Here is a 454,781-nt window from a genome sequence, read left to right on the forward strand (position 1 = left end):
TTGATCTTCGTCAACGAGCACTACGACTACACGCTCGCCCTCCTGCTGATGCCGAAGGCCGAGCTGCGCTGGCAGGGTGAAGAGGACGAGGACGACGATCCGGCCGAGCGGATGGATTCGGCCATCCGCCAGGGACGATTCAGGCGATAGCAGGTTCTTTATCACAGCAAGTTCTGGTGTCGAAACCTGGGCTGCCAGGTCGTCGAAAGCACCCTCCAAAGCGGTTTCCGAGCGGAAACATTCGCCCCGTTTTTGCAATGGCCTGCAACGACCCGTAGACCTTCGAAATCTCGGGATGGTGCGGCGATCGGGTTGTGACGGAGACTGGTAGGCATCCCTTTCGTGCCAAACGATTGTTGAGTTGCCTATGACGATGCCATCCCTCACACCGCCCGAACGTCTCTCCTCCGCTCAACGCGTCCACGAGATCACCACGATCCTGGCCGCCGCGATCCTTCGTACCTACCTGATCGAACCCGAGAAAAAGACCGGGTTGGACCTTGGCTTACTGGCCGGGAAGCGCGTCCATACCACTCCCTCTCAACCGGAGCGTGTGTGATGAACGACCTCAAACTCTCGGTGGCGGCCCAAGTAGCCTCGCTCCCGACCTTGCCGATCAAAGACCTCTGGACGTTGTGGGATCAATATTTCCCGCGCCGTCCGACCCATCCCAATCGGAACTACCTGGAATCCCGCATCGCCTACAAGATTCAGGAAGCCGCCTACGGCGGCCTCGCGCCCGAGACCCGTCGACGCCTGGAGCAGGTCGGCCAGCGCCACTCGAAGATCAAGTCCCGGCGGGTGTCGCCGGCGATTCACCTCCCGCCCGGCACCGTGCTGGTGCGGGAATGGGGCGAGCAGGACCACAAGGTCACCGTCACCGCCGAAGGGCGGTTCGACTATGCCGGCCAGAGCTTCAAGAGCCTGACCGCGGTAGCCCGTCACATCACCGGCACCGCCTGGTCCGGCCCGCTCTTCTTCGGCCTGCGCCAAGCCGGGGAGGGGACATGAGGGCATCGAACCGTATGGAAGTGCAAACCGGCGCCCCGTCCAAGCCCCGCCAACGCTGTGCCGTCTACTGCCGGGTGTCCTCCGATGAACGGTTGGACCAGGAGTTCAACTCCATCGACGCCCAGAAAGAGGCCGGCCACGCCTACATCGCCAGCCAGCGGATCGAAGGCTGGATCCCGGTCGCTGACGACTACGACGACCCCGGCTACTCCGGCGGCAACACCGAGCGGCCGGCTTTGCGGCGCTTGCTGGCCGACATTGAGGCCGGCCGGATCGACATCGTGGTGGTGTACAAGATCGACCGGCTGACCCGGAGCTTGGCGGATTTCTCACGCATGGTCGAAGTGTTCGAGCGCCAGGGCGTGTCCTTCGTCTCGGTGACACAACAGTTCAACACTACCACCTCGATGGGACGGCTGATGCTGAACGTGTTGTTGTCCTTCGCCCAGTTCGAACGCGAAGTCACCGGCGAGCGCATCCGCGACAAGATCGCCGCGGCCAAGCGCAAGGGGTTATGGATGGGCGGGGTGCCGCCCTTGGGCTACGACGTCGCCAACCGGCAGTTGGTCGTCAACGACAGGGAAGCGGCCCTCGTCAAACGGATTTTCCAGGACATGCTCAGCGTCGGCTCCACCACCCGGATCGCCGCGGCGCTGAATGCCGAAGGCATCACCACCAAGGCCTGGATCACCCAGGACGGCAGACATCGCCCCGGCGCCCGGATCGACAAGAAACACCTGCACCACCTGCTGCGCAACCGGATCTATCTCGGCGAAATCTCCCACAAGGGCAGTTGGCATAGCGGCGCCCACCCGGCGATCATCGAAGCCACTTTGTGGGACGCTGTCCACGCCGTCCTGGCCCGGGATGCCCGCAGCCGCGCCACCGAAACCCGGCAACGGGAACGGACCGACGCGCTCCTGCGCGGTCTGCTCTACGACGCCGAGGGCGAAAAGATGTACCCGACCTACGTGCGGAAAAACGGCCGCCAATACCGCTATTACTTCTCCAAGGCCGAAGCGCGTTTCGGCGCCGGACACAAGACCAGCGTTCGGCTGCCGGCCGAAGAAATCGAAGCGGCCACCCTCGCCCAGATCCGGACCGTCCTGGCCAGTCCCGAAGCCATTGCGGCCATATGGCAGGCGGTGCAGGCGCAAACGGCCGACCTCGACGAAGCCCAGGTCGTGGTTGCCCTGGGACAGCTCGGTGCTGTCTGGGAGCAACTGTTCCCGGCCGAGCGGCACCGCATCGTTCAGCTCATGATCGAGCGGGTCGAACTCGCCGACGGCGGTCTCAGGATCCGATGGCGGGCTTTGGGTTGGAAAGAACTGCTCAGCGAATTCGCGCCCAGGACGATAGGGGCCGAGTTGGTAGAGATGGAGACGGCAGCATGAAAACCGACGCCTGGGAATCCTTCGTGCCGCTGACCTTCCGACGACGTGGAGTGCAACGGCTGGTAGCGACGGCCGCCCCGGCGCATGATCTCCCGTTCCTGGTCGGCCTGGGCCGGGCGTTGTACTGGCAGCATCTCCTCGACACCGGTGTCGTCCACAGCGGGTCCGACATCGCCCGCCAGGAAGACTTGCACCCCTCCACGGTGAACGAACTGCTGCGCCTCACCCTGTTGGCGCCCGACCTCATCGAACGGCTGATGGCCGGACGACAACCCCGGCCCCTGACCTTGATGTGGTTCCAGCGGCATCCACTGCCGGTCGATTGGGCAGAGCAGCGGGATCTCATGGTGAGTTTCGAGTAGAGGCGACGATGGCGAAGAAAGACCGCGGGATCATCATTGGCAAACCCCGCACCGTATCCCTTCCCCAGCCGGCAGGCGGGGTTCAGTTGGAAACCTTTCTGCCCTGGACGCTGGTGAAGCGAGGGCTGAAACGGGAGATCCTGACGCCCTTGGGAACTCCGGCGGCGTTTCAGGAAGAAGCCAAGCGGGAAGTGGAAAAGCGTAGAGGCGAGCAGGACACGCCGCTCATCCGAGCACTCGGCCTCGCGCATTACTGGCAGCGGTTATTGGATGAGGGGAAGTTCGAATCGTTGTCAGAACTCGCGGCGGCGGAGGGCATCGATATAGCGCAGGTCAGCCGGATTGCGCGGCTGGTGCGCTTGGCGCCGGGAATCGTGGAGGCTTGCGTAGCCGAGATGGCTCCGGTTCTGACGCTGGAAGACTTGAATCGGCGGGCGAAATCTGTCCACTGGGATGTGCGGCAGCGTGTTTAGATGGCTTGACAAGGAGCGACAGTTACGGCGGCGAGCGGGTTGTCCTGGCTGATGTAGTCGATGATGTCGGCGCGGTCTTGCTCTGCAGCAGCGGCCCAGAAGACCCTCATTCGCCAGCACGCCCTGCCTTGGCCAGCAACTGCGCACGTCGTGCAGCGAACCGGGCCTCCACATCGTCAGCGCTGGCGCACTCTCCTGCACGGATCTGTTCCCGAGCATCGGCAACCTTACCGCGCAGAAACTCGTCGTACTCCCGCGCCTCGCGCTGGCGTTGCACGAACTCGCGCATCAATTCACGTAGGATCTGTGAGGCGGGTCGATGGCTGGCCTTTGCCTCGGCCATGAACTCGGCACGTAGCTCTGGCTCCAGCTTCATGGTGAAAATAGCTTCTTTGGACATAGCGGAACCTCCGGCACTTGACGTAGTAATGAAGAATATACGTTGTAAGTATGTCTGTTTGTCTCGGAAGTGACCCATCACCACACATCACTCCCTGCCGATGGATTATTTCGCCCGCCACTTGGCTAACAGCCGGGCCTGCAGCGCTTTGCATTCCGGCTTCAATGGGCTACGGCGGGTGGCGATGCGTTCCGCCATCTCACGTTGGCGGCGCGGATCGAACCAGTGTTTTCCATCCTTGGCCATATCCCAAGTGCTCGACACGGCTTGGCGATGCACCGGCAACGGATCGCCGTCTGGACCGAGGGATGCCAGTTGATCGCGTTCGCGCGAGCGCCAGCGCTTGTGCCACAGGCGTTTGTCATCGGCTTCCGAGCGGGCGGTGGTGTGGCCGAAAATCGGTGTCTTGCGGCGGCTGCGACTCATGGCGCATCGTCCCAGCCGTACCAGCCATCCATGAAATCACCGGCTTCTGCGCCGGCCACACGGGGGTGGCGCCGCAGCCAATCGAGCACGGCCTGCCGGTCCTCTTCGGTGGGCGAACCACGTCCCCACGCGGACACGATGCCATCTGTTTCCATCAAGGGAAGTTGGCCGCCCAGCCCACCAACGGCGAGGTGGCGCGACTCGATCAGCGCGATGAACCCATCCAGAAAATCATCGTGGGCGGCATCATCCATGGGGTTGTGGAATCGCATTCGGACCTCAAACACCCGTTCCTGGAACTCGCCCACGCGCAGCTTTTTGCGTTGCCGGCGATTCATGCGCAGAAGTTTTCCGGCAGAAGGCAAGCGGTTCAACATTCGGGTGTCCTCCGGGCTTCCGGCTGCAGTACGGTGTCCAGCAGCAACCGGTCCAAAATCGAAAAGTCAGTGTCGCGCGGCAAGGGTGGCAACACCGATTCGAGCCGGGTCAGTTCGTCATCGATGAAAGCATTGATGATCGGCAGTGGCTGGCCGTATTCCGACTCCAGCGCCGCGCGCTTGATGGCCAGCAACTGGGCGATGGCCTCGCGCAAGGCTGGATCGGTCACGATGGCATCGACCAGATCCTGAAACCGCATCGGCGCCGCACCGCGTCCTTGCTCGATCCACAGCGTGGCCAGCAGTGGGCGCAGCACGTACAGATATTTCTTCAGGCGCACAGTGTCGCCGCGCAGGTACTCGCGGTAGTTCTTACGCGCCATGTGCACGTAATGGTGGAAAGAGCGTTCGGCCTGATGGGTCTGGCGGGCCGCCTCCCGCATCGCGTGCAGAAAGTCCGTTTCAGCCCGGTACACCACCGGCGAGTCCAGCCACTCGATCAGCGTGGCGTTCCCCTTTTTCAACAGGCCCAACGCCTTGCGCAGTTCCCAGCCGTTGATGTCCAGCTCGTCAGAAATCGGCACCCCGATCACATCGCGCTGCGCACTGACCTGCAAGTACCAGGGCAGTGAATGAACGTAGATGAAGCGGACATCGTAATCGCTGTCGGGCGAGGCAAAACCCCATCCCCGGCTGCCGGACTCGCAGGCATAGAGTACGCGCACGCCGTGTTCGGTTTCGATGGCCGATAGACGGGCCTGGATGTCGGCACGGAGGGCTGGGGCTATGGGATGCGAATCGACCATATCTATTAATCCGGCCCGAATTGAGCGTACAAGCCAACGCACGCCGGCTGCGGCTTACGGTAGGTTCGGCGTACAAATAAACGGGGCCGGAGTAATAGCAGCGCGATCAGGCGAGCGTTTTCGGCCTGAAGGGCCGCAACGGAAAACGTGTCAGTCATTGACACTGTACTCGGCCAGTTACTCACTTCCCCACTCAGAATACAAAAGTCGCTCCAGCTCAAGCATCGTTACGGGGAACTGCGTTAGTAGTTCCCCCAACCTGTTCTGATCAACTAACATTACACCGTTCAGCTCAGCTTGTTCGAGCGCTTGGGCACTGAAGAATTGATTTGTCATTCCAACTTTCTTGAATTGTACGTTGGGGTGCTTGCGCTGGTAAAAAGCTTCGCCGCCAACAAGATCCTTGATGGCCTCCCAGCCGAATTTTGCCCCCTCATTGCTTGAAGTCTTGGTTTGAATCAGCACGCCATGACCATCTGAGATGGCCACGACATCTACACCCTGGTCATTCGTACCAGGAGTGCAATAGCAAACGTCGAAGCCCTGCTTGCTCCAGAGTGCAGCCGCCAATCCTTCGAAGTGACGCCACTCCATTCGCAGGACAAGGTCCAGATCGATACGCTCCTGAAGCTCAGCAGCGTCACCGCCAGGAACTACGTCGACAATGTCGAAATCACCGGGAGCAAGGTCGCCGGAGCCGTTGAGCATGTCGCTCGCCAACCTCCGCTTCTTGGTCAGCAACTGGTCGAGTTTGACGTCGAAAGTGGAGAAGTCGTCGGCGGTCACGACTGGGTAGTAGACGAAGACGTCCTTCTCCTGCCCGATGCGATACGCACGGTCCGTCGCCTGGTCCTCTTTGGCAGGATTCCAGGTCCGTGTGTAGTGGATGACGTGGTTGGCAGCCTGAATGTTCACGCCGAAGCCGACAGCCACCGGTGAGAGGATGATGACCCCGAAACCAGGCTTCTCCTGGAAAGCCTTGATACGCTTCTGACGGCTCGCGGCGTGGCTTGTTGCAGCGCTGGTTTCGCCGTTGATGATGTCCGCGCGTACCTTGAAGGTCTGCTCAATGTAGTGCTGCAGCAGCCGCTGGATGTTTCGGAATTCGCAGAAGATGATGGCCTTCTCATCCTTGGTTCGAATGCGTTCGAGCTGACCAAGCAGCCAGTCCAACTTCGGCGCCTTGGCTCGGTAGTCCGACAGTGGCTCGGGCTTGGACGCCGCTAACCCATGTCGCCGAGGGTCTGTGCATACGAGCCTGAGGTACTGCAGCAGCCCCAGATGGTTCTTGAAGGGAACTGAGGCAGACGGGTCGTTGCGCTTCTTGAAGTCCTCAATCGCCTTGGCGTACAGGTTGCGTTGTGTCGTCGACAAACGAAGTCGGCGGCAGTCGTCGACGATGACCTTCTGCGGCAAGTCTTTGGCGACCTCGGCCTTCGTGCGCCGCAGAATCTGAGGGGAGATGCGGGTGCGAAGTTCCTCGACCCGAGCGCGTTCTTCATCGTCCCGCGCCTCAATCGGCTTTCGATACCGTTGGCCGAAGTCGTTGAGGGCACCCAGCAGACCTGGCTGGACGAAGTCGAACAGACACCAAAGGTCAGCGAGAGTGTTCTCGACCGGCGTTCCTGTGCACGCCACCTTGAAGCCGACGTTCTGCTTTTTCGCAGCCCGGGTAACCATCGCTGCTGGGTTCTTGATGCGCTGGGCCTCGTCGCAAACCATCACAGACCAGCGCTCAGCAGCAAAGGAGAACTCGAGGTCGCGCAACGTCTCGTAGGTGGTCAAAACTACCTTTGCCCCACCGACCCAGCCAGGCTTCAGGAAGCGCACCAAGCCATCCTCAGTGCGCAGGCGCTCATCAATGGCTTCTCGCGGCACCCGCAGTGGCGCGAGGGACTCGCCGTAGGCCGTGAGGATGGGCAACGTACCCGGCCGTATGAACTTGCCTGCTTCGTCCTTCCAGTTCTCCAGCAGGGATACAGGGGCGACCACTAGCATCGGCGCGACGCCGCGGTCGTTCTCGGCAAGCCAGCCCATGAACGTGAGCAGCTGGTAAGTCTTGCCAAGGCCCATGTCGTCGGCAAGCACTGCGCCGCGTACATGGTACTCCGCCCGGGAGCGGTGCAAATGCTGCAGCCACGCCAAGCCCTGCTGCTGATGAGGCAGTAGGTTGAAGTTCGGGTTCAAGCAGCGAGGAAGGTCTGGCTCGGCGGGAAGCGCCAGCAGCGCTTCTCGCCGCTGTTCTTCATAGTCGACCGCCTGGATGTTAGCTCGAAGGATGAGCGTCTTTCTTGCGCCGAGCTTCTCCTTGCGCTCGACAACCTTCCGTTCCGGGTCGAAATTCTTACGCTTAACCTCGTCCAGAACCTCATCGAAGATTCCAGCGATGTCTTTTGCGTCCTCAATGGGCATCGGCTTGGGCAGCCAAGGAACCTCGACGGCGTCCTTTCCGGCTGCCTCTGCCTTGCCCACCGCTTCCCGTAGCTTGTCCAATGCGTCCTTCGTTGCAGGGACAGCCACGAGCTCGGTGTCGCCCTCGGGTGTATACGCAATCAGAGGTAAGACGTTCTCCGGGAACCAGCCTTCATCATCCTTTTTCTTGGTGATGTACGGCGAGTAGTACGGTTTCTCGACGTCGATACCCTCGATACGGGTGGAGTACGCGCTGAGGTCATGTACTTGGGCGTAGGAGACCATCGCGGCGGGCTTGCGCCGCTGCTCCAAGACCCCTCGCAGTTCAGCCAGGTGCGCCGGTGTCTCGCCTTGCAGCTCCAGGTCGTAGCCGTTCCAGCCCAGCAGTTGGAAGCCCTTGGCGAGAGAGCCTTCCAACCGTGTGACGAACTTCCCAAGGTCCTCGTCCGTCAGCCACTCGGTTTCGGACGTTGCCGGGCCTGTCGCGCTCGCCGACTCAATTAGGAGGCCAACGCGCAACGGGTAGCCAGTGCCGTCGCGCTCTATCATCGGAGCGAAGCGCTCGTACTGCAGGCCAGCGCTTTCGCGGGCAGACTCAAACTGTCCTTCGTCGATGACTTCCTGGGCGTCCGGGCCCAGGGCTGCGTACGGGTTCAGGATGAAGGCTTGAGCCCGCGAGCCTGCAACCCGGCGCAGGGGAAGTCGCTTCACCTCCTGGAGGACAGTCTTGACCTGCGGCGTGATGAGGACTTGGACGATGCCCTCGGGCGTGACGATGTCGTATCTGTCCAGGACTTCCCGAGATCTGTCGAAGCGCTCCAGCCAATCTGGAGGTGCACCGGCGAACGTCGGCTCAATCTCAATGACGTTATCGTCGGCTATCTGCGCAGACTTGCGCAGCGCGATGTCGAGCCGCTCCGGGGTGAGCACCACCGAGCGATGAAGGAAGTCGTCGAGTCGTGCGCCAGCCTTCAGTGCCAGAGTCCGGATTCGACCCCAGGCCTGGCGATGCAGCCGCTCATCGCGTTGCTCTTGTCTGCGCCGTGCGAAGTCGCGGACCTCGGAGAAGAGCTCCCATTGCTCCGGGCGCATGAGCTCCATCCGCTCATCGCGAAGCAACATCGCTCCGATGACATCTGGCTGGTTTCTGAACTTGTCAGAGCGCCAAGCGGCCACGGCGATGGAAAAGTCATGGTCAATCAGGGAGTTTCGGCTTTGTAGTGTAACTTCACTGTCTGTGAACGGTGGCAATTCCAATACTGCGGGTAGCTCATCGTATCCAGGGCTGCGCATTGCCTCGTAGACTGCGGGCCAAGGGATCAGCACCTCGTCTTCTGCCAATTGGTCTGCCAGTCCATCATCGACGAGCTGAGCAAGGTAGCCAGAAAGAAGTTCGCTGTGCAGATGGGCCCCGCTGCCCGTTCGACCGACGTGAACGCCTTGATCCGAGAGTCGGCGGTGCCAGGAGATGTCGGCGGTCGCCTGCGCTTTCTTGAAAAGTCTGAACACCATTCGAGTCGTCCTATCGCCCTGTCGAGTTACCGCCACCAGCCCTTACCAGCCTTGTATCGGAACCCCCAGCCCAGCAATGCCTTGTTCACTTGAAGGTCGGAGTCATCCGTCCTCACCCATAGATTGCCATTCAGCTTTCTGAGGTCTTCGACCTTCAGGCCATGCTCCCTCGCGTAGACATCAAGTTCGACCTGACTGAAATTTTCTTGGGGCCTCGCACGTCGATCGCTATTTCCAACGCCCAGTTCGTGACCTACATGGCGCGGGGGTGACACGGCAGCTGGCTGGGCAGGGATAGAAGCGGGCGTGGCAACACGTTGCGCAACGTTTTTGCGAATCGTGTTCGGGTGAATGTCAAAGTGCTTCTTCAACGTGCCTTCGAACATATCCTCCCAGCGGTTCCAGCCGTGAATTCCGTCCTGGTGCTTCATCCAAAGAATTCTGTTGCTGTGCTTCAACGAGTTCGGAGCATCCACGGCCGTTCCCACTGGATGGGTTGCATTAAACGGGAGCTTCTGGCGCACGTCGTAGCCGTAGAAAGCACCTCCGTCGCCGAACTCTACGGCGACCAAGTCGCCGAGGGTCATGATGAACGCGTTGTTCGCGCTGCCCGATGCCTTGAGCTCGGTGTACAGGCCCTTCATCTTTTCGCGCAGCGCTTCGAAGTCCCTGTCCCGCGAATATAGGGCCCTGGCACCCAGAGCAAACTGAATGTTGTCCATCGACTTCACGTAGCGCAGCCAGAAGTTGGCCCGTCTGCGGTCGCCGACACCGTCCTCCGCGAGCTTGGTGAAGAACGCTTCGATGAATTCGCGCTTGAGCCACTCCGACACCATTTCACGCGCGGCTGGTACAACCCCGCCCCAGCGCATTTCGTTCGAAGGCAGCCATGGGTTACCCCACCATTCGACCGACGCGTTGCGAAGCGGCTCATTGATGCCTGGCTGGCTCGCCGACGCGTACTTGTCGAGCATCAGGATGAGACCCCGGTCGCGGAGGACATGGTTGCTTGCCAGGATTTCAAGCAGTCGCGGGATGAGGTCTTTGAAGCGCTCCTGGCTGAGTGTGGTGGCTTGGCGGATTTGGGCGAGTACGAGCTCGCGCAAGAACCAGGATGACTTGACCACGCCGAGTTGTTCGCACAGGAGGTCAATCTTGATCGTGTCTCCTGAGAGCATGTCCGCTGCGTATGGCGCGCACGGGTCATCGCCGAATAATTGGCGATTGCCCACGGCCGTGTTGACCCAATCAGGGTTTAGCTTCTCATCAACGATATTGCGCGTGCGCTCATTGAGGTAGTCCCTCAGGTCGCCCCAATTTTTCTTCGCAACAGTTGGAGCCTGGTCAATCTTGGCGTCGTACGTGAAGTAGCTTCGGACTAGGCCCTGATAGCACCGCCTGTACCAGCGTGGCTCCCCCAACCACTGGTCCACGCCAGCTTTGGCGTCCAAGACCGCCATGAACCGTTGTCGGTCTTCCATGATGCAGGGGCCAGAAGGGCTGCTTGGTACACACATGCCGAACGAGACCAACCTGGCATCCTTGAGTGTCTCGAGCCGTTGCGTCTCCCAGAATGTCCGGACCGCGGCCTGCTGCAGATCCTGAGGCACGGTGTTCCCTGTGCCAGCCTTGTTGTGGCGCTGGAGGGAAGCGATGACCGGATCGAGGCCATCATCGGTCACCTTGAACGATCGCTCGGTCAGGCTGCCCCGTAGGAGTCCAGAGAGGCGGTCAAGCGCTGTCATCGCAGCGCACAGTCGCCAAAGTTGCCCGCAACGGCCGGCGGAGTAGCGCGTGTTTCATCGACACCAAGGAATTCCAATCGCATCTCAACGCGGCGGCTCTCCTCGGCCGTATCCTTTGAATCATTGAATGAGTAACCGCCTACGAAGAACAGTCCACGAACTTGTTCTTTCTGGTCGTCATTGAGCAAGCTTGGGCCGCTGGTAGCGAACATTGCGCAAAGCACCTTCTGGCTGCGAAGGAGGCTCAGATTCAGGTTGGCGAGATAGGTTCCCGTCTTGTCGGTGTAGCCCTCGACGACGATGCGCTTGAGGACGCTTTTGCCTAGGTCGTCATTGGCAAGGTTTAGGATTTCCGGGACGAACTTTCGCAGGACCTCTTCCTGCTGGCTATTCAGGCGCCAGTCTCCGAAAGCGAATTGCGCGCGCTGGCCGAAATCGATAACCTGGCGAAGCTTGTCGACCTTGATGTCCTCATGACGCCTCGCTGCCTCTTCGAAACGCTTCAAGATTTCTTCAATGTTCTTGCGATGTTGCTCTTGCTTGCGCTCATGTTCAGTCACGTTCTTGGTGACCGCCAGCAGCGCAACGCCCATGACGACAAGGAACAGCACCATCAGAGCCGTCATAAGGTCGGCGAATGAAATCCAGAAGGGCTTCTCCGCCTCGTCGCGGTTTCCCCTTCGCCGAATAGCATGAATGCCGAGCATCACTTAGCGCCTCGGGGCAAGGCTGCCGAGCGAGACCTCAAGCTCTTGGACAGCAGTAGAAAGGAGGCCGACGGCACTGCTCAGCTTGGAATGGAAATCATAGTTAACCTTTGCCAAGGTCGAGACCACAGACTCGCGGAATGCTTCGCTGGAATCAGCCAGAACCTGACTTACGCCGTCCAAGTACTCGTCAGCGGTCTTCTGCGCTTGGCTTAACTTATTCGTCGATGCCTCGATTCGCTGCAGCACGTCGCCGGTGAGGCTGGCTTCTTTCCTCGCCAATTCGACAGTCGAACGTACCTCTGCGAGCAGCGCACTAACCGAGTCCCGCTGTGCCTTGTAGTCTCGAAGGGCGTCCTGCAACGCGCCAGAGCTTGTCGTGAGTGAGCCAGACAATTCGGCCAGTTTGCCGCTGACCGTCGCTGTTTGCCCCATGACTGCCGCGACCCGGTCGCCGGCTGCGGCAAAATTCGTCGCTGCCGTATCCAGGCGGCTCGCACCCGCACTCATCTTGTCCACGGTCGAGGATGTGGCAGTCGTGAGCGTGGAGATGCTTTGTGCCATCGTTTGCGAGGCGGTAGAAATCTCCTTGACTGCGGCTTCGACGCTGCCGGTCATCGTAGAAACGACTGTGGAAGCCCGTTCGGTCATCGACTGTTCGCGTGTCCGGTTTTCTTCAAAAACCTTGGCCTGCGACTCGCTGAGCTTGCCCAGAATGGCCGTCATTTGCTGACCGATAGAATCTAGCGTGGCCTGGAGTTTCTGTTGCGTCTCGGCTTGGGAGGACTGAACCAACTGTCGAATCTGGTCAACGAACTCCTGCGTCTGGGTGTTTATACTGGTTTGACGTTCCTCCATCGCCTTGATGGAAACTGCCATCTGAGCGGCCATATCGTCAGTTGTCCTGCGCCCGCTCTCTTCGAGCTTGTCAACCAGGGCGTTGAGCGAGGCGACAGCGTCCTGCATCCCTTGGGCGGTCCGCTGATTCAGCTCGTTGATACCGTGGATTTGCCCGCCAAACAGATCGTTCAGGCGCTGGCTGAAACTGACCATAACGTCGTTGAGCATATTGACGGCGGTAGCGCTCTGCTCGCCGGACGCAGTTTCAACGGAATTGGCAATCTTGTCCAAGGGGGCTTTGAGGCTGCGCTCGATGCTGCCAGCGATGACGTCGCCCAGAAGCTGGTTGTTTTCGCGGGTTGACGCTAGCTGTGCGTCCGTGAGCTCTCTCAAGATGTCGCTCAGTTCCTTGACCAGTGCATCCTTGAGAATCTTGGTTTGACTGGCGGATGCTTCTGACGCGTTAACCAAACGGAACAGGTATTCCTCGCCGGCACCAGACTCGAAGCGTGCGTCGATGCCATGAGCGATGGCTTCCGTCTTCCGGTAAAGCGCGGCCAAGAGCAATTTTTCGACGAAGGTAACCAGCATAGCGGCTGTAATTGCAGCAGCCGAAATGAGGAACGCCTCGCCGACCGTGTGCATCAGGGATTCGAGACTGGCACGAACTGTTGCCGCGTTTTCGCTCACCTGAAAGCGACGCAACCCTTCAATCAGTCCGGTGAAGGTTCCGATGATGCCCAAGCCGGTAAAAATGCCAGGCAAATGCTTGAAAAATTCGGTGCGCAGACGGCTGTCGACAACAAACTGTTCATTGAAAAACGTTTCGGCAGCGACTGTGGAACGAACTGCGACAACCTGCATTTGACCGTCTCGCTCCTCCCTCTGCTCATGTAGCGTGTCCTGAAATTCGGCCCAGAGATGGGCAAGTTGCCCGTCGCCAGCAAAGAGTTTCTTGAAATCACTGGGATTCGTCTTGGCCTCGAACGACTCGATCTCAAGAAGGATCTTCCGCAGCCTGAACCAGTGAATCGCGGCAGGCAGGAAGAAAAAAATACAAAACGCTACAACCAATAAACCGAGAAACCCGCCAGTCACCAAGAGGTGGGCGGCAATTCCGGAAAGCTCAAGCATGTCTTTGTCACTCCCTGTTCTTGTGAATGCGCTCTCTCCGGCTCATCTTCGGCGCCACCCGCGCGCAGTTATCGACCTCGGACACCTGGAATTTCCACAATCGCCCGACGCGACGTGCAGCCAGACCCTTGCAGGCAATCCAGCGGTAGATCGAGTCGCGTGTGACACCTAAATGTTCGGCAACCTAGTCCACAGACACCCACAGTTCAGCGGTCATGGCGGTGCTCCTGCGGCAGAGTTTCGGGGCGCAGAAAGTCAGTTTCAATCGCAATCGCAAAGGACGTAATGTATCAACTTGGCGGGTGGTGGGCGAACGTTCGACGCATGGACCGCTATCCAAGCCAAGCTGACTCGATGGCAGCATCTGGCTGACGACCACTTCGGTCGCGATCCACTAGCCTTTCAGTGAGGCAAGGTTGGTGACCTCGCACGGGTAGGCCCAGACCATTTGGACTGTTGATTCATCCCGCACATTTTCATGCCAGTACCCATTTTCAATGCCCACCACCGACCAATTTACTGTTGCAACCCGACTGGCTGGAACCCCTAATTTTCCTGGGGACGGCCTCTTGAGCAGTCAAGAGCTCGGCAGAGAACAGAGAGAGAAAATCAGCCAATTTGGGCCGAAAATCGACTTTTTCGGGGATGGCTGGTCAAGAGGCCAAACGCGAACTCCGCGCCAGCCGTGGCCTGTAGAGCGGGCACAAAAAAGCCAGAGAATATTCTCTGGCTTGGTGTCTGGTGGAGGCGGCGGGAATTGAACCCGCGTCCGCAAATCCTCTGCCATCGGCTCTACATGCGTATCCTCTCTATTGATTTAACCGGACGCTACCCGAGAGGCAGGGAAGACGGACGGCGATTCCGTTAGGTTTTAGCGCTTCGGCTCCGGACAGGCTTCAGCGCGAGCTTACAATTGGGTTACCCCCAACCAGCCGCTTGTAAGCGAGCTGCTGATCAGAGGCCGGCCGGCTTAAGCGGCCAGTGCGTAAACGTCGTCGTTGGCGTTTATTTGGTTTGCAGATTGATTTACGAGGTTATCTGCACCTCGGCATGCACCTCAGGTTTCGCGATCCACGTCGAAGCCATGTCGCCCCCGAGTTGTATGATCAGACCGCGTGTTTCAGAGAAAGTTTCCCTGACGGCCGACCGAACGGGAATCATACCAGAAATGCCGGCAGCCTTGGGAGGGCGCTGCGGCGCCCTCCACTCGCGGCTTCAGATTTCGTGAAGCATCTGCTGCGTGTCGCGGACGATGCGCTGCTTTTCCTTTTCGCTCGCCTCGGCCAAGTTGTTGAAGACGTTCCTGGCCTTGGGATCGTCCATTTCGGCGGCGGCCTCCTTGTATAAGGTCACGAGCGCGTCGTCGAAAGCACAGGCGATCTGCACCACTTCGTCGACACTCATGCCAGGGCGGGTCGCCGCGCTTGCGAGTAGCCCTTCTACGCGGTCGCTGGGGGCGAACTGCAGCCAGGTATTGAGGATCGCGCTACGAGCATTTTCCTCGAATCGCTCCAGCATTTCCTTCTGTTCGTCTTCGTGCCGGCTCAGGTAGTCGAGTGCCATTTTCAGGCGGATTTCTGTGTGATCCGCCTGTTTTTTCAGGGTTTCGTAATAGTCCCGTATCTGATCGTGGAGTGCCTTGCCATGATCCAGAACATCCCTGACCTGTTCGAAATTTCTCATGATGCCGTCCTCCGTGCTGTAGGTTGCCTTAAGCTTTTCTGCTTTGGTCTAACCCATATCGGGGTGAGTGCCGCGGGGCCGTAGCGATGAAATCCGGCTCCTTAAGCGGCCATATAGCGCTTCGGCGGTGGGGAGTCAATGGTCTGGCTCGGGTGGAAGCGCGATCGGTGAGCAGGATGTAGCGTTATGGTATTCTCTGCAAGTTTTACCGAGATCTTTTTGTCCGTTGCACCGCATGAACGCTCATAAACTGACCCACCTGAAGCACCTGGAATCCGAGAGCATCCACATACTGCGCGAAGTGGTGAGCGAATTCGAGCGGCCGGTGATGCTGTATTCGATTGGGAAGGACTCGGCGGTGATGCTGCATTTGGCGATGAAGGCGTTCCATCCGGGCAAGCCGCCGTTTCCCCTGATGCACGTGGACACCACCTGGAAGTTCCGCGACATGATCGCCTTCCGCGACCGGCGGGCGCAGGAACTGGGGCTGGACCTCATCATCCACGTCAACGAAGACGGGGTGCGCCAGGGCATCAATCCCTTCGTCCACGGCAGCAAGAAGCACACCGACATCATGAAGACCGAAGGGCTCAAGCAGGCCCTGGACAAGTACCGCTTCGACGCCGCCTTCGGCGGGGCCCGCCGGGACGAGGAGAAATCCCGCGCCAAGGAACGGGTGTACTCGTTCCGCGACAAGCACCACCGCTGGGACCCCAAGAACCAGCGTCCCGAACTGTGGAATTTGTACAACGGCAAGATCAACAAGGGCGAGAGCATCCGCGTGTTCCCCCTGTCCAACTGGACCGAGCTCGACGTCTGGCAGTACATCTATCTCGAGAATATCCCCATCGTCCCGCTCTACTACGCCGCCGAGCGGCCGGTGGTCGAAAGGGACGGCATGCTCATCATGGTCGACGACGAGCGCATGCCGCTCGAGCCGGGCGAGGTGCCGATGCTGAAGAAGGTGCGGTTCCGCACCCTGGGCTGCTATCCCCTCACCGGCGCCGTCGAATCCGACGCCGCCACCCTGCCCGAGATCATCCAGGAAATGCTGCTGACCAAGACCTCCGAACGCCAGGGCCGGCTCATCGACCACGACCAGGCCGGCTCCATGGAAGAAAAGAAGAAGGAAGGGTATTTCTAAGCCATGTCACACCAATCCGACCTCATCGGCACCGACATCCACGCCTACCTGGCCCAGCACGAGAAGAAGGAACTGCTGCGGCTGCTGACCTGCGGCAGCGTCGACGACGGCAAGAGCACCCTGATCGGGCGGCTGCTGCATGACTCCAAGATGATCTACGAGGACCAGCTCAGCGCGGTCCGGCGCGACAGCCTCAAATCCGGCACCACCGGCGGCGAGCTGGATCTCGCCCTGCTGGTCGACGGCCTCCAGGCCGAGCGCGAGCAGGGCATCACCATCGACGTCGCCTACCGCTACTTCTCCACGGCCCAGCGCAAGTTCATCATCGCCGACACCCCCGGCCACGAGCAGTACACCCGCAACATGGCCACCGGCGCCTCCACCTGCGACTTGGCCATCATCCTGATCGACGCCCGCCACGGGGTGCAGGTGCAGACCCGGCGCCACAGCTACATCGTCTCGCTCCTGGGGATCAAGCACGTCCTGGTCGCCATCAACAAGATGGACCTGATGGACCACAGCGAAGCCGTATTCGACCGCATCCGCGCCGACTATCTCGCCTTCGCCGACAAGCTCGAGCTGCACGACGTGCGCTTCATCCCGATCTCCGCCTTGAACGGCGACAACGTGGTGCACAAGAGCGCGGCCATGCCCTGGTACGGCGGGCCGTCCCTGATCGCGCTGCTCAACACCCTCGAGATCGCCCAGGACCGGAACTTCGACGACCCGCGATTCCCGGTGCAGTACGTCAACCGGCCTCACCTCGACTTCCGCGGCTACAGCGGCACCGTCGCCGCCGGGGTGTTCAAACCGGGCGACCCGGTCCTGGTGCTGCCGGCCAGGACGACCAGCCGGATCCAGTCCATCGTCACCTACGACGGCGAACTGGAGGCAGCCTTCCCGCCCCAGGCCGTCACCCTCACCCTGGAGGACGAGATCGACGTCAGCCGCGGCGACCTCCTGGTGCACCCCGACCGCCTGCCGCACCTCGACAGCCGCTTCGAGGCGCATCTGGTGTGGATGACCGAAGCCCCGCTGATTCCGGGGAAGCAATACCTCCTCAAGCACGCCACCCGGACCCTCACCGGCTCGGTGGCCGCCATCCGCCACCGGATCGACGTCAACACCTTGGAACAGCACCCGGCCGGCCAGCTCAATCTCAACGAGATCGGTTTGTGCGAGCTGGCATTGAGCGCTCCGCTGGCATTTGACGCCTATGCCCGCTGCAAGGATACCGGCGCCTTCATCGTCATCGACCGCCTGACCAACGTCACCGTCGGCGCCGGCATGATTTCAGGTCCGGTCCAGGGCGAAACCGGCTTCCGCAAGGTCACCGCCGAGGAGCGCGCCGCCCGCTTCGGCCAGAAGGCCCTCACCGTCTGGCTCACCGGACCCCAGCGTCATGAGATGGCTTATCGGCTCGAGCGGGCGCTGTTCGATATCGGCCATCCGGCGACGGTGCTCGAGGATGAGGCCTTCGGTGCCGAGCTGATCCGGGCGGCGCAACTCGTCAACCACGCAGGGCTGATCTGTTTGTGCCCACTGGCGCATGGCGAGCTCGGTTCGGGCGAGGGGCGGGTGGTGCTGTCCGTGGACGGACGGGACGTGGCCGAGCTCATCGAGGCGCTGCGCCAGCAGGGGATTCTGTCCTAGGCGCGGTATCGTGCCAGTAGCGGCGATGGCTCAGGCGATAGGGAATGAGTTCGGGTCCCGTACCATCGGCACCGGGCGGGACGGTCAATGCGCCGCCGCTGGCGGTGTCGAATACCCGGATGCCGAGGCGCCGGTAGCGTTCCATCACCTGAGGACTCGGAAATCCCCAGCGGTTGCGATAGCCGGCCGAAACCAGAACGGTGGACGGCCGCACTTCGCTCAAGAATTCCGGGGTGGACGAGGTCTTGCTGCCGTGATGCGGCGCGACCAGTACCGTGCTGGCCAGTGCCGCGGCATAGCGCGTTACCAGGCCGGACTCGGCGCCGCGTTCGATGTCGCCGGTCAGCAGGGCGCCGCCCTGAGTGGCGCTGATCTTCAGCACGCAGGACGTGTCGTTGTCATCGTCGGCCGTGCCTTCCCCCTCGGCTCCCTCCGGGGTGGGCGGCCACAGCATCTCGAACCGCGCTCCGTCCCATTCCCAGCTTTGCCCGGCCCGGCAGCTTTTCGCGGCGGGATGTGAAAGTTTGTCCGGCACGCTGCTCAGTGCCGCGGCGACCGGGAAGCGCTGCAGCAGGGTGGCGGCTCCTCCGATGTGGTCGTTGTCGCCATGACTGACCACGAGGGTATCGATGGCCGAGATGCCGCGGCTGCGAAGATAAGGCTCCAGCACCGCCGTGCCCATGTCGAAGCTGTCGCTCAGGCGTGCGCCGGTGTCGAACACCAGCGTATGGGCATGGGTTTCCACTACGCTGGCCAGCGCCTGGCCGACGTCCAGCACGGTGAGCCGGTAGCTGCCTTCGGGCGGCGGGCCGGGGGCATAGGTCGCAGCCGGCAGCAGCAGGAACAGGCCCAGCCAGCGTCCCGGAATGCCGCGCGGAATCATCAGCACCGCTGCGCCAAAGGCCGCGAGCAGCGCCATCGGTAACGGTGGGGCGGCATGCTGCCATTGTGCCCAGGGGAGGGCGGAGAGCCATTCGAGCGCTTTCCAGGTCCAGGCGACAAGCGTTTCCGTGAATCCCATCAAGACGATCCCTGCCGCGGGCCAGACCAAGAGCACCAGGGCGCCGAACAGCGCCAGAGGCGTGATCGCCAAGCCCAGCACCGGGACGGCGAACAGATTCGCCAGGGGCGATATCAGTGAGATCTGGCCGAAGAAGAACAGCAGCACCGGCGCGAGGCCGAGGCTGGTGGCCCAGTTGGTCCAGGCCAGCCCCCGCACGAATCCGGCGCGATGCAGCCGGCCGGTCAGCAGATAGAGAATGAACCCGACCGCCAGGAAGGACAGCCAGAATCCCGGCGAGGTCACGGCGAGCGGATCGAGCAGGACGACGGCTGCGAGCGCCCATGTCAGCGTATGGACCGGGCGGAGATGGCGCTGGGCGATGATGCCGCCCATGGCGATCGCGATCATGATCAGCGCCCTCTGCGTAGGTATGGCGAAGCCGGTGAGAGCGGAATAGCCGCTTGCCGCGGCGACCGCTGCCACGGCGGCCACGGCCGGAGGCGGCCAGTGCATCACTTGCAGCAGGGAGGCGGCCCCTGCAGCGATGCCGTAGGCGAGGAGGGCGATGAGGCTGATGTGGGAGCCGGAAATGGCGATCAGATGGGCGGTGCCGGTGCGCCGCAGCACCTCCCACTGGGCAGGGGTGATCGCGTCCTCGGCGCCCATGACCAGCGCCCGGATCACGCCGTCGAACGGGCTGTCGGCCAGGGCCGCGTGGATGCGATCCGACAGCTGCTGGCGCCAGGCGCCGGGCAGCCAGGGGTTCGCCGGCTTCAGCAGCACGTTGCCGGTGGATTCGCGCACGTAGCCGAGGGCGCGGATGTTCCGGGAGAACAGCCAGAGTTCGTAGTCCATCCCTCCGGGGTTGAGCATGCCGTGCGGGCGTTTGAGCCGGACGGTGAGGCGCCAGCGCTCGCCGGCGCGTACGGTCCGGCCGGTGTCGTACCAATTCAGGCGGAGATGTCCGGGGACGCGGGCACCGTCCGGGCTGACGCTCCGGCCGACGTCGAATTCGAAGCGCACGCCCCGTTCATGCGGCTCCGGCAGGCTGGCGATGGCGCCTTCGATGATGATGTCCTGGCCTTCGAGAGCGTGGGGCAGGGCGTCGTGCAGGCGGACGAGGGCGAAGGCCGCGGCCCAGGCAAAGCCCAGTAGCAGCGCACAGGCGAGAAACCGGTGGAAGAAGTACAGGATCAGTGCGGCGACGGTGAGGCCGGCAAGCAGCATTGGCGACGGAAGTTCCGGTAGCGCCTGCACCGCGATACCGCCGCACACGAATGCCAGCAGCGCCGGGATGCCGTTGCGACCCTCCTTGGCGCTCGCTTTCATCTTTGCAAACGGAGCACGTACAATAGCCGCCCCGGCCGACAACCTCATCGCCAAACGCACCATGCCCAAGAAGATTCTCAAGCGTTACATGCCGGACCGGCAACGGATCAGGGAAATCAAGAGCCTCGAGTTCCTGGGGGAAAAACTGCACGCCCCGAATCTTTGGCATCTGAACCGGCGGTCGGTGTCGCGGGCGTTTGCGGTTGGGCTGTGGGCGATGTATACGCCGCCGCTGCCCTGGCAGATGGTCATCGCCGCCATCCTTTCGATCTATTTCGATGCCAACGTACCCCTGGCGGTGGCGCTGGTATGGATCACCAACCCTCTGACCTGGGTGCCGATGTACTATTTCGCCTATCTGGTCGGAACCTGGGTGCTGGGCCTGGATTCGTTCACTTTTACCGAATTTTCCTCATTCTTCAGCATCGAAACGGCCTGGAGCCTGGGAGCGCCACTCCTGGTCGGCTGCTTCACCCTGATGAACCTGGGGGCGGTGCTGGGCTATTTCTCCATCCGCTGGCTATGGCGGCGCTCGGTACGGCAGCACTGGGAATTCCGCAAGCTGCGGTCCAAGCCGCTGAACAGCCATTATCTGGTGAATCTGAGCTATCGGGCGTATCGGAAGCTGTTGCACCTGCATCACGCCGACAAGCTGTAAGTCTCTTTCAGGGCTGGACCAGCCGCCCGTCCTCCATGTGGAGGACCTCATCCATTTTGTGTGCCAGCACCGCATCGTGGGTCACGATCAGGAAACTGACCCCGAATTCCTGGTTGAGTTCGAGCATGAGCTGATAGACCTGCTCCGCGGTCTTGCTGTCCAGGTTGCCGGTGGGCTCGTCCGCCAGCACGCACTTCGGGCGCGTCACCAGCGCCCGGGCGATCGCCGCCCGCTGCCGCTCGCCGCCGGACAACTCACCCGGCTTGTGCTCGAGGCGCTTCCCCAGCCCTACTCGCTGCAATAGCGCCGCGGCGCTTTCCCTCGCTTCGGAGACGGACGTCCCGCCGATCAGGAGCGGCATGGCGACGTTCTCCAGCACCGTGAATTCGCCGAGCAGGTGATGGAACTGGTAGACGAAGCCTAAGGTCTTGTTGCGCAGGCCCGCCAGCCGGCGCTCGTTAAGGGAGGCCAGATCGACGCCGTCCATCAGGACTGTCCCGCTGCTGGGGTTGTCCAGTCCGCCCAGGAGATGCAGCAGGGTACTCTTGCCGGACCCGGAGGCGCCCATGATGGCTATACGCTGCCCTTGCCGGACGCTCAGATCCACCCCGTGCAGAACCTCGACGTCGAGGATGCCCTGGACGAATCGCTTGTGCAGCGCGCGGCATTCAAGGACCGGCTTATTCATAGCGCAGTTCCTCCGCCGGACGCACCCGCGAGGCCTGCCAGGCCGGATAGAGGGTCGCCAGCAGGGACAGCAGGAAGGCCATGCTGGTGATCTGGAAGACATCCGTCCAGTTCAGCTTGGACGGCAGCTCGCTGATGTAATACACGTCGGCGGACAGGAATTTCATGCTGAGCTGGCTCTCGATCCAGTTCACGATCTCGGACACGTTCAAGGCCAGGACCACGCCGCCGATGCCGCCGATCAGGGTGCCTACCGCGCCGATCACGGTGCCGAGCACCATGAAGATGCCCATCACACTGGCCGGTGTCATGCCCTGGGTGCGGAGGATGGCGATGTCGGCCCGCTTGTCCGTCACCACCATGACCAGGGTCGAAACGATGTTGAACGCGGCCACGGCGACGATCAGCAGGAGGATCATGAACATCACCCGCTTCTCGGTCTTGATGGCGCGGAAGAAGTTGGTGTGGGCCTGGGTCCAGTCGGTGACGTAGTAGTCACCGGGCAGCTTCGGCCCGAGGTCGCGGGCGATGCGGTGGGCGTTGAACAAGTCGTCGAGCTTGAGCCGCAGTCCGCTGATCCCGCCCTCCATGTGCAGCAGGCGGGCCGCGTCGTCGAGGTGGATCAGGGCGAGGTTCCGGTCGTATTCGAACATGCCGACCTGGAACGTACCGATCACGGTGAAGCGCTTGAGCCTGGGGAGGATGCCCGCTGGCGTCGAGGTGACCTGGGGCGTGATGACCGTGACCTTGTCGCCAGTGGATACGCCGAGATAAGCCGCCAGCTCGGCGCCCAAGATGATGCCGAACTGGCCGGGCGCCAAGTCGGCGAGCTTGCCGAGCTGCATGTGGTTCGCCACGTCCGAGACCCGCGGCTCGTAGTCCGGCAGGATGCCCCGCAGCATCGCGCCGCTGGCACGCCGGTCGGAGCTCAGCATCGCCTGGCCTTCGATGTACGGCGCCCAGCCCAGGATGCGGGGGTCTTCGCGCAGCGCCGGCTCCAGCACGGGCCAATCGCTCAGGGTGCCGCCGGGGCCGGAAATCGAGGCGTGCGAGGTCATGCCCAGAATGCGTTCACGCAACTCCGCTTCGAAGCCGTTCATCACCGAAAGCACGGTGATCAACGCCGTGACGCCCAGCGCGATGCCCAGCACCGAAGTCAGCGTGATGAAGGAAATGAAGCGGGTACGGCGTTTGGCGCGCGTATAGCGCAGGCCGATGAACAGGACGAGCGGCTTGAACATGGAAGGATTGGAAAGAACCTTGAGAAAGGTTAGGGAGCGGTGTCCGTCCGGCAGTGCGCGCAGACGCCGTAGAGGCAGAGCGAGTGGTCGGTCAGGGCGAATTTGAGGTTTTTCGCAATCTCCTTTTGCCGGAGTTCGATCATCTCGTCGCTGAATTCCTCGACTCTTCCGCACTTGATGCAGACGATATGGTCGTGGTGTTCGCCGCGGTTGAATTCGAAGATCGAATTGCCGCCTTCGAAATGGTGACGCTTGACGAGACCGGCCGCCTCGAACTGGGTCAGCACCCGGTACACTGTCGCCAGGCCGATCTCCTCGCCCTGCTGGATCAGCCGCTTGTACACATCTTCCGCAGTCAGATGCCGCTCCTGGTCGGACTGCTCCTCGAGCATTTCCAGTATCTTGATCCTGGGCAGTGTGACCTTGAGGCCGGCATTGCGAATGTCTTGCGTTTCCATGGGGCTCGAGCGCGCTATGTCTTCAAAATCCTCGATCGGGTATCATGCGGCATGGTGCCGCTAAAAACCGGCTGCGATTTCTTCCCGTCATGCAACCACATCGTACCATAATCTCCCTGATCGCCGTTCTTCCGCTGGCCGCGTGCACCTACGTTGACCGAATCCCCTTTCTTTATCACCTGGACATTCATCAGGGGAATATCGTCTCCCAGGAAATGGTGGACCAGCTCAAACCCGGTATGAACAAGCGTCAGGTGACGTTCATCATGGGGACGCCGCTCACGGTGAGCCCATTCCATGACAACCGCTGGGACTACCTTTATTCCAACCAGCCGGGCGGCGAAGATCGCCTGCAGCGTCGGATATCGCTCATGTTCGACCAGGACGAACTGGTCGGCCTCCAGGGCGACTTCAAGCCGGGCGAACTGCCCTCCCTGGACGCCAGCAAGGATGTGAACCTCGACATCCCCAAGATCGAGCGGGACCAGAGTCTGTGGGGACACATCAAGAGCTGGTTCGGCAACGGCTAGGCTTTCTCTTCGCCCTTCTTGGCCGCCCGCTGGCGGCGCGATTCCTTCGGGTCGGCGATCAGTGGCCGGTAGATCTCCACCCGGTCGCCCTGCTTCAAGGGTTGATCTGCACCGCAAGCCTTGCCGAAGATGCCGATCTTGTTCGCCGCAAGGTCGATTTCCGGGAATTTATCCAGCAATCCCGAGGCCTCGATGGCCGCCGCTGCGGAGCTTCCCTCTGCGACGCGGACCGGCACAATGACCTGGACGTCGGGCCGGGCGTAAGCGACTTCGACGCGGATGCCTTCGGCTGGGCCCGTCATCAGACCAGGTCCATCGCTTTCAGGAATATGATGCCCATGCCAGCGGGGGCGACGTAGCGCACCAGGAACCGCCAGGCTTCGTAGCCGCGCGGGTCGGCCATTTCCAGTTCCTCTTCGGTGTCCTTGCGGCTCAGGACCCAGCCGGCGAATACCGCCACCAAGAGGCCACCCGCGGGAAGCATGATGTCGGCGGTGAGGAAATCGAGCAGTTCGAACAGGTTCCGGTCGAAGAATCGGACGTCCGACCAGGAACTGAAAGACAGCAGGGTGCCCAGCCCCAGTCCCCAGCAGGCCAGGCCGCTCCAGGCACTGGCGGCTTCCCGGCTTAGCCGTCGGTTTTCGGTCAGCCAGGCGACCGCGGGTTCGATCATGGCGATCGAGGAAGTCAGAGCGGCGAAAAAAACCAGAACGAAGAACAGGGCGCCGAAAAACGATCCGCCCGGCATGGCACCGAAAGCGATCGGCAACGTCTGGAAAATCAGGCCAGGTCCCATGCCGGGTTCCAGGTGGTTGCTGAACACGATGGGGAAAATCGCCAGACCCGCAAACAATGCGACCGTGGTATCGGCAGCCGCAATGAATATCGTAGATCGGGCGATGGACACATGGCCGGGCAGGTAGGAACCGTAGACCATGATCGAGCCCATCCCCAGCCCCAGTGAGAAGAAAGCCTGGCCCATGGCGGTCAGCACGCTTTCCCCGCTCAGCCTGGAAAAGTCGGGCAGGAACAGGAAAGCGACGGCCCGGCCGAAGCCTTCGGTGCCCACGGCATAGAGGACCAGGACGACCAGCATGACCAGCAGTGCCGGCATCAGGTAGCGCGTGCCTTTCTCCAGTCCGCCACTCACGCCGCGGCTCACGATGGCCACGGTAGCCGCCATGAACAGAGTGTGCCAAATGACCTGGATTTGGGGATCGGTGCGGAATTCGTCGAAGCGGCGCGCTGCAGTTTCGGGGGTGACGTGGGTGAACAGTGCACTGTTCATCTTGAAAACATACGCCATGGCCCAGCCGGCGATGACGCTGTAGTAGGACAGAATCAGGAAACCCGAAACCATGCCCAGCCAGCCCGCATACTGCCAAGCCGGGCTGGCCTTGGCTGCCTCGGCAAGACTCAGCATGGCGTTGATCGGGCTTTGCCTCCCGCGCCGCCCGAGCAGGGTTTCGGCGATCATGATCGGGATGCCGATGGCCGCGACACAGAGCAGGTACACCAGTACGAATGCGCCGCCGCCATTTTCACCGGTGAGATAGGGAAATTTCCAGATATTGCCCAGGCCGATGGCCGAGCCGCTCGCGGCCAGAATGAAGGCCAGTCGAGACGACCATTGCACGTGGACGAATCGTTGATCGGTCATGGGTATCCTCGTGGGTATGGCATCCGTGTTGTCGAAACACGCTCGTTCAAGTTCGGAGCATGGCCGCCAGTGGGGTAAAATCGCCACAGGATAACAAACCGAACCGAACCGAAGAAATCCCGCCGTCATGAGCAGCAAGAAAAGCACCGCAGGAAGCGCCAACATCGCCCAGAACCGCCAGGCGACCCATGAATATTTCATCGAGGAACGCTTCGAAGCGGGCCTGGTGCTGGAAGGCTGGGAGGTCAAGAGCCTGCGGGCGGGCAAGGCGCAGCTCAAGGAGAGTTATGTCGTGCTCAGGAACGGTGAGGCTTGGCTGTTCGGCGCGCATTTCTCGCCCCTCCCTTCGGCCTCGACCCATGTGCAGCCTGATCCCACTCGTACCCGCAAGCTCCTTCTGCACGCGGAGGAGTTGAGCCGACTGATCGGACAAGTGGAGCGAAAAGGATACACTCTGGTGCCCTTGTCGTTGTATTGGAAACAGGGCCGGGCCAAGCTGGAAGTCGGCCTGGCGCGGGGTAAGCAGCAGCACGACAAGCGCGCAACCGAGAAGGCGCGCGACTGGCAGCGGGAGAAGCAGCGAGTCATGCGGCGGGGTTGACCGGTCGTTTTGCCTCTTGCCCTTTTCGTGGCGGGGGCGACAATGAAAATAAAAGGGATTGTTTCGTCAGTTCATCGGAATCTTGAGTGATGTCGCGCCGTCTTTTTCGTGTTGTCTGGGTTATTTGTGCCGCTGCAATGGGTTGGGTTGCCGAAGGAGCCTTGGCTGGGCCTTATTCGGCGCTGGTCATGGAAATCGAGTCGGATCGGGTGCTGTACGAGCAGAATGCCGACGAGATCAGGCACCCCGCCTCCCTGACCAAGATGATGACTCTCTATCTGGTGTTCGAGGCGCTCGAGCAGGGCAGGGCTTCGTTGCATGACACCTTGTACGCTTCCAGCTATTCGGCTTCCCGGTCCCCGTCCCGCATCGGTCTCAGGCCGGGCGATCCGCTGACCGTGGAAGAGGGAATCCTGGCCCTGGTCACTTGCTCCGCCAACGACGCCGCGGCGACGCTGGGCGAAGGCTTGGCCGGCTCGGAGCCGGCGTTCGCCGCGATGATGACGCGAAAAGCGCGCGAGCTGGGCATGAGCCAGACCGTCTTCCGCAATGCCTCCGGGCTGCCGGATCCGGAGCAGGTCACGACGGCGCGCGACATGTACCGGCTCGGCAAGGCGCTGTTGAAGCATTTTCCCCAGTACTATCCGTATTTCTCCACGTCTCGCTTCCAGTACCGGGGGCGGAGCTTCCACAACCACAATCATCTGCTCGAGAACTACTACGGCGCGGACGGAATCAAGACCGGCTTCGTCAACGCTTCGGGCTTCAACCTGGTGGCGTCGGCCCGCCGCAATGGCGTCCGCCTGGTCGGCGTGGTGTTCGGCGGCAATTCGTCATTCCGCCGGGATGCCCACATGCGCGACATTCTCGATGACGGATTCGCTCAGATCGAAGGCCGCGAGCCCAGCGTGCAGTTCGCCGGCTTCGACCGGGGCTGGTCGCCACGGCTTCTGGCGCGTCCGGGGGAACGCTATTCCCCGGCCAGAGGCGCGAAGAAAAAACGGGTTGCGGCCAAACTCGCGGGGACTCGATGGGTTACCCATCGGATTCTCAGCCACCGACCTCGCCACGCGACGAAGGCGTCTGCTGCGAAAAGTAAACCGGCCAAGGCGAAGTCTTCACCCGTGCGCGTCAAGTCTTCGAAGACTTCGGCCACGGCGAAGCGTTGAGGCGGACGACGACCGAGGAATTGGAAACGGCCTGAACGAGCTGCGCCCCGACGTGCGGGGCGCAGCTCGGTGGAGCGGGTAACCGGGGAAGCGAGCTTAGGGCGCTTTCTCGAGTTCGCCTGCCGGCACAGTGCCGTCGGAACGGCCCTTGATGTAGGTATAGAGGTCGTCGATGCCTTCTGCCACTTTCTTGTTGGCTTCGAACGGAGGCATGGCGTTGCGGCCTTTCAGAACCACGGTTTTGAAATCGTCCTTGCCCAGGTTCTTGAGGCTGTTCAGCAGGTTGGGGAATGCCGCGCTGCCTTCGCCGGTGGCGCCGTGGCAGGTCTCGCAACGCTGCTGCTTGTAGATCTTGAAGCCATTGTAGGTGGCCTGGTCGACGGGAGCCGAGAAGGCGGGGGCGGCCACGGCGCCGAGCACCAGGGTGGCCAGAGCGGTTGTCCGGATAGACGTCTTCTTGTGATCCATTGCGTTTCTCTGTTATCTGTTTTCGGGTATTGACCGGGAGCTTTTCATCGTCTGCCTTGGCGGGTACGGCGGCGGATAGGATGACAGTCCGCCGGCAAGCCTGCCAAGGGAAAAATATCCCGGATGTTTGCTGCCAAAGAGCGCGCGTCAGAATACCCAAGACCTACATCTCTTGTAAATACAGGCGCTAACGTCTGGACGCGGTTTCGTCCCCCTGGCAGAAGGGGCGTGGCGACCGTAAACTAGCCCGGCATCGTGCACCACATCATGGAGCTGGAGACGGAAATGAGCGAGAAAGACCTCTTGGAAACCTTGGAACAGCTGCGGGCGCAGGTTGCGGCGCTGGAGGCGGATAATGCTTCCAAGGCGCGTCTGGAGTCTTTGATCGGAACGCTGGAGCAGCGGCTGCAAGGCGCAGGCAGCGAAGAGCACCATGTGCATCTGGTGGCGGAGCTCAAGGAGGCGATCTCGCATTTCGAAGTCGAGCATCCCCGCCTGACCGGCATACTCAACGATCTCATGGTGACGCTGAGTAACATGGGCATCTGAGGACGCACCGGCCCGGCTGGTCGCGTCGCGGGCCTGCACGGCTCTTTCGTCCCGAAAATTTCAGACCGGTCCGGAATCGAAAAACCTGCGTTCCACCAACCGCGCACGCTGGGCGAGGTAATCCGGCCGGTGCATGGGGCCGACCAGGAGGAGGCCGGCGAGGAAACCGCCGACATGTGCCCAGAACGCCACTCCGCCGCTGGCGCCGCCCAGGGCCGGCAGGCCGCTGATGAGCTGGATGAAAAACCAGTAGCCGAGCATGGCGAATGCCGGGACGGCGACTGTGGTCCAGTAGAAGCCAAGGAATATCAGCGTAATGACCTGGGTGCGCGGGAAAAGGCGGGCATAGGCGCCCATGACGCCGCCGATGGCGCCGGAGGCGCCGACCATCGGCACGGCGGCGGCCGGGTCCGAGGCGATCTGCACCGCCGCCGCTGCCAGGCCGCACAGCACATAGAACGCGACGAAGCGCACCGGCCCCATCGCGTCTTCCACATTGTCGCCGAACACCCACAGGAACCACATGTTGCCGATGATGTGGAACCAGCCGCCGTGCAGGAACATGTGGGTCACGAGGGTCCAAACCGAGGCGTCGCCGTCGAGCTGGCAACCGAAATTCTGGCTGACCGGGATAATGGTGCCGACCGGCGCCAGCTTGAGCAGTTCGCCGGGTATGAGCGCATACTCACAAAGTGATCGCGCCAGCGGCTGGTCCTGTCCGAGGCCTTGCACGACTGCCCACGCGCCGACGTTGAACAGCAAAATCAGCATGACGGCGATGGGGCGGCGCAGGGCCGGGTTGATGTCGCGCAGCGGAAACATGACGGTCCCCTGGGTCGGTTGGAGTGATGGTCGGTGCCCGGTCGTGGGCTTTTCTCCGCAGGTTACACGGGGAAAGGTGCCAAGTGAGTGTGCAGGGCCGTCCACGGATTGCGTCGCCCCGACTTCGTCCCCCGCGGGGCTCGGCGGTATCGCCGAGAGGGGTGTCAGTGCCCGAGGTCGGAAAACGGTACATCGAGGATGGCATATTCCTGCCATAAGGCATAGTCGTAATGCCACCATTCACGGGGATGAACGCTGAAGCCTTCGGCTTCCATCGCGGCCCGCAGCCGGTCGCGATGTTCGCGTGCCGCCGCCGTGCCGCCGTCATAGGTGGGGTAGGCGCGCTCGGTCATCTCGTCGTAATCGGACGGCATAGCCACCGCCTGGCCAGTCTTCAGATCGTAGAGGCTCAAGTCGACGGCGCAGCCGCGATTGTGGCGGGAGCCCTCGCGGGGGTCGGCCACGAACATCCGCTGGGTGCCGCTGGTCGACTCCCAGAACAGACGCGTCACGGACCAGGGGCGATAGCCGTCGAACAGGATCAGGCCGTAGCCCTGCGGTTTCAGCCGGGCGTTGACTCTGACGACGGCTTCGGCCGCCGGCCGCTGCAGGAACACCCGCGGTTCGGCGTAAACGGCCTTGTGGACGAAGTTGTTGGGCGTGGCATAGCGCACGTCCAGCTTGATCGAGGGGTCCAACTGCGCGATTTCGACCAGTTCCGGCGTCCGGAACGGGCCGGTTTCCATGGGTGGCCGCAGCGGGGCCGCGGTGGCTTCCGCGCTCATCAACATCACGGTGGTCATGAATCCGATTCCGAACTTAAACATAGAGGGCGTTGGAAAGCTGGCCACGGTAACGGCGGGTGAGTTCATGGCCGTCGCCCAGCAGCCGGAAGATCGCCACGCAGGCTTTGCGGGCACCGCCGTCGTCATAGCTGCGGGCTTTCCGCACCAGCTCGATCAACTGGTCCAGTGCCGGTTCGTAGTCTTCTTCCCGGACTTTCCGGATGGCGTCGAGATAGGCGGATTTGGCTGGCGCCTCCTCCAGCCGTTCCGGATGATCCAGCAGCCCGAACAGCCGCGCCAGCGTGCGCAAACCTTCGGCGGCATCGCTTTGATCGGAATCCGGACCGATGGGCCTGATGGCGGCGAGCGCCTCGTCGGGGGCGGCCTTCAGCAGTAGATAGGCCAGCAGCACGGCGGCGCGGTCGTTGCCCGGCTCAGCGGCAAGGATCTGTCGCAGCACCGGCTCCGCTTCGCCCGCCCGCCCGGCCCCCATCAGGCCTTCGGCCAGCTTCAACCGTCCCCGGTGCGGGCTGGGCAGCGCGCGTTGCAGCCAGTCTTCCACGGCCGACTCGGGCAAGGCGCCGGTGAATTCGTCGGCGACGGCGCCGTCGACGAAAAGCTTGACGTTGGGAATTCCGCGCACGCCGTACTGCTGGGCGACTGCCGGGTACTCCTCGGTGTTCACCTTGACCAGTTCGAAGCGGCCGGCCAAGCGCGCGGCGACGGCTTCCAGTGCGGGCGTGAGGGCGCGGCAGGGCGCGCACCAAGGTGCCCAGAAATCCACCAGCACGGGGATGGTAAAGCTGGCATCGATGACGGCACGGTCGAAATCAAATGGGGAATCGGACATGGAAAGAGTTCGGGCAAGGCAATATGACAGGGGAATGACCGAGATTTTCGCAAATTGCCGGAGGGGTTGAACAGCCCGCGTTGCAGCCGGTCTCCGACAAACTGCGCACAAAGTTATCCACAGATTCTGTGGATATCGCAGGCTGTATCAGCATCGGCTTTTTTTCTCGTCAAGACCTTGATTTCTTGGCCCTGTGCGGGTAGACAACTATGGAAGGTGGGATGAAAGCGCTTGCAAAACAGAGTCATGTGTTCTATCGGCTCCCATGGGAGGCGATCGCCGCCATTGTTTCCTCTCACTCCGAAGGTGGGTTCCCAGTCGGGCCATTCGCCGATTTCAGCCCGCAAAAATGCATTTTGTCCACAGCTTGGAAAAATCAGAAATTCGTGATTCACTTCGGTCAAACCGACCCGGCCAGGGTGCCCGGAATCTACGAGGCGAACATGAACAGATGGCTGCAAGCCCTCACGCTGGCGATATCGTTACCGAGTGCGCCGACTCTCGGCGGTGAGCTCCTTGGCATCACTCCCGACGAACTGGAAACGCTGAAAGCTCAGGGCGTACCAGTGGTGGACGTCCGGACACCCGAGGAGTGGCACAAGACCGGCGTCATCGAGGGAAGCAAGCCGCTGACTTTCTTCGATTCCAAGGGTGCTTACGACGCCGCCGCGTGGATGCGGCAGCTCAAGACGGTCGTTCCCGATGCCGCCCGGCCGGTGGTGCTGGTCTGCCGTTCAGGTAACCGCACAGCCGTGGTCGGAAAGATGCTCGCCCAGGAGCCGGGCTACGAGCGCGTCTACCATCTGGAGAAGGGGTTGCAGGTCTGGAGCGCGGAGGGGCACAAGCTCACCCCCTGCGGGAGCTGCTAACGCGGTTCGCCGGGGTCGAGCTGGCAGTCGTCCAATTCGGGCAGGGGACCTTCCGCCAGGTCGATGCCGCGTTCCCGCAATGCCTGCTTGAGGCTCGCGAGTTGCTGATCCAACGCCTGGATGTGGTCGAGCATGTGGTTAACGGCGTGGGCGACCGGGTCCGGCATGTCCGGCGTCATGCCATAGGCATCGAAGCCGAGCTTGCTGGCGATTGCCAGGCGCTGCGCTTCCTGGGCCTTCCGGTCCGGGTTGATGATGTGGCCGGGAATGCCGACCACCGTGGCGCCGGCGGGTACGGCGCGCAGCACGACCGAATTGGAGCCGATGCGCGCGCCGTCGCCCACGCTGATGGGGCCGAGCACCTTGGCGCCCGCGCCGATCACTACCCCGTTGCCCAGAGTGGGGTGGCGTTTGCCTTTCTGCCAGCTGGTGCCGCCCAGGGTCACGCCGTGGTAGAGCGTGCAATCGTCCCCGATCACCGCGGTTTCTCCGATGACAACGCCCATACCGTGGTCGATGAACAGCCGGCGGCCCAGCGTCGCGCCGGGATGGATCTCGATGCCGGTCGCCCAGCGCCCGAGATAGGACAGGACCCGCGCGGGCCAGCGCAAGCCGTGGTTCCAGAGCCAGTGGCTGAAGCGGTGGATCAGCACCGCGTGGACGCCTGGGTAGACCGTCAGTATCTCGAAAAACGACTGGGCCGCGGGGTCCCGGGCGAAGATGCAGCTGAACTCTTCTCTAATTTTCTTCAGCATTGCGGATTCCGGCGGCGCTGTGCTGGGCCGCGGTCAGGATGCCCCGCAGCAGGTGGATTTCCTGGGCTTCGATCTGCGCGCTGTTGAAGATACGGCGCAGCCTGCGCATGATCGAGGGCGAGGACCTGCGCTCGTGCAGGAACCCGACATCGTACAGCGTCCGCTCCAGATGATCGAAGAACGAGGCCATCTGTTCGCCGTCCGCCAACGCGGCCCCGGAACGGCTGGCTCCGTTCTGCCCGGCCGCAAGGTAGAGCTCGTAGGCGACGACCTGGACCGCGCAGGCGAGGTTGAGTGAACTGAATTCCGGGTTGGAGGCGATGTGCAGCAGGTAGTGGCAGCGCTCCAGCTCCTCGTTGGTGAGCCCCGAATGCTCGCGCCCGAACACGACGGCGGCGCGGGTGCCCTCCGGCAGGCTGGCGATCTTCGCCGCGGCGGTTCTGGGGTCGAGTTCCGGCCAGGCGATGGTTCGAAGGCGGGCACTGGCGCCGATGACGACCTGGCAGTCCGCGATGGCTTCCTCCAGCGAGCCGACCAAGCGGGCCGCGGCGAGCAGATCGTCGGCACCGGAGGCGCGGGCGGTGGCCTGTTCGCTGGGGAAGATTTTCGGCGAGACCAGGGCCAGGTCGCTCAGGCCCATGTTCTTCATGGCACGCGCGACGCCGCCGATGTTGCCGGGATGGGTGGTTTCGACCAGTACGATGCGTATATCGGGGAGCACGGTCGAGTTTTTGCGCTCGGGATTTTTTGGGAACGGAAAATGGTATCAGAATTTTGGTAGGCTATCCGGCTTTTCGACAGAACTAGGGCAGGTCGCTATGGATCCCATGCTGAACATCGCCATTCGCGCGGCACGCGCCGCCGGCGATTTGATCGTCCGCTACGTCGACCGGATCGATACGCTCAAGATCGCTCCCAAGGGCCGTAACGATTTCGTCAGCGAAGTGGATCGCCAGGCCGAGCAGGAAATCATACAGATTCTGCGCAAGGCCTATCCCGGCCACGTCTTCCTCGGCGAGGAGAGCGGGCGGCAGGGCGCCGCGGGCGACGAATACGTCTGGATCGTCGACCCGCTGGACGGCACCACCAATTTCTTGCACGGCTTCCCTCAGTTCGCCGTTTCCATTGCCTTGATGCATCGCGGCGTTCCCGAAGCCGGGGTGATCTACGATCCCATGCGGCAGGACCTGTTTACCGCCAAGCGCGGTGGCGGCGCCACCCTGAACAACCGGCGCATCCGGGTGACCAAGTTGACCAGTCTGACCGGCGCCTTGCTCGGCACCGGCATCCCTTTCAAGGATCAGACTCACCTCGATGCCTATCTGGGCATGCTGAAGGCGCTGATCCGGGACACCGCCGGCATCCGCCGGGCCGGGTCGGCGGCGCTCGATCTCGCCTATGTGGCGGCCGGCCGTCTCGACGGCTTCTGGGAGCTGGGGCTGCAGAAATGGGACATTGCGGCGGGCGTTCTGCTGATCAAGGAAGCCGGCGGGATCGTGACCGACCTTGACGGTGGCGAGGGCTACATGGACAGCGGCAATGTGCTGACTGCCAGCCCGCGCCTGCATCAGTGCATGCTGGAAGCCATCAGGCCCCATCTGACGGAAGCGCTCCGGGCGCAACCGGGCTGAGCTGCGGTGCACCCAGCCTCGCCAGCAGCCGGGCCAACTGCTCCTGGTCGAAGTCCAGGTGCACGTCACGCTGCGGGTAGGGCATCGACAACCCGTCGCGGCGGCAGGCCGCGTCGATCTCGATGCAGAGTTCGCTGGTCACCGACTTCATGGTGTCGACGTCGGCGACGAAGGCGATGACTTCGAAGTTCATCGAACTGGGGCCGAACTCCTTGAAGAACACGAAGGGACCGGGCTGACGCAGCACTCTGGGGTGGGCCGCGGCCACCTGCATCAAGGTTTCGCAGGCCTTCCGCGCGTCGGTGCCGTAGGTGAAGCTCACCGGGATCACGATTCGCCCCACCTTGTCGGCGTAGGTCCGGTTCGTCACCGGGTGGGCGATGAGTTCGGAGTTGGGGATGAATACCGAAGCGCTGTCGAAGGTGAGCACTTCGGTGGCGCGCACGCTGATCTTCTTTACATAGCCCTGGGTCTCGCCCACCACGATCCAGTCGCCCACCTTGATCGGCCGCTCGGCCAGCAGGATCAGTCCGGACACGAAGTTGTTGACCACGTTCTGGAGTCCCAGGCCGATGCCGACCGACAGCGCGCCGGCGATGATGGCGAGCTGCGACAGATCGAAGCCGGCTGCCGAGATCAGCGTGAGCAGCGCCAGGGTGAATCCCAGGTAGCCGACGGCGGTGCGGATGCTGTGCTGCAGGCCCGGATCGATGCGGGTGCGAGGCAGGATGCGGTGTTCCAGCGTCCGCTGGACGAAGCGGGTCAGAACCAGCATCCCGCCGAACAACAGCAGCCCGAATGCCAGATCGGCCAGGGACACGGTGATGTTTCCGATCTTGAATCCGAACACCGCTTCGTACAGCCAGGCGTTGAGGTCGCTGCCGCCTGCGCCCCACAAGACCAGCAGCGCCAGTATGCCGGCCAGGCCGACGCTCAGCCGGACCAGCCCGGTGAGCCAGAAATTCAGGGTGTCGATGCCGTCGGACGAGATTTCCAGGTTGCTGCGCAGATGTCTGCCGACGATGGCATTTTCGCTCAGCGTATGGTTGACGAACTCGTCGCCGATCTTGGCCAATACGGTGACCAGTACGTAGAGGCCGATCGACAGCACGAGCTGGATGGCGAGAAGCCGCGACAGCACCACGTAGCCCGGCAAGGCGGCGATCGGAATGGCGTAGACGAGCAGGGTCAGCGCGTAGCGCAGTCCCGGCCACCGTGCGGCGCCCGCCTCGGATTCCCAAATCCGCCGCCGCAGGATCACCAGCAGCAGCAGCGCGATCGACAGGCCTGTCACGAAGTTGTGTAAGGCCATGAGTTCCACGGACCACTCGAACCGCTCGCCCCAGACGTTGACGACGGCGTCGATGGCGAATACCGCCGTCATGGCCGTAACGATGCGGGCGATGACCTTGGCGCTGTGGTCGCCGAGTGCGACCAGCCGCCACAGCGGTTCCCCGGGCGCCAGTGCCGCCCGGCAGAAAGCCACGACGAAGAAGAACATCGCCAGCATGGCCGCCAACGGTTCCGCGATGGCCTGAATGCGGTCCGAAACCAGATTGCCGGCGGTGAATCCCAGATAGAGCGCCAGGACGGCCGCCGACGGGATCAGGGTGCGGATGACGCCGGTGACCAAGGCGGTCCGGAGCCGCTGGCCATAGCTCGGTTCAGCGGTAAGCTCGACGTAACCGAAGCGCCGGACGAACCACAGCCGCAGTGGCCAGGCGATGAGCACGGCCGTCAGCACGGCGAGAGGCAATTGCCAGCGCATCTGGCGGAGATTGGCGGCGGTGCCGTCACCGGCCAGCCAGGCCGCGAAATCCTGGCGCAGGGCTGTGGCTGCTTCCGCCATTTCCTGAACCCCTTTGCGCCACACGGACGGGGAGAGCGGCGAGGGGCCGCGGGTCAGCACCCGCTCGGTAAAGCGCGAGCGGCGCAAGGCCTGAAGTCTTTCGGTCAGGCCATCGGCGCGGGTGATGACGAGATCGGCCTCCTTCAAGCTGCCTTCCATGTTGGCCAGACGTTCGCTGATCGCCTTGCGCTTGGCGGCGATGCCCGCCGCCTCCGGCGGCTCCACCTCGCCCGGAGGCGGCCCGAGTGCCGCCAGTTCGTCCCGCGTGGCTTGCACCAGCGGCTGGGCCAGATCGGCGGCCGAACGGGCTTCGAGGCGCAGTGAGGCCAACTCGGTACGGATTTCGACCAGCCGGTCGTCATCAAGATCGCCTTTGGCGAGGGTTTTCTCGTAACGGTCGAGCAACGCCTGCCAATCCTTGACCTGGGCGGCCAGCGGTTTCTCCCCTGGCGGTTCCTGGGCGTGGACGCAAATGGGCGCCAAAATCGAGGCCAGCGCCAAAAACAGCGAGAGGACGAGCCGGAATTTATTCAAGCATGTATGGATCATCGTTACCGTGAACTTGCAGGGATTTCCCCGGGAAACTTAGCAAGTGCCGCGCCCGATCAGTCCCTGACCCAGTTTTCGGCCAGCCGGCTCGGAATGTGGGGCGACTCGCTGCTGGGCGGATGCGGGCGCCCGGCGAACACGCAGTAGCAGACCCTCAGCGTGTCCGCGACCAGGACCCAGCTCAGCCCCAGGAAGGCCGCTGTCAGCGCGGCATCGAGATAATCGTTGAAAATCAACTGCGGCGCCTTGGCGGCCTGGTCCGCCGAAAGCAGGCCGGCCGCCAGCTTATCGCTCAGGTCGCGGGCATGCGCCAGGAAGCCCACACGCAGTTCGGGGCTGAACAGTTTTTCCCAGGCCGCGCTGCTGGTGACCACGATCAGCCAGGACAGCGGCAGGGCAGTGATCCAGGCGTGGGAAGCCTTGCCGGTCTTGACCAGAATGGTGGTGGCGACGCACAGGGCGATGGCGGCCAGCATCTGGTTGGCGATGCCGAACAGCGGCCACAGGCTGTTGATGCCGCCCAGCGGGTCGATGGTGCCCATGTACAGGAAATAGCCCCAGCCGGCGACGACCAGCGCCGAGGTGAACAATACGCCGGGATACCAGCCGGTCCGTCCCAGCGCCGGATGCCAGTTGCCCAGCAGATCCTGCAGCATGAAGCGGGCGACGCGGGTGCCGGCGTCCAGCGTGGTCAGGATGAACAAGGCCTCGAACATGATGGCGAAGTGGTACCACAGCGACAGCAGGCCGTCGCCGAAAGCGCTGGCAAACAGGCTGGCCATTCCCACGGCCAGCGAGGGGGCGCCGCCGGTGCGGGCGAACAGGCTCGCCTCTCCCATCTCCCGTGCCAAGGCTGCCATTTGCTCTACATCGACTGGGAAGCCCCAGGACGAGATCGTCGCCACTGCGTCGGCAGCTTCCTTGCCGACCACGCCCGCCGGGCTGTTGATGGCGAAATAGACGCCGGGATCGAGCACGGTCGCCGCGATCATGGCCATGATGGCCACGAAGGATTCCATTGCCATCGCGCCGTAGCCGATGAAGCGGGCGTCGGCCTCGTTGGCCAGCAGCTTGGGCGTGGTGCCGGAGGAGATCAGTGCGTGGAAGCCGGACACCGCGCCGCAGGCGATGGTGATGAACACGAACGGAAACAGCTTGCCGCCGAAGATCGGGCCGGTGCCATCGATGAAGGCGGTGAGCGCCGGCATCTTGATGTCGGGATGCAGGATCAGGATGGCGACGGCGAGGGCGGCGATGGTACCCAGTTTCATGAAGGTGGACAGGTAGTCGCGCGGCGCCAGCAGCAGCCACACCGGCAGGACCGCGGCGGCGAAGCCGTAGGCGATGATCATCAGTGCCAGGGTGGGGGCGTCGTAGTCGAACCAGGTCCGGATCGCCGGATGGTGGTCGATCCAGCCGCCGCCGGCAACCGAGAGGATCAGCAGAGTGACGCCGATCAGCGTCGCCTCGATCACCCGGCCGGGGCGGATCTCGCGCATGTACAGGCCGATCAGCACCGCGATGGGAATCGTCGCCGCCACCGTCGAAGTCGCCCAGGGGCTGTGCTTCATGGCGTTGACCACGACCAGGCCGAGCACCGCGATCAGGATGATCATGATCGCCATCACACCGACGAGCGCCGCCGAGCCGCCGATGGGGCCCAACTCATCGCGGGCCATCTGGCCGAGCGAACGGCCGTCGCGGCGGACCGAGCACACCAGCACCACGAAGTCCTGCACGCAGCCGCCGAACACAGCGCCGATCAATATCCACAGCGTGCCGGGCAGGTAACCGAACTGTGCCGCCAGGGTCGGGCCGATCAGTGGGCCGGGGCCGGCGATCGCGGCGAAATGGTGGCCGAACACGACCCACCGGTTGGTGGGTACGAAGTCGCGGCCGTCGTTGAAGCGTTCCGCGGGCGTGGCGCGGCCGGCGTCCAGCAGCAGCACGCGGCTTGCAACAAATGCGCTGTAGAATCTATAACCCAGGGCATAGACGCAGACCGCCGCGGTGACGAACCAGAGGCTGTTGACCGATTCGCCGCGGTTGAGCGCGATTCCTCCCAGCGCGGATGCGCCGAGCAGCGCGACGGCGCACCAGGTCAGGATGGCTGTGGGATTGCGAGGGGGCATGGCGTGTTTCCTTGTTGATTGTCCATTCGCCCGGATTCTCCAGGAATCCGGTGAAGGTTCGGCGGGGTAGCAGCGTATTATGCACAGTCGACGAGCGGTCGAGGTAGGCGCTAGCGGCATTTGAGCGTACGCCTGCCCGAATGAATTCGAGAGAGGCCATCCGGAGGACACACATGGCTCGAAAACCCAAAGCGCCAACGGCCCCAGCATCGGGGTCGACGAAAGCATCCGCCAAAGGAGACAAGCCGGTTCAGGCTCCGCCGCCGGTACCGGAGAAGCCGGCCAAGCCGAAGCCGCGCGCCGCCGCCACTGCGAATGTCGCCGCGGGAGGCAAGGCAGAGGCCAGCGTCGAGAGCGCTTCGCCCGAACGCAGCGCCGCAGCCATTCCGTCACCCCCGCCGGCAGCAGCCGGTACACCGGCTCCCGCGACCGCCGGCCATTCGGGCCGCGCGGTGTCCGAAACGCCGGTGGCCGCGGTCGACACGGCGCGTGCAGCGGTTCCGGCGCCGGTGGTCGAGCCGGAATCTGCCGAAGCGTCTGGCACAGCCGTGGGCGCACGGGTCGAAACCGACACCGGTGCTACCGGACCCGAAATTGCGCTCCCCCCGAAGGGCGTGGATACGGCCGAGGAGGCCCTGCCCGAATCTCCCCACGCCCCCGAATGGTCGCCTCCGGTCGCTGCAGAGATGCCGGAAATCCAGCCCGAGGCTTCGCCGGAGCCGTCGCCCCAGCCGCACATCCAGCACCGGCCCTCGCTGTTCGTGGTCCACATTACGCCCGAACTGGCGCCGGTGGCGAAGGTTGGCGGCTTGGCGGACGTGGTGTTCGGGCTCGGGCGGGAACTGGAGATCCGTGGCAACCACGTCGAGATCATCCTGCCCAAGTACGACTGCATGCGCTACGACCAAATCTGGGGTCTGCAGCGCACCTTCGACGACCTTTGGGTGCCGTGGTACGGCGGGGCCATCCACTGCTCCGTCTATTTCGGCTTCGTCCACGGGCGCAAGTGCTTCTTCATCGAACCGCACTCCCAGGACAATTTCTTCAACCGCGGCGCGGTGTACGGCTTCCACGACGACATTCTCCGTTTCGCCTTCTTTTCGCGGGCGGCGATGGAGTTCCTGTGGAAGTCCGGCAAGCGTCCCGACATCATCCACTGCCACGACTGGCAGACGGCGCTGGTGCCGGTCTATCTATACGAGATCTACCAGCCGATGGGAATGGGCCGTCCTCGGGTCTGCTTCACCATCCACAACTTCAAGCACCAGGGCGTCACCGGGGCTCAGGTGCTGCACGCCTCCGGACTCAACCGCCCGGAATACTATTTCCACTACGACCGTCTCCGCGACAACCACAATCCGCACGCCATCAACCTGATGAAGGGCGGCATCGTCTACGCCAATTTCGTGACCACGGTGTCGCCGCGCTATGCGATGGAAGCCAAGGATCAGGGCCAGGGCTTCGGACTGGAGCCGACCCTGCACATCCACCACATGAAATACGGCGGGGTGGTGAACGGAATCGACTACGACGTCTGGAATCCGGAGATCGACCCGCACATCCCCGTGCATTTCGGCGTGGCGACGATCGAAGGCAAATATGCCGACAAGAAGGCGCTGCGCGACCGGCTGCTGCTTGCCGACAACGAGAAGCCCGTCGTGTCCTTCGTCGGCCGGCTCGATCCGCAGAAGGGCATCGAGCTGATCCGCCATGCATTGTTCTACACGCTGGGCCAGGGCGGCCAGTTCGTCCTGCTCGGCTCCAGCCCGGACGGGGCGATCAACGGCTATTTCTGGGGTCTCAAGCGGCAGTTCAACGACAATCCGGACTGCCATCTGGAGATCGGCTACAACGAGGAGCTGGCGCATCTGGTTTACGCCGGCTCTGACATCATGGTGGTGCCCAGCCGCTTTGAGCCCTGCGGACTGACTCAGCTCATTGCCATGCGCTACGGCACCATTCCGGTGGTGCGCGAAATCGGCGGCTTGGCCGACACCGTGATCGACAAAGACTTCTCGCACCGTGCGTTGCACGAACGCAACGGCTACGTTTTCCGCGACTACGACGAGCGCGGGCTGGAGTCGGCGCTGGGACGGGCGATCGCCTGTTACTACCAGTACCCGGACCATTTCCGCGAACTGATGAAAAATGCGATGCGCTACGACTATTCCTGGAACCACCCGGGGCAGGACTACCTCAACATTTACGACCATATCCGGGACAAGTAGCCGGCCATGAGGATCTACAATCTGTTTCCCCTGCTGGCGGGCCGCTTCTCGCAATGGACGCCCCATCTCGAACGGGCCGCGGCGATGGGTTTCGACTGGATATTCGTCAATCCGATTCAGCAGACCGGCCGTTCGGGCAGCTTGTATTCGATCAAGGACTATTTCGGCATCAATCCGGCTTTTCTCGAGGCTCAACCCTCGGCGGAAGAGCAGGTGAAAGCGATGGTCCGGGCCGCGAACGGACTCGGCATGAAGGTGATGGTGGATTTGGTCATCAATCACTGCGCCTACGACTCGCCCTTGCCCGGCGCCCACCCGGAGTGGTTCGTCAGGGAAAACGGACAAATCGTCCATCCCTCCTGCGACCAGGACGGCCGGCGGGTGGTGTGGGAGGATCTCGTCCAGTTCGATTTCGGTCGGGGAGCGGAGCGCGAGGCATTGGTGCGGTACTGCCTCGAAGTCGTCCGCTTCCTGTGCCGGCTGGGTTTCAGCGGGTTCCGCTGCGACGCGGCTTACCAGTTGCCGCCGGAAGTCTGGGAGCGCCTGATCCGGGAGATCAAGCGGGAATGGCCGGAAACGGTGTTCGTCGCCGAGACCCTGGGGTGTTCCCCCGACCAGACCCGGCGGACCGCCCAGGCCGGTTTCGATGCCATCTTCAACAGCTCCAAGTGGTGGGATTTTTCCAGTCCCTGGCTGCTGGAGCAGTACCAGCTTACCCGCGAGGCCGCTCCCTCGATCGGCTTTCCCGAGAGCCACGATACGCCGAGGCTCATGGAGGAGGCGCACGGCAACGTGGACGCCTTGAAGCAGCGCTACCTGTTCGCCGCGCTGTTCTCAGGCGGGGTGATGATGCCGGTCGGCTACGAATTCGGATTCCGGCGGCCGCTGCATGTGGTCGAAACCCGGCCTGAGGACTGGGAGCCTCCGGCCTGCGATCTCACCGGCTTCATCCGGGTGGTCAACGAGGTCAAGGCCCGCTGCCCGGTGTTCCAGGAAGACAGTATCACTCAACTCCTGCCGCACCCGAATCCGGCGATCCTGCTGATGTGGAAGGCCGGGCGCAGACAGGGGGAGGAAGCATTGCTGGTATTCAACAAGGATCCCTGGAACCGCCAGTATTTCCGGGCCGACGATATTTACCAGTACGTTCAGGGAAGGACGCCCCTGCGGGACCTGTCGCCGGAATGGCGGCTCGATTATGTTCCGGCGCCATTCGAGTTCGAACTCGGGCCGGGCATGGGGCGGGTCATGGTGACCGAAATGGGGAATTGAACTTTTTCTCGGCGCGATAATCCATACCAACAAGTCGTCTGGATTCGACGCGCAATCTACTCATCGTCTCCCTTGTGAGTAGCCTATGCAACCCCGGCTCCCCCTAGCCGGGCAATCACGCCCTCCGGAGCGTCCCCCCTCTAGGCTCCGGAGGCTTTTTCTTTGTCCTCCGGGGGCAGGGCAAGCCATTTGCCCAATACTTCCCAGGCTTCCTCGGTGCCGGTTTTCTTGAGAGAGGAAAAAAGCTGAACGCTGAAATCCGGTGCACCGTAGCTCGCAAGCCGGGTTTTCGCCAGGAGCCAAGTGTTCCTCGCCGCTCCCCGGCTCAGCTTGTCGCTCTTCGTCAGCGCCACATGCAGGGCGATGCTCCGGTGGGCGCACCATTCGATCATGATTTCGTCCATCTCGGTGAACGGGTGGCGGATGTCCATCAGCAGGAACACGCCGCGCAGCGATTCCCGGTAGCGGAGATACCGCTCCAGCGCCGCTTCCCAGCGCCGGTGAATTTCGCCGGGCACCTTGGCGTAGCCGTAGCCGGGCAGATCGACCAGCCGCCGCTCGTCGTCGATGGTGAAGAAGTTGATCATCTGGGTTCGGCCCGGCGTCTTGCTGACCCGAGCCAGCCGGCCGATGTTGGCGAGAGTGTTGATCGCACTGGATTTGCCGGCATTCGAGCGTCCGGCGAACGCGACTTCGTAGCCCTGGTCGGGCGGGGCGTCCTTCAGTTCCAGGATGCTGCGCAGATAGCGTATGGATACGGGGGGAATTTTCACGAGGGGTGGGAGGATCGTTGCAATGCAATGACGACATTCTACACTGCGGTCCCCGTCCGGGATGCTCGGTGTTGACTTTTCAGGGCGATCCCTATTTGATTCGCGTGTTTTGTCATGAGTACGGTCGGCCGACCATGGCCCGCTATTTTTTGAGATAATTCGCTGATGAAAACAATGACGATCAAGGCGCTGGCGTTCAGTTTCGGCCTGGTGACGCTGGGGGCGGGGCCCTGGGCGCACGCGGAGGGAAATCCCACTGCGGGCAAGAAGAAGGCCGAGACCTGCTCGGGCTGCCACGGCGAGGACGGCAACAGCAATGCGCCGATTTTTCCCAAACTCGCCGGCCAGCATGCCGCCTATCTGACCAAGCAGTTGCAGGAGTTCAGATCCCAGAGCCGGGGCGAATCCACCATGGCGGCCATTGCCGAGCCGCTGAGCGACGAGGACATCGCCGACCTCAGCGCTTGGTTCGCCAAGGGCTCCGTGCACATCGAAGAGGAAGAGGGCGACTATTCCGCCGGCGAGCGCCTTTACCGCGGCGGGGACTTGGCGAAGGGCATTCCCGCTTGTTCGGCTTGCCATGGTCCGCATGGCGAGGGTAATGGGGAAGCCGGTTTCCCGGCAGTGCGGGGCCAGTATTCGGCCTATGCTGCCAAGGCCTTGCGCGAGTTCAAGGCCGGCGAACGGCGCAACGACCGCAACCAGATGATGCGCGACATCGCGGCGAAACTGAGCGAAGAGGACATCGGCGCGGTTTCGGATTTCGTTTCGGTTCTGAAATGATCCGCGGGCCCGGCGGTGCCGGGCCTTTTCAAGACTTATCGATCGTATGAGCTTCGGGCCGCGGCGCGGACCGATTCGGAGGAGAATTCGTGAATACAGGCATCCACATGTTACGCACCGGTTTGGGACTGGCGTTTCTGGCTCTGTTTTCCTCATTGCTGTCTGCGGCCCCCGCGGAAACCAAGGAATACGCCGCGGGCAAGGACTACGAGGTGATCAATCCTCCCCAGCCGACCTCGGACCCGTCCAAGGTGGAAGTCCTCGAATTCTTCTGGTACGGCTGCCCCCATTGCTTCCACTTCGAGCCGGACTTGAACGCCTGGCTGAAGACCAAGCCGGACAACGTGGCTTTCGTCCGCCAGCCGGCGGTTTTCAACGAGCGCTGGGCGGCGCACGCCAAGATGTTCTACACGGCGGAAGCATTGGGTGTCCTGGACAAGCTGCATCCGCAGTTCTACGAGGCCATCCAGGTCAAGAAGCTGGCGCTGGCCAGCGAAGAGGAACAGGCCAAATTCTTCGCCGACAATGGTGTTGCCAAGGATGCCTTCCAGAAGGCCTACAAGTCGTTCGCGGTGGATGCCAAGATGCGCCAGGCCGAGGGCATGGGAGCGCGCTACGGCATCAGCGGCACGCCGACGCTGGTGGTGAACGGCAAGTACCGCGTGTCCGGTTCGCTCGCCAAGTCCTACCCCAATATGATCGCCATCACCAACTACCTGATCGCCAAAGAAAGCGGCAAGCCGGCGAAATAAGGGAGATGTCCATGGGGGGGGCTCTGGCAGTCCGGGAACGCGTCGGGGATGCGCTTCCCGAACCGGCGAACGCGGATACGGCGCCGGTCGTGCTCCGTCTGGCCAGCTTCAATATCCAGACCGGAATTTCCACTTCCAGCTACCGCGATTACATCACGGGAGGCTGGCGGCACGTGTGGCCATCGACCAAGCGCCTGCCGAACCTGAACCGCATCGCCCAGCTCCTCAAGCCGTTCGACATCGCCGGTCTGCAGGAGGTGGACGGGGGCGGAATGCGCAGCCACAACATCGTCCAGACCCAGTACCTGGCCGAGCATGCGGGTTTCGCCTACTGGCACAACCAGGTCAACCGCCGGATCGGCAATCTGGCGCTGCACAGCAACGGCCTGCTCAGCCGGATCCGTCCCGACTTCGTTCATGACTATCCGCTTCCGGGTATGCCGGGGCGCGGCGCTCTGCTGGCCCGTTTCGGCCGTGATCCCCGCAATGCGCTGTACGTCTGCGTGGCGCATCTGGCCTTGAGCCGCCGGGCGCGCCTCAAGCAGCTGCGCTTCATCAGCGATCTCATCGGCCATCTGCCTTACGTGGTGATGATGGGAGACCTCAACTGCGAGCCGAATACCCCGGAACTCGACCTGCTGCTGGAGGCGACCCATCTGAACGACCCGGTCTGCCGCCTGAAGACCTTTCCGAGCTGGCGGCCGCACAAGATGCTCGATCACATCCTGGTCACACCTTCGTTGAGCGTCAACCGGCTGGAAGTGATCGATTTCGCCTGCTCCGACCATCTGCCGGTGTCGATGGAAGTGGTGCTGCCGGACGCACTGGCGCATATCCGCGAGGCGAGGCAGGCAGCCTGAGGCTGCGCTCAGGCCTTCTTTTCCGAATAGTCGGCAAAGGCTTTGAGGCGGGAAACGGCCAGCCGGTTCACCGTGCGCGCCGCCTTTCCGGTCATCAGCTCGAGGGCTTCGTCCGCGGTATGAACCGCGTAAACCGCGAATTTTCCCTCGCTCACAGCTTCGGCCACCTCGGTCTTCAGCATCAGATTACGGATGTTCCCGGCCGGGATGATGACCCCCTGTCCTGCGGCGAAGCCGCGCGCCCGGCATAGCCGGAAAAAGCCCTCGATCTTCTCGTTGACGCCGCCCACGGCCTGCACATCGCCGTGCTGGTTCATCGAGCCGGTGACCGCCAGACTCTGCCGGATCGGGATGCCCGTCAGGGCCGACACCAGGGCGCAGAACTCCCCGAGCGATGCGCTGTCTCCGTCGATGTAACCGTAGGACTGTTCGATGGCGAGGTGAGCCGAGAGCGCAAGCGGGAAGTCGCGGGCATAGCGGAAGGCCAGATAGCCGGAGAGGATCAGGACGCCCTTGGAATGGATGGCCTGGCCCAGTTCGGCCTCGCGTTCGATGTCCACCACGCCGCGCTCGCCGGGCGAGACCGTGGCGGTGATGCGGGCCGGTGTGGCGAAGCAGGTTTCGCCCGCTTCCAGCACGGTGAGGCCGTTGACGCAACCGGCCTTCTCCCCCTCCGTGGCGATGAGCAGGACGCCTTCCATCACGTCATCCAGCAGTTCCTGGTTCAGCCGGTCCAGGCGCCGTTCGCGCGCAGCCAGCGCCCGGCAGACATGGTCGGCCCGGGTCGTCTCGGCGCCGTCCCGAAGCCGTTCCAGGTCGGCTTCGGCGAGAACTTCGCAGATATCGCCGATGCGCGCCGACACCCGGCTCTGGTGTTCGGCCAGACGGGCGCCGTATTCCAGCAGCGCGGCGATGCCGCAGGCGGAAACGTCGCCGTGCCCGGCCTGCGCCGCTTGGCTCTTGATCAGACGGGCGAAGTCCAGCATCGACTCCGGCGTGAGGGGGAAGTGATCGTCGAAGTCTACGGGGAGCCGGAACAGCTCCTTGAAATCGGGGTCGGCCGCTTCCAGCAGGTAATACAGATCCCTCGACCCTACCAGCACCAGCTTGACCGAGAGCGGAATGGGCGCGGGCAGCAGCGTCTGTGTCCTGGCACCGCCGACCGCATCGGCCGGGAGCGGCTCGATGCAGAGCTGGCCGGTCTTGAGCGCCCGCTTGAGCGCTGGCCAAGCCTCGGCATCGCCGACCAGTTGTTCGGCTTCCACGATCAGGCAACCGCCGTTGGCCTGATGCAGGAGGCCGGGAAAGATCAGCCGCGCATGGGCGCGTGAGGCTTCCTGTTCGCCGGGCGGTTCGATCCGGCCGAACAGGTTGGGATAGCTCGGGTTGGGGGCGAACAGCACCGGCGCTCCGCCTTGGCGGTCGTGGCTGACCAGGAGGCAGGGGGCATAGCGGTCCAGCAACTGATTGCGGCGGTTCGCCTCCTCGCGTGCGTCCTGGCTGCGGTCGTCGAGCAGGTATTCCGCCACGGTGCGGTCCAGATGCTCGCCCAGGACGGCGATATGAGCGGTCAGGGCCGCGCAGCCGGTATAGGGCGCGCTCAGGCGCGCCAGCAAAGGCGCCGCCGCCTGTTCGATCGTCTCCCGGTTCAGCGCCCGCAGCGATTCGGTGGCCTCCCGCTTCCACTGGGGGAGTTCCAGCAGGGCCTCGTGCAGGTCGTCCTCGAGTTCCCGAACCTGACCGTGGAACTCCGCTTTCTTTGCCTCCGGGAGGGCGGCGAAAGCCGCTTCGTCGAGCGGTGCGTCGTCCCCCCTCGGCGTGAAGGAGATGTCGTCGCCGTCGCGGAACAGCAGAATGCCCCGCTGCTCCGCCTTCCTCCCCACCGCCTCCACGGCGGCGTCGAAGCGCCGGGAAAATTCCCGGTCGATCGCCGTCCGGCGTCGCTGGTAGGCCGGGTTGTCGAATGCCGCCGGAAAGGTTGCCAGCAAGCTGTCGACGAAGGTTTCGACGTCGGCGGCGAAGCGGCGACCCGTGCCGGCGGGAAGGGAAATGGCGATCGGTTCGCGCGGATTGTCGAACCGGTTGAGGTACAGCCAGTCACTGGGGGCGGGCTGTCCGGCAGCCCGGCGTTCGAGCAGCCGTTTCACCAGCGACAGGCGGCCGGTGCCTGGATCGCCCATGACATAGAGATTGTAGCCGGGGCGGCGCATGGCCAGGCCGACGTCGATGGCTTCCTGCGCCCGCTGCTGGCCCAGGATGTGGTCGAGCGGCTCCAGTTCGGCGGTTGAAGCGAAGGGCAGGTCGGCCGGCGAAATGACGGTTTTCAGGGCAGCGGCGGGTAATGAGGTCGGCGGTCTGGACATGGATGTCGGCTGGGGGCGCGGTCGGCTGAATCAGCGGTGCGTGGCTATGGCCACGACTTCCGCGTCTCCGAGCCCTTTGTCGTCCCGGCTTTTCAGGTGGGCCAGCGCGCGCTGGAATTCACTCTGCAGGCGCGGGAGGACTTGGAGCGACTCGGCCGTGTAGTACACCACCTCGAAGGGCACCGGAGCGTCCAGGCTGCTCCGACGGCCGGGACGGAACGCTTGCCAGGCCATCTGGATGTGGCGGGGGCCGGCGCCGTCGACGAACACGATCTCGAGGTCGTCGGCCACGGCCAAATAAAGCATGCTTCGGATAGGGACGAACAGCGGATCGGGGCGGCGGCGTCCGAGCAGAACCCGGCTGAGGTTGTACGTCGCTCCGCCGAGCAGGCGCGCCTCGCGTCTGAGTTCGCGCGAACGATAGAAGGTTTCCTGCATCTGGACCGGCGCCGCTTGCTTGTTCTTGGATTAAGCTATCAGCCTTGGCGCGCGGAGGGCAAGAACTGGACGCTCGGCCCGGCGCTTTGCTATATTGGCCGCGCTTTGTTTTGGCAGATTCCCCGGAGAATGCTCGATTCTCCCTCGCTGAGGCCCACAGCTGTCAGGCCGGGACGGCCTCGAACGCTCTCCCCACTCCACTCCGCCGGCCGCCAAGGGTTCGAGGGCTCTCGCGCATAACGACAATTCCTCATTTTTTCAGCAAATTCTGGAGCAGGGCAATGACGATTAAGATTGCAATCAATGGATATGGGCGTATCGGCCGCAACATCCTGCGGGCGATTTACGAAGCCGGGCGCAAGGATGTTGAGATCGTCGCCATCAACGACCTGGGCGATGCCCAGATCAACGCCCACCTCACCCGCCACGACACCGTGCACGGCCCGTTCCGGGGAACCGTGGAGGTCGGCGAGGGCGAAATCGTAGTCAACGGCGACCGCATCAAGGTTTTCTCCGAGAAGGATCCTTCCAAGCTGCCCTGGGGCGCACTGGGTGTGGACGTCGTGCATGAATGCACCGGGGTGTTCCGCACCAAGGCCAAATGCCAGCCGCATCTCGATGCCGGCGCCAAGAAGGTGATCATTTCGGCTCCGGCCGACAAGAACGAGTGCGACGCGACCATCGTTTACGGAGTCAATGATCACACGCTGAAGGCCGTCCATACCGTCATTTCCAATGCTTCCTGCACCACCAACTGCCTGGCTCCGCTGGTCAAGCCGCTGATGGAAAAGATCGGTATCGTGTCCGGCCTGATGACCACCGTGCATTCCTACACCAACGATCAGGTGCTCACCGACGTCTATCACAAGGATCTGTACCGGGCGCGGGCGGCGGCCCTGAACATGATCCCGACCAAGACCGGCGCGGCGCAGGCCGTGGGTCTGGTCCTGCCGGAGCTGGACGGCAAGCTGTCCGGTTTTGCCATCCGTGTGCCGACTGCCAACGTATCGGTTGTGGACTTGACCTTCATAGCGGCCCGGGAGACCGGCAAGGACGAAATCAACGCCGTCCTCAAGGCCGCGTCGGAAAACGAGCTGAAGGGGATCCTCGCCTACAACGACCAGCCGCTGGTCTCCAGCGATTTCAACCATACGACGACATCGTCCAATTTCGATTCCACCCAGACCAAGGTGGTCGGCAATCTGGTGAAAGTGCTGAGCTGGTACGACAATGAGTGGGGTTTCAGCAACCGCATGCTGGATACCACGGTCGCCCTGATGAATGCCAGCTAGCGCCCGATGAAAACCAACATTCGCCGCACCAAGATCATCGCTACGCTGGGGCCGGCTTCCGAGTCCCCGGAGATGCTCGAGAAGATACTGAAGGCCGGCGCCGACGTGGTCCGGCTGAATTTCTCCCATGGCACGGCGGAGGAGCACCGCGCCCGCGCCGAGCGGGTGCGGGAAATCAGCCGGCGCATGCAGCGCTATGTCGCCATCCTGGCCGACCTGCAGGGCCCCAAGATCCGCATCGCCCGCTTCAAGGACGATCGCAAGATCGTGCTGGAGGAGGGCCGGCCTTTTGATCTGGACACCGCGTTTCCACCGGATCAGGGCGATGAAACTCAGGTCGGCTGCGCTTACGAGGCCTTGCCGGCGGATGTCGAGGCCGGCGACACGCTGCTGCTCAATGACGGCCTGATCGAGCTGAAGGTCAAGGCGGTCGAAGGGACCCGGGTCAAATGCGTCGTCAGCGTGGGCGGCGTGTTGTCCAACCACAAAGGCATCAACAAGCTGGGCGGCGGGTTGTCGGCCCCTGCCCTGACCGAGAAGGACAAGGCGGACCTGATCACCGCCGTGAGCATCGGTGCCGATTATCTGGCGATCTCCTTTCCGCGCTCGAAGGAGGACATGCTGGAAGCCCGCGAGCTGTTGCACCGGGCCGGCGGCAACATGGGGCTGGTGGCCAAGATCGAGCGCGCGGAGGCGATCAGGGACGGGGTGATCGAAGGCATCATTGACGCCTCCGATGCCATTATGGTGGCGCGCGGGGATCTGGGCGTGGAAATCGGCGATGCCCGCCTGCCGCATGAACAGAAGAAACTGATCAGCTTGGCGCGCACCCGCAACAAAGTCGTCATCACCGCCACCCAGATGATGGAGTCGATGATCGAGAACCCCCAGCCGACCCGGGCAGAAGTGTCCGATGTCGCCAATGCGGTGATCGATGGCACCGATGCCGTCATGCTGTCCGCCGAAACCGCGGCGGGCAAATTTCCGGACCGCACCGTGGCGGCCATGGTGCGGGTTTGCAAGGAAGCGGAAAAATATCCGCGGACGCGCCAATCGAGCCACCGGATGGACGAGAAATTCCACCGCATCGACGAAGCCATCGCGATGTCGGCGATGTACATCGCCAATCATCTGCCGGTCAGGGCCATCGGCGCGCTGACGGAATCGGGGTCGACGCCCTTGTGGATGTCGCGCATCAGTTCCGGCATCCCCATCTTCGCCCTGACGCCGCACGAGAGTGTGTGCCGGCGCGTGACGCTGTTCCGGGGGGTTTATCCGATCTTTTTCGACGAGAAGGATATTTCGGATCACCATGTACTCAACCGGGCGATCGCCGAAGAGTTTCTCAAGCGCAACCTGGTGAAGATGGACGATCTGGTGATTCTGACCAAGGGCGATCTGACCGGCCGCACCGGCGGCACCAACGCCCTGAAGATATCGCGGATCAGCGACGTGATCGCCGCCGCGCCTTAGACGGGAGTTTTTTCAGCTCGCCCGTTCGTGCAACGGGCTCTTGCGGGGGAAGTGAGCCTTGAGAAATTCCATCTGGTCGGCGAGTACGCGGCGGCCCTGCAGATAGATGTATTCGGCGTGAGTCGGCATGAAGGGGATGGCGAGCAGCTGCATCTTCGCCTCCTCCGGCGTCCTGCCCGCCTTGTGGTTGTTGCAGCGCTTGCAGGCGGTTACGACGTTGTTCCAGGTGTCCGAGCCGCCGCGGCTGGTGGGCTGGATATGGTCTCGCGACAATTCGCTGTGGCGGAAGTTGTTGCCGCAATAGAGGCAGATGTGGCCATCGCGGCGGAACAGGGCGGCGTTATTGAGCGGCGGCACATAGCTCAGATCGATCTTGTAGCCGCTGTTGGCATGGCCGAAGGTGGCTACGATCGAATTCACCTCGATCCGGCTGCGTTGCCCCGTCCTGGCGTTGACGCCTCCCCGTAGCCGGAACAGAATGCTACCGCAACCGTAGGCGACCTGTTCCAGATAATAGAGCTTGGCGGCTTCCTGATAGCCTATCCATTCGAGCGGCATTCCCGAGGCATCCGTGCGCAATACCTGAAGGTGGCGATGATGCATGGTTTCTCCTGCGGCTGAGGTATTTTCAAAAATTGTTCATGAATCTTGACAAATCGGGTCCAAAACGGGGTCTTTCTGCAATGACTTATGCACAGTGTACAGAAATGCCCGGCGAAGTTGAAACTGCCCTGCCAAACGATTCGGCCAGTTCGCGGGCGATTGGTCTAACTTATTGTTTTTACGCCGGCTATGTCTGGCTGGTCAAGACCTCGACAGTTTGACCGTAGCCCAGAAAAAATGCGGGCTCGCGGACTTATCCTGGCGTCGATGCACAGACTTTTCCACAGGATTTGTGGATAAGTTCGTTTCGTCGCCGAACTACGCGTGGGTTCAAGCGTAACGGCGGATTATGACGATCAGCCGCACGGAAAAAGTTGTCAGGGTTGCCGTTCCCATTCCGGCGTACCGATGTTTCGACTACCTTCCTCCATCGGGTGTCGGCCTCTCGGAATTGCTCCCCGGTATCCGCCTGCGCGTCCCTTTCGGTAACCGGACCCGCGTGGGCTATCTCATAGCCGTCGCGGAAACTCCCGACTGCGACGTCGAGCGGCTGCGCGCGGCCGAGGCGGTTCTGGACGACAAGCCGCTGCTGTCCGAGACCGATGTGAAGCTGTTGCAATGGGCGGCGCGCTATTACCACCATCCGCTGGGGGAGGTTTTTCAGCTCGCGTTCCCCGTGCATCTGCGGGAAGGGCGTTCGGCGGAAGTCGCCCGCCCTCGGGGATTAGCCCTCACGCCGGCCGGCGCCGCCCTCGATTCGCCGGCGTTGAAGCGCGCTCCCTCTCAGCGGCGGCTGCTCGAAACCTTGCGCGGCGCGGAGAATCCATTACCGGCATCCCGATTGGCGGAGACAGGGAGCTCGGCCCGCGCGGCCCAGGATGCCGCCCGGCGTCTGGTCGAGCGCGGTTGGGCCGAATGGGTGGATTTGCGGGACGGAAGGATTCCCGCCGCCGTTCGGCCGCCGTTGCCGCTCAATGTGGCCCAGCTCGCGGCAGTCGACGCGGTTTCGGCACACCTGGGCCGTTACGGCGCCTTCCTGCTCGAAGGGGTGACCGGCAGCGGCAAGACCGAGGTCTATCTCGAAGTGATCCGGCGGGTCATCGGTCGCGGCGAGCAGGCGCTGATCCTGGTGCCCGAGATCAGCCTCACCCCGCAACTCGAGCAGAGGCTGCGCGAGCGGATCGAGGCGCCGCTGGCCGTGTTCCATTCCGGGTTGAACGAGACGGAGCGCACCGCCGCCTGGCTGGGTTTTCAGCAGGGCGACCTCCGGGTGCTGCTCGGCACCCGTTCCGCCGTGTTCGTGCCTATGCGCAGGCCGGGAGTCATCATCCTGGACGAGGAGCACGACCGCTCTTTCAAGCAGCAGGAAGGATTCCGCTTTTCGGCGCGGGATGTAGCGGTGATGCGTGCACGCATGGCGGATATCCCCTTGGTCGCGGGATCGGCTACGCCTTCGCTGGAGTCGATCCGCAATGTCCAGCGCGGGCGCTATGCCCGCTTGAGCCTGCCGGCGCGGGCCGGCGTTGCCGTGGAGCCGCGCTACCGTTTGCTCGACATCCGCTCGCGCCGCTTGCAAGAAGGACTGTCCGAAGCCTTGATCGCGGCGATCCGTGAAACCCTGGCCGAGGGCGGGCAGGTGCTACTGTTCCTCAACCGCCGGGGGTTCGCGCCGGCGCTGATCTGTCACGGCTGCGGATGGGTCGCGCAATGCCGGCGCTGCGATGCCAACCTGGTGCTGCATGCCCGCGAGGCCCGGCTGCGCTGCCATCACTGCGCCGCCGAGCATGGCCTGCCGGCGGGCTGTCCGGCCTGCGGACAGGAAGACTTGCGTCCGTTGGGAATCGGTACCGAAAGGGTCGACCAGGCTTTGCAGCGACTGTTCCCGGAGGTCGGCGTGGCGCGGATCGACCGCGACAGCACCCGAGGGCGCCACAGTCTGGCGCGGATACTCGACCGGGTGCACCGAGGCGAAGTGCGGATACTGCTGGGGACCCAGATGCTGGCCAAGGGACATCATTTCCCCGGCGTGACTCTGGTCGGAATCCTCGATGTGGACGCGGGCTTTTACAGCACCGATTTCCGCGCCGCCGAGCATACCGCCCAGCTGATCGTGCAGGTGGCCGGACGTGCCGGTCGGGGCGAAAAGCCCGGCACGGTGCTGCTCCAGACCCGGCATCCGGATCATCCATTGCTTCAGCGGCTGCTGCGCGAAGGTTATCCCGGCTTCGCCGCCGCGGAGCTCGCCGAGCGCGAGTCGGCCTGCCTGCCGCCCTTCGGATATCAGGCTCTGTGGCGGGCGGAGTCTAAAGAGCTCGCGCTGTCGATGGACTTCCTCGCGCGCCTGCGCGAAGAGGCCGATGGAACGAATGGCGCGGTGCATTGGCTCGGGCCGGCGCCCGCGCCGATGCCGAAGCAGGCCGGGCGCTACCGGGCTCAGCTTTGGCTCAAGAGCGCCCGGCGCGAGGTTCTGCACGCCAGCTTGACCGATGCCCTGGCCCGGCTGCAGGAAACGCCGGAGCGGCGCGTGCGCTGGTCGCTGGACGTCGACCCGGTGGACTTTTACTGAGCGGCAGGCTCCCCCGCCCATTGCCTCCGGAAGTCTTCGTAGCCATAGCTTTGTTCGAGGTGCAATGCTTCCCCGTCCCAGCGGTAGATCGAAGGCAGGTTGTGGCCGTTGAAGCGGTTGGCCTTGATCAGGGTGTAGGCTCCGACATCCTCGAAGACCAGACGGTCGCCCACCCGGGGGGGCGACGGGAGGGCGTACTCGCCGAACAGGTCTCCCGCCAGGCAGGTGCCGCCGGCCAGGATCGCGTTTTCTCCCCCTTCCTCGCAGGTCTCGGCCAAGCGGGGGCTGCGCTGGTATTCGAAGACCTCCGGATGGTGGTTGATACTGGTGTCCAGGACGGCCACCGTCTTTCCCGCGCTGTCGAACACGTCGAGGACGCTGGTGACCAGATAGCCGGCAGGCCCTGTCACCGCTTTGCCCGGCTCGAAATAGACCTCCAAGCCGTAATTGCGATGCAGCCGGGCGGAAAGGCCGGCCAGGCGTTCCCGGTCCGTGCGCCGGTCCAACCGGTAGCCGCCGCCGAAATTGATCCATTGCAGCCGCCCCAGATGATCGCCCAACTGCGCTTCCAGCTCGGCCAAGGTTTCGGCTAACGGTTCGAAACTGGGCGTGTCGAAGACCGTATGGAAATGCAGGCCTCGCAGCCTCTTGCCGAGTCCGGCCAGGGCGGGTTTGAGCCGGTCGAGCGGAACCCCGAGTTTCGAGTGGGGGCGGCAGGGGTCGTAACGGGGGTCGGGGGCGAAGGACCGCTGCGGATTCACCCGCAGTCCCACGCTGGCCGTGCCTTCCGTTCGGGCCGACCAGCGGTCGAACTGTTCCAGCGAGTTGAAGCTCACGAAATCGCAGAGCCTGCCGATTTCATCGATCTCGCCGGGCCTGAATCCCGGCGTCGTGATGTGCAGGCTGCCCGGCCCTGCCAGCGCCTCGGCGCAGAGCCTCGCCTCGAACAGCGAGCTGGCCGAAAAGCCGTCGACGCGTGGCGCGATCCGCCGCAACAGAGGCAGGAATGGAAACGATTTGACCGAATAAAGCAGCTTGGGGCCGGCCTCTCCGGTCGCTTCTTTGAAGCGCGAAAGGGTTCGGTCGATGGCGGTCTGGTCGTAGACGAAAGCCGGGGTGTCCGGCAAGAGGCGCTTCAGGGTTCCGGTCAACATGGCAAATCCACTTGGGGCGCGCAAGGATAAAGAATCCGCGGAGTCCTGGCCAGACGAGCCGATGCCTGTGCGGAACGAAGACGCAAACCCGGCTTGACGAGCAATGCAGCCTGGAGCCTGCGTCGAATCCCCTGGCATCTGTGTGAATTCACGCGATCCGCGGGCCACTGGGTTCAGTACGAGGGCTGTAAGCGCCTGATTCCGGTTCTTGGCATCGACGTTGCTGGGCTGGCTCTACGGAATCCTCCGAACGATAACCCTATGAACGCAATCCGCTGCTATGCCGTCCTGGCCGTCGGGCTCGCCGCCGCGCTGCCGCCAAGCGCCTTCGCCGCCCGACTGAGCTATTCGGAAGCCTATGTCGAAAAGCTCAAAGGCGGCGAGAAGACCGGTACTGAACTGCTGGTCTTGAAAGGTCATGTCGAATTCGGCGATCGGACAAGTCCTGCCGACCTGTCCGCCGAGACGGTCTGGTCCGTCGCTCTGCAAGGAAATCTCCTGGTCTCGGGTGCCCTGGGCGACGGTGCCAAGCGGAGCTTCGGGGCCAAGGGCGGCAAGTCCGTAATCCTCCTGTCCGGCGGCGGTACCCTGAAGTTTGCCTGGAACGCGGAGGGGATCGATTTCATCCTGAAATGGAAAGGCGGGCCGGGCCTGGCCGCGCGGTACAGGGGAGAAACCACCGGTATTTCGGCCTCGGGGTATCCGGTGGACATTGCCATCGGCCGCCTGAAAGGCTATTTCGACGTGTCGGCGACGGGGCAGGCGAAAACCAGGACGAAGAAGGGGGTGGCGCTGTCCAGCATTGCCCTGAAGGGGGCGGCGACTTCGGCGGGGCTGGAGGCTCCGGACAGGGATGGCGACGGCTATGCCGCCGACGTGGATTGCGGCGATTTCGAGGCCGCCATCAACCCGGGTGCGGCGGAAGCCATGCTGGACGGGCTCGACTCCAACTGCGACGGCCGCGATTCCGGGGTGCCGGAAGTGATCGATACGTTTAGCGTGGGCGGCAACTTCACCAGTCCGGCCGTCAGTTTCGCCAGGCCGGATGCTCCCGGTTCAGCGCGCGATTTTTCCGGTTGGGACAAGACCTTTGTTTTTCCCTCCGTCGGCAAACGTTCGTTCTACGATCCGAGCGTCGGCAACTATTACAACGACGATACGATGACGCCGGTGACGGACGGCCAGATCATCTGGCGCGGATGGCCCCATACCGGCAAATGGGGATTTTTCTACGGTTCCGCCGGCAACCGGATCACCTTGACCCTGGAGCCCGATGCCTCGGTCGAAGCACTGGGGACCCACCCGGCCTTCATACTGTTCTGGCGGCCGGAAGGCGGGCCTCTGACCTGGGAGGGTACGCAGGACATCGATGCCGGCCAGACGGTTCCGGAAAACTCCGACATCATCCCTGCCCACAACATGCCGCAGCGGGCCGATTGGACTATCCGGGGCCTGCCGGCGAAAACCGATCACACCGCGCCGTCAGGGGTGGACACCGTGCTGTATCCCATGGGTGCCGCCAGCTACACGCTATACCATGTCGATGCCGGTTACGACGCCGACAAATACGTGGCGGGCAACGTGCTCCTCATGCATTCCACCGCTTTGAATTCGATCGCAGTGAGCGACGGCGCCGCCGGCAAGCTCAGCAAGACCCTCGTTCTGCCCAAGGACGGTTACTACCTGCTTTATGTCGGCAATGTGCTGGAATTGGCCGGCTGGAGCCTGAGCGACAGCGGCAAGCTCCAGACCGTCGATGAAATTGCGCCGCCGGCTATTCACATCGACGTCACGATTTCAAAGCCTTAAGCCCTGTCTACCCGGAGCGGAGCCTTGCGGGCGGCGGGAGCGCCGGCAGATTTCCCCGCGCTTTCTCCTGCCGTCTCGTGGGAAGAACCGTCCGCGTGAAACCACGCAGTCGCCGTGAGTTTTCGCGCGGAACCCGTGTTATTTGTAAGCAACTTATTGATACTAATGGCTATTGATATTGGTATCCTTTTTGCAGCAAGGGGCGCTGGATCAATCGATGATTTGCTTGACGAGTAGAACGGTATGAAACATCCAATCGGATACATCTTCGCGCTGGGCCTTGTCGTGGCGCAGCTGTCGGCAGCCGCTTCGGCGGGGGTTTCCTACAACCTGAACAATTACGACGGCACGGGCGATTCGGGGGGCGACGGGAATCTTCCCGCCATCTGGACCAACCCGGTGGCTACCGACACGTATGCGGGCACGTTGAATGCCATGTGGATTGCCGATTTCTCGACAAGCCCGGAGACGCTCGTATTGTCCACCGCGGATGCGCTTACCCGAACCTTTACGTCCAAGGGGGCGACGGCGAACACGCCCGCCGATTATTGGCTGGCGGTCGGGGCCAAGTCGTGGTTCGACGAATCTGCCGGGAACGGATGGGGGCATGCGCTGGACTTCGGCCTGGTGAACCTGCCTGAAGACGGCAATCTGACCATCACCGTGGAGGCCGACGGTTCGGAGCTGGTTCCGGCCCTGAGCGTCTACAAGGGCTGGGACACCAGCAAATCCTCATCCCGCCATGCCGAATTCAAGGACAAGGAGGACAACCCGCTGTCGGGCACCTCGGGTCTCGTCTATCTCAACAGCAAAGCCGCTTCCGCCGCCGGAAAAGCCGTGACCCTGACCCTCACCGGGCTCAAGGCGGGCCAATACGAGGTGTTCGTGGGCGGCAACAACGGCACGGCGGGAGGCAGGTACAAAGTGACGCTCGCGACCTCGCCGGCGCGCTACCGCATCACCGACCTTGGCACCTTGGGCACGGGCGTCAACAGCGTTGCCAATGGCGTCAACAATCGTGGCGAAGTCGTGGGCTACTCGCGTTACAACGCGAACTTCAACGCGACCCACGCTTTCAAGTACGGCAACGGCGCCATGACCGATCTGGGCACGCTGATACCCGGCGGAGAGGTACAGGGCGGCACCTACTCCAGGGGGTACGGCATCAATGATGCCGGTGTCGCGGTCGGCTACAGTTATCTCGATACCGGCGGGTTGAAGCTTTCCTACCCCGCGGTCCGCTACAACGCCGACGGTACCATTACCCAACTCGGGACTTTCCGCACCGACGCCAGCGGGGGCGGCACGGCCCATGACATCAACGCCGCCGGCGTCATCGTCGGTTATGCCTCGTCCGGCGACAGCAGCTCCAACCACTACGATCCGTTCATCTGGAAAGACGGCGTCCTGACTTCGTTGGGTTCGCTCGGCGGAACCCGCGGCAAGGCTTTGGCCGTGAACGACTCCAACGAGGCGGTCGGGTGGTCTTTCACCGCGGGCGACGCCGCCACGCACGCCTTCCTCCATACGGGCGGCGCCATGCACGATCTGCACGACACGTTCGCCTCTTCCGTGGAGGGCGCGACAGGCTCGGCGGCGAGCGACATCAACGCGGAAGGGACGGTCGTCGGATCGGTCAACACTTCCAACGGCAGTCACGCGGTGCTCTACCGCCAGGGCATCGTCACCGATCTGGGTTGGCTGCCGGGAGGCAGCAGCGGCAGCGCCGCCGGAATAAACAACGAATCCCGGATCGTGGGCTCCGCGTCGGTTTCGGGCGTTGACGGCGCAACCCATGCCTTCCTGTACGAGGACGGCAAAATCTACGACCTGAACAATCTGCTGGAGATCAACCCCGGCTGGGAATTGACCGACGCGTCCGCGATCAGCAATACGGGCTACGTCGTGGGCACCGGCGACATCAATGGCACGTATCACGCCTTCCTGCTGTCGCCCATACCGAACCAGATGAAACTGGATCTGGCTATCGCCGGTTCCGGCAAGGTGCAAAGCGATCCGGCGGGTTTGGATTGCGCCCTGACCTGCGCCGGCAGTTTCGATGAAGGCGCGCAGGTCAGCTTGTCGGCGGCGCCCGCGGCCGGGTTCGCGTTTTCCGGCTGGGCCGGCGCCTGCTCGGGCAACGGTACCTGCACAGTCACGATGGATGGCCACAAGTCTGTGACCGCTACGTTCGCCGCCGTTCAGAAATCGCTGGCCGTGGCGATCGCCGGGGCCGGGTCGGTCAAAAGCAGTCCGGCGGGTTTGAATTGCGTGGGAGGGAGCTGTGAAAGCGGCTTCGACCAGAACGCGCAGGTCACCTTGTCCGCGGTCCCTGAGCCGGGGTACGTGTTCCTGGGATGGTCCGGCGGCTGCACCGGCACCGGCGCTTGTATCTTGACGATGGACGGCGACAAATCCGTGTCGGCGAAGTTCATTTCTTCTTCGACCCCGCAATACAAGCTTCGCGTCAGCAAGCCCCAAAAAGGCACGGTGACCAGCAGTCCGGACGGAATCCACTGCGGCGGCTCGGGCAAGTCGTGCAAGGCCTCGTTTTATCAAGGTACGGAAGTGACGCTGATCGCCATGCCGAAAGACGGTCAATACCTGAAGCGTTGGGTGGGCTGCACTTCCTCCGAAGGAGCGGTGTGCCGGGTGGCGGTTAGCGGGAAGAGCCGTCTGGTCACGGCCAAGTTTGCCAAGCTGCCGAAGTAAAGCAGGCCAAGGCACCGTTCTGGTCCCGCCACGGCCTCTCAGGCGACAGGTGCGTGGCGGCTTCCGCATCACGCCCTGTCGGCCCGGTATCGCCCGTCACCCCGGATGCCAGCGGCCGGCATGGCAAATCGTTCTGGTGCGCGCAAGAATAAGGCTTCCTCCAAGCCGCGGCCAAACGAGCCAGCACCCTCATGGAACGAAGACCCGAGCCTGAACTGATGGACGACGAAGCACAGGCATTGGCCTATGCGCAAGCGGATTTTTCCGAAGCGCACAACCGTTTCGTCGCCCTGTTCACCGAATGTTTTCCCGGCGAGCCGGGCTCCGGCGTCTGCCTGGATCTCGGCTGCGGGGCGGCCGACGTGCTGGTGCGGTTCGCTAGAGCTCACCCGGAATGCCGCATCGACGGCGTGGACGGCGCCCCTGCGATGCTGGCGCTGGCACAGGTGGCCGTGGATGCCGCACACCTGCAGGACCGTGTCCGGCTGATTCAGGGTTACCTCCCCGGTGCCGAGCTGCCCTGCCGGGACTACGACGCCGTCATCTCCAATTCACTGCTGCACCATCTGGCGGCGCCGTCGGTTCTGTGGGAGACCGCGAAACGCCATGGGAGGCCAGGCGCGGCTCTGTTCGTGATGGACCTGTTGAGGCCCGATACGCCGGCGCGCCTCGACGAACTCGTACAGCGCTACGCGGCCGATGCCCCGCCCGTATTGCAGCGGGATTTCCGCAATTCTCTGCTCGCCGCCTACCGCCCGGACGAAGTGCGGGCGCAACTGGACGACGCGGGGCTTGGTTCCTGCCGGGTTTCGGTCGTCAGCGACCGGCACTGGATCGCATTTGGACGGCTCTAGCGGTCCGTTGCTATAGTCCGATTCCAGCATCCGGAGCTGGTTCCGGATGTCTTGATGATTCCAGATCACTAGGGGGGACAATGAACAAATACATCGTCGAACTGATTGGGACATTCTTCCTGGTACTTACCGTCGGGTGCACCGTGATCGCCGGCGCGGGCGGCGTCATTCCGCCTCTTGCGATCGGTTCCGCGCTGATGGTCATGATTTTCGCCGGCGGCCACATCTCAGGCGGCCACTACAATCCTGCCGTCACGCTGGGGGTTTGGATGCGCGGGCGTTGCAGCGGCAAGGACGTCATCCCTTATTGGATAAGCCAGATCATCGGCGCGGTGCTCGCGGCCGCTGCCGTCAAATTCCTCAAGGCAGGGGCAGAGGTCACCGCCATGGCCCCGGCCGTTGGGCCGGCATTGGTGGCCGAGTTCCTGTTCACCTTCGCACTGGTCTACGTGGTGCTGAACGCCGCCACGGCGAAGGGGACGGCGGGCAATTCGTTTTACGGGCTGGCGATCGGTATGACGGTGATGACGGGGGCGTTTGCCGTGGGAAACATCTCCGGCGGAGCCTTCAATCCCGCGGTGGCCGTCGGGATTTCCACCATGGGGCTCTCTGCCTGGTCCAACCTCTGGATCTACCTGTTGGCCGATCTGGCGGGCGGCGGCGCGGCCGCTCTGGTGTTCAAGCTGGTGAGCCCGGACGACAGATAGGCTCTCCGTCCATAAGGAAAGTCCCGCGCCTTCCCCGGATCCGCCCACGGCGGACCGGGGCGGGTGCGGTGCCTGCTGAGCGAGATGACGCAGTGATTGCGGGATATTCCGCAGTTGGTCGCCCCGGCTTTTTCGCCGGTGATTTGTAACACGCTGTTTATTAGTATTTTTTAATGATGGTATCGAACTTGCCTTAGAGCGAGGCATGTTCAAACTTTTCCGCCATCATCCCATGCGCTCCGGTACTTCGAGTCTTCTGGCCATCGGGTCGGCAACCCTGCTCACCCTCCTCCTGGCTGCCGCCATCTACCCCCCGGCCGCGTCCGCGCACGGGGCGCTGGTTTTCCCCTTTTCCCTGAAGAACGTCCAGCCGCCGCCCATTCCGGGCCTCGGCAAGGTCGTGAAGAACGAAAAGGCGCTGCTGGTGCTCGGCAAGGCGCTGTTCTGGGACATGAACGTCGGCAGCGACGGCATGGCCTGTGCGAGCTGCCATTTCCACGCAGGCGCGGACGTACGGACGAAAAACGCGCTGAATCCGGGCGGCAAGCGGCATTTGACCGATGCCGGCGGCGATCCCCTGTATCCGGCGCTGGCCGCGGGGTTCAAGCCTACGGCTTCCGGCGGCGCCGGCGGGCCGAATTACGAACTTACCGCCGACGATTTCCCCTTCGTCCGCTTCGCCGATCCCAACGACAACGATTCCGGCTTCACGGCGGAAACCGACAATGTCATGTCGTCTTCCGGCACCTATGCCGGTGAGTTCAAGGGGGTAAGCAAGACCGGCAATTCCCTCGACGACTGCGACCGCGCCGGGCATGACGGCGTCTATCACGTCGGCGGCACCCGCACCCGGCAGGTCGAGCCTCGCAACACGCCGACGGTCATCAATGCGGCATTGTTTCACCGCCAGTTCTGGGACGGCCGGGCCAACAGCGTGTTCAATGGCGTCAACGGCGACGGGCTCCGCGATACCGGTGCCGGTGTCTGGGTCGTGGTGAACGGCAAGCCGAAGAAAAAGCCGTTCCGGCTGGAGAACTCCTCGCTCGCCTCCCAGGCCGTGGGGCCGCCGACCAACAACCAGGAGATGTCCTGCAACGGCCGCACTTTCCCGGACGTCGGCCGCAAACTGCTGCAGCGCCGGGCACTGGAGCGGCAGGCAGTCCACGCCGAAGACGGCGTGCTCGCCGGCTCCCGCTCCGCGCAAGGCCAGGGCCTGGCGCAGACCTACGCAGAGCTGATCAAGAAGGCTTTCCGCAGCCAGTACTGGTCGGGCAAGGCGCCCCGCAAGAACCGGGCGATCTTCGGTACGCCGGCCGGGTCCTCCGAGCCGTACACCCAGATGGAAGCCAATTTCGCTCTGTATTTCGGCGTGGCGGTACAGGCCTACATGCGTACGCTGATTTCCGACCAGGCCCCCGTGGACTCCGGCAAGGTTCAGGTCTGTTTCGACGGGCAGGAACTGCATCCGGTGGCGGGCTGTCCCAATTCCGACTATCTGATCGATGCCCCGCAGGCCATGACCGCCGCCCAGCTCCGGGGTCTGCAGCATTTCATCAACGCCCACTGCATCCTCTGCCATACCGGACCGCTGGCATCGACGGCAGCCAGTCCGGAGATCGTGAGGCTGGCGAACGGCAAGGCGGTCAAGGTCGACCCGAACGGCTACTCCCTGGTGGACCGCACCAACGATCCCCTGGGGAATACGCGGCTGATGGACGCGGGTTTCGTCAACACCGGCGTCACCCATTATTCGTTCGACCCCGGACTCGGAAACAACAGTGCGAGCAATTCCTCGCAGCCGCTATCGTTTGCCAAGCAGTATCTGGCGGAGCTGGTGGGGAACGGCGGCGGCGTTTTCGACGAGCTGAAAGTCCGGCCGTGCCTGTTCACTGCGCCGTTCGTGAAGACCTCGAAGTCCGACCCCTACGGCTTCCCGGATGACCAGCTGCAGCCCGATCCGCTGGGCAGCGAGGGCTGTGTTCTTTCCAAGCTGGCCATGATCCCGACCCAGGCGGCGGCCGCCGCGGAAGCGGCCAAGGCCGAGGCCGGGAGCAGCAGCCTGCTGCGGGCCGGCGTCCAGGGTACGTTCAAGATTCCCACGCTGCGCAACGTGGAGCTGACGGCGCCGTATTTCCACAACGGCTCCGTTCTCACCCTGAATCAGGTCATCGACTTCTATATCAGGGTCGGCAACTACGCCAGCCGCGACAAGGTGGTCGAGATGCCCACCTTGAGCGACATCATCGGCAACGAGCAAGGTCCGAAGGACGACATCGCCGCCTTCCTCAAGTCCCTGACCGACGAACGGGTGCGGGACGAAGCGGCGCCTTTCGACCACCCGGCGCTCCAGGTGCCGAACGGCCATGCCGGCGACCATCAGTCCGTCAGCGATGCCGACGGGGACGGTCTGGCCGACGACGAATTTCTGGAAATCCCGGCGGTGGGCAGGAAAGGCCGCACCGCCCAGGGGCTGGGGCCGATTCAGGCCCTGCAGGGAAGCATCGAGGGATCCAACGGTATGCCTTAATACCTCAGGACTATTGCAACACCTTTAAGAGAGACACCATGAACAAAACGCATCGTTATTCCTTACTGGCCGCCGGCCTCTTTGCGGCCATGCCGCAACTGGCTGCCGCCCACGGCGGCACTCACGACGTCACCGCGGTCGCCCACCTGAGCTATTCGGAAGCCTATTCGGAAAAGCTCAAGAAAGGCCAGGAAGTCGGCACCGAACTGCTGGTGCTGGACGGACACTTCGAATTCAACGAACACGTCGGCATGGGCGATATCACCCCGGAAACGACCTGGTCGGCCGTCGTACAGGGCCAGACCCTGGCAACGGGTACCCTGGGCGATGCCACCAAGAAGAAATTCGGCGCCAAGGGCGGCATGGCGGTGATCAACGTGCCCGGCGGCGGCACGCTTAAATTCACCTGGAACGCCAAAGCCATCATGCTCAAGCTGAAATGGACCGGCGAGCCGGCCCTGGCGCGGCTTTACAAGGACCAGAACACCAGCATCAATCTGCCGCAATTCCCGGTCGACATCGCGATCGGCAGCCTGCACGGCTACTTCAACGTTCCGGTCACCGGCCAGGCGAAGGCCAAGACCAAGAACGGCACCCTGCTGTCCAAGATCGCCTTGAAAGGCAATGCGAACTCCGCGGGCCTGGACGCGCTGGACCGGGACGGCGACGGCTCCACGGCCGACGTCGATTGCAACGACTTCGCGCCCACCGTCCATCCGGGTGCCGCCGAAGCGACGCTGGACGGCGTGGATTCCAACTGCGACGGGCGCGACTCCGCTGTTGCGGAAGTCGTCGAGACGTTCAAGAATCCGGGCACCTATTCCAGCCCGGTCATCAACTTCAAGATCTCTTCGCCGCCGGGGCCGGGAACGCCCGTCTACGGGCCGCCGCGCAACTTCTCCGGCTACAACAAGAGCTTCGCGCTGGCGATCGGCAAGACCTCGTACTACGATCCGACCACGGGCATCAAGTGGAACGACGACACCATCACGCCGGTCAGCGACGGCCAGGACATCTGGCGCGGCTGGACCCATACCGGCAAATGGTCGTTCTTCAACGGCAACGCCGGCGACAAGATCACCCTCAACGTACAGCGTGATGCGCAGGAAGCCACCCTGAGAGGCGCCCATCCGGGCTTCATCCTGTTCTGGCGGCCCGAGGGCGGTCCGCTGTTCTGGGCCGGCACCCAGGATCTCGACGAAGGCCAGACCGCGCTGCCCGCCGACTCCGACACCGTCGTCGGCCACGTGATCGTGCAGCACGCCGACTGGACCGTACAGGGTTTGCCGGCCAAGGCCGACCATACCGCACCCGCGGGCGTGGATGCCGAGCTCTATCCGATGAAGACGGACAGCTACACGATGTACTACGTCGATTCCGGTTATGACGCCGACAAGTACGAGGCATCGAAGAAGCTCATCATGCACCCCACGGCGTTCAAAGGGATGGCCCTGAACGACGGCACCGCCGGGGCGTTCAGCAAGTCCATCACCCTGCCTAAGACGGGCTATTACATGCTGTACGTCGCCAACGTCCTGGAAGTGGACGACTGGGGCATCGGCGCGGACGGCAAGCTCACCACCACCGGCGAAGTCTGGGAAGTGCCGGCCAAGGGCGCCTGGGTCAACATCACGATCTCCAAGCCGTAAGTCCTCGCCTAAACCTGCGTGGTGGCATCCGCCGCCACGCTTTTCGGAAATTGCCGCGGGAGCGGCATGGGCAAGCCCGCCAGCGCTCAGGTCGTGACGTGAGCGCCTCAACGGCCCCTATGCCATGCCCTTCGGCCGCAACACTTCCATGTCTGTAGCTACTGGGAACTAGAGGCACCATGAACAAAACCTGTTGTTACACCGTCTTGGCCGCTGGTCTCGCCGCCGTGTTGCCGCAATGGGCCAACGCCGCCCAGCTCACCTATTCGGAAGCCTATGCCGAATGGCTCAAAGGCGGCCAGGAAATCGGCACCGAACTGCTGGTCATAAAAGGGCACTTCGACTTCGACGGGCAAATGAGCTTTGCCGATGTGAGCGCCGCCACCGCTTGGTCAGCCGCTTTACAGGGCAAGACCCTGGTTTCGGGCAGCTTGGGCGACGGCGCCAAGCAAAACTTCGGAGTCAAAAGCGGCAAATCGGTCATCGTACTGCCCGGCGGTACGTTGAAGTTCACCTGGAACACCGAGGGGATCGACTTCGTTCTGAGATGGAAAGGCGAGCCGGCGCTGGCCAGCCAGTACAAGGACCAGACCACCACGATCTCGGCCGCGAGGATTCCCGTCGACATCAGTATCGGCGGCCTGAAAGGCTATTTCGACGTCGCTGCGACGGGGAAGGCGAAAGCCAAGACGAAGAAGGGTGTGACGCTGTCCAACATCGCCCTGAAAGGCTCGGCGACTTCGGCCGGGCTAAATGCGCTGGACCGGGACGGCGACAGCTATCATGCCGACGTGGACTGCAATGACTTCGCGCCCACCGTCCATCCGGGCGCCACCGAAGCGACGCTGGACGGTGTGGACTCCAATTGCGACGGGCGAGACTCCGGCGTGGCCGAGATGGTGGAAACCTTTGCTTTAAAGGGTACCGGCCGCTCCAGTCCGGTCATCAATTTCACGAATGTTTCCCAGCCTGGGCCGGGAACGCCGCAGTATGGGCCGTTGCGCGATTTTTCCGGCTATAACAAAAGCTTTTCGGCCCCGGTCGGCAAGACATCGTTCTACGATCCGACCACGGGCATCAAGTGGAACGACGACACCATTACGCCGGTCAGCGACGGCCAGGACATCTGGCGTGGTTGGACCCACACCGGCAAATGGTCCTACTTCAACGGTGCTGCGGGCGACAAGATCACCCTCAGCGTCCAGCGGGACGCATCGGAAGCCAGCCTGAGAGGCGCCCATCCGGGCTTCATCCTGTTCTGGCGGCCCGAGGGCGGTCCTCTGACCTGGGCAGGCACTCAGGACATCGCCGAAGGGCAGACGATGCCAGCAAACTCCGACATTGTCCCCGCTCATACCCTGATTCAGCATGCCGACTGGACCATCCAGGGTTTGCCGGCCAAGGCCGACCATACCGCACCCGCGGGCGTGGATGCCGAGCTCTATCCGATGAAGACGGACAGCTACACGATGTACTACGTCGATTCCGGTTATGACGCCGACAAGTACGAGGCATCGAAGAAGCTCATCATGCACCCCACGGCGTTCAAAGGGATGGTCCTGAACGACGGCACCGCCGGGGCGTTCAGCAAGTCCATCACCCTGCCTAAGACGGGCTATTACATGCTGTACGTCGCCAACGTCCTGGAAGTGGACGACTGGGGCATCGGCGCCGACGGCAAGCTCACCACCAGCGGCGACGTCTGGGAATTGCCTGCCAAGGGCGCCTGGATCAACATCACGATCTCCAAGCCGTAAAGGGTTCCTCGAAAAGCCCGTCATTCCCGCGCAAGCGGGAATCCATGTCTTTAGTTTTTACTGGGCTCCCGCTTGCGCGGGAGCGACGAAAAGAGGGGTGCCCTAAAGCGCTCTCCGCGATGATCGGCTCCCGGCGAGGATAGCGCTGGCGAGCTCCGAGACTTCCGGAACGCTATATCGAAAACCCCGTCGCTTGCGGCGGGGTTTTTTTTGCCTGAGGCGTGTTGAAGGCGCAAAGATACAATCGGCGTACAAATCTCCTGCGATCGGACACATTTGGAATACAGCCAGATGTTTTACTAAGCCCGTTTCTAACGGCTGTGGAGATAATCATGAGTTTACTAGGAAACTTATATGCTGCGCTTCCCTTTCACGGAGTAAAACGCCCAGTATTTATCCTTGGTTTCGGACCTTCGGGCGCGACGATCCTCGGTACTTCATTATCAAGTCATCCGGATGTCGCCTATTTGAACGAGCCCAGGGCCTTATGGGTTTCCGCGTATCCGGAAGTCGATATCTGGTCATCCAAAGCTCCGTCTCGCGGCGGAAAGCTCGTCCTCGATGCCGCAGATGCCGTATATGCCAAAAGCAAGAAGCTAAGCCGATTGTTACGGATCGAAGCCATCAAACGCGGAGGCTCGGTTCTCATCGAAAAAAACCCGGCCAATAATTTTCGCCTCGCATTCATCCGTCATATTTTTCCTGACGCTAGATTCATCCATATCTATAGAAATGGCCTCGAAGTCGCCACATCGATTGCAAAAATGATCGAGATAGGCGGCTGGCATGGGGAGGATGCTTACAAATGGGACAAGCTGGCCGAATATGCAATGCGCTTCGACGAGACGCGCCATCTGCCCGGCTTATGTTCAACGCCGTATGAAAAAGGGTTGCTGGAGTGGAGGCTGAGCACCGAAGCGGCGGTCCGCTTTCTGCGCAGCCTGCCGGAGAATAGTTTCTTCGAGCTTAATTATGACGAGTTCATCGATCGGCCGTTCAATATATTTTCGAGGCTGACCGAGTTTATCGGAATAGATGCCGATCCTAATATGGCGAGTTTTCTTGCAAAACGCCTGATTCGAAGAGCGCCCAAGCCGGGATATTGCAACGTATCGGAAAAAGACGAGCTTATCGGCGGGCCGCTGTTGCCCCTGTCGATGGACGGTAATGGCGGGTTGACGAGGCGTTATGTCCCGAACGCGTTTCCCGCGAACTTGGCCGGCGTACTGCGGGCGGCTTGATGTCCGAGGTAAACGGTATCTTTGGGCTGGGCGTATAGCTGCCGCCGATATATCGGCGACAGCTGTTGTGCGCACTGTTCCCTATGCGGCAGTGAAGCCCGCGCCATGATATTCCGGCCGAGGAACTACCTTTCTGAGCTGCCTATGGGGCAGTGAAGCCAGCACCCGGCAATGCTCGAGGTAATAAAGATTGGCGCGCTTGGAATGGAGGATGGTCTTGAGATCGGATGGGGAGGTGTAGTCCATGATGCTCCTGGGTTTCTTGGGGCGGCGGTGGTTCGCTATTCCGGATACTTGTCGAGCCGGAACAGCCAATCCTGTTCCTGTTGCGTCCGCTCCCGCTGCTCGATGGGTGGAAGCCAAGTGGTCCGGGCGCTTTCCGTGATTTTTTCCCGCAGCCAGCGGTGGGCCGGGTCCGATTGCGCCGAGCGGTGCCAGATCATGTAGATGGGAACCCGTTCGATCTGCCAGGGGACGGGATAGCACTGGATGCCGAACTGGTCTTGGAAAGTGTGGGCGAGCCGCTGCGACGTAAAGGCCAGCAGTTCGGTTTGCGCAACGGCCAGCAGCAGGATCATGACGTTCGGCACCTGGAGCGAGATCCGTTCGTTGACCCGGTCGAACCAGGTTTCCTGTTCGGGAATGACGCTCAGGCTGGGGTAGTGTCCGTTGACTGCGACGAAATGCTCCCGCAGCGCCTGCTCCGGGGTGAACGAGTCGCCGATGCGGGGGTGGTCCCGCCGCGCGATGATGACCATCTGGTGCTGGTAGACCAGATCGTGAGCCAGGCTGGGGTCGGCGAACCGGTTGTAGTGCACCAGAACGTCCAGGCTGCGGTCGCGCAGTTTGCCGATCGCCTCTTTTTCGGAGTCGAGTGAGTGGACCGACAGGCGGGCATTCGGCGCTTCGCTGTGGATAGCCTGGTACAGCGCCGTGCTCATCAGGGAGCCGCCGCCATAGACCATGGACACCGAAAAATGCCGATAGCTTTCGGCAGGGTCGAATGCGTCGTCGGCGGACAGGCCGGTCCGGATCAGATTGAGGGCCTGGTGTGTCCGGTCGTAAAGCTCGTCCGCACATGGCGTCGGTTGCAGCCCCAGGTTTTTCCTCGCCACAAAGAGCGGGTCTTGCGTTACCAGCTTGAGCCGCCGCAGGGCGTTGCTGATGGCGGGCTGGGTCATGCGCAGGCGCTCCGCCGCCTTGAGCTGGCTGCGCTCTTCATAGACCGCTTCGAATACCGTCAACAGGTTCAGATCCGTGCCGCGCAGGTTCATAGGGTGAGTGGCTCCGTTGTCGTTGATCGTCAGTCGCTTGCCGGCTTCATGCGCTCGACCCGGCGGGCCGATCCCGGATCCTCCGTACGCATTCTTTGAGCTTTTCCCGGAACCACCGGTGTGCCGGGTCCTCTTGAGCGGAACGGTGCCAGATCATGTACATGGGTACGGGCTCGTTCTGCCAAGGGACTGGGTAGCGCTTGATGTCGAACCGCTTGCCGAAGGTATCGGCAAAGTGCCGGGAGGTGAACGCCAGCAGATCGGTCTGCGCGACCATCACCAGCGATACCATGACGCTCGGAACCTGAAGAGCGATTCTTTCGCCGACGCGGTCGAACCATGCTTCCCGCCGCATGCCCGGGAAGTGGCCTTCCACTATGGCGAAATGCTCTTGCAGCGCTTGTTCCGGCGTCAGCGACTCGCCCAGACGCGGGTGGTCACGGCGCGCGATGACGACCAACTGATGCTGGTCGATCAGTTCGTGCGCCAGGCGGGGATCGGAAAATTTGTTGTAGTGCACGAGGATGTCGAGGCTGCGGTCGCGCAGCCTCGCTATCGCTTCTTTCTCGGATTCGATCGCATGGATAGACAAGCGGGTTTTCGGCGCATCCCGCCCGAGAGCGTGGTACAGGGGCGGGCCGATCACCGATCCGTCGCCGTGGATGATGGACAGCGAAAACTGCCGCCGGCTTTCGGCAGGGTCGAATTCATGGTCGTGGGCCAGACTGGTCCTGACAAGCTCGAGCGCATGATGGATCTGCTCGTAGATTTCGTCCGCGCGCGGCGTCGGCTGCAGCCCGACGTTTTTCCTCGCCAGAAACAGGGGGTCTTGTGCCACTAGCTTGAGGCGGCGCAGGGCGTTGCTGATGGCCGGCTGGGTCATGCACAGGCGCTCCGCTGCCTTGAGCTGGCTGCGCTCTTCATAGACCGATTCGAATACCGTCAACAGGTTCAGGTCCGTGCCGCGTAGATTCATGAGGTGAATGGCTCCGTTTACAAAATCGCAATTGGACGAACTATCAGGCGCGAACTAAACATTTACAGTCAGCAAGGCGCCCGTTCGCGGTTTCTCATCTCCGCACTCACGGGAGCGGGGCGCCTGGCTGGCAAGGCAAAGCGGCGCATCAGGCACCGAGGGACTTCGCCGGTACCCGTTCGCTTTCCTCTTCAGTTCGACGTTCACAGGAGTACGTCCATGAAAATGAAAAAATTGAGCTTGATCTGTCAAGCGTTGATCGGTACCGGCCTGGCCGTGGCTGCTACCGATGAGGGTTATGCGCACGGTTCGATGGAGGTTCCGCCCAGCCGGATCTACAACTGTTATCGGAGCAACCCGGAGAATCCGACCTCGGCTGCCTGCGCGGCCGCCAAAGCGGAGTCGGGTACGCAGCAGTTCTACGATTGGAACGGTGTGCGCCAGGGCAGCGCCAATAGTCAACATCGACAAGTCATTCCGGACGGACAGCTTTGCAGCGGCGGCGGTTCGGAATTCGCCGGTATGGACTTGGCGCGTTCCGACTGGGAAACGACCACCATCGCTCCCAATGCCGACGGCCAGTACCAATTCGTCTATTACGCCACGGCTCCGCATGCCACCAAGTATTTCGATTTCTACGTGACCAAAGACGGCTACGATCCGAGTCAGCCTCTGGCCTGGGACGATCTGGAAGCGGCGCCGTTTTGTTCGGTCAAGTCCGTGACGCTGAAAAACGGCCGCTACAACATGACCTGCCCCTTGCCGCAAGGCAAGAATGGGAAGCATGTGATCTACGTGATCTGGCAGCGCAGCGACAGTGGGGAAGCGTTCTACGCCTGCACCGACGTCGTGTTTTCCGCCGGCGGGACGCCCACAAACACACCTACGCCCGCGCCGACTCCCGGCGCCACCGCTGCGCCCAGCCCGACGCCGGCGCCCACCGCCGCGCCCTCGGCTGCGGCGCCCGACGGCACCTGGGTCGGCGGCTATTATCCGAGCTGGTCGTACTGGCGGGTGCATTCCGGCTTCATGGCCAATGCCGACAACCGGTCGCTCTCCGGCTTGAGATCGGGCAGGGGCACTTTCAAGATCGTCTCGGCGAGCGCGGCCAAGCCCCAGTACGTCACCTATGCCTTCCTGACGATCAAGACCAGCAGGAACAGCAACGCGGACGTCAGCTACGGCGGTTCCGCGATCAACTACCAGGGGGCCGCGAACGGCGCGGTGGTCGACGTCGACGAGCTGGTCGAAGCGGATGTTGCCGCCAAGAACTACGCCTATCTGCAGGACTACGTGGCCCAGACCGGCGCCATCCCCGTGGCCTCGGTCGGCGGCTGGAGCTACACCCAGCGCTTCACAGATTTCTATCAAGACTGGACTGCCAATCCGCAGGTGCTGGACACCTTCGTCACCAGCGCCGCGGCCTGGATGAAGAACCACGGCTTCAAGGGCCTCAGCATCGACTGGGAATATCCCGGTTTCGGCCACAACGGCAGCCAGGACCAGGGCAAACACCAGGGTGAGGGCGCTTTCTTCAACACCTTGATCGCCCGTCTCGGCGCCAAGCTGGCAGAGCTGTCGCAGCAGGACAGCGTACATTATTACCTGTCCGTGGCGACTTCGGTGAATCCGTACATCGCGGCGGGGGATAATGGTTCGATCGATTGGAAGACGGTTGCGCAGCAGGTCGACTGGATCGATCTGATGGCGCTCGACATCAACGGCGAATTCAACGCGGGCGCACCGTCTGACCAGGCGGTCGCGGCTTCCCAGGCGCCGCTGGACTACATCCAGAAAGCGCTGGATTTCTACATCACCCAGTCGGGCGTGCCGTCCAGGAAGATCGTCCTGGGCGTGCCGGCCTACGCGCGGCAGATGCTGGTGCAGGATCAGCCGGCTTCGGCCAACCAGTTCGGCTACGGCGGGTTTATGAAATATCCGGGGATCGACGGCATATTCAACACCTTCGAGAGCAATTACTACGCTGCCGGGGCCAAGTACAGCCAGGCGTTCACGGATTCGCCCAATCCGGAGGCCTATTATCCGGCCGGCGGCGCAGTGGATTTCACTGGGGTCTATCCGTATTCGTGCTTCACCAAGCTGTTGAATCCGGGCGCCACCGTAGCGGCGGATTGCCCGATGATGCTGAACGCGACGCCCAATGGGATCGACAACCGCGGCCAGGGCGGCCAGGAACTGCCGTCGGACATCAAGGCGACCCAGGTCGGCGTCTACGACTGGCTGTACAGCCAGAGCCAGAGCGTAGTCCAGAACTTCTACGGCGGCAGCGGCTATTACCCGGCCTACCCCGTCTTCTCGCTGGAATCCAAACGCTCGCTGGATACCAAGATCGACCAATTGGTGAGGCCGTACAACCTGGGCGGGGTGTGGTTCTGGGACTATACCCAGGACTCCGTGAACGATCCGAGCATGTCTCTGGTGGTCGAGGCGTACAACAAGCTGCGCTCGTCGGCTCCGAGCCCGACGCCCGCGCCGACGGCGACGCCGAGCCCGACAGCCAGCCCAAGCCCGGCCCCGACCGTCACGCCGACTCCAGCGCCGACAGCGACGCCGAAGCCGACCGCCAGCCCGACGCCTGCGCCGACCCCGAACTATCCGAAATATGTCGATGGCAAGGCATACGCGGTGGGAGCCAAGGTCGTCGCGATCGACGGCAACGTCTACCAGTGCAAGATCGCGGGCTGGTGCAGCACCGGCGGCTGGGCCTACGCGCCGTTCGCGGGAACCTACTGGAGTTCCGCCTGGACGAAGCTCACGACCAACGGCACGCCCGATCTGACGGCCGCCCAGCCGTATCAGAACGGCGTCGGGTACAAGGCGGGCGATATGGTCAAGGTTGGGAGCCAGGTGTATTACTGCAAGCAGCCCGGCTGGTGCGGCCAGGCGGCGTATGCGCCGGGTTCGAGCAATGGCCCGATGGCCTGGGGAAAGTTCTGAGCCTGACTAGACGCCGGCCCGATTCGGGCCTTGAGCGGTAGAGAATCCCCGCCGCTATGCGGCGGGGATTTCTTATTTGGCGGAACCGAGCTCGGCGACGGCTTTTTCCAACTTCTTCAGCCGGGTCCAGATTTCGTGCAGGCGCGGCATCACCGCCATGTTCTTGAGGTATTGCTGCAAGGGCTGGGCGGGGCCGCCGGCGTACATGCCGGGTTGCTTGATGCTGGTGTTGAGGCCGGCGCGGTGCAGCAGCACGCTGTCGTCGGCGACCGTGATGTGGTCGATCGTGCCGGTCTGGCCGGTGGCGATGACGCGCTTGCCGAAACGGGTGGAGCCGGACAGCCCGGTATGGGCACAGAGGATGCAGTCTTCCCCGATCTCGACGTTGTGGCCGAGGTGCACCAGTGCGTCGATGATGGTGCCGCTGCGGACGCGGGTCGCGCCGTAGGTGCCGCGGTCGATGGTGGTGTTGGCCCCGATCACCACGCGGTCTTCGATGACGACCTTGCCGGTGTGCGGAATGCGGTAGTTGCGGCGCTGGGCGTCCTGGGCGAAGCCGAAGCCTTCCGAGCCGATGACGCACCCTGGCTTGAGGATGCAGTTGGCGCCGATTTCACAGTCGATGCAGACGGTGACGCCGGGATGCAGCACGGTTTCCGCGCCGATGCGGGCGCCGCGCTCGATCACCGCGTTGGCCATCAGCACCACGCCCCGGCCCAGGACGACATCGGCTCCGATCACCACGCCCGGACCGATGATGGCATCGTCGGGTACTTCCACGCTGTCGTGGATCACGGAAGAAGGATGGATGCGCGGCCATTCGGTGTCGCGCACGTCGCGGTCGGCGTAGGCCTGTTTGATCAGCGCGATGGCGAGGCGGACGTTGGGCGCGACCAGTACGGCCAGTGCCGGCGATTCGCCGAATTCGGCGGCGATGGCCGGCGTCGCGATGACGGCTGCCGGCTTGCGTTCGAGTACGTCGCCGACGTATTTGGGCTTGTCGATGAACACCAGGTCGCCGGAGGCACAGTCCTCGATCGGCGCGACCTGGGTAATGACGGCATCGGGGCCGAGCCGGTTCGCGATCAGCCCTTCCGGCTGGAAGCGTTCGAAGATTTCCGAAACGGTGACGTGCATGGTGAGTCCTCTTCGATGGCCGGAATGATTCGGGGTGAGTGCCGCCTAGGCGGCGAACAGCCGCTGCAGTTCGACGCCGGGCTCGGGGGCGCGCATGAAGGCCTCGCCGACCAGGAAGGCGTGCACCCCGTGTTGCCGCATCAAGGCGACGTCCGGCGGCGCCAGGATGCCGCTTTCGGTGACCACGGTGCGGCCTTCAGGGATCAGCGCCAGCAGGTCCAGGGTGGTCTGTAGGCTGACGTCGAAGCTGCGCAGGTTGCGGTTGTTGATGCCGACCAGGGGCAGCTCCAGCGGCAGCGATCGTTCCAGTTCGGTACGGTCGTGCACTTCCACCAGCACGTCCATGCCGAGCGAGGTGGCGAGCTGGGCCAGATCGCGCATCTGCGCATCGTCCAGCGCGGCGGCGATGAGCAGGATGCAGTCCGCGCCGATCGCCCGCGCCTCGTAGACCTGGTAAGGGTCGACGGTGAAGTCCTTGCGCAGCACCGGCAGGGCGCAGGCGGCGCGGGCCTGCTGCAGATAGTCCTCGCAGCCCTGGAAGAAGTCCCGGTCGGTCAGCACCGACAAGCAGGCTGCGCCGCCCGCGGCATAGCTGCGGGCGATCGCTGCCGGCTGGAAATCCTCCCGGATCACGCCCTTGCTGGGCGAGGCCTTCTTGATTTCGGCGATCACCCCGGCCTGGCCGGCTTCGATCTTGGCCCGGAGGGAGCGGACTAAGCCGCGCACCGGATCGGCCTGTTCGGCCTTTGCGCGCATTTCGGACAGCGGCAGCGCCTTCGTTCGGTCGGCGATCTCCTCGGCCTTGCGCGCCAGGATCTTTTTCAGGATGTCGGGGGTGTCGCTCATGGCGTTCAGCTTGCGGCGAATTGGCGGGAAAGGGCGGCCAGCGCTTCAAGCTTGGCGCGGGCCGAGCCGTCGGCGATAACGGCCTCGGCACGGCGGATGCCGGCTTCCAGCGAATCGGTCACGTCGGCGGCATAGATGGCGGCGCCGGCGTTCAGGGCGACGATGTCGCGGGCGGGGCCCGGCATGTTGTCCAGCACGCCCCGCATCATCTTCAGGCTGGCGGCGACGGTGTCGATGGCGAGTTCGCTCAAAGCGGCGCGCCTGAAGCCGAACTGCTCCGGCTGTACGTAATAGTTGGTGATCAGGCCGTTTTTCAGCTCGGCGACATGGGTGGGTGCGGCGATGCTGATCTCGTCCAGCCCGTCCTCGGCATGCACGACCAGGACGTGTGAGCTGCCCAATTGCTGCAGCACCCGGGCGAGGCCTTCCACCCATTGGTCGGTGTACACGCCGACCAGCTGGTTCGGCGCGCCGGCGGGATTGGTCAAAGGGCCGAGCAGGTTGAACAGGGTGCGGACGCCGAGTTCCCGGCGTGGTCCGATGGCGTACTTCATAGCGCCGTGGTGGCGCTGGGCGAACAGGAAGCCGACCCCCAAGGTTTCGATGCAGGTCTTGACCTGATCCGGGGTGAGTTCGAGGTTGATGCCGGCGGCCTCCAGCACGTCGGCGCTGCCCGAGCGGCCGGACACCGAGCGGCTGCCGTGCTTGGCGACCCGTCCGCCCGCCGCCGCGACCACGAAGGCCGCGGTGGTGGAGATGTTGAAGGTCTTGCTGGCATCCCCCCCGGTGCCGCAGGTGTCGAGCAGATGGGGGCCCGATACCGGCACCTTGGTCGCCATTTCCCGCAGCACCTGGGCCGCGGCGGCCACCTCGTCGACGGTCTCGCCCTTGCAGCGCAGGGCGATCAGGAAGGCGCCGATCTGGGCCGGCGTGGCGCCGCCGCTCATGATCCTGCGCATGGCGGCGCGCATCGCGCTGGGACTCAAGTCCTTGCCGGCCAGCAGGGTTTCCAGGATTTCGGGGATTTCCATGGGCTGTTACCGGTGCAGAAAGTTGCGGAGCAGGTCGTGGCCCTGCTCGGTCATGATCGATTCGGGATGGAACTGTACGCCTTCGACGTCCAGGGTCTTGTGGCGCACGCCCATGATTTCCTCGATGCCGCCATCCTCGTCCTCGGTCCAGGCCGTGACTTCCAGGCACTCGGGCAGGTTGGATTGCTCGATCACCAGCGAATGGTAGCGGGTGGCCTGGAACGGATTGCTCAGGCCGTGGAACACGCCGACGTCGCGGTGGCGCACCATCGACACCTTGCCGTGCATGATGCGCTTGGCGTGGATGATGTTGCCGCCGAAGGCGTGGCCGATGCTCTGGTGGCCGAGGCAGACGCCGAGGAGGGGATAGCGTCCGGCGTAGCGGTGGATCGTCTCCACCGAGATGCCGGCTTCCTTCGGCGTGCAGGGGCCGGGCGAAATCACGATCTTGTCCGGGGCTATGCGCTCGATCTCCTCCACCGCGATCTGGTCGTTCCGAACCACCTGGACGTCCGCGCCCAGCTCGGCCAGATACTGCACCAGGTTGTAGGTGAAGGAGTCGTAGTTGTCGATCATCAGGACGCGGGTGCTCATACGTTCTCGCCTCCTTCGATCCCGGCTTCGGCCATGGCGACCGCTCGGAAAATGGCCCGGCCCTTGTTCATCGTTTCCTCCCATTCGCTGCGCGGCACCGAGTCGTAGACGATGCCGGCGCCGGCCTGGATGTGGAGCTGGCCGTCCTTGATGACGGCGGTGCGGATGGCGATCGCCGTGTCCATGTTGCCGGACCAGCCGATATAGCCCACCGCGCCGGAATAGACCCCGCGCTTCACCGGTTCCAGCTCGGCAATGATCTCCATGGCGCGGATCTTCGGCGCGCCGCTGACGGTGCCGGCGGGGAAGGTCGCCGCCAGCACGTCGTAGGCGTCCTTGCCGGCCTGGAGCTTGCCGGTCACGTTGGAGACGATGTGCATGACGTGGGAATAGCGCTCCACGATCATCTTGTCGGTGAGCCGCACGCTGCCGGTCTCGGAAATGCGGCCGGCGTCGTTGCGGCCCAGGTCGATCAGCATCAGATGCTCGGCGATTTCCTTGGGATCGGCCAGGAGTTCCTGCTCCAGCGCCTGATCCTCTTCCGGGCTGCGGCCGCGGCGGCGGGTGCCGGCGATAGGGCGCACCGTGACCGTGCCGTCCTCCAGCCGCACCAGGATTTCCGGCGACGAGCCGACCACGTGGAAATCCCCCAGGTTGAGCTGGTACATGTAGGGCGAGGGGTTGAGGCAGCGCAGGGCGCGGTACAGGTCCAAGGGAGATGCGGCATAGGGAATGCTTAGCCGCTGCGACAGCACCACCTGCATCACATCGCCCTCGACGATGTAGTCCTTGACCCGCCGCACCGCGTTCTCGAAGCCTTCCTGGGTGAAGCCGGAGATGAAGTCGGTTTCGTCCACCGTGCGCGGCGCCCGCGGCGTTGCGGCGAGAACCTGGCGGCAGCGCAGTTCCCGGACCAGTTCGTCCAGCCGGGCCTGGGCCTTGGCGTAGGCGCCGGCCTGGTTCGGGTCGGCATGGACGATGACCAGCAGCTTGCCGGTGAGGTTGTCGAAAACCAGCACTTCTTCCGACACCATCAGCAGGATGTCGGGCGAGCCGATCGGGTCGGGTTTGGCGGCGGCGAGGCGCGGCTCGATGTAGCCCATCGTCTCGTAGCCGAAATAGCCGACCAGGCCCCCGGTGAAACGCGGCAGGCCCTCGATGTCCGGTACCTTGAAACGGGCGCCGTAGGCCTTGATCCATTCCAGCGGATTGTCCGCCGTCAGGGTTTCGCCACGCGCGCCGTCCTGCAGGAGGGCGATCGAGTGTCCGCGCACCTCGATGCGGGTCCGGCAGGGCAGGCCGATGATGGAATAGCGGCCCCATTGCTCGCCGCCGTGGACGGACTCGAACAGATAGGAATAAGGCCCGTCTGCGAGCTTGAGATAGGCGCTCAAGGGGGTGTCCAGATCGGCGAGCACGCGCCGCGCCAGCGGGACGCGGTTGTAGCCTTGCGCGGCATGAGCCTGGAATTGTTCGGGGGTCATGAGAACTCCGGTGTTCGATACGAAACGATGTACGGCACGGCGGCCGTGACGGTCAAACGTCTGTGCTCAGTCCGCGCTGCGCCATCGTTGTCGGTGATCGAATCCGAATAAAGCCGTCATGTCAGTCGTTTCAGTAGGGCGGGAAGCTCGCCGATGGAATCCACAATGCCGTCCGCGCCCAGTTGTTCCGGCGTGGCGACCTCCCCCCGGTAGCCGTAGGGGACGCACAGTATCGCATAACCGGCGGCCCGCGCGGCCCGCACGTCGTTGTCCGAATCGCCGACCATCAGGCAATGTTCGGGCAGGGCGCCGAACCGCTCCGCTGTCTTCAGCAGCGGCAGCGGGTCCGGTTTGATGCGTTCGAACTGGTCGCCCGAGCCGATGAAGTCCAGGTACTCGGTCACCCCGAGCTGTTCCAGCAGCGGTTCGGTGAAGCGGGCCAACTTGTTGGTGATGACGGCCGTGACATAGCCCTCGGCCTTCAGGCCCTCGAGGCCTTCCAGCACGCCGGGAAACAAGCCGCCCCGCTCGCACAGATGCGCCTCGTGGAATTCCAGGAACAGGCGCATGCCTTCCCGGAAATCCTCGGGTTCCGCTTCCGGCCACATCTGCCCGGTCATGGCCCGCTTGATCAGCATATCCGCGCCGTTGCCGATCCAGCCCCGCGCCCGTTCCAGTCCGACCGGGGCACGGCCCAGCCGCTCCAGCATGGCGTCCACCGCCCAGGCCAGGTCGGGTGCGCTGTCGACCAGGGTGCCGTCGAGGTCGAAGGCGATCAGCTCGGGCCGGAATCCGATCATGCGCGGGCTTGGGCCAGTTCGCCGCGCAGGGCGCGGATGATGGAGTCGTAGCGGTTCGGGTCGTCCGCCTGGCCGGCGCCGAACACCGCCGAACCGGCCACGAAGGTGTCGCAGCCCGCCGCGGCGATCTCGCGGATGTTCTTGGCGTTGACGCCGCCGTCGATTTCCAGGCGGATGTTGCGGCCGCTGGCGTCGATGCGGCGGCGGCACTCGCGGACCTTGTCCAGCACGTAGGGGATGAACGACTGGCCGCCGAAGCCGGGGTTGACCGACATCAGCAGGATCATGTCCAGCTTGTCCATGACGTGATCGAGGTAGTTGAGCGGCGTGGCCGGGTTGAATACGAGGCCGGCCTTGCAGCCGGAATCCTTGACGAGCTGCAGGCTGCGGTCGACGTGCTCGGAGGCTTCCGGATGGAAAGTGATGTAGCTGGCCCCGGCCTTGGCGAAATCGGGAATGATGCGGTCCACCGGCTTGACCATCAGATGGACGTCGATCGGCGCGGTCACGCCGTGCTTGCGCAGCGCCTCACAGACCAGCGGGCCGATGGTCAGGTTCGGGACGTAGTGGTTGTCCATCACGTCGAAATGGACGATGTCGGCGCCCGACTTGAGGACATTGTCCACCTCCTCGCCGAGACGGGCGAAGTCGGCGGAGAGAATCGAGGGGGCAATCCAGAATTCGTTCATGGCAAAGGGTTCCTTGGGACTCAACGAAAGCGCAAGCCGTTGGGCGTCACGGTCTGCGCGGGGTGTTTCCGCGCGGGGCGGTTCGGCCGGTTATTCTGGCATTTAGACCTGAGTCGGGGCAAGGCATGCGTTTGTCTTACCGGACGGCCCCTGCGGCGCGGGCTTCAGAATGCGAGGTCGACACCGACGGTGCTGAGCAGGGCGGGTGTCCAGCGGGTGGTGCCGACGGCGTTCTGGACCCACATGGCGACGCGGTCGTTGAGCGTCCACAGCAGTCCCAAGCCGACGGCGTTCTGCGGCATGTGGTCGGGCTGGGTCGGGTCCCTGTGTCCGTGCGGAGCCCGTGGCAGGCTCATGTTGTTGAAGTAGCCGTGGACGAAGGCGGCGAGGGTGTCCTGGATGATGTCGCGCTGCAGCGACCATTCAAAGGTAAGCTCCCATTGCTGCTGGCCGGAAGGCTTCAGCATGCGGGTGGTTCCGACGTTGTATTCGAATTCGATTTCGAACGGCAGGGTCTGGTCGAAGTTCGCCGCGATCGAGGGCTGGGTGCCGGAATTGAATGCCGCGCTGCCGAGCCATTCGGTCTGCACATAGGCCTCGATGCCGGCAGCGGGCAGGAAATAATCGCGGTTTTCCAGCCAGAGATTGACCTTGGCGTCGATCGCGATGGGGGAGAAGCCCCAGGTCGGCTGGGCGCCGCCGATCCAGGTCACGCCGTTGCCGAACACCCGGAGTTCCAGTTTGTCGAGCAGCCCGTAGCGCAGCAGGTATTCCGTGTTGTACTGGGCCGGCGTCGCCGCCGCGGTGCCGTAATAGGTGAAGGGCGCGAACTCGATGTAGGCCCGGCCCTGCGGCAGGGTGTAGGCGCTGTTGGAGAAATTGGCCAGGTCCGGGCCGGGATTCCTGATGTCGGCCCGCGACTCCTGTGCCTTGGGCGGCGGGACGACCTCACGCTCGCCGACGATCTCGGGATCGGGCTTGCCGAGCACGGCACAGCCGGAGAGCGTCAGCAGGCTTAAGGCGGTCCAGGTGCGGGAGGCAAACGGGGGCATGGTTGAAATTCAAGGCTCAGAAGGCAACGGCGAATCCCGCCATGGTGACCATGGACGGCGAAAACTCGGTGGTGCCCCCGCTGGCCTGGCCATACACCGCGAAGCGGTTGTTCAAGGTCCAGATGAAACCGGCGCCGGCCACGTTCTGGTAAGGCGAACGAGTCCGGGGCGCGGGAATGGCGGGCAGGCCGGAGGGCGAGGCCGCTGCCCTCGGGGTGTAGTCGTAGTTGTAGTAATAGCCATGGGCGAACAAGGCGAGGTCCTTGTCGAGAAAGTCGCGCTGCACCGCCCATTCGAACACGAACTGCCAGACGTTCCGGCCGTTGCGGTCCGGCACCCGGGCGGTGCCGATGTTGTACTCGAACAGGATGTCCAGCGGCAGCGACTGGTCGAAGTTGAAATTGACCGCCGGCTGCGTGCCGATGTTGAACGGCGTGGCGCCCAGCCATTCGGTCTGCAAATAGGCCTCGATCGCCGCCGCCGGCAGGAAATAGTCCTGTTTTTCCAGCCACAGGTTGATCTTGGTGTCGAAGGCGACCGGCGAGAAGCCCCAATAGCCGTTCGATCCGCCGCTCCAGCTTACGCCATTGCCGAACAGGCGCAGCTCGATGTCGTCGGTCAGCCCGTAGCGGAGGAGATACTGCGTGTAATACAGGGCCGGCGTCGATCTGGCGGTGCCGGTGTAGGCCGAGGGCGCCGGGCCGTTGTAGGTATAGGGCGCGAATTCGATGTAGGCCCGGCCTTCGGGCAGGGTGAAGGCGCTGTTGGTGAAATTGGCCTGGTCCGGACCGGGGTTGGCGATGTCGGGCTGGGAGCGCCATTGCTCGATGTTCTCGGGCAGGCGGGCGCGGGAGCGGTCGTAGCGGCCCTTGAAGAATTCTTCGCTGATCTCCTTGCCGCGCACGGAGCCCAAGGACTTGAACTGGGAATAGGCCGGGGCCGCTTCCGGCAATTCGGCGGCGGGCTGCAACAGCCGCTGCTGCTCCTCCACGCGCCGTTTCGCCAGCGCCTCGAAGGCGCGGTAGTCCGACTCGAAGGTCTCGTACCGCGCCTCGGGCGGCGGCGAAGCCGGCTTCGTGCCGGGAGGGGGGCGGACGGGAGCGTCCGGCGGTTTGGTCGCCGCGGAGCAGCCGGCCAGACAGGAGAGGCATAGCGTGGAAACCCTGTGTCGGAACGGCGGCGGCATGGCTCGGGGGCTCGGCTGGACGGCTCAGAAGGCGAGGGCGAGTCCCAGTGAACTGATGAGGGAAGGCGAGTTCCGGGTGGTGCCGGCGGAGCTCTGTGCCCACATCGCGAAACGGCTGTTGACCGTCCAGATCAAGCCGGCGCCGACCGCGTCCTGGGTCAGGTCGTCGGTAACGGGAGCCTGGGAACTGGGCAGCCGCGGCAGGGTCGTGGCGTTGTAGTAGCCGTGGATGAAGGCGGCGAAATCCTTGTCGAAGAGGTCGCGCTGCAAGGCCCACTGGAAAACGAATTCCCATTCGTTCTGCCCCGGCATCTGCTGGGTGCGCGTCGCGCCCAGGTTGTATTCCAGGTCGATGTCGAACGGCAGGGACTGGTCGAAATTGAAGCTGATCGAAGGCTGGGTGCCGGAGTCGAAAGGTGCGCTGCCCAGCCACTGGGTCTGGATGTAGGCCTCGATCCCCAAAGCCGGGAGGAAATAGTCCGGCTTTTCCAGCCAGATGTTGATCTTGGTGTCGAAGGCGATGGGCGAAAATCCCCAGGCGGAATTGCTGCCGCCCTGCCAGGCGACGCCGTTGCCGAACAAACGCAGCTCGATGTCGTCGGTCAGGCCGTACCGCAGCAGGAATTCGGTGTTGTATTGCGCAGGGCTCGACTGCGAAGTCCCGTAATAGGTGAACGGTACGAATTCCACATAGGCGCGCCCGGCCGGGAGGGTGAATGCGCTGTTGGGGAAGTTGGCCAGATCCGGTCCGGGATTGCCGATGTCGGGCTGCGAGCGCCATTTTTCGACGTTTTCCGGTAACCGGGCGCGGGAACGGTTGTAGCGGCCCTTGAAAAAAGCTTCGGCCACGTCGATCGCACGTTCGGTGCCGTAGGCCCGAAATTGCTGGTAGCCTGCCTGCGGCTCCGGTATCGGTCGGGGTGGCGCTACCCCTTCTCCCGGCTGGTTCCGGGTTTGCAACTGTGTCTGCATGGCTTCCACCCGCTTCCTGGCCAGCGCCTGGAAATCCCGGTAGGAGGATTGGAAGTCGGCGTCCGGCCCGGCCGACTGAGGCGTATCGGCAGCGGAGGAGGCCGCCGTCCGCGGCGGCGCCTTGGCCGGGGACGCCGGCTCCGCAGGTCCGGAGGTCTTGCCGGCGGAGGCGCACCCTCCTGCGGCGAGGACCATCGACAGGAGTCCGGCGGATCGCGGCGACGCTCGCATGGGCGCGTGTTCCCGGCGGAGCTTTTGACTATTTGATCAAAGGAATCCGCGCCGCGATTTCCGAGTTGACCGCGGACTGGATCTTGGCTTCGATCTGGTAGTAGCGCGCGGCTTTCTTGGCGGAAATCGCGGCCACGAACTTGGGGAAAAAGGATTTCAGGATGCGGTAGCGGTCCTCCTCCACAGCGATGTAGCCCAGCGTGATCTTCTTCGCCAGTTCGTCCGTCATGTTGTCGAAATTGTTGCCGAACTCGTTGTAATAGTATTCGCGCCGGGCAGTCAGGGCCGAGAGCTCGCTCCAGTAACGCTCGTACAGCGGCCAGAAGCGTGTGGCTTCCTCGGGGGAGAGCTGCAGGTTGCTCTCGACCAGGCGCTTTCTCGCCAGGGCGTAGTCTTCGTCGGCCGCCAGCGCCGCTGCGGAACCCAGACTCAGCAAGAGTGCCAGAACGCGCAAACCGGACATGGGTCCTCCTTGATCGGCAAAGAAAAGATGGAGTGGCCGTGCCCTGGAGACTTTCAAGGGGACGGGACCGTTCGGAGTGTAGCACCGGCCGGTTGCAAATTGCGTGTCGGGCGACTACCGCGGCGTTTAGCCCGGACGGACAGATCGTTTATCCTTTGCCCTCCGACTGTTCATGAGCATTCCCCGTGTCCGACACCTCTCCGCTCCTCGTCCTCGTTGACGGCTCATCCTTTCTGTACCGCGCTTTTTTCGCCCTGCCGCCTCTGACCAATTCCCGCGGGGAGCCGACCGGGGCGGTCTACGGTGTCATCAACATGCTGCGGAAACTGGTGCAGTCCTATGGCACGGCTCATGTCGCCGTGGTGTTCGACGCCCCCGGCCGCAATTTCCGCGACGAACTGTTCGAGCATTACAAGGCGCACCGGCCGCCCATGCCGGACGATCTGCGGAGCCAGATCGATCCGCTGCATCAGGTGGTGCGGGCTTTGGGCTTGCCGATGCTGATCGAGCCGGGCGTGGAGGCGGACGACGTCATCGGCACCCTGGCGAGGCAGGCGGTGGAGCGGGGCTTCCGGGTGCTGATCTCGACCGGTGACAAGGACATGGCGCAACTGGTGTGCGACCGCGTGACGCTGGAGAACACCATGTTCGACAGCCGGCTCGACGTCGAGGGCGTGATCGCCAAGTTCGGGGTGCCGCCCCAGCGCATTGTCGATTACCTCGCCTTGGTCGGAGACACCTCGGACAATATCCCCGGTGTGCCCAAGGTCGGTCCCAAGACCGCCGCGAAGTGGCTGGCCGAATACGGGTCGCTCGATGCGCTGATCGCCCGTGCCGGCGAAGTCGGCGGCAAGATCGGCGAAAACCTCCGCGCCAGCCTGGAGCTGATCCCGCTCTCGCGCGAACTGGCGACCATCCGCTGCGACATCCCGCTGCCGCTGGCGCCGGAGTCGCTGGAGCGGCAGCCGCCGGACAAGGCGGCGCTGCGAGAGCTGTACGCCCGGCTGGAATTCAAGACCTTGCTACGGCAACTGGACGCCGAGCCGGCGGACTCGAAGAGCAGCGGAGCTGAATCCGCTCCGGTTCCGTCGGCGCCGCCGGTCGAGACGTCCTATGAAATGGTGGCGGACGAAGCCGCGCTGGACCGCTGGCTGGAGAAGCTCGCAGCGGCCGAGCTGTTCGCCTTCGACACCGAGACCAGCAGCCTGGATTACATGCGCGCCGAGGTCGTCGGCGTGTCCTTCGCGGTCGAACCTGGCGAGGCGGCCTATGTGCCGCTGGCGCACGACTATCCCGGCGCGCCGGTCCAACTCGACCGGGCCAGGGTGCTGGAGCGCCTGCGGCCGCTGCTGGAGGACGAAACCCAACCTAAGCTGGGCCAGCACCTCAAGTACGACGCCAACGTGCTGCTCAACCATGGCATTGCGTTGCGCGGCATCCGCCACGACACCATGCTGGAGTCCTACGTGCTGAACAGCACGGCGACCCGGCACGACATGGACTCGTTGGCCGAGCGCTACCTGGACCGCAAGACCATTCATTACGAGGACGTCGCCGGCAAGGGCGCGAAGCAGATCCCGTTCGCCCAGGTTTCGGTCGAGGACGCCTGCCGCTATGCCGCCGAGGACGCCGACATCACGCTGTGCCTGCATCGGGCGCTGTGGCCGCAACTGGAACGCGAGCCTGGATTGCGGGCGGTGTACGAAAACATCGAGATTCCGCTGGTGCCGGTGCTGTCCCGGATCGAGCGCAGTGGCGTATTGGTGGACGTGTATAAACTGGCGGAGCAGAGCCGCGAGCTGGAGCTGCGCATGGCCGAGGTCGAAATCGAAGCCCAGACCGTGGCTGGCGAGACCTTCAATCTCGGCTCGCCCAAGCAGATCCAGACCATCCTGTACGACAAGCTGGGGCTGCCGGTCATCAAGAAGACGCCCACCGGCCAGCCGTCCACCGACGAATCGGTGCTGCAGGACCTGGCCGAAACCTTCGAGCTGCCGCGGCTTATCCTGGAATACCGCTCGCTCTCCAAGCTCAAGTCCACTTACACCGACAAGCTGCCGCAGCAGGTGAATCCCCGCAGCGGCCGGGTCCACACCTCCTATCACCAGGCGGTGGCGGCGACCGGGCGGCTGTCGTCCTCCGATCCCAATCTGCAGAACATCCCGGTGCGGACCGAGGAAGGCCGCCGCATCCGCCAGGCCTTCATCGCGCCGCCCGGCCACAAGCTGCTGGCGGCAGATTACTCGCAGATCGAGCTGCGGATCATGGCGCATCTGTCGGGCGATGCGAATCTGCTCGCCGCTTTCGCAGAGGATGCCGACGTGCACCGCGCCACCGCATCGGAAGTGTTCGGCGTGGCGCTGGAAGAGGTGACGCTCAACCAGCGCCGTTCCGCCAAAGCCATCAACTTCGGGCTGATTTACGGCATGTCGGCCTTCGGCCTGGCCAAGCAGCTCGGCATCCAGCAGAAGCTGGCGCAAGGCTACATCGACCTGTATTTCACCCGCTATCCCGGCGTGCGCGCCTACATGGACAGCACCCGCGAATCGGCCCGCGAGCGCGGCTACGTCGAAACCCTGTTCGGCCGCCGGCTGCACGTGCCGGACATCCAGTCCCGCAACGCCCAGCGCCGCCAGTACGCCGAGCGCACCGCGATCAACGCGCCCATGCAGGGGACGGCAGCCGACATCATCAAGCGGGCGATGATCGCGGTGGACGGCTGGATCGAAGCCAGCCGCGCGCCGCTGCGCATGATCATGCAGGTGCACGACGAGCTGGTGTTCGAGGTGGCCGAGGATTTCGTGCCCGAAGCCGCCGCAGCCGTCGCTAAGCACATGAGCCGCGCCGCAGAACTCGCCGTGCCGCTGGTCGTCGACGTCGGTACGGGCGACAACTGGGATGAGGCCCATTGACGCGCAAGCGGCGACGGTCTACCAGCTCGACATCGTGCTGACGGCGGATCACCTGATTTCCGTCGGCCGGCTGGACGAGTTCCTGTTTCCGGCTGGCCGCTACGTCTACACCGGCAGCGCCCGCCGCAACCTGGACGCCCGCGTCCGCCGCCATCTGAGCCGGGACAAGAAACAGCGCTGGCACATCGATTACCTGCTGATGGCCGGAGAGGCCGAGGTGGTGGGCGTCCGTTTGTTCGAGGACGGCGAATGCGTCGTGAACCAGGCGACCGAAGGCGTCGTCGTCGCGCCGGGTTTCGGCGCCAGCGACTGCCGCAGCCGCTGCGGCAGCCATCTCAAGTACTGCGGCAGAAGCGAGTGCTTGGCGGTTTCCGCGAATGTACATTTATAATGATGCCATTTTGTACATCTGGAGGAGGTTGCCGTGAAACAAGCCACGTTTACCGAGGTTCGCAATCATGCCAAGCAGTATTTCGACCTCGTTGAGGCGGGAGAATCGGTTCGGGTTTTGCGTAACGGCAAGCCTATCGCCGACATCGTGCCGGTGATGGCCGAACTTCCGTCGTGGAAACGCCGCAAGGTGCAGCCTCTGGTGCTTGATGGTATCGCCCTCAGCCGCATGATTTTGGAGGAACGTGAAGCCGGGCGGTGAGGGGAGCGTCGCGATGCGGGTTTTTTTCGACTCTTCGGCCTTCGCGAAACGTTATGTTCGCGAGGCGGGCACCGACTCAGTTCTCGCTTGGTGCGATCGCGCAGACGAGATCGGCCTTTCCGGGATTGCATTGCCGGAGATCGTTTCGGCGTTCTGCCGTTTGCGTCGGGAAAATCGGATCACGGAGGAGCAATATCGGCAGATCAAATCGTTGCTGCTGCTCGACATTCAGGATGTCGCCGTGTGCGATCTGAATCCGGCCGTATTGGGATGTGCAATTTCCTGTTTGGAGAACAATGTATTGCGAGGTATGGATGCCGTTCATATCGGCAGTGCCGTGGCGCTGAAGGCCGATGTATTCGTCTCCGCCGACGGCCGGCAGCTCGAGGCGGCGGAGCGCGCGGGGCTGCGCGTAGCAGCGGTCTAAGGAGCCGTCCCGGGTTCCTCGGGCAATGGCAATGGCGCCAGTTTTGATGTTGGCCTATCATGCGCATACGATGCCACCATGAGGATGCCGCGTCATGGCGATAACCGACAACCACGCCAAGAAGGCGACCAACATCACCCTGTCCGCCGACGTTCTGGCTGAAGCGAAATCCTTAGGGATCAACATTTCCCAAGCCTGCGATCAGTTCTTACGCGATCTGGTGCGTGCCGAACGGGAACGTCGCTGGCAAAGCGAGCAAGCCGAATTTGTCGCAGCCTACAACCGGTTGGTGGAGCAGGAAGGATTGCTGCTGGAACCGTGGCGGATGTTCTGAAATGGCGCGTTTTGACGTCTACCGCAACAGTGGTCCTCAAGCCGCCGATGTGCCCTATTTGCTCGATGTGCAAACCGAGGTGTTGAGCAGGCTGGACACCCGCGTCGTGGTTCCTTTGCGCCGACGCAGCCGTTTTCCGGCATCCATCGTTCCGGCCAATCTGATGCCCATGGTGACGGTCGAGGGCGACGAATGCATTGTGGAAATTCCCAAGCTCGCCGCCGTCCCCGTGCGAATCCTGAAAGAGCCGGTGACTTCGCTGTCCGCCTGCCGCCTGGAAATTACCCGGGCGCTGGATTTTCTGTTTCAAGGGTTCTGACCGGAACCAGCCTGGTATTTTCGAGCGTGTCCGCATCCCATCGACTTTCCGTTTCCGACCACAGCCGCGACAGCGCGGGCCTGCGCTATGTCTATCCGGTCTTGTCCCGGCGCGCGGGTGGCCTGTCGGTCGGCATCAATCTCAACCCGAACAATGCCTGCAACTGGCGCTGCATCTACTGCCAGGTGCCGGACCTGCGCCGCGGCGGCGCGCCGGCCGTCGATGTCGCTCTGCTCGCTCAAGAGCTGGAGGGCTTTCTGGCCGATGTACTCGAGGGGGATTTTTTCGAGCGTTACGGCGTACCGGACGACCAGCGGCGGATTCGTGACGTCGCCATTTCCGGCAACGGCGAGCCGACCCGTGTGGCGGAGTTCGAGCAGGTCATCGAAGCCATCGGAAAAGTGGCAGGGCGATTCGGCCTGCCCGGACGGATCGGGTTCGTGCTGATCACCAATGGCAGCGGCGTCGAGCGCTTGCCCGTTCAGCAGGGCCTGAAGCGCTGGGCCGCCCTGGGCGGCGAAGTCTGGTTCAAGCTGGACAGCGCCACCGAGGAGGGCATCCGCCGGATCAACAACGTGCATATCCAGCCCCAAACCGTGAGGCGCCGCATCGCGGTTTGCGCGATGCTTTGCCCGACCTGGCTCCAGACCTGCCTGTTCGCATTGGACGGTGCGCCGTCTTCCGCTCCCGAACAGGAGGCCTATCTGGCCTTCCTGTCCGGTCTGGTTTGCGACGGCGTCGCTTTGCGCGGCGTATTGCTGTACGGTCTGGCGCGGCCTTCCCTGCAGCCGGAGTCGTCCCGGCTGGCACGTTTGCCGGCGGAGGCCCTGGAGGCGTTCGGCGCCGCGATCCGGGAACGCGGGCTGGCGGTCAGGATCACTCCCTGACGCCGGCTCGACAGCGGAATTCGAACAATCACAACGAGAATCGAGGCTTATGCTACCGACCCACAGCCACGCGGACCGCAGGGAGCTGAACGACGAAGTCCATGCGCGCGCCTACGAGAACCTGTTCGCTCCGGAGCAGGTGTCGCAACTGATCATGCTGGTGACGCCCGAAGACCGCGCCAACGAGACCGCGCACATCGCCAAGCTGTGCCGAGCCTGGCGGGTGTCCGCGCCGGAGGCGGGTGGGCAGATCTACTTCGACAACGGCGAGGTGCGGGTGCAGATCGAGCGCCACCAGGAGTTCACCCGCTACCGGTTCAGCCGGCGGGTCGACGGCGTCGGGTCGTTCGAAAATTCGTTGTGCAACGCCTTGCCGGTCGACTGGCTCGGTAAGTTGCCGGGGGCTTTGTTGGTCGCGGCCCACGTCGAACTCGTGCCGCAGCAGGATGAAAGCCGGTTCCGCAGCGAAGAAGACTTGAGCCGGGTGTTCGAAGGCAACCGGGTGATCGGCTCGAAGATCGCCGGCGGCGCCGGGCGGGCCTACACCGATTTCCGCATCCATGCGGACGGCTACAGCCGCTTCCTGGTAGTGGACGAATCGCTTTCCCCGGGCCAGGCGGGCCGGACCGTGCAGCGCCTTCTGGAAATCGAGACTTATCGCATGCTCGCGCTTATGGCGTTCCCCGAGGCGCGCAAGCTGATTCCGCGCCTGCGGGCAGCGGACCACGAGCTGTTGCGCCTCACGGCCTGTCTGGCGAAGGATGGCGGCGAGACCGACGAAGCCATTCAGGCGGAGCTGTCCGAGCTGGCGGCCAACGTCGAGAACCTGCTGTCGGCGAGTTATTCCCGCTTCGATGCCTCCCGTGCCTACCACGCCATCGTCAACACCCGGCTCGAGCAGTTGCGCGAGCAGCGCATTCCCGGATTCCCGACCTTTACCGAGTATCTGACCCGGCGGCTGGCGCCGGCCATGCAGACCAGCGTAGCGGTGGCGCACGGACTGGAGCAACTGTCCCGCCGGATCGCCAATGCCAATCAGTTGCTGACCACCCGCATCGACGTCAAGCTGGCCCAGCAGAACCAGTCCCTGCTGCAGTCCATGAACCGCCGCGCCAAGCTGCAGCTGCGCCTGCAGCAGACCGTGGAAGGGCTGTCGGCGGTCGCCATCACCTATTACGGCGTGTCGCTGGCCAACGAACTGTTCAAGGGCTTGAAAGCCGCCGGCCTGCATATCGTGAACGTGGAATTCATGACCGGCCTCAGCGTGCCCTGGGTCGGCTACATGGTCTACCGCGGGCTGTGCCGCTTCAGGGAGACGATCGAGCAGGACGAACTTTCGGAGCCAAAATGAGCTTTTTTCGAGGGGCTGTATCACGGCCCTGTTATTTGAAAGATAACGAAAGGAGGAAACGTTCCGTGAATTCGAGCTCTGTTATTCGGCAGGCGCTTAGCGCGGCGATCGGCGTTCTGGTTTCCGGCTGCGTCGGCATGGGGCAGTACGAAATACAGTCAGACCGCTATGTCCGTTATTACTGCGACGGCGGCCGGAAATTCCGGGTCTGGTTTCAACGGGACCGCGCGACGGCGGTCGTGGACCTGGGCGATAGGTCGGTCTCGCTGCCCAAGGTTACCGCGTCTGAAAGCGGAGATTATTACTCGGACGGTGTCACCGGTTTGTCGGTCAAGGACGATGTCGCCGTAGTGGAGGAAAACGAGGTCGTGACTTATAGCGCCTGTATGTCAGGATAATATGTTTAAGTGCGTTTATTTTGGCGCAGGTTCAGGATTTTTGTGGGAGGGTGGCAAACGATATATCATTAAGGCTTCTGCTGTGGCGAGAATTCTCTCCGCTGTCTGCTCCGACGGTGGATAGAAAAGGCCGACATACCCGGAGCCCTCCTGCCGATGAGCTCGATGAAGCATTTCGTATCTGTCGATTTGCTTGGGTAGCTCTTGGTTGTAACTGCGAATACAGAAATAGCAGGCCAAAAAAATCGCAGGCAGGAAAGTGTAGTTGCTGGTTTTGGCCAACGATAAATATATCGTCGTCAAAATTAGGGTTGAATATATTGAGTATCGCGAGGCAAGCGCGGTCAGCGTTCCGAACCCTGTTCTTCCCGCCGCGGCGGCGAGCGCCGTTATGAGGATAAAGGCGCTGATCAGAGCAAGCGGTTTGTTACTCCCTGTTTTCGGCCAGATTGCAAGTACCGTAACGGTGACGGCCGCGATCGCTCCGATGATCAGAGCGTGGCGGGGGCTGTCTGAGACCGAGCCGAGAAAGATGAAAAAGAATTTCAGCGTTGCGGATAGGCGTGTCGATGGTGTCATGTGAGCGCCATCGGTCGAGGGTATGCTGAAATACGCAAAGGCGATCATGCTGAATACGGCGAGCCACACCAACGCTTGCGGATATCGCTTCCACCAGATCAGGCTGACCAGACCGATTGGAAAAACGAGGATGCCATTGGCCTGGGAAAACGACCCTGCCGTGGCTGATAGGCACGCCGCAAGAAAGCATGTCTGCTTTTCCTGAGTCAGAAAATATACTGCAAGGAAAGAGAAAAATATCACTGCATAATTCGACAGCGCTGCCATGGCCCAGAACTCAGACTCGTAATGGCGCAATCCGAATAGGGTTAGGAACACGGGCGGCCAGGCCATCGCCTGGCGCCACACGCCTGCGGCCCGAATCATAACCATGGCTATCCCGACGAGAAAGAAGTCGCCATAGAGCGCGAGACGTACGAAATTGACTTTTCCAAATACTAAGTAATCCAGGATTGCCGCGATTCTGCAAAGGGCAATACAATGCTCGTTATGTCGTGCGGTGATGAGTAGGATGATTTCCCGCCAGCCCGTAGCCTGTTGGAAGCGAAGCAAAGTTACAAGAATGGCGTCGTAGTCATCGCCATAAGGTATGTTAGGTGTGTGGCGAGCTACCGTGACAAAGAAGATTGTGGTGGGTATAAGGGCGATGAAATAACCGATGCCATCGATGGATTTAACAATATCTGATTTGGGCATGCCGTGATTGCATCGATGGTGTCTGGAATTCGGCTCTGCAGAGTTCTGTCAGAGCTTCAGTCGCTTGAAAACTGTCTCCGGTATAAATTTGATTATTAACATGATAAGTGCCCAGAACCCCGGCAGGTAGACCGAATCCGCGCCTTTGCCGATGGCCTTTTCGATACCTGCTGCGATCTGCTCCGGCTGCGCCCACAGCACGCCCTTTTCGAAGGCCGCGGTCATCGGCGTATCGACAAAGCCGGGTTTGATGGTGAGCACGCGCACGCCGCTCCCGAACAGCCGGTTGCGCAGCCCCTGGCAGAACACCGTGACCATGGCCTTGGCCGCGCCGTAGACGTAATTGCTTTGCCTGCCGCGATCGCCCGCGGGCGAACTGACGACAGCCAGGGTTCCGTTCCCTTGCTGTTCCATCCGGTTGGCGAGGTGGGTCAGCAGCGACAGCGTACCGATGGCGTTGACGTTGAGCTCCCGCAGCGCCATATCGAAACTCTGCTCGCAAGCCCGCTGGTCGGGCAGGGTGCCGTGGGCGATCAAGGCCACGTCGATGCCGCCGAGGGCCTCGTACGCGTGGTCGAGTAAAGCGGGATGGCCGGCGAAGTTCTCCGCCTCGAAATTCGCGCAGTCCACCGACTCGGCGCCGCGGATGCGGAGGTCCTGAGCCAGCGCTTCCAGCCTGTCGAGGTCGCGGCCCAGCAAGTAGAGCCGGTCGCCGCGCCCGGCGAAGCGTCGGGCGGTGGCTTGGGCGATGGCGGAAGTGGCGCCGATGATCAGTATTTTCTGCATGCTCAAAGTCCCAAACGTTCCGATTGCAACGAGCGGAAGGTGGTGTCCGCTCCATATTTTCGGCGCAAATCCTGAAATTCCTCCCAACGCGGATAACCGGCGCGAAAGGTTTCTCCACTCATACGCACGTCCTTGGTCAGGTACAAACGCCCGCGGTGCTCCAGAACGATGCGGTCCAGCTCTTCCAGAAACGGAAGCAATCCCGGCTCCAGCTTGAAATCCAGCGCCAGGGTGTAGCCTTCCATGGGAAAGGACAGAGGGTTGTCGTTGGCTGGGCCGAAGGTCTTGAGCACGGCCAGGAACGAACCTCTCTTGGAAGCCGCGATCCGTTGCAGGACCGCCTTGATGCCGGCCGCTCCCGACGCCTTCGGGATGACGAACTGGTACTGGGTGAAACCCGACTTGCCGTAAATCCGGTTCCAGTGGCCTATGCCATCCAGCGGATAGAAGAACGGGTCGAAATGCACGACACGTTCGCGTTGCGGCGCCCTGACCCTGTGGTAATAAAGTGCATTGAAAGCGGTCACGCTGTACCGGTTCAGGGCGAAACCCGGCGCATCGACGGGAACCGAAAGCGGCGTCCTTGCGTTCCCCTGCAGGCGGCCGTCGTCGATGAAGTCGCCGGTCATGAGGAGCGACCGGCCCAGCCTCGGACCGGTGGCGAGGCAATCGATCCAGGCGACCGAGTAGGGGGCGCCGGACTGCTCGGCGAAAAGGCTCAGGGCGTGCTCCAGATTGTCGGCCTTGAAGGTGGTTTCCCGCAGATAAGCGCTGCGGATGGGCTTGAGCCGGAGCGTGGCTTCCAGGATGAAACCGGTCAAGCCCATGCCGCCGCAGGTGGCGCGGAACAGATCCGCATGCTGCGTCTTGGAGCAGTCGACGATCCCGCCATCGGCCAGCATGAGCGAAAAGCGATCCATATGCCGGCTGAAACAGCCTTCGAGGTGATGGCTCTTGCCGTGCACATCGCTCGCGATGGCGCCACCGACGCTGATCAGCTTGGTGCCGGGCGTCGCGTGCAGAAACCAGCCGCGCGGCACGAACACGTCGAGGATGTCGGCCAGCAGCACGCCGGCTTCGCACCGCAGTACCCCGGTTTCTGCATCGAACGCCAGGAACCGGTCCAGCCGGCGGCTGCTCAACACCTGCGGCGCCAGGGCGCTGTCCCCGTAGCTGCGGCCGTTTCCGCGCGGGATGCCGCGGAATTGAGCCCGCGGAAACCGCGACCGAAGGTCCGGGATCGAGTACGGCGCGAACACTTCTGCGTCGACGGCGGGTTTCCGCCCCCATCCTGTCAGCCTCATTCAGACTCCCCGCTGCCGGAACACGAAACGCTTGTCCATGTGATATTTAATCAAATATCCCAGGGTGAGGCCGATGACTCCCCCCGCGTACCGCAGAGTCTTGGTTTGGAACAGGTAATCGAACCCGAACTCGAATCCCCAGAAAACCCCGGTCGTCACCAGCCCCATCAGCGTATACAAGGCAAAGGTGCGGGTGTCGTGCCCCAGTCCCTTCACCTTGAAACGGAAGATGTATTTCTTGTCGAGCACGTACTTGACCACCAACCCCACCGCCGTGCCGACCAATACGGAGGCCGTCACGCTATAAATCCCCTGATAAAGCCGGATAGCGACATCCTGGCTGCCGATATTGGCTGCGGTGGCGATAAGCGCAAAAAATGAATACCATAGCGCCGTCTTCATACCCTTTGCAAAATTCCAGATTCCAATCTATGCAACATATTCGCGGCAATGTATGCGTTCGAAACTACAAAGCTTTTGACCCCCTGTCCCTCTCGGACAAATCCGCCAGGAGCGGATTTTATGCGGCACATCCCTATGCCGCACCCTTCGGGCGCTCCGCGTGCACAAATTCGCAGGGAGCAAATTTGGACATGCGGAGCATGGCCCGGACGCCAGATCCCAAGGATCGGACCTGTCAATCGGCTTTCCTGCCGATTTGCGCATTGACCCGAAGGGTGCCGGGCAGGACGGCCCGGCATGACTGGGCTGGGGTGAGGGAGGGTTTTACAGGTTTCCGCCAAGGGGGAGGGCTTTGATGGCTCCCAATTCTGCCACGGCGCGCAACACGGGTAAATCCAGTCTCGTCGGGCTGCTCATGCTGCTGCGGCTCCGCCAGTGGGTGAAGAATGCCTTCGTCCTGGCCCCCCTGATATTTTCCGGCGAGTTTCTCAACCTACCTGCCATCGGCCAGTCGCTGCTCGCCGCTCTGTTGTTCAGCCTCGCGGCCTCTGCCACCTATGTGGTCAACGACCTCCACGACATCGAGCGTGACCGTCGCCATCCCACCAAATCCAGGACCCGTCCCCTTGCCGCGGGTATCGTCTCACCGTCTCAGGCCGGTCTGCTGCTCGCCGGTCTCTACGGTGCGCTGATCTGGGCATATTTCGTCATGCCCGGCGTGGTTCAGGTCATCGCGGCGTACTTGGTACTGAATCTCCTGTACACGCTCGTTCTCAAGCATCAGCCGGTGATAGACATCTTCACGATTGCCATTGGTTTTGTCTTGCGCGTTTATGCCGGCGCCCAGGCCCTCGCCGTTCCGGTTTCCCCTTGGATGTTCGTCACGACCCTGTGTCTCGCCCTCTATCTCGCCGCTGCCAAACGCCGCCAGGAACTCGCGTTCAGTGGCACCGGTGGACGCAGGGTGCTCGAGCGCTATAGCGTGGCGCTGGTGGACCGCTACGCCGAAATGGCGGCGACCGGCGCACTCGTGTTCTACAGTTTGTTCGTGATATCGGCCAAGCCCGGAATGGTGGTCACCATACCCTTCGTGCTGTTCGGGCTATTCCGCTACTGGTACGTGATCGAAGCGCTGGACGGCGGTGAGTCCCCCACCGACGCCCTCCTCGGCGATTGGCAACTCGCTCTGACTGTGCTGCTGTGGATCGGTACGTGTATCTGGGCACTTTGGCCGATGACAGTGTGATCTTATGGATATCGTCTACGCTATTACTCCTTTTCTGGCCTGGCTCACCGCCGGAACCTTGAAATTCATCGTCAACAGTTGCCGCGCCCGGCGTCTGGCATTCGGCCAAATCGGGTACGGTGGCCTGCCAAGCAATCACAGTGCTATAGTCAGCAGCACGGCTGCGCTCATAGCGTTTCGAGAGGGAATCGGACATCCGGCCTTCGGGGTAGCAGTCACTCTCGCTTTCGTCGTAATCATGGATGCCAACAGCTTGCGTCGCCAAGTCGGTAAACATGCAGCGGAAATTAACCGCCTCGTGGGCTTTAATAAAGACTACGATCTGCTGCGAGAGCGACTGGGCCATACAAAAGTCGAAATCAGTGCCGGTATCCTCACAGGAATCGCTGTTGCTTGGCTGATTCATTGAGGTAAGCCAGCGGCGACGTCGGAAGGTGCTAGCTGGGGACCTATTCATCGGTTGTCGCGGCCATGAAATTTTTGTAAACCAACGGTCATCCGGGAGGTCGAATCATAGCGGGCTAATCCTCTGTCCAAGTAATGGGAAGATCGGTTCGGTATTGCTCAAGCAATATGACGAGTATCCCATTAACCATGTAGATTGACTCATTCGATGGCCAAGGGGCTTTCGACGTCATCGAATCGACAGCCGTGGCCACTTCCGCCTTTGTGGGGCTGCGGAAAACATCCTTGCCAACGAAAAAATTCAACATCTGGACTTGGCGATAGTTTTTGAAAGCGTAAGACGTAATATGGGGCGTCAGTGGGCCGGTAAAATTGTTGACGTACTTGACACGATCAAAAGATGAATACTGTCCAGCGATAACTACGGGTAGGGGTTGGTTTGCGTGCTCCTGTCCGGCAACTGATTCCGCACGTGCCACTATGCGATTGATCGTGTTGATCTCATAGATAGTCTTCAGTGCGGCCGCATTGCTTTCCTGAGTCGCAAGGATCACAAAAAAATATAGGCAGACGGCGGCGCCTATTGCACAAACCGCCCTGGCAAATCTTTTCGCAAGACCCATGGAAACAAAGAATGCAAAGCAGTAGCCATACGCTGCGAGAATTCTTCCGGCGTCAGACGGAGAGTGATTGTTAATAACGTACGGTGCGTGTATGGCTAGCGGAGTGAGCCCGGCAATGAAAAGTACCAGAAGTAATATAATGGTTCCTTTTTTCCAAGCAGCGGACAATGTTCCAGCAATGCCGAAACCGAGTGCCAGGGCGGGCAAAAACCTGAGATCGGACGGAACGCCGGCCATGCCAGCGGTGAAGTAGTCCCACGTTTTCCTGTAAGCCGCTGAACTTTCTATCATCGCTTCCTGGAATGTATTGATATGTGTCCTGCTGCCATAATATTTAATGGTATTCGCATTTGCAGAACTAAAATCGGTAGTTATGAACAGTTTTGTTATCGCCCAATAGAGCACTACAGCGCCAACGACTGCAAGGAAAGCGGCGGACAAATCCTGCAGTGCCTCCCGTAACGGCGCCTCACTGCGCGACCATGGGCGATCTTGGGTCAACTGCAGCAACACCACGCCACAGGCCAGGAAACTGACCACGCCGATTTTTGGTTGATAAGCGGCGATTTCAAGGAGAAAAAAGAAAGCGCCGCCGATGACCCGTCCCCAGTAGGTCTTAGCCCAAATCAGGTTCCATGCGCCGAGTAACGCAAACGTGTCACCCAGGACGAAGCTCAGGTGGTCGATTGAAAATGAATAGTAATCAAGAAAAGCAGGGAACATGCAAAGCACGCCGGCTACACACAAGATTGCACGCCTGCTAGTCAGCCCAACCAGTTTTGCCAGAAGGATGCCGTTCACGGCCTGAAGCATCGTGGCGCAGATCATCTGGAATGATTGGACTCCGGAACTGCCTTGAGCCAAAATTATCATATCCGCAAACCAACGTCCCTCACCCCATGTTTTGAAACTCGGATATGGCATGGACCAAGAATGAGGGAATATGTGATTATTGAATATAGGTAGGGTATAAAAATAACTGTAACCGGCGACTTGCAATAATATCAAAAGACCAAAGACGGAGCTGTATTGCCGAATCCAATCTTCAATACGGAGTTGGATATTTGTTTCCCATCGAGTCAGTTCGTCTTGAATCCGCTCGAGCGTCCTTTTTGTAAATATCGCAGCCATAAATTAAGTCTCCTGCTGTTGTGTTAGGTATTGGTGCATAAGCAAACCAACGGCACCTGTGGGCCGCCGTATAGCTGCAACGGCTCCATTTCTCTTTCATACCCGCTGAACGTTTCTAATGGCTTAACCATTATTAGGGGAGCACGCGCAGGAGAGCGGTAAGATCAGCTATGCGATTCAACTGTTGGCCACCTTACACCTCTGCGTTGATCCAGATCGAACTCATGTGCACGAAGATGAGCACAAGTGGCGCAGTTCAGGTCACTTACCTCAGACGAACTTGAAGAGCCTTTCGATCACATCGGCGCTCATTTCGGATTCTAATACAAACCAACTTTTTGGTTGGATACTTAACCTTTGTGCGACCGTTTGAGTTTTCAAGTTATTCGCCGGTGAGATGACGGTACGGTTCGACCCCTTCGTCTCGCAGGAAGCGCAGTCCGGAATGAACTATCTCTCGCGTAGTTGCGTCATCAAGATAGAAAAAATGACGAATATGCTTAGCGGTAAGATCACTAATACTTACGTGCCGGAAGGCGTCATAATATATTTCAGCGACCCTGGCCTCCTGTTCAATACCAGAGACCAATCGCCGTCCAAGATTTTCCGTATATAAGTAAATGCTTGTGCCGAGAAATGCGAATCCCATATAGCTAACAAGGGGTCGTGAGCCATAATGTGATATGACGATCCAAGATATCACCGTCAAGGGTATTGGCAGGTAGCCATAGTGTATCTCCAATCCGGGTGTCCAATACTTATAACGCCCAGCAGCTATAAAGATGAGTAACAACAAAGTGGTAATCAGAGCGAGATAGGGTCCGGCAAGCGCTAATTCAAATGGAACTCTCTTGTTAAATGCGCTAATTAATTGAGATGTTAATATGCCGAGCGCCAGGACTAGCAGCAAACCATTAAATGCTGGATAAAATAATTTAAGAGCCTCAGGGATAACGATGGGATTCGGGTTGATCATTGTTAAAAAATGACCACCTATCGTCACTGAATGACTCACCCAATTAATTACGTCTACAGATGCGGCTCCGGAAGGATGCCAAGCAAAAATATTAGCTATTCCGCTTAGAATGGTGGCAAGCAATATGAGGAGGATTGGCGCATGTAAGCGCAAGCGAGTTGTTGGCCTTGTCAGGCAAAGGGTGGCAAACATGATGGTGCTGACGAGGAGGGATGGTATTACACCGTTCATACCGCAAAAAGACATACCGAAAAGGCATAAGGATGCAATTAGGGTGTTTAGGGAGGGTTTGTGGTAGGTCTTATTCAGTAAACAAAGCGCAAAGCCTAGAAAAAATAATGTGCTTGATATGAACTGGAATTGAAATCCCCACGATAAAGCCGCAAGCCCAGGATTTAACAACATAATTGGGATGGCAAAGTCCCCTAAGTTACTTCCCCTGTTATAAGAGCGTAGCGTCCTCAGGATCAAGTGAGATGCCGCGAAAATCAATAAGATGTTAGTGAGTTGAACAATCCTGAAGTCGAAATTGCTAAGACGTAGGGTTACTATATGATATAGCTTATTTAACGGGATTCTGTGGTCGGCGTGGGTAGCAAATAACCATTCCACCTCTCCGGCACTAATATCGACAGGCACATGTTGCAGCAAACTCCAATCATCGCTGAAAGGGAAGGGATTGCCATAAATACCTGTTATCCAGACAAGCATCCAGAGGCAGAAGATATTTAGTGCATTTTGCGTGAAATATGCCATATTTATGATGTCTAAGGAGTGATTCTTAGGCTCGACTAAATCCAAGGGCACATCTTAAGTACCGTCAGATGCTTACCACTCAGGTTATAAGGAGCCAAACAGACGTAAGCCGCGTTCCTGGTCTGGGGCGGAGTCATTCGGTCGAACTCGGGGGCGAGGCCATTCGGTTCGATGCGCTTCTCATAACTCGCAACACCTCCCCGAGGCTATGGCTCCGCCCCCACTTATTCGGACGCAGAACCCACTACACACCGCAGCCGGCGTGAGGTAGCCTGTACGCTTAATTCGGCCGGGCTAATATCCAGTTTGGCGTCGCGCCTCTTGGCGGCAAATGGAGCTTCTTTGATCTTCGGTAACCCAGGTGGTCTGGCATTGATGAGAATCTTTCATTTACGAGGGTTGTCGGGACCGTCCCCGTATTTCGAGGTGCCCAACGATGTTGGAAAAGTTTCGGCCCCCCCAGTTTCTGATAGAAAAAACTGTCCTAAAGTGTTGGCGAGGTCGTTCAGATGCGAATCAATTGCGTGGCTTTCTTGTTACAAAGACCTCGATATACTCTCCGTCAATACCTAAGGATCTATCTCTGGTTAGGTAGGTAGTCGTAACACCGCCCGACCATCTGCCAATTAAAGCTTCGAAATCATCTCCGTAGTCCCAGGTTACGAGCGCCTTACCATCTCCTACGGGACTTCCATGATAGACTGGATCATGGAGATATTCAATTTCTGAATTAACCGGTCGCGCCCGGGGACGGCTGACGGATAGATGTTTTTCCTTTGGAACGGTGAATACATGAGCCCCTCCAGGTTTCAACGCCCTCATAATCTCCTTGGCTGCAAGATGTGGGGAAAAAATGTGCTCGAATACATCTTGGGTTATGAATAGATCAAAGCTGTCGTCCGGAAATGTGAGGGCCTCTAGATCTTCGCAGCGGACTCCGTCAATAATTGAGCCCCTCTCCTCGGAGTCTAAATATTGAGAGAATGAGTAGGAATTGCAATATCGAGAGATGAAATCATTTGACGGAGATGATTCATGAATCTCCTGACGCTCCCAGCCTTCGAAGTGAGTGTCAAGGATGTATTGAATGTGACGTTGACGCGGAAGCGAAAGGCAATTAACGCAAACGTATTGATCCCTCAGCCAGTCGCCGTCTAACCTAAACTCCGTTTTCTGTCTACAACAGTGGCAATATCCATGATTACTGGCGTCGAGCAATTTTTTGAAATGGTCACGCTCTGATGAGATCAATGACAATTCTTCGAGGAGACGATTATGCTCATGGGAAAGCACACTAATCTCGGACCGCATTTGATCCCGCTCAGAGACGATTCGTCCGAGAATTGGCGTCTTTGAAGCGATTTTTTTCAAAAAATGGGGGTACTTCATTTGGGTGCCGTGTCTCGAATTATCTAATCGTCGGGTTTAGAGTCGTCAAGCACGTGAAGCCTCGGTGTGCGAATAAAACGGCCGGCTAGATCAATTTATGGTGGGATCGATATGTTTTTCGAACATATCAAGATAAAAATCCACGAGCCTTTCAATGCAGAAACGCTCTCCGGCCATGCGGGCCTGCTGCCTCGCGGAATTCATTCTTTGCTCGTCTTTTATTAATGCGCCTATGGCTTGCACCATCTCATCGATAAGCGCTTCCTCGTTATGGTTCCTGGAGACGACAAATCCAGGCATCTCTTCCTTGGCTATGCTCATTATATTTGGAATTTCTCCGATATCTGTTGCGACAACGGGAAGACCGCTCTGAAGGCATTCTAAAACGAAAAGAGGGAACGATTCTCCAGAATAAGTGCTAGGAAAAATACCAATGTCACATTCCTTTATGACTGGGCAGGGATTATCGAGGCGCCCCAGGAAGTACAAATAATCCTTATCAAGATTGGCGGATTTGATCGCTTCGAAATCAAGCCCATCGCCGATGAGCAATAATCGGTAGTCGCGTTCGATTTGGTGTCGCAATCGTCTTGTAGCCTCAATTGCCATCTGCCACCCTTTTTCGTAGACCGCGCGCGAAGCGATGACGAGAAGAACCGTGTCCTCGTTTGCATTAAGGCTTTTTCGAATATTGAGGTCCAAGCCGGCGTTTGGTGGACGTAAGGTAATTGCGTTGAATGACTTGGTAAAGTGCGCATGCCGCAGTCCGCGGATTTTTAGAGGTGCGGTGTTCTTGTTGGACAAATACAGCCATTCGTTTACATTTTTCCCAATGTATGCCATGAAATCCTTTGTTAGAAGTTTCTCGTCTACTGATTCGTAGCCGCCATGAAGGGAAGCAATATAAGGTTGCCTAACATCAACGCCGGTGTGAGAAAGGCAATATTCGACACCAAAGTTATGAGAATTGATAATTTGGATTCCGTACTGGCCCAAGAAATATTGAAAACAATGCTTGACGTCATCCCAATAGACGACAGGGATATCGTTGCGCAAGCGGTGGCGAAGCACTGGCGGATCGTCTGGAGAATTCTTTACCAGCGCGAGAAATGTAATATGATGCCCACGTGTGCGGAGTGTGTTTGCGATGTCGACAGGTACGATCTCCCCGCCTCCCACGGTGAAGCCGTAGCTTGCTATGCAGATGCGCATGCTTTCATGTTTGAATGCGTGGACATCTTGTAAACGCGCCATATCTATCGGTGAACTATCGGATGATTTCTGTTCAAATACTTTCTGAAGCGCCTCGATATGGTCTTGAGTGGCTTGCTTTGTTATCCCATATAGTTTGCGCAGGTCTTGAAGGATCATCTCATGTTCTAAAAGATGCCTGTCAGAGAAGAATGCCTTCCGCGACGTCCCCCCATGATTGATACGGAAATATGACTTGGCTTCCTTGCGGAAGGCGATTGAACCTCCGCGCGCAATCATGGCATAAAAATACCAGTCGCCAGCAAAAGTATATGAGGTCAGACGGTTCTTTTCGCTTTCTGTGAGAATTGGCTTTCGGAATACGGCGCCTGAAACATTCGGAATGATGTTCTTGACGGCGAAATCGCCGGAAAAAGCGCGATAGGCAGGAACAACATGGGAGTGGTCCCAATTTAGGTCATTCAGATCGTCGTAATAGTGCAGGAGGCCCGGGTCCGGCATGCCGTTCGTATCGATATAACTAATATCGCCGTATGCCAGAAGAACATCCTCTTGGTTGAATTCAGGAAGGATATTGGCGAGGAAATCGTGCGGGGCGTCGTCGTCACTTTCGGCTATCCAAATCAAATCCCCGCTCGCGTGTTCTAGTCCTTTTATCCATTGCTTGAACACGTTGCCAGAGTTGCTGGAATTTGTAAGGATGACATACCTTATGTTTGACTTTGATAGGATCTCGCGTGCGATTGTTATGCTGTTATCAGAAGAAGCGTCGTCAAGAAAGATGATTTCTTCTGGTTTCTGGCTCTGCTGAATAATAGATGTGAGTCTCCGTTCAAGAAACTCCGCGTGGTTGTAGTTCGGTACAATTACTGTTATGCGTGGCTTGTTGTCGGCGCAGGCGTTTAATGCCTTTTTTGTCGCCTCGAGGTATCCAAAGCCATATTTGGTATCGGGTTCTAGATATGTGCCTTCGCCCCATTCATTCCACGCATTGATAAAGGTGAGTTTTTCATTGTCAGCCAATTTCGGGTTTGCGGAAGTGGCTTTACAGGCTGTCAGCAGCCATTGTGAATAACTGGTCAGGGAAAAATTTCGAAAGACAGTCGCACGCTTGCCGCGTCTGCCCGTGTTGTCCCATCCAAGCGTGATGCCGGGGAAGAGCTTATAGTCCGTAGCCAAACTGTCACAGAAAAGGTGCGCAGTATTGTCATAATCAACGATAGATCCTTCGAAGCCTTGCAGGAGGCTGGGTGTTTGACCGTTAATCGAGGGCAAAGGGTTGGGTGAATGAGGGGGGAACTGTACCGCGGCATCGAAATGGAAGTCCCGTGGGTCCATTTGACCAAAAGTCTGTGCGGAAACCAGGTAAAGTCCGGGCCAGCCAAGTTCCATTGCTCGCCTTCGCCATAGGTCCTGAATACGCGTGATCTCGGGAATGATTCCGGGTCTATAGACTATGAGTAAGGGTCTTCCATCGATTTTTATATATCTGTCGTCGCAGAAATATTCGTTGACATAATTGAGAAAATCTAGTGCGTCTTTTTCGCTATGCCGTTGTGCGATCAGTATCTCGTCATCAAGCCCGTCCCAGCGGCGGGTCCAGTTCTCGTTTGCCCAGCATAGGCAAAACGGTTGGCTGATCTGGGTGTTGGCAAGCATGTTACGTAAAGGCTTTTCAAGTAATGTCTTGCCTGCAAACCAGTAAAAATAAAAACAGAAGCCGTAGACGCCTGCTTTCTTCGCGAGCTTGACTTGTTCTTCATAAACGCAGACATCATCCAGATTATAATAGCCAAGATGCAATGGAACGCGGGGCTGATTGTGCCCCTCAAACAGAGGGGCACCCCTCCGGCTATTGGTCCATTCGGTAAATCCTTTTCCCCACCATTCGTCATTCTCGGGAATGGCATGGAACTGGGGAAGGTAAAATGCAATAGCCTTGACTGGACTATGGGCGACGGGCTCAGCGGAAAGGTCAAAATAATACTTCTCTGGAAGTTCTAGCGACGTGGCGTCCCCACTGTGTGCCGGTGCGGCGCAGTGGTCGCCGTGATCTTTAGGGGGTTGCGGTGGCTTTACGTCGGTCAACTTGAGCCGATGTTTCACAGTTTCGCTTACATGGCTCGGGATTATTATTTTTATCGGTGGTGGCACATAGCGCCAGAAGTAAGGAAATGCTGCGCTAACCGCGCGGCTGAACTGTCCTGTGCCAAGCCACCAGCTCAGCATTAGTGCGCGGCGGGTATTCCGTAGAAGCCATCTCAAGGGGCTCGAGATGGCGCGGAGCGGTGCGGTAACGCGCCAGCTGGTGGATCTGTAGAGGGCTGTGAGCAGCGTTTCACGCTGAGCCATTGCTTGCTGAAGGGCCACGATTTGGCTGTCACGTTCGGAAATGATCTGGTTGAGCGTGGATAAGTGGACGACCTCTGATCGGCATTCCTCAAACACCTTCTGAGCCTCTATGAGATCTGTTCCAACCTTTTCAAGTTCGAGCTCGCGCGCGCCTATTTGCCGCCATGCAGCCTCTGTGTCTGTGAGAAGGCGGCTGACGTCGGACCGGAGCCTGTCCAGATCGCCGACACCCGCATCAAGTCTGGAGGTCGCGGAAACGATGACGTCACGGTGGCTGTTGTCGAGATCGGCTAGGCGCCCTTCGAGTGCGGCAAAGGACGGACCGATGGTGGCGAGTATCTGATCTATTTGGGTTTTCAGTTGCGTGAATGGGGATTCTGGCGGCGTGGCGTCGCGGCGAGCAAGTTCGGCCTCGACCGCCCTCAGGCGATTTACCGTGGCCAACAGATGCCTTGCGACATCCGCGCTGAAGAGACTGCGGTTCTTCTCGATAAGCTTGTCGTAGCCGGTGATATGCAAGAGGGGCGCATGACCGGTTTGAGCAAAATGATCGTAGAAATTTTGATGATCCCTGCTCCACTGGTTGTACTGGGCGGTCACGCGAGGCAGGTGGTAGAAAGGATAGCGGGCGCCGACGCGCAGCAGGAGATCCCAGTCCTCATAAATGTCAAACTGGGGATCGAATCCTCCGACCTCAAGTAGCACTTGGCGATCAAAAAGCAGGGTGTTCAGGGGAATATAGTTGCCGCAGAGTAATTCAGCGAGGTTGAAGTCTCTGGAGCCAAATACTTGGCGATTGACGATTTCAAATTCGCCTGACTCTACATTGTAAACCTGCCAGCACAACTCGGCGTCCGAGTAGCAGACCCGGTGCTCGATGTGCTCGAGGCAGGAGGACAAAAGCTCGATATGCTCGGGCAAGAACCGATCGTCATCATCGAGAAAACATAGATATCGCCCCGTTGCTGTTTGCAGGCCTGTATTGGCAGCTTTGGCACGGCCTTGGTTCTGCTCGAGTTGAACTAGGACAAGTTTGACATCACCTGCGTGCTCTTTGAGAGCTTCCTCGGATAACGCCCATCCGCCGTCGTTGACGACAATCACCTCCAGCGGTCTGTGGGTTTGCTCGCGTACACTTCGCACCGCATCTGCGAGGCGTTTGGGGCGGTCTTTCGTCCGGATCACTACTGAGACCAGGGGGCTCTCAGGGCTCAAGTGGGCCTGTTCAACGAGAATATTATTCATTTCACTGTCAAAGATGGGATGTTAATACATACATCAAATATGAATGCGGCTTTCTTGCGATACTCTTGTCAGCCAATGAGCAATGGCCGCTCAATCAGGTCTCTATTCCAAGGTGGCCTTGGGTATGTCCAGGAAAGCGTCTGCATACTCACTTATGTTTCATTATTTTCGGATCAAATTCCGGTAAGCGTCTAACAAAAAGTCAGATGGTATTATAATCCGAAGCCTGCACCGATGTGGTCGATGGCCTGTTCAAGTTCGTCGGGAGTGAAAGACCTGAACGGCAGCCACTCGTACTTCATCTTTTCCACAGGAGTTCATTCCGGTTCAATTCGGGGCTGTAAGGCGGCAGGAAGCAAAACCGCAGGCCTTTGTCCTTCAACAGTTGCCAATACGGTGCCAGCGCCTTCGCGGTGTGATATGGATGCGTCACCACCGGCGGCTTCTGGATCCGTTCGATCAGCGCCATGAGGAAGCCGAACACCCAGAGGCCATTCACGCTCTGCCACAACCTGGCGAACGCGAAGCCACCGGAGGACAGCAAGGCACCGATCAGGTTGAGCCGTGGCGACCGCTCTTCGGCGCCACGGCATGTCGTTCGCCCACTGGACTGCAGGCCGAGCGGTTGGGCGGCTGCAGGGCAAACCCCGCTTCGTCCACGTAGGCCAGCTCGAATTCCCCCGCCTGGGCCTGTTGGATCAAGCCGGCGATCTCGGCCCGGGTTCGCTCGAACCGCTCCGGGTCCCGTTTTTTTCAGGCTGTAGCGCGTGCGCTTCCACACATACCCCAGGCCCTTCAGCTCCGTGCGCAGCGTGGTGCGGCCAATGACCACCCCATAGTCGCGCTCCAGCCGGGTCAGCAATTCCCGCGATGACAGCGCTTCCTGCTCGCCCCCCTGTCCCAACTGACGGCGGTGCGTGTCCGTCAGCTTGCTCGGGGCACCACTACGAGGCCGGTCCGGCAAACTCGCCAACCCGTATTTCCGCCACTTACGCCGCCTTTCCCGTACCGCTTCGCAACACAGCCCTTGCCCCGCCACCACCCGCACGCTTTCTCCGTCAGCAAACCGCAAGATCGTTTCCGCTCCATCCTGTTTCCACCAATCCAATCCTTTCTTACAGATCGCCTCCAAACTCGCACGCTCGTTCGCCTCCGACACGATCGGTCCTACTCGTGGCATCACGCTCCCCTTGCCGTGCCCAAGTGGCCTTCAGTCGATCGCAAAGAGATTTGTCGCGATTTGGCTTCCACGCTCTCTGCCGGTATCGATAAGAGTGATAGGCTTAAGCGATAAGGCATGCAGTTCCAGCTCCTTCGTTTGCTGCAAACGCCAATACTGAAGCTGGCAAATTGCCTCTGGTATAACCGAGCCATCCGCTGCGACGATCAGTTGTAATAATTCCCGGAACGTCTATCCGGGTCCAACCAGGCGATGCCCAGCCGACGATGCGACCGTTGTTGTCCGCCAATGCTATCCGGTCAGGCCGTCTCTTACTGTCCTTTAGCCAAGCCCATCCTATAATTCGTTGAGCGCCCCGTTCGTCTGGAAGTTGCTCAATCGAATCAACGTGGCCCACACAACGCGAGGATCGAACAACCCGGTATCTTGAAGATACGCGCATTCCAGTGCTGTAGGTATTGTCATGGAATACGGAAAGGTGCCTTGCCTCCAGCAGGTTAATTGCAGCCGTTACGTCGGACTGGATTGTTGGACTCCAGGATCTCATAGGTATATCGTCGATATGTAACGCTATGGCAATGGCATTGGACTTAAGGCGTGCCGAACTGTCTTCAAACCATTCCATATTACGGGTTGGTGTCATAGATATGATGGTTAGAATGACCAAGAAAAGAATGCTGGTAGCGATTTTCGACAGTGTCCCTGTGGGAGTGTTCCGAGGATTACTCCCGACTCGAAATGCAATCACACTAGCTAGCGCCAAGGCGGAAATCGTAGAATATCTTGAAATTAAAGCATGCTCTAAACCGAAGTTAATTCGTGAACCGGCCGCTGCTGCTGCGGATAGACAGCAGAAGATCATGATCGCAGCTAATGCAAGATAACCCCGAGAAAGCATCCTGAGAGACGTCGCCGCTCGATTCACGGACGAAGTGATCAAGGTGGAAATCATCCCCCCTGCAGCCGCAGAAATTGCTACGCCATGCGCACCCAACAGTGAGCCCAATAAGGCGAGAGAAAATGCGATGAAGTCTAAGAAATGCTCCCTCAGCGTAATGGCAGGGGAGGCATGGTGCTCGGGTGGTGCATAATCATGAAAATACCATGAGAAAACGAGGGTAGCAGCAATAATCCAAACCAATAGACGTATGCTGATGCGTCGTTCGACGGCTATCAAAATCATTACTCCCAGTGGCCAGACGAGTAGTCCTGAGGCTAATCCAAATGCAGCTAATAATCCTGTCGACATGGCGCCTGGGAGCAGGTAAGGATCGCATTTCTTTTGTCCAGCTTGAGCTAGTATTGCGAAGGTAAGGGCGACAAATAAATTTGAGAGTATGTTTCCTATCGTAAAAGGCCAAAAAAAGATTTCCAGCTGCGGCTGGGAAAAAAGAATGCCAAATACCAGCGAGTAAACAAGGATTTTTTCGCTCTTGGAAGTTCGCTTTGGCGTGGTTGCTAGCCGGCCAATGGTGACAGCCAACATTGCCGTGGCAAAAACAGCAACGTAAAAATGGAAAAGGTTGCGCCCCCCAAAAAGCCATATATCCACCAAATCAATGAGATGTGTTAACGGCACTCGGTGCTCATTGTGCTGCTGAAAAATATTGGTGATCGTTAGGCCGGTTCCGTTGCTTAGCATGATGGCTGTCTTCCAGCCATCCTCCCAAGGGATTTCTGGTAGAAGGTGCAGAGCAATAGCCAAAGTGTTAATGACTATGTCAGCGGCAATTGTGACGGCAGTCAGCGATGACAAAGCTAAGATAACTGGCATAGCGACCATGGCATGGTTGTTACCAAGAGATTCTGAGTCAATACAGCCGTGTGGATCAACTGACGAGGCCGCGTCCGCAATAGTGATCGTCGAGAACTAACGACCTGATGATTTCATCCTCGGAGGGGGCTGAGCGGTCTACGAAGGCGGCATAAATATCGCTCGCTTGCTCTGTCGGGATCGTAAAGTCGTCCAGAAGTTGATTACGGATGGCGATTGCATCCGTTACGAAATTCATCGCTCCCCGCCTTATCTCAGCGCGCAAAGGACGTGTCGCGAGTTCTTCGTTACACAGAGAGCGTTGTTCAGCGATTAGTTGGCCTGCGGTGTCCAAGTTGTAGCGGATGACCTGAGGGTCATCTGCACTGAGTAGTTTCTCCAATTGAAAACTCATACGGTATACGGCTGAAGTATCCGATTTCCAGTCGGCATGGTGAGCGTAGCAGCCCTGAGCGATCACTCCATGGTGGGTCGAGACATTAGCTGCATTTCTATCCGTAGCAAGGTAATAACCATGAATTTTATTGTCCAAAAGGTTATTGAGCCGATCCTGGATGGTAGCTGAATAGCCGATGTCTACGACGGCAGACCTGGTCGGCTGATCGAGCCTCATACTCGTCAGATAGGCCAATAAGCCTGGCCGTTCCTTCCGTGCCTGCGAGAGGATATTCCTTTTGAGATTTCGTAACACTGGGGCGAGTTCAGTGATGTCACCGTCGGTGATAGATAGTGGCTTATCATAAGGCCAGAGCCGGTTTAACTTGCGTAGTTCGTGATCAGTAAATTCGAGTCCGTACCGTTCGCTTAGAAACGCCGTAATTTTGTTCGGAAAGTAGGTTTTCCTGGCAATGTCTTCGATGTCGGCACGGCTCCAGATCGCGGGGACGGTTACGGAGCGACGAGATAACACGAGGTAATGGGATGACGGCGTCAGGGATGGTAAGCGCGCCGTCCATCGGTCGTAAACCATCTTCAGAAACTGTCCTTCGCGTGAAAGGAAATAGAACCGTTGGATTTGATCTTCTGCGGCCTTTCTCGTCAGCCATTGCGCGAATGCCAAGGCAACTGGCCCCAGTACTCCGTAGCCGATCCCATAGGGCGTCGCGGGAATAAGGCATTGCGGGTCGAATCGGGAAAAGAACAGAGGGCGGAATTGGGTTTGCACCACCAGCCCTAACGCGATTTCCTTGTGTAAATCCTTGGCAGCCTGAGTTTCGTCGATCAGTCTACGGGTGCGAGGCAGGGCGCGTGCCAGTTCGATCGGGCGCAAGATGTGCCAGGATTTCAGGCCGAGATCACTGGGGATTTGCAGATCGGAATGTTCGTTGTCGCCGACGATCAGGAGGTTTTTGGGTTTGATGCCTTCCTGCACGATGATTTGACGATAGGTATCACCCGTATCCTTGCGCCGGCCAGTGTCGGAGGATAGGTACAGGGCGTGCCAGCCGTCGATGCCGTTGTCTTTGAGCATCGACTCTATCGTAGGGCGTGGCAGGTGCATGTCGCTCGCCAGAATCACACGCTTGCCACGGGCCAAAGCGTGGCGCAGGCATTCGACGGTGTCCGGTCGCGGCGTTACCGAGCCGTATTCCACCGTTTCCTCCAATCGCCGCAATTCCGCAACGGAATCGCGCGGCAGTTCCGAGATCACGGCTAGTTGTTCGAAGATTTCATCCAGACCCACGTCGCGGCCGGCTTTCGTCCGGGCGATGTGTTCTGCCTGGGCGCGGAACTTGAGGTAGGTGTTGCCGGTCTCCGGATTCGTACGGCGGGCGACGATGGTTTTCGTGCTCTCCGGATTCAACAGCGGCCGCACCAGCAAGGTGTCGAAAATATCGAAAATGACTGCGTGCACATCCGCCGCAGTGATTGCAGCGCGCAAATCCTCAGGGCGTCGTCCCAAATATTGGTCGAATCGCCAGGGTGACCAGCTCGGGGTTGCGTCATCGGCCAGGATGGCGCTGTCAAATCCGGATTGGTGGGCGGCCAGGGCGATGACGCGCTCCAGGCAGTGGGCGAGTGTGCCATCGGTCTGACCAGCTTCCTCGGCGAAGTCGTCCAGGGTGATGCCAGCCGCAAACAGCGGTCCCAGGACTTCGCGGCGTGCCCAGAACATGGTGCCGGCGGGAAACGAAAAATACCCGTCGGGAATGGAGCCGATGCCGAGTTTGCGGCACCAGTACTGGCCTAGGGGCCGGTTGGCCAGCCAAGTGTTGGCGAAATAGGGAAGGTTATGGAAGTTCTGTGGGTAAACCAGGCCGGCGGCGGGGTGTCCGTCACCGCTGAGCAGAGCAAAAATCCGCCGGATGTGATCGCTGCTTCCGAACAAGGCGTGCAACAGGTATTCGCGCCAACCATCGGTTGCGCCGTTGTTGTAAAGGGATTTCTTGCTATGGATATGGGCGATGAAGTCGTAACGCCGCAGTGCATCCCCGAAGGCGCAGAACATGGGAGCGATGTCCCGGCCCCGGTTCTGTACCACCTCAATGGTTATCTGGTTCAATTGCGGCAGCGTGGTCAGCACCTTGCGGCAGCGTGAAGCGTCGGCAGAGGAGGCTACCGAGACGAACAGATCGAAGCGGAACGGGATCTGGGCCAGGTGATGCGCGATCTCAGGAGCCAGATCGGAATAATAAATGTGGGCATGGACAGCGACCCGGCCAGGTGAGGTTGTATGTAGCGGCGCTACAGTGCGGATATCGACTAAACCGTCACGGTATTGGCTGTCCTCATGGGTTGGTATCCATTCGACCGGAAGGGTTGGTCTCTGCCGCCAGCGTTCATAGTCGTCGAATCCGGCAAACAGTGTTCCGAAATGGCGGTAGGACAAATCCACCAGCCGGGCAGCGGAACCTTCCGGCAGCGAGCGGTAAACTACACGTCCCAGCGGACGCAGCTGGCGTCGCAGGGAATCCCAAGCCTCTTGGTATCGCCCCCGCAGCAGGCGTGAGCCGAAGCGCAAGGGCGCGGTTGTCCTCCATGACATTGAATGGAGCAGCGAAATCAGATGGGCTTGCAGTTGCTGGGCCCATTCCGTGGTCGCAGCCAAGTCGCTTTGGGTTTGCCGATGGATCGCGGCGAGGTTTTCGCATGATTGCCGAAGCTGGGTCCGTTCGTTGTCCAGCGTGGCCATTCGCAGGCGCAAATGTTTGAGTTCGGCGTTGCAGTCGGCGAGTTCGTTTCTCTGTGTGGCCAATTCGTTTTCGCAACGGGAGAGTTCATTTTTCTGGGCCGCCAATTCGCTCTCGCGGTCAGCGAGCTCGTTTTTTTGAGTCGCCAATTCGCTCTTGAGATCCGCGAGCTCGTTTTTCTGGGAGGCCAATTTGCTCTCGCGATCGGCGAGTTCGTTTTCCGTCTCGGCCAGTTTGGTGCGCAGGGGCATCAGTTCCGTAATCTGCCAGCGGAGTTGTTCCATGTCGTGATCTTTTTCGGCAAGGGTTTGCCGGAGTGGCGTCAGTTCGCCGTTTTGCTGCTCGATGTGGGTTTCGAGCCCATGAGCCCACTGAGCGGCTTGCTCCCATTGGGTATCCCGATATAGCAGGGCTTCTGCCCACTGTTTCCCGCTCCAACGGCTTTTCCATTTCTCGAAGACCGCTGCCGTGGTCCGATTCAGCACCTCGGGATCCAGCCTCTCGCCAAAGCCGGATTCGCCCCGATTGCGATAGCAGGCACTGATTTTGTCGACATGAATGAAACGGGTGTGTTCCGCAATCTGCAGCCAAAAATCCCAGTCTTCCAGACAGTCCAGTGTTTCGTCGAAACGGCACCCTTGATCGACCAAGGAGCGGTGGAAAAGGGCGGCGTGGATCGGAATAAAATTGCGCCCGCGCAGCTTTTCATACAGATACGGCTGGTTGAACGTAGTCTCGCCGGTAAGTTGGTCTTCCGTATAGAACTCCACTTTTACTCCGGCATAGGCACAACGGGATTCATTGTCCGTATTCAGCGTCCTGACAAGATTCGAGATATGGTCGGCAAAAAACAGGTCGTCATCGTCCAGGAAAATGAGATAGTCGCCCTGGGCATGTTCCAGCCCGATATTGGCGGCCCGGCTGCGTGACAGCGGCACATTCGAGGGAATGAAACGAAGCGGGAAGCGGCCGCACCACGGAGCCAGCGGCGCATGGCCGTCCCCTTTGGCGTCGACCACGATGACTTCAATGCGAGGGTAGGTCTGCAGCGCAACCGAGTCCAGGGCATCCTTGAGTTGCGCTCTGTCCATGCTGCGGATGATGACCGAGATCAAAGGAGTAGCCGCCATATCGCAGGTCTCACCCCGCACGGCCAGACGGTCCTTGCGAGTCAGCATGCCCGGAATGCCGTTTCTCAGTTCTTCCGCGGACAGGATCAGATAGGCCTCCGCCGCCTGAACGGCTCGAGGCAAGGTATAGGTGCGGAAACGGTTGAGCGCCGCGATCTGCTCGCCGTAATCCTGCTGTGCCAGTTGGCTGGAGAAACAGGCCACGGCTGCGGCCTTGCGCTCGGTCAGGTCCGTGATGTCCAGAAGGGCGTTGGGTTGCAATGGCACACCGACCTCATACAGCGCCAGACGGATCGGCCGGGCGCAGCGGCGCACTGCTTCGGTGACTGCCAGCGCTGTCACGCGGTGGTCGGGATGGATTTCCCACCAGGAAGGTGCGTAGACGAGTTCTGCCGCGCATCCTTCTATAGCGGCGAGAATGCGTTGAGTCAGCTGTTCGCCGTATTCCAGCCCCCGGTCGGGCAGGTTCCAGAATTCAGGTGTCCCGTATCCGAGGATTGCCCCAGCCTCCGTACTCTCCCGCTGGCGTGTCCGAGCGTACTCTTCCGAATCGGCGGGAGAGCCGTAGGCGCCGTCGGAGATTATGACGACGCGAACCGGATCGCCGGAGGAAACATGGCGCATGATGGCTCCCCCGCAGCCGAACACTTCGTCGTCCGGGTGCGGCGCGAAAACGATGGCCGGGCCTGGCCCGACGGAAGAAATCGCAGCATAGGGGAGAAAGTCTTGTTCGCAGGATTGCATGAACGGACGGACGGATAGATTTCAGGATTAGATTTCTGCAGCGAGGATCATCTGGCCTTCCGATCTTGGCCGCCGGTTTGGCGGCATTCCCGCCGCAACTCAAGCAAATGCTAGCACCTCGGACGGCGCGTTAAAATTGGGGTTCGAGCCTAAGAGTGTGAAAACAATTGAATCTCAGCCCGTTGGGCAATTTCGCTTGGAAGGTACGGGGTGGCACGTACGTCGCCGTCCATTCGCGGGCATGGCTGTCGTCTCTATTATAAGGTGACCAGCCTGAGCCGGGAGAGCGCCCTTGTAGCCGACGGAGCGCCGATGGGGTCGCCGCCGGTCGGGTGTGCGGGTGGGGCACGCCAGGCGGACGGGCTCTTCGGTAGGCCACGAAGAACGTGGACAATCTGGTGGATCGGCGAGCGTTTGTTCGCGATCTGCGAGCACTGCGGCGGTCATGTGCGGAAATGCTGTTCCGCATATCTCGTTTTTACAACAAAACAGTCATAGTTTAGCTACAAAAAAGCTTGACACCGTGCGCGACGCGGCTTAGCTTATCCCCCGCATGGAGCTGCGGGAATGCGTGGGCCTCTGTCGCGTTTGGCAAAAGGCGGCGGACCGTTCATAATTCCCCGAGGACGTCCTGGACGTCTGGCTTGGCCCTGGTCTCAAGCAGTTTTAGGGCAAAGGATTGGGGTGCTCCATTTCCTGGGTTAACTGTCGACTTCAAAGGGAGATCTTCTAATGAGTATGAACTTCAAAAAGACCGCAATCGCTGCGGGCATGTTCACGGCTCTGGCCGCGACGAGCATGTCGGCTCATGCGTTGCGTGAAACCGAAGCGGGTGAAGCCAACCTCGTCCCGTTCGTTCTGTGGTCCAGCAGCTGGGTCGATAAGGATCCGACCATTCTGGGCATCAACACCGTCATCAAGGTTACGGTGCCGATGTCGGTCGGTAACGACGTGATTCCGAACTTCTACACCGCGATCCACACTTCCCCGACCAACGGAACTATTGCCAATCCGGGCAAGCAGAAGCCTGCGGATCCGGATCTGGTACCGGCGAACACCATTCACTGGTACTTCCTGGACAAGAAGAGCGTCCACCGTCTGAACGGTACCATCGACGTCACGCCGGAAGACGTGGCTGTGATCGACTGGGGTGCTTTCGTTCGTAAGAACGGCAAGCAGGGCGAATTCGATGGCTTCCCGGGCTACATGGTTCTGGTGACGGAATCGGCCGCAGGCGGTGACGACGCAGACTTCAGCTTCTTCGCGGAAGCTTGGATGTTCGCCGGCATTCGCGCAGGTGCCAATCCGGATACCGGTGGCGTCATCGGCATCATCGACGCCAAGATCCCAGTCCTGCCGATGAGTGACGGCGCTGACAACGGCAGCAAGAAGCCGACCGTCGAAAACAGCGTCATCGAGGCCGGTGTGAGCCAGAACGTCATCGCCTCGCCGCTGGTTGCCGGCTTCCGCACCAACTGGTCGGATGGCAATCTCAGCGACGTGACCGTGATCGATCTGACCCTGGGTAACCGCAACGTGCCGATCGGTCAGGCCAACCTCATCAACATTCTGCAGGTTCCGACCCTGATGGTGGTGTGGAACGACCGCAATGCGGGCGGTGCGTGGAGTGGACTGGGTGTCGACGTTTACAACGACAAGGAAGAGAAGTGCTCTGACAACATCGATCTCCCCTATCAGTTGAACCTGGTGTGGGCGCAGACCGACGTTACCGCAGGCAAGAACGCGCAGATTCCGTTCGCTTGGCCGGTTCCGAAGTTCATCACGAACCATGGCTTCAATCGGATCTTCTGCGTGCCTCCGTATCAGGAAACTCCCGTCACCGATCCGGATGGCGCTATCGCGCTCGAGCACCTGCTGCAGGGCGGCTTCATGAAGCTGTATCTGCCCGAGGTGATCGATACCGGTATCGGCGCACCCGAGTCGGCCGCGGTTGCCTTCTCGGTCCCGCTGCAGTACTTCGTGACGCTGGAAACCGATCCGGCCACCGGCGACTGGGTTCCGACGGACATCAGCCTGATTCCGTTCGAGACCGCGCTGGGCCACGATCGCGGCCTCTTCAGCCAGGCTCCGTAATCTAACGGGGTTGGGGCCGGTGCAAGCCGGTCCCGGCGGCTGAGAAAGAAAACGGCGTGCGGCTTACCGCACGCCGTTCTTTTTTCTTCCTGGAAGAACGTCATTTGGCCGTGACACGGGCTTTCCAGCTCGATTGAATCTCTCGGTTTTGCTTCGCCGCTATTGGTCAGGATTCAGACTGTCGATTTCCTTCCGGTAAAATTCGTGATCGCCACGTTGGGCATGTGTCACGCCGTGTCGAAAGTTCATCGGTGGTCGATAAAAGCGCCGGCGTCGGTCGCTTCTTATTCACGAACATATGGTATGTAGTTGCGATATGTCCCGTATTATCATGGTCTTAGGGATCGCCCTAAGCGTATTCGCATTGGGTGGCTGCGCATCGAAAAAAGCTGCGTCGGTCAACATCGAGGATACGAGTTCGTTTTATCACTCGCTGCCGTTCGCGGACTCTCCGTTCGACATCCTGGCGGATGACATAGATGGCAACGGACGTGCTGACGTCGCACTCGTTTCCCATGGCGACAATTACGTCCAGGTATTTCTGCAGCAGCAAGCGCGCACCTTTCTTGCCGGTGAGCGTCAGCCGGTCGTCGGATTTCATCCGGGCGACCTTGTTCGTTTGCCAACCGCCCGTCCGCACTACCTGGTTGCGGCTGAGGGGCAGAACAAGCTGCTCATAGTCGAGCCTGGCTCGAACGGCAGCCTCCTAAAAACCGGGGAGTTGAATGTGCCCGTACCCCGCCACGTTGCATTATTCCGTTGGCCAGGCTGGGGAGACAGCGTGGTGGTAAGCCCTTTCGGGCAAGATTTCCTGGTGTTGTTGAAAAACTTCGATCCGGTCAAAGGGCAAGTGTCGGAGCGGATCCAAGTCGCGCTCAGCGAAAAGGAACACTCGATACGCCGGGCGGAGTGGGTGCGTCCAGTGGACGTCGATGGGGATGGTATCGACGAGTTGCTGTTTGCCAGCAACACGACGCAGGAAGTATTGATGCTGAAATATCCAGGTGCTGACGGGGTTATCAAGCCGAAGCTCGTCGCGAAATTCCGTTCGGGAGCGCCATGGGACCTTGTTTCGGCAGACCTCAACGGCGACGGTGCGCTTGACCTGATAGTGCCAAACCAATCGAAACCGTTCGTGATTCACGTGTTGCTGAACGACGGTCACGGGAGCTTTCAGGAAACGGCGGCGTTAACGTTTCCGACGGACATGGGATTAAGGCGGTTTGCCTGGAGCAAGGACAAGGACGGTTTCGGTTATCTGTTCGGTGTCGGCTATGGCGCCATCGCGCTTTATCGTTTTCCCGATCGCTGGGATGGAAAGGCGCCCGTGCCGATGCGCAGCGTACCGGTCGGCTCCAGCGAAGGGAGTCAGGATATTGTTCTTCAGGATTTGGACGCTGACGGTCGGTTGGATGGCATCGTTGGACGTGGCAAGGGGCCCCAGGGAGCGTGGATCGTCTACGGACCCTTGTGGGAACATTTCGAAGAGCTTTCCGCTGCGCGGTTTGTGTTGAACTGATTCTAAGGAGCAAAGATGGTGAAAATTGCATTGGGTATTTTGCTGGCGGGCCTGGGGTTGACAGCGGCATCGTATGCCGGCGCTGCCGCAAAGTCGGCGCCGGCGGCAAAAGCAGATAAGGCCGCCGCTGAACAGAGTACGCCGGTGAAGCCTCCGCGGGTCGTGATGTTCAAGACCAACGGGGTGGAGGTGACCGTTCAGGACTATGTGAATTTCCTCCAGCGGAACCAGGCTTACGTCCAGAAGTCGATGACGGAAGAAGGCAAGGCGGAAGTGATCCGCGAGATCATCGGCAATCAGTTGCTCAAGGATGACATCATCAAGAAGGGGTTGGCGAAGAAGGACGCTACGGCGGCCGATCTGGGCGAGGCTTTTCAGAAGCTCGCCAAGGAGCATTTCCCGCTGCCGCCAATGCCGGAAGAAGACGCGGTATACAAATATTATCTCGATCACCAGAATGATTACGGGATTCCGGAAATGGTGCGGATCAGCCAGATCCAATTCCGCATCCCGGACAATGCGACCGCCGAGCAGAAGACCGCCGCACGCCAGCGGGCCGAGGCGGCTTTGCGCCGGTTGGACGCCGGTGAGGCCTTTCCGAAGGTTGCGGCGGAGCTGACCGAGAATCCTTCTGCAAAGCCTCCTCAAGGCGATATCGGTTTTCTGCCCCGCGAAGGTGATCCCTGGTTGACGGAGGCCGTGCGTAATTTGAAGGTCGGCGAGCGGACCAAAGTGATCGAGTCGCCGGCTGGTTATGAAATTCTGATGTTGACGGATGTGCGTAAAGCGCTGATCACGCCGTATGTCAACGTTCGTGAGAAGGTCATTCAACGTATGCGCGGAGTCGAGCAGGCTAAGCTGCGGGACGCCTATATCAAGGGTCTTGCCAAGAACGCCAAGATCGAAATCGTTCAAGAGGAGTTGAAGCCCCTGTTCCCGAAAGGGGTTTTCCCCTGAGAAAGCTCTGAAACACTCCCGATTCCGAGGAGTTAGGGAAGGGCTGGTGGCCGCCTGGTTTTAGCGCCTCGGTACAGCCCTTTCCGTTCCGATACGCCGGCAACGAGCGGCACGAGTGGGATTTCAGAAGACAGGGTGGGACATGTCTGACGGCGAGTGGATGGATCGCACCGTCAGGCAGGGAGGCGGCTTTGATGTATCGGCACCGTATTCGGGAGCTGGACTTAACCTATGCTGAGAGGATTGGTTATGGTGCGTAAATGGGTTGTGTGGGTAGCCGGGGCATGGCTGGCGGTTACCGCTTCGGTAGGAGTCGCAGTCGGGGCAGAAGGGGAGGCGGCACTTCGCGAAAGGGCAAAGGTCTATTGGGATGCTAGGAAAATCAATGACCTGCAGACGTTGTATTCCATGGAGGCCGGGACTGCGGAGGGACGACTGAGACCGGACCAGATGTCACGGAATCAGTATTCGACCCTGAGAGTCGTCGGTTACAGTATCACGGATGTAAAGATCACTGGGGATAGGGGCGAGCTTAAGCTGGACACGGAGGTGATGCACCCCGCCATAGAGGGCAAGGCCCTGGTAGGGCCATCCATCGCCGACTATTGGACCTTGATAGATGGAAAATGGTACCACGGCGAACGTTCCAAACCCGCCAAGAGCGGGAGTTCGCCATCGCCCAGCCCTTGACCCGGCTCCGGGCTCAAGTCGGTATGGTTAAAGAGTTATTGCAGACGCAATGTCGGTTGTAGAGCCGGTTCGGATGTTTTCCCGCTTTGTGGCCGTGACCTGGGCAGGTCTGCTCGGCCCGTTTCAAGTTCTTGCCCGGGAGCGCGAGCTGCTGAGTTTGCTGGTGCGCCGAGATATCATCGGCCGTACCCGAGGGACGGTATTGGGCTGGGTATGGATGCTTGCCCAGCCGGCTTTACAGATACTGGCGTTTTGGTTTCTGTTGGATTTTGTTCTCCGGGTCAGGGTTCCCGGCAAAGTCGTATTCATCGACTACTTCCTCGCCGCCATGCTGCCCTGGCTGCTCATCAGCGACACACTGAATCGCTGTCTGGCAGTCCTTACGGAATTCAGCAGTCTCTATAAGCGCACCGTATTTCCGCTAAAAGTGCTTCCGTTGCTGCCGGGACTCTCGGGTTGCCTGGTTTACACGCCGATCTATGCGGTCACGATGGGGTTGCTGGCAGGGCCCGGCGCCGCGGTCCAAGCTGTGCTGTTGATGGCCGGATTGTTCGTGTTGCTGATGCCGGCCTGCTATCTCCTTGCAGTGCTTGGTTGTTTCGTGAAGGATTTGCGCCAGGCATTCCCCTTCATGCTCAATATGGCGCTGTATCTGACACCGATTTTGTATCTTCCGGAAATGCTGCCGCAGCAGTTTCAGGAATTGCTGGTGGTCAATCCGCTGGCGGATGTCGTGGCGGTCATCGAGTCCTCCGTGCACGGTTTGCCGGTGACCGCCGAGAACTTCGTCCGGCCCTTGCTGCTCTGGCTCCTGTCGCTCGGACCTGCCTGGGTGTTGTTCCATCGGGGCGAGCCCCACATACGTGAGGCGGTATGACGGCGATTTCTCTTCACAACGTGGCTAAGAGCTACCGCTCCTACGACCACCCTTGGGAGACGTTGTGGGAGGTCCTCACGAAAACTCGGCGCCATCGAGAGTGGGTGGCGCTGCATCCTCTGAGCCTGGAAATCTCCGAAGGCGAAGTCGTCGGCATCGTCGGCACGAACGGTGCCGGCAAGAGCACCTTACTCAAGCTGATTGCGGGCACCTTGATTCCTTCTGCGGGGGATATCCGCGTGAACGGACATGTGGCGGCGCTGTTGGAGCTCGGGGCGGGATTCCACCCGGAGATGACCGGCCGGGAGAACGTCTACCTGGGTGCGTCCGTCATGGGACTGTCCAGTGACCGGGTCGGGGAGCTGTACGACGGGATCGTCGAATTTGCCGGACTGGGAGAGTTCATGGACCAGCCCGTGAAAACCTATTCCTCCGGCATGTACATGCGTCTGGCGTTCGCGGTCGCAACGGCCGCCAATCCGGACGTGCTGATTCTCGATGAAACGCTTTCGGTCGGTGACGGCGCGTTTGCCAGGAAGTCATTCGAGCGAATCATCGGGTACAAGGACGCCGGTAAGACCATCCTGTTCTGTTCTCATTCCCTGTATCAGGTAGAAGCGATCTGCAGCAGGGTGCTGTGGCTGGACCGTGGGCGTGTCGTCATGGACGGCGATCCTGGGCGGGTGGCCAGCGCTTATGCCGAGTTCCTGAGCGGGGCGGAAAACGGAATTGGAGCCCCGGATTGGCCGGCGCTCGCTCCCGCTGCAGCCACCGGCGAAGCGCGGCTTGCGAGAGTCGAAGTGAGCGCGGATGGGGTCACAGATCGCAAACTGGCGGTACGAAGCGGGCGGACGGATTTGGAGGTAACGGTCGGATTCGACTCGGATCCTGACCTGCCGCCCCCGAGCGTGGGTCTGACCATCACGGGATCCAATGGCTGGTCCGTGACCAGCGCATCCACTTCGAATGACGGCTTGGCGCTCGAGCGCCGCTCGGACGGCAGTGGAGAAATCAAGCTGGTGTTTCCCCATTTTTCCCTGCTGAAGGGGGCGTATTGGGTGAATGTGTTCCTGCTTTGTGAGCAGGGCATTCATCTTTACGACCGCCTCGAGCACGCCGCGGAGTTGCAGGTGGTGCAGGATGGCTTGGAACAAGGGGTGGTCAGCCTTCCCCGGCGGTGGTCCGTAAATGGCGGACCGTTAGCCGGGCGTGATCCGGCGATGCAGTCCGCCGCGGCTCGATAGGCGCCAAACTTCGTCCCCCCGGTCGGACTCGCCGTCGATCATGTGTTCACCCAGAGATGCGTCTCCGTCAGCAGACTGTTCTCCCGCCGGTCATTTTTGGCGGATCGGGCATGTGCCGCCGCAGATCGGCGTGCGCCAATTGTCTCCCACTGAATTCTTCGGGTACTCGCCGATCCCCTCGGAATCGGAAGGTGCGGATCTTGCCTCGCGTCTCTTGATCGACTTGCGGGGGTGGAATCCGCAGCCATTGAAGCTCCTCGCGCACGCACACTCGCTGTTGCGGGAGCGCGGTTCGCTGATCATCGAGCTCGATGCCGAGGACGGCGGGAGTCCTGGGCGATGCCATGAGAAGGCCTTTTACCTGAAGGCGCTCGCCGAACATTCGGGGTTTTCCCGTCATGCCGGCCCCATAGGCGAAGGCGCCGGTCCGCTGCAAGTCGTCCTGGCGAAGACGGCGGCGGCGCGTTGGCGGCTCAGTGAATTCGCGCCAGAAGACCTGCCGGGCTGTTTGTCGCTTTTCAAAGAAACCTTCGCAGGCGAAATGAGTCCCGACCTATGGCACTGGAAATACGGTGAAGGCCGGGGCCGAGCCGTCATCGCCCGCCGGCATGGACGCATCGTCGCGCATTATGGTGCAACGTCCCGCCGTATTGCCGTCAACGGGCGAACCGTTCGGGGATTGCAGGTATGCGACGTCATGGTCGCCCCGGGCGAGCGAGCGCTGATGACAAAAAAGGGCGTATTTTTCGAGGTGGCCAGCGCGTTCCTGGAGGCCTATTTCGGCTATTACGACGAGCACGAGCTGGCTTTCGGTTTTCCAAACCACCGCGCCATGCGGATCGCCGAGCGGCTGGGGCTTTACGGGGAAGTCGGACGAATTTCGGAAGTGCGCTGGACGCCATCGGACCAGCGTTTCCGAGTCAGATACGCGGCCGCGTTGATCGACGTTTCCGAACTCGAAGACGATCTGCTCGCGATGCTGTGGAGCCGGATGGCCGCGGATCTCCCGGACGCGGCGCTCGTACTCAGGGACCCCGCCTATATTCGATACCGCTACCAGCGCCACCCGGTGCATCGCTACGAGGCTCTGCTGGTGCGCGACCGGCTGAGGGGGCGTCCCCAGGGTGTGGCGATACTGCGGCGCGATAATGATGAATATAAGCTCCTGGATATTCTGGCGCCGCTGAACAACATTCCTATGCTTATCGATGCGGCCAGGATTGCCGCAGCCCATCGGTCGTTGTCCGCGCTCACCGCCTGGATATCCGCTCCCTATGCCCGGCATCTGGTCCATGGCGGAGGAGTGGCAACCGACACCGATGTCCGTATTCCCGCGAACGTCTGGACCGACGCTCGCAGCGTCGAATGCTTGAAAGATCGCTGGTGGCTGATGATGGGCGACACGGATTTCCTATGAGCCCAAACACGCCGGCCGTAAAGCCCCGGTTGCTGGTGATACTGCCCGCCGATGCGATCGGCGGCGCCGAGACCGTCGTTTTCAACTTGCTGACCGGGCTGCAGGGATTCGACTGCGCCTTGCTGACCCAGTCCGCCATCGCGGACTGCTACCGCCGATGCGACATCCGGCTTTACCTGTTCGACGACTGGCAGTGTAGCCAGCCCTACCGGTTATCACTGGGTAACAGCCTGCGTTACGCCTGGGCGATCCGATCGGTCGTGCGGCGTGAAAAGCCGCGTCTGGTGCTTTCGATCATGCATAACGGCACCCTGTTTGCCGCCCTGGCGAAACGGCTGTTTTTCCCCGACATCCCTTTGGCGGGCACCATTCTGGGAAGCTTGACCGGCTACTTCAGCAGTGTCGGCAGGGGGCCGACGCTGCTGGAGCGTTGGGTCATTCACTGCTGCCTGACTCTGCCGGACCGGGTGATCGTACCCTCGCGCGGCGTATTCGAAGATTTGGTCGACGTCTATGGTGCGGCGCCCGGCAGGCTCCAAGTCATCTACAATGGCATCGACGTCGAAGACGTCAGGCGCCGAGCCGGACAGCCGATCGAGTTGGCCAAGGACCGCAACTGGATCGTTTCCGCCAGCCGATTCAGCAGTCAGAAGGACTTTCCCACGCTCCTCGCGGCATTCAAGGACGTGCTGGCGCACCGGCCCGCCAAGCTCATCCTGGTAGGAGACGGCGAACTCCGCCAAGACATCGAAAGAGTCGCCTCCGAGTTCGGAATAAGGGAGCATGTCGTTCTGGTGGGATTCCGGGATAATCCCTTCCCCTACATGGCGCAAGCTGATATTTTCGTTCTTTCCTCCTTTTTTGAAGGTTTCGGCAATGTGATCGTCGAAGCCATGGCTTTAGGGACACCGGTGGTGGCGACCGATTGTCCGTCGGGGCCAGGGGAGATCATCAGCGACGGGGAAAATGGATTCCTGGTGCCGATAGGGGATGCCCGTGCACTTGCAGACCGTTTTACCACCCTGCTGTCCGACGATGAGCGCCGTTCTGCCATGGTTCGATCCGGGCTCGACAGGGCGGACCAATTCAGTGTCGGTAAAATGCTGGCGGCGTTTGACGGCTATTTGAACGAGATGCTGACCGGCGCCCGTTTCGATAATTTGCGAGGTTCCAGCCTAGATGGGTGATCTGGTGATCAAAGCGGCGAACGGCCGCTTTCATGTCGACGAGCGGCAACGCCCGGACAGCTTGCTCATCGACGAGATGATTCTCCAGGCGTTGGTGCGATTTCTCGAACGAAACTTCGAAAAGGGCGGTGGCGGGAGGCTGCTGGACGCGGGGGCGGGCAGCCGGCCCTATCTGCCTGTTTACGAGGAATTTTTCGCGTCGGTCGTAAGCATAGACATCCCCGGCTCTCCTCACGATATCGCCGGCCTGGATGTAGCAGGGACCCTTCACTGCCTTCCTTTTCGTGATGGGGAATTCGACTGCATCCTCTGCACGGAGGTGTTCGAGCACCTCCACGATCCCCTTCTTGCGATGAAGGAGTGCGGCCGGGTTTTGAAGCATGGTGGCAGGCTGTTCATGAGCACGCCGTTCTTCAATCCGTTACATGAGATTCCACACGATTATTATCGTTATACGCCATTCGCGATAAAGCACATCGCCGCTTGTTCGGGGCTGCGTGCCGTATCCATCGGCGAGAAGGGTGGCGAGGGGGCGTTTGCCTTGATGTACGTGACCTATCTGTGGCTGAGGCTCTGGCTGAAACTGCTGGAGCGGTTCGGAAAGGCGTCATCTTTTTCGGGCTCAGTGTTGACGTATTTGACCATCGTCCTGCCACAAAAAATCTACCTCGGATTATGGAAAGCGCGTTCTGGGCAAAGTGATGTGGGGGCTTGCGACAAGCTGATTACGGGAAAATTCAGCACGATCACTCTTGGTTACACCGCGGTTCTGGAGAAAAACGCCGCTCCGGTTTTCGCTGAAATGGAACGACTCTGATGCCCATCCATGCTTTGACAAGAATCGCCGCTGTTTTCATCACTGCGCTGATTGCAAGCCAGACGACCGGTATCCTCTGGTCTTCTCTCTTCTGGAGCATTGCCTTCGTGCATTATGGGCTCGCGCTTTATTATTCCAGGCACCGCATTCTTGCCGTCGCACAGAATGCCAGCTCCCTCGTTCCGGCGCTGGTGGTCTTGTCCGGCGGGGGGGTGTTATATGCCGGTCAATTTTCCCTGTTGGTGTATTTCGGGGTTCACCACGTATTCAACGAGGTTTATCTGCTGGACCGGAAATTTCCGGTGACGGAAGGCGAGCAACGTCGAGGTTTGCGTATCGCCGCCGTTCTTCTCAATGCAGGGATTTATGCTGCCCTTCTGCGTAATTATTCCGAGTTGGCTTGGATCGAGCCGGCCTTTTTGTTCGGCGGCTTGTTTTTTTTCTACGGCCTGTTTTTTTACCGGCTGAACCAGCTGCGTCCGGTGTTGGGCGTAAAGGGCATGATCGATAGTAGTATTTTTGAGGCGTTCGGGCTGTTGCTGGTTCTGTCTTCCTTCTTTGTCAGGTTTGATCTGAATCATATAGTTTTATATCACTTCATTTTCTGGTCGCTATATCCGATAGAAAAATTCAAGAAGCTGGGAGACGGGGCTTTATGGCGCTACGCCGCCATTTCGGTGGTGATGGTCGCCGGGTTTGTCCTGTTTTCTCCGGCTGGCGTGGCGGGCGCCACTGTTTCCGAGAATTTGTATTATCAGCAGTTCATTTTTTGGTCTTACGCACACATTACGTTGTCGTTCGTACTCTCCGACGCCCATCCGGCATGGATTACCCGTTGGTTCCGTTCCGGCCGCAGGCAATGGGCCGTCCAGTAATATCGGTTCCAAGACTTGAGAAACGGCCCGCTTCATCAAGGGAGGCTCGTTTATCTCGTTGGTAGAAATCGATACGTCAGCGTCCTGCCCTGGTAGGGTTTTCCAGGATTATTTCCTTGATTAAGCCATTTTCACCGCCGCTTGATCCCAGTTCGGAGCGCTCGGCAGGTATGAGGAGTTCCGGGTCGCGGTAGGATAGTATTGCGGAATCGCAGACGATACGGTTGGAAATTGGATTGTTGAGCGCTTTGGCGTAATGAATCAAGTTATATGGCTTGACAAGATAAGGCCCTTCCGTGAGGCGGAGCGGAAGGTTTCTGACATGCAAGGTGGAGCCGGGGTTTTGCCATGCGGTGTGCAGGACATCTAGCACGGCGCTGTGAGCGGTTTCGTAGGCGAAACGCCAGATCGCCGCCTGCTCCGATGTGCTGAGGGCGGCGGCGGACAGCAGGACAACAGTGCCGGCAATGCCGATGCTCCTTGGGGTGCGAGTCCAGCCGTCGCTGAGGGGCGGTTGTCGAAGGCTGGCTTCAACACCGATCGATATCGCAATTATCGGAAAAATTGCCGGGACGTATAGGAAACGGGTATCGGCAGTTCCGGCATAAGTGGGTGCTGTCCAGATGACGGGAGACAAGGCCAGACCGAATAGGACCAGGGTACTGAGCGCAAGCTTTGGGCGGCAGTAAAGAGCGGCTGCAAGGAATGCAATCAATGCTCCCGTGTAAGAGATACCGACCGAAGAGAGAGGTTCTGGCATTTTCATGGAAAGGTCTGAAAATGTCCTTGCATAGGAGGAAAAATGCGACGCAATGTCTGCATTCCGCACCAGAGATAGTATATTTCCGTAAGGGCTATGGAACGCTCCCACCAGCATGGAACGAATGGCAAGATAGCTGGCGGCGGGGATAAGAAAAGCGGCGATCAACCAGGCTGCTCTGCCCGCCGGTGCCTTTTTTCGTTGCCATATAATCAGCAGAAGAAGCACCGCAACAAAAATGATGGCGTTTTCTTTCGAGAACAAGGCGCCCGTGTAGGATGCGATGGCGCATATTGCATGTCCCATTTTTCCGGAATCCAGATATCGCAGCAGCATCCAGATACTCAACAGCGTCAGCAGCGCTGAGAGCAGGTCGAACTGGCTGCTGAACCAGAAAAAAGTTTCCGTCGCAAATGGAGATAACAAAAAAAATGCTGCCGCGAAAAATGCGCCGATGCTGAAATCGAGCCTGCGTAATATGACATGCAGAAGTGTTGCATTCAGGCCGTGCATCAGCAACGAAACGACGATATACCCGTAAGGCCGGGTCCAGCCGAAGCAGGCCGTTTCCAATTTTACCAATAAAACGGTCAACGGGCGGAAGAACCCCGTGAACGATGTCGAGAGAATAGTCGTAACGGATTTGCCGGCGGCGACGTCGATGAGAGCCGTGTCGTCGTATATGAAGAAATAGTGTGATCCAATCCGATAAGCCAATCCGGCATAAAATATTCCCACCAATATTGCGAAACTGATATACCGTGCAGTGGACATTGGTGATGCGGTATCGATGGTTGGGTGCGATTTTACTGACAGGTGATTCATTGCTGAATGTCGGCGCGGTTGGGAAGGGGCGGAATATAATGTTTCTCCGCGAGCGCCAAATTACCCGCATCCGCCCAAAGCCCCACAAGCCGTGCAGAAATCGCAGCCGTCCCGGCGTATCACCGCGTCGTTGCCGCACTCTGGGCAGCGGGCGCCTTTCAGGAAGGGTGTTTTGGCTCGTCTAATCTCCGGGCCGGCGCTTTCGTAGTCCATCAACCCCATGTCCTGCAGCGGCTGTCCTTCTTCGTCCAGGAGCCCGAGCATGGCGTAACGGTGAATCGCCAGCCGCGCCATGTAGGCGACGGTCGAAGGATAGTTCCGCTGGCGGCCGCTACCGGGGATGCGGGCGAGGAAATCCCCGCGCGGTTCCGGAAAGTCGAGCAGTTGACGCAGCTTCGCGCCGACCCAGGCGGGGTCGATGACCCGCATGTCGAAGGATAGGCTTTTGCACAGTCCATCGAGGACCCGCGGGTATTCTCCCGACAGCCATATCGAGTAGGGCCGCCGCTGGCCGTTGGGGAGGATCAGTTCTTTGAGGCCCATGACGAAGTCGTCGCCGGTGGCGACGTTGAGGATGTCGACGGTCCAGGAAAGCGTGCCGTCGGGGCCGGTTTTGGGCTCCTTGGGCGACATCAGCGCATTCAGCACCGGGGTGTCGGCAAGCGTATCGAATGCGCCGAGTTCCGCACAGCGGTAATAGATCAGCCTGGCGAATCCCGCCACCAAGCTGGGCACGCGTACGGTCCGTCCGTCGGGCGGGAACGGCAGTTCGAAGCCGTCGTCGCCGTGCGCCTTCATCAGGCTCTCGAGCTTGGCTTTGAGCCAGCCGCGGTCGTTGGAGCGCATGTCCATGGACAGGGATTTGGCCAGGGCGCCGAGGCCGCGCGGCTGCTCCGCACCGTTGACCCAGACTTCGAACGGATGGCTTCCATGGTCCTCGACATGGCCGATGAACACGGCGAACGATCCCAGGGGGTGGTCGATCAGATAGCTCCAGGCTGGATTGCCTCCCGCTGGCCGGGGTCGGCGGCGCCAGCGCAAGGAGGCCAGGGCGGGCGTGGGGACTTCGTCCAAGCGGAGCCTGCGGTCGGGGTCGGATTCGTCGAATTCGGGGCGTGAGACTCCAGTCGCCGGCGCGGCTTCGAGGATCGCCCCCGTGACCGGGTTCGGGCGGTAGGTGGCGAGGCCCTTGAGCCCGGCTTTCCACGCTTCGAGATAGAGGTTCTGGAAATCGGCGTAGGGGTAGTCGGCAGGGACGTTGACGGTCTTGGAGATCGAGGAGTCGATGTAGGGCTGGACCGCCGCGAGCATGCGCATGTGATCGAGCGCCGAAATGTCCAGTGCCGTGACGAAAGCGGACGGCAGCGGGCGCTCGCCCGCCATCGCCCGATACAGCCGGTAGGCATGGTCCTCGACCGGATATTCGCGGGTGGAACCGTCGGCTTCGCGCTTCTTGCGGACGTAGGTCCAGGCGTAAGGGGGCTCGATGCCGTTGCTGGCGTTGTCTGCGAAGGCCAGCGAGATGGTGCCGGTCGGGGCGATGCTGAGCAGGTGGCTGTTGCGGATCCCTGATTTCCGGATTCGGGCGCGCAGCGGTTCGGGCAGGCCGGCAATGAACGGTGATGCGAGGTAGGGCGCGGCGTCGAAGCGGGGAAAGGCGCCTTTCTCCTGCGCCAGGTCGACCGAGGCGAGGTAGGCCGCATCCCGCAGCCTCCGGCCGATGCCGGCCGCCGTGTCGCGCGCCTCGGCGCTGTCGTAGCGCAGGCCCAGCATGGCGAGGGCATCCCCTAAGCCGGTGAAGCCGAGACCTATCCTGCGTTTGGCTTTCGCCTCTTCACGCTGGCGTTCCAGCGGCCAGTACGTCGCATCCAGGACGTTGTCCAGCATGCGGACGGCGATGGCGGCGACTTCGGCGAAGCGCTCAGCCTCGAACGCCGCGTCCGGCGTGAACGGGTGGGCGACGAAGCGGGCCAGGTCCAGGCTGCCCAGGCAGCAGCAGCCGTAGGCGGGGAGGGGCTGTTCGGCGCAGGGGTTGGTGGCCTCGATGCGTTCGCAATAGCCCAGGTTGTTTTCCCGGTTCATCCGGTCGATGAACAGCACGCCGGGTTCGGCGTGGTCGTAGGTCGAGCGCATGATGAGGTCCCACAGCTCGCGCGCCGGGACGCTGCGGTAAACCCATAGTCCGTCCTCACGCAGATGAGCGCCTTCGCACTGCTGTTCGGGCGAGGGTTCGGCGCGGTGGGTCAGGTCCCAGAGGCCATCGGTTTCCACGGCCTGCATGAAGTGCTCGCTCAGCGCGACCGAGAGATTGAAGTTGGTCAACTCACCCGGGCGGTCCTTGGCTCGGACGAATTCGAAGATGTCCGGGTGCTCGCAGCGCAGTATTCCCATCTGCGCGCCGCGGCGGGCGCCGGCGGATTCCACCGTTTCGCAGGAGCGGTCGAACACCCGCATGTAGGACACCGGCCCGGACGCCCGTGATTCCGTCGTGTGGACCCGCGCGCCTTTGGGGCGGATGGCGGAGAAATCGTAGCCCACGCCGCCGCCCCGCCGCATGGTTTCGGCCGCTTCCGCCAGGGCGGTGTAAATGCCCGGTCTGCCGTCCACTTCCTCCGAAACCGAATCGCCCACCGGCTGCACGAAGCAGTTGATCAGGGTCGCCTGCATGCCGGTACCGGCCGCGGACATGATCCTGCCGGCAGGGATGAAGCCCGACTCGAGCGCCGACAGGAACCGCGGCCGCCATGCGTCCGGTGACTTTTCCGGGGCGGCGAGGGCGTCCGCCACCCGCGCGAAAATTTCCTCGGCGCCGGTTTCGCCGTGCTTGGCGTATTTTTCCAGCAAGACTTCCAGGGAAATGGGTTGGGGATTCACGGAAGAACTCCGGGTTGCGGCGGAATGCAGGCATGGTAAGCGTGCGGGTCCGGTGCGGCAATGCAGGTGGTAGCGATCAGGAAACAGACCGAATCACCGGAGGGAGGCGACAAGTTGCGGGGAATGGTGCACCATGTCGGTGCAACAAATCGCGCGTGTCGTGCACGTCTCGAGGTCCAACCCTACGCCCGGCGCGGAAATGCGCGAAATATCCGGCCCTGACGAACTCTAATCCATGGCGCATTACTTGCTGCGGCTCCTGGCATGACGGCATCGGACACCCCCTCATTTTACCGGCGCATCCTCGATAACCTCGGGGACGGCGTGCTGCTGTTCGACAAAAAGCTGACGCTGGTGTACATCAACATGCCCGGCGAGATGCTGCTCGCCGTCAGTGCCCGCCAGGTGCTGCGCGCGCGCGCGCGCCTGGTGCTGCCGTGCGGGGAGCAGCCGATCGAGCCGGACTTGAGGCATGCCTTGGCGACCGGCATTTCTCTGACCAAACGCAACGTCACCCTGGTCCATCCCCTGCATGCGATCACGGTGAATCTGCACATCACACCGATGACCGAAGACGAGGCCACCGGGGTGCTGGTCCAGGTGCAGCAGGTGGACCGCCACCTCCGGATCTCCATGGAAGAGCAGTTGCTGGCGCAGCAGAATGCGGCCAAGTCCTTGCTGAGGGGGCTGGCGCACGAGATCAAGAATCCGCTCGGAGGGCTGCGCGGCGCGGCGCAGCTCCTGGAGCGCGAGCTTCAGGACGAGCTGCGCGAATACACCCAGATCATCATCGAGGAGTCCGATCGCCTGCAGTCCCTGCTGGACCGTATGCTCGGGCCGAACAAGCTGCCCCAGAAAACCTGGCTGAACATCCACCGGGTGCTGGACCGGGTAACCCAGTTGGTGCAGGTGGAAGTGCCCGCCGGCGTCCGGATCGTCCGCGACTACGACCCGAGCATTCCGGAAATCTTCGGCGACGCCGATCAGCTGATCCAGGCCATACTCAACATCGTGCGCAATGCCGCCCAGGCTTTAGGGATGCACGGCCGGATCGTCATCCGCACCCGCATCGACCGGCAGGTGACCATCGGTGAGCGCCGCCATCGCATGGCGGTGAAGGTGGACATCGTCGACGACGGCCCCGGCATCAAGCCGGAACTCCTGAACCACATTTTCTATCCGATGGTCACCGGCCGGGCCGACGGTACCGGCCTGGGGCTATCGATCGCGCAGGGCCTGATCAGCCAGCACGGCGGCTTGATCGAGTGCAGCAGCGCGCCCGGAAACACCGTTTTTTCCATATTATTGCCTCTGGAGGAGGACCATGAAACGAGCGTTCCAGGTTTGGGTGGTCGATGACGACCGGTCGATCCGCTGGGTCTTGGAAAAGGCCCTGCAGAAGGCGTCCATACAGACCCGCGCCTTCTCCACCGCCAACAGCATGATGGAGGCGCTGAACCGGGACCGGCCGGATGCGGTGCTGACCGACATCCGCATGCCGGGCCTGGACGGCATTGAGCTGCTCAAGCAGTTGCAGGCCAGGTATCCCGATCTGCCGGTGGTGATCATGACCGCGCATTCCGATTTGGAAAGCGCAGTGTCCGCGTTCAGCGGCGGGGCGTTCGAATACCTGCCGAAACCCTTCGACGTGGACGAGGCGGTCGACCTGGTGGCGCGGGCGTGCACCCACAGCCAGCGGGTGGCGACCGAGGAGGCGGCCGACAAGGGCCTGCCGGAAAAGACCCCGGAAATCATCGGCGAGGCGCCGGCGATGCAGGAGGTGTTCCGCGCCATCGCCAGGCTGGCGCGTTCGAACATCACCGTGCTGATCAACGGCGAGTCGGGGACCGGCAAGGAACTCGTCGCCCGTGCCCTGCATCGCCACAGCCCGCGTGCGGACAAGCCTTTCATCGCGCTCAACATGGCCGCCATCCCTCGCGATCTGCTGGAGTCCGAGTTGTTCGGCCACGAACGCGGCGCCTTCACCGGTGCCCAGGCACGCCGGGCCGGACGTTTCGAGCAGGCTGACGGCGGTACCCTGTTCCTGGACGAGATCGGTGACATGCCTGCGGAACTGCAGACCCGCCTGCTTCGCGTACTGGCCGAAGGCGAGTTTTTCCCGGTCGGCGCCCACGCGCCCGTCAAGGTGGACGTGCGGATCATCGCGGCGACGCACCAGAATCTGGAGCAACTTGTGGCCGAGGGGCGGTTCCGGGAGGATTTGTTCCACCGCCTGAACGTCATCCGCATCCACATTCCGCCGCTGCGGGAGAGGCGCCAGGATGTCAGCCTGCTGCTCAAGCATTTCCTGAAGGAGGCCAGCCAGGAACTCAATGTCGAGACCAAGACCCTGCTGCCCGAAGTCGAGACCTACCTGTGCCGGCTGGACTGGCCGGGCAACGTCCGGCAGTTGGAGAACACCTGCCGCTGGATCACCGTCATGGCGGCCGGCAAGGACGTGCACCTCGACGATCTGCCGCCGGAGCTGCTGAAGGCCCGGCCGGAACCGGTCGCCGTCTCGAGCGAATGGCAGGACAGCTTCACGCTGTGGATCGATGCCCGCCTGCGCCGCGGCGACCGCAATGTGGCGAAGGAAGCCATCGATTCGGCCGAGGGCATTCTCATCAGCACCGCCTTGCAGTTCACCCGGGGCCGCCGCCAGGAGGCGGCCAAGCTGCTGGGTTACGGCAGGAACACCTTGACCCGTAAAATAAGCGAGTTGAATCTCGACGTCTGAACGGCTGTAACCGGCCTCCCTCAGACTGTCGGCACTGTCCATCGGACCTTCCCGCCCCGTTCAGCGGGTGGGAAAGTCCGCATCCAATCCTCACACGGGAGGTGACCGCTCATGCTCACGCGCAAATTCAAGACCAGCAACCCGACCGCACTCCTGACCGAAATGCCCGGTCTGGGAATGAAGGCGAAAAACCTGAGTGCCGACATCCGCCGGCACTTCAACTGCACCCTGGGACGGGACCGGGATTGCCGCTCGGTGCACTACGCCTACTCGGCGCTGGCGCTGACGGTGCGCGACCGTTTGATGGAGCGCTGGAAGAACACCGAATACGCCTACGACCGGGAGGATTGTCGCAGGACCTATTACCTCTCGCTGGAATTCCTGCTCGGCCGCGCCTTGAGCAACGCGATGCTGAATCTCGGTATCGACGAGCCTATCCATCAGGCGCTCAACGAGCTCGGCCTGGAGCTGGAGGAGCTGGCGGATTCAGAGTTCGACGCGGGGTTGGGCAACGGCGGACTGGGACGGCTCGCGGCCTGCTTCATCGACAGTTGCGCCACCCTGCAGCTGCCGGTCATGGGCTACGGCATCCGCTACGAGTACGGCATGTTCCGGCAATTGGTGGTCAACGGCTACCAGATCGAGGAACCCGACCACTGGCTGCGGAACGGCCACGTGTGGGAGCAGGAGCGCCCGGAGCTGACGGTGCGGGTCAAATTCGGCGGCCGGACCGAGCTGTCGAACGACGCTTCGCGCCCTGGTCAGGTGGTCTGGCTCGATACGGACGATGTCCTGGCCGTGCCTTTCGATCTCCCTGTGCCGGGCTACAGGAATGGCACAGTCAATACCCTGCGCCTGTGGAAGTCCGCCGCCACCGATGAATTCAAGCTGGGCGAATTCAACGCCGGCGACTACGCCGAATCCGTCCGAGCCAAGAACCTGGCGGAAAACATCTCGATGGTGCTGTATCCGAACGACGCCAGCGAGAACGGCAAGGAACTGCGGCTGCGTCAGCAGTACTTTCTGGCTTCGGCCAGCCTGCAGGACGTCCTGCGCCGCTGGGTGGCGGATCACGGTGAGGATTTCTCCGAATTCGCCGGGAAGAACTGCTTCCAGCTCAACGACACCCATCCGACCATTGCGGTCGCCGAGCTGATGCGCCTCTTCATCGACCAGCACGGTCTGGCCTGGAACGAAGCCTGGGCCATCACCAGCCGCACCATGGCCTACACCAACCATACCCTGCTGCCCGAGGCGCTGGAAAAATGGCCGGTGCGGCTGTTCCGGCAGATGCTGCCTCGGCTGCTGGACATCATCTTCGAGATCAACGCTCGCTTCCTGGGTGAGGTCGCGGCGCGCTGGCCCGGCGACGTCGACCGGCTGGCGCGGATGTCGCTGATCGAGGAGGGATACGAACAGCAGGTGCGGATGGCCTATCTCGCCATCGTCGGCAGCTTCTCGGTCAACGGCGTCGCGGCCCTGCATTCCGATCTGCTGAAGGACGGCATGTTCAGGGATTTCAACGAGCTGTGGCCGGAACGCTTCAACAACAAGACCAACGGCATCACCCCGCGACGCTGGCTGGCCGCCTGCAATCCGGAGCTGGCGGCGCTGATTACCGAGGCGATCGGCGACAAGTGGACCGCCGATCTGACGCGGCTCGCCGATCTGCGGCCTTTCGCCGAGGATGCGGCGTTCCGCGAACGCTGGATGGCAATCAAGCGGCGCAACAAGGAGAAGTTGCTGGACTTCAAGAACCGGGAGCTGGGGTTGCACTTGGTGGACCCCGACCAGATGTTCGACGTGCAGGTCAAGCGCATCCACGAATACAAGCGCCAGCTGCTCAACGTGCTGCACGTGATCCATCTGTTCGACCGGATCAAGCGCGGCGACGTCCAGGACTGGACACCCCGCTGCGTACTGTTCGGCGGGAAGGCGGCGCCGGGTTACGTGATGGCGAAGCGGATCATCAAGCTGATCAACAACGTCGCCGGCACCATCGGCAGCGATCCGGAAGTCCGTGACCGTCTGAGCGTGGTGTTCCTGCCGAACTACCGGGTCACCGCCATGGAGGTGATCTGCCCCGGTACCGATCTGTCGGAGCAGATTTCCACGGCGGGCAAGGAGGCTTCGGGTACCGGCAACATGAAGTTCATGATGAACGGGGCTCTGACCATCGGAACCCTGGACGGCGCGAACATCGAGATCCGGGAGGAGGTGGGTGCGGAAAACTTCTTCCTGTTCGGCTTGACCGCCGAGGAAGTCGAGCGCCGGCGCGGCGCATACGATCCCAACGCCATCATCGAGACGGATGAAGACCTGAAACGGGTCCTCGGGCTCTTGGAAGGCGGGTTTTTCAACCGCTTCGAGCCCGGCATCTTCGATCCCGTGGTCGAATCGATCCGCAGCCCCCACGACCCCTGGATGACGGCCGCCGATTTCCCCGGCTACGTCGAGGCGCAGCGGGCGGCCGCCGCCGCGTTCAGCGACAAGGAGCGCTGGGCCCGGATGAGCATTCTGAACACCGCCGCCAGCGGTAAGTTCTCCACCGACCGCACCATCGCCGAGTACAATCGCGATATCTGGAAGCTGACCCCGGTGCCGGCTTTGCCGGTGAAGTAACGGGGACGATGTTCCACATCGTGCTGTACGAGCCGGAAATTCCGCCGAATACGGGAAACATCATCCGGCTCTGCGCCAACACCGGCGCCCGCCTGCATCTGATCGAGCCGCTGGGGTTCGAGATGGACGACGCACGTCTGCGCCGTGCGGGGCTGGATTACCGGGAGTGGGCCGAGGTGGCCCGGCATCGGGATTGGGAGCGATTCGTGGCCGCGGTCGCGCCGGAGCGGGTATTCGCGCTGACCACCAAAGGGGCGGTGAACTATGCCGACACGGACTACCGGGCCGGCGACGCCTTCCTGTTCGGCCCGGAGTCGCGCGGCCTGCCGGCGGAGATGCTCGCCCGGTTCGAAGCCGGGCGGCGGATCCGGTTGCCGATGCGGCCGGGATCGCGCAGCCTCAACCTGTCCAACGCCGTCGCCGTGGTGTGTTTCGAAGCCTGGCGGCAATGCGGTTTCGAAGGCGCGGCGGCGATCTGAGCCTTTAGCCGCCCCACTCCGGCTTGGGTTCCCGCAGCAGCAGATTGCGCACCGCTTCCTCCGGCGGCAAGCCTTCGTAGAGCACACGGTAGGTCTGGGCGGTAATCGGCATGTCCACGCCCTTCCTGCCGGCGAGTTCGTGGATCAGCCGGGCCGCCAGAATGCCTTCGATTTCCTGTCCGATCTCGGCGTGGATTTCCTCGCGTGGCTTGCCTTTGCCGATTCCGAGACCGAAGCGGCGGTTGCGGCTCTGGTTGTCGGTGGCGGTGAGCACCAGGTCGCCCACCCCGGCGAGGCCCATGAGCGTTTCGCTTCTCGCTCCCAGCGCCAGACTCAGCCGCATCATCTCGGCCAGCCCCCGGGTGATGAGGGCGGCCCGGGCGTTGGCGCCGAAGCCCAAGCCGTCGGAGATGCCGGCGGCGATCGCCAGCACGTTCTTGCAGGCGCCTCCCAATTGTGCGCCGATGATGTCGTCGGTAGTGTAGGCGCGAAAATAGGCGTTGTGCAGCCAGGAGACGATCTTGGCGCCGAAGGCTTCGCTGCTGGCGCCGACGGTGATGGCGCTGGGCAGTTCCGCGACCACTTCGGCGGCGAAGGTCGGTCCCGACAGCACGGCGAGTTCCCGCTCCGGGCCGAGAATTTCGCGGGCGGTTTCGTGCAGCAGGCAGCCGCGCGCACGGTCCAGTCCCTTGGTCGCCCACATGAGGCCGGCTCCCGCCTGCAGATGCGGGGTACAGAGTTGCAGAGTGTCGCGGAAGGCATGGCTGGGCACGGCGACCAGCACGGCATCGCTGGCCTGGCCGGACGCCTCGGCCAGGTCCGGCGTCACCGCCAGGGTTTCGGGGAAGACGGCATGGGGCAGATAGCGCGAGTTTCGGCGCTCTGCCGCCATTTCTTCCGCGTGCTCCCGGCGGTGGCTCCACAACAGGGTGGGTACGCCGTTCCTCGCGACGAGCAGGGCCAGCGCCGTGCCCCAGGAGCCGGCGCCGAGGACGGTGATGCGGGGTGTCATGCGCGCACTACCGGCTTCAGTGCGGCGTGGCCTGCTGGGCCTGCTGCTGAGCCATCTGGATTTGCTGCATGTACAGCGCGTCGAAGTTGATCGGCGCCAGCAGCATCGGCGGGAACCCGCCCTTGGTCACGAGGTCGGAGACCGCCTCGCGGGCGTAGGGGAACAGGATGTTGGGGCAATAGCTGCCGATGAGGGGACCCATTTCCTGTTCCGGGAAACCGTTGATCGTGAAAATGCCGGCTTGGCAGATTTCGATCAGGTAGGCGGTCTTCTCTTCCAACTTTACGGTGATCGTGACCGAGAGGCTGACTTCGAACAGGCCTTCCTGGAGCTGCTGGACCTTGGAGCCGAGATTGAACTCGACCTTCGGTTCCCAGGTCAGGGTGAAGATGCCGGGCGAGTTGGGGGTCTCGAAGGAAACATCCTTGACGTAAAGCTTCTGGATGGCGAATTGTCTTTCGGGTTGCTGGTTTTCTTCGCTCATGTCTGATGGCAATGGCAGAGTGGTGAAAGGATAAGTTATGAGGATTTCTTGCGTTTCTTGGTTACGGGGTAATGGGCGTCTCCCCATCCCAACATGCCGCCGCGCATCTCGTACACCCGGCTGAAGCCTTGTTTCGTCAGGGTCTTGCAGGCAGAGGGCGAACGGGTGCCCTGTTGGCAGGTGACGATGACCGGCGCATCCTTGTGCTGGGCGATTTCGGAGGCGCGCTCATCGAGCTTCCCGAGGGGAATATGGTAAGCGCCCTCGATGTGGCCTTCGGCGAATTCCGCCGGCTCGCGGACGTCGACCACCAGCGCCTCTTCCGTATTCATGAGCTGCACGGCGCCGGCCGGGGTCAGCACCTTGTGCTTGCGGAACAGCGATTCCAGGAGGTCTTGCATCAGCAGGACGGTGACGACGAGCAGGGCGCTGGCCATCATCCAGTGATTGCCGAGAAATTCGAGCAACCGGGTCATTTCTTCCTCACTTTCTTAAAAATTGGGATTCGTTGGTGTCGTTCCGGCGAAAACCTGCCGGCAGTGATGGCGTCTTAGTGTTTGCAGAATACTTCCTTGATCATGCGGACCAGCTGCAGCATCCTTTCGTCTTCCACGAAGTAATAGACCTTGTTGGCGTCCCGGTGGAAATTCAGGATGCCCTTGTCCCGCAGGATGGCGAGGTGCTGAGAGACGTTGCTCTGTGTCGTACCGACCTGTTCCACCAGGTCCTGGACGCTGATCCGGCCCGTGCTCAAGGTGCACAGAATCTTGAGCCGCAAGGGATGCGCCATGGCCTTCAGGCTGTGGGCGGCGAGGCGGATCTCCGATTCGTCGGTGATGAGGTCAGTTTGCATGTTATTCGCACCCGAGTGGCATGTATCGCGGCGGGTATCCCGGCCATCTGCTTATGGACAGGCACGACGCAACCCCAAAAATTGGTTAGACTAATGTCTCAAGTTTCGTACGCATCCCGCATTCTATCAGGCTATCGGGCCCGACTTCGTCCGTGTCGGTCGTTTAATCGGAAAATTATACGTTGAACCGGCGCCGCAGTGTGCCTGCCCGTGATCTTTCGACGTGAAAGCAGCGCAGCGAAGGTTTTGCTTGTTCTCTTCCGCCGGGGCCAATCCGCCGGGAGACGCTGAGGATAAATGGTGTTCGTCGGGAATGCTCCGGCATGCGAGGGTGTTCGTTTTCTCTGGATTCTTGATGTTGTCGGTGCCGTGGCAGGCGATGCCCGGCGATGACGGGGACGCCGCCGGGCGGCTGAAGGAGATACGCGACCGGATCGAGTCCGCGGAGAAGGAGCTGGAAACGATTGATGCCCGTCAGGGCAGCGTTTCCGCCGAGTTGAGACGGGTCGAGGAGCGGTATGGCGATCTGGTGCACACGCTCCGGCTGCTGGAGGACAAGACTGCCGTTCAGTCCAGGCGCACAGCGGAGTCGAACCGCCGCCTCGCCGAGTTGCAGCAGGCAGTGCTCAAGCAGCACAAGGCGCTGGCCTCGCTGGCCCGGTCCGCTTACGCGCTCGGCGACCAGCAGTGGCTCAAACTCGTCCTGAACATCGATGAGCCCGGGCGGCTCGCCCGCATGATGGCGTACCACGGTTACCTGAACCGTGACCGTTACGCCCGTCTCGAGGCGCTGCAAAAGGACATCGCCCAGGTCCGGGCGCTGCAGGACGAGGCGGCGGCCGATGCCGGCCGTCTCGAGGCGCTGCGGGAACGCATCGAGCATGAAAAGGTCGAACTGGATGAGACCCGCCGGGAGCGGCTCGATGTGTTGGCCCGGCTTCGCCAGGAGCGCCAGGGGAAGGATGTCGAGCTGGTCCGTCTCAAGGAAAGCGAGCATCGGCTGGAAGCTCTGGTATCCTCACTGCGCGAAATCGTCATGGGATTCACCGCTTCGCTTGCTGCGCCGAAATCCTTCGCGCTGCGCAAGGGGCAGTTGAACTGGCCGGCGGCGGGGGAGCGGGCGGAGCGATTCGGCGGGCAGAGGATGTCGGGGCGTTGGGACGGCGTGGTGATCCGGGCATCGGAAGGCACGCCGGTCAAGGCGGTTTCGGAGGGGCGGGTGGTTTTTTCCGATTGGCTTCGCGGCTACGGTTTGCTTACCATCGTCGATCACGGTGATGGTTACATGAGCTTGTACGCGTTCAATCAGAGCGTTTACAAGAACGTCGGCGACTGGGTGGAGTCCGGAGAGGTCATCGCCAGTGTCGGTTCCAGCGGCGGACAACCGGAGCCGGGCCTGTATTTTGGCATCCGGGAGAAGGGCCAGCCCATGGATCCGTCGCAGTGGTGCAAGGATTGAGCGGCGCCGGAGGTGGGGTTTGTGGCGGTATTTATTGCGGAATCTTTGAATATGGTGAAAGTGACGGGCATGCGTGCGCTCAAGATTGGTTTGTTACTCGGTGTGGTGTCGGCGGCGAGTTGGGCGGAGGATAAACAGCCTCCCGCCGGGGCAGTCAATATCCCGTTCGAGGGATTGAAGACCTTTTCCGAGGTCTACGGCCGCATCCAGCAGGATTATGTGGAACCGGTACCGGACGATAAACTGCTCGAAGACGCTATCCGGGGGATGCTGTCGGGCCTCGATCCGCATTCCACCTATCTGGACCAGGAGCAGTACAACGAATTGAAGGTCGGTACCACCGGCCAGTTCGGTGGGTTGGGCATCGAAGTCGGGATGGAGAACGGCTTCGTCAAAGTCATCGCGCCGATCGACGACACGCCGGCCTTCCATGCGGGCATCAAGGCGGGCGACCTGATCATCCGCCTGGACGACAAGCCGGTGAAGGGTATGTCCCTCAACGATGCCGTGAAGATGATGCGCGGCGAGCCGGGCAGTCCGATCGTGCTGACCGTGGTCCGCGAAGGCGTCGAGCAGCCGCTCAAGATCACCATCACCCGCGACATCATCAAGATCAAGAGCGTCAAGAGCAGGATGCTCGAAGACGGCTACGGTTATCTGCGCATCACCAGCTTCCAGTCCAAGACCGGGGACAACATGGTCGAAGCGGTCGACGAGATGAAGAAAAAGGGGGCTCTGAAAGGTCTCATTCTCGACTTGCGCAACAATCCGGGCGGCGTCCTCAATGCCGCCGTGGCGGTGAGCGACGCTTTCCTGGAAAGCGGCCTGATCGTCTATACCGACGGTCGGGTGGAGGATGCGAAGATGCGCTTCTCCGCGACGCCCCACGACATTACCGGCGGCGCGCCTATCGTGGTGCTGATCAACGGCGGGTCGGCCTCTGCTTCGGAGATCGTCGCGGGCGCGTTGCAGGACCACAAGCGGGCGGTAATCATGGGCGAGAAGACCTTCGGCAAGGGCTCGGTCCAGACTATCCTTCCGACCAGTAACGGCGGTGCGGTCAAGCTCACCACGGCGCGCTACTACACGCCCTCGGGACGTTCGATCCAGGCCGAAGGCATCACCCCGGACGTGCCGATCTCCCGGGTCAAGCTGGAAATGGCGGCAAAGTCGGAGTTCGCCCCTATCAAGGAGGCTGACCTGACCGGCCACCTGAGCAACGACAAGTCCAAGAAAGGCGGCGACGCCAAGGACAAGGATGGAGAAAGACTCGATGAGGCGCTCGCCTTGCAGGATTATCCGCTGAATGAAGCGCTTAACCTGCTCAAGGGCATCAACATCGTGCACAAGAACGGCGTGAAAAACTAAGTTTGTGATGTCGCTTACCGGCAGAGGCGAAGCCCCGTTGAATTCTTCAGCGCCGCACGCCATAACTCGGGTAGGCCAAACCAGACAGGAGATGCGTCATGACAGTCAGCCGCAACGAGCCGTGGAGTTTGTTGAATCAACTGCAGCGTGAGCTGGAGCGTTCGTTCGAGGGGCGCCCGGGTCCGGACTCCGCTGCGACAGCCGAATGGACGCCGGCCGTGGATATCAAGGAGGAAGCCGATCGTTACGTCCTCATCGCCGATCTGCCGGGCGTCAGCACGGAGAACATCGACGTGTCGATGGAGCAGGGCGTTCTGACGCTGCGCGGCGAGCGGAATACTGAGGCCCGCACGGAGCGTTCCGGCTACAAGCGTATCGAGCGGGTCTACGGCAGCTTCTACCGCCGGTTTTCGCTGCCGGATACCGCCGACGCCGACGGCATATCCGCGCGCTACAACAACGGTGTGCTCGAGATCGTGATTCCCAAGAAAGCGGCAATTCAGCCGCGGCGAATCGTCGTCAGCGCCAAATGATGCGAGTCGGCTTGTATAGCGCAGGCTGAAAAAGGGGAGCGAAGCTCCCCTTTTTCTTTAGGTCGCAAACTATACGGTAATGAGCAGTCGGACGGCATCGAGTCGCAGATGCGCGGCTTGAAGATACTCGTGCATCTCGACAGTATCGTCCTTGAGCCTGTCCAGCTCTTCCGGCCGGACGCTGGGGTTGACGTTCCGGAGTGCGGCCAGCCGTTTGATTTCGTCCCCCATCTCATCGAGCATGCGCTGGCTGCTCTCGGCCACGACTTCGGGCAGGCGCGCCTCTGCCCGAGTTTCGGCCAAGGCCAGCAACTTTTCCAGATTCTGCTTTTGGCTCCTGACGAACGCGCGGATCTTCTCGGCCTCGAAGGCGTGGGGCCGTTCGTCGAATTCCGCTGCAACGACCCGGCCGAAGTCCTGCCCTCGATGGTCCAGCAGCGTGCGGATCGAGGTCGTCGGAAGGAAGCGGAAAAGCTGCAGGCGGCGGGGGGCGGGGCATTCGATCCGATGGAAGGTTTCCAGCAGCATCTGGCCGGCTGGGAGGGTTGGATGCGAAACGAAACCGAGGGAGGCGCTGCCGTGCTCGCCGTTCAGGACCAGGTCCATGGCCCCTTGCACCATGGGATGTTCCCAGCTCAGGAACAGCATGTCTTCGCGCGCCAGTGCCACGTCCCGGCTGAGGGTGACGGTGATGCCGTCGTCCGGCAGTTCCGGGAACTTGGGAACCCGCAGGTGCTCTCCGGGGCGGAGGATGTAACAGTCTGTGGAGTGCTCCTCGACGACGACGCCGTAGGCATCGCACACCGCTTCCAGCCAAGGCCACAAGGCGGCGTCCCGGTCCCAGGCGCCGACGGCTTCGACCAGGCGGTTGGCCGGTGCCGGCCGGCAGGAGTTGAGTTCCAGCAGACGGTCCCGGCCGGCGTGGAGTTCGGCTTCTATGGTTTCGGCCAGTTTCCGGGTGTCCCGGATCAGGGCTTCGCCTGCGGCGGCGTCCGATACCAGCAAGGCTTGCTCGAGCTCGTCGCCGATCCTGGCGAACACCGCGGCTCCTGCCGTGGCGGGGCGATGGAAGGCGTCCAGGCCTTCGTGGTACCAGCGGAACAGGATTTCCTGGGCCGTGTCCTCGAAGTAGGGCACATGGATGTCGATGCTGTGGCGCTGGCCGATGCGGTCCAAGCGGCCGATCCGCTGCTCCAGCAGGTTCGGGTCCAGGGGCAGATCGAACAGCACGAGATGGTGGGCGAACTGGAAATTGCGCCCTTCGCTGCCGATTTCCGAGCAAACGAGTACCTGGGCGCCTTCCTCCTCCTCCGCGAACCATGCCGCGGCGCGGTCGCGGGCGATGATCGACATGTCCTCGTGGAACACCGCGGCGCGGACGCCGCCCAGCGTTCTCAGCGCGTTTTCCAGGTCGATCGCGGTCTGGCGCCGGTGGCAGATGACAAGTAGCTTCGAGCGCGACGGTTTGAGGCGCTGGACGGTATCGAGCAGCCAGTGCGCGCGCGGATCGTGGCGCCACCACTCGGGGTCTTCGCTGGACGATTCCGGCCACAGCCGGGCTTCAAGCGACTCCATCCGCGACCGGTAATGCTCCGGCAGGGGGAGGGGACGCCCGTGCAGCAGACGGGAAGGGAAGCCGTGGACGGTGTTCCGGGTATTGCGGAACAGCACGCGGCCGGTGCCGTGGCGGTCCAGCAGGAGCTGGATCAGGGCATTGCGGGCTGCCGCGGCGTGCTCCGGGTCGTCCAGATCTCCCACCAGCGTGTCGGCGCGGTCGTGGCGCAAGAAACGCTGCAGTTGCCCGAAGGTCTCGGCATCGAGCTGCGGACTGTCGAGCAGCTTGTTGATGACCTCGGCCAGCGCCGTGTATTCCTGCTCCTCCTGACGGAACTGCTCGAAGTCGAAGAAACGGTCCGGATCGAGCAGCCGCAGACGGGCGAAGTGGCCGAGCTTGCCGAGCTGTTCCGGCGTGGCGGTCAAGAGCAGCAGGCCGGGCGTGCGCCGGGCCAGCGTTTCGACAAAGGCGTAGGCGGGGCTCGGCCCTGCCGGCGTCCACTCCAGATGATGGGCCTCGTCGATGACGATCATGTCCCAGGCGACGTCCAAGACATAGCGGTGCCTGTCCGGGTCTTTCAGGATGAAATCCAGGCTGCTCAGCGCCAGGTTTGCGTCCGCGAACGGATTGCCTTCTTCGGCCGCTTCCTCATAGGCGTCGTCGCCGATCAGGCTGAAGCGCAGGTTGAAGCGTCGCAGCATTTCCACCAGCCACTGGTGAAGCAGCATGTTCGGCACCAGGACCAGCACTTTTTCGGTCCGTCCCGTGAGGACCCGGTGATGGACGATCAGGCCGGCTTCGATGGTCTTGCCGAGGCCGACTTCATCCGCCAGCAGCACCCGAGGCGCATGCCGGGATGCGACTTCGTGGGCGATGTAGAGCTGGTGGGGAATCGGGCTGGTGCGGGCGCCGACGAGGCCCAGCACCGCGGACTGTTCGAGACGTGCGAGCTTTTCGCCGGTTTCGATGCGCAGGCGGAACACGTCGCCGGGATCGATCTGGCCCGAGAACAGCCGGTCCTGCGGCCTGTTGAACTGAAGGAACGGATTGAGCTCGATTTCTTCCAGCGCTCGGGGATTTCCGTCCGCGTCCTTGCCGACATAGACCAGCAGACCGTTCTGCTCGTCGACTTCGTCGACCCGCATCGACCAGCCGTCTACGCTTTCCACCCGGTCGCCGGTGGCGAACCGGACGCGGGTCAGCGGCGCATTGCCGACCGCGTAGATTCGGCGTTCGCCGCTGGCGATGAACAATACGGTGATCCTGTTGTACTCGACGCCAAGCACGGTGCCGAGCCCCAATTCCGGCTCCGTGTCGCTGATCCAGCGTTGTCCGGAACGAAGTGTGTGGAGGGGGTCAGGCATGAAGGGATCGCCGTCCTGAGGGTTTCGGAATAAAAGGATCGGATTTTACCAGATCGCGACGGACCGGATCGTTCGCGTCACCCTGGCCCGTACCAGCTGATCCATGCCCAGGAAAAGGTGGCGGAAAGGAGCCGCGGGCGCATGTCGATTCGACGGAATTTGGGATTCATCGACGCCGTGGGTATGATAGGAACTTTTTTCAATGGCAACGAGTACCCTAATGGTTCAGGTCGGTATCGTGATGGGGAGTACCAGCGACTGGGAGGTCATGCAGCACTCTGTCCGCAAGCTCGAGGAATTCGATATCCCGTGCGAGGCCAAAGTCGTGTCAGCCCATCGAACGCCGGACCTGTTGTTCGACTATGCCGAGCGCGCGCGCGAGCGCGGCCTGAAGTGCATAATCGCCGGCGCGGGCGGGGCGGCGCATCTGCCCGGAATGATGGCGGCCAAGACCACGGTGCCGGTGCTGGGGGTGCCGGTGCCCAGCAAGCATCTCGGCGGGCAGGATTCGCTGTATTCGATCGTGCAGATGCCCAAGGGCGTCCCGGTCGCGACCTTCGCCATCGGTGAGGCGGGAGCGGTCAACGCCGCGCTGTTCGCGGTGGCCTTGCTGGCGAACGGCGACCCGGCACTGCAGCTTCGTCTCGACGAGTTCCGCCGGCGCCAGGCCGAATCCGTCTTGGCGGCGCAATTGCCGGAGGCGCGCTGATGGCGCACATCCTGCCCCCGGCGATGCTCGGCATTCTCGGCGGCGGCCAGTTGGGGCGCATGTTCACGATGGCGGCCCGTTCCATGGGCTACCGGGTGACCGTGCTGGATCCCGATATTCAAAGCCCAGCGGGGATGCTGGCGGATCGCCATATCCGTGCCGGCTACGACGACGAGGGGGCGCTCGAGGACCTCGCGTCGAACTGTGCGGCGGTAACGACGGAATTCGAGAACGTTCCCGCCGACAGCTTGCGTTTTCTGGAGTCCAGAACGCGGGTTTCACCTTCCTCGGCCTGCGTGGCCATCGCCCAGGACCGGATCGTCGAAAAACGCTACATTGCGGGCGCTGGCCTGGCCGTGGCGCCGTTTATGGCGGTAGAAGCGGTGCAAGACTTGTCCGGCGACCTCGCCCCGCTGCTGCCGGGCATCCTCAAGACGGCGCGCTTCGGCTACGACGGCAAGGGGCAGGCGCGGGTGGCGACGCCGGAAGAGGCCCGGAGCGCGTTCGAAGCGTTCGGCTGCCGTCCCTGCGTGCTCGAGAAGAAGCTGGACCTCCAGACCGAAGTTTCCGTCATCGTGGCGCGGACCTCGGCGGACCTCGTCGGAACCTTTCCCGTCGCAGAAAATCAGCATGAGGCCGGCATCCTGGACATCAGCATCGTGCCGGCCCGGGTGGCGCCCGATGTGGCTGCACGGGCTTGCGAGATGGCCTGCGTCCTGGCGGAGGCCATGGACTACGTCGGCGTGCTGGCGGTGGAGTTTTTCGTGCTGCGGGACGGCGGCCTGGTCATCAACGAGGTCGCACCGCGGCCCCACAATAGCGGCCATTACACGCTGGACGCCTGCGCCGTGAGCCAGTTCGGACAGCAGGTCCGCACCCTGTGCAAGCTGCCCCCAGCCGACACGCGCCTGCTCAGCCCCGTCGTCATGGTGAACCTGCTGGGCGACATCTGGCGCGACGACGAACCGGCCTGGGATCTGGTTCTGAGCGAACCCGCGGCCGTGCTTCATCTGTACGGCAAGGCCAGCGCAAGAGTGGGGCGGAAGATGGGCCATTTCAACGTGCTGGCCGAAACCGCCGAGGCGGCTCTGGAAAAGGCGGAGACGCTCAAGCGCGCCTTGCGGCGCTGAAGTCAGAGGTTGTGACAAAACCGTCACGAGCGGCCCGAGTGCAAGGCGCCCGGAGCGGAGGAGCCGGAGCGTACACGGAGTACATGAGGATTCCGAGCACCGCGCAACGCCGCAATCGGGACGCGCAGTAGGTTTTTTCACAACCTCTCAGGCCGGCGCCGAACTGTCCATCCAAGGGTACAGGTCGGCCGGTCCGGCCGAAAGCCGGTAGCGGCTGTCCACGCAGTAGTCCAGCCAGCGTGCCAGGAAATAGTTCAACGACCATTTGTAGTCCAGCACCCGCTGCGGCGTCGCTTCGTCCCGCAGGGCGTCGCGCACCTCGGGGCGGCAATGGTCGCTGAGCACTTCGACGGAACGGGCGTCGAGATAGACGCGAATCCTGACGGCCGGCTCGTGCAGTTCTTCCATGGCGCGGCTGAATGCATGGGTCAGCTCCAGCGTCAGCGTATAGGGCGAGCGCTCCAGCAGACGGATATGCAGGGCCGGCTTGCCGTGCACCGATGCCTTCAGCGCCGGCCGGATTTGATCGAGATCCGGGACCAGAGCCACCAGCCGTTCATAGTTTGCCTCGCACAGTTTCGCCAGCCAGTACGAGCGGTTGCGGGGCAGGAAGCGGCTCATGGTTCGCCCGTATCGCGAAAGGTCGCGCAGGCGCTCGAAGTTTCCCACAGGGTGACGCTTTCCACCGCGAACCCTTTCAGCTGCAAGTCCCGGTAAATCATTTCGGCGAGTGTTTCCGCCGTGGGATGTTGTTCGAGCACGAGGACCCGCTCGCCGGCCCGCTGCAGCAAGGGCAGCAAAGGATCGTCCCGGTGCAGCAGCAGGTTGTGATCGAGCTGGGTGTCGATGAACGCATGGGCGGCGGCCGAGATGTCAGCGAAATCGCAGACCATGCCCTGGGAGTTCAGGCCCGCGGCTGACACCGTGATGGCCGCCCGCACGCTGTGGCCGTGCAGATGCCGGCATTTGCCGGCATGGTGCATCAGGCGGTGGCCGTAACAGAAAAATATCTCTTTGGTGACGCTGTACATGCAGATTTATTCGCTCTTGATCCCCTTGATGGCGCCGGCCACATGGTGGAAGCCGGGTTCCGGCGCAGGGGTGCAGCGTACCACCTCAATGTTGGCCGTCAGGGGGGGGGCGAGCCGGTTGTCCGGCTCGATGCGGATTTCCAGGGCGCGGCCCGGCTCGATGATTTCATCGGTCCGGAACAGGATGCCGGAGCCGCTGATGTTGACGCATACGCCGGCGCGTTCTTCGTCCTCTCCCGCGATCTTGTACTTGATCGGATAGCTGACTGGTATGCGTCGAGAGCGGCGTCTCTCGATGAAATCCGGCATAGGCTCGCCCCTCATGGTTGTCTCGGGGGCGTATTCTAAACGAATGGGGCGCGGGATGGTGGTTTTGAGCCCCGTCCGCGTGTGGCAGTGCCCGGAGTTTTGTGTCATAGTGCCGCCCGCGCCGCCGGGCGCGCCGTTTCTTGCCGTTTTTTCCACCACTTCGTCCGCATGAGCACCAAATCAGTCGTCCTGACCGGCATCACTACCACCGGGACTCCCCATCTCGGCAATTACGTCGGCGCCATCCGGCCCGCCATCGAGGCGAGCCGGGATCAAAGCGTGCAGCCTTATTATTTCCTGGCCGATTATCACGCCTTGATCAAATGCCACGATCCCGAACGGGTAAGGCAATCGACCCTGGAAATCGCCGCGAGCTGGCTGGCCCTGGGGCTCGATACCCAGAACGCCGTGTTCTACCGCCAGTCGGATGTCCCGGAAATCGTCGAACTGACCTGGATGCTGACCTGCGTGACCGCCAAGGGCCTGATGAACCGTGCCCATGCCTACAAAGCCGCGGTGCAGGCCAACCAGGAAGCGGACGAGGCCGATCTCGACAAGGGCGTCACCATGGGGCTGTTCAACTATCCCGTGCTCATGGCGGCGGACATCCTCATGTTCAACGCCCACAAGGTGCCGGTCGGACGCGACCAGGTACAGCACATCGAGATGGCACGCGATATCGGCCAGCGCTTCAACCACATCTTCGGTGAGCATTTCGTGCTGCCGGAGGCCGTGGTCGGCGAGGAGACCGCGGTGCTCCAGGGGCTGGACGGCCGCAAGATGAGCAAGAGCTACGACAACACCATTCCGCTGTTCGCGCCGGAAAAGCAGTTGCGCAAGCTCATCATGAAAATCAAGACCAATTCCCAGCTTCCGGGCGAGCCCAAGGATCCCGCCGGTTGCACGTTGTTCTCGATCTACCAGGCCTTCGCCAACCGGCACGAGGTCGAGGAAGCCCGGCACTGGTACGCCGAGGGCATCGGCTGGGGCGACATGAAGAACAAGCTGTACGAATACTTGAACGACCACCTCGCTACGGCCCGCGAGCGCTACGAGGCGCTGATCCAGGAACCGGAACGGATCGAACAGGAGCTCCGGGCCGGCGCGGCCAAGGCGCGGGCCCATGCCGTCCCGTTCATGCAGCGGATCCGGGAGTCCGTGGGCATCCGGCCGCTGGGGAGCTGATTTTTTCGCCATGGCTGCCGGCGCCGAACGGGTGATCCGCGCCCGCGCCTGGTTCCTCGGCAGCCGCATCGACTACCGGGAGATCGAACGGGGCGGGGCGGTCGCACTGGGACCTCTGACCCTGTTGGTCGGGCGCGAAGGCTACCGGATCACGTTCCGTTTCGGCGTCGTGGTGCTGGTCGGGCTCAGTGCCGAGCAGGAAGCGGAAATCCTCCAAGGCCTGCGTGCGACCGTCCACCATCCCTTGCCGGAACCCGAGCTGGAGGAGGTTGACCTCCTGATCCACCCGGAACTGCCGGAGCGGCTGGACAGCGAAGGCCGTCTGGTTTTGCGCGAGGCGTCGGTCGCCCGCTTGCAGGTTGTCGCCCACGTCCTGGCCAAGAGCTGCGTCCTGTCCTACTACGAGCGCAACGTGGCGGAGGAATTCGACCGGATCGAGCAGATTGCCCAGCGCCTGACCCGCGCTGCCGGACCCGCCCGCGGCAAGCGCGAAATCCTCAATGAAATCGGCAAGGCTCTGTCTATCATGGGGCGCATGGTGGGGCGGGTCGAGGTCGCGGAAAAGCCGGAGATCGTCTGGGACGATCCCCAGCTCGACCAGCTCTACGAGCGCCTGGCGACCGAATACGAACTGCGCGACCGGGACAGGGCGCTGTCGCGCAAGCTCGAACTCATTTCGCGCACCGCCGAGACCTATCTCGATCTGTTGAACCACCGCCAGGTGCTCAGGGTCGAGTGGTACATCGTCATCCTGATCGTCGTCGAGATCGCGCTGAGCCTGTACGAAAAGCTGAGCTGAGCTTATCAGCCGGGCGGTTTCCCGAAGGCCAGGATGTGGAGCCAGCGGTACCGGTTGACCGGTTCGGGTGCGGACAGCCCGGCGGCCGTAGCCAGCCGCGCCAGGGTGGATACGGTTTCGGGCAGATCGTTGCCGGTGACGTGATCGCAGATCGTGGCCATCTCTTCCGGCGAGAAGTCATGCCATTCCTTCCGCATCCAGTCGCAGGCCGCCTGCATGTAGGCGTCGTGCGACTCGTCCTCATTGCGGGCGACGTCCACCAGGAGGAACACACCGCCGGGCTGGAGGTTCCTGGAAACCTCTCGGAACGCTTCGCCCTTTTCTTCCGTGGTCAGGTGATGCAGGGCGAAGCTGGAAAACACCAGGTCGAATCGCTCGGTGCAGTCCCGCAGATAATCGCTCAAGTCGGCGCAGGCCAGCTCCGCGTCCAGGCCCAGGGAGGCGACATTGGCCCGGGCCTGGGCCAGCGCGGTTTCCGAGAGGTCGCAGCCCTGATAGGAGCGGACGTTCAGTTCCCTCAGGGCGCCGGAGAAGTGGCGCGCATCGCCGCAGCCGAGGTCGCAGACCGAAATGCCAGCGCCGCCGAAGCGTGTCCTGAGATAGTTGCCCACATCGGCGAAGATCTCCCGGTGATACATGTAGTTATGGGAGACGACGCGGCCATAGAGCGACCAGGTGTCGATGAAGATTTCGGCGGCGTCGCGGTGTGCGGTCGAGGTCATGGCGGATTCCCTAACGGCTTTTGACGGTTTGTAGTTCCCTGAGCTTCATCAGGGCATAGACGGATTCCAGATGCGGAATCGCCACGCCGGCCCGCTGACCGGCGCGCACCGCGTTGCCGAGGATGGCTTCCGTCTCCATCGGCTGGCCGGCTTCGAAGTCGACCAGCATGCTGGTCTTGTACGGCGGCATCTTGTAGGTGCTGGCGACGTTCTTCTCGACGATGTCCCCCGGCAGCGGATGGCCGTTGGCCGCGGCTACGGCGCGGATTTCCTGCATGATCGCCCGGACGAAACCCTCCTGGGTCGACAGGATGTCCAGGGTATCGAGGCCGCCGGAGAGCACCGACAGCGGGTTGAAGGCGGCGTTCCAGACGCATTTCTGCCAGCGCGCGGTGGTGATGTTTTCGGTGGCGACGCCATTGATGCCGGCCAGTTCGAACGACGCGGCCAGCGCCTTGACTCGTTCCGAGGCGCCGCCGGGGTAGTTGCCCAGCATCAGCCGGCCGTAGGCCTGGTGCCAGATTTCGCCGGGCGCGGTGCGGGTGACGCCGATGAAGGCCAGGCCGCTGACGAGTTCGTTGTCGGGATACGCAGCGGCGATTTCCGGTTCGATGTCGATGCCATTAGAAATCAAGACGATGCTGGTGCCGGGGCCGACGGCGTCGCGCAGCAGTCCGACCCGATCGGCGCCTTCGACTACCTTGATGCACAGCAGCGCGCAATCGGGCTTGGCTTCGAGCTCGGCGGCGGAGCGGACGACCGCCGCCGGCCGGAAGGTGTAATCTCCCAGCGTTTCGCTGCGAATATGGATGCCTCTGGCCTTCACGGCCTCGTAGTCGGAGCGGGCGACCACCGCCACGCTGTGGCCGGTCTTGGCGAGCAGGGAACCGTAGAAGCTGCCGATGGCGCCGGTGCCGATCACGAGTAGGTTCATGCGATGTGTTCCAGGTAGCTCTTGATGAAAGGGATGGTGAGCCTGCGTTTGGCAGCCAGGGTGGCGTGGTCCAGCTCTTCCAGCAGCGCTTGCAGCGAGGCCATGTCCCGGCGGCAGTGCGAGAGCAGGAACCGGCCGACCTGGGGACTCAGTTCGAGCCCCAGCATGCCGGCCCGCCGTTCCAGCGCCGCCAGCTTTTGCTCGTCCGCCAGCGGATGGAGCCGTATAACGAGCCCCCAGGCCAGGCGGGTCTTGAGGTCCGGCAGGGCGACGGGCAGTTCCGCGGGGGGCATCGAAGCGGTCACCAGCAGGGTGTTTCCGGCGTCGCGCAGTGCGTTGAACAGCCCGAAAAGCTGCCGCTCCCAGTCGTCGCGGCCGGCGATCCTTTCGATGTCGTCCAGGCAGACCAGGTTCTGGTTTTCCATCCCGTCCAGCACGGCCGGGCCGTACTCGCCGACCAGCGCCAGCGGCAGGCAGGCGGCGCTGCGTCCGCTGTGGAACGCCTCGCGGCAGGCGGCGTTGATGAGGTGGGTCTTGCCCAGGCCGGTCTCGCCCCAGAGATAGAGCAGCGCGTCGCCCTCGCCTCGGGCGCAGCGCCGCGCGGCTGCCGCCGCTTCGGCGTTCGGGCCCGCGCAATACGCTTCGAAGGTCTGCAGCGGATCGACGGCGAAATGCAGCGGAATCTGCTGGGCCATAGGGCGGCCGCGTATGTCCTTGGCGCTTATTCGGCCGCGTTTTTCAGCGCCTTGGCGACCCGCGCCAGGCGCGCGCCGAAAGCGCGGCAGAGGGCCCGTTCCTCGTCGCTCAGCGGCGAGGCATCGCCGGTGTGGCGGCTGGGGCCGTAGGGCGTGCCGCCGCTGCGGGTCTTGTGCAGGGCGGCTTCACTGCTGGGGATGCCGACCAGGATCATGCCGTGATGCAGGAGCGGCGGCAGCATGGTAAGCAGGGTCGCCTCCTGGCCACCGTGCATGGAAGCGGTGGAGGTGAACACCCCGGCCGGCTTGCCGGAGAGCGTGCCGGAAAACCACAGGGCGCTGGTATTGTCCAGGAAATGCTTGAGCGGCGCGGCCATGTTGCCGAAATGGGTTGGGCTGCCCAGGGCCAAGCCGTCGCAATGCTTGAGGTCGTCCAGCGTGGCATACGGAGGTCCGTCGGAAGGAACGGCGGGCGCCGTCGCCTCGCTTACGGCGGAGACCTCCGGCACGGTGCGCAGTTTGGCCACCGTGTCCGGGACTTCTTCGACGCCGCGGGCGATCATGCGCGCCATGTCGGCGGTGGAGCCGTGGCGGCTGTAATAGAGGATCAGGATTTCGGCGCTGCGGCGCTTCGAGTCGGTCATGTATGTCGGGGGGAATGGGAAAAAGTGGTCAGTCGAGGATGGCCAGCACGTTCTCCGGCGGTCGGCCCAGCGCCGCCTTGCCGTTGGCCACGACGATCGGGCGTTCGATCAGCACCGGATGGCCGGCCATGGCTTCGATCAGCGCTTCATCGCCAAGTTCCGGATTCGCCAGCTCCAGTTCCTTGTACGGGGCCTCGCCCTTGCGCAGCAACTGACGCGGCGGGATGCCCAAGAGACCCACCAGCTCGCGGAGCTTCGCCGCGTCGGGCGGCGTTTTCAGATATTCGACGACGGTGGGTTCGATGCCGCGGTTCTGCAGCAGTTTCAGGGTTTCCCGCGACTTGCTGCAGCGCGGGTTGTGGTAGATGGTCACGGACATGGTGTGGTTTCCTCCGGGGTTGTGCAAGGCGATCAGGCGTCGGGCAGACTCTGGGCGTCGAACTCGACGAGTTCCCGCAGCACCGTGGTGGCATAGGCGCCGGCGGGCAGGGAGAACGCCAGCTCGCAGGCATCGGTGTCCATCGGCGCGAATTCGAGGTCCGGCACCGGCAGCCGCAGGGCCCTGTGGGCCAGCTCGAGGCCGCAGCGCTCCAGGCCTTCGCAGAACTCGCCGCATTGTGCCAGGGCTTCCCGCTCCATTTCGAGCGCAGCGCCGGAAATCGCCGGATCGCCGGTGCCCCACAGCGTGCCGCTGGGATGGATCGCCAGCGCTTCGATGCGTCGCTCGATGTCTTCGTCCAAGCTGTCCGCCTTGAAGAAGCTGTTGGAGCCGGTGAACATGAAGGCGTCGCCCTCGACCGCCCGGTTCCAGCTGCCGTTCTCGACCCGGCGGGCGAGGATGCGGTTGAACAAATAGGAGCGCGCCGCCGACAGGTACAGCGAGCGCTTGTTGCGGTCGATGCGGCGGCGCGGATCGGCGAACAGCCGCAGCGCCTCCTGCAGATTGCGGCCGCCGTGGCCGAATCGCTGCGGGCCGAAATAGTTCGGCACGCCGGCCGCGCCGATCGCGGCGCAGCGCGCTTCCAGGCCGCCGCACGCGCCTTCGAGTTCCCGCACGACGATGCGGAAGCGGTTGCCTTCCAGGGCGCCGCGTTTGAGCTTGCGGTCGTGCCGGGTGTGGCGCAGTACGGCGATGCTTTCGCTTTCCAGCGCGCTCCAGTCGGGATCGGGTTTGCCGGGCAGTCCCACGCTGAACCACTGGGTGGTGACGGCATGGCGGTCCTTGAGGCCGGCATAGCCCACGTCCATCGGCTTGACGCCGGCCAGTTTGGCGATCCGTTGCGCCACGTGGTCGGTGTTCTCCCCGGTCTTACGGATGAGCAGGAAGGCGTGCTCGCCCTGGCCGGTCGGTTCGAAGCCGAGGATTTCGTCGACCCGGAAGTCTTCCGGAGAGACCCGGATGCGGCCGCGGCATGTCACTTCGCCGTGTGCCAGCGGCAGCTCGTCGAGTCCGAAGCGGGAAATGGTTTCGCTCATCGGCCGACGAGCAAGGCGACCGCGTGCGCCGAAATGCCTTCGCCGCGTCCTTCGAAACCCATGCCTTCGGTGGTCGTCGCCTTGACGTTGATGCAGCCGATGGGGATTTCCAGGTCCTGGGCGACGTTCTCGCGCATCGCCTGGATGTGCGCGGCCAGCCGCGGCGCCTGGGCCACGACGGTCACGTCCAAGTTGCCGATGCTATAACCCTGCTCGGCCACCTTCTGTCGGACCTCGCGCAGCAGCAGGCGGCTGTCGATGCCTTTGTAGCGGGTGTCGGTGTCGGGAAAGTGGCGGCCAATATCGCCGAGAGCGGCCGCCCCCAGGAGCGCATCGCACAGCGCGTGCAGCGCCACGTCGCCGTCGGAATGGGCGGCGAATCCCCGGTCGAACGGGATCTTCACGCCGCACAGCACGACGTGGTCGCCCTCCTTGAAACGGTGGGCATCGTAACCTTGGCCTATTCGAAACATTGTCGCTCCAGATAGAAGGCGGCCAGGGGGAGGTCCTCCGGCCGAGTGATCTTGATGTTGTCGGGCCGTCCTTCGACCACCCTGGGGGATTGTCCGAGCAGTTCCAGCGCGCTGGCCTCGTCCGTCACCGTCAGCTCGTGTTTGGCCGCGGATTCCAGCGCCTCCCTGAGAGCCCGGTAGCGGAACATCTGCGGCGTAAGGGCCCGCCAGATGCGGCTGCGGTCCGGGGAGCCCTGGATCGTGCCGTTTTCGACTTCCTTGAGGGTGTCGGTGACCGGCAGCGCCAGGATACCGCCCACCGGATGATCTTCCAGGATTTCCATCAGGCGTTCCACGTCCGCAGGGGTAATGCAGAGCCGGGCAGCATCGTGCACCAGCACCCAGTCGTCGTCCGCGGCGTGGGCGGCCAGGGCGGCCAGGGCGTTCAGCACCGAGTCGGCGCGCTCCTTGCCGCCGGTCGCCGTCAGCACCCGCGGCTCGCGCGAGCACGGCAGCTCCGGCCAGAACTCGTCGTCCGCGTCCAGCGCAACCATGACGGCCGACACCCGGTGTACCGCGAGCAGGCGTTCGACGGTGTGCTGCAGCACCGGCTTGCCGGCCACCTCCAGGTATTGCTTGGGAACGTCGGCTCCCATCCGTTTGCCCACGCCGGCGGCGGGGATCACGATCCAGAAGCGCGTGTCAGTGCTCATGTGCCGGAGGTTCGGCTTCGCCGCTCTTCGGGTCGGTGGCGGCGGGGGCCGGTGTCGCCGGCTTGCGCGGTTTGCGGGGCGGCGGCGTCGGCTCCGGGCTGGGGGTAGGATGCGCGGCGTCGATGATCTGCACCAGGGTTTCGCCTTCCTTGATCATACCCAGATCCCGCCGCGCATATTCCTCGATGGCGTCCGTGCCCTCCTTGAGGTCCACAATCTCGGCCTCCAGTGCCGCGTTGCGCTGCCGCCGTTTCTCGCCTTCCTCGGTGAGCTCCACGATGCGTTCCTGCAGCCGGCGCATTTCCCGCAGGTTGCCGTCGCCGAACCACAGCCGGTACTGAAGCAGGGCGATCAGCACCAGCAGGAACGCAATCAGTTTCCTCACCCCGGCTCCGGGCTGCGGTTCAGGCCAGATTCTTGATGACGCTGCGGCCGCCGTAGCGCGCCGTCTCGCCGAGCTGTTCCTCAATCTTGAGCAGCCGGTTGTACTTGGCGATGCGGTCGGAGCGGCTGAGCGAGCCGGTCTTGATTTGGCCGGCGCAGGTGGCGACGGCGATGTCGGCGATGGTGGAGTCCTCGGTTTCCCCGGAGCGGTGGGACACGACCGCGGTGTAGCCGGCTTCCCCGGCGATGCGGATGGCTTCCAGGGTTTCGGTCAAAGTGCCGATCTGGTTGACCTTGATCAGGATCGAATTGGCGATCCTGGCCTCGATGCCTTGGCTAAGGATGGCCGGGTTGGTCACGAACAAATCGTCGCCGACCAGTTGGATACGGCGGCCCAGCTTATCGGTGTGGATGCCCCAGCCGTGCCAGTCGTTTTCCGCCATGCCGTCCTCGATGCTGACGATGGGATACTTGTCGACCCAGGCGGCCAGATAGTCCGAGAATTCTTCCGAGGTGAACTGCTTGCCTTCCGAGCCCAAGGTGTAGAGGCCTTCCGAATAGAACTCCGAACTGGCGACGTCCAGCCCCAGGCAGATGTCCTCGCCGGGCCGGTAGCCGGCCTTTTCGATGGCTTCCATGATGATGCCGATGGCGGCCTCGTTGGACGGCAGGTTCGGCGCGAAGCCGCCTTCGTCACCCACGCCGGTGGCGAGCCCGCGGTCCGACAGCACTTTCTTCAGGGCGTGGAACACTTCTGCGCCGTAGCGCAGGGCCTCGCGGAAGCTCGGCGCGCCTACCGGCAGGATCATGAACTCCTGCATGTCGATGCTGTTGTCGGCATGGGCGCCGCCGTTGATGATGTTCATCATCGGCACCGGCAGCAGGAATTCGCCGCTGCGGTTGAGGTAGGCGTACAGCGGTTTTTTTGCATCGGCCGCGGCGGCACGGGCGGCCGCCAGCGACACCGCCAGGATGGCGTTGGCGCCGAGCACGCCCTTGTTTTCGCTGCCGTCGAGTTCGATCATGCGCCGGTCGATCGCCGCCTGGTCCTCCGCGTCCATGCCGGTCAGCGCGGCCTTGATCGGGCCGCGCACGTTTTCGACGGCTTTGAGTACGCCTTTGCCGAGGTAGCGCGAGGTGTCGCCGTCGCGCAGCTCGATGGCCTCGCGGGCGCCGGTCGAGGCGCCCGAGGGCACCATGGCGCTGCCTTCGGCACCGGAATCCAGGATCACTTCCGCCTGGATGGTCGGGTTGCCGCGGGAATCCAGAATCTCCCGGGCCAGGATGTCAACGATCTTGCTCATGGGATCACCAATGGGTATGCGTTGGGTTGTTCGGGCCGGCGATGCGAGGACGCGCGTCCCGGATGCCGATGTTATGCGGCCTGGATTACAGCAGGGGGCTTGCCTTGACCGTGCGGTCGAGGCAAGCCAGCAGCTCCAGCAATTCTTTCATGCGGTCCAGCGGCCAGGAATTGGGGCCGTCGCTCAGGGCGCGGTCGGGGTCGGGATGGGTTTCCATGAACAGGCCAGAGATGCCCACCGCTACGGCGGCGCGGGCCAGTGCCGGCACGAACTCGCGCTGGCCGCCGGACGCGGTGCCCTGTCCACCCGGCAGCTGCACCGAATGGGTGGCGTCGTAGACCACCGGGCAGCCGGTCTCGCGCATGATGGCCAGCGAGCGCATGTCCGACACCAGGTTGTTGTAGCCGAAGGATACCCCTCGTTCGCACACCATGACATGGCGGTTGCCGGTGGCGAGCGCCTTGGCGGAGACGTGCTTCATGTCCCAGGGCGCCAGGAACTGGCCCTTCTTGATGTTGACCGGTTTGCCGGCGCTGGCGACGTTCTGGATGAAATTGGTCTGGCGGCACAGGAAGGCCGGCGTCTGCAGCACGTCCACCACCGAGGCGACTTCCTGCAGCGGCGTGTCCTCGTGCACGTCGGTCAGCACCGGCACTCCGATCTGGCGTTTGACCTCGGCCAGGATGCGCAGACCCTCTTCCATGCCGGGACCGCGGTAGCTCGCATGGGAGGAGCGGTTGGCCTTGTCGAAGGAGGACTTGTAGATGAACGGGATGCCCAAGGCGCCGGTGAGCTCTTTCAGCGTTCCGGCGGTGTCCAGCGCCAACTGCTCGCTTTCGATGACGCAGGTGCCGGCGATCAGGAACAGCGGATGTTCCAGGCCGACGGGGAAGCCGCAGAGTTCGAACGGCCGGGCCGATCCTTCGATGTTGCTCATGATGATGCCGTGTCCTCGCTATGGGCGCAGGCCGCGCGGACGAAGCCGCTGAACAGCGGGTGGCCGCCGCGCGGCGTGGAGGTGAATTCGGGATGGAACTGGCAGGCCAGGAACCAGGGGTGGCCGGGAATTTCCACCATTTCGACCAGGCGGCCGTCCAGCGACTTGCCGGAGACCCGCAGGCCCGCCGCTTCCAGCGTCTTGAGGTAATGGTTGTTGAATTCGTAGCGGTGGCGGTGCCGTTCGGTGATCACATCCTTGCCGTAGGTGCGGTGGGCCAGGGTGTCGGGTATCAGCCGGCATTTCTGTCCGCCCAGACGCATGGTGCCGCCCAGGTCCGAATTGCCGCTGCGGTATTCGGTGCTGCCGGCCTCGGTCTTCCACTCGGTGATCAGGGCAATGACCGGGTGCGGCGAGGAGGGCAGGAACTCGGTGCTGTGCGCGCCTTCCAGCCGGGCCACGTTGCGGGCGAATTCGATCACGGCCACCTGCATCCCTAAGCAGATGCCGAGGTAGGGGATACGGTTCTCGCGGGCGTATTTCACCGTGGCGATCTTGCCTTCGATGCCGCGCTCGCCGAAGCCGCCCGGTACCAGGATGGCATCGACCCCTTCCAGCGCGTCGGTACCGTGATCCTCGATTTCTTCGGACTCGATGAAGCGGATGTCGACCCGGGTGCGGGTATGGATGCCGGCATGGACCAGGGCTTCGCTCAGGGACTTGTAGGCGTCGGAATGGTTGACGTACTTGCCCACCATGGCAATGGTGACCGAGCGTTCCGGATTCTTGAGCGCATCGACCACATGATGCCATTCGCTCAGGTCGGCGGGGCCGGCGTCGAGCCGCAGCTTGCGCACCACGATCTCGTCGAGCTGCTGCTCGTGCAGCAGGCTGGGAATCCGGTAGATGGTATCGGCGTCGACCGAGGCGATGACAGCATCTTCCTGCACGTTGGTGAACAGCGCGATCTTGCGGCATTCGCTCTTCGGGATGGGTCGGTCCGAGCGGCAGATCAGGATATCCGGCTGGATGCCGATGGTGCGCAGTTCCTTGACCGAATGCTGGGTCGGTTTGGTCTTCAGCTCGCCGGCGCTGGAGATGTAGGGCACCAGGGTCAGATGGATGAACAGCGAGCGTTCGTCGCCCAGATCGACCCGCATCTGGCGGATCGCCTCCAGGAAGGGCAGGGATTCGATGTCGCCGACCGTGCCGCCGATCTCGATCAGCGCTACGTCATACCCTTCCGCGCTGAGGCGGATGCCGCGCTTGATCTCGTCGGTGATGTGGGGAATGACCTGCACGGTGGCGCCCAGGTACTCGCCGCGGCGTTCCTTGCGGATGACGTTCTCATAGATCTGGCCGGTGGTGAAGCTGTTCGTCTTGCCCATGGTGGTGCGGACGAAACGTTCGTAATGGCCGAGGTCGAGGTCGGTCTCGGCGCCGTCCTCGGTCACGAACACCTCACCGTGCTGGAACGGGCTCATGGTGCCCGGATCGACGTTGATGTAAGGATCGAGTTTCGTCAGCGTCACTTTCAGCCCGCGCGCCTCGAGGATGGCGGCGAGGGAGGATGCGGCAATGCCTTTGCCCAGCGACGAAACGACTCCGCCGGTGATGAAGATGTATTTCGTCATGAAAGCTCGAATCTGTGCGATTGAGGAGATGTCCGGGAGGGCTCGGGGGGCACCCATCGGTATCGGCTGGGTGGCACGGACAATACCGGTATTTTAACCAAAGGCGTGGGGGGACGTCACGGGCGGGGGTGTGGGAGCGTCGGTGAGGGGTGGGCAGCGCTACGCGCGGAGCCACCCGCAATTGGCAACGAATCCAGGCGGTTCACCTCAACCCGGACCAAACCGATACCCGCCAAGAGCGATTGCTGACATTGCTGTCATGGTTGCCGAGTTCCCCTTTCGCCGGCGAAGCGCCACGGCGTTTCGGCAAGATCCGCGCTTCCTGGCTGGCCAAAGCACGCCGATCGGCCCGTACGACCTGCAAATCGGCGCCATTGCCCTGGCCGCGGTATGACACAGGTGACTCAGGACACCGGGGAGTTCGCCCGCCCCCCCGGCTTGATGCTGGAAGATTGGCCGGGATGACCGCAGCCGTTCCCCAACCGCCGGGATGCCGCGGTCAAGCTAAATCAATGTGTTGCAATATTTCACCGCCTCAGCGCCTGCTTCCGTTTCCGCAAAGATCCGGCGGGCGCTGCGGTCTCTGCATCCAGTGTTACCGAAGGTCCAGGGCTGACTGCTTCCGTCAGATCGGACAAAGAATCTTCGATCACCCGAGACAGGCGGGTGTCGCCGAAAGCGGTTGCGCCGGGGAGGGCCGAAGGGTCATTTGCCGCAGTGTGATCGGGGGAAAGACCGCGGCCTTTCTTTCGGCTTCTGATGTAAGTTGCTGTTTTGATTGTGTCCATATTCCACCTTTGCTTGACGGTCCGGATGTCCGGCATGGATTCCTATATGCAGGATGTATGCCGATTTATCTCTCTCCGATGGTTGCCGCACTGGAGCGGAATAGCCGACAATCGAGCACGGAAGCGGGGGCTGCGGGCGAGTGAGCTCATGGCCAGCGGCCCGGTGCTCGACTTCCAAGCAGTTTCACTACAGCGACTCAGCGAGGAGCAAACATGTCCATCGGTCAGTTCTGCATTCGAGATACCGTGATCGTCAAGAAGGGTGACACGATCGTGGAAGCCGCCAAGGTGATGCGCCAGCATCATGTCGGCAGCGTCGTGGTGGTGGAAGAGTCCGAGCACGGCTGCAAGCCTGTCGGGATCCTGACCGACCGGGATCTGGTGGTCGAGATCCTGGCGGAGGAAGTAGCCCCCGAAGCGGTGACGGTCGGCGATGTCATGAGCTTCGAACTCGTGACCGCGCGCGAACAGGATGGGTTGTGGGAAACGCTGCAACGCATGCGCGCGAGCGGCGTGCGGCGGATTCCCGTCGTCGATGATCGGGGCGTCTTGGCTGGAATCGTCAGCGCCGACGACTATCTGGAAATCCTTTCCGCCGAACTGGGAGAACTGGCCAAGTTGCTCGGCCGGGAACAGGGGCGGGAAGAGCGGACACGCGGCGCCTGACCGCGCGCCGGAATTCGGGCCCGACACGTGAAATACCTGCTCGCTTTGACTCTGGCGTGTCTGCCATTGCCGGGCCTTTCGGACACGATGCCGGTCGTCGAGCGCTTCATCCGGGACCAGGCCCGGAAAACGGCCGGCGTCGAATACAAGGAAGCGCGCCAGCTTGGCCGAGGTGACTTGAACGGCGATGGCAAGGAAGATGTCGCGGTTCTCTATACCCTGGAGGGATTCCACGGTACCAATGCCTACCGGCAGTATCTGGCGGTGTTCAGCTTAGTCCGGTCCGGGCTGCGTCAGCGGACTCATCGGGAGGTCGGCGGCAAAGGCTGGCGGGACGTCGATATGCTCGCCGTGGCGAACGGTTCCATCCAGCTCCGTACGAAGGAATACGCCGACAGCGATCCCAGTTGTTGCCCCAGCATCAACGGTGCTGTCCGGCTGGTGCTGAAGGGCAATCGATTGAAGGAAACGAAATAGGATGCGCACCGTTGGGTCCAAATTCATGAAGCCCATGGCTTACTGTCTGTTCGATACGGCTATCGGCGTCTGCGGGATCGCCTGGCGCGAGGCTGATGGTGCCGATGCGGCGCCTGCCGTCACCCGGTTTCAGCTTCCGGAGGCTACGGCGGCCGACACCGATTCAATCCTTGCCGAACGGACAAGGGCGGCGCAAGCGGCCGCCCCGCCGCCGGCGATCGCGGAGGTGATCGAGAAGGTCAGGCGGCATTTCCGGGGCGATCTGCAGGATTTCAGCGAGGTTCGGGTGGAGCCGGAAGGCGCGGGGCCGTTTGCCCTGGCCGTTTATGCGGCGGCCCGGAACATCCCCGCCGGCGAGGTCCGCACATACGGCGAATTGGCTCGTGTCTTGAAGCGGCCCTCGGCGGCCCGCGCTGTGGGCCAGGCGCTGGGACGCAACCCTGTCCCGCTCATCATTCCCTGCCACAGGATTCTGGGGGCGAGCGGGAAACTCGGCGGATTTTCGGCTCACGGCGGCATCGCGACCAAGGCCAGGATGCTACAGATCGAAGGTGTCGTCCCAGGGGCATCGGGAGGCTAGCCGCGCGGACACGACCAGGGGGGCGCCGGCCGGATCGGGCTCTTTGTACGGTTTAGGACAAGTGGTCGCTGTGGATTTCCCATAAAATCAATGGGGAAGGGACGCCTTTCCTTTGGCATGCAAATCGCTTCAGACGGGTAATCCCGTCCACCATTTCCCGAAGCGAATACTCGATGAGCGTGACCGCAATCGCCTGGGGTGCCCACCCCGACTTTCCCCTGGCGTTGATCGCCAACCGCGACGAGCGGCATGACCGCCCCACCTCGGCAGCCGGCTGGTGGACGCGCGAGCCGGAGTGTCTGGCCGGCGAAGACGAAGTGCACGGCGGTACCTGGTTGGCGGTGACGCGCGAGGGACGTTTCTCTCTGGTGACGGGATACCGCGACGGTTCGTCGCCGGCCCCCGGCGCGCCTTCACGCGGCCGGCTGCCGCTGGATTATCTTGAATCCGGCGAAGATCCCACGGTGCACGCGCGACGCTTCATCCGCTCCAAGGGCGATCACGCGCCTTACAACCTGTTGCTGGGTTCGCCTCGCCAGGTGTTCTATGCCGGCACCCGCTCGCGCCTGCCGATCGCTCTCACGCCGGGCATCCACACCTTGTCCAACGGACTGCTCGACGAGCCCTGGCCCAAGTGTTCTTGGCTCAATACCGTGTTCGGCGGCTACATCCTGAGTCATGGCGGTTTCAAGATGTTGCTCGATGGTCACATCGAGCTGGCCAAGGTCAAGGAGCACGGCGCCGCTGAGCTGCCGAGGCCGGCCGGCTCTTGCGTGAGTGCCGAGGATTTTGCCACAGCCGGTTTCGCGTTGCTGGCCGATCGCACGACTTATAGCCGAGGTTTGCCGGACACCGGGATCGGGCCGGAAGAGGAGGAACGGCTCTCCGCCTGCTTCGTGGCAGGCGGAGAGTACGGCACGCGCTCCAGTACGGTGCTGGTGATGGCGCGTGACGGCCATGTCCGCTTCGAGGAGCGCAGCTTCGACGCTGGCGGCGCCGAAACGGGCCGGGTCCTCGAGGAGTGGGACATGGACCCCGCGGTTTTTTCCGGCAGCGCGGAGGGCTGATCTCATGTCCGCCATGATGCAGCCGTCGCAGTCTTGTCCGTTGGAGCCCGCCGACCTGCCGCTCGCGCCTGCCTATGCGCGGCTCGGGGCACCCTTCCACCAGCCGGTGGCGGCCACGCCCCTGCCCGAGCCGAGGATGGTTCATTTCAATGCCGCTTTGGCCGGCGACCTGGGTGTCGATTCGGAAGGCGGTCTCGAATTCCTCGAGATTCTGGCCGGCAATCAGCCTTGGCCGGGATATGCGTCTTCGGCTTCCGTATACGCCGGCCATCAGTTCGGTCACTGGGTGCCGCAACTGGGCGACGGTCGCGCCCTGCTGATCGCCGAGGTACGGTCGCCGGCGGGGGAGCGGGTGGAGCTGCAGCTCAAGGGCGCGGGGCCGACGCCGTATTCTCGCGGGCTGGACGGCCGTGCCGTGCTGCGCTCGTCGATCCGCGAATACCTGGGGTCGGAGGCCATGCACGCGTTAGGGGTGCCGACCACCCGCTGCCTCAGCTTGGTCGCATCGTCCCAGCCGGTCGTGCGTGAAACCGTGGAGAACGCCGCCGTGGTGTGCCGCACCGCCGCCAGCTTCGTGCGTTTCGGGCAGTTCGAATATTTTGCCGGCCGGGGCAAGACAGGGCCGATGGCCAGACTGGCGGACCATATGATCTCCGAGCATTTTCCGCATCTGCAGGGCCGGCCGGACCGGTACGCCGCCTGGTTGGGGGAAGTGGTCGAGCGCACGGCCCGGCTGATCGCGCAATGGCAGTTGCTGGGCTTTTGCCACGGGGTGATGAACACCGACAATTTTTCCGTGCTCGGGTTGACCCTGGATTACGGCCCATTCGGCTTCATGGACCGGTTCCGCCAATACCACGTCTGCAACCACTCCGATTACGAAGGGCGCTATGCCTACAGTGCCCAGCCCGAAATCGGCCGCTGGAATTGCGAGCGCCTGCTGCAGGCGGTGTCGCCGTTGCTGGCCGAGAAGCCGGAGGAGGCGGCGGCAGTCGGCCAGGACATTCTTCGGCACTATGCACCCATCTATAAGCATGCCGTGACGCAGGGCTGGGCCGACAAGCTAGGACTCAGGGAATTGCGGGAAGGCGACGGCAGGCTGGTCAACGAATTCCTCGGGCTGCTGCAGCGCAGCCGGGGCGATTTCACCCGCAGCTTCCGTCTGCTCTCCCGGATCCGAGCCGACAGCGACGCGCCCGCCAAGGGGGTGCGGGAAGCGTTCGCCGACATCAAGGCTTTCGATGCGTGGGTCGCCGACTACAGGGCCCGGCTGCGCAGTGAGCAGAATACCGATGACGAAGCGAGGGCCGGGCGCATGAACCGGGTGAATCCGAAATACGTGCTGCGCAACCATCTGGCGCAGATCGCCATCGACAGAGCCATGCTGGGAGACTATTCGGAGGTCGCCAAGCTGACCGGGCTGCTGCGCCGCCCTTACGACGAGCAGCCCGACATGGAAGCCTACGCCGCCGAGCCGCCGGACTACATGCGCAACATCGAGGTGAGCTGCTCCTCGTGAGATTCGAGTCCGCGCACGGAGGCACCGCTGCTGCCTCCGGACGTCGGCTCATCCTGCATTTCTGACCAACCCGTGGAAAGGGGAAACGCTCGTGGCTTTCGAAGACGTGTGCAAACAAAGCCTGCTCGGCGAGGGCGAACTGGTGCCCTTGACCGTGGGCAAGAAGGAAATCGTCATTCTGTGGCCGGACGGCGGGGAGCCGAAGGCCTACGACGCCCGCTGTCCCCACGAGGGGGTGTCGCTGGGGCGTGGGGACTTCAACGGAAGGATTCTTTACTGCATCGCCCACGGCTGGGTTTTCGACGGCCGCAGCGGCCAGTGTCTGCAGCCCGCCGGCTGGTGCATGAAGGAATATCCCATGCGGATCGAGAATGGCATGGTACAGGTGGACGTGTCAGGCGCCTGAGCCGCAACCGCACGCTCCCTCCTGTGCCTGCGCCGGCGGGCATTTGACCGAACCGTAGGAACAGAACACGCAGCAATCCCCCGGTTTCGGGCGGAGCACGGTCCCGCAGCCGGTGCATTCGTAGAAGTACAGGCAGGCATCGGTCGGCATGGTTTCCAGTTTGGCAATGCCGCAGCGCGGGCAGGTCAGGAGGGATTCTCGAGTCATTGGTGCTGACGCTCAGAACGATACGATAGCCTCCAGGAAACCGTAATTGCCCTGTTTGCCGTCGTACTGGTTGTTGATGATGCTCTGGCCGAAAGCATGGCCGTAAAACAGGTTGAAGGCCAGATGGTCGATCGGCTTCAGGTTGATCATCACGTGGGTGAGATAGGCCAGGTTGCTGGCACCGCCCGTCGGTGTGCCCGCATAGCCGAAAACGGTGTCGTTGGTCGCGCCCGAGCCTGAATACACGAAATCCTGGGAGGCGTTGACCCGCAGCGCGTGGAAATCCAGCCGCAGGCTGAGCTTGGGGTCGGGGGTCAGGATGCCCTGCACGAAGACGTCCTGGTTGTTCATCATGTTGTAGAACGGGAACTGGGCATACAGCCAGGCCGTGGGCAGCATCTGGAAGAAGGTGCCGTGGGTATCGTCGTCCGGGTTATCGTCGCCCGAGCCGCTGTTGATGCCCGCCCGCAGCCAGGGGGCGGCCCATACCTCCTTGAACTGGTAGCCGGCTTCGACGCCGAAGGCCCACGCCGCCTGATTCTGGTTCTGCCAGTTGCCGACCTGGCCGAAGGCGTAGACCGTCCCGTCCGCCACGCCGGGGCCGATTTCCTCGGCATGTGCCAAGTGCCCGCCGATGGTGTGGATCGCCGAGCCTTGGCCCACCGCTTTTTCGCGCGCCGCGAGGGGGCGGTTGTCGACGAACAGGATGTCCCGGTCGTCCGAGTAGTAGTACCAGGACAGGCGCCCGATGGTATTGCCGACGTTTTCCGAATCCCGGAGGCTGAGGCTCGCGCCCGCCACGTTGACCTTGCCGATGGTCGGCATGCCGTTCGACTCGAAGCCGCCGAAGGTGGGCATGAAGCCGAAGCCGACCGCCTCCAGGTCGTCCGTCAGGTAGCCGACGCTGCCGCCGTCGAAGCTGCGGCCGGCGTGGGTATACTCGAACGGGCCGATAAGACGCTGGGCGATGCGGTAGTCCTGGATCCAGCGCAGGTTCTTGTGGCGGGCGAGGCCCTGCTGGCCGTCGGAAAACAGTTGGCGGCCGCCGTTGAGATACAGGCCGTTGACGCCGAACATATCCTTCAGCCGCAGCCAGCCCTGCCGCAGAAAGGCGCCGTTCTGGGTGCTCAACGGCGTGCTGGCATAGTAGGCGGCGCCTATGCCGACGCCATTGGTCGGCAGGCCGCCGATGTAGGTGTCCTGGAACTGGGCGAAGGCCTCGAAGGGTTCTCCGGTCACCCGCAGGCCCAACTGGAACTTGTTGCCCACGAAGCTGTAGCTGTAATCCTTAGGGAGGGGCTTCCCCTTGACCAGGGGATTGCCGAACCAGTCGGCGAATTCGCCACGGGCGCGGTCGAACACTTCCAGTTTGATCCTGGTATCCGCCGGCCCGGCCCATTCTGTGGGCAAGGCGCTTGGGGGCTTGGCCTGTTTGTCCGCCTCCGCTCCCCAAGCGGCCTCGGACAAAGCCAGCACAGCCGACAAAAGGGCCGTGCCGGCGGTCTTCGACCGACGGGCGAAGGCGCCGGAAGATACGGGCGCTGCCTTGGTCTGGTCCTGGTTCGAATTCGTCTGAGCCATTTTCGTGTCCCCCGGAATGGTTGCTTTACTTTCGCGCATAAAAAAAGGCGTCCGCGCTTTCCGGAACATTCCGAAAACCGCGAGACGCCTTTGTCTCAAAGGTCCGCGCCGCCGTTGGCGCGGGATACCGCTTTATCCAGTTATTACAAAAGCACTATCGGTGCCACTGGAGTCGAATAGATGCAAGTATCTGTTTTTTCAAGGGGTGAGAGTGGCAGGGCGGAATCGCGGTGCGGGGCCGGAGCACGATATCGGGGCGTCGCGCCGCAATTTGTGGCGGTCACCGTCCGCCGGGCAGGGAGCGGTCAATCGCTGGTGCCGGTTCGGCGCGAGTGGAAGCGGAAGCGCAGAGAGACATCCGCGCTAGGGATTTGGCATGTGGGTGAGGAACCATTCCAGCAGCCGGATCAGGCCTACCACGGCGCCGACGGAACCGACTACCCAGAGGGTCTGGCGATGGTTGGCTTGTGTCAATCGTACCTCCACCTCGCGGATTTCCAGCCGGGTCTTTTCGATCTCCAGCCGGAGAGTTGCCTCGACTTCCTTGATTTCCTTCTGCAGTTTCGCCTCGACTTCCTTGATCTCCTTCTGAAGCTTTGCCTCGACTTGCTTGATCTCCATCTGCAATCGTGACTCGACCTCCTTGATCTCTTTTTGCAGCCGCAATTCGGTCTCGCGCACCTGTCCCTGGGTCGCCACGTCCTTCAACTGGGGATAGCGGTCTTCCAGATGCTCGAAGGCTTCCGCGATCAATTTCGCGCGCGTTTTGTCCTCGCCCGCTTCGGTCAGTTGTTCGTAAAGTCTTAGCGCTACGCTCATGGTCGTGCCTGGGAATTCGGAAACCGCAGTTTAGCATGGGGCGGTTCCGGAGCCGGCTGCCGGGCACGCGAGCGGGCGTGCGCGTCAGAGAAAATTTTCCAGCGCCAGCAGAGTGCGGGCGACGTCGGCGATGCGCTGGTTCCGTGCCATCGCGGTCTTGCGCAGCGACTGGTAGGCCTCGTCTTCGCTGAGGCCGCGGTGCTTCATGAGCAGGCCCTTGGCCTTCTCCACCAGCTTGCGGTCGGCGAGCTGGGCGCGGGTGTCTTCGAGTTCGCGCCGGAGCACCTGGAACTCGCTGAAGCGGGCCATCGCGACCTCGACGATGGGCAGTATCCGTTCCCGGCTCAGTCCGTCGACGATATAGGCGCTGACGCCCGCTTGTACTGCCTGGCGGATGTATTCGCTGTCGCGGTTGTTGGAAAACAGCACGATAGGCTTGGGATTGTCCCGGCTCACTTCGCGCATCTGTTCCAGGGTGTCGCGGCCGGGGGCTTCCATATCGATGATCACCATGTCCGGCTTATGTTCGCCGACCGCGAGCGCAAGGTTCTGCTCGTTTCTCAAGCGTGCCGCAACGCGGTAGCCGGCTTCGGCCAGCGCCTGCTGCAGGACGGCGCTGCGGTCGTCGTCCTCGTCGACCAGCATGATGCGCAGGCTCACGGCGAGTTCCCCGCGCGTGCGAGATCGTCAGGCTTCACCCGCATGCGGTGGAGTTCGAAGCCGGCGAGATAGGCGATGGGATCGGCCGGGTCGAAGGCGGTCCCGTCGAAAAACAGGTCCGGCCCCAAGGCCACGGGTATGCATCCGGTATCCAGCGTCCAGGGCCGGGCATGGACGCCCTCGCACTTGTAGTCTGCGGACGGGCAGGGCAGGCCCAAGGCTGCCGCGGCGTCCCGGTAGAGGTCGGGACGGTACACCTGTTCCGCGACCGCATGCAGGTCGACGGGTTCGGCGATCTGCCCCCAGCGCAGCATCTGGGTCAGGAACCACAGGGCGTGGGAGCGCCAGGGGAAGGTGGCGGCATAGCGGTGGAATACGTTGAAGTCGGGCAAGGACACGGCCGCTTCGTCTGCCGCATATTGAAACGAACCCGTCATGGACATTTGGAGGATGTCCGCCGGAACGCCGACATAGTCGGGACTCGCGAGGAGCGCGGCGGCTTCCATGCGGTTCCCGGGCAGGTCGAGCCATTGCGCGGCTTCCAGCAAGGCCATCAGGAGGGCCCGCAGGGTATTGGGATGGCGTTCGGCCCAGTCCTGGTTGACGCCCAGTACCTTCTCGGGACTGTTATTCCAGATTTCGTAATCGGTGATCAGGACCCGGCCTATACCGTGAGCCACCGCATAGGCATTCCAGGGTTCTCCCGCGCAGTAGCCGGAAATCTCGCCCGCCGCCAGGCAGCGGGGCATCTGCGGCGGCGGAATGACCGTCATGCCGACATTGCGGTCCGGGTCCACGCCGGCGGCCGCCAGCCAGTAGCGCAGCAGGTAGTTGTGCGAGGAAAAGGGGAATACCGTAGCGAACCGTACAGCTTCGCCGCCGGAGTCCAGTTCCAGCAACCGCCGAAGGCTGCGGGCCGAGACCGGCCGCTGTGACGGTTCTTCACCGGCCACGGCCGTAAGCCGCCGGTACAGGGCATTGGATACCGTCACGGCATTGCCGTTAAGATCGAGCGACATCGGCGCGATGGTGGCCTTGCGTACGCCGCCCAGGCCGAGGGTGGTGGCGATCGGCATGGGCGCCAGCATGTGGGCACCGTCCAGCATGCCGGCCGCAACCTTGTCGCGGATGGCTGCCCAGGACGGCTGGCGCGACAGCGCGACGTCCAAACCGTGTCGGCGGAAGTAGCCCTTTTCCAGGGCGATGACGAAAGGGGCACAGTCCGTGAGCGGAATGAAGCCCAGTGTCAGCCGGGGTTTCTCGATGCCATTGCCGGCGGCGGTTTCTTGAGAGTCGTCCATACGATTCGATCGAAGCGATATCCGCGGATATCCTGCCCGTCAGCGCCGTGCTTCCGCAAGGAGGGTACGGATTTCCGGCACGCAGGAGCCGCAGTTGGTGCCGGCTTTCAGGCGGGTTCCGACCTGTTCCTCAGTAGTCATGCCTTCTGCATCGATGGCGCGACGGAGCGTTTTTTCGCCGACGGAGAAACAGGCGCAGACGATTCTGCCCCGATCGTCTTCGGCGGAAAGCGGCCGTCCCGCCAGCAGGCCGGCGCGCGCCGCATCGGACAGAATATCTTGGCCGAACAGGCCGGCTAGCCAGTCGCGGGGCGGCAGCTCGTGGCCGGAGCTGACGAACAGGGCGAACTCGATCCGGCCCTGGACGATCCAGGCGCAACGGTAGCGGCCGGCGCGCGGGTCGGCGAATTCCAGCCAGTCGTCCCGGCAATCGCCTTCCAGGCCAAGCTGTCCTCTCGCCCATTGGCGCCAGTCCTCCGGGACCGTCTCGCCGGCCAGCTCGTGGCGCCAGCAGTTCCGGCAGGGAACCACGACCCGGTAGCTGGCATCGGGAAATTCGAGCCGCCGCGGGGCGATGGCGAATCCGTACCATGTTGGCCTGTAGGGCGCAACCCGCACCGGCGTGTGTTTGAATTCCGGTTCGCCGGACACCGGGTCGACCGCCGGATTGACCAGGGCGTTCGCCAAGCCCTGCCGGCTGTTGCCCTCGCTCCAGTGCATGGGGACGAACACCGTGCCCGGCCGCTGGCCGGCGCTGAACCGGACCCTGGCCAGGGCGCTGCCGTAGCGGCTTTCGAGCCGGGCCAGGGCACCGTCGGCGAATTCCAGGCGTTCGCCGTCGGCGGGGTGGATCTCGGCGTAGGGCTCGGGAATGTGCCCGGTGAGGCGCGGGGTCTTGCCGGTCCGGGTCATGGTGTGCCATTGGTCGCGAATGCGGCCGGTGTTGAGGATCAGGGGATATTCGGCGTCGGGCGCGTTGACCGGGAGGCGGGGCCGGACGGCGACGAATTTCAGCTTGCCGCTCCCGCCGTCGAAGGCGAGCCGTGGCGTGCCTTGCGGATTCCCGGCGTCGACCGGCCACTGGGTCGGCGCCAAATCGTCGTAAGCGGTCCGAAGCCCGGACAGGTCGAAGCGGCGTTTTTCGGCGCCGGCGATACTCGAGAGTTCGGCATGTTCGGCGAAGATTTCCGCCGGGCTCCGGTAGCCGAACCCCGCTTCGAAGCCCATGCGTCTGGCCACTTCGGCGATGATCCACCAGTCCGGCCGGGCCTCGCCGGGCGTATCGAGAAAGGCGCGCTGGCGCGAGATGCGCCGTTCCGAATTGGTTACGGTTCCGTCCTTCTCACCCCAGGCCAAGGCGGGAAGCTGGACATGGGCGAAGCGGGCCAGATCGGTGTCGCGCTCGCAGTCGGAGACCACGACGAAAGGGCATGAGCTCAAGGCTCGGCGCACAGCGTTGAGGTCGGGCAGGCTTACTACGGGGTTGGTGGCCATGATCCAGACCGCGCGTATTTTGCCTTCGCCGATGGCCCGGAACAGGTCGACGGCCAGGTAGCCGGGCCGGTCGGCGATGCGGGGGGAGCGCCAGAATTCCTGTACTTGCCGGCGGTGGCGGGGGTCGTCGAAGTCGAGATGGGCGGCGAGCTGGTTGGCCAGTCCGCCGACTTCGCGGCCGCCCATGGCGTTGGGCTGGCCGGTCAGCGAGAAGGGCCCGGCCCCCGGCTTGCCGATGCGACCGGTGGCGAGATGGGCGTTGACGATGGCGTTGACCTTGTCGGTGCCGCTGGTCGACTGGTTGACGCCCTGCGACCACAGGGTCACCGTCCGTTCGGTCGCGGCGAACAGCCGGTAGAACTGCGCCACCTCGCATTCCGCAAGCCCGCAGCCGGCGGCCACGGCCGGAAGGGCGGGTGCGGTTTCCCTCGCCGTGCCCAATGCTGTCGCGTAGCCTTCGGTATGCCGTTCGATGAAGTCGAAGTCGAGGCGGTCGTTGTGCCGCAAATAGTGCAGCAGCCCGTTGAACAGCAGCACGTCGCTGCCCGGCCGGATCGCTAAGTGCAGGTCGGCGGACTCGGCGGTCGCCGTCCGGCGCGGGTCGATGCAGACGATGCGGCGCTTCGGGTCGGCGCGCCGCGCCGCCAGGATGCGCTGGAACAGCACGGGATGGCACCAGGCCATGTTCGAGCCAACGAGCACCATGAGTTCCGCCAGTTCGAGGTCCTCGTAGCAGCCCGGCACCAGGTCCTCGCCGAAGGCGCGCTTGTGGCCCGCGACGGTGGAGGACATGCACAGCCGGGAGTTGGTGTCGATGTTGGCCGAGCCGATGAAGCCCTTCATCAGCTTGTTGGCGATGTAGTAGTCCTCGGTCAGCAACTGGCCGGACACGTAGAAAGCGACCGAATCGGGGCCGTGCCGCTCGATGGTTTCGCGGAACCGGCCGGCGACCGTGTCCAGGGCTTCGTCCCAGCCCGCCCGGATTCCGCCGATGTCCGGATGCAGCAGACGGGTGTCGAGCGACAGGGTTTCCCCCAGAGCGGAGCCTTTCGAGCACAAGCGGCCGAAGTTGGCCGGATGGTCCGGATCGCCCTCTATCGCCACGCCCGCATCCGTGACGGTAGCCAGCACGCCGCAGCCTACGCCGCAGTAGGGACAGGTGGTGCGGACGGTCCGCCGTGACAGTGGGTTCATGTCAGCTTCCGGTTGGACCGGCCGCCAGGGCGATGGCGACCATGCCATCCTCAAGGCGCACGTCGAAACGGCGGACACAGCCTTCGTCCGGCGCGACCGCCTGGCCCGAATCCAGCTCGATCACCCAGTTGTGCAATGGGCAGGCGATGCGCGCGCCGTGCACGATGCCCTGGGACAGCGGTCCACCCTTATGCGGACAGCGGTCGAGCAGGGCGAAGACCCGGTCGTCGACGGTGCGGAAGACGGCGACAGCGCCTTCCGGCGTCGCGACGACGCGGGTGCCCTGGCGCGGAATGTCTTCCAGGCGGGCGATGGGGGTCCAGTGGCTCATGGCGTTTTCCTCAGGCGATGCAGGCATTCGCTTTCCGCTCCGCGGGCGTCAACGGTTCGAACTCGTGTTTTTCCGCTCCCTGTGCGCGCTCGGCCCAGGGATCGATCTGCGCCTTGCGCTGCGATTCCAGGAAGCGCGCGCAGAGCGCCCTGCGGCCAGCGGCATCGTCGACGATGCGGCTCTGCACGTACGGCAGTCCGACCCGTTCGATCCAGTGCGCGGTGCGTTCCAGGTAGCGGGCCTCCTCGCGGTAGAGCTGCATGTAGGCCGCGGCGTATTCCATGACTTCCTCATCCGCCTGCACCTTGCAAAGAAAGTCGGTGGCGCGCACCTTCACGCCGCCGTTGCCGCCGACGTGCAGTTCCCAGCCGGAATCCACGGCCACCACCCCGAAATCCTTGATCGTGGCTTCGGCGCAATTGCGCGGGCAGCCGGACACCGCCATCTTGACCTTGGCCGGCGTCCACGAGCCCCAGGTCATCTTCTCCAGCTCGATGCCCAGGGTGGTCGAATCCTGCGTGCCGAAGCGGCACCATTCCTTGCCGACACAGGTCTTCACCGTCCGCAGCGACTTGCCGTAAGCATGGCCGGACATGAGGCCGTGTTTGCCCAGCTCCGCCCACATGGCTGGCAGCTGCGCCTTGGGCACGCCCAGGAGGTCGATGCGCTGGCCGCCGGTGATCTTGACGCAGGGGACCCGGAATTTTTCCGCCACGTCGGCGATGGCCCGCAGTTCGCGCGGATTGGTCACGCCGCCCCAGATCCGGGGAACCACGGAATAGGTGCCGTCCTTCTGGATGTTGGCATGAACCCGCTCGTTGATGAAGCGGGATTGCGGGTCGTCCCGGTACTCGTCCGGCCACTGGCACAGCAGGTAGTAATTGAGCGCCGGGCGGCAGGAATGGCAGCCGTCCGGCGTTCGCCAGCCCAGCGAACCCATGAGTTCCGGAATGGTTTTCAAAACCTGGGTACGGACGGCTTCCCGCACCTCCTCGTGGGTGAGGTCCGTGCACCGACACAGAGGCTTTTTGGCGGGACTGACCGAGTAATCGCTGCCCAGGGTGCTCTGCAGGATCTGTTCGACCAGACCGGTGCAGGAACCGCAGGAGGCCGAGGCCTTGGTGTGGGCGCGCACTTCGTCCAGCGTGAACAGCTTCTTCTGGACGATGGCATCGACGATGGCTTTCTTGCAGACGCCGTTGCAGCCGCAGACTTCTGCGTCTTCCGGCAGCCGGGCGGCATGGCTTTCGGCACCGTGGCCGGAATCGCCCATGTGGGCCTGGCCGAACAGGATGTTCTCGCGGAAGGCGGAGATGTCGGTTCCGTCCCGCATCATCTGGAAATACCAGGCGCCGTCCACGGTATCGCCGTAGAGCACTGCGCCCGCGACCTTGTTGTCGCGGACCACCAGCTTCTTGTAGACGCCGCGCGAGGGATCCTGGAGCAGCAGTTCCTCGCAGCCGGCGCCGCCCTGGTATTCCCCGGCGGAGAAGAGGTCGATGCCGGTGACCTTGAGCTTGGTCGAGGTGACCGATCCTTGGTAGCGGGCGATGCCGAATTCCGCCAGATGGTTGGCGCAGACCTTGGCCTGCTCGAACAGCGGTGCGACTAGGCCGAACAGCTCGCCGCGGTGCTGCACGCATTCGCCGACCGCGTAGACCTGGGGGTCGAAAGTCTGCATCGTGTCGCTGACCAGGATGCCGCGTTCGCAATGGATGCCGGATGCCTTGGCCAGCCCGACGTTGGGGCGGATGCCCACCGCCATGACCACCAGATCGGCAGGGATTTCCGAACCGTCTTTGAAGCGGACCGCGCGGACCCGGCCTTCGCCCAGCAGCGCCTCGGTCTGGGCTTCCAGCTTGAAGTCCAGGCCGCTGTCTTCCAGGGCCCGTTGCAGCAGTGCCGCGGCCGGTTTGTCGAGCTGCCGCTCCATCAGGGTGTCGAGCAGGTGCACCACGGTGACGTTCATGCCGCGCTTCTTGAGGCCGTTGGCGGCTTCGAGCCCCAGCAGGCCGCCGCCGATGACGACGGCGTGACGGTGCTTTTCCGAGGCTTCCAGCATCAGCTCGACGTCGCGGATGTCGCGGAAGCCGACCACGCCTTCCAGGTCCTTGCCCGGCACCGGCAGGATGAAGGGCGCCGAGCCGGTCGCCAGCAGCAGGCGATCGTAGCCGGCTTCAGTCCCGTCTTCGGTGCGGACCTTGCGGCAGACGCGGTCGATGGCGACGACTTTTTTGCCCTTGTGCAGGGTGATGCCGTGCTCGGCATACCACGCGTCGTCGTTGAGGATGATGTCGTCCAGTTTCTTCTCGCCGGCAAGCACCGGCGAGAGCAGGATGCGGTTGTAGTTGGGATGGGGTTCGGCGCCGAACACGGTGATGTCGTACTTGCCGGGCGCCAGCTTCAGCAGCTCCTCCAGTGTGCGGACACCGGCCATGCCGTTGCCGATGAGGACGAGTTTGGGCTTGCTCATAGCGAGTCTCCATTATTGTGAATCAAGGGGTTGTTTCGGGATGCCGCTTCCGAAGGCGGGTAGGAGGGCAGCGACAGGCGCAGGCCGGCCACGGCCAGGAGGGCCAGCAGCAGCGCCGCGACGGCCTTCCAGAACAGCAGGGGATTGCGCTCGTACAGCGGCAGGGGCCGGCGGGGAATGCGCCTGCCCCCGCCTTTTTCCAGTCCGGCCTCCAGTTCGTAAGCCAGTTCCACGGCATCGGCCGGGCGCAGCTCCGGATCGGCCGCGATGGCGCGGGCCAGCACCGCGTCCAGCCAAGCCGGGAGGTCCGGGCGGTGGGCGGTCAGCGGTTTCGGGCTGCCGAAACGCGGCGTGCAGAACGGCTCGATCTCGCCATAGGGGTAGGCGCCGCCGGCGAACATCCGGTACAGGGTCACGCCGAGCGCGAACACGTCGGCGGCGATGCTGCCGCGTTCGCCCTGGAACATTTCCGGCGCCATGTAGCTGGGGGTGCCCGGGATGGGATCGGCCCGATCCACATCCCAGGCCGGCAGCCGGGCGATGCCGAGGTCCAGCAGCTTGAGGCCGCCTTCCGGCTCCAGCAGGACGTTGTCCGGCTTGATGTCGCGGTGGACGATCTGCTGGCGGTGCAGCGCATGCACCGCCTTGCACAGTTTCAAGGCGAGATCGATGCCGGCTTCCAGGCTGACGCGTGGCCGGCGCGCCAGCTCGTGCTCCAGGGAGGCGCCGGGATAGAAAGGCATGACCGAATAGAGCCGGCTCTGGCGTCCGGGAGTCTGCTCGAGGATCTCGCCGACCCAGGGGCTTTTCACCCGGGCGCCGATCCAGGCTTCGCGCACGAAGGCGTCGTAGTATTCCCGTTCGCTGGCGACGCGAGGATGCGGAAACTTCACCACCACCGGCTTGTCCTGGCCCAGAGTGTCGGCCGCGAGGAACAGCGCGCTGTAGCGCCCCGAGGACAGCAGGCGTTCCAGCCTGAAACCGTCCACCTCGTTGCCCACCTCCGGCAGATCCAGCAGCGGCAGGGATTCGATGGCGAGGCGCAGCGACTGCTTCTCCGCGGGCGGGAGGGCGATGACGTCCACCACCAGGGCGGTGATGTTGTCCTGGCTGCCCTGCTCGAATGCCCGGAGCGCCAGCGCCTCGGCCGTGGTTTCGGGGGTGGCCCGTTCCTGCAGGATCTCCCTGATCTGTTCCTGTTCGAGGCTGCCGTGCAGGCCGTCGCTGCAGAGCAGAAAGCGGTCGTGCGGTTCCAGCGGGTACACGCCGTAATCGATCCGGAGGCCGGGATCGAGTCCGACTGCGCGGTACAGCACATGATCCAGCCCCGGCCCGCTCAGGGTGTGATCCGAGGTCAGCAGCTCGGGTTCGTCGCCGCGCAGGCGGTAAATCCGGGAATCGCCCACATGCACCAGATAGGCGCGGCGGCCGCGGAAGATCAATCCGCTGAAGGTGGTGCCCATGTGCGCCAGCTCGGGATCGCGCCGGCCCACGGCATGCACCCAGCGGTTGACCGAGCCCAGGCAACGGTCCAGCAGCTGTTCCATGGCTAAGGTTTCGGACAGGCCGTAGTAGGCTTCCATGAAGCCGCGCACCGACACTTCCGCCGCGACCCGGCCGCCACGGGCGCCGCCGATGCCGTCGGCCACCGCTGCCACGAAGCCGCGCGCAGCGGCATCCCGCGGCGGCGGCTCGGCGACGCCGGCAAAGTCCTGGTTGTCTTCGCGCCGCCCCTGCAGGGAGACGAAGGCGGCGCGGAGGACGGGTTGGCCGGGAACGGTCATGGCGCTGTCGGGAGCCGGATCGCGGTCAGACCTGTGCCCCGGAAACCGCGCCCCAGGTCGTGCGCCAGCGTTTCCTCACCATCACCAGCCCGCCCAGGCCGAGCAGCGGGAGTACGGCGAACACGCTGAACCCGAGCGCAAAGCCGTGCTGTATTTCCCACGACAGCCCCAGGGTCTTCGCCAGGAAGAAGCCGCCCACGCCGCCGGCGCAACCTACCAGGCCGGTGACCACCCCGATTTCCTTGCGGAAGCGCAGCGGCACCAGCTGGAACACCGAACCGTTGCCCATCCCTAAGGCCAGGGTGCCGGCGAAGAAGATGGCGACCGCACCCCAGCCTTCCGCCGGCAGTTCCCACAGGCCCCAGCCGGCCACCTTGGCGTTGCCCAGCGCTTGCGGCACCGGGCCTTCCGGCATGAACGAGATCGCCAGATAGGACAGGGACACCACCACGAACAGGACCTGGAGGGCGCGGATGCCGCCGATGCGGTCGGCCAGGTAGCCGCCGACCGGGCGGAACATCGAGCCGGCGAACACCACGATGGCGACCATCATGCCGGCCGCGATGCCGGAGACGTGATACCAGTTGGTGAAGTACAGCGGCAGGGCGTTGCCGAGACCGACGAAGCCTCCGAAGGTGATGGAATAGAAGAACATGAACCACCAGGCGTCCGGGTCTTTCATTACTGCGGCATAGTTCGCCAGGGTGACCGGCGTGCGCTTGTCCGGGGCATCCTTCACCAGCACAGCGTAGACGATCAGGACGATCACCAAGGGAATGAGCAGGAAGCCGAACACCGCCTGCCAGCCGAACTTCTCGGCCAGCCAGGGTACGATCATGGAATCCAGTACCACGCCCATGTTGCCGGCGCCGGCGATGCCCATCACCACGCCCTGGAACTTGGGCGGATACCAGCGGCTGGCCTGCGGCAGAGCCACGGCGAAGCTGGCGCCCGCCACGCCCAGCAGCAGGCCCAGGACTTCGACTTCCAGCTTGGAGTGCAGGCCGAACACGAATACATAGGCGAGGCCCAGGATCACCAGCAACTGGGCCAGGATGCCGGTCAGCTTGGGGCCGATATGGTCGGCCATGGAACCCAGGATGATGCGGAACACCGCGCCGGAGAGGATGGGTATGGCGACGATGGTGAACTTCTCCTCGAGCGGCAACGCCAAGTCCTTGGTGATATAGAGGGAAAGCGGTCCGAGCATCACCCAGACCATGAAGGACACGTCGAAATAGAGAAACGCGGAAAGCAGGGTCGGCCAATGTCCGGCCTGCTTGAATTCTTTTAAGTTCATGACTGTTGCTCCGGGTTTTGGGCCTTGCGGTGCCGCATCGGGGTTGGTCGTGAAGCAAAAAAAAAAGCGTCTTAGGCTTCGCGGAAGGTATTCCGCAAAAGCCCAAGACGCCTTTGTCCTGGTGCCGCGCCGCCGTTGGCGCAGGTTTCAATACGAGAGAAGCATTACGTGTGCCAGCCGCAGGAAGCAGTGTTTAAATTATGGATAATATGAAACATATAAATTATATGAATAGCAATGGCGAGATGCCTTCGAAAGATTTAGGCGCAATTGTGGAACACTGCGCCTCGAAATGAGGCAGAGGAAGGACGCTGCGGTTTTGGAGTAAGATCGGCTTTCCGGCTCGTAAGGGGGGTCAAATGAAAAGAATTGCGGGTTTGTTGGCGCTCGGCCTGGTTCCGGCTGTGTCACACGCAGCGGCCAGCCACTGTACTGCCGAGGAGAAAACGGTGTTCTCCTGCAGTGTGGGCGAGAAGATCGTGTCGGTTTGCGCGTCGAAGGAGTTGTCGCCGACGGCGGGTTCCATCCAGTACCGGTTCGGCCCGGAAGGCCATCCGGAAATCAAGTTGCCCGATCCGGCCGCCCATCCGGCGACCGCCGTCAAAGGAGAAACCCTGATGTATTCCGGTGGCGGCGGCGCCTTTCTGCGCTTCAGCAAGGGCGAGTACAACTACGCGGTTTATACCGGCAGCGGCAAGGGCTGGAAAAAGGACGGCGTCGTCGTCGACAAGGGCGGCAAGCTCATCGCGAATTTCCGCTGCAAGGGCGCTCCGGTTTCCGAACTCGGTCCGGACTTCTTTCAAGGGTCCGGCACGCTGGCGGATGAGCGGGAGTTTGACATTCCCTGAGGATTCGCCGTTTGGGCGGCGCCTCGGGTTTGCCCATCGGGCGGGGGAGAAGGCATGAACGGTCGATCTCGGAGGTCTTTATTTCAGCGGCTGGAGCGCCGGCTGGTCGGGTTGGTCATGGCCATCATGGCCTATGGTCTCGAGAAATCCATCCTGCGTTCGATCCGCAGCGGCGGTGCCAAGAGCCCGTCCCGCAACGCATCAGAACTTTGAACCGGCCGGTTTGGCCAAACCGATCCTATGTATCCTGATCGCCCCCTCGGGACTCAGTGCCGGCGCATCGCATCGGCGATCAAACCGAGGGTCAGCACAGCGCCGCTGACGCCAAAGCCCGCAGGGATCCATTCCGCGACCGCCGCCGAGCCGGCCGTGAGTCCGGCGGCAAGCACGCTGGCGGCGGCCGTCAGCCCCAAGGCCACGCGGTGGCCGGTTTGGCGCACGGCGTCCTCGAGCGTGTTGGCGCGGAATTTCACCTCGAGCTTGGGTCCCGGCCGGGCGCCGACCAGCCGTTCCAGCGCGTCGATCACCCGTGTGGCCCGCACCTGCAGCTTCTGGGATTGGTAAAGCAGAGCCTTGGGATCGAGGCGGGACCGCATGCCCTTGAACATCGACCGCAGCAGGAAATGGCCGGCGATGTCGAAAGGATCAAGCGTGGGGTCCAGCCGCGCCGTGGCCATCTGGACCTGGGCCAGCGCCTTGCCGATCAGCGTCAGTGAAGCCGGCATGGGGACCTCGTAACGCAGCGCGATCTCACACATTTCCTGGAGAATCACGCCGATCTGCATGTCCGCCAGCGCCGCCGTCCGGTATTTCGCCATCAGCTCGCCGATTTCGGCCTGGAAGCGGGCAATGTCCAGATCGCTTCGGTCGGTGGCGCCGGCCAGCATCAGCGCGACTTCGCTGAGGAATACGGCATCACCCTGCCAGAACGCCATCAGCAGCAGCATGAGGTTTTCGCGGATCTCGGGGCCGACGTCGCCGACCATTCCGAAATCGAGGAAATAGATGCGCTCGTTCCACCACTTCAGATTGCCGGGGTGCGGGTCGGCGTGGAAGAAGCCGTCGACGAGAATCTGCTTGTAATAGCTTTCCAGCAGTTGCCGGGCGGCCTTCGACCGCTCGGGGCCTTCCGGCGCTTCCACCACCGGCACGCCCTGGACTTCTTCCATCACCAGGATGCGCGTGGTGGACAAGTCGTTATAGATCGCGGGGACGCTGAGACGGTCGTAGCCCATGAGGACCTCCCGCATCCGAGCGATATTCTCGGCCTCCTGCCGGAAGTCGAGTTCGCGGTGCAGCGATGAGGAGAGGTGCTTGAACACCGCTTCCATGTCGATGACTTTTTTCAGGGCCGGACGCTCTCCGACCTTTTCGGCGAACACCTCCAGCAGGGCGAGATCCTGTTCGATCTCTTCCCGGGCGTTGGGCCGCTGCGCCTTGACCACGATCCGGCTTCCCCCCACCAGCGTGGCGCGGTGAACCTGGGCGATGGTGCCGGCGGCCAGCGGTTTCGGCTCGATCGACTCGAACACGTCCTCCCAGGGCACGCCGAGTTCCCGCTCGAAGACGCCGACGACTTCCCGCTCGGTCAGCGGCGGCACGTGGTCCTGCAGCTTCTCCAGTTCCTCGATGTACTCGCCGGGCAGCAGGTCGGGCCGAGTCGACAATATCTGGCCGAGCTTGGAAAAGGTGGGGCCGAGCTCTTCCAGCGCCGAACGCAGCCGTTTGGCCTGCCGCCGCCGGCCGGTCGATCCTTCCTCATCCGGACGTCCGAACAGCTCCTTCAATCCGTGCTTTGCCATTACCGCCGCGATCTGGCCGCCCCGTGCCATCAGCCGAGGCTCGGTCGGCGCCGGCTCGCCGCCACGGACGAAGATCTGCGCGGGCTTGGAGGCCCGGTCGCTCGCCGGCATGGTATTCACGATCACCACGGTGCAGCGGGCGTTGTGGCTGATGCGGTTCGGGACGTTGCCCAGCAGGAACTCCTTCCGACCCGCCATGCCCAGGTTTCCGACGACCAGCACGTCGATTTTCTCCTGCTCGGCCGCGCGGACGATCGCCGCGGCGGGATCGGGGTCGATGAGGACCCGTCCGTGGCCGCGCGCACCGGCGAGCTGGCGGGCGTAGGCGGCGAGTTCCTCGCCCGCCAGAGCGGCCTGGGTTCGTTCGGCGGCGCCGTATTCCGTGGACGCCGGATTCCTGGGCGAAATCACCTGCGCCACGACGAGCTCGGCGCCGTACCGTTCGGCGAACGATGCGGCCCATCGGACCGCCTGATCTGCCGTTTCGGACCTGTCGGTCCCGACCATGACGCGCTGGGTTTCGGTCTGTTCCGCTGGGCTTTTCATCTGCTCTTCTCGGCTGCTCTGGGTGGATGTGTTCGCGGCATTCTTTTGCTTGAGATCCTCCGGTTCCGGAGGCCGGACGGTTACACCGACGCCGTCGATTCGCTTCAGTTTTCAGCGGCTTCGATCATCGTTTCCGCGATCATGCCGTATACGGTTCTCCAGGCATGCTGGACTTCCGGCGTGAATTCCTCGGCGAGGAATTCTTCCAGGGTTCTGATCAGCACGCGGGACACCTTGTCGTAATCGATACGGCTGACGCCGTATTCCTGGTGGCGCTTTCCGAGCGCGCGCAGGCCGCCGACGATCTCTGGCATTCGGTTCAACCCTTTCACGGCGGAACTCAGGATCGACATGAGCATTTTGCTCTGTGCCGTGAGGTCGCTGCGGAACAGCGGCCGCAGTTCCGGGTAAGTATCGAAGAGGTTGGCGTAGAAGCGTTCGCCGAATGCGGCGGCGCGCGGCACGAGGTTGTCGAAGGACGACTGCACCAGGAAGATCGTGTCGGGAACGGTGAAACCCCGGCAGGGGTAGAGCTGCATGGGCGCGGTTTTGCCTTTGAGTGGAACCGCGAACGGCGGATCGAGTTGGAGCGCTCCGGGGAGCTGGCTGACTACGCTGTCGCTGAGCAGGATCGGGGTCGCGAACTCTTTGGTCATGCTCTCGATCCGGCTCGCCGTGTTGACCGTATCGCCGATCACGGTGATCTGCCGCTTGCCGGGGTGGCCGATGCGGCCCAGGATGGCGGTTCCGAAATGGATGCCGATGCCGATATGCAAGGGAACATGGAATTGCTGTTCGAGCGTCGGGGCAAGCCGGCGTGCGGCCTCCAGCATTCCGAGCGCTGCGCGGACCGCATTCCGGCAGGCGGTTTCCGGGGATTCGTCGCGGGTGCCGAACGCCGCCAGGATGCCGTCCCCGATGTACTTGTCGATGAAGCCGTTGTTGTTGAGCACCGGCTCGGCCGCCGCGGTGAAATAGCGGTTCAGCATGTGCACGATGTCGTAGGGCAGGTTTTGTTCGCTGTGGGTCGTAAAGTCCCGAATGTCGGAGAAAAGCACGGCCAAATCGAGCTCCTTCCCTTCGCCGGCGCTTCCCCCGTGAAGTTCTTCCAGGTCGAGCACGATGATGTCCTGGGAGTTGTCGAGCAGCCGGCGAACGACCACGTCCCCGTGCACATGGGTCTGACAGGCCAGCCGGGTGAATTCGTCCCAGCCGCGTTCGGACGCCACTTTCTCTTCCAGAGGGCTTCGCGGTGAGACATGGGAAAGTCCGTCGAGAATTTGGATGCGGCAGGTGGTGCAGCGCGCCTGGCCGCCGCACTGGTGAAGATGGGGAATCCTGTGATGGATCGAAACATCGAGCAAGGTCTGTCCTTCCGGGATGTCCTCGAAAGTGATTTCATGAAAATACGTGACCTTAGGCATACGGGTTCACTCGTCTTTGGGGCATCGGCCGATAGGCTGAAAGAAGGCGTTCTTCATGCTGAGCCAAGGAGATAAGCCTTCATCGGGCCTTTACCCCGGATGTCGATGGTGCCGCGTTCTTCGAACTCGAAACGGCCGCGGAGCAGTCCGTAGGTGCTGGCGGCGACCTGCGTACGGCCGGGCAGGCCGTGCGACTCCATGCGGCTCGCCGTGTTGACCGTATCGCCCCAGAGGTCGTAGATGAACTTCTTCTGCCCGATCGTGCCGGCGATGACGGGGCCGGTGCAGATGCCGATCCGCATTTTCAGCTCTGCCGGGCACTGGGCGCTGATCCGGTCGATGGTCCGGTGCATGTCCTGCGCCATGCGGGCGGCGGCGGCCGCGTGGTCCTGGTGCGGGAACGGCAGCCCGGCCGCGGCCATGTAGGCGTCGCCGATGGTCTTGATCTTCTCCAGCCCGTGCCGGTCCGCCAGTTCGTCGAAGGCGGAAAAAATCCGGTCGAGGAGACGCACCAGCTGGGTGGGCGGCATCGCCGTGGACAAGGCGGTGAAACCCGCCAGGTCCGCGAACATCACCGTGACCTCGTCGAAGGTGTTCACGATATGGCCTTCGCCCTTTTTCAGGCGGTCGGCGATGGGCTGAGGGAGGATGTTCAGCAGCAGCCGGTCGGAACGCGCCCGTTCCCCGTCGATCTGCTTCAGGTAGACCTGCTCGAGGTCGCGCAGCCGCTTTTTCTCCAGCACGGCGCCGATGCGCGCGCGCAGGACGATCGGATTGAAGGGCTTGGCGAGGTAGTCTTCCGCACCGAGCTCGATGCAATGGGCGATGCCCTCCACCTGGTCCAGCGCCGAGATCATGATGACCGGCACGTGGCTCAGGGCCTCGTCGGATTTGATGCGGACCAGGACTTCGTCGCCGTTGAGTTCGGGCATGAGCATGTCCAGCAGCACCAGGTCCGGCAGGGTGTCGCGGACCAGTGCCAGCGCTTCCAGGCCGTCCCCGCACGTCGTGATGCGGTAGCCCAGCTTTTCCAGCCTTCTGCGCAGCAGGTCGCGATTGGGTTCGTCGTCGTCCGCCAGCAACAGATGACCGGTGCAAAGGTTACGGAAGGGGGCTTCGGTGGGAGGGATGCTGACCCAGTGTTCCCGCAGGCGCGGGGAATTCGCGGCCGGAGGCGGTGGGTTCGAGGGTGGTTCGGGAGGCGGATTCGAGCGCTTGCCGAAATGTTCCTCCATCATCTCCAGCCAGGTGCGGGCGGCGGAAACGATCCTGGCGAGGTCGGGTTTGAGCTCCGGCTGGCCCAGCTCGTCGCACTGTTCGGTCAGCAGTTCGCCATAGCCGATGATGTGATTGACCGGAGTGCGAAGCTCGTGGCTGAGGGCGTGGAGATCGGGTTCCGCGTTGGGCGTGCAGTCCTCGCCCAGATGCCGGTTGATCAGCGCCAGCAGGATGTAGCCGCTGCTGTGGATCTTTTCCAGGTCCGTGACGAAAGCCGCGGGCAGGCTGTCGGCGGTTTCCTCCCGGAGGATTTCGGCATAGCCGATGATATGGTTGATGGGTGTCCGCAGGCCATGGCGGATTTTCGCCAGGCCCAGTTTCCCCCGGTTGTCGGGAGACGCCGCCGTCGTGCCGGTCATGGCGCTGGCGGCCGATGAATCGGCGTCGAGTCCGTGGGGTCCATGGTGCCTCGCAAAGACTTTAAGGGTCGGCTTCGAAAATCCATGCCCGGTAAGGCTTCGAAGGGGTTTCGAGCGACCTCATTGCCGTCCGGCGCAGGTCGGATATCCCTGCCGACCCTGCCAGGCTGGTCTCTGGAAGGCGCCTTGACATTCCACCGATTTCCGTAAACGCTGTCAACGGGGGCGAGCTGCCGGGCCCTGTGCGCCGTGCTCCCAGACGCCGGTCAACGCCCATCGGAGAGCCGATCATGTCAAGTCGAGAGATTTCCCCGGCGAGTCCGCCCAATCCGGAGAGTATCGAGCAGGTCTCGCAGCTGCGCTGGTTCTCCTACGGGCTCGTGCTCGTGGCGATAGCCGCGATGGTGTTGTTCTCCTGGCCGAAGCTGGCGGCGAACCTGTTCGCGACCGGCGTCAGCGGCCAGTCCTTCATGCCGCACGGCATGTGCTACCTCTGGGTGCCTCAACTGTGGTGGCTGCACCTGAGCACCGATCTCCTGATCGGGCTTTCCTACGTCTGCATCTCGGCGACCCTGGTATATCTCATCCATCGGGCCCGCCGCGACATACCGTTTTCCTGGGTATTCCTGGCCTTCGGGCTGTTCATCATCGCCTGCGCGGTCACCCATTTCATGGGGGCATGGACGATCTGGAACGCGAGCTACTGGCTGTCCGGATACACCAAGCTCCTGACCGCCGTGGTTTCGGTCGCCACCGCGCTGGTGCTGCCCTTGCAGGTTCCCAAGGTCCTGAGCCTGGTCGAGGCCGTGAAGCTGTCGGAACAGAGGAAGTCGCAACTGGAAGCCGCCCACATCGAACTGGCGGAAGCGCGCGACGCCGCCCTCGAAGCGACGCGGCTGAAATCCGAGTTCCTCGCCAACATGTCGCATGAGCTGCGCACGCCGCTCAACGCCATCATCGGCTACAGCGAGATCCTGGCGGAAGATGCCGAGGACGCGGGGCGCGAAGAGGAACTGGCCGACCTGAACAAGATCCGCGCTTCCGGCAAGCATCTGCTGGCCCTGATCAACGACGTGCTGGACCTTTCGAAGATCGAGGCGGGCAAAATGGAGGTCTACCTGGAGACCTTCGAGGTGGTTCCCATGCTCGACGACGTCGTGGCGACCATTGCGCCGGTGGTCGCCAAGAACAACAACCGCCTCGAGGTCCAGTACGCCGAAGGCACGGGTTCGATCCGGGCCGACCTGACCAAGGTACGGCAGGCGCTGTTCAACCTGCTGAGCAATGCCTCCAAGTTCACCCGCGACGGCGTCATCACCCTGGCCGTCGACAGGGAAAGCGTCGATGGAAGGGATTGGCTGCATTTCGCCGTCCGCGACACCGGGATCGGCATCACACCGGAACAGATGAGCCGTTTGTTCCAGGCGTTTTCGCAGGCCGATGCGTCGACCACACGGAATTTCGGCGGCACCGGCCTGGGGCTGGTCCTGAGCCGCCGTTTCTGCCAGATGATGGGCGGGGACATCACCGTCGAGAGCGAAGCGGGGGTCGGCTCGACCTTCACGATTCACCTGCCCGTCGATGGCGGCGTGCCGGAAAAGGCGCAGGCCGCCGAGCCCGGATCGGCTTGGTCCAAGGGGATTCCCACCGTGCTGGTGATCGACGACGATCCGGCGGCGCGCGATCTGATGCGGCGCTTTCTGGATCAGCAGGGCCTGCGCATGGAGGAGGCGGACAGCGGCCAGGAAGGGCTGAAACTCGCCAGGGAACTGAGGCCGGGCGCGATCATTCTCGACGTCATGATGCCGGGAATGGACGGCTGGGCGGTATTGACGGCGCTGAAGGCCGATCCGGAACTGGCGCCGATTCCGGTCATCATGGCCACTATTCTGGACGAGAGGAATCTGGGGTTCGCCCTCGGCGCCACCGATTTTCTGACCAAGCCGATCGACAGGGACTACCTGGCCAAGGTGCTGCAGAAGTACCGCTGCGCCCATCCGCCTTGTCCCGTGTTGCTGGTGGAAGACCACGCCGACCTCAGGGCACTGATGCGCCGCATGCTGGAGCACGAGGGCTGGGTGGTCGAAGAGGCCGAAAACGGGCGGGTGGCGCTCGAACGGGTGGCGGAAAACCGCCCCGAATTGATCGTCCTCGACCTGATGATGCCGGAAATGGACGGCTTCAGTTTCCTGGAGGAATTGCGCCAGCAGGAAGCCTGGCGTTCGATACCCGTGATCGTCGTCACCGCCAAGGATCTCACCGCCGAAGATCGCCAGCGCCTGAACGGCTACGTAGAATACGTGGTCAACAAGGGGACGCGGGGAAGGGAGGAACTGCTGCAGGAACTCGGCGACCGGATCAGCGCATGCCTCGGGACAACAGCCTAGGAGAATCGGCCATGGCGAAGATATTGCTGGTGGAAGACAACGAAATGAACCGGGACATGCTCAGCCGGCGTCTGCTGCGGCGCGGCTACGAGCTGGTCATCGCGGTCGATGGTGCGGAAGGGGTGGCGGTGGCCCAGGCCGAACTGCCGGACGTCGTGCTGATGGACATGAGCCTGCCGGTGATGGACGGCTGGGAGGCGACCCGGAAACTGAAGGCCGAAGACGCGACCCGCGGTATTCCGGTCATCGCGCTGACGGCCCACGCGATGTCCGGCGACCGCGACAAGGCCATCGAAGCCGGCTGCGACGACTACGACACCAAGCCGGTCGAATTCGACCGCCTGCTGGCCAAGATCGAAGCCCTGCTCGCTCCGCGGGGCTGACTGGCAGCCGGATTTCAGAATTCGAAAACCTGTCCCTGCCGAACGAAGCCGTGGAAACCCGCTCCGGCTGCGTCGGGCAGGGGGCCGTCCTGGTAGTGGTATAGCCACATTTTTTTCCGGATCGACGCCGGAAGTCCGCAAAGTTCCCCGTAGTGCGCATGGATGCCGGATCGCCGCGGGGCCGTCTCGCAGTCCTGGAAGATGACGTCCGCGCTGTCGTAGAGTCCGGCGAGGCGGTCGGGACAGAACTGGGTATCGGTTGTCAACACGATTCTGCAACGAGGCTCGGCCATTTCCGGCGCAGCGCCTTCCGCATGAACGTCGATCATCAGACCGTAGCTCGGAGCGAGCTCGCGACAGTCGAAATAGTGCAGCGTCGAGAAAAGACGTAGTTCGAGGCTCCCGAACCGGAATGCCCCGCCAGGGGAAAGGCGGTGGACCGTAGAGAAGAAGTCGTCCAGACGCATCGACCTTCCGTGGACGGAGGCCATGCCCCCTCGCAGCGATCGTTCCCAGAGCATCTCGGCCAGCCGCTTCTCGATGAAGAGTTCCGGCCGCATCCCGCCGGAAAAATAACGCGAAAAGCCCAGCCATTCGATGCCGCCGATATGATCGGCATGCAGATGGCTGACGTAGAGGGCGTCGATGTCTTCCGCCCCCAGTCCCAGCCGGTGCAGGGCAAGGCGCGCGTCGCTCCCGCAATCGATCAGGAGTTTCCTGCCCTGGCTCTCGACCAGGACATTCGACTGGTAGTTTTGGAGGGCAAAGGCAGAACCGACACCGATGAACGTCAGCTTCATGAGATAACCCGCGAGCGGCCTGGTTCGTTGGGGGGTAGTGTATGACGCTCCCTGCGCCGGTTGTCAAAAAAATCGGTGGGTGGAAAGGGAGAGGCCGCCGCCGGAGATGGGCAGCAGCCGGGGGTGTTCAGAGTACGTCGAGAATGGCCCGCTTGACCGAATCCAGCTCCGCCTCGATGGTGAGCGGCTTCTGGGTGCACTGGCCGATGGCGGTGTCGGGGTCCTTCAGGCCGTTGCCGGTCAAGGTCAGCACCACCGTGCTGCCTTCGGGGATCTTGCCGCTCCGGATGTCGCGCAGGGCGCCGGCCAGGGAGGTCGCCGAGGCCGGCTCGCAGAAGACACCTTCGTTTTCCGTGAGCAGCTTCTGGGCGGCCAGGATTTCCTCGTCGCTGCATTCGTCGAACCAGCCGCCGGATTCGCGGCTGACCTGCCAGGCTTGGTCCCAGCTTTGCGGATGGCCGATGCGGATGGCGGTTGCCACCGTCTCCGGATGGTCCACCATGTGGCCACGCAGGAACGGCGCCGAGCCGCTGGCCTGATAGCCGACCATCTTCGGCCGGCTGGTCGAGACCGGGCCGCCGGTCACGAAGCGGCATTCGCCGCTGCAGAACGCGCAGGCTTCGGTCACGCAGTCGCGGCCGCCGCAGGCGTATTCGCTGTAGCCGATCCAATGCGCCGTAATGTTGCCGGCGTTGCCGACCGGCAGGCAGTGGTAGTCCGGTGCCCGGCCGAGTTCGTCGACGATTTCGAAGGCCGCGGTCTTCTGGCCCTGCAGCCGGTAGGGATTGATCGAGTTGACGATGGTAACCGGCGCTTCTCGTGCTACTTCCTTGACCAGCCGCATGCCGTCGTCGAAATTGCCCTTGATCTGGATCACCACCGAGCCGTACATCATGGCCTGGGCCAGCTTGCCCATGGCGATCTTGCCATCCGGGATCAGTACGAAGGCGGTGATGCCGGCGCGCGCGGCATAGGCGGCGGCGGCGGCGCTGGTGTTGCCGGTGGAGGCGCAGATGATGGCCCGGCTGCCTTCCTCGACCGCGCGGGTCACGGCCATGGTCATGCCGCGGTCCTTGAACGAGCCGGTGGGATTGAGCCCCTCGTATTTCACGTAGAGCTCGATGCTCTTGCCCAGGATGCGGGGGAGGTTTTCCAGCCGGATCAGCGGCGTGTTGCCTTCGCCCAGCCTGATGATGCGGGTGTCGGCGCCGACCGGCAGGCGGGCACGGTAGCGTTCGATGAGGCCGGTGTAGCGTGTCGTCATAGTCATGGTTTGTTAACCCAGGGTTTCGAGCCGGATACGTTTCACTGCGCCCTTGATGGTCGGCAGGGTTTCAATCTCCCGCAGGGCGGCATTCAACTCGCGTTCGGCGACCTTCTGCGTCAGCATGATCACCGGGAGATGGCTCTCGCCCTCCGGCATTTCCTTCTGCAACACGGCCTCGATGCTGATGTGGTGGGTGGCGAGGATGCGGGTCACGTCGGCCAGCACGCCGGGCTTGTCCTCGGCGGAGAGCCGGAGGTAATAGGCGGTCTCGACCTCTTCGATCGGGAGGATCGGGATCTCGGAAATCGCGGCGGGCTGGAAGGCCAGGTGCGGGACCCGGTTCTCCGGATCGGAGGTCAGGGTGCGAACCACGTCGACGACGTCGGCGACCACGGCGGAGGCAGTCGGCTCGGCCCCGGCGCCGGCGCCGTAATGCAGCGTGGGCCCGACCGCGTCGCCCTTGACCAGGACCGCGTTCATCACGCCGTTGACGTTGGCGATCAGCCGGCGCGCCGGGATCAGGGTGGGGTGGACCCGCAGTTCGATGCCTTTGGGGGTGCGGCGGGCGATCCCTAACAGCTTGATGCGGTAACCCAAGGCTTCGGCGTATTTGACGTCGTCCGCGGTGATCCCGGTGATGCCCTCGATGTAGACCTTGCCGAACTGGAGCGGGATGCCGAAGGCGATCGAGGCCAGGATGGTGAGCTTGTGGGCGGCGTCCACGCCCTCGATGTCGAAAGTCGGATCGGCTTCAGCGTAGCCCAGCGCCTGGGCTTCCTTCAGTACGTCGGCGAAGTCGCGGCCCTTTTCCCACATCTCGGTGAGGATGAAGTTGCTGGTGCCGTTGATGATGCCGGCCAGCCATTCGACCTTGTTGCCCGCCAGTCCTTCGCGGATGGTCTTGATGATGGGGATGCCCCCGGCCACGGCGGCTTCGAAGGCGACCATCAGGCCGCGTTCGCGGGCGGCGGCGAAGATCTCGTTCCCGTGCAGGGCGATCAGCATCTTGTTGGCGGTGACGACGTGCTTGCCGTTTGCCAGCGCCGTCATGACCAGATCCCGCGCCGGGAATTCGCCGCCGATGGTCTCGACCACGATCTGGATGTCGGGGTCGGAGACGATCTCGTAGGGATCGTCGGTCAGGGCGATGCCGGTGGTGTCGCAGATGCGCGCGCGCGATAGATCGCGGGTCGAGGCTCGGCAGACCTGGATCTCGCGGCCGGCGCGGCGGGTGATTTCGTCGGCATTGCGCCGCAGCACATTGACCGTGCCGCCGCCCACCGTGCCGAGGCCGAGGATGCCGATTTTTACCGGGTTCAAGCTGCGTTCCTCAAGACTTGGGAAAAGGCAGGGATTATACGGCGTTGTCCTTGCGCATCATATCGCGGACGCCGCGGATGGCTTGGCGGGTGCGGTGCTCGTTCTCGATCAGGCCGAAGCGCACGTGGTCGTCGCCGAATTCGCCGAAGCCGATACCCGGCGACACCGCGACATGGGCATCGAGCAGCATCTTCTTGGCGAATTCCAGCGAGCCCAGGCTCTGGTACTGTTCAGGGATCCTGGCCCAGACGAACATGGTGCCCTTGGGTTTTTCAACCGGCCAGCCGATGTCGTTGAGGCCCTTGCACAGCGCATCGCGGCGGCTCTGGTACATCAGCCGGATCTCTTCCACGCAGTCCTGCGGGCCTTCCAGTGCGGCGATCGCGGCTACCTGGATCGGCGTGAAAGTGCCGTAGTCCAGGTATGACTTGATGCGACCCAGCGCCGAGACCAGTTCGCGGTTGCCGCACATGAAGCCTACCCGCCAGCCCGGCATGTTGTAGCTCTTGGACAGCGTGAAGAACTCCACGGCGATGTCCTCAGCACCCGGTACCTGCAGGATCGACGGGGCGACGTAGCCATCGAACACCAGGTCGGCATAGGCCAGATCGTGCACCACCCAGATTTTGTACTCGCGGGCGATTTCCACGACCTTCTCGAAGAATTCCAGCTCCACGCACTGCGCCGTGGGATTGGCCGGGAAATTCAGGATCAGCATCTTGGGTTTGGGCCAGGACGTCTTGATCGCCATTTCCAGTTCGGCAAAGAAATCGATCCCGGGCAGCAGCGGCACATGGCGGACGTCGGCGCCGGCCAGGACGAAGCCGTAGGGATGGATCGGGTAGGCCGGATTCGGTACCAAAACGGCATCGCCCGGCCCTACGGTAGCGAGTGCCAGATGCGCCAGGCCTTCCTTTGAGCCGATCGTCACGATGGCTTGGGAGTCCGGATCGAGCTCGACGCCGTAACGGCCGCGGTACCAGTTGCAGATGGCCCGCCTCAGGCGGGGGATGCCCTTGGACACCGAATAACGGTGGTTGGTGCCTTTACGCGAAGATTCGATCAGTTTGTCGACGATGTGCTGCGGCGTGGGCTGATCGGGGTTGCCCATGCCGAAGTCGATGACGTCTTTGCCCTCTGCCCGTTCCTTCGCCTTGAGTTCGTTGACGATGTTGAAGACGTATGGGGGCAGGCGTTTGATGCGCTGAAATTCTTCCATCCTGGGGAGCCTGGCTGGGGAGTTGTGCCTTGAATCGGGGCCGGTATTCGCGAGCTGCGCCGGAATCCGGAAAAAACGCCCAACGTTACCGGCCGGCGCGGCGCATGTCAAACGGCCGGCATGGGCCGTGCCGGTCGCCGTTCGCGGGTGCGGAGCCAGCGGTCGTAAGCACCGAGCCGCTCCGCCGTACCGATGTCCAGCCAGAAGCCCGAGTGCAGCTCGCCGCTGATGCGGCCGGCGGCCATGGCCTGCCTGAGCAGCGGCGCCAGCGGCGCCCGTCCCGGCGGGAGCGAAGCGAACAGTTCCGGCCGGTACGCGCCGATCCCGGCGAATGTGAAGGTCTGGGCGCCGTCGCCTGGCGGCGTCACGCTGCCGCCGTCGAGGCGGAAGTCGCCTTGCAGATGATGGGGGGGGTTGGGCGCAAGCACGAGATGGGCATCGCCGGACGGTTCGCGGCGCAGGCGGGAGAAGTCGTAGTCCGTGCCGATGTCGCCGTTGACGACGATGAACGGCTCCGGGCCCAGCAGCGCCAGGGCCTGACGGATGCCGCCGGCGGTTTCGAGCGCGTGGGCGCCCTCGTCGGAGTACTGGATGCGGGCGCCGAAGCGCCCGCCGTCGCCGAGTCGTTCGCGGATCTGCCGGCCGAGATGAGCGAGGTTGATGACGATGTCGGCGAGTCCCGCGTGTACCAGCGCCTCCAACGTGTGTTCGATCAATGGGCGGCCGCCTGCGGGCAGGAGGGGTTTCGGGGTGTGATCGGTCAGCGGACGCAGGCGCTCGCCCCGGCCCGCGGCGAGGATCATGGCTTTCACGCGGCGGCGGCCTCGTTCAGGACCGGGCAGACGCGCAGGTCGAGAAAGCGATGGAATTCCCCCAATTCCGGATATCTGCCGGCGACATCCAGGACGTAGCGCAGGGTTCGGGGAATGTCCGGCAGGTAGCCGTCCTTGCCGTCGCGCAGATGCAGCCGGGCGAAGATGCCCACGGCCTTGAGATGGCGCTGCAGGCCCATCAAGTCGAACCAGCGCTGGAAGGTTTCGCTGTCGGCAGCAGGGCGAGATCCGCTGTCGGCAAGGCGGTGGCGGTAATCGTCCAGCCAGCGCTTGACGCGCGCCTCGGGCCAGGCGATGTAGCAGTCCCGCAGCAGGGAGACCAGATCGTAGGTGATGGGGCCCACGACGGCGTCCTGGAAATCGAGCACGCCGGGATTGCGTTCGCCGGTGACCATGAGGTTGCGGGAATGGAAATCGCGATGGACGACGACGGCAGGTTGCTGTACGGCCGATTCGATCAGATGCAGGGAGAGCCGCCGGTAAAGCGCTTCCTCTGTGGCGCTGAGTTCCAGGCTCAGCAGTCCGCCGAGGAACCAATCGGGAAACAGTTCCAGTTCCCGCAGCAGCAGGTCTTCATCATAGGCGGGCAGGCCGCAGCCGCCGGCATCGATGCGGAGTTGCATGCGCGCCAGCGTTTCCAGCGCATCGGCGTACAGGAGGTCGGCGTCTCCGGACGCCAGTTGCTGCAGGTAGTTGGTGTCGCCGAGATCGGACATCAGCAGGAAGCCTTGGTCCTCGTCGGCGGCGAAGATGCGGGGAGTGTGTACTCCCGCGTTCTCCATGAGGCCGGCGGCGCGAACGAAGGGCCGCAGCTTTTCCTTGGCCGGCGGGGCGTCCATCGCAATATGGCTGGCATCGCCGGCCCAGACCCGGAAATAACGGCGGAAGCTGGCGTCTCCGGAGATCGGCCGGATATCGTCGGGAGCGCGTCCCAGAATGGACGGGAGCCAGCGCTGAAGCGCTTCGAAGCGGTTGTCGGTGGCGATGGCGGGAGAGTTAATCAAATGTGCAAACCTTGGGTTACAATGATTCGATTTTTCATGGTTCTTAATGATATAGGATTTGCGGGTCACATGGCTGTCCGTTCCATCGAGCTGGGTACAAGCATTTCCTGGACCACTTTCTCCATGCTTTTTCCGCATCAATGACCCGGTGGTTCTCCATCGCCGTTCAGGCTATTTGGCCCGGCTCCGTCGCGGGAGTGCCGGTTTGATCGTGCGCGGGCCGGGACCGGCTTCTTCGGCGGCGGATGCGTCGTCCACCTCTGGCCATGCTTCCGTACCGCTGCGGACCGCGGTATTCATGGCGCTGGCCGCGAGCTGGCAGCCGTCGGCGGTCGCGGTGGGCAACTGGAACTGCGAACGCAGCACCGACGACAAGCAGTGGGAATGCGTAGCCAAGAAAAAGGACGGAGGAGCGGAAACTCCGGCAGAGCCCGAGCCGAAGGCCCCGCTTGCCAGGCCGATCGCGCCGCGGGAGGCGGCTTTGCCGGAGTCGCGCCGAGCCGCGGCTGCCACGGCACCTCCGTTGCCGCCGGCCGAAATTGCGCCGGTGGTCAAATCCGAGCCCAGGCCGGCGGCGCCTCCGCTTCGCTCCGCCGAACCCGCACCGCCAGCCGAGATGGCGTCCAAGCCTGTCGACGAGGAGGATGAGGAAGGCGAGTCGGCGGAGGCGGAAAAAGTAATGCCCGCAGCCGCACCCGAGGCGGCGGCAGACGAATCCGCCGGTGAGCCGGGCAGGGCGCCCCGTCCGGAGACGCCGCTGGCCGCCTCGCGCTTCGTCCCCTCGGGAACCGTGTCGGTGCGGCAGGAGGCCGCCTTGCCTCAGCCCGTAGCCGCCAATGCCCCGAGCGCGCCGGCCGGCTGGACCTGCCGGCCGCAGAAGGAGAGCAGGAGCTGGGATTGCAACCTGGTGGGGCCGGACCCCCGCGGCGTGGCGCGGGCCGTCGGCGCTGCGAGCGAGCCTCCCGAGGACTGGGCTCAGGCGACGACGATTACGGAATACGACGAACAGCGCTTCGATCGCCTGCTCGGCATGATGCCGGGCAACCCCTGGGCGGGAACCTGCTCCCGCGGAAAGCGCGAATCCGATGCGGCCAAGGATTTCCTCCTCTCTTCGAAAGACCGGCTTGCCCGCAAGCGGGCGCCGGTGGAAGTTCACGGGGATTACGGTGAAATGGACGATCAGGAGGTTGCGACCTTCACCGGCGACGCCGAGGTGACGCGCTACGACCAGCATGTGAAGGGCGATTTCCTGAGCCTCAATACCGAGGCCGACACGGTGAACGCCCGCGGCAGCGTGTTCTACCGCGAAAAAGGCCTGGCCTTTTCGAGTGACACCGCCTTCATGCGGATGGAAGAAGACAAGGGTGTGCTGCGCAACAGCCAGTTCATCGTAGAAACGATGCCTTCGCGCGGAGTCGCCCGAGTAGCCCACATGGACAGCGATACCCGCTCACGCTACGAGACTGCCACCTACACGACTTGTCCGCCGGGCAATACGGACTGGATGCTGCACGCCGACGAAGTCACGATCGACAAGGAGACCGGACGGGGGGGCGCCTCCCATGCCTGGATGGAGTTCAAGGGGGTGCCGATGTTCTATACCCCGTATATGGACTTTCCCGTGGACGACCGGCGGCAATCCGGGTTCCTGTCGCCTTCGCCGGGTTGGTCGGGAACCAACGGCTACAACCTCACCGTTCCATACTATTTCAATCTGGCGCCCGATTATGACCTGACGGTGACGGCGCGGGAGATGACAAACCGCGGGCCTTTGTTCGGCGGCGATTTCCGCTGGCTGACCGAACACCAGCGTCTGCGCCTGCTGGGGGAGATCATGCCGGAGGACACTCAAGAGAAACAGACTCGAGGGCAGGCTGGCTTCGACGCGATGGGACGGTGGACCGAAAACCTGTTCACGCTGGTCGACCTGAACTACGTTTCCGATCCTCTTTACCTCAATCAGGTGAACAACAACCTGGGCCTAAACTCCAACACCTTCGTCCAGAGCCAGGCGTACGCCGACTACACGTATTCGAACGGTTCGGTCAGACTGCTGACCGACTATTACCAGAACGTCGATCCGTCGATTCCGGCGGAGCAGACGCCTTATTACCGCCTGCCGAGTCTCAGGGGAGGGTACAGTGCACAGATCGGCGATTCAGGGTTCCGCTTCCAGACCAACGCGGAGGTCGTGAATTTCGGCCATGGCGGCACCACCGTCAAAGGCCAGCGTCTGAACGTCCGGCCGCAGATTTCCTATCCCATCCAGGCCCCGGGCAGTTTCGTCATTCCCAGCGTCGCCATGCAGAACACGACCTATATGCTCCAGGATCAGGCGGCGGAGACAGACAGCAGCCTGAATCGTGTCGCTCCCATCTTTTCGGTGGACAGCGGCCTGGTTTTCGACCGCGATTTCGAACTGGGGTCCGCCTCGCTGCGGCAGACGCTGGAGCCCCGCGTGTTCTATACCTATGTGCCGAAGATCAACCAGAACGATTATCCGATTTTCGACAGCAACTACTACGATTTCACGTATTATCAGCTGTTTCGCACCAACCGTTTCGCAGGTTCCGACCGTCTGGCGGACATGAATCAGGTAACCGTCGGCCTGACTTCCCGTTTCATAGATCACGACAGCGGCTTGGAACGGTTCAGCGCCAGCTTGGGGAAGGTATTCTTCATCAACGATCCGTCGGTGACGCTGGTAAACCCCTATGGAACTAATCCCCTGGGCATCGACCTGGGCACCGACCAGGGCCAGACGACCTACGATACTTACAACCAGAGCTTCGCCAACATCGTCAGTCAGGTGGATGCCAGGGTGACGGAAAACTGGTCGATAGGCGCGGGCGGGCAGGTGTCACCGAACAGCGGGCGCATAGAGCGGGGGTCGGCTGGGCTGCAGTACAATGACCATCAGAATAATCTGCTCAATTTGAGCTACCGCTACCGTCAGCCTATCCCCAATCAGACCGACCAGCTCTCCAGCGCGCTGAACAATACCGATGTGTCGTTCCGCATTCCGTTCTTCAAGGACTGGCATGTCATCGGGCGCTGGCAGTATTCGCTGCTCTACAACAGAACGCTTGAAAGTTTCATCGGTCTGGAGCACGAAACCTGTTGTTGGCGTTTCACCCTGATTGGGCGCGAATACCTGAACGGCGTCAATCAAAACAACTATAACGACAGTACTTCCAATACCTCCATTTTCGTCCAGCTCGAACTCAAGGGCCTGACCCGCCTCGGCGATCAGGTCGACAGGTTCCTGTATCGATCCCTGACGGGTTACCGGATGCCGAATGATGATTTCTAGTTTCAAAAGGGGGGTCCGGTTTGCCTGCCTCGCTTTGTTCGCCGTGGCTGGCTGGTCCGCCGCGGAAGCAGCCGTCGACCGCATCGTGGCGGTGGTGGACGACGGCGTCATCCTCGAGAGCGAGCTGGTCCGCAAGGTCGACGAGATCAAGCGCAGCCTTCGCGCCAGCCGCACTTCCTTGCCGCCCGATTCGATCCTGGTCCGGCAGGTGCTCGAGCGCATGATCGTCGACAAGATCCAGCTCCAGATGGCGGAAAAAATGGGCATCCAGGTGGACGACGACACGTTGCGCATGGCCGTGAGCCAGATTGCCCAGCGCAATAATCTCACGCCCGATCAGTTCCGCCGTTCGCTCGCCCAGGAAGGGCTCGATTACGGCGATTTCCTGGAACAGGTGCGCGGCGAAATCGCTATGGGCCGGCTTCGCGCCAGCCAAGTCAATAACCAGATCAAGATCAGCGATCGGGAGGTCGAGCATTATCTGGAGGTTCAAGGCGGTTCCGGGGCGGTTGCCGACCGGGAATACCGGCTGGGCCACATTCTCGTCGCTACCCCGCGCGAGGCGTCGCCGGACGAAGTGAAGAAAGCCAGGGAGCGGGCCGACAAGGTCGTGAAGGAATTGAAAGCTGGCCTCGACTTCAAGGATGCTTCGATCCGCTACTCGGACGACCCGCAGGCGCTGGAGGGCGGCGATCTCGGCTGGCGTAAGCTCAGCGAGATTCCCAGCCATATTGCCGAGGTGGTGGGCGGGATGAAGGACGGCGAGGTGAGCGATCCCATCCGCAGTCCCGGCGGCTACCACATCGTCAAAATGATGGCGATGCGCGGCGTGGGCGAGGCCAAGCTGACCAAGACCCACGTCCGGCACATCCTGATCAAGCCGAACGAAGTGCAGTCCGACGAGGATGCGAAGAACAAGCTGCTGGCCCTGAAAACCCGGATCGAAAACGGCGACGACTTCGGAGAGCTCGCGCGCGGCCACTCCGACGACAAGGGTTCGGCGATCAAGGGCGGGGATCTGGGCTGGGTCAAGCCGGGCGCGCTGGTGCCTCCGTTCGAGGAGGCGATGAACGCGCTGGACGAAAACCAGCTCAGCGATCCGGTCCAGACCCAGTTCGGCTGGCATCTGATCCAGGTGCTGGAGCGGCAGGAGTCGAGCGACACCAATGAAGTGTTGAAAAACCGGGCGCGCGAGGAACTCTTCAAGCGCAAGGTGGACGAGGAAACGGAACTTTGGCTGAGGAAGATCCGCGACGAGGCTTACGTCGAAATCCGCCTTGACGAAGCACCGGCATCCTCGGGCGAAGATACGCCGTCCGGTGAAGACTCGCCCGAAACCTTCATGCGCTGATCCGGCATCTCCCATGCATCCCCGTCTGCTGCTGACCAGCGGAGAGCCGGCCGGCATCGGCCCGGACCTGTGCGTGCTGCTGGCCCGGCGACCGGCTCGCTGCAGCATCACGGTGCTGGGTGATCCCGATCTGCTGGAGAGCCGGGCGCGCCTGCTCGGCTTCCCCATCGAACTGCGCCCGGTCGCATCCGGCGATGTAGTGCCGCAGCATGAAGAAGACATTCTGCACGTCCTGCCCACCCGCCAGCGGCCGGGAGCCGCACCCGGAAAGCTCGACCCGGCCAACGCCGCCTACGTGCTCGAGACCATCGCCGAAGGCGCGCGTGCGTGTCTGGCGGGGCATTACGACGCTCTGGTCACGGCTCCGGTGCAGAAGTCCGTCATCAACGAGGCCGGGATCGCCTTCACCGGCCACACCGAATTCATTGCGGAGGTCATCGGCGGCTGCCCGGTGATGATGCTGGCGACAAAAGGTTTACGGGTTGCACTGGCCACCACCCATCTGCCTTTGGCCGAGGTGAGCTGGGCCATCACCGAGGAGCGGCTGACACGGACGCTGCGGGTCCTCCACGACGATCTGGTCCGCCGCTTCGGCCTACCCAGGCCGCGCATCCTGGTCTGCGGGCTCAATCCGCACGCGGGCGAGGACGGGCATCTGGGAAGCGAGGAAATCACCGTGATCGAACCCGTGCTTGCGCGGCTGCGGCAGGAGGGCATGGACCTGACCGGCCCGCTGCCGGCGGACACCCTGTTTCTTCCCCGCAATCTCGAGCACGCCGACGCGGTGCTGGCGATGTATCACGACCAGGGCCTGCCGGTGCTGAAATATGCGGGATTCGGCCGGGCGGTGAACATCACCCTGGGGCTTCCCATCATCCGCACCTCGGTGGACCATGGCACGGCGCTGGATCTGGCGGGCACCGGCCGGATCGACACCGGCAGCCTGGAAGAGGCCGTTCGGGTTGCGGCGGAGATGGCCGAAGTGCGGTCGACGGTGCGGGCATGATGCACGTTCCGCGTAAGCGCTTCGGCCAGAATTTCCTGCGCGATCCCGGCGTCATCCGCGAGATCGTCGCGGCCATCGGCCCCAAGCCATCGGACCGGCTGCTGGAAATCGGCCCCGGCGAAGGGGTCTTGACCCGCGAGTTGCTGCAGTCCGGGGCGCACCTGGATGTCATCGAGCTGGACCGCGATCTGGTCGCGGCGCTGAAGCAGCGGTTTGCCGGCGTAGAACGATTGCGAATTCACGAAGGCGATGCACTGAAATTCAACATCCGGTCCATCGCCCAGGCGGGTCGGGTCCGGGTCGTGGGCAATCTGCCCTACAACATCTCCACCCCGCTGATGTTTCGTCTGTTCGATCAGCTCGATGCGGTCGAAGACATGCATTTCATGCTGCAGAAAGAAGTGGTCGATCGCATTTGCGCCGGGCCCGGCGACGGGAGTTACGGACGGTTGAGCGTCATGGCCGCTCTCTATTGCGAGGCTCAGCATTTGTTCGATGTGGGACCGGAGTGTTTCTACCCGCAGCCCAAGGTCGTATCGGCGGTGGTGCATTTGGTGCCGCATGCCGCGCCTCCGGATTCCGAGCTGGTCAGGAGGGTGGGAGCCGTTGTCGCCGCTGCATTCGGCCAGCGCCGGAAAACGCTGCGGAACGCGCTCAAGGGAGTGCTGGACGAAACCGCGATAGGCCGCGCCGGAATCGATCCGGGTGTGCGTGCAGAGGAGCTGTCGCTGGACGACTATGTCGGCTTGAGCGGTCAGCTGAATATTTGAAAAAGCGGGTATCGGTTTGACTCATCCGCCCGCATTTTCTTGCGGGCATAATAAAACCCCGGCAGTGGATACCGCCGGGGCTTCATTCGATCGTATGTCTTCAGGACATCGATGATTATTTCATCATCGACTTCTTGAACATGCGGTCCAGCTTGCTGTTGGTTTCTTCAGCTGCGGCTGCAGCGCGGCGAGCAGCGGCTTCTGCAGCACCGGCCTTGGATTCAGCTGCCTGAGCAGCGGAAAGAGCCTCGTCAGCCGTGCTCTTGATGGAAGCCTGCTCAGCCTTCAGACCGTCGATCTGGGTCTGCAGGTTGGTGATGTCAGACTTCGAAGCGCACCCGACGGTCAGACCGGCGGCCATCAGAACCACTGCGAACTTGGTTGCTTTCATCATGTCGCTTTCCTTCTTTTGCGGTGAACGAAATTTACTACACAAGTATCCATTCCGGAGGGAGTGATCCCGCGGCGTAGTTTGCCCCGAAATCGCAAGCCTTTCCAGTGTTTTTTGAGTTTCCGAGGGTCTTTCGGTCATGTCAGCGGATGACTACCAGGGTTCCTTTCCTGACCCAGGGGGTAAGCTGGTCGATTTGTTCGTTGGTGAGGGCGACGCAGCCGTGGGTCCAGTCGAACATCTCGTGCACCTCCCGGTTGCCTGCACCGACACCGTGTATGCCGATCTGCCCGCCCAGCGGTGTATCCTGCGGCGGAGTCGCTTCCACCAGATGGGCGCGGAGGATGTGGCGCACCAGATGCTCGTCGATGAGGCCGCGGATGAAGCCGCGCTTGGCGATGTCGGGATTCGGGTAGGTCAGCCCGAAGAAACGGTGGAACTTGCTGTTCTCGTTGATCCAGCCGATGCGGTATTCGCCCAGCGGCGTCTTGTTGTCGTTGCGGCGCTTTTCGACGTCGGCGCCGTGTTGCCCGATGGCAATCTTGGTAAACACTTCCAGCGGCGTGTCGCCCTGCATGATTTTCAGGACATGGGGCTTGGTTTCCACCAGCAGCCAGGGGTCAGAATTTTCACTTTGCGCCGCGGTAGCGGCCATTGACAGTAACAGGAAAAGCCTCGATGGATGAAAACGCTTGAACACCTTTTCTGTTCTCCTCAGTCAAGCAGACGGTAGAATACTAGCGAAAAAGCCCGGGAATCGAAATGCGTTTCGAGTTTCCGCAGAACGCCTTGACGGCCGGCAATAACAACGATCAGATTCCCGCATACAAAAGGTCAAAAAACAATACGATGTCAGTGGAAATTCGCAATACGACGCCCTACCCGGATCAGAAGCCGGGCACCTCGGGCCTGCGCAAGAAGGTGAAGGTTTTTCTCCAGGAAAACTATCTGGAGAATTTCGTCCAGTCGGTGTTCGACACCGTCGGAGCGGCGGACGGTGCCACCCTGGTAGTGGGGGGCGATGGCCGCTATTTCAACCGCCAGGCGATCCAGGTCATCCTGCGCATGGCCGCCGCCAACGGCGTGGGACGGGTGCTGGTGGGACAGGGGGGCTTGCTGTCGACGCCGGCGGCCTCCTGCGTGATCCGCAAGCATAAGGCGCTGGGCGGCTTCGTGCTGTCGGCCAGCCACAACCCCGGCGGTCCGGAGGAGGACTTCGGCATCAAATTCAACGTCGCCAACGGAGGTCCCGCCCCGGAGAGCTTCACCAACCGGGTGTACGAGCGCAGCCGGGTCGTCGACGCCTACCGCACCCTCGCCAGCCCCGATCTGGATATCGACACCCTGGGCCGTTCCCGGATCGGTGAAATGGAGATCGAGGTCATCGATCCGGTGGCCGATTACGCCGAATTGATGGAGCACCTGTTCGATTTCGGGCTGATCCGCTCGGGTTTCCGCTCGGGTGCGTTGACCCTGCGCTTCGATGCGATGCATGCGATCACTGGCCCCTATGCCAGGCGAATTCTGGAAGGGACCCTGAGCGCGGTGCCGGGATCGGTGGTCAATGCCGTGCCGCTGGAGGATTTCGGCGGCGGCCACCCCGACCCGAACCTGGTACACGCCCACGAGCTGGCGGCAGCCATGTACAGCGGCCGGCCGCCGACCCTGGGAGCGGCTTCCGACGGCGACGGCGACCGCAACATGATCATGGGCGCCAACTGTTTCGTGACGCCGAGCGATAGCCTGGCGATCCTTGCCGCCAACGCCCATCTGGTGCCTGGCTACAAGGACGGCTTGCGCGGGGTGGCGCGGTCGATGCCGACGGGTCGTGCCGTCGACCGGGTGGCCACGGCGATGGGGATCGAATGCTACGAGACGCCGACCGGCTGGAAGTTTTTCGGCAACCTGCTAGATGCCCGCAGGATCACGCTGTGCGGCGAGGAGAGCTTCGGCACCGGTTCCGACCACGTGCGGGAGAAGGACGGGCTGTGGGCCGTGCTGTTCTGGCTGAACCTGGTGGCTTTGCGCAAGCAGTCGGTGGCCGCGATCGTGGCGGACCACTGGCGCCGGTTCGGGCGTGACTATTATTCGCGGCATGATTACGAAGGCATCGAGGTGTCCGCGGCCGAAGGGATCATGGCGCGTCTGCAGGACTTGCTGGCCGAGCTTCCGGGCCGCAGTTTCGGCGAGTACCGGGTCGCCCTGGCCGATGACTTCCGCTACGTCGATCCGGTCGACGGCAGCGTCAGCGAGCACCAGGGCATCCGGATCGGCTTCGAGAATTCGTCCCGTATCGTCTTCCGTCTCTCCGGCACCGGCACGGAAGGCGCGACCCTCCGCATCTATATGGAGCGTTACGAGCGCGATCCGAACCTGCATGACCTGCCGACCCAGGAGGCGCTGGCCGAGTTGATCGCAATCGCCCAGGAACTGTGCCAGGTCAAGCAGCGCACGGGGATGAGCCAGCCCAGCGTCATTACCTGATTCGCATATCGAAAGGTCAAAACTGGGGGAGGGCCGCTTCGGTTTTCGAAAATGATCGATCTATGAAATCCGGTGAGGAAACGCTGCGCGAGGTCTTATTTGAGTGTGGGTATCCGAACCCACGGTCGGGTTACTTTGCGAAACCCCTCCATGGGTTTCGCCCTGCGGGTCAGTCTTCGGCTGCCCAAATTCGCTCCCGGCGAATTTGTCTTTTGCACGGCCAAAAGACCCGTTTGCTGGGAGCAAACGGGGTCGCACGGAGTGCGTCCGTAGGGTTTGCGGCAGGAAAGCCGCAAAACAGTGTAACCAAAGAAAAGGCCGCCCGGAGGCCGCGGAAAGCCCCCTGCGCTTCTCGCTTTCGACGAGGGTCCATCGAAGGGGCTCCTGCCCCTCGATGGACGAGCCGCGTCCATGCGGCTCCCCTTCGGGCTATTCTCGTCGAAAGCTGCGATGCTCGGCGCGGCCTGACGGGAGTGGTCAAGAACGGAAACGGCTAAACCATTGGCAAGTTATCCGTTTGCTGACAACAAGGTTTACAGCCACTGCCAGTGCTCGAACATCGCCGCCTGTCCGCAGGGGCTGCCGAGCTCGTCGAGCAGGTTCCACACCACGGCGTTCTCGATCCGGAACTTGCGTCCCTGGCGACTGATCCGGACGCCGGAATAGCCGTCGACATAGCCTTGGGCCTCCACTTTTGCCAATAGCGCCTCCCTCGCCTCCTGGTTGCCGGCCTCGGCGGAGAGGCGGGAAGGCAGGGCGGTGATTTCGTCCCAGCTCATGCCGAACAGCCCCATCGCCGTCTCGTTGGCGTAGTTGAAGACGGGATCCGGCGCGGTGTCGTGCGAAAGCAGCGCCAGCGGAGCCTGGAACAAATAGCGCGCCGCCTCCGTATCGCTCATGCGCGCCGGCACCAGCTCGCGGCCGGTGAAGTGGCGGAAGCTGCGGCGCAGCACGGCGATGTGGGGGGCAAGAAATTCGTTGTCTTCGCTGGGCTGGGCGGGGACGGCCATCGTGCGGAAAACTCCTGGGGTTGAGGCGGGCGGTTATACTATGGGGTCTTTCCTCACCCGCGCAATCGCGTCGCCCCGCCATGCCTCTCGTTCGACTCTCGGAAATCGGTATCGCCTTCGGTGCCAAGCCCTTGCTGGAATCCGCCAGCTTTCAGGTCGATCCGGGCGAGCGGGTCGGCATCATCGGCCGCAACGGGGAGGGCAAATCGACTCTGTTGAAGATCCTCGCCGGACAGATCACGCCCGACGGTGGCGAAGTCTGGCATCAGCCGGCATTGCGCATCGGTTTTCTGGAACAGATGCCGGCCTTGCCCGAGTCCGCGACCATCTACGATGCCGTGGCCGACGGCCTGGGCGAGGTCGGCCGGCAGATCGCCGAATATCACCATTGGTCGGAGAAGATCGCCGACGGTGACATGTCCTGCCTGGACCGGCTCGGCACCTTGCAGCAGGCGCTGGAAGCGGCCGACGGCTGGAGCCTGCAGCAGCGGGTGGAACTGGTGCTCGACCGCCTCGACCTGCCGGCGGAGAAACCGGTTCAGGGGTTGTCCGGCGGCTGGCAGCGGCGGGTTGCGCTGGCCCGCGCCCTGGTCATCGAGCCGGATCTGCTGCTCTTGGACGAGCCCACCAACCACCTCGACCTCGAAACCATCGTCTGGCTGGAACAACAGTTGCTCCAGTTCCCCGGGGCGGCCGTGCTGATCACCCACGACCGCGCCTTCCTGCAGCGGGTCGCCACCCGCATCGTCGACCTGGACCGCGGCAGGCTGACCTCTTGGCCCGGCGACTACCGGGACTACCTGGTGAAGAAGGCGGCGGCGCTGGAGGAAGAAGAGAAGCGCAACGCGGAGTTCGACCGTAAGCTGGCGATCGAGGAAACCTGGATCCGCCAGGGCATCAAGGCGAGGCGAACCCGCAACGAGGGTCGGGTGCGGGCGCTGAAGCGGATGCGCAGCGAGCGCGCCGAGCGCAGGTCGCGGCAGGGCGTCGCCAAGCTGGAGCTGGAGCAGGCCGAGCGCACCGGCAAGCTGGTGTTCGAAGCGGAGCATTTGTCCCTCGCCTTCGGCGGCGGGGTGCCGGTGGTGCGGGATTTCTCCGCCCTGGTGTTGCGCGGCGACCGGGTCGGCCTGATCGGTCCCAACGGCGCCGGCAAGTCGACCCTGCTGCGGCTGCTGCTCGGCGAGCTGCAGCCCGATTCCGGACGGCTCAAGACCGGGACCCATCTCAAAGTCGCCTATTTCGACCAGTTGCGCGCGCAGCTCGATCCCGACCAGACCATCGTCGAGGCGGTGGGCGACGGCAAGGAGTGGATCAGCCTCAATGGCCAGCAGATCCACGTCATGTCCTATCTCGGCAATTTCCTGTTTTCCCCGGAGCGCGCCCGCACGCCGGTGCGCAGTCTGTCCGGCGGGGAGAAGAACCGGGTGCTGCTGGCGCGTCTGTTCAGCCAGCCCTGCAACGTCCTGGTCCTGGACGAGCCCACCAACGACCTCGACCTGGAAACCCTGGAACTGCTCGAGGAAATGCTGGGCGAATTCGACGGCACGGTGCTCCTGGTGAGCCATGACCGGGCCTTCGTCGACAACGTGGCGACCAGCGTCTGGGTGTTCGAAGGCGATGGCGTTATCGCCGAATACGTCGGGGGCTATTCCGACTGGCTGTCGCAGCGGTCCGCCGCCGGCGAGCGGACTTCACCGACGGCGCAGCCTGTCGTACCCAAGCCGGAGGCGCCGAAGCCGGCCGGTTCGCGCACCAGGCTCAGCTACAAGGAGCAGAAGGAGCTGGAAAGTCTGCCGGAGACGATCGAGGCCTGGGAAAGCCGCCAAACGGAATTGAATGCCCTGGTGAACGCCCCGGATTTCTATCGCCGCGATGCCGGCGAAGTCAAACGGACTCTGGAAGAACTGGAAGCCTTGCAGGCCTCTCTAGCACAGGGCTACCGGCGCTGGGAAGAACTGGAGGCGCGGGCCGCGGAAGGCGCCTAGCGGCTCAGAGCAGGTGGTTCACCATGGCGCGCTCATCCAGAAGCTCCGCCTCGGTGAGCCGTAACCGCTCGCGGCTGAAGGCGTTGAGAGGCAAATCCTGCACGATCCGGAAACGGCCGTTTTCGACGGCGACCGGGAACGAGAACATCAGGCCTTCGGCAATCCCATAGCTGCCGTCGCTGGCGACGGTCATGCTGACCCAGTCGTCCTTGGGTGTGCCCAGAAACCAGCTCCGCATGTGGTCCAGAGCCGCGTTGGCCGCCGATGCCGCGCTGGATTTCCCGCGGATCGCGATGACCGATGCGCCCCGCTGCTGCACCGTGGGGATGAATTCATCGACATACCAGGCGGGATCCACCAGTTCCAGCGCCGGCCTGCCCTTGACCAGAGCATGATGAAGGTCGGGATACTGGCTGGGCGAGTGGTTTCCCCAGACGGCGATCCGGGAGATTTCCGCGACGTTGCAGCCGCAATGCCGGGCCAGCAGACCGGTGGCGCGGTTGTGGTCGAGCCGGGTCATGGCGGAGAAGCATTCCGGCGCGAGGTCCGGGGCATTGCGCTGGGCGATCAGGGCGTTGGTATTGGCCGGATTGCCCACTACCAGAATCCTCACCCGGCGGCTGGCCGTCTCGTTCAGCGCGCGTCCCTGGGCCGAAAAGATGTCCGCATTCACCTGCAGCAGGTCCCGCCTTTCCATGCCGGGTCCGCGAGGCGTGGCGCCGAGCATGAAGACGGCCTCGGTGCCGTCGAAGGCCTCGCCGGGATTGCTGGATACCTTGATGCCATGGAGGAGAGGCAACGCGCAGTCGTCCAACTCCATGCCCACGCCCTCCAGCACGCGCTCGGCCGAAGGAACCTCGAGCAGCCTGAGAACCACCGGCTGGTGCGGTCCGAACAGATCGCCCGCGGCGATCCGGAACAGCAGGGAATATGCGATTTGCCCCGCGGCTCCCGTGACCGCGACATGCACCGGCGTTTTCATTCAATCACCTTCCGACTTCTTTATTTATGGCGCGGGGTCCTACCCTGATTCAATGTCGCTCTGATGCATAGGCGGCCGATGCGGATCGAACACTCGGGACAAATGCTCGACGAATACACCGCTGTGAGGCAGCGATGGCCGGCTATTGGAAGGCATTCCGCCTTGAAAATCAATATTTGCGGCGCATGTTTCGCCGTCGAACGCGAAAGCCTCAGGCGACCGTGTATCCCTGGCCGGCGATCGCTTTGCGGATGGCTTCCGGATCGATCTGGGCCGGATCGAATTCCACATCAACACGGTTCTCCTTGTGGGAGGCCGTGACCGAGGTGACGCCCGCGAGCGCGGTGACGGTGTTGGTGACAGTTTTTTCGCAGCCGCCGCATTTCATGCCAGTAACTTGAAGCTGGATGGTAGCCATGGTGGTCTCCGTGCGAGATGAGAGGGATGGCCGGGTTGTCCCGGAATTTCGCGATTATATCCGATGCATCCGGCGGGGGCGTCCGGGCGTTTTCGAAACCGTCGCAGCGAGTCCGTCCGCCAGGCCGTAGGGTGGGCGCCAGCCGAGGCGGCTGCGCAGAAGGGAGTCGTCGACGGCGAGATCGCCCAGCAGACGGCCGATTTCGGCGCGCTTCCCCGTCAAAGCGCCGGCGAGCCGCAGCAGCGCCAGCGGCATGGCCAGCAGCCTGGGCTTGCGTTGCAGGGCTTGCGCGATGCTCCGGACCAGTTCCGCCGTGGAGACGGCCGGGCCGTCGCTGACCAGGAAGGTCTGGCCGATGGCCTCGGCTCTCAACAAGCTGGTGGCGACGGCGTCGGCCAGATTGCCGACGTAGACCAGACTGCGGCGGTTCCGCACGGCGCCGAAGGGCAGCGGAATGCCGCGCCGCACCGCTTCGACCAGCCGCTCGAAATTGGCCCGGACGCCGGGGCCGTAAACCAGCGGCGGCCGAAATACCGTCACGCCCAGCCCGGTTTCGGCCGCGATTTTGGCGAGCGCCTGTTCGGCCTCCCATTTGGATATCCCGTACGCGTCTTCCGGCGCGGGGGCCATGGCCTCGGTGAAGGGGTTGCCTTCCGGACTGGTTTCGCCGTGGACCTTGACCGAACTCAGATAGACGAAATGTCTGACGCCGGCCTGCGCCGCGGCCCGGGCGAGGCATTCCGAGCCGACTACGTTGACTTGGCGGAATCGGCTCAACGGGTCGGGGCCGGTCTCGCGCATGATATGCACTCGGGCGGCGAGATGGATCACCGCGTCGATACCGTCGAGCGCGCCGGTCCAGCCGGTGTCCGGACCGATGTCGCCGACGACCCGGATGTCGGCGATTCCTGCCGGCAGCGCCGCGCCTTCACGCCGGACCGCGGCGGTAACCCGATGTCCCTGTTCGACGAGCCGGCCAGTAAGGTGGCGTCCGACGAAGCCGTTGGCGCCGGTGACCAGAATTTTCATCGGGCCAGCATCTCGCGGTACAGGGACAGAGTCTGGGCCACGACGCTATCCACGGAAAATTCTTTTTCCGCCCGCGCCCTGCCGCGCGCGCCCATTGTGCGGCGCAGTGCCGGATCGGCGATCAGGCGGCTCAGGGCGGCCGCGAGAGCCGCCGAATCGCCGCGCGGAACCAGCAGCCCGTTCTCCTCGTCGCGGACCGCCTCCCGGCAGCCGGGCACGTCGGTCGTGACGATGGCTCGGGTACAGGCGGCGGCTTCGAGCAGAGATACCGGCAGCCCCTCCCGGTAGGACGGCAGGCAAACGATGTGGCACTGCGCGAACACCTTCGGCATGTCACTCCGAAAACCCCAATACTCGACCACCCCCGAACGCGCCCACTCCCGCAGTTGCGCCTCCGCTATCGCCGAAGGGTTCTCGGGGTCGCGCTGCCCGACCAGGGCGAATCGAGCCTGTATCCCTTCCTCGCGCAGCCGCCGGGCGGCTTCCACGAATTCGCCGACGCCCTTGTCCCACAGCATCCGGGCCGGCAGTACCACCAGCGGCGGGCCTTCCGGCTCCGGGCTCGGCGAGAATTTCGCCAAATCCACGCCCGAGCCGCGGATCAGGCGGATGCGTTCGGGTTCGACCACGCCGTCGTCGGTGAGCTGGCGCAGGTCGTCGGGATTTTCCACGATGGTCCGGCAGATCGGTGCATTCAGCAGGCCCCGGAAGGCGGCCTCGACCAGCGGCCGCAGGAGCCTCGCGCTCAGGCGGTCCGAAGTGAACAGGAAGCCGAGGCCGGTCAGCGCATTGATCACGGCGCGTCGCCCGGTCAGGCGCGCGGCGAGTGAGCCGTAGATCACCGGCTTCATGGCGACGTGGTGGACAATGTCCGGGCGCTCGCGCCGGTACAGGCCGACCAAGTCGGCGATCAGCCGGGCTTCGGTCAGAGGATTTCTGCTGCGCCGCGACAACCGCAGCGGAATCAGCCGTAGCCCGGCGGATTCGATGACCGTGCCGTGTTCGGCGACGCGGGTAGCGACGCTCACCTCGAAGCCGGCCCGCTTGGCCGCGACCGCCAGCGACAGCCGGTGAAGGCAGAAGAACCAGTCCTCGGTAACGATGAACAGGAGGTGCGGCGAGGGCATGAACGACTCTTCTCGAGGATTGTAGGATACCGATTCCAGGGGTGGTATCGGCTGCTTGGCGCACATCGGATACGCCGGCTGGCGCGGGATTCTACGTGAACAACCGGCCGGATTACCATCGGGCCGTGGCGCGGCGATGTGACGGGCTGGCTAAATGGTGGGTTCCCGCGTTATCACCGGCCCTTGATACTCGCGGAAGTCGCCGAAATATGCGAATGCAACGACTGAAACCTTGCTGATGTTCATGGCGTAGGTTGGACAGGCTGCCTGCTGGAAGGATTTGCGCTGTGGCAGATGTGACGGTTGGAACCGGGTTTTGCGGTGCCGGAACCTGGGTAAATGTCGCGGAGCTCGACGCGCTGCGGCAGATCGCTGAACTAGGGACGGCGGAAGTAAGCTCGACCTCCGCCGATTCCTTCAGGGTCCGATCAATAGATAGTAATGGTTACATCCGTGTTCGAAATGCCTATTCCAGTACTAATGACGACGCTCTGGCCGGCCCCTTTCGGCTGGTCCGCGGGGACGATGAGTTCGAGGACATTGTCTTCCGCAACGACTTGGTAGTTTGATTCGGGGACCGGATTCCCGCCAATCATGATGGAACTGATTTGGTAGAAGTTGATCCCTTCCACTCGAATTTTATCACCCGCTTTGGCGGAGGCTGCATCAACGCTTTGAACCACAGGAGCTTCCAACCTTTTACCCTGGAACGGCATGGGAAACGTCGAATTCAAAGTGAAGGAATTATCCGAAAAGATATAATGATCGTTGTACTCGTCCTGATATTTACTTTGCGAACTTATTTCCGTGGAAAACGTTTGCCACTCTTGGCCTGGGCTTAGGTCATCGAGCGGTACGGACCATATCCAGTCCTCTGGATATTGGTAGGTGGTTTCCTTACTGGTTTTTTCGCCGTTAGTCGAATACGACCATCTGGTCGAGTGCTCTCCAATGCCGCCCGTGTAATCTATCACGGTTTGAGGCACGGTAGTGGTGGTGGAGTTCGTGATGGTCGCACTATAGCTGACCGTGGCTATGAATCCCTTTTTCCAGCCAATTTCGGTTGAGACTCTCTGATCGACCGAATTCTTATATGTTGTCGCCGTGAGCGTGGTTCCTGGGTCGAACTGCACGACATAGCCACCTGGTGTGGTCTCGGCATTAAGTCGATTGGTAATGCTTGAGCTGACTCTATCCAGCAAATAGGTAATGTTTGATTGATTGGCGTTTGATTTTGGATTGTATGCGGTAATCCATTGTGAAACAAAATAATAATCCAAATATTGCAGAAAAGATCTTGCGGTATATATGCTGTTGGTGACTTGTAACTCAGATCCCCAAGAGTTCGTCTGTATTTGGTTTGTTACCGTGGAATTAGCCAATTGGGTTATATCATCTGTTGTTGCCTGAGGCGTTGCCATCAGCCGGTCCGGTGATGTCTGCGATATCGGAGAGCGGGACGCTTCGCGAAATATTTCTTTCAGCCATTTCAATTCACGCTCATCCGCTCGCCTATTTCCGGTCCTGTTTCCGTACTGGGCGAGATCCCTGGATGACAGGATATTCGTTTTAAATACGTGTCTCTCGCAACAAGCCTGAGCATTGTCCTCCCGGATCGCAACCAATGGTGCGCCAGAGTTGCTTTCGTCTAGCGAAATTGGAAAATCACGCCCCGCGGCCGCTCTGAGATCCTCGGCGTCATCCGGGGCGGGGGTCACGACTCCAGTGGTTAGCCCGCTTTGGTATACCTTTCGGACAAATGCGGCAATTTCCGGGTCGGCAAGATCTTTCGCGCCGACGATTACGCCACAGGTCTTGGGAGGAAGCTTCCGTTTGAGTGTCTTTCTATTGATCGCGACCAAGGTGAACTGTTTGCGGAGCAACTTCTGGGCGTGGCCAATAGTATGAGGCGAATAGTAAATTATTCCCCTTGGGGCGGCGGCGCCCTGCGAAACTTGGGGTAACAAGGCGCTTATGGCAATCAAAATGGCCAGCGACAAGTGATTTTTCTCAGGTCTATAGCATTGAATCTGATGAATGTTCATGGGTTATTTTTCGGGCGGCGCGACAGTCTCTGCGGATTGTTACGTTAAGTAAGTACTTTCAATGTAACCGCTCAGTCCCCTGGAGTCGCGAGGGCGGGTTCGCTGAAAAAGCGGTTACGAGGGCCGAGATATCCACAAAACATCGGGGGTATGAGCGGTTATCGTGTAAGGTTTATTTGGGTCCAAGGCAGCGGTAATCTGGCCTGTTGGTTATTTGGGTTGGCGTAGCTATTGCCCCTCGACGACTGTGATGGTGACGTCTGTATTCGAAAAGCCCTGTGATGTCTTCAAGACGATGCTCTGGTTCGCGCCAGTAGGTTGATTGGAAGGTATCACAAGGTTTAGTGTAGTATCGCTTTCGATGACTTCATAGTTTGCGGAAGGCAGCGGGTTTCCTCCGATCACCACGCTTTCTATTTGATAGAAATTCTTTCCTGTGATAGTGATTGCATCGCCAGATTTGGCGGATTCCTTGCTTGCACTTTCGACTATAGGCAATGCAAGAACCGTATCCGGAAATGGTAGGGGTACGGTTGATGTCAGCTCCAATTCCACCGTCTTTCCGGCTGAGCTACCCGTGGCGCGAGTCAAGTACGAAAATTCCTGCTGTTCTTCGCCATAGTCCGAAAAGGGTACCGCCCAAATCCACGTTTCCGGATAATTCAATGTTATTTTCCCGACTTCCTGCTCGCTGGATAGGTTGCTCTCGTATCGCCAAGTCGTGGAGGCATCTTCCGGCTTTCCCGAATAGGTAATTATGGTCGGAGGAACCGTGGTTTGCGTCGACGAGGACCAACTGTAACTTGTGGTGGCCGTAGCAATAAGTCCCCGGTTCCAGCCGACCGTTCCCCCGCCGCTAATGCTCGTGCTGGCGGAGTAGGTTGTGTCTATTTGTGTGGTGCCGGGGTCGTACTTAACTACAAAGGCATTGGGATATTCGTTGGCTCCGAAGTAATTCGTTACCGTGGAATCCATATCCCCTTGGCCCTCGGGCTTTTGGACGGTTACCCACTGATTGACGAAATAGTAGTCGAGCCCTTGAATGAATGACCGTATGGATTGTGTAGCGTTCTGGACCTGCAAAGCCATGCCGGAGCTGTCGGTGACTAGCTGGGTCGTCAGGTATGAATTCATCAGATAGGCAAGATCGGATGTATTGGCCTGTGCCGTGATTTTTTCGAAAGCCCCAGCGAGCCACTCGCTTTCCAGCCGATCCGCTCGTTTGTGCCCCGTCAGGGTATTATGATCGGAGCCCTTTCGAGGCTGGAGGACATTGGTTCGCTGGATTCGCCTTTGCCAGCACGCCGATGCGCCGTCCTCACGAATTGCCAGTATCGGGACGCTGCTGCTGTGTTCCAGTCCAGTCCCCAGCGCGAGGGGGCCTTCCCGCCCGACAGTGGTTCGCAGAAGCTCGGCTTTCTTAGCCGTGGCATTCGTCAGAGCGACCGTTAGCCCGGCGTTGTAGGCGTTCTTGGCTAAGTGGGCGATTTTGCGGTTCGCCAAGTCCTTGCCGCCCAAAACGACACCACGGGTATCTTCGGGAAACTGGCTGTCCGGGCTTATTTTTCTCGCGGAGATGAGCTTGAACCGTTCGCGGAGCAGGTTCTTTACATGCTCGTCTACGTTAGGCGTGATGTAAACGATGCCTTCCTTGGGAGCAATGCTGGATGCAATAGCGGGCATGGCGGTTGATGCGGCAAGAATTGCCGCACACACCTGTAGCATTTTCGACGGGTTAGGGCAGCGGAAGGTATTCATTATTCCCCTCTCTGTACGATTAATTATTAACCCTGCCGTATAGAATCGCACCTGTAGAATTCTTGCATTTCTGCATGTTGCGGTATTTCGGCATTCGGAGTGTTGTGGTCGGTTTAGGTTGAAAAATCGGCGCGCTCGAGGTTATCGAATCCCCTGCACGAGTCCGTGGCGTTTAGGGCGATGAACTTTCTGCCTGCCCCTTTTCCCTTGACTCAGTACGCTGGAAGTGGCGGAGGAAACGGTCAACGTGTAGCTTCGGCTGGCGGCGAAGCCGTTTTCGTCGGTGGCGTTGACCGTGAAATTGGAGGTGCCCTCGGCTGTCGGCGTGCCGCTTAGGATTCCGGCAGCACTCAGAAGGAGGCCGTTCGGTAATTTGCCGCCAACCAAACTAAATAGAGGTTGTGGCGGTGTGTAGTTGACGCCTCCATCCATGACGAGGGCCTGACTGTAGCTGACGCCGAGCCCAGCCGGAGGCAGAGCCTCAGGCCGAATACTCGGGCGGGGCGCTTGGCCAGAAGCGTCATCCCCCCAGCAGGCAACCGTTCCCTGGGTCCGAAGGCCACAGGTGAAACCCCATCCGGCGGCCAATTGGGTGAACGTCCCGCTGGGCGGCGTGGACTCCCCGTGGCTGTTGTCGCCCCAGCAGGCGACTGAGCCATCGGTTCGGAGCCCGCAGGCGTGGAGGCCGCCGGCGTCGACCAAGCTGAAATTACCGGCGGGCGGTGTGGCTTGGCCATAAGTATTGTCGCCCCAGCAGGCGAGGGTCCCATCGGTTCTTACGCCGCAGCCGAAATCACCACCCTCGCCAGCGTTTCCGTTGGCTGCGGTCACCTGCAAGAATGTACCTGCCGGGGTTGAATTCGCATATTTCGTCCAGCCCCAGCAGATCGCCGTGCTGTTGCTTCGGACGCCGCAGTTGGCTTGCTGGCCGGCGCTGACTTGGATGAGGCCACCTGGCGTGGTGTCCCATTCCATGGTCCAGCATTCCGCTCCGCCGGTCGCCCGGATTCCGCAGCCATGCAGTTCGCCGGTGCTTAGCTGGGTGAACAGTGTCCCGGCTGGCGGTTGCGTAGCCTTGGAATTGGTCCCCCAACACACCGGTGTGGCGTCCTCGGCTGGCAGCGCGCACGAGCTCGCGCGTCCCGAGCTGATCTGAAAAAAATTGTCTGCCGGCGCGTCAGTCGCTCCACCGGAATTCGAGCCCCAGCAACTCGGGACGCCGGTGGCATCGAGTTCACAGGTGAAGGCTGCCCCCGCACTCAATTGGCGGGGATTGAACACGTCCGGCGGCGGACTCGCTTGGCCGTAGCTGTCGTCTCCCCAACATGCTGCCGTCCCTTTGAGAGTGACGCCGCAGGCGAAATAGGCCCCTGAGCTGAGCAAGGTAAAGACTCTGTCGTTCGGTGCGCTGGATTGGCCTTGGCTGTCGTTGCCCCAGCAAACGGCTTTGCCATTGGTTTTCAATCCGCAGGAGTAGTCGTAGCCGGTTTGGACTTCGGTGAAGGTATCCCCTGGGGCGCTCGCCTGCCCATTTGCGTTATCTCCCCAGCAAGCTACTGAGCCGTCGGTTTTCAGTGCGCAGGCGTGGTAGAGCCCCACGCTGACCTGGAGGAACGTGCCGGTGGGCGCTGTCGCTTGGCCATAAGTGTTGTCTCCCCAGCAGTTCAGTGTTCCGTCAAATTTCAGGCCGCATGCGAAGTAGCCAGTGACGGCGACTTGGCGATAGGTGCCCGAGGGGACGTTGATCTGGCCACGCGTGTTATTTCCCCAGCAGGCGGCGGTGCCGTCGGTTTTCACTCCGCAGGCGGATACGTATCCTGCACTGACTTGGATGAAGGTATCTGAGGGAGGCTCGGCTTGGCCATATCGGTTGTTGCCCCAGCAGGCCAGGGTACCGTCGGTCTTCAGTCCGCAGGAGAAAAAGCGGCCGGCGCTGACCTGGGTAAATGTGCCGCTCGGGGGGCTCGCTTGGCCCTCGCTGTCATCGCCCCAACAGATCACGGTGCCGTCGCTCTTCAGCCCGCAGGCGTGATAGCCGCCGGTGCTGAGGGTGTCTGCAAGAAGGCCGAGGCCATCTCGCGTCGCCATGACTCCTGCGCGCGAGTACGAAGCAACCAGACACAGCCCCAGCAGGGCGAAGCCGTACAGACCGATTCGTCTGAAACTGCGGCCTGAGTCCGCTGAATAGGGCCTTCGTTTGAAGGTGAGCACATGAACCTCCTTAAGTAAAATCGTGCCTTCACAACAGCCTCGGAATTTGGGTTCACTCGTACCTTACGAGACCATGATTACGAAAATTCGTTGATGCGCCGTGGAACTCGCAGGCAGGCACCGAGTTGTGGGCAAGTGCGCTCAGGCGGCTGTCAGCAAACCGCAGCGTCCGCCATTTCGGGCGCGGCGGTGCAGCCGGGTGTCCCCTGGAGGACACCCAAGCCCCGGTGTGGGCGGACGGCCTATCGTCGTGGCCATTCCTTGGAAGCCCGAACCGTTGTTGAACCAAGGCCCGCCGGACAGGTTCTTACCCCGGATTGCCTCCCTCGAGAGCGCCCGTCAATAAGGCCTTTGGGGCTCTGACGCCAAAGGATTTCTCAGGTCCGGCCCCCGCCGCTTCCCGACCTCAAATGTATCTCGAGATGATTTGAAATGGAACAAGCAGTATTTTTCAATGAGATTATCAGCCTGGATGTTCTTCAGGCCTAGATCACGGCCTGCGCTATCGGTGAGACACCCGAAGGCGGGGTGGGCGTCGAACAGCGCCAATTTGGCGTTTTCAAGAACGACCGGCGGGCGCTGGCCATCTGGGGCGTGGCCTTGGCGCCGGGCGAGGTCGCCATGGAGAGAACCGGCATCTACTGGAAGAGCCCCTGCGGGGTCCAGCAAGCCGCCGGCATCCACGCCAATGCGGTCAATGCTCCTGGACCAGATGAGCGAAGCCGTTGAGCTATCCGAGTGATTTGAAAGAGCACGAAAGGCGTGGATAGAGCGCTACTCCCAGCCCAAGGATCGGCGAGGTAGCGCGAGCAGACATTCGCGGTTGAGTCTGCATATTTCCGGAAAGATCCAAGATAGCTTCGCCGTCTTGCCCAAGCGCTGGGCTTCTTCGGCGCGCTCGCTTCGCTCGACTTTCTTGTGCTCGTTCATGAGTCGTGCGACCTGTCCACTTCGTGTTCGGCTCTCTCTTTAACGCCTTCACCCCATTGCTTCGACAGCAGCAGATCTGCAGCAGAAGTTGTTTCTATGCCGTGGCGCCGGCGGTCTGCAAAAGAATGTCTGCCGATCCTGAATTTCCTCCCTTGACAGGTCACGATTGTAAACTAGCCTGAATATCGAGGGTTTGTTACGCCGTGGTTGCGCCGGCAGTTCGGGAATGAATGTCTGCCGCCTCCAATTGCGCCCTTGACATGTTTGGATTGTAAACTAAGTTTAATATCGATGGTTTGTTATGCTTAAGGAAAATCCTTATCCAGAAAATATGTCTGAAAATTGATCCGGTTTTACCGAAACGAGGAGATGTTGTATGAACACCAAGTCTGTTTCCAAAACGATCGTATTTTCCATGGCTTTGGCGCTCATGGCGGGCGAATCCGCGCTTGCCGCGACCCAAACGATATTACTTACCGCAGACCTCACGGGTGAGGTAGGGACGGGGAGCGCCACGTCCACCTTCACGAACTCCAAGACCGGCAAGACCGTAACTAGGTCCAGCACGTTTGTTGCCACGGTGACGCTACCGATTGACGGCCGGGTATTGGCCGACCAGATGGCAGCGACGAGTGCTTCCGTCGTGCTGCAAATTTCAACTGCTGGGAGAAAATTTTCCTGCACTCTCCCGATCAGCACGATTTCCTGGAAGGACCAGCCGGACGGCACGAGACTGCAGTACGCGAATTACGCCGTAGACGTATCCTATAAGTCCAGTTCCAGCGCGAGTGCCGGAGGTAATACTCCAACGGGCACCGCGTCCGGGACGGTGAACGTTCCACCCCAGTCCAGCCAGCCCAGCGGTTCGGGGAAAGTGACGGCCAAGATTGGCAGATGCACGGAAGGAAGCAGCGTCGCCTCGGCCGTGCCAGTGGTAAATGGCGGAGATGTCGCCGCCGTATCAGTAGATTCCGCGCTTATTTTGCAAGGAGAATTCCAGTACTAAGGTATATATAAGGCGAGGCTTTAGAGCCACTCATGGCCTCGCCTTTCTGGCTTTATTCCAATTGTATTTAAGTTAATTTCATAGTTCGATGTTAGTCTTCTACCCCAGTGATTTTCTGACGTAAACCTATCCTTCATAAGGGGGGCCTGGGCATGCGCGGCGGAATTCGGTTAGTACGGACCATCGGGTGGGTGTTGCTTCTGGCGGCCCCGAGTTTAGGGTTGTCGGCGGCCGAGCTGGACGCTGCGCTGCCGCGGGAGTTACAGACGGCTGTGAGCGCCAACCTAAGGAAGGTTAAAGTTGCGGAGGGAGGCTATACCACGCTCAATCCCGGCCACGGCCTCGCCGTGCGCTTCCGCGAGGGCGGGTTGACTGTCAGCCCGCTGGGTAAGCCGGCGGCGGCCAACAGGGCACCGGCCTGGCGTTGGGGGATGAAACTCACTGGCTATGGCACCCCCTCGGCGATTCGGCCGGTGGCGCCTGCCACAGCCGTCGCGGCGGGCCAGCGGCTCGAATACCGCCGCGGTGCCGTGACGGAATGGTACGAAAATCGTCCGGAAGGGCTGGAGCAGGGCTTCACGTTGGCGGAACCGCCCGCGCCGGGGGCGGAGGCCCTGGTGTTGAGCTTGGCGGTGGAGGGTGGGCTGAAGCCTCAGATCGCTTCACGATCGCAAGCCATCGAATTCCGCGACGGCACCGGAATCCCCACCCTGCAGTACAAAGATCTCAAAGTCGTAGACGCGACTGGTCAAGTCCTTCAGGCACACTTCGTCCTGTCTGCAGAGACAGTACAGATCCACGTTGACGCCCGTGGCGCCGCTTGGCCCGTCGTGGTCGATCCGCTGGTGACCAGCGAGCAGATTCTAGCGGTATCGAGCAAGACAGCGAATGCTCAGATCGGGTGGTCGGTGGCGTTGTCGGGAGACACCGCTCTCGTTGGTATGCCTTATGCGGATCCCGGCAGCGTCACTGATTCAGGCCGGGTCTACGTCTATACCCGGACTGGAGCCACCTGGACCGAACAGCAGACGCTGCTGGCTTCCGACAAGGCAACGAGCGCCCATTTCGGTTTTGATGTCGCTTTGTCAGGCGACACGGCCGTGATCGGTGCCGCGAACGCGAAGGCCGGAACCGTCTCCAACGCTGGCCAAGCCTACGTCTATACACGCTCCGGATTTGGTTCCCCGTTCGGGAACGAGCAAATCCTCTCGGCTTCGGACAAGGCCGGGGCCGCGCAGTTCGGCAACTCGGTTGATGTCTCGGGCGATACCATCTTGGTGGGGGCTGTCTACGCGAAGTCGGGGACCCTGACTGCCGCTGGCCAAGCCTATGTCTATACGCGCTCGACCGTCGGCTCACCATTCGGTAACCAGCAGATCCTCTCAGCCTCGGATAAGTCGGCGTCCGCGCATTTCGGTTACCTCGTACGCTTGTCCGGGGACACTGCAGTAGTGGGCGCAGCTGATGCCGATCCGGGTAGCGTCACCGATGCGGGAGCGGCTTATGTCTATACCCGCCCGACCTCCGGTTCCCCTTTTGGGAGCGAGCAGAAGCTTTTTGCCTCCGACAAGGCGGCAACCGCGCACTTCGGGTATTCCGTTGATCTGAGTGGCGATACCTTAGTGGTCGGGGCTACCGATGCAGATCCTATGAATTTCACCGATGCGGGCCAAGCCTACGTCTATACGCGCTCGGGGTTCGGCTTGCCGTTCGGGAACGAGCAAATCCTTACAGCTTCGGACAAGGCCGCGAGCGCTCAGTTCGGAAACTCGGTGGCATTGTCAGCGTCAGGCGATGTTGCGTTGATCGGGGCATGGCGCGCTCCGTCCGGAACCACTGCCACCGCGGGCCAATCCTACCTTTTTACGCGTGCAGGTGCTGGCTGGGTTCAGCAGCGGGTCATTTCGGCATCCGACAAATCGGTTAACGCGAATTTCGGGACGTATGTCGCATTGTCCGGCAACACGGCATTGATAGGGGCGTATCAGGCCGACCCGGGTGGTACATCCAATGCGGGGCAGTCCTACACGTATACGTTCCCTTGCGCCTTCGGCACGGCGATCACCGCCACCGGCGATCCGGCTACCTCGCTGTGGAAAATGGCCGCTGTTCCGTGCGTTCCGGCGGCGGCCAATGTGGCCGGTACCTTCGGGGATTCGGGATCCTACTCCAATTTTGCGACCGCCGCTTATGGCACGGATTGGGCTTTGTACACCCGCGATGTGGTCGCTGATGCGTATAGTTATTCCGGCATAGGGGATGCTGTCGCTCCTGGCGCCGGCTACTGGCTCAAGAGCTACAGCAACCCCACGAATGCTTCCATCGTCGTCGACGGCAGCGCCACGCCCGTGAGCACCGCGGGCCTCGTCGGCAGCGAATGTTCTACCGTCAACGGGTGTTATGCCATCCCTCTAACCGGGACATCCAGTCCCGCCGAGCTCATGCATCTGGTGGGTAATCCTCTTCCGTATGATGTCGACTGGGAACACGTGAGATTGTTGGTCGATGATACCGCTCCGGCGCTGACTCCCAGCGCGGCGCATGCCGCCGGTTATATGGCCAAGCATTTTTCCATCTGGAACGGCACGACCTACGATACCCACGACGACGTGACTCCCGGCCTGACCGGCGCGCTCAAGGTATTCCAGTCGTTCTGGGTCAAGACCCTGCCCGGCTCGAGCGGCCATACCCTGAAGCTGCTGATCCCCGCGAAGCCCAGTATCAACACCAGCCAGGCGGAGACGGTGCTGTTTCCTCCCTCTCGCCTCTGGGACAAATCCGTCGGGAACGGATTTGCACTTGCCCAAAGGGTGCCGGGCAGGACGGCCCGGCATGACTGGGACGGGATGAGGGTATCTGAAGCAGACCCTCGTTTGGCGCTGCCGTGGTACCTCGGCTGGCTGGACTGGGTGGCGCCGCCGGTTAGAGCCGAAGAAGCCGGGCTGGCGGTCGAAGCCCAGGGTGCCGGCATGAAAGCCCAAGGCCTGGCCGCCCGCGAAGCGACGCGGCGCAGCCACGCGTCCGCCCTGGCCAGCCTCAAAGCCTGGTACGTCCGGCTCAAGGTGGATAACCCCGCGCTCGGCTACAAGGACAGCGGCAACATTCTCGGCCAACTGGCCGACGCCAAAGCGGGCTACGACGCCTACGATCTGGCCGAGCCGGCGCCCTTCGCCGCGCCCTATCTCACCCTGGTGTTCCCGCACAAAGACTGGGGCGACAAGGCCGGCGCCTATGCCAGCGACTACCGGCCGGCCAAAGGCCTGAAGGCCATGAGCTGGGACATCGAAATCCGCGCCGATCAGGCGGGGTCGGAAGTGCGGGTGAGCTGGCAGGGCGACCCGCGGATCCTGGCCCGATCGCGGCTGACCGACCTGAGCAGCGGACAGACCTACTCGGTTGGCGACCCCGACCTCGTCGCCAACGGCGTGGCGGTATTCCTGGCCGACAAGGTGCAGCGCCTGCGCTGGCGCTACCTCGGCGGCCTGGGCAAACCGTAATGGCGGATCGCCTACCGGCTCCGCCCGCCGGTGGTAGCTCCGCACGCGCAGCGTAATCGGAGGCCTGCCGTGAGCGGAGTCGAACGGGAATGCTACCCCGACGGCCGAGCCGGCCGTAGTGTCACTTGAGTGAGCCGAGTCGGGACGGTCGGGCCTGACTTCCGGCCGCATGGCGGCTGTGGCGCTATCGAGTACCCGCAAAATCAGCGTCTTCTTGTATTGCTAATTTGAATCATCAATGTCATACGATAAGCACCATCTGCTGAGATTTCTCGGCACGACGCGGCGGGACTGCTCCTCATCTTCGGTGCCGGATTCTACGCATAACCTCTGAGCGGCGCTTCCGGGGAAATGAAAAAGACGGCAGCCCAGGGAGTTTATCCGATACTACTTTGCCGCCAGCAATAGCCGGTTCCTGAGATATTGGAACAGCGTCGGATGATGCCACAGGCGTGAAGGTAAAACGCCAGGCACGGTCCGCAAGTTGTGTGTACGCACGTCTTCCAGCGCCGATTTCATCAGGGGGATGGCCTTGGCGATCTGGTGTATGGGATAGGTGTTGAAATCGTCCCGCTCGTCGACTGCTATGGTGTCTTGATAGAGGACGCCGCCGGTGTCGATACCGGCATCCACCAGGTGCACCGTCACGCCGCAGTTTTCGCGGTCGTTGTTCGCAATCGCCCAATAGCCGCCGTGTACGCCCCGGTAACGCGGGGTAATGCCCATGTGCGTGTTGAGGAAGGGCGTCTCGATCGCGTCGAGAACCTCCCCCGAAATAATTCGCGTGCCGTTGACGACGACGGCGTCGGGGGCTAATTCGCGGAGCAATGCGATCGTCCGGGGCGAGTTGACGGTATCGACCGGGATTGCCAGGTTTTCGGGCAGCGGCGCGTCGTCGAGGCCGTAAGCCGAGATGAGCTCGCAGATTCTCCTGGCGGAAAACCGCGCCAGAAGCTTATTGCAGACGATGAAAAGCAGCTGGCCCAATGTCGCCGTCAGCCCCAGTTTTTCCATTCTCCGCCGTACGAGGCGGGTCAATGCAACGGGCTTTTCGACGATGATGGCGGCAACGTCTGCATGGGTCGCCAGGCCGTGATACATGATGCGGGAATAGCGGCTGTCGGTGCACAGAAATACGATTCTCGCTTTTCTTTCAGGCATTGGTGGATTCCGCTAGTGCGCACAGTTCTCCCATGTTCAGCGAGCGCATTCCGTGATTTTCGCGGAGACGGCCGTAATGGTGGACGATGCGTTCGAGGAACGCCAAGTTCTGTGCCGTGTGCTTCCCGAAATTATGCGGATGCCACCAGAGGTGGAATATGCGCTTGTGGACGGCGGCATCGTCCATCGCTTGGGTGATGCGCTTCAGGCGCAGTCCGTCCAGGCATGAGAGCTTTTTGGAATAAGGACGCAGGAACCGGCTCGATGGGAAATTGTAGGGCCGTGTGGCGGCGGCTGCTTCCATCGCATAGGTGTGGTGTCCAGAAACGTTGAAATAGGCGTCGAGCAGTCTGAGACCCCGCCTCAGCCGATTTTGGCCGGAATCGCCGGTGGCCCGGTGAATCCAGCCCGATTCATTGCCGCGATAGGATTTGATCCCCAACTCATTCAGGGTGGCAAGATAGTCCGGATTCCACTGGTTTCTGGGAAACACCAGGCTCTCGACGGATATCCCTTTGCTCTGCGCTACGGCCTTCGCCCCTGCGATATCGGCCTTGAAGTCGCTCACCGATTGACCGTCCTCCAAGCAATAATAGTGCGAGAAGGTATGGGTGGCGATTTCCTGGCCCTGATGGCCGGCGATGTGCCCTATTAGTTCGGGGGCGAAGTGATAAAGCGGGTCCAGCGTGTCGGCCCCTTCGATGTATCGGTAAGGGCAAAGCTCGTTCCGGCTATACCTGGGCACGGAGGTCGGCAGATTCCGCTTGAGCTGGCCGAGGTTTTCGAAGAACAAAAAGCCCACCGTTGCCCAGGTGGCATGAATCCCGTGGGTTTCGAATACCTTTAGCATTTCCCGGACGGCGGTTTCGACACCGGCCAGATTGTCCCGGTACTGGTCGATATGGAGCTTGTCCCTGACTCCCCAGTACAGCTCGAAGTCGAGGGAGACGGTGAATACGCCGTGGTCCAGTTTCATGAATGGCTCCCTTGGCGTCAGCGGTTCGGGGGTCGGCAGGCGGATGCCAGTATCTCCCGCAACCTGGGGAACTGGCTCTGCAGGGAATAGGCACGCACGACCTTTTCGCGGGCGGCCCTGCCCATGCGCTCGCGCAGTGCGGCATCGTTGGCCAGTGTCGTGATGGCCTCCGTCCATTCGCCGTCGCTGGAGGCGAGAAAGCCGTTGACGCCGTGTTCGACGATCTCGGCGTTCACTCCCACGGGCGATGCGATGACGGGTTTGCCGCAGGCCATGTACTGGATCAGCTTGTAGCCGCATTTCCCGCGCTCCCAGGCGAGATCGGCCAGGGGCATGATGCCGATGTCCAGCGTCTCCAGCAACTCGTATTCTTGCTCCTCGGACCAGGCGAGGCGCTCCGCCCCGGATATCCCGGCATCGGTATCGCCCGCGCCGATGAGGACCAGGCGCAGATCCGGCGTGTCGGCCACCCGCTGCAACGGGGTCCGCACGGGGCGGAGAAACGTGGCGGTCGAGGGCGTGCCGATCCAGCCGATCCGGACCGGTTCGGCAAGGTTCCGCGGCCGACCAATCTTTGGTTCGGGATAGCGGTTGAGGTCGATGACGCTGGGAACGATTTCCACCCGTGTCGCGCCCGCCTGCCGTGCCCGCTCCGCGAGGTAGGGGTTACCTGCGACCACGATCCCGGCATTGCGCATCACCTTGTCGATCTTTTTACCGAGTAAGGCCCGGAACAGCGGATTCCGATGGTGATCGTAGTTGTGGAAAACGGCGTCGTCATAATCGACTACATACGGCACGTCCAGCCGCTTCAGCAGCGTCTCCGCCGTCGCCGGCAGCCAGGGGAACAGTTCCTTTTCGATCCACAGCAGGTGGAAGCGCCGGGCCTTGCCAAGCGCCGACAGGCGCCGGAAATAGGCCGCGGCGATGTGGCTTAGGAGGCGTCCGCGATGTTCGTACAAGGCCACCAGGTAGGCGTTGGACAGGAAGGCGGAAGTTTCGACCTCGATTCCGCCCTCGGCCAGATAGGGGAGGTACTGATAGAAACGCACGCGGCTGCTGGCACCCAGCGTATCGTAGCGGGTGAGGGCGAGAATCCTCATCGGCCGTTTCTCCCAGGCCGGCAGAGCGAGGCGTATAGCCAGCCGAAAGCCTTCCAGGTGTCGGCAAACTCGCCCAGCCTGCCTCGCCCCAGGGCGTAGGCCGAGCGCGCCAGCGGTTCCAGCAGCAGGACGGCGCCCGAGGCCAGAAAGGCTTCAATCCCGGCAAAGTGCTTCCGGACGTACAGCAGTTTGCTGTTCGTGAGGTAGTAGAGGCGGCGTGCGCTGATCTGGCGGGACACGCCGCCGCCCCGGTGGAATATCCTGGCCCCCGCCAGATAGCGGCTGCCCCATCCGGCGCGGCGGGCGCGCAAGGCGAAGTCCAGGTCTTCGTAATAGACGAAGAAGCGTTCGTCGAAACCGCCGAGCTGCTCGAACACGGCGCGCCGCACGAAAAAGAAAGCGCCGATCACCTGGTCGACGTCACGGTCGGTGTCGTGGGGCCACTCGCTGAGGAAATGCGGGCGTATCCAGGCCGGAAACAGGCGGTCCAGCCCGAGCGCCTGGCCGATGAGCCGCCAGGCGGTGGGAAAGCGGGCGCAGCAGCGGGCGATGCGGCCGGCTTCGTCCAAGCACTGGATGCCACAAATACCGGTATCCTTTCCCGCTTCCGACTCCATGAACCCCGGTGGGGTGCTCAGGGCGCCGGGATGGAGCCGGGTATCCGGGTTAAGGAACAGCAGATAGTCGGCGCTTCCTTCGCGCGCGCCGAGATTGCTGGCCCGGCCGAAGCCGAAGTTGGCCGGGTTGCGGATCACGCGCAAGGCATAGGACGGCGATGGCAAGCCGTCCGCCGAACCGTCGGAGGACGCGTTGTCGACGACGGTGACCGCGACAGGGGCGGCTTCGTTCCCGAAATTCTCGATCGACCGCAGGCATTCGCGGAGCTGGGTTCCGGAATTCCAGTTGACGATGACGATGTCGATGCCTTTCATGCTTGTGGCTTCGCGCATGGCAGCGGGATTTTTAGAGTCTGTCTTGAAAAAGAAGATGGAGGATCGTAGGGCGGATAAGCGGCAGCGCATCCGCCAAATTCGGCTCCGCCGCTCTTCGAGTCAGCTTCGCTGCCCTTCGAGTCGGCGCGGAGGTGGATGCGCTACGCTTATCCACCCTACCTGAGCGGAGACTTTTCCTGATTTCAACTGATTGACTTTGCTTGAATAGATTTTTCAAGACAGGTTCTTAGAATTTCGGCCGTTCCCAGCTCAGCGAGAAGTCGTAGTTGTCCCAGGCCAGGTTGGGACTGTAGGCCGGGTCGTTGCGCAGAAAATCGCCCCAACGCTCGCGCATGTAGGCGCATTCCCGCCGGAACCGTTCGATCTTGTCCGGCGCGGTGTCGTTGCCGCGGCTCAAGGATTCGTGATGGTAAAGTTCCGCGGCGGGCGTCCAGACGTTCCGGTAGCCGGCCGCTTTCAGGCGCAGGCAGAGGTCCACGTCGTTGAATGCCACGGCCAGGTCCGGGTCGAAGCCGCCGACGTCCACGAAGCTCGCCTTGCGGATCACCATGCAGGCCGCGGTGACGGCGGAGAACTCCTGCAGCAGCACCGCCCGGTCGCAGTAGCCGGGCAGGCCGCGCGGCAGGAACTTGTGGGCGTGTCCGGCCACCCCGCCGACCAGGATCACGCCAGCATGCTGCAAGCGGTCGTTCGGGTACCACAGGCGCGCGCCCACCGCGCCGATACCGGGCCGGGCCGCGAGGCCGAGCATCTCGCCCAGCCAGTCGGGGGTGATCACCTCGATGTCGTTGTTCAGGAAGGCCAGGTATTGGCCTTGTGCGTGCTCAGCCGCCCGGTTGTTGATGGCCGAAAAATTGAACGGGCTGGGGTCCGGAATCACCCGCACCCCGCGGGCCGCGATCTCGCGGAAATAGTCCAGCGTCTGCGCTTCGTCGCTGCCGTTGTCGATGACCAGGATCTCGTAGTGGTCGTACGCCGTGCGCGCTTCGATGCTTTCGATGCAATTGCGCAGAAGATCGGCCCGGTTCCGGGTGGGGATGATGATGGAGACCAGCGGACGCTCCGGAGCCGGCGGGAAATGCACCGAAAGGCCGCGGGTCGCTTCCCGGCTGCGTTCGATCCTGGCCGGCTCCCCCCGCCGTGCCAGATGGGCCGCGACCGCCTTGCCGTAGATTTCGAGTTCTCCGCCGCAATCCTCTCGGCGGGAATACGGGCGATGGCAGAGGATCGCGGGAATGTGGGCGATGCTTTCGCTGCCATGGTTTTCGTAGATCGTGAATACGACTTCGGGGAGAGAGCAGGGCTCGGAAAGCGCCGAGAACCCCAGCCTTTCCAAACTGGCGGCACTGAAGAAAACCGGCGTCTGGAGATAAAACCGGGCCAGCGAAAGCTCGTAGTTCCAGTCGGGCTTGAATTCGGCGAAACAGCGATGTTTCCCCTTGATCAGATAGTCGTGGTCGCTATAGATCAGCTTGAATTTCGGGTAGCCGTCGATGCACGCCGCGACCCGGCTGATCGCATCGGGGGTCAGTCTGTCTCCCGCCTGCAGAAAACACACGAATTCCGAACCTTCCGGCACGACCTCGTCCGGCCGGAAGGTGAGCGGCGGCAAGGCGGGGTCCATGACGGCGACATGGCTGACGAGCCCCTGGAAATCCTGGGTACGGATCGACTCCAGCGTCACCTCGATGTCTTCCGGAGACGCCGAACCGGTGGACCCGACGATGAACGCGATGTCGAGCGTGTGCAGGTTGGAGGTCTCCACCTTGGACCGTATCTTCGCCTCTCCCCAGGGATGGCGGACCCAGAGGGCGTAAAACACCGTGTAATTCAAGGTGCCCAACAGCAGCATGGCCGGCTTCTTGATGTCGCCGGCCTGCAGCATGCCAAGCGCGCGTTTCAACGCACGTCCAAGAGGTTGCCGGTAGATCGGAATGAACGGAAGGCCGAATACCGACAGAGCGGTGTAGCGCAAGGTTTTCACCACGCGCGAGCGCTTCAGGAATCCTGGCAGCAGGGAATGGCGAGGGATCGTCGGGCTGATCCGGAAACGGACGGTACGCATCGAGGGGTTCGAACGAGGGAAATCGGGCTACTTCGTGACAGCCGGGATGGGCTCTCGCATCAGGCAGCGAAAAAACAGCTTGAGTATATAGCTTTTGGGGCCCTGCCAGGCCATGGCCGAGTTCAGATAGGACAACAGCACCTTGAGTCCGTGGTGAGCGGAGCGTCCGCAGGCCGAGTACCACAAGAGGGCGAAATCGCGATGGAGCCGCCCCACCGGGATGCCGCATCTGCCGGACACCGCGCGTGCCAGCGTTTCCAGCCAGCGGCGGGCTTCGGCCAGTTGGTCCGGGGAACCCTGAAAGGCGAGGGAAAAAAGGTCGATGTGGAGTGTCTTTTGGGCAGCGGCAGGCGCCAATCCGAACGACTCCAGATGCTCGAGCCTGACCTTGTCCCTGGTCGCTATCTGTTCCCCCTTGTTGGTATTGCTGACGTTCTCGGGATGGGATCGGTAACGCACCAGGACCTGGGGCAGGTTGCCGATGTGCGTATGCCGGGCGAGTCTTGCCCAGAGTTCGTAGTCTTCCGCATGCCGATAGCTCTCGCTGTAGCGGAGGCCGTGCCGATTCAGGATCTCCATGCGCACGATCACCGAACTGTGAAGAAACACATTGTCGTCGAGCAGCCCGTACACGATCTCCTCGTGCCGGCACGGCGGCCTGATCGTTTGCCGGACCGACTCGTGAAACAGCTCATAGGCGGTCCCGCACATGCCGATGTCGGGATTCTCGTCCAGGAAAGCGATCTGCTTTTCGAGGCGCTCTGGAAGTGCGATGTCGTCGCAATCCATCCGGGCCACGAACTCCGTCTGCACCAGGTCGAGTCCCCGGTTCAGCGTCTTCACCAGCCCCATATTCTCCGGATTCCGCTCCACCTTCACGCGGGGATCGCCGAAGGACTGCACAATGGCGACACTGGAATCGCTGGACCCGTCGTCGATGACCAGCAGGGTGAAGTCTCGAAATGTTTGGCCGAGGATGCTCTCCATGGCGGCCGCGAGGTACTTCTCGCCGTTATAGACCGGCATGAGGATGGTCACGCGCGGGGCGTGGCCGGGAGGGCTGGAATGATGTGTCATGTCGCGGCGATTGACATGGTAGGTCCACTGTGCACTGTGAAACCAATAGTCAAACAATAGGGTTGGTGTTAGGTGAAGCTAAGGATAACAAGTCGGCAGCCCCGTGTCTCACGCGATCTTGACACGTTTCCAGCACCGGTAGGCCAGCTTGAAGGTGTATGCCGGGTTTCCAAAGAGTCCAAAGGGTTGCCGCAGGAACTGAAGAAATACCCGCAAACCGTGATCGGCAAGCCTGCCGCAGGCTGAATACCACAGTTTGTTGAATTCAAGGAAGGTGTTCACGGGATTCTGGCGGCAACGCCGGACGCCGATACGATAGAGTTTCGCAAGCCAGACGCCTGCCGCCTTCAGCTCCGGTAAATCCCCCTCGAAGCGCATGTCGAACAACTGGCGATGCAATGCGGCATCGCCGGGCTGGGGCTCGAGTCCGAGATTGGTCCGGTGGATATGCCTTATCTTCGCCGCGGCGACCTGCTGCTCTTGCCTGAAGCGGGAACTGGTATTGGCGGGATGAAAGCGGTACCGGACCAGCACGCGGGGCAGGTTGGCGAGACGGCTGTAGCGCGCGAAACGGACCCATAATTCATAATCCTCGGCATAGGCAAATGCCGGATCGTATCTAAGCCGGTAGCGTTCCAACACGCTGCGCCGGAACATGACGGTATTGTGAGCCATCACGTTGTCGAAAATCAGCGCGTAACTGATGTCTTCATGAGTGGTTGGAGGGCGCACTACGATGCTTTCGGTATCCGTAAAGCGCTCGTAGTACCCCCCGCATAAACCGACGTCCGGGTGGGCATCCATGAATGCCAATTGCTCTTCCAGCCGATAAGGTGTCGCAATGTCGTCGGCGTCCATGCGGGCGATGTATTCGGATTGAACGAGCTCCAGTCCTTCATTCAACGTATTGATCAGCCCTCTGTTCGTAGGGTTGACCTTCACGGAAAGCCGAGGGTCCTTGATGGATCGAAGGATCTCCAAACTGGAATCCGTCGAACCATCATCGATCGCGAGCAGTGAGAAATTACGATAGGTCTGCGTCAGCACACTATCGACAGCCTCGCGCAGGTAACGTTCACCGTTATAGACGGGCAACAGAACGGTAACTTGCGGCTTGCATGCTGATGTCGTCACAGTGCGGATATAACAGCCGAATTAGTTGCTCGTGATAGGTGACTTTGACAGGCACCGATAAAGCAATTTTGTTGAGTATAGAGGGTTGCCAAAAAAACCATACGGCTTAATAATGTATATTATGAATATAATTATGCCAGAGGCCGCATTCCGCCCGCAGGCTGAATACCACAACTTGTTGAAGTTGAAAAGTGTGGAAAGCAAGGGCTGCCGACATCGAAACAAAGCGACCGGGAGCAGTCGGGATAGCCAGTCTCCGGCACGTCGTAATTTATCCAGGCTTTCCGGAAAATTCATCGACATCAGCTCCTGATGGATTTCCGTGTCGTCCGACTTTGGCAATAAGCCGAGTTGTGTCCTATGGAACTCGCTAACTCTTCTAGCTATTCGCCGTTGCTCGTCGGCGTGCCGGACGCTCACGCTATCGTTATGGCATCGATAGCGTACCAAGGTTATTGGAAGATTTGCCACTTTACAATGCGGCGTCATACGAACCCATAGATCATAGTCCTGGGCGGCTTTGAGGCTTTCATCGTATTTTAGGTCGAATCGATTTATCAAATCGGTCCTGAATACGACGGTGCTATGGCCAAAGGCGTTGTCAAAGAGAAGCTCATAGAGGATGTCGCCGTGATTCAAAGGTGGCCGCCGTACGGTTTCGTCCCCTCCCTCTGCTTCGAAGGCAGAATAATAACTTCCGCACAGCCCTATATCGGGATGCACCTCCATATACTGGATCTGAATCTCGAGCCGCTTGGGACAGGATATGTCGTCGCAGTCCATTCGTGCGATATATGGTGACTTGACTTGGGATATGGCAATGTTAAGGCTTCTTGCCAGTCCAAGGTTGTGAGGATTTCTGATGACCGTAATTCGATGGTCAGAAAATGATTCTATGATTTCCGCCGTTCTGTCGGTGGAGCCGTCGTCGATGATTAGCAGGGTGAGGTCAGTAAATGTCTGTGCAAGGATGCTGCCGACTGCTGACGAAAGATGTGCTTCGCCATTATAGACGGGCATGATAATAGTTACTGCTGCGGCCGGAGTCATTGAGCTCGTCTTTGCGTCGGTGTCAGGTCAATCGGTGGCAAACGTTCAGTCGGCGTCGTCGGAGCTGATAATTGAGTGGTCTTCCGGATATGCGAAATTGACGAAATCGACTTTAAAGCGATCGTAAATTAGTTTTGCTGTCCTTCGGTTGCAGTTTGCAAGACTATTGATCTCGCCTGAAGTCTGATTTAGATGGCGACGGCGAGGGACTGATTCCTGTGGTATGCCGAGATGCTGAAAGACGGCATTGAAATCGCTATCATAGTTCTCGAATCTGCCGATAAATCTGTAGGGAATCGCATCGTAGTGGATCTGACTGCTTTGAACCCTCCAGTGTGGATTCATTTCGTGGTCCGCTTGCGTTGCTATCAGCTGTATGAAATGTTCAAAATCTTCGGGAAGCGTTCCAAATGTCTTGTAGAATATCTCGGCAACGGGAGATTTTTTGACTACGAATTTGTTGAGGTAACAGGAGAGGAGTCTTGTGTAGGGGTTTCTCACAAAAGTGAAGAAGGTGTAGTTTAACGATTTGAGCCGGGTAAGGGTCTTGTCTGGGTAAAGCGGAGGGACTGCGTTCAGTGGGGAACTTGAGGAGTGAATTATTTTGTAATCAATGATGCCGCCATTGCTCTGGTGGCCGTTTTGCTCCATCTCGATGAGTGCCGATTTTAACGACGAACAGCCTGTTTTTGGGTTGTCGACGTAAACGTATCTGTATTTATGAGAGATGTTCAGCTTATACGAAAAATCATAAAGGCCATCTCTCGCCAGGATTTTTCTTGAGATCGGGCATAGCAGTTTAGTGGCTGCCAAGGATATCATCGACGAATTCATTGCGGCCATAAGAGATTCTGGTTGTATTCCATACGAGAACGCCTGTGTTTCTGGTGAGGTTGTCTTGAGGTGGTTGGGTGGCGGCCAGTGCGTTATATCCAGCTAAATCCGGCGTAGATGGCTCAATTGCCACGGATCGGCCGGAGCTATGTATTCGCGCGTTCCCATCGCCTCCTAATTGCGTAAAATATTTTCTTGGGTTTGGAGAGAAAGCTTGTGACTTCACCATCAGGGTATTTTAGGTCGGAAAGCAGGTCGCCCGCAATTTCATATGCTATTGGTTGGTCTGCCTTGGATAAATGGCTTTTCCACTTGTAAGCCTGGTTCATGGAAATATCGTCCAACAGATGCCTGTGATGTGCATTGATCCGATCTCCGACTTTTGCCGCGGCTTGGTGCCGGTATAAATTCAGCATCGGTGGTTCGTAATCGAGCCCTAAGAATGACATAAGCCGTCGAATCTCATGCTCTGGATCTGCGGCAAGGTCTTCAAATCTCAGCTCGATTCGCCGGTCATCTGGTAGCATGTTTAGCATTCGCCGTGCGATGGAAACGCTCTCTTTCCATTTTGTCATGGCGGTAACGAAGTCATTGGGGCCCTACCACTGTTTTATGATGGAGAGGCTGACGTCACGACCGTCTCTGATTAGATGGACGTATCTGGCGTCGGGGAAGATCTTGTTGAGAGCTTCAATGTGGTCGATATAACGGGGGGTCTTGTCTCCCCATATCGATTTGCCGTGAAACCTCGCATACGCGGAATACACTTCGTCTATCGCGGATTCGATGCTTGAGCATCTATCGAGGTCGAGTTCGTCAATTCGAGGGGTGTAGTCCCATTGTTTGACGTAGGGTTCGGAAAGTATGGCTCTTAAGAGATGTTCTCTTTGTTTTTGTTCGGAGAGCTCGCCGTATTCTGATCTATTCTTGTGGTAGTTGACGAAGAAATGCGACTCGTAGGGGATGGCGATTTTCGAGTGGGAATCCATTATCAAAGAGAGCAATGTTGTTCCCGATCGATTCATCCCGATGATAAATAATGGATGGTGTTTGGACGTTGGAGGCGTTCTTTTGTCCTGATGTGACATTGCGATAAGGCCGTCGTGTGAGGTGCGTATGCTATGTCTTTCTGCTGGCGTAGTTATGGATATATAATGCAGAATGTCAAAGAAATTAAAGAAGCTCGGTTGTCCGCTGCCTACATCGCGGATGTCAGGATGCGGCAAGAATTTGTAATTCCATGGGAGCGTAGCATCCTAGTTTGTCTCCTCTGCGCCGGCTGATATTTTGAATCAGGCGATCGTCCGTGCTCGCCGCAAATAGATCGACCGTGCAAATATTCTCGTACGAAAAAATTTCTTCCGCTGAGCCCCATAAATCGAGCTGAACGAAATAGGTGCCTGGTGTTAAATGGTGGTCGGCAATGCCAAGTCCGAAGTTATGTTGTCCAGATTCGATATCATCCAGATTTGTTTTGCATGTCAAAACCCGAGCCCCAATAGTATTGATGAAGCCGATGGTGAACACAGGCCGGGAGATGCGCCGTTCGGTGGCGAACCCAAGACGGAAATTTAACGGTTTGTTGAAGCCAGGGTCGGTTTCCTCTCGCAGCCAGCGGAAATGTACGTCAGAAAGCCAATCGACTCTCGGTTTCAACGGTCGAACGCTGTCTTCCGCGGCATCTACGCTTAAATACCTGGTGACGGCGTCGCCGGTGGCCGAATCGCAAACGATTTTGCCATGATCCAAAACCAGCGCCCGCTGCGTCAACTGCATGATTGAGTTCATATTATGGCTGACGAAGAGCAACGTTCGCCCTTGCTGGCCGATTTCGTGCATTTTCCCGATGGACTTTTTCTGGAATCGGGCGTCGCCGACGGCGAGGACTTCGTCAACGATCAAAATTTCGGGATCGATATGGGCCGCGACGGCAAAACCAAGGCGGACATACATGCCGGACGAGTAATGCTTGACCGGGGTATCGAGGAACTGTTGGACCTCGGCGAAGTCGACGATTTCGTCGAACTTTCTGCTGATTTCGGCCTTCGACATGCCCAGCATGGCGCCATTGAAGTAGATGTTTTCCCGCCCTGTCAATTCGGGGTGGAAACCGGTGCCCACCTCGAGCAGGCTGGCGATGCGTCCCCGGATTTTGATCCGTCCCGTGGAAGGTTCAAGCGTGCGGGAGAGGATTTTAAGGAGGGTCGATTTGCCTGCGCCGTTCCGGCCCAGGAGTCCGATTCTCTCGCCTGGGCGGATTTGAAAAGAAATGTCCTTCAGTGCCCAGAACTCTTCCGTCTGGTCGGTCTTATGCCGACGGAGGAGGGACCGGCCGAGGTGAGACAACGAGCCGGCCAGGGCGTCCCGTAGACTGTCGTTGGGGCGGTTGCGCTGATGGTGGAGGATGAAAGACTTGCCGACGGATTCGGCTTGAATGGCGTAAGACATGTTCAGAGCAATTCGGCGAAACGCTTTTCGATGCTGCGGAAATAGGCGATGCCGCTGGCCGTGGCGAGGGTGGCCATGCCCAGCGATATTGCAAGCTCCTGGAGGGGTGGCGTCGGCGAATTGGCAAAGACCGACCAGCGCAGTCCCTCGATGATCCCGGTGAAAGGGTTGAGCGCGTACCACACGCGCCAGCGCTCGGGAATGATCGCCGCGCTGTAGGCGATGGGCGATATATAGAGGCCCATCTGCAAGGCGAACGGCACGACCTGGCGGAAATCGCGGAAGCGTACACTCAATGCGGAAACCCAGACGGCGCAGCCGAAAGTCAGCAGCAGGGCCAGCAGAAGGATGAGCGGGAGGAAAAGCATGTTTAGGGTCACGGCGACCTGCTGCCAAGCCAGCAACACGGCCAGCATGGCCAGTCCGACGGCGAGTTCGACCAAGTTGACGATGACCCCGCTGATCGGAATGATGATGCGCGGAAAATAGACCTTGGTGATGATGTTCTCCTTGTTTGCAAGGCCAAGGCTGGCTTCGTTGACCGCACTCGCGAAAAACTGCCAGGGAATCATCCCAACCAATACCAGGGCGGCGTAGGGCGCTCCTTCGGAGGGAAGGCGGGCGAGCCGTCCGAAAATCAGTGTGAACACGATGATGGTGAACAAAGGCCGGACCAGCGCCCAGGCCAGACCGATCGCCGTCTGTTTGTACCTGACCAGGATGTCGCGCCAGGCCAGGAAGTAAAATAGTTCGCGGTACCGCCAAAGGTCGCGCCAGTAGTGGCGCTCGCTCTTGCCGGCTTCAATGACGATCTCGGGAAGTGACGACACAGGGGAAATGCGTTGTGGTTTGGGATCGAGCGGCCCGCGCCTGGCTCTTGGCACCGCCGCCATGGGGATAACGGGATGATCGACGCAAGCAGTTGTTCAGGCGGGCGAAACTAACAGTTTGCCATGGCGAAGTCAAAGTACACCCGTGTGCCGGCGTATGCCGCTCGTACCATCCAGCTCTGCGGTCGCAGCGGCTTCCTCAAAATCAGGATATTGCCTTCATGCTTTACCACCCCGTACCAAAAAGAATCGTTCGTCGTCCGAGACCTGCCGGCGCAGGCAGTGGGAGCGGCTCCGCCGCGGGTATCGCGGCGGAGCCGCTCCTACGGGCTAAGCCGCTGGACGCTCCGCCCCTGCTCGCCCGCCTCTACGAAAGCCGTTCGATTTTCGCGCCGGAAGACTTGGGGCGCTCGCTGAACGAACTCCCGCCGCCTTCGTTGCTGAAAGGCATGGATGCGGTGACGGCGGAGCTCGAGGCGGCGATCCGCGGGCAGAAGTCGATCATGATCGTGGCCGATTTCGATGCGGACGGTGCGACGAGCTGCGCGGTGGCGATGCGGGGCTTGCGGGCGCTGGGCGCCGAGCGGGTGTCCTTCATTGTACCCAACCGCTTCACTTGCGGTTACGGCCTCACGCCGGAGCTGGTCGAACTGATATTTCGGGGCAGCGCCAAGCCCCCAGATGTGCTTCTCACCGTGGATACCGGCATCGCCTGCCATGCCGGCGTTGCGGCGGCCAAGGCGCGGGGAATGAAGGTGCTGGTCACCGATCACCACTTGCCCGGGGAGTCATTGCCGGCGGCGGATGCGATCGTCAACCCCAATCTGCCCGGCGACGAATTTCCCGGGAAGGCGCTGGCAGGCGTCGGCGTCATTTTCTATGTGCTTTCGGGGCTGCGTAGCCGTCTGCGCGAGAGCGGCTGGTTCGATGGCGTTCGACAGCCGCCGAACTTGGCGGAATTGCTGGACCTGGTGGCACTGGGAACCGTCGCGGACGTGGTTCCCCTGGACCGGGTCAACCGCATTCTGGTGCATCAGGGATTGCAGCGGATTCGCGCAGGCCGGGCCTGCTCCGGCATTCGGGCGCTGCTGGAGGTGGCCGACAGGAATCGCGGCGGCGCCGCTCCCACAGCGGGCACGATCGGATTCACGCTGGGACCTCGGCTGAACGCGGCCGGCAGGCTCGACGACATGAGCCTGGGCATCGCCTGCCTGCTGGCGGGCGACATGACCGCCGCGAAGGAGCTTGCGGAGCTGCTGGATGAGATGAACCGCGAGAGGAAGACGATCGAGGCCCAGATGCAGGCCGAGGCCTGGGCGATGTTGCAGATCGCGGCAGAGCCGCTCCCACAGCCATCCGACCGTTGGAGCGGCTCTGCCGCGATCATGTTCGATCCCGCTTGGCATCAGGGGGTGATCGGCATTCTGGCGTCGCGGATCAAGGACCGGCTGCATCGGCCGGTGATCGCGTTCGCGCGGGGTGAGGATGGGTTGCTCAAGGGATCGGCGCGGTCGATCGCCGGGGTGCACGTGCGTGACGTCCTGTGCGCCGTCTCGGCCCGCCATCCCGGCATCATCGTCCGCTTCGGCGGCCACGCGATGGCGGCCGGCCTTACCCTGGAGGAGAGCCGTCTGGCGGCGTTCACGGAGGCGTTCGAGGCGGAAGTGGCGGGTTTGCTCGAAGGGGTGGACCTGGAGCATGCGGTGGTGACGGATGGGGAGCTGCCGCCGGACGACTTCCATCTGGACACGGCGCGCTGCCTGCGCGATGCCGGCCCCTGGGGCCAGGGGTTCCCGGAGCCCTTGTTCGACGGGGAGTTCGACGTGCTGGGCATGCGGATCGTCGGTGAGAAGCATCTCCGGCTGACGCTCAAGGTGCCGGGTGCGGCGCGCCAAGTGGAAGGGATTGCATTCTTCGTCGCCGATCCGCCGGAATGGCTGGGGTGCCGGCGGCTGCGCGCGGCCTACCGGCTGGACGTCAACGAGTTCCGGGGCGTTTCCAGCCTTCAGCTCGGCATCGAGTACATGGAGCCGGTGTCCTAGCCGTCATGCGGCGTGCTGCCAGTCGAATGTCATTGTTTGGTCACCCTCACCCTCACCCTGCCCAGGAACCTATCGGGATCGTAGGGCGGATAAGCGTAGCGCATCCGCCAAATTCGGCTCCACCGCTCTACGAGTCAGCTCGAGTCGGCGCGGAGGTGGATGCGCTTCGCTTATCCAACCTACCGGCAGGTTCCGGGGAACAATCAGGTGCGAATATCGCACTTGCTTACCCGTTAACATCGCCTGAACGGACTGCGATCGGGCAGACGTTGTCCACCGCCGGGATTCCAGCCCGCCCTGAGGCTCTGCCAAGTGAACCGCTGGGCCCACTCGACGGCGGAATCCACCGCGTATCCCAGGGCGAGGTACCCGGCCACGGAGGCGGCGAGGGTGCAGCCGGAGCCATGATAGCTGTGCGGCAGCCTGGGCCACCGGTAGTCCCGCTTCCCGGTCGATGAATACAGCCGGTTGACGACGTCGTCCGTGGGAGCATGGGTGCCGGTGATGAGGACATTCGGGCAGCCCAGGCGGCGGAGCCGCTCCGCATTTTCCGCTTCGGTCGCGCCGCCGCCGAGCCGGGAAGCTTCCGGCACGTTGGGCGTCACGAGGACTGCGCGCGGCAGGAGTTCGGTGCGCACCGCTTCGATCAGTTCTTCCGAGGCCAGATCGGTGCCTCCGCCGGCGGCGAGGACGGGATCGAGTACCACCGGGACTACGCCGCTGAGTTCGTCCAACAGGGTTGCCACGCAGCGGGCGATTCCCGCGCTGCCGAGCAGGCCGATTTTCACTGCGGCGACCGGCAGGTCGCGGATCAGGGCGCGCCCTTGCGCCAGAAAGGCGTCAGGGGACTGGGGCTGCACGGCGTGTACGTTCGAGGTGTCCTGCACCGTCAGCGCGGTGATCACCGTACAGGCCCGGCAGCCGGTTGCGCCGATCGCTTCGATGTCGGCCTGAATGCCCGCCCCGCCTGTCGGGTCATGGCCCGACAGGCTGAGGACGATGGATGGCAGCGGTCTGTGGGTTGTCATCAAAGTCTGAATGGGATCAAATGTCGCTCTGGTGCGACAGGCGCGGCGGGAGTCCCGGTCTGCCTGTCGGGGGGCGACGGCGTATGCCGGGATGTCCGGTTTTTGCATCCATGGTCTACCTTTCCTGGATTTGCTGTCTACTCTTAACCGTAACGAGGCACATCCGATAGCGATTTCGGAGTGCATGGCGATCGATCGGCTCTTCGGCTCGGGAGTGACAGCTCGAATGAAATGGTGTGCAACTAACAGCGTGGCTTCTTCGACCTCCGCTCCGGCACAGTTCGCGAAAATCGCCGAGAAGTTCTGCCGGCTGGTGGACGGATTCGCCCGTTACGAGCCACTGGACTGGCTCGCGCTCATCGCCCGCGAGCTGGTACCGCTGGAGGCGGCAGTGAAGGGATTGACCGGCAGGGCGGGCGTCGGCGAATACTCCATGCTGGCGGACATAGAGCGGCGGCACCACATGTACGTGGAACTCAAGACGTTTCTCGGCAACATGGACGACTACTGGACCGAGGCCGATCTCGAAGTCGGGGACGGTGTCATGACGGGCAGCCTGTCGGACAATGTCACGGAAATCTATTTCGCATTGAAGCGGGGGCTGGCCCACTGGAACAAAGGGCCGGGCGACGCCGGCGCCGCGGTGGGCGAATGGCTCTCCGGTTTCGAGGCCAACTGGGGCTACCATCTGGCCAACCTGCGGTCCCAGCTCAAGCACAAAGCCACCCTGCACTGACTCTTCTTAGGGCGCCGGGATCGGCCCGCTTCGCCTTCTTGCGGTAAAATCCTCCGATATCGTAACTGGCGGACATATTGGAGGGCGCGGGGTGCTGGATATCATCAAGGGCGGCGGGCTGCTGATCTGGCCGATTCTGATTTGCTCCGTCGTCGCTCTGGCCATCATCCTCGAGCGCCTGTGGGCTCTGCGCACCAGCCGCATCCTGCCGGCCGAATTGGCATCGACGGTCTGGACACTGTGGCGGAACAATCAGCTCGATGCCGGCAGCATCCGCCAGCTCGCGCTGAATTCGCCGCTGGGTACGGTATTGGCGGCGGGGCTGGCCAACCACAAGCACGGACGCGAGGTGATGCAGGGCTGCATCGAGCAGGCCGGGCGTCAGGTCGTCCACGCCATGGAGCGCTACCTCAACACCCTGGGCACCATCGCCTCGATTTCTCCTTATCTCGGTCTCCTCGGCAGCGTGCTGGGCATGATGAAGGTGTTTGCCGGCTTTTCGGCGGCGCACGGCGCCGGAAACCCGGCCGTGCTGGCGGGCGGCCTGTCCGAGATCCTCATCACCACCGCCGCGGGGCTGGCCGTGGCCATTCCCAGCCTGATGTTCTACCGCTATTTCCAGGGGCGGGTGAACGAGCTGTCCATGCGTCTGGAAGAGGAAGCCGTCCGCCTGATCGCGGTCCTGCACGGCGAGCGCGAAGAGTGAGTTCGCCATGAATTTCCGCCCGCAGAACCGGGACGAGCCGGAATTGAACCTGATTCCGATGATCGACGTACTGATCGTCCTGATGATCTTCCTGGTGCTCACCACTACCTTCAGCCGGGAAACCGGGCTCGAACTGCAGTTGCCCAAGGCGCAAAGCTCGATTCCAGAAGAGGCTCCCAAGGGAGTGGATGTCGCTGTCGATGCCGAGGGGCGGTTTTCTGTGAACGGCACGCCCCTCCCGCCCGACAGCAATGTCGAAACCTTGAAGGAGGCGATGAAGGCCGCGGCCGGCGGACAGCAAGACCCGCTGGTGGTCGTCCGCGCCGACAGGACGACGCAGCACCAGCACGTCATCACGGTTCTGGATGCCGCCGGCCAACTGGGCTTCGGCCATATCGGCTTCGCCGCCGAGGCCGTGTCCGAGAGCAAGCCTTGAGCCGGTCCAAGCGGGGGATCGCCGCCTGGCTGGAGCGACAGTGGTATGCCGAGGTGCAGCCGCCTTGGGGCTTGCGCGCGCTGAGCCGCGGGTTCGGCGCCGCCGTCGCGCTCCGTCGCGGGTATTACCGTTCGAATGCACAATCCGCTGTCGGCGTGCCCGTCATCGTCGTCGGCAATCTCAGCGTAGGCGGCACCGGCAAGACGCCGCTGGTGATCGCCCTGGTGGCACTGCTGCGGGAGCACGGATGGTCGCCCGGCGTGATCAGCCGCGGCTATGGCAGCTCCGCCCGGATGCCGCGTGAAGTGCACTGCGACAGCGATCCTGCCGAGGTCGGCGACGAGCCCTTGCTGATCCGGCAGCGCGCCGGTTGTCCGGTGTTCGTTTCGCCGAAGCGCCAGGAGGCCGCCCGTGCCGTGATCGAAGCCGGCGCGGACGTCGTCGTTTCCGACGACGGCCTACAGCACTACGCGCTGCCGCGGGACGTCGAGATCGCCGTAGTCGACGGCGTACGCCGGTATGGCAACGGCAGGCTGCTGCCGGCGGGGCCGTTGCGGGAGCCGGTCGAGCGGCTGGCAAGCGTGGATTTCGTGGTCTGCAACGGCGGCGAGCCGGCGCCCGGTGAATCCTCCATGACGCTGGAAGGCGCGACGGCGGTGCGTCTCGCGGACGGCGAACGGCGTCCCTTGGCCGCCTTCGCGGGACAGAAGACCGTCGCCATGGCGGGTATAGGCAATCCGGAGCGTTTTTTTTCCCACTTGGCCGCCGCGGGCCTGAACTTCGAGCCCGTGGCATTGCCTGACCATCATGCCTACTCCCCCGACGATTTCCGGTCCGTTCCGGAAGACACGCCGGTCCTGATGACCGAGAAGGACGCCGTGAAGTGCCGCCGGCTGGACGATCCCCGAATCTGGTACATTCCCGTCTCCGCCCGGCTCGATCCGGCCTTCGCGCCCCGATTACTGAACATCCTTGAGAGGATTCGACATGGACAAACAACTGCTTGAAATCCTGGTCTGCCCAGTGTGCAAGGGCGAGCTGATCTACCTCCGCGAGCAGCAGGAACTGGTCTGCCTGGCGGACAAGCTGGCCTATCCCATCCGCGACGACATTCCGGTGATGCTGGAGAGCGAGGCGAGGAAGCTCAGCCTCGACGAATACGACGCGCTCCACAAGCGGCGGACGGCGCCGGCGGCCTGATGCCGGCGGATTTCACCATCGTCATCCCGGCGCGCTACGGTTCGACCCGGCTGCCCGGCAAGCCTCTGCTCGAAATCGGCGGCAAGCCGATGATCGCGCACGTTTGCGAGCGGGCCCTCGAAGCCGGCGCGGCGGAGGTCGTGGTGGCGACCGACGACACGCGCATCGCCGAGGCGGTTGACGGCCTGCCGGTTACCGCGATGCTGACCCGCCCCGAGCATGCCAGCGGCACCGAGCGGCTGGCCGAGGTGGCAGAGCGCCGGGCCTGGGGCGACGACACCATCGTGGTCAACCTGCAGGGCGACGAGCCCTTCATGGACGCCGCCCTGCTGCGCGCCCTGGCCGCGGCGCTGGGGCGGCGCGCGGACTGCCCGGTAGCGACCCTGGCCGCGCCGATCCACCGGCCCGAAGAAATCTTCGATCCCAACGTGGTCAAGGTGGTCACCGACGGGGAGAGCCGGGCGCTGTATTTCAGCCGGGCCGCCGTGCCCTGGGACCGCGAATCCTTCGCCGAAGGGAGGGCGGCGCCGATGCCGGGGCAGGGCATGCCTTATCGCCGCCATATCGGGGTCTACGCCTACACCGCGGCCTATCTGCGCCGCTACGTCGATCTGGCGCCATCGCCGCTGGAGCACATCGAGCGGCTCGAGCAGTTGCGCATCCTCTGGCACGGCGACCGCATCCTGGTGGTGCCGGTGGAGGGCGCGCCCGCACCGGGCGTAGACACCGCCGCCGATCTCGAGCGGGCCGAGCGCCATCTGGCCGGCCGGACGCCGTAGCCGCGATGGACGCGTCGGCAGGTTTCTGGGGCTTGTTCTTCAGCGCCTTCGTCTCGGCCACCCTCGCGCCGGGAGGATCAGAAGCGGTGCTGGCATATCTGGTGCACACGGGCTATGCGCTGCCGACCGACCTCGTGGCGGTGGCCAGCGTAGGCAATACCCTGGGGGCGATGACGACCTGGGCGATGGGCTGGCTATGGGCGCGCCGCCGCCCGCTGGAGGTCGAGGCGATCGAGAATCCGCGCCAGCGCCGCGCGGTCGCATCGCTCAAGCGCTGGGGCAGCGGCCTGCTGCTGATTTCCTGGATACCGGTGCTCGGCGACGGTTTTTGCTTCGCCGCCGGCTGGCTGCGGCTGTCGCTGGTCCTGTCCGTGGTCTACATCGCCATCGGCAAGGCCATGCGCTATGCCGTGGTGGCGTGGCTGGCGGGCTGAGTTACCGCCGGTATGGCGGCGAGTAGGGACGGCTGCTCGAGACCTTGAGCGGCCGCGACAGCGACAGAATCTCGTCGGCGATCGTCGCGTAGAGTTCCCGCGTCCATTCCGGCTGTCCGGCGGCGGTCTGCTCCAGAGGCCAGGCCCTGGGATCGTGCGGCGCGATCACCACCTTCATGTTTTCCTTGCCGACGTGCGCCGCCAGAACGAACAGTTCCTCGATGGCCTCGTCGCCCATGGCCAGGCATCCCGCCGACACCGCCCGGCCATGGATGAAGATGTCAGAACCCGGATTGGTGCGGCCTTCGAGCTCGGCGTAATACAGGTCGAAGTCGTTCGGGTAGTCGAGTTTCATCGACAGGTGATAATTGCTGTTCGGATTCAGCCCCACGATCCGGTAGACGCCCTCCGGCACCTGCTTGTCGCCCTGGCGCAGCTTAGGCCCCGCCGAGCCGCTGGCGGCCCGGATGTCGTAATGGCGGATCAAACGGTATTCGCGGTCGTCGCGCGCCCACAGTTCGAGCTTCTTTTCCTGCTTCAGGCCGACCAGCACCACTTCGCGCGGTGGATAGGCCACGCCGGCCTGTTCGAAATAGGGCTTCAGCTTCTGGACCGAATAAGGGCCGAAATCGTGCAGTACGTCCGATACCGTGCGCTGGTCGGTGCCGCTGAAGAGAGGTGGCATGTAGGCGGGACGACGGAATGCGGGTTTCGGAAGATAGGTGCGCTCGGGCGCCGCGGCCGCGAGGCTCTGCTGTCGTGCCTGTTTGTTCGAGCCGGCACAGGCCGTCAGCAGCAGGGCGACCACGGGAAGCAGATAAGCGGCTTTCGGTAGCATGATCGTTACCTTCGATGGTGAATTCCGTTGCAAGATTATGCCGGCAGCGGCGGAGCATGGCCAGAGGTGCTGGTTTTCCTTAAAAAAGGGTCACCAGCTGGAATATCATTGAGGTGGCGGATGGGTAGCTTCCGTATGCACCATTGGGGATCCCCGGGTTGGGTACATAGGAAAACGTGGGCTGGAAAAAAACGTCGCCTATGACGTGGGCTTGGTAATAGAACTGGGTCAGGATTTCCGTTGAATGCGACCGAGGCGGGTTATTCAGCCAGGAAACGCCGATGCCCAGGCCTAGAGAGTCTTTATTACGGCCAGGAATCAGGCCGAAACCGGATACCCCGCCACCCACGAATTCGTTGACAATCATGGTATGTGAATTGTTGATGCCGTATTGAAGATACCCTACAAGCACGCCCTTGCCGTGGGTGGTCTCAAGGTTCCACAGGCGGCTGGATGCCGTTGTGTAAATGCCTTGCGCGCCACTTTCCAGGTCGTCGCCCGTACCCAAGGTTCCGCTCTGCCCCCAGCCGCCGACCGCTACCTTGCCAGGGTAGTCTCCAACCCACGAAAACCCGGCTTCGCCGATATTTAAATAATAACTGTTAAAGGTGGGCCAGGCGTGAGTCCCCGTCTGCCGGCCCCTGGCCAAGGATCCATCGTAGACGCCATAGGAGGCATAGACGGACTGGGTTGGCGCGGCCGTAACGGTCAGGCCCCAGGCCGAGTTGTAGTACCCCGGCATGACGCCGAGGATGGACGGATTCACATAAATGGGGGTAAATAAAAGGCCGGTCACGGCGGCGACATAGGGCTTTTCGTCGGGTACCGGCAAGCGGCGGCTGACATTATTGAAATCGAAAGTCGGAATGCTCTTGCCCACACGCACGATCAGCTTGTCATCCAGCAAAGACTGACGCCACCAAAACTGATAAAGCTCGCTTCGATTCAGCGGTTCCGTTTCGGTCAAACCGTTGTAGCCGGTCAGAACCCCGGCCCGTCCGTTGCTGTCCTGACCATTGAATTGCAGGAAGGTCGCGGCGAATGAGGCGCCGGGAATGCCGCCCAGGCGGGTCAGGTCGAGCTGCAGATCGACGATGCCCATGCTGTTGAACGATGCGCTGCCCGCCAGCCGGCCCGACATCTGAATGTCGGCGTTGCCTATCCACAGCCCCCCCAGACGCACACCCGTATCTTCCGTCAGGCCCAGCGTCCGGCCCAGCCAGCCGGTGCCGGTCAATACGTTGACGGCGCCGGGGTTGCCCGCGATACCAGCCTGCTTGCTGCTATAGCCGCTTTCGTTGAGAGGCGTTGCCGGTTTATTTGATGCGGCCGCTGCCTTTTCCGGATATTTTGATTTTTCCTCGGAAGCAGGATTAGTGGCGGGTTTGTCACCCGACTGCAAATGGGGTGCCGGTGGTGCTGGAGCTGGAGCTTGCTGCTCGGCATTCGCCTGCATGTCGGACAGACCGAAGGCGAGTAAAACAGCAATTGCAGACCACGAATGCTGTTGTTTATTGTTGTTTTGACCGCCCATAATCGATGTCATAGTAATTCGGTCAGGAATTTCCTTTGCGGAAACCTTATATCGATGACTCCGGAATTCCGCGCAATGAGCCGAATCGCGCCCATTGCGCGGGTTCGCTGCCTAGCCCGACACCACTCGCCGCGCCGCTTTGTTGCACTGAGCGATCACATTGGGCAGGTCCAGAGTCGTGACATGGCCTTGTTTGACAATGTAACGGCCGTTGATCACCGTGTAGTCGGCGGTTACCGGTGCGCAGAAGACGATCGAAGCCACGGGATCGATCATGCTGCCTCCGGCGAAGTCTACGCGATTGAGATTTACGGCGAAGAAGTCGGCGCATTTGCCCGGTTCGAGAGAACCGATATCGTTCCGTCCCAATACGGCCGCGCCGCCCAGGGTTGCGATCTCCAGCGCTTCCCGCGCGCTCAGCCATTGCTTCTTGTCGGTCGGAGGGCCGCCGGGCGTGTTCGCCAGGTTGAGCCGCGCCAACAGCATCGCCTGACGAGCCTCGGCCAGCAAATGCGATCCGTCGTTGCTGGACGATCCGTCGACGCCGAGGCCTACGTTGACACCCGCTTGACGGTATTTCCACACCGGGGCGATGCCCGAGGCGAGCCGCATGTTCGAACAGGGGCAATGGGCGACGCCGCAACCCGTCTTGGCAAACATCGAAATTTCGGCGTCGTTGATGTGTACCGAGTGCGCAAACCAGACGTCTTTGCCGACCCAACCGAATTTTTCCATCAGGCCAGCGGGGCGCACGCCGTATTTATCGAGCGTGAATTTCTCCTCGTTGGGCGATTCGGCGAGATGGGTATGCAGGCTCACTTTATATGTGCGCGCCATCTTGGCAGATTCGACCATGAGGTCGTCGGTCACCGAGAACGGTGAGCACGGTGCCAGCACGATACGGGTCATCGCCCCTGGCTTGTCGTCATGGTAGGTCTCGATGACCCGCTGAGAGTCTTTCAGAATTGCGCTTTCTTCTTCGACGCAACTATCCGGCGGCAGGCCGCCTTTGGACGCGCCAAGCGACATGCTGCCGCGCGAGGCGTGGAAGCGCATGCCGAAGTCGGCGGCGGTGTGGATGGCGTCGTCGATCTTGCACCCGTTCGGAAAAACATATTGATGATCGAAAGCGGTCGTGCAGCCGGACAGGGCGAGTTCCGCCAGGCCGACCTGAATTGCCAGCTTGACGTCATCGGGCTGCATGCGCGCCCACATGGGATAGAGCACCTTGAGCCAGTTCCACACATTGCCGTCCTGTGCGGCCGGGACGACCCGAGTCAGATGCTGATACAGGTGATGATGGGTATTGACCAGCCCCGGAAGAAGGATGTGATCCTTGAGGTCCAGTACTTCCTCGGCGGTTTTCGGCAGACTGCTGGTCGGACCGACCTGCTTGATGATGCCATCCTCGATGTACAGGCCGCCGTCTGCAATCTCCCGGCGGCCGCTGTCCATCGTAACCATAACGGTCGCGTTTTTTACGAGCATCGTTTTCGGAGCTTTACGGTCCGAACCGGCGGCTTTTTTGGATTTTGGCGCGCCCAGGGTGCCTTCGCTCTCGACACTGAGCGCCAGTCCTGCCGCGACGGCGGAACCGGCGGTCAAGAATTCCCGCCGGGTAAACCCTTGGTGGCCTGGGTCGCCGGCAAACTTTCCCTCATCGTTAAGCTCAAACTTTTTCATCGACATCTCCCTTCTTCTTTTGTGTGCGATCGAACAGAAGGTTCCCGGATGCGTTGATAAAGCCCGAACAGCCTTTTCGACTCCGGGCGAGTAGTATGCCGGAAAAATATTTAGGTTCAGACCGGAAGTTCGCCGGTCCGAGTTTGGATTGGCAAAGGTTCGGTTCTCTCGCCGGTATTGATTCCCACCGGGGCAGGGGCGGGATGTTCCCCCCGCGAAATCCGCTACAGGCTGGTCGTGGCTGAAAAAGTGCGCGTACCTGTCTTCGGCGATCGCCGCTGTCGCCGAGTTCCAACACCGTGGCCAGCCCGCGTCGCCAGGTCCGGCGCTCCCTACCGTCCACGCCCCGCCCGATTCTTGGCGAAACCGGCCAGCACAACCCAGCCGGCCCCGCTCTTCTCGACGGTCCCATTCGCCGCAAGGGGCGGATTTTCGAAGTTCGCGGTCTCGTCTTTGCGTGGGATGCCATCGCCCATAGGCTTCTTTGATTGGGGGGCAATCGGGGCTGTTTCCGGGCATACGACTTGCCTGGATCAGGCGTAAACTTTCGTCGCATATCTTTCCAGGGACTTATCCGCCATGGCCAGTTTTTCCACGAGACATCCTTTGGTTCGCTTCTTATCTCTGGCGGCGTTGCTCGCCACCTCCCTTGCCTGGGCAGACGACCGCGACAAGGCCAACGACCTCCTGCGCGACGCCACCATCACCTTCAACGAATTCGTGGCCGACCCCAACATGGGCTGGTTCCGCGACAACGTAAAGGACGCCAGGGCCCTGGTGATCGCGCCTCAGGTGCTGAAACTGGGTTTCATTTTCGGCGGCTCCGGCGGCAACGCCGTGGTGCTGGTCAAGGACAAGCAGACCGGCGAATGGGGATACCCGGCGTTCTATACGGCCGGTGCCGTGACCGCGGGTCTGCAGATCGGCGGCGAGCTGACCGACGTCATCATGATGGTGATGACGGAAGGCGGCATGAATGCGTTGCTCAGCTCCAAGTTCCAGCTCGGGGCGGACGCCAGCATCGCCGCGGGGCCGGTGGGCACGGGCAGCCAGGTCGCGACCGTGGACATCCTCCAGTTCAGCCGGGCCAAGGGGATTTACGGCGGGCTGACGCTGGAAGGGGCGGTGATCACCCCACGGGAGGACCTCAATTCCGCCTTTTACGGCCGGATCGTGGACCCGGTGGACATACTCATCCGCCACAGCGTGACCAATCCCCTGGCGGACCGCCTGAGAGCGGCGGTCGCCAAGGCGACGCTTTCCAGACCCGTCCTCCATTGAACCCGCCAGGAGCCTCACGTCATGACGAATCCCTTGTTCCAGCCGTTCCGACTCGGTCCGCACGCCTTGAAAAACCGCATGGTGATGGCGCCGCTCACCCGCTCGCGTGCCGGGCAGCCCGGCAACGTACCCACGGTGCTGAATGCCGAATACTACCGGCAACGTGCCGGCGCCGGGCTGATCATCTCCGAAGCCACCCAGGTTTCCCGCCAGGGCCAGGGTTATGCCTGGACGCCGGGCATCCATTCCGCCGAACAGGTGGAAGGCTGGCGGCTTGTCGCCGATGCCGTCCATGGCGCTGGCGGCCTGATGTTCATGCAGCTCTGGCATGTCGGCCGCGTCTCCCATCCGGCCTTGCAGCCGGGCGGCGCGCTGCCGGTGGCGCCGTCCGCGATCGCGCCGACCGGCATGGCCTTCATTGCCAACGCCGAAGGCCAGGGCGAGCTGGTGCCTTTCGTCACCCCGCGCGCTTTGGAACTCGACGAGATGCCCGGCATCGTCGGACAGTATTGCGACGGCGCCCGCAATGCCATGGCCGCCGGCATGGACGGCGTCGAAGTCCACGCCGCCAACGGCTACCTGCTCGATCAATTCCTGAATTCCAGCTCGAACCGGCGGGAGGACGCCTATGGCGGCTCCCCGGAAAACCGGGCGCGCCTCCTGACGGACGTGGTGGAATCGGTATGCAACGTCTGGGGTTCGGACCGGGTCGGCGTGCGGCTGTCGCCGCTGGGCACGTTCAACGACATGGGCGATGCCGATCCGGAAGCGACGTTCGGCTACGTCGCCGAACGCCTGAACGATTTCGGACTCGCCTATCTGCACGTGGTGGAGCCTGCCATGGCCGGAAACATACCCGCCGCAACGCCGGACCCGCGAGGCGAGGCCATCATGGCGACGATCCGGAAGGTCTTCCGCGGGCCGCTGATCGTCTGCGGCGGCTACGACCAGGCCAAGGCCGTCGCCTGTCTCGAGGCCGGCCGGGCCGACCTCGTCGCCTTCGGGCGACTCTTCATCGCCAACCCCGACCTGCCCGAGCGCTTCAGGCGGGGCGCTCCTGTGAACGGCTGGAACGAGGCCACCTTCTACGGTGGCGGCGCGGAAGGCTACACCGATTACCCGGCGTTGGCGGAAGCCTGACGGCTGCCGCCGGGATCGATCAAATGCCCGAGGCGGCGCGTTCCCGCCTTCTTCCCAGTTCGCCCGCACAGGTGTGGGCAACGGGGGGCTGGGCCACGATGCGCGCCAGCTGCTCATGGTTCATCCCAACAGAGCCAAGGAGTAGGAGCGGCTCCGCCGCGAAAGCTATGTCGGTTCATCCCCACGGGCGTGGGGAACGGGCAATGTCAGAGCCCGTGCCAACCTCGCACGCAAGAAGCCATGCCGTTCCAGCAGTACTGCGTCGACTGCTGCCACATCCAGACAATGGTAAGGCAGCAAATGATACGGAGCGTCCGGCTCGCCCTCTTTGCGCGCCTTGCCCCAGTAACGGAAATAAGCGTGTTCGTTCCGGTCCGCCATGGTCTGCTCCTCGGGCTGTTTCTTGAATATGCCGAACGATCCCTGTTCAGGATTATCACGTTACCAGCGCCAGTGGCACGTCTGTCCAATGCTATGCGCGCCACTGCCTCACCAGATTAGTCTGTGGTTTGAGGAATCGGAAAATTTTCGTCGCGGCAACTACCGCGACCCGATTGGCGGTGAGGCGGCTTTCGGGGCGTGCCATGCGGTCGGGTTGTCGCCGCAGGGAAGACCGGTCGTGAACGATTTCAGCGACCGGGTGGTGAATGCGCCGTTACCGGATGCCGGCTCGGTGGCGGGAGGTCGGGCGGATCGTCCAGCCTTGAATGCGTTACGGTCCCCGCTGCAGCGGAGAGATGCGTCAAGAGCGCAGGCTTAACACGATGCCGGCGATCGGGAGCCCCATGATCGCGGCGGAAACTTCCCAAGGGGCGTCATAAAAAGCGGCGACCAGGGCGCCGCCGATGGCGAGTATGGAGACGGCGATCCCCGCCATCTGGCCGAACTGGCCCATGCGGTAATATTCGGTCAATTTTCTCTGTTCCAGGTCCTGGGCAGCCTGGCGCAGGGCGATTTCCGCTTCGCGGGTCTTGTGTTCCAGTTCCCTGCGGTGCCTGAGGTCCTCTTCCGCCATGCGGACGATGCGTTCGGCCGCACCGGGAAGAATACGTTCGTAATGCTCCAGCATTTGCGGCGGCGGAACGGGGTGGTCTTCGGGAGGGATCGGATTCGCGGTGCTCAACACAACAGGGCCTCTTGGTAATCTCAAAACTGACGGCGCTTGGAGGTTCGGGTTACCGATCGGCAGTGTGGAACGGGTGTGGGACTGCGATGGTGGAAACATCCGGCGTCGTGAATCCGGCAGGACTGGGGGCGACGGCTAGTCACGCCAGCGCGGATAAGGCTGAATCGCGTGGTATTGTTGTTTGTCTGAAAGGTGGCAGGTCTGGTCAGTCCGGCCTAGACCCTGCAGGAACTCCGCCGAGTGCGAGGGATGATATCGCCGGAACTTGAAGATGGCGGCCGGACTTGCCAGACCGCGCACAAAGCCTTTCCAGAAAACCCGCATCGTGACCATTCATCTATCCCGTTTCTGCGCCGGTTTCCAGCCAATTGTTTAACCGGCATCGATTTATGGCGTTATCATCGCTTGAGCGGCATTGCCAGATCAACAGCCTGCCGCAAGACGCCTGCGTTATCGGTCGAGCAGATAACCGGAGACCGTGGCGTCGACGGAAACCGTCCCGCCGTCGTCCATGCCGCGGCTGACTGAAAATCGCATCGGAAGTCCGTCGGGATCGGCGTATACCCGCATCGGTTGGGCCGCCGCATAGACATCGATCCCGGCCCCGCTGTACTGCGGGGACAAGACCAGATAATGCCAGGCGGTCTCTTCCCGCCGGACGGTCGTCCGCAAGGACGCGAAATATCTCTGCCCGGAAGGCCCCTGCATCAACGCGGAGACATGCTCGATGACCAGCCGGTGCCGCGCTGGTACGGCAATCTCCGCATAGCCTTCCTTTTCCTCGTTGCCGATCGTGAACCGTACGGTTTGTTGAAACGGCTGACTGTCCTCGCGCCGCTCGAAGGTTCGAGGCAACGGCAGCGGCAGCGGGAGCCGGTCGGTGACGGCGGGGACGGCGGGGACGAGCGAGGGCGCGGGCGACGACTCGGGTTGTTGGGCGGGGGCAGCCGAAGTTCCGGCAACAACGCCCAGAACGATGGCGATGGCGTGTAAACGCTTCGTAGTTTGAGCATTGGAGTTCAACGGGGATCTCGCATTCGGTCGGGGTTAAGGTGGAGGCAGGACTTCTCAAGTCAGGCTGCATCATAGGGAAAATTGCGAGGCATCTCGACACACTCGCATCAGTGCGGCTGTGCTTCCGCCTGTCCGGTCCCTCGGAAAGGCGTGTCACCGATGGCGTTGGTTGATCGAGGTATCGTCGGTTTCATCCCCACGGGCGTGGGGAGCGGTTCATGGCGATGGGCTTGAGGAGCAGGGCGCTCGTGCGGGGTTCCGGTAGAACAGGTTGTAGGCTTCGAACGGGATCATCCGGCCGTCGGGCTGGACGATGTGCACGCAGGATTTCTTCAGGGCGCGCAGGTCCAGGTTGGCGGCATCCATGAACTGGACGACGAGCACGCGGAAGACGTTGCGGTAGTCCAGCGCCGCCGGCGCTTCGATGAGCGGCAGGCAGCACAGCAGTTCGGACAGGCAGCGGGCCCGCTGTTCCGGGCCGTGGGCGGTGGAGAACAGTTGCACCAGGGTGTCCCTGAGCCGCGGATCGCGCTCGAAGGCGATGGTGTTGGCAGCGCCGCCGACCAGGAGTTCCCGGTCCAGGTAGCGGGTGAGCGGCAGGGTTTGGCCGTCCAGCTTGAGGGCGTAGGCCATCGCCAAAGTGTCCGGATTGCAGGGGACGGGGACCACGTCTTCCAATGCGAACAGCCCCGATTGCTCGGCGATGGCCCGGCGGATTTCGCTCACCGTGAGGCGGTGGCGGGCGGCGTCGAAGCCCTCGTTGCGCCCGGCGTCTTCGATCGGTTGGAAGGTGATGCCGCGCACGCAGGGCTGGGCCAGGGCGTGGCGGATCAGTGCGCCGATCTCGCCGTCGTTCAGGCCCTTGCGCAAGGTGGCGACCAGGCTGGTGGAGACGCCAGCGGCGTTCAGCTGCTCGAGCGCCTGCTGGTGAATCCGCGCCAGATCGGCGCCGCGCAACTGGCGCAGCACCGCGTCGTCCAGGGAGTCGAACTGGAGGTAGACCTCCAGTCCCGGGCCGAACTCTGCCAGCCGCCGGGCGAAATCCGGATCGCGCGCCAGGGCGATGCCGTTGGTGTTGACCATCAGATGGCGGATCGGGCGCTGGCGCGCCGCCGCGAGGATGTCGAAGAACTGCGGATGCAAAGTCGGCTCGCCGCCGGAAATCTGCACCACGTCCGGCTCGCCCTCGGCCTCCACTATCGTATCGAGCATGCGGCCGATTTCGTCCAGGCTGCGGTAGCCGGGGGTGTCCGGGCCCGAGCCGGCATAGCAGACCGGGCAGCGCAGATTGCAGTGCTCGGTGACCTCCAGCACGGTGACGCAGGAATGCTGCATGTGGTCCGGGCACAGCCCGCAGTCCCAGGGGCAGCCGCGCGCCATCGGCGTGGCGAAGCGCCGCGTCAGCTCCGGCGGCTTGATCCATTGCTCGCGGCACAGGCGGTAGTAGTCGGCATCATCCGCCATCAAGGTTCGCTCGAAGCCGTGCTCCGGGCACCACTTTTCCATGAACACCCGCCCGTCCTTGATGAGGATTTTCGCCTCCACCCGCGTGAGGCAGGCCGAGCAGACCGAGGCCGTGGTGTCGTAGAACAGATACGGGCGGGTTTTGCGGCTCATGCCAGGCGCCTCCATTGGCGCAGCGCCAGGGGCGCGTAGACCGCGAGCGCCAGCAGGCAGACCCACTGGATGCCCGAGAGCCCCAGCGGATAGGGGTAGGGCACGGGCTTCAAACGGTCGACACCCAGCCGCCACAGCAGGTAGGCGCTCAGCATCAGCTTGAACAGCAGGCCCGGCTCGGCGGCGCAGCGGCCTTGCTGCCCGCGTAATGCGGCCCAGAGCAGGGCGGCGAACAGGATTTCGTAGAGCTGGGTCGGATGGCGGGCGATGCCGTCGCCGAAGTCGATGCCCCAGGGGAGCTGGGTAGGGAGGCCGTAGGTGTCATCGTAAAGGCCCGCCAGAAAACAGCCGACCCGGCCGATCATGAGCCCCAGCAGGATCGGAAACACGAAGAAATCGCCGGTGGACTGCCGCATGCCGGCCAGCGTCTTGGCGGTTTCCACTCCGACCAGCCCGCCCAGGAGGCCGCCGACTATGGACTGGCCGCCGTAAAAAAAGCCGGCAATGCCGCCGTGCGCCGCCCAAAGCTGGGGCATGTCCAGCCAGAACACCGCCTTGTTGCCGATCGCCGCACCCAGCAGGCAGCCCACGAGGACTGCGTAACCGGGGTTGGACAGGGCGGAGGCCAGGCCGGATTTGCTGCGGAGGAAAAAGTAATAGCGTGCGCCGAGCGCCATGCCCAGCGCCTCCAGAGTGGCGTGGATGCCGTGCGCCAGGGCGGCGTCCCGGATCATGGGGCTCTGTCGGGGGGCGGACTTAAGGAGCGTTTGAGCTTCCAGGCAAACCAGCCGAACAGTGCCATCAGCGCGAAGCCCGCCAAGGCCAGCGGAAGAACTTCCCAAGACAGGCTGTCGCCGTTCGGATAGCCGACCGCTGCCAGCCCGAGAACGCCGCAGGCGCCCCAGCCGAATGCGATCGCCGCACAAAACAGCAGGAGCAGGATTTTGACCAACTTGACGAGGAGATTCATGGGGAGATGCGGCGGGCCGGTTTCGGGGTGGACGTCTTGCGAGCCTTCTGCAATAGGGCCGGGATAGATCTTCCGGCTGTGCCGGATCTCTCCGGCTAATCGTCAAAAATACATCACGGAGATCGGCGCATGCGCATTGACGCCGCCATCGGCGCCGAGCCGGAGCAATGATAAGCCGCGGCTTCGCCTGGCCGCACCTTATTTCTTTGCGAGCGGTAGGCACCGTACCGTCCGGCGGAAATGGAAATTTTCCTGGGAGTGCACGATGGTCGTCATGGGCAGTTGCGGTGCGTTGTCTTACCGGCAAGTTCGGAGGATCATAAGGTTTGATATGTTGGCGGAAGCACGAAACAGTACCGGAGTTGATGAAAACTTGACGTACGTCAAGGCGGGGTGGGGCCGCGATCCCGTACGATGTGTCCCAAGGTTGTCACGGAAGTGGCGAACTGATGTTACAGCCGATGTTTTCCTCAAGTTTTATCCTCTGGGATGGTGTTTCCGGGCTCGTCTTCGGGCCCGGTTTTTTTTGCACTCCGCCCGCCGCGCCTGTCCGAAAACGATCCAATTCGCTGCTTCTGGTGCACAAAAGTGGCGCAGTGGCTTCAATTGTTGCCTCGTTGGTTTTGTGATCTAATACAAAAATCGCTTTGTTTTTCGTGGGTTCAGGGTTTTCCTGGGACGCGTAGCTGCGCCCCGCCGGGCGGTTCGCGGGGGATGTTTTTTCCGCGCGTGAATACGTAATCCCTCCAGAATAAACACCCTGCACAGTTTCCACGGCTTCCCCTCGGTGTCTCAACGGATCGTCGACAGGCATGCGAGGGGTTGGCGCGGCCGATTTTTGTCTGGAAAGTGGGCTTCACTATGGTAATCAAACTGAAGAAAGGCTTAGACCTGCCCATAACGGGAGCGCCCGAACAGGTGATCCATGCCGACGGCGGAGCCGTGAAATCCGTGGCCCTGGTCGGGCCGGATTTCATCGGTCTCAAGCCGACGATGCAGGTCTCCGAGGGTGATCGCGTCAAACTGGGAAGTGTGCTCTTCACCGACAAGCAGAATCCGGGGGTGAATTTCACGTCCCCCGGTGCCGGCGTGGTGAAGGCGATCAACCGCGGCGAGCGGCGGGTACTGCAGTCGGTGGTGATCGAGCTGGACGGCAAGGACGAGGTGACTTTCGCCTCTTATAAGGCCGCCGAGCTGGCCGGCTTGAGCGATGCTCAGGTACGGGAGAATCTGCTGGCCTCCGGCCTGTGGACCTTTCTGCGGACCCGTCCGTATAGCAAGGTGCCGAACCCGGAAACCAAGCCGCATTCGATCTTCGTGACGGCGATCGACACCAATCCGCTGGCCGCCCGGCCCGACGTGGTGATCCAGGAGCGGGCCGAGGATTTCAAGAATGGCCTCACTGTCATCTCCAAGCTGACCGAGGGCAAGGTTTACCTTTGCAAGGCGTCGTCCCAGGCCGTTCCCTCGGTCGATGGCGGCAAGGTCGTGGTCGCGGACTTCGACGGTCCGCATCCCGCCGGTCTGGCCGGCACCCATATCCATCATCTCGATCCGGTCGGACCGTCCAAGTGCGTTTGGCATCTGGATTACCAGTCCGTGATCGCGATCGGCGCGCTGTTCACCACCGGCCGGATCAGCACCGAGCGGGTCGTGTCTCTGGCCGGTCCCGGCGTGGCCCGGCCGCGTCTGGTGCGCACCCGGGTCGGCGCTTGTCTGTGCGATCTGACCGCTGGCCAGACCGCGGCCGACAAGGAGGTGCGGGTGATTTCCGGCTCCGTCCTTTACGGCCGCGAGGCGAACGACTGGGGCTGCTACCTGGGGCGTTATCACAACCAAGTCAGCGTGGTCGAGGAAGGCCGGGCCCGTGAGCTCATGGGCTGGATACTGCCCAGCGCGTCGAAGTATTCCTTCCTCAACGTGACCTTGGCGAGCCTGCCGAAGGAGCGCGGCCGCAAGTTCCCGTTCACGACTTCCACCAACGGCAGCCCGCGCGCGGTCGTGCCGGTCGGCGTGTACGAGGACGTGATGCCGCTGGACATCCTGCCGACCCAGTTGGTGCGTTCCCTCCTGGTGGGCGACACCGACATGGCTCAGGCGCTGGGCTGTCTGGAGCTGGACGAAGAAGACCTGGCGCTGTGCACCTTCGTCGATCCGGGCAAGCACGATTTCGGTCCGGTTCTTCGCTCGAACCTCACCCAGATTGAGAAGGAAGGCTAAGTCTCATGTCAGCAAGGCAATTTCTCGACAAGCTGCACCCGCTCTTCGCCAAGGGCGGGCGTTTCGAAAAACTGTATCCCGTCTATGAGATGGTGGATACGTTCCTGTACACCCCGTCCGATGTGACCCACGGTGCAACGCATGTGCGCGACTCGGTCGACCTGAAACGGGTGATGACCTACGTCTGGATCGCGGTGCTGCCGTGCATGCTGATGGCGCTTTTCAATACCGGCTACCAGGCCAATCTCGCGATGACGTCTCTGGGGATGGAGTCGGCTCCGGGCTGGCGCGGCGCGATCATCAACCTGTTCGGACATAATCCGTGGAATCCGCTGTCGGACCTGGTGCACGGCGCGCTGTATTTCATCCCGATCTACGTCGTGACCCTCGTCGCAGGCGGCGTCTGGGAAGTATTGTTCGCGGTGGTGCGCAAGCATGACGTCAACGAGGGTTTCTTCGTGTCGTCGATCCTGTTTGCCCTGACCATGCCGCCGAACACGCCGTTATGGCAGGTCGCCATCGGCATTTCCTTCGGTGTGGTCATGGGTAAGGAAGTGTTCGGCGGGACCGGCAAGAACTTCCTCAACCCGGCGTTGACCGGCCGCGCGTTCCTGTACTTCGCCTATCCGGCTTCGATGTCGGGCGACATGGTGTGGACCGCGGTGGACGGTTTCAGCGGTGCCACGGCGCTGGGGTTGGGGGCGCTGGGCGGAGTCGATGCGATCCGCGAGGCGGGCATCGGCTGGTTCCAGACTTTCTTCGGCTTCGAGCGCGGCTCCATGGGCGAGACTTCGACCCTGGCCTGCCTCATCGGCGCGGCTTTCCTGGTCTACACCAGGATTGCCTCGTGGCGCATCATCGCCGGCGTTTTCGTCGGCATGGTGGCGACCTCTACGCTGTTCAACATCATCGGCAGCGATTCCAACGCCATGTTCGCGATGCCGTGGTATTGGCATCTGACGCTGGGCGGCTTCGCCTTCGGCATGAGCTTCATGGCGACCGACCCGGTCAGCGCGGCGCATACGAACACCGGCCGCTGGATCTTCGGCGCGCTGATCGGCTTCATGACGGTGCTGATTCGCGTGGTCAATCCCGCCTTCCCGGAAGGCATCATGCTGGCCATCCTCTTCTCCAACATCTTCGCTCCGCTCATCGATTACGCGGTCATCAAGGCGAACATCGCAAGAAGGATTAAACGTCATGCCTAACGCAGCAAATTCGACGAATGTGCAAGGCGGTGACAAGTTCGCCGCGCTGAAGGAAAAGGCCCGAGTCTACGCCGAGCGGGTGCTGGCGCTGCCAAACGACAGTTTCGAGAAGACCGTCGCCGTCGCGGTGGGGCTGTGTCTGGTTGGGGCCGTGCTGGTGTCCGGTTCCGCCGTGGCTCTCAAGCCGCTGCAGGAATCCAACAAATCCAGGGACGAGAAGGTCAACATCCTCGAGGTGGCTGGCCTGCTCCAGGACGGCACCAACATCGACGAGGCGTTCAAGAATATCGAACCCCGGCTCGTCGAGCTCGCCACGGGCGATTACAGCACGGCGCTGGACCCCAAGGCCTTCGATCAGCGCAAGGCTGCCAAGGAGCCGGCCCTGAGCGAGGCGATTCCGCCGGAGGACGACATTGCCAGCATCAAGCGCAAGCCCAAGTACGCCAAGGTCTATTTGGTGAAGGAGAACGGCCAGCTCAAGTCCGTGATCCTGCCAGTGAGCGGCTACGGCCTGTGGTCGACGATGTACGGTTTCATGGCGCTGGAGGCGGACGGTGAAACCGTGATCGGCCTCAATCTCTACGACCAGGCGGAAACGCCCGGACTGGGCGGCGAAGTGGTGAACCCGAAATGGAAAGCCTTGTGGAGGGGCAAGAAGGTTTACAACTATTCCAAGACCACGGTGCACGAAAGCAACCTGTCCGAGAAAGGGCAGACCATCGAAATCGGTGAAGTGGCGTTAGGGCTGGTCAAGGGCGGCGTCGACCCCAGCAAACCGGGTGCCGAGTACCAGGTGGACGCACTGGCCGGGGCAACCCTGACCAGCCGCGGCGTCAGCAACCTGATCCGCTACTGGATGGGCAAGGATGGCTTCGGACCGTATTTGGCGAAAGTTAGAGCTGGAAGAGGTTAATTCCCATGAACGAAGAATCGAAGAAAGTTCTCGTCGAACCCCTGGTCGACAATAATCCCATCACCCTGCAGGTGCTGGGGATATGTTCCGCCCTGGCCGTCACCTCGCAGCTGTCGACGGCGCTGATCATGAGTCTGGCGCTGACCTCGGTCACCGCCTGCTCCAGCGCGGGCATTGCCCTGATCCGCAACCACATTCCCAGCAGCGTGCGCATCATCGCTCAGATGGTAATCATCGCTTCGCTGGTGATCGTGGTGGATCAGCTGCTCAAGGCCTTCGCCTTCGAGGTCAGCAAGCAGCTGTCGGTGTTCGTCGGCCTCATCATCACCAACTGTATCGTGATGGGCCGCGCCGAGGCCTATGCCATGAAGAACCCGCCTTGGGAAAGCTTCCTGGACGGCATCGGCAACGGTTTGGGCTACAGCCTGATTCTGGTTACGGTCGCGGTGATCCGCGAACTGCTCGGTTCCGGCAAGCTGCTGGGTATCGACGTGCTGCCCCTGGTCAAGGACGGCGGCTGGTATGTGCCGAATGGCCTGCTGCTGCTGCCTCCGAGCGCGTTCTTCCTGATCGGCCTCCTGATCTGGGCGATCCGCTCCTGGAAGACCCAGCAGGTGGAAAAGGCCGATTTCGTGATCGCCACCGCACACGGGGAGGCACACTGATGGAAGCCTATATCAATCTGTTCATCAAGTCGGTCTTCATCGAGAACATGGCCCTGTCGTTCTTCCTGGGCATGTGTACCTTCATTGCGGTATCGAAGAAGATCGAAACGGCCGTGGGGCTGGGCATCGCCGTGGTGATCGTGCAGACCCTGACGGTCCCGGCCAACAACCTGATCTACACCTATCTGCTCAAGGAAGGTGCCTTGTCCTGGGCGGGAATGCGCGACGTCGACCTCAGCTTCATTGCCCTGATGGCCTGTATCGGCGTGATCGCCGCCATGGTCCAGATCCTGGAGATGGTGCTCGACAAGTTCTTCCCGGCCCTCTACAACGCCTTGGGCATCTTCCTGCCGCTCATCACGGTGAACTGTGCCATCCTGGCCGGCTCGCTGTTCATGATCGAACGCGACTACAACTTCTCGGAGAGCGTGGTCTACGGCGTGGGCAGCGGCTTCGGCTGGGCGCTCGCCATCACCGCAATGGCCGGCGTGCGCGAGAAGCTCAAGTACAGCGACGTACCGGCGGGCCTGCGCGGCCTCGGCATCACCTTCATTTCCGCGGGTCTGATGGCGCTGGGTTTCATGGCCTTCTCCGGCATACAGTTATAAGGATGTAGGTGATCCCATGTTGGAAATTATCTTAGGCGTATTTTTCTTCACGGCTATCGTCGTCGCCTTGGTCTTCGTGATTCTCGGAGCTAAGTCGAAACTGGTGGCCGAAGGCAACGTGGAGGTGCTGATCAACGGTGAGAAGACCATCCACGTTCCGATCGGCTCCAAGCTGCTGACGGCCCTGGCCGACAACAACCTGTTCGTGTCTTCGGCCTGCGGCGGCGGCGGCACCTGCGCCCAGTGCCGGGTGCAGGTGCTGGAAGGCGGCGGCGAGATCCTGCCGACCGAACTCTCGCACATCACCAAGCGCGAGGCGGCTCAGGGCGACCGGCTGTCCTGCCAGGTGACGGTCAAGCAGAATATGAAGATCCATGTGCATGACGAGGTGTTCGGCGTCAAGAAGTGGGAGTGCACCGTGCGCTCCAACCACAACGTCGCCACCTTCATCAAGGAACTGGTGCTGGAACTGCCGGCGGGCGAGCATGTCGACTTCCGGGCCGGCGGCTACATCCAGATCGAATGCCCGCCCTACGACTGCAAGTTCTCGGACTTCGACATCGAGCCCGAGTACCGCGACGACTGGGACAAGTACAACTTCTGGAGGATCGAGTCGCACGTCAAGTCGCCGACGATTCGCGCCTACTCGATGGCAAACTATCCGGAAGAGAAGGGCATCATCATGCTCAATGTCCGTATCGCCACGCCGCCCTGGGGCAAGGAAGACCAGTTGCCGCCGGGTATCATGTCGTCGTTCATCTTCAACCTGAAGCCGGGCGACAAGGTCACCATTTCCGGGCCGTTCGGCGAATTCTTCGCCCGCGACACCGACAAGGAGATGGTGTTCGTCGGCGGCGGCGCGGGTATGGCGCCGATGCGCTCGCACATCTTCGACCAGTTGCGTCGCCTGAAAAGCAAGCGCAAGATGAGCTTTTGGTACGGCGCACGCAGCCTGCGGGAAACGTTCTACGCCGAAGAGTTCGACAAGCTGCAGGCGGAGAACCCGAACTTCAAGTGGCACCTCGGGCTTTCCGATCCGAAGCCGGAAGACAACTGGACCGGTTACACGGGCTTCATCCACAACATCCTGTACGAGCAGTACCTCAAGGACCATCCGGCCCCCGAGGATTGCGAGTACTACATGTGCGGCCCGCCGATGATGAACACAGCTGTCATCAAGATGCTCCTCGATATTGGCGTCGATCGCGAAAACATCATGCTGGACGATTTCGGCGGCTGATCGTCGCGGAAATGGCAGGGAACGGGGAGCCTCGCGCTCCTCGTTCTTTTTGCGCCGTCTGTAGAGAACAAACAGAGGTAAGCCGGTCCGACCGGCATCATGCTGGAGAAGACACCATGACTCTATTCCTGATCACTTTCGCCATCATCGGTTTTGTCATCCTGATGATGTCCGTCGGCGTCATTTTCGGGCGGCCGGCGATCAAGGGCACCTGCGGGGGCCTCAATGGCAGCGACTGTATCTGCACCCAGAAATGCGAGAAGCGCCTCAAGCTGGAGGCCGAGGGCAAGGCCTAAAGCTTAGCCGGAATGGCCGCCCCGGCTTCGTTCTACTGGTACGACCTGGAGACGTTCGGGACTGATCCCGCCTGCGACCGCATTGCCCAGTTCGCGGGGGTTCGGACCGATTTGAATTTCAAGCCGGTCGGTTCGCCCGACGTTCTGTATTGCCGGCCCTCGGATGACGTGGTGCCGCATCCCGAGGCCTGCCTCATCACCGGCATCACTCCCCGGCGGGCCGCCGAGCTTGGCGTGCGGGAAAGCGAGTTCATCTCCGCTATCTATGGCATCTTCGCGCAGCCCGGTACCTGCGTACTCGGCTACAACACCTTGCGTTTCGATGATGAAATGCTGCGCCACACTTTTTATCGGAACCTGTACGATCCTTACGTCCGCGAATGGAAAGCGGGCAATTCGCGCTGGGACGTCATCGACTTGGCGCGGCTGACTCAGGCGCTGCGGCCGGATGGGATCGAATGGCCGCGAGATGCCGCGGGAGCGCCAGTATTCAAGCTGGAGCGCCTGGCGGCGGCGAATGGCATCGTGCACGAGTCGGCGCATGATGCCTTGTCCGATGTGCGGGCGACGATAGGTTTGGCTCGGCTGATCAGCGAGCGCCAGCCGCGCTTGTTCAAGTTTGCCCTGGAAAATCGGGGTAAACAGGCCGTCGAACGGCTGCTGGCGCTGGGGAGCTGGCAGCCGGTGCTGCATGTCTCCGAGAAGTTTCCGGCGTCCAGGAACTGCATCGCCTGCGTGTTGCCGTTGTGCCGGCATCCGCGCATAGCGACGCGGGTCATCGTGTTCGATCTTGCCTGCGATCCAGCGCCGCTGCTCGATCTGGCGGCGGACGAGATCCGCCAGCGGCTGTTCACGCCGCTGGCGGAATTACCCGAAGGCGCCGAGCGGATTCCGTTGAAGGGCGTACATACCAACCGTTGCCCTGTGGTCGTCCCGCCGTCCGCATTGCGACCGGCAGATGCGGAGAGGCTCGGGATCGACGCCACCGTTTGCCGGGCGCACGCCCGCCGGTTGCAGGATCACGCGGACGAGATCCTCCCCAAGGTCGCCGCGGTGTTCGAGGCGGAGCTGCAGCCGGAATCCGGGCTCGATCCGGAGCTGATGCTCTATCGGGGAGGCTTCACGCCGGATGCCGACCGGCGCGCCCTGGAGCGGGTGCATGTGCAGTCGCCCGAGCAACTGGCCCGTTACCGTCCGCGATTCGTCGATGGGCGTTTCGACGAGCTTCTGTTCCGGTTCCGTGCCCGGAATTTTCCGGAGACCCTGAACGCAGACGAACGGGAGCGCTGGAGCCGGTTTCGGTCGGGCCGCCTGGCAGGCGAAGGCGGCGGCCTGAGCCTCGCGGAGTTCTTTTCTAGTATCGAGCGGCTTCGCGGCCAGGAACGTGATCCCGGCAAGCTGGCGATCCTGGATGAGCTGGAGGCTTATGGCAGGAACTTATCCGGTTAACCCGGATGAGCTTTGCCCGTATACTTAACGGCTACCTTTCCATCTATCCCTTTCGGAGGAGTAATGAAGAAGATTCTGCTTGTCGCCACCGGATTGCTCGTCGCTTGGACCGGTTCAGCATTTGCCCACGGACCTACCCGCCAGAAAGTCACCGAGACCATCGAAATCAACGCCGCTCCCGCGGTCGTCTGGGGCATCATCAAGGACTTCGGCAAGGGCGAGTGGATGCCTCAGGTGGCGAGCACCACCGCGACGGGCGGCAACGAGAAGGGCGCGACGCGCGACTTGAAGCTCAAATCCGGCGGCATCATCAAGGAAGAGCTCAAGAGCTACGACGCCGAAAAGATGAGCTATTCGTACAAGATCACCGAAGTCGATCCGAAAGACCTGCCGGTCGCCAATTATTCGTCCAGCATCGCCGTCACGGAGTCCGGCGCCGGTTCGACCGTGGAATGGAACGGTGCATTCTACCGCTCCTTCATGAACAACAATCCCCCGCCGGAAGAAAACGACGAGGCTGCGCTGAAGGCGGTTACTTCGGTCTACAAAGAGGGCTTGGCCAACCTGAAGGCGCTGGCCGAGAAGAAATGATCGCCCCGTGCTCCGCATGCGCTCCATGTCTATGAACGCCAAGGCGGCGGCATTGGCCGCCGCCTTTTTTGCTTCCGCCGTTTCGGCAGCGCCGTTCGCGTACGTCACCAACCAGAAAGATGATAGCGTCTCCGTCATCGACACCGCCAGCGGGGAGGTCCGGACCACGCTGAAGGTGGGGAAGGAGCCGGCCGGCGTCGCCGTCAGCCGGAACGGCGATCGCATCGTAGTGACCAATGCCGGCGGCAACAGCATCACGCTGATCGACGGTCGGAACCTGCAAGTGGTGGGTGAGATCGCCTCCGCCGAAGGCCAGGTCGGCGTAGCGGTCGATGCCGAGGGGCGGTTCGCCTACGTGGCGGACTGGTACGGCAGGGCGGTCTCGGTGCTCGATCTGGAGAATAGGGTTGCCGTCCGCCGTATACCCGCGGGGAACGTTCCGGCCGGCTTGGTGCTCGCGCCCGGCGGTTCGCGCCTGTACGTCGCCAATCGCGACGACGACGCCATTGCCGAAATGAATCCGGCGAGCGGGGAAACCTTGCGTACGGTCAAGGTGGGCAAGCATCCCTTTGGGATCGCCCTCGATCCCACGAGTGAGCTCTTGTTTTCCGCCAATGTCGAAAGCAACGACGTCTCCATCGTGGACGTCCGGACGCTGTCGGTGATCGCGACGATGAAAGTCGGTGAGCGTCCCTATGCCGTGGCTTATGTGGCACCGTATAAGCGCCTCTTCGTCACCAACCAGTACGACAACACAGTCTCGGTCATCGATATCGAGGGCCGGAAAGTCGTGGATACCATCGCCGTGGGCGAATACCCGGAAGGCATCGCATTGCATCCCGACGGCATCCATCTCTATGTCGCCAATTGGTTTGACAACACCGTTTCGGTCATCAACGGCCTGTCGCTGAAGGTGGAGCGGACAATCCCCACCGGCAATGGCAGTCGGGCCTTCGGCGAATTCATCGGCGGTGTCTGAGTCACCTCAGGACTGCGCCCGATGATCCCTCAGCCGCGCCAGCAGTTCCGGCAGGGTGCTGTCGGGGCCGCAGTTTACCGTGAACCCCGCCTCTTCCTCACTCAGCGGGATGCGGGACCGCAATTGTTGTTCCAGCACGTCGAGGTCCGCGTCCGAAGGGTCGGCTCCCGCTCTTTGGCGGGCGCGGATGCGTTCGCGCAATGTCGCCTCCGGCGCATCCATGGCGATGATGGCGAAACCGGCGCCGGATGTGTCCGCGACCCGTCTCGCATCGTCCCGATACCGTCGTTCGAGAAATGTGGCGTCGAGTATGACGGACAGCCCGGCGTGCAATAAAGGCGCTGCGAGCTCCAGCAGCCGGTCGTAAGTGGTGCGGGTGAATGCGGGGAGGTACACCTGGGCCGGATCGGCGCGGCAGCGCGAGGCCAGGCGTTTGCGTTCGACATCCGAGCGGATCATGATTGCCCCGGTTTCCTCGGCGAGTTGCGCAGCTACGTGAGTTTTTCCGCTGCCGGATACGCCGTGCATGAGGATCAGCCGGGCCGGCCGGTCGGGCAATAGGGAGAGCGCGTAGTCGACATAACTGCGGAAACCGGCAAGATGGGCGTCTCTCGCGGCGTCCTGCGCTGTATGCTCCCAAGTCAGTGCGGCGATTTTGGCCCGGACCATGGCCCGGTAGCGCCGGTAGTAGTCCCACAGCACCATGCCGCCGTAGTCGCCGGTGATGGACAAATAGCCGTTCACCAGCTTGGCCGCGAGCCGGGTCAGGCCGCGCGCTTCGAGATCCATGGCGACGAACGCGAGTTCGCTGATGACGTCGATCCAGCGCAGTTCCGGATTGAATTCGATGGCATCGAAGGGAACCGGCTTTCCATCGATCAAGGCGATGTTGGCGAGATGGAGGTCACCGTGGCATTCCCGGACGTAACCTTCGCGTTTCCGGGCGCAGAACACGCCTTCCAGTGTTTCGTGATCCCGCCGTGCTGATTCCCTGAGTCGAGCGATGTCCCGGGCCACGTGCTCCGGCGGCAGGATGGCCTCGATATGGGTGAAATTATCCATCGTCGCCCTGCGGATGCTCGACAGGCTGCCGTAGTCGTCTTCGCTGCCGGATTGCGGAATCGCGCAGTGGAATTCGGCGACGAGACGGGCTAATGCGCCGATATGGTCCGCCGTCAGCGCCTGCGCCGCGGCCACATCCGCGAGCAGCGAGCCTTCCGCAAATTGGCGCATCTTCACCGCGTATTCGAACGGGGAGCCTTCGCCTTCGATGCGGGGCGTTTGCGGCGAACCGGCGATCGGACAGACGGCGAGATAGATTTCGGGCGCAAGCCTCCGGTTCAGCCTGAGTTCCTCCTCGCAGAAGCGCAGCCTCAGTTCGAGGGTGGAGAAGTCGAGGAATCCGAAATCGACGGGTTTCTTGACCTTGTAGGCATAGGTTCCGGTCAGGAACACCCAGGAAATATGGGTTTCGATCAGGCGGATGTCGGAAACCGGGTGCGGATAGGCCTCGGCGGTCATCAGTCCGGCCGGGAATGCGCCTTGTGCGGCGATTTCATTCACGGTCGGTCAGGGCGAGCTTGTCGCCGCTCATGCGCAGAAGTGCTCTTCCTTCCAGGAAAGCCCGGATGTCGCTCCCCGCCAGGTTACGCCGCCATCCCTGCATGACTTTGGCGTTGGCGGGAGACTCCAATACCTCCTCGAGGTCTTTGCGGCTGGCGACGACGGATGGGTTGATGGTGTGTTCGATGCACCGCAGCCGGACTACCGCGGACATGGCATCGAGAATGGCTTCGGTTTCGGCGCTGCGGCGCTGAACGCGACGAGGCTGCGGCGGCAAGGTCCCTCCGTCGTCGGGCGCCTGGATAAGGGCGATCATCGCATCGCCATATCGCTGAACCGCGCGCAATTCGATCCCTCTCAGCGTCTGCAGGGCATCGCGGCTGCGGGGTTTCCTCAGCGCAATTTCCAGCAAGGCGTCATCGCGAAGGATCCAGTTGCGGGGCAGGTCGTTCTTCTGGGCGGTGGTTTCCCGCCAGGCCGCGAGGCGCACCGCCAGCGCGAACTGGTCCGGCTTCAGTCGGTCCAGCCCGCCGATGCGCTCCCAGGCGTCCTCGGGGCGGTTCACATACAGCCGTGGATTTTCGAGCGCGGCGAAATCGTCCGCCAGCCAGGAGGTGCGTTTTAGCCGGTCAAGTTGCTCGCGGATTTTCGGATACAGGGTGGCGAGATGGATCACGTCATTGGCCGCATACTCCTTCTGCGCCGCCGATAGAGGGCGTTGAGTCCAGTCGGTGCGAGTGTGCTCCTTGTTCACGGCGACGCCCAGCAGGGTCGAGACGAGGCTGGCATAGCCGATTTGCTCCGGATGCCCGATCAGGGGGGCGGCGAGCTGAGTGTCGAATATCGGGGCCGGAACGGATCGGAAGCGGTGGAAGAAAATTTCCAGATCCTGCCTCGCCGCGTGGAACACCTTGGTTATGGCTCGATTGAACAGCAGGTTCTCCACCGGCTGCAGGTCTTCGATGCCAAGCGGATCGATGCAGGCGGCCTGGCTCTCGTTGGCGATCTGCAGCAGGCAGAATTTGGGATAATAGGTCTTATCGCGAACGAATTCGGTATCCACAGCGATCCAGGGTGACGCGCTGATCGAGTTGCAGAATGCCGCAAGTTCACTGGGCGAATCGATGAAAGTGGTGGCCGAGGGCATGGTGGCGGGCATGTGAAGATATGGGGTGACGATTGTAACCGCCCTCCATGCGCAGGGGATCTGGCCCCGCCCATAATCTCGAGATCTTCAGATTGCTTATTGACATTGCGTAAGCTCACCGTCATAATGCCGTTTCCACAGCGCGCCTGTAGCTCAGTTGGATAGAGTACCTGGCTACGAACTAGGTGGTCGGGAGTTCGAATCTCTCCAGGCGCGCCATTTTGAAATGCCGTGGAGTTTTGGGTTTCGTGTTAGTTATTCCCCTGTAGCTCAGTCGGTAGAGCAGCTGGCTGTTAACCAGCGGGTCGGCGGTTCGAGCCCGTCCGGGGGAGCCAAATTCCAAGAAAGGCTTGCAGCGATGTAAGCCTTTTTATTTTTTGTTCCGGCGCGGGTGCGCTTGACATGGCGGCTGCCAGTAATTACTCTGAGCGGCTTTAGTCTTTCCCATATTGTGCGCACAGTTCTGTGCGCGATGCGGGTTGGAATAGTTTCGGAGCTCGGTAATGACCACAATCAACCAACTGGTTAGAAAGCCGCGAGTAAGCAAGAAGGAAAAAAGCAACGTCCCTGCGCTCGAAGGCTGTCCTCAGCGGCGCGGGGTGTGTACCCGTGTCTACACCACGACGCCCAAGAAGCCGAACTCGGCGCTCCGCAAGGTGGCGCGCGTTCGTTTGACGAATGGTGCGGAGGTGACCTCTTATATCGGGGGTGAGGGCCACAACCTGCAGGAGCACTCGGTGATCCTGATTCGCGGCGGCCGTGTGAAGGACTTGCCCGGTGTTCGCTATCATGTCGTGCGCGGCAGCCTGGATACGGCGGGCGTTCAGAAGCGTCGCCAAGCCCGTTCGAAGTACGGCGCCAAGCGGCCGAAGAGCTAATTTTAGAGGCTAGGTGATATGTCCAGAAGAAGAAGGAGTGAGCGGCGCGAGGTGATCGCCGATCCGCGTTTCGGGAGCGAGACCCTCGCCCGGTTCGTGAATATGCTCATGGAGAGCGGCAAGAAATCGATTGCGGAAAAGATCGTATACGGCGCGCTCGACCATATTGAGACGAAGACGTCGCAGGATTCTCTGGGGGTTCTGACCAAGGCGCTGGAGAACGTGCAGCCCGTCGTCGAGGTGAAGTCCAGGCGCGTGGGTGGTGCGACTTACCAAGTGCCGATCGAGGTGCGTCCCGCCCGGCGCATGGCGCTGGGGATGCGCTGGCTGATCGATGCAGCCCGCAAGCGGGGCGAGAAAGGCATGGTGATGAAGTTGGCCGCGGAGGTTCTGGAGGCGAAGGAAAATCGCGGTTCAGCGGTGAAGAAGCGCGAAGATACTCATCGAATGGCAGAGGCGAACAAGGCGTTCTCGCATTACCGCTGGTAATTCCAGCTGACCCGCTCTTTAAGATAATCAGGTTATTTGGCTGTGGCACGCACGACTCCTATCGAGCGCTACCGGAATATTGGCATCATGGCGCATATCGACGCCGGGAAGACCACTACGACCGAGCGCATCCTGTTTTATACGGGAGTTTCCCACAAAATAGGGGAGGTTCATGACGGTGCTGCCACTATGGATTGGATGGAGCAGGAGCAGGAGCGAGGCATCACCATCACGTCCGCAGCTACGACCTGTTTTTGGCGGGGCATGGATGGCTCCTTTCCTGAGTACCGCATCAACATTATCGACACCCCCGGGCATGTCGATTTCACCATCGAAGTAGAGCGCTCGCTGCGGGTGCTCGATGGTGCCTGCGCTGTGTTCTGCGCTGTCGGGGGCGTTGAGCCCCAATCGGAAACGGTATGGCGTCAGGCTGACAAATACTGCGTTCCGCGTCTCGCTTTTGTGAACAAGATGGATCGTGCCGGCGCGGATTTTCTGCGTGTCGTTGAGCAGATCCGCAAGCGTCTGGGCGCCAATCCGGTGCCGATCCAATTGCCTATCGGTGCTGAGGACGAATTCAAAGGGGTCGTCGATCTTCTGCGCATGAAGGCGGTCTGGTGGGATGACTCAACTCAGGGCACTCGCTTCGAACTCGGTGATATCCCGCCCGACATGGTCCCCATCTGCGCCTCTTGGCGAGAGAGGATGGTCGAGGCTGCCGCAGAATCTTCCGAAGAGCTCATGGAAAAGTACCTCGAAGGGGGTGAACTGTCCGTCGAGGAAATCAAGGAAGGATTGCGCGCGCGCACGTTGGCCAGCGAAACCGTTCCTGTCTTGTGCGGGTCGGCCTTCAAGAATAAGGGTGTCCAGGCCATGCTGGATGCGGTAGTGGAGTTTCTGCCATCGCCGGTTGACACGCCGCCCGTTGTGGGAATTGTCGAAGAAGGACTCGAAAGTCACCGCGATTCGTGCGATAATGCTCCTTTTTCGGCGCTTGCTTTTAAGATAGCGACCGACCCTTACGTAGGGGTGCTTACTTTTATCCGCGTCTATTCCGGTGTGCTCTCCTCAGGAGATACGGTCTACAACCCTGTAAAAGGCCGGCGGGAGCGGATCGGTCGGCTGGTTCAGATGCACGCGAATAACCGGGAAGAAATCAAGGAGGTTCGGGCCGGCGATATCGCGGCGGCGATCGGCCTCAAAGATGTCACGACGGGCGATACGCTGTGTGATCCGAAGGAAATCATTACGCTGGAGCGAATGGAGTTTCCTGAGCCCGTGATTTCGGTCGCCGTCGAGCCGAAAACCAAGGCAGACCAGGAAAAGATGGGCGTCGCGCTGAACAAGCTGGCGCAGGAGGATCCTTCTTTCCGGGTCAGGACTGATGAAGAGTCCGGGCAGACGATCATTTCCGGCATGGGCGAGCTTCATCTGGAGATCATTGTCGATCGGATGAAGCGGGAGTTCGGTGTAGACGCCAATGTCGGCGCGCCGCAGGTGGCATACCGGGAAACCATCCGGAAAGCCGTCGAGCAGGAAGGGAAATATGTCCGGCAGACAGGCGGACGCGGGCAATACGGTCACGTATGGCTGAAGCTCGAGCCCACGGAGTCGGGGGCGGGATACGAATTTGTGAATGCCGTCGTCGGCGGTGTGATTCCTAAGGAATACATTCCGGCGGTGGATAAGGGTATCCAAGAACAGTTACAGAATGGTGTCTTGGCAGGGTTTCCGGTCGTCGATGTGAAGGTCACCCTGTTTGATGGCTCTTACCACGACGTGGATTCTAGCGAAATGGCGTTTAAGATCGCCGGCTCGATGGGGTTCAGGGACGGCGCCAGAAAAGCCTCGCCGGTGCTCCTCGAGCCGATCATGAAGGTCGAGGTCGTTACGCCGGAGGAATACATGGGCGATGTGGTGGGCGACATCAATCGCCGCAGAGGGATCATCCAGGGTATGGATGATGCGCCGGCGGGCAAGGTTGTTCGCTGTGAGGTGCCGCTCTCCGAAATGTTCGGATACGCCACCGATCTGCGGTCGGCGACTCAGGGTCGGGCAACCTACAGCATGCATTTTGAGAAATATGTGGAAGCGCCGACGCATGTGGCGGATGCCGTCATCAAGAAATCGGTGTCGTAGTCGTTACACGGGACAGAGCGAGTTTTGAGAGGAAAAGACAGTGTCCAAAGAGAAATTTACGCGCACGAAACCGCATGTGAATGTGGGAACGATAGGTCACGTGGATCATGGGAAGACGACGCTGACGGCGGCCCTGACCAAGTGCATGGCGGCGAAGTTCGGGGGCGAATTCAAGGCGTACGACCAGATTGACGCGGCACCGGAAGAGCGCGCCCGCGGCATCACGATTGCCACCGCTCACGTGGAATACGAATCGACCGCACGTCACTACGCCCACGTCGACTGCCCCGGCCACGCCGACTACGTCAAGAACATGATCACCGGCGCGGCCCAGATGGACGGTGCCATCCTGGTGTGCTCCGCCGCAGACGGCCCGATGCCGCAGACGCGCGAACACATTCTGCTGGCGCGCCAGGTCGGCGTCCCCTATATCGTCGTGTTCCTGAACAAGGCCGACATGGTTGACGACCCCGAGCTGGTCGAACTGGTCGAAATGGAACTGCGCGAACTGCTTTCCAAGTACGACTTCCCGGGGGACGACATCCCCATTATCAAAGGTTCCGCCCTGAAGGCGCTGGAAGGTGACACCAGCGAGATCGGCGTCCCGGCGGTCGAAGCTCTGGTGCAGGCCCTGGACGACTACATCCCCGAGCCCGAGCGCGCCATCGACCGGCCGTTCCTCATGCCGATCGAAGACGTCTTCTCGATCTCCGGGCGCGGCACCGTCGTCACCGGGCGCGTCGAGCGCGGCATCATCAAAGTGGGCGAAGAAATCGAAATCGTCGGCATCAAAGCCACGACCAAGACCACCTGCACCGGCGTGGAAATGTTCCGCAAGCTGCTCGACCAAGGTCAGGCAGGCGACAACATCGGCGTCCTGCTGCGCGGCACCAAGCGCGAAGACGTCGAACGCGGCCAAGTGCTGGCCAAGCCCGGCAGCATCACCCCGCACACCCACTTCGAAGCCGAGATCTACGTCCTGTCCAAGGAAGAAGGCGGTCGCCATACCCCGTTCTTCAACGGCTACCGGCCGCAGTTCTACTTCCGGACCACCGACGTTACCGGCGCGGTGACGCTGCCGGAAGGGATCGAAATGGTCATGCCGGGCGATAACGTCAAAGTCATCGTCAAGCTGATCGCGCCGATTGCCATGGACGAAGGGCTGCGGTTTGCAGTGCGCGAAGGCGGCCGTACCGTCGGCGCGGGCGTTGTCTCCAAGATCATCGAGTGAGTCCATGGCTAAGCAGAGAATTCGTATCCGTTTGAAGGCGTTTGATCATCGGCTCATCGATCAATCGGCGTCGGAAATCGTCGAGACCGCAAAGCGCACGGGCGCGCAGGTGTTGGGCCCGATTCCCTTGCCGACGAAGAAAGAGCGATTCACCGTGCTGGTATCCCCGCACGTGAACAAGGATGCCCGTGATCAATACGAGCTTCGCACTCATAAGCGGCTGATGGACATTATCGAGCCTACGGACAAGACGGTGGACGCGCTCATGCGTCTGGATCTGGCTGCGGGCGTCGACGTTCAGATCAAGCTTAATTGATAGAAAGGTATTAGAGCACACGACTCGGGGAAGAGAGATGGCCATAGGTTTAGTCGGCCGCAAGTGCGGAATGACCCATATTTTTACGGATGCCGGTGCAGCCGTTCCGGTAACGGTGATCCATGTCGAGCCCAATCGGGTGGTTCAGGTTAAGACCCTGGAGTCAGACGGCTATCGTGCCATTCAGGTGACCACCGGCAGCAAGAAGCGTTCGCGCCTGACCAAATCGGACGCTGGGCATTTCTCGAAAGCCGGCGTGGAAGCGGGGCGCGGGCTGTGGGAGTTTCGGCTGGAAGATTCCGACCAAGACTACGCGGTCGGCGCCGAACTCGGTGTTGGCCTGTTTGCGGAAGGTCAGTTCGTCGACGCCCGGTCGCGGAGCATCGGCAAGGGCTTCGCCGGTGTCGTGAAGCGATATAACTTTCGCACCCAGGATGCGACCCATGGCAACTCGCTGTCCCACCGGGCGCCGGGTTCCATCGGCCAGAACCAGACCCCTGGCCGCGTGTTCAAAGGCAAGAAAATGGCCGGCCATATGGGGGACGAGAACGTTACGGTTCCCAACTTGCGGGTCGTCGGCGTCGATGCCGAGCGGTCTCTGCTCCTCGTGAAGGGGGCGGTGCCCGGTGCCAAGGGCGCGGATGTGATCGTTCGCCCTGCTGCGAAGAAATAGGTAGTTGGTCATGAGCCTCAGTATTCCAAAAATCGAAAACGGATCTGCCGGAAACCTGGAAGTTTCCGATAAGGTATTCGGTCAGGGATTCAACGAATCCCTGGTGCATCAGCTCGTCGTTGGCTATCTCGCCGCTGCACGTTCGGGAACGAAAGCGCAGAAGAGCCGGTCGGACGTATCGGGCGGTGGTAAGAAGCCCTGGAAGCAAAAGGGGTCCGGGCACGCTCGGGCGGGAACGACGCGCGGCCCGCTGTGGCGTACCGGTGGCGTGACTTTTGCGGCTTCCAACCGGAACTACCGGCAGAAACTGAACAAAAAGATGTACCGGGCCGCTGTCCGGTCCATACTTTCCGAGCTGCTTCGCCAGGGGCGTCTGGTCGTTTCGGACAGTATCGTACCGGAGTCCGCCAAGACACGTGATCTCGCGGTAAAGCTGAAGAGCTTTGGCGACGGATATACCGTAATTCTGGCTGAGCAGCTCGATTTGAATCTCGCCCTGTCGTCGCGCAATTTGCCCAACGTCAGCGTCAATACCGCTGATACGTTGAGCCCGGTCGATCTGGTGCACGCTGAGCGCGTCATCGCCACCAGCTCGGCGATTCGCAAGCTGGAGGTAAGGCTGTCATGAATCAAATCGAGTTGATGCGCACCCTGCTCGCCCCTGTGGTATCTGAAAAATCCACCGCAGGCGCGGAAAAGGACCGCCAGTTTGTATTCCGGGTCAAACCGGCAGCAAGCAAGCTTCAGATCAAAAGTGCCGTTGAGCTCATGTTCAGTGTGAAGGTGGAATCTGTACGCGTGCTCAACGTCAAAGGTAAGTCCAAGCGTTTCGGGCGGTTTATGGGCCAGCGTTCAGACTGGAAGAAGGCTTACGTGAAGCTGAAGCCGGGCTTCGATATTGAGCTGGCGGTAAATTGATTCTGTATTCGATTGCTTGAGTAAAGATAAGACCATGGCTCTGATCAAACAAAAACCCACTTCCGCTGGCTCGCGTTTTGTGACGCGAGTGCGCAGCGAGGAACTGCACAAGGGCGAACCGTATGCGAAGCTGCTGGAGAAGCAGACCCGCTCCTCGGGCCGAAATAATCAGGGCCGTGTGACCACCCGGCACAAGGGCGGCGGGCATAAGCAGTTCTACCGCATCGTGGATTTCAAACGGGATAAACTCGACGTGCCGGCTCGCGTGGAGCGTATCGAATACGACCCGAACCGAACCGCTTACATTGCGCTTGTGCTATATCGTGACGGGGAGCGTCGCTATATCGTCGCGCCGGCGGGCCTGAGCGCCGGCAACGAAATCGTTGCCGGCGAGTTTGCCCCCATCAAGGTCGGCAACAGCCTCCCGTTGCGGAACATCCCCGTCGGTACCGTCGTGCATTGCGTGGAGGGGAAGCCAGGGAAAGGTGCTCAGTATGCGCGCAGCGCCGGCACCTCGATCCAGTTGGTCGCAAAGGATGGCGAGTACGCAACCATACGCATGCGTTCCGGAGAGATGCGTAAAGTGCTGGCCGATTGTAAGGCCACGATTGGCGAGGTTTCCAATACCGAGCACAACCTGGTTTCGCTGGGGAAGGCCGGTGCGTCGCGCTGGCGCGGGGTTCGTCCGACGGTGCGGGGTGTCGCCATGAATCCTGTCGATCACCCCCATGGCGGCGGTGAGGGGCGGACGTCCGGGGGCAGACACCCCGTCTCGCCCTGGGGCATCCCCACCAAGGGTTACAAGACCCGGAACAACAAGCGAACCGATGGTCTGATCATCCGCAAACGCAAGACGCGATAACGAGCAAGAGGAATAGACCGTGCCACGTTCTATCAAGAAAGGTCCGTTCGTCGACCATCACCTGATGAAAAAAGTCGACGAGGCGAGTTCTACCGGCGCCAAGAAGCCTATCAAGACTTGGTCGCGCCGATCCATGGTGTTGCCGGAAATGATCGGAAAGACCATAGCCGTCCATAACGGGAAGCAGCACGTCCCCGTTTTGGTCAGCGATAACATGGTAGGCCACAAACTGGGGGAGTTCGCACCCACGCGGACTTACAAAGGGCATCAGGCCGACAAGAAGAGTAAGTGAGGCGTGTAGTCGATGGAAGCATTATCGAGACATAAAACGGCGCGCATTTCTCCTCAAAAGTGCCGGCTGGTTGCCGATCAGATACGCGGACTCAACGTCGCGGCGGCGTTGGACCTTTTGACGTTCAGCAACAAGAAAGCCGCCGAGCTGGTGAAAAAAGTGCTGCAGGCAGCCATCGCCAACGCTGAACACAACGAGGGCGCCGACGTCGACGAACTGCGTGTAAAGACCGTGTTCGTCGACGAGGGCCCTGTGCTCAAGCGGATGAGCGCCCGTGCGAAGGGGCGCGCAAATCGGATACTCAAGCGCACCTCGCACATCACCGTGCTGGTGTCGGATAACTAGGTAATTTGTAAAGGCACTCGGTCATGGGGCAGAAAGTCAATCCTACTGGAATTCGTCTGGGATATATCAAGGACTGGACATCGCGCTGGTTTGCGGACAGTAAGTCATATCCCGTATTTCTTAACAACGACCTTAAAGTTCGCCAGTTTCTGAAGCAGAAGCTGAAGCACGCATCGGTCAGCCGGATCCAGATCAATCGGTTGGCGAACAATGCCCAAATCACGATCCATACGGCGAGGCCAGGAATCGTAATCGGCAAACGCGGTGAGGACATCGATTCGCTCCGGCGCGACGTGTCCCGTTTCATGGGTGTCCCCGTTCAGGTAAGCGTCGAGGAGATCCGCAAGCCGGAAATGGATGCACAGCTTGTGGCGGAGGGCGTTGCCCAGCAGTTGGAGAAGCGCATCATGTTCCGGCGTGCAATGAAGCGCGCCGTACAGAATACGCTGCGGGTCGGAGCCGAGGGCATCAAGATCAGCGTGGCCGGCCGACTGAATGGCGCCGAGATCGCGCGGACTGAGTGGTATCGCGAGGGTCGGGTGCCGCTCCACACCTTCCGTGCGGATATCGACTATGGATTTGCGGAGGCGATAACCACGTATGGGGTTATCGGCGTAAAGGTGTGGATTTTCAAAGGCGAGGTTTTCGAGCCTGTGCACGCGGAACCGAAAACCCGCAGTGCGGTTGAAGCTTGATGAGGTCATGCCATGTTGCAGCCAAAAAGAACGAAATACAGGAAACAGCATAAGGGGCGCAATACCGGGTTGGCCATCGCCGGTAGTAAAGTGTCCTTTGGCGAGTATGGCCTTAAGGCAACGACTCGCGGTAGAATAACCGCCCGCCAAATCGAGGCTGCGCGTCGGACCATCTCCCGGCACGTAAAGCGGGGTGGAAAAATCTGGATTCGCGTATTCCCGGATAAGCCGATCAGCAGCAAGCCGCTGGAGGTTCGAATGGGTAGCGGTAAGGGCAGCGTGGAATACTGGGTTGCCGAAATCAAACCCGGCACCATGCTGTATGAGCTCGAAGGCGTCAGTGAAGAGCTGGCCCGAGAGGCGTTTCGACTGGCAGCAGCGAAGCTGCCTGTACAGACTACCTTTTCCCTGCGTACGGTGATGTGATGAAAGCCAGTGAATTGAGAGCGAAACAGGCTGACGAACTCAAGTCGACGCTGATGGATCTGCATCGGGAGGCATTCAGTCTGAGGATGCAGCAGGCGACGGGGCAGCTGAGTAAGTCCCATCAGATCAGGGCGGTGCGGCGCGATATCGCGCGAGTAAATATGGTTCTGGCAGAAAAAGGCGGAAAAGTATGACGGCGAGCGAAGGTCGCGTGCGGAGCGTCACCGGGCGCGTGGTGTCGAACAAGATGGATCGAACCATCGTGGTCGCCATCGAGCGGCAGGTGTCCCATCCGTTGTATGGCAAGTATATCCGTCGCACTACGAAGGTGGTGGCGCATGATGAAAACAATGAGTGCGGCATCGGCGATCTGGTGACCCTGCATGCATCCCGGCCGGTTTCGAAGAGAAAGGCCTGGACCCTCGGCGCTGTCGTAGAGCGGGCGGTATGAAGTCGTCCACTGGGGCCTTGAGCAAATATTTGGAGATTTGAACGATGATACAGATGCAGACGTGTCTGGATGTCGCGGACAATAGCGGCGCGCGGCAAGTCATGTGTATTAAGGTCCTTGGTGGGTCCAAGCGGCGCTACGCGAATGTTGGCGACGTCATCAAGGTCAGCGTGAAGGATGCGATCCCGCGGGGGCGTGTCAAAAAGGGCGAGGTATACAACGCTGTGGTTGTTCGTACCCGCAAGGGTGTGAGGCGTTCGGACGGATCGCTGATTCGGTTCGATAACAATGCTGCGGTGATTTTGAACAATCAGCATCAGCCCATTGGTACGCGTATTTTCGGGCCGGTCACGCGCGAGCTTCGTTCTGAAAAGTTCATGAAGATTATCTCTCTGGCGCCGGAAGTGCTTTGACGTAAGAAGGTGTTGCCCCATGCGTAGGATCAAGAAAGGCGATCAGGTCGTCGTCATCGCCGGAAAAGACAAAGGAAAAAGAGGCTCAGTGCTGTCGGTGCTGAGCGACGACAAATTGCTGGTTGAGGGTGTCAATCTGGTCCGGAAGCACCAGCGCCCGAATCCCATGAGAGGCGTGACCGGTGGTATCGTCGAGAAGGCCATGCCGATCCATAGTTCCAACGTGGCGCTGTTCAATGCCGCCACCAACAAAGGGGATCGCGTCGGATTCCGGCTGCTGGCTGATGGCAGAAAAGTCCGTTTCTACCGATCCACCAACGAACTGATTGACGCTTGAGTAGCGGATGTGCCATGGCTAGGTTAGAAGAGCTTTATAAAGAGAAAGTTGTCCCGGAATTGATGGCGCGATTCGGCTACCAGTCCGTCATGGAGGTTCCGCGTCTGGTAAAGATCACCCTGAATATGGGGGTGGGTGAAGCAGTCGCGGACAAGAAAATCCTGCAAAACGCGGTCGAGCACATGCAGGCGATCGGTGGGCAGAAGCCCGTCGTCACACACGCTCGCAAGTCGATCGCAGGTTTCAAGATCCGTGAGGGAATGCCCGTAGGTTGCAAGGTAACACTGCGGCGTGCGCGCATGTACGAATTCCTGGATCGTCTCATCAGTGTCGCGATTCCCCGTATACGCGACTTCCGCGGATTGAACCCGAAAGCATTCGACGGCCGGGGCAGCTATTCCATGGGCGTGAGGGAGCAGATCATTTTTCCGGAGATCGACTACGACAAGATCGATGCCATCCGGGGTATGGATATCACCATCACATCGACTGCGAAATCAGACGCCGAAGCTAAAGCATTGCTCGAGGCGTTCAAATTTCCTTTCCGGACGTAACGAAGGGCGGAGTCATGGCAAAAAAATCAATGATCGCGCGCGAAGTGAAGCGCCAGAAGCTGAACAACCGCTACGAGAAGAAGAGAGCCGAACTGAAGGCAATCATTTGTAGCGGGGAAACGCCCGATGAGCAAAGGGAGGCGGCGATCGTTGCGCTGCAAAAGCTGCCGCGGGACAGCGCCGCCACGCGCCAGCGCAATAGATGCCAGCTGACCGGGCGCCCGCACGGCTTCTATCGTAAGTTCGGGTTAGGGCGAAACAAATTGCGGGAATGCGTCATGCGCGGCGAAGTGCCGGGTGTGGTCAAGGCGAGCTGGTAAGGCGGACCGCTAACGTATCGGAGTTTATAGTCATGAGTATGTCAGATCCTTTGAGCGATCTCCTTACGCGGATACGCAACGGTCAAGCCGCCGGCAAGGCGGAGATCCTCGTTCCGGCGTCGAAGCTCAAGCGAGCCGTGTGCCAGGTTTTGAAGGACGAAGGTTATATCGCGGGTTTCTTCGATGTGGCGGACGGTGCAAAGCCCAACCTCCGTGTGGAGCTTAAATATCACAACGGCGCCCCGGTCATCGACAAGATCCAGCGGGTCAGCAAACCCGGATGTCGGCGCTATAGAGGGCGGAACGAAATGCCCAAAGTCATGGGCGGCTTCGGTATTGCCATAGTCTCCACCTCAAAGGGTGTTATGTCCGATCGCAGAGCCAGGGTGCTGGGTGAGGGCGGCGAAGTTCTCTGTGTCGTTGAATGATGTTTGTACAGGCTGGCCGATATGTCTCGTGTAGCGAATAATCCAATCTCCATTCCCAAAGGGGTGGAAATAAGCATTGCCGAAGGGATAGTAACCGCGAAGGGCAAGAACGGCGTGTTGTCGCGCGCACTTCCTGCATGCCTGAGCGTGAACGTGAACGCTGATACTGTCACGGTCGACTACGACCGGAATGATCAAGCGCAGAATGCCATCGCGGGCACCACTCGCGCCAATCTTGCCAATATGATCGTCGGCGTCAGCAGTGGATTCGAGCGAAAGCTCTCTCTAGTAGGCGTGGGATACCGCGCGCAGGCCAAGGGGGATGTGTTGAGCCTGAGTCTCGGCTACTCCCATCCGGTGGAGTTCAAGGTCCCCGCAGGCATTGTGGTGGAGACCCCGTCCCAGACCGACATTGTCGTTAAGGGAGCCGACCGTCAAGCGGTGGGCCAAGTGGCTGCCAACATCCGAGCGTTCCGCTCGCCGGAACCTTATAAGGGCAAGGGCGTCCGCTACGCGGACGAGGTCATCATCCGCAAGGAAGCGAAAAAGAAGTAGGACATAGCAATGGATAAGAAACAGGCCCGTCTGAAAAGGGCAGCCAAAACTAGGCATGTCATTCGCGCCATGGGTGCGAATCGCCTGACCGTTCACCGCACTCCCCGGCATATCTATGCGCAGGTCATCGGCCCCGACGGTGGCACGGTCCTGGCTTCAGCGTCCACCCTCGAGACGGCCATCCGTGACCGCCTGGCCGTTACCGGAAACCGGGATGCCGCCACTGAGGTGGGCAGGTGCATCGCTGAGAAGGCGTTAGCCGCCGGGGTTTCCAGCGTTGCATTCGATCGATCGGGATTTAAGTACCACGGACGAATCAAAGCGCTGGCCGATGCGGCTAGAGAAGCTGGGCTCCAGTTCTAGCGAGGATTATCAATGGCAAACGTGAGTACTCAGGCAGGTGCCGGTGAGGGGTTGCAGGAAAAGCTGGTCGCCGTTCGGCGCGTCTCCAAGGTGGTCAAGGGCGGACGCCAGTTCGGATTTACCGCGTTGACTGTCGTTGGAGACGGCAACGGGCGCGTGGGTTTCGGCCTCAGCAAGGCGCGAGAGGTGCCGGTCGCGATCCAGAAGTCGATGGAGCAGGCGCGGAAGAATATGCGCAAGGTCGCGCTCAACGGTCAGACCTTGCACCATCCGGTCACGGCTGCGGCTGGGGCTGCGAAAGTACATATGCAGCCTGCTTCGGAGGGTACCGGCATCATCGCTGGTGGCGCCATGCGTGCTGTTTTTGAGGTGGTTGGCGTTCATAACGTCCTTGCGAAATGTATTGGCACCAACAACCCGATCAATGTCGTTCGCGCGACGATCAAAGGGTTGACGGAATTGCGGGACCCGAAATCTGTTGCTGCGAAACGCGGAATGACGGTCGAAGAACTTCTGGGGTGATGGCTATGACGAAGAAGACTTTGCGCGTTACGCAGGTGCGCAGTTCCCACGGACGGCTGGAGTCACATAAGGCTTGCCTGCGCGGGCTTGGCTTACGTAAGCCCCATCATTGTGTAGAAGTTCCGGGCACGCCGGAGATTTTGGGCATGATTTTCAAAGTCTCCTACCTGCTCAAGGTGGAGGAAATCTGACATGTTTTTGAACACTATCGGCGCGCGGGACGGAAGCCGTCCGGCAAAAAGGCGGCTGGGGCGGGGCATCGGTTCGACACTGGGCAAGACCAGCGGGCGAGGGCATAAGGGACAGAAGGCCCGCGCTGGCGGCTTCCATAAGGTAGGTTTCGAAGGTGGCCAGATGCCGCTGCAGCGCCGGTTACCGAAGGTAGGCTTCAGAAGTGCGAAGAAGCGTTTCGCCGCCGAGGTAACGCTGACCCAACTCGCGAAAATTGCAGGTGGCGTGATAGGGTTGGTGGAACTGAAGGAAGCTGGTCTCGTTCCCTCCGTGGCAAAGACCGTCAAGATTGTTGCCACGGGCTCCATATCGGGAGCCGTAAGTGTGCGCGGTGTTAGCGTGACGCAGGGTGCCCGCGCTGCGATCGAAGCCGCAGGCGGCAAAGTGGAAAGCTGATGAACGCCATCAACCCCCTGATGGCGGATCGCGGCGGCAGGTTCACCGAGCTTCGCCAGCGTTTGCTGTTCGTATTCGGCGCGCTCATCGTTTTCCGGATTGGCGCGCATATTCCAATTCCAGGCGTCGACCCGAAGGCCTTGGCGGCAATGTTCAATCAGCAGGGCAGCTCGATCCTGGACATGGTGAACATGTTTTCCGGTGGCGCGCTCAAGCGGCTGAGCATCTTTGCACTAGGCATCATGCCCTATATCTCGGCATCAATCATTCTGCAGTTGATGACCATCGTCGTGCCGAAGCTGGAGCAGCTGAAGAAGGAGGGCGAATCGGGGCGGAAAAAGATCAACCAGTACACCCGATACGCGACGGTTGTGCTCGCCTCGTTTCAGGCCACCGGCGTTGCGATGGCGTTGCAGAATCAGAGCGCAGGCGGTGCGCCGATCGTGGTTTCCCCGGGATTTCAGTTTGTTGCCCTCACTGCCATTTCACTAGTTACCGGCACCATGTTTTTGATGTGGCTCGGTGAGCAGGTGACCGAGCGTGGGCTGGGAAACGGCATATCGATCATTATATTTGCCGGTATCGTTGCCGGGCTGCCTTCCGCCGTGGGTGGAACGCTCGAACTCGCACGCACGGGCGAGTTGAGTGCGTTCAGCATCATTGGCATAGCCGCGATCGCGGTTGCTGTGACATGGCTCGTGGTATTCGTCGAGAAAGGACAGCGCCGGATTACGATCAACTATGCCAAGCGCCAGGAAGGGCGCCGCATGTATGCTGCGCAGAAGAGCTTCCTGCCGCTGAAGCTGAATATGTCCGGTGTAATCCCGCCGATATTCGCTTCCTCAATCATACTGTTTCCGGCGACCTTGGCGGGCTGGTTCGGCAATTCGGAAAAGTTGGTCTGGCTGCAGGACATAGCGAGTACGCTGTCTCCCGGTCAGCCGCTTTATGTTCTTTGCTATGCGGCAGCGATCATGTTTTTCTGCTTTTTTTATGCGGCATTAGTCTTTAATTCCAATGAAACTGCGGAGAACTTGAAGAAGTCCGGCGCTTTCATTCCGGGGATCCGGCCCGGTCAGCAGACGGCGCGGTATGTGGACACCGTCATGACGCGGCTTACCCTGGTGGGCGGCATCTACATTACTGCCGTGTGCCTGTTGCCGGAGTTCTTGATCGTGTATTGGAACGTGCCATTCTATTTCGGCGGTACCTCGCTATTGATTATCGTCGTCGTGGTTATGGATTTCATGGCACAGATACAGACCTACGTGATTTCTCAGCAATACGAAGGATTGTTGAAGAAAACCAATATCAATATCAGGTGATTTTGTTTCGGATCGCCGAGGAAGCATTATGAAAGTGAGAGCATCTGTTAAGCGTATTTGCCGTAACTGCAAGGTTCTGAAGAGGAACGGCATCGTCCGCATCATTTGTAAGGACGCCCGCCACAAGCAGCGGCAGGGCTGATGGTTCCCATCGTTGTGAGATCGGCAGCGGCTGTGTATAATGGCCGGCTATCGCCCAGCGGCATAGAGTTGGAGTTTGTTTAAATGGCGCGTATTGCTGGAGTCAACATCCCAGATCACAAGCATGTAGTTATTTCACTGACCGCGATCTACGGCATCGGGCGTACGCGTGCAGGTTTGATCTGCGACAGCGCGGGGATCGAGGCTGAAAAGAAAGTCAGAGAGCTGAGCGACGAGCAGGTCGAGCGCTTGCGTGGCGAAGTCGCGAAGTTCGTCGTCGAAGGCGATCTTCGGCGAGAGGTGGCTATGAACATCAAGCGGCTCATGGACCTCGGTTCCTACCGCGGTATGAGGCACCGGCGCGGCTTGCCCGTGCGTGGACAGCGCACCCGCACCAACGCCCGCACCCGCAAGGGGCCGCGTCGTCCGATCAAGAAATAAAGGTACGGTAGAAAATGGCTACGACAGGTCGCCCGGTTAAAAGAATCAAACGAGATATCTCGGACGGTATCGCGCATGTGAGCGCGTCCTTTAATAACACCATAATTACGATTACCGATAGGAAGGGCAACGCTCTTTCGTGGGCTAGCGCCGGCGCATCGGGTTTTCGTGGTTCGCGCAAGAGTACGCCGTTTGCCGCGCAGGTCGCGGCTGAAAAAGCCGGCTTAGTGGCGAAGGAGTACGGGATGAAAAATCTGGACGTCCACGTCACCGGGCCGGGGCCGGGAAGAGAGTCTGCTGTGCGTTCTCTGAACGCATTGGGTTTTAAGATTGTGAATGTCGTAGACACCACGCCGCTGCCGCACAACGGGTGTCGTCCCCCGAAGAAGCGGCGCGTTTGACGAGAGGTTTGTTATGGCTAGGTATCTTGGGCCGAAATGTAAGTTGAGCCGCCGTGAGGGGACCGATCTGTTCCTGAAGTCACGGGGCAAGTCGCTGGATTCGAAATGCAAGCTGGATCAGCCTCCGGGGCAGCATGGGCAGAAGCGGCCTAGGCTGAGCGATTACGCTGCTCAGCTCCGGGAGAAACAAAAGCTGCGGCGCATATACGGCGTCATGGAGCGCCAGTTTCGCAATTACTACGCCGAGGCGTCTCGCTTGAAGGGCTCTACCGGCGAGAATTTGCTGGCGTTGCTCGAGTCTCGGCTCGATAACGTCGTATACCGGATGGGATTTGCGTCTACGCGCGCTGAGGCGCGGCAGCTGGTGTCCCATAAGGCGATCAATTTGAACGGGCGTACACTGAACATTCCGTCTTACCAGGTGCGGAGTGGGGATGTTGTCGAGATTCGCGAGAAGGCGAAATCCCAGGGCCGTGTGAAGGACGCACTTCAGGTGACCGAGCAGTACGGTTTTCCGTCCTGGGTTGACGTCGATGCGAAGGCGATGAAAGGCACGTTTAAGTCGGCGCCTGAAAGAAGTGAGCTGGGCTCGGATATCAACGAGCAGCTGGTCGTCGAGTTGTATTCGAAGTAGCGCGTGACGGGGTATACCTAATATGCACAACTCGCTTGCCGAGCTGATCAAGCCGCGTACGGTAGAGGTGGTTCCGCACGGAACTCATTCTGCTCGCGTGGTCATTGAGCCCCTGGAGAGGGGGTTCGGCCACACCTTGGGCAACGCCTTGAGGCGTGTCCTGCTTTCCGCTATCCCCGGCGCAGCGGTAACGGATGTCGTCATTGATGGCGTGCTGCACGAATATTCGACCATTGAAGGGGTTCAGGAGGACGTGATCGACGTGCTGCTGAATCTCAAGAGTCTTGCCATCCGCCTCAACGGGCCGCACGATGTTTACCTCAACATCGACAAGCAGGGCCCTGGGCAGGTTTTGGCGGGCGACATGGAGGTTCCCCATGACGTCGAGGTGTTGAACCCCGATCTGCTAATCGCGCACATCACGGGAAACGGTCGTTTGCGCATGACGCTTCACGTGCAGAAGGGGAGGGGCTACCAGCCGGTCGCGAGCCGGGCTATCGAAGGCGATTCGGCTATCGGGACCTTGCATGTCGACGCGAGCTTCAGCCCTATTAAGAAGGTGTCCTACGTTGTCGAGAGCGCCCGCGTTGAGCAGCGTACCGACCTCGACCGGTTGGTTATCGAACTCCAGACAAACGGGACGGTTCAGCCGGAGGAAGCTGTTAAGCATGCCGCGAACATTCTTAACCAACATCTCGGCATTCTTGTCGACCTTAAGGGGGAGGATTTGCCGCTTTTCGGTGAGGATGGCCCCCAGTTCGATCCGCTGCTGCTGCACCCCGTGGACGATCTCGAGCTAACGGTTCGTTCAGCTAACTGCCTGAAGGCGGAGAACATATTTTACATCGGGGACCTCATCCAGCGTAGCGAGGCAGATTTGCTCAAGACTCCAAATCTGGGAAAAAAATCGCTTACGGAGATCAAAGACGTTTTGGCGACGAAGGGTTTGTCGCTGGGGATGCGTCTGGAGAATTGGCCGCCGGAAGGTCTCAAGAAGCTGAATCCATAGCCTTTTAGGGTGTAGAAAAACATGCGTCATCGTAAAGCAGGAAGGAAGTTCAATCTGACCAGCAGTCACCGCACTGCTTTGTATCGGAATTTGGCTGCCGCACTCGTTGAGCACGAGATCATTCGGACGACTCTGCCAAAAGCCAAAGAGATCAGGCGTTACGTAGAGCCGCTGATTACCTTGTCGAAGGAAGACAGCGTGGCCGGCCGGCGGCTTGCGTTCGCGAGGCTGCGTAACCGGGACGCGGTGACGAAGCTGTTCAACGATCTTGGTCCCCGGTTCAAGACGCGGCCGGGCGGTTACACACGGATTCTGAAATGCGGCTTTCGGGCGGGCGACGCAAGTCCGATGGCTTTTGTGGAACTCGTGGATCGAGCCTGAGCGTGATTGCCGGGGGCGTGCTCCGGTTTCCCGGCTCGGTTTTTTCGGGGCGCTCAGGCGCCCCGTCTCGTTAGTCGGTAGGTCGGCCTGCCGGACCACCCGCCCAGCCTAGTCTTGCCGTCGAAGACGTCTGTGGCCTCTCCCAGCAAAACCCGTTTTCCGGATTTGGCGCTCCACGAGTGGGAGCGGATATTCGAGGAGCGGAGGCATTTATTCGAAGGGTGTTCCGAATCCTTTCGCCAGTCTCTGGGCTTCGTCTGCGCGTGCAGCCCGTTCTTCCTGGGAGTCTTGAAGCGCGACAGCCATCTGATCCCCATGCTCCGGGCTTTGGCCGAGGATAGCCTTTCGGGCAGGGATGCCGTTACGGATCTGCAGAAACTCGTAGCTGGCGCGGGCGACCGCGACTGCCTGGCGCGTGTATTACGTCAGTGGCGCAATCGCGAAATGGCCATCATTGCTTGGCAGGACATTTCAGGCGAACTCGGTATCGACAAGATATTAGGAAGGATATCGGAAACGGCGGAATTGGCCATCCGAGCGGCTCTCGACTGGCTTTTCGCAGATGCCTGCCGGCGATGGGGTATTCCGACGCGCATAGGCGGTTCGGCGCAGAATCTGGTCGTCTTGGGCATGGGAAAGCTCGGGGGGAGAGAGCTCAATTTTTCGTCCGACATCGACTTGGTCTTTGCCTATGTCGAGGAAGGTGAGCTGCCAGGCCCCATGGGCACGACCTACGCCGAATTTTACACGCGACTTGCACAGTCACTCGTTCATGTCCTCGATGCGGTGACCGAAGACGGATTCGTTTTTCGTGTCGATGTACGGCTGAGGCCTTTCGGCGAGAGCGGTCCGCTCGTGATCAGCTTCGAGTCATGCGAACGCTATTACCAAGCCCAGGCACGCGACTGGGAGCGCTACGCCATGGTAAAGGTCCGTGCGGTGGGGGGGGATGCGGAGGACGGCGCTGAGTTCGAGCGGTTCTTCTACCCGTTCGTGTATCGTCGATACCTCGACTATCGGGTGTTCGGTGAACTGAGGTCGCTAAAATCCAAGATCGTGGCGGAAGTCCGGAGGAAGGACCGGGGCGATAACATCAAGCTGGGCTCCGGCGGAATCCGGGAAATCGAGTTCGTCGGACAGGCGTTCCAGCTGATCCGCGGGGGCCGAAATATTGAGCTGCAGGATCGAAGCATCCTGACGGTCCTGGAGCGAGCCGGGCAACTGCGCCTGCTTGAGCATGAGACAGCGTCGTTTCTCTGTGACGCGTACCGGTTCTTGCGCAAAGTCGAGAACCGGCTCCAGCAGTACGATGACAAGCAGACGCATGACCTACCGGCATCCGAGGAGCGGCGCGAGTTGCTGGCTTACTCCCTGGGTTTCGAGGGCTGGGGGGAGTTTAAGAGGGAGCTCGACGGAGTTCGGAGCCGGGTCCACGGAATTTTCGCCGAGGTGATTGCCGAGCCTTCGCAGAGCGCGTCCGCCGAGCTGCTACTGGATGGGGGCGAGGCGGAGCTATCTGTCGCGCTGGCAGGATTCGAAGGCGCCGCGGACGCCATGGCCAGCCATTTGGTCAATTTCCGTGCCTCGGCGGCTGTTCGGCGGCTCGGTGCCGGTGCCATGGCCGAGCTTCAGCAAGTCATCGGAAAGCTGCTGGCTGAACTCGCGGCTGCCGGCTTTTCCGACCCGGCGAGCATCTTGGCGAGAGTTCTCAAGTTGCTCGAGTCGATCGCCGGCAGGGGGGTGTATTTTTCGCTGCTGGCGGAGAAGCCGGCTGCATTGTCCCAGTTGGTGAGGCTGGCTGCTGCGAGTCCTTGGATCGTGAGGCTCATTTCCGGCGCGCCGATTCTGCTTGACGAACTGCTGGATCCCCGGACCCTGTACAGCCCCCTGACCCGGGAGGCCTTGGGCCGGGAAGCGGACATTCTGGCAGGCAGCCTGACTCCCGACGATGACGAGCAGTTGATGTTGCGGCTCCGGCAGTTCAAGGCCGCGCATCAGTTGCGGATTGCGGCGGCCGACATAATGAACGTCATTCCGGTCATGGTTGTCAGCGATTACCTGACGGACTTGGCCGAGGTAGTGATCGCGCGTGCGCTCGGGCTGGCCTGGAAGTCCGTGGCTGCGCGCCACGGCGTTCCGCCGGTGGCGGCGGGAGCATCTCCGGATTTTCCCGGATTCGGCGTCATCGCCTATGGAAAGCTCGGCGGCATAGAACTGGGCTATGGGTCAGATCTGGATCTGGTTTTTCTCTACGATGGAGTCGCCAGCGACGCCGTAACCGATGGGCCGCGTCCGGTCACCGCCGCCGAGTTTTATGCCCGGGTGGTTCAGCGGATGGTCAGTCTGCTGACGACCGAGATGCTCGGCGGGGCGCTGTATGAAGTCGATCTTCGCTTGCGGCCAAGCGGGAGCTCCGGTCTCCTCGTCAGCAAAGTCGACGCCTATGAAAATTACCAGCTCCACCAAGCCTGGACCTGGGAGCGTCAGGCGCTGGTGAGAGCACGGTTCGTGGCCGGCGACCCGGGGGTGGGCGCGCGCTTCGATGTGATCCGGCGGACCGTGCTTTGCGCGGAGCGGGACAGCCGGCAGGTGAGACTCGATGTTCAGGCGATGCGCGAGAAGATGCGGGAAAGCTTGGCGGACAGGCGGCCCGGCGTGTTCGACTTGAAGCAGGGATTTGGCGGTATTGCCGATATCGAGTTTATTGTACAATTCGGGGTTCTTGTCAGCGCCGCGAAGCATTGCGAGATCACTCGCTGGACCGATACGGTCCGCCTACTGGAAACCCTTCGCACCGCAAACTTCCTGAAGCCAGAGCAGGCGGATCGGCTTCGATGTGCCTACTGCGACTATCGCGGCAAGGCGCATCGTCTTGCTTTGCAAGAGATGCCGGCGTTGGCATCGTCGTCGGAATTTTCCGAACACCGGGCGGCTGTGCAGGCGGTTTGGAAGCAGATCATCGAAGCGCCGGCGCTTTGAGCGAACTGAGGCCGGTGGCAATTTCCCTCTGATTGCAGGAGATCAATTCATGGCAATGGACGATCGGGACGGGCAGATCTGGCTCGATGGGACGTGGCTTCCCTGGCGCGAAGCCAAGGTGCACGTTTTGACCCACACGCTTCACTACGGCTGCGGCGTGTTCGAAGGCCTGCGCGCCTACCGCACGGAACGTGGCCCTTCGGTTTTCAGGCTCCGTGACCATACGGACCGTCTGTTCCGTTCGGCCCACATCATGAAGATGTCGATTCCGTTCGACAAGGACACTCTGGACCAAGCCCAGTTGGAGGCGGTGGCGCGGAATAATCTGGAAAGCGCCTATATCAGGCCGATGTGTTTTTTTGGCGCCGAAGGCATGGGTTTGCACGCTCACGGACTGGCGGTTCATGTGATGGTCGCCGCTTGGCAATGGGGCAGCTATCTGGGGGCCGAAAACATGGCTCGCGGCATCCGCGTGAGAACCTCGTCCTACGCCAGGAATCATGTCAACAGCATCATGTGCAAGGCCAAGGCGAACGGAAACTATCTCAATTCGATCCTTGCCGTCCAGGAAGCGATCGAAGCCGGCTGTGACGAAGCGCTATTGCTGGACCACGAAGGCTACGTTGCCGAAGGAAGCGGTGAAAATATCTTCATCGTTCGCAAGGGAAAGCTCTATACGCCGGATCTGACCTCGGCACTGGAGGGCATCACGCGGGATACCGTGATGACTCTGGCTCAGGAACAAGGCCTGCAAGTCGTGGAAAAACGTATTACCCGTGACGAGGTTTACGTAGCCGACGAGGCATTCTTCACCGGGACGGCCGCCGAAGTCACGCCGATCCGAGAGGTGGATGGGCGAGTGATCGGTGAAGGCGGGCGCGGACCGGTGACGGAAAAGCTGCAGGCGCTGTATTTCGATTATGTGCATGGGCGCCGTTCCGACCATGCCGAATGGCTGAGCTTCGTCTGAGGGCTCTCTCGGCTCAGCCACGCGGCAGGTGGCTGTGTTCTGCCTGCCGCGCAGTCCGTTTGTCCGTTCTACTTTAGCATCAGGAAGAAGGAGCCACTGCCCCGCTGAATGCTGAGGAGGAGCTCGGAGCGGCCCTTGGTGGCACCCTTCAGGTCGTCAAGCGTTCCGATTTCCTCGCGGTTTGCCATCACGATGACGTCCCCGGGGCGCAAGCCAGCCTGAAATGCGTACGACCCCGTGTGGATTTTCTCCACCTGCACGCCGTCCTCGCTGTTCTTGAGTACGACTCCGGAAAGTCTGGGATGGATTTTGCCGCCCTCCTCCTGAACCAGTTTGGGGGCGCGGATCGCCGCTTCACGTACCACTCTTTCCCCCTTGTGCATCACCTCGACTCGGACCTCTTCGCCTATGGGTAGGAGGCCGATGGTATTGCGGACATCCGCGCTGTTCTTGACCGGTCGGTCATTGATGCTGAGAACGACATCGCCGGCTTCCAGTCCTGCGGAAGCGGCGGGAGAGTCTTTTTGGATGCCGGTGACCACGGCGCCCTGGCTCTGGCTCAGTCCGAATGCCTGGGCGAGATCCGGCGTCAGGTCCTGGATGGTGATCCCGATCTGCCCGCGGCGGATTTCGCCCTTTTCGACCAGTTGGGTCATGATGCTTGAGGCCATGTTGGAGGGAATGGCGAACCCGATGCCGACGTTCCCTCCGGTAGGGGCGATGATGGCCGTATTCACGCCGACCAGTTCGCCGCGGAGATTGATCAAGGCGCCTCCGGAATTGCCGGGATTGATCGAAGCGTCGGTCTGGATGAAATCCTCGTAGCCTTCGATGCCTAGCCCGGAACGCCCCAGGGCGCTGACGATGCCGGAGGTCACGGTCTGTCCCAGGCCGAAGGGATTGCCGATGGCGACGACGAAATCGCCGACCTCGAGCTGGCTCGAGTCGCCGATGGGCAGTTCCGTCAGATTCTTGGGTTCGACCTTGATGACGGCCAGATCGGATTCGGGATCGGCTCCGACCAGCTTTGCGCTCAATTGGCGTCCGTCTCTTAGCGTCACACTTATCTCGTCCGCCTTGTCGATCACGTGGTTGTTGGTGAGGATGTAGCCCCGCCGGGCGTCGACGATGACGCCGGAGCCGAGGCTGGAGCTCTCTCGGCGCCTTGGCTGATTCGGAATCCCGAAGAAATGCCGGAAGAAGGGGTCTTGCATCAAGGGGTTTTCGGCGATTTCGATCTGAGTCTTCGTCGAGATGTTCACCACCGCGGGCATGGCTTTTTTCAGCACGGGAGCGAGGCTGGGCATAGGCTGGCCATTGACGCTGGTGGGCAAATCCGCCCAGGCGGGGGGGCAGATGGACAAGCCGCTGGCGGCAAGGAGCAACAGGGCGCTGACGGATTTCATGCGCATGGAATTACCTCCATCATATTTTTCTGCACGAAGTGGCGTGAGGGTCCGAAGTCTAGCTAAATGCCAGCTCGCGCTGCGGCGAACGGGATACTGAGAATATGGGACGTCTGTAGTGCGATAACAATGTCGAAAAGATGGCCCGCTAATGGGGCCGTGCCGGTTCGTCCGGGCGCCCGCGCCGGGATTCGGGGAGAATCAGGCTTTGAGTGTGCTCTGGTCGGCGCCGGGAGCGGCGCTGTCCCGCTGAGTTTCGAGCCAAGTCAGCGACTGGCGCGCCGCGGCTGTCCCGTCCTGGAGTCCTTTGGCGATCAGCTGCCGTCCCGGTATGAGCTTGCCCAGCACCAGTGCGCTGAGGACGACGCCGAAGGAAAGGCAGTAGACCGACCCGTAGACCGCCTTGGCGATCAGGCCGGGTTTGGCGGGTCCGTGGAATGCATCGGCCGGAGTAGTTGAAGGGGCCGAGGCGCGTGCGGTCTTTTCTTCTGTCGCCGATACCAGGCTCAGAACAGGCCCGCGTGGCTTGGACGTAATGGGTACGACTTTCTTGGCCATGGCCCTATTCCTCAACTAGTTCACGAACGAGCGCTTTGATTTCCCTGGCTGCCGGTCCCTTGCTGTCGAACTCGAGTACGGAAAGTCCGGACGCGGCACTTTCGGCATAGGCAACCCTCTGATTTACCGCGGTTTCCGCTACTGGGAAAGGGTAGTCCCTGAGCGCTTCGGCCACATCGCGACCGATAGCCGTATTCACGATTTTCCGGTTGACGATGAATCGCCCTTTCAGGCGTTCCTTGTATATCATAACCTCTTGGATCAACTTGACAATCTCGTCGGCAGCCCAGACGTCGTAAGGGGATGGCTGGACCGGGATGAGGACGAGGTCGGAGGCCATGATGGCCGACCGGGCGAGTTCATTGACCCGGGGGGGGCCGTCGATGATGACGTAGTCATAGCTGCAAGCGAGCTCCGGAACGTCCTTGTGCAAAGTCGGTTTGGCCATGCCGACGACGGGAAACAGAGTGTCACCCTGCCGGGTCGATTGCCAGTCCAGTGCGCTGCCCTGCGGATCGGCATCGATGAGGAGGGTACGCTTGCCCGACAAGGCCAAGGCGGCAGCTATGTTGACCGACAAGGTGGTCTTGCCGACGCCGCCTTTTTGGTTGAGAACGCCGATGATCATACGGGGGTGCCGTTCCGCGGGAAGTACGGTATGGCTATGTATGCTAGTCGATTCCGGCTACGGTTGCATCGGCGGCGGTGCCGAACCGTCTGAATATGCTGATGACCTGAAATGGAGGGGGATGCGCACGCAGGCTTGGGCCGCGCGCGCATCTGTAATGCCGGAGACCGTTATTTGATCTTGGCTTCTTTGTACATGACGTGCTTGCGCACGACCGGATCGAATTTTTTGATTTCCATCTTTTCCGGCATGGTGCGCTTGTTCTTGGTAGTCGTGTAGAAGTGACCGGTGCCGGCGCTGGACACCAACTTGATCTTGTCACGCATGGCTCATCGCTCCTGCAGATTAAACTCTTTCGCCGCGCTTGCGGATGTCTGCCAGGACGGCGTCGATCCCGCACTTGTCGATGACCCTCAAGCCGTGGCTCGAGACCTTGAGGCGAACCCAGCGATTTTCGCTCTCGACCCAGAAACGGCGTTCGTGCAGGTTGGGGTTGAACAGTCTTTTCGTCTTGTTGTTAGCGTGGGAAACGTTATGGCCTACAATACGTCGCTTCCCCGTAACCTGACATACCTTGGACATGGCTTACCTCAATGTCGGCTTGCAGGGTGGAAAAACGTGCTTTATAAGGGTTTGACGGCATTTAGTCAACAGTGAGAGTGGTTCGGGGGAAGCGATGACATTGAAGCTCGGGATCGTGATGGATCCGATCGGCAAGATCAAGATCGGCAAGGACAGCAGCTTCGCGATGTTGCTGGAAGCTCAGGCGCGGGGCTGGGAGCTCTTCTACATGGAACTGAACGATCTTTACCTGCGTGATGGCCGTGCCCATGCACGGGTCAGGCACCTTCAGGTCGAGCGCGATTACGTCCGCTGGTTCGAGTTTCTGGACGAGCGGGACATCGCGCTGGACACGCTCGACGTCATTCTGATGCGCAAGGATCCGCCCTTCGACCAGGAATACATCTATGCGACCTATCTGCTCGAATGCGCCGAGAGCCGGGGCGTGTATGTGGTCAACCGGCCGCGCTCGCTGCGGGATGCCAACGAGAAGCTGTTCACCGCCTGGTTCCCCCAATGCTGCGCGCCGACGCTGGTCGCCCGCGAGGCAGGCCGCGTCCGTGAATTTCTCCGCGAACATGGCGAGATCGTCCTGAAGCCGCTCGACGGCATGGGCGGAGCCTCGATCTTCCGGGTCGCCGAAGGCGATCACAACCTGAGCGTCATTCTCGAAACCATGACTCAGCACAATCGGCGTTTCGTGATGGCCCAGCGATATCTTCCGGAAATCCGGGATGGCGACAAGCGGATACTCGTCGTCAACGGCGAAGCGGTCCCCTATGCCCTGGCGCGCATCCCCGCCCACGGCGAAAGCCGGGGCAATCTGGCGGCCGGCGGGCGGGCGGAAGGGAGGGAGCTGACCGAGCGGGACCGCTGGATCGTGTCGCAGGTCGGGCCCACCCTGCGCCAGCGCGGTCTGGTATTTACCGGTCTCGATGTCATCGGCGATTACCTCACCGAGGTCAACGTCACCAGCCCGACCTGCATCCAGGAGCTGGACACGCTGTTCGGCCTGAACATCAGCGCCATGCTCATGGACCACATCGAGTCGGTCGTGTCCGGGGCGGACCGGGCCCGCGATGTCGCTTGAGTCGCACGACCAAAGCCGCCTGCTGCTCGCGCTGCTGATCGCGTTCGCGATGCATGCGGCGGTGATTCTCGGTCTGAATGCCAAGCCCGCCGCGACATCGCAAGATACGCCCAGGGCTTTCGACGTGACGCTGCTGCGGCTGCCCGCGCCCGATGCGCCGAAACGGGCGGAACATCTGGCGGCGGAGAACCAGCGTGGCGACGACAAGCCGGATCGGGCGGAGCCGTTGCCGGGTAGCAGCGCGGAAAAAATGGCGGAACCGGCGCAGGGAAAAGCGTCGCGACCGGCGACCGAGCGTCCTCCGCGGAAGCCCGTGCTGAAAAGCCCCCGGGTTGAACGGTCCGCCAAGCCCGCGCCCGAGCCCGAACTTGAAGCCGCTCCGCCGGCTCATATTTCCGCCGAATCCTTGAGCCGGCAGATCGCTGAATTCGGTGCGGCCTATGTGCGGCAGCAGGAGGAAGCGCCGCACCCGCGGATGGTGTATATCAATTCGGTCAATGCCCATAAATACAAGGCGGCGGCTTACGAGCGGGCTTGGCAGGACAAGATCGAGCGCATCGGCAACTTGAATTACCCCGAGGAAGCGCGCCGCAAGAACCTGACGGGCAGTCTGCTGCTGAGCGTAGTCCTGCGGCCCGACGGAAGCGTCCACAAGGTACAGGTGCGGCGTTCCTCCGGGGAGCAGGCGCTGGATGATGCGGCGGTGAGGATCGTCCAGCTCGCGGCGCCGTTTGCACCGTTTCCGGTGGAGCTGCGGGAGGAGGCCGATATGCTGGTGATCACCCGCACCTGGAAGTTCTTGAACGGCACGCGTCTGGAGACCGCGCCGTAGTTTGCCGCTTGCGGCGCCGTTGCAGGAGCGCCGATACTAATCACGATGAACCAGGAAACAGCATTTCTCGCCAACCATTTTCTGATCGCCATGCCGGGCTTGGCCGATCCGCATTTTGCGAAAACCGTGACCTTGCTCTGTCAGCACAACGCGGACGGCGCTCTCGGCATCATCATCAACCGTCCGTCCGAACTCAAGCTGGGCGACGTTATGCGGCAGATGGAGATCGAAATGAAAACCGCCGAGATGGGCGATCTGCCGGTGTATTTCGGCGGCCCTGTGCATCCGGAGCGCGGCTTCATTTTGCACGAGCCGGCAACGGTCTGGGCTTCCACCCTGGTGGTTTCCGATCGCCTGGCATTGACGACGTCCAGAGACATTCTGGAAGCGGTCGGGCGGGGCGAAGGGCCGAGCCGCATGCTGCTGGCTCTGGGCTACGCCGGCTGGGGCCAGGGCCAGCTCGAGCGCGAAATCATCGAAAATTCATGGCTCAACGCGCCGTCGGACAACGCGGTCATTTTTGAGCATCCGCCGGTGCGGCGCTGGAAGGCCGCGGCGGATCTCGTGGGCATCGACATCTCGCTGTTGACCAGCCAAGCGGGTCATGGCTGAAGCGCCGCCCGACTCGCGCGGTGCCACTTATCTCGGTTTCGACTTCGGCGAGAGGAACATCGGGGTTGCGGTCGGGCAATCGGTCACAGGCACTGCGGCGCCGCTTCGGACCCTGCGGGCGCAGCCGACCGCGCAGTTCTGGGCCGCCATTTCCGAACTGATCGCGCAATGGCAGCCCGCGGGCCTCGTCGTCGGCCTGTCCCATCAGCAGGACGGCAGCGAAAACCCCATCACGGCGCCGACCTTGCGCTTCTGCAGGCAGCTCGAAGGCCGTTACCGGCTCCCGGTGCATACGGTGGACGAGACGCTCACCACGGCCGAGTCGCGCACCCATTTTTATCAGCGCCGCCGCCGGAAATCGGTCGAGTTCGAGCAGGTGAAGGACGAAATGGCGGCGCAACTGATCCTGCAAACCTGGTTTTCACTTGATAAGGCATCACCGAGGTAATACATGAGTCAAGCGGATCTCGACGTCGAAACGCTGCTGGCGCGTCTGGAAGCTTCATTGCGGGAGGAACTCGTCCGGCGCCGGGTCGACGATCCGGCCATGATCGGCGTCCACACGGGCGGGGCTTGGATCGCGGAAATCTTGCATCGGCGTTTGGGGTTCTCCGAGCCGCTGGGGTATCTGGATATTTCCTTCTATCGGGACGATTACCCGCAATCGGGCATGAATCCGGACGTGCGGGCGAGCAAGCTGCCTTTTCGCGTCGACGGCCGGAACATCGTGCTGATCGACGACGTGCTGTACACCGGCCGTACCGTGCGCGCCGCGTTGAACGAGATCTTCGACTACGGCCGTCCGGCGGAGATCGTGCTCGGCGTGTTGATCGATCGCAACGGGAGGCAGATTCCGATCCAGGCTGACTGCATCGGCGGGCGGGTGGAGCTGGAGCCGGGGCAGCGCATCAAGCTCGTCGGTCCCGAGCCCTTGCAGCTGACGATTCGTGCGGGGGGGCGATGAGCGCGACGGCCGCCGCTGATATCCAGCTCGATGCTTCCGGGCGTCTGCGCCATTTCCTGACGGTCGAAGGGCTGAGCCGGGAGCTGCTGGTCCGGATCATGGACACGGCCGAATCCTTCGCCGGCGTGACGGCGCAGAACGTCAAGAAGGTGCCTCTGCTGCGCGGCAAGACCGTGGTCAATCTGTTCTTCGAAAACAGCACGCGGACCCGGACGACCTTCGAACTCGCCGCCAAGCGCTTGTCCGCCGACGTCCTCAACATCAACATCGCCACCTCTGCGACCTCCAAGGGCGAAAGCCTGCTCGACACCGTCCGCAACCTGGAGGCGATGCACGTCGACATGTTCGTGGTGCGCCATGCCCAGAGCGGCGCCGCCCATTTCATCGCCCGCCATGTTGCGCCCCACATCAGCGTGCTCAATGCGGGTGACGGCCGTCATGCCCACCCGACCCAGGCCATGCTGGACGTGTTCACGATCCGGCGTTGCAAGGGCGAATTCGCCGGCCTCAAGGTGGCCATCGTCGGCGACATCCTGCATTCCCGGGTGGCGCGTTCGGAGATCTGGGCGCTCAATACGCTGGGTGTGGATGAGGTGCGGGTGGTGGCGCCCAAGACTCTGCTGCCGGCCCACGTCGAAGCCTTGGGCGTGGTGCCTTACCATGATCTGAGCGAGGGATTGCGCGACGTCGACGTGGTGATCATGTTGCGCTTGCAGCTCGAGCGCATGGGCAGCGCGTTCATTCCGTCCGAACACGAATATTTCCAGCGCTTCGGCCTGACCGAAAGGCGTCTGGAGAAAGCCAGGCCGGACGCCATCGTCATGCATCCCGGGCCGATCAACCGCGGCATCGAAATCGATTCAGCGATCGCCGACGGTCCCCGTTCCGTGATCCTCCCGCAGGTGACGAACGGCATCGCGGTGCGCATGGCGGTGATGTCCATGGCCATGCACGCCGGTCCGGACAGGGAGGTGGCGGCATGAGCGGCGAACGCATCATCATCGAAGGCGGCCGCATCGTCGATCCGGCTTCCGGCTTCGACGGACCGGGCATGGTATGCGTCGCGGACGGCGTCGTCGCCAGCGTCGGCGGCCTGCCGGACGGATTCGAGGCCGATCGCCGCATCGATGCGGCCGGGCAAATCGTGTGTCCCGGATTCATCGACCTGTGCGCCCGGCTCAGGGAGCCGGGGCAGGAGCACAAGGGCAGCATCGCCTCGGAAAGCGCCGCCGCGGCGGCCGGCGGCGTTACTACGCTGTGCTGTCCGCCGGACACCGTTCCGGTCATCGACACCCCCGCCGTGGTCAAGCTGGTCACCGAGCGTGCCGAGCAGGCGGCTAAAGTCCGGGTGCTGCCCATCGGCGCCCTGACCCGCGGCCTCACGGGGACCGATCTGAGCGAAATGTACGCGCTGAAGCGCGCGGGCTGCCTGGCGCTGGGCAATGCCGACCGGCCTCTCGCCCATCCGCTGGTGCTGCGGCGGGCCTTGGAGTACGCGGCGAGTTTCGATCTCGTCGTGGTGTTCCGTCCCGAGGACCCGTGGCTGCGCAGCCAGGGCTGCGTCCATGAAGGGGCGGTGAGCAGCCGCCTGGGTCTGCCCGGCATACCGGAGACGGCGGAAACGGTTGCAGTCGCCCAGGCTCTCCCGTTGATCGAGCAGACCGGGGTGCGCGCGCACTTCGGCCAGCTCAGCAGCGGCCGCGCGGTGGAAATGGTCGCCGAGGCCCGGGCGCGAGGCGTGCATGTCAGCGCGGACGTGGCGGTGCATCACCTGCACCTCACCGAGTCGAGCGTCGACGGCTTCGATGCGCTTTGCCACAGCCGTCCGCCGTTTCGTACGACAGCCGATCGCGATGCGTTGCGCGCCGCCGTGGCCGACGGCCGGATTTCGGCTGTGTGCTCGGACCATCAGCCGCATGAAACGGATGCCAAGCTCGATGTGTTTCCCGCAACCGAGCCCGGCCTGTCTTCGCTCCAGACCCTGCTGCCGCTGATGTGCGCCTTGGTGGCGGAGGGGCGGCTGTCGTTGTCTGATGCCATTGCCCGCGTGACAGCGGGGCCGGCGGCAATACTCGGCCTGGATTCCGGCCGGCTGGCGCCGGGCGCACCGGCTGACATCTGCGTGTTCGATCCGGCGGCGGCGTGGGTGCCCGCGCACGGTGGCTGGCTCAGCGCGGGCCGCAACACGCCGTTCTGGGAGTGGCCGTTGACCGGCCGGGTGACCGCTACCCTGGCCGGCGGGCGGCTGGTTTACGCGCTGTGAAGCCTGCGTTTCACTTCAATTCCGGCAGGTCGGTTTCCAGCATCCAGCGTTCCTTGTCGATGTCGTAGCGCCACATCTCCTCCTCGACCATGCTGCGTTCGGTGAGCTCGTCCGGCCGCAGGTAGCGGATCTCGACCGTCTGGAACAGCAGGGCGGAGGGCTCCTCGCTGTGCCTGTAGCGCACCTGGTAACCTGTGACCTTGTAGCCGTTCAGACGGTCGAGGCGCTGCTCGGGACGGGGCCGCCTGACCTGGTAGATCGTTGCCTTTTCCCACAGGCCCCAGCGAATCGCCGATTCGTATCCCGTCAGGGTTTCGTCCTGCCGCATCAGGCCGATGTCGTGGCTGCAGCCGGCGAGCGATGCCATTGCAAGCGCAAGCGCATGGAAATTCTTGGGCATGAGGCGTTTTACGTGTGATTCGGGTGGGTCCGAAAATTATATAATGCGACGGTAGGTTTGCTGGGATCGCGGGATTTGTGCCAGCGTCGAGCATCCGTTTCCCCCATGGGGGAATGATCCATGGAGAAATCATATGAGCCAGTCTGTAGAGCAGAAAGACAGCGGGTTGTCGAGCAAGGCCATGCGCGTTCTCGCCGTCGTGATGGCGGTGCTCGCGGTCATCTATTTCCTCCCGGCATTCATGTCGAGAACCGCGGAAATCAATGGGGTGACCAAGGCTGCGGCATACAAGTCCGCGATGAAGGTCAAGCGCTACCTGTCGACCAACGATCGCGTGATCTTCGATACGGCGTTCGGCCTCCTCGACAAGATCAAGTCGCAGGAGGGGCCGGACGCCTTCGCCAAGGCGGTGGACGGTATGACGCCCGAAGAGGTCATCGAACTGGCAAGGACTGCGGTCAACGCTAGGATCGCGGCGGGTGATCCGGAGTTCAGGCAGTACGCTTCCTGGGACGACATGATTGCGAAGCTGGTGGATACCAGCCTCGGTTCCTCGCGTTCACGCCAGGGCGCAGGGCAGCAGCCGGCGCCGCTGCGCCAGTCGGAGCGTCCCGGCCGTCCGCAGTGAGTTTCGGAGGGACCTTGACAGCGGACGTGGCCACGCTCACGCCGGTCGGCGGCCACGACCATCAGGGGTGCATAGATCGCGCCCTGGGCCGTGCCGAAAAACTCTGCAGCGAGCGCGGGGTGCGCTTCACGCCGCTGCGGCGCAAAGTGCTCGCGCTGATCTGGGAAAACCACGAGGCGGTCAAGGCTTACGACCTGCTCGAACTGCTCAAGTCGTTCGATCCGTCGGCCAAGCCCGCAACCGTATACCGGGCGCTGGATTTCCTGCTGGAGCAGGGCTTCATCCACCGCGTCGAGAGCCTCAATGCCTTCATCGGCTGCAGTGACGTGGGACGCCAGCACGAGCTCCTGCTGCTGATCTGCGACCGCTGTCATACGGTCGAAGAGCGTGCCGCCTCATCCGTCATGGCCGCCGTGGCTGCGGAAATCGCCTCGGCCGGTTTTCGCGTTCGCTACAAGGCGCTGGAAATACACGGCATTTGCACGGCTTGCGCGGCGCAAGAACCTTCCTTTTGAGTTTTTCCGGAATTCCTGCCTGACCACTGGTGCGGGTTGCGGCATCGTCCTGGCGCGACAAGGGTCGGCTTGTTTTTGTTACTTTATAACATATATAATTTCGCCCGCTGCTAGAGCTGCTCTTCGGGTTGGCTGCGAGTGTTTGCCGGAACATAAGGGAGCGGATGGCGCGAGACGAGTGACGATATAACATCATTGCTGATCCAAGAAAGGTTCAGGAAGCATCATGCTCAAACGATTTTCCCTGTCTTTGTGCTCCATTGCGTTAGCGGCGCCGATCCATGCCGCCGAGGTTTCCGAGCCAGCGGGCAAGCGGGTCCCTAGCGAGAAGGATCAGCCCGCCGCCGGTGTGGAGCCGGCTCCTGTGCAGCTCGAACCGGTCGTCATCAGCAGTCCGTTGGAAGAAAGGGTCTCCGAAATGGCGCGGCCGGTGACCGTGCTGACGGGCAGCGAATTGCGCCGGAAGATTGGGGGCACGATCGGTGAAACCCTCAAGCAGGAAGCCGGCGTGACCAGCGAATCCTTCGGTCCGGGCGTAGGCATACCGGTGATCCGGGGACAGACGGGGCCACGTGTCCAGGTTATGACCAACAGCATAGGCACCGGCGACGTGTCGCAGATCAGCCCGGACCATGCCAATGCGGTGGAACCGGTGCTGGCCGACCGCGTGGAAGTACTGCGCGGTCCGGCGACTCTGCTGTACGGCAGCGGGGCGATCGGCGGCATCGTCAACGTCCTCGACAACCGCATTCCCTCGCTGGTGCCGGACAAACTGATGACGGCGACCGGGGAACAGCGGTTCAACTCGGTCTCGGGCCAGACCACGACCAATCTCAAGGTAGAGGGCGGCCAGGATCTGGTGTCCTATCATCTGGACGGCTTTTACCGCGATGGCAACAATCTGCACATCGGCGGTCCGGCGATCGCCGAGACTCAGGCGCGCCAGACCGACCTGGCTTTGCAAGGCAGCCCGATTCAGAATTCCTACGGCGTCATCCCCAACACCGAAAATCGGGCCAAGGGCGGTTCTGCCGGTTTTTCCCTCGTGGGCGAGCCGGGCTTCGCCGGGGTGTCGATCAACTATCTCGGCAACAACTACGGCATTCCGCCCGATGGCTCGCCTGGCGCGGGTGACACCCGGATCAACCTCAAGGAGTCGCGCTACGATTTCAAGAGCGAGCTGAACGCCCCGGTGGATTTCGTCGAGACCGTGCGCATGCGCTTCGGCCACATCAATTACACCCACACCGAGCTGGACGACAGCGTGGCGGCCGCCCGTTTCAACAAGACGACCAACGAAGGCCGTCTGGAAGTTGTGCATCAGCCCATCGGCATCGTGAAGGGTGTCGTTGGGGTACAGATGAGTTCGGCCGATTTCGAGGCGATCGAAATCGGCTCCCCTGACGCGCTGGTGCCCAAATCGCAGCTCGGCAGCTACGGCGTGTTCGCGGTCGAATCCTTCGAGCTCGGCGCGGGGCTCTATGAGCTGGGACTCCGAGGAGAATCCGATTCCGTCGACCCGCAAGGCGGCCCCAACCGCAGTTATGCGCCGATCAGCGCCTCCGGCTCCGGGCAGTGGAAGCTCGACGACGAACACACCGTCAGCTTCGCCGCGACCCGCTCGCAGCGGGCGCCCCAGGTGCAGGAGCTGTTCACCGACGGCGTGCACGATGCCACTCACAGCTACGAGCTGGGCGATCCCAATCTCATTGAGGAGACCTCCTACAACTTCGACTGGGGCTACCGCTACAAGAGCCATGGCATCAGCGCCGAGCTCAACGTGTTCCAGAATTTCGTGAACGACTACATCTACCAGCAGATCACGGATGAGGTGTTCAACGAAGATACCGAACAGTTCGAGAACGCGTGCACGAGTCCGGGCGCCTGTTTCCCGGTAGTGCAGACCACTCAGGCCGGCGCGTATTTCCTGGGCTATGAAGGCAACGTCAAATTTCCGCTGATGGAGAACCATTACGGCGTGATCGACCTGACCCTGTTCAGCGACTTCACCCGCGGCCAGTTCGTCAACGGCGGCAACGTGCCGCGCATGCCGCCGCTGCGCTACGGCTTCCAGCTCGACTATGCCTACGACGAGCACTGGAGCAGCAATCTGCGGCTGACTCGCGGTGAGAAGCAGATCTATGCCGGCCAGAACGATGCCATGACCAACGGCTACGTGCTGCTCAACCTGGGTGTGCAGTACGAGGTCAAGGCATTCAAGGACGCCGACGTGCTGGTCTTCGCTCAAGGCAACAACCTGCTCAACGACAACATCCGAAACTCCACCTCCTACCTGCGCTATTTCGCGCCGGAGGCGGGGCGCGGGGCGGAGTTGGGCATACGGATCACCTACTAGGAAGTGCAGAAGCGGCAGAATCCCCATGAATGAGAATTCGCAAATTGACGGGCGGAGCAAGCTCCCGGTTACGGTGCTGTCCGGTTTTCTTGGCGCCGGGAAGACGACGCTGCTCAACTACATACTCGCCAACCGGGAAAACCGCAAGGTGGCGGTCATCGTCAACGACATGAGCGAGGTCAACGTCGACGCTGCCCTGATCCGTAGCGAAGTCCAGCTCAACCGGGCAGAGGAAAAACTGGTTGAGATGAGCAATGGCTGCATTTGCTGCACCCTGCGCGAAGATCTGTTGATCGAAGTGGGGCGCATGGCGCGTGAGGGGCGTTTCGATTACCTGGTTATAGAGTCCACCGGCATCGCCGAACCTCTGCCCGTCGCGGAAACCTTCACTTTCCGCGATGAAGACGGCGCCAGCCTGTCCGACGTTGCCCGTCTGGACACTCTGGTGACAGTGGTGGATGCCGTCAACTTCATGCCCAACTATATGGAAGCTCTCAGCTTGAAGGAGAGCGGCGAGTCCCTGGGCGAGGACGACGAGCGCAACGTCGCCGATCTCCTCGTCGACCAGATCGAGTTCAGCAATGTGATTCTGATCAGCAAGACCGATCTCATCGGGCGCGACGAACTGGCCAACCTCACAGGAATCCTGCACAGCCTCAATCCCACAGCCGAGATTCTGCCCATGGTGATGGGGCAGGTGGCGCTGGACAAGGTCTTGAATACCCGCCGGTTCGATTTTGCGCAAGCCGAAATGGCGCCCGGCTGGCTCAAGGAACTGCGGGGCGAGCACACACCGGAGACCGAGGAGTATGGGATTGCCAGCTTCGTTTACCAGGCCCGCCGTCCATTTCACCCTCAGCGCTTTTTCGATTATCTGTACGGCGAGAACTGGAGCAGCGGTATTTTCCTCCGCTCCAAGGGATTCTTTTGGCTCGCTTCGCGTCCTGAGTGGGCGGGCTCCTGGTCGCAGGCCGGCGGCATCATGCACCACGGTTGTGCCGGGCGCTGGTGGGCCGCGGTACCGCGCCGCGACTGGCCGGAAGGACTGGAATCGCATATCGCCGAGGACTGGCTGGAGCCCTACGGCGACTGCCGGCAGGAACTGGTCTTCATCGGGCAGAACGTGGATTCAGGCCAGGTCTGTAGCAGCCTTGACGCCTGCCTGCTGACGGATGAAGAACTGGCCGGAGGTCTTGGACGTTGGCGCAGCTATCCCGATCCTTTTCCCTCCTGGCTGCCGGGGGATGCGGCATGACGGCGCTTGCCTCCTTGTCCTATACCGCGGACGGTCCACACGCTGTGCTTTCGGACGATTTCGCTGATCTGGCGTGCATCTACCAGCCGGACGTCAATCTCTGCCTGATCCGGCGCGAGCCCGAGCCGGCGATCGAGCGCTTCGTGGGCGAACTGCTGAAGCGCGGGGACGCAATCGAATCGTCGCAGGCGTTGTCCTTCGAGCATTTCGATTTTTCCTCGCTGCTGCCCCGGTACCGGGAGCTGGAGGGCCACGATTCATGGTGGCGGGACGTCGCCCGGCTCACCGCGGCCTTCTGCGACCTGTTCGAAACCGGCTCGGTTGGGCTGCGTCTGCGCACGCTGAACCAGGCCATGTGTCCGCGCTTCCATGTTGATTTCGTACCCTGCCGGCTGGTGTGCACCTACGGTGGGTTGGGGACCGAGTGGCTGGCGGACGACGAGGTCGACCGCAGCAAGCTGGGGCTGGCCGGTTCGAAAGGCTTGGCCGACGAGGATTCCGGGCTGATTCTCGGCGGCGTGCGCGCCATGCCCGCCCATGCCGTCGCCCTGATGAAGGGCGCCACCTGGGCGGGGAGGGACTATCCCGGCGTCGTGCATCGCTCCCCCAGGCCAACGTCCGAACATCCGCGCCGTCTGCTGTTGACCCTGGACCTAGTCCTATAGCAGGAGGGTTGCAGCGTGCTGATCAAGCTTGCAGGCGCGTCCGTCTACGACCCGGTGCAGGGTTGGGCGGGGGAGATCCGCGATCTGTACCTCCGGGATGGGTGCGTCGCCGCCGACCCGGGGCCCGATGCCACAGTCGATGAGGTGCACGACCTTTCGGGCCATATCCTCATGGCCGGAGCGATCGACATCCACAGCCATATTGCCGGCGGCAATGTGAACACGGCGAGGGTGCTTCTGCCGGAGCAGCATCGGAACTCGATGGCGCGGTGGCTGAACCCTCCGGAGCTCACGCCGTCCATGGGATTCGTCCCTTCGGGGCTTGCTTTGCGGTCCCAGTTGGCTCCCGCCGGATTTGTCAGTACGGCCAAATGGTCGAGCGCCGACATCGGCCACCGTTACGCCCGGATGGGGTATACCACCGTGGTCGAGCCGGCGGTGCTGCCGGCCAACGCCCTGGACGCCCATCTGCAGATGGCCGACATTCCCATCGTCGACACGGCGGGCCTGGCCATCCTGGGCAGCGACGATTTTCTGCTGGGATTGCTGCGCGACAAGGCCAGCCAGGCGCAGGTCAACGACTACGTGGCATGGACGCTGCGTGCCACCCGCTGCCTGGGACTCAAGGTGATCAATGCCGGCGGGGCCGCGGCCTTCAAATGGAACGTGCGCCAGTTCGATCTGGACGATGTGGTGCCGTATTACGGTGTCAGCTCCCGCCAAATCCTGCAAACGCTGCAGCGGGCCGTGTGCGAGCTGGGCATCCCGCATCCCGTGCACGTCCACTGCAACAATCTGGGTGTGCCGGGCAACGTGGAAACCGCTGTCGCTACCATGGAGGCTGCGCAGGGCTTGCCCATGCATCTGGCGCACGTCCAGTTCTACGGTTACGGCAAGGAGGGCGCCAAGGGTTTTTCCTCGGGCGCGGCGCGTCTGATGGAGGCTTTCCACCGCCACCCCAACATCACCATGGATGTGGGTCAGGTGCTGTTCGGGCAGACGGTGACCGTTTCTGGCGACGTGATCGCGCAGTACAGCCGCCGCGGCGACGCCAGCCCCAGCAAATGGGTGGTGTGGGAGGCCGAGTGCGACGGCGCCGGCGGGGTGGTGCCTTACCGGTACCGGGAGCGGAGTTTCGTCAACACCCTGCAGTGGGCCGTCGGTCTCGAGATTTTCCTGCTGGCGGAAGACCCCTGGCGGCTGTTTTTCACCACCGATCATCCTAACGGCGCGCCTTTCACCGCCTATCCGGAACTGATCCGCTTGCTGATGGACGCCGACTACCGTGCATCAGTCATGGCCCGGCTCGATCAGGAGGCGCTGGCCTTGACGCTTTTGCCGCACCTGCGCCGGGAGTTTTCCCTCCATGACGTTGCGGTCATGACACGGGCGGCGGCGGCGCGTCTTCTGGGTTTGGAAGACCGTGGCCACCTGTGTTCCGGCGCCATTGCCGATGTCGCGGTCTACCGGCCCCAGGCGGACAAGCGGGCGATGTTCGCCGATGCGGCGTGGGTATGGAAAGGTGGAAGACTCGTGGTTCGCGAGGGCGCCGTGGTCGATCGCCCAGCGGGTTCGGCGCTGACTATCGAGCCTTGCTACGACAGGCGCATCGAGCGCGACGTCAAAGCCTATTTCGATCGCTTCTACAGCCTGTCGCTGGACCATTTCACCGTGGGCGGCGTGGCTTTCGAACGCGAAGATGCCGAGCGTTTCCGCTCGATTCGGGCGGCATGAGAACTCCTGACGCACGGCGGGGCCCCCGTGGATTTCAAAACGATCGAGGACGAGGCATGGAGGAGGAAGGCTTGGCCATCGACGACGTGCAAGGCCGAGCGGACCTGCGCCGCATAGACATCGACAGGGTCGGGATCAAGGGCATTCGCCATCCGGTGAGGGTCCGGGATCGAAGTCCGGGCGAACAGCACACTGTCGCCCGTTTCGACATGGCGGTGAGTCTGCCGCACCATTTCAAGGGGACCCACATGTCGCGCTTCGTGGAGATCATTAATGGCCACGACCGCGAGATCGACATCGACTCCTTCGAGGCGATGCTGGCGGAAATGGTGGAGCGCCTGAACGCCGAGGCGGGTCACATCGAAATGCGTTTTCCCTATTTTCTGGAAAAACGGGCGCCGGTGACAGGCGTCAGGAGTCTCATGGATTACGAGGTCGCCCTGATTGGCGAAGTTTCCGGCGCCGCAACGACGACATGGCTTAGTGTGACCGTGCCGGTCACCAGCCTGTGCCCTTGTTCCAAGGCAATTTCCGAACGCGGCGCCCACAACCAGCGCTCTCATGTCACGGCCGCCGTGCGCATGCGTGATTTCGTGTGGATCGAAGAGCTGATCGAGTGGGTGGAGGCAGAGGCTTCTTCGCCGATTTACGATCTCCTGAAACGTCCCGACGAAAAGTACGTCACCGAATACGCCTATGACCATCCCCGCTTCGTCGAGGATCTGGTACGCGGTGTGGCCGCCCGTTTGGACGCCGAACCGCGTGTCGCGGCATACGCGGTCGAGGTGGAGAATTTCGAGTCCATCCACAATCATTCGGCCTCCGCGCTGATCGAGCGTGACAAGGGGATGGCGGCCGCTTGAGGCCCTCCCTCCGCCGCTGACGGCCTCGAATTCACTGGTACGGGAACCGACGCGATCGAATAGAATGGCGGGCCAAAAATCGCCCGGACCGTTCCATGAACCGATTGCATGCTTCGCTCGCCCTGGATCGCCCCCTGATCATGGGCATCCTCAACGTCACCCCCGACAGTTTCTCCGACGGCGGCCTGTACGACGACGTCGAGCAGGCCGTCCGCCGCGGCGTCTTCATGGCGGGAGAGGGCGCCGACGTGATCGACGTGGGCGGGGAGTCGACCCGGCCGGGGGCGGAACCGGTCCAGGCCGCGGTCCAGATCGCACGTGTGGTTCCGGTCATCGAGCGCCTGCGGGTGCTGCTGCCCGAGCGGGTGGCGATCAGCATCGATACCACCCAAGCGGAAGTGGCGCGCTCGGCCCTGGCCGCCGGTGCGGACCTGATCAATGACGTTTCGGCCGGTCGGGACGATCCGGCCATGTTGTCGCTCGCGGCGGCGGATGGAGTGCCGATCGTGCTGATGCACATGCAGGGTAGCCCTAAGACCATGCAGGAGCGGCCGCATTACGACGACGTCGTGGGCGAAGTGTTGGAATTCTTGCTGGAGCGGTCGGAGGCGGCCGGGCGCGCCGGCGTCCCGCGCGAATCCATCCTGTTCGATCCCGGCATCGGCTTCGGCAAGCGCCGGGACGACAATCTGAAGCTGATGGCCCATCTGGACCGCTTCGTCGCAATGGGTTACCCGGTGTTGTTGGGCACCAGCCGGAAGCGCTTCATGGGAGCGGTCTGCGGCGAAACCGAGCCGGCGGCCCTGGTGCCGGCGACGGTGGCGACCACCGCGCTGGGCGTTTCAGCGGGGGTGCGGCTGTTTCGGGTTCACGACGTGAAGGAAAACCGGCAGGCGGCGGATGTCGCGGCCGCGATCCGCCGCGCGCGGTAGGGCTTCAGGCAGCCTGTACCGGAATGGCGTGGCTGGTCCGGGTGATTTCGTTGTTTTCGTTGACGTAGACCAGATTCGGCCGGTAAACGGCCAGCTCGGCCTGGTTCAAGCCGACATAGGCGCAGATGATGACGATGTCGCCCACGGCGGCGAGGCGGGCGGCGGCGCCGTTGACCGAGACGGTGCCGGAGCCGTCGGCGGCGCGGATGGCGTAGGTGGTGAAGCGTTCGCCGTTGTTGACATTGTAGATCTGGATTTGCTCGTATTCGCGAATGCCGGCACAGTCGAGCAGGGCGCCGTCGATGGCGCAGGAGCCTTCGTATTCGAGCTCCGAATGGGTCACACGCGCTCGGTGCAACTTGGCTTTCAACATCGTGGTTTGCATTGAGCGTACCTGTCAGGTCTGATCAGGGCGTGGGATTATGCCGGATGGGCAGGAGCGTAGCAATCCGGCGACTGTGGCGAATCGGAAACAATCCATTTCATCAACGGGTTGTGTCGAGAGAAATCAGGATGTTGTCGATCAATCGTGCCCTGCCCAGATGCGCCGCCGCCAGGATCACGAGCGCGTCGTCCTCTGCCGAAGGCGCGGCAAGGTCCCGCTGTCGCCGGATGCTGACATAGTCGACCGTGAAGCCGCCGGCTTCGAGCGCCTCGGTGGCTTTCCGCTCGATGCGAGGGTAATCCCGCTCGCCCTCGCGCACGGCTTCGGCGGCCCGGCTCAGCGTGTGGAAGATGAGGGAAGCGTGTTCCTTTTCCTCCGGGCTGAGATAAGCGTTGCGGGAACTCATGGCCAAGCCGCTGGGCTCGCGCACCGTCGGGACGCCCATGATCGTCACGGCCATGTCGAGGTCGCGCACCATCTTGCGGATGACGGTCAGTTGTTGAAAGTCCTTTTGGCCGAACAAGGCGAGGTCCGGCCGGACCCGGTTCAACAGCTTGCAGACCACGGTTGCGACGCCGCGGAAATGGCCGGGCCGGAATTTTCCGCAGAGCTGTTCCGACAGCCCGGGCACTTCGACGAAGGTCGCCGGCTGGCCGTCGTCGGGGTAGACGTCGGCTGCGTCGGGCAGATACAGCAGGTCGGCCTGATGATCGCGGAGCCGCTCGACGTCCAACTCGGGTGTGCGGGGATAGGCGGCCAGATCTTCGCCGGGCCCGAACTGGGTCGGGTTGACGAAGATGCTGACGACCACCCGTGCGGCCCGCATCTTCGCCGTGTCGACCAGGTGCAGGTGGCCGGCGTGCAGGTTGCCCATGGTGGGCACGAAGGCGATGCTGCCGCCCGCCGCCCGCCATTGCGCCAGGGCGGCTTCGAGTTCCGTTTTCCTGCGGACGATTCTCATGGACCGTTGCGGCCGAAGCTGTGTACGTCGCTCGGGAAGATGCCGGCCTTGACCTCGCGCACATAGGCCGAGAGCGCCCCTCGAATCCCCGCATTGCCGGCGAGGAAGTCCTTGGAGAAACGCAGGTGCTGCGCGCTCATGCCCAACATGTCCTGCCAGACCAAGACCTGGCCATCGCAATGACGGCCGGCGCCGATGCCGATGGTGGGTATGTCGACGGCGGCGGTGATTTCCTGGGCCAGTTCCCAGGGGATGCATTCGAGCACCAGGAGCACTGCGCCGGCGTCGGCCAGCAGGCAGGCGTCTTCGATCATGCGGTTTGCCGATTCGGCATCGCGGCCCTGGACGGCGTAACGGCCCAAGCGGTGGATCGCTTGCGGCTGCAGACCCAGATGGCCGCATACCGGGACGTTCTGCTCCGTCAGGAACCTGACGATGCCGAGCCGCTCCCGCCCGCCTTCCAGCTTGACCGTCTGTGCGCCGCCTTCGCGGATCAGACGGGCGGCGCTATGGGCCGCCTGTTCCGGGGTGCAGTAGCTCAGGAAGGGGAGGTCGGCCAGAATCAGGGCGCGCCGCGCCGCGCGCTGCACGCAGGCAGTGTGGTACACCATGTGGTCGAGCGTGACGTTCAGGGTGGTGGGCTGGCCCTGGATGACGTTGCCGACAGAATCGCCGACCAGGATGACCTCGATCCCGGCCTCGTCCTGCAAGGCCGCGGTGGAGGCGTCGTAGGCCGTGAGGGAGGCGATCTTTTCTCCCCGCCGCTTCATGGCGAGCAGGCCGGGCAGGGTCACCGGATCAGTCATGAGCGATGACCGTAAGGCCTTTGCGGGGGCAGTTCCGGACCAGCTCCCGCAAGGGACCATGGTTGGGAACGTGGAGGTCGGGAGCGATTTCCGCCAGCGGATGCAGCACGAATTCCCGTTCGGCGATGCCGGGATGTGGAATCGTCAGGGTCTCCGTGTCGAGCACGAGGTCGTCGTAGAGGAGCAGGTCGAGGTCGAGCGTCCTCGGTCCCCAGCGCTCGCCGGTACGGACGCGACCGTGGTCCTGTTCGATCCGCTGGAGCGCCTGGAGCAGATCCTGCGGCACCAGCGTCGTGGCGACGGCCATGACGGCATTGACGTAGTCCGGCTGGCCGCTCGGCCCCATCGGGGCACTGCGGTAAAGACTGGAAAAGGCGAGTTCCCGCACGCCGGGCACGGCTCCGATCGCCCGCCGGGCGGTCTGCACGGTTTCGGCCGCGTCGCCGAGATTGCCGCCTAGACCGATGTAGGCCTTGCTTTCGCCGCTCATTCCCGGAAAGGGTCAGGCCGCCGCTACCGGCGCACGCCGGCGCCGTTTCCGGGGTCTGGATTTCCCGCTGGGCTTGCGGCCGGTGCGGGTCATGGCCTTCTGCTCGGCCTCGTCGGCGGATTGGAAGCGGGTCCACCATTCCGCCAGCTCGGGTTCGGCTTCGCCGGTTTCGGCGCGCAGCACCAGGAAGTCGTAGGCGGCGCGGAAACGCGGATGGCTCAAGAGCCGGAAAGGGCGCCCGCCTTGGGTCTTGTCGAAGCGGGACTGGAGCAGCCAGATTTCCCGCATCGGAATTCCAATCGTCTTGGGAAAGGCCGTGTGGCGGGCTTGCCGGGAGATGACTTCGGACGCCGCCTCCTGATAGGCCAGGATGGCGTTTTCTCCCTCGGCGATCCGGGCTTCGGCCCGGCTGCGCACCGGCTCCCATAGCAATGCCGAGAAAAGAAAGTAGGGCGCGACCGCCTTGTCTTCCTGCACGCGCTGGTCGGTACGCTCCAAAGCCTTGGCTACGAAAGTCACCGGGAACCCACCGCTTTCGCGGGCCAGGCAGCTTTCCGTTTCCGGGAACAGCGAACCGAACAGCCGGAAATGGCGAAGCTGCTCGAAGGTTTGCACCGCGTATCCGGCCAGGAACAATTTGACGATTTCGTCGTAAAGCCGGGCCGCCGGAATGTCGCGCAGCAGCTCCGCCAGCCGGTGAATCGGCTCGGCGCAGCTCGGATGCAGGGTGAAGCCGAGCTTCACCGCAAACCGGATCGCCCGCAGCATCCGCACCGGATCCTCGCGGTAGCGCTGTTCGGGATCACCGATCAGCCGCAGCGATGCATTGCGGTGGTCGTCCATGCCTCCGACGTAATCGATCACCGAGAAGTCGCTGATGTTGTAATACAGCGCATTGACCGTGAAGTCGCGCCGGAAGGCGTCTTCTTCGATGGTGCCGTAGACGTTGTCGCGCAGAATGCGTCCGCCTTCGGTAACATGGTCGTCGTGTGGCTCGCGGGTCAGGGCGCGGAAGGTGGCGACCTCGATGATCTCCTCGCCGAAGTGCACATGGGCGAGGCGGAAGCGGCGCCCGATCAGCCGGCAGTTCCGGAAAACGGCCTTGATTTCCTCCGGGTGGGCATCGGTGACCACGTCGAAATCCTTCGGCTCCCGCCCCAGCAGCAGATCGCGTACGCAGCCGCCGACCAGATAGGCCTGATAGCCCGCTTTACGCAGGCGATAGAGCACCTTCAGCGCATTGTCGCTGATCAGCGTGCGCGAGATCGAGTGTTCGGAACGGGAATAAATCCGCGGGCCGGAAGCAACGGGAACCGGGGCTGCCGTGGCGGCGGGGCGTAGCGCACCGATCAACCGTTTGATTAAGGCGAAGAGTTCCAGAGGATTTGTTGGTTGTTTGGTTATAGGAAGTTGTATATGAATCATAACTCAGGTGAAAGACGGGCTCAATCGAGCGCCCCTTGCGGTTTTGGCGCCACTCGTCGAAATCCGGAACCCGATGTCTAAAGACGAAATTTATAGGCAGTCGCAGTCGTTCCTCGACGACTTCGGCTTTGGCGAGAACGTAGCGACCGTGTTCGACGACATGTTGGAGCGTTCGGTGCCCTTCTATGCCGAACTGCAGCGCATGATCGCCGAAATGGCCGGCGACTTCGCCGCGCCGGACACCCGCGTCTACGATTTCGGCTGCTCCACGGGTACCACCTTGATCGGCCTGGACCAGGCGATCGGGCGGCGCGGGCTTACTCTCGTCGGTGTCGACAACTCGGAAGAGATGCTGGCCAAATGCCGCGCCAAGATGGCCGGGCGCGTTTTCGCCAACGCCGTCGAACTGATCCATGCCGATCTGAACCAGGGGATCGCCATGGAGAAGGCATCGCTTGCCCTGATGATACTTACCTTGCAGTTCGTCCGCCCGCTCTACCGCGATCGGATGGTCAAGGCCATACACGAAGGGTTGGAGGAAAACGGCGCGCTGTTTCTGGTGGAGAAAGTGCTGGGCGAAAGCTCCCTTTTCAATCGTTCATTCATCAAGTACTACTACGAATTCAAGAAGCGCAACGGCTATACCGAGCTGGAGATCGCCCAGAAGCGCGAGGCCCTGGAAAACGTCCTGGTACCGTACAAACTGGCGGAAAACCTCGAGATGCTCAAGTTGGCCGGCTTCCGCTACGTCGACGTGTTCTTCAAGTGGTACAACTTCGTCGGCATCGTGGCCGTCAAGTGAGGGCATATGGCGATGCACGCGGTTTTGTAGTATTCTTCGCCCTCCTCAAGACGGTTGAGCGGCATCCGGATGCCTCCGGGGCTGCCAACTCTGCAAATTAGTCCCCATCGTCTAGAGGCCCAGGACACCGCCCTCTCACGGCGGCGACGGGGGTTCGAATCCCCCTGGGGACGCCATAAAATCAATCGCTTACGATTCAAGGCGGCGACCGTACGGAAAAAATACGGAAACACGTCTACGGCAGAATGCGGAAAATGGCGGACGAATAGCCCTGTTTTTCGTCTCTACGCTGCCGATATCCGCTCTCACAGTCTGGCCAGCTTAGACTGATCCTTGCACATCTGGAGCCAATTGGCGTGGCGGCTATGGTGCTGTGGGCTCGAGGTTTGCAATGAACCCCCGGTGCATTTGCCGGGGGTTACTGTTCGTCCATGTCGGTATGAGATCCTTTTGACCTGGGGCTAGTTACTTAACTTCACCATCATCAGCCCGCTTAACCGCGCAGATGAGATTTGCTACCGGTACTGCGGGTGCTTTCACTCTAAACCGGTCGCCGACCAGTGTGTAAAGAACCCCACCATTCCCTAGCTCCTCAGTTGACTCGATCCGATTCACAGGACCTTGAGTAAGAAGAGCATTGAGCGCGTGCGCGCAATCTGTCGTTCCGACCTCAATTTCAGCCGGAGCGTTAAAACCTGCGACGCTAAGGTGAGCCACCAACAACGATATTGCGCCTAACATAAAGTCCCCCAAGTAGGTTTTTGCGGTTGTGCCGAGACGATAAGCAAAAAAGAACCGGCTATTGCATAGGGTAAGTCCGATCTTTTCCCGATCCCGGCAAGGTATAAAAGGCAGGCCATGCCGCCGCTGTTGCCCATGAATCACGTCCCTGGCCAAAGTTCGGCTTGGCGCTCCCAGTGTCCCAGGCGGAAGTTACGCAATCATGTCGCCGGGATCACAGGCATGTAAACGTGGAAAAGTGGCCACGCCAGCGGCGGGTGAGGTGCGGAAGGGACCAGCGCCGGCGTGACAGTCTCAAGTGTAGTCGGTTTCCGACGTCGTGCAACAGAATTGCCATCGATGATACTAATGATAAAAAAGTAATGTCATATATCCCCCATTTCTGTGGGATCGGGGTGAGTGGCTGGTATATGGTATTACCTTTTTAACTAATAGCGACCGCATGATTAAAAGAAATTTTTCAGGCTCCAAAAGCCGGCCCCAAGGCCGAAAAATGCTATCTATGAATAAACTGAGTCAGATTTCTAATGTGATGAATCAAACAGGAAAATTCTTCATTCCTCCAATAGTGTGCTCGACTGGAATTCTGGGAGGAAGGTGAATTCCGGATTCACTCCCAGTCTAGCGGGTTTTCGCTGGATTTACGCATGGATATATTCAAAGATGGGATACCGCCTCTCCCCGGCTGGATGTCGAGGGCGACTGACGTGCTCGCGGTTTGTGGTCGGTATCTAAATTCTATTTTTCCGCCTTATTGAATCTCCGTTTTCGGGTATCGCGCCGACCTTGCAGTTGAGCGTCAAGGGCAGTGACCGGAGCCGCACCCGCACCCGGCCGCGCCACCTGTTGATAGAATCCATGCCAGCAAAGCCTCAACAATATTCGGCGGAAAAGACTTATCAGCGTCAGTTGACGGGGTAGCGGGTCCATACGCAACGGGCATAGGCTTACGATAACGCCTAGGAAGATATCCAGCGGACGGAGAAGCGACGGAGGGCTGCGACGGTGTTGGTGGGGGCGTTACGCGCAAAGCAAATGCAACAGCAACAAGCGCAGCCACAGCAGTAGGAGTCGAGGATCGCCAAAAAAAGCCCGCAGTCGCGCGAAGCCACTGCGGGACTTGGGAAATCTCCCGCCCATCCCGGCAAGAATGCCACGCCGGCGTGAACTAGGGGGTGTCACGCCGTAGCCCGTTTTCGGTCTGGTCCGAACGTGGCAGGCTTCAGTCTGGCGGGAAAGATTTACAGGATGATGTCGCCCGTATGGCGATCAGGAGACGGTCCGGCTTGAACGGAAATTCCAGCTTCTCGAAGCCGGTAGCATCCAGACCACCCCGTACGGACCGAAACTTCGTCGTCCGGATTTTCCTTGCCGCGTTCATTGGTCACCCCTCCCGCCCGATCAAGCCAAAGTGCCGTCCCGGTAGTCTGCCAATGCCTGCTCGATCTCTTCGCGCGTGTTCATTACGAAGGGGCCGTGCTGGACGATGGGTTCTCTCAAGGGTTTCCCGGCGAGCAGGAGCAATCGCGCCCCTTGCGGTCCCGCTTCGAGGCGGACCGTTTCCCCCTTCGTGAGAAGGCCGGCGGCGCGATGCGGCAGTGTCTGGCGGTCGCCGCCGACGGTCGCCGTGCCGTCATAAAGGTAAAGGAGTCCGTTGTGGCCTGCGGGGACGGGAACCGTGAAGACGGAAGCGGCCGGAATATGCATGTCGAAATACAGCGGCTCGGTGCTCAGACCCTGGATCGGACCGGAGACGCGATGCTCGCCTGCAATCAGCGTGCCGGCGATCACACGGACCTCGCCTCCATTTTCCAGCGCCAGGGCCGGTATCTCGCGCGCCGGTATGTCGCGGTAGGCCGCCGGCTTCATTTTTTCCCGGGCCGGGAGGTTGATCCAGAGCTGGAAGCCGCGCATCCGACCTTCGGTCTGCTGCGGCATCTCGGAATGGATGATCCCGCGCCCTGCGGTCATCCACTGCACATCGCCTGGACCGAGGTCGCCGCGGTGACCGACACTGTCCTCATGGCGCATATGGCCGTCGAGCATGTAGGTGACGGTCTCGAAGCCTCGGTGCGGATGCGCGGGGAATCCGCGGATGTAATCGTCCGGATCATCCGAAAAGAATTCGTCCAGCAGGAGGAAGGGATCATGGCGCAGCGTCTGCGAGCTGCCGAGGCTGCGCCGCAGGTTCACCCCGCCGCCGTCGGAAGCGGCGATGGAAGGGATGACGCGGTCGAGAGTCCGGGTGGTCATGGGGAGTCCTCCGTCATTTGCTCGGGGTTGCCGGTACGAGGGCTGCGACGCTTGGCATCCAGGCTCCAGGGACCAGCGCCGTGGACGAACAGCAGCAGGAACCCGCCGCCGATGGCGACGTTCTTCAGAAACAGGATCCTCTGGATTTGATCCTGGAAGTCGGTGTGGAAGATCACGGCCGCCAGAAGACTGAAGACCGCCAGCGTAACCGCAGCGAGCCGCGTCCGCCAACCGATGACGACGGCGAGAGCGCCGGCCGTTTCCAGCGCGATCACGGCGGGCAGCAGCTCTCCCGGCACACCGGCGGAAGCCATGTAGCTTTGCGTTCCGGCGTAATGGCCGAGCTTGCCCAAGCCGGAAATCAGGAAGACTGCTGCCAGAAAGCTGCGGCCGAAGAATTCAGCGAATGCATTCAAGGGTTTCATCGAGGTGCTCCGCGTAGATGACTTGACGGACGATCAGGTGAGCAGGCGGTCAATCTGAGCATGGGCTTCCGCGAGGGCGGCATGCTGCCGCTCTTGGCCGAGATTCAGCCCCTCCGCGTAGATGAACCGGACGTCGCCGATACCTACGAAGTTGAAGAAATCTTCGACGTATACGGTCTGCGTGTCCTTTGCCGTACCGCGGTAGGCTCCGCCGCGCGTGGCCAGCACGTAGACCCTTTTGTCGCCCAGGAGGCCAACCGGCCCGTTCCCGGTATAGCGGAAGGTAACACCGGCCCGCGCCACATGGTCGAAATAGGCCTTGAGCGCCGATGGTACGCCGAAGTTGTACATTGGCAGTCCCAGCACGATGATGTCCGCTTGCCGCAGCTCGTCGATCAGTGCGTCCGAATAAGCGGCGTGCGCCCGTTGTTCGTCGGTACGTGCGTCGAGCGGCGTGGCGAAGGCCCGAACCCGCTCCGCCGTGAGGTGGGGCGGAGGGGCTTTCGCCAAGTCGCGTACGATTAAGCGGTCTTCCGGGTGCCGCGACCGCCAAGCCCGTACCAACCTGTGCGCCAGGCGCGACGAGTGCCCCTCTTCCGAAAACAGACTGGTGTTGATCTGCAATAGGGTGTTCATAGCGTACCTCCTTCGGGATATCAGGTGATCCTATTGAACAATTGATTGAATCGATAAAAAAGCAGATTATCTCCGCTATATAGATCGACTGTATCGATAATGACGGCGGCTTTTCCGAAGATTACTCTGGATCAGTGGCGGACACTCATCGCAGTAGTGGAGGCGGGTGGTTACGCGCGTGCAGCAGATCAACTGCACAAGAGCCAGTCGACGCTGACCTACGCCGTGCAGAAGTTCGAGCGTCTCCTGGGCGTCAAAGTGTTCGAAATGCAGGGGCGCAAGGCTGTCCTCACCGCTGGCGGCCAAGTGCTGTATCGGCGCGGCAAGATGCTGATGGAGGAGGCGTTGCGACTGGAGCGAGTGGCGGCCGGCCTCGCGGCGGGATGGGAACCGGAGCTGCGGCTCGCAGTGGACACGATTTTTCCCACCTGGCTGCTGCTGGAGTGCATCGGGCGCTTTGCGGAAGAGCAGCCGGAAATCCGCGTCGAACTGATCGAATCGGTGCTGAGCGGAACCGATGAGGCCTTGCTGGAGGGCAGCGCCGACCTGGCCATCGGGTCGTCGATCCCGCCCGGATTCGTCGGCGATCCGGTGATGCGGGTACGCTTCATCTCCGCGGCTTACCCGGATCATCTCCTGCACCGGCTCGGCCGGCCGCTGACCCTCGAGGACTTGAGCCAACACCGGCATCTGGTGGTGCGCGATTCCAGCCGCGATCGGAGCCGTACCCCCGGGTGGCTTAACGAACGGCGCTGGACGGTGACCCACAAGGAGACCTCCGTACGCGCCGCCTGCATGGGGCTAGGGTACGCATGGTATGCCGAAGATACCATCCGGAAGGAACTCGAGGCCGGCGAACTGAAACCGCTGCCGCTTCGGGAGGGCGCGGAGCGCTGGGCGACTCTCTACCTGATCTTCGCCGACCGCGATGCCGCGGGTCCCGGCGCACTGCGGATCGCGGAACTCATCCGCGCCGGCATTTCGCGGCACTGCCCCAAGACGAGCGCCGGCTAGGCCGGCAGGACCCGGATGCGATGTACTCGCCGCCGCCCTTCAGTCGAACAGCCGCAGATTTTCCCCTTTCATGTTTTCGCTGGGCTGGCGGGAGCCCGGACTGCCGGCCGTGTCCGTCCCGCCGGGCCGCGACAGCGACGAGGCGCGGATGCCGAGCAACCGCAGCCTGCGATCCAGCGGCACCCGCTTGAGGCAGGCTCTCGCCGTACTCAGTATCGCCTGCGGATCGCTGATCGGAGCCGTGAGCGTTTTGTCACGCGTCACGGTGCGGAAGTCGTCGTAGCGCAATTTGACGCCGATGGTCCTGCTCGAATAGCCCTTGTGGGCGAGGTCCCCGCTCAGGCGTTCACAGAGGGAAATCAAAATCCGCGACAGCACCTCGCGGTCTTGGCGCGGGTCCAGGTCCCGCTCGAAGGTCGTTTCGCGGCTGAGGGATTTCGGCTCGCTCGCCGTGACGACCGGGCGTTCGTCACGCCCGTTTGCCGCTTGGTTCAGCCAGTGTCCGTAGTGCTTGCCGAAATGTTCCACCAGGAGGTTCAGGGGGGCCCGGGCCAGTTCGCCGATCGTCCGGATGCCCAGAGCCTCGAGCTTGAGGCTCGCCTTCGGGCCGATGCCATTGATCTTGCGCGGCGGCAACGGCCAGATGCGAGCGGGAACGTCCGCGTACGTCAGTACGGTCGATCCGTCCGGTTTTTCCAGTTCCGAGGCGATCTTGGCGAGCAGCTTGTTGGGCGTCACGCCAATGGAGCAGCCGAGGCCCGTGGCGCGTCTGACAGCGTCCTTGATCCGCCGGGCCAGCGCTGCCGTTTCGCCCGGCACGTCCGTCAGATCGATGTATATCTCGTCAATCCCGCGGTTCTCGATGCACGGAGCGATTTCGGCGACGGCGGCCTTGAAGCGCCGGGAGTAACGGCGATATTCGTCGAAGTCGGCGGGCAGCAGGATGGCGTCGGGTGCCAGAGCGGCCGCCTTCATCAGTCCCATGGCGGAATGCACCCCCAAGGCCCTCGCTTCGTAACTCGCCGTGGTTGCGACACCGCGCCCGACGTAGTCGCGCAGGCGGGCGAAGTCCTTCAAGTCCGCACCCGGTTCCGGGCCGGCGCCGCGCCGGCCGCCGACGACGACCGCCAACCCCTTGAGCTGGGGGTAGCGGAGCAGTTCGACGGATGCGTAGAAGGCATCCATGTCCAGGTGGGCGATGCGGCGTTCCATGCGCGGCATCGTAGCGCAACCGCGGAGTTCGGTGGGCCATGGCTGCCTACAACCCGCCTGCAGGGCTTGGGGCTTCAAGGCTTGCGATCGGGCGGTGAACCGGCGGCCGGATCGGCTTGGTGGGGCGGGCGCCCTTGAAGCGCCCGTTCCCAAGCGGAGATGTTCATTTCCGGGAGTTTTTCGGGGCCTCCCGGCGGCACGGCGTTCTTCGCGAGAACGATGTAAGGAGCGGTGGCCATGGCGTGACCGACCGAACCCTCCGGTACGGCTTCGCGTTTGATCCCCACGAATATTTCCCGGTACCTCACGCCTTGATTCGCTCCGACGCGCATCACGCTCTTTGCGAGATTCTGGCGTATCAGGCGAAAGTAGAACTCCCCCGTCGGGTCTCGGCTGGATCGGCCTCTACGTTTGCCGCATAGCTCCATGATCGCGCTTGCGTCGGTATCGCGATGCTCGGCGATGCCTATGGCGACGCCGCACCAGACCGTTGCCGGCCCCCGCGCCGTGATCTCCTTGTGGGCGGCGATGACCTGAGCGCCGGGGAGCAAAGGAAATCGCGGGGTATCCCGGGTGCCCAGGAGACGCGATGCGGCGTCCAGAAGCGGATCGGCGGGGTAGACAGGGATGCCGCCCGTCTTCGGTTCCGGTATCTCGAACAGCTTGCGTTCGCCGATCTCCGATGCCTTGGCAACGTCATACCCCCAGATGGCGCCATTGATTCCGATGAAGGACGAGGCCACGATGAGGTTGACTTGTCCCAGATAGGCCCCGCCCGCTTCCGCGCGATCGAAAGCCAAGGTTCCGTCCAGGCCTTCTCCGGTTTGTCCGGTTATGGCCAGTTCTCTTCGCGTCTGGCCGGTGTGCAAGGTGATCAAGGCGATGTACCCCAGGCCGCTGGCGCCCGGATTGCCGTATCCGTCGGAATGGGAGGGGAAGGGACCGACCGCTCCCTTGACGACCTCCGGCAGCGACAAAGCCGGTGACGCTCCAGGAATCGCCGCCTGGGGATCGCTTCGGGCCAGAACGCCGGCGGAGAACGGCGTCAGCACGTCCAGGACGGCCAGGATCGTTGCGAGGGCCGCTGTCGCGTAAGGGACGGTTCGAGCCGGATTTGCAAGGCTTGTTTCCACTGTGTGTCCCCTCTGACCGGGCCGCGGTGCGATCGCCCGCGAAGTTGCAGTGAGTTTACCGAAACGAGCCCCTTTTGCGGTTGACGCCCGCAGGTCTTGGTTTCACGCTGGCGGCATTGGCAATACACTTACCGGCATGGCTTCCGAAAATACCTTCCTGCCCGCGGACCTCGTGGAGACCGATCCGCTGCTCGGCGTCCTGCGGCTGGCGGCGTTGTCCGCGGGCTCTGGCGGAATGCCGGACGACCCCACGTTGGACCTCATGTTCGAACGGCTGCCGGCCGCCGGGATCGGCGATGAGCTTTCAGCCGCAGCATGGCGGGAACTGGCCCGCGGCCTGATGGGCCAAAGACCGTCGAACATGTTCGTCGCACTTTCCGGTTGCGGGGCGTTACGGCTGGTATTGCCGGAAGTGGCGGCCCTGTTCGGCGTCCCGCAGATAGCGGACGACCCTCCCCAGGTCGATATCGGCCAACACCTGCTGCGCGTTCTGGACGAGGCGGCGCGCTGCGACGCGCCACTGCCGGTTCGCTTCGCCGCGCTGGTGATGCACATCGGCAAGTCGGACTCTCCGGCCGAGCACCTTCCGGTTCATTATCGCCACGTCGAGCGGGGGCGTCCACGCATCGAGGCGCTGTGCGAGCGTTTCGGCGTGCCTGAGGAGTGCCGCGAACTCGCGCTATTGGCGCTGAGCGAATGCGAGCGGGTGCACCGGGTCACGGAAGTGCGTGCGGGGCCCATCGCCGCAATGCTGGAGCGGGTGGGGGCGTTCGACCGTCCGGATCGCTTCGGCCAATTGCTGACGCTTTGCGCATGCGACTACCGCGCCTACCGGGGACACACGGCTGAGGAGTATCCCAAGGCCAGCCTGTTGGGCGTTGCGTTGAAGGCCTGCGCTGGTGTCGAGGAGGCTGGCGGCTTCCAGGGCGCGGACGGGTTGCAGGAAGCCCGCGCCGCGGCGATCGCCAAGGCGTTCCGCTCCGAACGCTGGTCGAGTTCAGGGACATAGGGTGCTTGGCAAACGGCGGATTCGGCGGCGGGAAGGTGTCTGCCGTCGTCAGTTCATCAGGACCGCCCGACAAAATCGCCACGCTTCACACGCCCTGGCGATTCGTACCGCTCGGCCGGACATCGCCGGATGTTCCGGGAACTGGTCAGTTTTTGACCAGGCACCTCGGGCCGGCGGGATTCGGGGCTATCAGCACCTGGGTGCACGGGTTTTCCACAGCTTTTGTGGACAGGCCACATGGCCGGCCGCGCGGCTCCGAGGGGTGCGTTACCGCGTGCCGCCGGAGCACCTCCGCGATTTCGAGATCGATGGGGTATTCGACCCAGCGGACCCAGCCGAGCCTGGCCTTGGCGGCCATGCCGCACATGAGCAGGAACAGGCACCAGCCGCCGACAAACCACAGGACGAAGTTCATGGGATCACCCGCGATTCGATTTCCAAAGGGCAGTATTGCCCCGGTGTCTTGCAATTTGCCTGCCGGCAGATGACAGCTCCGGGTCACCCGGCGTTACCTTCATCAACGGATATTACGTCCATGCACATTCCCGGATCGTTCAGGATAGCGGGGGGATTTCCTGCGGGATTCGCCCTTCTTCTTTCGGCAAGTTTCGCTGCTGCTGCGGCCACGGCAGAGGTGGCGCCGCCGCTCTGGTCGGCGGTGGAGGTTTCCTCCGAGCAGATCGATCGGGCCATTGCCGCTATCGACGGCTTGGCCCATGGCCTGATGGAGCGGACCGGCCTGCCGGGGATGGCCGTGGCCGTCGTCCGCAACGATCAGGTCGTCTACAGCCGGGGTTTCGGCATCCGCAAAGCCGGCCATCCGGAGCCCGTTGACGCAGACACGGTATTCCAGCTGGCGTCGGTTTCAAAGTCCGTGGGCGCAACCGTGGTCGCTGCGGCAGCGGGCCGCGGCTGGACCGCCTGGAACAGGCCGGTCGCCGAAATGCTGCCCTGGTTTCGCCTTTCCGACCCGTACGTCACGCGGAACCTGACTGTCGGCGATCTTTACAGCCACCGCAGCGGGCTGCCGGACCACGCCGGCGATTCGCTGGAAGATTTGGGCTACGGCCGCGCGGAAGTGCTGCGTCGACTGCGCTACCTGCCGTTAAGTCCGTTCCGGGTGACGCATACCTATACCAACTTCGGCCTGACCGCCGCGGCAGAGGCGGTCGCGGCGGCACGCGGTACCACCTGGGCCCGTTTGTCCCAAGAGCTCATCTATGAGCCCCTCGGCATGACGTCGACGAGTTCGGAGTTCTCCGGCTATCTCGCCCGGCGCAACCGGGCGGTCGGGCATGTGCGTGAAGGTGGAAGCTGGGTTGCGCGTCATGTGCGCCAGCCGGATGCGCAAAGTCCCGCCGGAGGCGTCAGTTCCAGCGTCAAGGACATGGCGCAGTGGATGCGCCTGGTCCTTGCGCTCGGCACGCCGGACGGGAAAGCGATGGTTGCCCGCGAGCCGCTGGTCGAGGCGCTGACACCGCAGATCCGCTCCTCTTCGACGTCGCGGCCCGATTACCGCAGTTCGTCCTACGGCTATGGCGTAGGTGTCAGCGACGACGGCACCGGCCGGGTCCGGCTCGGCCATTCCGGGGCGTTCCTGCTCGGTGCCGCGACGAGCTTCGCGCTGCTGCCGTCGGAAAACCTGGGTGTCATCACGCTTACCAATGGGAGTCCCATCGGCATTCCCGAAGCGCTCAACGCCAGCTTCCTGGATATGGTGGAGACGGGGCGGGTGCAGCGCGACTGGCTGACCGCGTTGACCCCGATATTCGCCCCGATGTACGCCAACCCGGGTGTGCTCGCAGGGCGCCCACGTCCGCCGAATCCGGCCCCGTCCCGGGACCTGCGGGCCTACGTGGGGACCTATGCAAACGCCTATTACGGGGAGGCCGAGGTGTCGAGGGCCGGCAACGATCTCGTCCTGGCGTTGGGGCCCGAGCCGAAGCGCTTCCGGCTGAGCCATTGGAGCGGCGACCAGTTCGCCTACGAGCCGGTGGGAGAAAATGCCGTGGGTACCGCCGCTGTCTGGTTCCGGGCGGATTCGGCGGGCCGGGTTCGGGCCCTTGAAGTCGAAAATTTCGAGGAAGGCGTGCGGATCCTGCCTAAACGACGGGGCCGCCATCCGTAACATTCCCGATCGGACGCGATCAGGTCCGCATTCACGCAAGGCTGTCCGCCTTGATCGCCGGTGCCTCCGCCCCGTGCGTCCGGCACCTGGCCGATCAGTGCACCTTTGTGCGCATCTCCCGCAGGATATCCTTGGGCACCGGAGCCAGCCGGCCGTCGGGCTGGACAAAGAGCCGCCCGGTTTCGATCTCGTCGAGTTTCTGTATGCCCGCCCGGCTCAAGCGGCAGATGTCGCCGTTTTGGACGACGCAGGCATGCGGAACGTGGCAGGCGGCCGCCAGTTCCGCATTGGCGGCGAGATGCCTCGGCGTCCCGTGCACCGGAATCACCGCCGGCGGCTGGACCCACTCATAGAGCCGGCGCAGGTCTTCTTGGGCGGGATGGCCGGATACATGCACCATCGCCTCGGCGTCGGTCACCAGGTGGACACCGGTTTCACGCAGGCGCTGATGAATCCGTGCAACCGCGCGCTCGTTGCCGGGTATCACCCGTGACGAGAAGACGACGGTATCGCCGGCGTCCAGCAACAGGTCGCGATGCAGGTCCTGGGCGAGCCGTGCCAATGCCGACCGGGGTTCGCCCTGGCTGCCGGTGCAGGCAGCGAAGACCTCGCCGCGGGGCAGATGCCCGATGTGGCGGGCTTCCACGAGTTCGGGCAGATCGTCCGGCCAGTGGCCGGTAGCGCGGGCGACGGCCACCATATGTTCCATCGCAGGGCCTACCACGCCGAAGCGCCGTCCCAAGGTCCGGGCGACCCGCGCCAGGGTGACGAGGCGCGCGATGTTGCTGGCGAAGGCCGTCACGACCATGCGTCCCGCCGCCTCCGCTCCCAATGCCAGCAGCGGTTCGTACAAGTCGCCCTCGAAGCCGGTGCGGCCGGGGACCATGGCGTTGGTGGAATCGCAGACCATTGCCAACAACGGTTCGCGCCGAAGGGCGAAAAGCCGGGAGTGGTCGTAGCCGCGTCCCACCACGGGACGGTCGTCCAGTTTCCAGTCGCCGGTATGCAGGACGGCGCCGACGGGTGTGCCGATCAGCAGCGTATTGGGTTCCGGGATGGAATGCGTCATGACGATGTATTCGACCGCGAACGGTCCGATCTGGAACCGTTTTCCAGGGGAGATTTCGACGAGCGGCGCGTCGTCGATTCCGGCGCGCGCGAGCTTGGTTCGCGCCAACGCCGCAGTGAAGGGAGTCGCATAGACCGGACAGCGCAGCCGTTTCCAGAGGTAGGGCAGGGCACCCACGTGGTCTTCATGGCCGTGGGTCAGGACGATGCCTGCGAGACGTTCGCGGCGGGCCGCGACGAACGCCGGGTCGGGCATCATCACGGCATGTTCCGGGAAATCGTCGCCGCCGAAGGTGATGCCCATATCCACCGCGATCCATGCGCCGTCGTGGCCGTACAGCGTCAGGTTCATGCCGATTTCGCCGGTTCCGCCCAGGGGCAGGAAGAGGCACTCGCCGCGGGCGGGGATCATGAGGTACTCAAAGCCGCTCTTATTTGGAGAATCCGCCGGAGCGCGGACCGCTTGAACACGATACAGCTGGGGTGGCCGCCGGCAGCTCCATTCCGCCGCCAGCCGCTCGGAAAGCCCGGCCCGTCAACTGAACAGGCTCACGGGCACATACCGGATTATTCTAGCGCGCCGCAACCGGCGCCGCAGCATGTGACGAAGGCGAGCCGGGAAGATTCGCTTCCTAAATCCCAACCGCCGAAAGCCCAGGATATGAGCTTCGGAGATGTCGTGACTTCGGACCTCAAAAAAAGAATCGGTGGCGTTCACCCGAGGTGAAACCCGCCACCGAGAGTCGAGGAGGAGTGCCGCAAACTAATCGAACCGGTAGACCACCTGGGCCGATACCGAATTCTCGGCCAGCCGGTTGGTGACACTGGTGCCCGGAATCGGCTGGTTCATCGCCGGATAGCCGGGTCCGCCGCTGCTGATGAAAGATCCGGAGACGTCATTCTGGAAGGCATGGTAATAGGCGAGGTTCAACTCCAGGGCGGGCGTGAAATTGAAGCCCCCACCCAGCGTCAGGTGATGTTGAACGATGGCCGGCGCGAAGACGTTGAAGAACTGCTGGTCCGAAGGAATGGGATTGTCGCTGTAGTTGTACCCTGCCCGCAGGGTGAACCGGGGCGTGATCCTGTATTGCGCCCCGAGCGCGACCGTCCAGATGTTCTCCCAGCCGAAGCCCTGGACGTAGGGGCCGGACGCCGAAGCCGCAAAATTCTTCTTCTCGAAGCCGTTGGTCCCGCTGTAATTGATCCACTTCAAGTCGGCGGCGAGGATCAGGTCCTCGACCGGTTTGTAGCTCAAGCCGCCACCGACGATCATCGGGTAATCGAGCTGGAACTGGAATTTGGCCGGCGTGCCGTTCGGATATTGGGAATCCCAGCCGAAATCGCTGAACCACTGCGGGCTCTTGAAACTCAAGCCCAGTGCCAGATTCGACAGCGCCTGGTAGGTTGCGCCGACGGTGAATCCCTGACCCCAGCTCGTCGCTGCGTGCGAGCCGCTGGGATAGCCCGAGGCATTGGGCGGCGTGGCCGGCCAGGGGTCCACGGCGAGCGAAGCCCAGTCCAGATTGAAACCGACACCTACAGAAAAATCCCGGTTGAGCCGGTAGGCGATCGAAGGCGTGATCTGCATCAGCTGGTAGTTGGAATAGATCGAACCGAACCCGCCGAATTGCTGCGGCACCGCAAGCGGGTTGAAGTTGCCGCTGGCATTGGGCAGGTTCGCCGGGTAATCCACCCCGAAGCCGCCAATCCCCAGCGCGGTGAAGCCGAAGGTCCAGTCCTGGTCGATCTTGTAGGCCAAGCCGACGCTGGGGATCACCGCTTCCCGCGTGCTGCTGTCGACCCTGCCCGATGCGAACGGCGTCGAAGCCGAAAAGCTGCGGTCGGGAATGAACAATTCCGCGCCGAATTCGACCGAATCCTTCTCCAGGAACGAAATCGAAGAGACGTTGTTGTAGTTCGAGCCGATAGCGTCGATGGAGGTCGCGATGCCGGCGCCGCCCATGGCCTGGTTGACCGAACCCACCCCGTGCAGCACGTGGCCGTCCGTCGCCAGGACCGGTACCGCCGGCAGCAACCCCGCCGCTACCCCGATCAATCGCCACGCCGAAGATGATATGCGCTCTCGCATGCTTGTTTTTCCTTTGCGGATAAGGGCTAGACCCGGAAAAAGCCGACAAAAAAGCCAGCGGTTCGCTAGAACGCGCTGGCTTCCGGCGGACCGGTCGGCTCGGCTGTTGGGAGGGCAATGTATCCGAATTCTTAAATTCCTTAAAAGACTAAAAACGAATATTTTTATTCACAAATAACAGTGTCCCAAATACGGCGGTGCGACGCCAACTTCCGTTTCAGCCGGGCTCTCGAAGTCCCGGCGACATCTGCCGCCACAGCGGCAACCCGAACGCACCGTTGCCGTTGCAGCGGCAGCCACGTCCATCAAAGAACTACACGGGTTAATATTTATCAATGAGTTAGACAGTGGCACGAACGCTGCGATATCCCCTGCAAGCGATCTGTGCGCCGGCCGTTTCCGCGAATCGGCGGGAAAGCCGGCGCATCCGAATCAGGACTACTCAAGCAAGGGGAAAACAGCATGCACACGACAAAACGGCTCACAGGGGCGCCCGGAATCTATCTGCTGGCGGCCAACGCGCTGGTTTCGACCTCGGCCTACGCGCTGAATACCGGCACCGACCTCAACCTGAGCATGAAGCCGATCGCCGGCGGCATGGCGGGCGCGGCCTATACCAACCCGCAGGAAGTCTCGGCGGCCCTGTTCGGCAACCCCGCCACCCTGACCCGGTTCAAGAGCGTCCATTTCGAGATCGGTGCCGGCTTGCTGGAACCGAACGTCGACAATACCCAGACAAATAACGGTTACAGCCATACCTCGACCAGCGCCGCCCGCAACTACGTGATACCGGACGTGGCGGTGAGCGGCGAGGTGCTGCCGGGATTCGTGCTGGCGGGCGGTATCGGCGTGGATTCCGGTCTGGGCGCGGACTACCGGACCAGTCCGGTCAATGCCGGCGCAGGGCTGGGATTGGGCGGCGCCGGTGCCGGCGGGGCGGCCACGCTGCCTCTGGTGGTGGAGTTGCTGTCCTTCAGCGGCAATCTCGGCGCGGCCTGGGAAGTCACTCCGGATCTGTCCCTCGGCGCGGCGCTGACCCTGGGCTTCGGCTTGGGCCAGCTCGGCACTACCGGCAGCACCACCGGCCTGCAGGGGCTCTCCGGCAATTTCGGCGGCACCACCTCCAGCGTGCACAACATCTCGCTGCGCGGCGCGCTCGGGGCCACCTACAAGGTCGCGCCGGAATGGACCCTAAGCGCCTCGATCAAGAGCCCGTTGCAATACGACTACCACAGCATCCTGTCGACCACCGTCAACGGCTACGACCAGTATCAGTCGGTGAAGGTGGCGCAGCCGCTCGAAGTCACCTGGGGCGTTGCTACCGACATCGTCCCGAACCTCCTGCTCGAAGTCGACGTGGCCTGGAAGAACTGGTCCAACGCCGAGCTTTACCAGGACATCTATCAGGACCAGTTCCTGACCATGCTGGGCGGACAGTACACGCTGGACGCCTGGCAGTTCCGGGCGGGCTACAGCTATGCCTCCTCGCTGCTCTTGAACAGTCCCAACGGCTCGCTGGGCGGCCTGGACGGCGTCGGCACCCTGCCGCTGAACACCGCCGTACCCGGCGTCCTGGCGCAGAACGACCTGACCAAGGTCGTGCAGACCACGCTGGCCCCGGTCATCTGGCAGAACACCCTGACCGCGGGGCTGGGCTATGCCTTCACCCCGCATTTCCGGCTCGACGGTTTCGGTGCCTATGCCTTCAGCGAAAACACCAGCCGTTCCACGCTGGCGCTGGGCAACTATCAGGTCACCGCCAGCGAGTGGGCCATCGGCGCCGGCGCCAATTTCAGCTTCTGACATCTACCGTTCCATTACCCGACAGGTATTTCATGAGTACGTTAAAAACCGTGGTCGTATCCGGCAATCTGGGCTCGCCTTCCAAGACCCTGGCGCTGGCCGGACAGATCGTGGAGGCGATCCGCCGCCATGCCGCGACCGAGGCCGAGATACTGCAACTGGCGGAACTCGCTCCGGTGGTGGGCCCCGCCCGCAATCCCAACGAACTGGGCAGCGTCGGCAAGGCGGCGCTGACCTCCATTGCGGCAGCCGACATCCTCGTCGCCGTCACCCCCGTCTACAAGGGGGCCTACACCGGGCTGTTCAAGCATCTGTTCGATCTGCTCGACCCCAAGGCCCTGAACGAAAAGCCGGTCATCCTCGGCGCCACCGGCGGCGGCGACAAGCACGCACTGATCGTCGAACACCAGCTGCGGCCGCTGTTCGGCTTCTTCGGTGCATTCACCGTGCCGTCCGGCGTCTATGCCGCCGAGCAACTGTTCGACGGACAGCGCTTCGCCGACCCGGTGCTCCTGGAGCGCATCGAAGCCGCCGCCCGCCAGGCCGTCGGCATCGCCCTCAATCAAACCCTTCCTGCCACCCAAGCCGCCTGAGAGAAAACCATGTCAGCACACGACTACGACAAAATCCGCAGCGAAATCCGCAGCCTGGTCGACGAAGTCATCCGCCCCAACGCCGAGAAAATCGACCGCGACGGCATTTTCCCCCGCGAAAACCTCAATGCCCTGGGCAAAGCCGGCTGGAACGGCGTCCTGATCCCCAAGGAATACGGCGGCCTGGGGCTGGACCACGTAGCTTTCTCCATCGTCGCCGAAGAAATCGGCCGGGCTTGCGCCTCCACCGGCCTGGTCTACGTCATGCACACCGGCGCGGTGCAGACCATCAACCTGTTCGGCAACCACGACCAGAAGGAACGTTGGCTGAAACCGGCACGGGACGGCCTGCTCGGCACCTACTCGACCAGCGAGAAAGCCTCCGGCGGCCACTGGTGGTTCAACTTCAGCGAAGCCGCGCGGGACGGTGCCGAGTATTACCGCCTCAACGCCGAAAAATCCTTCACCACCAGCGCGGGCCAGGCGGATTACTACCTGTTCCAGACCCGCTCCCCCGGCGCCAAGGGGCCAACCGACATCAGCTTTTTCATCGTCGACTCCAAGCTGGATGGCATTTCCCACGGCGGCTGGGAAGCGCTGGGCGTGCGCGGCAACCACAGCGGCCCGATCAGCTACCGCGACGTCAAAATCCACGCACGCGACCGCCTGGGCGAGGAAGGCCAGGGCAAGGACATCGTCTACCACGGCGTTTCGCCGGTCTATCTGATCGGACTCGGCTCGGTCTGGCATGGCGTGGCACGGGCCGCCCTGGAGAAAGCCTCCGAACATCTCACCGGCACCCATCACCGCGATTTCGACAAGAAGCTGTCGGATTACCAGGTGCTGCGCCAGCAACTGGGCGAGTCGAAGGTGCTGGTGGAGAGCCTCCGGCCCTGGCAGACCGAACTGGCCAGGCGCCTCGACGACTTGCAGGCCGCCGGCCAGCCGCAGGGGCAGATTCTCATCCCGCTCACCGAATTCAAGGTGCACGCGGCCGAGGTCGCCAACATCTCGGCGCGCAACGCCCTCGACGTCAGCGGCGGCTACGGCTACAAGCGCGGCCCGCTGGAGCGCATCTTCCGCGACGCCCGCGCCGGCATCGGCATGGGACCGTCCAACAACATCGCCCGCGAATGGATCGGCAAGACCCTGGTCGGGCTGCCGCTCGAACTGTTCGAGGCGGGCGGCGAATAACCCGGAGGCCGAAATGTCACAGGAAACCCTGAAAGCGGCATTGGGAAACGCCATCGCCGGCTTGCAAAAAAATCCGGCCAGTGCGCGCCTGGTGTTCAGGGCGAAGACGCGATGGCTCGACGGGGTGCGCTGCTCCGCCGAAGTACGCGATTTTCCGCCGCTGATCGTCGATGAGCCGGCCGAACTGGGTGGCGGCGACACCGCCGCCAACCCCGTCGAACTGCTGCTGGCGGCGCTCGGCACCTGCCAGGAGATCGTCTATGCCGCCTACGCCGCGGTCCTGGGCATCCCGCTGGACGCCGTGGAAGTCTCGGCGAAGGGCTACCTCGATCTGCAAGGGCTTTTCGGCCTGAGCGATTCGGTGCCGGCGGGCTACCAGAAGATCGTTTTCGAAACCGTCATCGAGAGCTCCGCAGACCCCGAAACGATCCGGAAGCTGGTGGCGGTCGTGGAAGGGCACTGCCCGGTGCTCGACACCCTGACCCGGCCGGTCGAGGTGGAGGGCGCGGTCACGCTCAATGGCGCGCCATTGAATGTTTCCATCAGCAACTCCGCATGAGGACAACCGATATGAGCCATTCCGTTCAACCCGTCAAATTCGCCTACTGGGTCCCCAACGTCAGCGGTGGCCTGGTCATCAGCAAGATCGAGCAGCGCACGAGCTGGGACATCGATTACAACCGCAAGCTGGCGCAACTGGCCGAGCGCAACGGCTTCGAATACGCCCTCAGCCAGATCCGCTTCACCGCCGGCTACGGCGCCGAGTACCAGCACGAGTCGGTGTCCTTCACCCACGCGTTGCTGGCCGCGACCGAACGCCTGCGGGTGATCGCCGCCGTCCTGCCTGGCACCTGGCACCCCGCACTGCTCGCCAAGCAGGTCGCCACCATCGACCACCTGACCGGCGGCCGCATCGCCGTCAACGTCGTCAGCGGCTGGTTCAGGACCGAATTCACCGCCATCGGCGAGCCCTGGCTGGAACACGACGAACGCTACCGGCGCTCGGAGGAGTTCATCCGGGCGCTCAAGGGCATCTGGACCCAGGACCGGTTCACCTTCCTCGGCGATTTCTACCGCTTCCACGACTATTCGCTGAAGCCCAAACCCCTGCACCAGCCGCACCCGGAAATCTTCCAGGGCGGCAGTTCGCGGGCGGCGCGGGACATGGCGGCGCGGGTGTCGGACTGGTACTTCACCAACGGCAATACCGTCGAAGGCATCAAGGCGCAGGTCGACGACATCCGGGCCAAGGCGGCCCAAGAGGGACGCACGGTGAAGATCGGCGTCAACGCCTTCGTGATCGCCCGCGACACGGAGGCCGAAGCCAAGGCGGTGCTGGCCGAGATCATCGACAAGGCCGACCCGGAGGCGGTCCGGGCCTTCGGCCACGAGGTACGCGAGGCCGGCAAGGCCTCCCCCGAAGGCGAGGGCAACTGGGCCAAGTCCAGCCTGGACGACCTGGTGCAGTACAACGACGGCTTCAAGACCAACCTCATCGGCACTCCGGAACAGATCGCCGCACGCATCCTGGAACTCAAGGCCGTCGGCGTCGACCTGGTGCTGAGCGGTTTCCTCCATTACCACGAGGAGATCGAATATTTCGGCCAAAAAGTCCTACCTCGGGTGCGCGCGCTGGAAGCCGGAAGCGCCGGCAAGGCCGCGGCCTGAGGTGGGGGCGCCCATGCAGGACAGGGAAACGGTGCGGCGGCTGTTCGACACGGCGGAGGCGCTGGCGGCGGAGTTCGCCGGCACTGCCGTCGAACGCGACAAGGCCGGCGGCACGGCCAAGGCCCAGCGCGACCGGCTGCGGGAAAGCGGCCTGCTCAACCTCATCGTTCCACGCGCCTACGGCGGCCACGGGCTGAACTGGCACGACACCCTGCGCATCGTCCGCCTCGTGTCGCGGGCCGACAGCGCCCTGGGCCATCTGTTCGGTTTCCAGCATTTGCTGCTGGCCACGCTCCGCTTGTTCGGCGACCAGTGGGAACACTATTACGCCGAGACGGTGCGGGGCCGCTGGTTCTGGGGCAATGCGCTGAATCCCCTGGATACCCGCGCCCGCATCGCCGCCGACGGCGCCGGCGGCTGGATTCTGCGGGGGATGAAGAGTTTCTGCTCCGGCGCCATGGACGCCGATCATCTGATCGTGTCGGCACTGGCGGAAGATTCGGGGCAGCTGCTGATCGCGGCGATTCCGGGCGACCGGGCCGGCATCCGCATCAACGCCGACTGGGACAACATGGGCCAGCGCCAGACCGACAGCGGCAGCGTCGAATTCCACGAGGTCCGGGTCCATGAGCACGAGATCCTGCGCAACCCCGGCCCGCTCGGCAACGTCTACGCCACCCTGCGCTCGGTGATCGCGCAACTGGTGCTGACCAACATCTATCTCGGCATCGGCGAAGGCGCGCTGGCGGAAGCCCGCGCCTATACCCTGGGCCAGTCCCGCGCCTGGTTCCTGTCCGGCGTGGACAGCCCCCGGAAAGACCCCTACGTGCTGCAGAAGTACGGCGAGTTCACAGTCGAACTCCAGACCGCCGCCCTGGCCACGGATCATGCGGCACTGCTGCTGGACGCGGCCTGGGCCAAGGAAAACGCGCTGACACCGGAAGAGCGTGCCCATGCCGCGCTGGCAGCGGCCGTCGCCAAGGTCCATACCTCGCGGGCGGCGCTCGATGTCACCCACCGGCTGTTCGAAGTCACCGGCGCGCGGGCGACCGTTGCGAAAGCCGGCTTCGACCGCCACTGGCGCAACCTCCGCACCCACACTTTGCACGACCCGGCGGACTACAAACTGCGCGATCTGGGGGAATGGACCCTCAACGGCACGCCGCCGACCCCGAGCTTCTATTCCTGATACGGGAGTATCCCCATGACCTACGACACGATAGAAACGGCCCTGACCGCGATCCGCAACGGCGGTTTCGTGGTGGTGGCGGACGATGCCTCGCGCGAGAACGAGGGCGATCTGATCCTGGCGGCGGAGAAGATGACGCCCGAGCGCATGGCCTTCCTGGTCCGCCATACCAGCGGCCTGGTCTGCGTGGGGCTGGCGCCGGAGCGGGTGGAGGCCCTGCAGCTGCCGCCGATGGTGGGGAACAACTCCGATCCGTTCCGCACGGCTTTCACGGTGTCGGTGGACCTGGCCCAGGGCACCAGCACCGGGATCTCGGCCGCCGACCGCAGCGCGACCATCCGGGCCCTGGCCGATCCCGAGGCGGGACCGGCGGCGTTCGCCCGGCCGGGCCATGTGTTCCCGCTCAAGGCCCGGCCGAACGGGGTGCTGGAGCGGCCGGGCCATACCGAGGCGGCGGTGGACCTGGCCCGCTTGGCGGGGCTGGCGCCGGCGGGGGCCTTGTGCGAGATCGTGAACGACGACGGCCGCATGGTGCGGGGGCCGGAGCTGGTGGCCTTCGCCCGCCGCCACTGGCTGCCGGTGATCCGCATCGCCGATCTGATCGCCTACCGGCGCCGCACCGAGCGGCTGGTGGAGCACGTGGCGGAGGCGAGATTGCCGACGCCGTACGGAACCTTCACGGCCCATGTCTACCGCTCGGTGGTGGACGGCTCCGAACACCTGGCCCTGGTCAAGGGCTGGGTGTACGGGCGGGAGAACGTGCTGGTGCGGGTGCATTCGGAATGCCTGACCGGGGACATCCTGGGTTCGTTGCGCTGCGACTGCGGCAACCAGCTGAAGATGGCGCTGGAGGCGATCGAGCAGGCGGGCAACGGGGTCCTGGTGTATCTGCGCGGCCATGAGGGCCGGGGCATCGGGCTGGCCCACAAGCTGAAGGCCTACCAGCTGCAGGACCGCGGCCGGGACACGGTGGAGGCCAATCTGGACTTAGGCCTGCCGGTGGACGCCCGCAGCTACGACGTGGGGGCGCAGATTCTCACCGACCTGGGCGTGACCACCCTGCGGCTGATGAGCAACAACCCGGCGAAGTTCACCGAGCTGGCCGGCTACCGTCTGAAGATCGTCGAGCGGGTGCCGCTGGAGCCGGCGCCGCATCCGGAGAACCTCGTCTACCTGCGCACCAAGTCGCAGAAGCTCGGCCATCTCCTCAACCTCGACGCCCTGGCCGGGGCCGGCGACGAGTGGATTCATCCGTCGGTCGGGGGATAAGACCATGAAGAAATTGGATTTCGTAGGATGGGCTGAGGTACGAAGCCCATCGGCCGCGAACGATGCGCCTCCTCACGTCGGCACATCCTACGCCCCGGACTCATCCGTCGGCCAGGGGATAAAACCATGAATAAAGCCCATGCCAGCCTCGCCAGCCTGTTCGCCCTGGCGTTCGTCCTCTATGCCGCTTACAGCTTGCCCGCCAAGAGCGGCGAGACCGGGAACGCCGCGCCGGCCTCGATCCGGATCGGCTACCAGAAATACGGCACGCTGATTCTGGTGAAGGCCCGTGGCGAACTGGACCGCAAGCTCAAAGCAGCCGGCGTGACGGTCGATTGGGCCGAGTTCGCCTTCGGTCCGCCCATGCTGGAAGCCCTGAATGCTGCCCACCTGGACTTCGCCGCCTCGGGGGAGACGCCGCCGGTGTTCGCCCTGGCCGCCAAAGGCTCGGACCTGGTCTATCTGGGCTACGAATCGGCCTCGCCCGAAGGCGAAGCCATCCTGGTCGCCAAGGATGCCGGCATCGCCGGTATTGCCGGCCTCAAGGGCCGCAAGGTCGCGGTCGCGCGGGGTTCCAACGCGCACTACCTGCTGATCCGGGCGCTGGCTTCCGCCGGCCTGGGCTGGAAGGACATCCAGCCGGTCTACCTCGCCCCCGCCGACGCCCGCGCCGCCTTCGCCAACGGTGCGGTGGACGCCTGGGCGATCTGGGACTTCCATCTGGCCGTGGCTCAGGAGACGGCCGGCGCGCGGATACTCGCCGACGGGCAAAAGCTGGTGCAGAACCACGAAATCTACACCTCGCGCAAGGATTTCATCCGCCAGCATCCGGAACTGGCGAAAACCGTGCTGGAGGAAATCGCCCGGACCGACGAATGGGCGAGAACCCATACCGCGGAAGCGGCGGAACTGCTGGACCGCCAGCTCGGCATCGGCGTCCCGGTCCTGAAGAAAGCTCTCGAGCGCCGGGCCTACGGCCTGCATCCGGTCGACGCCGAACTCGCAAGCGCGCAACAGAACATCGCCGATACGCTGCACGCGCTGGGACTCCTGCCCAAGCCCGTCCAGGTATCGCTCGCATTATCGGCAACGGAGATTCAGCCATGAACGTTTTCTGGTTCCTACCCACCCACGGCGACGGCCGCTACCTCGGCACGGCGCAGGGCGCGCGCGAAGTCGACTACCCCTATCTGCGCCAAGTCGCCCAGGCGGCGGATACCCTGGGCTACGGCGGCGTGCTGATTCCCACCGGCCTCACCTGCGAAGACCCGTGGATTGTGGCCTCCTCTCTGATTCCGGTCACCGAGCGGTTGCGCTTCCTGGTCGCGCTCCGGCCCGGCCTGACTGCGCCCACCGTCGCCGCGCGCATGGCGGCCAGCCTGGACCGGCTGTCGAACGGGCGTTTGCTGGTCAATGTGGTAGCCGGCGGCGATCCGGTGGAACTGGCCGGCGACGGGCTGTTCCTGTCCCATGACGAGCGTTACGACTTGGCCGGGGAATTCCTGACCGTGTGGAAGGGCCTCATGGCGGGAGAGACAGTCACCTACACGGGCAAGTATCTCAGGGTCGAAAACGCGAAGCTCGCCTTCCCGCCCGCGCAGACCCCGCACCCGCCGCTGTATTTCGGCGGCTCGTCCCCGGCCGCGCACGGCCTCGCCGCCGAGCACGTCGACCTGTACCTGAGCTGGGGCGAGCCGCCGGCGGATGTCGCCCGCAAGATCGCCGACGTGCGGGAACGCGCCGCCGCGCTGGGGCGCACGGTCCGCTTCGGCCTGCGGGTACACGTCATCGTGCGGGAAACCGAAGCCGAGGCCTGGCAGGCCGCCGATACGCTGATCCGCCATCTCGACGATGCGACCATCGCCGCCGCCCAGCGCGCCTTCGCCCGTTCCGATTCCGAAGGGCAGCGGCGCATGGCGCAGCTGCACGGCGGCTCGCGCCAGCATCTGGAAGTCAGCCCCAATCTCTGGGCCGGGGTGGGCCTGGTGCGCGGCGGAGCCGGCACCGCCCTGGTCGGCGATCCCGCCACGGTCGCCGAGCGCTTGCAGGAATATGCCGAGCTAGGTGTCGAGACCTTCGTGTTGTCCGGCTACCCGCATCTGGAGGAAGCCTACCGGGTCGCGGAACTGCTGTTCCCCCTGCTGCCGGTGGAAAAGGTGGAGACGAGAGTCCAGGCCCGCCCGGTTTTCCACCTGAGTCCGGTCGGCGACACGGGCACGCTGGCGGTGGAGGCGCATTGACCGTAGCCGGCCTGCGCCGGATCGCCGCAAACCTCGAGCCCTGGCTGTTGCCCCTGGCGCTGCTGGCCGCTTGGGAGATCGCCTCGCGTTCGGGGCGGCTGGACGGCAAGCTTTTCCCCTCGCCGGAGGAAGTGGTGCTGGCGGCGGTTTCCCTCGTCCGCTCCGGCGAGCTGTTCCAGCACGTCGCCGCCAGCTCGGCCCGCGCCTTCACCGGCTTCGCCATCGGCGGCAGCCTCGGCTTCCTGCTGGGACTCGCCACCGGCTGGAGCCGCCGGGCCGAGCGGCTGCTGGACACTTCGGTGCAGATGCTGCGCAACATCCCTCATCTGGCCCTGGTGCCGCTCTTGATTCTGTGGTTCGGCATCGGCGAGGAAACCAAGGTCCTGCTGGTGGTGCTGGGGGTGTTCTTTCCGGTCTATGTCAACACCCTGCTGGGTCTGCGTAGCGTCGATCCCCGGCTGCTCGAGATCGGACGGGTCTACGGCTTAGGGGGGGTCGACACGTTCCGCCGTATCCTGTTCCCGAGCGCCCTGCCGGCCATTCTGGTCGGCCTACGCTATGCGCTGGGCATCATGTGGATGACCTTGATCGTGGCGGAGACCATCGCGGCCAACGCCGGCATCGGCTATCTGGCGATGAACGCCCGCGAGTTCATGCAGACCGACGTGGTGATCCTGTCGATCCTGCTCTACGCGCTGCTCGGCAAGGCCGCGGACTGGACTGCTCGCGTCCTGGAACGGCGGCTGCTCGGCTGGCACCCGGGCTATCGGGAGGGGTCTACATAAATGGAAATATAAAAATAAGTTTTTAATATTTGAAGGCATTAGGCGGCTTGCTTTATGGTGCCCTGTAACCTTGGAGCAAGCCCCGATCATGCCCTTACTTTCCCATCCCAATCCCAACGAACTGGCGCTCTCCATCCGGGCCTCGGCGCTGGTGTTCGAAGACCCGCAATCCCGCGAACTGCTGGCCCGGATCGACTTGGTCGCGCCGACCGACATGACCGTGCTGGTCATCGGCGAAACCGGCACCGGCAAGGAACTGGTCGCCCGCCACATCCACGAGCTGAGCGTCAGGAAACACCGGCCTTTTTTCGCGGTCAACTGCGGCGCCCTGTCGGAAAACCTGATCGAAAGCGAGCTGTTCGGCCACGAGAAAGGCGCGTTCACCGGCGCCTCCTCCACCAAGCAGGGCTGGTTCGAAGCCGCGAGCGGCGGCACCCTGTTCCTCGACGAGATCGGCGATTTGTCCATGCCGATGCAGGTCAAGCTGCTGCGGGTATTGCAGCAAAAGGAGGTGGTCCGGGTGGGGTCGCACCGGCCCATCCCGATCGACGTCCGTCTGATCGCGGCGACCAACGTCAAGCTGGAAGAAGCCATCCTGGCCGGGCGTTTCCGCGAGGACCTCTACTACCGTCTGAACGTCGCGCCGCTGCGGCTGCTGCCCCTGCGCCAGCGCCCCGGCGACATCCTGCCGCTGGCCGAGCATTTCCTGGCGTTCTACAGCAAGCGGCTGGGCAATCCCGAGACCCGCATTTCGCCGACGGCGGCGGAAGCGCTGCTCCGCCATTCCTGGCCGGGCAACATACGCGAGTTGGAAAACGTCATCCACCACGCCCTGCTGGTGGCGCGCAACCAGACGATAGCCCCATCGGACCTCAACCTCTCGCCCCTGCCGACGCCGGGCGCGGCTTCCAGGGGCGACGATTTCGAGGCGCTGGCCGAGATATTGGAGCGGCTTCTGGAAAGCAACCTGCCCGATGTCCATGCCCGGATCGAGGCCGCCGTCGTGAAAGCCGCCCACCGCCTTGCCGGTGGCAACCAGTTGCAGACGGCGCGCCTGCTCGGTCTGAGCCGCCACGTGATCCGCGCCAAGCTGATTCGGTACGGCGTTCTGAAGTCGGCCGCCAAGACGCCGGAAAATTGGACGGATGCTTCCGGAATCCGCGCCTTCGAAGGCATCCCCCTGCCCGGCTTCCCGCACGGGATGCCGGGCCGGCCGGAAACCCGGCAGTGCGGCTTGGGCGATGCGTCCGAGGAGTGGTGGGGGTATTAGCGGCTTCATCCGAGCGCTGCTCAAGGCGTATCATCCGGGCAGCGCCGTGTCTTGATGTGAAGGCGGCGATTTTGGATTGAGACCATGAGGCTGCCATGTCCGTACCGAAACTCGCGTTCGTAACCCTGCCGTCGGTGGCCGCCTATCTCGGCCTCGCGGTCCTGGGCCGGGGCGGGCCGGAGGCCTTCTTCTCCCATCCGCCCTTGATTGCCGTGGCCATCGTGCTCGTCGCGCTGTCCGCCGCTGCGGTCTTCAGCGGCGGAAACCTGAGCCCCGGCGTGCGGGAGGACCGCGCCAACCGCTGGGTGATCGCGGTCCTGATCCCGATCGGCTTCCTGTCCGCCTATCTGCCGGCATACACGGATCGGATCGGGTTCTGGACCCTCGACGGCGATGCCGTCCGCTGGTTGGGTGTAGCGCTCTTCACCGGCGGCGGTTGCTTGCGGCTCTGGCCGGTTTTCGTGCTCGGCCGGCGATTCAGCGGGCTGGTCGCCATCCAGCCGGGACATGCCTTGGTGACGACGGGCGTGTATGGCGTCATCCGCCACCCCAGCTATTTGGGCCTGCTCGTCAGCTCGCTGGGATGGGCGCTGGCCTTTCGGGCGGGCGTCGGCGTCCTGCTTACCGCCTGCATGATTCTGCCGCTGCTGGCGCGCATCCGTGCCGAAGAGAGGCTGCTGCGCGAGCATTTCGGCGCCGCATACGAGGCGTATTGCGCCAGAACTTCGCGGCTGATCCCCGGGCTTTACTGAGAGGAGTCGCCGAGGGGCGGCGGTTCGCCGCCCGCGAACCGGCGAATCGGGCGGGTTTCAGCCGGCGGTATCCGCACCCTTTTCGTTCTCCAGGGCCTTGTCCGTGATTTCCTTGTACAGCTCCAGAGCGCTGGTATAGATGTTCTGGTATTCCGGGTGGCGGTCCACCATCGGCTTGATTTGTTCGGCGGTTTCGAACACTTCGTGGAGAAACGCCAGGTCGCCGTCATCGAGCCGTTCACCCCGGTCGACCTTTTCCTTGAGCGCGAAAGCCCTCGGAAGCCGCTGCGTTCTCATCCGTTCCAACAGCGCCATCGCGATGCCGGTGTCTTTGGGGACTTCGGTCATGTTCCCTCCTGCCAAGCGAAGAAAGTGAAAGCCGGCCTCAGCCCAGGTAGCGCGAAAGTTCTTTCACCACGTCGGGCCGGTCGGGTATTTCCCGGCTGGGGATACGTCCGGGCAGGATGATTCTCCGCGCACCGGTCCCGGAGAACAACTCCGTCAGTTGAAGCTCGCCGGCCGCCGCCGGGCCGGAATCGGCGAGCCTGATCCCGCGGTAATCCAGCCGCAGGGCGACCGGCCGGGCGTCGAGCCACTCCTTCGGCTGGCGCAGAATCCCGGCGATGCAGTCGAGGCTTTGTTCGAGGCCGAGGGAGTTCGTCCCGAATTGCCCCAGTTCGGCGTCGATCGACTCGATCTCGGCTTCCACCGCGTCGATGTCCGCTCCGTTGTGCCCGTTGTCGGCCAGGGCGGAGCCGAGGCCCCAGTTGCCCGCCCGCAGGGCGTCGAGCTTGCGCCGGAGCAGGCAGCGCTGCCGGTCCAATTCCACTCTTTTCCGGGTTTCCTGGGCAAGCTGTTCCAGGGCCCGTTCGATCAGGAAGTCGAAGGCGCGCTTCTTCAGTTCCCACCGGGTCCCCTTTTCGGAGGAGGCCGGGGCGATGTAACGGTGGTGGGAGAAGCTGACCGCCACCTGGATCACGTCCTTGCGGACGGCATCGCCCTCCAGTTCCATGCCCAGCACCGTGCGTTCTTCCTTCTGCATCACCAGCAGTCCGAAGATTTCGTCGGCAGCGACCTCGACGCAATGCTCCTGGTATTGCCGGACATCCTTGAGTTTGCCGAGCACGCCGTGGAGGTGGTCGACCGAACTGAAGAACGCCCGGATGCGCGGATCGGCGCCGAAACTCTGCGCGCTGATCTCCGTCGGCGCCGGCATGGCGTCGACCAGGGCGATGACATGATCGACCGCCCGCTCGACGGGTTCGCGCAGCCGCCGCCGGTAGTCGTCCAGGGCCCGCAGACGGCGGTCTGTGCCGTCCACTGCCCGTTCGATGGCTGCGTCGATCAGGGCCCGGTCGGGGCTCTCGTCTTCCTTTTCGGGTGGAGTGAACAACGAACTCAGGAATTTCAGCACGGATACGGCCTCCTGTGAGATACGGGTAAAATCCGCGATGACGGCGCCGGGTCTTTCGGAGGTTTCACGGCGGCCGATGGGCGAGGTATTGGGGACAAGAATATACCGCCGGTTTTTCCGGCAAAACGGTAGGGAGTAAGGTCATGGCCACTTTCACGGCAGTCGCCTGTCTGCTCGGCATCGCCGCGATCCTGAGTTTCGTCAACGATCGGTTTCTGCGCCTCCAGCACGATATCGGCCTGCTGTTGCTGGCTGGCCTGACCACCGCCGGACTGCGGGTACTGGAGTTCTTCGTCCCCTCCGGGCTGGTCGGCATGCTGCACCAGCTCACCCAGTCGTTCAACCTGAACGATACCTTGTTGAAGGGCGTACTGTGCTTCCTGCTGTTCCGCGGCAGTGTCCGGGTCAATTGGCCGGCGCTGCGCGAGCAGCGCTGGCTGGTGCTCTGGCTGGCATTCGCCGGTACCGCCATCGGTTGTTTCGTCGCCGGCGGCCTGGTCTACGGTGGTCTGGCCGCCTTCGGTGTGGCGGTCACGCTGCCGCAATGCCTGCTGTTCGGGGCGCTGATCGCGGCCACCGATCCGATCGCGGCGCTGGCGATTCTATCCAAGGTGGGTCTGCCCAGGAACCTGGAGACCGTGATTGACGGCGAATCGCTGTTGAACGACGGCGTCGCGGTGGTCCTGTTCACCATCTTCGCCGGCGCCGCGATGGGCGGCAGCGGAGGAGGAGGCCTTTCGGAGGCCGGTGCCATCTTCGTGAGGGAAGTCCTGGGCGGTGCGGCCATGGGCGTCGCCGGCTGGCTGGCCATCCATTTCCTGATGCTCCGCTCGACCAGTTCCTGCACCAGCCTCCTCGTGTCGCTGGGAGCGGTGTCGGCCATGTACACCGCCGCTCAGCATCTGGAAATATCTGGGCCCATCGCCACGGTCGTGGCCGGTCTGCTCAGCGGCAACATCACGGCACCGCGGCTGAGCGAAGAGGCGCGTGTTCCGGTGCGCACCTTCTGGTCGGGTCTGGACGAGATACTGAACGCGCTGCTGTTCGTGTTCGTGGGTTTCCATGTCGTCCTGATCAATCCCCTGCAAGGTGTGACACTGGGGATTCCGGGGCTGGTCGCCATCGCCGCCGTCCTTCTCTCCCGATCTCTGGCCGTGGCGGCTATCGTCGGCGGTCTCAGCGCCGCGGCGGTGATCCGCGCTGACTGCTTCGGCTTGACCAAACTGCTGACCTGGGGCGGCCTGCGCGGCGGATTGTCCCTGGCGCTTGCGGTATCCTTGCCGGACAGCCCCTGGAAGCCGCTGATCTTGAACATGACCTTCGCGGTCGTGATCTTCTCCATCGTGGTCCAGGGGCTGACGATCGGACGGATGTTCACACGGGAAGACATGGCCCGTCTGTTGCGGTGACCGGGTTTCCCGGTGGACCCGGCCAATATTCAGCCCCGGACCGGCCCTGTCCAAACTCCGGGGCGCCAGGACGTTGAGCCCATGATCATCTATCTGCACGGTTTTTGTTCGTCGCCGCGATCGGAGAAGGCGAGTCTCCTTGGACAGCACATGGCAGAGCGCGCCCTGGCGGACCGGTTCTGGTGCGAGCAGCTTCCGGCCGGCCCGCGCCAGGCCATCGAGTTCGTAGAGGGAGTCCTGGCGAAGTGCCGGACGCGTCCCGCTCTCGTGGGAAGTTCGCTGGGCGGCTACTACGCCACCTATCTGGCCGAGAAGCACGACCTGCGCGCGGTGCTGATCAATCCCGCCGCTTTCGCCTGTCAAAGCCTGGCTCCGGCGGTGGGGCCGCAGCGGAATCTCTACACTGGCGAGCCTTTCGAATTCACCGAAAGCCACCTGGTCGAACTGGCGCAGCTCGAAGTGACGAGGCTCGGCCGGCCCGAGCGGTTCTGGCTGCTGGTGGAAACCGGCGACGAAGTGCTCGATTACCGCGAGGCCGTCGAAAAATACGCGGGCGCGAGGCAGACGGTGATCGAGGGCGGCGATCACAGTTTCCGCCATTTTGCCGATTATCTGGATGCGATCATCGACTTTTCGCTGACGCCTTGAGCTCCGCTGTGCCGGGCAGCCGGTCGCGCTGACGGTGCCTATGGGACCTGCGGACCCACTTGCCCGTCCGCGGCGTCGCCCCGCAGCAGCGATTCGGCGGCGCGGGCTTGCCTGCGCGCCTCGTCCCGGCTTCCGGCGAGCGACATGAAATGCACGCCGCTCCCCGTCTCCAGCCCGCCCGGCGTGAGGATGACAATACCCTCCCGGCCCCTGTCCCGGAATGCGAGCGGCCCCAGGCGATCGAGCGCCGTGGGCAGGTCGCAGGGCGAAGTCCGCAGGTCGGTCAGTTGCACGATGAGCAAGGCCTGCTGCTTCCAGTCGCCGAGCAGGCGGTTGGCGAGCGTCATCGGGATCGACGTTCCGCCCCAGCGCCCGTTGCATTCGATCCAGTGCGGCCGGGCGGTGGCCGCGCCGTCGCCGGCGACCACGGCATCGAAGCTGCAGCGCCCGAAGTAGCCGAGGCGCTGGAACAGGCTAGCGAGCTGCAGCGCTTCTCCGGCCAGGCGGATGCGCAAAGGCTCGGGCAGTTCGCACGGCATGGCGCCGACGAAAGTCCCTTTCTCGCCCGCTAGGGTCTGGTCGAATACCCCTTCGACCACCGGGAGCGAATCGTCGCGGGAGGGAATCCATATCTGGACGGAAGGGCTGGCGAGGACCTCGCAATCCCAGGCCCCGACCAGCAGCGGAAAGCCGCCGCTCCAGCCGCGCTTGGCCAGCAGGCGCAGCACCCGGCGGCTCAGCGCTTCCGCCGGCAGTTGCCGGATCAGTTCCGAAGGAAAAACCAGATTGCCGGCGGCGCCGGCGCTATCCGGTATTTTGATCACGATCCGCTCGAAGCGCCGCGCGAGCGCCGCCAGCCGTCCGGAAAGACTGGCCGGCCCGAACGTGCAGTAGCTCGGCGGCAGCGCCTCGGGACCGAGCAATTCCTTGATGCATTGGGCGAACCAGAGCTTGTCGTTCACCCGGTGCGTGAGATGCGGCGGCGGTGCGGCAACCCGGATCCGCGCTCCCGTCCGCTCCGCGATCAAGCCCGCAAACCGCCATGCCTGCCGGGTGCCGATGTAAGGGATCAGGTTCAGCCGGCGGTACTTTCGCGCCGTCTCGATGATGGGTTCCAGTGCGCCTGGAGTGGCGCCGCAGCGTTCGGGGAGGGTGGCATGGCCGAGGGCCGATGCCGGCGGAACCCCGAGCACGGTGACGCTTCCGAGTCCCAGCGTGTGGCGGCAATACGCCTCGAAGTCCTCGCTGCGCGGACCGCTGATGAGGACCATGTCCTCATCCCCCGCCAGCATCAGGGCGCGGTACTGCAGCCCCAGGTCCGCCCCCGGCTGGGCGTACAGGGTGATCTCGGCGTGGTCTTCGAAAAACAGCGCGGGAGCGTCGTCGACGCCGGTGGAGACTTTGTCGCCGAACATCTGGGTCGAGGCCAGCATCGGCTCGTCGGCGAGCATGCGCTTGGCGATGCCCGCGATCCTTCGGGCGTGAGCGGCATCGAGGCCGACGCCGGGGAACTCCACGATCGGCAGGGACGGCCGCGTCGAAGCGGGGCAGGGGCACTTCGTCGACGCGGCCATCGGGGCAAAGACTCGGCTTCAGCCGGACGCGGCCAGGCCGGTCCAGCGCGGACGCTTTTCGCGCCAGACCGTCAACTGCCGGTACAGCGCGGCCTGCTCCTCCTCGGGAAGCCGCCCCATTGCTGCGAACATCTCCCCGCATTCCGCGATGTGGGCTTCCATCGCGCTGGACAGTTCCATCAGCCGGGTGCGCTCATCTTCCGGGAGCGGTGCCCCCGGTTCGCGTGCCAGCAGGGCCTGGACGGCTGCCAGGCCCTTGCTGTGCTCCAGGTACATGCGGCGCACCTCCGGCGCGCCGAGCATCCGCGCCAAGGCAGGATAGAAGTGCTTTTCCTCGAACGCGATGTGCGAGCCGGCCGCCGTGTCGATCCGCTCCGCGGCCTCGCGCGCGGCGGCGGCATCATTGCCCCGTAGGCACTGCGAAAGCTCGTGAAAGCCCCGCCCGAGCACGGCGTGGTCCTCGCGGAACGCGTCGAATAAGTTATGCTCTGGAGGCGACGGACGGTTTTCCATAGGATTTGGAACCTGTCTTGAAAAATCTATTCAAGCGAAGTTAATCGGTTGAAATCAGGAAAATTCTCCGCTCAGGTAGGGTGGATAAGCGTAGCGCATCCACCGCAACGCCGACTCGAAGAGCAGCGGAGCTGACTCGGAGAGCAGCGAAGCTGAATTTGGCGGATGCGCTGCCGCTTATCCGCCCTACTATCCTCCATTTTCTTTTTCAAGGCAGGCGCTTAGTCTACGTATCCGCTCCGGAGCAGGCAAACCGCATATGTGCAGGCTGTACGGCTTCCGCGCCACCGAACCGACCAAGGTCGAATGCGCCTTGGTTCATGCCCAGAACGCCCTGATGGTCCAGAGCCGGCGCGACCGGGAGGGGCTGCGGCACGGCCACGGCTGGGGGGTGGCGACCTACGAGAACCGCCTCCCGCACGTCGAGCGGCAAGCCTGGGCGGCCTACCACAGCGAGCATTTCCGGCGTGCCGCGGCGAGCGTCCGTGCCTCCACCGTCATCGCCCATGTGCGCCACGCCACCGTCGGCCGGCCCCTGCTCCAGAACACCCATCCTTTCACGCACGGCTGCTGGACTTTTGCGCACAACGGGACCATCCCCCGGTTTTCCGAGATCAGAAACCCCATGCTCGAAGCGATGACGGCGGAGCACCGGGCGGCGATCGGAGGTTCCACCGACAGCGAGCACATCTTCCACTTGTTGCTCGGCATGCACGAGGCGGCGTCGGACCGCCCGCTGCTCGACATCGTGCGCGACGGCGCCCGGCGGATCATGGCCTGGTGCGAGGAGTTCCCCTCCCACCGCGGGCTTGGGCTCAACGTCCTGCTCACCGACGGAGACCGGTTCGTCGGCACACGCCTGGGCCGGACGCTCTACTACGTCGAACGCGAGGGGTTGCTCGACTGCGAAATCTGCGGCTTTCCCCACATCGACCACACGCCGGGGAATCCGTACTTCGCCGTGGTCGTCGCCTCGGAGCCGCTGTCGCACGAGGCTTGGCGCGAGATTCCGGAGGGTTCCGTGTATGAGATTACTCCCGATATGCGGGTGCATGTTGAGGATATTGGTGCGGTGGCTTAGTATGAAGAAAAACTCCCTCGGGCGGCAATGCCGACGTTTCAGTTATCGGCAGATACAATCGAGAAAATAGTCAGTATCGAATCAAGGAAAGGAAAATTTTCAAATGCCCGTACAAGGTGTTGAGTTAGAAAACGACTGGATCGTCAAGGTTATTTTGATAGAAGCACACAGCATCATCAATGGACTTTCCAAGGGGTTGGTTTGCGGCTTGTGCGAACCCGAAGACGGTATCCGATTGGTCTACCCGCGGCGACCAACGTTGGATGAAGCGGATTTTCAGCACCTAACTCAGCAGGAGATCGATAGAGTTCTGTCGGGTCAGCTATCAGAGGAGGAGATTCTAGCAATTAAATCGATGGGATTTGCTGAGGGCGAGACGAAGCGAAAGGTTTTCAAGAAAATATTCGTCGAGTATTTCTATTCGCTGATGTTTGACATGTTCAATCTTTTGGATGGGACGACCGACCCGCAGTTGACGGAAGCTGAAGATGAGTGTGGCGCGTGGTTGGGAGCTAAAATTCTAGTTCCTTTGCCAGAAGAGGAAGATGAGTTTTCTGGGGGCGCGAGTGAGTCTCCTGCGCAAACTTATTACGGTCATGACTTTTTGAGTAGCCGGTTCCACGATGCCTACGAAGAGTTCAATCAATTGATATCGGCAGAGCCTTATGTCAGGCGCAAAGTAAAGAACTTCAAGGACGATGACACGGTTATCAAAACGCTGATGCTGGAAGCTTACTGCAAGATCGAGATACAATCTAGAAGGTTCATGAAAGATCTGGTTGATCTTAATATTGGATTTGTGTACCCAGGCTATTTGGAAAAAAATGAAACAGGGTTGACTGAAGAAGACAAGGAGGCGGTCCGCTCAATTGGTTTGGAGAGCGAAGCTGTCAGGACGGTTTTGCAAAAGGTGTTCGCAGGCTATTGTTACGACGTTATTGTAGCTTGGTTCAGTGCGTTTGAGTTGATAGACAGCCCTCTCGCCATTAATAATTTACCAGAACAGCCAGGGAGGGGTTGGCCTGGAGCTAGGATATCAGCAAGCGGTTATCGATATCCAGACATGCTGCATGATGCATTCCCTGAGATCTGGCATAAATACAACGAGATTATTTCGCGCCCGCCGCGGCGCCCTTTTTGATGTTTTTATGGCGGAAAAGTTGGGGTCGTAAGTTTTGATGAGTTAATGATTGCCGAATGGTTGTTTTTCAGGATGCGATAATGGCGTCCGTTTTGGACTCCGCGTAAGTCGGGTAGGATCGCGGCCAAAGCGTGGTGTCATAAAGAGACGTTACGAATGTGAGATAGTGAACATATACCATACGTATAGCCCAATATCGTCCCCTTTGACATGGCGATATCGCAAAGGGGATTAGGTAGTGTTGGATAGTTATACGCAGCGGATTAGAATAAAATGATTATCCGAAAACAACCCCTTCGTCCCGCATCAGATAATTGTTGAGCCAGAACCCAGCGAGTATGAGCGGCGCCAGCAGCAGGCTGCCGATCATGACGAACAAGGTGCTGGCCGCGGCGATGACGGCCAGGGCAAACGGTGCGATTTGCCGTCCCAGGTTGCGCAGGTATCCGGACATGATGTTTTCCTCCCCATAGTGCGTTGATAAAGTCGAATTTCCGCGCGCTCGTCTGCGCGCTGGGGCGCGGTTCCGCGCTTACCGAATCTTTACACACGCTCGCGGTCTTCCCAAGCTTTTCCGGCCTAGACTGGCCCCGTACATGCCGACGCATGTTTGTCGTTTTTTCACTTTACGAGGTCCGTCATGAAAACCGCGATCAAGACCCTTGCACTGGCCATCGCTCTAGCCGCCCAGCCGGCCTTCGCCGAGCGCGATCCCGGTGAGCGCCTGGAACACATGAAAAAGGAGCTCAAGCTCACGCCCGAGCAAACCGAGCAGGTGCGCAAGATTCTGGAGGAATTCGAGCCGCAGCGGAAGGCGCTGCACGAGCAGAAGCGGGCGCTGCACGAACAGGTGCGCAGCCGCCTCAAGGCGGTCTTGAGCAAGGAGCAGGGCGAGAAATTGGATAAGATGGCCGAGGAACGCCGGGCGCGCCATCACCGGGGTTGGGATACGGAGCCGGGCAAGTCTCCGTCTCCCTGATTTCTGTCAGAGCACCGGGCCTATGACATAAGGCCTCGATGTTGTGCGAACCGTCGCTTTCCCTTGCGTCGCCCAGAGGGACAATGCCGTTAAGTTCAGAAGAACTTGTCGTTCCGGCAGGGAGTGCCGGAACCCAGAAGCCATGGATGGCGAAAGCCCTTCACGTCCATGTGACCTGGATACCGGCAATCCCTGCCGGTATGACGGCTTAATAACGGCCATGCCCAGAGGGAGGGGCTGACTCCGGAGGATGAGGGTCTGCGGCCTTTCCCCTGCTCAATAATGCCAGCTTCAAGATTCGAACCGGCCCCATGACCCGATTGCTGCTCATCGACGACGACACGGCGCTGTGCGAGCTGCTCAGCGAGTACCTCGCCCTGGAAGGCTATGCGGTGGAAGCCGTGCACGACGGCGAGGCCGGTCTGGCGGCGGCGCTCAGCGGCCGGTACCGGCTGGCTCTGCTGGACGTGACCCTGCCCCGCCTCAACGGCTTCGAGGTGCTGAAGCGCATCCGGCAGGAATCGTCCTTGCCGGTGCTGATGCTCACCGCCCGCGGGGACGATTTCGACCGGGTCGTGGGCTTGGAAATCGGCGCGGACGATTACCTGCCCAAGCCGTTCAATCACCGCGAGCTGGTCGCGCGGATCAAGGCGATCCTGCGGCGCACCGATCCGGACTCGCGCCAGGGAGCGGGAACGCGAACCCTGGAAATCGACGACTTGTCGATCAATCCGGCGAACCGGGAAGTCCGGCGCGGCGGCGTGCCGGTTGAACTGACCGCCGCAGAGTTCCTGCTGCTCAAGACCCTGGTGGAGGCTCCGGGCACGCTGGTCGGTCGCGATGAGCTGACGCGGATCGTCCTGCACCGGCGCTTGACCCCGTTCGACCGCGCCATCGACATGCACGTGAGCAATCTGCGCCGCAAGCTGGGCGAGAAGCCGGACGGCAGCCCGCGGATTCGCACGGTGCGCGGCTCCGGCTATTTCTACATCGGCACACCATCGGGCCGTAACGATGTTCCGGCATAACCGGCTGTTCTGGAAAATCTTCTTCTGGTTCTGGCTGAGCATGGTCAGCGTCATGATGTCGCTGACGTTTGCGCTGTCCGTGCTGGTCGATCCGGCCGATATCCTGCCGGAGCGCCAGGCGCTGTTCGGCGAGCTGGAGACGGCGGGGCGGGTGCTGGAGCGGTTGCCGGGGGACCGGTTCGAGGCGCTGGACACGCTGACCTCCTGGCATGCGTCGCGCGGCTTTCGCAATACCCTCCACGTTTTCGACGGGGCCGGCCGGGCGCTAGGCGTGCGCGAGCCTCCGGGGAGTCTGCGGGATTTCTTTCGGGAAACCCGCGACGCCACGGAATACCGCATCGCGGTCCGGGACGGGCAGGTCTTGCTGGGGCCGTACCGGCTCGAGCGCGAGGGCGCGGAGTACCTGGCCTATCTGGTCAAGTCCAAGCCGACCCACATGCTGCACAAGCTGTGGCGGCTCATTTCACACGAGCCTTCGGTGTTTCTGGTGCTGCTGGCGGTGAGCGGCGCGCTGTGCTTCATCCTGACCGCTTATCTGGTGGCGCCTATCCGTGAGCTGCGCGCCGCGGTCCGGCGTATCAACGAAGGACGGCTGGACACGGCGGTCTCCGCCGCTGTGGTTTCCCGGCGGGACGAGATCGGCCAATTGGGGCAGGATTTCAACCGGATGGCCGAGCGGCTGAACCGTCTGGTCAGCGCCCAGCAGCGGCTGCTGCGCGACGTGTCCCACGAGCTGCGCTCGCCTTTGACGCGGATGTCCATTGCCATGGGGCTGGCGCGCCGGAAAGGGGCCGGCAATGCGGACAGCGAGCATGAGCGGATCGAACAGGAAATTTCGCGGCTCGACGGGCTGATCGGTCAGATTCTCCGGTGGTCGCGGCTGAACGATGGCGCGGCAGGAGCGGGCGCCGGGCCGCTGGAGCTAGCGGGATTGCTCGCGCAGTTGGTGGAGGACGCGGATTTCGAGGCGCGCGCCGCCGGCAAGCGGGTGCATCTTACCCAAAGCGAAACCTGCCGGATCGATGCCGCGGAGCCGGTGCTGGCGAGCGCACTGGAAAACATCGTCCGCAACGGCATACGTCATGCACCGGCAGCCGGGGAAGTGGAAGTGCGGCAGCACGTGGCCGGAAGCCGCGCGGTGATCGAAGTGCGCGACCGCGGCCCCGGCGTCCCCGAGGAGCATCTGGCGTCGATATTCGAGCCGTTCTTCCGGATTCCGGAGGCTTCGGTTTCCGCGCCGGCGCCGAACGGAAGCGGGCTGGGGCTGGCCATCGCCAAGCGGGCGGTCGAGATGTGCGGCGGTACGGTCCGCGCGGAGAATGCGGCTCCGGGCCTGAGGGTCGTCGTGATGCTGCCTTTGTCGGCTAAAGCATCCGCGCCATGACCAGCGCGTCTTCGCGGCCGTTGCGCGCCGGGTAGTAGCCCTTGCGGGTGCCGACCTCGTTGAAGTCGAGGGCGCGGTAGAGCTTGATGGCGTTGTGGTTGGAGGGGCGCACCTCGAGGAAGACGACTTCGGCGTTGCGCCTCCTGGCTTCCTCGACCAGGTGTTCGAGCATGACGCGGCCGTAGCCCTTGCCCTGGATGTGCGGGGCAACGCACAGGTTGAGGATGTGCGATTCGCCGGCGCCTGCCGAGACGATGCCGTAGCTGACGATCCGCCCGGCCTTTTCGCCGACGAAGCAGCCGTAGTTCACGTTGAGGCAGTCGCGGAAGGTCGGCGGCTCCCAGGGAAACTCGTAGGCGCTCCTCTCGATGTCGATGACGGTCCCGAGGTCGATTTTCTTCATCGGCCGCAGCAGGTATTCCGCCTGTTCAGCCAGGCTGGGGTTGTGCTTGTAGTAGAACTCGGTTTCCGCGTCGTAGCTCATCCACTTCTTGATCTGGTCGAACAGGCTGGCCATGGTCTAGCTCGATAATGGGACTTGTCACTTGTTCAGGGTTTCGACGGCCAGCAGCAGGTCCTGCCAGGCCTTGCGCTTCTCCAGGGGGGCGCGCAGCAGGTAAGCGGGGTGGTAGGTGATTACCAGCGGGATGCCTTCGTACTCGTGCACCCGCCCGCGCAGCTTGCCGATCGCTTCGGTGGTTTTCAGCAGATTCTGCGCGGCGATGCGGCCCGCGGCAAGGATGATGCGGGGCCTGATCAGTGCGATCTGGCGCTTGAGATGGCTTTCGCAGGCTTCCGCTTCTTCCGGCTTGGGGTCGCGGTTGCGCGGCGGGCGGCATTTGAGGATGTTGGCGATGTAGACCTCTTCGCGCTTCAAGCCGATGGCCCGCAGCATCTCGTTGAGGAGTTGGCCGGCGCGGCCGACGAAGGGTTCGCCCTGCAGGTCTTCCTGTTCGCCGGGGGCTTCGCCGATCACCATCCAGGTGGCGCGGCGGTTGCCGACGCCGAACACGGTCTGGGTGCGGGTGCAATGCAGTTCGCAGCGGCTGCAGGCGGAGACTTCCGTCGCTAGGCTGTCCCAGTTTCCCTCATCCGGCCCTTCGGGCCACCTTCTCCCAGAGGGAGAAGGGAGCGCCTCCGCTGCCGGTTCGGCCGCCAGGACCGGCTGACTCCGCAGCTTCCAGACCGGGATGCCCATGGCGTCCAGGTACTGGAGGCGGAGCCGCTCTTTCAGGCCCGTATCGTCACACATCCCCGACTTGCGGGTGGGTGCGCTGGATGGGCGCCAGCAGCTTGTTCACGGCGTTGATGTAGGCCTTGGCCGAGGCGATGACGATGTCGGTATCGGCGCCTTGGCCGTTGACGATGCGCCCGCCTTTCTCGAGCCGCACGGTGACCTCGCCCTGCGCATCGGTGCCGCTGGTGATGTTGTTGACCGAGTACAGCGTCAGCGCGGTGTCCGTGTGCAGCACCGATTCGATGGCCTTGAGACTGGCGTCCACCGCGCCGCCGCCGCTCGACGCGCCGGTGCGCTCCTCGTTGTCCACCTTGATGGTCACCTGGGCGTGGGGAATCTCGCCGGTTTCCGAGCAGACCCGCAGCGCGACCAGCTTGACCCTTTCGTCCTCGGCTTCGGTGCCGGCTTCGGTGATGAGGGCCTGGAGGTCCTCGTCGAAGATCTCGTGCTTCTTGTCGGCCAGTACCTTGAAGCGCTGGAACACCGAGTTCAGTTCCTCTTCCGAGGCGAACTCGATGCCGAGTTCCTGCATCCGGGTGCGGAACGCGTTGCGGCCGGAATGCTTGCCCAGAACCATGCGGTTGGCGCTCCAGCCCACGTCCTCGGCGCTCATGATCTCGTAGGTTTCCCGGCTCTTCAGCACCCCGTCCTGGTGGATGCCGGACTCGTGGGCGAACGCGTTGGCGCCGACGATGGCCTTGTTGGGCTGGATCGGGAAGCCGGTGATGCTGGAGACCAGCTTGGAGCAGGCCACGATTTCCCGGGTGTCGATGTCGCTGTGGCAGGGGAAGATATCCTTGCGGGTGCGGACCGCCATGACAATCTCTTCCAGTGCGGCATTGCCGGCCCGCTCGCCCAGGCCGTTGATGGTGCATTCCACCTGGCGCGCGCCGTGCAGCACGGCGGCCAGCGAATTGGCGACCGCGAGTCCCAGGTCGTTGTGGCAATGGACCGAGAACACGGCCTTGTCGGAGTTCGGAATCCGCTCGATCAAGCGGCCGATCATGTGTCCGAACTGCTCCGGGAAGGCGTAGCCTACGGTGTCGGGGATGTTCAGCGTGGTCGCCCCGGCATCGATCACGGCTTCCAGGATGCGGCAGAGGAAATCCTCCTCGGAGCGTCCGGCGTCCTCGGGCGAGAATTCCACGTCGTCGGTGTACTGGCGGGCCCGCTTGACGGCCTTCACTGCGTATTCCACCACCTGGTCGGGCGACATCTGCAGCTTGTGCCGCATGTGGATGGGCGAAGTGGCGATGAAGGTGTGGATGCGGGCGCGCTGGGCGTCCTGCAAGGCTTCGCCGGCGCGGTCGATGTCGCGGTCGAGGGCGCGGGCCAGGCCGCAGACCCTGCTGTCCCTGATGGTCCGGGCCACGGCCTGGACAGCCTCGAAATCTCCGGGGCTGGCGGCGGGAAAGCCCGCCTCGATGACGTCGACCTTCAGGCGCTCCAGCGCCCGGGCGATGCGCACCTTCTCATCGCGGGTCATGGACGCGCCGGGGCTCTGCTCCCCGTCGCGCAAGGTCGTGTCGAAAATGATCAGTTTGTCGTGCATGGCGAAACTCCGCTAGGGCCGCCGGTTCGATGCGGACGGCCGGTTCTGTTCGTCCGGAAATATTGGGGGTATATCGAAAAGGTTCGCGTGTTCTGCCCCTCAGGGCAGGAGCAGGCGGAGGAAATCGAAAGACGACAGAGCGTGCGCCGACGCACCGGCAACCGGCGCGGCATCGAAGCGGAAGGTGTGCAGGATCGACATGATGCGTTTCATTGGCTTGGAATATACACGGCCCCGGCCGGCTTGCCAATGGACGCCTTCAGGCGCGCCGCTCGCCGCGCCGCCGTTTCAGCAGGGCCAGCGTCAAGGCGGGGCCCGACAGGGCATAGGCGCCGAAGAACAGGAACAGCACCAGCGGCGGGTTGGAAAACAGCACCGCGAACAGCAGCATCACGAAGATGGCGTTGACGAAGGGCACACGCCCCCGCAGGTCGACGTCCTTGAAACTGTAGTAGCGGAAGTTGCTGACCATGGCCAGCCCCGTGGCGATGGATAGCCCTAAGGCGATGTAGCGCATGGTCTCGCCGCTTAAGCCCTGGTCCACCGAGAACCAGACGAAGCCGGCCAGGATGGCGGCGGCGGAAGGGCTGGGCAGGCCCTGGAAATAGCGTTTGTCGGCGGTGGCGATCTGGGTGTTGAAGCGGGCCAGCCGCAATGCGCCGCCGGCGGTGTGGACGAACGCGGCGACCCAGCCGAGCTTGCCCATCGTGGACAGCGACCAGATGTAGACCACCAGGGCGGGCGCTGCCCCGAAGGAGATCATGTCCGCCATGCTGTCGTATTCCGCACCGAACGCGCTCTGGGTGTTGGTCATGCGGGCGACCCGGCCGTCCATGCCGTCCAGGATCATGGCGACGAAGATGGAAATCGCGGCCAGTTCGAAGCGCTGGTTGAGCGCTGCGGTGATGGCGTAGAAGCCGGCGAAAAGCGCGGCCGTGGTAAAGAGGTTGGGCAGCAAATAGATGCCGCGCCGACGCTTGGGATTGGGTGAGGAATTTTCTTCCATGGTGGAAAACTGTCGTGCCGGCACGGAAATCCGCGCCGGCACAAAGTATCAGTTCTTGCTCGTATCGACAATGCGGTTCGCCTTGATCCACGGCATCATGTCCCGCAGCTTGGCGCCGGTGCTTTCGATGAGGTGTTCGCGGCCGAGGCGGCGCTTCGCCTTCAGGGTGGCGGCGCCGGCCTGGTTTTCCAGGATGAATTCGCGGGCGAACTCGCCGGTCTGGATCTCGCGCAGGATCTTCTTCATCTCCTGCTTGGTCTGCTCGGTGACGACGCGCGGACCGCGGGTCAGGTCGCCGTACTCGGCCGTGTTGGAGATCGAATAGCGCATGTTGGCGATGCCGCCCTCGTACATCAGGTCGACGATCAGCTTGAGCTCGTGCAGACACTCGAAATAGGCCATCTCGGGCGCGTAGCCGGCTTCGACCAGCGTCTCGAAACCGGCCTGCACCAGCGCGGTGGCGCCGCCGCACAGGACCGCCTGTTCGCCGAACAAATCGGTTTCGGTCTCTTCGCGGAAGCTGGTCTCGATGATGCCGGCACGGCCGCCGCCGTTGGCCGAGGCATAGGACAGCGCCAGTTCCTTGGCGCGGCCGGTGGCGTTCTGATAGACCGCGATCAGCGAGGGCACGCCGCCGCCCTGGGTGTAGGTCGAACGCACCAGGTGGCCGGGGCCCTTGGGTGCGATCATGATCACGTCGAGGTCGGCGCGCGGGGCGATCTGCTCGAAGTGGATGTTGAAGCCGTGGGCGAAGGCGAGGGCGGCGCCCTGCTTGATGTTCGGCGCGATCTGTTCGCTGTAGAGGCGGGATTGATGCTCGTCCGGCGCCAGGATCATGATCACGTCGGCCTGTTTGACCGCATCCTCGACCGACGCGACCGCGAGGCCGGCGTTCTCAGCCTTCTTGGCGGAAGCCGAACCCGGACGCAGACCCACCACGACCTGCACCCCGGAATCCTTGAGGTTGTTGGCGTGGGCGTGGCCCTGCGAGCCGTAGCCGATGATGGCGACCTTCTTCCCCTGGATGATGGAAAGGTCGGCGTCTTTGTCGTAGTAAATCTGCATGGAACTTCCTCTCGTTGCGCTTTCTTTAAGGGCGGGTTGCTAGGGGGGAAACGTTGGCGCGGGGTCAGACGTGGAGTCCGCGTTCCCCGCGCAGGATGCCGGTGGTGCCGGACCGCACCACCTCGATGAGGTCTTCATCCCGCAGGGCTTGCAGGAAGGCATCCAGCTTGGATTTTTCACCGGTGACTTCGATGACGTAGCTGGTCGGCGTGACGTCGATGATATTGCCGCGGAAGATGTCCGCCAGTCGCTTGACCTCTTCGCGGCCGCCGTTGGTCGCGCGTACCTTCACCATCATCAGCTCGCGCTCGATATGGGCCGATTCCGACAGGTCGATCAGCTTGACCACGTCGATCAGCTTGTTCAGCTGCTTGGTGATCTGTTCGATGATCTCGTCGCTGCCGGAGGTCACGATGGTCATGCGCGACAGGGTCGGGTCCTGGGTCGGCGCGACGGTCAGCGACTCGATGTTGTAGCCGCGGGCGGAGAACAGGCCGGCAACCCGCGACAGCGCGCCCGATTCGTTTTCGAGCAGAACGGAAATGATGTGGCGCATGGTCAGGCAAGCTCCCTGTCGACCGCGGTGCCGGGGGCCAGGCGCATCTCGTGATGGGCCTTGCCGGATTCGATCATGGGGTAGACGTTTTCGGTGGGATCGGTCAGAAAATCCATGAACACGGTGCGGTCCTTGAGTTTCAGGGCTTCTTCCAGGGCCGGGCGCACGTCGGCCGGCTTTTCGATGCGCATGCCGACATGGCCGTAGGCTTCGGCCAGCTTGACGAAGTCCGGCAGGGTCTCCAGGTAGGAATGCGAGTAGCGGCTTTCGTAGATGAACTCCTGCCACTGCCGCACCATGCCCATGTAGCCGTTGTTCAGGTTGACGATCTTGATGGGCGTGCGGTATTGCAGGGCGGTGGCCAGTTCCTGGATGCACATCTGGATGCTGGCTTCGCCGGTGACGCAGACGACTTCCTCGTTCGGATGCGCGAGCTTGATGCCGATGGCGGCGGGCAGGCCGAAGCCCATAGTGCCGAGGCCGCCGGAATTGACCCAGCGGCGCGGCTTGTCGAACTTGTAGTACTGCGCCGCCCACATCTGGTGCTGGCCGACGTCGGAGGCCACGAAGGCCTCGCCCCGGGTCAGATCCCAAAGCTGTTCGATGACGAACTGCGGCTTGATCCGATCGCTGGCGCGGTCGTAGCGCAGGCAGTCGAGGCTGCGCCATTGTTCGATCCTCGCCCACCAGGCTTTCAGCGCCTCGGCGTCCGGCGCGCGGCCGGAGGCCTTGACGATCTCGATCATGTCGGCCAGCACCGGCGCGACTTCGCCGACGATGGGCACGTCCACCTTGACGGTCTTGGAGATTGAGGCCGGATCGACGTCGATGTGGATGATCTCGGCGTCGGGGCAGAATTCGGCGATCTTGCCGGTGACGCGGTCGTCGAAGCGGGCGCCCACCGCCAGCAGCACGTCGCAGTCGTGCATCGCCATGTTGGCTTCGTAGGTGCCGTGCATGCCCAGCATGCCGACGAACTGGCGGTCGGTGGCGGGATAGCCGCCCAGGCCCATCAGGGTGTTGGTGATGGGGAAGTTCAGCATCCGCGTCAGTGCGGTCAACTCGTCCGCGGCGTTGCCGAGGATGACGCCGCCGCCGCTGTAGATCATCGGGCGCCGGGCCGACAGCAGCAGTTCCACCGCCTTCCTGATCTGGACCGGGTGGCCCTTGACCGAAGGATTGTAGGAGCGCAGTGCGACGCTGCGCGGATACTCGTAGGGAATCTTGATGTTCGGGTCGGTGACATCCTTGGGGATGTCGATCACGACGGGGCCCGGGCGGCCCGTGGTCGCGATGTAAAAGGCCTTCTTGAACGTCTCGGCCAGCTTGTGGATGTCCTTGACCAGGAAATTGTGCTTCACGCAGGGGCGCGTGATACCGACGATGTCCGCCTCCTGGAAGGCGTCGCTGCCGATGACGGGCAGGGGCACCTGGCCGGTGATGACGACCAGCGGGATCGAATCCATGTAGGCGGTAGCGATGCCGGTGACGGCGTTGGTCGCGCCGGGGCCAGAGGTCACCAGGACCACGCCGGGTTTTCCGGTGGAGCGGGCATAGCCGTCTGCGGCGTGGGTCGCGCCCTGTTCGTGGCGTACCAGGATGTGCTTTACATCGTCCTGCTTGAACAGCGCGTCGTAAATATGCAGCACTGCACCGCCCGGATAGCCGAAGATGTATTCCACACCTTCGTCTTTCAGGCACTGGACAACGATTTCCGCACCGCTGAGTTCCACGATCTTCGGCTCCCCTTTACTGATCAGGCGCTTATGAGCGCCTGTTGCAAACCGCTCCGGTGTGGGAGCGCGCAAGTGAAAAGTTGGGAACCGTACCCGGAACTTCGTGTTACGTCAAGACAAGTTTCGAAACCTCACGCCGTTTTAGCTGCAACGCCGCTGCGGTCAGGGGCATTGGTATCAGTGGCGCAGAGCCGCAGGCCTCGCCGTCACTTTGGTCTGACGCTGGAAGCGGGCCAAGGCCGCATTCAAAGTGCTGCACAGCCGCAGGAAGGCTTCGGGATGGATATGCAGGCTCGCATAGCCCACTTTCAGATGGAAACATGCGCAGTCCTGGCAGTAGTCGACGCGGCAGAGGCCGTCGCCGGCCAGGTTCTGGACTCGGCAGGGGGTATTTTTCATGGCGGTAGGTCCTCGTAAGGCTTGCAAAGGTCGGCGGGTGGTGTCCGTCTATCCCAACGATTCGACGAGGCGCCAGTAGGTTCGCATGTACAGATAGGTACAGCGCTCTTGGGGCGGTTCGTCGAATTGCGGGTGGGAAAGAAGCCGGTCGAGGCAGTTTGCGATGTTGCCCGCGATCGAGGAGGAGGGACTCCTCGCATATTGCATCAGCAAGGAACGCAAGATACCCACCAGGATGTCCGTGGAGATTTGGGGTTCAGCAAGAGTTGAAGGAAGGGGATTCATGTTGGCTCCTCAAGGTTGGCTGGAACGCATGTTTTAGGGGCGCTGCGACTGATTCGGCGCCCTTGGAGATAATGATAACGATTCTCATTTGAGTGTCAACCGTGATCCGGTCTTGGTTCCCGAAGCGCCCCTTCTGGCTGGTGATCGCTCCGGGCCGCAGCTTCTCACGGGAACGGCGGGAGGCTGCCCGATGTTTGCTCTGGCCATACATTTCGAATATTATCGAAATGTCGAAATATTAAGGCGCATGGGGAAGCACAGGGTGCCGGTACGCGGAGCCGGGCTCGGCCGCTCGTCCATGAGCGGCGCTCTCCGGCAGTTCAATTAGCCTCTGATGAATGCCAGGTGGGTCGTATGAAACGTTTGCATGTCCACATTTCGGTTGCCGATATCGAATCGAATATCGGTTTTTACAGCGCCGTTTTCGGCTCCGAGCCGGCGGTGCGGAAGCCCGATTACGCCAAATGGATGTTGGAGGACCCGAGGGTCAACTTCGCCATCTCCAGCCGCAGCGGCAAGACCGGCCTGGACCATCTCGGCATTCAGGCCGAAGACGACGCCGAGCTGGCCGAGTTGAAGCAGCGTCTCGACCGGGCCGACACGCCGATCGCCGAACAGAAGGGCACCGGCTGTTGCTACGCGGTATCGGACAAATACTGGGTGCTCGATCCGCAGGGCATTCCCTGGGAATCCTTCCATTCGCTGGGCGAGATTCCAGTATTCGGCGAGGCGCCGAAGGCCGAAGCGGGTTCGCAGTCGGCTTGCTGCGCTCCGGAGGTGAGTGCGACGCCGTCCAAGTGTTGCGGGTGACATCATCAGATAATGTCCTTCCCCGGTATTTAGCAGAAACGGTCCCGAAAGTCTTGGGGCGACACGCCATACTGCCGCTGGAATGCCCTGCGGAAATGGTCAATGTTGGAGAAGCCGCATCTTTTGGCTATGGATTTAATAGGCAGATTTTTTTGATCCATAACGACAATAGCCGCTTCGAGTCGGGTTTTTTCCAGAAACTTTGCAGGGGTTAGTCCGGTTTCTTTCATAAAAAGCCGAGAAAAATTGCGTGCGCTCATGGCGGCCTCCGTCGCCATATCGGCAACGGTAACCGGTTTGTCGAGATTGTCGAATAACCATTCCAACATCGGTTTTAGCCGGCTGTGAGTAACCGATTGCGCCCGCAACTTGGCGCTGAATTGGGTTTGTCCTCCCGGCCGTTTCAAGAAGACGACCAACAATCTTGCGATTTCCAAACTGACCTCGCGCCCCAAGTCTTCCTCGACCAGGGCCAATGCCAAATCCATTCCGGCGGTTACGCCGGCGGAAGAATAGATGAAGCCCTCTTTGATGAAAATCGCATCGACCTGCAAATTCACCTCCGGATAGCGTTTTGCGAACAAGTTGCAAGCGAGCCAATGCGTCGTTGCCCTTCTGCCGTCGAGCAACCCGGCCTCGGCCAATAAAAATGCACCGGTACAAACGGAAGCAAGGCGCCGGACTCGGCTTGCCATGCTTTTTATCCATTGAATGGCAGGTAGGGAATGATTGATCTCTTGATAATTCTGAGTACCTGCTATAAATAAGGTATCAGTATCCATGTGCCAATCTTGCCAGCCGGCATCCGCAAACAGCTTCATTCCCGAGGATGTACTGAACATGCCGGCTTGATTCGCCAGGATATAAATTTGATAGGGCTCGGGTAAACCAAAATTTCGGAACAAGGCATTCGCTGCGGCAAACACATCCAACGGCCCGACGACATCAAGCATTTCGGCGCCTTGATATGCCAGCATGGCAATGGTTTTCGGGGTCTCCATGCTGGGAAATTTAGGGGCTGCCGCCATGTCGAAATCACTTAGGGTACTTCGGCCGCGTACGGGGGTACTGGGTAATATTCCAACCCCTTTTGCACTTCCCTCGCCTGCTGCGGACTATATAGCCGGCCGATCAGCCACAGAGCCGCATCGATTCCGGCGCCAACACCTGCACTCGTCAATAGATTCCCGTCGCAGACGTGGCGGACGTTTTCTAAGGCCGTGATTTCCGGAATAGAATCTAAGGCTTCTATGGCACTCCAATGTGTCGTCATTTTTTTTCCTTTCAACAAGCCTGTGGCTGCCAGGATAAGCGTCCCGGTACAGACGCCAAACACCCACCGACATTTCGGTGCCGTTTGTTTGAGCCAATTCGTCAGGCGAGGATCATTGATTTGCGGCGTCGGATCGGCATTGCCTGGTATCAGTAAAATATCCGGTACCGGACTGGTTTCCATGGTATGGTCCGGGATAATCTTCAAACCACTCATGCAAGTAACGACGTTATCGTTTGTCGCAACCGTGTACATATCCACATCGCCGAACTTGAAATATTGGACTGCGTTGAATACTTCCATGGGGCCCGTAAAATCTAAAGCGGCCACATCGTCATAGATTAAAACGGCAATTTTCAAAGGCATATTGATTCCTTGGTTTTGGGTCGGCTGTATGAAAAATCACGCTGTATTCGAGCAAATCGACTGATTAAGAGGTGGCGTAATTTGCTGGAGACATTGTTGCAGTTACCCAATTTGGCTGTATGCCAACGATACGTCAATTAAGGACAAATTTAGACCAAGAGCGGCCTGCTGTCGCCAAATGAGGCGGGGTGCTCCACCCCGATCATGGTCGAGCAGGTGGCTGAGGACATCCGCGAAACCGTGGGCCTGGCACGCTTTCCCGGCTGGCGGGACACCCTGGCCGGTGAGCGCGAGGTCAAGGAGGCGCTGCGGAAATCGCTGTTCAAATACAGGTTGCATGCCGACGATGAACTGTTCGAAAAGGCTTACAGCGACATCCGCCAGTATTACTGACCACATTTCCAATCTTCGGCGTCCAGCGAACGCAGCTTGCACCAGGCATAGATCGCCGGGATGACCGCCAGGGTCAGGACGGTGGATGAGACCATGCCGCCGACCATGGGCGCGGCGATGCGGCGCATGACCTCGGAGCCGGTGCCGGTGCTCCAGAGGATGGGCAGGAGGCCGGCCATGATCGCCGTCACGGTCATCATCTTCGGCCGCACCCGCTCCACCGCGCCGGTCATGACCGCCCGGTACAGATCGTCCACGCCGGGCATCCGGCCTTGCTGGCGGGCCTCTTCGCGCAGTTCGTTCCAGGCGTGGTCGAGATAGATCAGCATGACCACGCCGGTTTCGGCGGCGACTCCGGCCAGGGCGATGAAGCCGATGCCCACGGCGATGCTCAGGTTGTAGTCCAGCAGCCACAGCAGCCACACGCCGCCGACCAGGGCGAACGGCACGGAGGCCATCACGATCAGGGTTTCGGTCAGCCGCCCGAAGTTCAGGTACAGCAGGACGAAGATCACGGCGAGGGTGAGCGGCACCACCAGCAGCAGGCGCTGTTCGGCCCGCTGCAGGTATTCGAACTGCCCGCTCCAGGTGAGGAAATAGCCGGGCGGGAGTTTCACCGCCGACTGCACCGCCCGCCGCGCGTCCTCGACATAGCCGCCGATGTCGCGTCCGCGCAGGTCCACGAACACGTAGGCCGAGAGCAGGGCGTTCTCGGTGCGGATGCCGGGGGCGCCCAGCGTGAGCGAGATGTGGGCGAGCTGGCCGAGCGGGACGTTGGCACCGGCCTCGGTGGGAATCAGGATGTGGCTGCCCAGCCCTGCGGGATCGTCCCGCAGTTCGCGCGGATAGCGCACGATCACCCCGAAGCGCTCGCGTCCTTCCACCGTGGTGGTGATGGTTTCGCCGCCCAGCGCGGTGGCGATCACCTCCTGCAGGTCGCCGACGGTCAGGCCGTAGCGCGCCAACTGGGTGTAATCCGGTTCGATGTTGAGGTAATGGCCGCCGGTGACGCGCTCGGCGTACACGCTGGTCGTGCCCGGCACGGACTTGATGGCCTGTTCGATCTGGCGGGCGAGGTGGTCCAGGGTTTCCAGATCCCGGCCGAACACTTTCACGCCGATGGGGGTGCGGATGCCGGTGGAGAGCATGTCGATCCGGTTCTTGATCGGCATGGTCCAGGCGTTGGTGACGCCGGGGATCTGCAGCGCCTGGTCCATCTCGGCGACCAGCTTGTCGATGGTCATGCCCGGCCGCCACTGATCCTGAGGCTTCAGGTTGACCAGGGTCTCCGCCATTTCCAGCGGCGCCGGATCGGTGGCGGTCTGGGCGCGGCCGGCCTTGCCGAACACCGAGGCGACCTCCGGAAAACTCTTCAGGATGCGGTCCTGGGTCTGCAGCAACTCCGACGCCTTGGTGATGGAGATGCCGGGGAGGGTGGTCGGCATGAACAGCAGGGTGCCTTCGTTCAGCGTGGGCATGAATTCGCTGCCAAGGCGCGAGGCGGGGTAGAGCGTCACCGCCAGGATGGCGAAGGCGCCCGCAAGGGTCAGCGCCTTGTGGCGCAGCACGCCCCGGATCACGGGCCGGTACAGGCCGATGAGCAGCCGGTTCACCGGGTTGCTCCCCTCCGGCAGGATGTGGCCGCGCACGAACAGCAGCATCATGACCGGCACCACCGTGACCGATAGCAGAGCGGCGCCGGCCATGGCGAAGGTCTTGGTGTAGGCCAGCGGATGGAACAGCCGGCCTTCCTGGGCTTCCAGCGCGAACACCGGCAGGAACGAGACAGTGATGATCAGCAGGCTGAAGAACAGGGCCGGTCCCACTTCCCGGCAAGCGGCGCGGATCAGCTCGATCCGGGGCTGGTCGGGATTGCGTTCCAGATGCTTGTGGGCGTTCTCGATCATGACGATGGCGGCGTCGACCATGGCTCCGATTGCGATGGCGATGCCGCCCAGGCTCATCAGGTTGGAATTCAGATCCATGGCCCGCATCACGATGAAGGCGACCAGGACGCCGACCGGCAGCATCAGGATGGCGACCAGGGCGCTGCGCAGATGGAACAGGAACAGCGCGCACACCGCGGCGACCACCGCGCTTTCCTCCAGCAGGGTTTCGCGCAGGGTGGCGATGGCGCGCAGGATCAGTTCGGAGCGGTCGTAGACCGGGACGATGTCGACGCCTTCGGGCAGGCCGGGGGCGATCTCGAGCAGCCTGGCCTTGACGCTGCCGATCACGTCCAGCGCGTTCTGGCCGTAGCGGGCCAGAGCGATGCCGGACACCACTTCGCCTTCGCCGTTCAGTTCGGCAATGCCGCGGCGTTCGTCGGGCACCAGTTCCACCCGGGCGACGTCGCGGATCAGCACCGGGATGCCGCCCGCCGCCTTCACCACCAGTTGCTCCAGGTCGGCGATGCCATGCAGATAGCCGCGCCCGCGCACCATGTACTCCGTTTCCGCCAGCTCGACCACGCGCCCGCCGACGTCGGTGTTGCTGGCGCGGATCACCTCGATGATCTTCCTCAAGGGCACGCCGTAGGCCTGCAGTTTGTGCGGATCGACGGTGACCTGGTATTGCTGCACGAAGCCGCCGATGCTGGCGACCTCGGCCACGCCCTGCGCCTTGCTGAGCTGATAGCGCAGGAACCAGTCCTGCAGGGTGCGCAGTTCGGCCAGGGTGTGGCCGGCGCCGGTGAGCGCGTACTGGTAGACCCAGCCGACCCCGGTCGCGTCCGGGCCGATGCGCGGCGTAACATTCTTCGGCAGCTTGCCGGCGGCGGCATTGAGGTATTCCAGCACCCGCGAGCGTGCCCAGTAGATGTCGGTGCCGTCGTCGAAGATGACGTAGACGTAGGAGGCCCCGAAGAACGAAAAGCCCCGCACGACCTTGGAGCGGGGCACGTTCAGCATCGAGGTGGTCAAAGGATAGGTGACCTGGTCCTCCACGACCTGTGGCGCCTGGCCCGGGAACTCGGTGTAGACGATGACCTGGGCGTCGGACAGGTCGGGGAGGGCATCCAGCGGGGTGCGAACGACGGCATAGATGCCGGCGGCGACCACGGCGACCGTTGCCAGCAGCACCAGGAATACGTTGCGCAGGGACCAGTCGATGACGTGCGCGAGCATTTCAATGGCCTCCGTGCATCGAATGGTCGGGAGCGGCGGTCGGGGCGGGTGAGGGCTGGCCGGCCGAAAAACTGCCGATCGCCGCACGCAGGTTGCTTTCCGAATCGATCAGGAAATTGGCGCGGGTCACTACCTCTTCGCCTTCGCTCAGTCCCCGGCGGATTTCGGTGTACCCCTCCACCCGCTGGCCGGTTTCCACCGGCCGGGGTTCGAAGCTGCCTTCGCCCAGGCGGACCAGCACCAGTTGCCGGGTGCCGCTGTCGAGCACGGCGGAGTCGGGCACCGCCAGCACCGGCGCGGTATCCGCAGCGGCTTGCAGTTCAACGTCGCCGTACATCGCCGGCTTGAGCACCTGCTTCGGATTGGCCAGTTCGATGCGTACGCGCGCCGTGCGCACGGCGTCGGTTACCGTGGGATAGACATAGCTCACCCGGCCATCGAAGCTTCGGTCCGGATAGGCGTTGAAGCCGATGCGGGCGGTCTGCCCGACCCGGACGTGGCCGAGGTCCTGCTCGAAGATCGAGGCGATCACCCAGACCGTGGACAGATCGGCGACGCGGAACAAGGTGTCGCCGGGCATGAAGCGCATGCCCTGCAGCGCATTCTTCTCCAGCACGATGCCGTTCACCGGCGAAGCGAACGGGACCCGGTGCTGGATTTCGCCGCTGGCCTCGAACCGGCGCAGCCAGGGTTCCGGAACGCTCCAGTTGCGCAGCCGCTGGATCGCGCCTTCGCGCAAGGCCCGGCTGGCCTCGCCGGAGCCGGCGATGCGATATTCCTCCTGGGCCGAGACGAGTTCCGGGCTGTAGGCTTCCAGCAGCACTTCGCCCTGCCGTACCGCCTGGCCGGTGGTGTTGACGCCCAGGCGTTCGATCCAGCCCTCGAAGCGCGGCGCGATCGCGTGGACCCGGCGCTCGTCGATCTCTACGACGCCCAGCGCCCGGATGACGTGGGTCAGGACCCGGCGCTGAGCCGGCTCGGACCGCACCCCCAGCTTCTGGACCTTCTCCGGGCCGAGGCTGATGACAGCTTCACCGGAGCTGGCGGATGGCGCCAGGTCTTCGGCGTAGACCGGCACGTAGTCCATGCCCATGTCGTCCTTGGCCGGTACCGGCGAGGTGACCTGCGGGTTCATCGGGTTGCGGTAGAACAAGGGATGCCTCTCGGCCATGGTTTCCTGGGCGAGTGAAGGCGGGGGCGCGGTTTTCCGTCCCAGCCAGTAGCCGCCGAGGCCGGTGCCGGCCAATGCCAGGAGGAGCAAGATCAGACGTACCGACGGTTTCATAGCGTTTCCTTGCCGAGGGCGGCGGCCAGGCGGGCGAGCGCCTGCTGGGAAGTGGTGAGGGCGTTCCAGTACTGCACCTGGTAATCGAACACCGAGAGCTGGGCGCGCAGCACGTCGGCGAAGGCGATCTTGCCCACCCGGTAGCTGGCGCTCAGGGAATCCAGCGTGCCGCGCGCCTGAGGGAGGAGCTCCTTCTCGAACAGGCTCAGGCGCTCATGGGCGTGATGGTAGGCGGCCAGCGCGGTGGTCACGTCGGCCTGGACGCTGCGTTCGGCATCATGCAGCGCATAGCGTTCCCGCATCAGTTCACTCTGCCTCTGGTCGACCTGCTTGGACTGCTTGGTGGCGGCGTACAGCGGCAGGTTCATGCTCAACCGGAAGTTGGCGAAGTCGCTGCGGAATTCGCCATTCGGCGCGTTCTGGCGGAAGGCGTAGCCGAAGCCGAGGTTGAGGTCGGGCAGGTACTCCTTTTTCGCCAGGTCGAGGCGGTTCTGGGCGGCTTCGATGGCGGCCTGTTTCTGGGCCAGCAGCGGCCGCTCGGCCTGGGCCTGGTCGAGCAGCGCCGGCTCGGACGACAGTTCGGGAAAACGGAATGCGGCTTCGGGAGGCAATTCCAGCGCGCTGTCGCTGGAGCGGTCGAGCAGCACGTTGAGACGGGCCGCCTCGCCGTGGCGCATGTTGATCAGCTCCAGGGTCTTGTCGCGCAGCTTGGTGAGTTCCAGCCGGGCCAGCAGGCTGTCCGACTGTTCCGCCTGGCCGAGCCGGTAGCGCTGGTCGGCGATGTCCGCCAGCTTGGCCATCCAGTCCCGGCTTTCGGCGAGAATGCCGAGGGTGCGGTCGTAGTAGAACAGCGCCCACCAGCTCAGGCGGATGTCCCGCGCCAGCCGGAGCCGCGCTTCGTCGACATCCTTGGCCGCGCCGATGGCTTCCTGCTGCGCCGCCCGTTCGGCCAGGCCGAGCTTGCCCGGAAAGGGAAGCTGCTGGCTGACGGCGACCTCCATCATGGTCATCTGGTCCTGGTTCAGGCTGAAATCGTTGGTCGGGATGTTCAGCGCGCCGAAGCTCAGGAAAGGATCGGGCAGGCTGCCGGCCTGCGGCGGAACGCTGGCAAGGGCGTCGGCGCGAGACTTGATTTCGGCCAGTCCCGGATTGCCGGCCAGCGCCTGGTTCAGCGCCTGTTCCAGGGAAAGCGGGCCGGCCTGTGCCGGCGCGGTCAGGCAGACGATCAGCAGCAGTGCGAAGTCCGATCGCCTGTACGAGGGGTGTAGCGAAAACATGGAATGCTCCTTTTTCGGACGCAGTCGAGCGGCGGTTCCCTTCCGGTCCGGCGCAGGACGCGGCAGGCCAATCGCGTTGCGGTCAGCGATGGAAAAGGAACGCTAATTCAGCAGGATGCAGAAGCGGAGAGCGACGGGAACCTTGGGAAGGGGGGGAGACCGCCGCAGGTAGTGGTGATCCGGGAGCCGCAGGATCGCGGCCCACAGCCCGGCGACAACCAGCAGGCAAAGCGTGAGGAGTTTCACCCCAGGACCGGTGCCCGCCTTGTCGATGGCGATGTCGTCTTCGTCCACGGCCTGCAGGCCGAAACAGGAGGCCTGCTTGTCGCAGCCGTCCGGCGTTGCTTGATGGGATGTGTCTTGCTCCGGCATGCCGGCGCAATGCTCCGCGGCCTGCTCGGCCTGCGCCATGCCTCCCATCAGGCAGACCGTGCCAGCCGAGGACAAAAGCCAGACGCACAGGCTCAGCACCGCGCAGAGGCGGCAGGCGAGCGAGCGGCGGATTTGCGCGGGCGAAGGCATCGGCATGGCGACGAATAAAACCATTTTGCCGGCGATCGCGCAACCGCGAATGCGTTTTGGCCGCCCGCTTGCCGGTCCAGCGGATACAACTATGGGAGCGGGCTTTAGCCCGCGATCGGCCACTGGCATAGTCGCAGGCTAAAGCCCGCTCCCACGATATTTCACAGCGATTCTTCGGCGAGGGGCATGAGCCCCCGCAGATTGCGGAAACTGCTGGAGCGCACGATGTCCAGGAAGTCCCCCATATAGGCGGATTGCGCCATGTCTTCCGTGGTGGCGGCATACAGCGCGCTCCACAGGCCGGTTTCGCCGATCGCCTTGGCCAGCACGTATTCCCGCTCGAGATAGCCTTGCACGGTCCAGTTGGGCAGGGCGGCGATGCCGCGGCGGCTGGCGACGAGCTGCAGGATGGCGACGGTGAGTTCGGCGGTGCGCCGTTTGGGCTCGATGCCGCGGGGCTTGAGCACCTTGCGGACGATGTCCAGCATGTCCTCCGGCACCGGATAGCTGAGCAGGGTTTCCTCGGCGAAATCCTCCGGGGCCAGGAAGGCTTTGGGGGCCAGGGGATGCTGGCGCGACACCAGGCCCACGATCTCGAACCGGAACAGCGGATGGAAGGCAATGCCCTCGCGCGCCTGAGGTTCGGACACCACCACCAGCTCGGCGCGGTCCTCCCGCAGCAGCGCCAGCGGATCGACGTGGAAGCCGGAGACCAGGTCCAGCTCGATCTCCGGCCAGTGTTCGCGGAACTGGTCCATCGCCGGCATCAGCCAGTCGAAGCATGTGTGGCATTCCACCGCGATCCGGAGCTGGCCGCTGTTGCCCTGGGCGATGCGGGCGACGTCGCGTTCGGCCTCCCGCACCGCCTTCATCACCGTCTCGGCCAGACTGTGCAGGCGTTGGCCGGCGGGCGACAGGCGCAGGGGCTGAGTCTTGCGCTCGAACAGCACCACGCCGTAATGGTCTTCCAACTGCTTGATCTGGTGCGAGAGGGCCGACTGGGTGAGGAAGACCCGCGCCGCCGCCTTCGACAGCGTGCCGGTTTCCACCAGAGCCAACAGGGTTTGCAGGTGGCGGAGTTCCAGTAAAGATGGCTTCATGAATGAAATCGATGACTGTGATGAAAATATTGAGTTTGAATAATAATTGTCCTGTCCCGATCATGCCAGATCTCAATTCGATGAGCACGAGGAGGCAGATATGGCAGTCACACATTCCCTGGGATTTCCCCGCATCGGCGCCGGGCGCGAACTTAAGCAGGCCGTCGAAGCCCATTGGGCCGGCCGGACCGGCCCGGCGGAACTGGCGCAGACCGGCCGGGAGTTGCGCGAGCGGCACTGGATGATCCAGAGCGGTTCCGGCATCGACCTGGTGCCGGTCGGCGATTTCGCCTGGTACGACCAGATGCTGAACATGACGGCGCTGCTGGGAGCGGCGCCCCGGCGTTTCGGTTTCCAGGCCGATGCCCTGAGCCTGGACCAGTATTTCCAGCTCGCGCGGGGCAATGTCGAGCAGCCGGCGATGGAAATGACCAAATGGTTCGATACCAACTACCACTATATCGTCCCCGAGTTCGACCGGGAGACCGGCTTCGGTCCGGGCGTGGATTGGCTGTTCGACGAGGTGGAGGAGGCCAAGGCCCTGCGGCTCAATCCCAAGCCGGTGCTGATCGGGCCTCTGACCTTTCTCTATCTCGGCAAGGAAAGGCAGGCCGGCTTCAGCCGCCTGGAGCTCCTGCCCCGGCTGCTGCCGGCCTATGCGGCGATTCTGCAGCGCCTGCATGCCTCAGGCGTGCACTGGGTACAGATGGACGAGCCGATCCTGGGCCTGGATCTGCCGCCGGAATGGATCGAAGCCTTCGCGCCGGCCTATGCCGCCCTGGCGGAAGCAGGCCCCAAGTTATTGCTGGCGACTTATTTCGCTTCGGTGGCGGAACACGCAGCATGGCTCAAGTACTCGGCGGTCGCCGGTGTGCATGTCGACGCGGTGCGGGCGCCCGAACAGGTTGCGGATTTCGTGGAGGATTTCCCGGCCGACAAGGTGCTTTCCCTGGGCCTGACCGACGGGCGAAACATCTGGCGCACGGACCTCCGTCGCGCGCTGGACCTGGCGGAAAGCGCCAGTGCGGCGCTTGGGGAGAGGCTGTGGCTGGCGCCCAGTTGCTCCCTGTTGCACGTGCCGCAGGACCTGGACCTGGAAACCTCGCTGAATCCCGAGATCAAAGCCTGGCTGGCCTTTGCCGTGCAGAAGCTGGAAGAGCTGGCCGTGATCGACAAGGGTCTGCGGCTGGGGCGGCAGGCCGTCGCCACGGAACTCGCGGAACAGGAGCGCTTGCTGCACGCTCGGGCGCAATCGCCGCTGACCCATGATCCCGCCGTCAAGCGGCGGCTGGAGGGTTTGAGCGATGCCGATTTCCGCCGCTACTCGCCGTTCGCCGAGCGCTGTCCGCTGCAGCGCGAGCGGCTGCGCCTGCCGCCGTTTCCGACCACCACCATCGGCTCCTTTCCCCAGACGCCGGCGATCCGCAAGGCGCGGGCCGCCCACCGCAGCGGCGAGCTGAACGAGGGGGCCTACCGGGATGCGATGCGGGCTGCCATCCGCGAGGCCGTGAGCAGGCAGGAAGCCCTGGGGTTGGACCTGCTGGTGCACGGCGAGGCCGAGCGTAACGACATGGTGGAGTATTTCGGCGAGCAGTTGGCCGGCTATGCCTTCACCAAACACGGCTGGGTGCAGAGCTATGGCTCCCGCTGCGTCAAGCCGCCCATCATCTACGGCGACGTGGCGAGGCCCCGGCCGATGACGGTGGAATGGATCGGCTACGCCCAGGGTCTGACGAAGAAGCCCGTGAAGGGCATGCTGACGGGGCCGGTGACGATGCTGCAATGGTCCTTCGTGCGGGACGACCAGCCGCGCGCCGTGACGGCCCTGCAGATCGCGCTGGCGATCCGGGACGAGGTCGCCGACCTGGAAGCCGCCGGCGTGGCTGCGATCCAGATCGACGAGCCGGCATTCCGCGAGGGGCTGCCGCTCAAGGCCGCCGATCGGGCCGATTATCTGGACTGGGCGGTCAAGGCGTTCCGGCTCGCCTCCTGCGGCGTCGCCGACGACACCCAGATCCACACCCACATGTGCTATTCGGAATTCGGCGACATCCTGCCGGCCATCGCCGCGCTGGATGCCGATGTCATCACCATCGAAACCTGCCGCTCGGCCATGGACCTGCTGGAAGCCTTCCGCGTCTTCGGTTATCCCAACGACATCGGCCCCGGCGTCTACGACATCCATTCGCCGCGGGTTCCGGCCGGCGCCGAGATGCGGGCGCTGCTGGAAAAGGCGGCTGCGGCGGTCGATCCCGAGCGGCTGTGGGTCAACCCGGACTGCGGCCTGAAAACCCGCCAGTGGCCGGAAGCGGAGCAGGCGCTGGCGAACATGGTAGAGGCGGCCAGGGCGATGCGAGGGGCGATATCGCCGGCCAGATCGGCGGCGTAAAGTCAGTGTCCGCCTCGAATCGGACATAAATGAAAACGGCGGAATCGGGCAACCGGTTCCGCCGTTTTTCCCAGTGTCCCTCCACCTCGAGGCGCCGATACGGAATTGAGCCGAACCCGCTACCGTTCAGCCTCCCCGCGGCGAAAAGCCGTCCCTGGCGTGGCCCGGCACGTCCTCAATGCCCCGGCGAGGCGATGAAGCTGGTCTCCAGGCTGTGGCAGGTATCGCAGCCGATCGACGTGCCCGCGGCCACTTTGACGACCTTGGTCTTGAACCCGGCCTTCTTCAGCTTCTTGCCGTCGTAGCCCCGGAAGTCGAACACCCGGTCCACCGGCGTCTTGGAAAGACGCGTGCCCTTGTGGTCGTTGCCGTGGCAGGCCGCGCACTGGTCTTCGCCTTTCATCCCCGGCAGCTTGGCGTAGTCGTTGTGCCAGCCGCCGTAGGCGCTGCCGTCGCTGTTGGCTCCGTCGCCCTGGGCGCCTTTCCACCAGTACGGGTCGTTGACCGGGTGCATGTCGTGCGGTCCGCCCAGGATGCCGGTCTGCGCGTCGCCGCTGTACTGGCCGCCGTCCAGGTCTTCCTTCTTGGCGAAGGAATCCGCGGTGTGGCAGACGTTGCACTCGAGGATGGTGCCCGTGTGGCCCTGGAGCTGCAGCGCGGTGACGTTGTCGTTCGAACTCGGATCGCGGTTCGGCCACACCGAGTGCGCCGCGCCGTGGCAGGCCGCGCAGGCGACGTTGCCGTGGCGGTCTTTGCCTTCGCGGAACAGGGGCGCGTCGATCCTGGTTTCGGTGGATTGTTCCAGGAACGTCTTGCCTACCGGGTCGTAGTCATACGCATAGGTCGTGGGAAACACCGCTTTGTAGGTCTCCAAAGGCGCCGCTGAGAACCGCCGCGAATTGGGGTCGCTCCGGTCGATGGCGCGGGGCGTGGCGGAGAAGTCCGCCTCGTCGAAGGCCCGTTTCATGACCCCGGCACTGAAGAATCCGCCGCCTTGATCGGCACCCTGATTGCCGTCGCCGACATGGCAGGAACCGCAGTCGGGCTGGTCGAACCAGGGTACCCGGTAGTCGTCCCGGTTGATCGAGCCTAGCTTGTCCTTGTTGGCCAGATAGTTCTTGGGGAAGGCCTCGCCCACGGCCAGCATGTCGCCATGGCAGTCGTAGCAGCTCACGCCCGCGGTGTACATACGGTCTCGGAACTGCTGCTCGCGGTGACCGCTGTGGCACTTGAGGCAGTTTTCCTCCATAGGAAGCTGCTTGCCCTGGCCGTCGAAGATCGGGAACAGGCTGCCGGTTTTGGTCGAATTGTGCTGGCCCTTGTTCTTCCAGTCGAAGCGGACGAAGGCTCCCTTGTCGTCCCGGACGATGTCGGTCTTGGCGTCGTTCCACTGCAGTTCGGCATGGAAACGGTGCATGGAGATGGAATAGTTGGGGGCGTACGCCGGGTCGTTGACGTCGAAGCCTTCCTCGTCATACCAGGCCATGTCCATTTTGTACGGCACATAGGCCAGGGGCGACAGGTGGCAGCCATAACAGGGCATCGGATTGTCGTGCCCGATGTTGGCCGGATTAGCCTTTTCGCTGTCGCTGAGGTTCAGTTTCTCGATGCCGTACAGCATCTTGTACAGGAACGGATAGGCGTCGTAGAACTGGTGCATGCTCGAATAGTTGAGCGACGCCGCGTACTCCGCATCGAACAGATTGCTGGGGTCTCCCCCGGCTTCGCTCACCGAAAACAATTCCGGCTGGCTGGGGATCTTGTCGTCCGGGAGGTAGTAACGGTGGGCCGGCCCTTTTTCCCTGCCGATTTGCAGCGCGGTCTTGCCCCAGGCGCTGGAGCCGTAGGCGGCCTTGGTGCGGGACGCGTTGGGATTGGCAGCGACCCCGCCCTTGGCGTGGCATTCGCGGCAGTGGAAATCGCGGCTGGCGCTCACTACGCCGTCGGTCTTGGCGAGCACGCTCCCGCCGCCCTTGGCCACGGCTTCCACTCGCAGCAGCGGATAGGGATTGACCCGCCCTTGGTCGTCGATGTCGGTGAAGGGGAGCATGTTGGCGGCAAACCAGGCGGCCGGCTTGTCCTTGCCGTCGGACTGGGTGACCGCGACGTGTTGGGAGAAGGGCTGCGGTACGTTGCTTTCGAAGGGCTGGGCCTTGCCCGGCATGTAGGCGCCGTGTTGCAGGTCGGTGTTGTGGTCGTCGGAAACGATATTCCCGGCGTCATCCTTCTTGGCGATGAAATAGCCTTCATCGGGCTCCGGCTTGCCGAGCGCACTGGAACAGCCCCACATTGCTCCCCAGGCACCCTCCATCGCCCAGGAACAGGCATAGTAGTTCGCGGATTTCTCGGCATCCGGACGATCGGAAAGTTCCCAGATGTCCGTCTTTTGGAGCGCAGCATCGACCAGGGAGGCGCCCAACGGCCAGTTCCGGCTGGTGGAATTAATGGAACCGCCGCCCACCGGATCGGACGGATTGGATGCCGCCGAATAGCGGAGCTCCACCTCGCTGCCGCTGAGGAACACCGGCAGCCGGTCCTTCTTGAAGGCATAGGCCCGGACGTTGTTCACGACGGGCGTGAACGAACCCCATCCGTTCCTTCCATAGCGCATGTCGCTCAGATTCTGATAGCTCCATTCCTCGAACGGCATGACCACGACGTCGCCCTTGGTGCCGTCCAGCTCGCCGCCCAGCGCCGGCGCGCCCTGCTCCGACACCTTGCCAGGCAGCCCCGTCGGCGGATTGCCTACCGTCACCTCGACGCTGTCCTCGCAGCGCCGGCCCTTGGCGTCGGTGGCGATGAACCTCACCCGGTAACGGCTGTCGTTGCGGACGAACGCGACCATCGCCATCAGCCCGGTGGGCCGCTTGTAGGCGGGTGGATTGCTGCCGGCGATGAGTTCGCCCATGGCGCCGCCGGCGAAGTCCCATTCGTAGCTGAACGGCTGCGCCGCCGGGTCCTTGGCCGTGGCGGTGGCTTCGAAATGGGCCTCCACGCCGACCTGGACCGCGGTGCCTGGGCCAGGACTGACGATGCTGCAGGCGGGAGCGCCGCTGCAGGATTTGGGTGCGCCCTTCACCGGTTTGATGACCTCGGTGTCACCGGTCTGGACCCGCACCGCGCAGGGGACGCCCGCGAGGTCCTGGCGGCTCAGCGTCACCGCGAAACTGTCGCCCTGGCCACTGCCCAGCCGCCGGCCGTTGACGTCGTAGACATCGATGGGGCCGGTTCCGCCCTTGGCTTTGCCGGCGATCGTCAGCGTGCCGGACTTTTCCGACCAGGCCGCTTTGGCAATCTTGAGCTTGGCGGCGGCCAAGGTGCCTTCAGGGGCCAGCGTGGCGGCCAGCGTCAACAGCAGGCCCGCGACAAGCGGGCTGCTGCGACGCAATGATGGTGGTGCATGGCTTGTGGTATTCACGGTTCCTCCGTCGTATTTCTTGGTTGTTGTTCCGCGGACGGCGAGCGGGGGCTCGCAAATGTGCCAAGGCAGTAATCGAGCCAGAAGAAAATCGTATGAGAATCAATGCCATTTGCATATCATGGAAATGCTATGTTGCGTAACATCGCGTTGATCTATGCGAAACCACGCACTGCGGCGTCCTGGTGCCGGTCTTTGGATGCGGGTGACGGTTTGGAGCCGGTGCCGCCGGCATCGTGCCGGACTTTTCTGCCCAGAGGCATCGGGAGGAGAGAGGCGAAGAACAGCAGGCCGAGGACGTGGAACAAATCGTTGATGGTCATGATCTGCGCTTCCCGCATGGCCCGTCCGTAGACTTGCTTGAGCGCGGCGTCGGCCTGCGGGGAACCCGGCGCGACCGGATTGCGAAAAAAAAGGGCGCCGAGGCGCCCTTTTTGGTCGGTCCATCGGTTGGAACAGTCCTTCGGGGCGTGATGCCTCGACAGGATTGGGCGCCTTCCCTGGCGCCGGTTCCGGAGTGGAACTCAGTGCCCCGGCGATCCGATGAAGCTGGTCTCGAGGCTATGGCAGGTGTCGCAGCCGATCGGCGTGCCGGCGGGCACTTTGACGACCTTGGACTTGAATCCGGCCTTCTTCAGCTTCTTGGCGTCGAAGCCGCGGAAGTCGAACACCCGGTCCACCGGCGTCTTGGACAGACGGGTGCCCTTGTGGTCGTTGCCGTGGCAGGCCGCGCACTGGTCTTCGCCCTTGGTGCCGGGCAGCTTGGCGTAGTTGTTGTGCCAGCCGCCGTAGTTGCCGCCGTCGCCGTTGGCGCTGTCGCCCTGTGCTTGTTTCCACCAGTACGGGTCGTAGACAGGGTGCAGGTTGTGCGGCCCGGCCAGAATCGTCGGGTTGCCGTTCTTGTCCGGGTAATGCGTGGTGCTGCCGACGCTTTCCGGGGCATTGAAGGCATCCCGGGTGTGACAGACTTTGCATTCCGCAATCGGTCCGGGGTAGCCCTGCAGTTGGATGGCCGTCACGTTCTCGTTGGCCTTGGGATCGCGGTTCGGTCCCACCCCGTGCGCCGCGCCGTGGCAGGCCGCACAGGTAATGCCGGCGTGCTGGTCCTTGCCGTAGCGGTAGAGTGGGCTGTCGAGCCGGAGCGGGGTGTAATCGTCTACGTCCGCCCCTTGGCCGCCGTTGCCGGTCGGGTCCCAGCTGTATACATATGACTCCAGCTCCTTCTGGTAATTGGGCACCACGGCGAAGCGGATCGCGTCCGGATCGTTCTTGTCGACCGGCCGCGAAGTGGCAGACAGGTCGGTGGACTCAAACGCGGTTCTTCGCACGGCTTCGACGCCTTTTCCACTATGGCAGGAACCGCAATCGGTTTCCTCCAGCCACGCGATGCGGTAATCCGCTACGTTGGTGGAACCGGCCTTGGCGGAGTCTTTCGGGAAGGACCTCCCCATCGCCAGCATGTCGCCGTGGCAGTCGTAGCACGTCACGCCCGCCGTTGCCATGCGGTCGTCGTAGAGCGGCTCGCGATGCCCGGAGTGGCATTTCAGGCAGTTTTCCTCCATGGGCAACTGCTTTCCGTTGGCGTCGAAGATCGGGAACAGAGTGTTGGGATTGAGATTTTGGTTGGGTGTCCGGCTGGTGAGGGTCTTCCAATCGAACCGCAAATACCCGCCTTTCTCGTTACGCCGGATATCGGTCTTGTCTGCGTTGTATTGCAACTCGCCGTGGAAGCGATGCATGGACATCGAATAATCCGGGTTGTAGTACAGATTGGTATTGTCGTATGGCGCAGCAGCCCAGTAGGTATCCTTCTTGTAGAAACCCTCCGGCATGGTGAAATGGCAACCGTTGCAGGTCTTGGGTGTGTCCTCCTTGAACGGGCCGTTGTGGAAGGCCCAAAGCGAGCCGCCGCCGTTGAAGATCGATCCGACGAAGTCGTAGCCGTCGTAGAAATCGTGGACGCTGGAATAATTGAGCGATGCCGCGTATTCCTGGTCGTGAATACTGTCGCTCGCCGCCTCGTACAGCACCGGACGGTCCGGGTGGAAATTAGGATCGCGGTATTCGAAATACCAGGAGTCCTGTCCCTTGGGGCTGGACAGGAACGCTTCCGGCTTGTGGCCCGCGTTGGGATTTGCGCCGATTTTCCCTTTGGCATGGCATTCCCGGCAGTGGAAATCCCGGCTGTTGCTCAACACCCCATCGGTAGCCGCCGCAACACTGCTATTCCCGTTGCGGCTGGCCTCCACCCGCAGCAGGGGATAGGGATTGACCCGGCCCTGGTCGTCGACGCTGGTGATGGGAATCGTCTCCGCTCGGAACCATTGCTGCTCGGCATCGAACCGGGCGAAGGACTGGGGCCGGTTGGCGACGTAGGGCTGATCCTTGCCCGGCATGTAGCTGCCGTGCTCAACACCTGGCGGAATCAATGCCTGGAATTTGGCATATTGGTCCAAGTAATACTGGAAATAATCGGGCGTCTGCTCGCCCTCGAGAGGCGGGGTGGCGTGGGGAAAATAACCCTCGTCCGGGGCCGGCAGGCCGGGAATGGCGTTGTGCAGCCCCGCCCAGCCGAAAATGCCCTGGACGGCGGACCAGCGCCGATAGCTCGGGTCCAGCTTGGTCGGGTCGCGGTCGGGGTGGACTTCCCAGATGTCGGTTTTCTTGAGTGTGGTGGCCGGCTCCATGAACGGCGCCGGTTTGGTCGTATCTGCGTTGAGGGGCCAGTTTTGGCTGGTGGAATTGATCGAATTGGTGCCCGCCGGGTCTTGCGGGTTGGATGCGGCGGAATAGCGCAGATCCACCTCGTCCTGAGTCAGGAACCGTGGCTTGGCACCGCCTACGCCGCCCTTTTCGATGACATAGGCGTTCAGTGTGTTGAACAGGTGGTTGAAGGAATCATAGGCGTTGGGGTTCTGGTTCAGGTCGCTGGTGTGCTGCATGGACCATTCCTGGAATGGCAGCACCACAAGGTCCCCTTTGTCGCCGTTGGTTTCCGAGCCGCGCAAGGGGGCCGGTTGCTCGGCTACCTTGGCTGGAAAATTGGCGGCCTCGGTGGGTGGGGTGCCAACCTTCACCTCTACCGCCGCCTCGCAGCGCCGGCCCTTGGCGTCGGTGGCGGCGAATCTCACCCGGTACGCGCTGTTGTCGCGAACGAATCTGGCTTGGCTCTCCAAGGTGGTCGGATGGCTGTTGTCGAACACGCCACCGGCGAAGTCCCATTCGTATGTGAGTGGGCCGGCTGTCTTGTCTTTAAGAGTGGCCTGGGCGCTGAAGGTAACGGGGGTGTTGACAGTGAGTCGGGTGCCATCGGCGGGCGTAAGAATCCGGCAAAGTGGCACCTTTTTGCATTCCGCCGGCGCACCAGCGACTTTTCGCATCGAGGATGTCTCGCCTACGCGTGCTTCCACTTCGCAGGGCACTTGCCCCATTTGTTCCAGCGCGATCGTGAAGGTCTGGCTTTTGCCGGTAGCCGGCTGTTCTGCCAGAACGCCGCCACCGGCATGGAGTACGGTAAGGTTTCCAGCAAGACCCTTGGCAACCGCAATGACTTTGAGTGTGCCGGTTTTCTTGTCATAGCTCGCTTGGCTGACGGCGACCCCGGATTTTGCCGCTATTGCCGGTCCGCCGGGTAACAGGGCAAACATCAGAGCGGCGGTCAACGCCGCGAGGCGCAGCGACCATGGTTTTACGAGCGATGACGACCGATACATGGGTGTTTTCCTTCTTGTCGTTATGGAAGAGCTAAGGGTTCCAAATCGCGAAGCTCAGGCCTGAGGTCCCGGAGACAACCGGCAATTTCCATACCGGGGCAAAGGAAGCACTGAATGACGCTGCTGAGCCCGTTTTGCAGGCAGGCAGAGATAGCTCTTGCGTGTGTCGTGCGTCATTTCGCTCACAGGCATCGCTAATTTACACAGCAAAACGGCAGGGTGCGTTACCGCACGCTGCCGTTCGAATTTGGACTGGAGTCCTGCCACGGTCAGCCGGGGCAGGGCCGTTGACTAATGTCCCGGTGAGCCGATGAAGCTGGTCTCCAGGCTGTGGCAGGTGTCGCAGCCGATCGGCGTGCCGGCGGCCACTTTGACGACCTTGGACTTGAACCCGGCCTTCTTCAGCTTCTTGCCGTCGAAGCCGCGGAAGTCGAACACCCGGTCCACCGGCGTCTTGGACAGACGGGTGCCCTTGTGGTCGTTGCCGTGGCAGGCCGCGCATTGGTCTTCGCCCTTGGCGCCGGACGACTTGGCGTAATCGTTGTGCCAGCCGCCGTAGATCGTGCCGTCGCTGTTGGGGCTGTCCCCTTCGGTTGACTTCCACCAGTAGGGGTCGTTGACCGGATGCATGTTGTGCGGCCCGCCCAGGATGCCGGCCTTGGCGTCGCCGCTGTACTGGCCGCCGTCCAGGTCTTCCTTCTTGGCGAAGGAATCCGTGGTGTGGCATACGTTGCACTCGTGGATGGTGCCGGTATGGCCCTGGAGCTGCAGCGCGGTCACGTTGTCGTTCGCGTTCGGATCGCGGTTCGGCCAGACGGCATGGGCAGCGCCGTGGCAGGCCGCGCAGGCGACGTCGCCGTGGCTGTCCTTGCCGTGCCGGTAGACGGGGGCGTCGATCTTCGTGTCGACCATCTTGGTCTGGAACACCATCGAGGTCGGATCGACAGTGTAATAGAACAGCGTCGGGAAGGTCGCCTTGTAGTTCTCCTTGGGCGCGACCGCGAAGCGGACCGAATCCGGATGGGTGCGGTCCACGGCGCGGGTTGTCGCCGACAGGTCGGCATCGTCGAAAGCCCGTTTCATGACACCGGCGCTGAAGAAGCCGCCGGAGCCGTCGTTGCCGAGGTTGCCGTCGCCGACATGGCAGGAGCCGCAGTCGGTTTCGTCGAACCAGGGCACGCGGTAGTCGTCGCGTTCGAGCGAACCGACCTTGTCCTTGTTGGCGAGATAGTTCTTGGGGAAGGCTTCGCCCACCGCCAGCATGTCGCCGTGGCAGTCGTAGCAGGTGACGCCGGCGGTGTACATGCGGTCCCGGTACAGCTGTTCGCGGTGGCCGGAATGGCACTTCAGGCAGTTTTCCTCCATCGGCAGTGGATTGCCGTTGGCGTCGAGCGTCGGAAACAGCGTCCTGGTGTTACGGCCCTTGGTTTTCCAGTCCCAGCGCACGTACATGCCCTTGTCGTCGCGGACGATGCCGGTCTTGGCGTCGTTCCATTGCAGCTCGCCGTGGAAGCGGTGCATGGCGATCGAATAGTTCGGTTCGTAGACCGGATCGTTCGCCTTGAAGCCCTCGACGTCCCACCAGTCCTGCTTGAAGGGCACGAACAGCATCGCCGTGGCATGGCAGCCGTAACAGGGGGAAGGTCGGTCGGCGATGACCTTGCCGGAGTGGTGGTCCTTTACGCCGTGCAGCATCTGGTCCAGGAAATACAGGCCGTCGTAAAACTCGTGGATGCTGGAATAGTTGAGGGCAGCGGCGTACTCCTGGTCGAAGATGCTGTTGGGATCGCCGCCGAAGTCCGATACCGAATAATAGGCAGGCTTCTCCTCGCACGGCGGATAAGCCGCCCTGCCCATGCGCTTGCGGCGCTCGTCCGAAATCGCGCCGAAGGGGCTGGAACGGCACGCGGCCTTGGTCTGGGGCGGGTTCTCGGGCGCGGCGATGCCGCCCTTGGCATGGCATTCCCGGCAGTGGTGGTCCCTGGAGTTGCTGAGCACGGCGTCGGTGCCGGCGAGCGTCCGGCCGTTCTGTTTCGCCTCCACCCGCAGGAGCGGGAAGGGGTTGACCCGGCCCTGGTCGTCGATGTCCGTCATTGGGATCGTAGTGGCCGCGAACCGCTGCTCGCCATCCAGGAATTTGGAAAACGGCTGCGAGTAGTTGGCCTGGTACGGCTGGGCGATGCCGGGCATGTAGCGGCCGTGGTCGGAGTTGTTCGGGTCGTTGTCCGGCACGGAACCGTAGACCTTGCCGCCGCCACTGCTGGTCACGGCCTTGTATTTGAAATACCCTTCGTCCGGCTGCGGCTGGCCGCCTTTCTTCCAGGGGTCCATGATCCACGAGCCATTGATGTATTTGCTCTGGTCGACGTCCGCGAAATCACCGCGGGTGAAGGTTTCCCACAGGTCGGTCTTTTGCACGGCCGCCTCCATCAAAGAGGCCCCAACCGGCCAGTTCCGGCTGGTGGAGTTGACGGAATCCGCGCCCACCGGATCGCTCGGGTTGGAGGCGGCCGAATAGTCGACCTCCACGGCATCGCCGGCGAGTGGGACCGGCAGCCTCGCCTTCTTGTATACGTAGGCGTTCATCGTGCTGATCAGCGGATTGAACGACACGTAGTCGTTGGGCATCGTCTTGGCGTCGGTGGTGTGCTGCATGGTCCAGTCTTCGAAGGGCAGCACCGCGAGGTCGTCCGGCGTGCCGTCCAGCTCGCCACCGAGCTTCGGTGCCGCTTGTTCCGGGACCTTGGAGGGCAGGCCGGCCGGCGGAGTGCCCACCACGACGTCGACGGCGTCCTCGCAGCGCCGTCCCTGGGCGTCGGTCGCGCTGAAGCGCACCCGGTAGGTGCTGTTGTCGCGGATGAAGGTCGCCATCGCCATCAGGTCGGTGGGGTGTCCCCAGGCGCCGCCCGCGAAATCCCATTCGTATTTGAGCGGTTGCGCCGCCGGGTCCTTGCTGCCGGCGGCGGCTTCGAAGTGGGTTTCCACGCCGACTTTGAGGGCAGTGCCGGAGGCCGGGGCGACGATGCTGCAGGTCGGCGTCTTGGCGCACGATTTGGGCGCGCCCTTCACGGGTTTGATCGCTTCCGTATCGCCGGACTGGACCCGGACCGCGCAGGGGACTGCGGGGAGGTCGCTCCTGCCCAGGCTCAGGGAAAACGACGGCCCCTGGCCGCCGCCGAGGCGGCGGCCGTTGATGTCGTAAATGTCGACCGCACCGTCGACGTTCTTGGCCGTGCCTTTGACGATCAGTGTGCCGGTCTTGTCCGACCAGCCGGCCCTGGCGATCTTGATCTTGCCGGCAGCCAGGACGGCTTCCGGCGCCAGGGCGGCGGTGAGCCCCAGGAGCAGGCAGGCGATGGCCGCCCCGGAGGCGTTTGGAGGCGAGGCGCCCCCAAGGGGATTTCTCATGGTGTTCATGTTCGCTCTCGATGGCTGAGTAGGGCTGCGATGCTTGCGAGCCTTGGTATGAGTTCGTACCAGCCTCGAAAGCAGCAAATAGGCCATTTATAAAAAACTTGTAATTACCATTAGATAAATATTGTCAATTTGTTGGCGTCTGCGCGATTTCACGCTGTGTTGCGTGGAATCGCGCGCCTCGTTGAAGCAAAAAAGGGCGCCGAAGCGCCCTTTCCTGGTTTGTCCTCGTATTGCCATTCGGCAGAGTGAACTGTGCACTCCGCCGAATGGGCGCCTTCCCTGGCACCGGTTCCGGAGTGGAACTCAGTGTCCCGGCGATCCCTTGAAGCCGGTCTCCAGGCTGTGACAGGTGTCGCAGCCGATCGGCGTGCCGGCGGCCACTTTCACGACCTTGGTCTTGAACCCGGCCTTCTTCAGCTTCTTGGCGTCGAAGCCGCGGAAGTCGAACACCCGGTCCACCGGCGTCTTGGACAGACGCGTGCCCTTGTGGTCGCTGCCGTGGCAGGCCGCGCACTGGTCTTCGCCGTTCGCTCCGGGCAGCTTGGCGTAGTTGTTGTGCCAGCCGCCGTAGTTGCTGCCGTCGCTGTTGGCGACGTCGCCATTGGCCTGCTTCCACCAATACGGATCGTCGATCGGGTGGGTGTTGTGCGGCCCGCCCAGGATGCCGGTTTTGGCGTCGCCGCTGTACTGGCCGCCGTCCAGATCCTCCAGCTTGGCGAAGGAATCCGCCGTGTGGCAGACGTTGCACTCCAGGATGGTGCCGGTGTGGCCCTGGAGCTGCAGCGCAGTGACGTTGTCGTTGGCGCTGGGATCGGCATTCGGCCAGACGCCGTGGGCGGGGCCGTGGCAGGCGCCGCAGGCGACGTCGCCGTGCTTGTCCTTGCTGTCGCGGTAGACCCGTTGGTTGATGTTGAACGAGAGGTCGACGCTGTGCCCGCCATCCGGCGACGACGGATCGTTCACCCACTGGCTTACCGGCATTTTGCCGTAGTCCTTGGGCTGGACCGCGAAACGCTCGGTCTTGGGCGGGCGGGTGGTGGCTGAACGGTCGCCGTCGTCGAAGGCGCGCTTCATGACGCCGGCGCTGAAGAAGCCGCTGCCGCCGTCGTTGCCGTTGCCGGTATGGCAGGAGCCGCAGTCGGGCTCGTCGTAATATGCCACGCGGTACTTGTTGCCGTCGGCGCCGACTTGGGATTTCTCATACGCCATGCCCTGCGCCAGCATGTCGCCGTGGCAGTCGTAGCAGGTGACCCCGGCCGTGTACATCCGGTCGCGGTATTGCTGCTCGCGCTGGCCGGCATGGCACTGGAGGCAGTTTTCCTCCATCGGCTGAGAGTCGCCGCCGGCGGTTTTCACCGGGAACAGCGTGTTGGGATTGGCGCCCTGGGTTGGGTCCCAAAGCTTCGGGATGCCGCCGGCTTCGCGCAGGATTTTGTCCGGGTTGGACGGGTCGCGCTGCAGGCGGCCGTGGAACTTGTGCATGGTCATAGTGTAGTTGGGATAATAACCGTAGTTGCCATATTGGGTACCGGATTCATCCATAGTGAAATAATCACTCCACATCACGACGCCGACGGGCCAATGACGGGTGGGTGAGTCGTGGCAGCCCGAGCAGAAAATTGAGCCGTCGTTGTTGATCTGGCCTTGATCGTTAGTCCCAGAGCCATATAGCCGTTGCTGAAGGGTATTCAGACCGTCATAGAAGTCATGCAGGCTATAGACGTTTTTCATGGCCGCGTCTTCTTGATCGCGCAGTGAGTTTCCCGCCGGATCGAAGAATTCGGGCTGGGCGAAATTACACAGCACGCCCCCATGTCCGCCGTGGTCATGGCCACCGCCGTTACCGCTACAGGTGCCGGCGTCCACCGCCTTGCCATACGCAGAATAATGGAAAGCATCCTTAGTCCAGCCGGCGTTGGGATTGGCGGCGATCTTGCCCTTGGCATGGCATTCCCGGCAATGGTGGTCGCGGCTGGTGGTCATTACGCCGTCGGTCGAGGCCACGGCGTTGCCGCTCTTGTCCACCGCCTGCACGCGCATGAGCGGATAAGGATTGACCCGGCCGGTATCGTCCACGTCGGTCACCGGAACATAGCCGGCTCCGAGTGCGCGAGTGCTGGGGTCGTAGAACGCGAAGGCTTGGGGATCGTTGGCCTGGTAAGGCTTGGCCGAACCGGGCATCTGGGCGCCTTTGGCCGGGAAATTGGTGGTGGCGTTGTCGTCCAGAAACGGCTTGAACGGATCAATCACATACCCTTCGTCGCGTGCAGGGGTCTGTTCCGGGCTGCCCGTGGGCCAGTTCTCCTGCCAGGCGATATAACGCGAGACATAATCCGAGGCCAGATTGGTCGCGCCGCGCCGGTCGACCCGGTCCCAGATGTCGGTCTTCTGCAGTGCGCCGTCCAGGATGTATTCCACATTGGCACCGTCCGCTGAATTCCAGTTGCGGCTGGTGGAATTGATCGAGCCTGCGCCGGCCGGATCGGAAGGGTTGGAAGCGGCGGAATAGCGCAGTTCGATCTGGGCCGGGTCCAGCGCCACCGGCAGGCGGTCCTTGCGGTAGGCCAGGGCATTGAGCATATTCAGCGGCGGATTGAACGCCAGCTCCTGGTTGGGCTGGAAGTCGTGGTCGGCTATGCCCTGATAGGTCCAGTTTTCGAACGGCATTACCACGACATCGCCCTTGGTGCCGTCCAGTTCACCGCCGAACTTGGGGGCCGACTGTTCGGAGACTTTGCCCGGCAAGCCCTCGGGCGGGCTGCCCACGACGACTTCGACTGCATCCTCGCAGCGCCGGCCCTTGGCATCGGTGGCGCTGAAGCGCACCCGGTAATGGCTGTTGTCGCGGATGAAGGTGGGCATGGCCATGAGTTCGGTCGGATGGCCCATCGCCCCGCCGGCGAAATCCCACGCATATTTGAGCGGCTGTGCCGTCGGATCGCTGCTGTTGGCCGTGGCCTCAAAATGGGATTGCACGCCGATCTGGAGCGACGCGCCATCGGCTGGGCTGGTGATGCTGCAGGTGGGAACGCCGGTGCAGGATTTAGGGGCTCCCTTCACCAGTTTGACCGCTTCCGTGCCGCCCGCCTCGATCCGCACGGCGCAAGGCACGTTGCCGAGGTCCTGACGGCCCAGGGCGAGAGCGAAGCTGGCGCCCTGGCCGCTGCCCAGCCGCCGGCCGTTGATGTCGTAGACGTCGACCGGGCCGCTGTTGCCCTTGGCGCTGCCCTTGATCGTCAGCGTGGCGGCCTTGTCCGACCACGCGGCTTTGATCTTGAGCTTGGTCGCGGCCACGGCGGCCTCGGGGGCCAGCGTGGCGGCCAGCATCAGCAGCAGGCCCGCGACAAGCGGGCCGCTGCGATGCAATGATGGTGGTGCATGGCTTGTGGTAGTCACGGTTCCTCCGTCGTATTTCTTGATTGTTGTTCCGCGGACGGCGAGCGGGGGCTCGTCGATGCGCTTGTGCAGCAATCAAGCCAGGAGGAAACTCTATGAGAATCAATGCCAATCTCACATCAGCGAAAAGCCATGTTGTGTGATATCACTCTTCTCTGAGTGAAACCGCGCATCACGGCGTCTAGTAGATAGGTCCATCAATATAGTTATAAAAAAGGCCGAGCGACATTCCGGCTGGGAAGCCGGGATCCAGTGCCAAGGAGGGTGACGTCGATTCACATCCCTGTGCCTGGATTCCGCCACCAATCCGCCGGGAGCGGATTTGCACACGTGCGCAGCGTGCCGGGCAGGATAGCCCGGCATGAATCCATGGCGGAATGACGAGGCTGTATTCAATATCGGGGTTCGCCAACTTGTATACGTTGTTATGGAACGATCTACCGGATGCCGGTCTTTGGATGCGGACGAAGGCTTGGAACTGGCGGCGGCGCCAGCTCAGTGCGCGCAGGTGTCGCCGGCATCGCGGCTGACTTTTCTGACCAGCGGCATCAGGAGCAGCGAGGTGAAGAACAACAACCCGAGCACGTGGAATACGTCGTTGACCGTCATGATCTGGGCTTCCCGCAGGGCCAGGCCATAGAGCTGCTTGAGCGCGGCGTCGGAGGGATCGGGGAGGTGGAGCAGGGCGGCGTGGCTTTCCAGCCGGGCGAGGAGCGCGTCGGCTTGCGGGGAGCCCGAAGTGACCGATTCGCGCAGGGCGGCGTAATGTTCCTTGTTCCAACGGATCATCAGGGTGTTGGTGACGGCGATACCGATGGCGCCGCCCAGATTCCGAGTGAGGTTGTAAAGTCCGCTGGCGTTCTTGACCTGGTTCTCGGGCAGAGTGCCCAGAGCCAGTGAGTTGATCGGCAGGAAAGCGAACATCAGGGCGAAACCTCGCAGGGCCTGGGGCCCGAAGAATTCCCAGTAGCCGGAGTCGTAGCTCAGGCTTCCGTTCAGCCATGAGCCCAGTCCGAAGAGGAAGAGGCCCAGCGCCAGCATCAGGCGCGAGTCCATCCGCTTGGCCAGGGGGCCCGCCACGAATGCCGAAATGAATTGGAAGAGGCCGGTGATCATGAGGTATTCGCCGATTTGCAGGCTGTTGAGCCGCTTGACCGATGAAAGATAGACCGGCGTCAGCGCGATCATGGTGTAGAGGCCGATGCCGATGATGAAACTGAACAGGCAGCCGACCGCGAAATTGGCGTCGCGGAACGCCCAGAGATCGACGATGGGCGCATCGATGCGGAGTTCGCGATAGAACATTGCGCTGCCGGTGATCAGCGTCATGACGCTGAAAAACACGATTTCGCGGCTCTCGAACCAGTTGTTGCGTATGCCTTCCTCGAGCACGAATTGCAGACTGCCGAGAAAAAGTGCGATGTAAAGGATGCCGGCGAAATCGACGCGCCTGAGCAGCGCCCATTCAGGCTGGTCCACCTCCACCGTGAGCCAGGTCGAAAGGCAGACCAGTAGACCCGGCAGCAGATTGACCAGGAACAGGGCCTTCCATGACAGGATCTCGGTCAAATAGCCGCCGAGTACGGGGCCGGCCGTGGGCGCCACCGTCACCACCATGCCGACCACGATCACCATCGCGGCTTGCTGGCGGGGTGGGAACAGGGTATAGATCACGGCGAACAAGGTCGGGATCATGGCGCCGCCGAAGAAGCCCTGCAGGGCGCGGAACGCGATCATGGAGGGTAGATTCCAGGCCAGCGCGCAGCACAGGCTGGTCAGAGTGAAGCCGCCGCAGGACAGCGTGAACAGGATGCGGGTGGAAAGTGCCCGATTGAGCCAGCCGGACAGCGGAATGACGATGGCTTCGGCGATGAGATAGGCGGTTTGCACCCAGGTGATTTCGTCGTGGGTGGCAGCCAGCCCGGCCTGGATTTGTTCCAGCGAGCTGGCGACGATTTGGATGTCGAGGACCGCCATGAAGACCCCGAACACCATTCCGAAAAAGCCTATCCAGGCGCGGGCGGGGACGCTTTCGTCCGCTGTCATGGCGGTCAACGGACTTTGATTCGCACCTGAACCGACAGGCCGGGTTTGAGCAGGCTGAGATCGGCCCCGGCGGCGAACGAAAGCTTGGCCGATACGCGCCGGACGATCTTGGTGAAGTTTCCGGTGGCGTTTTCCGGCGGGAGAATGCTGAATTCCGATCCGCTGGCCGGTGCCAGGCTGTCGACCACCGCCTCGAACGGCGCCGCGGGGTAGGCGTCCACGACGATGTTTGCCGCCTGCCCGACCCGCATGTGTTCGATCTGGGTCTCCTTGAAATTGGCTTCTACGAACACTCCGTCCGCCGGGATGAGGTAGGCAAGTACGCTACCGGGCTGGAGCAGTTGCCCGATCTGGACGCTGCGATTTCCTACCGTGCCGTCGATGGGAGCGAGGATGCGGGTGTTTTCCAGGTCGATCTGGGCCAGTTCCAGACGGGCCTCGGCCTGTTGGAGCTGGGCCCGTTTTTCAGCGATCGTCGCGTCCAGGGCGATCAGGCGGATTTCGGCCTGATCCCGCGCCGAGTGGTTCTTGTCCAGCAGCGCCTTGGCCTGCTTGCAGTAGGTTTCCGCGGTGTCCAGCGACTGGGCCGAGGCCGCGCCGGCTTCGGCCAGGCGGTCGAGCCGTCTCAGGTCGCGTAGCGACCGTTCATGGTCGGCTGAAGCGGACGCGATATTGGCGTCCTCTTCGCGGACCCTGGCAGCCTGGGTCCGCTTCTCGGACTCCAGGGCCGTGATGCGCGCTGCCGTCGCAGCCACCTCGGCGCTGGCTTCGGCGACGCGCGCCTTGAATTCATGATCGTCTATCACCGCCAGGACGTCCCCTTTCTTCACCCGCTGATTGTCCTGGAGCAACACCTCTTTCACGTAGCCCGTTTCCTTGGAACTGAGCAGGATGAGGTGTGCCTTGAGGTAAGCGTTGTCGGTGGTTTCGTAGGGGCGTACGGCCTCGAGCCAGTACGCTGCGCCGCCCGTACTCAGGGATGCCAGGCCGACGAGGAGGAGCAGATGTCGCGGGGAGGTGGGCAGTCGCATCTTGTGCGTCTACTATTAAGCAGGCGGAATAAGAAAAATGAACTGATACGTTCAGTTTAGAATAATCACGAACCGACCCGGCCGCAAGCCGGCGCGATCTTTATGAGAGCCGATGAACACCGTCCGATTTTCCAAACGCGAAAGCATCCTGCTGGCTGCCAAGCGGATTTTTCTCCTGCACGGCTACGCCGGCGCCAGCATGGAGGCCATCGCCGAAGCAGCGCCGGTGTCCAAGGCCACCCTGTACAGCCATTTCGAGGGTAAGCAGGATCTGTTCGCCGCGGTGATTTCGCTGCAGTGCGAGGCCCTGCTGAACACCTTGGCCAAGGCGCAGACCGAGGTGCGTGATCCTGTCGCCGCGCTTACCGCCATTGCACGCGCCTTCGTGGATCTGGTTTATTCGGAAGACGCCTTGACGCTTTACCGGGTGATCATCGGCGAGCAGCAACTCTTCCCGGAATTGGGCGCCCGCGTGTACCGGACCGGGCCCGAGCCGGTGCTCCGGAAGCTGTCGGCCTATCTCGAGGATCTGTCGGCCCAGAAAGTCCTGGCGATTCCGGACGTCGGCGTCTCGGCCCGGCTGTTTCTGGGAATGCTGAAAGGCGACGAGCACTTCCGCTGCCTGCTCGGCCAGAAGGAAGGCCTCAGCGAAGACGAAAAAACTTCACTGGTCGGCGCGGCCGTCGATCTGTTTCTGCGGGGACACGGCTATGCGGATTCGCCTGTGCGCGATCGGGCCGGCTCTTAGCCCGGAGGGGAGGTAAACGGATGGCCTGGAAACAAAGTCTGGACCTGCATTTCCGCAAGCTGGCGCTGGAGGCCCAGGGTGCCCGGGCCGCCGAAGCGGAATATGGCAGGGAGTGCGACGCCTATTTTCGCGATGTCGTGGGGCCCGCCCTGGAAACCTTCGCCGGCGCCTTGAGCGAATACGGGCGCATGGGCGCGGTCGATCTGCGGCAGCGGTCCGCCGAACTGGCGGTCATCCACGACGGCGCGCCGGAATTCGCGTGGGCGATCGAGTCCCGTGTCGGCGCCGCCGGCTGGATGGTCTATCCGGTGGAGGTCTCCTGTACCAGGGGAAAGGCGAGCCGGAAACCGGGCCGGTTCCGGAATCGGTATCCGAATGCCTCGTTCCTCCTGAACGAGATCACGTCGTCCTATCTCTCCTGCCTCAGCCGCCGGTCGGGTTAGCGTCCGCTTGAGATTCAGGCGTTCACGCGGACCCGGAACGAATCGATCAGCAGCATGCCGATGCCGACGGTGATGGCCGAGTCGGCGACGTTGAACGCCGGCCAGTGCCAGTCGCCGTAGAACACGTCGAGAAAGTCGATGACGTAGCCATAGACGACCCGGTCCAGCAGGTTGCCGACCGCGCCGCCCAGCACCAGGGCCCAGGCGGCGGCTTCCCAGGTTTTCCGCCGGTCCATGGATTTGAGCCAGTACGTGATCAGCACCGTAGCGCCAACCGACAGTGCGATGAAGAACCAGCGCTGCCAGCCGCCGGCCTGGCTCAGGAAGCTGAACGCCGCGCCCTGGTTGCGCAGGTAGGTGAGCTGGAACACCGGCAGCAGCGGAATCGTCTCGTACAGCCGCATCGAGGCGTCGACGATCTGCTTGCTGAGCTGGTCGAGGGCGAAGACCAGCACCGATAGCCAAAGCCATTTCAACATGGACGACCTCAGCCGAACGAGCGGGATTCGCCGGTGCCGGCGACGTTTTCCACGCAGCGGCCGCACAGTTCCGGGTGGTCCGGGTCCGAGCCGACGTCGTGGCGGTGATGCCAGCAGCGCACGCACTTGGGTTTGTCGGAGGCGGTGAGCTTCAATTCCAGGCCGGGCACTTCGGTCGGCAGGGTGCCGGCACCGGCTTCCGCCGCCGGTTTAACCGTGGCATAGGAGGTCAGCAGCACGAAGCGCAGGTCCTCGCCCACGCTGTTCAGGCGCTCGAACAAGGCGGCGTCGCAGAACAGCTCGACCTCGGCATCGAGCGAGGAGCCGATTTCGCCGCGGACCCGCAGGATTTCCAGCTCCTTGCTGACGGCCTCGCGGATCTTCAAGAGCTGCTCCCAGAACGGCCGATCGAAGCGGCTGTCCGTATCCAGCGCGAACAGGCCGTCGTACCAGGCCGACAGAAACACCGACTCCTCGCGTTGGCCGGGCAGGTACTGCCAGATTTCCTCGGCGGTGAAGCTCAGGATGGGGCTGAGCCAGCGCACCATGGCTTCGGCGATGTGGTACATCGCGGTCTGGCCGGAGCGGCGCGGCAGGCTGTCGGTCTTGCAGGTGTATTGCCGATCCTTGAGTACGTCCAGGTAGAAGCTGCCCAGGTCCACCGAGCAGAAATGGTGGGCCTTCTGGAAGATGGTGTTGAACTGGTAGGTCTCGTAGGCTTCGATTACGTCCCGCTGGATCGCCAGGGCGCGGTCCACCGCCCAGCGGTCCAGCGCCAGCATGTCTTTCGGCTCGACGAGGTGCCGGGCGGGGTCGAAGCCGTCGAGATTGGCCAGCAGGTAGCGGGCGGTGTTGCGCAGGCGCCGGTAGACGTCCGAGATGCGCTTGAGGATCTCGTCGGATACCGTCATCTCGCTGCGGTAGTCGGTCGCCGCCACCCACAGCCGCAGCACGTCGGCGCCCAGGGTCTGCATGACCTTCTGCGGTGCCACCACGTTGCCGCGCGACTTTGACATCTTCTTGCCTTCGGCATCCACCGTGAAGCCGTGGGTCAGCACCGCCTTGTAGGGCGCCTCGCCGCTCATCGCGACCGAGGTCATGAGCGAGGACTGGAACCAGCCGCGATGCTGGTCCGAGCCTTCCAGGTAAAGATCGGCGGGGACAGCCAGGCCGGCGTCTTGTTCTAGCACCGCGTGATGGGTAACGCCGGAATCGAACCAGACGTCCAGGGTGTCGCCGATCTTGCCGTACCGGTCCGCTTCCGCGCCCAGCAGTTCGGCCGGGTCCAGATCGAACCAGGCGTCGATGCCACGGGTCTCGATCTTCTTTGCGACTTCTTCGATCAGCCGGTCGGTGTCGGGATGCAGCGCGCCGGTTTCCTTGTGGACGAACAGCGGGATCGGCACGCCCCAGTTGCGCTGGCGCGAGATGCACCAGTCCGGGCGGTTGCCGACCATGGCCTCGATGCGGGCCTGCCCCCAGTCCGGCACCCATTGCACCTGGCCGATGGCCTCCAGGGCCTGGCGGCGCAGCTCGCCCTTGTCCATGGCAATGAACCACTGCGGCGTGGCGCGGAAGATGACCGGCGTCTTGTGGCGCCAGCAATGCGGATAGCTGTGCTCGATGCGCGCCTCGTGCAGCAGGGCGCCCCGCTCCTTGAGCACCTCGATCACGTGGCCGTTGGCGCTCAGCACGTGTTCGCCGGCGAACAGCTCGGTGTTCGGGAGGAAGCGGCCGTCGTCGCCGACCGGATTGTCCACGGCCAGACCGTAGCGCTGGCCGACGGCGTAGTCCTCCTGGCCATGGCCGGGGGCGGTGTGCACCGCGCCGGTGCCGGCGTCCAGGGTCACGTGGTCGCCCAGGATCACCGGGACGATGCGGTCGTAGAACGGATGCCGGAGTTGCACGCCTTCCAGCTCCGCGCCCTTGCAGTAGCCGATGACGCGGTAATCCTCCACACCGCAGCGCAGCATCACGTCCTTCATCAGCGCATCCGCCAGCACCAGCCGCTCCTTCGTGTCCGTGCGCTGGGCCACCACGTAGTCCAGCTCGGGGTTGAGCGCCACTGCTTGGTTGGCGGGCAGGGTCCAGGGTGTCGTGGTCCAGATCACGACCGACAGGGGGCCTTCGCCGAGTGCGCCGTCGGCGGTATGGAACCGCGCCATCAGGCCGAATTCGTCGACCACGGCGAAACGCACGTCGATCGCCGGCGAATGCTTGTTCTCGTATTCCACCTCGGCTTCGGCCAGGGCCGAGCCGCAGTCGATGCACCAGTGCACCGGCTTGGCACCCTTGACCAGATGGCCGCGCGAGGAGATCCGGCCGAGCGCCCGGACGATGTTCGCCTCGAAGCGGAAATCCATGGTCAGGTACGGATTTTCCCAGTCGCCCAGCACGCCGAGCCGGACGAATTCGCGGCGCTGGATGTCGACCTGGGCGGCGGCGTATTCCCGGCAGGCTTTGCGGAACTCGGCGGGGCTGACCTTGTGGCCGGCCTTGCCGATCTTCTTCTCGACCATCAGCTCGATGGGCAGGCCGTGGCAGTCCCAGCCCGGCACGTACGGGGCGTCGAAGCCGCTCAGGGTTCTGCTCTTGACGATGAAATCCTTGAGGATCTTGTTGACCGCGTGGCCGATGTGGATTTCGCCGTTGGCGTAGGGCGGGCCGTCGTGCAGGACGAACTTGTCCCGGCCGGCGCGCTGGGACCGCACCTTCTTATAAAGGTCCAGCGTGCGCCAGCGTTCAAGCTGCTCGGGTTCCCGCTGCGCCAGATTGGCTTTCATGGGGAACGGCGTCTGGGGAAGGTTGAGAGTGGTCTTGTAATCCATGGTCGAAAGTCGGCAGTCGTGTATCGGGTCAGCCTGCCGCGAAATAGCCGCGCGCGGCGGCGGCATCGCGGGCAATCTGTTCCTTCAGGTCTTCGAGGCCGGCAAACCGCATCTCGTCGCGAAGCTTGTGGTGCAGATGAACTTCCACCCGGCGCCCATACAGATCGCCGGCAAAATCGAACAAGTGGGTTTCCAGCATGGCCTTGCGGTTGCCGGTCACGGTCGGCCTGATGCCGATGTTGGCCACGCCGGGCCAAGCTTCGGCAGAAATGCCCGACATTGTAACGGCAAATACGCCTTGCACCGGAATGTTTTCGCGGCGCAGTTCGATGTTGGCGGTGGGAAAGCCCAGCCGGCGGCCGAGCTGGTCGCCGTGGACCACGCGTCCGCGCAAGGCATAGGGCCTGCCCAGCAGTCTGGCCGCGCCGGCCATGTCGCCCCGCCAGAGCGCCTCCCGTACCCGGGTGCTGCTGACGCGGCAGCCGTCGACCGTCACCGATTCGGTATCGCTTACCGTGAAGCCTTGGAGCCGGCCCAGGCGGCATAGCAGTTCGTGGTCGCCGCTGCGGCCGCGGCCGAAACGAAAGTCGTCGCCGACGATGAGGTGGCGGACATGCAGCCGCTCGGCCAGTATCCGGCGGACGAAGTCCTCCGGTGCCAGATTGGCGAGTTTCTCATCGAAGCGCAGCAGCAGCACCCAGTCGACCGGCAGATCGGCGAGCCTGGAGAGCTTTTCCGACAGGCGCATCAGGCGGGGAGGGGACTGGCCCGGATCGAAGAATTCGCGCGGCTGCGGTTCGAACAGGACGATCGCGACCGGCAGGCCGAGACGGCGCCCTTCTTCCGCCAGCCGCCGGACCAGCGTCTGGTGCCCCAGGTGGACGCCGTCGAAGTTGCCGATGCTGGCGACGCAGGCGGAAGGGCCTGTCGTGCCGGAGATGCCGTGAATGATGCGCATGACCGGCCTCATGCCCGTTCGGGCAGGAGCATGTGGCGGGGCCGCAGGCCCGTCAGCAGCAGGCACAGCAGATAGATGGCGATGCCGGCGCCGAGCCACAGGGCGAGATGGACGATTCGATCCGGTGTGGACCAGTCGGCCCAAGGGGAATCCAGGGCTTGGACCAGCAGCGCGCTCATCGCTGTGTTCGCCACTACCAGGCGGGCCGCGTAGCTGCGCCACGAAGCGCTTGGCCGGTAGGCCCGTTCGGCCAGCAGCTTGCCGAGCAGCAGCAATGCGTTGAGAGAGGCCGCCGCCGCGGTCGCCAAGGCCAGGCCGGCATGTCCCCAGCCGTGGGGCGCCAGGAGAAAGGCCAGGGCGGGAGCCAGCGCGCAATTGGCGCCGATGGCGTGGAGGCTGTACCGCAGTGGGGTGCGGACATCCTGGCGGGCGCTGAATCCGGAGGCCAGCGCCTTGACGGCGATCGCGCCCGGCAGGCCCGCTGCATAGGTGACGAGGCTGCGGCTCGCCATCTCCACATCGTAAGATGAAAATTCGTTGTGCTCGAACAGGGTGGATACCAGAGGTTTGGCAAGAATCATCAATCCCAGCGTCGCGGGCAGGCCGAGTAAAGCGACCCAGCGCAAGGCCCAGTCCAGCGCACGGGAAAAACCGTCGCGGTCACGGCCGAGATGGTTGGCGGACAGATGGGGCAGGATGGCCGTTCCGATCGCCACGCCCAGAAGCCCCTGCGGCAGCTCCACCAGCCGGTCCGAGTAATATAACCAGGATACGCTGCCGGAGACCAGGAACGAGGCCACCAGCGTGTCGAGCAGCAGGTTGATCTGGGTCGCGGAGACGCCGAGGATAGCCGGCCCCATCAGCTTGAACATGCGCAGGACCTCCCGGTCTCGCCAAGCCGGGCGCGGCAGGGCGATCTGGCGAATGCCCCAGAGCGAGGGAAGCTGAAATACCAGTTGCAGGATGCCGGCTGCGAAAACGCCCCAGGCCAGGGCTTCGACCGGCCGCTCCATCAGCGGCGCCAGCCATAGGGCGGCGGCGATCATCGCCAGGTTGAGCAGGGCAGGGGTCAGGGCTGGTACCGCGAATTGCCCCCAGGTATGCAGGACTCCGCCGGCGAAGGCCGTCAGCGTGACGAAGAAAAGGTAAGGGAAGGTGATGCGCAGCATCTCCACCGCCATTCCGTACTGGATGGGGTGGTCATGAAAGCCCGGCGCGAACAGGAGGGTCAGGATCGGCGCAGCCGCCATGCCCAGCGCGGTGAGCAGAGCGGCGGCGAGCGCCAGCGTTCCGGCCATCCGGCCGAGGGCGCGCCGGGTCGCCGCATCGTCCGTGCTGGCGCGCAGTTCCGACAGGATCGGCACCAGCCCCTGCGAGAAAGCACCTTCGGCGAAAAGCCGGCGCAGGAAATTGGGGATTCTGAAGGCGACGAAGAATGCGTCCGTTGCCGCATCGGCGCCGAAGGTCCGCGCGATGAGCAGGTCGCGGACGAAGCCCAGCAGACGTGAAATCAGTGTCATGGAACCCACCACGGCGGTGGATTTCAGCAAGCGTCGGCTCAGAGTTCGGCTCCGTCGGGAAAAAGGCCCAGTATAATCAATCGGTGGCCGTGATGCCCCGCCGCGTGTGATTTCCAGGTTGACAGTGGTGGTAAAGACAAGGACAATCCTCGCCTTTTCTTACAGTCGCAATCCAGAAGAGGTCGACCTTGGCTAATATCGCTTCCGCGAAAAAGCGCGCTCGGCAGGCGGAAAATAACCGTGCACACAATGCCGCCCTGCGTAGCCGTCTCCGCACGTACATCAAGAAAGTCATCCTGGCGGTAGATTCCGGCGATCTGACGAAGGCGCAGGAAGCGTTCCGGCAGGCCGTGCCCATCATCGACTCTTCGGTGAACAAGGGGCTGATTCATCGCAACAAGGCTGCGCGCAGCAAGAGCCGCCTGAACGCCCGCGTCAAGGCGCTGGCACTGCAGGCTGCTTCCTGAATCCGAGCAGTGGCGGGCGGGGTTCGTGTCCGGCTCGCCGCTTAACTCAGCACCAGATTGTCGCGGTGGATGAGTTCGGCCTCGTCCACGTATCCCAGAATCTCCTCGATGCGCGAGCTCGGTTGGCGCATGATGAGGCGGGATTCGTCTGAACTGTAATTGGCCAATCCGCGCGCGATTTCCCGTCCCGCCTGATTCAGGCAGGCTACCAGGTCGCCGCGCCGGAACTCGCCGTCCACGGCGGTCACGCCGATCGGTAGCAGACTCTTGCCGGCGTCCTGTAGCACTCGTTCGGCGCCTTCGTCGACGACGAAACTCCCTTTCAATTTGAGCTGCCCGGCCATCCAGCGCTTGCGGGCGATCAGGGGGGAGACGTCCGGGATCAGCAGCGTTCCCAGCTTCTCCCCGTCGAGGATGCGAGGCAGCGCTCCGCTTTCCCTGCCGCTGGCGATCACCGTGGCCGCTCCCGAACGGGCGGCCAGGCGGGCGGCGCGCAGCTTGGTGATCATGCCTCCCCGGCCCAGTCCGCTCAGGCTGTCCCCGACCATGTCATTGAGGCGGGGATCGTTGATGCCGGCTTGTGAGACCAGCGGGGCGGTGGGGTCGAGGGAGGGGTTGCGCTCGAACAGTCCGGTCTGGTCGGTCAGAATGACGAGCAGGTCGGCCTCAACCGCGTTTGCCACCAATGCGCCCAGCGTATCGTTGTCGCCGAAGCGGATTTCCTCGGTCGTGACGGTGTCGTTTTCGTTGATGACCGGGATGACCCCGAGCTCGAGCAGCGTGAGTATGGTGCTGCGCGAATTGAGATAGCGCTCCCGGTTCGACAGGTCGTCATGGGTCAGGAGGATCTGCGCGGTCTGGAGGCCGTGCCGCTTGAACAGGCTCTCGTAGGTCTGGACCAGGCCCATCTGGCCGACGGAGGCCGCGGCCTGGAGCTCGTTCAGTCGATGCGGCCGGGTTTTCCAGCCCAGCCGCGACATGCCTTCGGCGACCGAGCCTGAGGACACCAGCACCACCTGTATCCCCCGCTGGCGCAGCTCGGCGATCTGCTGCACCCACTGGCCGATGGCGGGCTGGTCTAAGCCTTTGCCGCCGGCGGTCAGGAGGGCGCTGCCGATCTTGACGATGACGCGCCGGCTACCGGGGAGCTCACTCCTGCTCTGCATCCGGACTCCGTTCCCGTTCGAGGAATTGCATGATGTCGTGGGTCAGGCGGTCGAGGCCCTCGCCCTTTATGGCGGAAATCCGGTAAACAGGATCTGTCCAGTGCAGGCCGTCGATGATTTCCCGGCAGCGGCTTTCCAAGGTTTCCGGCGCCAGGCGGTCGATCTTGTTCAGCACCAGCCAGCGCGGTTTCTCCTCCAGTCCGTGTCCCCATTTGCACAGCTCGGCGATGACCTTGCGCGCGGCGGTGACGGGATCGAGGCCTGTTTCGTAGGGCTCGACGTCGACCAGGTGCAGCAGCAGATGGGTGCGGGTCAGGTGCTTGAGGAACTGTAGGCCGAGTCCGGCGCCTTCCGCGGCGCCTTCGATGAGACCGGGAATGTCGGCCATGACGAAGCTGCGTTGATCGCCGACGCGTACCACGCCCAGGTTGGGGTATAGCGTCGTGAATGGATAGTCGGCGACCTTGGGGCGGGCGGCGGACACGGCGCGGATCAGACTCGACTTGCCGGCATTGGGCATGCCGAGCAGGCCGACGTCGGCGATGAGTTTGAGCTCGAGATGCAGGGTGCGGTGTTCGCCCGGCGTCCCTGGCGTGGCTCGCCGCGGCGCCCGGTTGGTGCTGCTTTTGAAGCGGGTGTTGCCGATGCCGTGAAAGCCGCCCTGGGCAACCAGCAGGCGTTGATCGGGCCGGGTCAGGTCGCCGAGGTGCTCGCCGGTGTCCGCGTCCGAAACGATGGTGCCGACGGGGACCTGAATGACGCAGTCCTCACCGCCTCTTCCCGTGCAGTTGTTGCCGGATCCATTCTCGCCGCGCTGGGCGCGGAAGCGGGAGTGGAAGCGGAAGTCGGCGAGCGTGTTGAGGTTGTTCGAAGCGACCAGGTAAACGCTGCCGCCGTCGCCGCCGTCGCCGCCGTCGGGGCCGCCGAACGGAATGTATTTCTCGCGCCGGAAACTGATGCAACCGTTTCCGCCGTCGCCGGCGTCCACGCGAATTTCGGCTTCGTCAACGAATTTCATGGATATCAACTAAAAGGCCCAGACAAGCTGGGCCTAAGCGGTGTGGTGCGCCGGTGTTGCTCAGGCGGGAACCACCGAGACGTACTTGCGGCCTGCCGGGCCCTTCACCTTGAATTCCACACGGCCTTCGGTCAGCGCGAACAGCGTGTAGTCGCGGCCGCAGCCGACGTTGTCGCCGGGGTGGAAATGGGTGCCGCGCTGGCGGACGATGATATTGCCGGCCTGGACGATCTGGCCGCCGAAGCGCTTCACGCCCAGTCGCTTGGATTCGGAGTCGCGGCCGTTGCGGGAGCTGCCGCCTGCTTTCTTATGTGCCATGGGTGTCTCTCCGTATGGGGGTGATTACGCTGAGATCTCGTTGATCTGGACTTCGGTGTAGTTCTGGCGATGGCCGGCCTGCTTCATGTGATGCTTGCGGCGGCGGAACTTGACGATCCGGATTTTCGGGTGGCGTCCATTGGCGACGACCGTGCCGGTCACCTTGCCGCCCGAGACGAACGGCTGTCCGACCTTGATCCCGTCATCGGACTGGATCAGCAGGACTTTTTCGAAAGCGATTTCTTGACCGGCTTCGGCGTCGAGAGACTCGACCTTCACCTTGTCGCCGGGTTGGACGCGGTATTGCTTGCCGCCAGTCTGGATAACAGCGTACATGTTCAGGTGCTCCTGAGAGGGATTCGCGTAAACGCGCAATTCTATAGGGAAGGCGCCTCATTAGTCAATTGGAGCAGCGGCGCCGTAGAGTCCCGTCAGTGGTCTTCGAAGCGCGCTGCCGGGGCTTGCGTTTTTCGAAAATGTGCTTTATAAAATCAACCGTGCTAACGGCACCGACAATAAAAGCACAACTCTAACCTATTGTTAATTGAGGAGGATCTATGAAGAAAGTACTGTGCGCCCTGAGCGTTGTCATGATGTCCCTGGTCGTGGTCGGCTGCGGCAACTCGCCGGACGGTGACAAGCAGAAGGTCTCCAGCAGCATCGTTTCCCCGTCTCTGTAAAGTCGTCAGCCCGGCCCGGTTCCAATACCCATAAAATTACGGGTCGGATTCATACAGAGCTGTCTGTCTTTCAAAACCCGGGTGTCGACACCCGGGTTTTTTGTGTCCATAAGCCAGTCCACTTCCCCGGTCGAGTCGTTTTTCTTGACAGGAGATGAAGGCAAGGTAACATTACGAGCCGGTAGCGTTCAGACCCAATCTGATATCTATTTCTTTCAAATCATTACACTACAAGGTAGGTACATACATGGGAGCTATACTTGATCTGGTTGAAAAGATGAGATCGCCGACGGGGATCGTTGTCACCATCGTCATCGTTGCGGTTGCGTTCTTTTTCGTTCGTTGGGTCTTCAAGGACGAAGATAGCAACCAATAAGAGGTCTCCCCGTGGTGTGGCAAGCTTGGGGTGCAGGTTGTTGTAGTCCCCTTTCTTGCCACGCACATATCATGCGTTCTCTTCATTCTCGCGTCGTGCGCCGGTTCGGTCGCAGCGCGCGGCCCCTTAAGGGGCGCAGCTAGAGTCCCCCAAATAGGCCGGCGAGACTCGCATGAGCTCGGGCCTTGCGTTTTCGGCAAATTCTGTCCGGACAGGATAGGGGCGCCGGCTAAGCTATCGATTGTCCCGGCACGAGTCCGGCCCGCGTGGGTGCGGGGCACGGAGGGCGATGATGCGAATTCTTGTTACCGGCGGTACCGGATTTCTTGGCAGCCAATTGTGCCAGGATCTTGGCGGCAGTGGTGCGAGGCTGGTTGTCCTGAGCAGACGGCCGGACCGTGTTCGAGACCGCTGTGGTCTGGGCGTCACCGCAATCACCTCGTTTTCCGAACTACCGCCTTCACTGGCATTCGACGCGGTTATCAACCTCGCGGGCGAGCCGATCGTCGGGTCACGCTGGACGGAGGCGCGCAAGAAGCTTCTCTGGGACAGCCGGGTCGAGCTGACCCGATCCCTGGTCGACTACGTCGATCGCGCCGAGGTCAAACCGAAAGTGCTGATCAGCGGCTCGGCGGTCGGTTTCTATGGCGATCAGGGGGATCGCATTCTGGATGAATCCTCGGCCCACGCCAACGGTTTCGGGCACCGGCTCTGCGAGGCCTGGGAGTCGGCTGCCCTGCGCGCGGCCGATTTCGGCGTTCGCGTTTGTGTCGTGCGGACCGGCTTGGTCATGGGGGCGTCCGGCGGTTTTCTTGCACCCTTGCTTCCTGCGTTCCGCCTTGGGCTCGGGGCCCGCATCGGAGGCGGCGAGCAATGGATGTCCTGGATCCATTCGCGCGATTATGTTGCCGTTATTCGGCGGCTGATGGATGCGTCAGACATGTCGGGCGTTTTCAATGCCACGGCGCCGAATCCGGTGACCAACCGGCAATTTACCGAAATCCTCTCGCGCCTGCTCCGCCGTCCCGCTTTCCTGGCCGTTCCTGCCGGTCTCCTTCGATTGCTGATGGGAAGGGAAATGAGCGGCTTGCTGCTGGGTGGCCAGCGGGTTTTGCCTGCCCGTCTGCTGGAGTCCGGTTTTCGGTTCAGATACCCTGAGCTGGAAATGGCGTTGCGGGGTACGCTAGCCCAAATGCCGGGTATCCTGGGCGTGTCGCCTTAGCTGTTCCAGTTCCTCGAGCAGTTCCAGCGCCAGAGCCGCGCCGGCCGTGTTGACCCGGAGATCGCGCTGGAGACGCAACGCAAGCTGCACACGCCTGAGCGCCCTCGCGCTGAAGCGCCAGTCTTCCGAGGAGGACCCCTCCGGTTCGGCGATGCCTTCTTCGATCATCTCGATGATGTCGCTTGGGTCGATTCGGCAGTAGTCACAGACTTCCAGCAGCGAAAACTCCAAGTGTTCGTCCAGAACCAGTTCCTGCGTGACGACAACGGCATTGTCGGGCATGTCAGATCCCCATGGATGCTCGCGGGTTGAAGGGTATGGCCTGCGCCAGCTGTTCATACAACGCTCTGGCTCGCTCGTCTTGGGCGGGCGGGGCGAGCACTCGCAGCTTCGCGTACAAGTCGCCGGGTGGGTCGCCGGCAAGCCCTTTGCCCTTGAGCCTCAGTTTCTGCCCCGTCTGCGATCCGGGCGGAATCCGCAGCTCCAGCCGTGCATCATCCGGGGTCTTGACCGTCACGACCGCGCCGAGAGCCGCTTCCCAAGGGGCGACGGGCAGATCGAGATAGATGTCGCGGCCCTCGGCGTGGAACCAGGGATGGGGCTTGAAGCGAATCTCCAGAAAAATGTCGCCGGCGGGCCCTCCATGCGGACCGGGCGATCCCTGCCTGGGCAGGCGAATGTGCTGCCCCTCCCGAATTCCGCGGGGAATCTTGATGTTCAGGGTGCGGTCTTTGCGTAAGATCCGTCCCTGGGCATCGATTTCCGGAGCGGAAAGCGTGACCGCCTGCATGCCGCCGCGGTAGGCCAGTTCCAGATCGATCTGCAGCCGCAGGTGCCGGTCCTGCCCAGGCATGGGCCGGTTCCGCGCCGAACGGTGTTGGCCGCCGCGTTCCCGCATCGCATCGCCGAACAGCGTTTCGAAAAAATCGCTGAAGACGCCATGCGCCGCTTCGTCCGGGATGTCGCCGTGGAACTCGAAGTGCCAGTCCGGCGGCGGCTGGAATGGTTCGCCGGCGCTGCGGCCCGACGCCAGCCGGTCGTAGGCGGCGCGCCGCTCCTCGTCCTGCAGGACTTCGTAGGCCTCGTTGATTTCCTTGAAGCGTTCCTCGGCATCGGGTTCCTTGCTGACGTCGGGGTGGAATTTGCGGGCGAGTTTGCGGTAGTTGCGCTTGATTTCCTCCTGCGAAGCATCCCGGGAGATGCCCATGATCTGGTAGTAGTCCTTGAACTGCATGGTGTGCTGCGCCGGAAACCCGCGATCAGGCTGGGATCATAACAAGCCTGTCACGGGCGCTTCAAATGGATGGGCAAAAAAGAACCCGTCCGGGGACGGGTTTGCACAAGACTTGGTCTCAAGAGGTTGAGACAACTTAGCTCAGAAAAAAGGCTAGCGGCTAGACATGACAGAGTAATGACGATTTTATTTCTGCTCGGTGAATGGCCATTCTCCATGGGTATCCAAAATTCTGAATCCTGAAACTGTCATCAAATCATGACGGCTTTGTAATACGCAGTGGTTAACTTGTGACCGTTTATCGATCCGGCTGAATGAGGTGGCCTTAATGAGTCTGGATTATAGAACGGTATGGATTTCCGATGTGCACCTGGGTACCCGCGGTTGCAAGGCCGAGTATCTGGTGGATTTTCTCAAGAATGTCCGGTGCGATACGCTCTATTTGGTCGGCGACATCCTCGACCTGTGGAAACTGAAGTCGGGATGGCACTGGCCGCCGATGCACTCCGAAATTCTGCGTACGGTCATGGATCGGGCCAAGCGCGGCGTCAGGGTCGTATACGTGCCCGGTAACCACGATGAAATGCTGCGCGATTACACGGGCAGCCTGTTCGGGGGCGTAGAGGTCGTCGATCGCGCCGTCCATGAAACGAAAGACGGACGCCGCCTGCTGGTGTTGCACGGTGACGAGTTCGATGGTGTAGTCTGCAGCACCAAATGGCTGGCCGTGCTCGGCAGCGAGGCCTACGAAGTGCTGCTGGCATGCAACCGCTGGTTCAATTGGGGACGCCGCCGGCTCGGTTTTCCGTATTGGTCGCTTTCCGCTTTCATCAAGCACAAGGTCAAGAATGCCGTCAACGTCATCTACCGCTTCGAGGAAGTGCTGATGCATGAAGCGGCGAGCCGGGGGCTGGATGGCGTGGTGTGCGGGCATATTCACCATGCGGCACTGCGCGAGATCGACGGCCTCATCTATGCCAATTGCGGCGACTGGGTGGAAAGCTGCACGGCGCTGGTGGAAACGGGAGCCGGCGAGCTGAAGGTTGTGCGCTGGGTCGAGGAAAGCGCCTTCCTGCTCGAGGATATCAAGAGTGAAACTGGCACTGATAAGCGACGCCTGGCGACCGCAGGTTAACGGCGTCGTCACGACGCTGAGCCGGATCTGCGAGGGGGCCCGGCAGCGGGGTTGCCAGGTCGAGACGTTTACCCCGGATCGCTATCGGAACTGGCCGTGCCCAGGGTACCCGGAAATTCGGCTCGCGCTGGGTTGCGGCTCCATGCTGCCGGCGCAGCTCGATGCATTCGCACCGGATGCCATCCACATCGCGACCGAAGGTCCGCTGGGAATGGCGGCGCGCCGCTACTGTCTGCGGCGGCGGCTGCCGTTCACGACTTCGTTTCACACGCGTTTCGCCGAATACGTAAATCTGCGGACCAAGCTTCCCTTGGGTTTGGGGTATGCGGCGTTGCGTTGGTTCCACCGTCCCAGCGTGCGGGTGATGGCCCCGACGCCGACTCAGGTCAGCGATCTTAGCGGCAAGGGCTTCCGCAATCTGGTGCTGTGGTCTCGGGGCGTCGATACGACGCTTTTCGCGCCGCGCGGCAAGGGGCGGATCGACGACATCCGTCCCGTGTTCATGTATGTGGGACGCCTCGCTGTGGAGAAGGGCCTGGACGACTTCCTAAGGCTCGATCTTCCCGGCGTGAAGTATGTGGTGGGCGACGGACCGTCCAGGACCGAACTCCAGAAGCGCTATCCGGACGTGCGCTTCCTCGGTTATCGCTGCGGTCTGGATCTGGCCGAGACGATCTCGGCGGCGGACGTTTTCGTATTCCCCAGCCGGACCGATACCTTCGGGTTGGTCATGCTGGAAGCCCTGGCTGCAGGTGTCCCGGTCGCCGCCTATCCGGTGCCGGGGCCACAGGATGTCATCACCGATTCGTCCGTGGGGTGTCTCGACCACGATCTGCGTGCCGCCGCATTGCGGGCGCTGGAACTGCGGGGCGAAGACTGCCGGAAGTTCGCGCAGGCCTTCACCTGGGACCGCTGCACCGAACAGTTCCTGGGCTATCTGGCGCCGATTTCACGCTGATCCGCTTCGCCCCGCCATTCAAGGATGCGGAAGACCCGGCAAGGGGGGCGGCACGGGGAGTGAGAGGCGAGGCAGGGAAGGCGGCGCCGGCAGTGCAATTGTCGGGGCAGGAATCAGCGGGACATGGATTACCGGCGCTTCATCCCCGGCGTAATGATGATGGTGCCGGTGGAGACCATAGGCATGGCCGTGGCCATGGTGATGGCCGTGATGGTGCTCGTGGCCATGACCATGGTGGTGTCCCCCTGCCAAAGCGCCATGGTTTCCGATGAGGGAAGCCAGAAGAGCGGCCGTCGAGACAACTGCCTTTTTCATGGTGGTACATCCGAGAGTCAAAGGATTCTTTTCCCCACCCATATTTCGTGCCACGGTTACCGAGAACGGAAGCCTTCCCGGAGTTTTCCCTCCTGAAGCGTGTAAGTACGGGCAAGGCTTGGCGCGATGCCGCGGTTTCGCACTCCAGCGTTTCCGTAAGAGTGTCGCGTAGGCGCGACGTCGCGATTCCCCTGTGCCACGGATCGGGCGCTCGTGCCCTGTTCTAAGCTCCGATTGGCTTGCCCGCGCGGCGAGTCGTGACCATCGTATCGATCCGGCGACATTCATTGCCGCTCCGCCGCTGGGTATACTCTTGCGTCCGCGGCCAATCCGGGCTGCTCCCGCCCAGCTCCCTTACGCCATTCCGAGCCTTCCTTCCGGAAGCTAGGCTGTCTCTGAATCGGCGCCACCTGATATATAGAGGGGCGGTCTTGCACTTGCGCATTGCGCGGACGTATTCTTGCAAGAACTGTAACACCCGCGGTTTCGTCTCCGGCTGTGCTACAGGACTCCGTCTCGCAAATTCGGAACGACCTCCATGAGCCAATCTTTATTCATCCGCGTGGGCTTCATTTTCTTGTCCTGCCTCTTGGCAGGCGTTTCCGCGACCGAAGCCAAAGCGCGCCCCCAACCCAGGCTTCCGAGCATCGTCTTCATCCTGACCGACGATCTCGACATGCAGGCGTTCCACGAGCAGGGCGTCATCGACTCTCTCCTGGCTAAGCAGGGAACCGTATTTCTCAATCATTTCGTCAACATGTCCCTCTGCTGTCCTTCCCGGGTGACGACTTTGCGGGGGCAATACGCCCACAACACCAAGATCTACGGCAACAAACGTCCGTTGGGCGGGTTCGACAAAGTCTATGCCAGAGGCTTGGAAGGCGCGACCATCGCTACCTGGCTGCAGGCGGCCGGGTACCGTACGGCGTTGTTCGGAAAATACCTCAACGGTTATCCGGCGGTCGGCGCGCCCGGCTATGTTCCACCGGGCTGGTCGTATTGGCTCAGCCCCAACGGTGGCGATCCTTACCGGGAGTATGACTACTCGCTGAACGAGAATGGCAAGAGCCGAAAATACGGAAACACAACTCAGGATTATCTGGTTGACGTCCTTTCGGCCAAGGTGAACGCGTTCATCAAGGACACGGTCAAGTATTTTCCGCGCCAGCCATTCTTCATCTATCTCGCTCCCTATATTCCGCACGGGCCGGCTACCCCGCCGGTCCGGTACGAAGACTCCTTCCCCGACGCTCGGATACCCCGCACCGCGTCCTTCAACGAAAAGGACGTGAGCGACAAGCCAGACTGGGTCAAGAGCAGACCCAAGCTCACCGCGGAGCAGATCGCCGACATGGATGCGGCATACCGCAGGCGCTTGCGGTCCATGCAGGCGGTAGAGGACATGGTGAAGAGTCTGGTCGATACCCTGCAGGCGCAGGGGAGGCTGGAAAACACCTATATCTTCTTTACCTCCGACAACGGTTTTCACATGGGCCAGCACCGGTTGCCGATGGGCAAGAACACCGCATTCGAAGAGGACATCCATGTGCCGCTGGTCGTGCGGGGACCTGGGGTTCCGGCGGCGCGGACGGTCAAGGCGATGACCGGCAACGTGGATTTTGCGCCGACCTTCGCCGCGATTGCCCGCCAGCCCGCGCCGCCTTACGTCGACGGGCGCTCGCTGATGCCGTTCCTGAACGGTACGCCCCCCAAGCGCTGGCGCCGGGTCTTCCTGCTCCAGCGCAAGCAGGAGGATGTGACCGACGTGGTTACCCGGAAGGTGCTTGAGCCGCCGGACCCTCAAGAAATTCACGCACAGGCGACGCCCGGGGAAGTGGCACCCAACTTCGAGGGGCTGCGCACGGCGGAGGGCCTGACCTACGTGGAGTACGCAACCGGGGAGCGCGAACTCTACGACCTGAAGACCGATCCGGAACAGCTCACCAACGCTCAGGCCGGTGCGGATCCCGCTTTGACAGCCCGGCTGGCGGCCTGGCTGGAGTCTTTGCGCAAAGCAAAGACGAAGGCGCTGCGCAAGGCGGAAGCCGAGCCGCCGCAATAACGGGCACGTTTCAGCCGTCGCTGGCGCTTTCGTGGCGCAGGGTGATCCGGTCGTGAAGCTGGGCCGGGCGCAGCGATACCACATAAGTCGTCGGGCTGTCCTGCTGCAGCTCGTAATGCGAGGAGAGCTGTATCTCCCGTGCCGTCTCGACGGCGATCACATCCAGCCGCTGGGTCGGGCGGAATTCGATGCAGTCCGGTGTCACGGCGGCGATTTCCGCGGTGGCATATTCGATTTTCACTTCACCGAAGCGCATGGCCAGCGGCAGCATCACGCCGTCGCGGGCCTGCAGCTCGATTTCGCGTCCGCCGAACAGCGGCTGGCCGTGCTCATAAAGGCGGAAGCGCTTGTCGAATCCGTCCAGGTTCAGCAGGTGGATGAAGCGCTCGCCCGCGGCGTTGGCGGTCGAAGTCATGAAGATGCCGTGGTCCCTGCAATCGTGGCGCAGGGCGGCGACTGCGCCCAGCCGTTCCAGGGCCATGCGGAACAGGGCGATGTCGCAAGGGTAGGCGGTGGCAATGACGATGGCGCGGCCTTTTCCGACCGCCGTTTCGAAGCCGCAGATCTCGCCGGTGTCGCAGACCCGCAGCAGCGCTCTAGCGGAGGGCGCGGCAAAAGTCTGGGCGAAATGGGTGCGCACTTCCGGCCGCGGCGCGGCCCAGCCGTCCGCGGCGAGCGAGAGGAAATAGCGCTCGCCGGCCTGGCGAACACCCGAAATTTCGGCGCCCAGCGCCTCGGCCAGCACCGTGCAGGGCTCGCCTTCCATCCCGTATTGCGGGACCTCCCCGTACAGCAGCAGCCCCCCGCCGATGGAAAGCCAATCGGCCAGCTTGCGCTGGATGGATGCGTCCATGTAGCGGGCCGAGCCGAGCGCCAGCACCGGCGTGGTCTCCACGTCGAGCGGCCGGTTCTGGATGTCGACCGCGCCGAAGCGGTAGCCGCCGAGCAGCATCGCCCGCGCCATGGTTTCCCAGGCGCCGGGCCCGCGGTTCGCTTCCAGGTTGCGGACGATCTCGGCCATCGCGGCGCTGGCGGGATGGCGGTATTCGGTCATGAAGTAATCGGGGATGAAGCCGAAGGCCAGCTTGTCGCGCTCCTCCTTCATTGTGGCCAGCTTGTCGGCGACCGCGGCCACGGTGCGGGTCAGGTTCGCCAGGCGCGGATAGCTGTAATTCAACCGCCCTTCGGGATCGACCGGCGCGGCGAAGCCATGGCGTTCGCCGGTGAAGGCGATGCGATCGTCGCCGTCCTGCGGCGGCGGGTCGAGCTTGTAGTTGCAGCCGCCGGTGAAGACGTAGTAGTTGATGAGCCGTGCGCCCTGGGCCAGGCACATGCGTGCCTTGAAGTCGGCGGCGGATGGGTCCAGCCGGTTCCCGTAGGTGTTGCCGTAGTTGCCGTCGCCGCATTCGAACTCCATCGAGGCCAGCGGCTGCTCGGGCCGGTGCACGGCGTCCATGAAGGCGTTGCAGAGATACAGGTCCTGGAAGTTGTCGAACGTCAGGTTGCCGAAATAGATGTCCGAGCCCGACAGGTAGCCGGCGTCCTGGGTGTAGGACGGGTAGAGCTGGCTGATGCCGATCGGGAAGCCGAAGCCGCGGCCGCCGCCGGTGCCGTGGATGTTGACCACGAACGGGATGCCGCGGATGCCGGCGTCTTCCGCCCAGGTGCGCAGGGTCGCGACGTAGCGGGCGAAACGGTCGCGCATGTAATGGCCGAGGTCGCGCATGAGGGCCGGGGCATAGCTCTCGGCGGGCGAGCGGATGCCGTCGCGGCGCGCCTCCGGCGCATCCGGGTCGAACGGATAGCGCCGGCGCAAGGCTTCAGGGCCGTGATGGGCTTTCAGCCAGACCGCGAAATCCGCCAGCACGTTTTCGGTGAGGTCCGGGCAGTTGCTGACCCAGGACAGCATGCCGATCTCGTTGTCGAGCTGCAGCGCGATCACATTGCCGCCGCCAGGCTGCAGGCGCGGCGCGATCACCGCCATCACCGCGTCGTACCAGCGCCGGGCCGCGTCCAGGAAGCCGGGCGCCAGGTAGTCGACGGTGTGGGTGGTCGCCGGCTTGCCGTCCCAGCCCACCGGTACGATCTCCGGGTGCTTTTCATAAACCCAGTAGGGCAGGCCTTCGTTCTTCATCTCGGCCATCACGAACGGCCCGGGACGGGCGATGAACCAGAGGCCGTTGGCTCGGCACAGGTCGATGAAGGCGCCGAGATCAAGCTCTGGACGGCTGTGGCCGTCGAGGTTGATCCGGCCTTCGACGGTTTCATGGCAGAGCCAGGGGATGTAGGAGGCCACGGTGTTGCAGCCGGCGGCCTTGAGCTTGGCCAGCCGGTCCTGCCAGTCTTCGCGCCGGAGGCGGAAGTAATGCACCTCGCCGCTCAGCACGAGGCGGGGCCGGCCGTCGATGAGGATGGTCTTGTCGCGGAGCTCGATCATGGCGCTGGGCCTCCTGTCATGTTCGCAGAACGAGACCTTCGTTGGCGAGTAAGCGGAGCCGGCACAGCTCGACTCTGCCGGAGCGCTGCATGCCGGTGTTCAGCAGTATCTCCGCGCCATCGCCGAGTTGGCTCAGGTCCAGCAGGCGGTCGTTGCCTCCCAGGTTGAGCACGACCAGAATGCGCTCGGCTCCGGAAGCCCGAGTATAGGCGAAGACATCGTCGGCCGCAGTGTCGACAGCCGTGTAGTCGCCGTTGGTCAACGCGGGCGTGCGGCGGCGCAGGGCGGTCAATTTCCTGAAAAAGCTCAGCATGGAATGCGGGTCCTGCGATTGGCCGGCGACATTTCTCACAGGCCAGTCCTCGCCCAACGGCAGCCAGGGCTCCACGCTGTCCGGCGCGAACCCGGCATTGGCCGAGCCGTCCCAGGGCAGGGGCGTCCGCGCCGAGTCGCGGTTGAACACGCCCGAAATCCCGGGCTGGTTCAGCGCCTGAGGGTCGCGTACGCGCTCTCTCGGAATCGCCGTATTCTCCATCCCCAACTCGTCACCGTAATAGCAGGTCGGCGTGCCCCGCAGGGTCAGCAACAGCATCGCGGCGACGCGGGCCTGCCCGGGACCCGCACGGCTGGCGATGCGGGGCTGGTCGTGGTTGCCGAGCACCCAGTTGGGCCAAGTGCCTTGCGGGAGGATCGCTTCGTAGGTTTCGACCAGCCGCCGGATTTCCCGTGCATTCCAGCGGGCATAGATCAGCCTGAAATTGAAGGGCAGGTGGAATTCGTCCCGCGCCGTGCCGTAATACTTCACGAGCTCCTCATCCGGCACATTGGTTTCCCCGATCAGGACGCGGTCGCCGGGATAGCCGTCGATGACCGCGCGCATGGCCCGGACGATGGCGTGCAGCTCGGGTCGGTGGGCCGTGTGGACGTGGATTAGCCGGCCGTGCGGATCGAGACCGTCCCAGGCCGGGTTTTCCGGCTCGTCGCGGAATTCCGCGTCCTTGATCAGCAGCCAGGGCACGTCCACCCGGAAGCCATCCACCCCGCGGTCCAGCCAGAACCGCATGGCATCCAGCAGGGCTTCGAGCACGGCGGGGTTGCGCAGGTTCAGCTCCGGCTGCTCCGGGGTGAACTGGTGCAGGTAGTACTGCCCAGTGGCCTCGTCGAAGGTCCAGGCGGGCCCGCCGAAGAAGCTCAGCCAGTTGTTGGGCGGCCCGCCATCGGGTGCCGGATCGCGCCAGAGGTACCAGTCACGCCTGGGATCGTCGCGCGAACCGCGGCTTTCCAGGAACCAGGGATGCCGGTCGGAGGTATGGTTCGGCACCAGGTCCAGGATCAGCTTGATGCCGCGGCTGTGCAGGTCGTCCAGCAGCCCGTCGAAGTCTTCCAGCGTTCCGAACCAGGGATGGATGCCGGTGTAGTCCGCCACGTCGTAGCCGAAATCCCGCATGGGCGAGGGGAAGACGGGCGAGAGCCAGATGCCGTCGACGTTCAGACTGGCAAGATAGTCCAGCCGGCGGCGGATGCCGGGAAGATCGCCCATCCCATCCCCGTTGCCGTCCTGGAAAGATAGGGGATAGATCTGGTAGATGATGCCGGATTGCCACCAGGCGGGGAGGGTGTTCGTCTTCTTCATGCGCGAGCCGCCCGTGCCGCCAGCCGCAGCAGATCGACGAGATCGAACACGCGGGCGAGGTAATGGTCATGCACGCGGTAATCGCCCCCCTCCCGGCCGGCAAGCACGGGTTCGAGGGCATCGACGAAGCGTTCCAGCCGCCTGCGATGGAAGCCTGTCTTGGCCAGGAGGGGATCGACCACGACGGCCGACAGCGCGGCGAGGACGCCCAGGGCCGCCATCACCGCACCCGTGCTCGCCGCGATCAGGCCGAACGAGGCACTGGCCGGAAACACCGTGTAGTACCAAGCGCCCAGCGTGGGGCCGAGCCAGAAATTGGCGATTGCGATCTGCTGAGCGATGGCAGCCGCCGCAGCACTGCCGGCGGAAACGGCGCCCGGGGTCAGCTGGCCGAAAGCCGCATAGCCGCCGGCCAGAGTCGCGATGTTGCCGGCCAGTTCGGTCGCGGTCTGACGGGTCTTGCCGTACTCCGCAAGCTTGGCTGCCAGTATCGCGCGAAATTCTTCGGATTCGGCGCGGGATTGTATGACGCGGAGATATTCCGCGAGCCGGGCCGACAATTCGGGATCGCTCAGGATTGCCTCCAGCAATGCATCCTTGGTGGACTGGCGAACGCCGTCCGAGTAAGGGAGTTCCAGCAGTTCGACATGGATCAGCCAGTTCAGCTCATTCTGGAAGGCCGTGGGCAGGCCGGAAGGGACCTTGCCGAGCCAGTGGGCGGCGGCGGATGCCCCCAGCTTCCCGGAAACGGCGGCGGCGGAATGGGCCAGAAACGCGGGGAGACTCCACAGGAGATTGACAGGGATACGGTAATAATCCCGTCCCAGAGTTTTCTTGTGCAATTCCCAGGCGCCTCGGAAGGAGAAGTAGCGCTCCACGAAGTCGGGGATTCTCGCTTTCCGGCTTTCGATATAGCCAGCGACGCCACGCGCGGTCGCCCGTTCCAGCAGTTCGCGGATAGCGGCTTCCGAGTCGGGTATCGGTCTGTCTGTTTTCATCGCGGGCCTGAAGCTTGTCTGGCCCAAGAAGAGCCGGGCAGAGTATATAGTCATACGGGACGATTCCGGGAGACGCCGAAGCGTCCGGAATTCCACCACCCCATATCAAGGAGGCGTTGTTATGCAGAGCGGTCGACGATACCGGTTTGGTTTCTCATCCGTGACAAGTAGGGGTGGGGCAATTATTCGCCTGTTGCCAGTTATTTCAGCGCTTTCCGGTTGTGTGACCGACGCCGAGCTTCTGGCCGAAAATTCCCGGATCGCGTTGCAGACCACCGAAACACGCGCCGCCAGGGAACTGAATTGCCCGCAGGCCAAGGCGGAGATAGTGACGAAAAAGGAGGTGCCGGGCCAGCCGTTGGGCGAGCTTTACAGCGAATACGGCATCCGCGTGAACGGCTGCGGACGGGCCGTTTTCTACGACATCGAATGCCGCGACCAGAAAATCTGTGCGGTGCGGGAAAAACCGACGCTGGATTGAACCATAGCGTTGGGCCTGCCCCGGCGTTTTCCGGTGGATTCGACCCGGCAATCCCTGCACGCATAGTCCAAGCCAATGAATATCGGGTATGGCATTCAAGCGGCTCGCGAAGCTGCGCGAGAGCCGGGATATCGAGCGTCAAACAGAGGTTGACCGACATGGGGAAATTTCCAGCAGTCTGTTCGGCCGTCGCGGTCGCCTCGGCTTTGCCATACGGCGCACAGGCCGAGCTGGTGACCAATGACTGGGGCAGTTGGGGGCAGGTCGTGGCGGAAGGCGGTCTGGGTTTCATCGCTCCCAGCCTGGAAAAAGGGCGGCTGTGGCTGGAAGGGCAGATGCGCTGGGACGACGACTGGCAGCACTGGAATCAGGGCGTGGCTCGAGCGGCGCTGGGGTATTCGCTCAGCGACCGGGCAACCGTGTGGCTCGGGTACACCTTCGTGCCCACGCAGAACCAGGGGAAACCCTATGTCGCCGAGCAGGACTTCTGGCCCGCCTTCCGTTACGTGCTGCCCACCGAGATCGGGACGGTGACATTCAGGACGATGCTGGAGGCCAACTTCGTGAAAGGCGACGATCCCCGCTATCGCCCCAGACAGATGCTGCGCTACATGCGGCCTTTCGATTTCGAGCCGCGCCTGAGCCTGATCGCTTGGGACGAAGTGTTTGTGCGTCTCAACAGTACCCAGTGGGGCGGTCAGGCCGGCTTCGACCAGAACCGGGCCTTTCTGGGAGCGGGATGGAGCTTCGATCCCGGATTCCGGGTGGAACTGGGCTACATGAACCAGTACATCGACACTTCCGATCACCAGGACCAGGTCATGCACAACCTCATCATGGGATCGCTGTTCATCAGCTTCTGACGACACCTTTGTCGAAAACCTTGTCCTCTTCTTGCCATTGAGGTTCTTCTCGCGAGGGCGAAAACAGCGCAGCTCTGCGAGCACCGGACTTTCTTGCTCCCCGCGGCCGGGTCATACGGGCTCTCGCCCGCGCACCGGGCCCTTCGGTTCGGAGCGCTTTTCTCCGTGCTTACATCACTTTGTAACAATCCTGTCATATTTTCTCATTATCGTTGCGCTGCCGATTTGCCACTGCCTGTTGCTTAGGGCACGACATCAACGACATCATGAAGAGTAACGACAAATGAAATCCAATCTGTTGCGTGTGAGCGTGACGGCTCTGCTCGGCGGAACGCTGGCCGTGCCGGCATACGCCGCGATCGATCTGTACATGGACAAGAAGACCAAGCAGATCTATGCGGAGCCAGGCCCGGGCCGCGTGCGAATGGGGACCTTCGAGCAGGTGGACGAGAACAAGGCATCGTCCATCGACCAGAAGCTCGACGAGAAAAAGGTGGAGCTCGAAGCGCTGGAAAAGCGCATAGACAAGAAGGCCGCCGCCATCAAGGAATCCGAAAAGAAAGTCGCTACGGCTCCTGCGCCTTCCGGCGAGAAGAAGTGGTTCGACAAAATCAGCATCAAAGGCTACAACCAGGTCCGCTACAGCCAGTTGCTGAACGGCGACGAGAACTCGCGCAACAATCTGGCGATGCCGAACGACAATTCCATCGGCCAGAACAAGGACTTCCTGCTACGGCGTACGCGCCTGGCCTTGACGGCGGACGTGTCGGACCACCTGCTGTTCTATCTGCAGACGGATTTTGCTGCCAACACTCCTGCAGTTGATCAGAACAGCTCGACCAGCCAGTACCAGTTTGCACAGATTCGCGACGCTTATTCCGACGTCTTCGTCGATTCCGAACGCGAATACCGCTTCCGTGTCGGCCAGTCGAAAGTACCGTTCGGTTGGGAAAACCTGCAGTCGTCTCAGAACCGCATCGCCTTCGAACGCAACCTGGCGACCGACGCCAACGCCATCCGCGACGAACGCGATCTCGGCGTCTTCGCGATGTGGTCGCCCGACGTCGCCCAGGAACGTTTCAAGTACCTGCAGAAGAGCGGCCTGCGCGGTTCCGGCGACTACGGCGTGGTGGCTTTCGGCGTCTACAACGGCCAGGGCGCCAACCGCTTCGAGCTGAACGACAACCTCCACATCGACGGTCGCGTAACCTATCCGTTCGAACTGCCGGGCGACCAGATCCTCGAAGTCGGTGCTTCCGGCTACAACGGCAAGTACGTCGTCCAGATGGCCAACTTCAACGGCCCGGCCGATCCGGTCACCGGCGACGTGACCCAGTACACCATCGGCAAGAATTTCTTCAACACCGCCGCCGGTGGCCGCAACATGACCCAGAACGGGAAGATCACCGGCACCAGCGTCAACGGCATCAACGACGGCCAGGGTCAGCAGGATTTGCGCGGCGCCATTCATGCCGTGCTCTATCCGAAGCCGTTCGGCTTGCAGACGGAATGGACCTGGGGTATCGCGCCGACGCTGCAGATCGATCCCAGCAAACAGCTCGCTTGGATCGAATCCAAGAACGTGTGGGGCGGCTACGTCCAGGCCCATTACAAGATCGACCACTTCTACGGCGGCTGGATGCCCTACGCCCGCTTCGAAACCTATAATGGCGGCAGCAAATTCGACAACAACTCGCCGAATATCTCCGAACGCCTGTGGGAGTTCGGTGTGGAATACCAGCCTTGGCCAGAAGTCGAAGTCACCGCGGCGTACGATTTGATCAATACGACCAACTTCCGTACGACTACGGCGGGAAGCACGGCCGGCTGGAACTCCAAGGAACTGGCCTCGGGTTATGGCCAGGCCGACGGAAACGTGCTGCGCCTGCAGCTTCAGGCCAATTACTAAGCCGGTCGGGCCGATGCGCATTGTCGACCTCATTCAAGGAACACAGATATGAAAACCAAACTGTCGATACTGGCTGCGCTGCCCCTGCTGATGGCGGGTTGCGCGTTGCACACACCGATCGATGCGAACACGCCCGAATTGGCGAACGCTCGTTTCGACTATCAGAACGGACGGAATACCTACGCCACCTATTGTTCGGCCTGTCACGACAACGGTACCAATGGGGCGCTGACTCCTTCGGCCACCGTCATCTGGGGCGAACCCTCCGCGTTGTGGCGGAAGATTCTGAACAAGCACGTCGATCTCAAATATCTCGAAAACCCCAAAACCATCGTTGGGCAGGGCTATTCCGAGAAGAACGTCGCCGATGCGATTTACTACATGGTGACGCAGCCCGGCAACCGCGGCGGCGCCTGGTAAGAAACGGCGGCGCCGATACGGGAGAGTCCCGGTGACGCGGCGCCGCTCTTGTTCTAGCGAACGCAAAAACCCTTATTTGACAGTGGAGAAATTCACGTGAAAAAGATCCTAAGCATGGGCTTGGCCGTGTCGGCCACCGTATTCGGCGCCGGCGCATGGGCTGCCGGTGGGCGTGACACCATCAGCATCGTGGGTTCCTCCACGGTATATCCGTTCGCTACCGTGGTGGCTGAACACTTCGGCAAGGGCGGGAAGTTCAAGACGCCGAAAGTGGAATCCACCGGCACCGGCGGCGGGATCAAGCTGTTTTGCGCCGGCGAAGGCGTCGACCATCCCGATATCGCCAACGCTTCGCGCCGCATGAAGGACACCGAGTTCCAGCAGTGCAAGAAGTCCGGCGTCAAGGACATCGTCGAGGTCAAGATCGGATTCGACGGTATCGTGCTGGCGCAGTCCAAGAAATCCAAGCACCTGGAGCTGACCCGCAAGGAAGTCTACCTGGCGCTGGCCAAGCAGATTCCGGACCCCGACTGCGGCGGCTGCGACAATCTGGTCGACAATCCCTACAAGACTTGGAACGAGGTCAATCCCGCGCTGCCGGCGATCAAAATCGAAGTGCTGGGTCCTCCGCCGACTTCGGGAACCCGTGACGCCTTCGCCGAACTGGCGTTGGAGGGCGGCTGCAAGGAGTTCAAGTGGATCGCCGCGTTGAAAAAGGACAACGAGCCGGAATTCAAGAAGGTTTGCCACACCATCCGTGAAGACGGCGCCTATGTGGAGGCCGGCGAAAACGACAATCTGATCGTGCAGAAACTGGTTGCCAACCCGAACGCTGTCGGCATCTTCGGTTACAGCTTCCTGGAAGAAAATGCCGACAAGGTCGCCGCGGCGAAGATCGAAGGCGTGGATCCCTCGTTCGAATCGATCGCCGACGGCAGCTACGCGATTTCCCGTCCGCTGTACTTCTACGTCAAGAAGTCCCATGTCGGCATGATTCCGGGTATCGCGGAGTACATCGCGGAATTCACCAGCGAGAAGGCGTGGGGTGAGGACGGCTATCTGTCCGAACGCGGACTGGTCCCGCTGCCGACCGACGAGCGGAAGGAAATGGCCGAGGACGCCAAGAAGCTGAAGTCGCTGTCCTTGTAAGGACCGATCGCGCTTCACATCGCTCTGCCAGGGCCCGGAGGTCTTCGATCTCCGGGCCTTTTTCGTGGAAAGAGTTTACGCGTCTTCCTTCTTGGCGCAGGGCGAACCGATTAAAATGGCTCGGGCACGACGTATTCCCCAAGCCTCCTCACTCTGCTGTCTTTCGGATGACTGAACTTTCCCACTCGTTTCTTGCCCAATTGACGCTTCGCGCGGCGGCCACCGGGGCGCTGGCGGATCTGTCCTTCGCCGTCAAGGATTTGATCGATATCGCCGGCCACGTGACCGGCTGCGCCAATCCCGACTGGGCCAAGAGCCATCCGCCTGCGGCCGCTCATGCCGTGTGCGTCGAGCAGTGTCTGCAAGCCGGCGCCGTGTGTCTGGGCAAGACCAATGCGGACGAGATGGCTTTCGGCCTCAGCGGGGAGAATGCGTTCTACGGCACCCCGTTGAATCCGGCTGCGCCCGACCGGGTGCCGGGCGGTTCGTCCAGCGGCTCGGCGACGGCGGTGGCGGCGGGCGAGGTGGATTTCGCCCTGGGCACCGACACCGGCGGTTCCATCCGGCTGCCCGCGAGCAATTGCGGCATCTGGGGGATGCGGCCCAGCCATGGTAGGATTTCCGTGGCCGGCGTCAATCCGCTGGCGCCCGGTTTCGACACCATCGGCGCCTTTGCCCGCGACGGCGAGCTGCTGCAGCGGGTGATGAGCCTGTTGCTGAACGTCGACTCCCTCCCGGCCGTTTCCGGCAGGCTGTGGTTGCTGCGGGAGGGATTCGACGACGCGGAGCCTGCGGTCCGCAATGCGTTCGAACCGCTGCTGAAGCGGCTGGCCGGCAGTTTCCCGAGCCGTGAAATTTCCTTGCGAAGCATCGACGGGGAGGCCGGAATTTCCGGCATGGACAATTGGCGTCAGGTCTTTCAGCCCATTCAGTGGGCCGAGATCTGGAGCACCCTGGGTTCCTGGATCGAGTCGGCCCGGCCGGCACTGGGTGAGCGCACCCGCCGCAACTTCGAGCTGGCTAAGGGGCTGGATCGCCGTCTGCTGCCGGCTGCGCTGGCGGGCAGGGAGCGCTATCGGGCCGCGCTTGCAAGATTCCTGGGGCCGGAAGACCTGCTCTGCTTTCCTACGGCACACGTGCCGGCGCCTTTGAAGGGCAGCCTCGGGTTGGACCGCACCCAGGGCGATTATTTTCCGCGTGTGCTGGCCCGCATGGCGATCGCGGGGATCGGCCGGCTGCCGCAGATTTCGCTCCCTGCAGTCGACGTGGAAGGGGCACCGGTCGGTCTTTCTCTGCTGGCTGCCGAAGGGAACGATGCGTTCCTGTTGTCCGCTGCCCAAGCGGTGGGGGCTGCGCTCGATGACTGACCGCCGAACCGTGCTCCCGGCGAATCTGCCGGTTCCGGCGTAGCCTGTCGGCGAAGGGAGGCAGGGATGCGCCTCGATGGCTGCTATTCGAAACGCTCGTGCCGGCTGCGGGAATTTGGCCCTGAAGGGCTTATGGCGGGAGCGGCGGTCGCTTTGCTGGCCGCCGTGATGGTGTATGGTCTCGAGGCGCATGCGGATCAGTCCTCGGCCGAGTCGGCTCCCGGGCGTCCCGGCGAACGCGCTGCAACCTACCGCGAGCACGTCCACAGTACGGAGCGGGACCGGCCGCCGCCAAGTCCAGCGGCTTCGCCCGCGCCCGGGGCAACCGTGCCGGAGCCTTCGGCGCCGACGATCAGGGAGCCCGGCCCCGATCTATCCAACCTTCCCAACTCGTCCTACACGTTGCCCGAAGGCGGCATCTACCTGGAGATGAGCCCGTTCACATTGCAGGGAGCGAGTTCGAATTCGGTGAAGCAGTACAACTGGGAATTCCTGTTCCGCTACGGCCTGACCGACGACGTGGAGTTGCGCTTGTTCACCCAGGGGCTGACCGTCCAGGGGCCGCCGCAGTCGGCCACCGGGTTTTCGCCCTTGACCTTCGATACCAAGGTGCATCTGTACAAGGACGACTTCGAAAATTTCAACTATTCGGTCGGGTTGGAGGCTTATGTCCAGACGACGTGGGGGAGCCCCGACTTCAATGACGGCACCCAGGGTTCTTTGATGGTCAACGTGGACCATGTCCTCCCCTGGGACATCGCTTTCAACTGGAACTTCGGTTTTGCGAGCCTGCAGGATTTCAAAGGCGCCGAGGTCATCCTGCCTTCGTTCCAATGGGCGCTGCAGCGCGATGTGGTCGACGATTTTGCTCTATTTATCCAGGGATACGTCAACGCCGCGGCTCTGCCGCGTACCCAGCACGCCGGAGCGGTAGGCCCGGTTCAGACGCTGGAGGAGCACGCGCTCGGCGCCGGATTCCAGTGGACGGTAAACGATCGCATCGCGATTTTCGGCAGCTACACCGGGGCCCTGGGCGATTATGCCCCGAGTTACCTGGGAGCGATGGGCCTGGCCATCGCGTTCTGACTCAGCCGAACAGCTCCTTGATCCAGGCGCTGCGGCGTTCCCGCTCCAGCAGTTCGGTGCGGGCGCGGACCAGCACCAGCGTGAAGTAGTAGCACTGAAAGGCCAGCGCCATCAGCAGCAGCGGCAGCAGCATGCTGGGATGGATCGAAGGCTTGTCCAGCTTGGTGACCGTGGGCCCCTGGTGCAGGGTATTCCACCACTCCACCGAGTAATGGATGATGGGGATGTTGACCACCCCGACCAGGATCAACAGGCCGCCGGCGCGGGCGGCGGTGCGCTTGTCCTCGATCGCCGAGACCAGGGCGATGTAGCCCAGGTACAGGAACAGCAGGATCAGCTCCGAAGTCAGCCGCGCATCCCACACCCACCATGTCCCCCACATCGGCTTGCCCCAGAGCGAACCGGTCACCAGCGCCAGGAAGGTGAACGAGGCGCCCATCGCCGCCGAGCTGGAGGCCATCACGTCGGCCAGCTTGATGTTCCAGATCAGGTGGATGGCGTACAGCACCGCCATGAAGGTATAGATGAACATGGACATCCAGGCCGCCGGCACGTGGACGAACATGATCCGGTAGCTCTCGCCCTGCTGATAATCCGGCGGGGCCTTGAACAGACCGAAGTAAAGACCGGAGACGAACAGCAGGGCGGTGATCGCGCCCAGCCAGGGGATCAGCTTGCCGCTGATGCGGTAGAAATGCTTGGGGGATGCGAGCTTATGGAAGAAGGTCCACATGGCGTCAACTCATGCTTATGCGCAAGGCGGCCGCGATGGCGACAGGCGCGAGCGTCAGCGCCAGCACCAGCAACGCGGCCAGGAAGTACAACTGACCTTCCACCGGCATGCCGGCACCGGCGGCGGCGACGGCATTGGTAGCGAAGATCAGCACCGGGATGTAGAGCGGGAGAATCAGCAGGGTGAGCAGGATGCCGCCGCGCTTGAGGCCCACGGTCAGCGCCACCCCGATCGCGCCGATCAGGCTCAGCAGCGGCGTGCCGATGGCGAGCGTCGTTTCCAGCGCCCAGGCCGCCTTGGACGGCATGTCCAGCAACAGGGCCAGGAGCGGCGCCAGGAGCAGCATGGGCAGGCCGCTGACCAACCAGTGCGCCAGCACTTTCGCTACCACCAGCACGGACAGCGGCTGGGGGCTGAGCAGCATCTGTTCCAGCGACCCGTCGTCGAAGTCGCCGCGGAACAGGTTTTCCAGGGAGAACAGGGCAGCCAAGAGGGCCGCGATCCAGATCACGCCTGGCGCGATCTTGCGCAGCAGTTCGGGGTCCGGGCTGACCCCCAGGGGATACAGCGTGACGATGATGAGGAAGAACAGCAACGGATTGGCCAGTTCGCCGCGGTGGCGGAAGGCCAGCATCAGGTCGCGCCGCAGGATGGCGAAGAAAGCGGGGGCGAGGCCGTTCATGACAGGTTCAGGCTCCGGCAGTTACCGCGGACCTCCAGGGCGTGATGCGAAGTCATCAGCGCCATGCCGCCGTTCTCCAGATGGGCTTCCAGCAGTTCGCGCACCAGGGCGATGCCGCGCACGTCCAGGGCGGTGAAAGGCTCGTCGAGGATCCACAGCGGTACCGGGTTCAGCAGCAGGCGGCACAGCGCCGTGCGCTGCTTCTGGCCGGCGGAAAGCCCCCGCGCCGGAACGTCCTCGAAGCCGCCCAGGCCGACCCGCGTCAGGGCTTCCTCGATGCGGGCCTCATCCGCCGGCTCTTCGCGCAGGGCGGTGGAAACCTTGAGGTTTTCCAGCGGCGACAACTCGGCCTTCAAACCCGGTGCGTGTCCCATGTAGACCATCTCGGTGAAGTAGGCCGCCCGGTTGTGCTGGATGTCCAGTCCGCGCCAGAGCACCTCGCCTTCGGCGGGACGACTCAGGCCCGCCAGCACGCGGAGCAGACTGGTCTTGCCGGCGCCGTTGGCGCCTTCGACCTGCAACAACTGGCTGGGCGAAAGGTTCAGGTTCAGTCCGGAGAAAAGCAGCCGGTCGCCCCGGATGCACTCGAGGCCTGCGGCGCGAAGAGGGGCGTCAGACAAAGGCGTGGATGTTCAAGGATTGGACAAACGCGCGGCTGCCGCGCGGGTCACATCTTACCTTCGCCGAAGTTCAGTGCATAGATGGTGAGGTAGGAACCCCAGCCGGACTGATAGACCGCCTGCAGTTGCGGCAGCGGCCTCGCCAGCGAGGTGCTGAAGGGCAGCAGCCGCGCAAGCAGGGTATCGCGGCCCTGCGGCGTGGTGATGCGCCAGGCCCGCACGCCGGCACCGGGGATCTGCTGGACCAGATAGCTGGCCTGATCGACGTCCTGCCGGGCCCACTGCTGCACTGCCGCGATCTGGCCGTGCAGGTCGCTGCCGGGAAAGCGGGCGGCCTGAAGCGGGAGACGGACGCCGGCCAGCGCCTCGATTTCGCCGACGCGGGCCAGATCGTCCAGGCAGACGAGCAGGTAGACCGGACGGTCTGCCGGCAGTTCGGCTTTCATCTCGTTCAAGGCGGCGCCCGTTTCCATGGTCAGCCAGCGCGCCAGCCGCCGCGACGGGGCCGGGACTGCCGCGAATCCGCCCCCGACCTTTTCCCACAAGCCGCGCTCTGCGCCGTTCGGGAAGGCGGCGGCGGCTGGCCGGTCGAGCCAGGTGTCGCGTCCGGTGAGGAAACGGATACGCTGGGCGTCGTCCCACCAAGCCAGGAACAGGGCGTTATCGTTCGTGTGCCGGATGATGGTTTCTCCGGCGGCCCGCCATAAATCGTGGCGCAGCCGCGCCGCGGTACTTCCGGCTTCAGCCGCATACAGCGTCACCCTCTGATCTTGGTTCCGGCCGTCGCGGTAGTCGGCAACCGTGAGGGGAACCGAAGCCCCGTCGCCCTGGTGCAGGGTGTAGCGCGTCAGTGCCTTGACGGGAAAAGGGCCGCGGGGTTCCATGGCGGCCCACTCCGCGGCGGGTACCGGCGCTTCTTCATAACTGAACTCCGGGCCGAACAGGTCGTACAGCAGAGTCGCGCCGCCCGCGAGCAGCAGCGCGAGCCCTGCGAAGGTGGCCAGCCGAAACCGCTTCGGCCGGCCGGTCGTATCCGCCATCAGGGCTTGCGCCTGTAGAGCAGCACAGCGATGCCTGCCAGCAGCGCCAGTCCGCCGAGCACGTTGCGGATGGTCGAACCTTCTTTCTTGGCGGGCGGGTTTGCCGCGGTGCCACCGGCATTGCCGGCCTTCTCGCGCAAGCGGGTGTTCTCGTCCATGATGACCGCGTAGTCCCGCATCAGTTCGGACCAGCCTTCGGTGTAGGTGAAGCCGCCGGGGTTGCCGTGGACCAGACCCTTGTAAAGCTTGATCAGGTCGTGCTCCCACATATCGGCATGCACGCGTTCCACGTGGCTGGGATTGTTGCCCTTGGCCCAGAACAGTTGGAAGAACCCGCCGGGGGCGTCCTTCTCCGGCGCCGGGGGGATGGGGCGGTTGGTCTTCTGGCCCGGCAGCAGGCCGTCTTTGAACAGCCCCTCGACTACCTGCTTGGCCTCCTGCTCCACCTTGAGTCCGGCGATTGTGCCCTTGTCGGCGGCCTCCAGATAGCTCTTGGCGAAGCTCGGGCTGTGGCAGTTGGCACAGGTGGCGTTCCAGCTTTCCTTGCGCCCTTCGAACCACGGATGCTTCAGGTTGTCGGCGATGGCCGGCGTGGGGTTGAAGCCCCAGCGGACCTTGCGTACGAGGTTGTGTGAGAACTCGCCGTTGAACTCGAAATGGCAATACTGGCAGGTCGGCGCGGTGTAGCCGCCCTTGGTCAGGGCGTCCTTGAGCGGGGCCTCGAAGTTCCAGCTCGACTTGTGGGTCTGGTAGACCGTGCCGTGCTTGGACAGGGAGAAATTCTCCCATTCGTTGTGGTCTACGCCGTTGTGGCAGGTCGCGCAGGCTTCGGGCTGGCGGGCTTCGGCGGCCGAAAAGGTATGGCGGGTATGGCAGCCGTCGCACTTGTTCTGCTGGTAATGGCATTGATCGCAGCCCTGGGCGATTTCGCGCTCGGCCATGCCAGCCCAGATGGCGGTTTCGACATTGGCTTCCCAGTCGACGGCATGGGAAGGATGGCCCTTGCCCCACTGGGCCTGCGGCCACTGCTGCTCCTTTTCGGATTCGGCCTCGGCGAACTCCTGCACGTGGCAACTGCCGCATTGGGCACGGTCGGGCATGACCAGGTCCTTGTCGTGGCGGATGGACTGGGCCCCGACCTTGCCGTGGCAGTCGATGCAGCCGACTTCCTTGAGCGGCTCGCCTTCCTTCAAGAGGCCTTGTTTGACCAGATTCCTCTCGACCTCGGCCAGCTTATCCTTCTTGTAGAATCGGGCATCCTGGCCGTTGCTGAGGTTGCGGATCGCATCGAGCTTCGCATGGGTGCTGTTTTCCCAGGCATGGAACGCGCCGGGCGTCAGGCTCTGGTGGCAGGCCACGCACTGGTCGCGGGTCACTTCGCCGGAGACCGCCGTGGGCGGCTGGTAGAAATTTCTGGGGTTCCAGTATTTCTGGATCGGGATCGGCTCCCAGTACTGCGAGAACTTGCCCTTGCCGGGATGGTCCTTCTCGTACTTGTCCTTGAGCTTGGAAAAATCCGTCTCGCCCGCTGCGGCGGATGCCGTCAGCTGAACGAGCATCAGCAAAGCGGCCAGCAGCCATGTCGTCGTTGTTCTGATCATCGTGTGTGCTCCTTCGGCAATCCGTCCCGGCTTGTTACCGGTCGAAAGTATCGGGGCAAAACTAAATGGCGTCAATAAGAAGCGTTGTTCGAGCCGCCGGGGATTGCCGGAACACCGGCCTGCCTGATGTCACTCCGATGTGCTTGGGCTCCAGAACGCCTGGCTGACGACCGGGTGTTCCTTGAGCTGCTTGAGGATGCGCTCCAGGTGGGTTCCGTCGACCGAGGCGGCGGCGAGCGTGGCTTCGATTTCGATCTCCTCGTCGCCGAAGGCGTGCACCGCCAGATCGCCGAGCGGATAACCCGCCTGCTGCAGCACCTGTTCCACCAGCGCCAGTGCATCCTTCCGCCATTGGCGCGGGGCGATGACGTAGACGGTATGGGTGACTTCCACCGCCGGCGTGTCGATCGGCTGCCGGTTGATGCGGTCGACCACGGGACGCAGCAGGGTGTTGGCCGCGAGCACGAAGACGGTTCCCATCAGTGCTTCCAGGACCAGGTCCGCGCCGGCGCAGGCGCCAACCGCCGCCGATCCCCAGAGGGTGGCGGCGGTGTTCAGGCCGCGGACGTTGCCTTGTTCGCGCATGATGACGCCGGCCCCCAGGAAGCCGACGCCGGAAACGACATAGGCGACGACGTGCACGGCGCCGTCGTGGCCGTGCAGGCGGTTCGCCATGTCGACGAAGATGGCGGCGCCCAATGCGACGAGGACGTTGGTGCGGAGGCCCGCGGTACGCTGGCGGAACTGGCGCTCGAGTCCGATCACAGCGCCGAGCACGAAGGCCGCGGTGAGGCTGATCAGGGTGTCCAGCAAGGAGGTGATGTTGATGTTCTGGATCGCTTCCATGTCAGAGTGCCTGTTTCGGGTTCGTAGCCGCCAATTCATCGGCAATGCTTTGCAAGATTGGGGTGGCGATGCCGGCTTGTTTTGCCCAGCTCAGCGCCCGCCGCAGCCGCACAGGCGCGGTGCGCCCCATGCAGATGTGGTTGGGGTCGCCGGCGAAGCCTTCCAGCATGCCGGCCATCAGCCGGTCGCGCGGCAGGCGGGTTTGGGTGAGCCACTCCTGGAGGTCGAGGATTTCGCGGGCGGTTTCCTCCGCCAGTTCGCGGTGCCGTTCCCACAGCTCGCTCACCGTCCCGCCGCTGCGGAGGCCGGCGATATTGATGGTGAGGATGTAGAGGTTTTTCCGGACCAGCTCGTTCAGCAGTTCCTCGTCGGGAATGGCATGGCAGGGAACCTCGATCGCCTCCAGGGCCTGGACGACCAGCCCGGCGCGGGGGCCGGCGACCGGCGTGGGCAGCACCGGGACGAAGGGTCGACCTTTCTTCTTGTCGAACCACACCACGATCACGGTGGGATCGGAGAGGCCGTGAAGCTGCCAGTCGCGGGGCAAAAGTTCGTTCTGCAAGAGCCCCAGCCGTCCGTGCCATGCCGGAGGCAGAGACTCCAGCACCCGATGCAGCTCGGTTTCACCGACCGCGACGAGCACCAGATCGGGCTCGGGAATCGCCCTCGCCACGTTTGCCGGCTGGGTCCCGCGGAGGACGGGGTAGACGGGGTGGCCGCATTTCAGGAACCCCCGGGCGAACAAATCGCCCATTTCGCCCATCCCGATGATGACGACAGGTTTTTTCATGGCTCCGATTCCTGCCGGATTCAGCCGGCGCACAGGAGGTGCGGCAATTGTGCCATCGACTCGAACACGATGGCACCGGCCTCGGTGAGCGTATCGGGCGCCTCGTCGGCGGCATAGCCGTACACGGTCATGCCGGCCGCCCGCGCCGCCAGCACGCCGCTGCGAGAGTCTTCGACGACCGCGCAGCGCTCGGGACTGGCGCCCATCCGCCGGGCCGCGTGCAGGAAGAGGTCGGGCGCCGGTTTGGGCCGCGCGACCTGGGCGGCGGAATAGGCATGCCCGCCGAAGAAGACGTCGAGCCCCGTTACTGTCAGCGACAGCATCAGCCGGGCCGGGGGCGACTGGGAGGCGACGCACAGCTTGCCGCCGCGGGCCGTCAGCAGATCGAGCACCGGGCGTACGCCTTCCACCGGCTGCAATTCGCGCTGGAATCCCTGGGCCGTGGCGATGCCGAGTTCATAGAACCAGTCGGCGTTCAAGGGGGGCTGGGTAGCCGTTTCGGCCCAGCGGGCCACGTCCGCCATGGTCTTGCCCTTGAACATGGCGCGCAGGGCGTCAGCCTCGACCGGCAGGCCGCGTTCGCTGAAGAACGCGGCGGTGATGCGGTTCACCAGCCGCTCGCTGTCCACCAGTACGCCGTCGCAGTCGAAGATGATGAGTTCGTACTTCATGCGGCCGGGCCGATGAGTTCCACGGCGTTGCCGTCCGGGTCGCGGCAGAACACGGCGCGCCGTCCGGAGCGGCTGGTGGTGTAAGAAATCCCTTTCTGTTCCAGCCGGGCAAGCAATGCTTCCCAGTCCGCCACTGCCAGCGCTACGTGGCGGTCCCGCCCGCCGTGCTCGGGCCGCTCCGCGCCGAGGTCGGGGTTGGGCAGCACCATCAGATGGATTTGCTGAGCGCCGAGGTCGTACCAGATCCCGTCGAAATCGAAAGCGGGCCGGGCGTTGCTGGGCGTCAATTCCAGAACGCCTTCGTAGAAGCGGCGGCTGGCCTCCAGATCGGATACCAGGAGGGAGACATGGTGCAGATGGCTGATGATGGGCATGTGGGGCGTCGTACTCCAATCGGGCTATGGCCACGGGGCTCGGATTGTGCCAGAAGCGGGGGGAGGCAAGTAAGCGGGGTGTCGGGGTAAAACAGAGCGGCGTTGGATTTCCGCGGTATGGCCGGTTGCCGGTCGCGTTGATGCCGGTAGATATTCACCGCAGCTGATGCTGCTAATGCCTTGCGTCTGCGCTCAACCTCCGCGGGGACGGCGGAGATTTAATCTCGCCGATGGTGGGCGGCCTTGCCGCTACGGCAGGACGGTCCTCCTTGGTGCCAAAGGGTATCCCGATGACGCGATAAAATGGGCTGTACGTTGTACATTCTCCAAAATGTCTTGGCCTGATACATTAACCAGAGGCATGAAGTTGAAGCACGATCATCTCCGTGCGCGGCGCGTCGTTCCAAAGAAATCGATATCGATCATTGATGAGGTTGATCAGGCGCCTGTCACCTTGCTACCTCACTACGCCGAACGGGTCGGCACTGAAGTCGCTGCTGGCGGAAGCACTGTTCGGCCTCATCGCCTCCTGTGAATGCCCCGGCCACGTCCTGCTCGAAACCCTCGACCGCGTCTCTGAATGGGGCACAGTGGGGCGGGTCATCGTCAGCGGTTTTCACTTGCCGCTGGAACAGCAGGTGCTGTGCTCGATGTCCAGGCGCAAAGGGTGTGTGGTCGAGGTGCTTGCGTGCAATCGTCCGGTACGGGTCCTGGCGAGCGAGATTGTCGTGCCTTACGTCGCAGATGAGAGTCCGCTAGCCGCGCTGCTGAACGAGAGGAGGATGCGTGATGGCATATAGTGCCACCTGGTTCTCGCTGGAACAGGAGGGGCTGCTGGCCCAGGCCTGTCTGTGCAACGGCCTGACGGCATTACGTCGCGCCAACCTTGGCGACAAGAAAGGACTTTTCTATTCGGCATTCTTCGAGTTGTCGATTGGTTTCGAGCGGGTGTTGAAGGTGATCTTGATCCTGGACCATATGGCCAACAACAAATTGGCACCAGCGCCCAGCAAATACATCGAGGGGTTTCGTCATGATCTCATTCGTCTGTTCGATGCGACCAAGACCGTTTGTACTGCACGGGGCCTGAGTTTTCTCGATGAGTTTCCGCCGGATTCTTTGCCCATCAGAATCCTCGACTTTTTGGATCGGTTTGCCGATACCGGCGGGCGACTCAAGTGCTTTGGGAGTCGCCATCAAGGGCTGTGTGTTGGACAGGAACCAACTGGTAAACGGCGTCTTCCCGGGGTAGAGACGGGACTATTTCTAGTGCTTGGTGGTCGAGATGCTGGGCGGAGTGCGAGCGCTGGTGAAAGATCGCCGACATCTACGCTGCGTCTGTCGATGCGAAACCCGGCGCGGCGGTTGTACGGGGAGAACGGCGCGTTCCTGACCCACGACGTTATGGAGGGTGGGACACCAGCTTCGACCGGGATTTGCCGGCACTGCATGGTTTTCTGATGCATGAAACAGGATGCCGATTACCGGCCCTGGCCGAAGCCGACCTGCGGGCAAGACGCCGCCCCTTTATCGAGTTCATGCTCAGTGCCCTGCGCGATGGCATTCGCGAGGCGATGGCTACCGACCAAGTAGGCGATCAAGTAACCGACCAAGTAGCCGCGCTGATGCGGGCGATTGGAACCGGCGAATTGGGCAGCAAGGATGTGATGCAGGCTCTGGGACTGTCCCACCGGCCCACATTCCGGGAAAACTACCTGAACCCAGCCTTGGCAGCCGAGTGGATCGAACGCACCCGGCCCAACGCTCCGCGCAGTCCGACCCAGCGTTATCGATTGACGCGCAAAGGCCATCGATGGCTGCAACGGCATACCAAGGGGTAACGGCTCCGGTCCAGCGCCAAACGATTCGCCCTCGGTCGTGATAAGTTATCAAGTCTAAGGCTCAACTCTTTCCGCACCGCCATGAACGACGACACGACGGCTGAATTCTCGGCCAACGCCCGGCAGCTTCTCGATTTCATCGACCAGAGCCCCAGCCCCTGGCATGCCGGACATTCGATTGCGGCCCGGCTGCTGGCGGCGGGGTTCCGGCGCCTGGAGGAGGGCGAGGTCTGGACGCTGGAGGCTGGCGATCGCGCTTTCGTGGTGCGGGGCGACTCCTCGGTGGTCGCCTTCGCCGTGGGCGAGAGGGCGCTGGCCGAAACCGGCTTCCGTATCGTCGGCGCGCATACCGACTCGCCCGGCTTGCGGGTCAAGCCGCGAGGGGCGCATGCGGAAAGCTCCATGCTGCGGCTGGGGGTGGAGGTCTATGGCGGGCCGATCCTCGCTACCTTCGCCGACCGGGATCTGGGCCTGGCGGGGCGGGTGGGCGTGCGGACGGAGGCTGGCGTCGATATCCGCCTGGTCGGCTTTCCGGATGCGCTGGTGCGCTTGCCGAACCTGGCCATCCACATGAACCGCGAAGTCAACAAGGACGGGCTGAAGTTCAACAAGCAGACCGAGTTGCCGCTGCTGCTGGCGGTGGCGGACGACACGCCGGCGGAGGACCGGCTGCGCGCCTTGCTGGCGGAGCGGGCCGGCTGCGAGCCTGAGGCTGTCTTGAGCTGGGAGCTGAGTGTGTTCGACGTTCAGCCGGGGGCTTTCTGGGGCCCGCAGCGGGAGTTCATTGCCGACAGCCAGCTGGACAATCTCGCCTCCTGCCATGCCGGCCTGAGCGCCCTGCTGCAGGCGTCCGACTCCGAGGCGGTGGCGGTGGCGGCGTTCTTCGATCATGAGGAAATCGGCAGCGAAAGCCACAAGGGCGCGGACGGGGCGTTATTGCCGGACGTGCTGGAACGCATCGCGCTGGCTTTGGGTCTGGACCGCGTCCGGTACAAGCAGGCGCTTGCTCGCAGTTTCCTCGTCAGCGCCGACATGGCGCATGCCTATCAGCCCAATTTTCCGCAGTTTTACGAACCGCAGCACAAGGTCTTCGTGAACGCGGGGCCGGTCGTGAAGACCAACGCCTGTGGCCGTTACGCGACCGATGCGGAGGCGGCGGCGCGGATCATCCGCCTCTGCGAGCAGGCGGGGGTGCCGTACCAGCAGTATGTGCACCGCACCGATCTGGGCTGCGGCAGCACCATCGGCCCGATGACCGCTGCCCGCTTGGGCATCCCCGCGGCCGATATCGGCAACCCGATGTGGGCGATGCACAGCGTTCGCGAAAGCGCCGGGGTGCGGGATCACACCCACATGATCCGCTTGCTGCGGAGCTTTTACTCAGGGGGTGCCTGAGCTCCCGCCGTTCAGCCTGTATATCACCACGTGTTCGCGCGGGCTGGGAGAGAACATCTTGAGGGGGTCGCGGTTCAGCGCCTTTCCCGCCTTCTTGAGGTCGCGCGGCGAGGTCAGGCGCAGCGCCAGGTAGTCGGGCAGGCCGGGCTGGGCCAGCCAGTCCGGGAGCCGATCGACCGGCATGAGCTGGCGGGTCTGGTTCTGATTCATGTGGCGGCCGGCATAGTAGTCGATTCTCGGATCGTTGGTCGCGAGGCTGGCGCCGGCAGGGAGGTTTTCCCGCATCCAGCGCCCGACGTCGCGCAGGTAGAGCCGGTAGTCGGGAGTCACGACGGCGCTCTTGATGCACAGCACCGCGACCAGTCCTAGCGCAAGCCGCCTGGCCCACCGTTCGACTCCGCTCACGGCAAGGGGCGATCCGGCTCCGGCGGCGATGCGCTCCAGGTAAACCCCGCCGGCGAGCAGCAGCAGCGCCGACGGCAGCAGCGCGTAGCGTTTGTCCGGGACGAACTGGACGGCCAGGAAGATCAGCAGAGTGCCGCTGGCCATGCCGGCCGCCCAGAGGATCAGCCTGAACCGATGCGGGATCTGCCCGCCGAACCGGTATACGGCGTAACCGAAAATCCCCAGCAGCATCGGTCCGAGATTGGCGCCGATCAGCCAAAACAGGGTGGCGACGAGCCCCGTGCCCAGGATCAGCTTCGCGTACTCCGCGCCGTAGTCGTTGGGCAGCGCTGCGGCCAGCCGATCGGCGTGCAGGGAGAAGAACTTCCAGATCAGCGCCGGGTCGTGGTAGCCGTAGGCGGTGATTTCCCACAGCTTGCCGGGGGCGAGCCTGCCGGTGGCGAGGAGAGCTGCGCCCAGGATCAGCACCGGTACGATGCCGCTGATCGGCAAAAGGAAATTGCGCGCCCTGGCGCGCCAGGGCAAGGGCTCGAAGAGGAAGTAGACGGGGACGGCGAAAATCAGCACCAGGGCCTCGATCCGGAACACGAACGCCGCTGCGACGCCGGCTTGCCAGAGCACGGCATGGCCAAACTTGCCCTGAGGCTCGAAGCGGAATTTGACCAGATGCAGCAGTCCCCAAAGGCTGGCCGCCAGGAAGCCCCAGTCCCGGACGATGTTCAGCCGGTCGGCCAGCGCCGGGAAAGCCAGGATGAGCAGCACCGGCACCCAGCCGGAAGGCGACTCTCGCTCGCCGCGCAGTGCGAAATGCAGCCGTACGAAGCTGTCCGCGATGGCCAGGAAACAGATGGCGTCGAGCAGATGGGCGGAAGTCTCCAGCGGCCAGCCGGTGAGGCGGGAGGCCGCCGCGATCAGCATGGAATAGCCGGGCCATCCATAGATCGACGCCGCCGCCTTCACCCCCTGGTCGAGAAATGCCGCTGCGGCGTCCAGGTACAGCACGCCGTCCTTGTTGATGACGTCGCCTACGGCCACCGAGATGACGAAGAACCAGGTCATGAGGGTGGCCGCGGCGAGACGCGCGCCGGCTTCGCCGCGGGGAATGGGGTGACGGAGAAGGGACATGGCCGGCATCAGGGCGCGTGGGCGAAGGTTCGGACGCCGTCGGGGCGGGCGAAGAGCCGCTCCGCCACCAGCACGGCACCCTTCACCGTGAGGTGGTTGCCGTCGAACTGGTAGATCAGGTCGTCTTTGTGATAGGCGTAGCAGTATTGCGCGTCGCACAAGACCGCCGCCGGGTCGAACACCCGGACATTGTCCGGAAAGCGGGCCGCGGCTTCTTCGATCAGGCCGCGTGCGAGGGCCTGGTCACGTTCGTGGCCGGCCCGCGGCATCTGGCAGCCGGTTTCCGGGCTCCGGGGAAGCAGCGGGCGCAGCAGCGAATAGCAGGCGGTCATGACGGTCCGGTCCATGTCCGGGTTGTCCAGGCTGAGGACGACCCGCTTGTTCGCCCGCACCAGGCGCTCCAGGGTGTCCGAGAGGCCGGTACGGAACAGCTCGGCGGCGCTTGCGGCGAGCGGAGCCGAACTGCTTGCGGCGAGCGGAGCCGAACTGCTTGCGGTGAGCGGAGCCGAACCGCCGCCCTGCGTGCTTCGCAGCGTCACCCCGCCGTCCAGGTATTGCTTGTAGAACGCCGCGATGACCACCGTGGTGATCTCCGGCGTCTGTGCGATGAAGTCGACCACGTTGCCGACGAAAGGCTGGCAGCCGGCGCTCTTGCCATTTTTCTTGACCGTGTTCAACCCGACGAAGGGCAGGCAGCTCCCGCGCCCGAGGTTGATGACGGTTTCCGGCCGCGCTGCCGCGGTCGCCAAGCCCTGGTAGAGCATGTTGCCGTGGGAGTCGCCGATCACTGCTGTCAGCGGCTGGTCCTTGGGCAAGTCGCCGAGCTGGAAGAAGTCGTCACCCGGCTTGAACTCGCCCTGGAAAAGCGCCTTGGCGATGCCGTTGCCGCGGTAGCCCTCCGCGGCCAGGCGGGGCAGGTCGCGGTCGATTTTCAGGCGGACGCCGGCGAGTGCGGGGCGTTCCGGCAGGCCGTCCGCCCGGAACACGGTCAGGCCCAGGCCACCGGTGGCGGCGAGCATCAGCCACAGCGAGGCCTGTTTGAGCCGCTGCAGCCCGAAAGCGCCGAAACGCAGCGGGCGTTCGACGTAGCGAAAGGTCAGCCAGGCCAGCGCGAAGGCGGCGGCGATGAGGAGCGCGGCACGGTGATGCAGCGGTTCGCCCGAGCGCAGGATCAGCCCGAACGACAGCAGCAGCCAATGCCAGAGATAGAGCGGGTAGCTGATCACGCCGATGAAGACCATCGGACGGCTGGCGAGCAGCCGGCGGTTGATCCAGGTGCCCTGGCCGGCGCCGATCAGCAGCAGGGCGCCCAGCGTGGGCAGCAGCGCCCAGGCACCGGGGAAGTCCTTGTCCTTGTCCAGGACGAGGATCGCCGCGGCGATCAGCAGTATTCCGGCAGCGGCTTGCAACTCGTGGCGCAAGCTCGTCGAAGGTTTGGCCGCGGCTCGCCGGAAATGGACGTAGGCCAGGGTGCTTCCGCCCAACAGTTCCCAGAAGCGGGTGAAGGGCAGGAAGAAGGCGGAAACCGTGTCGCTATGGACCAGGTAAAGGTTGCCGCCGAAGGAGAGGGCGGCGAGCGAGAGCAGGGCGTGCGCCGGATTGGCCCGGAGGCGCCATATCAGCGCCATGAGCAGGGGATAGAGCAGGTAGAACTGTTCTTCGATGCCCAGAGACCACAGATGCAGCAGGGGCTTGAATTCGGCCGCCGTGTCGAAATAGCCCGATTCGCGCCACAGTACCAGGTTGGAAACGAACCCGGCGCCGGCGGCGACGTGTTTTCCCAGGGCCCGGTATTCGTCGGCCAGCAGCGCGAACCACCCGAACGCTAGGCCGCCCAGCAGCACGGTGATCAGTGCGGGGAATATGCGCTTGGCGCGGCGCGCATAGAAATCGGCCAGACTGAAACTGCCGGCGTCGAGGTTTCTGAAGATGATGCCGCCGATCAGGTAGCCGGAAATCACGAAGAACACGTCGACGCCGGCGAAACCGCCCGGCAGCGAACGCGGATAGGCGTGAAACACGATGACGGCCAGGATGGCGACGGCGCGCAGACCGTCGATGTCGGGGCGATAGGCGAGATGTCTGTGGGTGCGCATGTCCGGTTCAGCAGGCGCCGGTGAGCGCATCCGGCATGAGCCAGGCGCGGGGAATGCCGGCGGCAGGGCGAAAACTGCAGTTTTCCAGGGGCGGGAACGGCGGTCGAAACGACGTATGTGCTTGTCGGCGTTGTAACTGCACCGTGGGTTGGGCATCATTGTAACGATGGCCGCCAGGCATTTCGAGATTTCCCCACGTTTTTCGCATGAAACATTCAGCTTCGGAGTCCAAGCCGCTGTCGAGCGGACTGGCCATCTACCGCCGCCTGCTCCGCTATGGATTTCCGTACTGGAAGTCGTTCTTCATCGCCGTGGTGGCGATGATCGCCTATGCCGCCATCACGCCATTTTTTGCCAAGCTGATCCAGCCGCTGATCGACGGCAGCTTCATCGACAATGATCCGACGGTGCTGCGCCATGTGTCCCTGATGCTGATCGGCCTCTCGGTCCTGCGCGGCATCGCCGGCTTCCTGAGCGAATACTGCTCCGGTTCAGTCGGGCGGCGCGTGATCGCCGATCTGCGCCGGGACATCTTCGACCAGCTGCTCAATCTACCCTGCACCTTTTATGACAACGCCTCGGGTGGCCAGCTCCTGTCCAAGCTGCTGTACAACACCGAACAGGTCTCGGCCTCGCTCCAGCAAGGCATCATCACCTGCATCCGCGAAGGCTTCACCATCATCGGCCTGATGGCGCTGATGGTGTACCAGAACCTGGTGCTGTCCCTGGTGTTCCTGGTGCTGGGGCCGATTCTCGGGCTAAGCGTCCGGTTCGTCAGCAAGCGGTTCCGGCGCCTGAGCATGCGCATCCAGGAGTCGATGGGCAAGGTGAGCCATGTGACCCAGGAGGTCATCGATGCCCAGCGCATCGTCAAGGTGTTCAACGGCAAGGCTTACGAGGCCGCCAAATTCGCCAAGGAGAACGACCGCAACCAGAAGCGGCAAATGAAGCTTATCGCCACCGATGCCTTGGGCGGGGGGGTGATCCATCTCATCAGCGTTGCCGGCGTGGCCGGGATTCTCTACGTCGTTTCGCTCGATTCCGTACGGCAGACCATCACGCCGGGCAGCCTCATGGCGTTCATCGCCGCCATGGCGATGATGCTGAGCCCGATCCGCCGGCTCAGCCAGGTGGTCTCGGTCGTTCAGCGCGGCATCGCCGCGGGCGACAGCATCTTCGCCATGCTCGACATGCCGAGGGAGCGCGACACCGGACGGATCAGCCTGAAGCGCGCCCATGGGACGATCGAATACCGGCATGTCAGCCTGATTTATGACGATCGCCACGGCGCCGCGGTCGACGACGTTTCGCTCGTCATCCCGGCCGGCAAGACCGTGGCGCTGGTGGGCCAGTCGGGCAGCGGCAAGACTTCCCTGGTGCGCCTCCTCCCGCGCCTATATGAAAACTCGGCGGGCGAAATACTGATCGACGGACACGATATCCGCGAACTGAAGCTGGAGAGCCTGCGCCGGCAGATCGCCTACGTCGGCCAGGAAGTAACGCTGTTCAACGATACCGTGGCCAACAACATCGCCTATGGCTGCCTGGACAGCGTCGGTGTCGGTGCGGTCCGCGAAGCCGCGCGGGCAGCGAATGCGCTGGATTTCATCGAGGCACTGCCGCAAGGATTCGAGACCTTCGTCGGCCAGCAGGGCATCGTTCTGTCCGGCGGCCAGCGCCAGCGTATTGCCATTGCGCGGGCCTTGCTTAAAAATGCCCCTATTCTGATCCTGGATGAGGCGACCTCGGCGCTGGACGCCGAATCCGAACGCTACGTGCAACAGGCGCTGGAAGTCCTGATGCGAAACCGGACCACGCTGGTGATCGCGCACCGGCTTTCCACCATCCAGAATGCGGACCAGATTTGCGTGATGCGCGGCGGGCGTATCATCGAGTGCGGCACCCACGCCCAGCTCATGGCGGCCCGGGGCGGTTATGCCGATCTCTATGCGATGCAATTCGGCTATTCGAGCGTGCCGGAAGCGGTGGCGGTGCAAGCTGTCAGCCGATAACAGGGCCGGGCTGACCGGCGTGTGACAAGAACGGGGGATTAACCCCGCCAAGCATATCGAGGAGTGGCGTGATGACCGAGCTTCTGTTTGTCTTCACCGTGGTTTTTGTCGGTTATGTGCTTTATGAGGTCTTCAAGACCGTATCCCGGCCGGCGTCCACCGCCGATACACATTTGGCCTGCGCGCCGGAGCCGGCTGCGGAGAAACCCGCTGAAACACCCCCTGAGCCGGCAGCCGAAGAACCCGCCGTAGCTGCCGCAGCCGAGGAGAAGGCGCCGGTTACGGAGGAAGCGGCGGCGGAAGGTGAAGAAAAGGTTGTGTCGCTGCGCGATCCTGCGACCGGCGAAATCGCCGCGATTCCCACCAATTACCGGTTCGCCAAGAAGTGGATCAAGGAAGCGCTGGTCGCGGAAGGCCTGCTGGACCGGGTCTATAAGAACGCCGAGTTGGAGGGCGATACGGTGCAGAAGGTCAAAGACGCGCTCGAACGCTTCAAGGGACTGGCCAAGTATCAAGGCTAGATCGAAGGCTCCGCTGGTCGGAGCCCTTCCGTTTCTCGCAGCCGGCGGCGCGGGCGCGCCACCGGGCTTCTCTTGCGGGGCCGGCGCTTGCGTCGTGATCCCGTTCGTCTGGTTTTTTCAGGTCGATACATGAATCTCCACGAATACCAATCCAAGCGGCTGCTTGCCGAATACGGCATCCCCGTGCCGCGCGGCGGTGTCGCTTTTTCTCCCGAAGAGGCCGGGACCGCCGCCTTCGACATCGGCGGGGATCGCTGGGCCGTGAAGGCCCAGGTGCATTCCGGCGGACGCGGCAAGGCTGGCGGCGTGAAGCTGTGCGACAGCGAAGCCGACGTGGCTGCCGCTGCGCATCATCTGCTGGGCTCCGAACTGGTCACCTACCAGACCGGCGGTAAGGGGCTGCCCGTGCATGCCGTGCTGGTCGAAGAGGTGCGGGAAATCGCCCGTGAAATTTATCTGAGCCTGCTTGTCGACCGATCCAGCGCACGCGTCATGTTCCTGGCTTCCGGCGAGGGCGGCATGGACATCGAAACCGTAGCGGCCGAAGCGCCGGAGAAGATCCTTTCCTGCCGGGTGCATCCGGCCGCCGGTTTCCAGCCTCATCAGGGACGGGACATCGGCTATGTGCTGGGCTTGGACACGGCCCAGGTCGGTGCGCTGACCCGGCTGATGGCGGGCATGTACCGGCTGTTCCTGGAGAAGGATCTGAGCCAGATCGAGATCAATCCCCTGATCGTCACGGCGGATGGCGAACTGCTGGCACTGGACGCCAAGATCGGCGTCGACGACAACGCGCTGTTCGCCCACCCCGATCTGGCCGGTTTGCGCGATGCCGCCCAGGAGGATGCGCGCGAGAACGCCGCACGCGAACACGGCCTGAGCTACGTCACCCTGGGCGGGAACATCGGCTGCATGGTCAACGGCGCCGGGCTGGCGATGGCCACCATGGACATGGTCAAGCTCTATGGCGGGCTGCCGGCCAATTTCCTCGACGTCGGCGGCGGCGCCACGGCGGAGAAGGTGGCCGAAGCCTTCAAGCTGATCCTTTCGGATTCGGGCGTGCGGGCCGTACTGGTCAACATCTTCGGCGGCATCGTCCGCTGCGACCTGATCGCGGAAGGGCTGATCGCCGCGGTGCGCGAGGTCCAGGTCGGCGTGCCCGTGGTGGTGCGGCTGGAAGGCACCAACGCCGGCGAGGGCCGGGCCCTGCTGGAGCGTTCGGGTCTTGCCATCATCGCCGCCAATGAACTGGACGAGGCGGCGCGCAAGGCGGTGGAGGCAGCGGCATGAGCATCCTGATCGGCAAGGACACCCGCGTCATCTGCCAGGGTTTCACCGGCAAGCAGGCGACCTTCCATTCCCGCCAGTGCCTGGACTACGGCACGCAACTGGTAGGCGGCGTCACGCCCGGCAAGGGCGGCAGCCTGCATCTGGACCTTCCGGTGTTCAACACCGTGCGTGAAGCGGTCGATGCCACCGGCGCGAACGCCAGCATGATCTACGTGCCCCCGCCGTTCGCGGCGGATGCCATCCTCGAAGCCGCCGAGGCCGGGATTTCGGTGATCGTCTGCATCACCGAAGGCATCCCCGTCCTGCACATGCTCAAGGTCAAGGCGGCGCTGGCCTCCTACGATGCGGTGCTGATCGGCCCGAACTGTCCGGGCGTCATCACGCCCGACGAATGCAAGATCGGCATCATGCCGGGTTTCATCCACCGTAAGGGCAGCATCGGCATCGTCTCGCGCTCCGGCACCCTGACCTACGAGGCGGTCTACCAGACCACCCGGGCCGGCCTGGGCCAGAGCACCTGCGTCGGCATCGGCGGCGATCCGATCAAGGGGCTGGATTTCATCGAGGTGCTCGGCATGTTCGAGGAGGACCCGGATACCGCCGGCATCATCATGGTGGGCGAGATCGGCGGCAGCGCCGAGGAAGAGGCGGCCGAGTTCATACACGCCCACGTCAGCAAGCCGGTGGTCGGCTACATCGCCGGCCTGACCGCTCCGCCCGGAAAACGCATGGGCCATGCCGGTGCCATCATCACCGGCGGCAAGGGCACCGGGGCAGGTAAGGTGGAAGCCATGAGGAAGGCGGGTGTAGCCATGGTCGATTCGCTGTCCGATATGGGGCAGCGTATGCTGGAATTGCTGAAGAACTAAGGCCGACCGCCGATCGTAAGCCCGGCGCGCAACCGTCTTGAATCTCCGTATCGCCATCGCCCAGCTCGATTTCCTCGTCGGAGACGTCGAGGGGAACGCCGAGCGCGTGCTCGCCGCTGCGGTCCGCGCGCGGGACGAACTCGGCGCCGACGCCGTGGTGTTTCCGGAACTCGCCCTGGCGGGCTATCCGCCCGACGATCTCATCCTGCGCCCCGATTTCCTGGCTACCGTCGAAACGGCGCTGACAGCACTGGCGGCGCGAGTGCGGGGTATCGACGTGATCGTCGGTTTTCCAGAGCGGCACGACAGCTTGCCCTTCAACAGCGCGGCGGTGCTGCGCGATGGCGGCATCCACAAGATTTATCGCAAGCAGACCTTGCCCAACTACGGCGTGTTCGACGAGAAACGCCATTTTCTGCCGGGCAGCGGGCCTTGCGTGTTCGACCTTCGCGGGGTGCCGGTGGGCCTGACCATCTGCGAAGACGTCTGGTTTCCCGGTCCGGTCGAACAGGCCGCGGCGGCGGGAGCCAGGCTGGTGCTGAACCTGAACGCCTCACCTTTCCACATCGGCAAGACCGCGGAGCGCGAGTACGTGGTGCGCGAGCGTATCGCGGCAGCTGGTGTGCCGCTGGTTTACGCCAACCTGGTGGGTGGGCAGGACGAGCTGGTGTTCGATGGTGCGTCGTTCGTGATGGACGCGGCGGGCGATGTGGTCTACCGTGCGCCGCAGTTCGGCGAAATGCTGGAAGCAGTCGAGTTCGCCGTCGACGAAGGCGCGGCGCGTCCCTTGCCGGCCAGGCTCGTCGAGCCGATGGGGGAGGTCGAGAGCGTTTACGCGGCGCTGGTGACGGGTATCCGCGATTACGCCGGGAAAAACGGCTTCCGCGGCGCGGTGCTGGGGCTTTCCGGCGGCATCGATTCGGCGGTGACCCTGGCTTTGGCGGTGGATGCGCTGGGTGCGGACCAAGTCCAGGCCGCTCTGATGCCCTCGCGCTATACCTCCGACATGAGCATCGAGGATGCGCGCCTGCAAGCCGCAGCGCTGGGCGTGGCCTGGCACCTGATACCGATCGAACCCGCGTTCCGGAGCTTCCTCGATTTGCTGGCGGAACCCTTCGCCGGTGCGGCGGCGGATGTCACCGAGGAGAACATCCAAGCGCGCTGCCGCGGCATCATCCTGATGGCGTTGTCCAACAAGCAGGGCCGGATTCTGCTCACCACGGGCAACAAGAGCGAGATGAGCGTCGGTTACGCCACGCTCTACGGCGACATGGCCGGCGGTTTTGCGCCGCTCAAGGACGTGTCCAAGCTGCTGGTCTACCGCTTGGCCGAGTACCGCAATTCGATTGCGCCGGTGATCCCGCCGCGGGTGATCGAACGGGCGCCTTCCGCTGAGCTGCGGCCGGACCAGAAAGACGAGGACTCCTTGCCGCCTTATTCGGTGCTCGATCCGATCCTGGCGCTATACGTCGAGCAGGACCGTTCGATTGCCGAGATCGTCGCCGCGGGCTATCCCGAAGACGTGGTACGGCGCGTGGTGCGACTGGTCGACCGCAACGAATACAAGCGCCGGCAGGCGCCGCCGGGCGTCAAGATCACCCGCCGCGCCTTCGGTCGCGAACGGCGTTATCCCATCACCTGCGGTTTCGAGCCTTAGCCGGCGAGTATCTGCTCCACTTCGGCACGGGACGGAATGCCCGGTCGTGCGCCCAGCCTCGTGCAGCACAGCGCCCCCGCGGCGCTGGCGTAGCGGAGTAGTTCCGGCCAGTCCATGCCGGCGGCGAGACCCGCCGCGTAGGCACCGTGGAACACGTCACCAGCGCCTGTGGTGTCCACCGCTTCGACCGGAAAGGCCGGCAGCCGTCCGGATTCCGCGCCGCAGCGCCAGATCAGGCCGCGCTCACCGAGCGTGATGACCACACAGGGCGAACGTTCCGCCAGGGCGGCCAGCGCCTGTTCCGGATCATCGTTTCCCAGCCATTGCGCGGCGAATTTTTCCGAGGCGACGAGGTGATCGACGCGGAACATGAGCCATTCCGTGCCGGCGTGCAGGGAGCCGGCGTCCAGGACGGTGGAGGCTCCGCGCGTCTTTCCCCAGGCCAAGGCCGGTTCCGAAAGCCCCGGCTCATGGCCGTCGAAGAGGATGCAGCGCGCAGGCGTCGCGGGGGGAACAAAAGCTTGCGGAGGGAGTGGCCGGGTGTCGCCCTTGTAGTTGACCAGGGCGCGTTTGCCGTCCGGTTTGACCAGCACCGCGGACAGTGGGGTGGGGGAGGTGCCGCGGACCACGGACCGGGTGTCGACCCCCCCCTCGATCAGTTCTTCCAGGTGGCGCTCGCCGTAAAGGTCCGTGCCCAGATAGCCGCCGAAACCGGCTTTCAGTCCCAGGCGTGCGACGGTGATGGCGGCGTTGGCGGCCGGGCCGCCGCCGCAGGCCAGGAGAGCGTCGGCGACTATTTTTTCATCCGCCGCCGGATGGTGAGGGACGCCGAAGACGAGATCGAAGGACGCGTGGCCGACGCAGAGAACGTCGAGCGGCATCATCGCGCTACTTGTCGAAGCCGACGAAATCCCAGACCTCTTCCATGACCGTGCGTTCGTAATCCTCGTCCTTGCTGAGGCGGCCTTCGGCGTAGTTCAGCGCGTAGACGCGGGCGATGTCGTCCGCCATCTGCGGCATGTCGAGCTGGCGGTAGGCGTCCTCCATGATCTTGAGCGCGTGGGGGATGGCCTGGGTGCGCTGATACTTCTGGACCACTTCCGCGGAACGCCGGATGGCCGCCACATAGGCCCGGCGCCGCATGTAGTAGTCGGCCGCATGGATGTCGTACATCGCCAGGTTGTTGCGCAGGGCGATCGCACGTTGCTTGGCGTCTTCGCGGTAGACGCTGTTGGGGAATTTGTTGAGCAGCGTTTCGAAATCGTTGTAGGCATCGCGCGCCGACCCCGGATCGCGCTGCGAAGAATCGGTCGGCAGCCAGCGGTCGATGAAGCCGATGCCGCGGTTGTAGTTGATCAGGCCCCGGAGATAATAGGCGTAGTCGACATGGGGTTCGGTCGGATTGAGCTTGATGAAGCGGTCGACCGACGCGATCGCCGATTCCGGCTCGTTGTTCTTGTAGTAGCAGAAGGCCACGTCGATCTGGGCCTGGGTGGCGTATTCGCCGAACGGGTAGCGGGCTTCCAGTTTCTCGTATAATTTGATTGCCTTCTCGTAGGAACCGTCCATCATGGCGTGCTTGGCTTCGGCGTAGAACTGGGCCGGGCCCCAATCGGCGTGCTCATCCTTGATGTCTGCGTCTTCTTCCTTGCCCGCTGACCAGAACGGGAAGCTGGAGCAGGCGGTGAGTCCGGATACCGCGCTTCCCAGCAGGGCGGCGATCAGTACGATGCGGCGGGGGAAACCCATGAGCGGGAAACTACCTCGTGTGTGCGTTGGACGGGTGCGTCAGCCATGCGTAAGGCCCCGCAGTATAACCGTATTCACAGACCTTTTCCTCTTTCCCTGCCGTGACCCGAAGCCGAACCCTGACGACCGAAATACCGCACGAACTGGCCGGCCTGAGGCTGGATCAGGCGCTGGCGATGCTGTTTCCGGATTTTTCCCGCGCCCGCCTGCAAACCTGGATCAAGGACGGCCATGCGCTGCTGGACGGCGTTCAGGCGATACCTCGCCAGCGCCTGCTGGGCGGCGAGCGCATCGAACTGCGGGCGGAGGCCGAAGAAGTGGTCGAGTACGCCGCCGAGGCGATTCCTCTGGTCGTCGTGCATGCCGACGCGTCGATTTTCGTCATAGACAAGCCCGCCGGCTTGGTGGTGCATCCTGCGACGGGGCATCCCGATGGAACGCTGCAGAATGCCCTGCTTCACCTCGATCCTGCCCTTGCGGCGATTCCGAGATGCGGCATCGTGCACCGGCTGGACAAGGACACCAGCGGCCTGCTGGTGGTCGCCCGTACGCTCGAAGCGCACAAGTCCCTGGTGGACCAGCTCAAGGACCGCAGCGTGAGCCGCGAATACCTGGCCCTGGTTCAAGGCACGGTCACCGCCGGAGCGACGATAGACGAGCCGATCGGACGCCATCCTTCCGACCGCAAGCGCTTCGCCGTGCGTCGGGACGGCAAGGAGTCCGTGACTCACTACCGGGTGGAGGAGCGTTTTCCGCACCATACCCTGCTGCGGGTCCGGTTGGAAACGGGGCGTACCCACCAGATCCGGGTCCACATGACTCATCTGCATCATCCTCTGGTCGGCGATCCGGTCTACGGCGGCCGCGCGCGCATCCCCGCCGGCGCCGATCCGGCGCTGATCGAGGCCCTTCGAGGGTTTTGCCGGCAGGCCCTGCACGCGGCGCGGCTGGGGCTGATCCATCCCGAGACGGGCGGGGAGATGGCCTGGGAGTCGCCGCTTCCCACGGATTTCGAAGCCTTGCTGCGTCTCCTGCGGGGTCTGGCGTGACGCTCTGGATCGAGCCCGACTGGCCGGCGCCGCCGGGGGTACGGGCGGTGTCGACCCAACGCCGGGGCGGTGCGAGCGCGGGGGCTTATGCCGGCCTGAATCTCGGAGCCCATGTTGGCGATGAGCCGGAAGCGGTCGCCGCGAACCGCGCATTGCTGTGCCGCAGGCTCGATCTGCCGGCAGAGCCGGCCTGGCTGCGCCAGGTGCATGGGAGCGATGCAGTGGAAGCCGGTGTGGAACCCGAGCCGGCCGCGGATGCCAGCTACACCAGGGGCGTCGGTGTCGTCTGCGCGGTCATGACGGCCGATTGCCTGCCCGTCCTGCTCTGCACCCGCGACGGCGAGGGCGTGGCCGTCGTCCATGCCGGCTGGCGGGGCCTGGCTGGCGGCGTGATCGAGCGCGCCGTCGATGCCCTGGGTTCGGGTGAGTTGCTGGCCTGGCTCGGTCCGGCGATAGGTCCCGCGGCGTTCGAAGTCGGTGAAGAAGTGCGCGCCGCCTTCCTGGCACAGGATGCGGAAAGTGACGCGGCATTCCGGGGCAGGGATAATGGCCGCTGGCTGGCCGATATTTATCTGCTCGCCCGGCTGCGCCTCCGGCGCCTCGGCATCGGCGACGTCTACGGCGGCCACTGGTGCACCTACAGCGACGAAAGCCGCTTTTTTTCCTACCGGCGCGATGGAGTGACGGGCCGGATGGCCACGCTCATCTGGCGCGACCGCTAAACACCTTCGAACCTTTCCGCCGATGAGCGTATTACTCTGGATCTTGCTGTTTTCTTTGCTGGGCGGCGTGCTCAGTGTCCTCGCCGCCTCGCTGTTCCTCCTCATCCCGGAAGATCATCACCCGCATCTCTTGCCGCATGGCGTCAGCTTCGCCCTGGGCTCCCTGCTCAGTGTGGCGTTCCTGCACCTCATTCCGGAGGCCGCCCAAGGCGTCGGCGTCGGCAACGTCGAGATGCTGTTCGCCACGGTACTGGCCGGCATCCTCGGCTTCTTCATCCTGGAAAAGCTGCTGTTGTGGCGCCACTGCCATGCCGGCGACTGCGAGACGCACGGCGAGGGCCACTTTCATCAGCCTGCCGGCACGCTCATCGTCATCGGCGACGCAATCCACAACCTGGTCGACGGTGTGCTGATTGCGGCGGCTTTCCTGACCGACGTCCGGCTCGGCATCGTCACCAGCCTGGCCGTCGCCGCCCATGAGATTCCGCAGGAAGTGGGTGACTTCGCCATTCTGCTGCAAAGCGGCTACGGCCGGACCCGCGCGCTGTGGTACAACCTGATGTCCAGCCTGGGGACGGTGGTGGGCGGGGTGGCCGCCTATTTCGCGCTGGAGCGGATGAATGGCGTGCTGCCTTACGTGCTGGCACTGGCGGCGTCCAGCTTCATCTACGTCGCCGTCGCCGACCTGATTCCCTCGCTGCACCGCAGGACGCATCTCGCCGCGGCCATCCAGCAACTCGTCATGATCGCGGCCGGCATCGCCCTGATCGTGACGGTCAACCATTGGGCCGAGGGCATGCATCCGGAGACGCCCAAGACGGCTCCCCTCATATCGCGATGACGGTGCCGAGTTCCACCACCCGATCCACCGGCAGCTTGAAGTAGCCGGTCGGGTTGTAGGCGTTGCGGAACATGGAGATGAACAGGACTTCCTCCCAGCGGTTCAGGCTTCGCTCGGCGGAACGGATCAGCGTTTCCCGGCCCAGGAAGAAAGTCGTCTGGTCCAGATCGATGTGCAGCCCGCCATGGCGGCACAGGTTCAGCATGCGCAGCACGTTGGGCCGCTCCATGAAGCCGAAGCGGGTCGTGATGCGGAAAAAGTTGTGGTCCAGGGCCTCGATGGTGATTTTTTCCTTCTCCGCCGCGTAGGGCTTGTCGAGCGTGCTCATGGTGAGCAGGATCACCCGCTGGTGTATCACCTGGTTGTGTTCGTAGTTGCGCAGCAGGGCGAAGGGGAGGCTGAGGTTGCGGGCGGTCAGGAAGATCGCGGTGCCGGCCGGCCGGAACGGCGGCGGCTCGTCGGTCAGCCGCTGCAGGAACCGGCTCAAGGATTCGGACTCCTGTTGCAGACGGGCGAACAGGACGTCGCGGCCTTTTTTCCAGGTGGACATGACAATGGCCAGGATCAGACCCAGGCTCAGGGGGATCCAGCCGCCGTCGCCGAGCTTGGCGAGATTGGCCGTCAGGAAGGACAGGTCGACGGACAGCAGCACGGCGCCGGTGAGGAGCAGCGCCAGGCCCGGCCAGCGCCAGGTGTCGTGGGCGACGACCAGGGCCAGGAGAGTGGTGACCACCATGGTGCCGACCACGGACAGTCCGTAGGCCGAGGCCAGGCTGGAAGACGAGCCGAACACCAGCACCAGGGCCAGTACCGAGACCAGCAGCAGGCGGTTGACCGCCGGGGCATAGATCTGGCCCCGTTCGGATTCGGAGGTGTGGACCATGCGCTGGCGTGGCAGGTAATCGAGCTGGATGGCCTGGTGGGTCAGCGAAAATGCGCCTGAGATCACGGCCTGCGAGGCAATCACCGTGGCGATCGTGGCCAGGCCGATCATCGGGTACAGCGCCCATTCCGGGACCAGGAGATAGAACGGATTCTGTACCGCTTCGGGATTGCGGATCAGCAGGGCGCCCTGGCCGAGATAGTTCAGGATCAGGCCGGGAAACACCACGGCGAACCAGGTGGCGCGGATGGGGATCTTGCCGAAATGGCCCATGTCGGCATACAGGGCTTCGGCACCGGTGACCGCCAGCACCACCGCGCCCAGCGCGGCAAAGCCCATCCCCTGGTGCATCGTAAGAAAGCGGAATCCGTACAGCGGATTGAATGCAGCCATGACTTCAGGGGTCTGGCGCATGCTGTCGAAACCCAGCGCGCCGATGGCCAGGAACCACAACAGCATGATGGGGCCGAACAGCTTGCCGACGCGTTCCGTCCCGCGGCGCTGGATCAGGAACAGCGCCAGCAGGACCAGGATGGACCCCGGAACCACGTAATGCGACAGTGCCGCGGCGGCTACCCCCAAGCCCTCCATCGCACCCAGCACCGAAATGGCGGGCGTGATCATCCCATCGCCATAGAACAGCGCCGTGCCGAACAGGCCCAGGACGATGATCCAGGCCCGGTGCTTACGCCGGTGCCGCTGCCGCAGGGCGAGGGCGGTCAGGGCCATGATGCCGCCTTCGCCGTGATTGTCGGCGTGCATGACGAACACCACGTATTTCACGGCCACGATGATCAGCAGGGCCCAGAAGATCAGGGATAGCGCGCCGAAGATGTTCTCCGGCGTCAGCGGGACCGCATAAGCGCCGCCGAAGACTTCCCGCACGGTATATAGGGGGCTGGTGCCGATGTCGCCGTAAACCACGCCCAGGGCGCCGGCGGACAGGGTCAGGAATCCGGAAGGTTTCGATTTGGTTCGGTCCATGGACGTAACGTGGCTCCGGGTCGGAAGGAAACGGCGGCTGCATGTCGCCTCCGCGCGAAGATTACCCCAGCCGGATCAGCTTTCCCACTGGCCGGTGCTGATGCGGGCGCCTTTGCCGACGTCCAGCATGTAGACGGTGCCGGCGCCGGGCTGATGGGTGTTGGCGGTTTCCATGATGACGGCGGCGATGCGGTCGGCCATGTCCTCGGGTGCGAAGATCTCGATCCGTTTCTTCGCCATGAACGGGCTGAAGTCCTGGGCGGCGCTGGCCTTGCTGCGGCCGAAGCCTTCGCAGTCCGACACGCTCATTCCCGGAAATCCGGGGATGTCGAGCAGGGCCATGGTGAGCTTGGACAGCATGAACGGCTGGATATAGGCGCGTATCTCTTTCACGAGGCGGTTCCTCCGAAGCGCCGGTAGAGTACCGGGAGCAAAGTCAGGGTGAGCGCGGTGGCGCTGACCAGACCGCCGATGATGACCACCGCGAACGGCCGTGCCGTTTCCGAGCCGACCGAGTGCGAGAGGGCCGCCGGAAACAGGCCCAGCATCGCCATCAACGCGGTCATGACCACCGGCCGCAGGCGGCTCACCGAGCCGTCGATGATCGCATCCGTCATGCTGCGCCCTTCCATCCGCAACTGGTTGATCCGGGACAGCAGGATGACCCCGTTCTGTACCGCGATGCCGAACAGGGCGATGAAGCCCACGGCGGCCGAGACGCTCAGGTGGATGCCGGTCGCCAGCAAGGCGCCGAGGCCGCCGATGAGCGAGAACGGCACGTTCATCACGATCAGCCCCGCGTGGCGCATCGACTTGAACGTCCAGAATAGCAGAAGAAAGATCAGGAGCAGGCTGATGGGCACGATGACGTAAAGGCGCTTCATGGCCCGCTGCTGGTTCTCGAACTGGCCGCTCCACAGCAGCCGGTAGCCGGGCGGCAGGCGAACCTCGCGGGCGACGCGCTCCTGGGCTTCGGCCACGAAGCTGCCCTGGTCGCGGTCGATCAGGTTGCACTTGACGGCGATGCGCCGCCGGTTGTCTTCGCGGCTGATCCGGGAAGCTCCCTGGTCTACCTTGATGGCGGCCAGTTCGGCCAGCGGCACGCGGCTGCCCTGGGGCGTCGCGATGGTGAGATCGGCGATGGCGCCGACCGAGTCGCGTGCATCCTCCTTCATCCGGACCACGACGTCGAAGCGCCGCTCGCCTTCGAGAAAGCGGGTCGCGGTCCGGCCGCCGACAGCGATGCCGAGGGTCTCCTCCACGTCGTCGACGCTGAGGCCGTAGCGGGCGATGGCGGCGCGGTCGACCTCGATCACGGCCTGGGCCAGGCCGGACTGCTGTTCGGCGGCGACATCGGTGGCGCCGCGGATCGAGCGCAGGATATGGGTGACCTGATCGGCCTTTTCCTGGAGAACTTTCAGGTCGTCACCGAATATCTTCACCGCGATCTCGCCTTTGACGCCGGAAATCGCCTCTTCCACGTTGTCCTGGATCACTTGCGAGAAGTTGAACTGCAGGCCGGGGAAGATGTCGAGTCTCTGCTGCATGGCCTCCACCAGCTGGTCCTTGTCCGAAAAGCGCCAAGTGTCCTTGTCATGCAGGTCGATAAGGACCTCGAGATTGTTGAAGCCTTTGGGGTCGGTGCCGTCTTCCGGCCGTCCGAGCTGGGTCGTGATCGAGCGGGTTTCGGGAAATTCCTGCAGACGGGCCCGGATGTCGCGCTCCAACTCCTTGCCTTTGGTCAGCGAAATCGGCGTCGGCAGGGTGATAGTGAGCCAGACGTTGCCCTCGTCGAGCTTGGGCATGAACTCCGTGCCGATGAAATGGACCGAGCCGCCGGCCAGCGCCAGCAGCAGGCCGCTGGCCGCGAACAGTCGGGCCGGCCGCCGCAGGATGCCGGCCAACAGGCGGCGGTAGCCGCGCTCCATGAAATTCACCAGAGGGTTGTGGGCTTCCGACAGACGCGGTCCCAGCAGATAGGTCAGCAGCACCGGGATGAGGGTCAGGCTGACGACGAGGGAGCCGAGCAGGGCGAAGCTCAGCGTGTAGGCCATCGGCGAAAAAATCTTGGCTTCCACCCGCTGGAAAGTGAAAATCGGCAGGAAGGCGGTGATGATGATGGCTTTGGAGAACAGCACCGGCCGGCCCATTTCGATGCTGGTGTCGAGCAGGGTTCGCCGCATTTGCGGCAGGCCCGCTTTGCGGTCGAGATCGAGCGAGATGCGGACGATGACCGCTTCCACCAGCACCACCGCCGTGTCGACGATGATGCCGAAATCGATCGCGCCCAGCGAAATGAGGTTGGCCGAGATGTGCATGGCATCGATGAGGATGAAAGCGAACAGCAGGGAGAGCGGGATGACCACGATGACCACCAGCGCGGCCGCCAGGCGGCGCAGGAACACCACCAGGACGGCGAGGATCAGCAAGGCCCCTTCCAGCATGTTGTGCTCGACCGTGCGAATGGTGTGATGTACCAACTCGGTCCGGTCGTAGAACGGCACGATCGTCACGCCTGTCGGCAAGCCATGCCGGTTCAGTGCGTCGATTTCGGCCTTGACGCCGCTCAGCACGTCAAGCGCATCGCGGCCCTTGATAAGCAGCACCACGCCCTCCACCACGTCATCGAGCCGGTTGAACCCGACGATGCCGGTGCGGGGCTGCGGCCCGACGCTCACGGTGGCAACGTTCTGGACATGAATCGGCACGCCGTCGCGGGTGGCGATCACGACGGATTTGATTTCGTCCGCCGACTTCAGCAGTCCGACGCCCCGGACGACCAGCGCTTCGTAGCCGTGCTCGATGTAGCCGCCGCCCGTGTTGCCGTTGTTGTTCGCCACCGCCTGATAGACGTCGTGCACCGTCAGCCGGTAGTCCTTCAGCCGGTTGGGATCGACCTGCACCTGGTATTGCTTGACGCCGCCGCCGAACGACACCACGTCCGCCACGCCCTGCACGGTGCGCAGGCGCCGCTCGATGACCCAGTCCTGCAGTGCGCGCTGCTCGAGCAGGGACAGGTGGGGAGCCTCGATGCGGTAGCGGTAGATTTCGCCGACTCCCGTACTGAGCGGCCCCAGGCTGGTGCTGGCCGAGGCAGGCAGGCCGACCGCGCGCAGCCGCTCCAGCACCTGCTGCCGGGAAAAATAATCTTCGGCATCGTCGTCGAAAGTCAGGGTGACGACGGACAGCCCGAAGATCGAGACGGAACGTAGATTGATGAGGTGCGGCAGGCCGTTCATTTCGCGTTCGATCGGCAGAGTCACCAGCTTCTCGACCTCTTCCGGCGCTTGGCCGGGAAACTGGGTGACGACCTGCACGAAGACGTTCTGCACGTCGGGAAAGGCCTGCACCGGCAGCTTTTCGAAGGAGAGGATGCCGCCTGCCGCCAGCAGCACCGCCAGGCCGAGGATGAGCAGGCGTTGCTGCAGGCTGAATGCGATGATGCGGTGAATCATGGCTGTTTCTTTTCGGTGCCAGGTGCCGTGTCGAGTTCCGAGCGCAGCAACAGGGCCCCATCGGTCACGATGCGCTCGCCGGGCTGCACGCCCTCGAGCAGTACCGCCTCCTTCTTCAGCCGCAATCCCACCCGGACCTCGCGTTTCTGGTAGCGCCCTTCACCGAGGGCGACGAACAGCCAGTCCGATTCGCCTTCGGTGAACAGGGCTGTCAAGGGCACGACGATAGCCTTGTCGTCGGGCGGGCTTTCGACCTCCACCGAGGCATACATGGATGGCAGCAGCTTGCCGTCCGGGTTGGGCAAAAGGCAGCGCACCTTCACCGTGCGCGTCGTCTCTTCCACGACCTTGCCGATGTAGTCGACCCGGGCGGGGAACCACTTGTCCGGATAGGCAGGCACGGTGAGCTTGACGTCCTGGCCGGGATGGATCACGGCCAGATCCTTCTCGAAGACATCCAGCAGGACCCATAGCTTGTCCAGATCGGACAACACGAACAACGGCGTGGTCAGGTCCGGACGGACTTCCATGCCGGGATTGACGTTGCGCTCGGTGACGATACCGGCGATCGGTGCTTTCAGCGTGAAATGGTTGTCGGGGCGTTTTTCATGTACCCCGAGATTCGCCAGCCGCAGGCGGCTGCGTTCGGCTTCGCTGCGCGCCCGCTCCAGCGCGTCCTCGGCCTGGTGGAATTCCTTGTGCGGGGCGATGCCATTGTCGTACAGGTTTTTCAGCCGCTCGAAATCGTGTTCCGCCAGTTTCAGGTCTGCGGTGGCCTTGGCGTATTCCGACTGGGCCTGCCCGAGCTCGGGGCTGTCCAGTTCCAGCAGGGGAGTGCCCACGCCGACGGCGGCGCCGAGCTGCGCCGGTATCGCGATGACACGGCCGGCGATGGGCGAGGACACACGCACGGTACGGGCTTCGTCGTAAGTGATCTTGCCGGCGATCGGTTCCAGCAGCGGGCGCTGTTCGGGAACGGCTTCCGCCTCACGGATGTAATGGATCTTGGGCGAGTCCGCCGGGAGTCGGAGAATATCTTGCGGGTTGGCGGAAAGTTCGGCCCGGTCATCGTCATCGGCGCCATGGCAGGCTGCGAGCAGGAGCGCCAGCGCGCAGGGGCGGAGCCATTGCCACAGGCGATGGAATTTCATGTTGTCGGACTCCTGGGGATTGGCCGTAGCGGCCTTGGGGTTGTCGAAGGGGCTGTTCGTCGTTCCGGCCCTGCCGGACTCGGAACGTTGGTCGAGCCAGTGTATAGAGCAATATTCACGCCCGCTGAACCGATATCTTCAAACTGGCCGATATTGCGGATTTTAGCGTCCGCCGTGTGAAAATCATCCGAACATGCCGTTCCGCTACGGTGGTAAATCCCCGTCCACAAGGGTACTTTTGGACCGATACCGCTATACTTAGCGGCGTCGGCTCAATCGACGACAGATCTCAAAATCCGGGCGGTGCGCTCGGCCTCAATGTTCTTGACTGTTGTTGGAGGTGCAAGTCATGGCCAAGAAAGAACAGCATGGGAAAGAAGCGACGGGAAAGGAAGTGAAGGCTGCGGAGCCCGTGGCGACGAGAGCCTACCCAAGCCCTTGGGACGAGATGGAGCGATGGATGGAGCAGGTGTTTCCGGCCGGATGGCTGGAACACGAACCCTGGGCGATGATGCGGCGGCCCTGGCCCTCCTTGCTCCGGGCCGGGCTGCCCAGCGTCCGCGTGCCGAAAGTCGACGTGATCGACCGGGTGGACGAAGTGGTGGTCAAGGCGGAATTGCCGGGCGTCACCAAGGACAACCTGGAGGTTACGCTGAGTGAGGACATGTTCACACTGCGAGCTTCAGCGCATGCCGAAACCAAGGAAGAGCAGGGGCAGTATTTTTTCCGCGAAATGAGCCGCGGCGAATTCAGCCGGACCCTGCGTCTCCCGTGCGCCGTGGACGCGGACAACGCCAAGGCTTCCTTCAAGGATGGGATACTGGAGGTGACGATTCCCAAGGCGGCGGGCAGCAAGCGCCAGAGCGTCAAGATTGACTGATTGCCGGCATCGGGGCCGGAGAACCCCCGTTGGGCCGGCCCCTGTAACGAATATGCCGCTTGCGCCATGGCCGTTTCTCTCGACCAGCGCTTATCCACAGGTAAAGACGAGAACGGTGTTCGCCATACGATTTCAACGATAAGTCCAGGCCATGCGCGGTCCTTTTTCCCCCGTATATTTTCTGTTTTTTGCCGGCTTGCTGCTGTGGATCATCTTCAGTATCAATTTCCAGATCATTGCGCTGACTTTCGAAAAGCTCGGCCTCGACCCGTCGTCCGCCCTCAGTCTGGTCCTGACTTCCCTGCTGGGCAGCGCCATCAATCTGCCGTTGGCCAGCATCAAGGCGGACAAGCCTCCGGTCCCTCCACCACAGCCGTTCCGCGGGTTGCTGCGCCTGCCGGAAATTCCGTTCACCGGGCGGACGAAAATCGTTGTCAACGTGGGTGGCGGACTGGTCCCGGTCGCGTTTTCGTTTTACCTGCTCGCCAATAACGGCATTCCGCTGCTGCAGCTGGTGCTGGCGACGGCAATCGTCGCGGCGGTGGCGTATGGTTTCAGCCGGCCCATTCCCGGCTTCGGCATCGGCATGCCGATCCTGATCGCGCCTCTGGCAGCAGCGCTGGTTGCCCTGGTGCTGGGCGGGGAGCACCAGGCGCCGGTCGCCTACATCGCCGGAACGATGGGGGTGCTGATCGGGGCCGATCTGCTGCGCATTCCCGACATCCGCCATCTCGGCGCGCCGGTGGCTTCCATCGGCGGTGCGGGAACCTTCGATGGCATCTTCATGACCGGCCTGGTCGCCGTCCTTCTGACCTGACGGGCGGAGCAGGTAAAATGGCGAGGATCGACGGGCGGCAGAGGGGGGAGGCGGAGCGGGCCTCCGGTCTTTTCCCGGCGTCGGAAAGCCCGCCGGTTGGCATGTACATTCTGGATCAGCATCCGGACGGCCATGTCGTCATCGTTGATGCCAGCCCTGAAATGGAAGGTATTCTCGGATCGAAGCTTGCCCGTCTGCTGGATGATGCCGGCTGCGCCGACGCGTTGACGAGGCCGGAGCATCTGACACTGGCAAGACTTCGACTGGAGACGGCAAGGTGCCATCTGACGCCGCTCAGAACGGAGTTCCGGATCGACCACCCCGCCCGGGGGCCGTGCTGGCTGGAGGCAGTCGCCCTGCCCGAGCGGCTCTCGAGCGGCACGACCCGGTGGCGCGGTTTCCTGACGGACGTCACCGAACGCAAGCGGGCCGAGGTCCGGGCCGGGCTGGTCGGCGAGGCCTTCGACCATCTTGCCGAAATGGTCTCGATCTGTGATGCCGAGGGACGGTTCGTCTACGCGAATGAGGCGTGCCGACAGGCCTTGGGCTACGGCACGGAGGAGTTGCTGAACCTGTCGGTTGCCGATGTCTTGCCAGACCTGGCGTCACAGTCCTGGGTCTGCCATTTCCGCGAAGTCCGGGAAAATGCCTCCATCCAGAGGAAAACCATCCATCGGACGAGGGACGGACATCGGGTGCCGGTCGTGGTTGAGGTCCATTATCTCGAGCACGACGGTTGCGGTTACCTTCTGGCATTGGTGCGCGACACCAGCGTCCTCAAGCGGAGGGACACGGCGTTGCTCCGGCGCGAACGCGAATTCCGCTCGCTCGCCGAGAACTCGCCCGACAGCATCATGCGGTACGACCGGGATTGCCGCGTCGTTTATCTCAATCCCAGTCTGGAAAACACTCTGCTGTTTTCCGCCAATGACATGGTCGGCAGGACGCCCACCGAGCTTCATCCCGGCGACGATCGTTTCGAGGCTTACGAGGGCAGGCTCAGAGCGGTCATCGCCACCGGCAAGGCCGACGAAATAGAACTCCTGCTGCGGGGAACGCACAAAGGTCCCCGCCTGCTGCACATCCGCCTGGTGGCCGAGCGCGGTCCGGACGGCGAATGTATCGGTGTGCTGGCCGTCGGCCGGGATATCACCGAGGTCGACGAATACCGGCGGCGGATCCAGCGCCTGGCGTTCTTCGATCCGCTCACGGATCTGCCCAACCGGGCGCTGCTCAACGACCGCATCCGCCAGTGCCTCACCGACGCCGCCGGCCGGGGCAGCCAGTTCGGTCTGATGCTGCTCGATCTGGACCGCTTCAAGGAGGTGAACGACACCCTCGGGCACAGCGCCGGCGACAGGCTCCTGTGCGAGGCCGCCCGGCGTTTGAATGCCTGCGTCCGCGGCTACGATACCGTGGCGCGGCTGGGTGGCGACGAGTTCTCGATCCTGTTGCCAGTGGTGCGCGACCGGGGCGATCTCCACACCATTGCCGGCAGGATACTCGAGGCCTTCGGCGAAGCCTTTACCATCGAAGGCAAGGAGATGTTCGTTTCGGTCAGCATCGGCATCGTCCTGCATGCGGAGGGCTGCTGTGATGCGGACAAGCTGTTCAAGCAGGCGGACTTGGCCATGTATCATGCCAAGAAGCAAGGCAGGAACAACTTCCAATTCTACGCCGAGGAACTCGCCGTCCGGGTGTCGGACCGTATGGCCATGGAAGGGGCGCTGCGCAGGGCGCTCGGGAATGGCGAACTGGAACTGTACTATCAGCCGCAGGTGTCCTTGCCGGCCGGGCGCATCGTGGGCGCGGAGGCCTTACTGCGGTGGCGGCATCCGCAGGAAGGAATCGTGACACCCGACCGTTTCCTTCCCGTCGCGGAAGAAACGGGGTTCATCCGCGATCTGGGCCGCTGGGTCCTGGCGACGGCCTGCCGCCGGGTCGTCGACTGGCACCGAACCATCGATTCTCCCTTCAAAGTCGCGGTGAATCTTTCCACCCGGCAATTCACCCGCAACGACCTGCCCGGTGAACTGCAACGCATCGTCCAGGACACCGGCTGCCGCCCGGAATGGCTGGAGCTCGAAATTACCGAGAGCCTGCTGCTCGGGAACGATTCCGAAGTCGGTGCGGCCTTGGAAGAGCTTCATGATATGGGCTTCGCCATTTCCATCGACGACTTCGGCACCGGCTATTCGGCCCTGAGCTATCTGAACCGTTTTCCGCTGGACCAGATCAAGATCGACCGTTCTTTCATCCAGGGTTTTCCCGCGCACAAGGAAAAGGCGGAGCTGGTCAAGGCCATCATTTCGATCGCGGGCGCCTTGCAGCTGGAGGTGATCGCGGAAGGCGTGGAGACGCCTAGCCAGGCGGAATACCTCTACGCCCAGGGCTGTCGGCTGGCGCAAGGGCACTTGTTCGGCAGACCTGTGCCGCAGGACCGGTTCGAGCTGCTTCTGGCGGGCAGCGCCTGAGCCCGCCTGTTTCCGGGACATTCACGCCGTATGCTTGAGACGGAGGCTGAGTTGGAACCTAAGCAGGCCGCGGCATGGGACAACGTCATGTTCCGGACCATGATCGAGTGCTTCCAGGATCAGGTGGTGACGGTGCACGACATCGAAGACCGCGCACGCATCATCTACGCGAACGAAGCGGCCTGCCGCCATTTCGGCGTCGGTCTCGAAACCTTGCTGACCTGGTGCCCGCTGGATTTCGATCCCACACAGGACGAAGAATCCCTGAGCCTCTTCCTCGAACGGCATCGGCTAACGGGGGGAACGACGTTCGAGACGCTCCACAGAGTGGCGGGTGGGACGGAGATCCCCGTCGAAGTGACGGCGAACCTGTTCGAGCAGGAGGGAAAGACTCTGGCGGTCTGCATCAGCCGCGACCTGCGTCCCCGCCGCGAAGCCGAGGCGCGCATGAAGGAACTCGAGAGGCTTCAGGCTGAGCGGGAAGGTCTGGACCGTCTTGCCCGTTTTGCCCAGTGCGCACCGGGGTTCATGTATACCGTTGAGGCGCGCGCCGACGGAAGCCTGGCCATGACTTACGCCAGTTCCGGCGTGGAGGACATTCTCGGGCTGAGCGTGCAAGCGGTCCTGGAAGACATCGGCCACATTCACTCGCGCATCGTTCCGGAAGACCGCGACCGGATTCTTCGGCATAAGGCGATTTCGGCCCGCGAGCTGCTTCCGTACGAGGAGGAATACCGCATCCATCACCCGGTCAAGGGCGAGCGGTGGCTGGAGGCCCGGTCCGTGCCGGAGCGGCGGAAAGGCGGCGCCACCGTGTGGCATGGTTTTCTGGTCGACATCACCGAGCGAAGGCGGATGGAGGAGACGTTCCGGTTCATTGCCCAGCGCAGTTGGGCTACGGACGGCGAGGCATTCTTTTCCGCCATTGCGCATTACCTCGGCAAGACCCTCGGCGTCGATTACGTCGTGATCGACCGGCTGATCAGGGATTCCGAACTCGCCGAGACCGTCGCGCTGTACGCGCGGGGCGAGGATCTGCCCAATGTCTGCTACACGCTTGCCGGAACGCCGTGCGAGAACGTCATGGGCCGCAGTCTGTGCTGTTTTCCCCGCCGGGTCCGTACGCTGTTTCCCGATGACCTCATGCTGCAGGATATGGGGGTGGAAAGCTACGCCGGCGTGCCGCTGTGGGATTCGGCGGGAACCGCGATCGGCCTGATCGCGGTGATGCACGGCAAGCCGATGGCGGAGACGGAGTCCGTGACCGCCCTTCTGCAGCTCGTGGCGACCCGGGTCGCGGCGGCCCTGGAACGCGACCGCTCGGAGCGGCAGCTCAAGGCGCGCGAACAGGAGTTCCGTTCCCTGGTCGAGCACTCGCCCGACACCGTAGCCCGCTATGACCGGGACTGCCGCCGCATCTACGCCAACCCCAGGCTGGTGGCGGAGGCGGGTGTGCCTCTCTCGGAACTCTTGGGGAAAACGCCGGCCGAGTTCCCCGGCGGCGAAAGCGCCCGTGCCTACCAGGCGAAGATTCGGCAGGTTTTCGAAGCCGGTGTGCCGGAGGAGTTTGAGCTGAGCTGGAAAACGGCTCAGGGGAGCGACCTGGTCTCCCATGTCCGGCTGACGCCGGAGTTCGGGGTTGACGGCGAAGTCATGCACGCGCTGGCGGTCGGGCGGGACATCACCGAAATTGACGCTTATCGCCGGCGCATTCATCACATGGCTTTTTTCGACACCCTGACGGGGCTGCCGAACCGGGAAATGCTGAACAAGCGGATTCGGCAGGCCATGGATGCCGCTTCCGGCCCCGGCCGGCAGTTTGCCCTGATGATGCTGGACCTGGATCGCTTCAAGGAAATCAACGATACCCTGGGCCACGGGGTCGGCGACCTGCTGCTGGAAAAAGCCGCCTACCGTCTGCTGGGGGCCGTCCGCAGCGGCGATACGGTGGCGCGGCTGGGCGGCGAC

Annotated in this window: 413 protein-coding genes, 3 tRNA genes, 1 other RNA gene and 4 pseudogenes (2 of these 421 only partly in view); 213 read left to right on the forward strand and 208 right to left on the reverse strand. The window is 62.5% G+C overall.

Annotated features, from left to right (window positions below):
- From OOT43_RS15605 to OOT43_RS15630, 6 genes are all read left to right on the forward strand, one after another.
- Positions 1 to 150 carry the 3' end of an ImmA/IrrE family metallo-endopeptidase gene (locus OOT43_RS15605; RefSeq protein ID WP_266021485.1) on the forward strand. Its footprint begins 762 nt before the window's first position, so only the last 150 of its 912 coding nucleotides appear in the window; the start codon falls outside the window, past its left edge; its stop codon occupies positions 148 to 150.
- Between the two features lie 223 nt (positions 151 to 373).
- Complete coding sequence (locus OOT43_RS15610; RefSeq protein ID WP_266021486.1) at positions 374 to 559, forward strand: hypothetical protein; 186 nt, start codon at positions 374 to 376, stop codon at positions 557 to 559.
- Positions 559 to 1,011: a DUF2924 domain-containing protein gene (locus tag OOT43_RS15615; protein WP_266021488.1), complete on the forward strand. Its 453-nt coding sequence runs from the start codon at positions 559 to 561 to the stop codon at positions 1,009 to 1,011. Before OOT43_RS15610 ends, OOT43_RS15615 begins: the two co-directional genes overlap by 1 nt.
- Positions 1,008 to 2,405 carry a recombinase family protein gene (locus tag OOT43_RS15620; protein WP_266021489.1) on the forward strand — a complete coding sequence of 466 codons (1,398 nt, stop codon included), beginning with the start codon at positions 1,008 to 1,010 and terminating at the stop codon, positions 2,403 to 2,405. Before OOT43_RS15615 ends, OOT43_RS15620 begins: the two co-directional genes overlap by 4 nt.
- A complete protein-coding gene (locus OOT43_RS15625; protein WP_266021402.1) occupies positions 2,402 to 2,767 on the forward strand; it encodes a site-specific recombinase resolvase in 366 nt (121 codons plus the stop codon). The genes OOT43_RS15620 and OOT43_RS15625 overlap by 4 nt, the downstream gene beginning before the upstream one ends.
- Positions 2,768 to 2,775: 8 nt before the next feature.
- On the forward strand, positions 2,776 to 3,240 hold the full coding sequence (locus OOT43_RS15630) for a hypothetical protein (RefSeq protein ID WP_266021403.1): 465 nt from the start codon (positions 2,776 to 2,778) through the stop codon (positions 3,238 to 3,240).
- 106 nt (positions 3,241 to 3,346) lie between these two features.
- Here the strand turns inward: OOT43_RS15630 and OOT43_RS15635 are convergent, their stop codons facing one another.
- From OOT43_RS15635 to OOT43_RS15680, 11 genes and pseudogenes are all read right to left on the reverse strand, one after another.
- The gene (locus OOT43_RS15635) at positions 3,347 to 3,640 is read right to left on the reverse strand and encodes an antitoxin of toxin-antitoxin stability system (protein WP_266021490.1); all 294 of its coding nucleotides are present in this window, start codon (positions 3,638 to 3,640) and stop codon (positions 3,347 to 3,349) included.
- Between the two features lie 105 nt (positions 3,641 to 3,745).
- Positions 3,746 to 4,066, reverse strand: a complete 321-nt coding sequence (locus tag OOT43_RS15640) for a hypothetical protein (RefSeq protein ID WP_266021491.1) — start codon at positions 4,064 to 4,066, stop codon at positions 3,746 to 3,748.
- Positions 4,063 to 4,443: a YggL family protein gene (locus tag OOT43_RS15645; RefSeq protein WP_266021493.1), complete on the reverse strand. Its 381-nt coding sequence runs from the start codon at positions 4,441 to 4,443 to the stop codon at positions 4,063 to 4,065. Before OOT43_RS15645 ends, OOT43_RS15640 begins: the two co-directional genes overlap by 4 nt.
- Positions 4,437 to 5,249 carry a nucleotidyltransferase domain-containing protein gene (locus OOT43_RS15650; RefSeq protein WP_266021494.1) on the reverse strand — a complete coding sequence of 271 codons (813 nt, stop codon included), beginning with the start codon at positions 5,247 to 5,249 and terminating at the stop codon, positions 4,437 to 4,439. The genes OOT43_RS15645 and OOT43_RS15650 overlap by 7 nt, the downstream gene beginning before the upstream one ends.
- A gap of 177 nt (positions 5,250 to 5,426) precedes the next feature.
- Complete coding sequence (locus tag OOT43_RS15655; protein WP_266021495.1) at positions 5,427 to 9,173, reverse strand: SNF2-related protein; 3,747 nt, start codon at positions 9,171 to 9,173, stop codon at positions 5,427 to 5,429.
- Positions 9,174 to 9,199: 26 nt separating this feature from the next.
- Entirely contained in the window at positions 9,200 to 10,918 is a 1,719-nt protein-coding gene (locus OOT43_RS15660; RefSeq protein ID WP_266021496.1) for an EH signature domain-containing protein, read from the reverse strand.
- Positions 10,915 to 11,625, reverse strand: coding sequence for an OmpA/MotB family protein (locus OOT43_RS15665; RefSeq protein ID WP_394358065.1), 711 nt, complete (start codon positions 11,623 to 11,625; stop codon positions 10,915 to 10,917). The genes OOT43_RS15660 and OOT43_RS15665 overlap by 4 nt, the downstream gene beginning before the upstream one ends.
- Positions 11,626 to 11,628: 3 nt before the next feature.
- Positions 11,629 to 13,599, reverse strand: coding sequence for an anti-phage ZorAB system protein ZorA (gene zorA / locus OOT43_RS15670; RefSeq protein WP_266021498.1), 1,971 nt, complete (start codon positions 13,597 to 13,599; stop codon positions 11,629 to 11,631).
- 7 nt (positions 13,600 to 13,606) lie between these two features.
- Positions 13,607 to 13,771, reverse strand: a pseudogene (locus OOT43_RS20475) (excisionase family DNA-binding protein); the annotation flags it as partial.
- 567 nt (positions 13,772 to 14,338) lie between these two features.
- Positions 14,339 to 14,694, reverse strand: a transfer-messenger RNA (tmRNA) gene (gene ssrA / locus OOT43_RS15675).
- Positions 14,695 to 14,814: 120 nt separating this feature from the next.
- On the reverse strand, positions 14,815 to 15,282 hold the full coding sequence (locus OOT43_RS15680; RefSeq protein ID WP_266021500.1) for a hypothetical protein: 468 nt from the start codon (positions 15,280 to 15,282) through the stop codon (positions 14,815 to 14,817).
- 235 nt (positions 15,283 to 15,517) lie between these two features.
- On the opposite strand from OOT43_RS15680, the gene cysD reads away from it, so the two are divergent.
- Together cysD and cysN are read left to right on the forward strand one after the other, a co-directional pair.
- Positions 15,518 to 16,426, forward strand: coding sequence for a sulfate adenylyltransferase subunit CysD (cysD, locus tag OOT43_RS15685; protein WP_266021501.1), 909 nt, complete (start codon positions 15,518 to 15,520; stop codon positions 16,424 to 16,426).
- 3 nt (positions 16,427 to 16,429) lie between these two features.
- Positions 16,430 to 18,079, forward strand: a complete 1,650-nt coding sequence (gene cysN, locus OOT43_RS15690) for a sulfate adenylyltransferase subunit CysN (protein ID WP_266021502.1) — start codon at positions 16,430 to 16,432, stop codon at positions 18,077 to 18,079.
- Here cysN and OOT43_RS15695 read toward each other — a convergent pair.
- A complete protein-coding gene (locus OOT43_RS15695) occupies positions 18,042 to 20,411 on the reverse strand; it encodes a DNA internalization-related competence protein ComEC/Rec2 (protein ID WP_266021503.1) in 2,370 nt (789 codons plus the stop codon). The two genes, cysN and OOT43_RS15695, sit on opposite strands and share 38 nt — an antisense overlap.
- A 61-nt stretch (positions 20,412 to 20,472) precedes the next feature.
- Between OOT43_RS15695 and OOT43_RS15700 the strand changes: the two genes are divergently transcribed.
- Complete coding sequence (locus OOT43_RS15700; RefSeq protein ID WP_266021504.1) at positions 20,473 to 21,069, forward strand: DUF2062 domain-containing protein; 597 nt, start codon at positions 20,473 to 20,475, stop codon at positions 21,067 to 21,069.
- A gap of 7 nt (positions 21,070 to 21,076) precedes the next feature.
- Here the strand turns inward: OOT43_RS15700 and lolD are convergent, their stop codons facing one another.
- Genes lolD through fur form a run of 3 tightly spaced genes read right to left on the reverse strand, consistent with a single transcriptional unit; the run spans position 21,077 to position 23,455 of the window.
- Positions 21,077 to 21,757, reverse strand: coding sequence for a lipoprotein-releasing ABC transporter ATP-binding protein LolD (lolD, locus tag OOT43_RS15705; protein ID WP_266021505.1), 681 nt, complete (start codon positions 21,755 to 21,757; stop codon positions 21,077 to 21,079).
- Complete coding sequence (locus OOT43_RS15710) at positions 21,750 to 22,997, reverse strand: lipoprotein-releasing ABC transporter permease subunit (protein WP_266021506.1); 1,248 nt, start codon at positions 22,995 to 22,997, stop codon at positions 21,750 to 21,752. The genes lolD and OOT43_RS15710 overlap by 8 nt, the downstream gene beginning before the upstream one ends.
- Before the next feature lie 29 nt (positions 22,998 to 23,026).
- Positions 23,027 to 23,455, reverse strand: a complete 429-nt coding sequence (gene fur, locus OOT43_RS15715) for a ferric iron uptake transcriptional regulator (RefSeq protein WP_266021507.1) — start codon at positions 23,453 to 23,455, stop codon at positions 23,027 to 23,029.
- An 89-nt stretch (positions 23,456 to 23,544) separates the two neighbouring features.
- On the opposite strand from fur, the gene OOT43_RS15720 reads away from it, so the two are divergent.
- Positions 23,545 to 23,985, forward strand: a complete 441-nt coding sequence (locus tag OOT43_RS15720) for an outer membrane protein assembly factor BamE (protein WP_266021508.1) — start codon at positions 23,545 to 23,547, stop codon at positions 23,983 to 23,985.
- Here the strand turns inward: OOT43_RS15720 and OOT43_RS15725 are convergent.
- Positions 23,982 to 24,287, reverse strand: coding sequence for an RnfH family protein (locus OOT43_RS15725; protein ID WP_266021509.1), 306 nt, complete (start codon positions 24,285 to 24,287; stop codon positions 23,982 to 23,984). The genes OOT43_RS15720 and OOT43_RS15725 overlap by 4 nt on opposite strands.
- On the reverse strand, positions 24,287 to 25,645 hold the full coding sequence (locus OOT43_RS15730) for a sodium-dependent transporter (protein ID WP_266021511.1): 1,359 nt from the start codon (positions 25,643 to 25,645) through the stop codon (positions 24,287 to 24,289). Before OOT43_RS15730 ends, OOT43_RS15725 begins: the two co-directional genes overlap by 1 nt.
- Before the next feature lie 127 nt (positions 25,646 to 25,772).
- On the opposite strand from OOT43_RS15730, the gene smpB reads away from it, so the two are divergent.
- Together smpB and OOT43_RS15740 are read left to right on the forward strand one after the other, a co-directional pair.
- Entirely contained in the window at positions 25,773 to 26,246 is a 474-nt protein-coding gene (gene smpB / locus OOT43_RS15735; protein WP_266021512.1) for an SsrA-binding protein SmpB, read from the forward strand.
- Between the two features lie 188 nt (positions 26,247 to 26,434).
- Positions 26,435 to 27,415: a D-alanyl-D-alanine carboxypeptidase family protein gene (locus OOT43_RS15740; protein ID WP_266021513.1), complete on the forward strand. Its 981-nt coding sequence runs from the start codon at positions 26,435 to 26,437 to the stop codon at positions 27,413 to 27,415.
- A 96-nt stretch (positions 27,416 to 27,511) separates the two neighbouring features.
- On the opposite strand, the gene OOT43_RS15745 is transcribed toward OOT43_RS15740, so the two are convergent.
- The gene (locus OOT43_RS15745; RefSeq protein WP_266021514.1) at positions 27,512 to 27,883 is read right to left on the reverse strand and encodes a c-type cytochrome; all 372 of its coding nucleotides are present in this window, start codon (positions 27,881 to 27,883) and stop codon (positions 27,512 to 27,514) included.
- 285 nt (positions 27,884 to 28,168) lie between these two features.
- On the opposite strand from OOT43_RS15745, the gene OOT43_RS15750 reads away from it, so the two are divergent.
- Complete coding sequence (locus OOT43_RS15750) at positions 28,169 to 28,432, forward strand: DUF4404 family protein (RefSeq protein WP_266021515.1); 264 nt, start codon at positions 28,169 to 28,171, stop codon at positions 28,430 to 28,432.
- A gap of 60 nt (positions 28,433 to 28,492) precedes the next feature.
- On the opposite strand, the gene OOT43_RS15755 is transcribed toward OOT43_RS15750, so the two are convergent.
- The 3 genes from OOT43_RS15755 to OOT43_RS15765 form a co-directional block, all read right to left on the reverse strand.
- Positions 28,493 to 29,254 (reverse strand): rhomboid family intramembrane serine protease, encoded by a 762-nt coding sequence (locus OOT43_RS15755; RefSeq protein ID WP_266021516.1) that lies wholly within the window; start codon positions 29,252 to 29,254, stop codon positions 28,493 to 28,495.
- A gap of 164 nt (positions 29,255 to 29,418) precedes the next feature.
- Complete coding sequence (locus OOT43_RS15760) at positions 29,419 to 30,057, reverse strand: M15 family metallopeptidase (RefSeq protein ID WP_266021517.1); 639 nt, start codon at positions 30,055 to 30,057, stop codon at positions 29,419 to 29,421.
- A 16-nt stretch (positions 30,058 to 30,073) separates the two neighbouring features.
- On the reverse strand, positions 30,074 to 30,889 hold the full coding sequence (locus OOT43_RS15765; protein ID WP_266021518.1) for a tetratricopeptide repeat protein: 816 nt from the start codon (positions 30,887 to 30,889) through the stop codon (positions 30,074 to 30,076).
- Positions 30,890 to 31,332: 443 nt separating this feature from the next.
- Here OOT43_RS15765 and OOT43_RS15770 point away from each other — a divergent pair, with 443 nt between their 5' ends.
- Positions 31,333 to 31,758 carry a rhodanese-like domain-containing protein gene (locus OOT43_RS15770; RefSeq protein ID WP_266021520.1) on the forward strand — a complete coding sequence of 142 codons (426 nt, stop codon included), beginning with the start codon at positions 31,333 to 31,335 and terminating at the stop codon, positions 31,756 to 31,758.
- Here OOT43_RS15770 and cysE read toward each other — a convergent pair.
- Positions 31,755 to 32,513: a serine O-acetyltransferase gene (gene cysE, locus OOT43_RS15775; protein WP_266021521.1), complete on the reverse strand. Its 759-nt coding sequence runs from the start codon at positions 32,511 to 32,513 to the stop codon at positions 31,755 to 31,757. The two genes, OOT43_RS15770 and cysE, sit on opposite strands and share 4 nt — an antisense overlap.
- Positions 32,497 to 33,234, reverse strand: a complete 738-nt coding sequence (locus tag OOT43_RS15780; RefSeq protein WP_266021523.1) for an RNA methyltransferase — start codon at positions 33,232 to 33,234, stop codon at positions 32,497 to 32,499. Before OOT43_RS15780 ends, cysE begins: the two co-directional genes overlap by 17 nt.
- A gap of 97 nt (positions 33,235 to 33,331) precedes the next feature.
- On the opposite strand from OOT43_RS15780, the gene OOT43_RS15785 reads away from it, so the two are divergent.
- Positions 33,332 to 34,144, forward strand: coding sequence for an inositol monophosphatase family protein (locus tag OOT43_RS15785; RefSeq protein WP_266021524.1), 813 nt, complete (start codon positions 33,332 to 33,334; stop codon positions 34,142 to 34,144).
- On the opposite strand, the gene OOT43_RS15790 is transcribed toward OOT43_RS15785, so the two are convergent.
- Together OOT43_RS15790 and OOT43_RS15795 are read right to left on the reverse strand one after the other, a co-directional pair.
- Positions 34,101 to 36,527, reverse strand: coding sequence for a DUF3772 domain-containing protein (locus OOT43_RS15790; protein ID WP_266021525.1), 2,427 nt, complete (start codon positions 36,525 to 36,527; stop codon positions 34,101 to 34,103). The two genes, OOT43_RS15785 and OOT43_RS15790, sit on opposite strands and share 44 nt — an antisense overlap.
- A gap of 71 nt (positions 36,528 to 36,598) precedes the next feature.
- Positions 36,599 to 38,674 (reverse strand): carbon starvation CstA family protein, encoded by a 2,076-nt coding sequence (locus OOT43_RS15795; RefSeq protein WP_266021527.1) that lies wholly within the window; start codon positions 38,672 to 38,674, stop codon positions 36,599 to 36,601.
- A gap of 173 nt (positions 38,675 to 38,847) precedes the next feature.
- Between OOT43_RS15795 and glgA the strand changes: the two genes are divergently transcribed.
- Both glgA and OOT43_RS15805 read left to right on the forward strand, forming a co-directional pair.
- The gene (gene glgA / locus OOT43_RS15800) at positions 38,848 to 40,902 is read left to right on the forward strand and encodes a glycogen synthase (protein ID WP_266021528.1); all 2,055 of its coding nucleotides are present in this window, start codon (positions 38,848 to 38,850) and stop codon (positions 40,900 to 40,902) included.
- A 6-nt stretch (positions 40,903 to 40,908) separates the two neighbouring features.
- Complete coding sequence (locus OOT43_RS15805) at positions 40,909 to 42,174, forward strand: alpha-amylase family glycosyl hydrolase (RefSeq protein ID WP_266021529.1); 1,266 nt, start codon at positions 40,909 to 40,911, stop codon at positions 42,172 to 42,174.
- A 140-nt stretch (positions 42,175 to 42,314) separates the two neighbouring features.
- Here OOT43_RS15805 and yihA read toward each other — a convergent pair whose 3' ends face one another.
- Complete coding sequence (gene yihA, locus OOT43_RS15810; RefSeq protein ID WP_266021530.1) at positions 42,315 to 42,947, reverse strand: ribosome biogenesis GTP-binding protein YihA/YsxC; 633 nt, start codon at positions 42,945 to 42,947, stop codon at positions 42,315 to 42,317.
- Between the two features lie 165 nt (positions 42,948 to 43,112).
- Between yihA and OOT43_RS15815 the strand changes: the two genes are divergently transcribed.
- From OOT43_RS15815 to OOT43_RS15825, 3 genes are all read left to right on the forward strand, one after another.
- Positions 43,113 to 43,730, forward strand: a complete 618-nt coding sequence (locus tag OOT43_RS15815) for a c-type cytochrome (RefSeq protein ID WP_266021531.1) — start codon at positions 43,113 to 43,115, stop codon at positions 43,728 to 43,730.
- An 89-nt stretch (positions 43,731 to 43,819) separates the two neighbouring features.
- A complete protein-coding gene (locus tag OOT43_RS15820; protein ID WP_317134006.1) occupies positions 43,820 to 44,482 on the forward strand; it encodes a thiol:disulfide interchange protein DsbA/DsbL in 663 nt (220 codons plus the stop codon).
- Between the two features lie 11 nt (positions 44,483 to 44,493).
- Complete coding sequence (locus tag OOT43_RS15825) at positions 44,494 to 45,342, forward strand: endonuclease/exonuclease/phosphatase family protein (RefSeq protein WP_266021532.1); 849 nt, start codon at positions 44,494 to 44,496, stop codon at positions 45,340 to 45,342.
- Between the two features lie 8 nt (positions 45,343 to 45,350).
- Here the strand turns inward: OOT43_RS15825 and OOT43_RS15830 are convergent, their stop codons facing one another.
- Together OOT43_RS15830 and OOT43_RS15835 are read right to left on the reverse strand one after the other, a co-directional pair.
- Positions 45,351 to 47,705: a Lon protease family protein gene (locus OOT43_RS15830; RefSeq protein WP_266021533.1), complete on the reverse strand. Its 2,355-nt coding sequence runs from the start codon at positions 47,703 to 47,705 to the stop codon at positions 45,351 to 45,353.
- Between the two features lie 30 nt (positions 47,706 to 47,735).
- Positions 47,736 to 48,143 (reverse strand): hypothetical protein, encoded by a 408-nt coding sequence (locus OOT43_RS15835; protein WP_266021534.1) that lies wholly within the window; start codon positions 48,141 to 48,143, stop codon positions 47,736 to 47,738.
- A 281-nt stretch (positions 48,144 to 48,424) separates the two neighbouring features.
- Between OOT43_RS15835 and gap the strand changes: the two genes are divergently transcribed.
- Both gap and pyk read left to right on the forward strand, forming a co-directional pair.
- Positions 48,425 to 49,435: a type I glyceraldehyde-3-phosphate dehydrogenase gene (gap, locus tag OOT43_RS15840; RefSeq protein ID WP_266021536.1), complete on the forward strand. Its 1,011-nt coding sequence runs from the start codon at positions 48,425 to 48,427 to the stop codon at positions 49,433 to 49,435.
- A 6-nt stretch (positions 49,436 to 49,441) separates the two neighbouring features.
- Entirely contained in the window at positions 49,442 to 50,908 is a 1,467-nt protein-coding gene (pyk, locus tag OOT43_RS15845; RefSeq protein ID WP_266021538.1) for a pyruvate kinase, read from the forward strand.
- Positions 50,909 to 50,920: 12 nt separating this feature from the next.
- On the opposite strand, the gene OOT43_RS15850 is transcribed toward pyk, so the two are convergent.
- On the reverse strand, positions 50,921 to 51,511 hold the full coding sequence (locus OOT43_RS15850) for an HNH endonuclease (protein WP_266021539.1): 591 nt from the start codon (positions 51,509 to 51,511) through the stop codon (positions 50,921 to 50,923).
- A gap of 349 nt (positions 51,512 to 51,860) precedes the next feature.
- Between OOT43_RS15850 and OOT43_RS15855 the strand changes: the two genes are divergently transcribed.
- Positions 51,861 to 54,077 (forward strand): primosomal protein N', encoded by a 2,217-nt coding sequence (locus tag OOT43_RS15855; protein ID WP_266021540.1) that lies wholly within the window; start codon positions 51,861 to 51,863, stop codon positions 54,075 to 54,077.
- On the opposite strand, the gene OOT43_RS15860 is transcribed toward OOT43_RS15855, so the two are convergent.
- A complete protein-coding gene (locus OOT43_RS15860) occupies positions 54,071 to 55,231 on the reverse strand; it encodes a type III PLP-dependent enzyme domain-containing protein (protein WP_266021541.1) in 1,161 nt (386 codons plus the stop codon). The genes OOT43_RS15855 and OOT43_RS15860 overlap by 7 nt on opposite strands.
- Positions 55,232 to 55,492: 261 nt before the next feature.
- On the opposite strand from OOT43_RS15860, the gene corA (OOT43_RS15865) reads away from it, so the two are divergent.
- The 8 genes from corA (OOT43_RS15865) to OOT43_RS15900 all read left to right on the forward strand — a co-directional run bounded on the left by corA (OOT43_RS15865) (position 55,493) and on the right by OOT43_RS15900 (position 68,487).
- Entirely contained in the window at positions 55,493 to 57,040 is a 1,548-nt protein-coding gene (corA, locus tag OOT43_RS15865; RefSeq protein WP_266021542.1) for a copper(I)-binding protein CorA, read from the forward strand.
- A 243-nt stretch (positions 57,041 to 57,283) separates the two neighbouring features.
- Positions 57,284 to 59,752: an InlB B-repeat-containing protein gene (locus OOT43_RS15870; protein ID WP_266021543.1), complete on the forward strand. Its 2,469-nt coding sequence runs from the start codon at positions 57,284 to 57,286 to the stop codon at positions 59,750 to 59,752.
- A 191-nt stretch (positions 59,753 to 59,943) separates the two neighbouring features.
- Positions 59,944 to 60,606, forward strand: coding sequence for a class I SAM-dependent methyltransferase (locus OOT43_RS15875; RefSeq protein WP_266021545.1), 663 nt, complete (start codon positions 59,944 to 59,946; stop codon positions 60,604 to 60,606).
- Positions 60,607 to 60,686: 80 nt separating this feature from the next.
- Positions 60,687 to 61,313 (forward strand): MIP/aquaporin family protein, encoded by a 627-nt coding sequence (locus OOT43_RS15880; protein ID WP_266021546.1) that lies wholly within the window; start codon positions 60,687 to 60,689, stop codon positions 61,311 to 61,313.
- A 205-nt stretch (positions 61,314 to 61,518) separates the two neighbouring features.
- Positions 61,519 to 63,840: a cytochrome-c peroxidase gene (locus OOT43_RS15885; protein WP_266021547.1), complete on the forward strand. Its 2,322-nt coding sequence runs from the start codon at positions 61,519 to 61,521 to the stop codon at positions 63,838 to 63,840.
- A 38-nt stretch (positions 63,841 to 63,878) separates the two neighbouring features.
- Positions 63,879 to 65,489 (forward strand): copper-binding surface/secreted protein MopE, encoded by a 1,611-nt coding sequence (gene mopE / locus OOT43_RS15890; RefSeq protein ID WP_266021549.1) that lies wholly within the window; start codon positions 63,879 to 63,881, stop codon positions 65,487 to 65,489.
- Positions 65,490 to 65,668: 179 nt separating this feature from the next.
- Positions 65,669 to 67,246 (forward strand): copper(I)-binding protein CorA, encoded by a 1,578-nt coding sequence (gene corA / locus OOT43_RS15895; RefSeq protein WP_266021550.1) that lies wholly within the window; start codon positions 65,669 to 65,671, stop codon positions 67,244 to 67,246.
- Between the two features lie 332 nt (positions 67,247 to 67,578).
- A complete protein-coding gene (locus tag OOT43_RS15900) occupies positions 67,579 to 68,487 on the forward strand; it encodes a sulfotransferase family protein (RefSeq protein WP_266021552.1) in 909 nt (302 codons plus the stop codon).
- Between the two features lie 81 nt (positions 68,488 to 68,568).
- Here OOT43_RS15900 and OOT43_RS15905 read toward each other — a convergent pair whose 3' ends face one another.
- Genes OOT43_RS15905 through OOT43_RS15915 form a run of 3 tightly spaced genes read right to left on the reverse strand, consistent with a single transcriptional unit; the run spans position 68,569 to position 70,737 of the window.
- Positions 68,569 to 68,733: a hypothetical protein gene (locus OOT43_RS15905; protein ID WP_266021554.1), complete on the reverse strand. Its 165-nt coding sequence runs from the start codon at positions 68,731 to 68,733 to the stop codon at positions 68,569 to 68,571.
- A 35-nt stretch (positions 68,734 to 68,768) separates the two neighbouring features.
- Positions 68,769 to 69,761 carry a LysR substrate-binding domain-containing protein gene (locus OOT43_RS15910; RefSeq protein WP_266021556.1) on the reverse strand — a complete coding sequence of 331 codons (993 nt, stop codon included), beginning with the start codon at positions 69,759 to 69,761 and terminating at the stop codon, positions 68,769 to 68,771.
- Between the two features lie 46 nt (positions 69,762 to 69,807).
- A complete protein-coding gene (locus OOT43_RS15915) occupies positions 69,808 to 70,737 on the reverse strand; it encodes a LysR substrate-binding domain-containing protein (protein ID WP_266021557.1) in 930 nt (309 codons plus the stop codon).
- Positions 70,738 to 70,956: 219 nt separating this feature from the next.
- Here OOT43_RS15915 and OOT43_RS15925 point away from each other — a divergent pair, with 219 nt between their 5' ends.
- Positions 70,957 to 73,695, forward strand: a complete 2,739-nt coding sequence (locus OOT43_RS15925; RefSeq protein ID WP_317134007.1) for a lytic polysaccharide monooxygenase — start codon at positions 70,957 to 70,959, stop codon at positions 73,693 to 73,695.
- A gap of 72 nt (positions 73,696 to 73,767) precedes the next feature.
- On the opposite strand, the gene lpxD is transcribed toward OOT43_RS15925, so the two are convergent.
- From lpxD to OOT43_RS15980, 11 genes are all read right to left on the reverse strand, one after another.
- Entirely contained in the window at positions 73,768 to 74,832 is a 1,065-nt protein-coding gene (lpxD, locus tag OOT43_RS15930) for a UDP-3-O-(3-hydroxymyristoyl)glucosamine N-acyltransferase (protein WP_266021558.1), read from the reverse strand.
- A 45-nt stretch (positions 74,833 to 74,877) separates the two neighbouring features.
- Positions 74,878 to 75,678 carry an indole-3-glycerol phosphate synthase TrpC gene (gene trpC, locus OOT43_RS15935; RefSeq protein WP_266021559.1) on the reverse strand — a complete coding sequence of 267 codons (801 nt, stop codon included), beginning with the start codon at positions 75,676 to 75,678 and terminating at the stop codon, positions 74,878 to 74,880.
- Positions 75,679 to 75,683: 5 nt separating this feature from the next.
- Positions 75,684 to 76,709 carry an anthranilate phosphoribosyltransferase gene (trpD, locus tag OOT43_RS15940; RefSeq protein WP_266021560.1) on the reverse strand — a complete coding sequence of 342 codons (1,026 nt, stop codon included), beginning with the start codon at positions 76,707 to 76,709 and terminating at the stop codon, positions 75,684 to 75,686.
- Between the two features lie 6 nt (positions 76,710 to 76,715).
- Positions 76,716 to 77,303, reverse strand: a complete 588-nt coding sequence (locus OOT43_RS15945; RefSeq protein WP_266021561.1) for an anthranilate synthase component II — start codon at positions 77,301 to 77,303, stop codon at positions 76,716 to 76,718.
- A complete protein-coding gene (gene trpE, locus OOT43_RS15950) occupies positions 77,300 to 78,787 on the reverse strand; it encodes an anthranilate synthase component I (protein WP_266021563.1) in 1,488 nt (495 codons plus the stop codon). Before trpE ends, OOT43_RS15945 begins: the two co-directional genes overlap by 4 nt.
- A gap of 116 nt (positions 78,788 to 78,903) precedes the next feature.
- Positions 78,904 to 79,587, reverse strand: coding sequence for a phosphoglycolate phosphatase (locus OOT43_RS15955; RefSeq protein WP_266021565.1), 684 nt, complete (start codon positions 79,585 to 79,587; stop codon positions 78,904 to 78,906).
- Entirely contained in the window at positions 79,584 to 80,276 is a 693-nt protein-coding gene (rpe, locus tag OOT43_RS15960) for a ribulose-phosphate 3-epimerase (protein WP_266021566.1), read from the reverse strand. Before rpe ends, OOT43_RS15955 begins: the two co-directional genes overlap by 4 nt.
- A 164-nt stretch (positions 80,277 to 80,440) precedes the next feature.
- Positions 80,441 to 81,328 carry a transporter gene (locus tag OOT43_RS15965; RefSeq protein WP_266021567.1) on the reverse strand — a complete coding sequence of 296 codons (888 nt, stop codon included), beginning with the start codon at positions 81,326 to 81,328 and terminating at the stop codon, positions 80,441 to 80,443.
- A 16-nt stretch (positions 81,329 to 81,344) separates the two neighbouring features.
- The gene (locus OOT43_RS15970; protein WP_266021568.1) at positions 81,345 to 82,514 is read right to left on the reverse strand and encodes a transporter; all 1,170 of its coding nucleotides are present in this window, start codon (positions 82,512 to 82,514) and stop codon (positions 81,345 to 81,347) included.
- Positions 82,515 to 82,538: 24 nt separating this feature from the next.
- On the reverse strand, positions 82,539 to 83,681 hold the full coding sequence (locus OOT43_RS15975; RefSeq protein WP_266021570.1) for a transporter: 1,143 nt from the start codon (positions 83,679 to 83,681) through the stop codon (positions 82,539 to 82,541).
- A gap of 64 nt (positions 83,682 to 83,745) precedes the next feature.
- The gene (locus OOT43_RS15980) at positions 83,746 to 84,180 is read right to left on the reverse strand and encodes a hypothetical protein (protein ID WP_266021571.1); all 435 of its coding nucleotides are present in this window, start codon (positions 84,178 to 84,180) and stop codon (positions 83,746 to 83,748) included.
- Between the two features lie 185 nt (positions 84,181 to 84,365).
- On the opposite strand from OOT43_RS15980, the gene polA reads away from it, so the two are divergent.
- The 9 genes from polA to OOT43_RS16025 all read left to right on the forward strand — a co-directional run bounded on the left by polA (position 84,366) and on the right by OOT43_RS16025 (position 91,460).
- Entirely contained in the window at positions 84,366 to 87,092 is a 2,727-nt protein-coding gene (gene polA / locus OOT43_RS15985) for a DNA polymerase I (RefSeq protein ID WP_266021572.1), read from the forward strand.
- A complete protein-coding gene (locus tag OOT43_RS15990; RefSeq protein ID WP_266021574.1) occupies positions 87,079 to 87,483 on the forward strand; it encodes a GIY-YIG nuclease family protein in 405 nt (134 codons plus the stop codon). Before polA ends, OOT43_RS15990 begins: the two co-directional genes overlap by 14 nt.
- 33 nt (positions 87,484 to 87,516) lie before the next feature.
- Entirely contained in the window at positions 87,517 to 87,744 is a 228-nt protein-coding gene (locus OOT43_RS15995) for a type II toxin-antitoxin system Phd/YefM family antitoxin (RefSeq protein ID WP_266021575.1), read from the forward strand.
- Positions 87,728 to 88,171 carry a type II toxin-antitoxin system VapC family toxin gene (locus OOT43_RS16000; RefSeq protein WP_266021577.1) on the forward strand — a complete coding sequence of 148 codons (444 nt, stop codon included), beginning with the start codon at positions 87,728 to 87,730 and terminating at the stop codon, positions 88,169 to 88,171. The genes OOT43_RS15995 and OOT43_RS16000 overlap by 17 nt, the downstream gene beginning before the upstream one ends.
- Positions 88,172 to 88,265: 94 nt before the next feature.
- The gene (locus tag OOT43_RS16005) at positions 88,266 to 88,505 is read left to right on the forward strand and encodes a type II toxin-antitoxin system CcdA family antitoxin (RefSeq protein ID WP_266021580.1); all 240 of its coding nucleotides are present in this window, start codon (positions 88,266 to 88,268) and stop codon (positions 88,503 to 88,505) included.
- A 1-nt stretch (position 88,506) separates the two neighbouring features.
- A complete protein-coding gene (locus OOT43_RS16010; protein WP_266021582.1) occupies positions 88,507 to 88,824 on the forward strand; it encodes a CcdB family protein in 318 nt (105 codons plus the stop codon).
- A 26-nt stretch (positions 88,825 to 88,850) separates the two neighbouring features.
- Complete coding sequence (locus OOT43_RS16015; RefSeq protein ID WP_266021584.1) at positions 88,851 to 89,711, forward strand: radical SAM protein; 861 nt, start codon at positions 88,851 to 88,853, stop codon at positions 89,709 to 89,711.
- Between the two features lie 49 nt (positions 89,712 to 89,760).
- A complete protein-coding gene (locus OOT43_RS16020) occupies positions 89,761 to 91,062 on the forward strand; it encodes a DUF3422 family protein (protein ID WP_266021586.1) in 1,302 nt (433 codons plus the stop codon).
- Between the two features lie 65 nt (positions 91,063 to 91,127).
- Entirely contained in the window at positions 91,128 to 91,460 is a 333-nt protein-coding gene (locus OOT43_RS16025) for an MliC family protein (RefSeq protein WP_266021588.1), read from the forward strand.
- A 15-nt stretch (positions 91,461 to 91,475) separates the two neighbouring features.
- Here the strand turns inward: OOT43_RS16025 and OOT43_RS16030 are convergent, their stop codons facing one another.
- The 4 genes from OOT43_RS16030 to OOT43_RS16045 are packed head-to-tail and all read right to left on the reverse strand — an operon-like array spanning position 91,476 to position 95,227.
- On the reverse strand, positions 91,476 to 92,735 hold the full coding sequence (locus tag OOT43_RS16030) for a hypothetical protein (RefSeq protein ID WP_266021591.1): 1,260 nt from the start codon (positions 92,733 to 92,735) through the stop codon (positions 91,476 to 91,478).
- A gap of 48 nt (positions 92,736 to 92,783) precedes the next feature.
- Complete coding sequence (locus OOT43_RS16035; RefSeq protein WP_266021593.1) at positions 92,784 to 93,521, reverse strand: SDR family oxidoreductase; 738 nt, start codon at positions 93,519 to 93,521, stop codon at positions 92,784 to 92,786.
- 2 nt (positions 93,522 to 93,523) lie between these two features.
- Positions 93,524 to 94,825 (reverse strand): FAD-binding oxidoreductase, encoded by a 1,302-nt coding sequence (locus OOT43_RS16040; protein WP_266021595.1) that lies wholly within the window; start codon positions 94,823 to 94,825, stop codon positions 93,524 to 93,526.
- Complete coding sequence (locus OOT43_RS16045) at positions 94,826 to 95,227, reverse strand: GtrA family protein (protein WP_266021597.1); 402 nt, start codon at positions 95,225 to 95,227, stop codon at positions 94,826 to 94,828.
- 355 nt (positions 95,228 to 95,582) lie between these two features.
- Here OOT43_RS16045 and OOT43_RS16050 point away from each other — a divergent pair, with 355 nt between their 5' ends.
- Together OOT43_RS16050 and OOT43_RS16055 are read left to right on the forward strand one after the other, a co-directional pair.
- The gene (locus OOT43_RS16050; RefSeq protein WP_266021599.1) at positions 95,583 to 96,473 is read left to right on the forward strand and encodes a decaprenyl-phosphate phosphoribosyltransferase; all 891 of its coding nucleotides are present in this window, start codon (positions 95,583 to 95,585) and stop codon (positions 96,471 to 96,473) included.
- A 4-nt stretch (positions 96,474 to 96,477) separates the two neighbouring features.
- Entirely contained in the window at positions 96,478 to 96,882 is a 405-nt protein-coding gene (locus tag OOT43_RS16055) for a divergent PAP2 family protein (RefSeq protein ID WP_266021601.1), read from the forward strand.
- 112 nt (positions 96,883 to 96,994) lie between these two features.
- On the opposite strand, the gene OOT43_RS16060 is transcribed toward OOT43_RS16055, so the two are convergent.
- The 7 genes from OOT43_RS16060 to OOT43_RS16090 all read right to left on the reverse strand — a co-directional run bounded on the left by OOT43_RS16060 (position 96,995) and on the right by OOT43_RS16090 (position 114,521).
- Positions 96,995 to 98,632 (reverse strand): glucosyltransferase domain-containing protein, encoded by a 1,638-nt coding sequence (locus OOT43_RS16060; RefSeq protein ID WP_266021602.1) that lies wholly within the window; start codon positions 98,630 to 98,632, stop codon positions 96,995 to 96,997.
- Positions 98,633 to 99,014: 382 nt separating this feature from the next.
- Positions 99,015 to 100,364, reverse strand: coding sequence for a hypothetical protein (locus tag OOT43_RS16065; protein WP_266021604.1), 1,350 nt, complete (start codon positions 100,362 to 100,364; stop codon positions 99,015 to 99,017).
- A 516-nt stretch (positions 100,365 to 100,880) separates the two neighbouring features.
- Positions 100,881 to 101,753, reverse strand: coding sequence for a class I SAM-dependent methyltransferase (locus OOT43_RS16070; protein WP_266021607.1), 873 nt, complete (start codon positions 101,751 to 101,753; stop codon positions 100,881 to 100,883).
- 90 nt (positions 101,754 to 101,843) lie between these two features.
- Positions 101,844 to 106,562, reverse strand: coding sequence for a glycoside hydrolase family 99-like domain-containing protein (locus tag OOT43_RS16075; protein WP_266021609.1), 4,719 nt, complete (start codon positions 106,560 to 106,562; stop codon positions 101,844 to 101,846).
- A gap of 298 nt (positions 106,563 to 106,860) precedes the next feature.
- Positions 106,861 to 107,721, reverse strand: a complete 861-nt coding sequence (locus OOT43_RS16080; RefSeq protein ID WP_266021611.1) for a transposase — start codon at positions 107,719 to 107,721, stop codon at positions 106,861 to 106,863.
- Between the two features lie 124 nt (positions 107,722 to 107,845).
- Positions 107,846 to 109,525, reverse strand: a complete 1,680-nt coding sequence (locus OOT43_RS16085; protein ID WP_266021613.1) for a hypothetical protein — start codon at positions 109,523 to 109,525, stop codon at positions 107,846 to 107,848.
- 46 nt (positions 109,526 to 109,571) lie between these two features.
- On the reverse strand, positions 109,572 to 114,521 hold the full coding sequence (locus tag OOT43_RS16090) for a rhamnan synthesis F family protein (protein ID WP_266021615.1): 4,950 nt from the start codon (positions 114,519 to 114,521) through the stop codon (positions 109,572 to 109,574).
- A 732-nt stretch (positions 114,522 to 115,253) separates the two neighbouring features.
- On the opposite strand from OOT43_RS16090, the gene OOT43_RS16095 reads away from it, so the two are divergent.
- The 10 genes and pseudogenes from OOT43_RS16095 (at position 115,254) to OOT43_RS16135 (ending at position 126,198) form a co-directional block, all read left to right on the forward strand.
- Complete coding sequence (locus OOT43_RS16095) at positions 115,254 to 116,615, forward strand: hypothetical protein (protein ID WP_266021617.1); 1,362 nt, start codon at positions 115,254 to 115,256, stop codon at positions 116,613 to 116,615.
- A gap of 316 nt (positions 116,616 to 116,931) precedes the next feature.
- The gene (locus OOT43_RS16100; RefSeq protein WP_266021619.1) at positions 116,932 to 118,134 is read left to right on the forward strand and encodes an FG-GAP repeat domain-containing protein; all 1,203 of its coding nucleotides are present in this window, start codon (positions 116,932 to 116,934) and stop codon (positions 118,132 to 118,134) included.
- Between the two features lie 15 nt (positions 118,135 to 118,149).
- Positions 118,150 to 119,091: a peptidylprolyl isomerase gene (locus tag OOT43_RS16105; protein WP_266021621.1), complete on the forward strand. Its 942-nt coding sequence runs from the start codon at positions 118,150 to 118,152 to the stop codon at positions 119,089 to 119,091.
- A gap of 763 nt (positions 119,092 to 119,854) precedes the next feature.
- Positions 119,855 to 120,658 carry an ABC transporter permease gene (locus tag OOT43_RS16110; RefSeq protein ID WP_266021623.1) on the forward strand — a complete coding sequence of 268 codons (804 nt, stop codon included), beginning with the start codon at positions 119,855 to 119,857 and terminating at the stop codon, positions 120,656 to 120,658.
- A pseudogene (locus OOT43_RS20710) lies at positions 120,655 to 121,155 on the forward strand (ABC transporter ATP-binding protein); the annotation flags it as partial. The gene OOT43_RS16110 and the pseudogene OOT43_RS20710, both read left to right, overlap by 4 nt.
- Positions 121,156 to 121,437: 282 nt before the next feature.
- A pseudogene (locus OOT43_RS20715) lies at positions 121,438 to 121,902 on the forward strand (Wzt carbohydrate-binding domain-containing protein); the annotation flags it as partial.
- A 112-nt stretch (positions 121,903 to 122,014) separates the two neighbouring features.
- The gene (locus OOT43_RS16120) at positions 122,015 to 123,319 is read left to right on the forward strand and encodes a GNAT family N-acetyltransferase (protein ID WP_266021626.1); all 1,305 of its coding nucleotides are present in this window, start codon (positions 122,015 to 122,017) and stop codon (positions 123,317 to 123,319) included.
- Positions 123,316 to 124,506: a glycosyltransferase gene (locus OOT43_RS16125; protein WP_266021629.1), complete on the forward strand. Its 1,191-nt coding sequence runs from the start codon at positions 123,316 to 123,318 to the stop codon at positions 124,504 to 124,506. Before OOT43_RS16120 ends, OOT43_RS16125 begins: the two co-directional genes overlap by 4 nt.
- On the forward strand, positions 124,499 to 125,323 hold the full coding sequence (locus OOT43_RS16130) for a class I SAM-dependent methyltransferase (RefSeq protein WP_266021632.1): 825 nt from the start codon (positions 124,499 to 124,501) through the stop codon (positions 125,321 to 125,323). The genes OOT43_RS16125 and OOT43_RS16130 overlap by 8 nt, the downstream gene beginning before the upstream one ends.
- Positions 125,323 to 126,198, forward strand: coding sequence for a hypothetical protein (locus OOT43_RS16135; protein WP_266021634.1), 876 nt, complete (start codon positions 125,323 to 125,325; stop codon positions 126,196 to 126,198). The genes OOT43_RS16130 and OOT43_RS16135 overlap by 1 nt, the downstream gene beginning before the upstream one ends.
- Positions 126,199 to 126,274: 76 nt before the next feature.
- On the opposite strand, the gene OOT43_RS16140 is transcribed toward OOT43_RS16135, so the two are convergent.
- Together OOT43_RS16140 and OOT43_RS16145 are read right to left on the reverse strand one after the other, a co-directional pair.
- Entirely contained in the window at positions 126,275 to 127,783 is a 1,509-nt protein-coding gene (locus OOT43_RS16140) for a glycosyltransferase family 39 protein (protein WP_266021635.1), read from the reverse strand.
- Positions 127,784 to 127,843: 60 nt separating this feature from the next.
- Positions 127,844 to 130,657, reverse strand: coding sequence for an adenosylcobalamin-dependent ribonucleoside-diphosphate reductase (locus tag OOT43_RS16145; protein WP_266021637.1), 2,814 nt, complete (start codon positions 130,655 to 130,657; stop codon positions 127,844 to 127,846).
- A gap of 264 nt (positions 130,658 to 130,921) precedes the next feature.
- Here OOT43_RS16145 and glnL point away from each other — a divergent pair, with 264 nt between their 5' ends.
- From glnL to trmL, 4 genes are all read left to right on the forward strand, one after another.
- Entirely contained in the window at positions 130,922 to 132,016 is a 1,095-nt protein-coding gene (gene glnL, locus OOT43_RS16150) for a nitrogen regulation protein NR(II) (RefSeq protein WP_266021639.1), read from the forward strand.
- Positions 131,982 to 133,394: a nitrogen regulation protein NR(I) gene (ntrC, locus tag OOT43_RS16155; RefSeq protein ID WP_266021641.1), complete on the forward strand. Its 1,413-nt coding sequence runs from the start codon at positions 131,982 to 131,984 to the stop codon at positions 133,392 to 133,394. The genes glnL and ntrC overlap by 35 nt, the downstream gene beginning before the upstream one ends.
- Positions 133,395 to 133,505: 111 nt before the next feature.
- Positions 133,506 to 136,016 carry a glycogen/starch/alpha-glucan phosphorylase gene (locus OOT43_RS16160; protein ID WP_266021643.1) on the forward strand — a complete coding sequence of 837 codons (2,511 nt, stop codon included), beginning with the start codon at positions 133,506 to 133,508 and terminating at the stop codon, positions 136,014 to 136,016.
- Positions 136,017 to 136,024: 8 nt separating this feature from the next.
- Entirely contained in the window at positions 136,025 to 136,495 is a 471-nt protein-coding gene (gene trmL / locus OOT43_RS16165; RefSeq protein ID WP_266021645.1) for a tRNA (uridine(34)/cytosine(34)/5-carboxymethylaminomethyluridine(34)-2'-O)-methyltransferase TrmL, read from the forward strand.
- Between the two features lie 4 nt (positions 136,496 to 136,499).
- Here trmL and OOT43_RS16170 read toward each other — a convergent pair whose 3' ends face one another.
- The 4 genes from OOT43_RS16170 to OOT43_RS16185 all read right to left on the reverse strand — a co-directional run bounded on the left by OOT43_RS16170 (position 136,500) and on the right by OOT43_RS16185 (position 138,844).
- The gene (locus OOT43_RS16170; RefSeq protein ID WP_266021647.1) at positions 136,500 to 137,507 is read right to left on the reverse strand and encodes an NAD(P)H-dependent glycerol-3-phosphate dehydrogenase; all 1,008 of its coding nucleotides are present in this window, start codon (positions 137,505 to 137,507) and stop codon (positions 136,500 to 136,502) included.
- A gap of 16 nt (positions 137,508 to 137,523) precedes the next feature.
- On the reverse strand, positions 137,524 to 137,991 hold the full coding sequence (secB, locus tag OOT43_RS16175) for a protein-export chaperone SecB (protein WP_266021649.1): 468 nt from the start codon (positions 137,989 to 137,991) through the stop codon (positions 137,524 to 137,526).
- Between the two features lie 35 nt (positions 137,992 to 138,026).
- Positions 138,027 to 138,467 carry a rhodanese-like domain-containing protein gene (locus OOT43_RS16180; protein WP_266021651.1) on the reverse strand — a complete coding sequence of 147 codons (441 nt, stop codon included), beginning with the start codon at positions 138,465 to 138,467 and terminating at the stop codon, positions 138,027 to 138,029.
- A gap of 74 nt (positions 138,468 to 138,541) precedes the next feature.
- Positions 138,542 to 138,844, reverse strand: coding sequence for an ArsR/SmtB family transcription factor (locus tag OOT43_RS16185; RefSeq protein ID WP_218808895.1), 303 nt, complete (start codon positions 138,842 to 138,844; stop codon positions 138,542 to 138,544).
- 355 nt (positions 138,845 to 139,199) lie between these two features.
- Here OOT43_RS16185 and OOT43_RS16190 point away from each other — a divergent pair, with 355 nt between their 5' ends.
- From OOT43_RS16190 to OOT43_RS16200, 3 genes are all read left to right on the forward strand, one after another.
- A complete protein-coding gene (locus OOT43_RS16190) occupies positions 139,200 to 140,303 on the forward strand; it encodes a murein hydrolase activator EnvC family protein (RefSeq protein WP_266021656.1) in 1,104 nt (367 codons plus the stop codon).
- 51 nt (positions 140,304 to 140,354) lie between these two features.
- Positions 140,355 to 141,671 carry a S41 family peptidase gene (locus OOT43_RS16195; RefSeq protein ID WP_266021658.1) on the forward strand — a complete coding sequence of 439 codons (1,317 nt, stop codon included), beginning with the start codon at positions 140,355 to 140,357 and terminating at the stop codon, positions 141,669 to 141,671.
- 98 nt (positions 141,672 to 141,769) lie between these two features.
- Positions 141,770 to 142,204, forward strand: coding sequence for an Hsp20/alpha crystallin family protein (locus OOT43_RS16200; protein WP_266021660.1), 435 nt, complete (start codon positions 141,770 to 141,772; stop codon positions 142,202 to 142,204).
- A gap of 69 nt (positions 142,205 to 142,273) precedes the next feature.
- Here OOT43_RS16200 and rapA read toward each other — a convergent pair whose 3' ends face one another.
- Positions 142,274 to 145,123 carry an RNA polymerase-associated protein RapA gene (gene rapA / locus OOT43_RS16205; RefSeq protein ID WP_266021662.1) on the reverse strand — a complete coding sequence of 950 codons (2,850 nt, stop codon included), beginning with the start codon at positions 145,121 to 145,123 and terminating at the stop codon, positions 142,274 to 142,276.
- A gap of 220 nt (positions 145,124 to 145,343) precedes the next feature.
- On the opposite strand from rapA, the gene purE reads away from it, so the two are divergent.
- Together purE and OOT43_RS16215 are read left to right on the forward strand one after the other, a co-directional pair.
- Positions 145,344 to 145,832 (forward strand): 5-(carboxyamino)imidazole ribonucleotide mutase, encoded by a 489-nt coding sequence (purE, locus tag OOT43_RS16210; protein ID WP_317134008.1) that lies wholly within the window; start codon positions 145,344 to 145,346, stop codon positions 145,830 to 145,832.
- Positions 145,832 to 146,962 (forward strand): 5-(carboxyamino)imidazole ribonucleotide synthase, encoded by a 1,131-nt coding sequence (locus OOT43_RS16215; protein WP_266021666.1) that lies wholly within the window; start codon positions 145,832 to 145,834, stop codon positions 146,960 to 146,962. The genes purE and OOT43_RS16215 overlap by 1 nt, the downstream gene beginning before the upstream one ends.
- 147 nt (positions 146,963 to 147,109) lie before the next feature.
- On the opposite strand, the gene OOT43_RS16220 is transcribed toward OOT43_RS16215, so the two are convergent.
- From OOT43_RS16220 to OOT43_RS16230, 3 genes are read right to left on the reverse strand one after another with little or no spacing between them, the layout of a single operon-like run.
- A complete protein-coding gene (locus tag OOT43_RS16220) occupies positions 147,110 to 147,583 on the reverse strand; it encodes a DUF1249 domain-containing protein (RefSeq protein ID WP_266021668.1) in 474 nt (157 codons plus the stop codon).
- Positions 147,580 to 147,993, reverse strand: coding sequence for a 6-pyruvoyl trahydropterin synthase family protein (locus OOT43_RS16225; protein ID WP_266021670.1), 414 nt, complete (start codon positions 147,991 to 147,993; stop codon positions 147,580 to 147,582). The genes OOT43_RS16220 and OOT43_RS16225 overlap by 4 nt, the downstream gene beginning before the upstream one ends.
- Before the next feature lie 6 nt (positions 147,994 to 147,999).
- On the reverse strand, positions 148,000 to 148,317 hold the full coding sequence (locus OOT43_RS16230) for a PilZ domain-containing protein (RefSeq protein WP_266021671.1): 318 nt from the start codon (positions 148,315 to 148,317) through the stop codon (positions 148,000 to 148,002).
- 153 nt (positions 148,318 to 148,470) lie between these two features.
- Between OOT43_RS16230 and OOT43_RS16235 the strand changes: the two genes are divergently transcribed.
- Both OOT43_RS16235 and OOT43_RS16240 read left to right on the forward strand, forming a co-directional pair.
- Positions 148,471 to 149,487, forward strand: a complete 1,017-nt coding sequence (locus tag OOT43_RS16235; RefSeq protein ID WP_266021673.1) for a tryptophan--tRNA ligase — start codon at positions 148,471 to 148,473, stop codon at positions 149,485 to 149,487.
- Positions 149,488 to 149,497: 10 nt separating this feature from the next.
- Entirely contained in the window at positions 149,498 to 150,286 is a 789-nt protein-coding gene (locus tag OOT43_RS16240) for an RMD1 family protein (protein WP_266021675.1), read from the forward strand.
- Between the two features lie 5 nt (positions 150,287 to 150,291).
- On the opposite strand, the gene OOT43_RS16245 is transcribed toward OOT43_RS16240, so the two are convergent.
- From OOT43_RS16245 to OOT43_RS16300, 12 genes are all read right to left on the reverse strand, one after another.
- Entirely contained in the window at positions 150,292 to 151,008 is a 717-nt protein-coding gene (locus tag OOT43_RS16245) for a class I SAM-dependent methyltransferase (protein WP_266021677.1), read from the reverse strand.
- 10 nt (positions 151,009 to 151,018) lie between these two features.
- On the reverse strand, positions 151,019 to 151,942 hold the full coding sequence (locus OOT43_RS16250; protein ID WP_266021679.1) for a ketopantoate reductase family protein: 924 nt from the start codon (positions 151,940 to 151,942) through the stop codon (positions 151,019 to 151,021).
- A complete protein-coding gene (hda, locus tag OOT43_RS16255) occupies positions 151,939 to 152,637 on the reverse strand; it encodes a DnaA regulatory inactivator Hda (protein ID WP_266021682.1) in 699 nt (232 codons plus the stop codon). The genes OOT43_RS16250 and hda overlap by 4 nt, the downstream gene beginning before the upstream one ends.
- A gap of 26 nt (positions 152,638 to 152,663) precedes the next feature.
- Positions 152,664 to 153,281, reverse strand: coding sequence for an NAD(P)H:quinone oxidoreductase (wrbA, locus tag OOT43_RS16260; protein ID WP_266021683.1), 618 nt, complete (start codon positions 153,279 to 153,281; stop codon positions 152,664 to 152,666).
- 28 nt (positions 153,282 to 153,309) lie between these two features.
- Complete coding sequence (arsC, locus tag OOT43_RS16265) at positions 153,310 to 153,660, reverse strand: arsenate reductase (glutaredoxin) (RefSeq protein WP_266021684.1); 351 nt, start codon at positions 153,658 to 153,660, stop codon at positions 153,310 to 153,312.
- Positions 153,661 to 153,692: 32 nt separating this feature from the next.
- Entirely contained in the window at positions 153,693 to 154,757 is a 1,065-nt protein-coding gene (gene truD / locus OOT43_RS16270) for a tRNA pseudouridine(13) synthase TruD (protein ID WP_266021685.1), read from the reverse strand.
- Complete coding sequence (gene ispF, locus OOT43_RS16275; protein ID WP_266021686.1) at positions 154,754 to 155,230, reverse strand: 2-C-methyl-D-erythritol 2,4-cyclodiphosphate synthase; 477 nt, start codon at positions 155,228 to 155,230, stop codon at positions 154,754 to 154,756. Before ispF ends, truD begins: the two co-directional genes overlap by 4 nt.
- A complete protein-coding gene (ispD, locus tag OOT43_RS16280) occupies positions 155,218 to 155,922 on the reverse strand; it encodes a 2-C-methyl-D-erythritol 4-phosphate cytidylyltransferase (RefSeq protein ID WP_266021687.1) in 705 nt (234 codons plus the stop codon). The genes ispF and ispD overlap by 13 nt, the downstream gene beginning before the upstream one ends.
- Positions 155,912 to 156,307 carry a cell division protein FtsB gene (gene ftsB, locus OOT43_RS16285; protein WP_266021688.1) on the reverse strand — a complete coding sequence of 132 codons (396 nt, stop codon included), beginning with the start codon at positions 156,305 to 156,307 and terminating at the stop codon, positions 155,912 to 155,914. The genes ispD and ftsB overlap by 11 nt, the downstream gene beginning before the upstream one ends.
- 19 nt (positions 156,308 to 156,326) lie before the next feature.
- Positions 156,327 to 157,610: a phosphopyruvate hydratase gene (gene eno / locus OOT43_RS16290; protein WP_266021690.1), complete on the reverse strand. Its 1,284-nt coding sequence runs from the start codon at positions 157,608 to 157,610 to the stop codon at positions 156,327 to 156,329.
- A gap of 85 nt (positions 157,611 to 157,695) precedes the next feature.
- The gene (kdsA, locus tag OOT43_RS16295; protein WP_266021692.1) at positions 157,696 to 158,547 is read right to left on the reverse strand and encodes a 3-deoxy-8-phosphooctulonate synthase; all 852 of its coding nucleotides are present in this window, start codon (positions 158,545 to 158,547) and stop codon (positions 157,696 to 157,698) included.
- Positions 158,544 to 160,181, reverse strand: coding sequence for a CTP synthase (locus tag OOT43_RS16300; protein ID WP_266021693.1), 1,638 nt, complete (start codon positions 160,179 to 160,181; stop codon positions 158,544 to 158,546). Before OOT43_RS16300 ends, kdsA begins: the two co-directional genes overlap by 4 nt.
- Positions 160,182 to 161,182: 1,001 nt before the next feature.
- Here OOT43_RS16300 and OOT43_RS16305 point away from each other — a divergent pair.
- From OOT43_RS16305 to OOT43_RS16330, 6 genes are all read left to right on the forward strand, one after another.
- Positions 161,183 to 161,635, forward strand: a complete 453-nt coding sequence (locus OOT43_RS16305; RefSeq protein ID WP_266021694.1) for a CBS domain-containing protein — start codon at positions 161,183 to 161,185, stop codon at positions 161,633 to 161,635.
- Between the two features lie 27 nt (positions 161,636 to 161,662).
- Positions 161,663 to 162,112 carry a hypothetical protein gene (locus tag OOT43_RS16310; RefSeq protein WP_266021697.1) on the forward strand — a complete coding sequence of 150 codons (450 nt, stop codon included), beginning with the start codon at positions 161,663 to 161,665 and terminating at the stop codon, positions 162,110 to 162,112.
- Position 162,113: 1 nt separating this feature from the next.
- Positions 162,114 to 162,692 carry a methylated-DNA--[protein]-cysteine S-methyltransferase gene (locus tag OOT43_RS16315; RefSeq protein WP_266021698.1) on the forward strand — a complete coding sequence of 193 codons (579 nt, stop codon included), beginning with the start codon at positions 162,114 to 162,116 and terminating at the stop codon, positions 162,690 to 162,692.
- Between the two features lie 173 nt (positions 162,693 to 162,865).
- The gene (locus tag OOT43_RS16320) at positions 162,866 to 163,759 is read left to right on the forward strand and encodes an NRDE family protein (protein WP_266021699.1); all 894 of its coding nucleotides are present in this window, start codon (positions 162,866 to 162,868) and stop codon (positions 163,757 to 163,759) included.
- A 4-nt stretch (positions 163,760 to 163,763) separates the two neighbouring features.
- Positions 163,764 to 165,278 carry a protein adenylyltransferase SelO gene (locus OOT43_RS16325; RefSeq protein WP_266021701.1) on the forward strand — a complete coding sequence of 505 codons (1,515 nt, stop codon included), beginning with the start codon at positions 163,764 to 163,766 and terminating at the stop codon, positions 165,276 to 165,278.
- 91 nt (positions 165,279 to 165,369) lie between these two features.
- A complete protein-coding gene (locus OOT43_RS16330; RefSeq protein WP_266021702.1) occupies positions 165,370 to 165,684 on the forward strand; it encodes a Rieske (2Fe-2S) protein in 315 nt (104 codons plus the stop codon).
- Here OOT43_RS16330 and OOT43_RS16335 read toward each other — a convergent pair.
- From OOT43_RS16335 to OOT43_RS16380, 10 genes are all read right to left on the reverse strand, one after another.
- A complete protein-coding gene (locus tag OOT43_RS16335; RefSeq protein ID WP_266021703.1) occupies positions 165,673 to 165,891 on the reverse strand; it encodes a GDCCVxC domain-containing (seleno)protein in 219 nt (72 codons plus the stop codon). The genes OOT43_RS16330 and OOT43_RS16335 overlap by 12 nt on opposite strands.
- 12 nt (positions 165,892 to 165,903) lie before the next feature.
- Positions 165,904 to 167,472, reverse strand: coding sequence for an alginate export family protein (locus OOT43_RS16340; protein ID WP_266021704.1), 1,569 nt, complete (start codon positions 167,470 to 167,472; stop codon positions 165,904 to 165,906).
- A 363-nt stretch (positions 167,473 to 167,835) separates the two neighbouring features.
- Positions 167,836 to 168,291 (reverse strand): hypothetical protein, encoded by a 456-nt coding sequence (locus OOT43_RS16345; RefSeq protein ID WP_266021705.1) that lies wholly within the window; start codon positions 168,289 to 168,291, stop codon positions 167,836 to 167,838.
- A gap of 84 nt (positions 168,292 to 168,375) precedes the next feature.
- On the reverse strand, positions 168,376 to 168,951 hold the full coding sequence (locus OOT43_RS16350; RefSeq protein WP_266021706.1) for an ANTAR domain-containing response regulator: 576 nt from the start codon (positions 168,949 to 168,951) through the stop codon (positions 168,376 to 168,378).
- The gene (locus OOT43_RS16355) at positions 168,948 to 170,252 is read right to left on the reverse strand and encodes a CmpA/NrtA family ABC transporter substrate-binding protein (protein ID WP_266021707.1); all 1,305 of its coding nucleotides are present in this window, start codon (positions 170,250 to 170,252) and stop codon (positions 168,948 to 168,950) included. The genes OOT43_RS16350 and OOT43_RS16355 overlap by 4 nt, the downstream gene beginning before the upstream one ends.
- Before the next feature lie 39 nt (positions 170,253 to 170,291).
- Positions 170,292 to 172,940 (reverse strand): nitrate reductase, encoded by a 2,649-nt coding sequence (locus OOT43_RS16360; RefSeq protein WP_266021708.1) that lies wholly within the window; start codon positions 172,938 to 172,940, stop codon positions 170,292 to 170,294.
- 1 nt (position 172,941) lies between these two features.
- Positions 172,942 to 173,271, reverse strand: a complete 330-nt coding sequence (gene nirD, locus OOT43_RS16365; RefSeq protein ID WP_266021709.1) for a nitrite reductase small subunit NirD — start codon at positions 173,269 to 173,271, stop codon at positions 172,942 to 172,944.
- Positions 173,272 to 173,281: 10 nt separating this feature from the next.
- Positions 173,282 to 175,744: a nitrite reductase large subunit NirB gene (nirB, locus tag OOT43_RS16370; RefSeq protein WP_266021710.1), complete on the reverse strand. Its 2,463-nt coding sequence runs from the start codon at positions 175,742 to 175,744 to the stop codon at positions 173,282 to 173,284.
- Positions 175,741 to 177,528, reverse strand: a complete 1,788-nt coding sequence (locus OOT43_RS16375) for a bifunctional protein-serine/threonine kinase/phosphatase (RefSeq protein ID WP_266021712.1) — start codon at positions 177,526 to 177,528, stop codon at positions 175,741 to 175,743. The genes nirB and OOT43_RS16375 overlap by 4 nt, the downstream gene beginning before the upstream one ends.
- A gap of 25 nt (positions 177,529 to 177,553) precedes the next feature.
- Positions 177,554 to 178,828: a nitrate/nitrite transporter gene (locus OOT43_RS16380; RefSeq protein WP_266021713.1), complete on the reverse strand. Its 1,275-nt coding sequence runs from the start codon at positions 178,826 to 178,828 to the stop codon at positions 177,554 to 177,556.
- Between the two features lie 359 nt (positions 178,829 to 179,187).
- On the opposite strand from OOT43_RS16380, the gene OOT43_RS16385 reads away from it, so the two are divergent.
- Both OOT43_RS16385 and OOT43_RS16390 read left to right on the forward strand, forming a co-directional pair.
- Positions 179,188 to 179,676 (forward strand): hypothetical protein, encoded by a 489-nt coding sequence (locus OOT43_RS16385; protein ID WP_266021714.1) that lies wholly within the window; start codon positions 179,188 to 179,190, stop codon positions 179,674 to 179,676.
- Positions 179,677 to 179,730: 54 nt separating this feature from the next.
- The gene (locus tag OOT43_RS16390) at positions 179,731 to 179,889 is read left to right on the forward strand and encodes a hypothetical protein (RefSeq protein ID WP_266021715.1); all 159 of its coding nucleotides are present in this window, start codon (positions 179,731 to 179,733) and stop codon (positions 179,887 to 179,889) included.
- A 53-nt stretch (positions 179,890 to 179,942) separates the two neighbouring features.
- Here the strand turns inward: OOT43_RS16390 and OOT43_RS16395 are convergent, their stop codons facing one another.
- From OOT43_RS16395 to OOT43_RS16405, 3 genes are all read right to left on the reverse strand, one after another.
- Complete coding sequence (locus OOT43_RS16395) at positions 179,943 to 182,024, reverse strand: AarF/UbiB family protein (RefSeq protein WP_266021716.1); 2,082 nt, start codon at positions 182,022 to 182,024, stop codon at positions 179,943 to 179,945.
- Positions 182,025 to 182,128: 104 nt separating this feature from the next.
- Positions 182,129 to 183,448 carry an adenylate/guanylate cyclase domain-containing protein gene (locus OOT43_RS16400; RefSeq protein WP_266021717.1) on the reverse strand — a complete coding sequence of 440 codons (1,320 nt, stop codon included), beginning with the start codon at positions 183,446 to 183,448 and terminating at the stop codon, positions 182,129 to 182,131.
- Between the two features lie 53 nt (positions 183,449 to 183,501).
- Positions 183,502 to 185,085, reverse strand: a complete 1,584-nt coding sequence (locus tag OOT43_RS16405) for an adenylate/guanylate cyclase domain-containing protein (RefSeq protein WP_266021719.1) — start codon at positions 185,083 to 185,085, stop codon at positions 183,502 to 183,504.
- 290 nt (positions 185,086 to 185,375) lie between these two features.
- Here OOT43_RS16405 and OOT43_RS16410 point away from each other — a divergent pair, with 290 nt between their 5' ends.
- Together OOT43_RS16410 and OOT43_RS16415 are read left to right on the forward strand one after the other, a co-directional pair.
- Positions 185,376 to 187,472, forward strand: coding sequence for an ATP-binding response regulator (locus tag OOT43_RS16410; protein ID WP_266021720.1), 2,097 nt, complete (start codon positions 185,376 to 185,378; stop codon positions 187,470 to 187,472).
- An 11-nt stretch (positions 187,473 to 187,483) separates the two neighbouring features.
- Complete coding sequence (locus OOT43_RS16415) at positions 187,484 to 187,855, forward strand: response regulator (RefSeq protein WP_266021722.1); 372 nt, start codon at positions 187,484 to 187,486, stop codon at positions 187,853 to 187,855.
- Between the two features lie 14 nt (positions 187,856 to 187,869).
- Here the strand turns inward: OOT43_RS16415 and OOT43_RS16420 are convergent, their stop codons facing one another.
- The 6 genes from OOT43_RS16420 to OOT43_RS16445 form a co-directional block, all read right to left on the reverse strand.
- On the reverse strand, positions 187,870 to 188,655 hold the full coding sequence (locus tag OOT43_RS16420; RefSeq protein WP_266021723.1) for an MBL fold metallo-hydrolase: 786 nt from the start codon (positions 188,653 to 188,655) through the stop codon (positions 187,870 to 187,872).
- Positions 188,656 to 188,782: 127 nt separating this feature from the next.
- Entirely contained in the window at positions 188,783 to 189,925 is a 1,143-nt protein-coding gene (gene thrC, locus OOT43_RS16425) for a threonine synthase (RefSeq protein ID WP_266021724.1), read from the reverse strand.
- A gap of 6 nt (positions 189,926 to 189,931) precedes the next feature.
- Positions 189,932 to 191,242: a homoserine dehydrogenase gene (locus OOT43_RS16430; protein WP_266021725.1), complete on the reverse strand. Its 1,311-nt coding sequence runs from the start codon at positions 191,240 to 191,242 to the stop codon at positions 189,932 to 189,934.
- A 34-nt stretch (positions 191,243 to 191,276) separates the two neighbouring features.
- Entirely contained in the window at positions 191,277 to 192,461 is a 1,185-nt protein-coding gene (gene alaC, locus OOT43_RS16435) for an alanine transaminase (RefSeq protein WP_266021726.1), read from the reverse strand.
- Between the two features lie 107 nt (positions 192,462 to 192,568).
- Positions 192,569 to 193,273 carry an N-acetylmuramate alpha-1-phosphate uridylyltransferase MurU gene (gene murU, locus OOT43_RS16440; RefSeq protein WP_266021727.1) on the reverse strand — a complete coding sequence of 235 codons (705 nt, stop codon included), beginning with the start codon at positions 193,271 to 193,273 and terminating at the stop codon, positions 192,569 to 192,571.
- The gene (locus OOT43_RS16445) at positions 193,270 to 194,298 is read right to left on the reverse strand and encodes an aminoglycoside phosphotransferase family protein (protein ID WP_266021729.1); all 1,029 of its coding nucleotides are present in this window, start codon (positions 194,296 to 194,298) and stop codon (positions 193,270 to 193,272) included. The genes murU and OOT43_RS16445 overlap by 4 nt, the downstream gene beginning before the upstream one ends.
- 211 nt (positions 194,299 to 194,509) lie before the next feature.
- Here OOT43_RS16445 and lptD point away from each other — a divergent pair, with 211 nt between their 5' ends.
- Genes lptD through rsmA form a run of 4 tightly spaced genes read left to right on the forward strand, consistent with a single transcriptional unit; the run spans position 194,510 to position 200,738 of the window.
- A complete protein-coding gene (gene lptD, locus OOT43_RS16450; protein WP_266024946.1) occupies positions 194,510 to 197,611 on the forward strand; it encodes an LPS assembly protein LptD in 3,102 nt (1,033 codons plus the stop codon).
- Positions 197,598 to 198,962, forward strand: a complete 1,365-nt coding sequence (locus OOT43_RS16455) for a peptidylprolyl isomerase (protein ID WP_266021730.1) — start codon at positions 197,598 to 197,600, stop codon at positions 198,960 to 198,962. Before lptD ends, OOT43_RS16455 begins: the two co-directional genes overlap by 14 nt.
- Before the next feature lie 13 nt (positions 198,963 to 198,975).
- Complete coding sequence (pdxA, locus tag OOT43_RS16460; RefSeq protein ID WP_266021731.1) at positions 198,976 to 199,968, forward strand: 4-hydroxythreonine-4-phosphate dehydrogenase PdxA; 993 nt, start codon at positions 198,976 to 198,978, stop codon at positions 199,966 to 199,968.
- Positions 199,965 to 200,738, forward strand: coding sequence for a 16S rRNA (adenine(1518)-N(6)/adenine(1519)-N(6))-dimethyltransferase RsmA (rsmA, locus tag OOT43_RS16465; RefSeq protein WP_266021732.1), 774 nt, complete (start codon positions 199,965 to 199,967; stop codon positions 200,736 to 200,738). Before pdxA ends, rsmA begins: the two co-directional genes overlap by 4 nt.
- 115 nt (positions 200,739 to 200,853) lie before the next feature.
- Here the strand turns inward: rsmA and OOT43_RS16470 are convergent, their stop codons facing one another.
- Complete coding sequence (locus OOT43_RS16470; RefSeq protein WP_026045896.1) at positions 200,854 to 201,132, reverse strand: Lpp/OprI family alanine-zipper lipoprotein; 279 nt, start codon at positions 201,130 to 201,132, stop codon at positions 200,854 to 200,856.
- Positions 201,133 to 201,271: 139 nt separating this feature from the next.
- Complete coding sequence (locus tag OOT43_RS16475) at positions 201,272 to 201,784, reverse strand: L,D-transpeptidase family protein (protein WP_266021733.1); 513 nt, start codon at positions 201,782 to 201,784, stop codon at positions 201,272 to 201,274.
- A 194-nt stretch (positions 201,785 to 201,978) separates the two neighbouring features.
- On the opposite strand from OOT43_RS16475, the gene OOT43_RS16480 reads away from it, so the two are divergent.
- Positions 201,979 to 203,613 (forward strand): alpha-D-glucose phosphate-specific phosphoglucomutase, encoded by a 1,635-nt coding sequence (locus tag OOT43_RS16480; protein ID WP_266021734.1) that lies wholly within the window; start codon positions 201,979 to 201,981, stop codon positions 203,611 to 203,613.
- A 533-nt stretch (positions 203,614 to 204,146) separates the two neighbouring features.
- On the opposite strand, the gene OOT43_RS16485 is transcribed toward OOT43_RS16480, so the two are convergent.
- Entirely contained in the window at positions 204,147 to 204,623 is a 477-nt protein-coding gene (locus tag OOT43_RS16485) for an MEKHLA domain-containing protein (protein ID WP_266021735.1), read from the reverse strand.
- 80 nt (positions 204,624 to 204,703) lie between these two features.
- On the opposite strand from OOT43_RS16485, the gene OOT43_RS16490 reads away from it, so the two are divergent.
- Positions 204,704 to 206,608, forward strand: coding sequence for an ATP-binding cassette domain-containing protein (locus OOT43_RS16490; protein WP_266021736.1), 1,905 nt, complete (start codon positions 204,704 to 204,706; stop codon positions 206,606 to 206,608).
- Between the two features lie 4 nt (positions 206,609 to 206,612).
- Here the strand turns inward: OOT43_RS16490 and OOT43_RS16495 are convergent, their stop codons facing one another.
- From OOT43_RS16495 to OOT43_RS16525, 7 genes are all read right to left on the reverse strand, one after another.
- Positions 206,613 to 207,590, reverse strand: coding sequence for a malate dehydrogenase (locus tag OOT43_RS16495; RefSeq protein WP_266021737.1), 978 nt, complete (start codon positions 207,588 to 207,590; stop codon positions 206,613 to 206,615).
- Positions 207,591 to 207,801: 211 nt separating this feature from the next.
- Entirely contained in the window at positions 207,802 to 208,008 is a 207-nt protein-coding gene (locus OOT43_RS16500) for a heavy-metal-associated domain-containing protein (RefSeq protein ID WP_266021738.1), read from the reverse strand.
- A 54-nt stretch (positions 208,009 to 208,062) separates the two neighbouring features.
- Positions 208,063 to 209,037, reverse strand: a complete 975-nt coding sequence (locus OOT43_RS16505) for a UDP-glucose 4-epimerase family protein (RefSeq protein WP_266021739.1) — start codon at positions 209,035 to 209,037, stop codon at positions 208,063 to 208,065.
- Positions 209,034 to 210,164, reverse strand: coding sequence for a glycosyltransferase family 4 protein (locus tag OOT43_RS16510; protein ID WP_266021740.1), 1,131 nt, complete (start codon positions 210,162 to 210,164; stop codon positions 209,034 to 209,036). Before OOT43_RS16510 ends, OOT43_RS16505 begins: the two co-directional genes overlap by 4 nt.
- A gap of 428 nt (positions 210,165 to 210,592) precedes the next feature.
- The gene (locus OOT43_RS16515; protein WP_266021741.1) at positions 210,593 to 212,209 is read right to left on the reverse strand and encodes a hypothetical protein; all 1,617 of its coding nucleotides are present in this window, start codon (positions 212,207 to 212,209) and stop codon (positions 210,593 to 210,595) included.
- 228 nt (positions 212,210 to 212,437) lie between these two features.
- The gene (locus OOT43_RS16520) at positions 212,438 to 213,967 is read right to left on the reverse strand and encodes an IPT/TIG domain-containing protein (protein WP_266021742.1); all 1,530 of its coding nucleotides are present in this window, start codon (positions 213,965 to 213,967) and stop codon (positions 212,438 to 212,440) included.
- A gap of 141 nt (positions 213,968 to 214,108) precedes the next feature.
- Positions 214,109 to 216,055 (reverse strand): putative Ig domain-containing protein, encoded by a 1,947-nt coding sequence (locus tag OOT43_RS16525; RefSeq protein ID WP_266021743.1) that lies wholly within the window; start codon positions 216,053 to 216,055, stop codon positions 214,109 to 214,111.
- A gap of 651 nt (positions 216,056 to 216,706) precedes the next feature.
- Between OOT43_RS16525 and OOT43_RS16530 the strand changes: the two genes are divergently transcribed.
- The 3 genes from OOT43_RS16530 to OOT43_RS16540 all read left to right on the forward strand — a co-directional run bounded on the left by OOT43_RS16530 (position 216,707) and on the right by OOT43_RS16540 (position 221,611).
- Positions 216,707 to 216,907 carry a hypothetical protein gene (locus tag OOT43_RS16530; protein WP_266021744.1) on the forward strand — a complete coding sequence of 67 codons (201 nt, stop codon included), beginning with the start codon at positions 216,707 to 216,709 and terminating at the stop codon, positions 216,905 to 216,907.
- Between the two features lie 577 nt (positions 216,908 to 217,484).
- A complete protein-coding gene (locus tag OOT43_RS16535; RefSeq protein ID WP_266021745.1) occupies positions 217,485 to 218,114 on the forward strand; it encodes a hypothetical protein in 630 nt (209 codons plus the stop codon).
- A 152-nt stretch (positions 218,115 to 218,266) separates the two neighbouring features.
- Positions 218,267 to 221,611, forward strand: coding sequence for an FG-GAP repeat protein (locus tag OOT43_RS16540; protein WP_266021746.1), 3,345 nt, complete (start codon positions 218,267 to 218,269; stop codon positions 221,609 to 221,611).
- 387 nt (positions 221,612 to 221,998) lie between these two features.
- On the opposite strand, the gene OOT43_RS16545 is transcribed toward OOT43_RS16540, so the two are convergent.
- The 12 genes and pseudogenes from OOT43_RS16545 to OOT43_RS16600 form a co-directional block, all read right to left on the reverse strand.
- Positions 221,999 to 222,772 carry a formyl transferase gene (locus OOT43_RS16545; protein WP_266021747.1) on the reverse strand — a complete coding sequence of 258 codons (774 nt, stop codon included), beginning with the start codon at positions 222,770 to 222,772 and terminating at the stop codon, positions 221,999 to 222,001.
- Positions 222,765 to 223,748: a polysaccharide deacetylase family protein gene (locus tag OOT43_RS16550; RefSeq protein ID WP_266021748.1), complete on the reverse strand. Its 984-nt coding sequence runs from the start codon at positions 223,746 to 223,748 to the stop codon at positions 222,765 to 222,767. Before OOT43_RS16550 ends, OOT43_RS16545 begins: the two co-directional genes overlap by 8 nt.
- 17 nt (positions 223,749 to 223,765) lie before the next feature.
- A complete protein-coding gene (locus tag OOT43_RS16555; RefSeq protein ID WP_266021749.1) occupies positions 223,766 to 224,851 on the reverse strand; it encodes a glycosyltransferase family 4 protein in 1,086 nt (361 codons plus the stop codon).
- Complete coding sequence (locus tag OOT43_RS16560) at positions 224,848 to 225,783, reverse strand: glycosyltransferase family 2 protein (RefSeq protein WP_266021750.1); 936 nt, start codon at positions 225,781 to 225,783, stop codon at positions 224,848 to 224,850. The genes OOT43_RS16555 and OOT43_RS16560 overlap by 4 nt, the downstream gene beginning before the upstream one ends.
- Before the next feature lie 247 nt (positions 225,784 to 226,030).
- Positions 226,031 to 227,869 (reverse strand): glycosyltransferase family 2 protein, encoded by a 1,839-nt coding sequence (locus OOT43_RS16565; protein ID WP_266021751.1) that lies wholly within the window; start codon positions 227,867 to 227,869, stop codon positions 226,031 to 226,033.
- A 27-nt stretch (positions 227,870 to 227,896) separates the two neighbouring features.
- Positions 227,897 to 228,946 carry a glycosyltransferase family 2 protein gene (locus OOT43_RS16570; RefSeq protein ID WP_266021753.1) on the reverse strand — a complete coding sequence of 350 codons (1,050 nt, stop codon included), beginning with the start codon at positions 228,944 to 228,946 and terminating at the stop codon, positions 227,897 to 227,899.
- A 108-nt stretch (positions 228,947 to 229,054) separates the two neighbouring features.
- Positions 229,055 to 230,080 carry a glycosyltransferase family 2 protein gene (locus OOT43_RS16575; protein WP_266021755.1) on the reverse strand — a complete coding sequence of 342 codons (1,026 nt, stop codon included), beginning with the start codon at positions 230,078 to 230,080 and terminating at the stop codon, positions 229,055 to 229,057.
- Between the two features lie 21 nt (positions 230,081 to 230,101).
- On the reverse strand, positions 230,102 to 231,130 hold the full coding sequence (locus OOT43_RS16580) for a glycosyltransferase family 2 protein (RefSeq protein ID WP_266021756.1): 1,029 nt from the start codon (positions 231,128 to 231,130) through the stop codon (positions 230,102 to 230,104).
- A gap of 45 nt (positions 231,131 to 231,175) precedes the next feature.
- Positions 231,176 to 231,973 (reverse strand): sulfotransferase family protein, encoded by a 798-nt coding sequence (locus OOT43_RS16585; RefSeq protein ID WP_266021757.1) that lies wholly within the window; start codon positions 231,971 to 231,973, stop codon positions 231,176 to 231,178.
- Positions 231,974 to 232,110: 137 nt separating this feature from the next.
- Positions 232,111 to 233,052, reverse strand: a pseudogene (locus tag OOT43_RS16590) (sulfotransferase family protein).
- Between the two features lie 124 nt (positions 233,053 to 233,176).
- On the reverse strand, positions 233,177 to 234,412 hold the full coding sequence (locus OOT43_RS16595; protein WP_266021759.1) for an ABC transporter ATP-binding protein: 1,236 nt from the start codon (positions 234,410 to 234,412) through the stop codon (positions 233,177 to 233,179).
- Between the two features lie 2 nt (positions 234,413 to 234,414).
- Positions 234,415 to 235,242 (reverse strand): ABC transporter permease, encoded by an 828-nt coding sequence (locus tag OOT43_RS16600; protein ID WP_266021761.1) that lies wholly within the window; start codon positions 235,240 to 235,242, stop codon positions 234,415 to 234,417.
- Between the two features lie 221 nt (positions 235,243 to 235,463).
- Here OOT43_RS16600 and recJ point away from each other — a divergent pair, with 221 nt between their 5' ends.
- A complete protein-coding gene (gene recJ, locus OOT43_RS16605; protein ID WP_266021762.1) occupies positions 235,464 to 237,284 on the forward strand; it encodes a single-stranded-DNA-specific exonuclease RecJ in 1,821 nt (606 codons plus the stop codon).
- Positions 237,285 to 237,517: 233 nt separating this feature from the next.
- Here recJ and thiD read toward each other — a convergent pair whose 3' ends face one another.
- Entirely contained in the window at positions 237,518 to 238,312 is a 795-nt protein-coding gene (gene thiD / locus OOT43_RS16610; protein ID WP_266021763.1) for a bifunctional hydroxymethylpyrimidine kinase/phosphomethylpyrimidine kinase, read from the reverse strand.
- A 226-nt stretch (positions 238,313 to 238,538) separates the two neighbouring features.
- Here thiD and OOT43_RS16615 point away from each other — a divergent pair, with 226 nt between their 5' ends.
- From OOT43_RS16615 to OOT43_RS16645, 7 genes are all read left to right on the forward strand, one after another.
- A complete protein-coding gene (locus OOT43_RS16615) occupies positions 238,539 to 239,048 on the forward strand; it encodes a DUF5063 domain-containing protein (protein ID WP_266021764.1) in 510 nt (169 codons plus the stop codon).
- A gap of 91 nt (positions 239,049 to 239,139) precedes the next feature.
- Positions 239,140 to 239,754: a MotA/TolQ/ExbB proton channel family protein gene (locus OOT43_RS16620; RefSeq protein ID WP_266021765.1), complete on the forward strand. Its 615-nt coding sequence runs from the start codon at positions 239,140 to 239,142 to the stop codon at positions 239,752 to 239,754.
- 7 nt (positions 239,755 to 239,761) lie between these two features.
- Positions 239,762 to 240,190: an ExbD/TolR family protein gene (locus tag OOT43_RS16625; RefSeq protein ID WP_266021766.1), complete on the forward strand. Its 429-nt coding sequence runs from the start codon at positions 239,762 to 239,764 to the stop codon at positions 240,188 to 240,190.
- Positions 240,187 to 241,197 carry a tetraacyldisaccharide 4'-kinase gene (gene lpxK, locus OOT43_RS16630; protein WP_266021767.1) on the forward strand — a complete coding sequence of 337 codons (1,011 nt, stop codon included), beginning with the start codon at positions 240,187 to 240,189 and terminating at the stop codon, positions 241,195 to 241,197. Before OOT43_RS16625 ends, lpxK begins: the two co-directional genes overlap by 4 nt.
- A complete protein-coding gene (locus OOT43_RS16635; protein ID WP_266021768.1) occupies positions 241,178 to 241,390 on the forward strand; it encodes a Trm112 family protein in 213 nt (70 codons plus the stop codon). Before lpxK ends, OOT43_RS16635 begins: the two co-directional genes overlap by 20 nt.
- On the forward strand, positions 241,390 to 242,169 hold the full coding sequence (gene kdsB / locus OOT43_RS16640) for a 3-deoxy-manno-octulosonate cytidylyltransferase (RefSeq protein WP_266021769.1): 780 nt from the start codon (positions 241,390 to 241,392) through the stop codon (positions 242,167 to 242,169). Before OOT43_RS16635 ends, kdsB begins: the two co-directional genes overlap by 1 nt.
- Before the next feature lie 5 nt (positions 242,170 to 242,174).
- The gene (locus OOT43_RS16645) at positions 242,175 to 242,603 is read left to right on the forward strand and encodes a YqaA family protein (RefSeq protein WP_266021771.1); all 429 of its coding nucleotides are present in this window, start codon (positions 242,175 to 242,177) and stop codon (positions 242,601 to 242,603) included.
- 1 nt (position 242,604) lies between these two features.
- Here OOT43_RS16645 and OOT43_RS16650 read toward each other — a convergent pair whose 3' ends face one another.
- From OOT43_RS16650 to OOT43_RS16660, 3 genes are all read right to left on the reverse strand, one after another.
- Positions 242,605 to 243,441, reverse strand: coding sequence for a L,D-transpeptidase family protein (locus OOT43_RS16650; protein WP_266021773.1), 837 nt, complete (start codon positions 243,439 to 243,441; stop codon positions 242,605 to 242,607).
- A gap of 79 nt (positions 243,442 to 243,520) precedes the next feature.
- On the reverse strand, positions 243,521 to 244,987 hold the full coding sequence (locus OOT43_RS16655) for a carbohydrate porin (RefSeq protein ID WP_266021774.1): 1,467 nt from the start codon (positions 244,985 to 244,987) through the stop codon (positions 243,521 to 243,523).
- A gap of 99 nt (positions 244,988 to 245,086) precedes the next feature.
- Positions 245,087 to 247,177, reverse strand: a complete 2,091-nt coding sequence (locus OOT43_RS16660) for an 8-oxoguanine deaminase (protein ID WP_266021775.1) — start codon at positions 247,175 to 247,177, stop codon at positions 245,087 to 245,089.
- An 87-nt stretch (positions 247,178 to 247,264) separates the two neighbouring features.
- Here OOT43_RS16660 and OOT43_RS16665 point away from each other — a divergent pair, with 87 nt between their 5' ends.
- Together OOT43_RS16665 and OOT43_RS16670 are read left to right on the forward strand one after the other, a co-directional pair.
- Positions 247,265 to 247,939, forward strand: coding sequence for a lipid-binding SYLF domain-containing protein (locus OOT43_RS16665; RefSeq protein WP_266021777.1), 675 nt, complete (start codon positions 247,265 to 247,267; stop codon positions 247,937 to 247,939).
- A gap of 21 nt (positions 247,940 to 247,960) precedes the next feature.
- Entirely contained in the window at positions 247,961 to 249,079 is a 1,119-nt protein-coding gene (locus tag OOT43_RS16670; protein WP_266021778.1) for an alkene reductase, read from the forward strand.
- A 165-nt stretch (positions 249,080 to 249,244) separates the two neighbouring features.
- Here OOT43_RS16670 and OOT43_RS16675 read toward each other — a convergent pair whose 3' ends face one another.
- The 7 genes from OOT43_RS16675 to OOT43_RS16705 form a co-directional block, all read right to left on the reverse strand.
- Complete coding sequence (locus OOT43_RS16675) at positions 249,245 to 249,460, reverse strand: HD domain-containing protein (protein ID WP_266021779.1); 216 nt, start codon at positions 249,458 to 249,460, stop codon at positions 249,245 to 249,247.
- A 361-nt stretch (positions 249,461 to 249,821) separates the two neighbouring features.
- A complete protein-coding gene (locus OOT43_RS16680; protein ID WP_266021780.1) occupies positions 249,822 to 250,205 on the reverse strand; it encodes a DUF2335 domain-containing protein in 384 nt (127 codons plus the stop codon).
- Positions 250,206 to 250,655: 450 nt separating this feature from the next.
- Positions 250,656 to 251,228 carry a hypothetical protein gene (locus OOT43_RS16685; RefSeq protein ID WP_266021782.1) on the reverse strand — a complete coding sequence of 191 codons (573 nt, stop codon included), beginning with the start codon at positions 251,226 to 251,228 and terminating at the stop codon, positions 250,656 to 250,658.
- A gap of 207 nt (positions 251,229 to 251,435) precedes the next feature.
- Positions 251,436 to 252,836 carry a radical SAM protein gene (locus OOT43_RS16690; protein ID WP_266021783.1) on the reverse strand — a complete coding sequence of 467 codons (1,401 nt, stop codon included), beginning with the start codon at positions 252,834 to 252,836 and terminating at the stop codon, positions 251,436 to 251,438.
- The gene (locus OOT43_RS16695) at positions 252,833 to 253,570 is read right to left on the reverse strand and encodes a prolipoprotein diacylglyceryl transferase family protein (protein WP_266021784.1); all 738 of its coding nucleotides are present in this window, start codon (positions 253,568 to 253,570) and stop codon (positions 252,833 to 252,835) included. Before OOT43_RS16695 ends, OOT43_RS16690 begins: the two co-directional genes overlap by 4 nt.
- Entirely contained in the window at positions 253,567 to 253,806 is a 240-nt protein-coding gene (locus OOT43_RS16700) for a hypothetical protein (RefSeq protein ID WP_266021785.1), read from the reverse strand. The genes OOT43_RS16695 and OOT43_RS16700 overlap by 4 nt, the downstream gene beginning before the upstream one ends.
- Before the next feature lie 430 nt (positions 253,807 to 254,236).
- Positions 254,237 to 254,581 carry a hypothetical protein gene (locus tag OOT43_RS16705; protein WP_266021786.1) on the reverse strand — a complete coding sequence of 115 codons (345 nt, stop codon included), beginning with the start codon at positions 254,579 to 254,581 and terminating at the stop codon, positions 254,237 to 254,239.
- An 86-nt stretch (positions 254,582 to 254,667) separates the two neighbouring features.
- Here OOT43_RS16705 and OOT43_RS16710 point away from each other — a divergent pair, with 86 nt between their 5' ends.
- The 10 genes from OOT43_RS16710 (at position 254,668) to OOT43_RS16755 (ending at position 263,975) form a co-directional block, all read left to right on the forward strand.
- Positions 254,668 to 256,026, forward strand: a complete 1,359-nt coding sequence (locus tag OOT43_RS16710; protein ID WP_266021787.1) for a Na(+)-translocating NADH-quinone reductase subunit A — start codon at positions 254,668 to 254,670, stop codon at positions 256,024 to 256,026.
- A gap of 5 nt (positions 256,027 to 256,031) precedes the next feature.
- Positions 256,032 to 257,234, forward strand: coding sequence for an NADH:ubiquinone reductase (Na(+)-transporting) subunit B (locus OOT43_RS16715; RefSeq protein ID WP_266021788.1), 1,203 nt, complete (start codon positions 256,032 to 256,034; stop codon positions 257,232 to 257,234).
- Positions 257,227 to 258,147: a Na(+)-translocating NADH-quinone reductase subunit C gene (locus tag OOT43_RS16720; RefSeq protein WP_266021789.1), complete on the forward strand. Its 921-nt coding sequence runs from the start codon at positions 257,227 to 257,229 to the stop codon at positions 258,145 to 258,147. The genes OOT43_RS16715 and OOT43_RS16720 overlap by 8 nt, the downstream gene beginning before the upstream one ends.
- A gap of 5 nt (positions 258,148 to 258,152) precedes the next feature.
- On the forward strand, positions 258,153 to 258,812 hold the full coding sequence (locus OOT43_RS16725; RefSeq protein ID WP_266021791.1) for an NADH:ubiquinone reductase (Na(+)-transporting) subunit D: 660 nt from the start codon (positions 258,153 to 258,155) through the stop codon (positions 258,810 to 258,812).
- Positions 258,812 to 259,420, forward strand: a complete 609-nt coding sequence (gene nqrE, locus OOT43_RS16730; protein WP_266021792.1) for an NADH:ubiquinone reductase (Na(+)-transporting) subunit E — start codon at positions 258,812 to 258,814, stop codon at positions 259,418 to 259,420. The genes OOT43_RS16725 and nqrE overlap by 1 nt, the downstream gene beginning before the upstream one ends.
- 16 nt (positions 259,421 to 259,436) lie before the next feature.
- A complete protein-coding gene (gene nqrF / locus OOT43_RS16735) occupies positions 259,437 to 260,660 on the forward strand; it encodes an NADH:ubiquinone reductase (Na(+)-transporting) subunit F (protein WP_266021794.1) in 1,224 nt (407 codons plus the stop codon).
- A gap of 116 nt (positions 260,661 to 260,776) precedes the next feature.
- A complete protein-coding gene (locus tag OOT43_RS16740; RefSeq protein ID WP_266021795.1) occupies positions 260,777 to 260,956 on the forward strand; it encodes a (Na+)-NQR maturation NqrM in 180 nt (59 codons plus the stop codon).
- Between the two features lie 12 nt (positions 260,957 to 260,968).
- Complete coding sequence (gene sbcB / locus OOT43_RS16745; protein WP_266021796.1) at positions 260,969 to 262,405, forward strand: exodeoxyribonuclease I; 1,437 nt, start codon at positions 260,969 to 260,971, stop codon at positions 262,403 to 262,405.
- Between the two features lie 63 nt (positions 262,406 to 262,468).
- Positions 262,469 to 262,996 (forward strand): SRPBCC family protein, encoded by a 528-nt coding sequence (locus OOT43_RS16750; RefSeq protein ID WP_266021798.1) that lies wholly within the window; start codon positions 262,469 to 262,471, stop codon positions 262,994 to 262,996.
- A 16-nt stretch (positions 262,997 to 263,012) separates the two neighbouring features.
- A complete protein-coding gene (locus OOT43_RS16755) occupies positions 263,013 to 263,975 on the forward strand; it encodes a YVTN family beta-propeller repeat protein (RefSeq protein WP_266021799.1) in 963 nt (320 codons plus the stop codon).
- Positions 263,976 to 263,981: 6 nt separating this feature from the next.
- Here the strand turns inward: OOT43_RS16755 and OOT43_RS16760 are convergent, their stop codons facing one another.
- Complete coding sequence (locus OOT43_RS16760; protein WP_266021801.1) at positions 263,982 to 265,538, reverse strand: bifunctional aminoglycoside phosphotransferase/ATP-binding protein; 1,557 nt, start codon at positions 265,536 to 265,538, stop codon at positions 263,982 to 263,984.
- Positions 265,531 to 266,697 carry a ribonuclease D gene (gene rnd / locus OOT43_RS16765; protein ID WP_266021802.1) on the reverse strand — a complete coding sequence of 389 codons (1,167 nt, stop codon included), beginning with the start codon at positions 266,695 to 266,697 and terminating at the stop codon, positions 265,531 to 265,533. The genes OOT43_RS16760 and rnd overlap by 8 nt, the downstream gene beginning before the upstream one ends.
- A gap of 130 nt (positions 266,698 to 266,827) precedes the next feature.
- On the opposite strand from rnd, the gene OOT43_RS16770 reads away from it, so the two are divergent.
- The 36 genes from OOT43_RS16770 (at position 266,828) to OOT43_RS16945 (ending at position 288,800) form a co-directional block, all read left to right on the forward strand.
- Positions 266,828 to 266,904, forward strand: a tRNA-Arg gene (locus tag OOT43_RS16770).
- Positions 266,905 to 266,944: 40 nt separating this feature from the next.
- Positions 266,945 to 267,020 (forward strand) — tRNA-Asn (locus OOT43_RS16775).
- 168 nt (positions 267,021 to 267,188) lie between these two features.
- The gene (gene rpsL / locus OOT43_RS16780) at positions 267,189 to 267,563 is read left to right on the forward strand and encodes a 30S ribosomal protein S12 (protein WP_169604340.1); all 375 of its coding nucleotides are present in this window, start codon (positions 267,189 to 267,191) and stop codon (positions 267,561 to 267,563) included.
- 18 nt (positions 267,564 to 267,581) lie between these two features.
- Entirely contained in the window at positions 267,582 to 268,052 is a 471-nt protein-coding gene (gene rpsG / locus OOT43_RS16785; protein WP_266021803.1) for a 30S ribosomal protein S7, read from the forward strand.
- A 42-nt stretch (positions 268,053 to 268,094) separates the two neighbouring features.
- Positions 268,095 to 270,191 carry an elongation factor G gene (gene fusA / locus OOT43_RS16790; RefSeq protein ID WP_266021804.1) on the forward strand — a complete coding sequence of 699 codons (2,097 nt, stop codon included), beginning with the start codon at positions 268,095 to 268,097 and terminating at the stop codon, positions 270,189 to 270,191.
- Positions 270,192 to 270,231: 40 nt separating this feature from the next.
- A complete protein-coding gene (tuf, locus tag OOT43_RS16795; RefSeq protein ID WP_266021805.1) occupies positions 270,232 to 271,422 on the forward strand; it encodes an elongation factor Tu in 1,191 nt (396 codons plus the stop codon).
- A gap of 4 nt (positions 271,423 to 271,426) precedes the next feature.
- Complete coding sequence (gene rpsJ / locus OOT43_RS16800) at positions 271,427 to 271,738, forward strand: 30S ribosomal protein S10 (protein WP_010961601.1); 312 nt, start codon at positions 271,427 to 271,429, stop codon at positions 271,736 to 271,738.
- A 37-nt stretch (positions 271,739 to 271,775) separates the two neighbouring features.
- Positions 271,776 to 272,411, forward strand: coding sequence for a 50S ribosomal protein L3 (rplC, locus tag OOT43_RS16805; protein ID WP_266021806.1), 636 nt, complete (start codon positions 271,776 to 271,778; stop codon positions 272,409 to 272,411).
- 10 nt (positions 272,412 to 272,421) lie between these two features.
- Entirely contained in the window at positions 272,422 to 273,039 is a 618-nt protein-coding gene (rplD, locus tag OOT43_RS16810; RefSeq protein ID WP_266021807.1) for a 50S ribosomal protein L4, read from the forward strand.
- Positions 273,036 to 273,329 (forward strand): 50S ribosomal protein L23, encoded by a 294-nt coding sequence (rplW, locus tag OOT43_RS16815; protein ID WP_218807511.1) that lies wholly within the window; start codon positions 273,036 to 273,038, stop codon positions 273,327 to 273,329. Before rplD ends, rplW begins: the two co-directional genes overlap by 4 nt.
- A gap of 34 nt (positions 273,330 to 273,363) precedes the next feature.
- The gene (gene rplB, locus OOT43_RS16820; RefSeq protein ID WP_266021808.1) at positions 273,364 to 274,191 is read left to right on the forward strand and encodes a 50S ribosomal protein L2; all 828 of its coding nucleotides are present in this window, start codon (positions 273,364 to 273,366) and stop codon (positions 274,189 to 274,191) included.
- Between the two features lie 19 nt (positions 274,192 to 274,210).
- The gene (gene rpsS / locus OOT43_RS16825; protein WP_266021809.1) at positions 274,211 to 274,483 is read left to right on the forward strand and encodes a 30S ribosomal protein S19; all 273 of its coding nucleotides are present in this window, start codon (positions 274,211 to 274,213) and stop codon (positions 274,481 to 274,483) included.
- Positions 274,484 to 274,495: 12 nt separating this feature from the next.
- On the forward strand, positions 274,496 to 274,828 hold the full coding sequence (gene rplV, locus OOT43_RS16830; RefSeq protein WP_266021810.1) for a 50S ribosomal protein L22: 333 nt from the start codon (positions 274,496 to 274,498) through the stop codon (positions 274,826 to 274,828).
- A 23-nt stretch (positions 274,829 to 274,851) separates the two neighbouring features.
- Complete coding sequence (gene rpsC, locus OOT43_RS16835; RefSeq protein WP_266021812.1) at positions 274,852 to 275,523, forward strand: 30S ribosomal protein S3; 672 nt, start codon at positions 274,852 to 274,854, stop codon at positions 275,521 to 275,523.
- Positions 275,524 to 275,535: 12 nt separating this feature from the next.
- Positions 275,536 to 275,949 (forward strand): 50S ribosomal protein L16, encoded by a 414-nt coding sequence (rplP, locus tag OOT43_RS16840; protein WP_266021814.1) that lies wholly within the window; start codon positions 275,536 to 275,538, stop codon positions 275,947 to 275,949.
- Complete coding sequence (rpmC, locus tag OOT43_RS16845; protein ID WP_218807506.1) at positions 275,949 to 276,143, forward strand: 50S ribosomal protein L29; 195 nt, start codon at positions 275,949 to 275,951, stop codon at positions 276,141 to 276,143. The genes rplP and rpmC overlap by 1 nt, the downstream gene beginning before the upstream one ends.
- Complete coding sequence (gene rpsQ / locus OOT43_RS16850; protein WP_266021815.1) at positions 276,140 to 276,400, forward strand: 30S ribosomal protein S17; 261 nt, start codon at positions 276,140 to 276,142, stop codon at positions 276,398 to 276,400. Before rpmC ends, rpsQ begins: the two co-directional genes overlap by 4 nt.
- A 44-nt stretch (positions 276,401 to 276,444) precedes the next feature.
- Positions 276,445 to 276,813 carry a 50S ribosomal protein L14 gene (gene rplN, locus OOT43_RS16855; RefSeq protein WP_266021816.1) on the forward strand — a complete coding sequence of 123 codons (369 nt, stop codon included), beginning with the start codon at positions 276,445 to 276,447 and terminating at the stop codon, positions 276,811 to 276,813.
- A 19-nt stretch (positions 276,814 to 276,832) separates the two neighbouring features.
- Positions 276,833 to 277,150, forward strand: a complete 318-nt coding sequence (gene rplX / locus OOT43_RS16860; RefSeq protein ID WP_266021817.1) for a 50S ribosomal protein L24 — start codon at positions 276,833 to 276,835, stop codon at positions 277,148 to 277,150.
- A 14-nt stretch (positions 277,151 to 277,164) separates the two neighbouring features.
- Positions 277,165 to 277,704 (forward strand): 50S ribosomal protein L5, encoded by a 540-nt coding sequence (gene rplE, locus OOT43_RS16865; RefSeq protein WP_266021818.1) that lies wholly within the window; start codon positions 277,165 to 277,167, stop codon positions 277,702 to 277,704.
- A 14-nt stretch (positions 277,705 to 277,718) separates the two neighbouring features.
- Positions 277,719 to 278,024 (forward strand): 30S ribosomal protein S14, encoded by a 306-nt coding sequence (gene rpsN / locus OOT43_RS16870; RefSeq protein ID WP_266021819.1) that lies wholly within the window; start codon positions 277,719 to 277,721, stop codon positions 278,022 to 278,024.
- A 32-nt stretch (positions 278,025 to 278,056) separates the two neighbouring features.
- Positions 278,057 to 278,452 (forward strand): 30S ribosomal protein S8, encoded by a 396-nt coding sequence (gene rpsH, locus OOT43_RS16875; RefSeq protein WP_266021820.1) that lies wholly within the window; start codon positions 278,057 to 278,059, stop codon positions 278,450 to 278,452.
- Between the two features lie 21 nt (positions 278,453 to 278,473).
- Complete coding sequence (gene rplF / locus OOT43_RS16880; RefSeq protein ID WP_266024947.1) at positions 278,474 to 279,007, forward strand: 50S ribosomal protein L6; 534 nt, start codon at positions 278,474 to 278,476, stop codon at positions 279,005 to 279,007.
- A 9-nt stretch (positions 279,008 to 279,016) separates the two neighbouring features.
- Entirely contained in the window at positions 279,017 to 279,370 is a 354-nt protein-coding gene (rplR, locus tag OOT43_RS16885; RefSeq protein WP_266021821.1) for a 50S ribosomal protein L18, read from the forward strand.
- A 12-nt stretch (positions 279,371 to 279,382) separates the two neighbouring features.
- On the forward strand, positions 279,383 to 279,892 hold the full coding sequence (gene rpsE / locus OOT43_RS16890; protein WP_266021822.1) for a 30S ribosomal protein S5: 510 nt from the start codon (positions 279,383 to 279,385) through the stop codon (positions 279,890 to 279,892).
- A gap of 5 nt (positions 279,893 to 279,897) precedes the next feature.
- Positions 279,898 to 280,083 carry a 50S ribosomal protein L30 gene (gene rpmD / locus OOT43_RS16895; RefSeq protein WP_266021824.1) on the forward strand — a complete coding sequence of 62 codons (186 nt, stop codon included), beginning with the start codon at positions 279,898 to 279,900 and terminating at the stop codon, positions 280,081 to 280,083.
- A gap of 1 nt (position 280,084) precedes the next feature.
- Entirely contained in the window at positions 280,085 to 280,519 is a 435-nt protein-coding gene (gene rplO, locus OOT43_RS16900; protein WP_266021826.1) for a 50S ribosomal protein L15, read from the forward strand.
- Positions 280,519 to 281,844: a preprotein translocase subunit SecY gene (gene secY, locus OOT43_RS16905; protein WP_266021827.1), complete on the forward strand. Its 1,326-nt coding sequence runs from the start codon at positions 280,519 to 280,521 to the stop codon at positions 281,842 to 281,844. Before rplO ends, secY begins: the two co-directional genes overlap by 1 nt.
- Before the next feature lie 28 nt (positions 281,845 to 281,872).
- Entirely contained in the window at positions 281,873 to 281,986 is a 114-nt protein-coding gene (gene rpmJ / locus OOT43_RS16910; RefSeq protein ID WP_010961579.1) for a 50S ribosomal protein L36, read from the forward strand.
- Between the two features lie 83 nt (positions 281,987 to 282,069).
- On the forward strand, positions 282,070 to 282,426 hold the full coding sequence (rpsM, locus tag OOT43_RS16915; RefSeq protein ID WP_266021828.1) for a 30S ribosomal protein S13: 357 nt from the start codon (positions 282,070 to 282,072) through the stop codon (positions 282,424 to 282,426).
- A gap of 14 nt (positions 282,427 to 282,440) precedes the next feature.
- Positions 282,441 to 282,827 (forward strand): 30S ribosomal protein S11, encoded by a 387-nt coding sequence (rpsK, locus tag OOT43_RS16920; RefSeq protein WP_266021829.1) that lies wholly within the window; start codon positions 282,441 to 282,443, stop codon positions 282,825 to 282,827.
- A 13-nt stretch (positions 282,828 to 282,840) separates the two neighbouring features.
- Entirely contained in the window at positions 282,841 to 283,461 is a 621-nt protein-coding gene (gene rpsD, locus OOT43_RS16925) for a 30S ribosomal protein S4 (RefSeq protein ID WP_266021830.1), read from the forward strand.
- Between the two features lie 22 nt (positions 283,462 to 283,483).
- A complete protein-coding gene (locus OOT43_RS16930) occupies positions 283,484 to 284,470 on the forward strand; it encodes a DNA-directed RNA polymerase subunit alpha (protein WP_266021831.1) in 987 nt (328 codons plus the stop codon).
- Between the two features lie 21 nt (positions 284,471 to 284,491).
- Entirely contained in the window at positions 284,492 to 284,851 is a 360-nt protein-coding gene (gene rplQ, locus OOT43_RS16935; protein ID WP_266021832.1) for a 50S ribosomal protein L17, read from the forward strand.
- Between the two features lie 132 nt (positions 284,852 to 284,983).
- A complete protein-coding gene (gene glnE, locus OOT43_RS16940) occupies positions 284,984 to 287,830 on the forward strand; it encodes a bifunctional [glutamate--ammonia ligase]-adenylyl-L-tyrosine phosphorylase/[glutamate--ammonia-ligase] adenylyltransferase (RefSeq protein ID WP_266021833.1) in 2,847 nt (948 codons plus the stop codon).
- A gap of 49 nt (positions 287,831 to 287,879) precedes the next feature.
- Positions 287,880 to 288,800, forward strand: a complete 921-nt coding sequence (locus tag OOT43_RS16945) for a branched-chain amino acid transaminase (protein ID WP_266021834.1) — start codon at positions 287,880 to 287,882, stop codon at positions 288,798 to 288,800.
- Positions 288,801 to 288,868: 68 nt separating this feature from the next.
- Here OOT43_RS16945 and OOT43_RS16950 read toward each other — a convergent pair whose 3' ends face one another.
- The 5 genes from OOT43_RS16950 to rpmB form a co-directional block, all read right to left on the reverse strand.
- Positions 288,869 to 290,212, reverse strand: coding sequence for a DegQ family serine endoprotease (locus OOT43_RS16950; protein WP_266021835.1), 1,344 nt, complete (start codon positions 290,210 to 290,212; stop codon positions 288,869 to 288,871).
- Positions 290,213 to 290,407: 195 nt separating this feature from the next.
- Complete coding sequence (locus tag OOT43_RS16955) at positions 290,408 to 290,764, reverse strand: hypothetical protein (protein ID WP_266021836.1); 357 nt, start codon at positions 290,762 to 290,764, stop codon at positions 290,408 to 290,410.
- Positions 290,765 to 290,768: 4 nt separating this feature from the next.
- A complete protein-coding gene (gene parA, locus OOT43_RS16960; protein ID WP_266021837.1) occupies positions 290,769 to 291,392 on the reverse strand; it encodes a ParA family partition ATPase in 624 nt (207 codons plus the stop codon).
- Between the two features lie 170 nt (positions 291,393 to 291,562).
- A complete protein-coding gene (gene rpmG / locus OOT43_RS16965; protein ID WP_169604309.1) occupies positions 291,563 to 291,718 on the reverse strand; it encodes a 50S ribosomal protein L33 in 156 nt (51 codons plus the stop codon).
- A 19-nt stretch (positions 291,719 to 291,737) separates the two neighbouring features.
- Positions 291,738 to 291,974: a 50S ribosomal protein L28 gene (gene rpmB, locus OOT43_RS16970; RefSeq protein WP_169604308.1), complete on the reverse strand. Its 237-nt coding sequence runs from the start codon at positions 291,972 to 291,974 to the stop codon at positions 291,738 to 291,740.
- 94 nt (positions 291,975 to 292,068) lie between these two features.
- Here rpmB and gshB point away from each other — a divergent pair, with 94 nt between their 5' ends.
- The 7 genes from gshB to OOT43_RS17005 are packed head-to-tail and all read left to right on the forward strand — an operon-like array spanning position 292,069 to position 297,714.
- The gene (gene gshB / locus OOT43_RS16975; RefSeq protein WP_266021838.1) at positions 292,069 to 293,043 is read left to right on the forward strand and encodes a glutathione synthase; all 975 of its coding nucleotides are present in this window, start codon (positions 292,069 to 292,071) and stop codon (positions 293,041 to 293,043) included.
- A complete protein-coding gene (locus tag OOT43_RS16980) occupies positions 293,033 to 293,875 on the forward strand; it encodes an energy transducer TonB (protein WP_266021839.1) in 843 nt (280 codons plus the stop codon). Before gshB ends, OOT43_RS16980 begins: the two co-directional genes overlap by 11 nt.
- Positions 293,876 to 293,920: 45 nt before the next feature.
- Positions 293,921 to 294,487: a YqgE/AlgH family protein gene (locus OOT43_RS16985; protein WP_266021840.1), complete on the forward strand. Its 567-nt coding sequence runs from the start codon at positions 293,921 to 293,923 to the stop codon at positions 294,485 to 294,487.
- Positions 294,480 to 294,935, forward strand: coding sequence for a Holliday junction resolvase RuvX (gene ruvX, locus OOT43_RS16990; RefSeq protein WP_266021841.1), 456 nt, complete (start codon positions 294,480 to 294,482; stop codon positions 294,933 to 294,935). The genes OOT43_RS16985 and ruvX overlap by 8 nt, the downstream gene beginning before the upstream one ends.
- A 3-nt stretch (positions 294,936 to 294,938) precedes the next feature.
- Complete coding sequence (gene pyrR, locus OOT43_RS16995; protein ID WP_266021842.1) at positions 294,939 to 295,451, forward strand: bifunctional pyr operon transcriptional regulator/uracil phosphoribosyltransferase PyrR; 513 nt, start codon at positions 294,939 to 294,941, stop codon at positions 295,449 to 295,451.
- A complete protein-coding gene (locus tag OOT43_RS17000) occupies positions 295,448 to 296,434 on the forward strand; it encodes an aspartate carbamoyltransferase catalytic subunit (protein WP_266021843.1) in 987 nt (328 codons plus the stop codon). The genes pyrR and OOT43_RS17000 overlap by 4 nt, the downstream gene beginning before the upstream one ends.
- Positions 296,431 to 297,714, forward strand: a complete 1,284-nt coding sequence (locus OOT43_RS17005) for a dihydroorotase (protein WP_266021844.1) — start codon at positions 296,431 to 296,433, stop codon at positions 297,712 to 297,714. Before OOT43_RS17000 ends, OOT43_RS17005 begins: the two co-directional genes overlap by 4 nt.
- Positions 297,715 to 297,724: 10 nt before the next feature.
- On the opposite strand, the gene OOT43_RS17010 is transcribed toward OOT43_RS17005, so the two are convergent.
- Complete coding sequence (locus OOT43_RS17010; protein WP_266021845.1) at positions 297,725 to 298,114, reverse strand: hypothetical protein; 390 nt, start codon at positions 298,112 to 298,114, stop codon at positions 297,725 to 297,727.
- Between the two features lie 133 nt (positions 298,115 to 298,247).
- Here OOT43_RS17010 and OOT43_RS17015 point away from each other — a divergent pair, with 133 nt between their 5' ends.
- The 8 genes from OOT43_RS17015 to folP all read left to right on the forward strand — a co-directional run bounded on the left by OOT43_RS17015 (position 298,248) and on the right by folP (position 307,062).
- Entirely contained in the window at positions 298,248 to 298,742 is a 495-nt protein-coding gene (locus OOT43_RS17015; protein WP_266021847.1) for a hypothetical protein, read from the forward strand.
- A gap of 14 nt (positions 298,743 to 298,756) precedes the next feature.
- Entirely contained in the window at positions 298,757 to 299,257 is a 501-nt protein-coding gene (locus OOT43_RS17020) for a transcriptional repressor (protein ID WP_266021848.1), read from the forward strand.
- Positions 299,258 to 299,483: 226 nt separating this feature from the next.
- Positions 299,484 to 301,613 (forward strand): TonB-dependent receptor, encoded by a 2,130-nt coding sequence (locus tag OOT43_RS17025; RefSeq protein WP_266021849.1) that lies wholly within the window; start codon positions 299,484 to 299,486, stop codon positions 301,611 to 301,613.
- A gap of 25 nt (positions 301,614 to 301,638) precedes the next feature.
- Complete coding sequence (zigA, locus tag OOT43_RS17030; protein WP_266021850.1) at positions 301,639 to 302,868, forward strand: zinc metallochaperone GTPase ZigA; 1,230 nt, start codon at positions 301,639 to 301,641, stop codon at positions 302,866 to 302,868.
- A complete protein-coding gene (locus OOT43_RS17035; protein ID WP_266021851.1) occupies positions 302,865 to 303,533 on the forward strand; it encodes a DUF1826 domain-containing protein in 669 nt (222 codons plus the stop codon). The genes zigA and OOT43_RS17035 overlap by 4 nt, the downstream gene beginning before the upstream one ends.
- Positions 303,534 to 303,548: 15 nt before the next feature.
- The gene (locus OOT43_RS17040; protein WP_266021852.1) at positions 303,549 to 305,267 is read left to right on the forward strand and encodes a formylmethanofuran dehydrogenase subunit A; all 1,719 of its coding nucleotides are present in this window, start codon (positions 303,549 to 303,551) and stop codon (positions 305,265 to 305,267) included.
- A gap of 56 nt (positions 305,268 to 305,323) precedes the next feature.
- A complete protein-coding gene (gene folE2 / locus OOT43_RS17045) occupies positions 305,324 to 306,130 on the forward strand; it encodes a GTP cyclohydrolase FolE2 (protein WP_266021853.1) in 807 nt (268 codons plus the stop codon).
- 95 nt (positions 306,131 to 306,225) lie between these two features.
- A complete protein-coding gene (folP, locus tag OOT43_RS17050; protein WP_266021854.1) occupies positions 306,226 to 307,062 on the forward strand; it encodes a dihydropteroate synthase in 837 nt (278 codons plus the stop codon).
- Positions 307,063 to 307,066: 4 nt separating this feature from the next.
- Here folP and panD read toward each other — a convergent pair whose 3' ends face one another.
- The 5 genes from panD to pcnB all read right to left on the reverse strand — a co-directional run bounded on the left by panD (position 307,067) and on the right by pcnB (position 311,129).
- The gene (gene panD / locus OOT43_RS17055) at positions 307,067 to 307,447 is read right to left on the reverse strand and encodes an aspartate 1-decarboxylase (protein ID WP_266021855.1); all 381 of its coding nucleotides are present in this window, start codon (positions 307,445 to 307,447) and stop codon (positions 307,067 to 307,069) included.
- 100 nt (positions 307,448 to 307,547) lie between these two features.
- Positions 307,548 to 308,408, reverse strand: coding sequence for a pantoate--beta-alanine ligase (gene panC / locus OOT43_RS17060; protein WP_266021856.1), 861 nt, complete (start codon positions 308,406 to 308,408; stop codon positions 307,548 to 307,550).
- Positions 308,405 to 309,214: a 3-methyl-2-oxobutanoate hydroxymethyltransferase gene (panB, locus tag OOT43_RS17065; protein ID WP_266021857.1), complete on the reverse strand. Its 810-nt coding sequence runs from the start codon at positions 309,212 to 309,214 to the stop codon at positions 308,405 to 308,407. The genes panC and panB overlap by 4 nt, the downstream gene beginning before the upstream one ends.
- The gene (gene folK, locus OOT43_RS17070; RefSeq protein ID WP_266021858.1) at positions 309,207 to 309,704 is read right to left on the reverse strand and encodes a 2-amino-4-hydroxy-6-hydroxymethyldihydropteridine diphosphokinase; all 498 of its coding nucleotides are present in this window, start codon (positions 309,702 to 309,704) and stop codon (positions 309,207 to 309,209) included. The genes panB and folK overlap by 8 nt, the downstream gene beginning before the upstream one ends.
- 12 nt (positions 309,705 to 309,716) lie before the next feature.
- A complete protein-coding gene (gene pcnB / locus OOT43_RS17075; protein ID WP_266021859.1) occupies positions 309,717 to 311,129 on the reverse strand; it encodes a polynucleotide adenylyltransferase PcnB in 1,413 nt (470 codons plus the stop codon).
- Positions 311,130 to 311,202: 73 nt separating this feature from the next.
- Between pcnB and cmoA the strand changes: the two genes are divergently transcribed.
- Both cmoA and OOT43_RS17085 read left to right on the forward strand, forming a co-directional pair.
- Positions 311,203 to 311,931, forward strand: a complete 729-nt coding sequence (gene cmoA, locus OOT43_RS17080) for a carboxy-S-adenosyl-L-methionine synthase CmoA (RefSeq protein ID WP_266021860.1) — start codon at positions 311,203 to 311,205, stop codon at positions 311,929 to 311,931.
- A gap of 100 nt (positions 311,932 to 312,031) precedes the next feature.
- Positions 312,032 to 312,107 (forward strand) — tRNA-Glu (locus tag OOT43_RS17085).
- Positions 312,108 to 314,073: 1,966 nt separating this feature from the next.
- On the opposite strand, the gene OOT43_RS17090 is transcribed toward OOT43_RS17085, so the two are convergent.
- The 3 genes from OOT43_RS17090 to OOT43_RS17100 are packed head-to-tail and all read right to left on the reverse strand — an operon-like array spanning position 314,074 to position 315,986.
- Positions 314,074 to 314,925, reverse strand: a complete 852-nt coding sequence (locus tag OOT43_RS17090; RefSeq protein WP_266021861.1) for a pirin family protein — start codon at positions 314,923 to 314,925, stop codon at positions 314,074 to 314,076.
- Complete coding sequence (locus tag OOT43_RS17095) at positions 314,922 to 315,350, reverse strand: DoxX family protein (protein WP_266021862.1); 429 nt, start codon at positions 315,348 to 315,350, stop codon at positions 314,922 to 314,924. Before OOT43_RS17095 ends, OOT43_RS17090 begins: the two co-directional genes overlap by 4 nt.
- A 33-nt stretch (positions 315,351 to 315,383) precedes the next feature.
- Entirely contained in the window at positions 315,384 to 315,986 is a 603-nt protein-coding gene (locus OOT43_RS17100) for an FMN-dependent NADH-azoreductase (protein WP_266021863.1), read from the reverse strand.
- A gap of 99 nt (positions 315,987 to 316,085) precedes the next feature.
- Between OOT43_RS17100 and OOT43_RS17105 the strand changes: the two genes are divergently transcribed.
- The gene (locus OOT43_RS17105) at positions 316,086 to 317,000 is read left to right on the forward strand and encodes a LysR family transcriptional regulator (RefSeq protein ID WP_266021864.1); all 915 of its coding nucleotides are present in this window, start codon (positions 316,086 to 316,088) and stop codon (positions 316,998 to 317,000) included.
- A gap of 39 nt (positions 317,001 to 317,039) precedes the next feature.
- Here the strand turns inward: OOT43_RS17105 and dinB are convergent, their stop codons facing one another.
- Together dinB and OOT43_RS17115 are read right to left on the reverse strand one after the other, a co-directional pair.
- Complete coding sequence (gene dinB, locus OOT43_RS17110) at positions 317,040 to 318,212, reverse strand: DNA polymerase IV (RefSeq protein WP_266021865.1); 1,173 nt, start codon at positions 318,210 to 318,212, stop codon at positions 317,040 to 317,042.
- 74 nt (positions 318,213 to 318,286) lie between these two features.
- A complete protein-coding gene (locus OOT43_RS17115; RefSeq protein WP_266021866.1) occupies positions 318,287 to 319,345 on the reverse strand; it encodes a histidine decarboxylase, pyruvoyl type in 1,059 nt (352 codons plus the stop codon).
- Positions 319,346 to 319,481: 136 nt separating this feature from the next.
- Here OOT43_RS17115 and OOT43_RS17120 point away from each other — a divergent pair, with 136 nt between their 5' ends.
- Entirely contained in the window at positions 319,482 to 320,354 is an 873-nt protein-coding gene (locus tag OOT43_RS17120; protein ID WP_266021867.1) for a tRNA nucleotidyltransferase, read from the forward strand.
- A gap of 145 nt (positions 320,355 to 320,499) precedes the next feature.
- Here the strand turns inward: OOT43_RS17120 and OOT43_RS17125 are convergent, their stop codons facing one another.
- Complete coding sequence (locus OOT43_RS17125) at positions 320,500 to 320,769, reverse strand: hypothetical protein (RefSeq protein ID WP_266021869.1); 270 nt, start codon at positions 320,767 to 320,769, stop codon at positions 320,500 to 320,502.
- 120 nt (positions 320,770 to 320,889) lie between these two features.
- Between OOT43_RS17125 and OOT43_RS17130 the strand changes: the two genes are divergently transcribed.
- Entirely contained in the window at positions 320,890 to 322,482 is a 1,593-nt protein-coding gene (locus OOT43_RS17130; RefSeq protein WP_266021872.1) for a serine hydrolase, read from the forward strand.
- Positions 322,483 to 322,576: 94 nt separating this feature from the next.
- Here OOT43_RS17130 and OOT43_RS17135 read toward each other — a convergent pair whose 3' ends face one another.
- Both OOT43_RS17135 and OOT43_RS17140 read right to left on the reverse strand, forming a co-directional pair.
- Positions 322,577 to 323,962: a ribonuclease J gene (locus tag OOT43_RS17135; RefSeq protein WP_266021874.1), complete on the reverse strand. Its 1,386-nt coding sequence runs from the start codon at positions 323,960 to 323,962 to the stop codon at positions 322,577 to 322,579.
- Between the two features lie 351 nt (positions 323,963 to 324,313).
- Positions 324,314 to 325,639 (reverse strand): OmpP1/FadL family transporter, encoded by a 1,326-nt coding sequence (locus tag OOT43_RS17140; RefSeq protein WP_266021876.1) that lies wholly within the window; start codon positions 325,637 to 325,639, stop codon positions 324,314 to 324,316.
- A 462-nt stretch (positions 325,640 to 326,101) separates the two neighbouring features.
- On the opposite strand from OOT43_RS17140, the gene OOT43_RS17145 reads away from it, so the two are divergent.
- The 12 genes from OOT43_RS17145 to OOT43_RS17200 all read left to right on the forward strand — a co-directional run bounded on the left by OOT43_RS17145 (position 326,102) and on the right by OOT43_RS17200 (position 338,402).
- Positions 326,102 to 327,442, forward strand: coding sequence for an OmpP1/FadL family transporter (locus tag OOT43_RS17145; protein WP_266021878.1), 1,341 nt, complete (start codon positions 326,102 to 326,104; stop codon positions 327,440 to 327,442).
- A 32-nt stretch (positions 327,443 to 327,474) separates the two neighbouring features.
- Entirely contained in the window at positions 327,475 to 328,035 is a 561-nt protein-coding gene (locus OOT43_RS17150; RefSeq protein WP_266021880.1) for an NAD(P)H-dependent oxidoreductase, read from the forward strand.
- Positions 328,036 to 328,044: 9 nt separating this feature from the next.
- Entirely contained in the window at positions 328,045 to 329,229 is a 1,185-nt protein-coding gene (locus OOT43_RS17155; RefSeq protein ID WP_266021881.1) for an acyl-CoA dehydrogenase family protein, read from the forward strand.
- Between the two features lie 13 nt (positions 329,230 to 329,242).
- On the forward strand, positions 329,243 to 329,788 hold the full coding sequence (locus OOT43_RS17160) for an OsmC family protein (protein ID WP_266021882.1): 546 nt from the start codon (positions 329,243 to 329,245) through the stop codon (positions 329,786 to 329,788).
- Between the two features lie 11 nt (positions 329,789 to 329,799).
- Complete coding sequence (gene sfnG / locus OOT43_RS17165) at positions 329,800 to 330,897, forward strand: dimethylsulfone monooxygenase SfnG (RefSeq protein ID WP_266021883.1); 1,098 nt, start codon at positions 329,800 to 329,802, stop codon at positions 330,895 to 330,897.
- A 13-nt stretch (positions 330,898 to 330,910) separates the two neighbouring features.
- Positions 330,911 to 332,086 (forward strand): acyl-CoA dehydrogenase family protein, encoded by a 1,176-nt coding sequence (locus OOT43_RS17170; RefSeq protein ID WP_266021884.1) that lies wholly within the window; start codon positions 330,911 to 330,913, stop codon positions 332,084 to 332,086.
- A gap of 15 nt (positions 332,087 to 332,101) precedes the next feature.
- Positions 332,102 to 333,355: a bifunctional 3,4-dihydroxy-2-butanone-4-phosphate synthase/GTP cyclohydrolase II gene (locus OOT43_RS17175; protein WP_266021885.1), complete on the forward strand. Its 1,254-nt coding sequence runs from the start codon at positions 332,102 to 332,104 to the stop codon at positions 333,353 to 333,355.
- 126 nt (positions 333,356 to 333,481) lie between these two features.
- Positions 333,482 to 334,462 carry an aliphatic sulfonate ABC transporter substrate-binding protein gene (locus tag OOT43_RS17180; protein WP_266021886.1) on the forward strand — a complete coding sequence of 327 codons (981 nt, stop codon included), beginning with the start codon at positions 333,482 to 333,484 and terminating at the stop codon, positions 334,460 to 334,462.
- The gene (gene ssuD, locus OOT43_RS17185) at positions 334,459 to 335,595 is read left to right on the forward strand and encodes an FMNH2-dependent alkanesulfonate monooxygenase (RefSeq protein ID WP_266021887.1); all 1,137 of its coding nucleotides are present in this window, start codon (positions 334,459 to 334,461) and stop codon (positions 335,593 to 335,595) included. Before OOT43_RS17180 ends, ssuD begins: the two co-directional genes overlap by 4 nt.
- Entirely contained in the window at positions 335,592 to 336,380 is a 789-nt protein-coding gene (locus OOT43_RS17190; RefSeq protein WP_266021889.1) for an ABC transporter permease subunit, read from the forward strand. Before ssuD ends, OOT43_RS17190 begins: the two co-directional genes overlap by 4 nt.
- Positions 336,381 to 336,468: 88 nt before the next feature.
- Positions 336,469 to 337,650, forward strand: a complete 1,182-nt coding sequence (locus OOT43_RS17195) for a sigma-54 interaction domain-containing protein (RefSeq protein WP_266021890.1) — start codon at positions 336,469 to 336,471, stop codon at positions 337,648 to 337,650.
- A gap of 95 nt (positions 337,651 to 337,745) precedes the next feature.
- A complete protein-coding gene (locus tag OOT43_RS17200) occupies positions 337,746 to 338,402 on the forward strand; it encodes a methyltransferase family protein (RefSeq protein WP_266021891.1) in 657 nt (218 codons plus the stop codon).
- Between the two features lie 57 nt (positions 338,403 to 338,459).
- Here the strand turns inward: OOT43_RS17200 and OOT43_RS17205 are convergent, their stop codons facing one another.
- Complete coding sequence (locus OOT43_RS17205) at positions 338,460 to 338,750, reverse strand: hypothetical protein (RefSeq protein WP_266021893.1); 291 nt, start codon at positions 338,748 to 338,750, stop codon at positions 338,460 to 338,462.
- A 37-nt stretch (positions 338,751 to 338,787) separates the two neighbouring features.
- Positions 338,788 to 339,816: a hypothetical protein gene (locus tag OOT43_RS17210; RefSeq protein WP_266021894.1), complete on the reverse strand. Its 1,029-nt coding sequence runs from the start codon at positions 339,814 to 339,816 to the stop codon at positions 338,788 to 338,790.
- 143 nt (positions 339,817 to 339,959) lie between these two features.
- On the opposite strand from OOT43_RS17210, the gene OOT43_RS17215 reads away from it, so the two are divergent.
- Positions 339,960 to 341,225 (forward strand): cation:proton antiporter, encoded by a 1,266-nt coding sequence (locus tag OOT43_RS17215; RefSeq protein WP_266021895.1) that lies wholly within the window; start codon positions 339,960 to 339,962, stop codon positions 341,223 to 341,225.
- Positions 341,226 to 341,306: 81 nt separating this feature from the next.
- Positions 341,307 to 341,873, forward strand: coding sequence for a YqiA/YcfP family alpha/beta fold hydrolase (locus OOT43_RS17220; RefSeq protein WP_266021896.1), 567 nt, complete (start codon positions 341,307 to 341,309; stop codon positions 341,871 to 341,873).
- Between the two features lie 38 nt (positions 341,874 to 341,911).
- Here OOT43_RS17220 and OOT43_RS17225 read toward each other — a convergent pair whose 3' ends face one another.
- Both OOT43_RS17225 and OOT43_RS17230 read right to left on the reverse strand, forming a co-directional pair.
- Complete coding sequence (locus tag OOT43_RS17225) at positions 341,912 to 343,447, reverse strand: preATP grasp domain-containing protein (protein WP_266021897.1); 1,536 nt, start codon at positions 343,445 to 343,447, stop codon at positions 341,912 to 341,914.
- 18 nt (positions 343,448 to 343,465) lie between these two features.
- Entirely contained in the window at positions 343,466 to 343,960 is a 495-nt protein-coding gene (locus OOT43_RS17230; RefSeq protein WP_266021898.1) for a hemerythrin domain-containing protein, read from the reverse strand.
- A gap of 259 nt (positions 343,961 to 344,219) precedes the next feature.
- Here OOT43_RS17230 and OOT43_RS17235 point away from each other — a divergent pair, with 259 nt between their 5' ends.
- Both OOT43_RS17235 and OOT43_RS17240 read left to right on the forward strand, forming a co-directional pair.
- Positions 344,220 to 345,041, forward strand: a complete 822-nt coding sequence (locus OOT43_RS17235; protein ID WP_266021899.1) for a class II glutamine amidotransferase — start codon at positions 344,220 to 344,222, stop codon at positions 345,039 to 345,041.
- 103 nt (positions 345,042 to 345,144) lie between these two features.
- Positions 345,145 to 346,182: a hypothetical protein gene (locus OOT43_RS17240; RefSeq protein WP_266021900.1), complete on the forward strand. Its 1,038-nt coding sequence runs from the start codon at positions 345,145 to 345,147 to the stop codon at positions 346,180 to 346,182.
- A 277-nt stretch (positions 346,183 to 346,459) separates the two neighbouring features.
- On the opposite strand, the gene OOT43_RS17245 is transcribed toward OOT43_RS17240, so the two are convergent.
- Positions 346,460 to 346,636: a hypothetical protein gene (locus OOT43_RS17245; protein WP_266021901.1), complete on the reverse strand. Its 177-nt coding sequence runs from the start codon at positions 346,634 to 346,636 to the stop codon at positions 346,460 to 346,462.
- Positions 346,637 to 346,822: 186 nt separating this feature from the next.
- On the opposite strand from OOT43_RS17245, the gene OOT43_RS17250 reads away from it, so the two are divergent.
- The 3 genes from OOT43_RS17250 (at position 346,823) to OOT43_RS17260 (ending at position 349,573) form a co-directional block, all read left to right on the forward strand.
- Positions 346,823 to 347,161, forward strand: a complete 339-nt coding sequence (locus OOT43_RS17250) for a Spy/CpxP family protein refolding chaperone (RefSeq protein ID WP_266021902.1) — start codon at positions 346,823 to 346,825, stop codon at positions 347,159 to 347,161.
- A 311-nt stretch (positions 347,162 to 347,472) separates the two neighbouring features.
- Positions 347,473 to 348,189, forward strand: a complete 717-nt coding sequence (locus OOT43_RS17255; RefSeq protein WP_266021903.1) for a response regulator — start codon at positions 347,473 to 347,475, stop codon at positions 348,187 to 348,189.
- Positions 348,176 to 349,573 (forward strand): ATP-binding protein, encoded by a 1,398-nt coding sequence (locus OOT43_RS17260; protein WP_266021905.1) that lies wholly within the window; start codon positions 348,176 to 348,178, stop codon positions 349,571 to 349,573. Before OOT43_RS17255 ends, OOT43_RS17260 begins: the two co-directional genes overlap by 14 nt.
- On the opposite strand, the gene rimI is transcribed toward OOT43_RS17260, so the two are convergent.
- The 9 genes from rimI to OOT43_RS17305 all read right to left on the reverse strand — a co-directional run bounded on the left by rimI (position 349,554) and on the right by OOT43_RS17305 (position 357,409).
- Positions 349,554 to 350,090 (reverse strand): ribosomal protein S18-alanine N-acetyltransferase, encoded by a 537-nt coding sequence (rimI, locus tag OOT43_RS17265; RefSeq protein WP_266021907.1) that lies wholly within the window; start codon positions 350,088 to 350,090, stop codon positions 349,554 to 349,556. The genes OOT43_RS17260 and rimI overlap by 20 nt on opposite strands.
- 24 nt (positions 350,091 to 350,114) lie before the next feature.
- Complete coding sequence (locus OOT43_RS17270) at positions 350,115 to 350,825, reverse strand: uracil-DNA glycosylase (protein ID WP_266021908.1); 711 nt, start codon at positions 350,823 to 350,825, stop codon at positions 350,115 to 350,117.
- A complete protein-coding gene (locus tag OOT43_RS17275; protein WP_266021909.1) occupies positions 350,818 to 352,362 on the reverse strand; it encodes a 2-isopropylmalate synthase in 1,545 nt (514 codons plus the stop codon). The genes OOT43_RS17270 and OOT43_RS17275 overlap by 8 nt, the downstream gene beginning before the upstream one ends.
- A 259-nt stretch (positions 352,363 to 352,621) precedes the next feature.
- Positions 352,622 to 353,368 (reverse strand): CDP-diacylglycerol--serine O-phosphatidyltransferase, encoded by a 747-nt coding sequence (gene pssA, locus OOT43_RS17280; protein WP_266021911.1) that lies wholly within the window; start codon positions 353,366 to 353,368, stop codon positions 352,622 to 352,624.
- A 48-nt stretch (positions 353,369 to 353,416) separates the two neighbouring features.
- Positions 353,417 to 354,433 carry a ketol-acid reductoisomerase gene (ilvC, locus tag OOT43_RS17285; RefSeq protein WP_266021912.1) on the reverse strand — a complete coding sequence of 339 codons (1,017 nt, stop codon included), beginning with the start codon at positions 354,431 to 354,433 and terminating at the stop codon, positions 353,417 to 353,419.
- Between the two features lie 64 nt (positions 354,434 to 354,497).
- The gene (gene ilvN / locus OOT43_RS17290) at positions 354,498 to 354,989 is read right to left on the reverse strand and encodes an acetolactate synthase small subunit (protein ID WP_218798119.1); all 492 of its coding nucleotides are present in this window, start codon (positions 354,987 to 354,989) and stop codon (positions 354,498 to 354,500) included.
- A 2-nt stretch (positions 354,990 to 354,991) separates the two neighbouring features.
- Positions 354,992 to 356,722 (reverse strand): acetolactate synthase 3 large subunit, encoded by a 1,731-nt coding sequence (locus OOT43_RS17295; protein ID WP_394358019.1) that lies wholly within the window; start codon positions 356,720 to 356,722, stop codon positions 354,992 to 354,994.
- A gap of 180 nt (positions 356,723 to 356,902) precedes the next feature.
- Positions 356,903 to 357,124 carry a hypothetical protein gene (locus OOT43_RS17300; protein WP_218807410.1) on the reverse strand — a complete coding sequence of 74 codons (222 nt, stop codon included), beginning with the start codon at positions 357,122 to 357,124 and terminating at the stop codon, positions 356,903 to 356,905.
- Between the two features lie 48 nt (positions 357,125 to 357,172).
- Complete coding sequence (locus tag OOT43_RS17305; RefSeq protein ID WP_218807409.1) at positions 357,173 to 357,409, reverse strand: hypothetical protein; 237 nt, start codon at positions 357,407 to 357,409, stop codon at positions 357,173 to 357,175.
- A gap of 354 nt (positions 357,410 to 357,763) precedes the next feature.
- Between OOT43_RS17305 and OOT43_RS17310 the strand changes: the two genes are divergently transcribed.
- Complete coding sequence (locus OOT43_RS17310) at positions 357,764 to 358,219, forward strand: ArsI/CadI family heavy metal resistance metalloenzyme (protein ID WP_266021913.1); 456 nt, start codon at positions 357,764 to 357,766, stop codon at positions 358,217 to 358,219.
- Between the two features lie 29 nt (positions 358,220 to 358,248).
- Here the strand turns inward: OOT43_RS17310 and OOT43_RS17315 are convergent, their stop codons facing one another.
- The gene (locus OOT43_RS17315) at positions 358,249 to 359,247 is read right to left on the reverse strand and encodes a GlxA family transcriptional regulator (RefSeq protein ID WP_266021914.1); all 999 of its coding nucleotides are present in this window, start codon (positions 359,245 to 359,247) and stop codon (positions 358,249 to 358,251) included.
- 11 nt (positions 359,248 to 359,258) lie between these two features.
- Entirely contained in the window at positions 359,259 to 359,858 is a 600-nt protein-coding gene (locus OOT43_RS17320; protein WP_266021915.1) for a DJ-1/PfpI family protein, read from the reverse strand.
- 204 nt (positions 359,859 to 360,062) lie between these two features.
- On the opposite strand from OOT43_RS17320, the gene OOT43_RS17325 reads away from it, so the two are divergent.
- Positions 360,063 to 360,251 (forward strand): hypothetical protein, encoded by a 189-nt coding sequence (locus OOT43_RS17325; RefSeq protein WP_266021916.1) that lies wholly within the window; start codon positions 360,063 to 360,065, stop codon positions 360,249 to 360,251.
- Here the strand turns inward: OOT43_RS17325 and OOT43_RS17330 are convergent.
- From OOT43_RS17330 to OOT43_RS17350, 5 genes are all read right to left on the reverse strand, one after another.
- Positions 360,245 to 363,376 carry an efflux RND transporter permease subunit gene (locus OOT43_RS17330; protein ID WP_266021917.1) on the reverse strand — a complete coding sequence of 1,044 codons (3,132 nt, stop codon included), beginning with the start codon at positions 363,374 to 363,376 and terminating at the stop codon, positions 360,245 to 360,247. The genes OOT43_RS17325 and OOT43_RS17330 overlap by 7 nt on opposite strands.
- A gap of 1 nt (position 363,377) precedes the next feature.
- Entirely contained in the window at positions 363,378 to 364,661 is a 1,284-nt protein-coding gene (locus OOT43_RS17335; RefSeq protein ID WP_266021918.1) for an efflux RND transporter periplasmic adaptor subunit, read from the reverse strand.
- Positions 364,658 to 365,938, reverse strand: a complete 1,281-nt coding sequence (locus tag OOT43_RS17340) for a TolC family protein (protein WP_266021919.1) — start codon at positions 365,936 to 365,938, stop codon at positions 364,658 to 364,660. The genes OOT43_RS17335 and OOT43_RS17340 overlap by 4 nt, the downstream gene beginning before the upstream one ends.
- 102 nt (positions 365,939 to 366,040) lie before the next feature.
- Positions 366,041 to 366,484: a hypothetical protein gene (locus OOT43_RS17345; RefSeq protein WP_266021920.1), complete on the reverse strand. Its 444-nt coding sequence runs from the start codon at positions 366,482 to 366,484 to the stop codon at positions 366,041 to 366,043.
- A gap of 137 nt (positions 366,485 to 366,621) precedes the next feature.
- Positions 366,622 to 367,560, reverse strand: a complete 939-nt coding sequence (locus OOT43_RS17350; RefSeq protein ID WP_266021921.1) for a LysR family transcriptional regulator — start codon at positions 367,558 to 367,560, stop codon at positions 366,622 to 366,624.
- A gap of 100 nt (positions 367,561 to 367,660) precedes the next feature.
- On the opposite strand from OOT43_RS17350, the gene metE reads away from it, so the two are divergent.
- Complete coding sequence (gene metE / locus OOT43_RS17355; protein WP_266021922.1) at positions 367,661 to 369,949, forward strand: 5-methyltetrahydropteroyltriglutamate--homocysteine S-methyltransferase; 2,289 nt, start codon at positions 367,661 to 367,663, stop codon at positions 369,947 to 369,949.
- Positions 369,950 to 370,124: 175 nt separating this feature from the next.
- Here the strand turns inward: metE and OOT43_RS17360 are convergent, their stop codons facing one another.
- From OOT43_RS17360 to OOT43_RS17390, 7 genes are all read right to left on the reverse strand, one after another.
- Positions 370,125 to 373,367, reverse strand: a complete 3,243-nt coding sequence (locus OOT43_RS17360) for a cytochrome C (protein ID WP_266021923.1) — start codon at positions 373,365 to 373,367, stop codon at positions 370,125 to 370,127.
- Positions 373,368 to 373,522: 155 nt separating this feature from the next.
- Positions 373,523 to 373,690, reverse strand: coding sequence for a hypothetical protein (locus OOT43_RS17365; protein WP_266021924.1), 168 nt, complete (start codon positions 373,688 to 373,690; stop codon positions 373,523 to 373,525).
- Positions 373,691 to 373,891: 201 nt separating this feature from the next.
- Positions 373,892 to 377,080 carry a cytochrome C gene (locus tag OOT43_RS17370; RefSeq protein WP_266021926.1) on the reverse strand — a complete coding sequence of 1,063 codons (3,189 nt, stop codon included), beginning with the start codon at positions 377,078 to 377,080 and terminating at the stop codon, positions 373,892 to 373,894.
- Positions 377,081 to 377,371: 291 nt separating this feature from the next.
- Positions 377,372 to 380,497: a cytochrome C gene (locus OOT43_RS17375; protein WP_266021927.1), complete on the reverse strand. Its 3,126-nt coding sequence runs from the start codon at positions 380,495 to 380,497 to the stop codon at positions 377,372 to 377,374.
- A 303-nt stretch (positions 380,498 to 380,800) separates the two neighbouring features.
- A complete protein-coding gene (locus tag OOT43_RS17380) occupies positions 380,801 to 383,893 on the reverse strand; it encodes a cytochrome C (RefSeq protein WP_266021929.1) in 3,093 nt (1,030 codons plus the stop codon).
- Between the two features lie 495 nt (positions 383,894 to 384,388).
- Complete coding sequence (locus OOT43_RS17385) at positions 384,389 to 385,939, reverse strand: DHA2 family efflux MFS transporter permease subunit (protein WP_266021930.1); 1,551 nt, start codon at positions 385,937 to 385,939, stop codon at positions 384,389 to 384,391.
- A gap of 5 nt (positions 385,940 to 385,944) precedes the next feature.
- Complete coding sequence (locus OOT43_RS17390; protein WP_266021931.1) at positions 385,945 to 386,970, reverse strand: HlyD family secretion protein; 1,026 nt, start codon at positions 386,968 to 386,970, stop codon at positions 385,945 to 385,947.
- A 112-nt stretch (positions 386,971 to 387,082) separates the two neighbouring features.
- Between OOT43_RS17390 and OOT43_RS17395 the strand changes: the two genes are divergently transcribed.
- Positions 387,083 to 387,718 (forward strand): TetR/AcrR family transcriptional regulator, encoded by a 636-nt coding sequence (locus tag OOT43_RS17395; RefSeq protein ID WP_266021932.1) that lies wholly within the window; start codon positions 387,083 to 387,085, stop codon positions 387,716 to 387,718.
- 20 nt (positions 387,719 to 387,738) lie between these two features.
- Positions 387,739 to 388,161 (forward strand): hypothetical protein, encoded by a 423-nt coding sequence (locus OOT43_RS17400; RefSeq protein ID WP_266021933.1) that lies wholly within the window; start codon positions 387,739 to 387,741, stop codon positions 388,159 to 388,161.
- Between the two features lie 14 nt (positions 388,162 to 388,175).
- Here OOT43_RS17400 and lspA read toward each other — a convergent pair whose 3' ends face one another.
- Genes lspA through murJ form a run of 4 tightly spaced genes read right to left on the reverse strand, consistent with a single transcriptional unit; the run spans position 388,176 to position 393,976 of the window.
- The gene (gene lspA, locus OOT43_RS17405; protein ID WP_266021934.1) at positions 388,176 to 388,640 is read right to left on the reverse strand and encodes a signal peptidase II; all 465 of its coding nucleotides are present in this window, start codon (positions 388,638 to 388,640) and stop codon (positions 388,176 to 388,178) included.
- Positions 388,641 to 388,648: 8 nt separating this feature from the next.
- Positions 388,649 to 391,468 carry an isoleucine--tRNA ligase gene (gene ileS, locus OOT43_RS17410; RefSeq protein ID WP_266021936.1) on the reverse strand — a complete coding sequence of 940 codons (2,820 nt, stop codon included), beginning with the start codon at positions 391,466 to 391,468 and terminating at the stop codon, positions 388,649 to 388,651.
- Between the two features lie 28 nt (positions 391,469 to 391,496).
- On the reverse strand, positions 391,497 to 392,426 hold the full coding sequence (gene ribF, locus OOT43_RS17415; protein WP_266021938.1) for a bifunctional riboflavin kinase/FAD synthetase: 930 nt from the start codon (positions 392,424 to 392,426) through the stop codon (positions 391,497 to 391,499).
- Between the two features lie 8 nt (positions 392,427 to 392,434).
- On the reverse strand, positions 392,435 to 393,976 hold the full coding sequence (murJ, locus tag OOT43_RS17420; protein ID WP_266021939.1) for a murein biosynthesis integral membrane protein MurJ: 1,542 nt from the start codon (positions 393,974 to 393,976) through the stop codon (positions 392,435 to 392,437).
- 158 nt (positions 393,977 to 394,134) lie between these two features.
- Between murJ and rpsT the strand changes: the two genes are divergently transcribed.
- Complete coding sequence (gene rpsT / locus OOT43_RS17425) at positions 394,135 to 394,413, forward strand: 30S ribosomal protein S20 (RefSeq protein WP_010961480.1); 279 nt, start codon at positions 394,135 to 394,137, stop codon at positions 394,411 to 394,413.
- A gap of 41 nt (positions 394,414 to 394,454) precedes the next feature.
- Here rpsT and proB read toward each other — a convergent pair whose 3' ends face one another.
- The 4 genes from proB to rplU are packed head-to-tail and all read right to left on the reverse strand — an operon-like array spanning position 394,455 to position 397,251.
- Entirely contained in the window at positions 394,455 to 395,579 is a 1,125-nt protein-coding gene (gene proB, locus OOT43_RS17430; RefSeq protein WP_266021940.1) for a glutamate 5-kinase, read from the reverse strand.
- On the reverse strand, positions 395,563 to 396,597 hold the full coding sequence (cgtA, locus tag OOT43_RS17435) for an Obg family GTPase CgtA (RefSeq protein ID WP_266021941.1): 1,035 nt from the start codon (positions 396,595 to 396,597) through the stop codon (positions 395,563 to 395,565). The genes proB and cgtA overlap by 17 nt, the downstream gene beginning before the upstream one ends.
- 60 nt (positions 396,598 to 396,657) lie before the next feature.
- A complete protein-coding gene (rpmA, locus tag OOT43_RS17440; RefSeq protein ID WP_218807383.1) occupies positions 396,658 to 396,915 on the reverse strand; it encodes a 50S ribosomal protein L27 in 258 nt (85 codons plus the stop codon).
- Positions 396,916 to 396,939: 24 nt separating this feature from the next.
- Positions 396,940 to 397,251: a 50S ribosomal protein L21 gene (gene rplU / locus OOT43_RS17445; RefSeq protein WP_266021943.1), complete on the reverse strand. Its 312-nt coding sequence runs from the start codon at positions 397,249 to 397,251 to the stop codon at positions 396,940 to 396,942.
- A 221-nt stretch (positions 397,252 to 397,472) separates the two neighbouring features.
- On the opposite strand from rplU, the gene OOT43_RS17450 reads away from it, so the two are divergent.
- Positions 397,473 to 397,595, forward strand: a complete 123-nt coding sequence (locus tag OOT43_RS17450; RefSeq protein ID WP_266021944.1) for a hypothetical protein — start codon at positions 397,473 to 397,475, stop codon at positions 397,593 to 397,595.
- A gap of 668 nt (positions 397,596 to 398,263) precedes the next feature.
- On the forward strand, positions 398,264 to 399,193 hold the full coding sequence (locus OOT43_RS17455; RefSeq protein WP_266024949.1) for a TIGR01777 family oxidoreductase: 930 nt from the start codon (positions 398,264 to 398,266) through the stop codon (positions 399,191 to 399,193).
- Here the strand turns inward: OOT43_RS17455 and OOT43_RS17460 are convergent.
- Both OOT43_RS17460 and OOT43_RS17465 read right to left on the reverse strand, forming a co-directional pair.
- Complete coding sequence (locus OOT43_RS17460) at positions 399,155 to 399,475, reverse strand: chaperone modulator CbpM (protein ID WP_266021945.1); 321 nt, start codon at positions 399,473 to 399,475, stop codon at positions 399,155 to 399,157. The two genes, OOT43_RS17455 and OOT43_RS17460, sit on opposite strands and share 39 nt — an antisense overlap.
- Before the next feature lies 1 nt (position 399,476).
- The gene (locus OOT43_RS17465) at positions 399,477 to 400,427 is read right to left on the reverse strand and encodes a DnaJ C-terminal domain-containing protein (protein ID WP_266021946.1); all 951 of its coding nucleotides are present in this window, start codon (positions 400,425 to 400,427) and stop codon (positions 399,477 to 399,479) included.
- 328 nt (positions 400,428 to 400,755) lie between these two features.
- On the opposite strand from OOT43_RS17465, the gene OOT43_RS17470 reads away from it, so the two are divergent.
- The 4 genes from OOT43_RS17470 (at position 400,756) to OOT43_RS17485 (ending at position 404,897) form a co-directional block, all read left to right on the forward strand.
- Positions 400,756 to 401,562: a UDP-2,3-diacylglucosamine diphosphatase gene (locus tag OOT43_RS17470; RefSeq protein WP_266021947.1), complete on the forward strand. Its 807-nt coding sequence runs from the start codon at positions 400,756 to 400,758 to the stop codon at positions 401,560 to 401,562.
- The gene (locus OOT43_RS17475; protein WP_266021948.1) at positions 401,519 to 402,520 is read left to right on the forward strand and encodes a glycosyltransferase family 4 protein; all 1,002 of its coding nucleotides are present in this window, start codon (positions 401,519 to 401,521) and stop codon (positions 402,518 to 402,520) included. The genes OOT43_RS17470 and OOT43_RS17475 overlap by 44 nt, the downstream gene beginning before the upstream one ends.
- A 123-nt stretch (positions 402,521 to 402,643) precedes the next feature.
- On the forward strand, positions 402,644 to 402,931 hold the full coding sequence (locus tag OOT43_RS17480; RefSeq protein ID WP_266021949.1) for a hypothetical protein: 288 nt from the start codon (positions 402,644 to 402,646) through the stop codon (positions 402,929 to 402,931).
- Between the two features lie 442 nt (positions 402,932 to 403,373).
- Positions 403,374 to 404,897 carry a sulfatase family protein gene (locus OOT43_RS17485; RefSeq protein ID WP_266021950.1) on the forward strand — a complete coding sequence of 508 codons (1,524 nt, stop codon included), beginning with the start codon at positions 403,374 to 403,376 and terminating at the stop codon, positions 404,895 to 404,897.
- A 10-nt stretch (positions 404,898 to 404,907) separates the two neighbouring features.
- Here the strand turns inward: OOT43_RS17485 and OOT43_RS17490 are convergent, their stop codons facing one another.
- The 3 genes from OOT43_RS17490 to OOT43_RS17500 are packed head-to-tail and all read right to left on the reverse strand — an operon-like array spanning position 404,908 to position 409,965.
- Entirely contained in the window at positions 404,908 to 407,334 is a 2,427-nt protein-coding gene (locus OOT43_RS17490) for a beta-galactosidase (RefSeq protein WP_266021951.1), read from the reverse strand.
- A gap of 16 nt (positions 407,335 to 407,350) precedes the next feature.
- Positions 407,351 to 408,967 carry an alpha-amylase family glycosyl hydrolase gene (locus OOT43_RS17495; protein WP_266021953.1) on the reverse strand — a complete coding sequence of 539 codons (1,617 nt, stop codon included), beginning with the start codon at positions 408,965 to 408,967 and terminating at the stop codon, positions 407,351 to 407,353.
- Entirely contained in the window at positions 408,964 to 409,965 is a 1,002-nt protein-coding gene (locus OOT43_RS17500) for a DUF6635 family protein (protein ID WP_266021954.1), read from the reverse strand. Before OOT43_RS17500 ends, OOT43_RS17495 begins: the two co-directional genes overlap by 4 nt.
- Positions 409,966 to 410,086: 121 nt before the next feature.
- On the opposite strand from OOT43_RS17500, the gene OOT43_RS17505 reads away from it, so the two are divergent.
- The 7 genes from OOT43_RS17505 to OOT43_RS17535 all read left to right on the forward strand — a co-directional run bounded on the left by OOT43_RS17505 (position 410,087) and on the right by OOT43_RS17535 (position 417,240).
- A complete protein-coding gene (locus OOT43_RS17505) occupies positions 410,087 to 410,446 on the forward strand; it encodes a hypothetical protein (RefSeq protein WP_266021955.1) in 360 nt (119 codons plus the stop codon).
- A gap of 158 nt (positions 410,447 to 410,604) precedes the next feature.
- On the forward strand, positions 410,605 to 411,309 hold the full coding sequence (locus tag OOT43_RS17510) for a DUF2490 domain-containing protein (protein ID WP_266021956.1): 705 nt from the start codon (positions 410,605 to 410,607) through the stop codon (positions 411,307 to 411,309).
- A gap of 283 nt (positions 411,310 to 411,592) precedes the next feature.
- Positions 411,593 to 413,218, forward strand: coding sequence for a porin (locus OOT43_RS17515; protein ID WP_266021957.1), 1,626 nt, complete (start codon positions 411,593 to 411,595; stop codon positions 413,216 to 413,218).
- 48 nt (positions 413,219 to 413,266) lie between these two features.
- Entirely contained in the window at positions 413,267 to 413,638 is a 372-nt protein-coding gene (locus OOT43_RS17520; protein WP_266021958.1) for a c-type cytochrome, read from the forward strand.
- Between the two features lie 96 nt (positions 413,639 to 413,734).
- Complete coding sequence (locus tag OOT43_RS17525) at positions 413,735 to 414,787, forward strand: PstS family phosphate ABC transporter substrate-binding protein (RefSeq protein ID WP_266021959.1); 1,053 nt, start codon at positions 413,735 to 413,737, stop codon at positions 414,785 to 414,787.
- A gap of 167 nt (positions 414,788 to 414,954) precedes the next feature.
- Positions 414,955 to 416,154 (forward strand): amidase, encoded by a 1,200-nt coding sequence (locus OOT43_RS17530; RefSeq protein ID WP_266021961.1) that lies wholly within the window; start codon positions 414,955 to 414,957, stop codon positions 416,152 to 416,154.
- 66 nt (positions 416,155 to 416,220) lie between these two features.
- Entirely contained in the window at positions 416,221 to 417,240 is a 1,020-nt protein-coding gene (locus OOT43_RS17535) for a transporter (protein WP_266021962.1), read from the forward strand.
- A 1-nt stretch (position 417,241) separates the two neighbouring features.
- Here the strand turns inward: OOT43_RS17535 and OOT43_RS17540 are convergent, their stop codons facing one another.
- From OOT43_RS17540 to OOT43_RS17580, 9 genes are all read right to left on the reverse strand, one after another.
- Entirely contained in the window at positions 417,242 to 417,973 is a 732-nt protein-coding gene (locus tag OOT43_RS17540; RefSeq protein WP_266021963.1) for a heme ABC transporter permease, read from the reverse strand.
- 4 nt (positions 417,974 to 417,977) lie between these two features.
- Positions 417,978 to 418,655 carry a heme exporter protein CcmB gene (gene ccmB, locus OOT43_RS17545; protein WP_266021965.1) on the reverse strand — a complete coding sequence of 226 codons (678 nt, stop codon included), beginning with the start codon at positions 418,653 to 418,655 and terminating at the stop codon, positions 417,978 to 417,980.
- Positions 418,652 to 419,275: a cytochrome c biogenesis heme-transporting ATPase CcmA gene (gene ccmA / locus OOT43_RS17550; protein WP_266021966.1), complete on the reverse strand. Its 624-nt coding sequence runs from the start codon at positions 419,273 to 419,275 to the stop codon at positions 418,652 to 418,654. Before ccmA ends, ccmB begins: the two co-directional genes overlap by 4 nt.
- A 47-nt stretch (positions 419,276 to 419,322) precedes the next feature.
- A complete protein-coding gene (gene haoB, locus OOT43_RS17555) occupies positions 419,323 to 420,315 on the reverse strand; it encodes a hydroxylamine oxidation protein HaoB (protein WP_266021967.1) in 993 nt (330 codons plus the stop codon).
- Positions 420,315 to 421,916 (reverse strand): multiheme c-type cytochrome, encoded by a 1,602-nt coding sequence (locus OOT43_RS17560; protein ID WP_266021968.1) that lies wholly within the window; start codon positions 421,914 to 421,916, stop codon positions 420,315 to 420,317. Before OOT43_RS17560 ends, haoB begins: the two co-directional genes overlap by 1 nt.
- A 129-nt stretch (positions 421,917 to 422,045) precedes the next feature.
- Positions 422,046 to 422,762 carry an MgtC/SapB family protein gene (locus tag OOT43_RS17565; RefSeq protein ID WP_266021969.1) on the reverse strand — a complete coding sequence of 239 codons (717 nt, stop codon included), beginning with the start codon at positions 422,760 to 422,762 and terminating at the stop codon, positions 422,046 to 422,048.
- Position 422,763: 1 nt separating this feature from the next.
- Complete coding sequence (locus OOT43_RS17570; protein ID WP_266021970.1) at positions 422,764 to 423,552, reverse strand: Rossmann-fold NAD(P)-binding domain-containing protein; 789 nt, start codon at positions 423,550 to 423,552, stop codon at positions 422,764 to 422,766.
- Positions 423,553 to 423,572: 20 nt separating this feature from the next.
- Positions 423,573 to 424,223 carry an HAD family hydrolase gene (locus OOT43_RS17575; RefSeq protein WP_266021972.1) on the reverse strand — a complete coding sequence of 217 codons (651 nt, stop codon included), beginning with the start codon at positions 424,221 to 424,223 and terminating at the stop codon, positions 423,573 to 423,575.
- A complete protein-coding gene (locus OOT43_RS17580; protein WP_266021973.1) occupies positions 424,220 to 424,597 on the reverse strand; it encodes a VOC family protein in 378 nt (125 codons plus the stop codon). Before OOT43_RS17580 ends, OOT43_RS17575 begins: the two co-directional genes overlap by 4 nt.
- Positions 424,598 to 425,025: 428 nt before the next feature.
- Here OOT43_RS17580 and OOT43_RS17585 point away from each other — a divergent pair, with 428 nt between their 5' ends.
- The 4 genes from OOT43_RS17585 (at position 425,026) to OOT43_RS17600 (ending at position 427,833) form a co-directional block, all read left to right on the forward strand.
- A complete protein-coding gene (locus OOT43_RS17585; protein ID WP_266021974.1) occupies positions 425,026 to 425,397 on the forward strand; it encodes a hypothetical protein in 372 nt (123 codons plus the stop codon).
- Entirely contained in the window at positions 425,387 to 426,058 is a 672-nt protein-coding gene (locus OOT43_RS17590; RefSeq protein WP_266021975.1) for a hypothetical protein, read from the forward strand. The genes OOT43_RS17585 and OOT43_RS17590 overlap by 11 nt, the downstream gene beginning before the upstream one ends.
- On the forward strand, positions 426,058 to 426,438 hold the full coding sequence (locus OOT43_RS17595; RefSeq protein WP_266021976.1) for a Fic family protein: 381 nt from the start codon (positions 426,058 to 426,060) through the stop codon (positions 426,436 to 426,438). Before OOT43_RS17590 ends, OOT43_RS17595 begins: the two co-directional genes overlap by 1 nt.
- A gap of 81 nt (positions 426,439 to 426,519) precedes the next feature.
- Positions 426,520 to 427,833 (forward strand): M18 family aminopeptidase, encoded by a 1,314-nt coding sequence (locus OOT43_RS17600; protein ID WP_266021977.1) that lies wholly within the window; start codon positions 426,520 to 426,522, stop codon positions 427,831 to 427,833.
- Here OOT43_RS17600 and OOT43_RS17605 read toward each other — a convergent pair.
- Together OOT43_RS17605 and OOT43_RS17610 are read right to left on the reverse strand one after the other, a co-directional pair.
- Complete coding sequence (locus tag OOT43_RS17605; RefSeq protein WP_266021978.1) at positions 427,819 to 429,363, reverse strand: hypothetical protein; 1,545 nt, start codon at positions 429,361 to 429,363, stop codon at positions 427,819 to 427,821. The genes OOT43_RS17600 and OOT43_RS17605 overlap by 15 nt on opposite strands.
- An 8-nt stretch (positions 429,364 to 429,371) precedes the next feature.
- Positions 429,372 to 431,459: an acyltransferase family protein gene (locus OOT43_RS17610; RefSeq protein WP_266021979.1), complete on the reverse strand. Its 2,088-nt coding sequence runs from the start codon at positions 431,457 to 431,459 to the stop codon at positions 429,372 to 429,374.
- A 206-nt stretch (positions 431,460 to 431,665) separates the two neighbouring features.
- Between OOT43_RS17610 and msbA the strand changes: the two genes are divergently transcribed.
- The 5 genes from msbA (at position 431,666) to OOT43_RS17635 (ending at position 437,808) form a co-directional block, all read left to right on the forward strand.
- A complete protein-coding gene (gene msbA, locus OOT43_RS17615) occupies positions 431,666 to 433,471 on the forward strand; it encodes a lipid A export permease/ATP-binding protein MsbA (RefSeq protein WP_266021980.1) in 1,806 nt (601 codons plus the stop codon).
- A gap of 71 nt (positions 433,472 to 433,542) precedes the next feature.
- Positions 433,543 to 433,992, forward strand: a complete 450-nt coding sequence (locus OOT43_RS17620; protein WP_266021981.1) for a hypothetical protein — start codon at positions 433,543 to 433,545, stop codon at positions 433,990 to 433,992.
- Positions 433,993 to 434,121: 129 nt separating this feature from the next.
- Positions 434,122 to 435,282 (forward strand): ADP-forming succinate--CoA ligase subunit beta, encoded by a 1,161-nt coding sequence (sucC, locus tag OOT43_RS17625; RefSeq protein WP_266021982.1) that lies wholly within the window; start codon positions 434,122 to 434,124, stop codon positions 435,280 to 435,282.
- Positions 435,279 to 436,151 carry a succinate--CoA ligase subunit alpha gene (sucD, locus tag OOT43_RS17630; protein ID WP_266021983.1) on the forward strand — a complete coding sequence of 291 codons (873 nt, stop codon included), beginning with the start codon at positions 435,279 to 435,281 and terminating at the stop codon, positions 436,149 to 436,151. Before sucC ends, sucD begins: the two co-directional genes overlap by 4 nt.
- Positions 436,152 to 436,188: 37 nt before the next feature.
- Positions 436,189 to 437,808 (forward strand): NAD+ synthase, encoded by a 1,620-nt coding sequence (locus OOT43_RS17635; RefSeq protein WP_266021984.1) that lies wholly within the window; start codon positions 436,189 to 436,191, stop codon positions 437,806 to 437,808.
- On the opposite strand, the gene OOT43_RS17640 is transcribed toward OOT43_RS17635, so the two are convergent.
- Together OOT43_RS17640 and OOT43_RS17645 are read right to left on the reverse strand one after the other, a co-directional pair.
- Complete coding sequence (locus tag OOT43_RS17640; RefSeq protein ID WP_266021985.1) at positions 437,805 to 438,692, reverse strand: carbohydrate kinase family protein; 888 nt, start codon at positions 438,690 to 438,692, stop codon at positions 437,805 to 437,807. The genes OOT43_RS17635 and OOT43_RS17640 overlap by 4 nt on opposite strands.
- Positions 438,693 to 438,696: 4 nt before the next feature.
- Positions 438,697 to 439,557 (reverse strand): outer membrane protein assembly factor BamD, encoded by an 861-nt coding sequence (locus tag OOT43_RS17645; RefSeq protein WP_266021986.1) that lies wholly within the window; start codon positions 439,555 to 439,557, stop codon positions 438,697 to 438,699.
- Between the two features lie 101 nt (positions 439,558 to 439,658).
- Between OOT43_RS17645 and rluD the strand changes: the two genes are divergently transcribed.
- From rluD to OOT43_RS17660, 3 genes are read left to right on the forward strand one after another with little or no spacing between them, the layout of a single operon-like run.
- Entirely contained in the window at positions 439,659 to 440,606 is a 948-nt protein-coding gene (gene rluD / locus OOT43_RS17650; protein WP_266021987.1) for a 23S rRNA pseudouridine(1911/1915/1917) synthase RluD, read from the forward strand.
- Positions 440,603 to 441,328 (forward strand): peptidoglycan editing factor PgeF, encoded by a 726-nt coding sequence (pgeF, locus tag OOT43_RS17655; protein WP_266021988.1) that lies wholly within the window; start codon positions 440,603 to 440,605, stop codon positions 441,326 to 441,328. The genes rluD and pgeF overlap by 4 nt, the downstream gene beginning before the upstream one ends.
- 22 nt (positions 441,329 to 441,350) lie before the next feature.
- Entirely contained in the window at positions 441,351 to 442,169 is an 819-nt protein-coding gene (locus OOT43_RS17660; protein ID WP_266021989.1) for a ZIP family metal transporter, read from the forward strand.
- Here the strand turns inward: OOT43_RS17660 and OOT43_RS17665 are convergent.
- From OOT43_RS17665 to OOT43_RS17680, 4 genes are all read right to left on the reverse strand, one after another.
- Positions 442,156 to 444,036 (reverse strand): potassium transporter Kup, encoded by a 1,881-nt coding sequence (locus tag OOT43_RS17665; RefSeq protein WP_266021990.1) that lies wholly within the window; start codon positions 444,034 to 444,036, stop codon positions 442,156 to 442,158. The genes OOT43_RS17660 and OOT43_RS17665 overlap by 14 nt on opposite strands.
- Positions 444,037 to 444,111: 75 nt before the next feature.
- Positions 444,112 to 444,429 carry a P-II family nitrogen regulator gene (locus OOT43_RS17670; RefSeq protein ID WP_266021991.1) on the reverse strand — a complete coding sequence of 106 codons (318 nt, stop codon included), beginning with the start codon at positions 444,427 to 444,429 and terminating at the stop codon, positions 444,112 to 444,114.
- Positions 444,426 to 447,491 carry an efflux RND transporter permease subunit gene (locus tag OOT43_RS17675; RefSeq protein WP_266021992.1) on the reverse strand — a complete coding sequence of 1,022 codons (3,066 nt, stop codon included), beginning with the start codon at positions 447,489 to 447,491 and terminating at the stop codon, positions 444,426 to 444,428. The genes OOT43_RS17670 and OOT43_RS17675 overlap by 4 nt, the downstream gene beginning before the upstream one ends.
- The gene (locus OOT43_RS17680) at positions 447,488 to 448,642 is read right to left on the reverse strand and encodes an efflux RND transporter periplasmic adaptor subunit (RefSeq protein ID WP_266021993.1); all 1,155 of its coding nucleotides are present in this window, start codon (positions 448,640 to 448,642) and stop codon (positions 447,488 to 447,490) included. Before OOT43_RS17680 ends, OOT43_RS17675 begins: the two co-directional genes overlap by 4 nt.
- A 349-nt stretch (positions 448,643 to 448,991) precedes the next feature.
- Between OOT43_RS17680 and OOT43_RS17685 the strand changes: the two genes are divergently transcribed.
- The 4 genes from OOT43_RS17685 to OOT43_RS17710 all read left to right on the forward strand — a co-directional run.
- Positions 448,992 to 449,522: an Hsp20/alpha crystallin family protein gene (locus tag OOT43_RS17685; protein ID WP_266021994.1), complete on the forward strand. Its 531-nt coding sequence runs from the start codon at positions 448,992 to 448,994 to the stop codon at positions 449,520 to 449,522.
- Positions 449,523 to 449,673: 151 nt separating this feature from the next.
- Complete coding sequence (locus OOT43_RS17690) at positions 449,674 to 450,339, forward strand: DUF1614 domain-containing protein (protein WP_266021995.1); 666 nt, start codon at positions 449,674 to 449,676, stop codon at positions 450,337 to 450,339.
- A 17-nt stretch (positions 450,340 to 450,356) separates the two neighbouring features.
- On the forward strand, positions 450,357 to 452,813 hold the full coding sequence (locus OOT43_RS20480; RefSeq protein ID WP_317134011.1) for a sensor domain-containing protein: 2,457 nt from the start codon (positions 450,357 to 450,359) through the stop codon (positions 452,811 to 452,813).
- Positions 452,814 to 452,864: 51 nt separating this feature from the next.
- Positions 452,865 to 454,781 carry the 5' portion of a bifunctional diguanylate cyclase/phosphodiesterase gene (locus tag OOT43_RS17710; RefSeq protein ID WP_266021996.1) on the forward strand. 1,050 nt of this gene lie beyond the right edge of the window, so the window shows 1,917 of its 2,967 coding nt (coding positions 1-1,917); the start codon lies at positions 452,865 to 452,867; its stop codon lies off the right edge, out of view.

Source organism: Methylococcus mesophilus (genome assembly GCF_026247885.1).
Taxonomy (GTDB): domain Bacteria; phylum Pseudomonadota; class Gammaproteobacteria; order Methylococcales; family Methylococcaceae; genus Methylococcus; species Methylococcus mesophilus.

Coding starts and splice junctions, on each gene's coding strand:
- OOT43_RS15730 (WP_266021511.1), bottom strand. CDS start 25,645: ATGACCGATCAACGATTCGTCCACGTGCAATGGTCGTCTCGACTGGCC.
- OOT43_RS16400 (WP_266021717.1), bottom strand. CDS start 183,448: ATGCCTAAGGTCACGTATTTTCATGAAATCACTTTCGAGGACATCCCG.
- OOT43_RS17375 (WP_266021927.1), bottom strand. CDS start 380,497: ATGAACACCATGAGAAATCCCCTTGGGGGCGCCTCGCCTCCAAACGCC.
- OOT43_RS17145 (WP_266021878.1), top strand. CDS start 326,102: ATGCACACGACAAAACGGCTCACAGGGGCGCCCGGAATCTATCTGCTG.
- rpsH (WP_266021820.1), top strand. CDS start 278,057: ATGAGTATGTCAGATCCTTTGAGCGATCTCCTTACGCGGATACGCAAC.
- OOT43_RS17195 (WP_266021890.1), top strand. CDS start 336,469: ATGCCCTTACTTTCCCATCCCAATCCCAACGAACTGGCGCTCTCCATC.
- rpmD (WP_266021824.1), top strand. CDS start 279,898: ATGACGAAGAAGACTTTGCGCGTTACGCAGGTGCGCAGTTCCCACGGA.
- OOT43_RS15785 (WP_266021524.1), top strand. CDS start 33,332: ATGGATCCCATGCTGAACATCGCCATTCGCGCGGCACGCGCCGCCGGC.
- OOT43_RS15680 (WP_266021500.1), bottom strand. CDS start 15,282: ATGAGAAATTTCGAACAGGTCAGGGATGTTCTGGATCATGGCAAGGCA.
- OOT43_RS16225 (WP_266021670.1), bottom strand. CDS start 147,993: ATGTACAGCGTCACCAAAGAGATATTTTTCTGTTACGGCCACCGCCTG.
- rplD (WP_266021807.1), top strand. CDS start 272,422: ATGAGCCTCAGTATTCCAAAAATCGAAAACGGATCTGCCGGAAACCTG.
- OOT43_RS16085 (WP_266021613.1), bottom strand. CDS start 109,525: ATGGTCGCTATGCCAGTTATCTTAGCTTTGTCATCGCTGACTGCCGTC.
- OOT43_RS16500 (WP_266021738.1), bottom strand. CDS start 208,008: ATGGCTACCATCCAGCTTCAAGTTACTGGCATGAAATGCGGCGGCTGC.
- dinB (WP_266021865.1), bottom strand. CDS start 318,212: ATGGAACGCCGCATCGCCCACCTGGACATGGATGCCTTCTACGCATCC.
- OOT43_RS15695 (WP_266021503.1), bottom strand. CDS start 20,411: ATGAAAGCGAGCGCCAAGGAGGGTCGCAACGGCATCCCGGCGCTGCTG.
- rpsL (WP_169604340.1), top strand. CDS start 267,189: ATGACCACAATCAACCAACTGGTTAGAAAGCCGCGAGTAAGCAAGAAG.
- OOT43_RS16710 (WP_266021787.1), top strand. CDS start 254,668: ATGGTAATCAAACTGAAGAAAGGCTTAGACCTGCCCATAACGGGAGCG.
- OOT43_RS17225 (WP_266021897.1), bottom strand. CDS start 343,447: ATGGCCGCGTCGACGAAGTGCCCCTGCCCCGCTTCGACGCGGCCGTCC.
- cysN (WP_266021502.1), top strand. CDS start 16,430: ATGTCACACCAATCCGACCTCATCGGCACCGACATCCACGCCTACCTG.
- OOT43_RS17250 (WP_266021902.1), top strand. CDS start 346,823: ATGAAAACCGCGATCAAGACCCTTGCACTGGCCATCGCTCTAGCCGCC.
- OOT43_RS16515 (WP_266021741.1), bottom strand. CDS start 212,209: ATGAACATTCATCAGATTCAATGCTATAGACCTGAGAAAAATCACTTG.
- ruvX (WP_266021841.1), top strand. CDS start 294,480: ATGGCTGAAGCGCCGCCCGACTCGCGCGGTGCCACTTATCTCGGTTTC.
- OOT43_RS16635 (WP_266021768.1), top strand. CDS start 241,178: ATGGACAAACAACTGCTTGAAATCCTGGTCTGCCCAGTGTGCAAGGGC.
- rpsM (WP_266021828.1), top strand. CDS start 282,070: ATGGCGCGTATTGCTGGAGTCAACATCCCAGATCACAAGCATGTAGTT.
- cgtA (WP_266021941.1), bottom strand. CDS start 396,597: ATGAAATTCGTTGACGAAGCCGAAATTCGCGTGGACGCCGGCGACGGC.
- OOT43_RS16690 (WP_266021783.1), bottom strand. CDS start 252,836: ATGAGCCGCAAAACCCGCCCGTATCTGTTCTACGACACCACGGCCTCG.
- OOT43_RS16650 (WP_266021773.1), bottom strand. CDS start 243,441: ATGCTACCGAAAGCCGCTTATCTGCTTCCCGTGGTCGCCCTGCTGCTG.
- OOT43_RS15770 (WP_266021520.1), top strand. CDS start 31,333: ATGAACAGATGGCTGCAAGCCCTCACGCTGGCGATATCGTTACCGAGT.
- OOT43_RS15850 (WP_266021539.1), bottom strand. CDS start 51,511: ATGCATCATCGCCACCTTCAGGTATTGCGCACGGATGCCTCGGGAATG.
- OOT43_RS16525 (WP_266021743.1), bottom strand. CDS start 216,055: ATGGCGACGCGAGATGGCCTCGGCCTTCTTGCAGACACCCTCAGCACC.
- OOT43_RS17455 (WP_266024949.1), top strand. CDS start 398,264: ATGCGAATTCTTGTTACCGGCGGTACCGGATTTCTTGGCAGCCAATTG.
- OOT43_RS17010 (WP_266021845.1), bottom strand. CDS start 298,114: ATGCCCAAGAATTTCCATGCGCTTGCGCTTGCAATGGCATCGCTCGCC.
- secB (WP_266021649.1), bottom strand. CDS start 137,991: ATGAGCGAAGAAAACCAGCAACCCGAAAGACAATTCGCCATCCAGAAG.
- rpsJ (WP_010961601.1), top strand. CDS start 271,427: ATGGCTAAGCAGAGAATTCGTATCCGTTTGAAGGCGTTTGATCATCGG.
- trpE (WP_266021563.1), bottom strand. CDS start 78,787: ATGACCCCCGAACAATTCCAGGCTCATGCCGCGCAAGGCTACAACCGC.
- OOT43_RS16555 (WP_266021749.1), bottom strand. CDS start 224,851: ATGAGGATTCTCGCCCTCACCCGCTACGATACGCTGGGTGCCAGCAGC.
- OOT43_RS17325 (WP_266021916.1), top strand. CDS start 360,063: ATGGTCGAGCAGGTGGCTGAGGACATCCGCGAAACCGTGGGCCTGGCA.
- nirD (WP_266021709.1), bottom strand. CDS start 173,271: ATGAGCCACTGGACCCCCATCGCCCGCCTGGAAGACATTCCGCGCCAG.
- OOT43_RS15885 (WP_266021547.1), top strand. CDS start 61,519: ATGTTCAAACTTTTCCGCCATCATCCCATGCGCTCCGGTACTTCGAGT.
- OOT43_RS16045 (WP_266021597.1), bottom strand. CDS start 95,227: ATGAAGACGGCGCTATGGTATTCATTTTTTGCGCTTATCGCCACCGCA.
- ilvC (WP_266021912.1), bottom strand. CDS start 354,433: ATGCAGATTTACTACGACAAAGACGCCGACCTTTCCATCATCCAGGGG.
- OOT43_RS17365 (WP_266021924.1), bottom strand. CDS start 373,690: ATGACCATCAACGATTTGTTCCACGTCCTCGGCCTGCTGTTCTTCGCC.
- OOT43_RS16075 (WP_266021609.1), bottom strand. CDS start 106,562: ATGAATAATATTCTCGTTGAACAGGCCCACTTGAGCCCTGAGAGCCCC.
- OOT43_RS16740 (WP_266021795.1), top strand. CDS start 260,777: ATGACTCTATTCCTGATCACTTTCGCCATCATCGGTTTTGTCATCCTG.
- OOT43_RS16200 (WP_266021660.1), top strand. CDS start 141,770: ATGACAGTCAGCCGCAACGAGCCGTGGAGTTTGTTGAATCAACTGCAG.
- pyrR (WP_266021842.1), top strand. CDS start 294,939: ATGAGTCAAGCGGATCTCGACGTCGAAACGCTGCTGGCGCGTCTGGAA.
- OOT43_RS16580 (WP_266021756.1), bottom strand. CDS start 231,130: ATGACTCCGGCCGCAGCAGTAACTATTATCATGCCCGTCTATAATGGC.
- OOT43_RS16545 (WP_266021747.1), bottom strand. CDS start 222,772: ATGCCTGAAAGAAAAGCGAGAATCGTATTTCTGTGCACCGACAGCCGC.
- OOT43_RS16625 (WP_266021766.1), top strand. CDS start 239,762: ATGAATTTCCGCCCGCAGAACCGGGACGAGCCGGAATTGAACCTGATT.
- OOT43_RS16655 (WP_266021774.1), bottom strand. CDS start 244,987: ATGACATCGATTATGGGCGGTCAAAACAACAATAAACAACAGCATTCG.
- OOT43_RS17535 (WP_266021962.1), top strand. CDS start 416,221: ATGCGCCTCGATGGCTGCTATTCGAAACGCTCGTGCCGGCTGCGGGAA.
- OOT43_RS15745 (WP_266021514.1), bottom strand. CDS start 27,883: ATGGATCACAAGAAGACGTCTATCCGGACAACCGCTCTGGCCACCCTG.
- OOT43_RS17245 (WP_266021901.1), bottom strand. CDS start 346,636: ATGTCCGGATACCTGCGCAACCTGGGACGGCAAATCGCACCGTTTGCC.
- ccmB (WP_266021965.1), bottom strand. CDS start 418,655: ATGAACGGCCTCGCCCCCGCTTTCTTCGCCATCCTGCGGCGCGACCTG.
- OOT43_RS17270 (WP_266021908.1), bottom strand. CDS start 350,825: ATGTGTGACGATACGGGCCTGAAAGAGCGGCTCCGCCTCCAGTACCTG.
- OOT43_RS17105 (WP_266021864.1), top strand. CDS start 316,086: ATGACGGCGGCTTTTCCGAAGATTACTCTGGATCAGTGGCGGACACTC.
- OOT43_RS15755 (WP_266021516.1), bottom strand. CDS start 29,254: ATGTTTCCGCTGCGCGACATCAACCCGGCCCTGCGCCGCCCCATCGCC.
- OOT43_RS16505 (WP_266021739.1), bottom strand. CDS start 209,037: ATGAAAATTCTGGTCACCGGCGCCAACGGCTTCGTCGGACGCCACCTT.
- OOT43_RS17315 (WP_266021914.1), bottom strand. CDS start 359,247: ATGGCGGCAGCCCCTAAATTTCCCAGCATGGAGACCCCGAAAACCATT.
- OOT43_RS17465 (WP_266021946.1), bottom strand. CDS start 400,427: ATGCAGTTCAAGGACTACTACCAGATCATGGGCATCTCCCGGGATGCT.
- recJ (WP_266021762.1), top strand. CDS start 235,464: ATGCTTTACCACCCCGTACCAAAAAGAATCGTTCGTCGTCCGAGACCT.
- pcnB (WP_266021859.1), bottom strand. CDS start 311,129: ATGATTCATATACAACTTCCTATAACCAAACAACCAACAAATCCTCTG.
- OOT43_RS17300 (WP_218807410.1), bottom strand. CDS start 357,124: ATGAAAAATACCCCCTGCCGAGTCCAGAACCTGGCCGGCGACGGCCTC.
- corA (WP_266021550.1), top strand. CDS start 65,669: ATGAACAAAACCTGTTGTTACACCGTCTTGGCCGCTGGTCTCGCCGCC.
- rpsK (WP_266021829.1), top strand. CDS start 282,441: ATGGCTACGACAGGTCGCCCGGTTAAAAGAATCAAACGAGATATCTCG.
- OOT43_RS17350 (WP_266021921.1), bottom strand. CDS start 367,560: ATGAAGCCATCTTTACTGGAACTCCGCCACCTGCAAACCCTGTTGGCT.
- lolD (WP_266021505.1), bottom strand. CDS start 21,757: ATGAATAAGCCGGTCCTTGAATGCCGCGCGCTGCACAAGCGATTCGTC.
- OOT43_RS17470 (WP_266021947.1), top strand. CDS start 400,756: ATGAGTCTGGATTATAGAACGGTATGGATTTCCGATGTGCACCTGGGT.
- OOT43_RS16415 (WP_266021722.1), top strand. CDS start 187,484: ATGGCGAAGATATTGCTGGTGGAAGACAACGAAATGAACCGGGACATG.
- OOT43_RS16195 (WP_266021658.1), top strand. CDS start 140,355: ATGGTGAAAGTGACGGGCATGCGTGCGCTCAAGATTGGTTTGTTACTC.
- OOT43_RS16345 (WP_266021705.1), bottom strand. CDS start 168,291: ATGAGCGTAGCGCTAAGACTTTACGAACAACTGACCGAAGCGGGCGAG.
- OOT43_RS16010 (WP_266021582.1), top strand. CDS start 88,507: ATGGCGCGTTTTGACGTCTACCGCAACAGTGGTCCTCAAGCCGCCGAT.
- kdsA (WP_266021692.1), bottom strand. CDS start 158,547: ATGAGCAACATCGAAGGATCGGCCCGGCCGTTCGAACTCTGCGGCTTC.
- mopE (WP_266021549.1), top strand. CDS start 63,879: ATGAACAAAACGCATCGTTATTCCTTACTGGCCGCCGGCCTCTTTGCG.
- OOT43_RS17125 (WP_266021869.1), bottom strand. CDS start 320,769: ATGAACTTCGTCCTGTGGTTTGTCGGCGGCTGGTGCCTGTTCCTGCTC.
- OOT43_RS15765 (WP_266021518.1), bottom strand. CDS start 30,889: ATGTCCGATTCCCCATTTGATTTCGACCGTGCCGTCATCGATGCCAGC.
- sucC (WP_266021982.1), top strand. CDS start 434,122: ATGAATCTCCACGAATACCAATCCAAGCGGCTGCTTGCCGAATACGGC.
- cysD (WP_266021501.1), top strand. CDS start 15,518: ATGAACGCTCATAAACTGACCCACCTGAAGCACCTGGAATCCGAGAGC.
- haoB (WP_266021967.1), bottom strand. CDS start 420,315: ATGGCGGATACGACCGGCCGGCCGAAGCGGTTTCGGCTGGCCACCTTC.
- OOT43_RS16660 (WP_266021775.1), bottom strand. CDS start 247,177: ATGCCCGGAAACAGCCCCGATTGCCCCCCAATCAAAGAAGCCTATGGG.
- OOT43_RS16240 (WP_266021675.1), top strand. CDS start 149,498: ATGGCTGCCGGCGCCGAACGGGTGATCCGCGCCCGCGCCTGGTTCCTC.
- OOT43_RS16675 (WP_266021779.1), bottom strand. CDS start 249,460: ATGGCGGACCGGAACGAACACGCTTATTTCCGTTACTGGGGCAAGGCG.
- OOT43_RS16180 (WP_266021651.1), bottom strand. CDS start 138,467: ATGACCCGGTTGCTCGAATTTCTCGGCAATCACTGGATGATGGCCAGC.
- OOT43_RS16540 (WP_266021746.1), top strand. CDS start 218,267: ATGCGCGGCGGAATTCGGTTAGTACGGACCATCGGGTGGGTGTTGCTT.
- OOT43_RS17390 (WP_266021931.1), bottom strand. CDS start 386,970: ATGCGACTGCCCACCTCCCCGCGACATCTGCTCCTCCTCGTCGGCCTG.
- OOT43_RS15860 (WP_266021541.1), bottom strand. CDS start 55,231: ATGTTGACCGGAACCCTGAAGCGCCTCTTGCCGGACACCCCGGCTTTC.
- OOT43_RS17155 (WP_266021881.1), top strand. CDS start 328,045: ATGTCAGCACACGACTACGACAAAATCCGCAGCGAAATCCGCAGCCTG.
- OOT43_RS16300 (WP_266021693.1), bottom strand. CDS start 160,181: ATGACGAAATACATCTTCATCACCGGCGGAGTCGTTTCGTCGCTGGGC.
- OOT43_RS17690 (WP_266021995.1), top strand. CDS start 449,674: ATGCGCGGTCCTTTTTCCCCCGTATATTTTCTGTTTTTTGCCGGCTTG.
- OOT43_RS15990 (WP_266021574.1), top strand. CDS start 87,079: ATGAGGCCCATTGACGCGCAAGCGGCGACGGTCTACCAGCTCGACATC.
- OOT43_RS16585 (WP_266021757.1), bottom strand. CDS start 231,973: ATGGCCGCAATGAATTCGTCGATGATATCCTTGGCAGCCACTAAACTG.
- truD (WP_266021685.1), bottom strand. CDS start 154,757: ATGAGCGAAACCATTTCCCGCTTCGGACTCGACGAGCTGCCGCTGGCA.
- rimI (WP_266021907.1), bottom strand. CDS start 350,090: ATGGCCAGCCTGTTCGACCAGATCAAGAAGTGGATGAGCTACGACGCG.
- pyk (WP_266021538.1), top strand. CDS start 49,442: ATGAAAACCAACATTCGCCGCACCAAGATCATCGCTACGCTGGGGCCG.
- OOT43_RS17255 (WP_266021903.1), top strand. CDS start 347,473: ATGACCCGATTGCTGCTCATCGACGACGACACGGCGCTGTGCGAGCTG.
- rplR (WP_266021821.1), top strand. CDS start 279,017: ATGGATAAGAAACAGGCCCGTCTGAAAAGGGCAGCCAAAACTAGGCAT.
- OOT43_RS17685 (WP_266021994.1), top strand. CDS start 448,992: ATGGCCAAGAAAGAACAGCATGGGAAAGAAGCGACGGGAAAGGAAGTG.
- OOT43_RS17585 (WP_266021974.1), top strand. CDS start 425,026: ATGAGGTTGATCAGGCGCCTGTCACCTTGCTACCTCACTACGCCGAAC.
- OOT43_RS16070 (WP_266021607.1), bottom strand. CDS start 101,753: ATGAAGTACCCCCATTTTTTGAAAAAAATCGCTTCAAAGACGCCAATT.
- OOT43_RS16405 (WP_266021719.1), bottom strand. CDS start 185,085: ATGACCGGCACGACGGCGGCGTCTCCCGACAACCGGGGGAAACTGGGC.
- lpxD (WP_266021558.1), bottom strand. CDS start 74,832: ATGCACGTCACCGTTTCGGAAATCTTCGAACGCTTCCAGCCGGAAGGG.
- folE2 (WP_266021853.1), top strand. CDS start 305,324: ATGGAGGAGGAAGGCTTGGCCATCGACGACGTGCAAGGCCGAGCGGAC.
- OOT43_RS17645 (WP_266021986.1), bottom strand. CDS start 439,557: ATGGGTTTCCCCCGCCGCATCGTACTGATCGCCGCCCTGCTGGGAAGC.
- rplW (WP_218807511.1), top strand. CDS start 273,036: ATGAATCAAATCGAGTTGATGCGCACCCTGCTCGCCCCTGTGGTATCT.
- OOT43_RS16570 (WP_266021753.1), bottom strand. CDS start 228,946: ATGACACATCATTCCAGCCCTCCCGGCCACGCCCCGCGCGTGACCATC.
- OOT43_RS17220 (WP_266021896.1), top strand. CDS start 341,307: ATGATCATCTATCTGCACGGTTTTTGTTCGTCGCCGCGATCGGAGAAG.
- OOT43_RS17505 (WP_266021955.1), top strand. CDS start 410,087: ATGCAGAGCGGTCGACGATACCGGTTTGGTTTCTCATCCGTGACAAGT.
- OOT43_RS16945 (WP_266021834.1), top strand. CDS start 287,880: ATGGCAATGGACGATCGGGACGGGCAGATCTGGCTCGATGGGACGTGG.
- rplO (WP_266021826.1), top strand. CDS start 280,085: ATGTTTTTGAACACTATCGGCGCGCGGGACGGAAGCCGTCCGGCAAAA.
- ntrC (WP_266021641.1), top strand. CDS start 131,982: ATGAAACGAGCGTTCCAGGTTTGGGTGGTCGATGACGACCGGTCGATC.
- glgA (WP_266021528.1), top strand. CDS start 38,848: ATGGCTCGAAAACCCAAAGCGCCAACGGCCCCAGCATCGGGGTCGACG.
- OOT43_RS15915 (WP_266021557.1), bottom strand. CDS start 70,737: ATGAATCTACGCGGCACGGACCTGAACCTGTTGACGGTATTCGAATCG.
- OOT43_RS17495 (WP_266021953.1), bottom strand. CDS start 408,967: ATGAAGAAGACGAACACCCTCCCCGCCTGGTGGCAATCCGGCATCATC.
- folK (WP_266021858.1), bottom strand. CDS start 309,704: ATGAGCGGCGAAAGCAAGGCCTACATCGGTCTAGGCGGCAATCTCGGC.
- OOT43_RS16490 (WP_266021736.1), top strand. CDS start 204,704: ATGCCTCTCGTTCGACTCTCGGAAATCGGTATCGCCTTCGGTGCCAAG.
- rplX (WP_266021817.1), top strand. CDS start 276,833: ATGCGTAGGATCAAGAAAGGCGATCAGGTCGTCGTCATCGCCGGAAAA.
- msbA (WP_266021980.1), top strand. CDS start 431,666: ATGAAACATTCAGCTTCGGAGTCCAAGCCGCTGTCGAGCGGACTGGCC.
- trmL (WP_266021645.1), top strand. CDS start 136,025: ATGTTCCACATCGTGCTGTACGAGCCGGAAATTCCGCCGAATACGGGA.
- OOT43_RS15980 (WP_266021571.1), bottom strand. CDS start 84,180: ATGTCCGGTTTGCGCGTTCTGGCACTCTTGCTGAGTCTGGGTTCCGCA.
- OOT43_RS15835 (WP_266021534.1), bottom strand. CDS start 48,143: ATGCAGGAAACCTTCTATCGTTCGCGCGAACTCAGACGCGAGGCGCGC.
- OOT43_RS17130 (WP_266021872.1), top strand. CDS start 320,890: ATGCACATTCCCGGATCGTTCAGGATAGCGGGGGGATTTCCTGCGGGA.
- OOT43_RS17140 (WP_266021876.1), bottom strand. CDS start 325,639: ATGCGAGAGCGCATATCATCTTCGGCGTGGCGATTGATCGGGGTAGCG.
- OOT43_RS17175 (WP_266021885.1), top strand. CDS start 332,102: ATGACCTACGACACGATAGAAACGGCCCTGACCGCGATCCGCAACGGC.
- OOT43_RS16390 (WP_266021715.1), top strand. CDS start 179,731: ATGAACGGTCGATCTCGGAGGTCTTTATTTCAGCGGCTGGAGCGCCGG.
- OOT43_RS16700 (WP_266021785.1), bottom strand. CDS start 253,806: ATGAATCTCCTCGTCAAGTTGGTCAAAATCCTGCTCCTGCTGTTTTGT.
- OOT43_RS15625 (WP_266021402.1), top strand. CDS start 2,402: ATGAAAACCGACGCCTGGGAATCCTTCGTGCCGCTGACCTTCCGACGA.
- OOT43_RS15750 (WP_266021515.1), top strand. CDS start 28,169: ATGAGCGAGAAAGACCTCTTGGAAACCTTGGAACAGCTGCGGGCGCAG.
- OOT43_RS16565 (WP_266021751.1), bottom strand. CDS start 227,869: ATGCGTACCGTCCGTTTCCGGATCAGCCCGACGATCCCTCGCCATTCC.
- OOT43_RS15700 (WP_266021504.1), top strand. CDS start 20,473: ATGCCCAAGAAGATTCTCAAGCGTTACATGCCGGACCGGCAACGGATC.
- OOT43_RS16715 (WP_266021788.1), top strand. CDS start 256,032: ATGTCAGCAAGGCAATTTCTCGACAAGCTGCACCCGCTCTTCGCCAAG.
- OOT43_RS17170 (WP_266021884.1), top strand. CDS start 330,911: ATGCAGGACAGGGAAACGGTGCGGCGGCTGTTCGACACGGCGGAGGCG.
- OOT43_RS16375 (WP_266021712.1), bottom strand. CDS start 177,528: ATGACCGTTCCCGGCCAACCCGTCCTCCGCGCCGCCTTCGTCTCCCTG.
- OOT43_RS17490 (WP_266021951.1), bottom strand. CDS start 407,334: ATGATCGAGCTCCGCGACAAGACCATCCTCATCGACGGCCGGCCCCGC.
- OOT43_RS17120 (WP_266021867.1), top strand. CDS start 319,482: ATGGCTTCCGAAAATACCTTCCTGCCCGCGGACCTCGTGGAGACCGAT.
- OOT43_RS16040 (WP_266021595.1), bottom strand. CDS start 94,825: ATGAGGCTGACAGGATGGGGGCGGAAACCCGCCGTCGACGCAGAAGTG.
- OOT43_RS16060 (WP_266021602.1), bottom strand. CDS start 98,632: ATGGCTGCGATATTTACAAAAAGGACGCTCGAGCGGATTCAAGACGAA.
- rpsQ (WP_266021815.1), top strand. CDS start 276,140: ATGACGGCGAGCGAAGGTCGCGTGCGGAGCGTCACCGGGCGCGTGGTG.
- OOT43_RS16130 (WP_266021632.1), top strand. CDS start 124,499: ATGGGTGATCTGGTGATCAAAGCGGCGAACGGCCGCTTTCATGTCGAC.
- OOT43_RS15720 (WP_266021508.1), top strand. CDS start 23,545: ATGCAACCACATCGTACCATAATCTCCCTGATCGCCGTTCTTCCGCTG.
- OOT43_RS16030 (WP_266021591.1), bottom strand. CDS start 92,735: ATGCCCAAATCAGATATTGTTAAATCCATCGATGGCATCGGTTATTTC.
- OOT43_RS17395 (WP_266021932.1), top strand. CDS start 387,083: ATGAACACCGTCCGATTTTCCAAACGCGAAAGCATCCTGCTGGCTGCC.
- OOT43_RS17595 (WP_266021976.1), top strand. CDS start 426,058: ATGCATGAAACAGGATGCCGATTACCGGCCCTGGCCGAAGCCGACCTG.
- proB (WP_266021940.1), bottom strand. CDS start 395,579: ATGCAGAGCAGGAGTGAGCTCCCCGGTAGCCGGCGCGTCATCGTCAAG.
- panD (WP_266021855.1), bottom strand. CDS start 307,447: ATGCAAACCACGATGTTGAAAGCCAAGTTGCACCGAGCGCGTGTGACC.
- OOT43_RS16055 (WP_266021601.1), top strand. CDS start 96,478: ATGGATATCGTCTACGCTATTACTCCTTTTCTGGCCTGGCTCACCGCC.
- OOT43_RS15630 (WP_266021403.1), top strand. CDS start 2,776: ATGGCGAAGAAAGACCGCGGGATCATCATTGGCAAACCCCGCACCGTA.
- OOT43_RS16480 (WP_266021734.1), top strand. CDS start 201,979: ATGTCAGTGGAAATTCGCAATACGACGCCCTACCCGGATCAGAAGCCG.
- cmoA (WP_266021860.1), top strand. CDS start 311,203: ATGTCTAAAGACGAAATTTATAGGCAGTCGCAGTCGTTCCTCGACGAC.
- gshB (WP_266021838.1), top strand. CDS start 292,069: ATGACATTGAAGCTCGGGATCGTGATGGATCCGATCGGCAAGATCAAG.
- kdsB (WP_266021769.1), top strand. CDS start 241,390: ATGCCGGCGGATTTCACCATCGTCATCCCGGCGCGCTACGGTTCGACC.
- rpmG (WP_169604309.1), bottom strand. CDS start 291,718: ATGCGTGACAAGATCAAGTTGGTGTCCAGCGCCGGCACCGGTCACTTC.
- sucD (WP_266021983.1), top strand. CDS start 435,279: ATGAGCATCCTGATCGGCAAGGACACCCGCGTCATCTGCCAGGGTTTC.
- OOT43_RS16420 (WP_266021723.1), bottom strand. CDS start 188,655: ATGAAGCTGACGTTCATCGGTGTCGGTTCTGCCTTTGCCCTCCAAAAC.
- OOT43_RS17305 (WP_218807409.1), bottom strand. CDS start 357,409: ATGAATCCCCTTCCTTCAACTCTTGCTGAACCCCAAATCTCCACGGAC.
- OOT43_RS16360 (WP_266021708.1), bottom strand. CDS start 172,940: ATGAACCCACTGTCACGGCGGACCGTCCGCACCACCTGTCCCTACTGC.
- OOT43_RS16235 (WP_266021673.1), top strand. CDS start 148,471: ATGAGCACCAAATCAGTCGTCCTGACCGGCATCACTACCACCGGGACT.
- rplU (WP_266021943.1), bottom strand. CDS start 397,251: ATGTACGCTGTTATCCAGACTGGCGGCAAGCAATACCGCGTCCAACCC.
- rpmA (WP_218807383.1), bottom strand. CDS start 396,915: ATGGCACATAAGAAAGCAGGCGGCAGCTCCCGCAACGGCCGCGACTCC.
- OOT43_RS16335 (WP_266021703.1), bottom strand. CDS start 165,891: ATGACTCGAGAATCCCTCCTGACCTGCCCGCGCTGCGGCATTGCCAAA.
- OOT43_RS17510 (WP_266021956.1), top strand. CDS start 410,605: ATGGGGAAATTTCCAGCAGTCTGTTCGGCCGTCGCGGTCGCCTCGGCT.
- OOT43_RS17230 (WP_266021898.1), bottom strand. CDS start 343,960: ATGGAAAACCGTCCGTCGCCTCCAGAGCATAACTTATTCGACGCGTTC.
- OOT43_RS16930 (WP_266021831.1), top strand. CDS start 283,484: ATGCACAACTCGCTTGCCGAGCTGATCAAGCCGCGTACGGTAGAGGTG.
- OOT43_RS17335 (WP_266021918.1), bottom strand. CDS start 364,661: ATGAAACCGTCGGTACGTCTGATCTTGCTCCTCCTGGCATTGGCCGGC.
- sfnG (WP_266021883.1), top strand. CDS start 329,800: ATGAGCCATTCCGTTCAACCCGTCAAATTCGCCTACTGGGTCCCCAAC.
- thiD (WP_266021763.1), bottom strand. CDS start 238,312: ATGACAACCCACAGACCGCTGCCATCCATCGTCCTCAGCCTGTCGGGC.
- OOT43_RS15910 (WP_266021556.1), bottom strand. CDS start 69,761: ATGAACCTGCGCGGCACGGATCTGAACCTGTTGACGGTATTCGAAGCG.
- OOT43_RS15825 (WP_266021532.1), top strand. CDS start 44,494: ATGGGGGGGGCTCTGGCAGTCCGGGAACGCGTCGGGGATGCGCTTCCC.
- OOT43_RS17135 (WP_266021874.1), bottom strand. CDS start 323,962: ATGATCCCCGCCCGCGGCGAGTGCCTCTTCCTGCCCCTGGGCGGAACC.
- OOT43_RS15900 (WP_266021552.1), top strand. CDS start 67,579: ATGAGTTTACTAGGAAACTTATATGCTGCGCTTCCCTTTCACGGAGTA.
- ribF (WP_266021938.1), bottom strand. CDS start 392,426: ATGCGCATCATTCACGGCATCTCCGGCACGACAGGCCCTTCCGCCTGC.
- OOT43_RS15635 (WP_266021490.1), bottom strand. CDS start 3,640: ATGTCCAAAGAAGCTATTTTCACCATGAAGCTGGAGCCAGAGCTACGT.
- OOT43_RS16410 (WP_266021720.1), top strand. CDS start 185,376: ATGTCAAGTCGAGAGATTTCCCCGGCGAGTCCGCCCAATCCGGAGAGT.
- OOT43_RS17100 (WP_266021863.1), bottom strand. CDS start 315,986: ATGAACACCCTATTGCAGATCAACACCAGTCTGTTTTCGGAAGAGGGG.
- OOT43_RS16125 (WP_266021629.1), top strand. CDS start 123,316: ATGAGCCCAAACACGCCGGCCGTAAAGCCCCGGTTGCTGGTGATACTG.
- wrbA (WP_266021683.1), bottom strand. CDS start 153,281: ATGACCGACTCGAAGCGCCGCAGCGCCGAAATCCTGATCCTCTATTAC.
- OOT43_RS15870 (WP_266021543.1), top strand. CDS start 57,284: ATGAAACATCCAATCGGATACATCTTCGCGCTGGGCCTTGTCGTGGCG.
- OOT43_RS16170 (WP_266021647.1), bottom strand. CDS start 137,507: ATGACACCCCGCATCACCGTCCTCGGCGCCGGCTCCTGGGGCACGGCG.
- pdxA (WP_266021731.1), top strand. CDS start 198,976: ATGCATCCCCGTCTGCTGCTGACCAGCGGAGAGCCGGCCGGCATCGGC.
- fur (WP_266021507.1), bottom strand. CDS start 23,455: ATGGAAACGCAAGACATTCGCAATGCCGGCCTCAAGGTCACACTGCCC.
- rplE (WP_266021818.1), top strand. CDS start 277,165: ATGGCTAGGTTAGAAGAGCTTTATAAAGAGAAAGTTGTCCCGGAATTG.
- rsmA (WP_266021732.1), top strand. CDS start 199,965: ATGATGCACGTTCCGCGTAAGCGCTTCGGCCAGAATTTCCTGCGCGAT.
- OOT43_RS17460 (WP_266021945.1), bottom strand. CDS start 399,475: ATGCCCGACAATGCCGTTGTCGTCACGCAGGAACTGGTTCTGGACGAA.
- OOT43_RS16050 (WP_266021599.1), top strand. CDS start 95,583: ATGGCTCCCAATTCTGCCACGGCGCGCAACACGGGTAAATCCAGTCTC.
- OOT43_RS17605 (WP_266021978.1), bottom strand. CDS start 429,363: ATGTCCCTTCTCCGTCACCCCATTCCCCGCGGCGAAGCCGGCGCGCGT.
- OOT43_RS17200 (WP_266021891.1), top strand. CDS start 337,746: ATGTCCGTACCGAAACTCGCGTTCGTAACCCTGCCGTCGGTGGCCGCC.
- OOT43_RS16320 (WP_266021699.1), top strand. CDS start 162,866: ATGAGCGTGACCGCAATCGCCTGGGGTGCCCACCCCGACTTTCCCCTG.
- OOT43_RS16670 (WP_266021778.1), top strand. CDS start 247,961: ATGACGAATCCCTTGTTCCAGCCGTTCCGACTCGGTCCGCACGCCTTG.
- OOT43_RS16615 (WP_266021764.1), top strand. CDS start 238,539: ATGAAATGGTGTGCAACTAACAGCGTGGCTTCTTCGACCTCCGCTCCG.
- rpmJ (WP_010961579.1), top strand. CDS start 281,873: ATGAAAGTGAGAGCATCTGTTAAGCGTATTTGCCGTAACTGCAAGGTT.
- OOT43_RS17610 (WP_266021979.1), bottom strand. CDS start 431,459: ATGCGCACCCACAGACATCTCGCCTATCGCCCCGACATCGACGGTCTG.
- OOT43_RS16305 (WP_266021694.1), top strand. CDS start 161,183: ATGTCCATCGGTCAGTTCTGCATTCGAGATACCGTGATCGTCAAGAAG.
- OOT43_RS16325 (WP_266021701.1), top strand. CDS start 163,764: ATGTCCGCCATGATGCAGCCGTCGCAGTCTTGTCCGTTGGAGCCCGCC.
- OOT43_RS16550 (WP_266021748.1), bottom strand. CDS start 223,748: ATGAAACTGGACCACGGCGTATTCACCGTCTCCCTCGACTTCGAGCTG.
- smpB (WP_266021512.1), top strand. CDS start 25,773: ATGAGCAGCAAGAAAAGCACCGCAGGAAGCGCCAACATCGCCCAGAAC.
- rpsD (WP_266021830.1), top strand. CDS start 282,841: ATGGCTAGGTATCTTGGGCCGAAATGTAAGTTGAGCCGCCGTGAGGGG.
- thrC (WP_266021724.1), bottom strand. CDS start 189,925: ATGACTATGACGACACGCTACACCGGCCTCATCGAACGCTACCGTGCC.
- rplF (WP_266024947.1), top strand. CDS start 278,474: ATGTCTCGTGTAGCGAATAATCCAATCTCCATTCCCAAAGGGGTGGAA.
- nqrF (WP_266021794.1), top strand. CDS start 259,437: ATGTTGGAAATTATCTTAGGCGTATTTTTCTTCACGGCTATCGTCGTC.
- rpsC (WP_266021812.1), top strand. CDS start 274,852: ATGGGGCAGAAAGTCAATCCTACTGGAATTCGTCTGGGATATATCAAG.
- OOT43_RS17565 (WP_266021969.1), bottom strand. CDS start 422,762: ATGGAAGCGATCCAGAACATCAACATCACCTCCTTGCTGGACACCCTG.
- OOT43_RS17345 (WP_266021920.1), bottom strand. CDS start 366,484: ATGGTTTTATTCGTCGCCATGCCGATGCCTTCGCCCGCGCAAATCCGC.
- OOT43_RS16065 (WP_266021604.1), bottom strand. CDS start 100,364: ATGGCATATTTCACGCAAAATGCACTAAATATCTTCTGCCTCTGGATG.
- OOT43_RS16470 (WP_026045896.1), bottom strand. CDS start 201,132: ATGATGAAAGCAACCAAGTTCGCAGTGGTTCTGATGGCCGCCGGTCTG.
- rpmC (WP_218807506.1), top strand. CDS start 275,949: ATGAAAGCCAGTGAATTGAGAGCGAAACAGGCTGACGAACTCAAGTCG.
- ilvN (WP_218798119.1), bottom strand. CDS start 354,989: ATGCGCCACATCATTTCCGTTCTGCTCGAAAACGAATCGGGCGCGCTG.
- purE (WP_317134008.1), top strand. CDS start 145,344: ATGGTTCAGGTCGGTATCGTGATGGGGAGTACCAGCGACTGGGAGGTC.
- OOT43_RS16720 (WP_266021789.1), top strand. CDS start 257,227: ATGCCTAACGCAGCAAATTCGACGAATGTGCAAGGCGGTGACAAGTTC.
- OOT43_RS17570 (WP_266021970.1), bottom strand. CDS start 423,552: ATGAAAAAACCTGTCGTCATCATCGGGATGGGCGAAATGGGCGATTTG.
- OOT43_RS17450 (WP_266021944.1), top strand. CDS start 397,473: ATGAAGAAAGTACTGTGCGCCCTGAGCGTTGTCATGATGTCCCTGGTC.
- OOT43_RS17500 (WP_266021954.1), bottom strand. CDS start 409,965: ATGAAAACAGACAGACCGATACCCGACTCGGAAGCCGCTATCCGCGAA.
- rnd (WP_266021802.1), bottom strand. CDS start 266,697: ATGCCCGCCACCATGCCCTCGGCCACCACTTTCATCGATTCGCCCAGT.
- OOT43_RS15875 (WP_266021545.1), top strand. CDS start 59,944: ATGGAACGAAGACCCGAGCCTGAACTGATGGACGACGAAGCACAGGCA.
- OOT43_RS16095 (WP_266021617.1), top strand. CDS start 115,254: ATGAGTATGAACTTCAAAAAGACCGCAATCGCTGCGGGCATGTTCACG.
- secY (WP_266021827.1), top strand. CDS start 280,519: ATGAACGCCATCAACCCCCTGATGGCGGATCGCGGCGGCAGGTTCACC.
- OOT43_RS16595 (WP_266021759.1), bottom strand. CDS start 234,412: ATGTCTTACGCCATTCAAGCCGAATCCGTCGGCAAGTCTTTCATCCTC.
- OOT43_RS16135 (WP_266021634.1), top strand. CDS start 125,323: ATGCCCATCCATGCTTTGACAAGAATCGCCGCTGTTTTCATCACTGCG.
- panC (WP_266021856.1), bottom strand. CDS start 308,408: ATGAGAATCGTCCGCAGGAAAACGGAACTCGAAGCCGCCCTGGCGCAA.
- rplB (WP_266021808.1), top strand. CDS start 273,364: ATGGCTCTGATCAAACAAAAACCCACTTCCGCTGGCTCGCGTTTTGTG.
- OOT43_RS17660 (WP_266021989.1), top strand. CDS start 441,351: ATGAGCGTATTACTCTGGATCTTGCTGTTTTCTTTGCTGGGCGGCGTG.
- OOT43_RS17560 (WP_266021968.1), bottom strand. CDS start 421,916: ATGATCAGAACAACGACGACATGGCTGCTGGCCGCTTTGCTGATGCTC.
- OOT43_RS17530 (WP_266021961.1), top strand. CDS start 414,955: ATGACTGAACTTTCCCACTCGTTTCTTGCCCAATTGACGCTTCGCGCG.
- OOT43_RS16340 (WP_266021704.1), bottom strand. CDS start 167,472: ATGGCTCAGACGAATTCGAACCAGGACCAGACCAAGGCAGCGCCCGTA.
- OOT43_RS15760 (WP_266021517.1), bottom strand. CDS start 30,057: ATGACCACCGTGATGTTGATGAGCGCGGAAGCCACCGCGGCCCCGCTG.
- OOT43_RS17000 (WP_266021843.1), top strand. CDS start 295,448: ATGAGCGCGACGGCCGCCGCTGATATCCAGCTCGATGCTTCCGGGCGT.
- OOT43_RS15965 (WP_266021567.1), bottom strand. CDS start 81,328: ATGCCCCCGTTTGCCTCCCGCACCTGGACCGCCTTAAGCCTGCTGACG.
- trpD (WP_266021560.1), bottom strand. CDS start 76,709: ATGGAAATCCCCGAAATCCTGGAAACCCTGCTGGCCGGCAAGGACTTG.
- OOT43_RS15665 (WP_394358065.1), bottom strand. CDS start 11,625: ATGCTCGGCATTCATGCTATTCGGCGAAGGGGAAACCGCGACGAGGCG.
- rplC (WP_266021806.1), top strand. CDS start 271,776: ATGGCCATAGGTTTAGTCGGCCGCAAGTGCGGAATGACCCATATTTTT.
- OOT43_RS16215 (WP_266021666.1), top strand. CDS start 145,832: ATGGCGCACATCCTGCCCCCGGCGATGCTCGGCATTCTCGGCGGCGGC.
- OOT43_RS16510 (WP_266021740.1), bottom strand. CDS start 210,164: ATGCCCTCGCCGCACCTCCTGTTCATCGTTACCGAGGACTGGTTCTTC.
- OOT43_RS17330 (WP_266021917.1), bottom strand. CDS start 363,376: ATGCTCGCGCACGTCATCGACTGGTCCCTGCGCAACGTATTCCTGGTG.
- OOT43_RS16005 (WP_266021580.1), top strand. CDS start 88,266: ATGGCGATAACCGACAACCACGCCAAGAAGGCGACCAACATCACCCTG.
- rplV (WP_266021810.1), top strand. CDS start 274,496: ATGGAAGCATTATCGAGACATAAAACGGCGCGCATTTCTCCTCAAAAG.
- OOT43_RS15795 (WP_266021527.1), bottom strand. CDS start 38,674: ATGCCCCCTCGCAATCCCACAGCCATCCTGACCTGGTGCGCCGTCGCG.
- hda (WP_266021682.1), bottom strand. CDS start 152,637: ATGGCCCAGCAGATTCCGCTGCATTTCGCCGTCGATCCGCTGCAGACC.
- OOT43_RS15905 (WP_266021554.1), bottom strand. CDS start 68,733: ATGGACTACACCTCCCCATCCGATCTCAAGACCATCCTCCATTCCAAG.
- OOT43_RS17400 (WP_266021933.1), top strand. CDS start 387,739: ATGGCCTGGAAACAAAGTCTGGACCTGCATTTCCGCAAGCTGGCGCTG.
- OOT43_RS17480 (WP_266021949.1), top strand. CDS start 402,644: ATGGATTACCGGCGCTTCATCCCCGGCGTAATGATGATGGTGCCGGTG.
- sbcB (WP_266021796.1), top strand. CDS start 260,969: ATGGCCGCCCCGGCTTCGTTCTACTGGTACGACCTGGAGACGTTCGGG.
- OOT43_RS15815 (WP_266021531.1), top strand. CDS start 43,113: ATGAAAACAATGACGATCAAGGCGCTGGCGTTCAGTTTCGGCCTGGTG.
- OOT43_RS16035 (WP_266021593.1), bottom strand. CDS start 93,521: ATGCAGAAAATACTGATCATCGGCGCCACTTCCGCCATCGCCCAAGCC.
- parA (WP_266021837.1), bottom strand. CDS start 291,392: ATGATCATCGGCGTTCTCAACCAAAAAGGCGGCGTCGGCAAGACCACC.
- gap (WP_266021536.1), top strand. CDS start 48,425: ATGACGATTAAGATTGCAATCAATGGATATGGGCGTATCGGCCGCAAC.
- OOT43_RS17640 (WP_266021985.1), bottom strand. CDS start 438,692: ATGATGCCGCTCGACGTTCTCTGCGTCGGCCACGCGTCCTTCGATCTC.
- trpC (WP_266021559.1), bottom strand. CDS start 75,678: ATGAGCGACACCCCCGACATCCTGAAAAAGATCCTGGCGCGCAAGGCC.
- OOT43_RS17310 (WP_266021913.1), top strand. CDS start 357,764: ATGAAACGTTTGCATGTCCACATTTCGGTTGCCGATATCGAATCGAAT.
- pssA (WP_266021911.1), bottom strand. CDS start 353,368: ATGGAAGAAAATTCCTCACCCAATCCCAAGCGTCGGCGCGGCATCTAT.
- OOT43_RS15610 (WP_266021486.1), top strand. CDS start 374: ATGCCATCCCTCACACCGCCCGAACGTCTCTCCTCCGCTCAACGCGTC.
- OOT43_RS16250 (WP_266021679.1), bottom strand. CDS start 151,942: ATGAACCTACTCGTGATCGGCACCGGCGCCATCGGCAGCTTCTACGGT.
- OOT43_RS15725 (WP_266021509.1), bottom strand. CDS start 24,287: ATGACGGGCCCAGCCGAAGGCATCCGCGTCGAAGTCGCTTACGCCCGG.
- OOT43_RS15975 (WP_266021570.1), bottom strand. CDS start 83,681: ATGGTCCTCGCCGCAGGAGGGTGCGCCTCCGCCGGCAAGACCTCCGGA.
- OOT43_RS15640 (WP_266021491.1), bottom strand. CDS start 4,066: ATGAGTCGCAGCCGCCGCAAGACACCGATTTTCGGCCACACCACCGCC.
- OOT43_RS16560 (WP_266021750.1), bottom strand. CDS start 225,783: ATGAAAGGCATCGACATCGTCATCGTCAACTGGAATTCCGGAACCCAG.
- OOT43_RS16495 (WP_266021737.1), bottom strand. CDS start 207,590: ATGAAAACGCCGGTGCATGTCGCGGTCACGGGAGCCGCGGGGCAAATC.
- rpsN (WP_266021819.1), top strand. CDS start 277,719: ATGGCAAAAAAATCAATGATCGCGCGCGAAGTGAAGCGCCAGAAGCTG.
- OOT43_RS17240 (WP_266021900.1), top strand. CDS start 345,145: ATGCCCGTACAAGGTGTTGAGTTAGAAAACGACTGGATCGTCAAGGTT.
- OOT43_RS17160 (WP_266021882.1), top strand. CDS start 329,243: ATGTCACAGGAAACCCTGAAAGCGGCATTGGGAAACGCCATCGCCGGC.
- OOT43_RS17035 (WP_266021851.1), top strand. CDS start 302,865: ATGACGGCGCTTGCCTCCTTGTCCTATACCGCGGACGGTCCACACGCT.
- OOT43_RS17340 (WP_266021919.1), bottom strand. CDS start 365,938: ATGTTTTCGCTACACCCCTCGTACAGGCGATCGGACTTCGCACTGCTG.
- OOT43_RS16725 (WP_266021791.1), top strand. CDS start 258,153: ATGAACGAAGAATCGAAGAAAGTTCTCGTCGAACCCCTGGTCGACAAT.
- OOT43_RS17515 (WP_266021957.1), top strand. CDS start 411,593: ATGAAATCCAATCTGTTGCGTGTGAGCGTGACGGCTCTGCTCGGCGGA.
- glnL (WP_266021639.1), top strand. CDS start 130,922: ATGACGGCATCGGACACCCCCTCATTTTACCGGCGCATCCTCGATAAC.
- rpsE (WP_266021822.1), top strand. CDS start 279,383: ATGGCAAACGTGAGTACTCAGGCAGGTGCCGGTGAGGGGTTGCAGGAA.
- OOT43_RS17235 (WP_266021899.1), top strand. CDS start 344,220: ATGTGCAGGCTGTACGGCTTCCGCGCCACCGAACCGACCAAGGTCGAA.
- folP (WP_266021854.1), top strand. CDS start 306,226: ATGAACCGATTGCATGCTTCGCTCGCCCTGGATCGCCCCCTGATCATG.
- OOT43_RS15650 (WP_266021494.1), bottom strand. CDS start 5,249: ATGGTCGATTCGCATCCCATAGCCCCAGCCCTCCGTGCCGACATCCAG.
- OOT43_RS17275 (WP_266021909.1), bottom strand. CDS start 352,362: ATGCACGACAAACTGATCATTTTCGACACGACCTTGCGCGACGGGGAG.
- OOT43_RS17600 (WP_266021977.1), top strand. CDS start 426,520: ATGAACGACGACACGACGGCTGAATTCTCGGCCAACGCCCGGCAGCTT.
- alaC (WP_266021726.1), bottom strand. CDS start 192,461: ATGGAAGAATTTCAGCGCATCAAACGCCTGCCCCCATACGTCTTCAAC.
- OOT43_RS17370 (WP_266021926.1), bottom strand. CDS start 377,080: ATGTATCGGTCGTCATCGCTCGTAAAACCATGGTCGCTGCGCCTCGCG.
- OOT43_RS16140 (WP_266021635.1), bottom strand. CDS start 127,783: ATGAATCACCTGTCAGTAAAATCGCACCCAACCATCGATACCGCATCA.
- rpe (WP_266021566.1), bottom strand. CDS start 80,276: ATGAACGAATTCTGGATTGCCCCCTCGATTCTCTCCGCCGACTTCGCC.
- ileS (WP_266021936.1), bottom strand. CDS start 391,468: ATGGATTACAAGACCACTCTCAACCTTCCCCAGACGCCGTTCCCCATG.
- OOT43_RS15805 (WP_266021529.1), top strand. CDS start 40,909: ATGAGGATCTACAATCTGTTTCCCCTGCTGGCGGGCCGCTTCTCGCAA.
- OOT43_RS17215 (WP_266021895.1), top strand. CDS start 339,960: ATGGCCACTTTCACGGCAGTCGCCTGTCTGCTCGGCATCGCCGCGATC.
- OOT43_RS17620 (WP_266021981.1), top strand. CDS start 433,543: ATGACCGAGCTTCTGTTTGTCTTCACCGTGGTTTTTGTCGGTTATGTG.
- rplN (WP_266021816.1), top strand. CDS start 276,445: ATGATACAGATGCAGACGTGTCTGGATGTCGCGGACAATAGCGGCGCG.
- OOT43_RS16520 (WP_266021742.1), bottom strand. CDS start 213,967: ATGAATACCTTCCGCTGCCCTAACCCGTCGAAAATGCTACAGGTGTGT.
- OOT43_RS15620 (WP_266021489.1), top strand. CDS start 1,008: ATGAGGGCATCGAACCGTATGGAAGTGCAAACCGGCGCCCCGTCCAAG.
- OOT43_RS16535 (WP_266021745.1), top strand. CDS start 217,485: ATGAACACCAAGTCTGTTTCCAAAACGATCGTATTTTCCATGGCTTTG.
- ssuD (WP_266021887.1), top strand. CDS start 334,459: ATGAACGTTTTCTGGTTCCTACCCACCCACGGCGACGGCCGCTACCTC.
- OOT43_RS15830 (WP_266021533.1), bottom strand. CDS start 47,705: ATGTCCAGACCGCCGACCTCATTACCCGCCGCTGCCCTGAAAACCGTC.
- OOT43_RS16100 (WP_266021619.1), top strand. CDS start 116,932: ATGTCCCGTATTATCATGGTCTTAGGGATCGCCCTAAGCGTATTCGCA.
- OOT43_RS15945 (WP_266021561.1), bottom strand. CDS start 77,303: ATGAGCACCCGCGTCCTGATGATCGACAACTACGACTCCTTCACCTAC.
- OOT43_RS17485 (WP_266021950.1), top strand. CDS start 403,374: ATGAGCCAATCTTTATTCATCCGCGTGGGCTTCATTTTCTTGTCCTGC.
- OOT43_RS17540 (WP_266021963.1), bottom strand. CDS start 417,973: ATGTGGACCTTCTTCCATAAGCTCGCATCCCCCAAGCATTTCTACCGC.
- rapA (WP_266021662.1), bottom strand. CDS start 145,123: ATGCCTGACCCCCTCCACACACTTCGTTCCGGACAACGCTGGATCAGC.
- corA (WP_266021542.1), top strand. CDS start 55,493: ATGAACGCAATCCGCTGCTATGCCGTCCTGGCCGTCGGGCTCGCCGCC.
- zigA (WP_266021850.1), top strand. CDS start 301,639: ATGAATGAGAATTCGCAAATTGACGGGCGGAGCAAGCTCCCGGTTACG.
- OOT43_RS16475 (WP_266021733.1), bottom strand. CDS start 201,784: ATGGCCGCTACCGCGGCGCAAAGTGAAAATTCTGACCCCTGGCTGCTG.
- OOT43_RS15740 (WP_266021513.1), top strand. CDS start 26,435: ATGGAAATCGAGTCGGATCGGGTGCTGTACGAGCAGAATGCCGACGAG.
- OOT43_RS17665 (WP_266021990.1), bottom strand. CDS start 444,036: ATGGACCGAACCAAATCGAAACCTTCCGGATTCCTGACCCTGTCCGCC.
- OOT43_RS16230 (WP_266021671.1), bottom strand. CDS start 148,317: ATGAGGGGCGAGCCTATGCCGGATTTCATCGAGAGACGCCGCTCTCGA.
- OOT43_RS17095 (WP_266021862.1), bottom strand. CDS start 315,350: ATGAAACCCTTGAATGCATTCGCTGAATTCTTCGGCCGCAGCTTTCTG.
- OOT43_RS17090 (WP_266021861.1), bottom strand. CDS start 314,925: ATGACCACCCGGACTCTCGACCGCGTCATCCCTTCCATCGCCGCTTCC.
- OOT43_RS16315 (WP_266021698.1), top strand. CDS start 162,114: ATGCGCACCGTTGGGTCCAAATTCATGAAGCCCATGGCTTACTGTCTG.
- OOT43_RS16755 (WP_266021799.1), top strand. CDS start 263,013: ATGCGCTCCATGTCTATGAACGCCAAGGCGGCGGCATTGGCCGCCGCC.
- OOT43_RS17575 (WP_266021972.1), bottom strand. CDS start 424,223: ATGAAGTACGAACTCATCATCTTCGACTGCGACGGCGTACTGGTGGAC.
- OOT43_RS20480 (WP_317134011.1), top strand. CDS start 450,357: ATGGCGAGGATCGACGGGCGGCAGAGGGGGGAGGCGGAGCGGGCCTCC.
- OOT43_RS17520 (WP_266021958.1), top strand. CDS start 413,267: ATGAAAACCAAACTGTCGATACTGGCTGCGCTGCCCCTGCTGATGGCG.
- OOT43_RS17680 (WP_266021993.1), bottom strand. CDS start 448,642: ATGAAATTCCATCGCCTGTGGCAATGGCTCCGCCCCTGCGCGCTGGCG.
- OOT43_RS16485 (WP_266021735.1), bottom strand. CDS start 204,623: ATGGCCGTCCCCGCCCAGCCCAGCGAAGACAACGAATTTCTTGCCCCC.
- OOT43_RS16105 (WP_266021621.1), top strand. CDS start 118,150: ATGGTGAAAATTGCATTGGGTATTTTGCTGGCGGGCCTGGGGTTGACA.
- nqrE (WP_266021792.1), top strand. CDS start 258,812: ATGGAAGCCTATATCAATCTGTTCATCAAGTCGGTCTTCATCGAGAAC.
- OOT43_RS17260 (WP_266021905.1), top strand. CDS start 348,176: ATGTTCCGGCATAACCGGCTGTTCTGGAAAATCTTCTTCTGGTTCTGG.
- OOT43_RS16645 (WP_266021771.1), top strand. CDS start 242,175: ATGGACGCGTCGGCAGGTTTCTGGGGCTTGTTCTTCAGCGCCTTCGTC.
- OOT43_RS17180 (WP_266021886.1), top strand. CDS start 333,482: ATGAATAAAGCCCATGCCAGCCTCGCCAGCCTGTTCGCCCTGGCGTTC.
- ispD (WP_266021687.1), bottom strand. CDS start 155,922: ATGAGCACTGACACGCGCTTCTGGATCGTGATCCCCGCCGCCGGCGTG.
- OOT43_RS16220 (WP_266021668.1), bottom strand. CDS start 147,583: ATGAGCCGCTTCCTGCCCCGCAACCGCTCGTACTGGCTGGCGAAACTG.
- OOT43_RS16955 (WP_266021836.1), bottom strand. CDS start 290,764: ATGGCCAAGAAAGTCGTACCCATTACGTCCAAGCCACGCGGGCCTGTT.
- OOT43_RS17320 (WP_266021915.1), bottom strand. CDS start 359,858: ATGCCTTTGAAAATTGCCGTTTTAATCTATGACGATGTGGCCGCTTTA.
- metE (WP_266021922.1), top strand. CDS start 367,661: ATGGCAGTCACACATTCCCTGGGATTTCCCCGCATCGGCGCCGGGCGC.
- OOT43_RS17025 (WP_266021849.1), top strand. CDS start 299,484: ATGCTCAAACGATTTTCCCTGTCTTTGTGCTCCATTGCGTTAGCGGCG.
- OOT43_RS17590 (WP_266021975.1), top strand. CDS start 425,387: ATGGCATATAGTGCCACCTGGTTCTCGCTGGAACAGGAGGGGCTGCTG.
- OOT43_RS17675 (WP_266021992.1), bottom strand. CDS start 447,491: ATGATTCACCGCATCATCGCATTCAGCCTGCAGCAACGCCTGCTCATC.
- OOT43_RS16750 (WP_266021798.1), top strand. CDS start 262,469: ATGAAGAAGATTCTGCTTGTCGCCACCGGATTGCTCGTCGCTTGGACC.
- OOT43_RS15925 (WP_317134007.1), top strand. CDS start 70,957: ATGAAAATGAAAAAATTGAGCTTGATCTGTCAAGCGTTGATCGGTACC.
- OOT43_RS16950 (WP_266021835.1), bottom strand. CDS start 290,212: ATGCGCATGAAATCCGTCAGCGCCCTGTTGCTCCTTGCCGCCAGCGGC.
- OOT43_RS16985 (WP_266021840.1), top strand. CDS start 293,921: ATGAACCAGGAAACAGCATTTCTCGCCAACCATTTTCTGATCGCCATG.
- OOT43_RS16190 (WP_266021656.1), top strand. CDS start 139,200: ATGTTGTCGGTGCCGTGGCAGGCGATGCCCGGCGATGACGGGGACGCC.
- panB (WP_266021857.1), bottom strand. CDS start 309,214: ATGACTGATCCGGTGACCCTGCCCGGCCTGCTCGCCATGAAGCGGCGG.
- rplP (WP_266021814.1), top strand. CDS start 275,536: ATGTTGCAGCCAAAAAGAACGAAATACAGGAAACAGCATAAGGGGCGC.
- OOT43_RS15655 (WP_266021495.1), bottom strand. CDS start 9,173: ATGGTGTTCAGACTTTTCAAGAAAGCGCAGGCGACCGCCGACATCTCC.
- rpmB (WP_169604308.1), bottom strand. CDS start 291,974: ATGTCCAAGGTATGTCAGGTTACGGGGAAGCGACGTATTGTAGGCCAT.
- OOT43_RS17385 (WP_266021930.1), bottom strand. CDS start 385,939: ATGACAGCGGACGAAAGCGTCCCCGCCCGCGCCTGGATAGGCTTTTTC.
- OOT43_RS15855 (WP_266021540.1), top strand. CDS start 51,861: ATGACGATCAGCCGCACGGAAAAAGTTGTCAGGGTTGCCGTTCCCATT.
- OOT43_RS16245 (WP_266021677.1), bottom strand. CDS start 151,008: ATGACCTCGACCGCACACCGCGACGCCGCCGAAATCTTCATCGACACC.
- cysE (WP_266021521.1), bottom strand. CDS start 32,513: ATGCTGAAGAAAATTAGAGAAGAGTTCAGCTGCATCTTCGCCCGGGAC.
- OOT43_RS17150 (WP_266021880.1), top strand. CDS start 327,475: ATGAGTACGTTAAAAACCGTGGTCGTATCCGGCAATCTGGGCTCGCCT.
- OOT43_RS16020 (WP_266021586.1), top strand. CDS start 89,761: ATGCTACCGACCCACAGCCACGCGGACCGCAGGGAGCTGAACGACGAA.
- rpsG (WP_266021803.1), top strand. CDS start 267,582: ATGTCCAGAAGAAGAAGGAGTGAGCGGCGCGAGGTGATCGCCGATCCG.
- OOT43_RS15970 (WP_266021568.1), bottom strand. CDS start 82,514: ATGCCGCCGCCGTTCCGACACAGGGTTTCCACGCTATGCCTCTCCTGT.
- OOT43_RS17580 (WP_266021973.1), bottom strand. CDS start 424,597: ATGCCCATCATCAGCCATCTGCACCATGTCTCCCTCCTGGTATCCGAT.
- eno (WP_266021690.1), bottom strand. CDS start 157,610: ATGAGCAAGATCGTTGACATCCTGGCCCGGGAGATTCTGGATTCCCGC.
- OOT43_RS15880 (WP_266021546.1), top strand. CDS start 60,687: ATGAACAAATACATCGTCGAACTGATTGGGACATTCTTCCTGGTACTT.
- OOT43_RS16355 (WP_266021707.1), bottom strand. CDS start 170,252: ATGGACGACTCTCAAGAAACCGCCGCCGGCAATGGCATCGAGAAACCC.
- OOT43_RS17015 (WP_266021847.1), top strand. CDS start 298,248: ATGAGCCAGTCTGTAGAGCAGAAAGACAGCGGGTTGTCGAGCAAGGCC.
- OOT43_RS16160 (WP_266021643.1), top strand. CDS start 133,506: ATGCTCACGCGCAAATTCAAGACCAGCAACCCGACCGCACTCCTGACC.
- arsC (WP_266021684.1), bottom strand. CDS start 153,660: ATGTCCGTGACCATCTACCACAACCCGCGCTGCAGCAAGTCGCGGGAA.
- OOT43_RS15615 (WP_266021488.1), top strand. CDS start 559: ATGAACGACCTCAAACTCTCGGTGGCGGCCCAAGTAGCCTCGCTCCCG.
- OOT43_RS15645 (WP_266021493.1), bottom strand. CDS start 4,443: ATGTTGAACCGCTTGCCTTCTGCCGGAAAACTTCTGCGCATGAATCGC.
- rplQ (WP_266021832.1), top strand. CDS start 284,492: ATGCGTCATCGTAAAGCAGGAAGGAAGTTCAATCTGACCAGCAGTCAC.
- OOT43_RS15710 (WP_266021506.1), bottom strand. CDS start 22,997: ATGTTCAAGCCGCTCGTCCTGTTCATCGGCCTGCGCTATACGCGCGCC.
- OOT43_RS17205 (WP_266021893.1), bottom strand. CDS start 338,750: ATGACCGAAGTCCCCAAAGACACCGGCATCGCGATGGCGCTGTTGGAA.
- nirB (WP_266021710.1), bottom strand. CDS start 175,744: ATGAGCAAGCCCAAACTCGTCCTCATCGGCAACGGCATGGCCGGTGTC.
- OOT43_RS17005 (WP_266021844.1), top strand. CDS start 296,431: ATGAGCGGCGAACGCATCATCATCGAAGGCGGCCGCATCGTCGATCCG.
- zorA (WP_266021498.1), bottom strand. CDS start 13,599: ATGCTTGAGCTTTCCGGAATTGCCGCCCACCTCTTGGTGACTGGCGGG.
- OOT43_RS16185 (WP_218808895.1), bottom strand. CDS start 138,844: ATGCAAACTGACCTCATCACCGACGAATCGGAGATCCGCCTCGCCGCC.
- OOT43_RS16380 (WP_266021713.1), bottom strand. CDS start 178,828: ATGAACTTAAAAGAATTCAAGCAGGCCGGACATTGGCCGACCCTGCTT.
- OOT43_RS15660 (WP_266021496.1), bottom strand. CDS start 10,918: ATGACAGCGCTTGACCGCCTCTCTGGACTCCTACGGGGCAGCCTGACC.
- OOT43_RS16695 (WP_266021784.1), bottom strand. CDS start 253,570: ATGATCCGGGACGCCGCCCTGGCGCACGGCATCCACGCCACTCTGGAG.
- OOT43_RS16455 (WP_266021730.1), top strand. CDS start 197,598: ATGATGATTTCTAGTTTCAAAAGGGGGGTCCGGTTTGCCTGCCTCGCT.
- OOT43_RS16385 (WP_266021714.1), top strand. CDS start 179,188: ATGAAAAGAATTGCGGGTTTGTTGGCGCTCGGCCTGGTTCCGGCTGTG.
- ispF (WP_266021686.1), bottom strand. CDS start 155,230: ATGTTTCGAATAGGCCAAGGTTACGATGCCCACCGTTTCAAGGAGGGC.
- OOT43_RS16395 (WP_266021716.1), bottom strand. CDS start 182,024: ATGAAAAGCCCAGCGGAACAGACCGAAACCCAGCGCGTCATGGTCGGG.
- lspA (WP_266021934.1), bottom strand. CDS start 388,640: ATGTTGAAATGGCTTTGGCTATCGGTGCTGGTCTTCGCCCTCGACCAG.
- OOT43_RS16980 (WP_266021839.1), top strand. CDS start 293,033: ATGTCGCTTGAGTCGCACGACCAAAGCCGCCTGCTGCTCGCGCTGCTG.
- OOT43_RS15955 (WP_266021565.1), bottom strand. CDS start 79,587: ATGATCGGATTCCGGCCCGAGCTGATCGCCTTCGACCTCGACGGCACC.
- OOT43_RS16090 (WP_266021615.1), bottom strand. CDS start 114,521: ATGCAATCCTGCGAACAAGACTTTCTCCCCTATGCTGCGATTTCTTCC.
- OOT43_RS16110 (WP_266021623.1), top strand. CDS start 119,855: ATGTTTTCCCGCTTTGTGGCCGTGACCTGGGCAGGTCTGCTCGGCCCG.